At 72.4% G+C, this 461373-nt stretch carries 373 protein-coding genes, 8 tRNA genes, 1 other RNA gene, 12 pseudogenes and 1 riboswitch (2 of these 395 running past the window's edge); of the genes and pseudogenes, 172 read left to right on the top strand and 222 right to left on the bottom strand.

The window, feature by feature from the left end:
* Window positions 1-2169 carry the 5' portion of an AfsR/SARP family transcriptional regulator gene (locus tag B1H29_RS26090; RefSeq protein WP_107095217.1) on the bottom strand. 1728 nt of this gene lie to the left of the window's left edge, so the window shows 2169 of its 3897 coding nt (coding positions 1-2169); the start codon lies at window positions 2167-2169; its stop codon lies off the left edge, out of view.
* Between the two features lie 217 nt (window positions 2170-2386).
* Here B1H29_RS26090 and B1H29_RS26085 point away from each other — a divergent pair, with 217 nt between their 5' ends.
* Window positions 2387-3184 carry a site-2 protease family protein gene (locus B1H29_RS26085; protein ID WP_055416621.1) on the top strand — a complete coding sequence of 266 codons (798 nt, stop codon included), beginning with the start codon at window positions 2387-2389 and terminating at the stop codon, window positions 3182-3184.
* Here B1H29_RS26085 and B1H29_RS26080 read toward each other — a convergent pair.
* Together B1H29_RS26080 and npdG are read right to left on the bottom strand one after the other, a co-directional pair.
* Window positions 3174-3365, bottom strand: a complete 192-nt coding sequence (locus B1H29_RS26080) for a hypothetical protein (protein ID WP_055416622.1) — start codon at window positions 3363-3365, stop codon at window positions 3174-3176. The two genes, B1H29_RS26085 and B1H29_RS26080, sit on opposite strands and share 11 nt — an antisense overlap.
* A 92-nt stretch (window positions 3366-3457) precedes the next feature.
* A complete protein-coding gene (gene npdG / locus B1H29_RS26075) occupies window positions 3458-4165 on the bottom strand; it encodes an NADPH-dependent F420 reductase (RefSeq protein WP_055416623.1) in 708 nt (235 codons plus the stop codon).
* A gap of 350 nt (window positions 4166-4515) precedes the next feature.
* Here npdG and B1H29_RS26070 point away from each other — a divergent pair, with 350 nt between their 5' ends.
* The gene (locus tag B1H29_RS26070; RefSeq protein ID WP_055416624.1) at window positions 4516-5118 is read left to right on the top strand and encodes a hypothetical protein; all 603 of its coding nucleotides are present in this window, start codon (window positions 4516-4518) and stop codon (window positions 5116-5118) included.
* A 59-nt stretch (window positions 5119-5177) separates the two neighbouring features.
* Here B1H29_RS26070 and B1H29_RS26065 read toward each other — a convergent pair whose 3' ends face one another.
* Window positions 5178-5411: a hypothetical protein gene (locus B1H29_RS26065; protein WP_055416625.1), complete on the bottom strand. Its 234-nt coding sequence runs from the start codon at window positions 5409-5411 to the stop codon at window positions 5178-5180.
* Between the two features lie 66 nt (window positions 5412-5477).
* Here B1H29_RS26065 and map point away from each other — a divergent pair, with 66 nt between their 5' ends.
* The gene (gene map, locus B1H29_RS26060; protein ID WP_055416626.1) at window positions 5478-6335 is read left to right on the top strand and encodes a type I methionyl aminopeptidase; all 858 of its coding nucleotides are present in this window, start codon (window positions 5478-5480) and stop codon (window positions 6333-6335) included.
* A gap of 130 nt (window positions 6336-6465) precedes the next feature.
* A complete protein-coding gene (locus tag B1H29_RS26055) occupies window positions 6466-7113 on the top strand; it encodes a heme oxygenase (biliverdin-producing) (RefSeq protein WP_055416627.1) in 648 nt (215 codons plus the stop codon).
* 430 nt (window positions 7114-7543) lie between these two features.
* Here the strand turns inward: B1H29_RS26055 and B1H29_RS26050 are convergent, their stop codons facing one another.
* On the bottom strand, window positions 7544-8188 hold the full coding sequence (locus B1H29_RS26050) for a PhzF family phenazine biosynthesis protein (protein WP_055416628.1): 645 nt from the start codon (window positions 8186-8188) through the stop codon (window positions 7544-7546).
* A gap of 307 nt (window positions 8189-8495) precedes the next feature.
* Between B1H29_RS26050 and B1H29_RS39515 the strand changes: the two are divergent.
* Together B1H29_RS39515 and B1H29_RS26040 are read left to right on the top strand one after the other, a co-directional pair.
* Window positions 8496-8618 (top strand): annotated as a pseudogene (locus tag B1H29_RS39515) (iron transporter); the annotation flags it as partial.
* On the top strand, window positions 8593-9594 hold the full coding sequence (locus tag B1H29_RS26040; protein WP_055416629.1) for a hypothetical protein: 1002 nt from the start codon (window positions 8593-8595) through the stop codon (window positions 9592-9594). The pseudogene B1H29_RS39515 and the gene B1H29_RS26040, both read left to right, overlap by 26 nt.
* Window positions 9595-9718: 124 nt before the next feature.
* Here B1H29_RS26040 and B1H29_RS26035 read toward each other — a convergent pair whose 3' ends face one another.
* The 6 genes from B1H29_RS26035 to B1H29_RS26010 form a co-directional block, all read right to left on the bottom strand.
* Complete coding sequence (locus B1H29_RS26035) at window positions 9719-10450, bottom strand: bifunctional DNA primase/polymerase (protein ID WP_055416630.1); 732 nt, start codon at window positions 10448-10450, stop codon at window positions 9719-9721.
* A gap of 134 nt (window positions 10451-10584) precedes the next feature.
* Window positions 10585-11235, bottom strand: a complete 651-nt coding sequence (locus tag B1H29_RS26030) for a TetR/AcrR family transcriptional regulator (RefSeq protein WP_055416631.1) — start codon at window positions 11233-11235, stop codon at window positions 10585-10587.
* A 123-nt stretch (window positions 11236-11358) separates the two neighbouring features.
* Entirely contained in the window at window positions 11359-12033 is a 675-nt protein-coding gene (locus B1H29_RS26025) for a response regulator transcription factor (protein WP_199832310.1), read from the bottom strand.
* A gap of 119 nt (window positions 12034-12152) precedes the next feature.
* Window positions 12153-13157: a small ribosomal subunit Rsm22 family protein gene (locus B1H29_RS26020; RefSeq protein WP_055416632.1), complete on the bottom strand. Its 1005-nt coding sequence runs from the start codon at window positions 13155-13157 to the stop codon at window positions 12153-12155.
* A gap of 596 nt (window positions 13158-13753) precedes the next feature.
* Complete coding sequence (locus B1H29_RS26015) at window positions 13754-14911, bottom strand: serine hydrolase domain-containing protein (protein ID WP_199832275.1); 1158 nt, start codon at window positions 14909-14911, stop codon at window positions 13754-13756.
* Window positions 14881-16221, bottom strand: coding sequence for a multidrug effflux MFS transporter (locus B1H29_RS26010; RefSeq protein WP_055416633.1), 1341 nt, complete (start codon window positions 16219-16221; stop codon window positions 14881-14883). The genes B1H29_RS26015 and B1H29_RS26010 overlap by 31 nt, the downstream gene beginning before the upstream one ends.
* Before the next feature lie 105 nt (window positions 16222-16326).
* On the opposite strand from B1H29_RS26010, the gene B1H29_RS26005 reads away from it, so the two are divergent.
* Entirely contained in the window at window positions 16327-17343 is a 1017-nt protein-coding gene (locus B1H29_RS26005; protein ID WP_055416634.1) for a Gfo/Idh/MocA family protein, read from the top strand.
* Here B1H29_RS26005 and B1H29_RS26000 read toward each other — a convergent pair.
* Window positions 17330-18982, bottom strand: a complete 1653-nt coding sequence (locus B1H29_RS26000) for an alkaline phosphatase D family protein (protein ID WP_055416635.1) — start codon at window positions 18980-18982, stop codon at window positions 17330-17332. The genes B1H29_RS26005 and B1H29_RS26000 overlap by 14 nt on opposite strands.
* A 132-nt stretch (window positions 18983-19114) precedes the next feature.
* On the opposite strand from B1H29_RS26000, the gene B1H29_RS25995 reads away from it, so the two are divergent.
* Window positions 19115-19906, top strand: coding sequence for an SDR family oxidoreductase (locus B1H29_RS25995; protein WP_055416636.1), 792 nt, complete (start codon window positions 19115-19117; stop codon window positions 19904-19906).
* A 285-nt stretch (window positions 19907-20191) separates the two neighbouring features.
* Here B1H29_RS25995 and B1H29_RS25990 read toward each other — a convergent pair whose 3' ends face one another.
* On the bottom strand, window positions 20192-20518 hold the full coding sequence (locus B1H29_RS25990; RefSeq protein WP_055416637.1) for a nuclear transport factor 2 family protein: 327 nt from the start codon (window positions 20516-20518) through the stop codon (window positions 20192-20194).
* Between the two features lie 121 nt (window positions 20519-20639).
* Between B1H29_RS25990 and B1H29_RS25985 the strand changes: the two genes are divergently transcribed.
* The 3 genes from B1H29_RS25985 to B1H29_RS25975 all read left to right on the top strand — a co-directional run bounded on the left by B1H29_RS25985 (window position 20640) and on the right by B1H29_RS25975 (window position 22895).
* Entirely contained in the window at window positions 20640-21182 is a 543-nt protein-coding gene (locus B1H29_RS25985; RefSeq protein ID WP_055416638.1) for a DoxX family protein, read from the top strand.
* A 185-nt stretch (window positions 21183-21367) separates the two neighbouring features.
* The gene (locus B1H29_RS25980) at window positions 21368-21781 is read left to right on the top strand and encodes a MazG-like family protein (protein WP_055416639.1); all 414 of its coding nucleotides are present in this window, start codon (window positions 21368-21370) and stop codon (window positions 21779-21781) included.
* A 133-nt stretch (window positions 21782-21914) separates the two neighbouring features.
* The gene (locus B1H29_RS25975) at window positions 21915-22895 is read left to right on the top strand and encodes a hypothetical protein (RefSeq protein WP_055416640.1); all 981 of its coding nucleotides are present in this window, start codon (window positions 21915-21917) and stop codon (window positions 22893-22895) included.
* Window positions 22896-23066: 171 nt separating this feature from the next.
* On the opposite strand, the gene B1H29_RS25970 is transcribed toward B1H29_RS25975, so the two are convergent.
* On the bottom strand, window positions 23067-24065 hold the full coding sequence (locus B1H29_RS25970; protein WP_055416641.1) for a polysaccharide deacetylase family protein: 999 nt from the start codon (window positions 24063-24065) through the stop codon (window positions 23067-23069).
* Between the two features lie 34 nt (window positions 24066-24099).
* On the bottom strand, window positions 24100-25110 hold the full coding sequence (locus B1H29_RS25965) for a glycoside hydrolase family 11 protein (protein WP_055416642.1): 1011 nt from the start codon (window positions 25108-25110) through the stop codon (window positions 24100-24102).
* Window positions 25111-25436: 326 nt separating this feature from the next.
* Between B1H29_RS25965 and B1H29_RS25960 the strand changes: the two are divergent.
* Window positions 25437-25842: pseudogene (locus B1H29_RS25960) on the top strand (LLM class flavin-dependent oxidoreductase); the annotation flags it as partial.
* 10 nt (window positions 25843-25852) lie between these two features.
* On the opposite strand, the gene B1H29_RS25955 reads toward B1H29_RS25960, so the two are convergent.
* From B1H29_RS25955 to B1H29_RS25935, 5 genes are all read right to left on the bottom strand, one after another.
* A complete protein-coding gene (locus B1H29_RS25955; protein WP_079160467.1) occupies window positions 25853-28171 on the bottom strand; it encodes a UvrD-helicase domain-containing protein in 2319 nt (772 codons plus the stop codon).
* Window positions 28168-35301, bottom strand: a complete 7134-nt coding sequence (locus B1H29_RS25950) for a DEAD/DEAH box helicase (RefSeq protein WP_063787475.1) — start codon at window positions 35299-35301, stop codon at window positions 28168-28170. Before B1H29_RS25950 ends, B1H29_RS25955 begins: the two co-directional genes overlap by 4 nt.
* A 142-nt stretch (window positions 35302-35443) precedes the next feature.
* A complete protein-coding gene (locus tag B1H29_RS25945; protein ID WP_055417706.1) occupies window positions 35444-35812 on the bottom strand; it encodes a hypothetical protein in 369 nt (122 codons plus the stop codon).
* 11 nt (window positions 35813-35823) lie between these two features.
* Complete coding sequence (locus B1H29_RS25940) at window positions 35824-36081, bottom strand: hypothetical protein (protein WP_055416645.1); 258 nt, start codon at window positions 36079-36081, stop codon at window positions 35824-35826.
* Window positions 36082-36265: 184 nt separating this feature from the next.
* The gene (locus B1H29_RS25935; protein ID WP_079160466.1) at window positions 36266-36826 is read right to left on the bottom strand and encodes an ATP-binding protein; all 561 of its coding nucleotides are present in this window, start codon (window positions 36824-36826) and stop codon (window positions 36266-36268) included.
* A gap of 413 nt (window positions 36827-37239) precedes the next feature.
* On the opposite strand from B1H29_RS25935, the gene B1H29_RS25930 reads away from it, so the two are divergent.
* Window positions 37240-40794, top strand: coding sequence for an eIF2A-related protein (locus tag B1H29_RS25930; RefSeq protein ID WP_063787476.1), 3555 nt, complete (start codon window positions 37240-37242; stop codon window positions 40792-40794).
* Here the strand turns inward: B1H29_RS25930 and B1H29_RS25925 are convergent.
* Window positions 40788-41087 (bottom strand): NIPSNAP family protein, encoded by a 300-nt coding sequence (locus B1H29_RS25925; protein WP_055416647.1) that lies wholly within the window; start codon window positions 41085-41087, stop codon window positions 40788-40790. The two genes, B1H29_RS25930 and B1H29_RS25925, sit on opposite strands and share 7 nt — an antisense overlap.
* Before the next feature lie 378 nt (window positions 41088-41465).
* Here B1H29_RS25925 and B1H29_RS25920 point away from each other — a divergent pair, with 378 nt between their 5' ends.
* Together B1H29_RS25920 and B1H29_RS25915 are read left to right on the top strand one after the other, a co-directional pair.
* Complete coding sequence (locus B1H29_RS25920; protein WP_055416648.1) at window positions 41466-42380, top strand: helix-turn-helix domain-containing protein; 915 nt, start codon at window positions 41466-41468, stop codon at window positions 42378-42380.
* Window positions 42377-42592 (top strand): DUF397 domain-containing protein, encoded by a 216-nt coding sequence (locus B1H29_RS25915; protein WP_055416649.1) that lies wholly within the window; start codon window positions 42377-42379, stop codon window positions 42590-42592. The genes B1H29_RS25920 and B1H29_RS25915 overlap by 4 nt, the downstream gene beginning before the upstream one ends.
* Before the next feature lie 71 nt (window positions 42593-42663).
* Here the strand turns inward: B1H29_RS25915 and B1H29_RS25910 are convergent, their stop codons facing one another.
* The 3 genes from B1H29_RS25910 to B1H29_RS25895 form a co-directional block, all read right to left on the bottom strand.
* Entirely contained in the window at window positions 42664-48225 is a 5562-nt protein-coding gene (locus B1H29_RS25910; RefSeq protein ID WP_055416650.1) for an Eco57I restriction-modification methylase domain-containing protein, read from the bottom strand.
* A 106-nt stretch (window positions 48226-48331) separates the two neighbouring features.
* The gene (locus B1H29_RS25905; RefSeq protein WP_055416651.1) at window positions 48332-51409 is read right to left on the bottom strand and encodes a DEAD/DEAH box helicase; all 3078 of its coding nucleotides are present in this window, start codon (window positions 51407-51409) and stop codon (window positions 48332-48334) included.
* A 499-nt stretch (window positions 51410-51908) separates the two neighbouring features.
* Window positions 51909-53285 (bottom strand): serine/threonine-protein kinase, encoded by a 1377-nt coding sequence (locus tag B1H29_RS25895; RefSeq protein WP_055416652.1) that lies wholly within the window; start codon window positions 53283-53285, stop codon window positions 51909-51911.
* A 190-nt stretch (window positions 53286-53475) separates the two neighbouring features.
* Here B1H29_RS25895 and B1H29_RS25890 point away from each other — a divergent pair, with 190 nt between their 5' ends.
* Window positions 53476-55128, top strand: coding sequence for a CBS domain-containing protein (locus B1H29_RS25890; protein WP_159027851.1), 1653 nt, complete (start codon window positions 53476-53478; stop codon window positions 55126-55128).
* 257 nt (window positions 55129-55385) lie between these two features.
* A complete protein-coding gene (locus B1H29_RS25885; RefSeq protein WP_055416654.1) occupies window positions 55386-56612 on the top strand; it encodes a cytochrome P450 in 1227 nt (408 codons plus the stop codon).
* Window positions 56613-57124: 512 nt separating this feature from the next.
* On the opposite strand, the gene B1H29_RS25880 is transcribed toward B1H29_RS25885, so the two are convergent.
* From B1H29_RS25880 to rnpB, 6 genes are all read right to left on the bottom strand, one after another.
* A complete protein-coding gene (locus tag B1H29_RS25880) occupies window positions 57125-58387 on the bottom strand; it encodes a cytochrome P450 (RefSeq protein ID WP_055416656.1) in 1263 nt (420 codons plus the stop codon).
* Window positions 58384-59001, bottom strand: a complete 618-nt coding sequence (locus tag B1H29_RS25875; protein WP_055416657.1) for a GTP-binding protein — start codon at window positions 58999-59001, stop codon at window positions 58384-58386. Before B1H29_RS25875 ends, B1H29_RS25880 begins: the two co-directional genes overlap by 4 nt.
* A complete protein-coding gene (locus B1H29_RS25870) occupies window positions 58982-59338 on the bottom strand; it encodes a DUF742 domain-containing protein (RefSeq protein WP_055416658.1) in 357 nt (118 codons plus the stop codon). The genes B1H29_RS25875 and B1H29_RS25870 overlap by 20 nt, the downstream gene beginning before the upstream one ends.
* Window positions 59335-59754, bottom strand: coding sequence for a roadblock/LC7 domain-containing protein (locus B1H29_RS25865; RefSeq protein WP_199832312.1), 420 nt, complete (start codon window positions 59752-59754; stop codon window positions 59335-59337). Before B1H29_RS25865 ends, B1H29_RS25870 begins: the two co-directional genes overlap by 4 nt.
* 165 nt (window positions 59755-59919) lie before the next feature.
* Window positions 59920-61755 (bottom strand): ATP-binding protein, encoded by a 1836-nt coding sequence (locus B1H29_RS25860; protein WP_055416660.1) that lies wholly within the window; start codon window positions 61753-61755, stop codon window positions 59920-59922.
* Window positions 61756-62221: 466 nt separating this feature from the next.
* Window positions 62222-62635, bottom strand: an RNA gene (gene rnpB / locus B1H29_RS25855) — RNase P RNA component class A.
* Window positions 62636-62888: 253 nt separating this feature from the next.
* Here rnpB and yaaA point away from each other — a divergent pair.
* Together yaaA and eda are read left to right on the top strand one after the other, a co-directional pair.
* Window positions 62889-63671, top strand: coding sequence for a peroxide stress protein YaaA (gene yaaA, locus B1H29_RS25850; RefSeq protein ID WP_055416661.1), 783 nt, complete (start codon window positions 62889-62891; stop codon window positions 63669-63671).
* A 75-nt stretch (window positions 63672-63746) separates the two neighbouring features.
* Window positions 63747-64424 (top strand): bifunctional 4-hydroxy-2-oxoglutarate aldolase/2-dehydro-3-deoxy-phosphogluconate aldolase, encoded by a 678-nt coding sequence (eda, locus tag B1H29_RS25845; protein ID WP_055416662.1) that lies wholly within the window; start codon window positions 63747-63749, stop codon window positions 64422-64424.
* Here eda and B1H29_RS25840 read toward each other — a convergent pair.
* The 3 genes from B1H29_RS25840 to B1H29_RS25830 are packed head-to-tail and all read right to left on the bottom strand — an operon-like array spanning window position 64399 to window position 67545.
* Window positions 64399-65928: a bifunctional RNase H/acid phosphatase gene (locus tag B1H29_RS25840; protein WP_055416663.1), complete on the bottom strand. Its 1530-nt coding sequence runs from the start codon at window positions 65926-65928 to the stop codon at window positions 64399-64401. The genes eda and B1H29_RS25840 overlap by 26 nt on opposite strands.
* A 10-nt stretch (window positions 65929-65938) precedes the next feature.
* Window positions 65939-66682 (bottom strand): zinc ribbon domain-containing protein, encoded by a 744-nt coding sequence (locus B1H29_RS25835; RefSeq protein WP_055417708.1) that lies wholly within the window; start codon window positions 66680-66682, stop codon window positions 65939-65941.
* Window positions 66679-67545 (bottom strand): Nif3-like dinuclear metal center hexameric protein, encoded by an 867-nt coding sequence (locus tag B1H29_RS25830; RefSeq protein ID WP_055416664.1) that lies wholly within the window; start codon window positions 67543-67545, stop codon window positions 66679-66681. Before B1H29_RS25830 ends, B1H29_RS25835 begins: the two co-directional genes overlap by 4 nt.
* Window positions 67546-67742: 197 nt before the next feature.
* Between B1H29_RS25830 and B1H29_RS25825 the strand changes: the two genes are divergently transcribed.
* Complete coding sequence (locus B1H29_RS25825) at window positions 67743-68972, top strand: hypothetical protein (protein WP_055416665.1); 1230 nt, start codon at window positions 67743-67745, stop codon at window positions 68970-68972.
* A 379-nt stretch (window positions 68973-69351) separates the two neighbouring features.
* Here B1H29_RS25825 and B1H29_RS25815 read toward each other — a convergent pair whose 3' ends face one another.
* Window positions 69352-70353, bottom strand: a complete 1002-nt coding sequence (locus tag B1H29_RS25815; protein WP_055416666.1) for a MaoC/PaaZ C-terminal domain-containing protein — start codon at window positions 70351-70353, stop codon at window positions 69352-69354.
* A gap of 131 nt (window positions 70354-70484) precedes the next feature.
* Here B1H29_RS25815 and B1H29_RS25810 point away from each other — a divergent pair, with 131 nt between their 5' ends.
* From B1H29_RS25810 to B1H29_RS25795, 4 genes are all read left to right on the top strand, one after another.
* Entirely contained in the window at window positions 70485-71513 is a 1029-nt protein-coding gene (locus B1H29_RS25810; RefSeq protein WP_079160461.1) for an ABC transporter ATP-binding protein, read from the top strand.
* A 23-nt stretch (window positions 71514-71536) separates the two neighbouring features.
* Complete coding sequence (locus B1H29_RS25805) at window positions 71537-72256, top strand: ABC transporter permease (protein ID WP_055416667.1); 720 nt, start codon at window positions 71537-71539, stop codon at window positions 72254-72256.
* A gap of 43 nt (window positions 72257-72299) precedes the next feature.
* Window positions 72300-73514, top strand: a complete 1215-nt coding sequence (locus B1H29_RS25800; protein ID WP_055416668.1) for a sensor histidine kinase — start codon at window positions 72300-72302, stop codon at window positions 73512-73514.
* A gap of 191 nt (window positions 73515-73705) precedes the next feature.
* On the top strand, window positions 73706-74338 hold the full coding sequence (locus B1H29_RS25795; RefSeq protein WP_055416669.1) for a response regulator transcription factor: 633 nt from the start codon (window positions 73706-73708) through the stop codon (window positions 74336-74338).
* 126 nt (window positions 74339-74464) lie between these two features.
* Here the strand turns inward: B1H29_RS25795 and B1H29_RS25790 are convergent, their stop codons facing one another.
* On the bottom strand, window positions 74465-75907 hold the full coding sequence (locus B1H29_RS25790; protein WP_055417710.1) for an MFS transporter: 1443 nt from the start codon (window positions 75905-75907) through the stop codon (window positions 74465-74467).
* A gap of 234 nt (window positions 75908-76141) precedes the next feature.
* Here B1H29_RS25790 and B1H29_RS25785 point away from each other — a divergent pair, with 234 nt between their 5' ends.
* The 5 genes from B1H29_RS25785 to B1H29_RS25765 all read left to right on the top strand — a co-directional run bounded on the left by B1H29_RS25785 (window position 76142) and on the right by B1H29_RS25765 (window position 81235).
* Entirely contained in the window at window positions 76142-77911 is a 1770-nt protein-coding gene (locus B1H29_RS25785; RefSeq protein ID WP_055416670.1) for an MFS transporter, read from the top strand.
* A gap of 213 nt (window positions 77912-78124) precedes the next feature.
* Window positions 78125-78775 carry a class I SAM-dependent methyltransferase gene (locus B1H29_RS25780; RefSeq protein WP_055416671.1) on the top strand — a complete coding sequence of 217 codons (651 nt, stop codon included), beginning with the start codon at window positions 78125-78127 and terminating at the stop codon, window positions 78773-78775.
* A gap of 22 nt (window positions 78776-78797) precedes the next feature.
* Complete coding sequence (locus B1H29_RS25775; protein WP_055416672.1) at window positions 78798-79784, top strand: N-acetylmuramoyl-L-alanine amidase; 987 nt, start codon at window positions 78798-78800, stop codon at window positions 79782-79784.
* Window positions 79785-79946: 162 nt separating this feature from the next.
* The gene (locus B1H29_RS25770; RefSeq protein WP_055416673.1) at window positions 79947-80822 is read left to right on the top strand and encodes a DUF5336 domain-containing protein; all 876 of its coding nucleotides are present in this window, start codon (window positions 79947-79949) and stop codon (window positions 80820-80822) included.
* A 119-nt stretch (window positions 80823-80941) separates the two neighbouring features.
* Window positions 80942-81235: a hypothetical protein gene (locus B1H29_RS25765; RefSeq protein ID WP_055416674.1), complete on the top strand. Its 294-nt coding sequence runs from the start codon at window positions 80942-80944 to the stop codon at window positions 81233-81235.
* 4 nt (window positions 81236-81239) lie between these two features.
* Here B1H29_RS25765 and B1H29_RS25760 read toward each other — a convergent pair whose 3' ends face one another.
* From B1H29_RS25760 to B1H29_RS25750, 3 genes are read right to left on the bottom strand one after another with little or no spacing between them, the layout of a single operon-like run.
* Complete coding sequence (locus B1H29_RS25760; protein WP_055416675.1) at window positions 81240-82328, bottom strand: prenyltransferase/squalene oxidase repeat-containing protein; 1089 nt, start codon at window positions 82326-82328, stop codon at window positions 81240-81242.
* Entirely contained in the window at window positions 82325-83059 is a 735-nt protein-coding gene (locus tag B1H29_RS25755; RefSeq protein WP_055416676.1) for a class I SAM-dependent methyltransferase, read from the bottom strand. The genes B1H29_RS25760 and B1H29_RS25755 overlap by 4 nt, the downstream gene beginning before the upstream one ends.
* A complete protein-coding gene (locus B1H29_RS25750) occupies window positions 83053-84444 on the bottom strand; it encodes a glycosyltransferase family 4 protein (RefSeq protein ID WP_055416677.1) in 1392 nt (463 codons plus the stop codon). The genes B1H29_RS25755 and B1H29_RS25750 overlap by 7 nt, the downstream gene beginning before the upstream one ends.
* A 169-nt stretch (window positions 84445-84613) precedes the next feature.
* Here B1H29_RS25750 and B1H29_RS25745 point away from each other — a divergent pair, with 169 nt between their 5' ends.
* The 6 genes from B1H29_RS25745 to B1H29_RS25720 all read left to right on the top strand — a co-directional run bounded on the left by B1H29_RS25745 (window position 84614) and on the right by B1H29_RS25720 (window position 91347).
* Window positions 84614-85303 carry a TetR family transcriptional regulator gene (locus B1H29_RS25745; RefSeq protein ID WP_234392948.1) on the top strand — a complete coding sequence of 230 codons (690 nt, stop codon included), beginning with the start codon at window positions 84614-84616 and terminating at the stop codon, window positions 85301-85303.
* 30 nt (window positions 85304-85333) lie between these two features.
* Window positions 85334-85404, top strand: a riboswitch (cobalamin riboswitch).
* Window positions 85405-85556: 152 nt separating this feature from the next.
* Window positions 85557-86816, top strand: a complete 1260-nt coding sequence (locus tag B1H29_RS25740; RefSeq protein ID WP_055416679.1) for a prenyltransferase/squalene oxidase repeat-containing protein — start codon at window positions 85557-85559, stop codon at window positions 86814-86816.
* Window positions 86813-87469, top strand: coding sequence for an SCO2322 family protein (locus B1H29_RS25735; protein WP_055416680.1), 657 nt, complete (start codon window positions 86813-86815; stop codon window positions 87467-87469). The genes B1H29_RS25740 and B1H29_RS25735 overlap by 4 nt, the downstream gene beginning before the upstream one ends.
* Entirely contained in the window at window positions 87456-88796 is a 1341-nt protein-coding gene (locus B1H29_RS25730) for an energy-coupling factor transporter transmembrane component T (protein ID WP_409350894.1), read from the top strand. Before B1H29_RS25735 ends, B1H29_RS25730 begins: the two co-directional genes overlap by 14 nt.
* Window positions 88793-90481 carry an ABC transporter ATP-binding protein gene (locus tag B1H29_RS25725; protein ID WP_055416682.1) on the top strand — a complete coding sequence of 563 codons (1689 nt, stop codon included), beginning with the start codon at window positions 88793-88795 and terminating at the stop codon, window positions 90479-90481. Before B1H29_RS25730 ends, B1H29_RS25725 begins: the two co-directional genes overlap by 4 nt.
* Complete coding sequence (locus tag B1H29_RS25720; protein ID WP_055416683.1) at window positions 90478-91347, top strand: ECF transporter S component; 870 nt, start codon at window positions 90478-90480, stop codon at window positions 91345-91347. Before B1H29_RS25725 ends, B1H29_RS25720 begins: the two co-directional genes overlap by 4 nt.
* A gap of 293 nt (window positions 91348-91640) precedes the next feature.
* Here the strand turns inward: B1H29_RS25720 and B1H29_RS25715 are convergent, their stop codons facing one another.
* The gene (locus B1H29_RS25715) at window positions 91641-92642 is read right to left on the bottom strand and encodes a GlxA family transcriptional regulator (protein WP_055417711.1); all 1002 of its coding nucleotides are present in this window, start codon (window positions 92640-92642) and stop codon (window positions 91641-91643) included.
* A gap of 147 nt (window positions 92643-92789) precedes the next feature.
* On the opposite strand from B1H29_RS25715, the gene B1H29_RS25710 reads away from it, so the two are divergent.
* From B1H29_RS25710 to B1H29_RS25695, 4 genes are all read left to right on the top strand, one after another.
* On the top strand, window positions 92790-93380 hold the full coding sequence (locus tag B1H29_RS25710; RefSeq protein ID WP_055416684.1) for a cysteine hydrolase family protein: 591 nt from the start codon (window positions 92790-92792) through the stop codon (window positions 93378-93380).
* Window positions 93380-94108, top strand: coding sequence for a cysteine hydrolase family protein (locus B1H29_RS25705; RefSeq protein WP_079160457.1), 729 nt, complete (start codon window positions 93380-93382; stop codon window positions 94106-94108). The genes B1H29_RS25710 and B1H29_RS25705 overlap by 1 nt, the downstream gene beginning before the upstream one ends.
* Window positions 94109-94221: 113 nt before the next feature.
* On the top strand, window positions 94222-95385 hold the full coding sequence (locus B1H29_RS25700; protein ID WP_055416685.1) for a hypothetical protein: 1164 nt from the start codon (window positions 94222-94224) through the stop codon (window positions 95383-95385).
* 222 nt (window positions 95386-95607) lie between these two features.
* Window positions 95608-97248, top strand: a complete 1641-nt coding sequence (locus tag B1H29_RS25695) for a hypothetical protein (RefSeq protein ID WP_055416686.1) — start codon at window positions 95608-95610, stop codon at window positions 97246-97248.
* Here the strand turns inward: B1H29_RS25695 and B1H29_RS25690 are convergent.
* The gene (locus B1H29_RS25690; RefSeq protein WP_055416687.1) at window positions 97202-99397 is read right to left on the bottom strand and encodes a bifunctional glycosyltransferase 87/phosphatase PAP2 family protein; all 2196 of its coding nucleotides are present in this window, start codon (window positions 99395-99397) and stop codon (window positions 97202-97204) included. The two genes, B1H29_RS25695 and B1H29_RS25690, sit on opposite strands and share 47 nt — an antisense overlap.
* A 455-nt stretch (window positions 99398-99852) precedes the next feature.
* Between B1H29_RS25690 and proP the strand changes: the two genes are divergently transcribed.
* The 3 genes from proP to B1H29_RS25675 all read left to right on the top strand — a co-directional run bounded on the left by proP (window position 99853) and on the right by B1H29_RS25675 (window position 102695).
* Window positions 99853-101235 (top strand): glycine betaine/L-proline transporter ProP, encoded by a 1383-nt coding sequence (gene proP, locus B1H29_RS25685; RefSeq protein WP_055416688.1) that lies wholly within the window; start codon window positions 99853-99855, stop codon window positions 101233-101235.
* A gap of 138 nt (window positions 101236-101373) precedes the next feature.
* A complete protein-coding gene (locus B1H29_RS25680) occupies window positions 101374-101850 on the top strand; it encodes a GNAT family N-acetyltransferase (RefSeq protein ID WP_055416689.1) in 477 nt (158 codons plus the stop codon).
* 173 nt (window positions 101851-102023) lie between these two features.
* Window positions 102024-102695 (top strand): O-methyltransferase, encoded by a 672-nt coding sequence (locus B1H29_RS25675; RefSeq protein ID WP_055416690.1) that lies wholly within the window; start codon window positions 102024-102026, stop codon window positions 102693-102695.
* Between the two features lie 58 nt (window positions 102696-102753).
* Here the strand turns inward: B1H29_RS25675 and B1H29_RS25670 are convergent, their stop codons facing one another.
* Window positions 102754-103146 carry a hypothetical protein gene (locus B1H29_RS25670; RefSeq protein WP_055416691.1) on the bottom strand — a complete coding sequence of 131 codons (393 nt, stop codon included), beginning with the start codon at window positions 103144-103146 and terminating at the stop codon, window positions 102754-102756.
* Window positions 103147-103242: 96 nt separating this feature from the next.
* Between B1H29_RS25670 and B1H29_RS25665 the strand changes: the two genes are divergently transcribed.
* A complete protein-coding gene (locus tag B1H29_RS25665) occupies window positions 103243-103650 on the top strand; it encodes a DUF1992 domain-containing protein (RefSeq protein ID WP_055416692.1) in 408 nt (135 codons plus the stop codon).
* A 10-nt stretch (window positions 103651-103660) separates the two neighbouring features.
* Here the strand turns inward: B1H29_RS25665 and B1H29_RS25660 are convergent, their stop codons facing one another.
* Both B1H29_RS25660 and B1H29_RS25655 read right to left on the bottom strand, forming a co-directional pair.
* Complete coding sequence (locus tag B1H29_RS25660) at window positions 103661-104140, bottom strand: hypothetical protein (protein WP_063787477.1); 480 nt, start codon at window positions 104138-104140, stop codon at window positions 103661-103663.
* Between the two features lie 5 nt (window positions 104141-104145).
* Window positions 104146-104817, bottom strand: a complete 672-nt coding sequence (locus B1H29_RS25655) for a hypothetical protein (RefSeq protein WP_055416694.1) — start codon at window positions 104815-104817, stop codon at window positions 104146-104148.
* A gap of 166 nt (window positions 104818-104983) precedes the next feature.
* On the opposite strand from B1H29_RS25655, the pseudogene B1H29_RS25650 reads away from it, so the two are divergent.
* Both B1H29_RS25650 and B1H29_RS37615 read left to right on the top strand, forming a co-directional pair.
* Window positions 104984-105493: pseudogene (locus B1H29_RS25650) on the top strand (GNAT family N-acetyltransferase).
* 964 nt (window positions 105494-106457) lie between these two features.
* Window positions 106458-107303: a peptidoglycan-binding domain-containing protein gene (locus B1H29_RS37615; protein WP_234392988.1), complete on the top strand. Its 846-nt coding sequence runs from the start codon at window positions 106458-106460 to the stop codon at window positions 107301-107303.
* Between the two features lie 129 nt (window positions 107304-107432).
* Here B1H29_RS37615 and B1H29_RS25640 read toward each other — a convergent pair whose 3' ends face one another.
* Complete coding sequence (locus tag B1H29_RS25640) at window positions 107433-108098, bottom strand: HAD-IA family hydrolase (RefSeq protein WP_055416696.1); 666 nt, start codon at window positions 108096-108098, stop codon at window positions 107433-107435.
* A 202-nt stretch (window positions 108099-108300) separates the two neighbouring features.
* Window positions 108301-108882 (bottom strand): TMEM165/GDT1 family protein, encoded by a 582-nt coding sequence (locus B1H29_RS25635; protein WP_055416697.1) that lies wholly within the window; start codon window positions 108880-108882, stop codon window positions 108301-108303.
* A 446-nt stretch (window positions 108883-109328) separates the two neighbouring features.
* Between B1H29_RS25635 and B1H29_RS25630 the strand changes: the two genes are divergently transcribed.
* From B1H29_RS25630 to B1H29_RS25615, 4 genes are all read left to right on the top strand, one after another.
* Entirely contained in the window at window positions 109329-109973 is a 645-nt protein-coding gene (locus B1H29_RS25630) for an HNH endonuclease family protein (RefSeq protein ID WP_055416698.1), read from the top strand.
* 102 nt (window positions 109974-110075) lie between these two features.
* Window positions 110076-111710, top strand: coding sequence for an alkaline phosphatase D family protein (locus B1H29_RS25625; RefSeq protein WP_055416699.1), 1635 nt, complete (start codon window positions 110076-110078; stop codon window positions 111708-111710).
* 303 nt (window positions 111711-112013) lie between these two features.
* Window positions 112014-112469: a DoxX family protein gene (locus tag B1H29_RS25620; RefSeq protein WP_055416700.1), complete on the top strand. Its 456-nt coding sequence runs from the start codon at window positions 112014-112016 to the stop codon at window positions 112467-112469.
* 189 nt (window positions 112470-112658) lie between these two features.
* Window positions 112659-113333, top strand: coding sequence for a DedA family protein (locus B1H29_RS25615; protein ID WP_055416701.1), 675 nt, complete (start codon window positions 112659-112661; stop codon window positions 113331-113333).
* Between the two features lie 385 nt (window positions 113334-113718).
* Here the strand turns inward: B1H29_RS25615 and B1H29_RS25610 are convergent, their stop codons facing one another.
* Both B1H29_RS25610 and B1H29_RS25605 read right to left on the bottom strand, forming a co-directional pair.
* Entirely contained in the window at window positions 113719-113946 is a 228-nt protein-coding gene (locus B1H29_RS25610) for a DUF2277 domain-containing protein (RefSeq protein ID WP_055416702.1), read from the bottom strand.
* Window positions 113947-113950: 4 nt separating this feature from the next.
* Window positions 113951-114484, bottom strand: a complete 534-nt coding sequence (locus B1H29_RS25605) for a GNAT family N-acetyltransferase (RefSeq protein ID WP_055416703.1) — start codon at window positions 114482-114484, stop codon at window positions 113951-113953.
* A gap of 116 nt (window positions 114485-114600) precedes the next feature.
* Here B1H29_RS25605 and B1H29_RS25600 point away from each other — a divergent pair, with 116 nt between their 5' ends.
* Window positions 114601-114957 (top strand): hypothetical protein, encoded by a 357-nt coding sequence (locus tag B1H29_RS25600; RefSeq protein WP_055416704.1) that lies wholly within the window; start codon window positions 114601-114603, stop codon window positions 114955-114957.
* Window positions 114958-115120: 163 nt separating this feature from the next.
* On the opposite strand, the gene B1H29_RS25595 is transcribed toward B1H29_RS25600, so the two are convergent.
* Window positions 115121-115195, bottom strand: a tRNA-Val gene (locus B1H29_RS25595).
* A gap of 269 nt (window positions 115196-115464) precedes the next feature.
* On the opposite strand from B1H29_RS25595, the gene B1H29_RS25585 reads away from it, so the two are divergent.
* The 3 genes from B1H29_RS25585 to B1H29_RS25575 all read left to right on the top strand — a co-directional run bounded on the left by B1H29_RS25585 (window position 115465) and on the right by B1H29_RS25575 (window position 118020).
* Window positions 115465-116235 (top strand): DUF4097 family beta strand repeat-containing protein, encoded by a 771-nt coding sequence (locus tag B1H29_RS25585; RefSeq protein ID WP_055416705.1) that lies wholly within the window; start codon window positions 115465-115467, stop codon window positions 116233-116235.
* A gap of 71 nt (window positions 116236-116306) precedes the next feature.
* Window positions 116307-117710: a hypothetical protein gene (locus B1H29_RS25580; RefSeq protein WP_055416706.1), complete on the top strand. Its 1404-nt coding sequence runs from the start codon at window positions 116307-116309 to the stop codon at window positions 117708-117710.
* A gap of 91 nt (window positions 117711-117801) precedes the next feature.
* Window positions 117802-118020: an FmdB family zinc ribbon protein gene (locus B1H29_RS25575; RefSeq protein WP_079160454.1), complete on the top strand. Its 219-nt coding sequence runs from the start codon at window positions 117802-117804 to the stop codon at window positions 118018-118020.
* 159 nt (window positions 118021-118179) lie between these two features.
* Here the strand turns inward: B1H29_RS25575 and B1H29_RS25570 are convergent, their stop codons facing one another.
* Together B1H29_RS25570 and B1H29_RS25565 are read right to left on the bottom strand one after the other, a co-directional pair.
* On the bottom strand, window positions 118180-118824 hold the full coding sequence (locus B1H29_RS25570; protein ID WP_055416707.1) for a response regulator transcription factor: 645 nt from the start codon (window positions 118822-118824) through the stop codon (window positions 118180-118182).
* Window positions 118815-119957 carry a sensor histidine kinase gene (locus B1H29_RS25565; RefSeq protein ID WP_055416708.1) on the bottom strand — a complete coding sequence of 381 codons (1143 nt, stop codon included), beginning with the start codon at window positions 119955-119957 and terminating at the stop codon, window positions 118815-118817. The genes B1H29_RS25570 and B1H29_RS25565 overlap by 10 nt, the downstream gene beginning before the upstream one ends.
* A 132-nt stretch (window positions 119958-120089) precedes the next feature.
* Between B1H29_RS25565 and B1H29_RS25560 the strand changes: the two genes are divergently transcribed.
* A complete protein-coding gene (locus B1H29_RS25560; protein WP_055416709.1) occupies window positions 120090-120920 on the top strand; it encodes a DedA family protein in 831 nt (276 codons plus the stop codon).
* Here the strand turns inward: B1H29_RS25560 and B1H29_RS25555 are convergent.
* The 3 genes from B1H29_RS25555 to B1H29_RS25545 all read right to left on the bottom strand — a co-directional run bounded on the left by B1H29_RS25555 (window position 120838) and on the right by B1H29_RS25545 (window position 125369).
* Window positions 120838-121650 carry a hypothetical protein gene (locus B1H29_RS25555; protein WP_055416710.1) on the bottom strand — a complete coding sequence of 271 codons (813 nt, stop codon included), beginning with the start codon at window positions 121648-121650 and terminating at the stop codon, window positions 120838-120840. The genes B1H29_RS25560 and B1H29_RS25555 overlap by 83 nt on opposite strands.
* Entirely contained in the window at window positions 121650-124121 is a 2472-nt protein-coding gene (locus B1H29_RS25550; protein ID WP_055417713.1) for a phosphoribosyltransferase, read from the bottom strand. The genes B1H29_RS25555 and B1H29_RS25550 overlap by 1 nt, the downstream gene beginning before the upstream one ends.
* Window positions 124122-124202: 81 nt before the next feature.
* Complete coding sequence (locus B1H29_RS25545; protein ID WP_055416711.1) at window positions 124203-125369, bottom strand: HpcH/HpaI aldolase/citrate lyase family protein; 1167 nt, start codon at window positions 125367-125369, stop codon at window positions 124203-124205.
* A gap of 208 nt (window positions 125370-125577) precedes the next feature.
* Here B1H29_RS25545 and B1H29_RS25540 point away from each other — a divergent pair, with 208 nt between their 5' ends.
* Complete coding sequence (locus tag B1H29_RS25540; RefSeq protein ID WP_055416712.1) at window positions 125578-126606, top strand: TerD family protein; 1029 nt, start codon at window positions 125578-125580, stop codon at window positions 126604-126606.
* A gap of 57 nt (window positions 126607-126663) precedes the next feature.
* On the opposite strand, the gene B1H29_RS25535 is transcribed toward B1H29_RS25540, so the two are convergent.
* The 6 genes from B1H29_RS25535 to B1H29_RS25510 all read right to left on the bottom strand — a co-directional run bounded on the left by B1H29_RS25535 (window position 126664) and on the right by B1H29_RS25510 (window position 131187).
* Window positions 126664-127401, bottom strand: a complete 738-nt coding sequence (locus tag B1H29_RS25535) for a TerD family protein (protein WP_055416713.1) — start codon at window positions 127399-127401, stop codon at window positions 126664-126666.
* A gap of 167 nt (window positions 127402-127568) precedes the next feature.
* Complete coding sequence (locus tag B1H29_RS25530) at window positions 127569-128711, bottom strand: DUF475 domain-containing protein (RefSeq protein WP_055416714.1); 1143 nt, start codon at window positions 128709-128711, stop codon at window positions 127569-127571.
* A 49-nt stretch (window positions 128712-128760) separates the two neighbouring features.
* On the bottom strand, window positions 128761-129336 hold the full coding sequence (locus B1H29_RS25525; protein WP_055416715.1) for a TerD family protein: 576 nt from the start codon (window positions 129334-129336) through the stop codon (window positions 128761-128763).
* Between the two features lie 109 nt (window positions 129337-129445).
* Window positions 129446-130021, bottom strand: a complete 576-nt coding sequence (locus B1H29_RS25520) for a calcium homeostasis/redox stress adaptation protein (RefSeq protein ID WP_053130137.1) — start codon at window positions 130019-130021, stop codon at window positions 129446-129448.
* Between the two features lie 143 nt (window positions 130022-130164).
* Window positions 130165-130623 carry a peroxiredoxin gene (locus B1H29_RS25515; RefSeq protein WP_055416716.1) on the bottom strand — a complete coding sequence of 153 codons (459 nt, stop codon included), beginning with the start codon at window positions 130621-130623 and terminating at the stop codon, window positions 130165-130167.
* 126 nt (window positions 130624-130749) lie between these two features.
* Entirely contained in the window at window positions 130750-131187 is a 438-nt protein-coding gene (locus tag B1H29_RS25510) for a DUF3052 domain-containing protein (protein WP_055416717.1), read from the bottom strand.
* Between the two features lie 385 nt (window positions 131188-131572).
* Here B1H29_RS25510 and aceE point away from each other — a divergent pair, with 385 nt between their 5' ends.
* Window positions 131573-134329 (top strand): pyruvate dehydrogenase (acetyl-transferring), homodimeric type, encoded by a 2757-nt coding sequence (gene aceE, locus B1H29_RS25500; protein WP_055416718.1) that lies wholly within the window; start codon window positions 131573-131575, stop codon window positions 134327-134329.
* Between the two features lie 83 nt (window positions 134330-134412).
* A complete protein-coding gene (locus tag B1H29_RS25495; RefSeq protein ID WP_079160451.1) occupies window positions 134413-135273 on the top strand; it encodes a potassium channel family protein in 861 nt (286 codons plus the stop codon).
* Here the strand turns inward: B1H29_RS25495 and B1H29_RS25490 are convergent.
* Together B1H29_RS25490 and B1H29_RS25485 are read right to left on the bottom strand one after the other, a co-directional pair.
* The gene (locus B1H29_RS25490) at window positions 135258-135563 is read right to left on the bottom strand and encodes a hypothetical protein (RefSeq protein WP_055416719.1); all 306 of its coding nucleotides are present in this window, start codon (window positions 135561-135563) and stop codon (window positions 135258-135260) included. The two genes, B1H29_RS25495 and B1H29_RS25490, sit on opposite strands and share 16 nt — an antisense overlap.
* 236 nt (window positions 135564-135799) lie before the next feature.
* On the bottom strand, window positions 135800-137422 hold the full coding sequence (locus B1H29_RS25485; protein WP_055416720.1) for an MFS transporter: 1623 nt from the start codon (window positions 137420-137422) through the stop codon (window positions 135800-135802).
* A 145-nt stretch (window positions 137423-137567) separates the two neighbouring features.
* Between B1H29_RS25485 and B1H29_RS25480 the strand changes: the two genes are divergently transcribed.
* From B1H29_RS25480 to B1H29_RS25470, 3 genes are all read left to right on the top strand, one after another.
* Window positions 137568-138260 carry a TetR family transcriptional regulator gene (locus B1H29_RS25480; RefSeq protein WP_055416721.1) on the top strand — a complete coding sequence of 231 codons (693 nt, stop codon included), beginning with the start codon at window positions 137568-137570 and terminating at the stop codon, window positions 138258-138260.
* Window positions 138261-138332: 72 nt separating this feature from the next.
* Window positions 138333-139550, top strand: coding sequence for an alpha/beta hydrolase family protein (locus B1H29_RS25475; protein ID WP_055416722.1), 1218 nt, complete (start codon window positions 138333-138335; stop codon window positions 139548-139550).
* A 66-nt stretch (window positions 139551-139616) separates the two neighbouring features.
* Entirely contained in the window at window positions 139617-140465 is an 849-nt protein-coding gene (locus tag B1H29_RS25470) for a DUF4429 domain-containing protein (RefSeq protein ID WP_055416723.1), read from the top strand.
* Here B1H29_RS25470 and B1H29_RS25465 read toward each other — a convergent pair whose 3' ends face one another.
* Window positions 140466-141482 carry an aldo/keto reductase gene (locus tag B1H29_RS25465; RefSeq protein ID WP_055416724.1) on the bottom strand — a complete coding sequence of 339 codons (1017 nt, stop codon included), beginning with the start codon at window positions 141480-141482 and terminating at the stop codon, window positions 140466-140468. It lies immediately after the preceding gene.
* Window positions 141479-141964, bottom strand: a complete 486-nt coding sequence (locus B1H29_RS25460; protein WP_055416725.1) for a MerR family transcriptional regulator — start codon at window positions 141962-141964, stop codon at window positions 141479-141481. Before B1H29_RS25460 ends, B1H29_RS25465 begins: the two co-directional genes overlap by 4 nt.
* Before the next feature lie 124 nt (window positions 141965-142088).
* Here B1H29_RS25460 and B1H29_RS25455 point away from each other — a divergent pair, with 124 nt between their 5' ends.
* Both B1H29_RS25455 and B1H29_RS25450 read left to right on the top strand, forming a co-directional pair.
* The gene (locus B1H29_RS25455) at window positions 142089-142559 is read left to right on the top strand and encodes a GNAT family N-acetyltransferase (protein ID WP_055416726.1); all 471 of its coding nucleotides are present in this window, start codon (window positions 142089-142091) and stop codon (window positions 142557-142559) included.
* A gap of 19 nt (window positions 142560-142578) precedes the next feature.
* On the top strand, window positions 142579-143400 hold the full coding sequence (locus tag B1H29_RS25450) for a serine hydrolase domain-containing protein (protein ID WP_055416727.1): 822 nt from the start codon (window positions 142579-142581) through the stop codon (window positions 143398-143400).
* Here B1H29_RS25450 and B1H29_RS25445 read toward each other — a convergent pair.
* Window positions 143366-143743 carry an ATP-binding protein gene (locus B1H29_RS25445; RefSeq protein ID WP_055417714.1) on the bottom strand — a complete coding sequence of 126 codons (378 nt, stop codon included), beginning with the start codon at window positions 143741-143743 and terminating at the stop codon, window positions 143366-143368. The two genes, B1H29_RS25450 and B1H29_RS25445, sit on opposite strands and share 35 nt — an antisense overlap.
* A 118-nt stretch (window positions 143744-143861) precedes the next feature.
* Between B1H29_RS25445 and B1H29_RS25440 the strand changes: the two are divergent.
* A pseudogene (locus B1H29_RS25440) lies at window positions 143862-144009 on the top strand (XRE family transcriptional regulator); the annotation flags it as partial.
* A 489-nt stretch (window positions 144010-144498) separates the two neighbouring features.
* On the opposite strand, the gene B1H29_RS25435 reads toward B1H29_RS25440, so the two are convergent.
* Both B1H29_RS25435 and B1H29_RS25430 read right to left on the bottom strand, forming a co-directional pair.
* Window positions 144499-145974 (bottom strand): COG1470 family protein, encoded by a 1476-nt coding sequence (locus B1H29_RS25435; protein WP_055416729.1) that lies wholly within the window; start codon window positions 145972-145974, stop codon window positions 144499-144501.
* 138 nt (window positions 145975-146112) lie between these two features.
* Complete coding sequence (locus B1H29_RS25430; RefSeq protein ID WP_079160449.1) at window positions 146113-146769, bottom strand: pirin family protein; 657 nt, start codon at window positions 146767-146769, stop codon at window positions 146113-146115.
* A gap of 61 nt (window positions 146770-146830) precedes the next feature.
* Here B1H29_RS25430 and fasR point away from each other — a divergent pair, with 61 nt between their 5' ends.
* The 5 genes from fasR to B1H29_RS25405 all read left to right on the top strand — a co-directional run bounded on the left by fasR (window position 146831) and on the right by B1H29_RS25405 (window position 151847).
* The gene (gene fasR / locus B1H29_RS25425; RefSeq protein ID WP_055416730.1) at window positions 146831-148036 is read left to right on the top strand and encodes a fatty acid biosynthesis transcriptional regulator FasR; all 1206 of its coding nucleotides are present in this window, start codon (window positions 146831-146833) and stop codon (window positions 148034-148036) included.
* An 89-nt stretch (window positions 148037-148125) separates the two neighbouring features.
* Complete coding sequence (locus B1H29_RS25420) at window positions 148126-149079, top strand: ACP S-malonyltransferase (RefSeq protein ID WP_055416731.1); 954 nt, start codon at window positions 148126-148128, stop codon at window positions 149077-149079.
* 16 nt (window positions 149080-149095) lie between these two features.
* Complete coding sequence (locus tag B1H29_RS25415; protein WP_055416732.1) at window positions 149096-150127, top strand: ketoacyl-ACP synthase III; 1032 nt, start codon at window positions 149096-149098, stop codon at window positions 150125-150127.
* A gap of 103 nt (window positions 150128-150230) precedes the next feature.
* A complete protein-coding gene (locus B1H29_RS25410; protein WP_055416733.1) occupies window positions 150231-150479 on the top strand; it encodes an acyl carrier protein in 249 nt (82 codons plus the stop codon).
* Window positions 150480-150566: 87 nt separating this feature from the next.
* The gene (locus B1H29_RS25405; protein ID WP_055416734.1) at window positions 150567-151847 is read left to right on the top strand and encodes a beta-ketoacyl-[acyl-carrier-protein] synthase family protein; all 1281 of its coding nucleotides are present in this window, start codon (window positions 150567-150569) and stop codon (window positions 151845-151847) included.
* 74 nt (window positions 151848-151921) lie between these two features.
* On the opposite strand, the gene B1H29_RS25400 is transcribed toward B1H29_RS25405, so the two are convergent.
* Window positions 151922-152416, bottom strand: coding sequence for a DUF3145 domain-containing protein (locus B1H29_RS25400; RefSeq protein ID WP_055416735.1), 495 nt, complete (start codon window positions 152414-152416; stop codon window positions 151922-151924).
* A 257-nt stretch (window positions 152417-152673) separates the two neighbouring features.
* On the opposite strand from B1H29_RS25400, the gene B1H29_RS25395 reads away from it, so the two are divergent.
* The 3 genes from B1H29_RS25395 (at window position 152674) to B1H29_RS25385 (ending at window position 156185) form a co-directional block, all read left to right on the top strand.
* Complete coding sequence (locus B1H29_RS25395; RefSeq protein WP_055416736.1) at window positions 152674-153606, top strand: SGNH/GDSL hydrolase family protein; 933 nt, start codon at window positions 152674-152676, stop codon at window positions 153604-153606.
* A gap of 46 nt (window positions 153607-153652) precedes the next feature.
* Window positions 153653-154639, top strand: coding sequence for an aldose epimerase family protein (locus tag B1H29_RS25390; protein WP_055416737.1), 987 nt, complete (start codon window positions 153653-153655; stop codon window positions 154637-154639).
* Between the two features lie 280 nt (window positions 154640-154919).
* Window positions 154920-156185: a pyroglutamyl peptidase gene (locus B1H29_RS25385; protein ID WP_199832276.1), complete on the top strand. Its 1266-nt coding sequence runs from the start codon at window positions 154920-154922 to the stop codon at window positions 156183-156185.
* On the opposite strand, the gene B1H29_RS25380 is transcribed toward B1H29_RS25385, so the two are convergent.
* From B1H29_RS25380 to B1H29_RS25370, 3 genes are all read right to left on the bottom strand, one after another.
* Entirely contained in the window at window positions 156157-156981 is an 825-nt protein-coding gene (locus tag B1H29_RS25380) for an EI24 domain-containing protein (RefSeq protein WP_055416738.1), read from the bottom strand. The genes B1H29_RS25385 and B1H29_RS25380 overlap by 29 nt on opposite strands.
* Window positions 156982-157195: 214 nt before the next feature.
* A complete protein-coding gene (locus tag B1H29_RS25375; RefSeq protein ID WP_055416739.1) occupies window positions 157196-157615 on the bottom strand; it encodes an organic hydroperoxide resistance protein in 420 nt (139 codons plus the stop codon).
* A 118-nt stretch (window positions 157616-157733) separates the two neighbouring features.
* A complete protein-coding gene (locus B1H29_RS25370; RefSeq protein ID WP_055416740.1) occupies window positions 157734-158756 on the bottom strand; it encodes an NADP-dependent oxidoreductase in 1023 nt (340 codons plus the stop codon).
* 98 nt (window positions 158757-158854) lie between these two features.
* Here B1H29_RS25370 and B1H29_RS25365 point away from each other — a divergent pair, with 98 nt between their 5' ends.
* Window positions 158855-159295, top strand: coding sequence for a MarR family winged helix-turn-helix transcriptional regulator (locus tag B1H29_RS25365; RefSeq protein WP_055417717.1), 441 nt, complete (start codon window positions 158855-158857; stop codon window positions 159293-159295).
* A gap of 185 nt (window positions 159296-159480) precedes the next feature.
* Here B1H29_RS25365 and B1H29_RS38870 read toward each other — a convergent pair whose 3' ends face one another.
* Entirely contained in the window at window positions 159481-160512 is a 1032-nt protein-coding gene (locus tag B1H29_RS38870; RefSeq protein ID WP_063787478.1) for an SCO2400 family protein, read from the bottom strand.
* Between the two features lie 215 nt (window positions 160513-160727).
* Between B1H29_RS38870 and B1H29_RS25350 the strand changes: the two genes are divergently transcribed.
* The 8 genes from B1H29_RS25350 (at window position 160728) to B1H29_RS25315 (ending at window position 171146) form a co-directional block, all read left to right on the top strand.
* Window positions 160728-161894, top strand: a complete 1167-nt coding sequence (locus B1H29_RS25350; RefSeq protein ID WP_055416742.1) for a mandelate racemase/muconate lactonizing enzyme family protein — start codon at window positions 160728-160730, stop codon at window positions 161892-161894.
* The gene (locus tag B1H29_RS25345; protein ID WP_055416743.1) at window positions 161891-162895 is read left to right on the top strand and encodes a zinc-dependent alcohol dehydrogenase; all 1005 of its coding nucleotides are present in this window, start codon (window positions 161891-161893) and stop codon (window positions 162893-162895) included. Before B1H29_RS25350 ends, B1H29_RS25345 begins: the two co-directional genes overlap by 4 nt.
* Before the next feature lie 145 nt (window positions 162896-163040).
* Entirely contained in the window at window positions 163041-164012 is a 972-nt protein-coding gene (locus B1H29_RS25340) for a hypothetical protein (RefSeq protein WP_055416744.1), read from the top strand.
* Between the two features lie 133 nt (window positions 164013-164145).
* Window positions 164146-165258 (top strand): multiple monosaccharide ABC transporter substrate-binding protein, encoded by a 1113-nt coding sequence (chvE, locus tag B1H29_RS25335; RefSeq protein WP_055416745.1) that lies wholly within the window; start codon window positions 164146-164148, stop codon window positions 165256-165258.
* Window positions 165259-165290: 32 nt separating this feature from the next.
* On the top strand, window positions 165291-166850 hold the full coding sequence (gene mmsA / locus B1H29_RS25330) for a multiple monosaccharide ABC transporter ATP-binding protein (RefSeq protein WP_055416746.1): 1560 nt from the start codon (window positions 165291-165293) through the stop codon (window positions 166848-166850).
* Window positions 166847-168091, top strand: coding sequence for a multiple monosaccharide ABC transporter permease (gene mmsB, locus B1H29_RS25325; protein WP_055416747.1), 1245 nt, complete (start codon window positions 166847-166849; stop codon window positions 168089-168091). Before mmsA ends, mmsB begins: the two co-directional genes overlap by 4 nt.
* Window positions 168092-168155: 64 nt before the next feature.
* Window positions 168156-169304: an aldose epimerase family protein gene (locus B1H29_RS25320; protein WP_055416748.1), complete on the top strand. Its 1149-nt coding sequence runs from the start codon at window positions 168156-168158 to the stop codon at window positions 169302-169304.
* Between the two features lie 102 nt (window positions 169305-169406).
* Window positions 169407-171146, top strand: a complete 1740-nt coding sequence (locus tag B1H29_RS25315; RefSeq protein WP_055416749.1) for a pyridoxal phosphate-dependent aminotransferase — start codon at window positions 169407-169409, stop codon at window positions 171144-171146.
* 16 nt (window positions 171147-171162) lie between these two features.
* Here the strand turns inward: B1H29_RS25315 and B1H29_RS25310 are convergent, their stop codons facing one another.
* Together B1H29_RS25310 and B1H29_RS25305 are read right to left on the bottom strand one after the other, a co-directional pair.
* A complete protein-coding gene (locus B1H29_RS25310) occupies window positions 171163-172596 on the bottom strand; it encodes a family 43 glycosylhydrolase (protein WP_055416750.1) in 1434 nt (477 codons plus the stop codon).
* A complete protein-coding gene (locus tag B1H29_RS25305) occupies window positions 172578-173546 on the bottom strand; it encodes an arabinan endo-1,5-alpha-L-arabinosidase (RefSeq protein ID WP_055416751.1) in 969 nt (322 codons plus the stop codon). The genes B1H29_RS25310 and B1H29_RS25305 overlap by 19 nt, the downstream gene beginning before the upstream one ends.
* A 260-nt stretch (window positions 173547-173806) precedes the next feature.
* Here B1H29_RS25305 and B1H29_RS25300 point away from each other — a divergent pair, with 260 nt between their 5' ends.
* Window positions 173807-175372, top strand: coding sequence for a substrate-binding domain-containing protein (locus B1H29_RS25300; protein WP_055416752.1), 1566 nt, complete (start codon window positions 173807-173809; stop codon window positions 175370-175372).
* 76 nt (window positions 175373-175448) lie between these two features.
* Here the strand turns inward: B1H29_RS25300 and B1H29_RS25295 are convergent, their stop codons facing one another.
* Both B1H29_RS25295 and B1H29_RS25290 read right to left on the bottom strand, forming a co-directional pair.
* Window positions 175449-176270, bottom strand: coding sequence for an alpha/beta fold hydrolase (locus B1H29_RS25295; RefSeq protein WP_055416753.1), 822 nt, complete (start codon window positions 176268-176270; stop codon window positions 175449-175451).
* A 453-nt stretch (window positions 176271-176723) separates the two neighbouring features.
* Window positions 176724-177377, bottom strand: a complete 654-nt coding sequence (locus B1H29_RS25290) for a DUF4360 domain-containing protein (RefSeq protein WP_055416754.1) — start codon at window positions 177375-177377, stop codon at window positions 176724-176726.
* 214 nt (window positions 177378-177591) lie between these two features.
* Here B1H29_RS25290 and B1H29_RS25285 point away from each other — a divergent pair, with 214 nt between their 5' ends.
* On the top strand, window positions 177592-180354 hold the full coding sequence (locus tag B1H29_RS25285) for a beta-galactosidase (RefSeq protein WP_055416755.1): 2763 nt from the start codon (window positions 177592-177594) through the stop codon (window positions 180352-180354).
* 12 nt (window positions 180355-180366) lie between these two features.
* Here B1H29_RS25285 and B1H29_RS25280 read toward each other — a convergent pair whose 3' ends face one another.
* Genes B1H29_RS25280 through B1H29_RS25260 form a run of 5 tightly spaced genes read right to left on the bottom strand, consistent with a single transcriptional unit; the run spans window position 180367 to window position 186054 of the window.
* Complete coding sequence (locus B1H29_RS25280; protein WP_055416756.1) at window positions 180367-181872, bottom strand: alpha-N-arabinofuranosidase; 1506 nt, start codon at window positions 181870-181872, stop codon at window positions 180367-180369.
* Between the two features lie 57 nt (window positions 181873-181929).
* Window positions 181930-182901 (bottom strand): arabinan endo-1,5-alpha-L-arabinosidase, encoded by a 972-nt coding sequence (locus B1H29_RS25275; RefSeq protein ID WP_079160447.1) that lies wholly within the window; start codon window positions 182899-182901, stop codon window positions 181930-181932.
* On the bottom strand, window positions 182898-183761 hold the full coding sequence (locus B1H29_RS25270) for a carbohydrate ABC transporter permease (RefSeq protein WP_055416757.1): 864 nt from the start codon (window positions 183759-183761) through the stop codon (window positions 182898-182900). Before B1H29_RS25270 ends, B1H29_RS25275 begins: the two co-directional genes overlap by 4 nt.
* Entirely contained in the window at window positions 183758-184699 is a 942-nt protein-coding gene (locus B1H29_RS25265; RefSeq protein ID WP_055416758.1) for a carbohydrate ABC transporter permease, read from the bottom strand. The genes B1H29_RS25270 and B1H29_RS25265 overlap by 4 nt, the downstream gene beginning before the upstream one ends.
* A complete protein-coding gene (locus B1H29_RS25260) occupies window positions 184696-186054 on the bottom strand; it encodes an extracellular solute-binding protein (RefSeq protein WP_055416759.1) in 1359 nt (452 codons plus the stop codon). Before B1H29_RS25260 ends, B1H29_RS25265 begins: the two co-directional genes overlap by 4 nt.
* 249 nt (window positions 186055-186303) lie before the next feature.
* Here B1H29_RS25260 and B1H29_RS25255 point away from each other — a divergent pair, with 249 nt between their 5' ends.
* From B1H29_RS25255 to B1H29_RS25235, 5 genes are all read left to right on the top strand, one after another.
* Window positions 186304-187539: a DUF6545 domain-containing protein gene (locus tag B1H29_RS25255; protein ID WP_055416760.1), complete on the top strand. Its 1236-nt coding sequence runs from the start codon at window positions 186304-186306 to the stop codon at window positions 187537-187539.
* A gap of 91 nt (window positions 187540-187630) precedes the next feature.
* Window positions 187631-188152 carry a hypothetical protein gene (locus B1H29_RS25250; protein WP_055416761.1) on the top strand — a complete coding sequence of 174 codons (522 nt, stop codon included), beginning with the start codon at window positions 187631-187633 and terminating at the stop codon, window positions 188150-188152.
* Complete coding sequence (locus tag B1H29_RS25245) at window positions 188149-189333, top strand: MAB_1171c family putative transporter (RefSeq protein ID WP_055416762.1); 1185 nt, start codon at window positions 188149-188151, stop codon at window positions 189331-189333. Before B1H29_RS25250 ends, B1H29_RS25245 begins: the two co-directional genes overlap by 4 nt.
* A gap of 31 nt (window positions 189334-189364) precedes the next feature.
* Window positions 189365-190567 (top strand): MAB_1171c family putative transporter, encoded by a 1203-nt coding sequence (locus tag B1H29_RS25240; RefSeq protein ID WP_055416763.1) that lies wholly within the window; start codon window positions 189365-189367, stop codon window positions 190565-190567.
* Window positions 190557-191960 (top strand): FAD-dependent monooxygenase, encoded by a 1404-nt coding sequence (locus tag B1H29_RS25235; RefSeq protein WP_079160446.1) that lies wholly within the window; start codon window positions 190557-190559, stop codon window positions 191958-191960. The genes B1H29_RS25240 and B1H29_RS25235 overlap by 11 nt, the downstream gene beginning before the upstream one ends.
* 166 nt (window positions 191961-192126) lie before the next feature.
* Here the strand turns inward: B1H29_RS25235 and B1H29_RS25230 are convergent, their stop codons facing one another.
* Complete coding sequence (locus tag B1H29_RS25230) at window positions 192127-193071, bottom strand: SMP-30/gluconolactonase/LRE family protein (protein ID WP_432280070.1); 945 nt, start codon at window positions 193069-193071, stop codon at window positions 192127-192129.
* Window positions 193072-193127: 56 nt separating this feature from the next.
* A complete protein-coding gene (locus B1H29_RS25225; RefSeq protein ID WP_055416764.1) occupies window positions 193128-193901 on the bottom strand; it encodes an IclR family transcriptional regulator in 774 nt (257 codons plus the stop codon).
* Between the two features lie 139 nt (window positions 193902-194040).
* Between B1H29_RS25225 and B1H29_RS25220 the strand changes: the two genes are divergently transcribed.
* Window positions 194041-194634, top strand: coding sequence for a hypothetical protein (locus B1H29_RS25220; protein ID WP_055416765.1), 594 nt, complete (start codon window positions 194041-194043; stop codon window positions 194632-194634).
* A gap of 9 nt (window positions 194635-194643) precedes the next feature.
* On the opposite strand, the gene B1H29_RS25215 is transcribed toward B1H29_RS25220, so the two are convergent.
* Both B1H29_RS25215 and B1H29_RS25210 read right to left on the bottom strand, forming a co-directional pair.
* Complete coding sequence (locus B1H29_RS25215) at window positions 194644-195639, bottom strand: ATP-grasp domain-containing protein (RefSeq protein ID WP_234392951.1); 996 nt, start codon at window positions 195637-195639, stop codon at window positions 194644-194646.
* Window positions 195636-196349, bottom strand: coding sequence for a FadR/GntR family transcriptional regulator (locus B1H29_RS25210; protein ID WP_055416766.1), 714 nt, complete (start codon window positions 196347-196349; stop codon window positions 195636-195638). Before B1H29_RS25210 ends, B1H29_RS25215 begins: the two co-directional genes overlap by 4 nt.
* Before the next feature lie 174 nt (window positions 196350-196523).
* Here B1H29_RS25210 and B1H29_RS25205 point away from each other — a divergent pair, with 174 nt between their 5' ends.
* The 3 genes from B1H29_RS25205 to B1H29_RS25195 are packed head-to-tail and all read left to right on the top strand — an operon-like array spanning window position 196524 to window position 200781.
* Window positions 196524-197906, top strand: coding sequence for an SLC13 family permease (locus B1H29_RS25205; RefSeq protein ID WP_055416767.1), 1383 nt, complete (start codon window positions 196524-196526; stop codon window positions 197904-197906).
* Between the two features lie 51 nt (window positions 197907-197957).
* Window positions 197958-199418 carry an acyl-CoA synthetase gene (locus tag B1H29_RS25200; RefSeq protein WP_055416768.1) on the top strand — a complete coding sequence of 487 codons (1461 nt, stop codon included), beginning with the start codon at window positions 197958-197960 and terminating at the stop codon, window positions 199416-199418.
* Complete coding sequence (locus B1H29_RS25195) at window positions 199411-200781, top strand: carboxyl transferase domain-containing protein (protein ID WP_055416769.1); 1371 nt, start codon at window positions 199411-199413, stop codon at window positions 200779-200781. The genes B1H29_RS25200 and B1H29_RS25195 overlap by 8 nt, the downstream gene beginning before the upstream one ends.
* Window positions 200782-201013: 232 nt before the next feature.
* Here B1H29_RS25195 and B1H29_RS25190 read toward each other — a convergent pair whose 3' ends face one another.
* On the bottom strand, window positions 201014-204661 hold the full coding sequence (locus tag B1H29_RS25190) for a S8 family serine peptidase (protein WP_055416770.1): 3648 nt from the start codon (window positions 204659-204661) through the stop codon (window positions 201014-201016).
* A 222-nt stretch (window positions 204662-204883) separates the two neighbouring features.
* Between B1H29_RS25190 and B1H29_RS25185 the strand changes: the two genes are divergently transcribed.
* From B1H29_RS25185 to B1H29_RS25150, 8 genes are all read left to right on the top strand, one after another.
* On the top strand, window positions 204884-205243 hold the full coding sequence (locus tag B1H29_RS25185) for a CU044_2847 family protein (RefSeq protein WP_055416771.1): 360 nt from the start codon (window positions 204884-204886) through the stop codon (window positions 205241-205243).
* Window positions 205240-206892, top strand: a complete 1653-nt coding sequence (locus B1H29_RS25180; RefSeq protein ID WP_055416772.1) for a trypsin-like peptidase domain-containing protein — start codon at window positions 205240-205242, stop codon at window positions 206890-206892. Before B1H29_RS25185 ends, B1H29_RS25180 begins: the two co-directional genes overlap by 4 nt.
* Window positions 206893-207040: 148 nt before the next feature.
* Window positions 207041-208066 (top strand): AAA family ATPase, encoded by a 1026-nt coding sequence (locus B1H29_RS25175; RefSeq protein ID WP_055416773.1) that lies wholly within the window; start codon window positions 207041-207043, stop codon window positions 208064-208066.
* Complete coding sequence (locus tag B1H29_RS25170) at window positions 208066-213126, top strand: SAV_2336 N-terminal domain-related protein (protein ID WP_107095220.1); 5061 nt, start codon at window positions 208066-208068, stop codon at window positions 213124-213126. Before B1H29_RS25175 ends, B1H29_RS25170 begins: the two co-directional genes overlap by 1 nt.
* 133 nt (window positions 213127-213259) lie before the next feature.
* Window positions 213260-214309 carry a rod shape-determining protein gene (locus B1H29_RS25165; RefSeq protein WP_055416774.1) on the top strand — a complete coding sequence of 350 codons (1050 nt, stop codon included), beginning with the start codon at window positions 213260-213262 and terminating at the stop codon, window positions 214307-214309.
* A gap of 286 nt (window positions 214310-214595) precedes the next feature.
* Window positions 214596-216161 (top strand): GAF domain-containing sensor histidine kinase, encoded by a 1566-nt coding sequence (locus B1H29_RS25160; RefSeq protein WP_055416775.1) that lies wholly within the window; start codon window positions 214596-214598, stop codon window positions 216159-216161.
* A 238-nt stretch (window positions 216162-216399) separates the two neighbouring features.
* The gene (locus tag B1H29_RS25155; protein WP_055416776.1) at window positions 216400-217110 is read left to right on the top strand and encodes an ANTAR domain-containing protein; all 711 of its coding nucleotides are present in this window, start codon (window positions 216400-216402) and stop codon (window positions 217108-217110) included.
* A gap of 65 nt (window positions 217111-217175) precedes the next feature.
* The gene (locus tag B1H29_RS25150; protein ID WP_199832327.1) at window positions 217176-217316 is read left to right on the top strand and encodes a hypothetical protein; all 141 of its coding nucleotides are present in this window, start codon (window positions 217176-217178) and stop codon (window positions 217314-217316) included.
* Window positions 217317-217508: 192 nt separating this feature from the next.
* Here B1H29_RS25150 and B1H29_RS25145 read toward each other — a convergent pair.
* From B1H29_RS25145 to B1H29_RS25135, 3 genes are all read right to left on the bottom strand, one after another.
* Window positions 217509-217582, bottom strand: a tRNA-Ile gene (locus B1H29_RS25145).
* Between the two features lie 176 nt (window positions 217583-217758).
* Window positions 217759-217831 (bottom strand) — tRNA-Asn (locus B1H29_RS25140).
* Window positions 217832-217836: 5 nt separating this feature from the next.
* Window positions 217837-217909, bottom strand: a tRNA-Asn gene (locus B1H29_RS25135).
* Between the two features lie 150 nt (window positions 217910-218059).
* On the opposite strand from B1H29_RS25135, the gene B1H29_RS25130 reads away from it, so the two are divergent.
* The 4 genes from B1H29_RS25130 to B1H29_RS25115 all read left to right on the top strand — a co-directional run bounded on the left by B1H29_RS25130 (window position 218060) and on the right by B1H29_RS25115 (window position 223681).
* Window positions 218060-218365 carry a YtxH domain-containing protein gene (locus B1H29_RS25130; protein WP_055416777.1) on the top strand — a complete coding sequence of 102 codons (306 nt, stop codon included), beginning with the start codon at window positions 218060-218062 and terminating at the stop codon, window positions 218363-218365.
* Window positions 218366-218438: 73 nt separating this feature from the next.
* Complete coding sequence (locus B1H29_RS25125; RefSeq protein ID WP_079160445.1) at window positions 218439-219893, top strand: xylulokinase; 1455 nt, start codon at window positions 218439-218441, stop codon at window positions 219891-219893.
* Between the two features lie 126 nt (window positions 219894-220019).
* Window positions 220020-221753, top strand: a complete 1734-nt coding sequence (locus B1H29_RS25120; RefSeq protein WP_055416779.1) for an ABC transporter ATP-binding protein — start codon at window positions 220020-220022, stop codon at window positions 221751-221753.
* Window positions 221753-223681 carry an ABC transporter ATP-binding protein gene (locus B1H29_RS25115; RefSeq protein ID WP_055416780.1) on the top strand — a complete coding sequence of 643 codons (1929 nt, stop codon included), beginning with the start codon at window positions 221753-221755 and terminating at the stop codon, window positions 223679-223681. Before B1H29_RS25120 ends, B1H29_RS25115 begins: the two co-directional genes overlap by 1 nt.
* 5 nt (window positions 223682-223686) lie before the next feature.
* Here B1H29_RS25115 and B1H29_RS25110 read toward each other — a convergent pair.
* Window positions 223687-225065 (bottom strand): annotated as a pseudogene (locus B1H29_RS25110) (sigma-70 family RNA polymerase sigma factor).
* A 134-nt stretch (window positions 225066-225199) separates the two neighbouring features.
* Between B1H29_RS25110 and B1H29_RS39500 the strand changes: the two are divergent.
* The gene (locus B1H29_RS39500) at window positions 225200-225484 is read left to right on the top strand and encodes a hypothetical protein (RefSeq protein ID WP_234392952.1); all 285 of its coding nucleotides are present in this window, start codon (window positions 225200-225202) and stop codon (window positions 225482-225484) included.
* A gap of 40 nt (window positions 225485-225524) precedes the next feature.
* Here B1H29_RS39500 and dnaG read toward each other — a convergent pair whose 3' ends face one another.
* The 4 genes from dnaG to B1H29_RS25085 form a co-directional block, all read right to left on the bottom strand.
* Window positions 225525-227459 carry a DNA primase gene (gene dnaG, locus B1H29_RS25100; RefSeq protein WP_055416783.1) on the bottom strand — a complete coding sequence of 645 codons (1935 nt, stop codon included), beginning with the start codon at window positions 227457-227459 and terminating at the stop codon, window positions 225525-225527.
* Window positions 227460-227613: 154 nt separating this feature from the next.
* Entirely contained in the window at window positions 227614-228879 is a 1266-nt protein-coding gene (locus B1H29_RS25095) for an NAD(P)/FAD-dependent oxidoreductase (RefSeq protein ID WP_055416784.1), read from the bottom strand.
* Between the two features lie 145 nt (window positions 228880-229024).
* Complete coding sequence (locus tag B1H29_RS25090; RefSeq protein ID WP_055416785.1) at window positions 229025-230299, bottom strand: deoxyguanosinetriphosphate triphosphohydrolase; 1275 nt, start codon at window positions 230297-230299, stop codon at window positions 229025-229027.
* A 38-nt stretch (window positions 230300-230337) separates the two neighbouring features.
* A complete protein-coding gene (locus tag B1H29_RS25085) occupies window positions 230338-231198 on the bottom strand; it encodes a sirohydrochlorin chelatase (protein ID WP_055417721.1) in 861 nt (286 codons plus the stop codon).
* Between the two features lie 174 nt (window positions 231199-231372).
* Here B1H29_RS25085 and B1H29_RS25080 point away from each other — a divergent pair, with 174 nt between their 5' ends.
* Both B1H29_RS25080 and B1H29_RS25075 read left to right on the top strand, forming a co-directional pair.
* The gene (locus B1H29_RS25080) at window positions 231373-232065 is read left to right on the top strand and encodes a SanA/YdcF family protein (RefSeq protein WP_079160444.1); all 693 of its coding nucleotides are present in this window, start codon (window positions 231373-231375) and stop codon (window positions 232063-232065) included.
* Between the two features lie 109 nt (window positions 232066-232174).
* Entirely contained in the window at window positions 232175-234610 is a 2436-nt protein-coding gene (locus tag B1H29_RS25075) for a molybdopterin oxidoreductase family protein (protein ID WP_055416786.1), read from the top strand.
* 35 nt (window positions 234611-234645) lie between these two features.
* Here the strand turns inward: B1H29_RS25075 and B1H29_RS25070 are convergent, their stop codons facing one another.
* The gene (locus B1H29_RS25070; protein WP_055416787.1) at window positions 234646-235077 is read right to left on the bottom strand and encodes a gamma-glutamylcyclotransferase family protein; all 432 of its coding nucleotides are present in this window, start codon (window positions 235075-235077) and stop codon (window positions 234646-234648) included.
* Between the two features lie 164 nt (window positions 235078-235241).
* Here B1H29_RS25070 and B1H29_RS25065 point away from each other — a divergent pair, with 164 nt between their 5' ends.
* Window positions 235242-236888 carry a M4 family metallopeptidase gene (locus B1H29_RS25065; protein WP_055416788.1) on the top strand — a complete coding sequence of 549 codons (1647 nt, stop codon included), beginning with the start codon at window positions 235242-235244 and terminating at the stop codon, window positions 236886-236888.
* A 202-nt stretch (window positions 236889-237090) separates the two neighbouring features.
* Here B1H29_RS25065 and B1H29_RS25060 read toward each other — a convergent pair whose 3' ends face one another.
* Window positions 237091-237678 (bottom strand): NADPH-dependent FMN reductase, encoded by a 588-nt coding sequence (locus B1H29_RS25060; protein WP_055416789.1) that lies wholly within the window; start codon window positions 237676-237678, stop codon window positions 237091-237093.
* 291 nt (window positions 237679-237969) lie between these two features.
* Between B1H29_RS25060 and B1H29_RS25055 the strand changes: the two genes are divergently transcribed.
* Both B1H29_RS25055 and B1H29_RS25050 read left to right on the top strand, forming a co-directional pair.
* Entirely contained in the window at window positions 237970-238497 is a 528-nt protein-coding gene (locus B1H29_RS25055; protein WP_055416790.1) for a hypothetical protein, read from the top strand.
* A gap of 119 nt (window positions 238498-238616) precedes the next feature.
* A complete protein-coding gene (locus tag B1H29_RS25050; protein WP_055416791.1) occupies window positions 238617-239237 on the top strand; it encodes a class F sortase in 621 nt (206 codons plus the stop codon).
* Here the strand turns inward: B1H29_RS25050 and B1H29_RS25045 are convergent.
* Complete coding sequence (locus tag B1H29_RS25045) at window positions 239175-239564, bottom strand: winged helix-turn-helix transcriptional regulator (protein WP_055416792.1); 390 nt, start codon at window positions 239562-239564, stop codon at window positions 239175-239177. The two genes, B1H29_RS25050 and B1H29_RS25045, sit on opposite strands and share 63 nt — an antisense overlap.
* 107 nt (window positions 239565-239671) lie before the next feature.
* Between B1H29_RS25045 and B1H29_RS25040 the strand changes: the two genes are divergently transcribed.
* On the top strand, window positions 239672-240604 hold the full coding sequence (locus B1H29_RS25040; RefSeq protein ID WP_199832278.1) for an NAD(P)-dependent oxidoreductase: 933 nt from the start codon (window positions 239672-239674) through the stop codon (window positions 240602-240604).
* On the opposite strand, the gene B1H29_RS25035 is transcribed toward B1H29_RS25040, so the two are convergent.
* Window positions 240601-241383, bottom strand: a complete 783-nt coding sequence (locus B1H29_RS25035) for a sulfite exporter TauE/SafE family protein (protein ID WP_055416793.1) — start codon at window positions 241381-241383, stop codon at window positions 240601-240603. The two genes, B1H29_RS25040 and B1H29_RS25035, sit on opposite strands and share 4 nt — an antisense overlap.
* 238 nt (window positions 241384-241621) lie before the next feature.
* Here B1H29_RS25035 and B1H29_RS25030 point away from each other — a divergent pair, with 238 nt between their 5' ends.
* The 6 genes and pseudogenes from B1H29_RS25030 to B1H29_RS39495 all read left to right on the top strand — a co-directional run.
* Window positions 241622-242857 carry an NAD(P)/FAD-dependent oxidoreductase gene (locus B1H29_RS25030; RefSeq protein ID WP_055416794.1) on the top strand — a complete coding sequence of 412 codons (1236 nt, stop codon included), beginning with the start codon at window positions 241622-241624 and terminating at the stop codon, window positions 242855-242857.
* Window positions 242857-245466 (top strand): nitrite reductase large subunit NirB, encoded by a 2610-nt coding sequence (nirB, locus tag B1H29_RS25025; protein ID WP_055416795.1) that lies wholly within the window; start codon window positions 242857-242859, stop codon window positions 245464-245466. Before B1H29_RS25030 ends, nirB begins: the two co-directional genes overlap by 1 nt.
* On the top strand, window positions 245463-245828 hold the full coding sequence (gene nirD / locus B1H29_RS25020) for a nitrite reductase small subunit NirD (protein ID WP_055416796.1): 366 nt from the start codon (window positions 245463-245465) through the stop codon (window positions 245826-245828). The genes nirB and nirD overlap by 4 nt, the downstream gene beginning before the upstream one ends.
* A gap of 48 nt (window positions 245829-245876) precedes the next feature.
* Window positions 245877-246461, top strand: coding sequence for a TetR/AcrR family transcriptional regulator (locus B1H29_RS25015; protein ID WP_055416797.1), 585 nt, complete (start codon window positions 245877-245879; stop codon window positions 246459-246461).
* An 86-nt stretch (window positions 246462-246547) separates the two neighbouring features.
* Window positions 246548-247312 (top strand): SDR family NAD(P)-dependent oxidoreductase, encoded by a 765-nt coding sequence (locus B1H29_RS25010; RefSeq protein ID WP_055416798.1) that lies wholly within the window; start codon window positions 246548-246550, stop codon window positions 247310-247312.
* Window positions 247313-247323: 11 nt separating this feature from the next.
* Window positions 247324-247446, top strand: a pseudogene (locus B1H29_RS39495) (superoxide dismutase); the annotation flags it as partial.
* A gap of 15 nt (window positions 247447-247461) precedes the next feature.
* On the opposite strand, the gene B1H29_RS25005 reads toward B1H29_RS39495, so the two are convergent.
* Window positions 247462-248394, bottom strand: coding sequence for an oxidoreductase (locus tag B1H29_RS25005; RefSeq protein WP_055416799.1), 933 nt, complete (start codon window positions 248392-248394; stop codon window positions 247462-247464).
* A gap of 186 nt (window positions 248395-248580) precedes the next feature.
* Here B1H29_RS25005 and B1H29_RS25000 point away from each other — a divergent pair, with 186 nt between their 5' ends.
* Window positions 248581-249051: an excalibur calcium-binding domain-containing protein gene (locus B1H29_RS25000; protein WP_055416800.1), complete on the top strand. Its 471-nt coding sequence runs from the start codon at window positions 248581-248583 to the stop codon at window positions 249049-249051.
* 31 nt (window positions 249052-249082) lie between these two features.
* Here the strand turns inward: B1H29_RS25000 and B1H29_RS24995 are convergent, their stop codons facing one another.
* Entirely contained in the window at window positions 249083-250291 is a 1209-nt protein-coding gene (locus B1H29_RS24995; RefSeq protein ID WP_055416801.1) for an acyltransferase family protein, read from the bottom strand.
* Window positions 250292-250599: 308 nt separating this feature from the next.
* On the bottom strand, window positions 250600-253329 hold the full coding sequence (ppdK, locus tag B1H29_RS24990) for a pyruvate, phosphate dikinase (protein ID WP_055416802.1): 2730 nt from the start codon (window positions 253327-253329) through the stop codon (window positions 250600-250602).
* A gap of 493 nt (window positions 253330-253822) precedes the next feature.
* On the opposite strand from ppdK, the gene B1H29_RS24985 reads away from it, so the two are divergent.
* Complete coding sequence (locus B1H29_RS24985) at window positions 253823-255592, top strand: hypothetical protein (RefSeq protein ID WP_055416803.1); 1770 nt, start codon at window positions 253823-253825, stop codon at window positions 255590-255592.
* On the opposite strand, the gene dusB is transcribed toward B1H29_RS24985, so the two are convergent.
* Complete coding sequence (dusB, locus tag B1H29_RS24980) at window positions 255593-256759, bottom strand: tRNA dihydrouridine synthase DusB (RefSeq protein WP_055416804.1); 1167 nt, start codon at window positions 256757-256759, stop codon at window positions 255593-255595.
* 260 nt (window positions 256760-257019) lie between these two features.
* Here dusB and B1H29_RS24975 point away from each other — a divergent pair, with 260 nt between their 5' ends.
* The gene (locus B1H29_RS24975) at window positions 257020-257667 is read left to right on the top strand and encodes a YHS domain-containing protein (RefSeq protein WP_055416805.1); all 648 of its coding nucleotides are present in this window, start codon (window positions 257020-257022) and stop codon (window positions 257665-257667) included.
* Between the two features lie 102 nt (window positions 257668-257769).
* Here B1H29_RS24975 and B1H29_RS24970 read toward each other — a convergent pair whose 3' ends face one another.
* The 3 genes from B1H29_RS24970 to B1H29_RS24960 all read right to left on the bottom strand — a co-directional run bounded on the left by B1H29_RS24970 (window position 257770) and on the right by B1H29_RS24960 (window position 264068).
* Window positions 257770-262128 (bottom strand): cation-translocating P-type ATPase, encoded by a 4359-nt coding sequence (locus B1H29_RS24970; RefSeq protein ID WP_055416806.1) that lies wholly within the window; start codon window positions 262126-262128, stop codon window positions 257770-257772.
* Between the two features lie 9 nt (window positions 262129-262137).
* On the bottom strand, window positions 262138-263070 hold the full coding sequence (locus tag B1H29_RS40060) for a hypothetical protein (RefSeq protein WP_324610972.1): 933 nt from the start codon (window positions 263068-263070) through the stop codon (window positions 262138-262140).
* A gap of 95 nt (window positions 263071-263165) precedes the next feature.
* Complete coding sequence (locus B1H29_RS24960) at window positions 263166-264068, bottom strand: helix-turn-helix domain-containing protein (RefSeq protein ID WP_055416807.1); 903 nt, start codon at window positions 264066-264068, stop codon at window positions 263166-263168.
* A gap of 101 nt (window positions 264069-264169) precedes the next feature.
* On the opposite strand from B1H29_RS24960, the gene B1H29_RS24955 reads away from it, so the two are divergent.
* Window positions 264170-265603, top strand: coding sequence for an MFS transporter (locus B1H29_RS24955; RefSeq protein WP_055416808.1), 1434 nt, complete (start codon window positions 264170-264172; stop codon window positions 265601-265603).
* Window positions 265604-265655: 52 nt separating this feature from the next.
* On the opposite strand, the gene B1H29_RS24950 is transcribed toward B1H29_RS24955, so the two are convergent.
* Together B1H29_RS24950 and B1H29_RS24945 are read right to left on the bottom strand one after the other, a co-directional pair.
* On the bottom strand, window positions 265656-266270 hold the full coding sequence (locus B1H29_RS24950; RefSeq protein WP_055416809.1) for a LysE family translocator: 615 nt from the start codon (window positions 266268-266270) through the stop codon (window positions 265656-265658).
* 176 nt (window positions 266271-266446) lie between these two features.
* Window positions 266447-267829, bottom strand: coding sequence for a glycine--tRNA ligase (locus B1H29_RS24945; protein ID WP_055416810.1), 1383 nt, complete (start codon window positions 267827-267829; stop codon window positions 266447-266449).
* Between the two features lie 170 nt (window positions 267830-267999).
* Here B1H29_RS24945 and B1H29_RS24940 point away from each other — a divergent pair, with 170 nt between their 5' ends.
* From B1H29_RS24940 to B1H29_RS24925, 4 genes are read left to right on the top strand one after another with little or no spacing between them, the layout of a single operon-like run.
* Window positions 268000-269004: a zinc ABC transporter substrate-binding protein gene (locus B1H29_RS24940; RefSeq protein ID WP_055416811.1), complete on the top strand. Its 1005-nt coding sequence runs from the start codon at window positions 268000-268002 to the stop codon at window positions 269002-269004.
* A 26-nt stretch (window positions 269005-269030) separates the two neighbouring features.
* Window positions 269031-269801, top strand: coding sequence for a metal ABC transporter ATP-binding protein (locus B1H29_RS24935; RefSeq protein ID WP_055416812.1), 771 nt, complete (start codon window positions 269031-269033; stop codon window positions 269799-269801).
* Window positions 269801-270703, top strand: coding sequence for a metal ABC transporter permease (locus tag B1H29_RS24930; RefSeq protein ID WP_055416813.1), 903 nt, complete (start codon window positions 269801-269803; stop codon window positions 270701-270703). Before B1H29_RS24935 ends, B1H29_RS24930 begins: the two co-directional genes overlap by 1 nt.
* Window positions 270704-270760: 57 nt before the next feature.
* The gene (locus B1H29_RS24925) at window positions 270761-271180 is read left to right on the top strand and encodes a Fur family transcriptional regulator (RefSeq protein ID WP_055416814.1); all 420 of its coding nucleotides are present in this window, start codon (window positions 270761-270763) and stop codon (window positions 271178-271180) included.
* 76 nt (window positions 271181-271256) lie between these two features.
* Here B1H29_RS24925 and B1H29_RS24920 read toward each other — a convergent pair whose 3' ends face one another.
* Genes B1H29_RS24920 through B1H29_RS39490 form a run of 4 tightly spaced genes read right to left on the bottom strand, consistent with a single transcriptional unit; the run spans window position 271257 to window position 273312 of the window.
* Entirely contained in the window at window positions 271257-272105 is an 849-nt protein-coding gene (locus B1H29_RS24920) for an isoprenyl transferase (protein ID WP_055416815.1), read from the bottom strand.
* A 16-nt stretch (window positions 272106-272121) separates the two neighbouring features.
* On the bottom strand, window positions 272122-272871 hold the full coding sequence (gene recO / locus B1H29_RS24915) for a DNA repair protein RecO (RefSeq protein WP_055417724.1): 750 nt from the start codon (window positions 272869-272871) through the stop codon (window positions 272122-272124).
* A gap of 22 nt (window positions 272872-272893) precedes the next feature.
* A complete protein-coding gene (locus B1H29_RS24910) occupies window positions 272894-273109 on the bottom strand; it encodes a hypothetical protein (protein WP_055416816.1) in 216 nt (71 codons plus the stop codon).
* A complete protein-coding gene (locus B1H29_RS39490; RefSeq protein ID WP_079160442.1) occupies window positions 273106-273312 on the bottom strand; it encodes a hypothetical protein in 207 nt (68 codons plus the stop codon). Before B1H29_RS39490 ends, B1H29_RS24910 begins: the two co-directional genes overlap by 4 nt.
* A gap of 115 nt (window positions 273313-273427) precedes the next feature.
* Here B1H29_RS39490 and B1H29_RS24900 point away from each other — a divergent pair, with 115 nt between their 5' ends.
* From B1H29_RS24900 to B1H29_RS24880, 5 genes are all read left to right on the top strand, one after another.
* Window positions 273428-274258, top strand: coding sequence for a helix-turn-helix domain-containing protein (locus B1H29_RS24900; protein WP_055417725.1), 831 nt, complete (start codon window positions 273428-273430; stop codon window positions 274256-274258).
* The gene (locus B1H29_RS24895; RefSeq protein WP_055416817.1) at window positions 274240-274473 is read left to right on the top strand and encodes a DUF397 domain-containing protein; all 234 of its coding nucleotides are present in this window, start codon (window positions 274240-274242) and stop codon (window positions 274471-274473) included. Before B1H29_RS24900 ends, B1H29_RS24895 begins: the two co-directional genes overlap by 19 nt.
* A 761-nt stretch (window positions 274474-275234) precedes the next feature.
* Window positions 275235-275714 carry a cupin domain-containing protein gene (locus tag B1H29_RS24890; protein WP_055416818.1) on the top strand — a complete coding sequence of 160 codons (480 nt, stop codon included), beginning with the start codon at window positions 275235-275237 and terminating at the stop codon, window positions 275712-275714.
* 111 nt (window positions 275715-275825) lie between these two features.
* Entirely contained in the window at window positions 275826-277325 is a 1500-nt protein-coding gene (locus tag B1H29_RS24885; protein WP_055416819.1) for an alpha/beta hydrolase, read from the top strand.
* Between the two features lie 45 nt (window positions 277326-277370).
* Window positions 277371-278594 carry an IS4 family transposase gene (locus B1H29_RS24880; protein WP_055416240.1) on the top strand — a complete coding sequence of 408 codons (1224 nt, stop codon included), beginning with the start codon at window positions 277371-277373 and terminating at the stop codon, window positions 278592-278594.
* A gap of 187 nt (window positions 278595-278781) precedes the next feature.
* Here the strand turns inward: B1H29_RS24880 and B1H29_RS40235 are convergent.
* A pseudogene (locus B1H29_RS40235) lies at window positions 278782-279021 on the bottom strand (hypothetical protein); the annotation flags it as partial.
* A 62-nt stretch (window positions 279022-279083) separates the two neighbouring features.
* Window positions 279084-280046: an NAD(P)-dependent alcohol dehydrogenase gene (locus tag B1H29_RS24870; protein ID WP_055416820.1), complete on the bottom strand. Its 963-nt coding sequence runs from the start codon at window positions 280044-280046 to the stop codon at window positions 279084-279086.
* A gap of 79 nt (window positions 280047-280125) precedes the next feature.
* Here B1H29_RS24870 and B1H29_RS24865 point away from each other — a divergent pair, with 79 nt between their 5' ends.
* Entirely contained in the window at window positions 280126-280791 is a 666-nt protein-coding gene (locus B1H29_RS24865) for a TetR/AcrR family transcriptional regulator (RefSeq protein ID WP_234392953.1), read from the top strand.
* 119 nt (window positions 280792-280910) lie between these two features.
* Here B1H29_RS24865 and B1H29_RS24860 read toward each other — a convergent pair whose 3' ends face one another.
* The 9 genes from B1H29_RS24860 to B1H29_RS24820 form a co-directional block, all read right to left on the bottom strand.
* Window positions 280911-281579, bottom strand: a complete 669-nt coding sequence (locus B1H29_RS24860; protein ID WP_055416822.1) for a response regulator — start codon at window positions 281577-281579, stop codon at window positions 280911-280913.
* Entirely contained in the window at window positions 281576-282850 is a 1275-nt protein-coding gene (locus tag B1H29_RS24855; RefSeq protein ID WP_055416823.1) for a sensor histidine kinase, read from the bottom strand. The genes B1H29_RS24860 and B1H29_RS24855 overlap by 4 nt, the downstream gene beginning before the upstream one ends.
* A gap of 67 nt (window positions 282851-282917) precedes the next feature.
* Window positions 282918-285008 (bottom strand): MMPL family transporter, encoded by a 2091-nt coding sequence (locus B1H29_RS24850; RefSeq protein WP_079160441.1) that lies wholly within the window; start codon window positions 285006-285008, stop codon window positions 282918-282920.
* Between the two features lie 145 nt (window positions 285009-285153).
* A complete protein-coding gene (locus tag B1H29_RS24845; protein ID WP_055416825.1) occupies window positions 285154-286269 on the bottom strand; it encodes a hypothetical protein in 1116 nt (371 codons plus the stop codon).
* A 73-nt stretch (window positions 286270-286342) separates the two neighbouring features.
* Window positions 286343-287323, bottom strand: a complete 981-nt coding sequence (locus B1H29_RS24840) for an SCO2521 family protein (protein WP_055416826.1) — start codon at window positions 287321-287323, stop codon at window positions 286343-286345.
* A 1-nt stretch (window position 287324) separates the two neighbouring features.
* Window positions 287325-288290 carry an SCO2522 family protein gene (locus B1H29_RS24835; RefSeq protein WP_055416827.1) on the bottom strand — a complete coding sequence of 322 codons (966 nt, stop codon included), beginning with the start codon at window positions 288288-288290 and terminating at the stop codon, window positions 287325-287327.
* Window positions 288287-289192, bottom strand: coding sequence for an SCO2523 family variant P-loop protein (locus tag B1H29_RS24830; RefSeq protein ID WP_055416828.1), 906 nt, complete (start codon window positions 289190-289192; stop codon window positions 288287-288289). Before B1H29_RS24830 ends, B1H29_RS24835 begins: the two co-directional genes overlap by 4 nt.
* Before the next feature lie 2 nt (window positions 289193-289194).
* Window positions 289195-291039 (bottom strand): SCO2524 family protein, encoded by a 1845-nt coding sequence (locus B1H29_RS24825; protein ID WP_055416829.1) that lies wholly within the window; start codon window positions 291037-291039, stop codon window positions 289195-289197.
* A gap of 54 nt (window positions 291040-291093) precedes the next feature.
* Window positions 291094-291867 (bottom strand): SCO2525 family SAM-dependent methyltransferase, encoded by a 774-nt coding sequence (locus B1H29_RS24820; protein WP_055416830.1) that lies wholly within the window; start codon window positions 291865-291867, stop codon window positions 291094-291096.
* Between the two features lie 256 nt (window positions 291868-292123).
* On the opposite strand from B1H29_RS24820, the gene B1H29_RS24815 reads away from it, so the two are divergent.
* Window positions 292124-292666, top strand: coding sequence for a GNAT family N-acetyltransferase (locus B1H29_RS24815; protein ID WP_055416831.1), 543 nt, complete (start codon window positions 292124-292126; stop codon window positions 292664-292666).
* Between the two features lie 64 nt (window positions 292667-292730).
* Here the strand turns inward: B1H29_RS24815 and B1H29_RS24810 are convergent, their stop codons facing one another.
* Both B1H29_RS24810 and leuA read right to left on the bottom strand, forming a co-directional pair.
* The gene (locus tag B1H29_RS24810) at window positions 292731-293426 is read right to left on the bottom strand and encodes a TerB family tellurite resistance protein (RefSeq protein WP_055416832.1); all 696 of its coding nucleotides are present in this window, start codon (window positions 293424-293426) and stop codon (window positions 292731-292733) included.
* 184 nt (window positions 293427-293610) lie between these two features.
* Window positions 293611-295332 (bottom strand): 2-isopropylmalate synthase, encoded by a 1722-nt coding sequence (gene leuA, locus B1H29_RS24805; protein ID WP_055416833.1) that lies wholly within the window; start codon window positions 295330-295332, stop codon window positions 293611-293613.
* Between the two features lie 351 nt (window positions 295333-295683).
* On the opposite strand from leuA, the gene B1H29_RS24795 reads away from it, so the two are divergent.
* The 7 genes from B1H29_RS24795 (at window position 295684) to B1H29_RS24765 (ending at window position 303062) form a co-directional block, all read left to right on the top strand.
* On the top strand, window positions 295684-296754 hold the full coding sequence (locus B1H29_RS24795) for a M4 family metallopeptidase (protein ID WP_055416834.1): 1071 nt from the start codon (window positions 295684-295686) through the stop codon (window positions 296752-296754).
* A gap of 21 nt (window positions 296755-296775) precedes the next feature.
* Window positions 296776-297042 (top strand): protealysin inhibitor emfourin, encoded by a 267-nt coding sequence (locus B1H29_RS24790; RefSeq protein ID WP_055416835.1) that lies wholly within the window; start codon window positions 296776-296778, stop codon window positions 297040-297042.
* 57 nt (window positions 297043-297099) lie between these two features.
* Window positions 297100-298434 carry a GH1 family beta-glucosidase gene (locus B1H29_RS24785; protein WP_055416836.1) on the top strand — a complete coding sequence of 445 codons (1335 nt, stop codon included), beginning with the start codon at window positions 297100-297102 and terminating at the stop codon, window positions 298432-298434.
* A gap of 301 nt (window positions 298435-298735) precedes the next feature.
* A complete protein-coding gene (locus tag B1H29_RS24780; protein WP_055416837.1) occupies window positions 298736-300895 on the top strand; it encodes a PhoH family protein in 2160 nt (719 codons plus the stop codon).
* 12 nt (window positions 300896-300907) lie between these two features.
* Window positions 300908-301405, top strand: a complete 498-nt coding sequence (gene ybeY / locus B1H29_RS24775; RefSeq protein ID WP_055416838.1) for an rRNA maturation RNase YbeY — start codon at window positions 300908-300910, stop codon at window positions 301403-301405.
* Window positions 301402-302706, top strand: coding sequence for a hemolysin family protein (locus B1H29_RS24770; RefSeq protein WP_055416839.1), 1305 nt, complete (start codon window positions 301402-301404; stop codon window positions 302704-302706). The genes ybeY and B1H29_RS24770 overlap by 4 nt, the downstream gene beginning before the upstream one ends.
* Window positions 302703-303062: an MmcQ/YjbR family DNA-binding protein gene (locus tag B1H29_RS24765; RefSeq protein ID WP_055416840.1), complete on the top strand. Its 360-nt coding sequence runs from the start codon at window positions 302703-302705 to the stop codon at window positions 303060-303062. The genes B1H29_RS24770 and B1H29_RS24765 overlap by 4 nt, the downstream gene beginning before the upstream one ends.
* Here B1H29_RS24765 and B1H29_RS24760 read toward each other — a convergent pair.
* The gene (locus B1H29_RS24760; RefSeq protein WP_055416841.1) at window positions 303024-304508 is read right to left on the bottom strand and encodes an MFS transporter; all 1485 of its coding nucleotides are present in this window, start codon (window positions 304506-304508) and stop codon (window positions 303024-303026) included. The two genes, B1H29_RS24765 and B1H29_RS24760, sit on opposite strands and share 39 nt — an antisense overlap.
* Window positions 304509-304612: 104 nt before the next feature.
* Here B1H29_RS24760 and B1H29_RS24755 point away from each other — a divergent pair, with 104 nt between their 5' ends.
* The 3 genes from B1H29_RS24755 to era all read left to right on the top strand — a co-directional run bounded on the left by B1H29_RS24755 (window position 304613) and on the right by era (window position 306921).
* Window positions 304613-305506 carry a helix-turn-helix transcriptional regulator gene (locus tag B1H29_RS24755; protein ID WP_055416842.1) on the top strand — a complete coding sequence of 298 codons (894 nt, stop codon included), beginning with the start codon at window positions 304613-304615 and terminating at the stop codon, window positions 305504-305506.
* A 37-nt stretch (window positions 305507-305543) separates the two neighbouring features.
* Window positions 305544-305897, top strand: a complete 354-nt coding sequence (locus B1H29_RS24750; RefSeq protein WP_055416843.1) for a hypothetical protein — start codon at window positions 305544-305546, stop codon at window positions 305895-305897.
* Window positions 305898-305967: 70 nt separating this feature from the next.
* Window positions 305968-306921 (top strand): GTPase Era, encoded by a 954-nt coding sequence (era, locus tag B1H29_RS24745; protein WP_055416844.1) that lies wholly within the window; start codon window positions 305968-305970, stop codon window positions 306919-306921.
* Between the two features lie 46 nt (window positions 306922-306967).
* Here era and B1H29_RS24740 read toward each other — a convergent pair whose 3' ends face one another.
* The gene (locus B1H29_RS24740; RefSeq protein WP_055417726.1) at window positions 306968-308107 is read right to left on the bottom strand and encodes a carbohydrate kinase family protein; all 1140 of its coding nucleotides are present in this window, start codon (window positions 308105-308107) and stop codon (window positions 306968-306970) included.
* 139 nt (window positions 308108-308246) lie between these two features.
* Between B1H29_RS24740 and B1H29_RS39485 the strand changes: the two are divergent.
* A pseudogene (locus B1H29_RS39485) lies at window positions 308247-308495 on the top strand (MFS transporter); the annotation flags it as partial.
* A 122-nt stretch (window positions 308496-308617) separates the two neighbouring features.
* Here the strand turns inward: B1H29_RS39485 and B1H29_RS24730 are convergent.
* From B1H29_RS24730 to B1H29_RS24710, 5 genes are all read right to left on the bottom strand, one after another.
* Window positions 308618-309616 (bottom strand): adenosine deaminase, encoded by a 999-nt coding sequence (locus tag B1H29_RS24730; RefSeq protein WP_055416846.1) that lies wholly within the window; start codon window positions 309614-309616, stop codon window positions 308618-308620.
* Between the two features lie 20 nt (window positions 309617-309636).
* Entirely contained in the window at window positions 309637-310542 is a 906-nt protein-coding gene (locus B1H29_RS24725) for a ribonuclease Z (RefSeq protein ID WP_055416847.1), read from the bottom strand.
* A gap of 7 nt (window positions 310543-310549) precedes the next feature.
* Window positions 310550-310903 (bottom strand): histidine triad nucleotide-binding protein, encoded by a 354-nt coding sequence (locus B1H29_RS24720; RefSeq protein ID WP_055416848.1) that lies wholly within the window; start codon window positions 310901-310903, stop codon window positions 310550-310552.
* 105 nt (window positions 310904-311008) lie between these two features.
* The gene (locus B1H29_RS24715) at window positions 311009-314215 is read right to left on the bottom strand and encodes a S41 family peptidase (RefSeq protein ID WP_055416849.1); all 3207 of its coding nucleotides are present in this window, start codon (window positions 314213-314215) and stop codon (window positions 311009-311011) included.
* A 119-nt stretch (window positions 314216-314334) separates the two neighbouring features.
* Window positions 314335-314868, bottom strand: coding sequence for a hypothetical protein (locus tag B1H29_RS24710; RefSeq protein ID WP_079160438.1), 534 nt, complete (start codon window positions 314866-314868; stop codon window positions 314335-314337).
* A 71-nt stretch (window positions 314869-314939) separates the two neighbouring features.
* On the opposite strand from B1H29_RS24710, the gene B1H29_RS24705 reads away from it, so the two are divergent.
* A complete protein-coding gene (locus tag B1H29_RS24705; protein WP_055416851.1) occupies window positions 314940-315302 on the top strand; it encodes a hypothetical protein in 363 nt (120 codons plus the stop codon).
* 342 nt (window positions 315303-315644) lie between these two features.
* Here B1H29_RS24705 and B1H29_RS24700 read toward each other — a convergent pair whose 3' ends face one another.
* The 4 genes from B1H29_RS24700 to hrcA form a co-directional block, all read right to left on the bottom strand.
* The gene (locus B1H29_RS24700) at window positions 315645-316394 is read right to left on the bottom strand and encodes a 16S rRNA (uracil(1498)-N(3))-methyltransferase (RefSeq protein WP_055416852.1); all 750 of its coding nucleotides are present in this window, start codon (window positions 316392-316394) and stop codon (window positions 315645-315647) included.
* Complete coding sequence (locus B1H29_RS24695) at window positions 316391-317476, bottom strand: nitronate monooxygenase (RefSeq protein ID WP_055416853.1); 1086 nt, start codon at window positions 317474-317476, stop codon at window positions 316391-316393. The genes B1H29_RS24700 and B1H29_RS24695 overlap by 4 nt, the downstream gene beginning before the upstream one ends.
* A 100-nt stretch (window positions 317477-317576) precedes the next feature.
* Window positions 317577-318713, bottom strand: coding sequence for a molecular chaperone DnaJ (gene dnaJ, locus B1H29_RS24690; protein WP_055416854.1), 1137 nt, complete (start codon window positions 318711-318713; stop codon window positions 317577-317579).
* Window positions 318714-319730, bottom strand: a complete 1017-nt coding sequence (gene hrcA / locus B1H29_RS24685) for a heat-inducible transcriptional repressor HrcA (RefSeq protein WP_055416855.1) — start codon at window positions 319728-319730, stop codon at window positions 318714-318716. It lies immediately after the preceding gene.
* Between the two features lie 180 nt (window positions 319731-319910).
* Here hrcA and B1H29_RS24680 point away from each other — a divergent pair, with 180 nt between their 5' ends.
* Window positions 319911-320645 carry an MBL fold metallo-hydrolase gene (locus tag B1H29_RS24680; RefSeq protein WP_055416856.1) on the top strand — a complete coding sequence of 245 codons (735 nt, stop codon included), beginning with the start codon at window positions 319911-319913 and terminating at the stop codon, window positions 320643-320645.
* A gap of 34 nt (window positions 320646-320679) precedes the next feature.
* Complete coding sequence (locus B1H29_RS24675) at window positions 320680-321483, top strand: DUF3097 domain-containing protein (RefSeq protein ID WP_055416857.1); 804 nt, start codon at window positions 320680-320682, stop codon at window positions 321481-321483.
* Window positions 321484-321609: 126 nt separating this feature from the next.
* On the opposite strand, the gene hemW is transcribed toward B1H29_RS24675, so the two are convergent.
* The 4 genes from hemW to lepA form a co-directional block, all read right to left on the bottom strand.
* A complete protein-coding gene (gene hemW / locus B1H29_RS24670) occupies window positions 321610-322842 on the bottom strand; it encodes a radical SAM family heme chaperone HemW (RefSeq protein WP_055416858.1) in 1233 nt (410 codons plus the stop codon).
* A 27-nt stretch (window positions 322843-322869) separates the two neighbouring features.
* A complete protein-coding gene (locus tag B1H29_RS39480; protein WP_244209040.1) occupies window positions 322870-325749 on the bottom strand; it encodes a SpoIIE family protein phosphatase in 2880 nt (959 codons plus the stop codon).
* A gap of 230 nt (window positions 325750-325979) precedes the next feature.
* Entirely contained in the window at window positions 325980-327857 is a 1878-nt protein-coding gene (locus tag B1H29_RS24650) for an AMP-dependent synthetase/ligase (RefSeq protein ID WP_055416859.1), read from the bottom strand.
* Window positions 327858-328187: 330 nt separating this feature from the next.
* Entirely contained in the window at window positions 328188-330056 is a 1869-nt protein-coding gene (gene lepA / locus B1H29_RS24645) for a translation elongation factor 4 (RefSeq protein ID WP_055416860.1), read from the bottom strand.
* A gap of 286 nt (window positions 330057-330342) precedes the next feature.
* On the opposite strand from lepA, the gene rpsT reads away from it, so the two are divergent.
* Window positions 330343-330609 (top strand): 30S ribosomal protein S20, encoded by a 267-nt coding sequence (gene rpsT / locus B1H29_RS24640; RefSeq protein ID WP_055416861.1) that lies wholly within the window; start codon window positions 330343-330345, stop codon window positions 330607-330609.
* Window positions 330610-330858: 249 nt separating this feature from the next.
* On the opposite strand, the gene holA is transcribed toward rpsT, so the two are convergent.
* From holA to leuS, 13 genes and pseudogenes are all read right to left on the bottom strand, one after another.
* The gene (gene holA / locus B1H29_RS24635; protein WP_199832279.1) at window positions 330859-331848 is read right to left on the bottom strand and encodes a DNA polymerase III subunit delta; all 990 of its coding nucleotides are present in this window, start codon (window positions 331846-331848) and stop codon (window positions 330859-330861) included.
* Window positions 331849-331961: 113 nt separating this feature from the next.
* On the bottom strand, window positions 331962-332207 hold the full coding sequence (locus B1H29_RS24630; protein ID WP_167392557.1) for a hypothetical protein: 246 nt from the start codon (window positions 332205-332207) through the stop codon (window positions 331962-331964).
* 281 nt (window positions 332208-332488) lie between these two features.
* Window positions 332489-333319 (bottom strand): arylamine N-acetyltransferase family protein, encoded by an 831-nt coding sequence (locus tag B1H29_RS24625; protein ID WP_055416864.1) that lies wholly within the window; start codon window positions 333317-333319, stop codon window positions 332489-332491.
* 4 nt (window positions 333320-333323) lie between these two features.
* A pseudogene (locus B1H29_RS24620) lies at window positions 333324-333935 on the bottom strand (ComEC/Rec2 family competence protein); the annotation flags it as partial.
* A gap of 119 nt (window positions 333936-334054) precedes the next feature.
* Window positions 334055-334504, bottom strand: coding sequence for a hypothetical protein (locus B1H29_RS24615; protein ID WP_055416866.1), 450 nt, complete (start codon window positions 334502-334504; stop codon window positions 334055-334057).
* A complete protein-coding gene (locus B1H29_RS24610) occupies window positions 334501-336597 on the bottom strand; it encodes a hypothetical protein (protein ID WP_055416867.1) in 2097 nt (698 codons plus the stop codon). The genes B1H29_RS24615 and B1H29_RS24610 overlap by 4 nt, the downstream gene beginning before the upstream one ends.
* The gene (locus B1H29_RS24605) at window positions 336594-338510 is read right to left on the bottom strand and encodes a hypothetical protein (protein ID WP_055416868.1); all 1917 of its coding nucleotides are present in this window, start codon (window positions 338508-338510) and stop codon (window positions 336594-336596) included. Before B1H29_RS24605 ends, B1H29_RS24610 begins: the two co-directional genes overlap by 4 nt.
* Entirely contained in the window at window positions 338510-339976 is a 1467-nt protein-coding gene (locus tag B1H29_RS24600; RefSeq protein WP_055416869.1) for a hypothetical protein, read from the bottom strand. The genes B1H29_RS24605 and B1H29_RS24600 overlap by 1 nt, the downstream gene beginning before the upstream one ends.
* On the bottom strand, window positions 339957-341960 hold the full coding sequence (locus B1H29_RS24595; protein WP_409350895.1) for a ComEC/Rec2 family competence protein: 2004 nt from the start codon (window positions 341958-341960) through the stop codon (window positions 339957-339959). The genes B1H29_RS24600 and B1H29_RS24595 overlap by 20 nt, the downstream gene beginning before the upstream one ends.
* A gap of 173 nt (window positions 341961-342133) precedes the next feature.
* On the bottom strand, window positions 342134-342940 hold the full coding sequence (locus tag B1H29_RS40230; protein WP_409350896.1) for a helix-hairpin-helix domain-containing protein: 807 nt from the start codon (window positions 342938-342940) through the stop codon (window positions 342134-342136).
* A gap of 626 nt (window positions 342941-343566) precedes the next feature.
* Window positions 343567-344412, bottom strand: coding sequence for a DegV family protein (locus tag B1H29_RS24580; RefSeq protein ID WP_055416872.1), 846 nt, complete (start codon window positions 344410-344412; stop codon window positions 343567-343569).
* 73 nt (window positions 344413-344485) lie between these two features.
* On the bottom strand, window positions 344486-345247 hold the full coding sequence (locus B1H29_RS24575) for a hypothetical protein (RefSeq protein ID WP_055416873.1): 762 nt from the start codon (window positions 345245-345247) through the stop codon (window positions 344486-344488).
* Window positions 345248-345419: 172 nt separating this feature from the next.
* Window positions 345420-348320, bottom strand: coding sequence for a leucine--tRNA ligase (gene leuS / locus B1H29_RS24570; RefSeq protein WP_055416874.1), 2901 nt, complete (start codon window positions 348318-348320; stop codon window positions 345420-345422).
* A 527-nt stretch (window positions 348321-348847) separates the two neighbouring features.
* On the opposite strand from leuS, the gene B1H29_RS24565 reads away from it, so the two are divergent.
* On the top strand, window positions 348848-350101 hold the full coding sequence (locus B1H29_RS24565) for a ferric reductase-like transmembrane domain-containing protein (RefSeq protein WP_055416875.1): 1254 nt from the start codon (window positions 348848-348850) through the stop codon (window positions 350099-350101).
* Window positions 350102-351715 carry an NADH-quinone oxidoreductase subunit NuoF family protein gene (locus B1H29_RS24560; protein WP_055416876.1) on the top strand — a complete coding sequence of 538 codons (1614 nt, stop codon included), beginning with the start codon at window positions 350102-350104 and terminating at the stop codon, window positions 351713-351715.
* A gap of 55 nt (window positions 351716-351770) precedes the next feature.
* On the opposite strand, the gene B1H29_RS24555 is transcribed toward B1H29_RS24560, so the two are convergent.
* The 10 genes from B1H29_RS24555 to B1H29_RS24515 form a co-directional block, all read right to left on the bottom strand.
* Window positions 351771-351843 (bottom strand) — tRNA-Ala (locus B1H29_RS24555).
* Window positions 351844-351975: 132 nt separating this feature from the next.
* Window positions 351976-352209 carry a hypothetical protein gene (locus B1H29_RS24550; RefSeq protein WP_055416877.1) on the bottom strand — a complete coding sequence of 78 codons (234 nt, stop codon included), beginning with the start codon at window positions 352207-352209 and terminating at the stop codon, window positions 351976-351978.
* Between the two features lie 3 nt (window positions 352210-352212).
* Complete coding sequence (locus B1H29_RS37590) at window positions 352213-352386, bottom strand: hypothetical protein (protein ID WP_107095222.1); 174 nt, start codon at window positions 352384-352386, stop codon at window positions 352213-352215.
* Between the two features lie 201 nt (window positions 352387-352587).
* Window positions 352588-352660: transfer RNA gene (locus tag B1H29_RS24545), tRNA-Ala, on the bottom strand.
* Between the two features lie 120 nt (window positions 352661-352780).
* Window positions 352781-353452 carry a histidine phosphatase family protein gene (locus B1H29_RS24540; protein ID WP_055416878.1) on the bottom strand — a complete coding sequence of 224 codons (672 nt, stop codon included), beginning with the start codon at window positions 353450-353452 and terminating at the stop codon, window positions 352781-352783.
* Window positions 353449-353895: a ribosome silencing factor gene (rsfS, locus tag B1H29_RS24535; protein ID WP_055416879.1), complete on the bottom strand. Its 447-nt coding sequence runs from the start codon at window positions 353893-353895 to the stop codon at window positions 353449-353451. Before rsfS ends, B1H29_RS24540 begins: the two co-directional genes overlap by 4 nt.
* Before the next feature lie 83 nt (window positions 353896-353978).
* Window positions 353979-355775, bottom strand: a complete 1797-nt coding sequence (locus tag B1H29_RS24530) for an LCP family protein (protein ID WP_055416880.1) — start codon at window positions 355773-355775, stop codon at window positions 353979-353981.
* A 16-nt stretch (window positions 355776-355791) separates the two neighbouring features.
* A complete protein-coding gene (gene nadD / locus B1H29_RS24525; protein ID WP_055416881.1) occupies window positions 355792-356514 on the bottom strand; it encodes a nicotinate-nucleotide adenylyltransferase in 723 nt (240 codons plus the stop codon).
* Window positions 356515-356572: 58 nt separating this feature from the next.
* Window positions 356573-356740, bottom strand: coding sequence for a hypothetical protein (locus B1H29_RS24520; protein WP_079160437.1), 168 nt, complete (start codon window positions 356738-356740; stop codon window positions 356573-356575).
* A gap of 131 nt (window positions 356741-356871) precedes the next feature.
* Entirely contained in the window at window positions 356872-357033 is a 162-nt protein-coding gene (locus B1H29_RS24515) for a hypothetical protein (RefSeq protein WP_167392556.1), read from the bottom strand.
* A gap of 159 nt (window positions 357034-357192) precedes the next feature.
* On the opposite strand from B1H29_RS24515, the gene B1H29_RS24510 reads away from it, so the two are divergent.
* On the top strand, window positions 357193-358392 hold the full coding sequence (locus B1H29_RS24510) for a M48 family metallopeptidase (protein WP_055416882.1): 1200 nt from the start codon (window positions 357193-357195) through the stop codon (window positions 358390-358392).
* Between the two features lie 237 nt (window positions 358393-358629).
* Here the strand turns inward: B1H29_RS24510 and B1H29_RS24505 are convergent, their stop codons facing one another.
* From B1H29_RS24505 to proB, 5 genes are all read right to left on the bottom strand, one after another.
* Window positions 358630-359700, bottom strand: a complete 1071-nt coding sequence (locus B1H29_RS24505; RefSeq protein ID WP_055416883.1) for a hypothetical protein — start codon at window positions 359698-359700, stop codon at window positions 358630-358632.
* 86 nt (window positions 359701-359786) lie between these two features.
* On the bottom strand, window positions 359787-360356 hold the full coding sequence (locus B1H29_RS24500) for a hypothetical protein (RefSeq protein ID WP_055416884.1): 570 nt from the start codon (window positions 360354-360356) through the stop codon (window positions 359787-359789).
* Between the two features lie 228 nt (window positions 360357-360584).
* Window positions 360585-361871, bottom strand: coding sequence for a glutamate-5-semialdehyde dehydrogenase (locus B1H29_RS24495; protein ID WP_055416885.1), 1287 nt, complete (start codon window positions 361869-361871; stop codon window positions 360585-360587).
* Between the two features lie 576 nt (window positions 361872-362447).
* Complete coding sequence (locus B1H29_RS24490) at window positions 362448-362954, bottom strand: hypothetical protein (protein WP_079160838.1); 507 nt, start codon at window positions 362952-362954, stop codon at window positions 362448-362450.
* A 135-nt stretch (window positions 362955-363089) separates the two neighbouring features.
* Complete coding sequence (proB, locus tag B1H29_RS24485) at window positions 363090-364217, bottom strand: glutamate 5-kinase (RefSeq protein ID WP_079160435.1); 1128 nt, start codon at window positions 364215-364217, stop codon at window positions 363090-363092.
* Between the two features lie 432 nt (window positions 364218-364649).
* Here proB and B1H29_RS24475 point away from each other — a divergent pair, with 432 nt between their 5' ends.
* A complete protein-coding gene (locus B1H29_RS24475; protein WP_055416888.1) occupies window positions 364650-366692 on the top strand; it encodes a hypothetical protein in 2043 nt (680 codons plus the stop codon).
* A 467-nt stretch (window positions 366693-367159) separates the two neighbouring features.
* On the opposite strand, the gene galE is transcribed toward B1H29_RS24475, so the two are convergent.
* Window positions 367160-368131, bottom strand: coding sequence for a UDP-glucose 4-epimerase GalE (gene galE, locus B1H29_RS24470; protein ID WP_055416889.1), 972 nt, complete (start codon window positions 368129-368131; stop codon window positions 367160-367162).
* A gap of 344 nt (window positions 368132-368475) precedes the next feature.
* Here galE and B1H29_RS24465 point away from each other — a divergent pair, with 344 nt between their 5' ends.
* Together B1H29_RS24465 and B1H29_RS24460 are read left to right on the top strand one after the other, a co-directional pair.
* The gene (locus B1H29_RS24465) at window positions 368476-370707 is read left to right on the top strand and encodes a bifunctional glycosyltransferase/CDP-glycerol:glycerophosphate glycerophosphotransferase (RefSeq protein ID WP_055416890.1); all 2232 of its coding nucleotides are present in this window, start codon (window positions 368476-368478) and stop codon (window positions 370705-370707) included.
* 23 nt (window positions 370708-370730) lie between these two features.
* Window positions 370731-374294: a bifunctional glycosyltransferase/CDP-glycerol:glycerophosphate glycerophosphotransferase gene (locus B1H29_RS24460; protein ID WP_055416891.1), complete on the top strand. Its 3564-nt coding sequence runs from the start codon at window positions 370731-370733 to the stop codon at window positions 374292-374294.
* A 79-nt stretch (window positions 374295-374373) separates the two neighbouring features.
* Here the strand turns inward: B1H29_RS24460 and B1H29_RS24455 are convergent, their stop codons facing one another.
* The 20 genes and pseudogenes from B1H29_RS24455 to B1H29_RS24360 form a co-directional block, all read right to left on the bottom strand.
* On the bottom strand, window positions 374374-376413 hold the full coding sequence (locus B1H29_RS24455) for a glycosyltransferase (protein ID WP_063787480.1): 2040 nt from the start codon (window positions 376411-376413) through the stop codon (window positions 374374-374376).
* A gap of 205 nt (window positions 376414-376618) precedes the next feature.
* A complete protein-coding gene (gene obgE / locus B1H29_RS24450; RefSeq protein WP_055416893.1) occupies window positions 376619-378055 on the bottom strand; it encodes a GTPase ObgE in 1437 nt (478 codons plus the stop codon).
* Window positions 378056-378172: 117 nt separating this feature from the next.
* Window positions 378173-378427, bottom strand: coding sequence for a 50S ribosomal protein L27 (gene rpmA / locus B1H29_RS24445; protein ID WP_003976205.1), 255 nt, complete (start codon window positions 378425-378427; stop codon window positions 378173-378175).
* Window positions 378428-378441: 14 nt separating this feature from the next.
* Window positions 378442-378762 (bottom strand): 50S ribosomal protein L21, encoded by a 321-nt coding sequence (gene rplU / locus B1H29_RS24440; RefSeq protein WP_007449531.1) that lies wholly within the window; start codon window positions 378760-378762, stop codon window positions 378442-378444.
* Between the two features lie 214 nt (window positions 378763-378976).
* Entirely contained in the window at window positions 378977-380038 is a 1062-nt protein-coding gene (locus B1H29_RS24435) for an iron-containing alcohol dehydrogenase family protein (RefSeq protein WP_055416894.1), read from the bottom strand.
* A gap of 192 nt (window positions 380039-380230) precedes the next feature.
* Window positions 380231-384436, bottom strand: a complete 4206-nt coding sequence (locus B1H29_RS24430; protein ID WP_055416895.1) for an Rne/Rng family ribonuclease — start codon at window positions 384434-384436, stop codon at window positions 380231-380233.
* Between the two features lie 273 nt (window positions 384437-384709).
* Entirely contained in the window at window positions 384710-385486 is a 777-nt protein-coding gene (locus B1H29_RS24425) for a TIGR03936 family radical SAM-associated protein (protein WP_055416896.1), read from the bottom strand.
* Window positions 385487-386029: 543 nt separating this feature from the next.
* Window positions 386030-388192, bottom strand: coding sequence for a trypsin-like serine protease (locus B1H29_RS24420; protein ID WP_159027849.1), 2163 nt, complete (start codon window positions 388190-388192; stop codon window positions 386030-386032).
* A 457-nt stretch (window positions 388193-388649) separates the two neighbouring features.
* Window positions 388650-388730, bottom strand: a pseudogene (locus B1H29_RS37580) (IS5/IS1182 family transposase); the annotation flags it as partial.
* Between the two features lie 41 nt (window positions 388731-388771).
* A pseudogene (locus B1H29_RS24415) lies at window positions 388772-389545 on the bottom strand (class I SAM-dependent methyltransferase); the annotation flags it as partial.
* Window positions 389546-390072: 527 nt separating this feature from the next.
* Window positions 390073-392022 carry a TIGR03960 family B12-binding radical SAM protein gene (locus tag B1H29_RS24405; protein WP_055416897.1) on the bottom strand — a complete coding sequence of 650 codons (1950 nt, stop codon included), beginning with the start codon at window positions 392020-392022 and terminating at the stop codon, window positions 390073-390075.
* A 103-nt stretch (window positions 392023-392125) separates the two neighbouring features.
* The gene (gene rodA, locus B1H29_RS24400; protein ID WP_055416898.1) at window positions 392126-393325 is read right to left on the bottom strand and encodes a rod shape-determining protein RodA; all 1200 of its coding nucleotides are present in this window, start codon (window positions 393323-393325) and stop codon (window positions 392126-392128) included.
* A complete protein-coding gene (mrdA, locus tag B1H29_RS24395; RefSeq protein WP_055416899.1) occupies window positions 393322-395619 on the bottom strand; it encodes a penicillin-binding protein 2 in 2298 nt (765 codons plus the stop codon). The genes rodA and mrdA overlap by 4 nt, the downstream gene beginning before the upstream one ends.
* 107 nt (window positions 395620-395726) lie before the next feature.
* A complete protein-coding gene (mreD, locus tag B1H29_RS24390) occupies window positions 395727-396398 on the bottom strand; it encodes a rod shape-determining protein MreD (protein WP_055416900.1) in 672 nt (223 codons plus the stop codon).
* Between the two features lie 13 nt (window positions 396399-396411).
* Complete coding sequence (gene mreC / locus B1H29_RS24385; protein ID WP_055416901.1) at window positions 396412-397413, bottom strand: rod shape-determining protein MreC; 1002 nt, start codon at window positions 397411-397413, stop codon at window positions 396412-396414.
* Between the two features lie 183 nt (window positions 397414-397596).
* Complete coding sequence (locus B1H29_RS24380; RefSeq protein WP_030381728.1) at window positions 397597-398616, bottom strand: rod shape-determining protein; 1020 nt, start codon at window positions 398614-398616, stop codon at window positions 397597-397599.
* Window positions 398617-398935: 319 nt separating this feature from the next.
* On the bottom strand, window positions 398936-399349 hold the full coding sequence (gene ndk, locus B1H29_RS24375; RefSeq protein WP_055416902.1) for a nucleoside-diphosphate kinase: 414 nt from the start codon (window positions 399347-399349) through the stop codon (window positions 398936-398938).
* Window positions 399350-399558: 209 nt separating this feature from the next.
* Window positions 399559-399915, bottom strand: coding sequence for a DUF4233 domain-containing protein (locus tag B1H29_RS24370; RefSeq protein WP_055416903.1), 357 nt, complete (start codon window positions 399913-399915; stop codon window positions 399559-399561).
* Between the two features lie 6 nt (window positions 399916-399921).
* On the bottom strand, window positions 399922-401445 hold the full coding sequence (gene folC / locus B1H29_RS24365; protein WP_055416904.1) for a bifunctional tetrahydrofolate synthase/dihydrofolate synthase: 1524 nt from the start codon (window positions 401443-401445) through the stop codon (window positions 399922-399924).
* A gap of 196 nt (window positions 401446-401641) precedes the next feature.
* Window positions 401642-404266 (bottom strand): valine--tRNA ligase, encoded by a 2625-nt coding sequence (locus B1H29_RS24360; protein ID WP_055416905.1) that lies wholly within the window; start codon window positions 404264-404266, stop codon window positions 401642-401644.
* A 137-nt stretch (window positions 404267-404403) separates the two neighbouring features.
* On the opposite strand from B1H29_RS24360, the gene B1H29_RS24355 reads away from it, so the two are divergent.
* Entirely contained in the window at window positions 404404-405405 is a 1002-nt protein-coding gene (locus B1H29_RS24355; RefSeq protein ID WP_055416906.1) for a hypothetical protein, read from the top strand.
* Window positions 405406-405480: 75 nt separating this feature from the next.
* On the opposite strand, the gene clpX is transcribed toward B1H29_RS24355, so the two are convergent.
* The 5 genes from clpX to B1H29_RS24330 form a co-directional block, all read right to left on the bottom strand.
* Entirely contained in the window at window positions 405481-406767 is a 1287-nt protein-coding gene (clpX, locus tag B1H29_RS24350; protein WP_055416907.1) for an ATP-dependent Clp protease ATP-binding subunit ClpX, read from the bottom strand.
* A gap of 181 nt (window positions 406768-406948) precedes the next feature.
* Window positions 406949-407629, bottom strand: a complete 681-nt coding sequence (locus B1H29_RS24345; protein WP_055416908.1) for an ATP-dependent Clp protease proteolytic subunit — start codon at window positions 407627-407629, stop codon at window positions 406949-406951.
* Window positions 407630-407753: 124 nt separating this feature from the next.
* On the bottom strand, window positions 407754-408359 hold the full coding sequence (locus B1H29_RS24340; protein ID WP_055416909.1) for an ATP-dependent Clp protease proteolytic subunit: 606 nt from the start codon (window positions 408357-408359) through the stop codon (window positions 407754-407756).
* Between the two features lie 449 nt (window positions 408360-408808).
* On the bottom strand, window positions 408809-410221 hold the full coding sequence (gene tig / locus B1H29_RS24335; protein ID WP_055416910.1) for a trigger factor: 1413 nt from the start codon (window positions 410219-410221) through the stop codon (window positions 408809-408811).
* Window positions 410222-410542: 321 nt separating this feature from the next.
* Window positions 410543-410619, bottom strand: a tRNA-Pro gene (locus B1H29_RS24330).
* 162 nt (window positions 410620-410781) lie between these two features.
* On the opposite strand from B1H29_RS24330, the gene B1H29_RS24325 reads away from it, so the two are divergent.
* Window positions 410782-410855: transfer RNA gene (locus B1H29_RS24325), tRNA-Gly, on the top strand.
* Between the two features lie 66 nt (window positions 410856-410921).
* Here B1H29_RS24325 and B1H29_RS24320 read toward each other — a convergent pair.
* The 12 genes from B1H29_RS24320 to B1H29_RS24265 form a co-directional block, all read right to left on the bottom strand.
* Window positions 410922-412070 carry a tyrosine-type recombinase/integrase gene (locus B1H29_RS24320; protein WP_055416911.1) on the bottom strand — a complete coding sequence of 383 codons (1149 nt, stop codon included), beginning with the start codon at window positions 412068-412070 and terminating at the stop codon, window positions 410922-410924.
* The gene (locus B1H29_RS24315) at window positions 412070-412285 is read right to left on the bottom strand and encodes an excisionase family DNA-binding protein (RefSeq protein WP_055416912.1); all 216 of its coding nucleotides are present in this window, start codon (window positions 412283-412285) and stop codon (window positions 412070-412072) included. The genes B1H29_RS24320 and B1H29_RS24315 overlap by 1 nt, the downstream gene beginning before the upstream one ends.
* Window positions 412278-413672: a replication initiator protein RepSA gene (gene repSA / locus B1H29_RS24310; protein ID WP_055416913.1), complete on the bottom strand. Its 1395-nt coding sequence runs from the start codon at window positions 413670-413672 to the stop codon at window positions 412278-412280. Before repSA ends, B1H29_RS24315 begins: the two co-directional genes overlap by 8 nt.
* Window positions 413669-413848: a hypothetical protein gene (locus B1H29_RS24305; protein ID WP_055416914.1), complete on the bottom strand. Its 180-nt coding sequence runs from the start codon at window positions 413846-413848 to the stop codon at window positions 413669-413671. The genes repSA and B1H29_RS24305 overlap by 4 nt, the downstream gene beginning before the upstream one ends.
* The gene (locus B1H29_RS24300) at window positions 413845-414024 is read right to left on the bottom strand and encodes a hypothetical protein (RefSeq protein WP_055417728.1); all 180 of its coding nucleotides are present in this window, start codon (window positions 414022-414024) and stop codon (window positions 413845-413847) included. Before B1H29_RS24300 ends, B1H29_RS24305 begins: the two co-directional genes overlap by 4 nt.
* A 91-nt stretch (window positions 414025-414115) precedes the next feature.
* Window positions 414116-414445, bottom strand: a complete 330-nt coding sequence (locus B1H29_RS24295) for a hypothetical protein (RefSeq protein ID WP_055416915.1) — start codon at window positions 414443-414445, stop codon at window positions 414116-414118.
* A 20-nt stretch (window positions 414446-414465) separates the two neighbouring features.
* Window positions 414466-414621, bottom strand: coding sequence for a hypothetical protein (locus tag B1H29_RS24290; RefSeq protein ID WP_007387680.1), 156 nt, complete (start codon window positions 414619-414621; stop codon window positions 414466-414468).
* Between the two features lie 9 nt (window positions 414622-414630).
* The gene (locus B1H29_RS24285) at window positions 414631-414822 is read right to left on the bottom strand and encodes a mobile element transfer protein (RefSeq protein WP_055416916.1); all 192 of its coding nucleotides are present in this window, start codon (window positions 414820-414822) and stop codon (window positions 414631-414633) included.
* Window positions 414823-414837: 15 nt separating this feature from the next.
* Window positions 414838-415521, bottom strand: coding sequence for a DUF2637 domain-containing protein (locus B1H29_RS24280; RefSeq protein WP_055416917.1), 684 nt, complete (start codon window positions 415519-415521; stop codon window positions 414838-414840).
* Window positions 415522-415538: 17 nt separating this feature from the next.
* Window positions 415539-415736, bottom strand: coding sequence for a hypothetical protein (locus B1H29_RS24275; RefSeq protein WP_055416918.1), 198 nt, complete (start codon window positions 415734-415736; stop codon window positions 415539-415541).
* A gap of 20 nt (window positions 415737-415756) precedes the next feature.
* Window positions 415757-417112 carry an FtsK/SpoIIIE domain-containing protein gene (locus B1H29_RS24270; RefSeq protein ID WP_055416919.1) on the bottom strand — a complete coding sequence of 452 codons (1356 nt, stop codon included), beginning with the start codon at window positions 417110-417112 and terminating at the stop codon, window positions 415757-415759.
* Window positions 417113-417115: 3 nt separating this feature from the next.
* Entirely contained in the window at window positions 417116-417472 is a 357-nt protein-coding gene (locus tag B1H29_RS24265; RefSeq protein ID WP_055416920.1) for a hypothetical protein, read from the bottom strand.
* 153 nt (window positions 417473-417625) lie between these two features.
* On the opposite strand from B1H29_RS24265, the gene B1H29_RS24260 reads away from it, so the two are divergent.
* Window positions 417626-418357 carry a hypothetical protein gene (locus B1H29_RS24260; RefSeq protein ID WP_055416921.1) on the top strand — a complete coding sequence of 244 codons (732 nt, stop codon included), beginning with the start codon at window positions 417626-417628 and terminating at the stop codon, window positions 418355-418357.
* A 47-nt stretch (window positions 418358-418404) separates the two neighbouring features.
* A complete protein-coding gene (locus B1H29_RS24255; protein ID WP_055416922.1) occupies window positions 418405-418875 on the top strand; it encodes an NUDIX hydrolase in 471 nt (156 codons plus the stop codon).
* Here B1H29_RS24255 and B1H29_RS24250 read toward each other — a convergent pair.
* Window positions 418863-419423 (bottom strand): HDIG domain-containing metalloprotein, encoded by a 561-nt coding sequence (locus tag B1H29_RS24250; protein ID WP_055416923.1) that lies wholly within the window; start codon window positions 419421-419423, stop codon window positions 418863-418865. The two genes, B1H29_RS24255 and B1H29_RS24250, sit on opposite strands and share 13 nt — an antisense overlap.
* Before the next feature lie 1568 nt (window positions 419424-420991).
* Here B1H29_RS24250 and B1H29_RS24240 point away from each other — a divergent pair.
* Complete coding sequence (locus tag B1H29_RS24240; protein ID WP_079160429.1) at window positions 420992-422215, top strand: IS4 family transposase; 1224 nt, start codon at window positions 420992-420994, stop codon at window positions 422213-422215.
* A 173-nt stretch (window positions 422216-422388) separates the two neighbouring features.
* On the opposite strand, the gene B1H29_RS24235 is transcribed toward B1H29_RS24240, so the two are convergent.
* On the bottom strand, window positions 422389-422583 hold the full coding sequence (locus B1H29_RS24235) for a hypothetical protein (RefSeq protein WP_055416925.1): 195 nt from the start codon (window positions 422581-422583) through the stop codon (window positions 422389-422391).
* Window positions 422584-423248: 665 nt separating this feature from the next.
* On the opposite strand from B1H29_RS24235, the gene B1H29_RS24230 reads away from it, so the two are divergent.
* Complete coding sequence (locus B1H29_RS24230) at window positions 423249-424439, top strand: acyltransferase family protein (RefSeq protein ID WP_055416926.1); 1191 nt, start codon at window positions 423249-423251, stop codon at window positions 424437-424439.
* A 107-nt stretch (window positions 424440-424546) separates the two neighbouring features.
* Here B1H29_RS24230 and B1H29_RS24225 read toward each other — a convergent pair whose 3' ends face one another.
* Both B1H29_RS24225 and B1H29_RS24220 read right to left on the bottom strand, forming a co-directional pair.
* Window positions 424547-425086 (bottom strand): HD domain-containing protein, encoded by a 540-nt coding sequence (locus B1H29_RS24225; RefSeq protein WP_055416927.1) that lies wholly within the window; start codon window positions 425084-425086, stop codon window positions 424547-424549.
* Window positions 425087-425099: 13 nt separating this feature from the next.
* Window positions 425100-426287 carry a PP2C family protein-serine/threonine phosphatase gene (locus B1H29_RS24220; protein WP_055416928.1) on the bottom strand — a complete coding sequence of 396 codons (1188 nt, stop codon included), beginning with the start codon at window positions 426285-426287 and terminating at the stop codon, window positions 425100-425102.
* A gap of 163 nt (window positions 426288-426450) precedes the next feature.
* Here B1H29_RS24220 and B1H29_RS24215 point away from each other — a divergent pair, with 163 nt between their 5' ends.
* Window positions 426451-427713 (top strand): GNAT family N-acetyltransferase, encoded by a 1263-nt coding sequence (locus B1H29_RS24215; RefSeq protein ID WP_055416929.1) that lies wholly within the window; start codon window positions 426451-426453, stop codon window positions 427711-427713.
* Between the two features lie 245 nt (window positions 427714-427958).
* Window positions 427959-428390, top strand: a complete 432-nt coding sequence (locus B1H29_RS24210; RefSeq protein WP_055416930.1) for a hypothetical protein — start codon at window positions 427959-427961, stop codon at window positions 428388-428390.
* A gap of 94 nt (window positions 428391-428484) precedes the next feature.
* On the opposite strand, the gene B1H29_RS24205 is transcribed toward B1H29_RS24210, so the two are convergent.
* The 3 genes from B1H29_RS24205 to B1H29_RS24195 all read right to left on the bottom strand — a co-directional run bounded on the left by B1H29_RS24205 (window position 428485) and on the right by B1H29_RS24195 (window position 431260).
* Complete coding sequence (locus B1H29_RS24205) at window positions 428485-429495, bottom strand: ArsR/SmtB family transcription factor (RefSeq protein WP_055416931.1); 1011 nt, start codon at window positions 429493-429495, stop codon at window positions 428485-428487.
* 175 nt (window positions 429496-429670) lie between these two features.
* Window positions 429671-430552, bottom strand: coding sequence for an Fpg/Nei family DNA glycosylase (locus B1H29_RS24200; protein ID WP_055416932.1), 882 nt, complete (start codon window positions 430550-430552; stop codon window positions 429671-429673).
* 222 nt (window positions 430553-430774) lie between these two features.
* Window positions 430775-431260 carry a ribose-5-phosphate isomerase gene (locus B1H29_RS24195; protein ID WP_055416933.1) on the bottom strand — a complete coding sequence of 162 codons (486 nt, stop codon included), beginning with the start codon at window positions 431258-431260 and terminating at the stop codon, window positions 430775-430777.
* 206 nt (window positions 431261-431466) lie between these two features.
* Between B1H29_RS24195 and B1H29_RS24190 the strand changes: the two genes are divergently transcribed.
* On the top strand, window positions 431467-432969 hold the full coding sequence (locus B1H29_RS24190) for an amino acid permease (protein WP_055416934.1): 1503 nt from the start codon (window positions 431467-431469) through the stop codon (window positions 432967-432969).
* 94 nt (window positions 432970-433063) lie between these two features.
* Here the strand turns inward: B1H29_RS24190 and B1H29_RS24185 are convergent, their stop codons facing one another.
* Window positions 433064-433645: a biotin transporter BioY gene (locus tag B1H29_RS24185; protein ID WP_055416935.1), complete on the bottom strand. Its 582-nt coding sequence runs from the start codon at window positions 433643-433645 to the stop codon at window positions 433064-433066.
* Window positions 433646-433976: 331 nt separating this feature from the next.
* Between B1H29_RS24185 and B1H29_RS24180 the strand changes: the two genes are divergently transcribed.
* From B1H29_RS24180 to B1H29_RS24170, 3 genes are all read left to right on the top strand, one after another.
* Window positions 433977-435359 carry an amino acid permease gene (locus B1H29_RS24180; protein ID WP_055416936.1) on the top strand — a complete coding sequence of 461 codons (1383 nt, stop codon included), beginning with the start codon at window positions 433977-433979 and terminating at the stop codon, window positions 435357-435359.
* Window positions 435360-435527: 168 nt separating this feature from the next.
* Window positions 435528-436169, top strand: coding sequence for a superoxide dismutase (locus B1H29_RS24175; RefSeq protein ID WP_055416937.1), 642 nt, complete (start codon window positions 435528-435530; stop codon window positions 436167-436169).
* A gap of 433 nt (window positions 436170-436602) precedes the next feature.
* Window positions 436603-436830, top strand: a complete 228-nt coding sequence (locus tag B1H29_RS24170) for a hypothetical protein (protein ID WP_055416938.1) — start codon at window positions 436603-436605, stop codon at window positions 436828-436830.
* A 13-nt stretch (window positions 436831-436843) separates the two neighbouring features.
* Here B1H29_RS24170 and B1H29_RS24165 read toward each other — a convergent pair whose 3' ends face one another.
* On the bottom strand, window positions 436844-437482 hold the full coding sequence (locus tag B1H29_RS24165) for a DsbA family protein (RefSeq protein ID WP_055416939.1): 639 nt from the start codon (window positions 437480-437482) through the stop codon (window positions 436844-436846).
* A gap of 163 nt (window positions 437483-437645) precedes the next feature.
* On the opposite strand from B1H29_RS24165, the gene pepN (B1H29_RS24160) reads away from it, so the two are divergent.
* Both pepN (B1H29_RS24160) and B1H29_RS24155 read left to right on the top strand, forming a co-directional pair.
* The gene (pepN, locus tag B1H29_RS24160; RefSeq protein WP_055416940.1) at window positions 437646-440231 is read left to right on the top strand and encodes an aminopeptidase N; all 2586 of its coding nucleotides are present in this window, start codon (window positions 437646-437648) and stop codon (window positions 440229-440231) included.
* 211 nt (window positions 440232-440442) lie between these two features.
* Window positions 440443-441519, top strand: coding sequence for a hypothetical protein (locus tag B1H29_RS24155; protein WP_055416941.1), 1077 nt, complete (start codon window positions 440443-440445; stop codon window positions 441517-441519).
* A 580-nt stretch (window positions 441520-442099) separates the two neighbouring features.
* On the opposite strand, the gene B1H29_RS24150 is transcribed toward B1H29_RS24155, so the two are convergent.
* Window positions 442100-442540, bottom strand: a complete 441-nt coding sequence (locus B1H29_RS24150) for an NUDIX hydrolase (RefSeq protein ID WP_055416942.1) — start codon at window positions 442538-442540, stop codon at window positions 442100-442102.
* 268 nt (window positions 442541-442808) lie between these two features.
* On the opposite strand from B1H29_RS24150, the gene B1H29_RS24145 reads away from it, so the two are divergent.
* Complete coding sequence (locus tag B1H29_RS24145) at window positions 442809-446105, top strand: S8 family serine peptidase (RefSeq protein WP_055416943.1); 3297 nt, start codon at window positions 442809-442811, stop codon at window positions 446103-446105.
* Window positions 446106-446189: 84 nt separating this feature from the next.
* On the opposite strand, the gene B1H29_RS24140 is transcribed toward B1H29_RS24145, so the two are convergent.
* Both B1H29_RS24140 and B1H29_RS24135 read right to left on the bottom strand, forming a co-directional pair.
* Window positions 446190-446945: a hypothetical protein gene (locus tag B1H29_RS24140; protein ID WP_055416944.1), complete on the bottom strand. Its 756-nt coding sequence runs from the start codon at window positions 446943-446945 to the stop codon at window positions 446190-446192.
* 1 nt (window position 446946) lies between these two features.
* Window positions 446947-447483: an RNA polymerase sigma factor gene (locus tag B1H29_RS24135; protein WP_199832315.1), complete on the bottom strand. Its 537-nt coding sequence runs from the start codon at window positions 447481-447483 to the stop codon at window positions 446947-446949.
* Between the two features lie 351 nt (window positions 447484-447834).
* Here B1H29_RS24135 and B1H29_RS24130 point away from each other — a divergent pair, with 351 nt between their 5' ends.
* A complete protein-coding gene (locus B1H29_RS24130; RefSeq protein WP_055416945.1) occupies window positions 447835-448851 on the top strand; it encodes an aspartate-semialdehyde dehydrogenase in 1017 nt (338 codons plus the stop codon).
* Window positions 448852-448858: 7 nt separating this feature from the next.
* Here B1H29_RS24130 and B1H29_RS24125 read toward each other — a convergent pair whose 3' ends face one another.
* On the bottom strand, window positions 448859-449353 hold the full coding sequence (locus B1H29_RS24125; protein WP_055416946.1) for a DUF1203 domain-containing protein: 495 nt from the start codon (window positions 449351-449353) through the stop codon (window positions 448859-448861).
* A 113-nt stretch (window positions 449354-449466) separates the two neighbouring features.
* On the opposite strand from B1H29_RS24125, the gene pepN (B1H29_RS24120) reads away from it, so the two are divergent.
* Window positions 449467-452049 carry an aminopeptidase N gene (gene pepN / locus B1H29_RS24120; RefSeq protein WP_055416947.1) on the top strand — a complete coding sequence of 861 codons (2583 nt, stop codon included), beginning with the start codon at window positions 449467-449469 and terminating at the stop codon, window positions 452047-452049.
* 608 nt (window positions 452050-452657) lie between these two features.
* Here the strand turns inward: pepN (B1H29_RS24120) and B1H29_RS40225 are convergent.
* Both B1H29_RS40225 and B1H29_RS24110 read right to left on the bottom strand, forming a co-directional pair.
* Window positions 452658-452882: pseudogene (locus B1H29_RS40225) on the bottom strand (LysR substrate-binding domain-containing protein); the annotation flags it as partial.
* A 12-nt stretch (window positions 452883-452894) separates the two neighbouring features.
* The gene (locus tag B1H29_RS24110; RefSeq protein ID WP_055416949.1) at window positions 452895-453845 is read right to left on the bottom strand and encodes an EamA family transporter; all 951 of its coding nucleotides are present in this window, start codon (window positions 453843-453845) and stop codon (window positions 452895-452897) included.
* Window positions 453846-453989: 144 nt separating this feature from the next.
* On the opposite strand from B1H29_RS24110, the gene B1H29_RS24105 reads away from it, so the two are divergent.
* Entirely contained in the window at window positions 453990-454547 is a 558-nt protein-coding gene (locus B1H29_RS24105; RefSeq protein ID WP_055416950.1) for a MarR family winged helix-turn-helix transcriptional regulator, read from the top strand.
* A gap of 84 nt (window positions 454548-454631) precedes the next feature.
* Here the strand turns inward: B1H29_RS24105 and B1H29_RS24100 are convergent, their stop codons facing one another.
* From B1H29_RS24100 to B1H29_RS24090, 3 genes are all read right to left on the bottom strand, one after another.
* Entirely contained in the window at window positions 454632-454913 is a 282-nt protein-coding gene (locus B1H29_RS24100) for a hypothetical protein (protein ID WP_055416951.1), read from the bottom strand.
* Window positions 454914-455007: 94 nt separating this feature from the next.
* Window positions 455008-457110: a 4-alpha-glucanotransferase gene (gene malQ / locus B1H29_RS24095; protein WP_055416952.1), complete on the bottom strand. Its 2103-nt coding sequence runs from the start codon at window positions 457108-457110 to the stop codon at window positions 455008-455010.
* Between the two features lie 10 nt (window positions 457111-457120).
* Window positions 457121-457426: a hypothetical protein gene (locus tag B1H29_RS24090; protein ID WP_055416953.1), complete on the bottom strand. Its 306-nt coding sequence runs from the start codon at window positions 457424-457426 to the stop codon at window positions 457121-457123.
* Between the two features lie 362 nt (window positions 457427-457788).
* Here B1H29_RS24090 and B1H29_RS24085 point away from each other — a divergent pair, with 362 nt between their 5' ends.
* Together B1H29_RS24085 and B1H29_RS24080 are read left to right on the top strand one after the other, a co-directional pair.
* Complete coding sequence (locus B1H29_RS24085) at window positions 457789-460866, top strand: beta-N-acetylglucosaminidase domain-containing protein (protein WP_055417730.1); 3078 nt, start codon at window positions 457789-457791, stop codon at window positions 460864-460866.
* Window positions 460867-460944: 78 nt separating this feature from the next.
* On the top strand, window positions 460945-461373 hold the 5' portion of the coding sequence (locus B1H29_RS24080) for a PadR family transcriptional regulator (RefSeq protein WP_055416954.1). It continues 105 nt past the right edge of the window; 429 of the gene's 534 nt are visible here — the first part of the coding sequence; the start codon lies at window positions 460945-460947; its stop codon lies beyond the right edge, outside the window.

Here is a 461373-nt window from a genome sequence, read left to right as displayed (position 1 = left end):
GTCGACGACCGCCCGCAGGGTCTGCTGGCGGGGCAGGACGGTGCGGCTGCCGGAGGTGAGGAGGCGGAAGCGGTCGTCGAGGCGGTCGGCGATCTGGCGGGCGGTCATCATCCGCAGCCGGGCGGCGGCCAGTTCGATGGCGAGCGGCAGGCCGTCGAGGCGGCGGCAGATCTCGGCGCAGGCGGCCGCGGTCTCCTCGTCGGCGTCGGGGCGGAAGCCGGGGCGGGCGGCGACGCCCCGGTCGGCGAGCAGCCGCAGCGCGGCGGGCTCGGGCAGGGGCTCCACCGGGCGCAGCGTCTCCCCCGGTACGCCGAGGGGTTCGCGGCTGGTGGCGAGGACGGTCAGGCCGGGGCAGCGGGCGAGCAGTTCCTCGGTGAGGCGGGCGGCGGCGTCGACGACGTGCTCGCAGTTGTCGAGGACGATCAGCATGCGGCGCCGGCCGCAGTGCTCGACGAGGCGCTCCACGGCGGTGGCCCGCCGGTCGGGGGCGGCGACGACCCGCATCTCCTCGGCGCCGGCGCCGTACAGCACGGTCTCGCGGGCGCCGAGGGCGGTCAGCACGGCCTCCGGTACGGCGTCGGGGTCGTCGACGGGGGCGAGTTCGGCCAGCCAGGCGCCGTCCCGCGCCGGGTCGCCGGCGCCCTCGGCGACCTCCTGGGACAGCCGCGTCTTGCCCGCGCCGCCGGGCCCGAGGAGGGTGACGAGACGTGCGGCCGTGAGATCGGCGCGCAGGGCCTCGATGTCGGCGTCCCGGCCGACGAAGGAGGTGAGCCGGGCGCGGAGGTTGCCACGGGGCCGGGCGGCGGCCGCAGCGACGGCGTCAGGGGTCTCGCCCGCCGAGGGATCAGCGGACGCGGCAGGCCTCGCGCCGGTGGCGGACGCCGGGGGCGTCGCGGTTGCCGCGCCGGTGGCGGACGCCGGGGGCGTCGCAGGTGCCGCCTCCGGCGGGGTCGCCACGCCCGGCGGGGTCGCCGCGCCCGTCGCAGGTGCCGCGCCCGGCGGGGTCGCCACGCCCGGCATGGTCGCCGCGCCCGTCGCAGGTGCCGCGCCCGGCGGGGTCGCCACGCCCGGCATGGTCGCCGCGCCCGTCGCAGGTGCCGCGCCCGGCGGGGTCGCCACGCCCGGCATGGCCGCCGCGCCCGTCGCAGGTGCCGCACCCGGCGGGGTCGCCACGCCCGGCATGGTCGCCGCGCCCGTCGCAGGTGCCGCGCCCGGCGGGGTCGCCACGCCCGGCATGGCCGCCGCGCCCGTCGCAGGTGCCGCACCCGGCGAGGTCGGCACGCCCGGCGTCGGCGCCGCGCCCGTCGCGGGCGTCGGGGGTGTCGGGGGCGTCGGGGGTGTGGCGGGCGCCGCGCCCGTTCCGCCCGTTGCGGTCACCGCGCCCGGGGCGCCGGTCACGCCGGTCACGCCGGTCACGCCGGTCGCGGTTGCCGCGGCCCCCGCGGGATTGAGCAACTCCCCGTGCAGAGCCCGTAGCTCGGGTCCGGGGTCGGTGCCGAGCCGGTCCGCGAGCAGTCGGCGTACGGCCTCGTAGGCGGCCAGCGCCTCGGCGGTGCGGCCGGTGTCGCGCAGGGCGCGCAGCCGGAGCGCCTGGAGGGGCTCGTCCAGGGGGCGGCCGTCGCACAGCGCGGTCAGCTCGGGCAGGGAGCGCTCGGCCTGACCGAGGTCCAGGGCGGCGGCGTGCCGGGCGCGCAGGGCGTCCAGGTGCCGCATCTCCCAGCGGGCCGCCTCGGCGGTGCGGTCGGGCAGGTCGGCGAGGGCGGGGCCGCGCCACAGGCCGAGGGCGTCGTCGAGCACGACGGCCGCCTTGCCGGGGTCGCCGTCGGCCAGGGCGCGGGCGCCCTCGCCGGCCAGCCGGCCGAAGCGGTGCAGGTCGACGTCGTCGGGGGTGGCGGCGAGCCGGTAGCCGCCGTCGGCCGAGGCGACCGCCTCCGCGCCGAGCGTCCGGCGCAGCCGCCCGACCAGGGCCTGCAGGGCACCCGGCGCGTCGGCGGGCGGATCGCCGTCCCACACCTCCTCCACCAGCAGTCCCGCCGCCACGGCGCGGCCGGGCCTCAGGGCGAGGACGGTCAGCAGCGCGCGCAGCCGCGCCCCGCCGAGCGGGACGGCCGAGCCGTCGGGGCGGAGTACCTGTGTGGTGCCGAGGATGCGATAGCGCACGGGGCCCATTGTCCCCGCTGCCGTCGGAGCCGGTCACGGGGTTTCGACGGCGCGGCGTGAGGTCCGGGAACCGGTGCCCGTCCGGTGGTCCGGGCCCCAGGCGGGCGGCGGCCTCCCCGGAACCTCCCGCCGCCCGCGAGACGTTCCCCCCGTGCGCCCGGTACCGTCGGGCAGTCCCCGCCGGCCCCGGCCGGGTCATACGTGTGTCCGACCGCCAGGGAGTCCCATGACCACCGCCACCGCCCGCCCCAGTGACCGGCGGATCAGTCCGGTGTTCCTCGGGATCGTCGCCGTCGCCGCGGTCACGGGCTGGGCCACCTGGACCGGGTTCGCCGAGCAGCCGGGCCTGGCCGTGTTCCTGTTCGTGACGGCGGCCTGGGTCGTGTCGCTGTGCCTGCACGAGTACGCGCACGCGCGCACCGCGCTGCACAGCGGCGACATCTCGGTCGGCGCGAAGGGCTATCTGACGCTGAACCCGGTGAAGTACACGCACGCGCTGCTGAGCATCGTGCTGCCGGTGCTGTTCGTGATCATGGGCGGCATCGGGCTGCCGGGCGGTGCCGTCTTCATCGAGCGCGGGCGGATCCGGGGGCGGTGGCGGCACAGCCTGATCTCGGCCGCGGGACCGCTGACGAACGTCCTGTTCGCCGTGGTGTGCACGGCCCCGTTCTGGCTGGACGCGCTGGACGGTGTGCCGCGCGACTTCCGGATCGCGCTGGCCTTCCTCGCGCTGCTCCAGGTCACGGCGGCGATCCTGAACTTCCTGCCGGTGCCGGGCCTGGACGGCTACGGGGTGATCGAGCCGTGGCTGTCGTACAACGTACGGCGGCAGGTGGAGCCGCTCGCGCCCTTCGGGCTGCTGATCGTGTTCGCGCTGCTGTGGATCCCGGCCGTCAACGGCGTGTTCTTCGGCGCGGTCGACGCGCTCCTGCGCGGTCTCGGCATCGGCGAGATCGACACGTACTGCGGCTTCGAGCTGTACCGCTTCTGGCAGACGGACGAGCTGTGCTCGGTCAGCCCGTGACGGACGTGGAGCGGCGGGCTTCCCTGCCGCGCTTGACGTAGTACCAGCACATGTTGGAGGACAGCCCCGACAGCAGCACCCACACGACGCCGATCAGCACGCTGCCCTGCCCGAAGGAGACGACGGCGGCGGCCACGGCGAGTACGCAGACGGCCAGGGCGTAGAGGGCGAGGCGGGGCATGGTGCGGGCTCCTGTCGGGGGACACGTGCGGGTACTGCGGTGAACACGGGCGGTACGGGTACCGCCGGCACCCACCAGTGTCCCCCATCGCCTCACACGTCGGTGACGCGGAGCCCGGCGTGTGCCTTGTAGCGGCGGTTGACGGAGATCAGGTTGGCGACCAGCGACTCGACCTGGTGGGCATTGCGCAGCCGCCCGGCGAAGACGCCCCGCATGCCGGCGATGCGCCCGGCCAGGGCCTGCACGATCTCCACGTCGGCGCGCACCTCGCCCAGCACCATGACGTCGGTGTCGATCTCGTCGATCTCCGGGTCCTGGAGGAGGACGGCGGACAGGTGGTGGAAGGCGGCGGTGACCCGGCTGTCCGGCAGCAGCGCGGCGGCCTGCTCGGCGGCGCTGCCCTCCTCGGGCTTGAGCGCGTAGGCGCCCTTCTTGTCGAAGCCGAGCGGGTTGACGCAGTCGACGACGAGCTTGCCGGCCAGCTCCCCGCGCAGGGATTCGAGGGTCTTGCCGTGGCCGTCCCAGGGCACGGCGACGATCACGATGTCGCTGCGGCGGGCGGTCTCGGCGTTGTCGGCGCCCTCGACGCCGTGCCCGATCTCCTCGGCGGCGGCCCGGGCGCGCTCGGCGGCGCGCGAGCCGACGATCACCTTCTGGCCGGCCTTGGCGAGGCGGTAGGCGAGGCCCTTGCCCTGGGGGCCGGTGCCGCCGAGCACGCCGACGACCAGCCCGGAGACGTCGGGCAGGTCCCAGGGGTCCTTGGCGGGGGCCTTCTGTGCAGCACTGTCGGTAGAGGTCATGGGCCGACCCTACGTCCGTCCCGACCGCCGGGCGGGTTCAGGCCCCACCCGGCTGCCGGGCCGTCCCCGGGCCGCTCCCGGGCCGCCCCTAGGGCTCCCCGGATCGTCTGCCGGGTCACCCCCGGGCTGTCCCCGAGCCGCCCCCGGGACGCTCCCGGCCCGTCCCCGGGCCGTTCCCGGGCAGCCCCCGGGGCGCCCCGGATCGCCTGCCGGGTCACCCCCGGGCTGTCCCCGAGCCGTCCTCGGACCGTCCCAGCAGTCCCCGGGCCGCACCCGGATCGTCCCCGAGTCGGGCGAATCCGGGGCGAATGCCGGGCCGCGCGGGCCGGGGTGCGGCAGGATGCGGGCGCATGGACGCCGTACGGGTCGCTCTGCTGCGGGAAGTGCTCGCCGGGACCGAGTGGCTGGGGGCCACCCGGAGGTTCGCGGGGGCGCTCAGGGGGTCGGTGGTCCCGCACGGCGGCGGGCTGCTGCTGGTGGGCACCGCCGAGTACGAGCCCTGGCATCTGGCGGCGCACCTGGTGGACGAGGCCGCCTGGTCGGGGACTCCGGAGCTGGCCCCCACGCTCGTACGGCACGACGCGCGCCCTTCGGACCCGGCGCACCTGGCGGTGGGGCCGGGGCGGCTGGCGGCGGCCCGGCGCGGGGAGACACTGCTCGTGGTGACGCCCGACGACCCCGGCGCAGCGCTCCTGGAACGGGTCCACGACGCCCGCCGGGCCGGCGCGACGGTGCTGGCGCTGGGCACCGGCGAGCGGGAGCTGACGGCGATGGCGCACGAGACGCTGACCGTGCCGGACGACGCCGAGCTGGACCTGGACACCGTGCAGCACCTGGTCAGCGCGGCGGCCGGGGAGAACGCGGTGCCGCCGCCCCGGGGCCGCCGCCGTTTCCGGGACCGCCTGTCCCGGCTGGCCGACCACCTGACGGCGCCGCCGCCGTCCGGCTGGTAGCGCCCCCGGGTGCGCACGCCGGGCGATCGCCTCGGCGGTGACCGCGGGGAGGTGCCCCGTCAGTCCTCGTCCGCGCGCCCCGCGGCCGAGGCGTCGTGCCACTTGGGGTCGTTCTCCCACTCGAGGTTGCGCTCGCGGGCGGTCCGCATCGCCTGCTCGGCCTCCGTGCGGGAGGCGTACGGCCCGAAGCGGTCCTTTCCCGGGCAGTCCGGGCCCTCCTCGACCCTCCGGTGCTCCAGGCAGTAGTACCACTCGCCCGGCTTTCCGACCGTGCGCTTCTTGAACAAGGCCATGGCCGTCTCCTTTCGTCCACCCGCCAGGGACATGCTCTCGTATGCCCGCTGGTTAGACTCGCTGACATGTCTGGCCAGTCGCTGCTCGTACCAGGGGAGCTGTCTCCCACCCGTTCCGTACCCGGAAACATCCGCCGGCCCGAGTACGTGGGCAAACCCGCGCCGTCGCCGTACACCGGGCCGGAGGTGCAGACGCCCGAGACGATCGAGGCGATGCGCGTGGCCGGGCGGATCGCGGCGCGGGCGATGGAGGAGGCCGCGAAGCTCATCGCGCCCGGTGTGACGACGGACGAGCTGGACCGGGTGGCGCACGAGTACATGTGCGACCACGGCGCCTACCCCTCGACACTCGGCTACCGCGGTTTCCCCAAGTCCCTGTGCAGTTCGGTCAACGAGGTCATCTGCCACGGCATCCCCGACTCGACGGTGCTGCGCGACGGTGACATCGTCAACCTCGACGTGACGGCGTACATCGGCGGCGTGCACGGCGACAACAACGCGACCTACCTGGTCGGCGACGTGGACGAGGAGAGCCGGCTGCTGGTCGAGCGCACCCGGGAGTCGCTGGCCCGCGCCATCAAGGCGGTCAGGCCGGGCCGGCAGATCAACATCATCGGCCGGGTCATCGAGTCGTACGCGAAGCGGTTCGGGTACGGGGTGGTGCGGGACTTCACCGGCCACGGGATCAACTCGTCGTTCCACTCCGGGCTCATCGTCCCGCACTACGACAGCCCGCACGCCACCACCGTCATCCAGCCCGGGATGACCTTCACGATCGAGCCGATGCTGACGCTCGGGACGCACGAGTACGACATGTGGGACGACGGCTGGACGGTCGTGACCAAGGACCGCAGGCGGACGGCGCAGTTCGAGCACACGCTCGTGGTGACCGACTCCGGGGCCGACATCCTGACCCTTCCGTAGCCGCACCTCGCTCCTTCACGGGCCCGCTCTCCTCGGAGGGTGGGCCCGCTCGCGTGCGGGTAGGCTTTTACCGACAGGACGTCGGAAAGACTGTTGACTTAGGTAAGCCTAACCATGGAAGATCGGTCACATGGACAGCTTCTCGGCGCTCCTGAGAGCCGCCACCCACGAGCAGCACGAAGAGGCGAACACCTCGTCGTTCATGAGCGACCTGCTGGGCGGCAGGTTGGGAGTGGACGCCTTCGCCCGCTACACCGAACAGCTCTGGTTCGTGTACGAAGCCCTGGAGTCCGGGGCCGCGCGGCTGACGGCGGACCCGGTGGCGGGGCCCTTCATCCGTCCCGAGCTGATGCGGCTGGCGTCGCTGGAGCGGGACCTGGCCCACCTGCGGGGCCCCGCCTGGCGGGCGTCCCTCACCGAGCTGCCGACCACCCGGGCCTACGCGGACCGGGTGCGCGAGTGCGCCGAGACCTGGCCGGCCGGGTACGTGGCCCATCACTACACCCGCTATCTCGGGGACCTCGCCGGGGGCCAGGTCGTCCGCGACCGGGCGGAGCGGACGTGGGGCTTCGCCAAGAAGGGCGACGGGGTCCGCTTCTACGTCTTCGACGGCATCGGCAACCCGGCCGCGTTCAAGCGGGAGTACCGGGCGCTGCTGGACGGCATCCGCGCGGACGACCTGGACAAGCAGCGGGTCGTCGCCGAGTGCAAGCGGGCCTTCGCCCTGAACACGGCGGTCTTCCGGGCGCTCGCCGAGGAGTTCCCGCTGTCCGCGTGAGCGAGCCCGGCCCGCGGACGGACCGGTCCCCCTCGGCCGCCGTGGCCGAGGGGGACCGGGAGCGAGGGCCCACCGGCCTCGGTTGTCGATGCGGTGGTCGTCGCTGCGGCGGTTGATGCCGCCACAGGTCACGTCGCTACCGGTGATGTCCGTGGCGAAGCTGCCGAAGTACGGGCCGCGGATGGCGCCCTCGTCGCCGCGCGGGTGCCCGTCCATCGCCGCGCGGGTGCCCGTCCGTCGCCGTGCGGGGGCCCGTCCGTCGCCGCGCGGGTGCCCGTCCGTCGCCGTGCGGGGGCCCGTCCGTCGCCGTGCGGGGGCCCGTCCGTCGCCGCGCGGGGGCCCGTCCGTCGCCGCGCGGGTGCCCGTCGAAGGCCGTGGCGGTCGCGGCGCCGCCGGCCGTCATGGCGGCGCCGCCGGACGGTGGCGCCCGTCACCGTTCCAGGCGCACCCGTCCGCCGATCTCGATCCACCCTTCGGGCTGCGGCGCCGTCAGAATCTGCGAGCCGGTGCCCTGCGTGATGTTCAGGGCCCGCCCCAGCCGGTCGGTCAGCAGCAGCGCCGCCGCCCCGGTCGCCTCGTCCTCCTCGATGCCGTCGTCGCGTCCCGGGAACGCACGCGCCCGCACCCGCCCCGCCGGCTCGTCCTGCCAGGCCCACGCGTAGATCCACTCCCCGGGCGGCGGCACCGCCAGATCGTCGACCTCGGCGACGGTGGGGTACTGGCGCAGGGTGCGCGGCGGGGCCCACTCGGGGCGGGCCTCGATCCAACTGAACTCGCCGTCCAGCCGGGCCCCCACCACTCCGGCCGGGGTGACGAGCTCGGGCACGTCGAGCAGCCAGGCCGTGCCGACGCAGGGGTGGCCGGCGAACGGCAGGCGGAGAGCAGGCGTGTAGATGTCGACGACACCGCGTTCGGGGTCGTCGACGAACACGGTCTCGCTGAAGCCGAGCTTCGCGGCCAGCTCCTGCCGCCCGGCGGGGTCCGGCAGCACGGATCCGTCCCGGACGACGCCGAGCTCGTTGCCGTATCCGCCGTTCGGCGCGCAGAAGACACGCAGTACGTCGTAGTCAGTCACCGGGGCATTCAAGCACCGCTCGCGGCCGGCCGGGCCGGCGTGGGGCCTCGTCGTACGGCAGGGCGGCGAGTGTGCCCGCGTACGCCCGTGCCAGGGCGGCGCGTCGGCGCTCGGTGTCCGGTCCGGCGGGGCCCGCCGACAGCCTGGCCAGGCGTTCCTCGTGCGCCGCGGTGACCTCGTCGGCACCGCGGCACGTCGTCCTCGGTCGTGCCGCCCCGGGTCACGTGGACCGCGACGCGAACCGCGACGGCGTTGGAGGCGTCCCACGACGCGAACCGTTCAGGCGTGTCGAGGTGCCCCGGGACGTGAGGTCACGGTGTGGCCGCCGTACCCGGTCCCGGCGCTCGCGCGCCTCCTCGCCCCGGTAGGGTTCGCCTCCGGGAAGGGGAAGGTGAAGGAACCTGATGAGCAGGAACCGCGGCCCTCGTAGGCCCCGCAGGCTTGACCGGAGCGCGCTCATAGCGGCCTCGGCGACCGCTTTGTCGCTGACGGCGAGCGGATGCGTGGTGGTGCACGGCGAACGCGAGGTGCTCCCGTCGGCGACCCGGGCCGAGGCCGCGAAGGCCCTCCAGCGGTTCACCGCCGCCTACAACGCGGCCGACAAGGCGTACGACCCCTCCCTGGACGCCGACCACACCACCGGCGCCCTCGCCGCCATCGACTCGGCGCGGCTGGAGGCGGGCCGGACCAACAACCCGGACGGCAATCCGTCGCACTCGCCGCTGGAGCTGACGGACGCGAAGTTCACCATCCCGAAGAAGGCGGGCTGGCCGCGCTGGTTCGTCGCGGACACCAAGGCCAACAAGGGCGGCGACGCCCGCTGGTTGCTGGTCTTCACCCGCGACGGTCTGGAGGAGACCTGGCAGGCGGCGTACCTGACGCTGGTCGCGCCCGGCAAGGTGCCCGAGTTCAAGACCGACCGGGACGGCTGGGCCGAGGCCGTTCCCGCGAACTCCACGGGACTGGCCGTAGCGCCGGCCGACCTGAGCGAGGACTACACGACGTACCTGAAGGACGGCGGGAAGACCTTCGCGGACGGTGCCCACACCAGTTCCTGGCGGGAGTTGCGCGAGAAGCGGTCGACCCGGCCCGGCCTGGTCACGCAGTACATCGACGAGCCGCTGACCGACGGCGACTACGCGCCGCTGGCGCTGCGCACGGAGGACGGCGGGGCGCTGGTGTTCTTCACCACCCGGCACTTCGAGAAGCAGACCGCCGCGCGCGGCGCCTCGGTGCCGACGCCGAACAAGGACGTGCTGGCGCTGACGGACGGCGAGATCAAGCAGTCGCTGACGATGGAGTTCGTCTCCAACGAGATCGCGCTCGACCCGGCGGAGGGCTCCGGCGACGGGCAGGTGTCGATCCTGGGGCGGGTCCAGGGTCTGACGTCGGCGCAGGGCGAGTAGGCGCAGGGCGGGCAGGCGCAGGGCGGGCAGGCGCAGGGCGGGCAGGCGCAGGGCGGGTGGGCGCAGGCCGGCTCAGGCGGAGTACGGCGACGGCCGGGTGGCAGGACGGTGGCGGTGCGCTCGCTCAGCGGCGCAGGGGCCAGGTCGCGCCCGCGTGGTCGCTCTCCTCACCGGCGTGCCGGGCGCAGGCGTCGGTCAGCGTCTCCAGCAGGGTCAGCGGGTCCGGCAGCGGGTGCTCGGGGCCGCGTACCCAGTGCACCGTCCGGTCCTCGCCGGGCAGGCTGGCGGGCGGTACGAGGACGTAGGAGCCGCGGCAGTGCCAGCGCAGGCCGGGATGCTCGTCCATGGTCTCGGGGTGGCAGTCCAGCTCGCAGGGCCACCACTCGTCCTCGTCCTCGGGGGTGCCGCGGGTGAGGGTGAACAGCAGCATGCGGCCGTCGTCGCTCTCGGCGACCGGACCCACCTCGATGCCCGCCTCGAGCAGGCGGTCGAGCGCCTCGCGACCGGCCTGGAGGGGGACGTCGAGGACGTCGTGCACCATGCCGGTCGCGGTGATGAAGTTGGCCTCGGGCTGGTGGCGGGCCCAACGCTCGATCTGCGCGCGGTCGGTGGTGGACTGGGTCTGCCAGGCGAACGACACGGGGTGCCGGGCGGGGGTGGGACAGCCGACGCGGTCGCAGGAGCAGCGGTACCCGGCCGGGTGCGCGGCGGGCGCCAGGGGCAGTCCCGCGCCGGCGGCGGCGAGCAGCAGGTCCTCCCGGCCACCGTCACCGGGGGCCTCCTTGGGGCGGCGTCCGCGCAGCCACTGGGAGAGTTTGCCCTGCAGACCGCTCCGACCGCCGAACTCCGCGCTCATCTATCCCCTTCGCTCGCCGTCGTGCGCACCAGCATGCCTTATGGTCGCACCATTCCGCGCTTCGGGGTCGGGAAGGGACAAATTCCCCTGGCCACTCCCCTGATCCCCCTGATCGCGTCCTGGTCACCCCGTGGTCACCTCGGGGCGAGTCCGTGGAGCGCGTAGTCGACGAGCGTGTCGGTGTAGGCGTGGGAGATGGTCCCCGTGTGCTGGAGCCAGCGCTGGGCGAGCGGGGAGACGAAGAGCTCCAGTCCGATGCGCGGGTCGATCTCCGGTCGCACCTGGCCGGCGTCCTGGGCGGCGCGCAGCCGGTCGGCGTGGAGCTGGAGCGACGGCTCCAGGAGCCTGGTGACGAACTCCCGGCCGAGCTGTTCGTTGACGACGCCCTCCGCGGCCAGGGCGCGGTAGGGGGCCTCGAACTTCGGGTCGCGCAGTTCGTCGACGGTGGCGCGCAGCACGACCTTGAGGTCGGCGGCGACGTCACCGGTGTCCGGGATGGCGTACGCCGCCTCACCGGCGGCCCGCACGGCCTGCTCCCCCAGATCGAGGAAGGCCTCCAGCAGGACGTCGGCCTTCGAGGCCCACCAGCGGTAGATCGTCTGCTTGCCGACGCCGGCGCGGGCGGCGATGCCCTCGATCGTGGTCTTGGGATAGCCGACCTCCGCGACCAGGGCGAGGGCGGCGTCGTAGATGGCCTGACGGGACCGCTGGCTGCGCCGGGTGGCGTCGGGGTGCGGCCGGTCGGGCACGGGAGTGGGGGCGTGGGCTGGTTTCTGGGCGGCCATGTCTCGAAGTTACCAGGTTGACAAGACGGTACGTCTCGCGGAACGGCGGAGACACGAGGAGGGGGGCCGCGAGCGCCGGGGCAACGCGCCCGGAGGGCCGTCGCGGCCGGCCGGGCGCACCGGTCAGCGGGGCCGCGCCCGCGCGTTCTCCAGGTAGTGCAGGACGGCCGCCACCCGCCGGTCGACCTGGTCGGCCGGGGACAGGTCGAGCTTGGCGAAGATGCTGCGGATGTGCTTGTGGACCGCGCCGTCGGTGACGACGAGCCGGGCGGCGATGGCGCCGTTGCCCAGGCCCTCCGCCATCAGGGCGAGCACCTCCCGCTCACGGGGGCTCAGGCGCTCCAGCCGGGTGTCCTGGCGGGTCCGGGTGAACAACTGGGCGACGACCTCCGGATCGATGGCCGTGCCCCCGGCCGCGACCCGGCGCAGCGCGTCCATGAACTCCTCGACCCGCCCGACGCGTTCCTTGAGCAGGTAGCCGAGGCCGCCCACCCCGCCGGTCAGCAGGTCGGTGGCGAAGGACTGCTCGACGTACGCGGACAGCACCAGGACGGCCGGAGCGGGACGCCGGCGCCGGGCCTCGACGGCCGCGCGGATGCCCTCGTCGGTGTGCGTGGGCGGCATGCGTACGTCCAGGATGGCCACGTCGGGCTCGTGCTCGCCGATGGCGTCGAGCACCGCCTCGGCGGTGTCCGCGGTGGCCACCACGTCCAGGCCCTCGGCGCGCAGCAGGAGGGCGAGTCCCTCGCGCAGCAACGGGTCGTCCTCGGCGATCACGATCCGCAGCGCGCGGTCCATTTCACGTTCCACGGGTGGGTCCACTTCCAGGATGGCCGGTCCGCCGACCGGTCCGGCCGGGCGGAGACTGCCGTCGCGGGCCGCGACACGGCGCCGGTGCCCCGCTCCGGCCAACGACCTTACTGCCCGGGCTGGTTGGCCTCCGGCGGGGGCCAGGGGTCGCCCCAGTCCGCGTCGCGGGCGGCCTTGTACAGGTCGCCGTGGCGCTTGGTGACCGTCCGGCGGCGCAACTGCTCGTCGGGCTCGCACAGGTCGAGCAGCACCTGCCCCTTGCGGATCTGCGGACGCCGGACCACCCGGGAGGGGGCGGGGTCGACCGGGAGCCGGGTGGCGGCGACGTAGCTGAACTTCTCGTCCTCGTAGGCGAGGGAGCCGCCCTTGACCTGGCGGTGCAGGGAGGAACGGCTGACCCGCGCCGCGAAGTGGCACCAGTCCGTGCCGGGGACGATGGGGCAGGCGGCGCTGTGCGGACAGGGGGCGGCCACCTGGAACCCGGCGGAGATCAACCGGTCGCGGGCCTCGATGACCCGGGCGTACCCGTCCGGGGTGCCCGCCTCCACGATCACGACGGCCCGCGCGGCGGAGGCGGCGGCGTCGACGAGGGCGGTGCGGTCGGCGCCGGTCAGCTCGTTGAGGACGTAGGAGACGGTGACGAGATCAGTGCTCTCGACGGTGAGCGCCGCTCCGATCCGAGAGCGCTGCCAGCGTACGTCGCGCAGGGCCGGGTGGGCGGCGGCGATCTCCCGGCCGAGGGCCAGCGCGGGCTCGGCCCAGTCGAGCACGGTCACCGGACGAACACCGCCCCAGGTGGCGCTGACGGCCCAGGTCGCCGCGCCGGTCCCGCCGCCGACGTCGACGTGGCTCCCGGGCACCCACCCGGGCACGGCGTCCGCGAACGCCGTCAACGCGGACCGCACCGCCGCGAAGGTCGCGGGCATGCGGTAAGCGGCGTAGGCGACGACGTCCGCGCGGTCCCGCAGGATCGGGGCGTCGGTCGGGGTGGCCCCGCGGTAGTTGGCGATCAGCCGCTCCACGGCCTGCGCGGCCTGCCGGGGCGGCAGCCCGTCGACCAGGTCGGCGAGGGCGGTGCGCAGGGTGTCGGCGGGGGTGGCGGGGTCGTTCACCCGGCGATTCTACGGGGCGGGTGACGGGCGGATCGGCGGTGCGCGGGCCGGGGGCGGCCGGCGGGTGCGCGGGCCGGGATCGGCAGGCAGGCGGGCCGGGGTGGACAGGCGGGCGCGCGGGGCGGGATCGACAGGCAGGCGCGCCGGGGTGGACAGGCAGGCGGGCCCAGGTCGGCAGGCAGGCGGACCCAGGTCGGCAGGCGGACCCAGGTCGGCAGGCGGGCCCAAGTCGGCAGGCGGACCCAGGTCGGCAGGCGGGCGGGCCCAGGTCAGCGCCGACAGGCAGGCGGACCCAGGTCGGCAGGCAGGCGGGCCCAGGTCGGCAGGCAGGCGGGCGGGCCCAGGTCAGCGCCGACAGGCAGGCGGACCCAGGTCGGCAGGCAGGCGGGCCCAGGTCGGCAGGCAGGCGGGCGGGCCCAGGTCGGCGCCGACAGGCGGGCGTGGGCTGCGGAGGTCGGTCGCGCGGCCCGGCGCTGCCGGGGTGCCGCAGCGCCCCCCGTGCCGCATCAGCGGCACGACCGCCCGCAGCCGGGGCGGACGGGCTGCCCGCAACCGGGGCGGCACGGCCCGGGCAGGCCGCCGCGGGCGCCCACCGCTCAGATGCCCCGCACCGCCCGCGCCACCCGCGTCCCCAGCGCCGCCCGGGGCCCGTTGTCCGGGGCGCGGCGGCGTGGATGGACCGTGTTGGCGAGGAGGACCGCGAAGGTGTCCGTCGCCCGGTCGAGGACCAGCATCGTGCCCGTGAACCCGGTGTGCCCGGCCGCCCCCCGCCCCGCCAGCTCGCCCATGAACCACGGCTGGTCCAGCGCGAACCCGAGCCCCGGCTCGGCCAGCAGCAGCTCCACGAAGTCCGCCCCGAGGATGCGGGCCGGCCCGTACGAGCCCCCCGCCAGCAGCGCACGGCAGAAGACGGCGAGGTCCCGCCCCGTCGAGAACAGCCCCGCGTGACCGGTCACCCCGCCGAGCGCCCACGCGTTCTCGTCGTGGACGACGCCCCGCAGCATGCCCCGGTCCGCCTTGGCCCACGGTTTTCGCTGGTCCTCCGTCGCCGCCGCGCCCGGGCACGGCCCGAAGCCCGTCGCCGTCATGCCCAGCGGCCGGGTGATCCCGTCGCGGACGAGGACGTCGAGGCGGCGGCCGGTGACGCGTTCGAGGACCTGCTGGAGGAGCAGCATGTTCAGGTCCGAGTAGCAGTACGTACCCGGCACCCCCACCGGTGGCTCCGCCCGCAGCCGCCGCAGCCGTTCCCCGTCGTCGGCGCAGTCGTACAGCGGGAGTTCGGGCCGCAGTCCGGAGGTGTGCGTGAGCAGTTGCCGCACGGTGACGCCGTGCGCGGCGGCGGCCCGGAAGTCCGGCAGGTAGGCGCCGACCTCCGCGTCGATGCCGAGCGTGCCCCGCTCGATCTGCTGTACGGCGGCGACCGCGGTGAACACCTTCGTCAGGGACGCCAGATCGAAGGGCGTGCCGACGGTCATCGGGACCCTGGAGCCTTCGGGCAGCTCCACGCCCGCGTCGGCGCGCGGGTCGTAGGACGCGTACCGCACGGCCCACCCCGCCGCCTCCTCGACGGCGAGCACGGGGCCGCGTCCGACGGCCACGACGGCGCCCGCCGCCCAGGGCCGCTCGCCGGCGGTGAGGTCGTGCACCTCCTCGACGACACGGCGGAGCTGCCCGGGGTCGAGTCCGGCCCGCTCCGGGGTGTCGCTGCGCAGTCTCGGAACGCTCAGCTCTCCTCTCCCTCCGATGACCGGCACATCCCCACGAAGAAGGCGAGTGCCACCAGCGCCGCCGCCAACTGGACCACGGCCATCGGCAGGGCGGTGTCCTCCCCCGCGATCCCGACGAGCGGGGAGGCGACGGCGCCGATGAGGAAGGAGGACGTGCCGAGCAGCGCGGAGGCGGAGCCCGCGGACGTCTTGACCCGCATCAGGGCGAGCGCCTGGGTGTTGGGCAGGCTGATGCCCATCGCGGACATCAGCACGAACAGCGCGGCGGCGACCGGCGCGAGGCCGACCTCGCCGAAGACGCCGAGGGACATCAGCAGCAGCGCGGTCGCGGCGGCGATGACGATGAGCAGCCCGAGGCCCAGCACCCGGTCCAGCCGGACCCGGCCGACGAGGATCTTGCCGTTGATCTGTCCGACGACGACCAGACCGATCGAGTTGATGCCGAACAGCAGGCTGAACGTCTGCGGGGAGGCGCCGTAGATCTCCTGGATGACGAACGGCGAGGCGGCGATGTAGGCGAACAGCGAGGCGAAGGCGAAGCCGCCCGCGAGCATGTACCCGGTGAAGGCGCGGTCGGCGAGCAGGCCGCGCATCGCGCGCAGGGTGTCGCCGACGCCGCCCGCGTGCCGCTCCTCCTCCGGCAGGGTCTCGGGCAGCCTGGCCCACACGACGACGCCCAGCACCACCCCCACCACCGTGAGCACGACGAACACGCCCCGCCAGTCCGTCACCCGCAGGATCTGCCCGCCGATGAGCGGCGCGACGACCGGTGCGACTCCGGAGATCAGCATGAGGGTGGAGAAGAAGCGCGCCATGGCCACACCGTCGTACAGGTCGCGGACGACTGCGCGGGCGATGACGATGGCGGCGGCGCCGGCGAGTCCCTGCGCCAGCCGGAAGGCGACGAGCAGTTCGACGGTGGGCGCGAGGGCGCACAGCGCGGTGGCGACGACGTAGACGGCCAGGCCCGCCAGGAGCGGGCGGCGGCGCCCCCACTTGTCGCTCATCGGTCCGACCACGAGCTGGCCGAGCGCCATGCCGGCCAGGCAGGCGGTGAGCGTGAGCTGGACGGTCGCCGCGGAGGCGTGCAGGGACCGGGTGACGTCCGGAAGCGACGGGAGGTACATGTCCATCGCGAGCGGCGGCGTGGCGGTCAGGCCGCCGAGGATGAGCGTGACGAGCAGGCCGGTGCGGCGGGTGGCGCGCAGCGAGCGGGCGGCCGGTCCCGTTTCCGGTCCGGCCGCTCGCTCGGTGATCGGTGTGGTGCCCGTGTCCGTAGCTGTTTTCGTGTCCGTGTCCGCTGACGTGTGCGGTATGGACGGCCCGCGCTCGGGCATGTGCCCCTCCCTCTTCGACAGATCCGCCACCTATGCTCTCAGCTCGTACGGACTTGAACGAACAGACTCGAACAAACTGAGCGAGGGTGGGGCAGGGTGTCAGCGGTGACCGGGCAGAGGGTGCGCTGGGGGATTCTGGCGACCGGCGGGATGGCGGCGACGTTCACGGCGGATCTGGTCGATCTGCCGGACGCCGAGGTCGTGGCGGTGGCGTCGCGGACCGAGGCGTCGGCGAAGGCGTTCGCGGAGCGGTTCGGGATACCGCGCGCGTACGGCGGCTGGGAGACGCTGGCGCGGGACGAGGACATCGACGTGGTGTACGTCGCCACCCCGCACTCGGCGCACCGGACGGCCGCCGGCCTGTGCCTGGAGGCGGGGCGGAACGTGCTGTGCGAGAAGCCGTTCACGCTGAACGTGCGCGAGGCGGAGGAACTGGTCGCGCTGGCCCGGCAGCGCGGCGGCTTCCTGATGGAAGCGATGTGGATGTACTGCAACCCGTTGGTGCGGCGGCTGAAGTCGCTGGTCGACGAGGGTGCGATCGGCGAGGTCCGCAGCGTCCAGGCGGACTTCGGGCTGGCGGGCCCCTTCCCGCCCGCGCACCGTCTGCGCGACCCCGCGCAGGGCGGCGGCGCGCTGCTCGACCTGGGGGTGTACCCGGTGTCGTTCGCCCAGTTGCTACTGGGTGAGCCGTCGGACATCGCGGCGCGAGCGGTGCTCTCCGACGAGGGCGTCGATCTCCAGACGGGTGCCCTGCTCACCTACGAGAGCGGTGCTCTCGCTTCGGTGCACTGCTCCATCACCGGCGGAACACCCAACTCCGCCTCGGTCACCGGCTCCAAGGGCCGTATCGACGTCCCGTACGGCTTCTTCTTCCCGGACCACTTCGTGCTGCACCGGGACGGCCGGGAACCGCGGGAGTTCCGGGCCGACCCGGCCGACGGCCCCCGGGCCAGCCTCAAGCACGAGGCCCGGGAGGTGATGCGCGCGCTGCGCGCCGGTGAGACCGAGTCCCCGCTGGTCCCGCTCGACGGCACCCTCGCGGTGATGCGGACGCTCGACACGGTCCGTGACCGCGTCGGCGTCCGCTACCCCGGCGAGGAGCGTGCGGTCACGCCGGCTTGAGCCCCTGCTCCCCCACCTCCGTCACGAAGGACCCGGCGGTCGTCAGCGGCGCGCCCTGCGTGGTCACGTGGGACACCGTCTTGAAGTCGGCGCGCGCCGACTCCCGGCCCAGTGACACCGTCGTGTAGCCGCGCCGCCCGTTGAAGAACTTCAGGTGCGGGTTGGCGGTCATGAGGGTGTCCCAGTTGGACGGCCTCTCCGAGCCGTCGCGGCCGCTGGTGACGGAGGTGGTGACGATCTCGGTGCCCAGGGTCCGGGAGCCGGGGTCGTCGAAGTCGCGCTTGATGTCGAAGCCGTAGGAGACGTGTACGTCGCCGGTGAGGACCATGAGGTTCTCCACTCCGGCGGCCTGCGCGCCGGCCAGCACCCGCTCGCGTGAGGCGGGGTAGCCGTCCCAGGAGTCCATGGAGACCTTGGACGGCGGGGTGGTGGAGTTGAACCGCTGCGAGAAGGTGACCTGCTGGGGCACCACGTTCCACAGGGCGTCCGACCGGTGCCAGCCGTTGATCAGCCAGCGCTCCTGGGCGTCGCCGGTCAGGGTGCGGCTGGGGTCCTCGGACTCCGGCCCGGGGTACTGCCAGCCGTCGCCGTAGGCCTGGTTGGAGCGGTACTGGCGGGTGTCGAGCACGTCGAACTGGGCCAGCCGGCCCCAGTGCAGGCGGCGGTAGAGCCTCAGGTCGGCGCCGTCGGGCAACTGCGGGCGGCGCAGCGGCATGTTCTCCCAGTAGGCCCGGTAGGCGGCGGCCCGCCGGATCAGGAACTCCTCCGGCGGGACGCTGTTCTCCGGGGTCTGGTCGGCGTAGTTGTTCTCGGTCTCGTGGTCGTCCCAGGTGACGACGAAGGGGTGCGCGGCGTGTGCGGCCCGCAGGTCGGGGTCCGACTTGTACAGGGCGTACCGCAGTCGGTAGTCCTCCAGGGTCACCGTCTCGCGCTTGAAGAGCGAGGGCAGGGTGCCGGCCGGGTAAGCGCGGTGGCCGGCGGCGTCGTCGACGGCGTACTCGTAGAGGTAGTCGCCGAGGTGGAAGACGACGTCCACGTCCTCCTGGGCCAGGTGCCGGTACGCGGTGTAGTAACCCTCGTCGTACTTCTGGCAGGAGACCACGCCGAAGGTGAGGTCGAGGGCCCGGCTGCGCCGCGCGGGGGCGGTGCGGGTGCGCCCGGCCGGGCTGACCCAGCGGCCGGCGCGGAAGCGGTAGTGGTAGACGTGGCCGGGGGCGAGGTGGTCGACCTCGACGTGCACGGTGTGGTGGAACTCGGGGTGGGCGGTGGCCTTGCCCCGTCTGACGACGCGGCGGAACCGTTCGTCGAGGGCCAGTTCCCAGCGCACGTCGACGCGTTCGGCGGGCAGTCCGCCGTCGGCCTGGTACGGGGCGGGGGCCAGCCGCGTCCACAGCAGGACGGAGTCGGACTGCGGGTCGCCGGAGGCGACGCCGAGCGTGAAGGGGTCGTCGGTGAGCCGTGCGGCGTCGAGTTCGGCGGCGCTCGCGGTGCCGGCGGCCGGCAGGTTCACGGAGAAGGCGAGCGCGGCGGCGGCGCCGGTGACGGTCAGGAAGCGACGGCGGCCCAGGTGACGGGCGGCGGCGCGGAGTTCGGGCGCGTGCGAGGACTGGGACCGGGCCTGGTGGTTCGCGGGTGTCATCCGTTCCTCCCCTTGCGGTGGTTGCAAGGGGCATTGGACGGGCCGGGAACGACTCCCTCTTGGCGCGGACATGGCGAGCCCATGTCGGAAGGGTGAGTTCCGCATGATCCGCCACGCGTACGCTGCCGACTCATGAACACCGTGAGAACCGCCGCCGAGGAACAGGTCGGCGCACAGAAAGTGGCCCTCGTCACGGGCGCCGGCTCCGGCATCGGCCGGGCGGTCGCCGTCGAACTGCTGGCGGCCGGCTGGTCGGTGGCACTCGCCGGCCGGCGCGTCGAGACGCTGGAGGAGACGGCCTCCCGGGCCCCCGCGGGCAGCGCGACGACACTCCCCGTCCGTGCCGACGTGTCACGGCCCGAGGACGTCGCGGCCCTGTTCGACGCCGTACGCGACCGCTTCGGGCGGCTGGACCTGCTGTTCAACAACGCCGGGACGTTCGGCCCGGGCGGCGTGCCGGTCGAGGACCTGCCCTACGAGGCGTGGCGGCACGTGGTGGACACCAACCTCAACGGGGCGTTCCTGTGCGCGCAGGCGGCCTACCGGCAGATGAAGGAGCAGAGCCCGCAGGGCGGCCGGATCATCAACAACGGCTCGATCTCGGCCCACACCCCGCGCCCGCACTCGGTGGCCTACACGGCGACCAAGCACGCGCTGACCGGCCTGACCAAGTCACTGTCGCTGGACGGCCGGCCCCACGGCATCGCGGTGGGCCAGATCGACATCGGCAACGCGGCGACCGACATGACGGCCGGCATGCGGACCGGCGCGCTCCAGGCCAACGGGGAGACGGCACCCGAGCCCGTGATGGACGTCGCCGACGTGGCACGCACGGTGCGGCACATGGCGGAGCTGCCGCTGGAGGCGAACGTGCAGTTCGCGACGGTCATGGCGACGGCGATGCCGTATGTGGGACGCGGGTGAGTCCACCGCGTCGGTTCACACGGCCGGAGCGCGCCGATTCACACAACCGGAGTTTTACAGTCCGCGGGATTGCGGCCGGTGAAGGACATATGCTCGACTCTCCTTCACCAGAGCTTCACACTTGGAGCGTTGGCCTTCCGTAACGGTCGTCGCGCTCCGCGGGCCACACCGAGGGGGGGAGGCGGCAGCCGTGCCGCCGCACCGGCCGGGGGTGGATCCCGCGCGGAACCGCGGGATACGCACCGGTGGGCGGAACGGCTGCCGCACAGCTCGCGCGAGCGCGGGTTACGCCTGCCCGGTCTCGAACCGCGCGATCCGCCCGTCCTCGTCCACGGTGAACTCCCACCGCGTGCGCATCTCACCCCAGGTGTCGTTGCTGTAGCGGGCGATGAGGGCGCGACCGCCGTTCGACTCGTTGTCGACCTCCATGTGGCCGTGGGACGAGAAGATCTCCTGGTCGATCCACTGGGTGAGGTTCCGGTCGTTCCCGTCGTCGGCCATGGTGGCGTCCGGGGAGAGCAGCGCGAGGAAGGCGTCGCGGTCGTGGGCGTTGACGGCGGCGACGAAGGCGCGGACGGCCGGGTCGCTGAGTCGCGTGGTCTGAATCGTCATGGCGGCAGCGTCACACCGGCTCCGCGCCCCCGCCACCCGAACGGCGCCCGTGACGGGCCCCTGCGGCGCGGGCGGGCGACGGTGGGGGGTGAGAGCCGCCACCGTCCCCGAGGGAGTCGACGTGAACCGTACTGACCGGCGCGATCTCGGGCTGCTGCTGCTCCGCCTGGGTACCGGCGGCGTCCTGGCCGCGCACGGCGCGCAGAAACTGCTCGGCTGGTTCGGCGGCGGCGGCATCGAGGGCACCGGCCAGGCCATGGAGGCCATGGGCTACGCGCCGGGCCGGACCAGCGCCACCGCGGCCGGCCTCGCGGAGGCGGGCGGCGGAACGCTGCTGGCGCTGGGGCTGGCCACCCCGGCCGCGGGTGCGGCGGCGGCCGGCGCGATGGTGGGCGCCGCGGCGGTGCACGCCCCGAACGGCTTCTTCGCCCAGGCCGGCGGCTACGAGTACGCGGCGTCCCTCGGCCTGACCGCCGCCGGCCTCGCGGTCACCGGCCCCGGCCGCCTCTCGCTGGACCACGTGCTGGGCCACGCGGTCAACCGGAACTGGATGGTCCCGGCCGCCCTGGCGGCGACGGCGGCGGCCACGGCGGTCGTCGTGGGGGCGCGGAACAAGCGGGTACGGAGGGCGGCGGAGGGCGAGCAGGAACCACTGTTCGACTGACACACGCACCGGACGCGGGCGGCCGGGTCCCGGGCTCACCGATCGCGGGCGGCCGGGTCCCGGGCGGACCGGACACGGGCGGACGAGCCCCGAACGCAACGAGCCCCAGACGCACCGGACACAGGCGGACGAGGCCCGGGGGAACCAGTCACGGGCGGCCCTGCCTCCGTGGCAGGCTGCCCCGCATGAGCGACGACCGCGGCGGCACGCCCGCCGGCCTTTGGAACACCATCGACGACCTGTGGAAGTGGCTGGAGGCCGACCAGCCCGTCGGCGGCAGGGAGGGCCTCCTGCTGCGCATGCTGAAGCTGTCCGAGGAGGTCGGCGAGGTGTCCGAGGCGGTGATCGGCGCGACCGGCCAGAACCCGCGCAAGGGCGTCACCCACACGTGGGAGGACGTCGAGGCCGAGCTGTGCGACGTCGTGATCACGGCGCTGGTGGCACTGCGGACGCTGACGCCCGAGGCGCGGGAGGTCTTCGCCCGGCATCTGGCGCGGGTGGCGGAGCGGTCGCTGGGCACGCCGGGGCTGCTTCGTCCGGACTCTGTACGATGCGGTCGCTCGACAGACGGCCGGAGTGACCTCGCGGGCCCGTCATGACCCTGCTCCAGAAAAGACCCAGCGCATGCACCGCCCACCCGCTTCACCCACGCCGCCCCCGTCCCCCGGCCCGTCGGCTCCCGGGGCCCGTTGGTGGCTAACCCCTCCGGCCCGCCTCGGCTTCGTACTCGCCGTGCCCCTGCTCGGCCTGGTCAACCAGTATCTCGGTTTCCTGGCCCTGATCGCCGCGATCGTCGTGATCTGGACGGACAGTCCCTGGCAGAAGGGCGTGAAGGTGGCCGCCACGATCGGGGCCATGGCCCTGCTCGGCGCGGTGCTGCCGGATCCGCCCCAGGACGGGGCGGCGGGCACCGTGGCGGAGGCGGACGGGAAGGGCGCGGCGGACGGACGTGCGGCCGACGCCCTGGCGTCGGCGTCGCCCTCGCCGGGCGGGGACCGGGAGCCGACGCCCCGTCCCCGGCCGAACGCCGTGGACCACCGGGGCATGCGGCTGGACGAGGCGCGGGACCGGGCGGAGGCCGCGGGATTCGGAGTCGACGACCACAACGCGTCCGACGACGACAAGAGCATCTGGATGCGGTCCAACTGGACCGTCTGTTTCCAGCAGACCGGCTGGACGTCGTCCGGAACGAAGACGATCGACTTCGGCGCCGTCCAGACGGGCGCCCCCTGCCCCGAGGCGGACGGCGGGGCCGTCCCGTGGCCGGAGATGCCGGATCTGGTCTGGAAGACCTGGAAGACGGCGCGGAAGGAGGTCGTGGCCCTCGGCGTACCGGAGGACCACCTGTGGGCGGACACCGCGTACCTCAACGACCAACTGCCCGACGAGGGGGAGTACGACGACTGGCGCGTGTGCGCGACCGACCCGGTCGAGGGCGCAGACGTCACCCTCGACATCCGGGTGACCCTCGAACTGACCGACCCGGCCAACGGCTGCCCGGAACCGGACCGGGAGGACGGCGACGAGCCGAGCCTGCCGGACCGGGACGACGACGGCGACCCGGACTACAGCGACCCGTTCCCCGGTGACCGGGACCGCAACAGCACCTTCCCGAACGGCCTGCCGGGCGGCTCGGGCAGCTCCGGAAGCTCGTCCGGCGGAGGCGGCGGGGGCGGGGGCGACTGGAACTGCCCCGGCACCCGTTGGTGCTGACGAGACGCCCGGCCCGGCCGGCCGGCCGGAACGTCGTGCGTGCGCCTTCTTCCGGGGCCGGCCGAAGGAGTCCGTGGCACGGCCGCCGGGACCGCCGTGCCACGAGCTCCAAGGTGCGATCGCGATCGCGGATGCGGACGCGGACGCGGATGTGCCGGTCTCCTGGGTAGGTCAGCCCGCGCTGCAGGCGACCGTGGGCCAGGTCCAGTTGCCGTTCGCCTGGATGGTGGCGCCCCAGTTGCCGCCGCTGCCGTTGGACTTGGCGGTCAGCGTCTGCGCGCTGGGATAGCTCGCGTCGACGTTCCAGGTGGTCATGACCTTGGCCGGGGACGGCACGTTCATCGTCACGGTCCAGTCACTCGCCCCGCTCACCGAGACGTTGAGGTTGTACCGGTCCCCCCACCGCTGCCCGGCCGACAGCGTCGCGGTACACCCGCCACCGCCCCCGCCTCCCCCACCGCTGCCGCCGTCGGGGGCGACCGCTCGGCCGGTCTGCGGCGAGATCATGCCGGAGCACAGGCCCTTGGCCGCCAGGGTCTGCGCGATGCGGGGTACGGCCGCGAGCGTGTTGGCCGGCCAGTCGTGCATGAGGATGACCTGGCCGTCGCCCAGCCGGGAGACGGCCTGCACGATCGCGTCGGTACTGGCGTTGTTCCAGTCCTGCGAGTCGACGTCCCAGATCACCTCGGTCAGCCCGTACCCGGCCGCGACCGACCGCAGCGTGGCGTTGGTCTCGCCGTACGGCGGACGGAACAGCTTGGGCGTACCGCCGCCGGCGCTCGCGATGGCCTGCTGGGTCCGGGAGATCTCCGAGTCCATCTGCGACTGGCTGAGCCGCGTCATGTGCGGGTGGGTGTAGCTGTGGTTGGCCACCCACATTCCGGCGTCGACCTGGGCCCGGACGAGTGCGGGGTTCTGGGCCGCGTACTGGCCCTGGTTGAACATGGTCGCCCGCAGCCCGTTCTGCTTCAGCGCGCCGAGCAGGGCCTGGGTGTTGCCGGAGGGGCCGTCGTCGAAGGTGAGTCCGACGTAGCCGTTGCAGGCGGCGGCCCGCGCCGGGGCGGCGTCGGCGTCGGCGTCGGCGGCGGTGACGGTGCCCGCGGCGGCCAGCGCGGCGACGGCCACCCCGGTGACGAGGGAACGCGGTGACGGGCGTGGTCTGGTGCGCATACGAGTGGGTCCTCCTCTCCTCGTGTCAGGTGTGTCAGCCCGCGCTGCAGGAGACCGAGGGCCAGGTCCAGTTGCCGTTCGCCTGGATGGTGGCGCCCCAGTTGTTGCCGCTGCCGTTGGACTTGGCCGTCAGCGTCTGCGCGCTCGGGTAACTGGCGTTGATGTTCCAGGTGGACAGGACCTTCGCCGGGGACGGCACGTTCATCGTCACGGTCCAGTCGCTCGCCCCGCTCACCGAGACGTTGAGGTTGTACCGGTCGTCCCACCTCTGCCCGGCGGACAGCGTGGCGGTGCAGCCACCGCCACCACCGCCGCCACCACCGCCACCGCCGCCACCGCCACCGCCGGTACCGCCGACGGTGATGTTGGAGCTGCCGCTGCTCTGGTAGCCCTCGGTGGCCATGATCATGTAGTAGCTGAAGTTGCCCAGCGGCATTCCGGCCCGTGCCCACGCGTCGAAGTGGTTGCCGGTGGTGATGGTGCCACCGGTCCGCTTGGACTGCCGCACGCTCCAGTACTGGTCGAAGGTGCGGGTGCCCTCGACGGAGGGCGCGTTGTAGCGGGTCGTCTTGTAGATGTCGTAGGTGCCGCCGTCGGTGGTCACGGTGCCCTTGTACTCACCGGTCGGCCGGTAGGTGCCCCAGTTGTCGACGATGTAGTACTCGACGAGCGGGTTCGACGTCCACCCGTAGAGGGTCAGGTACGCGTTGCCGGACGGGTTGAAGGTGCCCGAGTACTGCACGGTCCGGCGCCCGCCGTTGCTCCAGCCCTTGCCCGCGACGAAGTTGCCGGTGTTGCGCCACGAGGTGCTGTACTGGCCGCCCGACCCCATGTCCATGGAGACGGTGCCCTGGCTGTCGGTCCAGAACGAGTAGTAGTAGCCGTTGTTGGTGCCCTCCTGGTTGGTCGTGACGACCGTGCCGGCGTGGGCGCTGCCCGGCAGCATCAGCGCGGCCAGGGCGGCCAGCGCGAAGGCCCACGCACTCCTGACGAGCAGTGTCACGGGACCGCTTCTGCGGCGCCCCGGTTGGACGAGCACGTTCATGGCGGGTGCTTCCTCTCGTGGGGGTGACAACGGCAGCAGTGTTGATCTGCACCCGTCAAGCGTCAATAGTTTCGGTAAATGTTTCGAAAGCTTCGCTCGCCCTTCAGCGGCGCTGATCCAACGTATTGCCAGCCCAGGCCACCACATGGCATCACGCGTCCACTGAAGAAAATTGCCTGCGACGAACCGCCCGGAAAGCACGGGACAACTCATCGAATGTTTCGAAAGCCGGGGCCTATGGACAGCGACGGACCGGACCTCACATCCTCGGGGTGGCAGAGCACCAGAGAGCCGCACACCGTTTCCCGCACCGGAAGGTGGCGCCCGTGAAGTTCAGCTACGCCATGCTCCCCGACTACCCCCTGACCGAGTCCCTGGCGTCCATCGAGCTCGCCGACGAACTCGGCTTCCACGCCTGCTACGCCGCCGACGAGACCTGGCACAAGGACCTGTGGCTCCTCTTCGCCGCGGCCGCCGGCCGCACCAGCCGCATCCGGCTCGGCCCGAGCGTCTCCCCGGTGACGCTGCGCGAACCGACCCTGATCGCCCAGGCCCGGGCGCGATCACGTTCACCTTCGCCCGCCCCGTCAGGACCGGCTGCCGCTGAAGCTCGGCGCGCTGCGCGGGCCGAAGTCCTTCGAGGCGGCCGGTGAGCTGTCGGACGGCTGCCACCACGCCCTGAGCTACACCCGCGAGGCCTACGACTACGCCGTGCGGCACATCCGGCGCGGTGTCACCGCGGTCAGGCGGCCGCCGATCCGGAGGACCCGGACGGCGGTCCCTCCTGCCTGAGCAGGTCCGTGGCACGGTGAGCGGTTCGGTCCGCGTCGGGCGGGAGGAAACGGCTGGCCCGGCCGCTCCAGGTCACGACGAGTTCGTCGCGGGCGCGGGTGGCGGCGACGAACACCAGGGAGCGGGCGCGCTGCTCCTCCTGACGGTAGCGGTCCGGGTCGGCGTCCCGGTACTGCTCGATGCGCTGGTGGGGCACCTGCCCCTCGCCGACCGACGTCAGGAAGACGCGCTGGAACTCCAGGCCCTTGAAACGGTGCATCGTACCGATGCGCACCGCGTCCGCGTCCGACCGCACCCCGTCCCTGCCGAGTTCCACGACCGGCAGATCGAACTCTCTCAGGAGAACGTTGGCGAACTCCTGCGCCGCGCCTGCGTCCGGAACACTGACGGCCATCGCCGAGTACGCCGTGCCGTGCAGTTCGCGGCGTTCCTTGATGAGAGTCGCCACGGCCCTCATCTCGGTCAGCCGGTCGGGGGCACGCCAGAACTGGGGGGTGAGTCCGGTCAGCACCGACCGGTAGCCGTCGAGGGTGTCGGTCCCGGTGTCGAGGTCGTCGAAGGGGGCGCCCCGGATCAGTCGGTTGGCGCTGCCGAGGATCTGGCGGGTGGTGCGGTAGTTGAGGGTGAGGCGGCGGGACGCCCGGCCGCGGATCTCGATGCCCTGGTGGCTGAGCACCACTCGGCTGCCGTAGATGCGCTGGTGGGCGTCTCCGGCGAGGAAGAGGTCGTTCGGTCCTCTGCGGACCATCGCGCGCAGCATGCGCCAGTGTGAGGCGGACAGGTCCTGCGCCTCGTCGACCACGATGTGCTGATAGCGGGGCCTGAGCCACATGCCGCTGCCCGCCTCCCGGTGGACGAGGTCGCGCCCCTGCTGCTCCTCCTCCTTGTAGCGGGCCTGCTCCTCGGTACGGGCCATGCGGTGCTGTTCGAGTTCGGCCGCCCGGTCGGCGATGAGCGCGTACGTCGTCCGTCGCGGCGCGACGTCCAGATGGGCCTTGTACGCCTGCACGAGTTGCCACACGTCGTGACGCTGGGCGGTGCTGATGCGCGGGCGGCCCGAGCGGCCGACGCGTCGGTAGGTGTCCCAGGCGCCGCACCGGTTCGCGAGGACGACGTGCTTGAACTCGGCGTCCAGGAAGTCGGCGTCGTACGCGAGCAGGCCGGTCTCGACGCGCACGGTGTGCCACAGGTTCATGGCCGCGTCGTCGTCGAGTGGCCGGCCCAGCTCTCGCCGGGACTCCTGGACGATCTCCAGGGCGAGTGCGTCGACGGACTTGACGTCGACCCGGCGCAGGAGTCCGTCGCCGCCCAGTTGACGCAGGCGCTGCTCGAGTTCCCGGGCGAGGTTGGTGTTGTACGTGGTGAGCAGCACGGCACGGGAGTGGCCGGGCGGCAGCCGGTCGACGAGATGGCGTACCCGGTGCAGCGCGACGACCGTCTTGCCGGTGCCGGGGCCCCCGGTCACCTTCGCCGAGCCCTTGAAGTCGCCGGTGGCCAAGCGGTGCTGCTCGGGGTGGAGGAACAGGCGCCAGGCGTCGAAACTGCGGCCCAGCGCGCCGAGGACGGCGTCGTCGTCGGTTTCCGCCTGGGAGACCGCGCGCCGGGCCGCCCGGGCCCAGTCGCGGGGGTCGACCTGCTCGTCGGCGCGCCACTTGTCGGTGATGTGGCGTCGTACCTCCTCCGGGTCCGCGCGGTCGCGCAGGGCCAGGAGAACGTCGCGGGTGAGTTCCGGGAGGTTGTGGGTGAGGAGCTTCTCGAACTGCTCCTGTGAGGTGACCTCGCGGAGGGTCGGCAGCAGGGAGGGTACGACGCCGAGGTCGAGGAGGGTCCGGTCGTCGTACCGGGCGAAGAGGGGGGTGGCCCGGTCCCGCAGGGAGACCACGGTGGCGTCGGCCTCGCTCTGGTCGACGACTTCCACGGCACCCGAGACCGGGTTGATCTCCACGGTGAGGCGGGCGAGTTCGTCGCGTGCCCGTGGTCCGTCGCGGACGGCGAGGACGCGCATCTCGTCCCCGCCGTCGGTCGACAGGAGCAGGACCATGCAGCGGGCGTCGGGGTGGGCGAGATACAGGTCGCCGTTGTCGCCCGCCTCGCGGAGCGGGGACAGGCGCAGGGCCCGGTTGGTGCGGTCGGCGCGCAGCCGGTGGACGAAGTCCCCCACCGCGTCCGCCACGGCCCCGTCCCGGCGTTCCAGGTCGCCGTGGGCCTGGCGGCCCACCTGCACCCGCGTCCTGACCCGGTTCCCCGGTCGTCCCGCCCCGTAGCTCATCGTGCGACCCCCTCCTCGCCCAGCAACCGGGCGAGTTCCTCCACGTCCCAGTCGTCCGGCGCGCGCACCTGCCAGCCGGCCGACGCGCACTGCGCCATGTACTGCGCGTCCTCGGCGTCCTCGGCCAGGACGATTCCGATCCTAGGCCCGGGCCAGGCGAGTTCGACCGTCCGGGAGACGCCGTCGACGTCCCAGGTCGCCCTGCCCGCCGGGACGTTCCCGCGAGCGGCCAGGCGTGCGGCGAGCCCGGCGACGTCCGGGTCGCCCCACTTCGTCAGTTCGCCGAGGGTCAGTTCCCAGGCCGTTCGTTCCAGGGGGGTCATGTCGTCCACCGGGTCCGGGGCGCCGGCGACCGCCGCGCGTCGGGGCCGTCCGTCCGGTCCGGCTTCCCCAAGCGGTCCGGCTTCCCCGTCCGGTCCGGCTTCCCCGTCCGGCCGGGCCTCGTGGTCGTCGGCGAGAACCAGCCCGGTCCCGGGGGTGTCGTCGCGCAGTGCGGGAAGCAGTCCGCCGGCGGGCCCGGCCGCGGCGGCGAGCAGTGCGGCGTCGAAGGTGTCGAGCGTGGTGCGGGCGAGGGCGAGTCCGTCGGCCGTGCCCTCGCCCGTGGGGTCGAGGAACTGGATGATGTTGCCCCAGCACAGCCAGGCCTTCCAGCGGCGCCGGTGGTCGTCCCGGTCGCCCTCGACGGCGTCCGGGCGGTCGTCGAGGACGGCGAGCGCGCTCCACCGCATTCCCCTGCCGTCGGCGCGCCGGGCCCCGGCGACGACGAGGGGCAGTCCCGAGCCGTCCTGGAAGGGCAGCAGTTTGAGCCCCTGCCCCGAGACGGCCGGTGCGGGCTCGCCGCGTACCGCGGCGTTGATCCAGCCGACGGCGGCGTGGGGGTCCGCGTCGACGAGTTCCGATCTCCGCAGGGAGGCCGGCGCGCTGACGGCGAGCTGGGCGAGCTGCTGCCACCGGTTCGGCCGCGGGTCGCGCAGGAACCCGAGGAGCGAGGGGATGGCTCCGGTGAACAGCAGCCTGTCCACTTCGGAGGGGTCGCGCCGGGCCTTGCGCCACTGTTCGCGCACCAGGGCACCGGGGCCCGCCGCGGACGTCACGTCGTACGGCGGCCAGGCCGCGTCGGCCGCGCGGCCCGCGATGACGGCGTCGAGCGGGTCGGCCGGGGCGTCGGGGTCCCGGCCGGGTTCGCCCTTGAGGGCGCGGTCCCAGGCCGCCACGTCGTCCCAGGTGATCTGCCAGACGAGTATCCCGTCGGCGCGCAGCCGGGCGCGCTTGGCCGCGTCGGCGGCGATGCGGTTGGTCCGGGAGGAGGCGTGCCAGCGGTAGCCGTCCAGGTATACGGCGATCGGCAGGGGCGGCGCCCCGTCACCGGCGGTGTCTCCGGCCACGGGCCGGAACAGCAGGTCCGGGCGGGTGCGGTAGCCGTGCAGGTCCTTCTGGGCGACGACCTCCCAGTGGACCGGACCGCCGCCCGGCCGCGTGAGGGTGAACTGCTTGCCGTTCCCGCCGGTGGGGGTGGTGGCGTGGTCCGCCGCGTCAGCGTTGCCCGGGATCTCCAGCCAGCGGTCGAGGCATTCGATGAACCGGCGCTCCAGGTCGCTCTCCGCCTGGTCGGCGAAGCGGAGGCCGGCGTCGGCGGCGTCCTTGCGCACGTCCCATCCGCTGCTCCCGTCGGAGCCCAGCAGGCTGTCCAGCATCCACAGGGCCTCTTGCCGGTCGAGGTCCTTGTAGTCCCGCTCCGGGGCGTATCCGAGCAGGCACCGGTGGCAGGCCCGGCGGGAGGTCGTCCCGCAGGGGCACTTCCGCAGTTCCTCCTGGGCGGCGGCGAGTACGGCCCGGAACTCCTCGCCCTCGCGGTCGACGAGGCGTTGCAGGTAGCCGGTGCCGCCGGGCAGCGCGTCGTACAGGACGAGGTAGTTGCGGGTGAGGTCGGTCTCCCGGTCGGGCTCGGTGGCGGGGGCCGAGCGGATGTGGGCGGGGTCGCCGCCGTAGCGCTGGGCCAGGCCGAGGTGGAGGGCGGCGGAGAAGGAGGCGAGACGCTCGGGGACGTTCAGCGTGGCGGCCGGCAGCAGGATGCGCAGGGCCTCCGTGCGGTGCTCGGTGGCGGTGATGACCTGCACGTCCTCCGGCCTGGCCTGCTTGTCGCGGCGCCTGGTGGGGCACCACGGCCGGTGGTGTGCCAGCTCGACCCGGCCGAGCAGGGACTGGCTGAGCGTGTCCTGGGCGGGTCCGTGGCCGGGCTCGCGGTCGGTGGCGCCGCCGCAGCGCGGGCAGACCGTGAATCCGGTGATGGCCACCTCGGCGCCGGCGAAGAGGGTGTCGTTGCGCCTGCCGTGGCGGCTCTTGCCGAGGTTGAAGCGGCGGATGACCGCCTCGCGGACGTGGTCCACGCCGAAGGTGGTCTTCTGGTGCCGCCAGGTCTGCTTGATGTCGGCGGGGTCGATGTCGACGGCGGTGACGGTCGTGTACGGGGTCCGGGTGCGGCTGTCGCGGTCGTCGACGATGCGCGCGTCGTCCCGCTTGTCGTGGGCGGTGACCTTGCGGGGGACGACCACCCGGTGCAGGGCGCCTCGCCCGCCGATGCCCGGACCGCCGCAGCGGGGGCAGGGCGAGGTGTCCTGTTCGGCGTGCTCGCCGCCCCGGACGTGGCCGCACTCCTTGCACACGCGCCACGTCCTCAGCCCGACGGGCAGGCCGTCGGTGGAGTCCTGCGGGGTCGGGCCGAGGTCGAAGCCGTCGACGACGTGCCGGTAGCCGCGCACGTAGTAGGCGTTGCCGGGGGCGAGTTCGGTGAGGGCGGCCTCGGCGGGCCGGTCGTACGTGCGCGGCTCGTTGCTCCAGCGCGCCTTGGCGGGCTCGGCCTTGTCCGTGGACGCCGACGACCGCGCCCTGCGCGCCGGCTCCTTGTAGCTGAGCTGGGCCTCCAGGCGCACACCGTCCTCGACGAGGCTGTAGTTGGGCAGCAGGCCGTGTTCGACGAGGAACCCCTGCGCGTCGGCCTGCCCCATCCCCTGGAGGATCTTCGAGACGCCCGCCGCCTCGCGGACCAGGTTGCGCTTCTCGCGTGCCTCGTCCTCCACGGCCTCCTGGAGTGAGTCGGCCGCGTCGTTGATCAGGGCGCGGCGCCTGACGAGTTCGGCGCGTTCGTCGTCCCAGGCGCGCTTGGCGCGGTTCAGCTCGTCGGCCAGTTGGTGTTCGGCGTAGCGCCGCAGTGTCTTGCGGGCGTCGCGGGAGACGCCGGAGCCGGGGACCTGGTCGATCTCGGGGAACAGGCGCAGGAACTCGTCGGCGAGGTCCGTGCGCCCCGCCACCGCCTTGTGGAAGTGGGTCAGCCAGCCGGTGCGGCCGACGAGCTGGGTCACCCGGTCCGGCAGCGGCGGCACCCCCTCCAGGCCGCCGCGGGCCGCCCGGTCGATCAGGTACGCGGTGTACTGGCGGCACAGCAGCTCGCCGGCGGAGAGGAAGCACCCGGGCGGGAGGATGGGGCCGGCGATGAGGTTCTCGGGTTCGGCGAGGTGGTACAGCGCGCGGGGGCTGGTGTCGGCCAGGGTCACCATGAACGCGTTGCCGGTGGCGCGGCCCGCCCGGCCGACGCGCTGGACGTAGCCGGCGGTGGACGGCGGCAGGGAGGCCAGGACGACCGCCTCCAACTGGCCGATGTCGATGCCGAGTTCGAGCGTCGGCGTGCACGACAGGACGTTGGGGTCGGTGTGCCGCAGGCCGAGCCGGAAACCCTTCTCCACCTCCTCGCGCTCCTTGCGCGTGAGGACACCGGTGTGCTCGGCCGCGACCACGCTGTACGGGTCGGCCTCCCGGTACAGGCGCCGGTAGTAGTCGGAGCGGTAGTCGCGGGCCGCCCGGCCGCCCGCCTGGCCGGAGGGCCGGGTGAGCGAGCCCTCGCAGCGTTTGAGCGGGCAGCGGGTGCCGTGCCAGACCGCGGCCCGCCGCGGCGGCACGGTCTGCGTCCAGCCGCACTCGGGGCAGGTGAGGGCGGCGAGCCCGGTCTGCTCGTCGTCCAGGGGGTGTACCCGGATGTGCCCGGGGGTCAGTCCGTACACGCCGTGTGCCTGCTGCTTGTCGGCCGGGGTGGTGCGGCGGCGGGCGAGGGCGCCGATGCGGTCGTCGGCGAGTGCGGCGAAGAGGTCCGCCAGGTAGGCGCCCGCCGTCTCCCGGTCCAGGTCGAGGCAGCGCTGGGTGAAGTCGACGTACCAACTGTCCCGGGTGTCCACCCGCTCGAACTCGGTGCGTCCGCCGCGGGCGCCGACGAGGACGAAGGCGGGGGCTTCGGAGTTGCTGCCGAACAGCGGCATGCCGGGCTCGCGGCCGTTGGAGACGAAGTGCCGGCTGCGGCCCTCGTCGTCGATGAACTTGTCCAGCCACCTGTGGTGGATGCCGCCGATCTGGCGGACGTGTTCGAGGAGTCCGCGCACATAGCCCTCGAAGTAGCGCGGGCGCTCCGGGCTCCCCTCGGCCGGAACGACGGCCCGGGGTCCTCCGGTCCCGTCGGCGCCGTCCGCCCGCGCCGGAGCCTCGTCCACCGGCACGGCCCCGGGCACGGCCACGGGCAGGAGCTTTTCCAGGTGGACCCGGTAGAGGGATTCCGCCGCGTCGGCCGCCGCCCGCGGGTCGGGCAGGTGGACCTCGGCGGCGACGGTGCGGGTGAGTTCCAGGGTGCGGCCCAGCCGGGAGTGGAGGCCGAACTCCAGCAGGGTGTTGAAGGCGAGGCGCTCGCCGACCAGCTCCCAGGTGGACTCCGGGATGCGCTTCTTGCCCGCCAGCAGGCGCTTGACGCGGTCCACGTCGTGCAGGTCGGGCGGTACGACGGAGGCGAGGAGCCGTTGTTCCGGGACGGCGGCCCGGCTGATCAGGGAGGAGATCAGCTCGTTCAGCGGGACGCCGTCGGCGGCGAACTCCGGTCCGCCTCGGACGCGTTCGGTGAGCTGCTCGTGGACGAGGGAGCGCAGCGAGAACTTCCAGGAGCGGCTGGCGACGAATCCCGCGCGGTGGGCCGCGTCCTGCACGGAGTCGTTGAAGATCAGCGTCTTGCGCCGGTCGCGCTTGTGCTCGTCCTCGCTCGGCAGCTCGCCGCCCGTGAACAACTGGGTGACGACGACGGAGGCCAGCGGGGCGACACCGGCGCCGAGGTAGCGGATGCCCTGGGCCTGGCCGCAGGCAGGGCAGCGGTCCTGCTTGGCGTGGTCGGCCTGTTCCTGGTTGTCGAACCAGGTCCACACGTACACGCCGTTCTCGGGCGCCGGGGCGGTCCGGCCGTCGTCGAGCGCGACCTCGTCCGGGTCGAGTCTGCGCAGCGCCTTGCCGTTGTCCTCCAGGATCAGCAGGGTCGCGTCGTGCGCCGCGCCCCGGCGGGCGCGCCGGGCCGCACGGCTGGCCCGCACGGCGCGGGCCTGCTCGGCCGCCTCCGCCGGGGTGGCGGCGATCATCGCCCGCACCCGGCCCTTGGCGGCGCCGCCGGTCACGCTGGCGCGGTAGATCTCGTCCGGCGCGTGCACGAGGTTCTGCGGGTTGCGGTCGGGGCAGATCGCGGCCCAGCCGGAGCGTCCGCAGTGCCGGCAGTAGGCGGCGGGGAGCCGTCCGGAGCGCTGGACGTGCCGTCGCCGCTCCGTCTGCGCGGCGACGGCCGGTGCCCGCCGCCCGGCGTCCGCGCCGCGCCCCCGACCGGCCCCGGCGGCGGCTTCGGCGCCGGACGTCGTCCCGGCGCCGCCGAGGGCGGCCTGGTCGGCGTCCGACCAGGAGAACACCGGCTGGGGTGCCACGAACCGCAGCACGCGCGACAGCGACCGCAGCCACAGATGGGTCTCCACGAGGAGCAGGGGCCGCTCCTTGTCCGCGGGCGCCTCGGGGTCGCGGGCCACCGAGATGAGCGCCACGAAGCGCGCCAGGGCGGCGGCCGCCTGCTCCGGTTCCCGGACGGCCGCGGCCCGCCACGCCGACGTGGCCGGGAACGCCTCCAGGATTCCGGTGGGTGTGAGGGGCTCGTCCTTCGCGGCCAGCAGCGCGTGCGTGAGGGGGTGGGCCAGCAGCCGCCTGCCCAGTTCGCGCGGATCGGCGGTGTCGCAGCCCACGGTCGCCCGCGCCACGGCGTCCAGGCCACCGGCCGTCCGCGCCGGATCGGGCAGGCCGGCCAGCTCGGCCGGTGACGGCAGGGGCAGCGAGTGGTCGACGGGTGACAGGAACTCCTCGGCGTCCCGCCGGTCCTCCCCCACCACCGCGTCGTCCGGGAACCGGGTGCCGAAGACCTGGGAGGCCACGTGCAGCATGGCCGCGGGTCCGCCCGCCGCGCCGCCGGACCCGAGGGTCGCGGAGGTCGCCACCGGGCAGACGGAACCGAGCGGCCGCCCCTCCTCGCCGGCTCCGGCCACGGCCGCGAGCCGCCGCAGCAGCATCGCCACGTCGGTGCCCTGCGCGCCGTCGTACGTGTGGAACTCGTCGATCACCACGTACGCCAGGTCGGCGTCCCGCCACAGGGAGGCGTCCTGCTGCCGCTGGAGCAGCAGGTCCAGCATCTTGTAGTTGGTGATCAGGATGTCCGGCGGATTGCGGCGGATCTCCGCGCGGTCCACCATGACCCGCTTGTACGGCGCGGTTCCGCGCGACGACGCCTGGCCGATGTACAGCCCGGCCGTCACCTCCCCGAGCCGGCCGTCCTCCAGGTGGTCGCCGAGCCGGTCCGCCTGGTCGCCCGCGAGGGCGTTCATCGGGTACAGCAGTACGGCCTTGATGCCCGTCTTACCGGCTTCCCTCTCCCGACGGCAGTGGTCGAGTACGGGGATCAGGAAGGACTCCGTCTTCCCGGAGCCGGTGCCGGTCGTCACCAGCGTGGGCCGGGGCCGGTGCCCGTCCTTGCTGGTCAGCCGTGCGAACGCCTCGGCCTGGTGCGCGTACGGGGGCGGGAAGTTGGCCGGGTACCAGTCCAGGTGGCGCTGCCAGCCGTCCGCCGCCGTCCGGAAGGGACGCCTGATCCGCAGATACGGGCCCCGGAAGAGCCCGTCGGCCGGGTCGGTGAGGAAGTCCTCCAGCGCGTCCTGGGTGTCGGGTTCGGCCAGCGCGAAGGTCGTCGTCAGGTACTCGACCGTGGTGTCGCGCAGTGTCTGCGCGGCGAGTGTGGGTCTCATGACGCGCTGCCGCCCCCGTGTGCCGTGATCCGTCCCGCGAGCCGACCGCCGCGGACGGCACGAAACGGCCGCCGGGGCGATCGGAATCGATCACGTTCCACTCTACGGGTGAGGTCCGACAGCCCCGCCGGGTTCGGGGGAATCAGGGCCCGAGGTCGATGAGGCGTACGGGCTGCCCCCTCCACGATTCGGGCTCGGTGGTGGCGATCACCGCGCCGCTGGGCCGCTCGGCCGTCGGCTCGGCGGCGTACCGGGTGTGGGCCGTGGCCCAGGAGGCCTCGCGGGCCACGGCGAGCACGGCGGACAGGTCCAGTTCCAGCACGGTGATTCCGGGGAGCGCGGCGAGATGCTCCGCGGTGCCGGGCCGGATCCGGTCCGCCGCGACCAGGGCGCAGGCCGGGGCGTAGAGGAACCAGCCCGCCTCGGCCTGGGCCCGGTGGATCAGCCGGGAGGCGAGCACGTCGCCCTTGCCGGCCGCGACCATCGCGGTGTCGTCCAGGACGATGTGCAGAGGTTCCGTCGTCACCTGGCGCCCGCCTCGCCCAGTCGCCGGTCGAGTTCCGCGTCGAGAGCCGCCTGTTCGCTCGCGCTCGGGTCGTAGCCGTTCCACTCCCGCAGGGCGACGCGGGTCCGTTCGGCCCGCTCCGCCCGCTCCTCGGGGGTGAGCAGCGTCTCGGCGAGGTGGGAGAGGTACCCCCGCAACGACATGCCCTCGGAGGAGGCTATCCGGGCGAGCCTGTCGCGGGCCTCGGCGGGGATGCGGACGTTGGCGTCGGACACGGTGCCTCCTCGTTCTGGGCCGCCAGAGCACGGGTACGGGTACGTACCCGTCCACTGCGGTCCGGCCTGCCGTGCGACGGGAGACCCACGATCACCCTCCCCCGTCGCACGGGGGCGGCGGGCGACCAGGTCTTCTCCTGCGAGGCCCGCGGGCGAGCCTCCCGCGACACCCGGAGCACTCATGTCACGCATGCGGCAGATGTGCATGAGGCTCGGCCTGGACCTCGTACTCCGCCCAGACCGTCTTGCCCGGCCCGTCGGGGCGGGGGTGCCAGTCCCAGCGGGTGGCGAGGCCGGCGACCAGGAGGAGGCCCCGGCCCGACTCGGCCACTTCCGGGGCGGGGGCGATGGCTCCCGGCCGGGGTGGGACGCGCTCGCCCCGGGTGTCCGTGACTTCCGCACGGGCGGTCGTGGAGCGGGCGTCGGCGTGCAGGTGGAGGCGGAGGTGGAAGTCCCGGCCGGGGACGTGGCCGTGCACGACGGCGTTCGCGGTCAGCTCGGCGACGATCAGCACGATCGCGTCGTGGGCGTCGGTGCCGTACGGGATCCCCCAGGAGTCCAGGCGGACGGCTGCCAGGCGGCGGGCGAGGCGGGCGCCGCGCGGCGTGGAGGTGAAGCGCATCTCGAAGGTGCGCTGCGCCGTCGCCGCCGCCGATGCGCCCGGGTTGTCGGTCAGGTGGTGTCTGAGGGCGATGAGTTGAGTGGGGTCGGGGGTGCCGGTGGCGCCGGTGGGCTTGCTCGTCATACCCACCAAGGTTCACGTCGGTTGCTTAGCGTGACCAGTGGTGACGCACCGACGCGGGCCGCTGTACGCGCGGCGCCTCTCCGGGTACGAGGCGCGTGGCGTGACGGCGGGGCAGGGCGGACAACCTGCCCGGCGCGGCACCACATCGCTCGCCTTGCAAGGGTGATAGTCGGCGATGCTGTCACGGACAAGGGCCCGGCAACCGGGGATGTGCGGCACGTGGCTGGTTTCCTCGGGCCTTCTTGTTTCCCGCCCGGTCGTCCTTGGATCATGGGCGCCGACGGCCTTCGTGCCCTGTGCGTTCGGTGCGGGTGGGGTGTGCGAGGAATCCGTGACGGTGAATGGGGCAACGGGACGGGGACGTCGCAAGTGTTGTGCGGGTGCCGATCCGATCTGCGGAATGCGGGTGCCGTATGAGACATCGCCTGCAAGTGATGCTCCAGATCCTGCTGGCGCTGGTCGCCTGCCTGCTCGGGATCGCCACCAACTACGCCACCAACGCGGATGACGTGCCCTGGGCGCTGGAGATCATCCGACGTGGCTCCGTTCCGGCCATCGGGCTCCTGATCCTCGCGATGGTGATCGGGCAGGTTGTCGTGTACCGGCTGGAGAATCCGGCGCCCGAGCAGACGGAGTGGCCCAGCGACCGGATTCCATACCCGGGGCTGGACGCGTACAGCGAGGAAGAGGCCGCCGTCTATTTCGGCCGGGAGACGCAGGCCGCCGAGCTGACGCGCAGGCTGCATGCTCCGGCGCCCGGTCCTGCCGACCGGTTCCTGCTGCTGACCGGGCCGTCCGGCAGCGGCAAGTCCTCGCTCGTACGGGCCGGGGTGCTGCCCCGGCTGCGCAGGCGCCGGTGGACGATCGTGCCGGTGTTCTCGCCGGGGGCGAATCCGCTGCACGCCCTGGCCGCTTCCCTGGCCGTGGCCGGGGGCGGGCGGGAATCGGCCGATGCGGTGCTGCGGCGGTTACGGTACGGGCCGGAAATTCTCAGGGGCGAGCTGTCCCGGCTGCGTGGCGGCCAGTTCCAGCGGGTGCTGCTGGTCATCGACCAGTTCGAGGAACTTGTCACCCTCGCGAGTGAGCGGGAACAGGAACAGTTCATCGAGACTCTGCACGCGTGCCTGCGGCAGGAACCCTCCGTCCGCGTTCTGGCCACCTGCCGGGTGGATCTGCTGGGGCGGCTGCTCGGCACCGGTCAGGCGCAGCTCCTCCAACACCCCATTGCTCTCGGCAGGCTGAGCAAGGCGCAGCTCGCCCAGGTGGTCCAACGTCCGGCGGCCCTGGTGGGCATGTCGTTCGCTCCCGGTCTCGTCGAAACCATCGTGGACGACACCGGCACGGACGACGCACTGCCCCTGCTCGGCTACCTCCTCCAGGAGTTGTACTTCGCCTGCGGTCCGGGCGGCACGGTGACCGAGGAGGCATACCGGCAGCTCGGAGGAGTGGCAGGGGCACTCGCGCGGCAGGCCGACAGTACGGTGGCGGCCCTCGGCACCCCGGACGGCATCGACTTCGCACTGCGGGTGCTGCTGCGGTTCGTCACGCTGGAAGAGCGGGATCTCGCCCGCCGCCCCGTGCGGCTGTCGGAACTGACCGCCCGGGAACGGTACGTGGTGGACGCGTTCATCGACGCGCGACTCATTCGCTCCAGCACCGTGGAGGGCACGGCGGGAGACGCGTACGCCGAGGTGACGCACGAGGCGCTGTTCCGCCAGTGGGCGCCTCTGCGCCAGGAGGTGGAAGCGAGGGCGGAACGGCTGCGGGAGCGGGCCGAACTGGAGCGCTGGGCCGCGGACTGGGAGCGGTCCGGACACAGCGCGGACTACCTCCTCACCGGGGAACGGCTCGCCGTGGCGCAGAGGTGGCTGGCGGCGCTGGAGGAGGTCGGGCAGCCGTCGGCACCCGGCCGCGCGCTCGTCGGCGCCTCTCAACGCCAGGACCTGGCCTTCCTCAGTCGTGTCTCGGACGGCATCGGCCATCAGGTGCTCTCCATGGCGGAGACGGAACCCGAGCGCGCGCTGCTCCTCTCCCTGGCCGCGCTCGGTGAGTGCGCTCCGACACCGGCGGCGCGGCGCGGACTGGTGACCGCGCTGGCCGCTGGGCACGCCCGGGTGCGGCTGGACGGGCATGCGGACACGGTCCGCGACATCGCCTGGTCGGCCGATGGCCGGCTGCTGGCCACCGCCTCCAGGGACGGAACCGCCCGCTTGTACGACGCGGAGTCGGGACGTCAGATGTCCGTGCTGCCGTGCGACGGGGTCATGGTCGAGTCGGTGGCCTTCTCCCCCGACGCGACCCGGCTGGCCACCGCAGGTCGGGACCAGGTCGTACGCGTCTGGGACGTCGCGTCCGGCGAACCGGTCCGGCAGCTCACCGGCGCCGAGGACATCGGCCGACAGGTGGCGTGGTCACCGGACGGATCACGCGTCGCCGCCACGTTCAAGGACCAGGTCGTACGTGTGTGGGAGGCCGCCACCGGGCGCCTCGTGCAGGAGCTGCGCGGTCACACGGGCGACGTCTGGGGTGTGGCCTGGGCGCCGGACAACGCGCGGCTGGCCACCGCGTCGCACGACCGGACGGTGATCGTCTGGGACACGGCCACGGGAGCGGCCACGGCCACCCTGACCGGCCACACGGAGTTCGTGGAGGGCATCGCATGGTCACCGGACGGCGAGTGCCTGGCCACCGGATCGGGTGACCACACCGCCCGCGTCTGGGACGCCCGCACGGGGGCACTGCGGCTGCTACTGCGCGGCCACTCCGACTACGTGTGGAACCCGGCCTTCTCACCGGACGGCCGCCTCCTCGCCACCCCGTCCTCCGACCGCACCGTCCGCATCGTCCGTACCGGGGACGCGAAGGTCGTCGCGGTGCTGCACGGGCACACCGACACGGTGTGGACCGTCGTGTGGTCGCCGTCGGGCACACAGCTAGCCACCGCGTCGACGGACGGGACCGGCCGGGTGTGGGATCTTCAGCCGCAGGGCGCGGAGTCCGTCCTGGTGCAGGGGCACGACGGATCCGTGAACCAGGCCGCGTGGTCCGCCGACGGCGCCCGTCTCGCCACCGCCTCGGACGACGGGACCGTACGCGTGTGGAGTGCGCGGGACGGGATGCCCGCCGGGCCGGTGACGACGCTGGGCGAGCGGGTGTGGAGCGTGGCCTGGGCACCGCACGGTGATCGCCTCGCCCTCAGCACGGCGGACGGCCTGTTCCGCGTCCTGGACGGCGCGGGCGGCACGGTCTTCGACCTGCACGGTGAGCCCGTCGAGGGCTGCTCGTGGTCTCCGGACGCACGGCGGATCGCGACCGGCGGGCACGACGGCACAGTACGCATCCTGTCCGCCGTGGACGGCGCGGAACTGCGGAAGCTGACCGGACACCAGGACTGGGTGGGGCGTGTGGCCTGGTCTCCGAGCGGCGGACATCTGGCCAGCTCCTCCGACGACCGCACCTGCCGTCTGTGGGACACCTCCGACGGCACCCAGTTGACCGTGCTCCGGGGCCACGGCAACTACGTGGAGGACGTGGCCTGGTCACCCGACGAGACCCGGGTGGCCACGGTGTCCGGCGACTGGACGGCCGCTGTGTGGGACGTGGCGACGGGACGCCGTGTCGACGTGCTGAAGGGACACGAGGGGCGGGTGCGCGCCGTGGCCTGGTCACCGGACGGCCGCCATATCGCGACCGGGTCGGACGACCGGACGATACGGCTCTGGTCGGCGGCCACGCTGGAGGAAGTAGCCGTCGTCGGGGTGCACCGGGCCAAGGTGGCGTCGGTGGCTTGGTCCCGGGACGGCACGCTGCTGCTCACCGCGTCCGCCGACGGGACCGCACGTGTGTGGCCGGCGGAACCGGACTACGACCGGTTGGAAGCACGTGCGCGTGGGCGGGTCTTCCGCAGCCTGGACTCGGAGGAGCGGCGGCAGTACCTGCTGCCTCCGGACCCGGCAGGCGGTCAGTAGCGCTGCTCGACCGTACGGTCCTCCGTGTGCACGAGGTAGTCGTCCGGGTCGAGGCCCATCGCCTCGCGCTCGGGCGACGCCCAGTACATCGCGTTGCGCTCCGCGAAGGTCTCGGGGCCCTCGTAGGAGATCAGCCAGACGAACTGGTTGCGCTCCCGGTCGACCCAGGCCCCGCCGATCTCGAATCCCAGATCCAGTCTCAACGGCACGATGTCGTCGCGCCACCGCTCCACCCACTCGTCGAGCAGACCGTCCTTGACGGTGTACGTACGCAACTGCGTGGTCCTGGGCATCGAACACGCTCCCGCCGTCGGGTCGAGACGACCGGCAGACCGGCCGAGAACCACCCCGCCGTGCCGGACGGCCGCTTCGAGCGACCATCCCAACGGTATGTCATGCGGCTGGCGTTCAGCGATCGCCTCCAACGGCTGAGCACCGAGAACTGGTTGGCTCATTGCGCTGATCTCGTGTCGGTCAGGAGCGACGTGTCGGGGGCGGGTGGTGTCGGTGGACTTGCTCATCACGGCCACCACCACACCATCGACCGCGTAGCGTGACCGGTATGTGACGCACCGACGTGGCCGGTTGTACGCGCGGTGCCTCCACGAGTACGAAGCGCGGGGCGTGACGGCGTTCCCAGCGGGGGCGTTGGGCCAGGGAGGCGGTGTTCGATGACGGAGCGTACGGGTTCGGGCGGCGGAGACGGCGGGGCGGCGGTCGTGAGTGTCGGGGACGGCTGGGAGAGCGGCGACGACGGCAGCGGTGACGGGCGGCGCCCCGAGGACGGGGCCGGGAAGGGCGTGGTGGCCGCGTTCGGGCAGACCATGAAGACGCTGCGGCTGCGGGAGGGGCTGGACCGGGGGGAGTTCGGGAGCCGGATCGGGTACTCGGCGTCGACGGTCGCGTCGTTCGAGCAGGGGCGGAGGATCCCGTCGCCCAGGACCATCGACCAGGCGGACGAGGTGCTGGGGGCGGGCGGGTTGCTGTGCCTGTGGAAGGAGGAGGTGGAGCGGGCTCAGTATCCGGTGTTCTTTCAGGGGATGGCGACGCTGGAGAAGGAGGCCGTTGAGCTGCTCTCGTACGACACCCTCGTGGTCAAGGGTTTGCTTCAGACGGAGGAGTACATGAGAGCGCTGCTGGGGATGCGGCGCCCCGTCCTGGACGCGGAGACCATTGAGCAACGGGTGGCGGCGCGCCTGGCCCGGCAGGAAATCTTCGACCGCTGGCCCGCGCCATTGCTGAGTTTCGTGATGGATGAGTCGGTGCTGCGGCGGCCGTACGGTGGGGAGGGGGTTCTGCGCGGGCAGTTGGAACACCTGCTGCTGATGGGCCAGACTCCGAACGTCGTGATCCAGGTCATGCCACTCTCTTGCGAGGAGAGCGCAGGCGTGGACGGGCCTTACACGATCGTCACGCGCAAAGACGGGATGAGGTTCGTCTACGCCGAGGCCCAAGGAACCAGCGCCCTCCAGACTGACCCGGAACAGACGACTCTCGCCGCCGCCCGTTATGGGATCATCCGATCACAGGCTCTCACTTCACGAGAGTCACTGGAGTTCATCGAAGGGTTGTTGGGATCGCTATGAACAACGCTGAGTCCTCGACCGCCGCGTCCGGCTTCGCCTGGTTCAAGAGCAGCTACAGCGGAGCCGAGGGCGGCGATTGTGTAGAGGTCGCGGCCGATACCGCAGTTGTGCACGTCCGGGACTCCAAGGCCGCCGCTGGCCCCGTCGTCGCGGTGTCGCGTGACGCGTGGGCGGGATTCGTCGGGTTGGCCACGACGGAACGGCGCGTCTGACGCTCGTACGGTCGCGAGAGCCCTGCCGGTACTTTTCGGACGGCAGGGCTCTCGTGCGTGTCGGAGCCTGATCAGATACCCGTGTCACCCGGTTCCCAGCCGGCCTCACGCAGGCGACGCGTGAACTCGGCGTGGGCGGCGCGCATCTCGGCCTTGCGGTTGGCTCGGTAGAGGGGGCCGGTGTAGCCGTCCGGGACCGCGTACTCCTCCGGGAATGCCTCCGGCTTGCTCAACTGCTTCCATGCCTCCTTGGGCTGGCCGTACCCGTACTGCTGGTGTGCCTTGGCGATACGACGGCCCGTGGCGTCGAACCACATGTTCTCCTCGTACTGCTGGAGTACGGGGAAGCGGGCGTCGTACATGGCCACCAGCTCGTCGGCGCTGATGCCGAGCCAGACGGCGACGAGAGCGTCGATCTCGACGAGGGCGGCCCGGCGGGCGAACTCCGTGCGGAGGGGGGTGTCGCGGGTCCAGGTGGCGGTGACGCCCTCGGCGAACGGGGGTGTGCCTTCGGGCCAGTATGTCGAGGCAGCCCAAGTGTCCTGCTGCCAGACCGAGTCATATAGCTCCTCCCAGAGTGGGGCGTAGACGCTGGTCTGACAGTTGAGGCGGAGGGTGCGGAGGAGAAGGGCCTGTCCCAAGGGGTGATCTGGGGTCGGCGCAGGCATGACCCTGGCATCTGAAGTAGCGAGGTGGCCTCGACCCGAGCTTCGGAGGAGGTAGTCAAGAGCGATTGACGCAAAGAACCCTGCTGTCAGAGCGGTGAGGCGCAGTGATGGAAGCGCGGCACTGCGCACGGCGTGGATATGGTTGGCACCGGGCGGAATCAGGGCAGCGAACAAGCTCCGCTCGGTGTTCGTGGCGATCATCTCCCGCCATGCCACCCGATAGAACTCCGAGTACGGCCGCGTACTGGCCGTTTGCAGCAGTGCGTGAACAGCCTTGTCGCGAGCGTCTCCCTTCAAGTCGGGCTCTGCCGTCCTGACGTCCGCCTCTGCCGCCGCGACCGCAGCCGGATCAGCGCAGAGCTGAGTTAGCCGGTCATGATCCACCCAACGGTCCTGGGCGGTTACGAATCGTGGACGAGCACCTGCGGGACGGTAGTTCGTACGCGGCACCGCGTCGACCGGCAGGTTCCGGTGATCCCAAGCGTCATAGTCACGCATGCTCTTCGAGCCGCCCTCAGGGGGCTGCTTGTGGTACGGCGTGGCGATGTGAATCAGTGGACCCTGAAGGATCACGTCCTGCCATCTGCCGGTAGGCCCCGGAGTCCATGTGAAGTAGCCAGCCGTGCGGTCGCTCTTCTCATGAAACCCAGGACTAATACGCGGCCCGAAAGAGGCGAGCCGATGCGGCCACTTCGCAAGCGCCCGCACCGCAGACTCTTCCGCCCGCGTCACCGGGTACAGGAGCTTGGCCTGCTCCACAGGCGGTGGGCTCTCCTCACCAGCCAGGGCACGCCACTCCCGAAGTCGCTGTTCGTTGACGGTGACAATCCTGTCGCGGTGCGGACGCAGGTCCCACTTGCCCTCGTCCTTCACTCCTGGGACCGGGCCCTCACCGTCATGTCGTACGGACTTGACGAGCACGCTGGGATGCAGGAGCCAGCTCATGTGCTGGAAGCTGACGTCCTGGTCCTTGCCGTAGACATTGACGCTGAAGTGGGTGCTGTTGTTCACCGGCTTGGCGAAGAGCAGCAACTCATTCACGAAGTCCGCATGCAGCCTCAGGTGCCTGTACGCCGCCTTGCGTAGAGCGCCTTCTTTCGCCCCCGTCAGATGCGTGGACGGGTGAATCAGCCCGGCAGTACCTCGTTCGCCGACGGCCCTCCAACTCAGCAGCATGAACGCCCGGTACAGATCCGGCTGCGTGCCTACCAGCTCGGGATACGTGTCCACCGACGCCAGGAACTCGGACACCGCCGCATGGTCCGCCAGCTCCCCAAGGTACGTCGGCTCGACCTTGGGCCACGCCATGACCTCGGCCTTGCGCCCGTCCCAAGCCTCGTTGCTCGGCTTGTCCGCCAGCTCGAACCACGGCTCGAACTCGGCGAGGACGCCGCTCTCCTTCCACTCCTGCTTGACCCACGGCGGATTCCCCACCATCAGGTCGAAGCCGCCCTCCGCGAACACATGCGCGAAGTCCAGCTCCCAGTGGAAGAAGCCCCGCTCCTTGGCGATCCGCTCGACCGTCTCGTACCAGGGGAACGTCCATCCGAGGTCCGCCGGCTTGGCCCACGCCGTGGCCTCGGTCATCTTCTCGTCGAGTTCGCGTTCCTTGTCGTCGAGCTCTTCAAGGCTCCGGACGCCCTCGAAGGACAGCAGCGAGATCTGCCGCCCCTCCTCCCCCGTGTCCACGTCCACGCGCCCGACGACGGCCTCGGCGAACTCGATCCAGTCCTTGAGGGACTTCAGCGCGACCCGGCGCCGGGAGTCACCCTTGCGCAGGGTCGTACGGTCCTCACCCTCCACCCGGTACTCGAACTCGTCCGAGCCGTCCAGCCGCCCGATCTCCTCCAGCGGCCAGAACCACAGCGCGCACCACGCGTCCATGAGCTGCTTGAGCCGCCAGTAGGGCGTGCCCTTGCGGTGCAGCGCTTCCAGAACCGCGTCCCGGTCCATCGGCGCCGCACCCTCAGCGTCCCGCCCGTCCTGCGGGATGGCCGCACCCCACACGTCCACGTGCCGCGAGATCTCCCGCTCGGACAGCGTCAGCCGCATGACGACCAGGTCCCACAGGTACTCGACGCGCCGGGCGAGCCTGATCAGCCGTCCGGTCTCGGTCGCCGCCCCGGGCTCCCCGTCGTCGTCCACCGAAGCCGAAGCCGAAGCCGAAACGGAGGCCGCCGCCGCCCCGCCCAGCGAAGGCTGCTCCCAGATCTCCAGCCCGAGGTCGAAGGCCCCCTGCCCCAGCCCGGCGTCGTCCGTCTCCGCCGCCAGTTGCTCCGCCGTCGGCGCCGCCTTCTTCTTCGGCGCCGCCGCCCGCTTCGGCTCCCCCTTGGGGTTGCGCCGCATCGCCGAGCGCCACTTGCGCAGCGCCTCGACCAGCCCGGGCTCCAGCCAGTCGACGACGTCGCCGTCGACCACGGCCTTCACCGTCTCCTCCGCCGTGCCCTTCTTCAGGGTGCGCAGGCCGACCTTCTCGCCGATGGAGCCCCAGCCCATCGCGGGCAGCAGGAACTGGTGCACCTCGCGCCCCTTGAGCCGCTCGCCCAGCGGAACGTGCCGGGGCCGCTGCGGGGCCTTCGCCGTCAGCCAGCCGCCCTTGCTGAGGCTGTTGCCGGGATAGACCTTGCGCGCGGCGCCGACGAGGGAGTTGCCCCGGTGGAGGTGGAGGCCGTACCAGGGTGCCTTCATGCCCCGGTACATGGTGTTCAGCCACAGGGAGATCTCCGCCAGCTCCACGGCCGTCTCGTTCAGGTCGACGCCGTACGCGTTGTGCAGGGCGATGTACGCCTTCACCTTCTGCAGTTCGCGCTGGTAGTCCTCGGGGTCGATGTCGACGCCGCGCTCACGCTGGGCGAGCCGCAGGTACAGCTCGGCGAGCTGGTTGACGGCCTCGTTGAGGAACGCGCCGGAGCCGAGGGCCGGTTCGCACACCCGCCAGCGCAGTACGTCGGCCGCGTCGACCCAGGCCTTCTCCGGCTCCTTGGGGTCGACGTCGCCCTTCTCGTCGAGGCGGAAGCGCAGGGTCTGCTCGACCGTGGCCTGGGTGAGGGACTCCGGCGTGTAGTAGGAGGCGCTGGTCTGGCGGTCGCGGCCGGCGAGGCGGTACACGTAGGTGCCGACCTTGCGCGGGACCGGTACACGCTCGTTGGTCTGGGGGTTCAGCTCCGTGGCGACGAAGACGCTGTCGTCGGGGCCGTCCGGATAGCGGCCGGAGCGGACCTGGCTCGCCCGGATCAGCCAGGAACCGCCGCTCGGGTCACCGCCCTTGGCGACCTCGTACAGCGGCTCGTCGGCGATGAAACCGGTGTACGACATCAGGCCCTCGTACACCGCGCCGAGGTGGTTGATGCTGAGGTTGGCGTACGAGATGAAGCCGCCGCGTCCGCCGCGCCCCTTGCCCTCGACGACGGTCAGGTTGCGCAGCACCTGGTGCAGGACCTTGTTGCGCAGGCGCAGGTCGAGGCGGCGGGCGCCGTCGCGGGCCATGCCGTCGGGGTCGACGTCGTCGGGGTGGGTGATCACCTGGTCGACGAGCTTTATGGAGGCCGGGTCGAAGAGGCGGGACTTGAGGGCCTCGATGCGTACGCCCTCGTAGCCGTCGTCCTCGGACAGCCCCGCCGCCGCGTCGTCGTGTACTGCCTCGCCCGCGCCCGGTACAACCGCCTCCCGGGAGGTGATCGTGTCCGCCACCGGGTGGCCGGTGAAGACCTTCTCGAAGAGCAGGGCGAGGGAGTCGTGGAAGTGGTGGCGGTCGCGGGAGGTGCTGGACAGCTTCTCCTGGACGGCGAGTTCGCGCAGGCGGGCGACGCTGTAACCCTGGACGTACTCCTCGCTCCTCATCGGGAGGATGTCCAGCTCGGGGCGGGCCTCGGCGTAGAGGAGGAAGAGGATGCGGTACAGGTAGCGCAGGGACTCCTTGGTGAGGAGGTGCGGGAGCGCGCCGCGCTCGGCGAGTGGGCCGGGCAGCCACTCGGGGAGGTCGTCGTGGGTGACGCCCCGCATCGCCGCGAGTTCCAGGACCTCGTTGGCGATGAGCTGGACCGACGCCTTCAGCCCCTCGCGCAGGTCGTTGGTGACGCCCACGGAGTGGTCGCGGGACTCGGCCACCAGGCGGGAGACGTCGTCGTCCCCGCCGTCCTCGGCCGGACGCAGGGACGGTGCGCCGAACAGGGCGGCGATCACGTCCAGTTCGCCGGCGCTCGCGCCCTTGAGACCCTTGCGGGGCAGGGCGACCTCCAGGCTGACCGCGAGATGGCGTCCGCGCGCGTAGTTCTCGCGGTCGGCGAGGACCATGACGCCGCCGAAGAGGAGGAGCGCGTAGCGGGGGGCGTTGTCGGCGGCGAGCAGCCAGGCGGCGAGGTCGGTGACCGTGGTGAGGGTCTTGCCGGAAGCCACGCGGACGGGCACCGGCAGGCGGTTGGCGGAGCCGTCGCCGCGCGTGTCCGCGATGTCGTCGGCGAAGCCGCCGGCCAGGACGGCGACACCGGGCTCGCTGTGGGCCACGGGCACCGCTACGGGACCGGCGGCGCCGTGGACGGTGAGGTGGCCGGGGCGGGGGGTGAAGCCGAGGGCCTCGAGGACGCGGACGTGCCAGGCGTGCAGGCCCGCGCGCCACTCCTCCTCCGGGCTGTCGCCGTACGCGCGCGGGGCGGGCTGCGGCCGGAAGGCGGGCGGCTCGTCCGTGCCGGTGTGGGTCTTCAGCGCCTCGGTCGCCGTCCGCTGGGCGGTGACGGCCTCCGGGTCGGGCAGGACGTTGTACTTCTCCGCCTCGCCGCCCACACCGAGCCGGACGTCCAGGTAGGGCGCGGTGAGGTCCCGCAGCCCCTGCCGGGGCGTGGGGCGGCCGTGGCGCTCCTCGGCCGCCCACTCCTTCAGGCGGCCGGTCTTCAGTTGCTTGGGCAGGATCTCGTCCAGGTAGAAGGACGGGAAGTACTCACCCTCGTTGACCAGAGCGTCGAACTTCACGCTTGCTGCTCCTGCCGGCTCGCTTCAGGGACGGGATGCACGGGATTCGCGGGGTGCACCGCACGCATCGGATGCTGTGCGTGCACGGGATTCGAAGGGCGGGCGGTCATGCGCTCGGCTCCAGGACGGCGAGGACCCGCACCATCGGGTCGCCGGCCGTGCGCAGCCGGGCCGCGGCCTTCTCCAGGTTCTCGGCGGCCCGCTCCCGGGCGGTGTGTCCGCCGGTGAAGCCGGGCAGCTTCTGCTCCCGCCAGTGGCCGACCCTCGTCTCGTACTCGCGCAGCGGACGGTCGATGTGCTCCTCCGCCTCCTGCCGTCGCCGGTCCATCTCGCGGCGGGTGGCGGCGACGGCGGCCCCGACGTACTGCTGGAGCGCGGCCGGGTCACCCTCGGCGAAGTGGTCCGGCATGGCGGGGCCCAGGCCGAGTTCGGCGAGCAGGGGCCGGGTCAGTTCCCGGACCCGGGGCTCCGCTCCGGCCCGGCCCAGCCGGTCGACGGCCAGCCAGGCCACGACCGTCGGGCGGCCGTCCCGGTTGGACCAGACGCCCTGGGTGAGGAAGACCGGCTCCGGTACGCGGGCGCGGTCCACCTGGACGACGAGGGCCTGCTGACGGCCCAGTTGGACGAGGACCTTGTCGGTGATCCACTCCAGGACGGGGTGCAGCTCGCCGACGTAGTGGGCGTCCGGCCACAGCGACACGGAGTCCGCGTCCTCCCTGGCCCGGCGCAGGGAGTCGGCCGCGTCCTCGCGGCTGAAGGTGAGCTTCATACGGCGCGTGATGCCGTGGTCGCGCAGGTAGCCGGCGGGCAGCACGTCGAGCCGGTCGGCGAGGTCCTCGGGGGTGTCGAAGCTGAGGTCGGTGCCCTGCACGGTGGTGTCCAGGCGGAACGCCTCCAGGTCGGCGAGCTCCTCCAGGCCGGCGAGGACGTAGTCGCGGCGGTCCGTGAACAGGCGCAGTTCCTCGACGACCCGGACCGGGGCGTGGCCGTGGCCGTTGCCCGCGGTGCTCCCGGCCGGGGCGCCGGGGCCCGGCTCCGGGGCGCCGGGGGTGCCGGGGGTGTCCGGGGTGTCGTCGAAGTCGAAGCCGAAGTCGAAGTCCGACTCGTCGTCGTACGGGTCCGTGCCCGTACCGAACTCGGCGTTCAGCCGCTGGGCGAGCGGCAGATCCGCGGTGAACCCGTCGTCCAGGGAGTCCAGGGCGCCGAGGGAGTCCGCGGAGACGGTCTGCAGCCCGTCCACGGCCGGCCGGGGTGCCTCTCCCCGGAAGAGCGCCTCCATGACACGCTTCTCCTCCTTGTCGCCGTCGTTGTCCTTCGTCGCCGCCTCCACGGCGCCGAGGACCGCGTGCACCCGTTCCTCGCGGGCGAGGACCTTCTCGGCGATGTCCGTGTCGTCCAGCGCGCCCTCGACCGCCGACTCGAGGATCATCGCGCGGAACTGCGGCGGCCTGGTCTGCCCGTACCGGTCGATGCGGCCGTTGCGCTGCTCGACCCTGATCAGGCTCCAGGGCAGGTCCCAGTGGATGAGATGGTGACACTGCCGGTGCAGGTTGACGCCCTCGGAGGCGCCGTCGCCGGTGAGGAGCAGCCGCACGTCGCTGCCCGCGCGGGCGAACTCGTCGACGTACTCCATCTGCACCCGGTCGGAGATGCCGGCGCCGCTGTACATGACCTTGACCGCGGCCCGCGCGTCGTCCTCGGCCTGCCAGCCGAGCAGGGGCGGGAGCACCTCGCCCAGCCAGTCGAGGGTCTCGCGGCGCTCGGAGAAGACGACCGCGCGGGTGGGGCTGCCCGCCCTCACGCCGATGCGGCGCAGTTCGTCGACCAGCCCCGCCAGCTTGGAGGCGGCGGCCGGCACGCCGTCCCCGGCGCCCGCGCGCTCGATCGCCCGCGCCAGCTCCAGTAGGCGCAGCAGGGAGGCGGCCTCGGGTGTGCTCGGGGCGACGCCGGCCGGCGGCTCGTCGGTGACGCGGTGCCGCTCGGGGAGCACGTGTCCGGTCCGGGTCAGCCGCTGACGGACCGTGGCGAACAGGGCGCGGTGCGAGGACAGGAAGGACTTGAGCAGGACGTACGGGAAGAGCCGGTCCTCCGCCTGTGCCTGCCGTTCGCGCTGCTTCAGCCAGTGCTCGGCCAGCTCCTGGAAGACCTCCTCCTCCAGGGCGTTCGCCCGGCACCGCACGGGGTGGGAGCCGCCGCGCGGCGCCCAGTGGTCCTTGAGCTGCTCCGCGACCTCGGCGCTGACCTTGGTGCGGCGCAGCATGAGGTGTTCCAGCTCCTCCGCCCTCGGACGGCTCGGGTCCTCGACCGCCATGGGGTCGAGGAGGCGGATCAGACCGGTGAAGGCGGGCATCTCGCCGTTGTGCGGGGTGGCGCTCGCCAGGATCAGCGCGTCGGTGCGTTCGGCGAGGAGATCGGCGAGGGCACGGCGGTCGCTGCCCTGGTTGATCAGGTTGTGGGACTCGTCGATGACGACCGCGTCCCAGTGGATGTGCTCCAGCCACGGCCGGTAGCGCCTGGGGTTCTTGAGCGTGTCCATGGAGATGATCACGCGCTTGTAGTACGTGAACGGGTTGCGGCCCGCGGGGATCTTCCGCTCGATCCGGGCGATGCCCGCGCTGTCGAGCCGGACCAGCGGCAGGGAGAACCGCGTCCACATCTCGTGCTGGAACTGTTCGAGGACGGGCGCGGGTGTGACGACGAGGATGCGCTCGCCCCGGCCGCGCCGGATCAGTTCGCCGAGCAGCACCCCGATCTCCAGGGTCTTGCCGAGGCCGACCACGTCGCCGATCAGCAGCCGGGGCCGCAGCGGGTTCGCCAGCGCCTTCTCCGCGGGGCGCAACTGGTAGTCCATGCGGTCCAGGAGGAACCCGTCGGTCAACGCCAGGCGCCGCTCCCGCTGGGGCAGGGGCGTCTTGCGCAGCACGGCCTCCAGGAAGAGGCGGCTGCGGCGGAAATGGGGCGAGCCGTCGGGGATGAGCCTGGTGTTCTCGGGGCGCAGGACGCGGGGCCGGTCCATCGTGGGGGCGAGGAACCGGGCTTCCTGTCCGCGTACGAGGTCGGAGGCGCCGACGGCCTCGATCAGGAACTCGCCGGGGCGTACCTGCCTGCTGTTGCGGACCATCCACTCCTCGTCCCGTACCTCGATCACCGTGCCGGCGGGCGGCGGTCCGTCGGGTGCAGGCATGAAGGGGTCCTTCCGGGTCGTACGGGGCGTGGTCGAGAGTAGCGCCGTGGTGGTGGGTGACGGACGGCCGCGTGCGGGTTCGGGCGGGCGGCTGGGGCCGGGCGGGCGGCTGGGGCCGGGCGGGTGGTCGTGGCCGGGCGGGCGGCTGGGGCGGGACGGGCGGCTGGGGCGGGGGCGGGTGGTCGTGGCCAGGCGGGCGGTCGTTGGCCGGGCGGGCGGCTGAGGCGGGGCGGGTGTTCGTGGCCAGGCGGGCGGTCGTTGGCCGGGCGGGCGGCTGAGGCGGGGCGGGTGGTCGTGGCCGGGCGGGCGGCTGAGGCGGGGCGGGTGGCGGGGCGGGGCGGGCGGCTGAGGCGGGGCGGGCGGTCGTGGCCGGACGGGCGGCTGAGGCGGGGCGGGTGGTCGTGGCCGGGCGGGCGGTTGCGACCGGGTGGGCGGGCCCGCTGTCGCTACGCGGTCCCCGCCCGGGCCGGCCGGCCCGTGATCACCGGTCGGCCCGCGCTCACAGTTCCCCGCGGTGCGCGTACCGCTCGCGGATGCGGGCCGCGACGTTCCGCGCGGCCCGGGGAGCGGACTGCGAGGCACTCGAAGCGGTGGCGGCCGGCTCCTGCGTGGCGTCGCGGGGGCGCGGCGGCGGGAGCGGGTAGCTCGTGGGGGCGGGCCCCGGGACGCCGGAGGGCCCGGCCTGCGGTGCCGGTGCCACGGGCGGGGCCGGGTCGGGGTCGACGAGCGTCGGCGGATGACCGCCGGGTGCGTCCGGGCCGTCGGTGGCGTCCGCGGCCCACTCGATCTCGTCCGTGTCCACGATGCCGTAGAAGCCGGGGTCGTCCTCCGCCCAGGGCGCGTCCGGCGCGTCCCCCCTGTCGACGGCGTGCTGCGCGAGCTCCCGGACGGCGGGGTCCGCGTGGTCGGCGAGGGCCCGCCGCGGCAGCTCCGGGGTGAGCCCCGCCTCGGCGACGCGGGCCTGGAGCTGGGCCGTGGCGGCTTCAAGCGTCAGACCGGCGTCGGCGAGCAAGGTGAACAGGCTCTCCTGTACACCGTCGAGATCCGGCCGCTGGGAGGGACTGGCGACGAGCACCTGGGCCAGCAGCGGAAGGAAGGCCAGATCGACGCCGTCCCACTTGGGCGGCGACATCAGCGGCATGACGGGATACGGCGGCCTGCCCGTCAGCGCGAAGAAGAGAGTGGCTCCGAGGGCGTACACATCGGCGGGTTCCTCGACGTGCTTGGTGTCCCTGAGCTGCTCGACGGGCATGTAGGGGCGCGTGCCCATGAGGTCGCCGGTCCGGGTGAGCGCCTGGCTGGACTGCCGTTCGGACAGCACCGCCAGGCCGAAGTCCAGCACCACCGGGCCGTCCGGGCCGAGCACGACGTTGCTGGGCTTGAGGTCGCGGTGCAGCAGCTTCGTCCCGTGGATGGCGCGCAGGGCGTCCACCAGGGCCAGCCCGAGCGCCGCGTACGGTCCGACGCCGAGCGGACCGGACTCCTTCACCAGAACCTGCAGGGAGGGACCCGCGACGTAGTCCATGGCGAACCACGGCTCGGCGGCCTCCGGATCCGCCCCGCGCAGCGCCGGAACCCGGTCGCTGACGACCGAGCGGACGGCGTCGACCTCACGCGCGAACCGCTCACGGGCCTGCGGCTGGTGGTCCAGCAGCCGCGGCAGGATCATCTTGACCACCACGAGGCCGGCCGGATCGGCCTCCTGGTCGTGATCGGGCTCGACCAGGCGGTAGGCCGCGGCCATCTCGTCGGGGAGGCCCTCCAGGGGGATCCTGCGCGCCAGATAGGCGACGCCCATGCCGCCCGCACCGAGCCGGGCGAGCAGTTCGAACGGACCCACCACACGCGGGTCGGCCTCGGTGTCCAGCGGCTCCATCGGCGCTCCCGTACCCCCACGCTCTCGTCACGGCCTTCACCTCGGCCACACTGCCGTCGGCCAGTCTACGGGCTGTGGCGAAACGCACACGGACGGCTGAGAAGCACCACCCGGACGACCCGAAGTGAGGTGACTGCGCTGGCCGTTGGCCGGCGCTGCTATAGGGTCGCGGCACCTGATCATGTGCCGTGTGCGTACGGGGAGGAGCGGTATGCGGGCCTGGGTGGTGCGTGCGGGAGAGAACGGGGAGCGCGAGCGGTCGGCCCTGGACGAGGGTGTTCTCGTCGTCGGGTGGGACAGGCTCACGAGGGGCGATCTCGCCGACTCCGCCACGCGCGGCGACGTCAGGGCGGCCGTGGCCGCCGCCTACCCCGACGAAGGTCCGTACACGATCGGGAACTGGACCGGTCAGCTCTACCGTTTCGTCCACGAGATCCAGTCCGGCGATCTCGTCGTGCTGCCCCTGAAGTCCTCGCGGGTGGCCATCGGCCGGGTGACGGGCGGCTACGAGTACCGGGCCGGGGCCGCCGAGGGCACGCGGCACATCCGACGGGTGGAGTGGCTGGTCGAGGACCTCGACCGGCGCGAGATCCAGTCGGACCTGCTGGACAGCCTGGGCTCCCTGCTGACCGTCTTCGAGATCAGCAGGTTCGGCGCGGCGGACCGCGTGGCCGCGCTCGCCGAGGGCAAGCCCGACCCGGGGCGGCCCGACGCCGACGAGTTCGCCGCGACCCTCACCGAGCCCGCGAAGCTGTACGAGGAGGTGCGCAGGCGCGGCGACGCGGAACCGCTCACCCTGTCCATCCGGGACTTCCTCGCCGTATGGGGTGTCCAGCGGCGTCACCCGGCGTCCACCGAGCAGATCAAGAACGACCTGGAGGCGCGGGGCCTGGTCACCGTCCCGCCCTTCACCGAAGGCACGCTGGACAGCCGGATCGCGGTGCTGGCGGGAGGCGCGGAGCCGGACGAATCGGGAACGAGCGCGGTCAGCCGGCTCGTCGGCACGGGACTGAGGGCGGCGCAGGCCCTCGGCGATCGGGACGCCTCATTCGGGTCGGCGCCCCCCGCCGCCTCGGCCGGGCTCACCGGCGGGCTGCCCGACGAGGACGACGAGACACAGGCCATCGCCTACCGGGTCAGCAACCTCGAGTCGGCGAACCGGATGCCCGAGTGCGTACGCGTCGGGGACAGCCTCGGCACCGCCACGACGCTCATGGTGCTGCGCGGCTACAGCCAGCTTCCCGTACTCGACGCGGACGGACGGCTGCGGGGCGTCGTGAGCTGGGAGTCGATCGGGCGCGCCCGGATGGCGGATCCCGCGCCCGGTCTGCACGCCGCGACCGTGCGGGGGCAGGAGGCGAACGGCTCGGACGACCTGCTCGACTGGATCGGGGCCATCCAGCAGTCCGGGTACGTCGTCGTCCGCGACCCCGACCACAAGGTCTGCGGGCTGATCACCGCCTCCGACCTCACGGTGCAGTTCGGCACGCGCGTACGTCCGTTCGTCCTGATCGAGGAGATCGAGCAGCGCCTGCGCCGTGTGGTGGACCGGTGTATTCCGCTCGACCGCATCAAGGCGACCGTCCCGCGCGGACGCGCCGCCCAGGTCCATTCCGCCGCCAACCTCACGTTCGGGGCGTACAAGCATCTGCTCAAAGTGCCGGAGAACTGGGCCGCGCTGGGTTGGGGCATCGACCAGGAGCACTTCCTGACGGCGCTGGAGGACTGCCGCAACTTCCGCAACGACCTGATGCACTTCAGTCCGGACCCGGTGACCGATGATCAACTGGTCCCGGCTCAGGGGCTGCTGGAACTGCTGCGTTCGGTGGATCCGCAGATCTGACGGCGGGCGCGTCCGCGAACCGGGAGCGGCTGACGAGCCGGGCCGTACGCCGAATCCTGTTCCCGGCTCGCGCGCCCGCACCCCCCTCACCGCCGCGCCTTCCGGGGCGTCGCGGCCTTCGGCACGAACAGCACCGGTGAGGGGCGGTTTTCGGCCGATGCCGCTCCCGGCGCAGTCGGCCTCCGGGCGCTCTGTCGCAACCGATAGTTGATCAATAACCTTGTGCGGTAAGCGATTTCCCGATCACAGGGAGCCCCATGTCCACCGCCCAGCAGGTGCCCGACATCCTCTCGCCCGAGTTCGCCGCCGACCCCTATCCCGCCTACCGGGTGATGCGGGACACCGCGCCCCTCATCTGGCACGAGGCGACGCGGAGTTACATCGTGTCGCGCTACGAGGACGTCGAGCGCGTCTTCAAGGACAAGGCCGGCGAGTTCACCACCGACAACTACGCCTGGCAGCTCGAACCCGTGCACGGCAAGACGATCCTCCAGCTCAGCGGGCGGGAACACGCCGTGCGCCGGGCCCTCGTCGCGCCCGCCTTCCGCGGCAGCGACCTGGAGCGGAAGTTCCTGCCCGTCATCGAGCACAACTCCCGCGAGCTGATCGACGCCTTCCGTCACACCGGCTCCGCCGACCTGGTCACCGACTACGCCACCCGCTTCCCGGTCAACGTCATCGCCGACATGCTGGGCCTGGACAAGGCCGACCACACGCGCTTCCACCAGTGGTACACGGCCGTCATCGCCTTCCTCGGGAACCTCTCGGGCGACGCCGAGGTGACGGCGGCCGGCGAGCGGACCCGGGTGGAGTTCGCCGAGTACATGCTGCCGATCATCCGGGAGCGCCGCGAGAATCCGGGCGACGACCTGCTGTCCGCGCTGTGCGCCGCCGAGGTCGACGGGGTGCGGATGAGCGACGAGGACATCAAGGCGTTCTGCAGCCTGCTGCTCGCCGCCGGCGGCGAGACCACCGACAAGGCCATCGCCGGCATCTTCGCGAACCTGCTGCTCCACCCCGACCAGCTCGCCGCCGTCCGCGCGGACCGCTCGCTGATCCCGCGCGCCCTCGCCGAGACCCTGCGGTTCACCCCGCCCGTTCACATGATCATGCGGCAGTCCGCGACGGAGGTGGCCCTCAGCGGCGGCACCGTGCCCGCGGGCGCCACCGTCACCTGTCTGATAGGCGCCGCCAACCGCGACGAGAGCCGCTACCGCGATCCCGACCGCTTCGACGTCTTCCGCGACGACCTCACCACCACGACCGCCTTCTCCGCCGCCGCCGACCATCTCGCGTTCGCGCTCGGCCGGCACTTCTGCGTCGGCGCGCTGCTGGCCAAGGCCGAGGTGGAGATCGGCGTCGGCCAGCTCCTCGACGCCATGCCGGACGTGCGCCTCGCCGACGGCTTCGAGCCGGCCGAGCAGGGCGTGTTCACCCGCGGACCGCAGAGCCTCCCGGTGCGGTTCACCCCCGTGAGCGGCTGACTCGCACCGGCCGGTGCGCGCCTGCCGGTCCGCGCCGACCGCGCCCAGCGGTACGCGCCTGCCGCCGACCGGTGCGCGCCTGCCGGTCCGCGCCTGCCGCGCCCAGCGGTACGCGCCTGCCGCCGGCCGGTGCGAGCCGACCGGTCCGCGCCTGCCGCGCCAGCGGTACGCGCTTGCCGGTACGCGCCTGCCGCCAGCCGGTACGCGCCTGCCGGGTCCCCGCCGACCGCGCCCAGCGGTACGCGCCTGCCGCCGGCCGGTGCGAGCCGACCGGTCCGCGCCTGCCGCGCCCAGCGGTACGCGCCTGCCGCCGGCCGGTGCGCGCCTGCCGCGCCTGGCGGTACGCGCCTGCCGCGCCGGCCGGTCCGCGCCGGTCGCTACGGCTCGGTACCCGGGCCCATGGTCGTGGGCCCGGGTACCCGCGGGCCACGGCTCTCGGCCCGGGTACCCGCGGGCCCACAACTATCGACCCGGGCTTCCGCGGGCCCGCGGTCAGGGACGGGAGACCCGCGCTACTGCACCACCGGTGTGAACCGCACCGGAAGCGCCGACAGCCCTCGCATCCAGATCGACGGCCGCCAGGTCAGTTCCTCCGGATCCACCGCCAGCACCAGGTCGGGCAGCCGGTCCAGCAGCGTCTCGACCGCCGTCCGCGCCATCACGTCCGCCAGCAGCGGAGCCGGGTACGGGCAGCGGTGCTCACCGTTGCTGAACGACAGGTGCGCGGCGTTCTCCGCGCCCACGTGCCCCTCCGGCCAGATCTGCGGGTCGGTGTTGGCGGCGGCCAGCCCCAGCACCAGGCAGTCGCCGGCCCGGATCTGCCGGCCGCCCAACTGGACGTCCCGTGCCGCCCACCGCCCGATGAAGTTCTGCGTCGGCGTGTCCAGCCACAGCACCTCGTTGAGCGCCTCGCCCACGCTGAGCCGGCCGCCCGACACGTTCACGGCGAACCGCTCGTCCGTCAGCAGCAGGCGCAGCGTGTTGCAGATCCAGTTCGCCGTCGGCTGCTGCGCCGCCGCGATGACGGAGGTCAGGTCCTGGACGATCTCCTCGTCCGTCAGACCGGCCGGGTGCGTCAGCATGCGCGAGGTGATGTCCGGGCCGGGGTCGGCCCGCTTGTCCTTCACCAACTGCCGCAGCCGCTCGCCCACGCGCCCGTACGCCGCCACCGGGTCGTCGCCCTCCCCCGCGTCCAGGGAGATCCGCAGGTCGTCGACGAGCCGGCGGGTGTCCTCGCCCGAGGTCGGCATCCCGCACAGTTGCACCACGGTGCGCATGGGCAGGGCGTGCGCGTAGTCGGCCATCAGCTCCGCCCGGCCGCTGCCGGCGAACCGGGCGATGAGGTCGTCGGCGATCAGCAGGCAGTCGTGGGCCAGCTCGAACTGGTCGACCGCCTCCAGCGCCTCGGTGATCACCCCGGCCCGCCGCCGGTGCTCCTCGCCCTCGGCGAACAGCACCGACGGCTGGTACCCGACGAAGGGCAGCAGCGGCCAGTCCGGCGGGATGTTCTCCCACTGGTGCCAGCGCCGCGAGTCCCGCGCGAACAGCTCGTCATGGCTGGTCACGTACGTGAGCTCGGAGTAGCCCAGCACCAGCCAGGCCGGGATGCCGCCGTCGAGCACCACGGGCGCGACGGGGCCGTGGTCCCGGCGCAGCGCGCGGTAGAGCTGCGCCGGCGTCTGCTGGTACTCGAGCCCCGTCAGGCGCACCGCGCCGGAGTGCGCGGGGCACCCCGCGGGCGCCGGGTGCGCGTAGGGGCCGCCTGGGTCGGTCACAGTGTCGTCTCCTCGGCGATGGCCATGTCGTGAAGGTGGTTCACGAGGGTGATCAGCACGTCCTTGCCGGAGTGCCGGACCCGTGCGTCGCAGTCGACCATCGGCACGTGGGCGGGCAGGGCGAGTGCCTGGCGTATCTCGTCCAGGGAGTACCGGTCGGTGTCCTCGTCGAACCGGTTCACGGCCACCACGAAGGGCGTGCGGTGGTGCTCCAGCCTGTCGATCGCGTACCAGGAGTCGTCCATCCGGCGGGTGTCCACGAGGACCACGGCGCCCAGTGTTCCCGAGAACAGCCTGTCCCACAGGAACCAGAAGCGCTCCTGGCCGGGCGCTCCGAACAAGTACAGCACCATGCGGTCGTTGAGGCTGATCCGCCCGAAGTCGAAGGCGACCGTCGTGGTGGTCTTCGCCGCCACCGCGCTGGTCTCGTCGACGCCCACGCCGGCCTGGGTCATCACCTCCTCGGTGTTGAGTGGCCGGATCTCGCTCACGGAGCGGACCAGGGTCGTCTTGCCGACGCCGAATCCGCCCACGACGACGATCTTGAGACCGGTCTCCGCGGTGTCGTTCAGCGGTGTGCGGTGGGAGGGCAGCTCAGAGGTTGCGGAGCCCATGGAGCACCTCTTGGAGTAGGGCGGAATCAGGCAGGGAGGCGACGGACCGCGCCGCGCGCGGATGGCGGGCGGTGATGCGGCCCGTGTCCTGCAGGTCGCCGAGCAGGATCCGCACCACCATGACGGGCAGCATGAGTTCCGCGGCGATCTCGACGACGGCGGTGGGGTGCCGGCACAGCTCCAGGATCCGGGCGTGCTCCGACTGCATCCCCGGTACGGGCCCGCTCTCGCTGACGATGAGGGTGACCAGGTCGAAGGACTCGTCGGCACGGCTCCGACCACCGGTGACGGTGTAGAGCCGGTCCGGATCACCCGTGTCGACGGGTTTGCGCATCACGAGGTGCCGCTTCCCCTGGCCTGGTCCCGCGGCTCGGCCCGCAGGTGCTCGCCGAGCTGCTCGACCAGCTCCGTCATCTGGTGGCCGATCACTCCGGGGTCGGCGTCCTCCTCGGCGACGACGGCGAGGTGCGCCCCCTCGCCGGCCTCCACGATGAACAGCAGGCCGCCGTGGAACTCGGTCATCGACTGCCGGACGCCGCCGGTGCCGTCGCCGAACTCCATGGAGGCCCCTTGGGCGAGGGCCTGGATGCCGGAGCAGATCGCCGAGAGCTGGTCGGCCCGGTCGAGCGTCAGGTGCTCGCTCCAGCAGAGCTTGAGGCCGTCCCGGGACAGGACCAGGGCGTGACGTGCGCCGGGGGTCTGTTCCAAGAGGCCCTGCAGGAGCCAGGTGAGGCTGTTGTCGGTGGTCTGCATGATGGGTGATGGGACGGTGGTGTCCGGCTGACCGGTCACCGGCCCGTTCCTCCTATCTCACGAGCTCGAGCGGGACGGGGCGCCGTCGCCCCGGACGCCGTACGGGGCGAGGGGGCCCACGCCGTACGGGGAGAGGGGACCCGCCCCGTACGGGAAGGGGTGGGACTACGGAGCCGCGGGCGGCTGTGACCCGGGCCGGGCACCCGGTCCGGTGGTGCCGTCCCCGGACTGCCGTGCGCGGTGGAAGGCGCCGAACCGCGAACCCGCGTCGCGTGCCTGGCGCCGCGTCGCCGGTGCGTCACCGGCCTGCCCGGACGCCGACTGACGCTGTTCGCGATCGCGCTCCGCCTCGGCCATGGTGCGGCCGGGGGCCCGGACCGGCAGACCGTTCGGCGTGGTGCCGTCGGGCCGCCGGTGCCGTCCGTGGTCGGGCCCTTCGGGCCGCGCGGGGTGCGCGGTGGCCGGGGGCAGCGCCGCGGCCGCGGGGCGGACGGTGTCGTCGGGCGGTCCGGGCCGTGCGGCGGGGTCCCCGGGGGCCGGGGGCAGCGCCGCGGCCGCGGGGCGGGCGGTGGTGTCGGGCAGCGGGGCCGGGGCGGGTGCGAGCGCGGCGGGCATCGCGTCGGACCGGGGGGCCGTCTCGTGCGGGACCGTGTCGCGCTGCTGGGCGAGCAGGTCCAGGGGCAGCAGGACGACGACGCCGGTGCCGCCGCGGGAGGAGGGGCGGTAGTTGACGCTGATGCCGTACTTCGCCGCGAGCCGCCCCACCACGGCCAGGCCGAGCCGGGTGCCCTGAAGTGACGCGAGGTCGGTGACGCGGCCGGTCACGGCCTCCTCGGCGCGGCGCATCGCCGCGTCGGCCATCTTCAGGCCGCTGTCCTCGATGGTGACGACGATGCCGGCGCTGCGGTCCTCGACGTAGACGTGCACCTCGTCGATGGGCGGGGAGAAGTTCGCGGCGTTGTCCATCAGCTCGGCGAGCAGGTGCATCACGCCCTCGGCGGCGAAGCCGGAGACCGCGGCGCGGGTGGAGCAGTGCAGGCGCACCCGCTGGTAGGCGGCGATGCGGCCGGCGGCACCGCGCAGGATGCTCTCCATCACGATCGGCTTGTTCCAGGCGCGGCTGGACCGGCCGCCCATGAGCAGCGCCAGCCGGTCGGTCATCAGGCCGAGTTGGGAGGTGCTGTGGTCCAGCTTCAGCAGGTCTCCGAAGACCTCCTCGCCGTGCCGCTCCTGCATCTCCCGCAGGTCGGCGAGCATCCGCACGGCCTTGGCCTGGACGCGGCTGAGCGCCTTGGCGGAGGCGGCCTGTGCCGCGGCGGCGCGCCGCTCACTGTGGGCCAGCTCGCGGATGAAGGATTCGGCCGGGACACGCAGCGCCGGCAGCCGGGGCAGGTCGGCTTCGGCGAGCACGGTGCCGACGGACCGGCCGTCGCGCAGCCGGGCGACGGCGGCGGGCAGCGCCTCCTTCACGAAGTGCTCGTACTCGGCCGCCGCCTGGTCCACTTCGTTGCGCATCGTGCGGTATTCGCCGTCCAGGGCGGCCGTCCGCCGCACGTCCTCCTCGACGGTGGCGGCGAACGTGTGCGCGATCCGCCGCAGTTGCGGGTCGGACGGCGGTGGCACGCTGCCCAGCACCTCGGCCGCGCTCGCGCCCTCCCGCAGCCGCCGGGCCACGGCCGGCAGCGTCACACCGGCCAGGTGTGAGATCTCGGCCGACAGCCGGGCCCCTTCCGCCTTGAGCCGGCTGTTCTCCGACTCCCGCTCGGCGGCCGCGCGGCGGGCCCCGTGGACGAGCCGGTGGTCGACGAGGACGGTGACGGCCACGCACACCCACGCGGCCACCACCACGGCCAGGGTCCACGTGGAGGCGCCGGACGGTGCCAGGGCGACCGCCGCGCCGCCGGCGACGGCGCTCGTCACCAGCACGGCGGACCGGACGGCGAACGAGGTGCGCGGCGCCCCCACCGGTTGGTGCTGGCTGGGCGAAGCAGGCACTGGCATGGAGCGGTCCCTCGGTCCGTGAGAGCAGGGGAATCAGGGGCGGCGGCACAACGGCAGCCGCGGGCCGGGAAAGAGGTCAACCAACAGGAGGGCGATCTTCCGACCACGTAGGGCTCATGCTAATCACCCTGATGTGCGAGAAGGCCCCGCTTGTTGCATAGTCCGTCAGCAATCCGAGTTCGTCGTGAACCCGTCGCTCGCACGTCCCGCTGTGGTAGCCGGGACGACGCCGAGCGGGAACCGCCGGAGGGCGGGATCGCGGGCGGGAACCGCACTGACGCGGCGTCAGATCGCCTCGACCGCTTGGGGTGCACCGGCTTCCTCATCCGCACGAGCTGTCGATTTTCGGCCAACTATACGCACGGCGAAGCCTGTTCGCGCTCCGGCCCTCGTGACGGCGGGGACGCCCGGGTGTGGGAATGCCGCTGATCGTGGAGATTTCGTGACAGCGGACCGCGGGGAGCGGCAGACGAGTCGGGCTGTACGCCGGGTTCTGTTCCGGCGGGTCCTCGCGGGCCCGCCGGCGACGGCCATCCATCTAGGACCGGCGTTGCCACCGGCCTCCAGCGGTCTACCCGCGGACTCGGGCGGGCAGCCCTCGAACGTCCGCGCAGAGACACCCTCTCTTCCGAGAAGGCGTCTCCTCTTGACCTTGCTCCGGGTGGGGTTTACCTAGCTGCCCAGGTCGCCCTGGGCACTGGTGGTCTCTTACACCACCGTTTCACCCTTACCCGACGCCGAAGCGCCGGGCGGTCTGCTTTCTGTGGCACTGTCCCGCGGGTCACCCCGGGTGGCCGTTAGCCATCACCCTGCCCTGTGGAGCCCGGACGTTCCTCGGGAAGCCCCGTAAGGGACTCCACGCGGCCGCCCGCCCGGCTCGTCTGCCGTATCGACCATGGTACCGGGCGTGCGCCCCGCCTCGCTCCCGCGCCCGCCGTCGCCAGAGCCGAGCCCCTCGGGAATAGGGCGGGGGCGCGAGGTCCGCGCCGTGCGCTGCCACGCCGACGGCCCCGGCGGTCTCGTACGGGCCGTCGAGCGGGCGCGGGAGGGGCACGCCGTACCCTGACCTGGAGCCCAGGAGCCCAGGAGCCCAGGAGCCCAGGAGCCCAGGAGCTCGGAGTGAAGGAGTACGTGTGCTTGTCCTGCTGCCGCCGTCCGAGGGGAAGGCCGCGTCCGGCCGGGGCGCCCCGCTGAAGCCGGAGTCGCTGTCCCTGCCGGGGCTGACCCCCGCCCGGGAGACCGTCCTCGGCGAGCTGGCCGAGCTGTGCGCCGGCGACGAGGAGAAGGCGCGCGAGGTGCTCGGGCTGAGCGAGGGGCTGCGCGGCGAGGTGGCCAAGAACGCGGAGCTGCGGACGGCGGGGGCCCGCCCGGCCGGGGAGATCTACACCGGTGTGCTGTACGACGCCCTGGACCTGGCCTCGCTGGAACCGGCTGCCGGGAAGCGGGCCGCCCGTTCGCTGCTGGTGTTCTCCGGGCTGTGGGGCGCGGTGCGGGTGACCGACCGGATTCCCTCCTACCGGTGCTCGATGGGCGTCAAGCTCCCCGGGCTCGGGGCGCTGGGCGCCTACTGGCGGGCGCCGATGGCCGAGGTGCTGCCCGAGGCGGCCGGGGACCGGCTGGTGCTGGACCTGCGCTCGTCGGCGTACGCGGCGGCGTGGCGGCCGAAGGGGGAGGTCGCCGGGCGGACGGCGACCGTGCGGGTGCTGCACGCGCCGACCCGGAAGGTGGTCAGCCACTTCAACAAGGCGACCAAGGGGCGGATCGTGCGGAGCCTGCTGGCGTCCGGGACCGCGCCCGAGGGGCCTGCGGAGCTGGTGGAGGCGCTGCGGGACCTGGGGTACGAGGTGGAGGCGGAGGCGCCCGCCGGGGCCGGGAAGCCGTGGTCGCTGGACGTGCTGGTGGCGGAGGTCCACTGAGCCCTCGTCGCATCACCCGTTGCGCAGGTCGCAACGACGATTGCACAGAATGCTTGCCGACGGCACGATGAGGTCATGACCTCACCGCTGCCCTCCTCCCCGCACGCCTCGACGCCGTCGACACCGTCGGTGCTGGATCTCGCGCCCGTCGTTCCCGTCGTGGTCGTCGACGACCTCGGCGACGCCGTGCCGCTCGCCCGGGCGCTCGTCGCCGGCGGGCTGCCCGCGATCGAGGTGACGTTGCGGACGCCGGTCGCGGTCGACGCGATCCGCGCGATCGCCGGTGAGGTGCCGGGCGCGGTCGTCGGCGCGGGCACGGTCATCACGCCGGGCCAGGTGGAGGACGTCGTGCGGGCCGGGGCGCGGTTCCTGGTGAGCCCCGGGTGGACCGACGTGCTGCTGGCGGCGATGCGGGGGTCCGGGGTGCCGTTCCTGCCGGGGGTGTCGACCACCTCGGAGGTGGTGGCGCTGCTGGAGCGCGGGGTGCGGGAGATGAAGTTCTTCCCGGCCGAGGCCGCGGGCGGCACCACCTACCTCAAGGCGCTCGCCGCCCCGCTGCCACAGGCCCGCTTCTGCCCGACCGGCGGCATCGGGCCGGCCTCGGCGCCGGAGTACCTGGCACTGCCCAACGTCGGCTGCGTCGGGGGCAGTTGGATGATCCCGAAGGACGCGGTGGCCGGCCGGGACTGGGAGCGCGTGGAGCGGCTCGCCCGGGAGGCCGCAGGGCTCAGCGCAGGTGGGACGTGTCGTTGAACAGCCGCACGCTGGCGCCGCCGTCCGCGTAGTACGCCACCGCCGACAGCGACGCCGCCGACAGTTCCATGCGGAACAGCGACTCGGGCGGGGCGCCCAGGGCGAGCCGTACGAACGTCTTGATCGGCGTCACATGGGAGACCAGCAGCACCGTGCGGCCCGCGTAGGCCGCGACCAGTCGGTCGCGGGTGGCGGCGACCCGCGCCCCGGTCGCCGCGAAGCTCTCGCCGCCGCCGGTCGGCTCCGCGTCCGGGGAGGACAGCCAGGCGTCCAGGTCGTCGGGGTACCGCTCGCGCGCCTCGCCGAAGGTCAGTCCCTCCCAGGCCCCGAAGTCGGTCTCCCGCAGGCCCTCCTCGACCGTCACCGGCAGGCCGAGGCGGGCGGCGACGATGCCGGCGGTCTCGCGGGTGCGGGCCAGGGGCGAGGCGACGACCGCCTGGATCGTGCCGCGCCGGGCCAGGCTCGCGGCGGCCCTCTCGGCCTGCTCCCGGCCGACGGCCGACAGGGACGGATCGCTGCCGCCGCTCCCGGAGAACCGCTTCTGCGGCGTCAGGGGCGTCTCCCCGTGCCGGAGCAGTACGAAGGTGGCGGGGGCGCCCATGTCGGGCGGTCCCCAGCCGGGGGAGGCGACGGTCCTGGCGGCCCGCACGTCGGCGACGGCCGAGACCTCGGCGCCGGCAGCGGAGGCGCCGGCAGCGGAGGCGCCGGTAATGGAGGCGCCGGCAACGGAGGGGCCGACAGCGGAGGCGTCGGCAGCGGAGGCGCCGGTGTCGTCGGTGGCCGTCCCGGCGTCGGTCCGGGCCGCCCGGGTGACGCGCTCACCCACAGAGGCACCCGCGTCAGCACCGGCCCCGGCGCCGGCATCCGCGCCGGAACCGGCACGCGCCCCCGGACCCGCGCCTGCATCCACATCTGCGCCCGCACCCGCGCCACGCTCGACGGCGGCGGCGGCGTCGGCGGCCTCCGCGCCCACGTCAGTGGCAGCGGCAGCCCGGGCGCCCCCCGCGTCCAGTTCCGCCGTCGACCGGGACGGCGACCACTGCTCGCCGCGCGCCCCCGCGTCCATCGCCTCGTTGGCCAGGCGGTCGGCGTGCTTGTTGCTCGCGCGGGGGATCCACTCGTACGTCACCCGCCCCGGAGGGAAGACGCGCGCCGCCTCGGCCGCCAGCGGCTTCATGTCCGGGTGCTTGATCTTCCAGCGGCCCGACATCTGCTCGACGACGAGCTTGGAGTCCATGCGGACGTGGACGGTCGCGTCCGGGTCCAGTTCCCTGGCCGCGCGCAGGCCGGCCAGCAGGCCCCGGTACTCGGCCACGTTGTTCGTGACGACCCCGAGGTACTCGGCGGCCTCGGCGAGGGTCTGCCCCGTCGCCGCGTCCAGCACCACCGCCCCGTAGCCCGCGGGCCCCGGGTTGCCCCGTGACCCGCCGTCGGCCTCGACGACGAACCTCCGTGCCCGCCCGGCCGCCGAAGCTCCCGCCGGGGCCCCCGCCGAAGCTGCCATCGAACCGGCCCTACAGCCCGGAGTCGGCCGTGCGCACCAGGATGCGGCGGCAGTTCTCGCAGCGTACGACCGTGTCGGGCGCCGCCGAGCGGATCTCGCTCAGCTCGGTGATCGCCAGCTCCTGGCGGCACCCCTGGCAACTGCGCTGGTACAGCTTGGCCGCGCCGACGCCGCCCTGCTGCTCGCGCAGCTTGTCGTAGAGCTTCAGCAGATCGCCGGGGACCGAGCCCACGATGACCTCGCGCTCCTTGGTGACCGAGGCCGCCTCGCCGTCCAGCTCCTCCACGGCCGCGTCCCGGCGCCCGGCGGCGTCGTCGATCTTCCCCTGCACGGAACCGACCCGCTCGGTCAGCTCGGCGACCCGCTCCTGCGCGGACTCGCGGCGCTCCATCACCTCCAGGACGACGTCCTCGAGGTCGCCCTGGCGCTTGGCGAGGGAGGCGATCTCGCGCTGGAGGTTCTCCAGGTCCTTCGGGGAGGTGACGGCGCCCGAGTCCAGGCGCTGCTGGTCGCGGGTGGCGCGCTGGCGCACCTGGTCCACGTCCTGCTCGGCCTTGGTCTGCTCGCGGGCGCAGTCGCTCTCCTCGGTCTGCGCGGCCACGAGCAGGTCGCGCAACTGCGTGAGGTCCTTGGTCAGCGACTCGATCTCGGCGTGCTCGGGCAGGGACCTGCGCTTGTGCGCGATCTGCTGGAGCCGCACGTCGAGGCCCTGGACGTCGAGGAGTCGGATCTGGTCGGCGGGCGCGGCTTTCAGTTGGGGGCTCCCATTGTGTCGGAGGTCGGGGTGGACGCCGCGTGGGCGGTCCAGGGGTCGGTGACCGTCTTGGAGACGTGGACCCTGAGGTCCCAGCCGTGCCGGTCGGAAATCTCGTCGAGCTGGGCTGCGGCCAGCTCGCACCAGGGCCACTCGGTGGCCCAGTGCGCCGCGTCGAGCAGCGCGAGGGGACCGCGGGCGCGATCCGCGGAGAACTCGGACACCGGGTGGTGGCGAAGGTCCGCGGTCAGGAACGCGTCGACGCCGGCCGCCCGTACGTGGTCGAAGAGGCCGTCGCCGGAGCCGCCGCTGACGGCGACCGTGCGGACGGTCGCCTCCGGGTCGCCGGCGACGCGGATGCCCTGCGCGGTGGCGGGCAGCCGCTCGGCGGCGCGGGCGGCGAGCTCGCGGACGGTCAGCGGGTGTTCCGGTTCGCAGACCCGGCCCAGGCCGCGGCGGCCCGCGGGGTCGTGGGGGTCCGGCACCAGGGGGCGCACGACGCGGAGGTCGAGGGCGCCCGCCAGCGCGTCGGAGACGCCCGGGTCGGCGGTGTCGGCGTTGGTGTGGGCGACGTGCAGCGCGATGTCGTTCTTGATGAGCGTGTGCACCACGCGGCCCTTGAAGGTGGAGGCCGCGACCGTCGTCGTCCCGCGCAGGTACAGCGGGTGGTGGGTCACCAGCAGGCCGGCGCCCAGCTTCACCGCCTCGTCGACGATCTCCTGGACCGGGTCGACGGCGAACAGGACCCGGGAGACCTCCTGGTCGGGCTCACCCACGACGGTGCCGACGGCGTCCCAGGACTCGGCCCGCTCGGCGGGCCACAGGTTCTCCAGCGCGGCGATGACTTCTGACAGACGGGGCACAAGGGCAAGGCTACCTGGCTGTTCTGTGCCGTTGTACCCGCCGCGGCCCCCGTCGCCGCCCCGCCCCGGCACAGCACACACCGCACCGTTCCCTCAGGTGAATCGTTCCTGTGACACACGTACGTGTGATGAGTGCGGCGGCCGGCCCCCCGCCCGTGCGTACGAAAACTAGCTTCATCACTGGAGGTGACCGAACGATGACAGTCTGTGCGATCGAGCCTTCGGCGAACCCCGGGAACGGCGGCCCACCGCGGGCGGGCTGCACCATCACCGCGAAGGGCGCCTACGCGGCCCGCCTCGCCCTGAGCGGAGACTCCTGGTACCCGGAGCGCTGGACCCTGGACGGCCCCGAGCCGTACGCGGTGCCGCTGCCCGGCCATCAGCCGGAGGAGCCCGGCACGGAGGTGCAGCCGATGGACGACGGGCGGGTCCTGGTCCACCGCGTCGCGGCCGGACGGCACGTCTTCGCGCTGCTGTACCCGACGGAGCCCGGCACCGGCGAGCTGCCGCTCGGTGCGGTCGAGTGCGCCGCGGACTCGGCCGGGCTGCGGCTGCTGCCGCCGGTCCCGGGCGGCGAGCGGGCGTACGCCCTCGCCGTCGGCCCGCGCACGACGGTGCTGTGGCAGGTCGCGGGCGGCGCCTTCGGGCCCGAGCGGGTCGCCGAGATCCCCGGCCGCTGCTCGGGCGGGGTATGGCTGGACCGCACGGGCCGGATACTGGCCGTGGACCGGGAGACCGGCGGGCGCACCAAGGCGGTCGTGGTGGACCTGGAGCGGGACGGCGAGGTGTCGCCGCTGCTGCAGATCGCCGCGGACAGCGACGACCGGATACTGCTGGCCGATCCGGACAGCGGGCTGGTGCTGCTCCGCTCGGACGCGCCCTCGCCCGGGCAGGACCGGCTCGGCTGGGGGGTGCTGGGCAGCATGCTGCCGGTGCGCTTCCCCGAGTGCCTGCGGCTGCCGGACTGCGTCGTGACGCCGTTCGCGATCCAGCCCGGCCAGGCGCTGACGCCGGAGCGCTGCGCGGTGGCGCTGCGCGTGGACGGCGCGTTCGGGAGCTGGGTCGGGGTGTGGCGGCCCGCCGAGCGGCAGGTGCGTCACCTTCCCGCGCCGGAGGGGTGGCTGACGGGCGCCGGGCTGTGGACCGCGGACGGGGAGCTGCGTCTGCCGTGCTCCACCCCGCGGCTGCCGTGCGGCGTGGCTCGGCTGACCGCGCCCGACGCGAGCGGCGTGCGGGCGGAGGCCGCGCGGGACGCGAGCGGTGGGCGGGCGGAGGCGAGCGGTGGGCGGGCGGAGGCCGCGTGGGATGCGGAGGAATCGGCTCCGGGTGAGCCCGGCGAACCCGGCGGAACGGACACCGCGACGCCCGCTCCGCGGCGCCCCGTGCCCCTCCAACAGGCCCCGTTGGCACGGCTTGTAACGAAGTAGTGCCGGTTGGCGTGGCCGCCTGGATTCGGGCCGAGGTGTGCCGGTTACACTCGCCCGGCTGTAGGAAAGATCATGTTGACGGGGTGAATTCCTTCCGATGAACGACGCCAGCACGACCCAGCCGATGCAGGCCGACGGTGCCGACGTTCGCGAGACCGACACCGGCCACGGCCGGCACCGAGGACCGGTCTCCAGTCAGGACGGCGCGGCGACCCCACGGGGCCGCCACCGCAAGCCGGCCGAAGTGTCCGAAACGGCGGCCTGACGGTACGTCACGTGGCGAGCCACGCGAAGTAGGAGGCAGGCAAGCGACTCCGGCCCCGTACGCCACTCCGGCGAACGGGGCCGTTGTCGTTTCCCGTACCGGACGACGGTGTCGTCACCCGTACCGGACGACGGTGTCGGCGAGGACCGGGGCGTCGCCCCTCTCGACGGCGCTCACGGCCACCCGCACCGCCCCACCGCCGCCCCCCACCGGGCCACCGTCGCCCGGCACCGGCGCCTCGCCGTCCCGCGCCGGGTCCCCACCGCCCCGCACCAGGCCACCGTCGTCCGGCACCGGCCCACCGCCGTCCCGCACCGGCCCGCCCCCGTCCGGCACCGCGGACCGCCACATGCGCACCCGCAGGGTCTCCCCCGGGTACACGACCCCGGCGAACCGCGTGCGGTACTCGCGCACCCGGGTCACGTCACCGTCCAGCAGCGTGTCGACGACCGACTTGAGGGTGCTGCCGTAGGTGCACAGCCCGTGCAGGACGGGCCGGTCGAAGCCGGCGCGCGCCGCGAACTCCGGGTCGGCGTGCAGGGGGTTCCAGTCGCCGGAGAGCCGATGGAGCAGGGCCTGGTCCTCACGTACGGGCCGCTCGGCCACATGGTCCGGTGCCGCGGCGGGTGGCGGCGCCGGGCGCCCGGACGGACCCCGCTCTCCGCCCCAGCCGCCCTCCCCGCGTACGAAGATCTCGGCCTCGTCGGTCCACAGCGGCCCGTCCGCGTCGGTGACCTCGGTGCGCAGGACGAGGACGGCCGCCGTGCCCTTGTCGTACGCGGCGACGATGCGCGAGGCGGCGCGCGCCCGGCCCCGCACCGGAACGGGCCGGTACGGGCGCAGGCACTGCCCGCCGTGCAGGACGTGGGCGAGGTCGACGTCGACGCCGGGCACGGACAGGGCGCCGATGACGCCGGGCGGGCCACCGCCCGCGACCGTCGCGAAGCTCGGCAGGACGTGCAGCCGGGACTCGAGGGTGTAGCGCAGCTCGCGGGGATCGGTGGCGGGCAGGCCGGCGCCGATGCCGAGGTGGTAGAGCAGGACGTCCCTGTGGTCCCAGGCGATCTCGCGGACGCGGGGAGCGGCGGCGAGCGCCTCGGCTGCGTTGATGGGCATGGCTCTCCCGGTAGCACCGTCACGGACGGCCACGACCGTACGGGACGCCGCCCGCCCGTGACATTTGTCCCGCCAACCTCCGGACAACCGCACCTGCCGCCCACCCCCGCCCGCTCCGTAACGTCGCCCGTATGCCACCGAACGCACCGGCCACGCCCCCCGCCCACCCCACACACCCCATCGCCCCCGCCACTCCCGCCGCTCCCGCCGTCTCCCTCGCCGGAGCGACCAAGGTCTACGGCGACGTACGCGCCGTCGACGGCGTGGACCTGCGGATCGCGCGCGGCGAGACGGTCGCGCTGCTGGGACGCAACGGCGCGGGCAAGTCGACGGCGATCGCGCTGCTGCTCGGCCTCTGCCCGCCCGACGAGGGCACCGTGGAGCTGTTCGGCGGGCCGCCCGAGCAGGCCGTACGGGCGGGCCGGGTCGGGGCCATGCTCCAGGACGCACGGGCGGTCCCCCGGGTCACCGTGGGCGAGCTGGTCGCCTTCGTGGCGGGACGCTATCCGGCGCCGATGACCGTCGGGCAGGCCCTGGAACTGGCCGGGATCGCGGAGCTGGCCCGGCGGCGCGTGGACCGGCTGTCCGGCGGGCAGACCCAGCGCGTCCGGTTCGCGGTCGCGCTGGCCGGCAACCCCGCCCTGCTCGTCCTGGACGAACCCACGGCGGCTCTGGACGTGGAGGCCCGGCGCACCTTCTGGGAGTCGATGCGGACGTACGCCCGGCGCGGCAGCACGGTCCTCTTCTCCACCCACTACCTGGAGGAGGCCGAGGCGCACGCCGACCGGATCCTGGTCGTCGACCGGGGGCGGATCGTCGCGGACGGCACGGGTGACGAACTGCGCCGGGCGGCGGGCGGCAGCCGCGTCTCCTTCGACCTGGCCGGCCGGCCCGTCGGGGACCTGGCGCTGCTGCCCGGCGTGCGCGCGCTGGAGATACGGGGAGACCGCGCGCTGCTGCGCACCGAGGACTCCGACGCCACCGTCGTCGCTCTCGCGGAACTCGGCGCGATCCGGGGCCTGGAGGTCGCCCCGGCGTCCCTGGACGACGCGTTCCTCGCCCTGACGACGCCGGCGGCAAAGACGGCGCCTGGGGAGACACCGGTGGAGACACCGGTAGAGACGCTTGCGAAGACGCCTGCGAAGAAGGAGACCGTGTGATGAGGGGTGCGATGAGGGGTGCGATGAGGGACTATCTGCTGCTGGAGACCCGCCGCACGCTGCGCGATCCCGGCTTCGTCATCGGCGGCATCGCCATGCCCGTCCTCATGTACCTCCTCTTCACCAACCTCGGAGGCGGCGACATCGGCGACTGGAAGACCGGCTCGATGATCGGCATGGCCGCCTACGGCGCGGTCGGCTCGGCCCTCAACACCGGCGGCGGCGTCGCCGAGGACCGGGCGATCGGCTGGCTGCGGCAGCTCAGGGTGACTCCGATGCGGCCGCACCAGGTGGTGGTGGGCCGCGCACTGACCGCCTCGGTCACCGTGCTCCCGGCGATCGCGGCCGTACTCGCCGCGGGCGGTCTGGTCAACGGCGTACGACTGGAGGCCTGGCAGTGGGCGGCGCTGGCGCTGCTGCTCTGGCTGGGATCGGTGCCCTTCACCCTGCTCGGTCTGGGCAACGGTTACCGACTGACCGGGCAGACCACGGGCGTGGCGAACATGGTGGCCAACCTGGGCCTGTCGGTCCTCGGCGGCCTGTGGTTCCCGCTGGCGCTGTTCCCGGAGTGGCTGCGCACGGTGTCGGCGTACACCCCGACCAACCGTTTCGCCGAGCTGGGCACGTCGGTCGCCACGGGGCACACCCCGCCCCCGGGCGCGATCCTCGTGCTGACGGCGTGGTTGCTGGCGTTCGGGGCGTACGCCGTCCTGGCCTACCGCCGCAGCGCGGGAAACAACTGAGCGAGACGGACGGACAACGGAAGTGGAAGGGAACCGACGGCCAATGACCCGGACCCTGGGGCGGCTGCACAGGCTCTCACGGCAACCGGCACGAACGTCCGCGCCGTCCGAAGCCTGCGAGCGGCCGGAGCCGATCGAGCCGCCGCCCACCGGCTTGAGGTTCCTGCCCTGGCTGCTGATGGGCCTGGGCAGCCTCGCGCACCTCTTCCAGGGCCGGACCTCGAACCCCTGGATCGGCGTCCTCGGCCTGCTCGTCTTCAACTCGCTCTACATCTACGTGGCCGTCCGCTCCTTCCACGAGAAGAGCCGCGAGTCCCCGTCCACCCGCCTGGCCCTCGTCGTCATGACCCTGGTGACGTGCGGACTGTCCCTGGCGTTCGGGGGCAACTGGCTGCTGTTCTTCCCGCTGCTCGGACTGGCCGCGGGTGCGGCGCTGCGCGGCCGGTGGCTGGGCCGGTGGGGCTGGTCGCTGGCGGTGCTCGCGGGCGCCGTGGCCGGCTTCCAGGACGGCTGGGGCGGTCTGAGCATCGCCTACGGGACGTTCCTGTCGACGATGGTGACGGCCGCGATCCTCAGCCTGTCCGACGCCGTACGGCAACTGCGTGCCGCCCGCGAGGAACTCGCCACCCGCGCGGTCGCGGAGGAGCGGCTGCGCTTCTCCCGCGACCTGCACGACCTGCTCGGGCACACCCTGTCCGTGATCGTGGTCAAGTCGGAGGCGGCCAGGCGGCTGGCCCCCCGCGACCTGGACGCGGCCCTGACCCAGATCACCGACATCGAGGCGGTGGGCCGCCAGGCACTGACCGAGGTCCGCGAGGCGGTCACCGGCTACCGCGAGGGCAGCCTCGGCACCGAGCTGGACCGGGCCCGTTCGGCACTGACCGCGGCGGACGTGGAACCGGTGGTCCACCTCTCCGGTCCGCCGCTGCCCGCGCAGACCGAGGCGCTGCTGGGATGGGTGGTGCGGGAGGCGGTCACCAACGTCGTACGGCACAGCGGGGCGAGCCGGTGCGAGATCGCGGTGTCGGGCAGCGCGGAACGCGTCCGGCTCACGGTCACGGACAACGGCACGGGCGGCGACGGCCCCGCCCAGGGCCCGGGCACGGGCCTGACCGGTCTGACGGAGCGACTGGCCGCGGCCGGCGGCTCCCTGACCGCGGGGGCGGACCCGCAGGGCGGCTTCGCGGTGACCGCGGAGCTGCCGGTGGGGGCGGAGGGGACGACGGTGGGGGCGGACGAAACGGCGGCGGGGGCGTAGGAGAGGGCGGTGGAGGGCGTGGGAGACGACGGCGGGGGTGGTGGGGGAGGACGGTGGAGGGCGTGGGAGACGACGGCGGGGGGTGGTGGGGGAGGACGGTGGAGGGCGTAGGAGACGACGGCGGGGGTGGTGGGGGAGGCAGTGGCGCGGGAGCACCCCCCGGGCAGACCTGAGGCCCTAACCTTTCCGCCGTGACCGACGAGACCGCCCGCCCCCGCCTCATCCGCGTCCTGCTCGCCGAGGACCAGGGCATGATGCGCGGCGCGCTCGCGCTGCTGCTCGGGATGGAGGACGACATCGAGGTGGTCGCGCAGGTGGCGGCCGGGGACGAGATCGTCGCCGCCGCGCTCACCCATCGCCCGGACGTCGCCCTCCTCGACATCGAACTGCCGGGCCGGAGCGGTCTGGACGCCGCCGTCGAGCTGCGTGAGCGGACGCCGGACTGCCGGGTGCTGATCCTGACCACCTTCGGCCGTCCCGGGTACCTCCGGCGGGCCATGGAGGCCGGCGCCGCCGGTTTCCTGGTGAAGGACGGCCCCGTGGAGGAGCTGGCCGGCACGATCCGCCGGGTGCTGGACGGAGAGACGGTCGTCGACCCCGCGCTCGCCGCCGCCGCGCTCAGTGCGGGCCCCAGCCCGCTCACCGCACGTGAGTGCGACGTCCTCAGGGCGTCGGCGGACGGCGCGACCGTCGCCGACATCGCCGCGGCCCTGCACCTCTCCGAGTCCACGGTCCGCAACTATCTCTCCGCGGCCATCGGCAAGACCACCACCCGCAACCGCACCGAGGCGCTCCGCGAGGCCCGGCGCCAGGGCTGGCTCTGAGCCGGGCGGGTGCGAGCCGGTGCGCGCGGAGGGCTCTGAGCCGGGCGGGTGCGAGCCGGTGCGCGCGGGGGGCTCTGAGCCGGGCGGGTGGTGCGAGCCGGTGCGCGCGGGGTGGATCGGGCGCGGTCATTCCCGCGGCCGGCGCCCGGCTCGTTCCCCCGCCGGCAGCCACACCCGCATCAGCACCGCCCCGGCGACCAGCACCACCGTCGCCGTACGGAACACCAGCGCGTACCCGTCCGTCAGTTCCTCGGGCCCGGCGTCCTCTCCCCCGGCCCGGGCCGCCGCGATCGTCGACATCACGGCGAGTCCCAGCGAACCGCCCATCGTCCGGGAGGTGTTGATCAGCCCCGAGACCAGCCCGGCGTCCCCGGCCGCCCCGCCGGAGATGGCCAGCGACGCCAGCGGAGTCGCCGCCAGACCCGCGCCCAGCATCATCAGGATCCCGGGGATCATGATCGCGGTCAGGTACCCGCCGTCCGCGGTCATCGTGGACTGCCAGCCGAAGCCGACCGCCGCCACGAGCGTGCCCAGCACGGCCACGTTCCGGGCCCCGATCACCGGCATGAACCGCGGCGCCGCCTTCGACCCGAGGACCACCGCCAGTGAGCTGGGCACCAGGGCGAGACCGGCCTCCAGCGGGGTGTAGCCCAGTACGTTCTGCGCGTAGAGCGTCATGAAGAACCACATCGCGAACATCGACGAGCCGGACACCAGCATCGCCACGTTCGCCGACGCCACCGACCGCAGCCGCAGCAGCCCGAGCGGCATCAGCGGCGCCGCCGTCCGGGCCTCGACGAGGAGGAACAGCGCGAGCAGCCCGAGCCCGGCGAGCAGCGGCACCAGCGTGGCGGCCGCCGTCCACCCCTCGGACTCGGTCTGCGAGATGCCGTAGGCCAGGACGGCCAGACCGGCGGTGACCAGGAGCGCGCCCGGCAGGTCGAGGCGCCGTCGTTCCCCCGCCCGGCTCTCGGTCAGCCACCGCAGGGCACCGGCCAGCACCACCGCGCCCACCGGCACGTTGATCAGCAGCACCCAGCGCCACGACAGCCCGTCCACCAGGACGCCGCCCACCAGGCCGCCCGCGGCGCCGCCGCCCGCGCCCACGGCGGTCCAGGTGGCGATCGCCCGGGCCCGCGCCGCGCCCTCCGGCACCGCCGCGGTCAGGATGGTCAGCGTCGAGGGGGCGAGCACCGCCGCCCCCAGCCCCTGCACGGCCCGCGCGGCCAGCAGTTGCCAGCTCTCCTGGGCGAGCCCGCCGCCCAGCGAGGCCAGTGTGAACAGTCCGAGCCCGACCAGGAACATCCGCTTGCGCCCGTACAGGTCGCCGGCCCGTCCGCCGAGCAGCATGAAGCCGGCGAAGGCGATGGCGTAGGCGTTGACCACCCACTGGAGTCCCTGCGCGCTCAGTGCGAGGTCGGCCCGCATCGACGGCAGGGCGACGTTGACGACGGACACGTCGAGCACGACCAGGAACTGTCCGGCGCATGCGAGCGCCACGACCAGCCAGGTGGGCGGCGTGCGGCGGGGGGATATAGGGGCGGTGGCAGTACCGGCGGCTTCGAGCATGAGTGTCATGGTCTCAAGCCGGGTGCGCCCCTTGCATCGGCATTTGGTCCCCGGACCGTCGTAGGTCCGCGGACGTAGCCGCCCGGCCAAGAGAAGGTCAAGAAATAGTTAGGGACTCGAAGCAACGGAATAGTTGCCCCGGGGCACGAGGTTCGCACTGCACACACCTCGATCACGCACCGTATCCGCCGACACGCACCGTATCCGCCGACTCCGGCCTGGAGGCCTCACTCAATGTCCCACACGACGACCGACGAACCCGCCCGGGAAGCGAGCGGAGCCACCGTCCCGGTGCTCGCCTTCGCGGGCATCGTCGTCGCGGTGATGCAGACCCTGCTCGTCCCGGTCATCAAGGATCTGCCGCAACTCCTGGACACGACCCCCGGCAACGCCACCTGGGTCCTGACCTCCACGCTCCTGTCCGGAGCCGTGGCCACGCCGATCATGGGCCGGCTCGGCGACCTGTTCGGCAAGCGCCGCATGCTGATCGCCAGCCTGTCGGTGATGGTGGTGGGCGCGCTGGTCAGCGCGTTCACCGACGCCCTGGTCCCGATGATCGTCGGCCGCACCCTCCAGGGCTTCGCGATGGGCGCGATACCCCTCGGCATCGGCCTGATGCGCGACATGCTGCCGCGCGAGCGGCTCGGCTCCGCGATGGCGCTGATGAGTTCCTCGATCGGCGTCGGCGGCGGCCTGGCGCTGCCCGCGGCGGCCCTGGTCGCGCAGCACACCGACTGGCACGCCCTGTTCTACGGCGCCGCCGGCCTCGGCGTCCTCGCCATCGTCCTGACCCTCGTCGTCGTACCGGAGTCCCCGCTGCGCGCCAAGGGCTCCTTCGACCTGCCGGGCGCGCTCGGCCTGACGGCCGGCCTGGTCCTCCTGCTCCTGCCGGTCACGAAGGGCGGCGACTGGGGCTGGTCGTCGCCCACCACGCTCGGCCTGTTCGCCGCCGCCGTGGTGGTACTGCTCCTGTGGGGTCTGATGGAGCTGCGCGTCGCGGCCCCGCTGGTCGACCTGCGCACCACGGCCCGCCGTGAGGTGCTGCTCACCAACCTCGCCTCGATCATGGTCGGCGTCGCCTTCTACGTCGTCTCCCTGGTCCTGCCCCAACTCCTCCAGTTGCCCTCCGAGACCGGCTACGGCCTCGGCCAGTCCATGGTCGTCGCGGGCCTGTGCGTGGCCCCGCTGGGCCTGACGATGATGTTCACGGCGCCGGTGTACGCCCGCCTGTCCGCCCGCTACGGCCCCCGCACCACCCTGATCATCGGCCTGCTGATCATCGCGGTCGGCTACGGCGGCGGCCTCGGCCTGATGAGCGCCGCCTGGCAGACCGTCGTCACCTCGGTCCTGCTCGGCGCCGGCATCGGCCTCGCCTACTCCTCGCTGCCCGCGCTGATCGTCGGCGCGGTCCCGGCCTCGGAGACGGGCGCCGCCAACGGCCTGAACACCCTGATGCGGTCCATCGGCACGTCGGTGTCGAGCGCCGTCATCGGCATGGTGCTCGCCAACACGGCGACCGACGTCGGCGGGGTCGCCGTTCCCACCATGCACGGCTTCCGCGTCTCCTTCCTGATCGCGACCGCGGCGGTCGCCGTCGGCCTGGCGCTGGCCTTCTTCCTCCCCCGCCGCCGCCCGGCGGCCTCCTCGCGACTGCGCGCGAGCAGCGAGGAGGACGCGAACCTGGCCCGTGCCGAGCAGGCGCTGGCCGCAGAGCCCGGCACCGAGGCGTCGGTCCGCGCATTTCGCGGCCGGGTACTGGCCACGGACGGCGCGCCCGTCGCGCGCGCCAAGGTCACGCTGATCGACCGGCACGGCCGCCAGGCGGGCGCCACCCTCTCCACCGAGGACGGCGGCTACACCCTGGCCGTCCCCGCCGGGGGCCCGTACGTCCTGGCCGCCCGCGCCCCGGGCCACGGCCCGCTCGCCCACTCGGCGACCCACACCGGCGGCGAGGACACGGTCGACCTGGACCTGGCCCTGCCGGGCGAGACGGTCTCCGCCTGACCCGCACGCCGCCCGTCCCGTCTCCGTCCCCGCCCGCCCAGCCTCCGTCCCCGCCCGTCCCGCCTCGCCCCCCTGCCGCACACCCGGCAGAGCCTCCCGTCCGTACCCTCTGCCGCACCCCGGCAGAGCCCCGTCCGTACCCTCTGCCGCACGCCCGGCAGGGGGTACGGCACGATGGGGCGCCGGCACACCCGCACCACCGGAAGGACCCCCATGTCCGCGGCACCCACCCCCGAGACCCTGGCCGCCTTCGAGGCCGCGAAGGGGTTCATGCCCGCGCACGAAGGTCTCGCGCTGTACGCCGCGGCGGTGGAGGCCGGCGGGCTCGGGCTGCCGCTGCTGGAGGTCGGCACGTACTGCGGGCGCTCCACGGTCCTGCTCGCCGACGCGGCCCGCCGGGCCGGAGTGACCGCGCTCACCGTCGACCACCACCGGGGCAGCGAGGAGCAGCAGCCGGGCTGGGACTACCACGACCCGGAGACGGTCGACCCCGAACTGGGCGTGATGGACACCCTCCCCGCCTTCCGCCGCACCCTCCACCGGGCCGGGCTGGAGGAGCACGTGGTGGCCCTCGTCGGCCGCTCACCCCGGGTGGCGGCGGTCTGGAACTCCCCCCTCGGCCTCGTGTTCGTCGACGGCGGCCACACCGACGAGCACGCGAACGCCGACTACGAGGGCTGGGCCCCGCACGTCGCCGACGGCGGCCTGCTGGTCATCCACGACGTCTTCCCGGACCCGGCCGACGAGTTCACCGGCCAGGCCCCGTACCGCGTGTACCTCAGGGCCCTGGCGTCCGGAGCGTTCACCGAGGTCTCCGTGACCGACTCGCTGCGCGTCCTGCGGCGAACGGGCGCGGGGATCTGAGGGCGCGGTCTAGAGTCGCTGCGTGTCGTACACAGGCCCGGACCTCGATCCACCCCAGCCCCGCCGTTCCCCGCTGCGCCGCCCGCTGACCGTGGCGATCGCCGCGCTGGTGCCCGGGGCGCTGCTCGGGTGGGGGGTGTACGCGGCGGTCGGCGGCCCGTCCGACGGTGGCGGCGGGGGCGGTACGGACCGCGCGGGCGGCGTGCGGACCTCGCCGGCGCCGTCCTCCAGTGGTCCCGCGTCCCCCACCGACGACGCCAAGAGGCCCGCGGGCACCTCCCCGTCGGCGACGACGGCCAAGCCCTCCGCCTCGAAGTCCGCGCCCGCGGCGGCCGGCCCCCTCGAGGGCAAGGTCGTCGTCATCGACCCGGGACACAACCCCGGCAACTTCCGGCACGCCTCCGCGATCAACCGCAAGGTGAACGTCGGCACGCACTGGAAGGAGTGCGACACGACGGGCACGGCTACCAACGCGGGCTGGCCGGAGGCGAAGTTCACCCTGGACGTGGCCCACCGGCTGCGCACGCTCCTGGAGGAGCAGGGCGCCACGGTGAAACTGACGCAGGACGACGACCGTCCGTACGGCCCCTGCGTGGACGAGCGGGCCCGCATCGGCAACGAGGCGGAGGCAGACGCCGCGATCTCGATCCACGCCGACGGGTCGGGGGCCGGCAACCGCGGCTTCCACGTGATCCTGCCGGGCTCCGTGCACGACGGCGAGGCCGACACCCGCGCCATCGTCGCCCCGTCCGCCGAACTCGGCGAGCGCATCGCGGGCAGCTTCGTCCGCGTCACGGGCAGCGCGCCCTCCAACTACGTCGGCGGCGGCACCGGTCTCGTCACGCGCACGGACCTGGGCGGTCTCAATCTGTCGACCGTTCCCAAGGTGTTCGTCGAGTGCGGCAACATGCGCGACGGCGAGGACGCGGCGTTGCTGACCGACGGCGCCTGGCGGCAGAAGGCGGCGCAAGGGATGTCTGAGGGAATCGTGAGTTTCCTGCGCGGGTAGCGATCGGCCCGCTGATCCCGGCGGACAGCCCCGAGGTGCGGACGATAGTGTCTCCGTACGATGAGGGGCCACCCCCGCGCTTCGCACCGGACCCGAACCTGACGGCGACATGGTGACAGCGACGCCTCTACCGACGACGAGACGACCTACGAAGGACCTGAAGTGAATATCCGCTCCCTCACTCGAGGCGACGGCGTGGTGATCGGAGCAGCGGTGTTGCTGTTCATCGCGTCGTTCCTCGGCCTCTACTCCGTCGAAGACGCCCCCGACGAGCTCGAGCTCCCCAGCCTTTGGGGCAGCGGCCCGGTCGTGTTCGGTGTCGTTCTGGCGGGCATCATCGGCGCGGCGCTCATCGTGGTCGCCCGGGGGCTGCCGCAGCCCAAGAAGGTCGCGGGTCTCGACCTCGGCCAGTTCGGCATCGCGTTCACGGTCTTCGCGGCGTGGAGCGCGCTCGGCAACGTCCTCGACCCGGCCAGCGGTGTCGACAACATCGGCGGCAGCTCCGACGGCCCCGACCTCGGCATCGGCCTGATCCTCGCGCTCGTCGCCACGCTCGTCATGGCCGCCGCGGCCGTCGCCACCCCGCTGGTCCCCGCCCTCAAGGGCTCCCTGATCCCGGCCGCCCGTCCGGCCGCGCCGCAGCCCTACGGCGGCCAGCCCCAGGGCGGTTACGGCTACCCGGGCGCGCAGCAGCAGCCGTACGGCGGCCAGCCGGGCCAGCCCGGTCAGCCCGGTCAGCCGGGACATCCGGGGCAGTCCTTCGGTGGCGGCCAGCCGCAGCCGGGTCAGCCGCAGCCGCAGGCCCCGCAGCCGCAGCAGGCGCAGGCCCAGCCGGCCGGGGACTTCTCGCCGTTCTGGTTCGCCGTGCCGGTGCCGCGTCCGCTGTTCGCGGAGGACGGCTCCCCCACGCCGATCGCCGAGCTGGCGCCGGGCACCTGGTACCTGGCCGTCGAGCAGCGCGGCGCCAACCTGGTCGCCCAGACGCAGGACGGCCGCCGCGGCGTGCTGCAGGACACCTCGGGCATCCAGCGCGGCTGACCGCGCCCGCCCCGCCGAACGTCAACGGCCCCTCGCCCACCGGGACTTCCGGGCGAGGGGCCGCCGCCGTAGGCATCCGCCGCAGGTTTCAGACACGCATTCGGGGCCAGACGGGAAGCATGTCCCCTCGAAGTCGCAGTGGCTCCAACTCCGCAGGGACGGCCGTCGCGGTGATCGCGGACATCATGGCCGTCATCCTCGGACTGTGGATCCTGATGTACCTGTTGGACGCGAACCGGGCCAACGACCTGGTGCGCTTCGTCCACGACGCGGCCAACTGGCTGGCCGGCTGGTCACGAGACCTGTTCACGTTCGACGAGGCGTGGGCGCGGGTCGTCGCCGGTTACGGACTGGCCGCGGTCGTCTACCTGTTCGTCGGCCACGCCATCGCCAACCGCCTCGGCCGCCGCTGACGGCTCAGACGCAGCAGTCCGGGTCCAGTCCCCTCGGCAGGCGGTCGCCGGAGAAGACCTGGCAGGTGGCCTCGTGGCCGCCGAGGGCGGCGACGGCGAGGAGCAGGGAGCCGGCCGTCCAGGTGGTCAGTTCGCGCGGCCAGATCGCGTCGTCCTCGAAGACGTAGCCCGTCCAGTACAGGCCGCTGTCGGGGTCGCGCAGGTGCTGGATCGACTGGAGGACCGCCAGGGCGTGGTCGGACTCGCCCACCGCCCACAGTGCGAGGGCGAGTTCGGCCGACTCGCCGCCCGTGACCCAGGGATTGGGGACGACGCAGCGCACGCCGAGGTCCGGGACCACGAAGCGGTCCCAGCTCTCCGCGATGCGGGACCTGGCCTCCGTACCGGTCAGCGCGCCGCCCAGCACGGGGTAGTACCAGTCCATCGAGTAGCGGCCCTTGTCCAGGAACCGCTCCGGGTGGCGGCGGATGGCGTGCCTGAGCGCGCCCGCGGCCAACTCCCAGTCGGGCTGCGGCTCTTCGCGCTGCTCGGCGATGGCGAGCGCGCAGCGCAGCGCGTGGTGGACGGACGAACTGCCGGTCAGCAGGGCGTCCGTGGTGTCCGTGCCGTCGTCGTCGCGTCGCCAGCCGATCTGCCCGCCGGGCTGCTGGAGGCGCAGCACGAACTCGACGGCCGCGTGGACGACGGGCCACATCCGGTCCAGGAACGGGTCGTCGCCGGTGGCGAGGTGGTGGTGCCAGACGCCGACGGCGACGTAGGCGACGAAGTTGGTCTCCCGGCCGCGGTCGGTGACGTCGGCGAAGTCGCCGTCGGCGTAGGCGGCGTACCAGGAGCCGTCCGGGTTCTGGTGCCGGGCCAGCCACTCGTAGGCGCGCTCGGCGGCCTCGTGTTCGCCGGCCGCGTCCAGGGCCATCGCCGCCTCGACGTGGTCCCACGGGTCGAGGTGGTGCCCGCGGAACCACGGGATGGCGCCGTCCTCCCGCTGCTCGGCGAGGATGCCGCGGACGGTGGTGGCGGCCTCGGCGTCGGTGAGGACACCGGGCAGGACGAGGTGCTCGGTGCGGGGCGTGCGAGGACTGCGGGGCGACGTCACGCGGCGTCCACCGGCGGCAGGTGCGGCTTGGTGGCGTAGGCCACGAAGCTCTTGCCGATCAGCGGGTTCAGCGCCTGCTCGGCGACCCGCGTCGCCAGCGGCTTCTTCATGATGTCCCAGACCAGCAGCTTGTGGTACGCCCGTACCGGCAGCGCCTTGTCGTTGTCGACGCCGAACGCGCACTTCAGCCACCAGTACGGCGAGTGCAGCGCGTGCGCGTGGTGGGTGCCGTAGGGCTTGAGGCCGGCTTCGCGGATTCGGGCGAGGAGCTGGTCGGCCTTGTAGATGCGGATGTGGCCGCCCTCGACCTCGTGGTAGGCGTCGGAGAGCGTCCAGCAGACCTTCTCGGGGCCGTAGCGCGGCACGGTGATCGCGATGCGTCCGCCGGGCCTGAGGACGCGGACCATCTCGGCGAGGACGCCCTTGTCGTCGTGGATGTGCTCCATCACCTCGGAGATGATGACGACGTCGAAGGACTCGTCCGGGAAGGGCAGGGCCAGCGCGTCGCCCTCCATCGCGGTGGCGGTGGCGCCGGCCGGGGCCTCGCCGGCCTCCTTCATCGCCGCGAACCACTGGGCGACCTCGCGGATCTCCTCGGCGTTCCGGTCCAGCGCGACGACCTGGGCGCCGCGCCGGTAGCACTCGAACGCGTGCCGGCCGGCGCCGCAGCCGAGGTCCAGTACGCGGTCGCCCGGGGCGAGCGGGAACCTGGAGAAGTCGACGGTCAGCACGTGGCCCTGCTTTCGGGGTAGACGCCGGTGTCACTGGTGGTCGGGGCCGCGGAAACGGTCCTCGGGGTGGTCGCGGCGGGACCGATGGCCTCGCGGTAGCGGGCGGCCGTACCCTCGGCGGCCCGGGCCCAGGTGAAGTGCCGCAGCACGCGCTCGCGTCCGGCCGCGCCGAGCCGGGCCCTCAGTTCCCGGTCGCCGAGCAGCCGGTTCAGTCCGGCCGCCAGCGCGCCCGCGTCACCCGGCGGCACCGCCAGGCAGGTCTCGCCGTCGCGGCCGGCGACCTCCGGGACGGCCCCGCCGGTCGTGGCGAGCAGCGCCGTGCCGGTCGCCATGGCCTCGGCGGCCGGCAGCGAGAACCCCTCGTACAGCGACGGCACGCACGCGACCTCGGCCGACCGCACCAGGTCGACCAGTTCGGCGTCCGAGATGCCCTTGACGAACTCGACGGCGCCTTCGAGGCCGTACCGCTCGACCGCCTGGGCGACGGGTCCCTCGGCGGGCCGCTTGCCGACGACGACGAGGTGGGCCCGGGGGTGCTCGGTGCGCGCCTTGGCCAGCGCCTCGACGAGGAAGACCAGGCCCTTGAGCGGCACGTCCGCGCTGGACGTGGTCACGATCCGGCCCGGCACCCGCGGCACCGACGGGTCGGGCGAGAACAGGTCGGTGTCGGCGCCGATGTGCACGACGTGGACGCGGTCGTCCCGTACCCCGAGGTGGTCGATGATCTCCTGGCGGGAGGTGCCGGAGACGGTGAGCACGGAGGGCAGGCGGCGCGCGACGCGCTTCTGCATGCGGGTGAAGGCGTACCAACGGCGCACGGAGTACCGGCGCTTGCGGCCGTCGGCGGCGTCGAGCTCCAGTTGCCGGTCGACGGTGATGGGGTGGTGGATCGTGGTGACGAGGGGGGCACCCACGTCACCGAGCAGCCCGTAGCCGAGGGTCTGGTTGTCGTGCACGACGTCGAAGTCGCCGCGCCGGGCGCGCAGATGGCGGCGGGCGCGCAGCGAGAACGTCAGGGGTTCGGGGAAGCCGCCGGTCCACATGGTGCCGACCTCCAGCGCGTCGATCCAGTCGCGGTACTCGCCCCGCTTGGGGGTGCGGAAGGGATCGGGCTGGCGGTAGAGGTCGAGGCTGGGCAGCTCGGTGAGGGACAGCCGTTCGCCGTGGCCCCCGTCGAGCACGTCGAGGACGGGGTACGGCTGGGCGCCGATGACCTCGACCCGGTGGCCGAGGCGGGCCAGTTCGCGGGAGAGGTGGCGGACGTAGACGCCCTGGCCGCCGCAGAACGGGTTCCCCTTGTAGGTGAGGAGTGCGATGCGGAGCGGTCGCAAGCCGTCGGCGGCGGGCTCCGGACGGGGACCCGTCTGACTGGCCTCAGCGGTCACTCCGGGCCCCCTTCTCACTGCGCTGTCCCGCGACACTACGCCGGGACGTTAATCTAGAACAAGTTTCAAACTTGATCGTTCGGAGGCTCCGAATCTACCGGCAGGTAGGGGCGCTGTGACGAGTGGATCAGGTGATTCACGCCACGGCGACGGGGAGAAGGTGACCAAGGTGGACAACCCGGGAACGGCAGCCTCCGGTACTTCCGGCACCGCCGGTTCCGCGCGCCGCGCCGCCACCCCGCCCCTCACCGCACGGCAGCGGGAGCGCCGCCGCCGCATCCTGCACGCGACCGCCCGGCTGGCCTGCCGGGGCGGCTTCGAGGCGGTGCAGATGCGCGAGGTCGCGGAGTCGTCGCAGGTCGCCCTGGGCACCCTGTACCGCTACTTCCCGTCCAAGGTCCATCTGCTGGTCGCCACCATGCACGACCAGTTGGAGCGGCTGCACGGCACCCTGCGCAAGAGCCCGCCGGCCGGCGAGACGGCCGCGGACCGGGTGGCGCAGACCCTGATGCGGGCCTTCGGCGCGCTGCAGCGCGAGCCCCGGCTGGCCGAGGCGATGGCCCGCGCCCTGACCTTCGCCGACCGCGGCGTCTCGCCGGAGGTCGACCAGGTCTCCCGGCAGACCACGGCGATCATCCTGGACGCGATGGGCGGTCTGGACAACCCCACCCCCGAGCAGCTCTCCGCGGTCCGCGTCATCGAGCACACCTGGCTCTCGACCCTGATCACCTGGCTCTCCGGCCGCGCCTCCCTCGCCCAGGTACGGGTGGACATCGAGACGGTGTGCCGGCTGATCGACCTGACGGAGGCCGGGGGGCACGGGCGGGCGCCCCGGTCCGGCCCCGACGCCTCCGGGTAAAGTGGCGGCGTCGTCATCACACCCGTACGGGGGGAAGCCGGTGCAATTCCGGCGCTGACCCGCAACCGTGAGCCGTCCGCCGAGGCCCTTCGAGGACTCCCGCGAACGGTGAGCCGGACTGCCCCGCGCGGACGTGACCGGCTCACGTGCCCGGCACCCGCCGGCGCACGGGCACCGTCGAGGCATACGGGGCCGAGCCGCCCGGGGGTGCCCGTGCTGCCCGGCCCCGCGCAGGGAAAGGCACCCGTCGATCATGAACGTCCGCCGTCGCAGCAGCGCCGCGGCACTCGCCGCCATAGCCGTGATCGGCGCCGCCGCCGCGCCCGCGGCCGCCGCCGATCCGTCGTCCGCCCCGTCCGCGTCCGCCCCGTCCGAGCCCTCCGGGCTGTACGGCACCGCCGACCCCCGGTACGACGGCGTCTGGCGCCAGTCCCTCGCGCTGCTCGCGCAGAAGACGGTGGGCGTGGTCCCGTCGTCGAAGGCCGTGGACTGGCTCACCGGGCAGCAGTGCGACAACGGCGCCTTCGCCCCCTTCCGCGCCGACCCGTCCAAGGCGTGCGACGCCAAGACCATGGCCGACACCAACAACACGGCCGCCGCGGTCCAGGCGCTGTGGGCCGTCGGCGGGCGCGGCGACGTCGTCGAGTCCGCCCTCACCTGGCTGAAGTCCGTCCAGAACAAGGACGGCGGCTGGGGCTACACCCCCGGCGGTCCCAGCGACGCCAACTCGACGTCCCTCGTCATCGGTGCCCTGACCGTCACGGGCACCGGGCCCGAGCAGGTCAGGAAGGACGGCAAGTCCCCCTACGACGCCCTGCTGGCCTTCGCCCTCCCCTGCGCCGAGGACAAGGGATCGGGGGCCTTCGCCTTCCAGCCCGACGAGGACGGCAAGCTGCTCGCCAACGCGGACGCGACGGCCGCCGGCGTACTCGGCGCGCTCGGCGAGGGCCTGGTCACCGAGGCCGGCGAGAAGACCGACGACGCCGCGTGCACCGACGCCGAGAAGCCGACCCGCGAGCAGGCCGCCGCCAACGGCGCCGCTCATCTCGCCGACGCCGTCGCCGAGGACGGCCACCTCAAGTCCGCCCTCGGCGGCTCCGCCGACCAGCCCGACTACGGCAACACCGCCGACGCGGTCGTCGCGCTCGCCGCGCAGGGCGGCGTGGAGAAGGCCGCCGAGCCGCTGGCCTGGCTGGAGAAGAACGCCGCGAAGTGGGCCGAGCGGAGCGGCCCGGCCGCCTACGCCCAGTTGATCTTCGCCGCGCACGCCACGGGCACCGACCCGCGCGCCTTCGGCGGCACCGACCTGGTGGCGGAGCTGAACGCGACGGGGCCGGGCCCGCAGGGGGCCGAGGCCCGGGACACCGCCACCGCGAGCGACCAGGCCGACGAGAAGGACGAGAAGAAGGACGAATCCGGCTTCGGCCTCTGGTGGTTCGTCGGCGTCTGCCTGGTCCTCGGCATCGGCATCGGCTTCCTGCTGAGCGGCCGCAACAAGAAGCGGCAGCCGTGACCCGCCGCGTCGTCCTCCTGTTCCTGGCCGCGTTCCTGCTGCTCGGGAGCGCGGCCCAGGCCCAGGCCGCCGGTTACCGGTACTGGTCCTTCTGGGACCGCGACGGCGAGAACTGGGTCTACGCCACCCAGGGCCCGTCCCTGGCCCGTCCCTCCGACGGCGACGTCCAGGGCTTCCGCTTCGCGGTGAGCGAGAACTCGGGCGACGCGGCCCGGCCGCGCGGCGCCGCGGACTTCGCGTCGATCTGCGCGAAGACGCCGGCCGAGGACGGCAGCAAACGCGTCGCCCTGGTCCTCGACTTCGGCACGGCGTCCGACGCGCCGTCCGGCGAGACCCCGCCGGCCCCGCGCACGGCCTGCGCCCGGGTCTCCCCCGACGCGACGACGGCCGACGCCCTGGCCGCCGTGGCGGACCCGCTGCGCTACGACACCAACGCCCTGCTGTGCGGCATCGCGGGCTACCCGGAGACGGGGTGCGGGGAGCAGGTCGCGCAGAAGGAGGTTCCGACGACGCCCGGCGCGGCCCCGGACCGGAAGGACTCGTCGGACGACGACGGCCCCTCGGTCGGCCTCTACGCGGGCATCGCCATCGTGGCGGCCCTGGCCGGAGCGGCGACCTGGCAGGCGAGGCGGCGCGGGAATGCCACCGACTGACCCTGCGGACAAGCGGCATGCGAGCACCGGGCCCGCGGTCCCGCGGCCCGCGGGCCGTAGCGCCGCCGCAGCGGCACGGGTGGGCGCCGGGGAACCCCCCTCGGGGGAATCCCCGGCGGCGCGTGCGGGCACCCCCACCCGCCACGACCGGCGAAGCACCCGCACCGCACAGGCGGCCACCCGCCTCCCCGCCCCCCGCCACCGCCCCGAGGCACTGCACCCCGGCGCCTGGTGGCTCTGGGCGCTGGCCCTGGGCACCGCCGCCACCCGCACCACCAACCCCCTCCTCCTCGCCCTCCTCATAGCCGTCTCCGCCTACGTCGTCGTCTCGCGCCGCTCCCACGCCCCCTGGTCGCGCTCCTACGGCGCCTTCGTCAAACTCGCCCTCGCCGTGATCCTCATCCGCCTCCTCTTCACCACGGTCCTCGGCTCCCCCATCCCCGGCACCCACACCCTCGTCACCCTGCCCGAAGTCCCCCTCCCCGACTGGGCACAGGGCATCCGCCTGGGCGGCCGGGTCACCGCCGAGGGCCTCACCTTCGCCCTGTACGACGCGATGAAGCTGGCCACCCTCCTGATCTGCGTGGGCGCCGCGAACGCCCTCGCCAACCCGTCCCGCCTCCTCAAGTCCCTCCCCGGCGCCCTCTACGAGATGGGCGTGGCCGTCGTCGTCGCCCTCACCTTCGCGCCGAACCTCATCGCGGACGTCCAGCGCCTGCGCGCCGCCCGCCGTCTGCGCGGCCGCCCCGACAAGGGCGTACGGGGCCTGCTCCAGGTCGGGCTCCCGGTGCTGGAGGGCGCCCTGGAGCGTTCGGTCGCCCTCGCCGCAGCGATGGACGCCCGCGGCTACGGCCGTACCGCGCAGGTTTCCGCCCCCGTACGCCGTACCACCGCCGCACTCACCCTGGGCGGCCTGCTCGGCGTCTGCGCGGGGACGTACGGGCTGCTGACCGCCGCCGGCGGCACGTACGGCGTCCCCGTCCTGCTGGCCGGCGTCGCCGCCGCGCTCGCGGGGCTGTGGCTCGGCGGCCGCCGGACGGTCCGCACCCGCTACCGGCCGGACCGCTGGGACGCCCGCGCCTGGCTGGTCTCCGCCTCCGGCGCGGCGGTCGCGGCGCTGCTGTTCCTCGCCGCCGCCCGCTACCCGGCGGCGCTGCGTCCGGGCGTCGTCCCGCTGGTCGCCCCCGGCCTCCCGCTGTGGCCGGCGGCGGCCGTACTGATCGGCCTGCTCCCGGCGTTCGTCGCCCCGGCCCCCCACCGCGTGTCCGTCCCGGCCCCCGCCCCCGCCCCTGCCCCTGCCCCTGCCCCCGCCAAGGAGTCGTCGTGATCCGCTTCGAGAATGTCTCCGTGACGTACGACGGAGCGACCGGACCCACCGTCCGGGGCATCGACTTCGAGGTCCCCGAGGGCGAACTCGTCCTGCTGGCCGGCCCGTCGGGCGTCGGCAAGTCCACTGTCCTCGGCGCGGTCGGCGGTCTCGTGCCGCACTTCACCGGCGGCACGCTGAGCGGCCGGGTCACCGTTGCGGGACGCGACACCCGCACCCACAAGCCGCGCGAACTCGCCGACGTCGTCGGCACGGTCGGCCAGGACCCGCTCTCGCACTTCGTGACGGACACCGTCGAGGACGAGCTCGCCTACGGCATGGAGTCGCTGGGCCTGGCCCCGGACGTGATGCGCCGCCGTGTCGAGGAGACCCTCGACCTGCTGGGCCTGTCCGACCTGCGCGCCCGCCCCATCGCCACCCTCTCCGGCGGCCAGCGGCAGCGGGTCGCGATCGGCTCGGTCCTCACCCCGCACCCCGAGGTACTGGTTCTGGACGAACCGACCTCCGCGCTCGACCCCGCCGCCGCGGAGGAGGTGCTGGCCGTCCTCCAGCGCCTCGTCCACGACCTCGGTACGACGGTCCTGCTGGCCGAGCACCGCCTCGAACGCGTCATCCAGTACGCCGACCAGGTCGTCCTGCTCCCGTCCCCCGGCGCGGCGCCGCTCCTCGGACCCCCGGCGAAGGTGATGGCCGTGTCCCCGGTGTACCCGCCGGTGGTGGGCCTGGGCAGGCTGGCGGGCTGGTCCCCGCTGCCGCTGACGGTCCGCGACGCCCGCCGCCGCGCCGCCCCGCTGCGGGACCGGCTGGCCGACCGGGAGATCCCGGACCACACGCCGCGGGCCGCGGCGCTCCCGCCCCTGCCCGCCCCGCGGCCCGTCTCCTCCCGTTGGCGGCGGCGCGGGAAGTCCCCGGAGACGGCCGCCACCCCCGCCCCGTACGCCGCCGAGGTCCGCTCCCTCACCGTCCGGCGCGAGCGCGTCCAGGCGCTGCGCGACGTCGCCCTGACCGTCTCCCCCGGCGAGACGGTCGCCCTGATGGGCCGCAACGGCGCCGGGAAGTCCACGCTGCTCTCCGCCCTCGTCGGCCTCGTCGAACCGTCCGCCGGTTCGGTCCGGGCCGGCGACGCCGTACCGCACCGCACGGCCCCCCGCGACCTGGTGCGCCGGGTCGGCCTGGTCCCGCAGGAGCCGCGCGACCTGCTGTACGCCGACACCGTCGCCGCCGAGTGCGCGGCCGCCGACCGGGACGCGGACGCGGCCCCCGGCACCTGCCGGACCCTGCTGACCGAGCTGCTCCCCGGCGTCACCGACGACACCCACCCCCGCGACCTGTCCGAGGGCCAGCGGCTCACGCTCGCCCTGTCCGTCGTCCTGACGGCCCGCCCGCCGCTGCTCCTCCTGGACGAGCCGACGCGCGGCCTGGACTACGCGGCGAAGGCCCGGCTGGCGGGCATCCTGCGCGGGCTGGCCGCCGAGGGGCACGCGATCGTGCTGGCCACGCACGACGTGGAGCTGGCCGCCGAGCTGGCCCACCGGGTCGTGCTGCTCGCCGAGGGCGAGGTGATCGCCGACGGTCCGGCGGCGGACGTGGTGGTGGCCTCGCCGTCCTTCGCACCGCAGGTCGCCAAGGTGCTGGCCCCCCGCAAGTGGCTGACGGTCGCGCAGGTGCGGGAGGCGCTGGCATGACCGGCGCGCCCCCCGGCGAGAGCTCCGGCCCCGTCCAGCGACAGGCCCGGGCGGTCCGCCTCGGCCCCCGTTCCGTCGCCGCTCTCCTCCTGGTCAGCGCGGTGGGCGTGGCGGGCTTCGGCTGGCCCTTCCTGGCTCCGCCGGACGCCTCGCTGAACGCGCACGCCCAGGACGCGCCGTGGCTGTTCGCGGGCCTGCTGGTGCTGCTGGTGGCCGTGGTGGCGGCGACGATCTCGGAGTCGGGCCTCGGCCCCAAGGCGGTGGCGATGCTCGGTGTCCTGGCGGCGGTGGGCGCGGCGCTGCGTCCCATCGGTGCGGGCACCGCCGGCCTGGAGCCGATGTTCTTCCTCATGGTCCTCAGCGGCAGGGTCCTCGGCCCCGGCTTCGGGTTCGTCCTCGGCTCCGTCACGATGTTCGCGTCCGCGCTGCTCACGGGCGGGGTCGGGCCCTGGATGCCGTTCCAGATGCTGTCGATGGGCTGGTTCACGATGGGGGCGGGTCTGCTGCCCTTCCCCGACCGGCTGCGCGGCCGCGCGGAGCTGCTCCTGCTGGCCGCGTACGGCTTCCTGGCCGCGTTCGCCTACGGCACGGTGATGAACCTGGCGGGCTGGACCTTCATGAACACGCTCGCCTCGAACATCGCCTTCGACCCGGACGCGTCGATCCCCGACAACCTGGCCCGCTTCGCCGCCTACTGCCTGACCACGTCCCTCGGCTGGGACGCCGGCCGCGCCGCCGTGACGGTCGTGCTGACCCTCGCGCTCGGCACCCCGGTCCTCAAGGCGCTGCGCCGCGCCACCCGCCGGGCGGCCTTCGAGACCCCGGTCACGTTCGAGAAGGCCGACGAGGTGAGCCGCCCCACGTGACGGGCCTCACCTACGCAGCGGGCTCGTGGCCGACGGACCGAACATGCGGCCCGTGCCCCGGCCGCGCCCGCGTCCGCCGGGGGCAGCGCGGGCGCATGTCGGCTGCTTCCGGCGGTGGGCCAGTGCCGCGGACCGTGAACACTTGGAGGGCAAATGTCTCCCGCGCGCTCGGATGAGCGCCGCGAGGACAGCGGGAGGCGAAGTGCTCACGTGTGTCGACCACTCCCTCAGCCTTCAGGCGCCCGCCGTCCCGGGCGCGGCCCGTCGATGAGTGGGCACCCTGCCGGGCCGCGTCAGCTCTGACCGCCGGGGACGGTCCGGAAACGGCGCCGGTACTCGGTCGGCGTGGTGTCGAGCCGGCGGCGGAACGCCCTGACCAGGGTGTCGACGGTGCCGAACCCGCACGTGGACGCGACCCGTTCCAGGGTGGCGTCGGTGGATTCGAGCTGGTGGCGGGCCACCTCGACGCGGGCCGACTCGATGTAGGCGTGCGGGGTCGTGCCGAGTTCGGTCTTGAAGATCCGGGTGAGCTGCCGGTCGCTGACGTGGGCGCACGCGGCGAGGTCGGCGACGGTGAGGGGCCCGGCGATGTTGCGCATGACGTGGTGGCGCAGATCCTCGATGCGCCGGGTCGTGGAGATCTGCTCCAGGGGGACGCTGAACTGGCTCTGCCCGCTCGGCCGTTTCAGGTACATCACGAGTTGCCGCGCGACGCGCAGCGCGACCGCCTCGCCGAGGTCGTCGGCGATGAGGGCGAGCGACAGGTCGAGGCAGGCGCTGATTCCGGCGCCGGTCCAGACATCGCCCTCGCGGATGAAGATCGGGTCGGCGTCGACCTCGACGGCCGGGTGCTCGGCGGCGAGCCGGCGCGCGGTCGACCAGTGGGTGGTGGCGCGCTTGCCGTCGAGGAGCCCGGCGGCGGCGAGGATGTGCGCCCCGACGCAGACGGACGTGACCCGCCGGGTCCGTCCGGCGAGTTGCCTCACCCGCTCCACCACGGCGGAGTCGGTGAGGGGGTGCACGCGGCGCTGGTCGTCCACCTCGACGGCGCCGGGCACGATCAGGGTGTCGATGCTCCGCGCCGACAGTTCGTCGAAGGTGGCGTCGGGCAGGACGCGGACCCCGGCGCCGGTGGTGACCGGTTCCATGGTCTCGGCGGCGAGGACCACGTCGTAGCCCGCCGCCTCGTCCGTCTCGCGCCGCGCGAGGGAGAAGACCTCCGGTGGTCCGGTGACGTCGAGCAGGTCGACGCCTGCGAAGAGGACGATGACGATCAGTCGTCCGACGGTGCTCAAGTGGCCCCCCATACTCGGCAACAGCCATGTCGGTAACTGCATGTTAGATGACATTGCCGACACGGACCGGTGGGCCATAGCGTCATGAGCGCAGGTCACCGCACCGGTGAACTGCCTTCCCCGACAAGCGAATGCAGGCGGTCTCCCATGCCCAGAACGACGCTGCGCAGGCTCAACGGCTTCGACGACACCCCCGCGAAGCTCGCCGCCTCCACCCTGGTCCTCGTCGACTACCAGAACACCTACACGACCGGCGTGATGGAACTCGACGGCTGGCGGGCCGCACTCGACGCCGGCGCCCGACTGCTGGCGCGGGCCCGCCAGGAGGGCACGAAGGTCGTCCACGTCGTCAACGACGGCGGAGAGGGCACGCCTTACGACATCCGGACCGAGATCGGCGCCATCCACCCGAGCGTCGCACCGGTCGACGGCGAGCCCGTCGTCGTCAAGAAGGTGCCGAACGCGTTCGTCGGCACGGACCTGGACGGGCACGTCGACGCCGCGGGCAACGCCGACCTCGTCATCGCCGGATTCATGACGCACATGTGCGTGGCCTTCACCGCCCAGGGTGCCTTCCTGCGCGGCAACCGCCCCACCGTCGTGGCCGACGCCTGTGCCACCCGCGCGCTGCCGGTCGCGGACACCGAACTGGACGCCCGCCAGGTGCACTACAGCGCCCTCGCCACCATCGCCGACCTGTACGGGGTCGTCGTTCCGTCGCAGAAGGAGATCTCCTGATGAAGCTGCTCCGCCCCGCCGTCGCCCTCGGCGCCGCCGCCGCCCTCTCGGTCACCGCCACCGCGTGCGGCGGAAGTCCGCAGGCCGCCACGTCCGACGAGAAGTCGTCGGCCTCCGCCACCGCCACCGCGGAGAAGAACGTCGCGAAGGACACGACCACGCTGCGGAAGCTCAACGGCCTGGACGAGACCCCGGCCACGCTCTCCGACGCCACGCTCATCCTCGTCGACTACCAGAACACCTACACCGACGGTGTGATGGAACTCGACGGCTGGAAGCCGGCGGTGGACAACGCCGAAGCCCTGCTGACGCGGGCCCGCGAGGCGGGTACGCCGGTCATCCACATCGTCGACAAGGGCTACGACCTGAAGTCGAGGGCGGGCCGGATCATCCCGGCGCTCAAGCCGGCCAAGGGCGAGCCCGTCGTCGAGAAGAGCGTCCCCAACGCCTTCCACGGCACCGACCTCGCCGAGAAGGTCAAGGAGGCCGGCAACAAGAACGTCATCGTCGCCGGGTTCATGACCAACATGTGCACCCTCTTCACCGCCCAGGGCGCGTTCCTCAACGGCAACGCGCCGACCGTGGTCGCCGACGCCTCCGCGACCCGGCCGCTGCCCCTCGAGGGCGACCCGGACGGCGTTCCCGCACAGCAGGTCCACGAGGCCGCTCTCGCCACGGTCCAGGACCTCTACGGGGTCGTGGTCCCGTCGCAGAAGTCCCTGACCTGAGCCCTCCCCTCCCCCCACCCTGAAATCCCCCCACCCGAACTCCCCCCACGCTGTTCCCCCCCCACATCGCCATAAGGCACTTTCACTCACCGAAGAAAGCGGAAAGACGGGGCATGGCAACACGTAGAGGATTTCTGGGTACCGCGTCGGCCGTCGGGGCGGCGACTCTCTTCACCGGCCAGTCGGCCTCCACCGCCTCGGCGGCCACCGCGGGGATCACCGCGACCGACGAGAAGGCCGCACGCGACGCGATACGCGCCGTCAACACCAGGATGCGCGCGAACTACGCGACCCTCAAGAGCGAACTGACGACGCAGCTCAGTCCGGTCATCGTCGTCTCGAACAACGCGGTCGGCGGACGCTTCACCCTCGTCAACGGCGGCAAGCAGGTCGAGACCGTCGACCCGGTCCCGGAGTACTTCGAACTGGCCAAGTCGATCGCCCACGTCCCCCTGGGCCTCTTCTCGGTACTCGCCGCCTACCTCGGCGACCAGGTCCCCAACATCCCCAACGCGGACCGCATCGACCCGCACGACCTGGACATGGTCGTCACCAAGGCGCCGGGCGACAAGGGCTGGATCACCCCGCTGAACGCCTTCAAGACCACGCTCCAGACGGCGCACACCAAGCTCGGCACCGCGAATCTCCCCCTCGACCTGGAGAACTCCTGCGACAAGATCCTGAGCGAGGCGGTCAAGTTCATCGACGCGTCCGTCGCGGCCCAGTCGTTCGACATGGTGTCGTTCAACCGCTTCGCCGCAACCGTCTACCCGTCCATCCGCGTCAACATGACCTTCGCCGCCACCGCCCAGATCACCGGCATCGAGGGCCTGATGAAGCGGTGGCGCGCGCTGATCGGTGAACAGGCGTGGAGCAACCTGTACGTCACGGTGCTCTCGATCTGGACCACGGCCGAGCTGAACCAGGCGTCCGTCATCATCCGGCGCACCATGAACCAGGCGAAGGTGGACACCCACCTCATCGACCTGCCGACCGTGGAGACCCCCTCGGACCCGGTCTTCGTCGCCCTGGACAACCTGGCCCGCATCGTCCAGGACAACGTCGCCGCCGAGATGGTCTTCAACACCGACCTCAAGGTCGCCGACGCGCTCAAGGGCAAGGAGGACCTGCTCTCCGACGAGATCCTCCAGCAGATCGGCGGAACGGCACCCACCGCCAGGACCGCCGCCTTCGGCACGGCGACGGCGACGGCAGCGGCGACGGCGACGGCGACGGCCGGCGCCTGCCCGGTCACCGGGCACACCGCCGCGGTGTGATCACCGGGCATCCCCCGCTCCCGGGGCGGGGGATGCCCGGCGGACCGCCCCGCACGGAGCTCACCCGGGCGCGCTCACCCCGGCCGGGTTCGTCGGCACCCGCCGCCGGGCTGCCGGGCCTGAGTGATCCGGCCGGGAACCGGTCAACGTTTCTGTTCGAATTATCGTCTTCGCACGTGCCCCCGCCGTGCACCCCGATGACGCCGAACGGAAACCCCGACCGTGGTCCCTGCCGCACCGACGACCGTCCTCCGCCCCGAACGGCAACGGGTCAGACGCCCGGGCGACGCCCTGCGTGCCTTCGGGCGCAGGCATCGCGTGCCCCTGCTCGCCACGCTGCCCACCATCCCGCTGTACGCGGTGTGGTGGGTGTTTCTCGCCACCGGCGGGGGCGACCTGGCCGCACAGGAGGCATGGGCCGACTTCGCCTCGCGGCACGGCGCCTCGGCCTACGGGCTGTTCTGGTACGGCGGGGCGCACACCGCCAACTACAGCGTGATCTCGCCGTACCTGATGGCCGCGCTCGGCGTGCGCACGGTCACCGCGGTGTCCGGGCTGGCCGCCGCCTGGCTGGCGGCCGTGCTGATCACACGGACCGGCGTGCGCCGGCCGCTGTGGGTCGCCCTGCTCGCCTCCCTCGCCCTGTGGTGCAACGTCGCCTCGGGCCGTACGACCTTCGCGCTCGGCCTCGCCTTCGGGCTGGCCGCGTGTGTGTACCTGGTCCGGGAGCGGCGGCTCGTCCTCGCCGCCGGGTACGCCGCCCTGGCCACCATGGCGTCGCCGGTGGCCGGGTTGTACCTGGCCGTCGTGGGCGCCGCGTTCCTGCTCGTACGGGACTGGGGGCGCGCCCTCGTGCTCCTCGTACCCCCCGCCGCGGTGGTCGGGCTGACCACGGTGCTGTTCCCCTTCACCGGGGAGCAGCCGATGCCGGCGGCCCGAATATGGCCGCCGGCCGTGCTCGGCCTCGCCGTCACCGCGCTGGCCCCGCGCCACTGGCGGGTCGCCCGGTGGAGCGGGGCCGTGTACGCGGCCGGGACCGTGCTGACGTATCTCATCGCCTCCCCCGTCGGCACGAACGTCGAGCGGTTCGCGGAGTACTTCGCGCCCCCTGTGCTGCTCGCGGCGCTGCTCGCCGGGGACCGGCCGCGGCGGATCGCGCGCGATCTGCTGATCGTCGCCCTCGTCTTCTCCGTCGGGTGGATGGGAAAGAAGACCGCCGACGACCTGAAGGAGTACACCGTGGTGCCCGCCTGGGCCGCCGAGACGGACGGTGTCGTACGGGCGCTCGACGGACTCGGGGCCGACCGGACGCGGGTGGAGGTCGTGCCGGCCCGCAACCACCGCGAGGCGGCCGCACTCGCGCCGCACGTCAACATGGCCCGCGGCTGGAACCGGCAGCTCGACGTGGAACGCGCCCGCCTCTTCTACGACGGCACCTTCTCCGCGGCCGCCTACCGGGACTGGCTGGACCGCTGGGCGGTCGGTTTCGTGGTGCTTCCGCTCGGCAAGCCCGACGGTCCCGCCGAGGCCGAGGCGGCGCTCGTACGCAATGCGGACCTGCGGCCCGAGTGGCTGGAGCCCGTCTGGCAGGACGAGCACTGGCGGGTGTACCGGGTGCGGGACGCCGTACCGCTCGTCTCCGAGCCCGGCACCGTCGTGACGTCCACCAGCGCCGATCTGGTGCTCCGCGTGGACCGGCCCGGCCGGGTGACCGTACGGGTCGCCTGGTCGCCGTGGCTGCGCACCGACGGCGGGTGCCTCGCCCGGGAAGGCGAGTTCACCCGCCTGACCGTCAAGGCGCCGGGCGAGTACCGGCTCAGCTCCCGGTACGGTCCTTCGCCGGGGCCGGAGGATCGCTGCTGAGCCCCTCGGCGGGCGGGGCGGTGTCCTTGGCCGGGGGCGGGGCGGGGGCGGGGATGGCGTTCGCGGCGGACGCCGGCTCCTTGGCCGCGGAGGCCTCCTTCGCCGCGCTGGTCTCCTTCGCCGCGGTGGTCTCCTTCGCCGCGGTCGCCGTGACCACGCGGGCCCTCGGGCCCTGGAACACGTACGCCAGGCCGAAGCCCGCGACGACCACCGCCGCGCCGCCCACCGCGTCCAGGATCCAGTGGTTGCCGGTCGCCACGATCGCCGCGAGGGTGAACAGGGGGTGGAGGAGGCCGAGGGCCTTCATCCACACCTTCGGAGCGATGAGCGCGATCGCCAGCCCGCACCACAGCGACCAGCCGAAGTGCAGCGACGGCATCGCCGCGTACTGGTTGGTGAGGTGCGTCAGCGTGCCGTAGTCCGGCTTCGAGAAGTCCTGCACACCGTGGACCGTGTCGATGATCCCGTGCCCCGGCATCAGACGCGGCGGCGCCAGCGGGTAGAGCCAGAAGCCGACCAGGGCCAGCAGCGTGGTGAAGCCGAGGGACGCGCGGGCCCAGCGGTAGTCGACCGGGCGGCGCCAGTACAGCACGCCGAGGACGGCCAGCGGTACGACGAAGTGGAACGACGTGTAGTAGAAGTCGAAGAAGTCACGGAGCCAGCCGACGTTGACGACGGCGTGGTTGATCGCGTGCTCGATGTCGAGGTGCAGGAAGCGCTCGAGGTCGAGGATCTGCCGGCCGTGCTCCTCCGCGCGGGCGCGGCCCGCCGAGTTGCTGCCGCCGGTCGCCGCGAGGCGGACCTGGGAGTAGGCGGCGTAGGTGACCCGGATGAGGAGGAGCTCCAGGAGGAGGTTGGGGCGGGTGAGGACCCGGCGCAGGAACGGCAGCAGGGGAACGTGCTTGAAGCGGGCCGGGACCGGGGGCGCGTAGCTCGTCGGGACCGGCGCGTCGAAGTACGGCGACGTGCGGGACAGGAACGGCACGGCGACGGCGGCGGCCAGCGCCGCCAGGAGTACGACGTTGTCGCGCAGGGGGTACAGGGCCGCCATGTTCGGCAGGATCATCTTCGCGGGCAGCGTCATCACCAGGACGACGGCGACCGGCCACACGTACCGGTCGGAGGCCCGCCTGCCGACCCGGCCGACGACCGCGGGCAGCACCCACAGCAGTTGGTGCTGCCAGGTGGCCGGGGACACCACGACCGCCGCGCAGCCGGTGATGGCGACCGCGAGCAGGAGCTGGCCGTCGCGGGCGTAGCGCACGGCGCGGCGCAGGGCGAGGACGGCGACGGCCGCGCCCAGCAGGAGGAAGAGGGCGATCTCCAGGGGCCCGGAGAACCCGAGTCGCAGCAGGGCGCCGTGCAGCGACTGGTTGGCGAGGTCGTCGGCCTCGCCGCCCAGGCCCACGCCCGCCATGTGGTGGACCCAGTAGGTGTAGGAGTCCTGCGCCATGGCCGCCCAGGCGACGGCGGTGCAGGCCAGGAACGTCACGCCGGTGGACACGGCGGCGCGTCCGCGGTCGGTGAACCACAGCAGGGGGACGAAGAGGAGCACGGTCGGCTGGAAGGCGGCGGCGACGCCGATCAGCGCGCCGCCGATCCGGTCACCGTGTGCGCCGCGTACGGCGAAGCAGCCCAGCAGGACGAGGAGGACCGGGATGATGCTGGTCTGGCCGAGCCACAGCGCGTTGCGCACCGGCAGCGACAGCATCAGCAGGCTGACGGCCACGGGCGCCGCCAGCAGTGCCGTACGGCGGCCCACCGGCTTCGGCAGGGCGCGGGCGGCGACCAGGCCGAGGGCCACGACGAGCAGCAGCGAGCCGAAGGTCCAGCCCCAGCCGAGGGCCTGTTCGGCGGCGCGGGTGAACGGTTTGAGGACCAGGCCCACGAAAGGGGTGCCGGTGAACTGCGTGGAGTCGTAGAGGGACCCCTCCACGTGGAGGACCCCGCGCTCCCCCACCCAGGTCTCCAGGTCCGTCAGCCGTTCTCCGCTCGGGGTGCTGAGGACCGCGGCCAGTTGCCTTACGGCGAGGACCGCGGCGACCAGCCACAGGCCCAGGCGCGCGACCCGCAGCCGTGCTCTGGTCGCGTCGACGGCAGGAGTTCCGAAAGCCTCCGCCGGTCGCCCGGTGTGCTCCGCATTCGCCACGCCTCGTCGGCCTCCCGCCCCGTTCGTATCGCGCCCGTGTACGCGATGTGTTGTCCTTGCGAACCCTATGAGGCTCGCACCACCCCCGGGGGGAGACGCAGGCAACCCCCGTTCGACCTGACCGCCGCCCGCTTTTCGTCCCGCCTTTTACCGGCCGGCCGGCCGTTTGTCCGGACGACGATAGTGCGGGAGCCGTTCGGCCGCCTCTCGTGGGAGCGAGAAGGATCACAGGCCGGGGAGGCGGCGATGGTCCCGTGGCCTGCGGACGTCCCTGCGTGTACGCCTTTTCGGTGCACAGCGCAACGAAAAGCATACCGGGTGTAAACGGCACATCAGCGCCTATGGTCGTTTTTCAGCCCGTGGCCGAGTGTCGCGGGTTTCTTCCGGCCCGGCGACAGTGCCGCCGTGCGGGTCGTGGCGTCCCAGTTCCCGTCGAAAGGTAGGCGAGCGAAGCATTGTCGGCTGCCCCCGTCGCCGCTCACCCGTCCCGCACGACCCCCGCGTCCGCGCCACGTGCCACCGCCGCGCCCACCGCCACCGACCCCGCGCTCGTCCGGCGCGCCGTGAAGGCGGCGGCGCTCGGCAACGCGATGGAGTGGTTCGACTTCGGCGTCTACAGCTACATCGCCGTCACGCTGGGCAAGGCCTTCTTCCCGTCGGGCAACCCGACCGCGCAGTTGTTGTCGACGTTCGGCGCCTTCGCGGCGGCGTTCCTGGTCCGCCCGCTCGGCGGCATGGTCTTCGGGCCGCTGGGCGACCGGGTGGGGCGGCAGAAGGTCCTCGCCCTCACGATGATCATGATGGCGGCGGGTACGTTCGCCATCGGGCTGATCCCGTCGTACGCCACGATCGGCGTCTGGGCGCCGGTGCTGCTGCTGGTCGCGCGGCTGGTGCAGGGGTTCTCCACCGGGGGTGAGTACGCGGGCGCGTCCACCTTCATCGCCGAGTACGCGCCCGACAAACGGCGCGGGTTCCTGGGGAGCTGGCTGGAGTTCGGCACGCTGGCCGGGTACATCGGCGGCGCGGGCCTGGTGACGCTGATGACGGCGCTGCTGTCCGACGGCGATCTGACGTCCTGGGGGTGGCGGATCCCGTTCCTGGTCGCGGGGCCGATGGGCATCATCGGGCTGTATCTGCGGATGCGGCTGGAGGAGACGCCGGCGTTCGCGGCCGAACTCGACAAGGCGGAGGCCACGCGGCCGAAGGTGCCGCTGCGGGACATGATCACCGGGCAGTGGCGGGCGCTGCTGCTGTGCGTCGGCCTGGTGCTGGTCTTCAACGTCACCGACTACATGCTGCTGTCGTACATGCCGAGCTACCTGACCAGCGAACTGAAGTACGACGAGACGCACGGGCTGCTCGTGGTGCTGGCCGTGATGGCCCTGATGATGGTCGTCCAGCCGTTCGCCGGCGCGCTGACCGACCGGGTCGGGCGGCGGCCGGTGATCGCGGCGGGCTGTGCGGGGTTCCTGCTGCTGTCGATACCGGCGCTGCTGCTGATCCGCGAGGGCAGCCTGTGGGCGGTGGGTCTGGGCATGGCCGCCCTGGGCCTGCTGCTGGTCTGCTTCACCGCGTCGATGCCGTCCGCGCTGCCGGCGCTGTTCCCGACGCGGGTGCGGTACGGGTCGCTGTCGATCGGCTTCAACGTGTCGGTGTCCCTGTTCGGCGGGACGACCCCGCTGGTGGTGACGGCGCTGATCGGGGCGACGGGCGACATGATGATGCCCGCGTACTACATGATGGCCGCGGCCGTTGTCGGTGGCGTGACGGTGTGGTTCATGTCGGAGTCGGCGGGCCGCCCGCTGCCGGGTTCGGCGCCGGCGGTCGACGCCCGCTGACCGCCGCACCCTTGAGCCGGCCCCGGTCGCCGGTTCCCGACCCGGCCCCGGTCGCCGGTTCCGGTAGCCGACGCCGGTCGCCGGTTCCCGAGCGGGCGCGGCCGGCCCGCCCCGGTTCCGCTCTGCCAGACTGCCCGCATGATGGTCAGACTCGCGGAAGAGCAGGACTTCCCCGGCTTTCTCGGGCTGGCGGCCGAGGTCGAGCACTGGTTCGGTCCGATGGTCGAGGACACCGGCTTCCATGACGCGGTGCACGAGCACATACGCCGGGCCACGGCACTCGTCGCCGTCCCGTCGGAGCCGGACCCCCGAGGCGGGCTCCTCGGCGGGCTCCTGTTCGGCGCGCAGGCGCCGGTCCACCACGTCCACTGGCTCGTGGTGTCCCGGCAGGCCCGGACGAGCGGGATCGGCCGGGAGCTGATGGAGGACGCGATGCGCAGGTGGGTGCGGGGACCGGCCGGCATCGAGGTGGTCACCTTCGGAGCCGACCACCCCGGTGCCTGGGCGAGCGGCGCACGTGTCTTCTACGAGCGCCTCGGGTTCGTCCCCGCCGAGGCCGTCGCCCCGGGCCCGGAAGGCGGCTCCCGGCAACTCTTCCGGCGCACCGTCGACTGATCAAGCCGGTCGCGCCACCCGGCAGCACGACCGCCGGCACCGTGCCGCTCGAGGCGGGAGCACCGGCCGACCGAAACACGCCCGCGGGAAGGGCCCCCGTACGCCCCGCCCCCGGCTATCTTCGTTAGCGCACCTACTTAGAAAAGCTAACGACGCAAACGGGAGGCCCCGGCATGAGCGACTCGCAGCTCTGGGACGACGTCGACGCCTACTTCACCACCCACCTCGCACCGAACGACGACGCCTTGGAGGCCGCCCTCAGAGAGAGCGACGCCGCCCGGCTGCCGCAGATCAACGTCACCGGCAACCAGGGCAAACTCCTCCAGCTCCTCGCCCAGATCCAGGGCGCCCGCACCATCCTGGAGATCGGCACCCTCGGCGGCTACAGCACCATCTGGCTGGCCCGCGCACTGCCGGCGGAAGGCCGCCTGGTCACGCTCGAGCACAGCGCCCGGCACGCCGAGGTCGCCACCCGCAACATCGCCCGCGCCGGCCTCGACGCCCTCGTCGACGTCCGGGTGGGCCCGGCCCTGGAGTCGCTGCCGAAGCTCGCCGACGAGAACCCCCCGCCCTTCGACCTGGTCTTCATCGACGCCGACAAGGGCAACAACCCCCACTACCTCGAGTGGGCCCTGAGGCTCACCAGCACGGGCAGCCTGATCGTCCTCGACAACGTGGTCCGCGGCGGCCGGGTGGCCGACGCCGGTGACGACGCCGACGACGTACGCGGCACCCGCGCCGCCATCGAGCTGATCGGCAGCCACCCGCGCCTGAGCGGTACGGCCGTGCAGACGGTCGGCAGCAAGGGCTACGACGGGTTCGCGCTGGCCCGGGTGCTGGCCTGAGGACCGGAGCCGGGACCGGCGCTGAGGACCCGCCCTGAGCGCGGACGAGGGCGCGGCCTCACACCTCGTGGTAGAAGCCGACGTTGACGCTGCGCGGCTCCGCACGGTCCTGGACCACTACCTCGCCGCTGCCGCCCCTCGGAAGGGGCACCGTGCCGCCGTAGGCCAGGGGCCGCGCGTGGCCGCCGACGGTGAGCCGGACCTCGCAGGAGGGGTCCGGCTGCGAGCCCCGCAGCCAGGCCAGCCGCCACGTGCCCTCGGGACCGCACCGGAACTCCAGATGGACCCGGGAGACGAACAGCCAGTCGTCCGGCGTCGACAGCCGGCACACGGACCTGTCCCGGCCGACCCGCAGCACCGCGTCGGGCTCGCTGGGCGCGTCGGCCATCTGCATGCCGGCCGTGGCGCCCGCGTCCGACGCGGTGACGGCGGCCATGGTGAGTTCGAGCACGTGCGCTCCTTCGAGGACCTCAAGACGTCCGTCATCGGCTTGTTCGCCGCCGCATGATAGATGGGCCGGTGGTGCGGTGTCCGGCACAATGAGGTCATGACAGAGCGAAAGCCACCTGGCGTCGACTTCGAGTCCTGGGTCGACAAGCAGATCCGTGATGCGGACGCGCGCGGCGAGTTCGCACAACTGCCCGGCGCGGGCAAACCCCTCCCGAGCGACCTGGACAGCACCTACGACGAACTGTGGTGGGTCAAACGGAAGATGGCCCGCGAGGGGTTCTCCGTGCTGCCGCCCACGCTGGCCCTGCGCAAGGAGGCGGAGGACGCCCTGGAGGCGGCGGCGAACGCCCCGTCGGAGCGGGTGGTCCGCCGCATCGTCGAGGAGATCAACGTCAAGATCCGCGAGCTCATGTTCAAGCCACCGCCCGGCCCCCCGCTGGGTCTGAAGCCCTACGACGTCGAAGAGGTCGTGAGGCAGTGGCGGGAGCGCCGGGCGGAGCGGTGACGCCCGTCGTTCACAGGCGCATCAGGCGGTCCGCCAGCTCGCGGTAGTCCCGCAGGGCCAGGCGGAGTTGTTCGGTGTCGGTACTCGTCGCGCGGTCGTCCCCGCCGGTGTCCTGCCAGGACGTGCGCAGCGTGCGGCGGCGGTGTGTCACGGCGTCCGTGAGGCGGGCGGTGATCTCCTCCAGGAGGCGGTCGGCCTCCTCGACGGAGGCACGGGGCGCGTCGACGAAGTCGGCCACCGCGTGCTGCAGCCGCTGCCCGAGCCGGTCGCACTCCTCGTCCGGGAGGAGCGTGGGCCCGTGGGCGGCCGGGGCGGCCGGGGCGGCGGTGCTCCGCGGCCGCGGATCGGGGGTGGTGCCGGCGGGTGTGCCGGGGACGGGGTCCGCGGTGCCCGCCCGGTCGGTGCCGAGGGCGGTCCCGCCGCCGGTGCCGGGGGCCTGCCTGTCCCGCTCGACGGGGATGCCGCCGGGCTGCCGGGTCGCGTCGGACATGTGCCTCAACTCTCCTTCGGCTGGCGCTTGCTGAATGACCAGGAGTGGTGCGGGCGGGCGGATTCGGACGCGGGTCCGCCGCCGTCCGCTCCCGCGCGGTGCCGGCCGCCGTCGTGGCGGCCGGGGCCCACCAGGTCCTCGAACAGCGCGCGGGCCTCGACCATGGCCTCGCGCATCTCTTCCGTACCCGCGCCGCTGTCCTGCGCGCCGTCCACGCGCGCGTGCGTCACACGGTGCACGCGCCGGTAGCCGTCGACGTGGTGGGCGTGGTGCACGGACAGCGCCGCGAGCTGCTCCTCGTACTGTCCGCCGTCCGGGAAGCCCCGGGCGCCGGCCAGCTCCGCGAGCAGCCGGTCCGCCTCGCCGACCGCCTCGCGCGGGGAGTCGACGAAACGCTCCTGGGCAGCGGTCCAGCGCGCCTCGAAACGCTCGCGCTCGGCCGGGTCCAGCGCCCTCTCGTGCAGCGACCCGTGCCGTTCCACGCGTTCGGCGAGTTCGCGCTCGGCGGCCTTGGTGTCGCCGTCGTGCCGGGCCACGGCCCGGTCGTACTCGGGCCCGAAGCGCCGCTTCAGGCTCCCGCCGTGCCGGGGGCCCCGCGCGCGCAGGGCCAGTACGGCCGCGACAACGAGCACGACCGCCACGATCACGATCAAAGCGATGATCACGCCTGTGGACATGAATGCCTTCCGGGTTCTCGGCCCTACCGGCTCTCCGAGCGGGCCGGTTCGCCGTTCGGGTTGCCCGGGAGTCCCCCCCTCAAACGGCGCACAGCGCGCGCGGACGGCACGCCGGTGCGAAAATACGCTTGCACACAGGGGCGGTCCCCTCCCGACAATGCCGGTCATGACCTGGACCATCGGCCCGGAACCGTACGACTCCCCCGTCGCCGCCGCCCTCTGACGCGCGTACTACACGGAGGTCAGCGACCGCTACTACCTGCTGCGCGAGGGGCGGACCACCGACCCGGACGAGCTGGAGCGGGAGATCGCCGCAGACTCCGGCGCCGACCTCGCGCCGCCCCGGGGGCGGTTGCTGGTCGCGCGGTACGGCGGTGAACCGGCCGGCACGGCGGGCGTGCGGCTGCTGGACGACGGCAGCGCCGAGCTGACCCGGGTGTTCCTGCGCGAGGGGACGCGCGGCCGGGGCGGCGCCACGCTGCTCGTACGGGCCGCCGAGGAGGCGGCACGGGCGCTCGGCGCCTCGCGCATGGTCCTCGACACGCGCGGCGACCTCGTCGAGGCCCGCGCCCTGTACGCCCGGCTCGGCTACACGGAGACCGAGGCGTACAAGGAGGCTCCGTACGCCGAGCACTGGTTCGTGAAGGAACTCGCGCTCACTGTCGGACGGGGCTGACGGGGTCGACGGGGCTGGGCGCCGATCGAGACGAGGACACCGCTGGAGACCTGCTCCGGCTCCTCGCCGCTCCCCGCGGGCGGCGACGGGTCGGCGGGGACGGTCGCCTCGGTCGGCTTCCTCGCGTCCGCTGGGTCCGCCGAGTCCACCGGGTCCGCCCCTCCGCGCGCATCTCCCGCCGTCAAGACCTCCCACGGGTGTCTCACGGGTCTCACGGGTCTCACGGGTGCCTTCACGCACCTTCCATCCAGGTCGGTGTGACCAGTTATGCGCGGTTCAGTCCTGTGGGAAGCCGGTATTCCGGGGGCGTGCGCGTGAGGGTGTGGAGAAGATCTGGATAATCTCTGAAGTTCGCGAGGGGAGTCGCGAGGGGAGGGACGAACGCGTGGAACAGCAGAAGGAGCCGCCGCGGGAACCGCGGGAGCGGGCCTCGGAGCACTCGTGCCCGGAGTGCGGCACGCCCAGGGAGGCGGACAACACGCCCTCCTGCGCCTGCGGGTCACGGGTGTCCGACGCCCTGCGCGACGCGCGCACGGCACAGGCGGCAGCGGCGGAGGACTTCGACCCGTTGCGGATACGGCCGTACGTCGAGCTGGACGGTACCGGGGAGCCCCCGACGCCACCCACGCCCCGGACGCCCCCGGCCGGGACGGCACCTGCTTCCGGAACACCCGCTTCGGGAACGCCGGCCCCCGGAACACCCGCTTCGGGAACGCCGGCCCCCGGAACACCCGCTTCGGGAACACCGGCCCCCGGAACACCCGCTTCGGGAACACCGGCCCCCGGAACACCCGCTTCGGGAACACCGGCCCCCGGAACACTCGCTTCGGGGACTCCATCCTCCGGAACACCCGCGTCCGTTATGCCCACGCCCGATACGCCCGCGCCCAGTACCCCAGCGCCCGGAGCACCGGCATTCCCGCCCACACCCGCCACGCCCACGTCCACGCCCACACCGGCACCCGTGGCGGACCCGGACGCCACCATGACGCTGCGCGCCGTCGGCGCCGAGCGGCCCGGCGCGGCCACGGGGGCGACCACCGCGCTGCCCACACCCCTGGCGCCCTCGGCCGGCGCCCCCAGCGCGCACGACCTGCGCCTGTTCGAGACCTCGGCCACCACGTCCGGCGCCCCCTCCGCTCCCGTACCGCCCGGTGCGGACCCGGACGGCGCCGGCGGCGGACGTCCGCCGCGCAAACGGCGCCGGGGCGTGCTGCTGAGTGCCGCGGGGGCGGTCGTGGTCGTGGTGGGCGCGGCCGGGTATGCGAGCGGCTTGTTCTCCTACGAGACGCCCTCCCGGGACGGGGCGCTGCCCGACGAGGTGCGGGCGAGTGTGCCGGACCCGTCGCCCAGTGAGGCCTCCGCGACCCCCGAGTCGAGCGCGCCGTCGGCCCCCGAGACCTCCGCGTCGCCGTCCCCGTCCGCCTCCGCGTCCCCCAGTGCGAGCCCGTCACCCTCGCCGTCACCTTCGACGTCGAGCGCCTCGCCCACGCCGTCCCGGTCGGCGGAACCGACGCAGAGCACGACGCCGCCGGCCGAGGACCCCACGCAGGAGTCCGAGGACGACGACCGCGTCCCCGACGGCGGCACGACTCTGCACCGCGGCGACCGGGGGCCCGAGGTCGTCGAGCTCCAGCAGCGTCTGACCGAGCTGTACCTGTACACCGGCGACATCAACGGCGACTACAACCACCAGGTCGAGGACTCGGTCCGCACCTACCAATGGGCCCGCGGCATCCGCGAAGACGAACTCGGCGTCTACGGGCAGGACACCCGGCGCCGGCTGGAGTCCGAGACACGGGAGCCGTAGCCACGGGGCCGTGGGCACACGGAGGCCACCGACGGCGGCACCCCCGTACCCCGCCGGCCATCGACGGCAGCACCCCGTACCCCGCCGGCCATCGACAGCGGCACCCCGTACCCCGCCGGCCGTCAGTCGTCAGCCGACGTGCAGCCGCAGCGTTCCGTCCGCCCCGGCCTCCACACGTACCCGCGTCAGGTCCCGCACGACCACGTCGGGCCCGTGGAGGCCGGCCCGCGGGCCGACACCCACGACCCGCATCCCGGCGGCACGGGCGGCCGCGATGCCGGCGCCGGAGTCCTCGAAGGCGACGCAGTCGCCCGGGGCGACGCCCAGCTCGGCGGCGCCCTTGAGGAACCCCTCGGGGTCGGGCTTGCTGGCGCCGACCGACTCGGCGGTGACCCGGACGTCCGGCTGGGCGAGCCCGGCGGCGGCCATCCGCGCGGTGGACAGCGGCACGTCGGCCGAGGTCACCAGGGCGTGCGGAAGCCCGTGCAGCGAGGCGAGGAACTCCGCCGCCCCGGGGATCGCGACGACGCCCTCGGTGTCGGCGGTCTCCTCGGCGAGCATGCGTGCGTTGTCGGCGTGGTTCTGCTCCATGGGCCGGTCCGGCAGCAGCAGCGCCATCGAGGCATAGCCCTGTCGGCCGTGGACGACCTTCATGACCTCGTCGCCGTCCAGGCCGTGCCGGTCGGCCCAGCGCCGCCAGACGCGCTCGACGGCGGCGTCCGAGTTGACGAGGGTGCCGTCCATGTCCAGCAGCAGGGCTCGGGCGGTGAGAACGGTGGTGGCGGTGGCCGTCATCGGCAGACTCCAAGGCGCGGGGAGGAAACAAGGCGGCCCCGCCCGCCGGTCAGGGAGAACGGGCGGGAGCCACTTTGTTCACCCACGGTACAAAACAGAACGGGCATCGCGCCACCACCCCCGCCCGAACGTTCACCAACCGTTCGGCCCACACGCCACCGGTGCCGGGCCCGTACGGCACCGGAACGCGTCCGGACGGCCCTCAGCCGGTGACCGCCTCCCACAGGCTCCACACCCCGAGGCCCAGCATGAGCAGCGCCGCGATCTTCGTGATCAGCGCCAGCGGCACCCGCTTCATCAGGGCCTTCCCGCCGACGATGCCGAGCCCGGCCACCGCCCACAGGGCGAGCACCGCGCCGAGGCCGACGGAGAGCGGGTCGTCGTAACGGGCGGCGAGGTTCGCGGTCATGATCTGCGTGAGGTCACCGAACTCGGCGACCAGGATGAGCATGAAGCCCGCTCCGGAGACCTTCCAGAAGGACTGGTCCTCCGGCTTGCGGATCTCCTCGTCCCCGTCGTCCTTCCTCATCAGCAGCACGGCCGCGCCGCCCAGGAACAGCACGCCGGTCAGCGCGTGCACGATCTGTTGCGGCAGCAGGGTCAGCACGCTGCCGGCCGCGACCGCGAGCACGACGTGCAGCGCGAAGGCGGCGGCCACGCCGGCGAAGACGTACGAGGCCCGGTAGCGGGTGCCGAGGACGAGGCCGGCGAGCGCGGTCTTGTCCGGCAGCTCGGCGAGGAAGACGACGCCGAAGACGACTGCCGTCACGGTCAGGCTGATCAAGGGATCCTCTATCGGTCGGGGCCGCCCCACCGAGAGTGCTGCTCCTGCGCTGCGGACACCTCGGCACGGCAGCACACGGGCGCCCCCGCCGTACGGCACGGGCGTGTACTGCTTGCCGAAGGTCTCGCTGGCCGGCCCCGCACACGAGGCCTGCCTCCGGGCGCCGGCTCAGACGAGCTGAGCAGTATGTCGACGGTCCGGCGAAGAGCTACTCCCCTTCTGCGCCGTCCATAGTACGCGAGCCCCGGGCGGCACCGGGAGGCCGAAGGCCCCGGGCCTTCGAAGACGAAGTCCCCGGCCGCCGGAGGGCGAAAGTCCCGTCGCACTTATAGACGTGCCATGCACACGTCACTAACTTCTTACCGACCGCACACCTGTGCGCCATGCGGCGTCGCGAGCATTCCCCTGCCCGCGTCCCAACACCCCCACACTCCAAGGGAGTTCGCATGCCCAAATTCTACGCGCGTCGACGGCTCGGCTTCGTCGCCGCGTTCACCGGGCTCATAGCCTCCGCCGGGCTCCTCAACGGCCCGGCCGCCTCCGCCGCCCTCCCCACCCCGGTCAGCGCCGCCACCGCCCGCTCCTACCTCGCCTCCCTCACCGTGAGGACCGAGAACCGCGCCGGTTACGACCGCGATCTCTTCCCGCACTGGATCACGCAGTCCGGCTCCTGCAACACCCGCGAGACCGTCCTCAAGCGCGACGGCTCCGGCGTCAGCACCGACTCCTCCTGCTACCCCACCCGCGGCAGTTGGTACTCCCCCTACGACGGCGCCACCTGGTCGGCCGCCTCCGACGTCGACATCGACCACCTCGTCCCGCTCGCCGAGGCATGGGACTCCGGCGCCGGTTCCTGGACCACCTCCCGGCGCCAGTCCTTCGCCAACGACCTGACCCGTCCCCAGCTCCTCGCGGTCACCGACAACGTCAACCAGTCCAAGAGCGACCAGGACCCGGCCACCTGGATGCCCTCGCGCAGCGCCTACCGCTGCACCTACGTCCGCGCCTGGGTCCAGGTGAAGTACTACTACGACCTCTCGGTCGACTCCGCCGAGAAGTCGGCGCTGCAGAACCACCTCGCGAACTGCTGACACCCCGGCCGCAGTCCGGTCACCGCGTCCGGCGCGGCGTGGAACCTCCCCGCCGGCCTCCGTCGTTCCGTACCGTACGGGGCGACGGAGGAGGGCATCACCATGGCCGGACTGCGCCTGGGACCACTACTGAGATACACCGACGGCTCGAACGCGACCGTCTGGGTCGAGACGAACCGCCCCTGCACCGCCGAGGTGCGCTGCGCCGACGGCGCCCGGGGCACGGCCCGCACCTTCCAGATCGCGGGCCACCACTACGCCCTGGTGCCGGTGAGCGGCCTGACACCCGGCACGGCGACGGAGTACGAGGTGCTCCTCGACGGCGCACGCGTGTGGCCGCCGCCCGACTCGCGTTTCCCGCCCTCGGTGATCGCCACGTCACCGGCGGAGGAGGACACGCGGATCGCCTTCGGCTCCTGCCGCTGGGCATCGCCGCCGGCCGGCGAGAAGGACCCGGTCGGCCCGGACGCGCTGGACACCCTCTCCACGCGCATCGCGGCCGACCCGGACGGCGCACGGCCCGACGTGCTGCTCCTCCTCGGCGACCAGGTGTACGCCGACGAGATCTCCGACGCCACGCGCCGCTGGATCGCCGGCCGCCGCGAGCCGTCGGAGCCTCCGGGCGACCAGGTCGCGGACTACGAGGAGTACACCCACCTCTACGACGAGTCGTGGAGCGACCCCCAGGTGCGCTGGCTACTGTCCACCGTGCCGAGCTGCATGATCTTCGACGACCACGACGTCATCGACGACTGGAACACCTCCGCCGCCTGGCTCGCCGACATGCGGGCCACGGACTGGTGGCGCGAGCGGCTGCTGAGCGGGCTGATGTCCTACTGGGTGTACCAGCACCTGGGCAACCTCTCCCCGGACGAACTGGCCGCCGACCCCCTCTACGCGGCCGTCCGCGAGGCCACCGACGGCACCGACGTGCTCCGCACGTTCGCCGCGCGGGCCGACGCCGACCCGACCACCGTCCGCTGGAGCTACCGGCGTGACTTCGGCCGCGTACGGCTGGTCATGGTGGACTCCCGCGCGGCCCGCGTCCTGGAGGAGGAACACCGCACGATGCTCGACCCGGGCGAGGCCGCCTGGCTGCGCGAGCAGATCCTCGAGGACCGGGACTCCTGCGATCATCTGCTGATCGGCACCTCCCTGCCCTGGCTGCTGCCCCACCTCGTGCACGACGTGGAGGCCTGGAGCGCCGCGATGTGCGTCGGCGAACGGGGCGCTCGCTGGGCGCGACTCGGGGAGCGGATCAGGCGCGGGGCCGACCTGGAGCACTGGTCGGCCTTCCCGGCCTCCTTCGACTCCCTCGCGGACCTGATCGCCGAGGCCGGTACGGGGCCCGGGGCGCCCGCGACGGTGAGCGTGCTGTCGGGCGACGTCCACCACGCCTACGTGGCCGAGCCGTCCTGGCCGGGCCGGGCGCCCGACTCCGTGGTGGCCCAGCTCACCTGCTCCCCCGTCCACAACTCCGTGCCGCTCTCCATCCGCCTCGGTTTCCGCTTCGGCTGGAGCGCCCCGGCGCGTGCCCTCGGGCGGCGCATCGCCCGGCACGGACGCTGTGCGGCGCCCACGGTCGGCTGGCGCAAGACCGGCGGGCCGTGGTTCGGCAACCAGCTCATGACGCTGACCCTCCGGGGGAGATCGGCCCGGCTGTCCCTGGAACAGGCCCGGACGGAGCGCGACGGGGCGACCGCACTGCGGATGGTCACGGACAGGAAGCTGGCGTAGGCCCGGACCGACCGGGCCGCCCTGGCCCCTGGCCCCGCCCTGGCCCCGGCCGGGGCCAGGGCGGCCCGAGCTGAGGCGGACGGCGGACTGGTGTGAATCGAGTCACTCCGGCAGACTTCACCATGACCATGGGAGCGCTCCCATCTGCGGCGGCCGCCGCGATGGCGCGGTGACCACACGCGAAGCTTTGGCCAAATGTTGAACTTGCAAGCACTCGTTAGGCTCACCTAACGTGGGCGGCCCACTCGGTTTCGTCCCCACCGGCCCCGGACGGGCCGGTCCGACCGAAGGAGCACCCCCCACATGTCCGGACGCCTCGACAGCGCCCAGCCCTACGCCCTCGGCCTGTTCCGCATAGTCGTCGGCCTGCTCTTCGCCTGCCATGGCGCCGCGTCCCTCTTCGGCGTCCTCGGCGGCGCGTCGGGGAGCGGCGGCACGATCGAGACCGGCACCTGGCCCGGCTGGTACGCGGCCGTGATCCAGTTGGTCGGCGGCGGTCTCGTCATGCTCGGCCTCGGCACCCGCGCCGCCGCGGTCATCTCCTCGGGCTCCATGGCCTACGCGTACTTCAAGGTGCACCAGCCGGGCGCCCTGTGGCCGATGGAGAACGGCGGCGAGGCCTCCGCCATGTTCTGCTGGGCCTTCCTGCTGCTGGCCTTCACCGGCTCCGGCGCCTTCGGCCTGGACCGGCTGTTCACCCGGCGCACGTCCGAGCGGGAGCAGGCCTCCCCGGAACGGCAGACGCCGGTCACGGCCTGACCCGACTCGCGGCGGTGCCTTTCCCGAACGGGAGGCACCGCCGCCGCTTCGCCGCCCGAGCGTGAACGCCCACTCCCGGGTGAACGCTCCGTGCCGAACGCACGAGGCCCCTGTGAACCTCCTGTCACACCCCGGGCGTACGCTGGTTGGCTGTCACCGGCCGCTCCTGCCGTCCCCGCGTCTCGCGGCATGGCCCGGCCCACGGGGGAGGAACGGGGAGTTGTGGTGGTCGAGAGTTTCGGGAGCATCGGTTCGCTGGTCAGCAGCCCATGGATCTATGCGCTGGTGGCCGTCTCGGTGCTCCTCGACATCTTCCTGCCGGTGCTGCCGAGCGGTGTCCTGGTGATCACGGCGGCCACGGCGGCGGCCGCGGGCTCGGGCGCGGCGGCCGCCGGGCGGGTCCCGGACGACGTCCCCGACATCTTGGTTCTGACGCTGTGCGCGACGACCGCCTCGGTCCTCGGGGACCTTGCGGTCTACCGCCTCGCGTGGCGCGGCGGGCCGCGCCTGGACCGCGCGATCGCCCGTTCCCGCCGGCTGACCACGGCGCAGGAACGTCTCGGCGGCGCCCTCGCCCGAGGCGGTGGCGCCCTCGTCGTACTGGCCCGTTTCGCACCCGCCGGCCGCTCGGTCGTCTCACTCGTCGCCGGCACCGCCCATCGCCGGATCCGCGACTTCCTGCCCTGGTCGGCACTGGCCGGACTGGCCTGGGCCGCCTACAGCGTCGCCCTCGGCTACTTCGGCGGCCAGTGGCTGGGCGCGACCTGGCTGGCGGCAGGGGTGTCGCTGGTGGCGCTCTTCGGCGCCGGGGCGGGGGCGGCATACCTGATGCGCCGCCAGCCCCGGGCAACGGAGGCTTCGTAGTACACCGGGCCCGAGCAAGGAGGGCTTCGCCGTACACAGAACGCCGGGCCGGAGCAACGGAGGCTCCGCCATGCCGCCAGGCGGAGGGACGAGTGCTCCGCAGCACTGCCAGGCCGCAGCGGCGGAGGCTTCCCGGGGCGCGGCGGGAGCGGCGCGGGCAGCGCACGTGACGAAGGCCGCTCCACGAGCGCCGGCCCTTGTCACGCCGCCTGAGCCTTGCCGTCTGCGACACACGGCGACTGACACGGGGCAGATGACACGCGGCCCGGCCGGGCGGCGCCGCAGACCAGCGGTCGTCACCTCACCGGCGTCACGTCACGACGGTGGCGTCACGACGGTGATGTCACGACGGTGGCGTCACGACAGTGAAGTCACGACGGTGATGTCACGACGCCCGTCGCGCGCCGCCTCGTACCTCCAGGCCGGCCAGCAGTTCGGCCGTGGCCCCGGCGACGGCGTCCACGGCCTGTTCGAAGACCTCCCGATTGTGCGCGGCCGGCGCGCGGAACCCGGAGACCTTGCGCACGTACTGCAGGGCGGCGGCCCTGATCTCGTCCTCGGTGGCCTCCTCGGCCAGCACGGGCGGACGCAGTGTCTTGATGCTGCGGCACATGCCGTCAGTCTCCCTTCTCCAGGTCCACCCGCCAGTCGTTCGATCTGATCCAGCGGCCCTTCGGATACTCGAAGTCGGCCTGCCCGAGCAGGGTGAACCCGGCTCCCCGGCAGACCGCGTTGGAGGCGGCGTGGTCGACGCTCGGGAACGCGTGCAGATAGCGGTGCGTCCCGTCGGCACGGGCCGCCTCCCGCACCGTGCGGGCCGCCCGCACGGCCAGCCCCCGCCCCTGGAACTCCGGCAGCACCGCCCACCCGGTCTCCCAGACCTCCGCACCCTGCCAGGTCCGCTGCCAGTACCCGATCGAGCCGACGGTCTCCCCGCCGTCCGACAGGGTGAACCGGTACATCCGCCCCGACGCCAGCCCGGCGTACCGCCGATTACGGGCCGCGAGCCGCTCCTCGGTCTCCGGACCGCCCAGGTGGGCGGTCATCTCCGGGCTGTTGGTCCTGTGCAACAGCCACAGGTCCGTCTCCGCCCAGGGGACCAGGCACACCCGCTCCCCGGCTTCTCCCACCCGCTCGTCCACGCCATCCATGCTCTTCACGGTAGGGCAGGGGTATGACAGTCGGGCCCGGCGGCGACGGCCATCCTTTCGCGTGAACCAGCGAAGGGAACGCGCGCCTCAAAATCGAACAGGCGTATCATTGGCGTGTGGCTACGACCTATGATTTTCCCAGTGACCTCCTCGCCGGTCAGGAGGAACTGCATCAGGTCCGGGCCGAGCTGTCGGCCCTGCTGAAGAGACTTCCCTGGTCCGTCGAACCCCTCGACGGATTCAGCGACGAGAACGGCTGGCGCAAGGTCGAGCGCCCGGCCTCCCCCGGCTGGTCGGCGGACGAGCAGGCCGAGGTGGAGAAGCTCCGGCGGCGCGAGCGCGAACTCGCCGTGTTCGTCAGCACCCATCGCTACTGGTCGGAAATCACCGGCCCCGACCAGGTGACCGCCCGCTCCGAGCTGAAACGCGCCCACGAGGACCCGGCCAGGAAGACACCGCCCGGGAACACCTGACGGCAGGCGCCGCGAGGTCAGGCCCCGTCGGCGCCGCAGGCCCGGCATTGGGCCTGACCTCGCGGCCCGAGCACGGGCGAACGGGCGAACGCACGCGAGAGGCCCCCGGGAGATCAGATCGATCTCCCGGGGGCCTCTCCGCCGACGAACACGACGCCGGTCCTGGTGGGCGCGGACGGTTTCGAACCGCCGACATCCTGCTTGTAAGGCAGGCGCTCTACCCCTGAGCTACGCACCCAGAACGAGTGGACAGCCTACATGGCCCGGGGCACTGCCCGGCAAACGTGTTGACGCCGGTGCCGGTTCGGCCGGTTCGGCCGGTTCAGCCGGTTCAGCCGGTTCAGCCGGTTCAGCCGGGGGTTAACCCCACCCCCGATCCGGTAGTGACCCGGATCCCGGCGCGGGCCCGTGCTCCGTACGGTCTAAGAGCCTCGTCGACAACGGCCTCTTCCGCTGGGGAAAGGGCCAGGCGCGGCACCTCGTAGCCCGTCCCAGGGGGAGATCGTCATGGCCGCCCGCACCGTTTCCGCTCGCACGTTCGCCGCCGTCGGCGCCGTCGCCGTTCTCGTGGCGGGCCTCAGCGCCTGTGCCTCCGCCTCGGACGACAAGGACCCCGAGCACCGGTCCTTCGCCTTCCAGGGCGACACCCTCACGATCGACGCCGACGACTCCGCACTGGAGATCGTCGCCGCCGACGGCAACCGGGCCGGGGAGGTCGAGGTGACCCGGTGGTTCCAGGGCTCGGTCGCGCTCGGCTCCGACCCCGAGGTGACCTGGAGCATCGACGACGGCCGGCTGAAGCTGCGGACCCGATGCTCCGGCGTGGTCGCCGACTGCGCCACCAAGCACCGTGTCGAGGTACCGCGCGGCATCGCCGTCACGGTGAAGACCGACGACGGCAGCGTGCGGGCGCAGGGCTTCCGGGACGCGCTGGAGATCCGTACGGCGGACGGGTCCGTGCGCGTCAGCGACTCGTCCGGGCCGCTGGAACTGCACAGCGACGACGGATCGCTGCGCGCGGACGTGTCCTCGCGCCGGGTGAACGCGTCCACCCGGGACGGCTCGGTCCGCCTCGAACTCGGAGCCGTGCCGGACCTGGTGGACACCCGCAGCGACGACGGATCCGTGACCGTCGACCTGCCCCGGGCCACGTACAAGGTGTCCGCCGAGAGCGACGACGGATCGGTCGACGTGTCCGTGCCCCGGGACGACGCCAGCTCCCACGAGGTGACCGCGCGGACCCAGGACGGCAAAGTCACGGTCCGAACCGCGAACTGACCGGCCCGTGTGTTCGTCCCTTACGGGTGGGAGAATGAACCCGGGCAGGACGGACGACACGGGAGAGGGATGTGACGGCGACACCATCGCAGCCGTACTCGCCGATGGTGGCGCGCGCGCAGCGCCCGCCGTACCCCTCCCGCCGCCGCGGGCCGGGGCCGGTCCGTGACGCGCTCACCCTCCTGGGCCTGCCACTCCTCGCCGTGCTCGCGCTGCCCGCCTCGTTCGCCGGGGGCGGCACCCGGCGCTGGTTCGGCGGACGGGCCGAGAGCCAGCGGGCGGAGGCACAGACCGCGAAGGACGACGCGGCGGCCGCCTTCTACGAGCTGGACACCGCCCAGCGGGACCTGCGCATCTCGATAGAGACCATCGCGGCCGTCGACGCCTCCCCCGCCGCCCGGCGCGCGGTCACCGACTTCGAGGCGCTCGGCCGGCGCATCGACGAGGTCAGCCACCAGTACATCAGCGCCGTCGACGCCCACGACCTGGACCGGGACGACCTGGAGGCATCGGCCGCCTCCCGAGCCCGCGGCGAACTGACCGCCGCCAAGAACGAGCTGGGCCGGGTCAAGCAGGAACTGGACCGCTTCGCCGACGGTCTCGGCCCCCTGCTCGGCAAGGCCGAGACCCAGTTGGCCCGGCTGGCGCCCACCGTCGAACGTGCCCGGCAGGCCCTGCTCGCCGCCTCCAACGCCCTGGACGCCGCGCGGGGAGCCGGGCTGAAGGCGGACGACCTCGCCGCCCGGCTCGCCGCCCTCGGTCCGGAGCTGACCCGGCTGAACCAGGGCGCGGGGCAGCACGGCGTGCCCCAGACCCTCGAGCGGGCCGAACGGGTCACCCGGGAGGCCGAATCGGTCCGCGCCGAGGCCGAGCGGCTGCCGGAACGCGCCGCCGAGACCGACCACCGGCTGGTCTCCCTGCGCACCCGTGCCCAGGCCCTGACCACCCGCACCGATCAGGTCGAACCGGTACTGAGCGAGCTGCGGCGGCGATTCACCGCCGCCTGCTGGCAGGACCTCCAGCAGGTGCCGGACCAGGCCACCGAATCGGTCCGGCAGGCCGAGCGGAAGCTGGCCGAAGCCCAGACCGCCCGCGACGAACAGCGCTGGCCCGACGCCACCGCCCTGCTGTCGACGGTGCGGGCGCTGCTGAACTCGACCGACGAGGCCGTCTCGGCCGCCGGCGACCGGTTGCGGCAGTTGAACGCCGTGCAGAAGGATCCGCAGCAGGAGATCGAGCGCACCCGTTTCGCCATCCGTGACGCCCAGCGCCTGGCCATGGCGGGTCGCAACACCCCCGATCCCCGGCACGCGCGCCCGCTGGACGACGCCGTCGCCCGGCTGGAACGGGCGATCACCACGCTGGAGGGCCGCCACCCCGACTACTGGCACTTCCTGACGGAGACCGAAGCGGTCCGGCGGACGGTGGCCGGCGTGGTCACCCGGATCCGGGAAGAGCGCGGGGCCGGTCACTGACCACCCGGCGGCTGCCCCTGGACCAGGGGGCCACCCGACCGGTTCCGGCCGCCGGGGCGGGCCGCCCGACCGGGCCGGTTAACCTGTGCGCATGCCTCGCTACGAGTACCGCTGCCGGAGCTGCGGCGACACCTTCGAACTCAGTCGTCCCATGGCCGAGTCCTCCGCTCCCGCCGCCTGCCCGGCAGGCCACGACGACACGGTGAAACTGCTGTCGACGGTCGCGGTCGGCGGCTCGGCCTCCGCGTCCGCCCCGGCGCCCCCATCGGGTGGCGGAGGCGGCTGCTGCGGCGGGGGCTGCTGCGGCTGACCTGCCGGTCCGGAACACACGCCCCGCACGGAACGCACGCCCCGCACGGGAAGCACGACCCGATACGGGACACACGCCCCGCACGGGAAGCACGACCCGATACGGGACGCACGCCCCGGTGCCGACGCGCCGGGGCGTGCCCGCCTTGGTCGGCTTACCTCAGCTCCCCAGATAGCGCAGCACCGCCAGCACTCTGCGCGAATAGCCCTCACCCCCGGTCAGTTCAAGCTTGTCGAAGATCGCGTTGGTGTGCTTCTCCACCGCGCTCTGCGAGATGTGCAGCCGCCGCGCGATCGCCGCGTTGGTGTGTCCCTGCGCCATTTCGGCCAGCACGTCCCGCTCCCGCACGGTGAGCCGGGCGAGCAGGTCGGTGTGGGTCGTGCGGCCGAGCAACTGCCGGACGACCTCCGGGTCGAAGGCGGCCCGTCCGGCGGCCACCCGCTCCAGCGCGTCCAGGAACTCGTCGATCTGGACCACCCGGTCCTTGAGCAGATAACCCACTCCTTCCGTCTCACCCGTCAGCAGCTCCGTCGCGTACCTCTTCTCGACGTACTGCGAGAGCACCAGCACCCCGACCGCCGGCCAGCGCTCGCGTATCTCCAGGGCCGCGCGCAGGCCCTCGTCCGTGTGCGTGGGCGGCATCCTGACATCGGCGACGACCACGTCCGGCGGGTCCTCGGCGACGGCCTTCAGCAGCAGCTCGGCGTTGCCGACGGCCGCGAGCACCTCGTGCCCTTCCTCCGTCAGCAGCCTCACCAGCCCCTCCCGCAGCAGGGTCGAGTCCTCGGCGAGAATCACCCGCATGGCAGCTCCGCGGCCACGAGGGTGGGCCCGCCCGGCGGACTGATCACGCTGAGGCTGCCGTCGAGGGCGGCGACGCGCCGGGCGAGCCCGAACAGTCCGCTGCCGGCGGCGTTCGCCCCGCCGCAGCCGTCGTCCTGGACGCTCACGTACATCCGTTGCTCCTCCGCTCTGACGGCGACGCTTATCCGGGTCGGCGCCGCGTGCTTGACCGCGTTCGTGACCGCCTCGCAAACGACGAAGTACGCGACGGTCGACACGGCCTGCCCGGGCTCCTCGGCCACGTCGTACTCCACCCCCACCGGCACGGAAGCCCGCTCGGCGACCGTCTCCAGCGCCGCGCGCAATCCCGCCTCGTCCAGCGTGGTCGGATAGATCCGCCAGGCGACCTCGCGCAGCTCGTCCAGAGCGCGGCGGCTCTCGTCGTGGGCCTGGCCCAGCAGCCGGTCCCGGCGATCAGCGTCCTGGCTGCGGCGGGCGCGGCCGAGCAGCATGCCGAGGGCGACAAGACGCTGCTGCACGCCGTCGTGCAGGTCACGCTCGATGCGGCGCCGTTCGTCGGTCACCGCGTCGACGACGGCGGCGCGGCTGGCGGACAGCTCCTCGATCCGCCGCTCCAGCTCCTCCTGGTGGCGAGGGCCGAGGAAGTGCCGCGCGAGCTGCCCCTCCAGTCCGACCACGCCGAATATTCCCTGCACGGCGAGGAACACGAGGAAGAAGCCACCGAGACTGCCCAGGACGAACGAACCGGGGTTGCGTATGCCGTCCAGCAGGATCCAGCCGTATATCCCGAAGGTGCCGTACCCGATGCCGATCGCGGCGGTCAGCATCACCACTCCGCCCAGGACGCCGAGGGCCCAGTGGCAGGCCACGTACCGCAGCGCCCGCACGTCCTCGTACGCGGGCGTGACACGGAGGTCCAGCCACATCGCCAGCCGTGCCCGTTCCCATCGCGCCAGTCTCCGCGCCCCCGCGAGGACCGGGCGCAGTACGGCACGGCGGGCGGTCGGCCAGGCCGCCACCGGCAGCAGTGCCACACCGGCCATCAGGGCGAAGAGCAGCTCGACGGCGGCCGTGGCGGTCCCCATGATGAGGCCCACCCCGCACCGCGCTACGCGTCGCGCCATTTCTCGCATGATCGCGAGGCTAGCCGGGCGCGGTGGCGGCGCACACTGCGGAAAACCGCAATTCCCGCCTGCGGTACACCGCAGGCGATCCTGCGGCCTTCCTCAGGGTCCCTTCAGCCGCCATTTTCTAGCGTGGTCGTCATGACAGCCATCGCAGCGCAGCCGGCCGCGGACAGCGGAGCGGCACCGCAGTGGATCAACGACCTCATGGACGCGCTCGGCGCACCGGGCGCCGGCCTCGCCATCGCTCTGGAGAATCTCTTCCCTCCCCTGCCGAGCGAGGTGATCCTGCCGCTCGCCGGGTTCGCGGCGAGCTCCGGCCGGATGAACCTGTTCGCCGTCCTGCTGTGGACGACGGCGGGTTCGGTGATCGGCGCGCTCGCCCTGTACGGGGTGGGCGCGCTGCTCGGCCGCGACCGCACGGTGGCGATAGCGGGGAAGCTGCCGCTGGTGAAGGTGTCCGACATAGAGAAGACGGAGGCCTGGTTCCTGAAGCACGGGACCAAAGCGGTGTTCTTCGGCCGGATGATCCCGATCTTCCGCAGCCTGATCTCCGTGCCGGCGGGTGTGGAGCGGATGCGGCTGCCCGTCTTCCTCGCCCTGACCACGCTGGGCAGCGCGATCTGGAACACCGTGTTCGTCCTCGCGGGCTACGCGCTGGGGGACAACTGGTCCGAGGTCTCGGGCATAGCCTCCACGTACTCCAAGGTGATCCTGGCGATCGCGGCCCTGGCGTTCCTGGTCTTCATCGGCATGCGCCTGTTGCGGCCGGGGGCCGGCCACCGCAGGCGGGGCCGCGGACACGGCCGCGGCCAGGACATACCGCCGTCGGCCGGTGACGACGACCACCCCGGCACCGGGGGCGGTGCCGGGGACCCGGAGGGCGGGGTCAGCGAGCCGGGCTCACCGCGCGCAGGAACTCCCGAAGGATCCGCTCACCGGCCAGCACGCCGCGCTCGGGCAAGGCGCTGATCGCCGGAGCCGTCCAGTCGGAGTCGGCAAGCTCTCCGTGGCCGGGGCGCCATCCCCGGTCGGCGGCGAGCAGCAGATCGGCGTCGAGGAGCGAGTCACCGGCGGCGAGGGTGAGCTCGGCGCCGGTACGACGGGCGACCTCGTACACCGCGGCGCTCTTGGTGAGCGGCTTGGGGACGGCGTAGATCTTGCGGCCCTGGAGGGACACGGTCCAGCCGCGGTTCTCGGCCCACACCGCGAGTTCCTTCACCCAGTCCTCGGGCAGCAGTTCGCGCTCGACGACGAGGTAGGCGAAGAGGTCCTCGGCGACCCGGTGTTTGCGCACCCACAGCGGGTCGGCGGTGTTCATCAGGTGGTCGCGGACCTCGGCCAGCGAGGCGCACTCGTCGGCCAGCCGTGCGGTCACCCGCGCGTGCCAGTCGGGGTCGGAGACGCCGTCCACGAGCAGGTGGCCGCCGTTGGCGCAGATCGCGTACTTCGACGGAGGCCCGGGGAGGTTGATGCGCTGGTACTGCTTGCGGGTCCGGGTCGTGGTCGGCACGAAGACCGCCGTGTCACCGAGGTCGGTCAGCAGTTGGGCCGCCGTCTCGGTCATGTAGGAGAGGGGCTTGCTCTCGTAGACCTCCACACACAGCAGCCGGGGTGCCCGCAGGTCGGGCATGGTCAGCCCGAGCGCGGCGGCCGAGTAGATGAGCGTGCGGTCGAGGTCGCTGGCGACGAGCACCGGCATCAGAGCGCCACCGCCTTGCCGTCGGCACCGGTCGCGCCCCGCGTGTACTTGGGGTGGATCAGCCCGACACAGGTGTAAGGCAGGTCGGCGACCTCCTCGACGGGTACGCCCCGCTGTTCGGCCAGCAGGCGTACGTGGTCGAGGTCGGCGCCCGCGCCGGCCCGGGCCAGCACCTTCCACGGCACGCGGCGCAGCATCACGCGGGTGGTCTCGCCGACTCCGGGCTTGACGAGGTTCACGTCGTGGATGCCGTACTCCTCGCTGATGCGCTCGACGGCGGCCCAACCCTCCCAGGTGGGAGTGCGGTCGGCGGAGAGGAGTTCCTTGGCCTGGGCGTCGACTGTGTCCGCGACGTCCGGGAAGCGGCCGGAGACGGCGTCGAGGAAGTCCGGCGACAGGTCGGCGCCGGCGAGTTCGCGGTAGAACTTCGCGCCGTGGAAGTCGTGCGGGCCGACCAGGTCGGCGCGGAGCACGGTGCGGGATATCAGGCCGGAGACGGTGGAGTTGAGGCAGGCGGAGGGGATGAGGAAGTCGTCGCGGGTGCCGTAGGTGCGGACACATGAACCGGGGTCGGCCAGTACGGCGATCTCCGGGTCGAAGCCGGTGACGCCGTCGGAGACCTCGAAGTCGCTCAGGGCGGCGGCGAGTTCGCGGGTGATGGCGCCCTTGCCGGTCCAGCCGTCGACGAAGACGACGTCGGCGGGGTCGTGACGGTCGGCCAGCCAGCGCAGCGCGTTGGCGTCGATGCCGCGGCCCCGGACGATCGACACGGCGTAGTGAGGGAGGTCGAGACCATGGCGGAACTGCGCCCAACGGCGCATCAGGATGCCGACGGGGGTGCCCGCGCGGGCGAGGGAGACCAGGACGGGGCGGGGCGACCGCTCCGCGAGCACGACCTCGGTGACGGCGCCGACGGCGCGGGCCAGCCGGGCCGCGGACGTCTCCAGGGCCGCGTGGAAAAGCTCTTGGTACTGCTCGCTGGGCTGGTACTCCACGGGCAGCGACTCCGCGTAGTGCGCGCCGCCGCTCTGGATCGCCTCCTCGCGCTCCTCGGTCGGTGCCTCCAGCGTCACGTCCGAGAGGTCCTGGAGCAGCCAGCCGACCTCGTCGGGCGCGTACGAGGAGAAGTCGGGGCCGCGCAGCGGCTCGGGCAGCATGGTGGGCCTTTCGAACGCTTGCGGGGCTTGCGGAACGTACGACGGGACGACCGCGAGCAGGACGTGCGGGACGTGGGCGGCGAGCCGGGCCGGCAGTCCGTCGGGCGCGTGCAGTCGAGGGGTGTCGGCGGCCGAGTCGACGACGGCGACGACGGCGTCGAAGCCGGCGCCCGCGACGTTGTAGGCGTAGCGCTCGCCGGGGCCGTCGGCCGGGTCGTCGTGCGCGGGGAAGACCAGGCGGGTGCGTATCGCGTAGCCGGGGTCGTCGACGGCGAGGACGGGAGAGCGGGTGGTGGTGGAGTAGCGCACGTCGGCGTCGGCGGTCTGCTCCAGCGCGTGGGCAAGGCGCAGCGGGGCGTACATCAGCTCCTCGAAGCCGAGGACGAGCACGCGGCGGGCGCCTGCGGGGAGCGCCTCGGCGATCCGCCGGGCCATGCCGGGCAGGGCCGCCTCCAGCCGCTCCCGCTGGGCTGCCGTGAACCCGTGACGTCCGCCGTCCGGTACCCCCGCGGGCCAGCGCAGGTCGACGCGCGCGACGGAGCCGGACGGGGACGGGTGGGCCGGGCCCGGCTCGGCGGCACGGTTCTCGTACCGGGCGACCAGTTCCTGCCCCTTCTCCAGGACGCCCTCCGGCAGCCGGACCGTGCCCGAGGCTGCCGTCACCAGGTCCACGCGGGCGCCGATCTCCCGGGCGAACTCGTCCAGCCGGCCGGCGTCGGCGGGCGAGCGCATGTCGACGAGGGCCACCACGACGTACCGCTTGCGGGGATAGCGCTCGTGCAGGGCGCGCACGGTGTTGAGCACCGTGTTGCCGGTGGAGAACTCGTCGTCGACGAGGACCAGCGGCCCGTCGCCGGCCAGCAGCGCCGGGTCCTCGGGCAGCAGCAGGTGGGAGGTCGCGTGCGAGTGGGACTCCTCGAAGCCGCCCGCCCGGGCGACGCCGGTGACCGGGCGGCGGGTGGAGTGGAGGTAAGGGGCGGGGCCCAGGCCGTCGGCGACCGAGTGTCCGAGGCCGGTGGCGGTCTCCGCGTAGCCGAGGACGACCGCGCGTTCGGCAGCTTCGGCGCCGAGCAGTTCGCGGACGCGCCGGCCGAGGGCGACGCCGTGGCCGTACACGACGGAGGGCGACTGCGGGACGTGCTTGCCGAGCACGTTGGAGACGAGCAGGTGGGCCCGCTTGGGGTTGCGGCGCAGGGCGAGTCCCAGCAGGCCGGTCAGCGTGTCGTCGCCGGCGAGTTCGACGCCGAGCCGCTCGGCGACCCAGCTACCGGACCAGACTCCGGTGCCCTCCTCGGCGTGCGCCCTCTCGGTCATGTACTCGTGCCTCCCGTTGTCCACCGCGGCGTGGGCCCTTGCGTCGGTCATGGATTCCTTGCGTTCGGTCGGACAGGGCGTTCAGTCGGACAGGCCGGCGGCGAGCAGTTCCACGAAGCCGATGTCCTCGTTGGCCACCCCGAAGACCTCCGCGCGCAGCAGGGTCCGCTCGGCCCAGGCGCGGTGGGGCTTCACCTCGTTCATCTTGTTCGTGTAGGCGGACCTCAGTACACCCCCGCCGCCGCGTTCGGGCCGCAGGATGTCCTGGGCGTCGCTGAACTCCTCGTGGCTGACCACGGACAGCGCGTGCACGGGGAGCACGTGCGAGGGGTGGATGCAGGTCTTGCCCAGCAGGCCGTTGGCGCGGTCCAGGGAGATCTCCCGCAGCAGACCGTCCATCGCGTGTTCGATCAGCTTCTGACGCAGTTCGACGGCCTGCACCTCCAGGAAGGGGCTCTGCCGCAGTTGCGGTTTGAACATCCTCTCCTGGACGCGGAAGTACTCCCAGACCGGCCCGGTCACCGTGAAACCGGTGCCGTCGGCCCGGGCGAGCATGTTCACCACGTCGGCGATCACGGAGGCGACGATCTGGACGTCGTACGCCGTCATGTCGGGGCCCCTGCGCAGCCCGTAGGAGGAGCAGAAGTCGGTCACGCCGAGACGCAGGGCGAGCACGCGGTCGCGGTACTTGTCGACCGCGCGGAAGATGCCCTCCAGCGTCTGCACGCGGGTCTCCCGGTACAGCAGGTCCGGGGACTCCAGCACGGGCATGGCGAAGAGCCGGTGGCCGGTGGCCGCCTCGGCGGAGGAGAGCGCCTCCAGGAAGGGCACGCCGCGTTCCTCGGTGAACTTCGGCAGCACGAAACCGGACAGCAGCCGCACGGCGGGGCCGAGGCGTCGCACGAGGTCGGGTATCTGCTCGGGGGTGCGGACCCGGACGAAGAGCAGGGGGACGTCGACGTCGGAACGTTCCGCCAGGTCCATGAGCTGGCGGACGAGGTTCTCCTCGCCGACGGGTACGTCGGCGTCGTCGATCGAGTCCTCCAGGCACAGCACCATCGACACCACACCGCACGCGCCCTGTTTGAGGACGTCGTCGGCGAGTCTGGGCCTGGTGGCCGGGCTGTAGAGCGTGGCGCCCAGGGCCGCGGACAGCAGGCGGGCCGGGGAGTCCGCCGTGAAGGTGCAGGGCTCCTGGTGGAAGAGACGCTTCCGCACTTCAGGGGCAATCTGTCCGAAATGACGCATCAAAACTCCCCCGTGGTGTCTGGGCGACCTGTGAACTGTCCGAAGGTGGCCGGTAATAGTACGTACGTATCCATGTCGGAGGTTCCCACCGGGCATGAATTCCAGGTAACCCGGGCATGTCGGCGGCGGCTACCCGGGGCGAGCGGACACGACCCGAGTACCCGCCCCCGCGTTGTCGTGACCAGGACCGAGAAGGCAGGATGACGGCATGACGCACGCGATGCTGAAGGGGTCGAACGTCCCGCTGCAAGCCACCACGGTACGCGCCGTGCTGCGCTGGGCACCCGGGCAGGGGGTCCCCGACATCGACGCCTCCGCCCTCCTGCTGGGGCCCGACGACCGCGTGCGTTCCGACGAGGACTTCGTCTTCTACAACCAGCCCCGGCACCCCTCGGGTCAGGTCTGGCGGCTCGGCAAGAAGCGGGTCGCCGACGGGCTGACCGACACGATCCAGACAGATCTCTCCGGGGTCGAGCCGTCCGTGGGCCGCATCCTGCTGATCGCTTCGGCGGACGGCGTCACCTTCGACCGGGTCCGGTCGCTGCGCATCCTGCTGCACGACGCCACGGCCGCCGACGCGGAACCGCTGGCGTACTTCGACGTCAAGCCGGAGACGGGCCAGGAGACGGCGCTGATCTGCGGCGAGCTGTACCGGCGCGGGGAGGGCTGGAAGTTCCGGGCGCTGGGCGAGGGCTACTCGAACGGGCTCAGGGGGCTGGCGACCGACTTCGGCATCTCGGTGGACGAGTCGGAGGGGATGGACGACCCCACCTCGGCCCCCCGGCCCGAGGCCGCCACGGGCACCCCCGCCCATCCCGCGCCGGCCCAGCCCACGTCCGCCCAGCCCACGTCCGCCCAGCCCACGTCCGCCCAGCCCACGTCCGCCCGGTCGACGCCCGCCGCGTCCGCTCAGTCGACGCCCGCCCCGCCGGTGGTCGGCCCCGGTCAGCCGACGACCGTCCAGCCCGTCCCGGACGTCTCCCGGCCGCTGCCCCCGGAGCAGCCCGCCGGAGTGCCGGCGCAACCCGCGTACGGCTATCCGCAGCAGCCGCCGACGACACAGCCGGCCTACGGCTACCCGCAGCCGGCCGGACGGCCCGATCACGGGTATCCGCAGGCTCCCGCCGCCGGGGTCACCGGCGCGCAGTCCGGCTACGGCTATCCGCCGCCGGTCACCGGGGCACCCGACCCGGACTTCCGGCTGCCGCCGCAGGGTCCGCAGTTCGTCGGGCGGTAGACGCCCGGGCGGCTGTACGGGCGGTGGGGGCGGGGCCTCGGCGGTACGAGCGAGGTGTCAGCGCTCCGCCTTGCTCTTGTGCCCCCGGCCCCACTGCAGGCCCCACCCGTACAGCCGGTCCAGCTCCCCCTGGAAGCCGTACACGAACTTCACCTCGCGACGGACGAAGACCTCGTCCTTGATGTTCTCGATCATCACCACGGCGCAGGACCGGGCCTGCGGATGGCGCTCGTCGAGGCCTATCTCGATGCGAGGGCCGTTGCTCGGGTAGAGCGTGACGATGGCGTGCGTCCGGTCGAAGGCCGGGGTCTGGTCATAGATGTAGGCGAAGATCAGGAGGCGCTTTATGGCGTCCTTGTGGTCGAGGTTGACGTAGATCGTCTCGCCGGAGGCCGAGCCGAACCGGTCGTCGCCGCTGAGCTTGACGTACGGCGGGCCGTTGACGTCGCCCAGGAAGCCGCCCAGCGGCTGGACGACCCCGCGGGTGCCGTCCTGGAGCTCGTAGAGGCAGCCGAGGTCGAGGTCGACGTTGACCATGCTCTGGCTGTGGCCGACGACCTCGGGGGGCTTGAGCGCCTTGAAGGGGTGCCGCAGCAGGCTCTCGCGCCGCGTTCCCATGATGTCCGAGGTCCGCATCCGCCAGGAGAGGTTGATGCGCAGGTTGCCGGTCGCCGCGCCCTGTTTGGTCAGGGAGACCTGGCTGTGCCGTTTGGTCAGCTGGATGGAGTTGGTCGCCGCGCTGCCCGAGTCGAACTCTGCCTCGCGACCGCGCCACAGACCGTCCAAGAAGCCCATTCCCGCCCCCACCTTCGCTCGAACCACCGGCCGCGGACCGCCGACGGGGCGGCCCCGAGGAGTCGTCCTCGTCGGCCGCCCCGCACAGAGCGTTCCTCGCCCGGGCCGTGTTCACACCGAAGGAGCAAGCACACCGGGGGCGAACCCGGCCCGGGAACAGAAGGGTTTCACACCCCGGAGGAGACCTCCGCCTTCTCCTTGCCGCCGTCTCCGCCGGCCGCCGCGAGCCGCTTGTTGCGGCGGACGGAGGACCAGAAGGAGGCGCCGATCAGGACCACGCCGATCATGCCGGTGATGAACTCGTTGATCTCGTACTGGATGGTCACCAGCAGGACGACGGCGAGGGCGCCGATGGCGTAGTGGGCGCCGTGCTCCAGGTAGACGTAGTCGTCGAGGGTGCCCTCGCGGACCAGGTAGACGGTCAGGGACCGCACGTACATGGCGCCGATACCGAGGCCGAGGGCCATCAGGACGATGTCGTTGGTGATGGCGAAGGCGCCGATGACGCCGTCGAAGGAGAACGACGCGTCCAGGACCTCGAGGTAGAGGAACATGAAGAACGCGGCCTTGCCGGCCAGCTTGACGGCCGACTTGGGCTTGCCGGCGCGTTCGGCCTGCTCCTCGGCCTCGTGCTCGCGCTCCTCCTCTTCCTCGAGCTTGTCCTCGAAGAAGCCGGAGAGACCGCCGACGACCAGGTAGGTGATCAGGCCGGCGATACCGGAGAGCAGGACCGTCTCCGCCTTGTCGGCGTGGGTGCCGCCGTGCTGGTGGGCGTGGGCGCCGAAAGTGAGCGCGGAGATCAGCAGCACGATCAGGGCGATGCAGGCCGACAGCATGTCGACCTTGCCGAGCTTGGACAGCGGGCGCTCCAGCCGGCCGAGCCACTTGATGTCCCGGTCCTCGAAGATGAAGTCGAGGAAGATCATGAGGAGGAACATGCCACCGAAGGCGGCGATCGACGGATGGGCGTCCGTCACCAGCTCCTGGTAGCGGTCCTTGTCGGTGAGCGCGAGGTCGACGGCCTCGATCGGCCCGAGCGACGCGCTGACCGCGACGATGACGACCGGGAAGACCAGGCGCATGCCGAAGACGGCGATCAGGATGCCGATGGTGAGGAAGATCTTCTGCCAGAAGGCATTCATCTTCTTCAAAATCCCGGCGTTGACCACCGCGTTGTCGAAGGACAGCGAGATCTCCAGGACGGACAGGATCGCCACGATGCCGAAGGCGGCCCACCCCCCGTAGAAGACCGCGGCCACCAGGCCGAGCGCGGTGACCGCGAACGACCACCCGAAGGTTTTCAGAACCACTGGCTACCCAATCGTGTTTGTACGGGGCTCCCCCGCGCCGTACGCGGCTTTACGAAACGTTGACCCCGAAGTCTAGAGCGATGCCCCGGAGCCCCGACGCGTACCCCTGCCCCACGGCACGGAACTTCCACTCGCCCTGATAGCGATAGAGCTCGCCGAAGATCATCGCGGTCTCCGTGGAGGCGTCCTCGCTGAGGTCGTAGCGGGCGAGTTCCTGGCCGTCGGCCTGGTTGACGACCCGGATGAACGCGTTGCTGACCTGGCCGAAGGTCTGGCCGCGCTCGTCGGCCATATGGATCGACACCGGGAAGACGATCTTGTCGCACTGGGCGGGCACCCCGGAGAGGTCGACCAGCACCGACTCGTCGTCACCGTCGCCCTCACCGGTGAGATTGTCGCCGGTGTGCTCGACCGATCCGTCCGGGCTCTTGAGCTGGTTGTAGAAGACGAACCACTCGTCGCCGAGCACCCGGCCGCCGCCGCACACCAGTGCGCTGGCATCGAGGTCGAAGGGTGCTCCGGTGGTGGAACGCGCGTCCCAGCCCAGCCCGACCAGTACCTGTGTGAGGTTCGGTGCGGCCTTGGACAGGGAGACGTTGCCTCCCTTGGCAAGCGTGACGCCCATGGTGATCCCTCCCCGGGTGATGGTTCTTGGGTTTCCTGCGCGTCCGGCGCCGCACGTAAACCGTGCGGCGCCGGACGGTCGAGGCCGTCGCCTCGGACGTATCGGTGACTCAGACGTTCACGCCGAAGTCCTGGGCGATACCGCGCAGGCCGGAGGCGTAGCCCTGGCCGATGGCGCGGAACTTCCACTCCGCACCGTGCCGGTACAGCTCGCCGAAGACCATGGCGGTCTCCGTCGAGGCGTCCTCACTCAGGTCGTAGCGGGCGATCTCGGCGCCGCCGGCCTGGTTGACGACGCGGATGAACGCGTTGCGCACCTGGCCGAAGGACTGCTGGCGGTTCTCGGCGTCGTAGATCGAGACCGGGAAGGTGATCTTCTCGACGTCGGCGGGCACGGTGGCGAGGTCGATCTTGATCTGCTCGTCGTCGCCCTCGCCCTCACCGGTGAGGTTGTCACCGGTGTGCTCGACCGATCCGTCGGGGCTCTTGAGGTTGTTGAAGAAGATGAAGTGCGCGTCACTGGCGACCTTGCCGCCGCTGTTCAGCAGCAGCGCGCTGGCGTCGAGGTCGAAGTCGGTGCCGGTCGTGGTGCGGATGTCCCACCCCAGACCGACGATGACCGCGGTCAGGCCGGGGGCCTCCTTGGTCAGCGAAACGTTGCCGCCCTTGCTGAGGCTGACTCCCACGAGTCCTCCATTGGTGTCCTGGGGCGGGGAGCCCCGTGGTGCGTGGATATCGGATCAACGATTCGATCCTAGTGACGGGTTCCCGCCCCTCGCAGGCCCTGGGACCGACAAATCACATGGTGTCGGTCCGCGGGGCGCGTCGATCACAGGTTGTCGAGCGCCTTCACGTACTCGGTCAGGTCACGGGCGTCCGGCAGGCCGTTGACCACGGTCCAGCGCACGACGCCCTCCTGGTCGATGATGAAGGTGCCGCGGACGGCGCAGCCCTTGTCCTCGTCGAAGACGCCGTAGGCGCGCGAGACGTTGCCGTGCGGCCAGAAGTCGGACAGCAGCGGGTACTCCAGGCCCTCCTGCTCGGCGAAGACGCGCAGGGTGTGGATGGAGTCGTTGGAGACGGCGAGCACCTGGGTGTCGCGGTCGGAGAACCGCGGCAGGTTGTCGCGCACCTCGCACAGCTCGCCGGTGCACACGCCGGTGAAGGCGAACGGGTAGAAGAGCAGCACGACGTTCTTCCGGCCGCGGAAGTCGGACAGCCGGACGGTCGCGCCGTGGTTGTCCTTGAGTTCGAAGTCGGGGGCCTTGTCGCCGACCTGGAGCGTCATGTCCTGTTCGTCCCTTCGTAGGGTGGTTCGCTGGAACCACCCTACGCAGGGGTCATCGCGGGTCCGCGGACGGGCCGACGGCGGTCGGCCCGTACGGGGTCCTGGTGTGGTGCGGAGCCTGGGCGGCTACCGCTTGGACTTGGCGGCCTTGGGCGTCGCCAGCCGGCTGCCGCTCCAGTCCTTTCCGACGCTGACGCTCTTGGACGCCGTCAGTCCGGCCGTCGTCGCGGCTTCCGAAATGTCGCTGGCCTCGACGTACCCCGAACGGCCGGTCTTCGGCGTGAGGAGCAGGATCGCCCCGCCCTCTTCGATGTACGTGGTGGCATCCACCAGCGCATCCGTCAGGTCGCCGTCGTCGTCACGGAACCACAGCACGACGGCATCGGCCACGTCCTCGTAGTCCTCGTCCACCAGCTCGCCCTCGACGGCGCCCTCAATGGCCTCGCGGAGCTCCTGGTCGACGTCGTCGTCGTAGCCGATCTCCTGGACCACCTGCCCGGGCTGGAACCCCAGCCTGACGGCAGGGTTCGTCCGCTCCTCCGCGTGGTCCGCGGTCGCGCTCACGGGTTGCCTCCTGATCATGTCTTGGTGAATATCTCAGCCACGCGCGTGCGCGAAGCATTGGCCGTAGTCCACACGGGCGGGACGGATCGCGCAAGTACCCGGCGACTGGGACCGCCGAAACGGTGACGATCCCGGCCGTGTCGCCGCAACTCCAGCCATGCCGTCCAGACCGAAGGTGACGTACACCACACCTATCTGCCCCGTTTGCGTATTTGGGAACCATGTGTGGGTACGAGACTCGAATGAACGTGCCCCCGATCCCCATGGGAGGACCGGTTACCCCACGGTACAGATGACGTTTGCCCCCGCGAGGTACACGATGGGGATTCGGCGGGGAATCGGCGCGACACCCGGCAAAGTTGCCCTCTGACAGCGAAGGAACAGCGTGGCTTCCGCATCCGATCGCAGTGATCGCAATCCGATCATCATTGGCGGCCTTCCCAGTCAGGTTCCTGACTTCGATCCCGAGGAGACCCAGGAGTGGCTCGACTCCCTCGACGCCGCCGTCGACGAGCGCGGCCGGGAGCGGGCCCGCTATCTGATGCTGCGGCTGATCGAGCGGGCCCGCGAGAAGCGCGTGGCCGTGCCCGAGATGCGCAGCACGGACTACGTCAACACCATCCCGACCAAGAGCGAGCCGTTCTTCCCCGGCAACGAGGAGATCGAGCGCAAGATCCTCAACGCCACCCGCTGGAACGCGGCGGTGATGGTCTCGCGCGCCCAGCGTCCCGGCATCGGCGTCGGCGGCCACATCGCGACCTTCGCCTCCTCGGCGTCCCTGTACGACGTGGGCTTCAACCACTTCTTCCGGGGCAAGGACGAGGGCGACGGCGGCGACCAGGTCTTCTTCCAGGGACACGCCTCGCCGGGCATCTACGCGCGCGCGTACCTGCTGGACCGGCTCAGCGAGGAGCACCTGGACGGCTTCCGGCAGGAGAAGTCGAAGGCGCCCCAGGCCCTGTCGTCGTATCCGCACCCGCGGTCGATGCCGGACTTCTGGGAGTTCCCGACGGTCTCGATGGGTCTCGGCCCGATCGGCGCGATCTACCAGGCGCGGATGAACCGCTACATGCACGCGCGCGGGATCGCCGACACGTCGCGCTCGCACGTGTGGGCCTACCTCGGCGACGGCGAGATGGACGAGCCGGAGTCGCTGGGCCAGTTGTCCATCGCGGCCCGCGAGGGCCTGGACAACCTGACCTTCGTCGTCAACTGCAACCTGCAGCGCCTCGACGGCCCGGTGCGCGGCAACGGGAAGATCATCCAGGAGCTGGAGTCGGTCTTCCGGGGCGCCGGCTGGAACGTCATCAAGCTGGTGTGGGACCGCACCTGGGATCCGCTGCTCGCCCAGGACCGCGACGGTGTGCTGGTCAACCGCATGAACACCACCCCGGACGGCCAGTTCCAGACGTACGCCACCGAGTCCGGCGCCTACATCCGCGACCACTTCTTCGGCGACGACCACCGGCTGCGCGCGATGGTCGAGAACATGACCGACGACCAGATCCTGCACCTGGGGCGCGGCGGTCACGACCACCGGAAGATCTACGCGGCGTACAAGGCGGCCCTGGAGCACAAGGGCCAGCCGACGGTCATCCTGGCCAAGACGATCAAGGGCTGGACGCTGGGCCCGAACTTCGAGGGCCGCAACGCCACGCACCAGATGAAGAAGCTGACGGTCGACGACCTCAAGCGCTTCCGCGACCGGCTGCACCTGCCGATCTCCGACAAAGAGCTGGAGTCCGGCCCGCCGCCGTACTACCACCCCGGCCGGGACACGGAGGAGATGCAGTACATGCACGACCGCCGGCTGGGTCTCGGCGGGTACGTGCCGACCCGGGTCGTACGGTCGAAGCCGCTCGCACTGCCGGACGACAAGACGTACGCGACCGTGAAGAAGGGGTCGGGACAGCAGTCCATCGCGACGACGATGGCCTTTGTGCGGCTGCTGAAGGACCTCATGCGGGACAAGGAGATCGGCAAACGGTTCGTGCTGATCGCGCCGGACGAGTACCGCACGTTCGGCATGGACTCGTTCTTCCCGAGCGCGAAGATCTACAACCCGCTCGGACAGCAGTACGAGTCCGTGGACCGGGACCTGCTGCTCGCCTACAAGGAGGCGCCGACCGGGCAGATGCTGCACGACGGCATCTCGGAGGCGGGCTGCACGGCCTCGCTGATCGCGGCCGGATCGGCGTACGCCACGCACGGCGAGCCGCTGATCCCGGTCTACGTCTTCTACTCGATGTTCGGTTTCCAGCGCACCGGCGATCAGTTCTGGCAGATGGGCGACCAGTTGTCGCGCGGTTTCGTGCTGGGCGCGACCGCCGGCCGTACGACGCTGACCGGTGAGGGCCTCCAGCACGCGGACGGCCACTCGCAGTTGCTGGCCTCGACCAACCCGGCCTGTGTGGCGTACGACCCGGCCTTCGGCTTCGAGATCGCGCACATCGTCGAGGACGGTCTGCGCCGGATGTACGGCGCGGACGAGCAGCACCCGCACGGCGAGGACGTCTTCTACTACCTCACCGTCTACAACGAGCCGATCCAGCACCCGGCCGAGCCGGAGAACGTGGACGTCGAGGGCATCCTCAAGGGCATCCACCGCTTCAGCGAGGGCACGGGCGGCTCGATCCCGGCGCAGATCATGGCGTCCGGGGTCGCGGTGCCGTGGGCCGTCGAGGCGCAGCGGATCCTCGCCGAGGAGTGGAACGTGCGCGCCGACGTCTGGTCGGCGACCTCCTGGAACGAGCTGCGGCGCGAGGCGGTGGGGTGCGAGGAGCACAACCTGCTGCATCCCGAGGAGGAGCAGCGGGTGCCGTACGTGACGCGGAAGCTGGCCGGTGCGCAGGGGCCCTTCGTGGCGGTGTCCGACTGGATGCGGTCGGTTCCGGACCAGATCGCGCGGTGGGTGCCGGGGACGTACCAGTCGCTGGGCGCGGACGGGTTCGGCTTCGCGGACACGCGCGGTGCGGCGCGGCGCTTCTTCCACATCGACGCGCAGTCGATCGTGGTGGGGGTGCTGAGCGAGCTGGCGCGTGAGGGGAAGGTCGACCGGTCGGTGCTGAAGCAGGCGATCGACCGGTACCGGCTGCTCGATGTGGCGGCGGCGGATCCGGGAGTCGCGGGCGGCGACGCCTAGCACGTCGGCGGTGCGCGGGGAGGCGGCGGGCGCGGAGTCCGTCGCCTCCCCCGTTTCCGTCGGGGGAACCTACGATTCGGGGCATGAGTACGGACGCGGACATACGGCGGCAGACGGCACAGGAACGCTGGGAGCGGCACAGCCAGCGGCCCCTGCTGGCGCTGGCCGTGCTGTTCGCCGTCGCCTACGCCACGCCGATCGTCGACAGTTCGTCGAGCCCGGCCGTGACGCGGGCGTGCCTGGTGACCGAGTGGGTGGTGTGGGGGGCGTTCACGGTCGACTACCTGGTGCGGCTGCGCCTCGCCCCGCACCGTCTGAGGTTCGTCCGCACCCACTGGCTGGACCTCTGCGCGGTGGTGTTGCCGCTGCTGCGGCCCCTGAGACTGCTGCGACTGGTCTCGACGCTGCTCCTGGTGGGGCGGCGGGCGCGGATGGCCTCGCAGATCCGGCTGACGACCTACGTCGCCGGCTCGGTGTTCGGGCTGCTGATCTTCGGGTCGCTGGCGGTGCTGTCGGTGGAGCGGACCGCGCCGGACGGGAACATCCGGACCCTGGGTGACGCCATGTGGTGGTCCTTCACGACGATGACCACCGTGGGGTACGGGGATCTCGCGCCGACGACCGCGATGGGACGGGTGCTGGCCGTCGGCCTGATGCTGTCCGGGATTGCGCTGCTCGGCGTGGTGACCGCGAACATCGCGGCATGGTTCATCGCCAGGTTCGAGAGGGACGACGTGGAGGGACGGCGGCGGACCGAGGCCATTCACGCGCTCACGGAGGAGGTCCGGGCGCTGCGGGCGGAGGTGGCCGAGTTGCGGCGGCCCGGCGGCGCGGTGCCGGACCCGTCCCGGAACGACGCCGTGCCCGACGGCCCCGACGGCCTGGAGCCCCCGAGCCACCGTCCTCGGGGGCCACTGGCCGTGCCGGGTCAGAACATGCCGTAGCCCGGCGACGCCGCCCCGGCGAGCCAGACGGCCGCCACAAGCGTGTCGATGACGCCCAGGACCAGGGCGACCACGGCCGGTACCGGGCGGGGACCCGCCCAGCTTCGGCCCATGGCGAGCCAGCCGCAGACGATCGCGGCGGGGCCGAGGACGATCCCCAGCACGAAGAACCCGGCGACCGCGCAGACGACTCCGACGACCGTGAGCGTCGCGCGATCCGGCCCGGTCCGTGACCACGTCCGGCCACGTGAGCGGGGGTGCCCGCGCGATCCTTGTCCGAAGCTCGCCATCGTCAACTCCCTGAACTCCTCGTGGAGTTCGGGTACCCCCGTGCGGCGCCTTATGCCTGCCGCGAACGTGCTGCCTGCGCGCTGCCCCCCTCCAGCAGCGCGCCGCAGCCTCTCGCCCTCCGTGCCCTGCGGAGGACTTGACCCACTGTGACCTGCGGGGTCCGGTCGAGGGGAGGGTTCACCGGCCCTGTCACCCGGATAGGCGAACAGGGCCGGGGACGCACCGGGCTTGCCCGTCAGATGTGGCCCACGCCCGCGCCGGCCTCCGCGTTCGCACCGCGCTTGGTGAGGAACGCGACCAGCACGGCCACGGCCGCGACGCCGGCGGCGACGAGCGACGCCAGGCTCATGCCGGAGATGAAGGTCTCGTGCGCGACCTCCGTGACCTTCGCGGCCATCGGCTCCGGCATGCCCTCGGTCACCGGGGCGACGCCGACCTGGACCGCCTCGGAGGCCTGGCCGAGCTGCTCCGGCGGCAGTTCCGGAAGGCCGGCGTCCGCCCAGTTGCCGGCCAGGTCGTTGTCGACCCTCGAGGCCATCACGGCGCCGAGCACGGCCGTGCCGAGGCTGCCGCCGATCTGCATCGCCGCCTGCTGGAGGCCGCCGGCGACGCCGGACAGCTCCATCGGGGCGTTGCCGACGATGACCTCGGTGGCGCCGACCATGACGGGCGCGAGGCCCAGGCCCAGCAGGGCGAACCAGAGCGACATGAGACCGCTGCCGGTGTCCTTCTCCAGGGTGGACATGCCGTACATCGCGATCGCGGTGAACGCCATACCGGCCGCGAGCGGTATGCGCGGGCCGACCTTGGTGATCATCGCTCCGGCGAGCGGGGAGCCGACGATCATCATGCCGGTGAGCGGCAGCAGGTGCAGACCTGCGTCGATCGGGCTCATGCCGTGCACGTTCTGCAGGTAGAACGTCACGAAGAACAGGCCGCCCATGAAGGCGATGGCCATCATGACCATCAGCACCACACCCGCCGACAGCGGCACCGAACGGAACAGAGCGAGTGGGATCAGCGGCTCCTTGACCCTCGTCTCCCAGAAGGCGAAGAGCCCGAAGCCCGCGACCGACGCGACGAGGAACAGCCACGTCGTGCCGTCGCCCCAGCCCCACTCGGGGGCCTTGATGAGTGCCCAGACCAGGCAGAACATCGCGGCGGAGAGCAGCGCGATACCCAGCACGTCGAAGGAGCGCGGGGCGTTCTCCGCGCGGTGGTCCACAAGGATCATGACACCGAGGACGACGGCGAGGACGCCTACCGGCACGTTGATGAAGAACACGGACTGCCAGTTGACGTGCTCGACCAGCACACCGCCGAGGATCGGGCCGCCCGCGGTGGAGGCGCCGATGACCATGCCCCAGATACCGATGGCCATGTTGAGCTTCTCGGCCGGGAAGGTGGCCCGCAGCAGGCCGAGCGCGGCCGGCATCAGCAGCGCGCCGAACAGGCCCTGCAGCACACGGAAGGCGACGACCAGCGGAATGGTGTCGGACAGGCCGATGGCGCCGGAGGCGGCGGCGAAGCCGACCACGCCGATGAGGAAGGTCTGCCGGTGCCCGAAGCGGTCACCGAGCTTGCCCGCGGTGATCAGGGAGACCGCGAGGGCGAGGAAGTAGGCGTTGGTGATCCACTGGACGTCGGCGAAGCTGGCGTTCAGGTCCTTCGCGATGGCCGGGTTGGCGATGGCCACGATGGTGCCGTCGAGGGCCACCATCATGACCCCTACGGCGACGGTGATGAGGGTGAGCCACGGGTGGCCGCGCAGCCCGGTGGCCGGCGCCGGGCCCTGCGGGCCGGACGGCGCTCCCCCGCCCCCCGACCCCGTCTTGTCGATGGCGGTCTGACTAGTCATACATTCGAGGCTAATGACAGTCACTGACAGTTGACAAACCATTTCACTAGTCGGTAACTGACATGACATCTCCCGATAGCCTGATCTGCGGAAACGACGGCGAGGCAACACGCCGGAGCCGACCCCGAGGAGCGAACCTTTGAACATGGCGGACACAGCCGGCCCACCCGGCCTGCGCGAACGCAAGAAGCAACGCACCCGGGACACGCTGCTGCGATCCGCCCTCGAACTGTTCACCGAGCGGGGCTACGAGGAGACGACCGTCGACGACATCGCCGAGACGGCCGATGTCTCGCAGCGCACCTTCTTCCGCTACTTCGCCAGCAAGGAGGAGGCGGCCTTCTTCGTGTCGCGGCTCGCGGAGTCGCACTTCGTCGACGCCGTACACAGCCGGCCCCCCGGCGAGCCGCCGCTGGACGCGATGCGCCAGGCCCTCGTGGCGAGCTGGGACACCATCAACGAGGCCGTCGAGCAGTTGGTCCCGCTCGAACTGCACCTGCGCTTCTGCCGGGTGATCGAGTCGACGCCCGCTCTGCTCGCCGCCCATCTGCGGCGCGCGGCGGAGCTGGAGGAGGAGATCGCGCGCGTCATCGCCGACCGCGAGGGCCTGGACGTGGACGCGGACCCGCGTCCCCGCGTGGTCGTGGCCGTCTTCGGCGCGGTGATGCGGGTGACCGAGCGGATCTGGTCGACACGGGACGACGCCGGCCTCGCGGCACTGCGCGACCTGACCGCCTCCTACCTCGATCAGGTGGAGCCCGCGCTCACCGGGAACTGGCGGGGCCACCCCGGTCCCGGACCGGCCGGGCAGGCCGAACGAGCGGATCCAACCCCGTAACACACGCCCGAAACGTGATCCGCGTCACTTGATTTACCTGACACCGTCCCGTTCTCCTAGTGTGTCCTCCCAGTGACTTCCTTCGACACCTCCCCGCAACTGAACGTCTGGCGCGCACTGCTCGCTCTGGCCGTGGTGTTCGTGATGCTGGCGACCACCGGCTGGACCGCCCTGCGCAACCAGCGGGGCCCCACCGCCCTCGAAGCGTCGGTCTCGGCCTGGGAGCACGGCCGGATCGACGGACGCCGGCTGCCCGACGCGCAGGCGGCCCCCTCCCGGCTGGCCCGTTTCTTCGCCTCGCTCACCGAACGGCAGCGCGCGAGCCTGGCCCGCCGCTATCCGCTCGCCGTCGGCAACATGAACGGCGCCCCCGTCGAGCTGCGCTACCTCGCCAACCGCGCGTCGCTCCGCAAGTCACGGGCCGTGGAGCGACTGCGCATGCACGACAAGCGGCTGTCCCTGTCCGGGCAGCGCGAGGCGGGCCGGCGCGCGCGCCAATACGAGTCGCTGCTCAACCCCGACCGGCACATCCTCGCCTTCGACCCGGCGGGCTCGGGCAGGATCGCCGAGGTCTTCGGGAACCTGAACCGCGCCGAGCGCGTGTCCGTCGTCGTGCCCGGCGTCGACACCGAGCTGCTCACCTTCCAGCGCAGCGACCGCGAGTACTCGGCGCCCGTCGGCATGGCCGAGTCGCTGCACGCGGCCGAGCGCAGGGTGAGCCCCGGCACCCGTACGGCCGTGATCGCCTGGGCCGACTACACCTCCCCCAGCGGCCTCGGCATGGAGGCGGCGACCGCGACCCGCGCCGAGCACGGGGCCGTCCGGCTGAACGCGCTGCTGCGCGCGCTGCCCGGCCGCTCCCCCGTCTCGCTGTTCTGCCACAGCTACGGCTCGGTGGTGTGCGGCCTCGCCGCCGACACGCTGCCCGGCCGGGTCACCGACATAGCGGTGGCCGGCAGCCCCGGCATGCGCGTCGAGAACGCCACCCACCTGCGCACCTCCGCCCGGGTGTGGGCGATGCGGGACGCCGACGACTGGATCCAGGACGTGCCCTACCTGGAGGTCGGCGGCCTCGGGCACGGCGCCGATCCGGTGTCCGCGGGGTTCGGGGCGCGGGTGCTGTCCGCGCGGGGCGCCGAGGGGCACGGCGGCTACTTCGTACCGGGCACGGAGAGCCTGCGGAACTTCGCGGAGATCGGCGTTGGCGCGTACCGCACGCTGGCCTGCGCCGCAGAACATGACACATGCCGGGCGGGTTTGTCCGCAGCGGCGACGGCCGGACGCGCGTAGAGGCGCAGAAACTCCGGTTTGCACGGGGAGGGGACGGAGGAGCTCGTGCCGCATACGATGAGCCGCATGGGTGACGTACTGGCCGGATTTCATGCCGCCTGGGAGTTCGACTCCGACTCCGTGCTCATCCGCTACGAACGGGGGATTCGAACACCCAAGCTGTTCCAGGCCCTGGGGGAACGCCGTGTCCCCCTGGAGGCGATCGCCGGGGTGACGCTCACACCCGGCAGGCGGGGCACCGTCGTGCTGCGCGCCGAGCCGCGTCCGGGCGCCGATCCGCTGATGGAGGCGGCGGCCGGGCAACTGAAGGAGGGCTGTGACCCGTACCGGCTGGTGCTGCCCGCCGAGCGGGAGACGCTCGCGGAGTACTACGCCGACGAGCTGCGGGGCCTGCTGAGCGAGTCCGGCAAGACCGAGCGGTACCTGGTCTCGGCCCCCGAGGCTCCGCTGCACTTCAAGGCGTACGACGGCAAGGCGTCCTTCGACGGGCGGTCGGTGTCGTTCCGGTGGTCCTGGACGGGCGCGTCGTCGGCGAAGTGGAAGGCCGGCGACCAGAGCTTCCCGGTCGCCGACCTGGGCGGGGTGGAGTGGCGGTCCCCCGAGGCGTTCGAGGGGTATCTGCGGCTGCTGCCGCGGGACGCCGCGGCGCACGCTCCGCAGGCCGACCAGGACCCCGCCTCGGTCGTCTTCGGGCTCGGGTACGGGCCCGTGCACGAGTCGCTGCCGTTCGCCGCGGCGGTGCTGGCGGCGGTGCGTGAGCGCGGTCCCGCGGTGCCGGTCCCGGTGCCCGCGCCCCGGCGTGATCCCGCGGACATCGCCGAGCGGATCCGGCACCTCGGGGAGCTGCACCAGGCGGGGCTGGTGACGGACGAGGAGTTCTCCTCGAAGAAGGCGGAGCTGCTGGCGGAGCTGTGACTACTCCCGTCCGGCGGACGTGAACGTCATGTCCGCGTAACGGTCGCCCGCCACCTTGCCCGCGATCGGCTCCAGCAGGGACAGCTCCTCCTCGGTGAGGACGATCCGCGTCGCGCCCGTGTTCTCCGTCACCCGCGCCGGCTTCCGGGTGCCCGGGATCGGCACCACCGGCAGGCCGTGCACCCGCGCCCGCTGCTGGGCCCAGGCCAGGGCGATCTGGCCGGGGGTGGCGCCGCGGGCCTCGGCGACCGTGCGGACCGGCTCGAGGAGGGCCGCGTTGGCCGCCGCGTTGTCGCCGGTGAAGCGGGGCTGCCGGCGGCGGAAGTCGCCGGCCGTGAGGTCCCGGTCGGCGTCGGCGAAGGCGCCGGTGAGGAACCCCCGGCCGAGCGGCGAGTACGGGACGAGGGCCACGCCCAGGTCACGGGCGGCCGGTACCACGCCCGCCTCGATGTCCCGGCTGAACAGCGACCACTCCGACTGCACGGCGGCGATCGGATGCACCGCCCGTGCCGCCCGCAGCTCGTCGCCGGTCACCTCGCTCAGCCCGAGGTGCTTGACCTTGCCCTCGCGGACCAGGTCCGCCATGACGGCGACGGTCTCCTCGATCGGCACGTTCACGTCGCGCCGGTGCATGTAGTAGAGGTCGATCACGTCGACGTCCAGGCGGCTCAGGCTCGCCTCGACCGCCCGGCGGATGTACGGCGGGTCGTTGCGGATGATCCGCTTCGTCGGCTCGTCCGGCGGGATCGACAGGGCGAACTTGGTCGCGATGACGACCTCGTCGCGGTGGGCCCTGAAGAACGGCGCCAGGAACCGCTCGTTGTCGCCCGCGCCGTACGCGTCGGCCGTGTCGTAGAGCGTGACGCCCAGCTCCAGCGCCCGTTCCAGGGTCGCCCGTGCGGCGTCGGCGTCCGACGGGCCGTACCCGAAGCTCATGCCCATGCAGCCGAGCCCCTGGACGCCGACCTCCGGGCCGTCGTCGTCGAGCCGCACCGTCGGGATCCTGCTGTCGGTCATCGGGTCCTCTCCCCTTCACGGGCGCGTCCGGCGTCCCCGTAGAAACTGATCTTCCGGTCGAGTACGGCGAGGGTGTCCTGGAGCTCGGCGATCCGCGTCAGCACGTCGCGGCGCGTGGATTCCAGGAGTTCCCGCCGGTCGGGGTACGTGTTCTCGCCCTCGCGCACCAGTTCCGCGTAGCGGACCATGTCGGCGACCGGCATGCCGGTCAGACGCAGCTTGCCGACGAAGTCGAGCCAGTCCAGGTCGCGGTTGCTGTAGCGGCGCTGCCCGGTGTGCGAGCGGTCGATGTGGGACATCAGGCCGATCCGCTCGTACCAGCGCAGCGTGTGGGCCGTCAGTCCGGTGAAGGCGACGACCTCGCTGATGGTGTAGTGGTCCTGCCCGTCGGGGCGCGGGTGGCGCCGGGGCGGAGCGGAGCAGATGTCTGTTCTGGTGGCGTTCGGCCCGAGGGTCCCGGCCGTGGTCTGCATCACCGTCATGCGCTCAACGCTATGACCTTGGAGTGCACTCCAGGCAAGCGGCCACCGTGAGAAAGCGGCGCCGGGGCCGCGGCGGCGGGAAACCGGCAGGACACACCGCGGGCCGGGTCACTACCGTGCGGGCATGAGTCTCGTGCGCCGTGCCGTGGCCGGGGACGCGGCGGAAGTGCTCCGTCTGCGTCAGGTGATGATCGATTCGGTGAGCCCCGCCTCCCCCACCGGGTGGCAGGCGGCTTCCCTGCCCACGCTGCGGGCGCGGCTGGACCGCCCGGACGGGGAGTTCGCGGCATTCGTCGTCGACCACCCCGACCGGCCGGGTGCGCTGGCCGCGCTGGTGGCGGGGACACTGGAGTACCGGATCGGCGGGCCGGGCAAGCCGCCGGACGGACTGATCGGATACGTCTTCAGCGTCGCCACCGACCCCGACGCCCGGCGCCGGGGATACGCCCGCGCCTGCGTCGACGAGCTGCTGGAGTGGTTCCGCGAGCGGGGCGCGCGGCAGGTCATGCTGACCGCCTCCCCCGACGCCGAGCCGCTGTACGAGTCCCTCGGCTTCACGCGCGACACGACCCCCTCGATGAGGCTGTACCTGTGAGCCGCTTAGGCTCGGTGGCATGTCCTTGAAGAGCCTCGCGTTGATCGAGAACTGGCCGGTTCCCACCGCCGCGGCGGGTGTCGTACGGGCCGACGGCACGATCCGGGGAACCCACGGCCCGGCCGGGCAGCGGTTTCCCCTCGCCTCGGTCACCAAGCCGCTCGCGGCGTACGCGGCGCTCGTCGCGTACGAGGAGGGCGCGGTCGAGCTGGACGAGCCCGCCGGGCCGCCCGGGTCGACGGTCCGCCACCTGCTGGCGCACACCTCGGGTCTGGCCTTCGACGAGCACCGGGTGACCGCCCCGCCCGGGGAGCGCCGGCTGTACTCCAACGCCGGTTTCGAGCAGCTCGGCGACCACATCGCGAAGGCGGCGGACATCCCGTTCCCCGAGTACGCGCGCCAGGCGGTGCTGGAGCCGCTGGGCATGACGGACACCACCCTCGACGGCTCCCCCGCGAAGGACGGTGTCTCGACGGTCGAGGACCTGCTGCGTTTCGCCGCCGAGGTGCAGGCGCCCCGCCTGCTGGACCCGCGCACGGTCGCCGAGGCGATGACGGTCCAGTACCCGGGCACGAAGGGCGTGCTGCCCGGCTACGGGCACCAGAACCCCAACGACTGGGGCCTCGGCTTCGAGATCCGCGACGCCAAGTCCCCGCACTGGACGGGCGCGTCGTCCTCGCCGCGCACCTTCGGGCACTTCGGCCAGTCCGGTACGTTCCTGTGGATCGACCCCGACGCCGGGCTCGCCTGCGTGGCGCTCACCGACCGGGCGTTCGGCCCCTGGGCTGCCGAGGTGTGGCCGGCCTTCACGGACGCGGTGCTGGCGGAACTGCGCGGCTGAGGCACTCGAACCACACCGTCTTCCCCGGCCCGTCGGGGTACGGGGTGACACCCCACCGGTCGGCCACCGCCGCGACGATCACCAGCCCGCGTCCACCCTCGTCCAACGCGTCGGCGGCGGCCGGAACCGGCAACTCCGGGCAGTCGTCGGCGACCTCCACCCGCACGCCGCCGGGCCGGAGCTGGAAACAGACGCGGCAGCGCCGACCGGGCACCTGCCGTACGACGTTGGCGACCAGCTCCGTGAGCGCCAGTTCGGCGGCGTCCGCCACGTCGCGCAGGTCCGAGCGGACGAGGTGGAGCCGCAGGATGCGGCGCAGGTGCCGGGCCGAGTGCGCTCCCATGGCGAACTCGGCGTGGTACTCGCACACCACAAGGTTGCGACGCACTGCTTACGCTCGACTGCACAAAGAAACGCACGCCGCGAGGCGTTGCCGTCCGTAGCCGGAGTGAGGTGCCGCCGTGGCCAACATCCAGTCGCTCGACCCGACCGCCTCCCCCACTCGACTACTACGGCTGGGAACTGCGCCGCCAACGCGAGGCGCACGGCCTCCGGCAGGGTCAGCTCGGCGACATCATCTTCTGCACGGGCTCACTGATCGGCCAGATCCCGTCGGGCCCCGTCGTGACCGTGGGCGTGGGGGCGTGGAACGCGTTCGTCGACAGTCTGCGGTAGCCGGCGTGCGTACGCGGCAGCGTGCTCGCGCCGACGGAGGCTCACCCCGGTGAAAAGCGTGAACAATAGGCCACGAACGTCCTCGGGGTGCTCAAACGAGCGGCGCGAGGACAATGAGGTCGAAAGGTTCACGGCCACCAGGGCTCCAATCCGTCCGGCGCCGCCGCGCTCGCCCTGGACGAGCGCGGTGATCGACACGCCGGACGGGCCCGCCCGGGTGGAGACGGCCGTGTTCCCGGTGCGCTGAAACCGAGATGTACCGGCTTCGGCGGGGCCCGCCACCTGTGTCACCCCGGCGCCGTGTCCCGCACACCGGCCGGTGCCCGGCGTCCGGCGGCGCTCGTCGGCGGGAGGTGCGACGACGGCGCGGCCATGCTCCCGGCTCCGGCATCCGGCTCCGCTTGAGTGGTCGGGCGGCACGGATCACACCGTGAGTTTGATCGCTTCGATCCACAAGTCGTTGTCGTGGGTACCGACGTAGGTGAACGCCAACCCGGCCCCGGGCTCGTCGCACGCCAGGCCGAGCCAGGTGTCGTTGTGGACGTAGGAGGTGTGGCAGACGGTGCCGGCGCCCCCGTCGACGCTGAGGGCGAACCCCAGCATGTGCGGGGCGTCCTTCTCGGTACTGCCGACGTGGACGTCGATGCCGTCGGCGGCATTCTGCCAGGGATCGCGGTACTGCCCCGCGCCATCGGTCGACGCGGGGTTGTGGATGTAGGCGCCGCTGGACGTGCCCTTGGTTCCGGACGAGGCGGTGTTGACGGCCGTGATCGGCGACCCCCCTCCCACGGTGCCCGCCGTGTCGCCGTCACACGCGACGTCGGACCAGCCCTGGCCCGCGGTGAAGACCCGGTAGCAGATGTGCCGTCCGGTCGGGTCCTTGGCGGCCAGTCGCTGGACGGCGGTCGCCGCGGTCCTCTCCGGTGCCTCGGCCTCCTGCTCCTCGGAGCCACCACCCCCCGCCCCGGCGCCGGAACCCTCTTCGGGTCCGGCTTCGGGTCCGGCTTCGGCTCCGGCTCCGCCGGGCTGCTGGGTCCCGGCCGCGGCCGGGGGTGCCGGGATGTCGGCGGACGGGGCCTTCGGCGCCTCGGCGGTCGGTGAGGGAAGGGGCGGCAGGTTGCTGACGCCGGCTTCCTGAAGCTGTTCGGTGGCGGCGCTGCGGACCTGGGGCTTGTAGCCGATCCACAGCATCACGAACGTGATCGCCAGCGCCATGGAGACACTGAGGCAGACCGCCAGCCAGCGCGGCAGGAATCCCCGCTGCACGTACGTGCCCTCCACGTCCAGCGGCGTCACACCCGACCGCTGCACCGCAAGCGTGTAGGGCCGCTGCTCGGCCGACCCGAACCAGATGATCTGCCGCGGCTTGAGCGTCGTCTCCACGAACGCCGCACGGCCCGGCTCGATCTGCACATTGCTCGGACGGATGTCGTACGACAACTGGTCACCGTTGTCGCTGCCACTGACCGACGCCGTCACCTTCGTGTTGCCCACGTTGTCCACGGCCAGCTTCGGGCGGCCACGGAAACGGCCCTTCACCGTCGACGGCACCAACTCCGCCCGCACTTCCGTGAACGGGGTGATGGTGAGGTTCCCCTCCGGAACCGTCGTCGCCTCCGGATGCTCCGTCGGCGTGATCCGCACCGCGTACGGGTTCGGCCCCGCCGTGGCGTCCGGAGTGCGCGGCGGCGCGAACGTCAGCTCCACCGACCCCGTCGTCCCCGGGTACAGCCGCAGCGACTGCGGCTCCACGGTGGTCCAGGGCGCGAGAGAGCCCACCGCCTCGAAGCGGTACTCGTCCACCACGTCACCGGTGTTGCGCAGCCGCAGCCGCACCGTCGTACTGCCACCCGGGTCCACGGTCGCGGAGGCGGGCTCTAAGGAAGTCCAGAGGCTCACTCACGGACGTTAAACGCGGCCATGACGCCGAGTCAGCAAGCCACGGGGCACCAGGAGTGCCCGAAGAGGCGGGTTCGGCTGCCCCCGCTCTCAGCGGGCGTCGAGACCGTTTCTGGTAACGGTCCCGTCCGGGTCGGGTCAGCTCCCGGCCATTTCCCAGACCAGCAACTCCGCCCGCGTCGCCGCCACCGCCTCCGCCCCCTCGGCGTCCGTGATGCGCACCGCGTCCCCGGCGCCCAGCACCTCCCCGCCCAGCGTCACGTCACCCCGCACCACATGGACGTACACATACGCCCCGTCCGGCACCGCCGTCCGCTCCCCGGGCGCGAGGCGGCGCACGTGGAGCATCGCGCCGGCCTCCGGGACGGCGTACGGGGTGGAGTCGGCGATGCCGCGGACGATCTCGTAGGCGGGGTCGCCGCCGGGTTCGCGCGGGGCGAGCCACATCTGGACGAAGGTCAGGGGCGCGGCGCCGTCGTTGCGCTCGACGTGCCGGACGCCGGCCGCCGAGCTGAGGCGCTGTACGTCCCCTGCGCGGACGACCGTCTCGTGCCCCGCGGTGTCCCGGTGGGTCAGTTCGCCCTCGGCCACCCACGTGACGATCTCGGTGTGGCTGTGCGGGTGCTCGTCGAAGCCGGAGCCGGGCGCGAGGCGCTCCTCGTTGCAGGCGATCAGCGACCCGAAGCGCAGGTTGCCGGGGTCGTAGTGGGGTCCGAAGGAGAAGGCGTGCCGCGACTCGATGCCGGCCGCCGCGTCGCCTCCGGGGTAGCGCTCGTCGGCGCGCCGTACGTCCATCACGCCGTCCACCGTAGACCCGGCGGCACGCCCGCCCGTCCCGATAAGGCAGTCTTGTCCCGTGCCCGAACCCGAAACCAGCAAGCCCGAGCCCGGGGCGCACGCCGTCCACCCGCACACCGCGACCCTGAAGCGGCTGGAGCAGTCCTCCGGGTCGCTCGCCGCGCAGGCCATCGCGCGGATGGACGAGACGCTGCCGTGGTACCGGGCCATGCCACCGGAGAACCGTTCCTGGATCGGCTTGGTGGCCCAGGCGGGCATCGCCGCCTTCACCGAGTGGTTCCGGCGCCCGGACGCACCGCAGGCCATCTCCACCGACGTCTTCGGCACCGCGCCGCGCGAGCTGACCCGGGCGATCACACTGCGGCAGACCGTCGAGATGGTGCGGACCACGATCGAGGTCATGGAGTCCGCGATCGACGAGGTCGCCGCCCCCGGGGACGAGTCGGTGCTGCGCGAGGCGCTGCTCGTCTACGCCCGGGAGATCGCCTTCGCCACCGCCCAGGTCTACGCGCAGGCCGCCGAGGCACGCGGTGCCTGGGACGCGCGGCTGGAGTCCCTCGTGGTGAACGCCGTGCTCAGCGGCGAGGCCGACGAGGGAGCGGTCTCCCGGGCGGCGGCGCTCGGGTGGAACTCGCCCGAGCATGTGTGCGTCGTGCTGGGCACCGCCCCCGACGGGGACTCCGAGCTGACCGTGGAAGCCATACGGCGCGCGGCCCGGCACGCCAAGCTCCAGGTGCTGACCGGCGTGCTCGGGGACCGGCTGGTGGTGATCGCGGGCGGCAGCGACAACCCGCTGGCGGTCGCCAAGTCGCTGATCGGGCCGTTCGCGCAGGGCGCGGTGGTGGCCGGTCCGGTGGTGCCGGACCTGCAGGCCGCCACCCGGTCCGCGCAGGCCGCCGCCGCCGGCCTCAAGTCCTGCACCGCGTGGCAGGACGCGCCGCGCCCGGTCCTGGCGGACGATCTCCTGCCGGAGCGCGCGATCGCCTCCGATCCCTCGGCCCGCGAGCAGTTGGTGGAGGAGATCTACAGACCGCTGGAGGAGGCCGGGGCCGCGCTGCTGGAGACGCTCAGCGTCTATCTCGAACAGGCAAGCAGTCTCGAAGGCGCCGCCCGGATGCTCTTCGTTCACCCGAACACCGTGCGCTACCGGCTCCGACGTGTGACTGACGTCACCGGATGGTCACCCTCTGATGTACGGTCTGCGTTCACACTGCGGATCGCGCTCATCCTGGGGCGTCTGGCCGATGGAGATCCGCAACTCTAGGCTTTTGTCGAGGGTCCACAAAACCCCCTCGTGTTCTTCGTCCCTGTCCCCACGGGCGGTCGTGGCCGTCCTCAAGAGAGAGTGTGAGAGTGCTCGTACTCGTCGCTCCCGGCCAAGGTGCTCAGACGCCCGGCTTCCTGACTGACTGGCTCGCCCTTCCCGGTGCCGCGGACCGCGTCGCCGCGTGGTCCGACGCCATTGGACTCGATCTCGCCCACTTCGGCACCAAGGCCGACGCGGACGAGATCCGTGACACGTCCGTCGCCCAGCCGCTGCTGGTCGCCGCCGGAATCCTCTCCGCGGCGGCACTCGGTACGTACTCCTTCGCCGCTGACGCGGCGGGCACGGAACTCGCACCGGGCGCGGTCGCGGGCCACAGCGTCGGCGAGATCACCGCCGCCGCGTTCGCGGGCGTCCTCGACGACACCGCCGCGCTGACTCTCGTACGCCGTCGGGGCCTGGCCATGGCCGAGGCCGCCGCCGTCACCGAGACCGGCATGTCGGCGTTGCTCGGCGGCGACCCCGAGGTGAGCGTGGCGCATCTCGAAAAGCTCGGTCTGACCCCGGCGAACGTGAACGGCGCCGGCCAGATCGTGGCGGCCGGCACCATGGAGCAGTTGGCCGCGCTGAGCGAGGACAAGCCCGAAGGCGTGCGCAAGGTCGTCCCGCTGAAGGTGGCCGGCGCCTTCCACACGCACCACATGGCGCCCGCGGTGGACAAGCTCGCCGAGGCCGCGAAGGCGCTCACGCCGGCCGACCCGAAGGTGACGTACGTCTCCAACAGGGACGGGCAGACCGTCGCCACCGGAGCCGAGGTGCTCGAGCGGCTGGTCGGCCAGGTCGCCACCCCGGTCCGCTGGGACCGGTGCATGGAGACGTTCAAGGAGCTGGGCGTCACCGCGCTGATCGAGGTGTGCCCCGGCGGCACGCTGACCGGGCTGGCCAAGCGGGCGCTGCCGGGCGTGCGGACGCTGGCCCTCAAGACCCCCGCCGACCTCGACGCGGCCCGCGAGCTCGTCGCCGAGCACGCCGAGCAGGCCTGACAAGGAGCGCGAGAGCATGTCGAAGATCAAGCCCAGCAAGGGCGCCCCGTACGCGCGCATCCTCGGCGTCGGCGGTTACCGCCCGACCCGGGTCGTGCCGAACGAGGTGATCCTCGAGAAGATCGACTCGTCCGACGAGTGGATCCGTTCGCGCTCCGGCATCGAGACGCGGCACTGGGCGTCGCCCGAGGAGACCGTCGCGGCGATGTCGGTCGAGGCGTCCGGCAAGGCGATCGCGGACGCCGGGATCGACGCCTCGCGGATCGGCGCCGTGGTCGTCTCCACCGTGTCCCACTTCAGCCAGACCCCGGCCATCGCGACCGAGATCGCCGACAGGCTGGGCACGGACAAGGCCGCGGCCTTCGACATCTCGGCCGGCTGCGCGGGCTTCGGCTACGGCCTGACCCTCGCCAAGGGCATGATCGTCGAGGGTTCGGCGGAGCACGTCCTGGTCATCGGCGTGGAGCGGCTCTCGGACCTCACCGACCTGGAGGACCGGGCCACGGCCTTCCTGTTCGGCGACGGCGCCGGCGCGGTCGTGGTCGGCCCCTCCCAGGAGCCGGCGATCGGCCCCACCGTCTGGGGCTCGGAGGGCGACAAGTCCGAGACGATCAAGCAGACGATCCCCTGGGACCGTTTCCGGATCGGCGACGTCTCCGAACTGCCCCTCGACCGCGAGGGCAACGTCAAGTTCCCCGCGATCACGCAGGAAGGCCAGGCGGTGTTCCGCTGGGCCGTGTTCGAGATGGCGAAGGTCGCCCAGCAGGCGCTGGACGCGGCCGGGATCAGCCCGGACGAGCTGGACGTCTTCATCCCGCACCAGGCCAACGTGCGGATCATCGACTCGATGGTGAAGACGCTGAAGCTGCCCGAGCACGTCATGGTCGCCCGTGACATCCGTACCACCGGCAACACCTCGGCCGCCTCGATTCCGCTCGCTATGGAGCGGCTCCTGGCGACCGGTGAGGCGAAGAGCGGCGACACCGCCCTCGTCATCGGCTTCGGGGCGGGTCTCGTCTACGCCGCGACGGTCGTTACCCTCCCCTAGGCACTCCGTGCCGGATCACGCGGTCCGGAACGGAGAGCAGCACCACCTGCCGCCGACGCGGCGGGCCGCCACACCCTCTGGATAACAACGAAGGAGCGCCATCATGGCCGCCACTCAGGAAGAGATCGTCGCCGGTCTCGCCGAGATCGTGAACGAGATCGCCGGCATCCCGGTTGAGGACGTCCAGCTGGACAAGTCCTTCACCGACGACCTGGACGTCGACTCGCTGTCCATGGTCGAGGTCGTCGTCGCCGCCGAAGAGCGCTTCGACGTCAAGATCCCGGACGAGGACGTCAAGAACCTCAAGACGGTCGGCGACGCGACCGAGTACATCCTCAAGCACCAGAGCTGATCGCCCGATCACTGCCTCTGGGCTGACTGCCCCGCCACCCGGCGGTGGCGCCGTACGAATCCGTATCCCGTTGGAGAAAGAATTCCCGTGAGCTCGACCAATCGCACCGTGGTCGTCACCGGTATCGGCGCAACCACACCGCTGGGTGGCGACGCAGCCTCTACCTGGGAAGGCCTGGTCGCCGGCAAGTCCGGCGTCAAGCCCCTGGAGCAGGAGTGGGCCGCCGACCAGGCCGTCCGCATCGCCGCACCGGTCGCCGTGGACCCCTCAGAGGTCATCTCGCGTCCCCGGGCCCGCCGGCTGGACCGCTCGGCCCAGTTCGCGCTGATCGCGGCGCAGGAGGCCTGGAAGGACGCCGGTTTCACCGGCAAGGCCGGCGAGGGCGGTGAGGGCGTCGGCGTCGACGCCGACCGGCTCGGCGCGGTCATCGCCTCCGGCATCGGCGGCGTGACGACCCTGCTCGACCAGTACGACGTGCTCAAGGAGAAGGGCGTCCGCCGCGTCTCCCCGCACACCGTCCCCATGCTGATGCCGAACGGCCCGTCGGCCAACGTGGGCCTGGCCGTGGGCGCCCGGGCGGGCGTGCACACGCCGGTCTCCGCCTGCGCGTCGGGCGCCGAGGCCATCGGCTACGCCATCGAGATGATCCGCACCGGCCGCGCCGACGTCGTCGTCGCGGGCGGCACGGAGGCGGCGATCCACCCGCTGCCCATCGCCGCGTTCGGCAACATGATGGCGATGTCCAAGAACAACGACGACCCGCAGGGCGCCTCCCGCCCCTTCGACACCGGTCGCGACGGCTTCGTCCTCGGTGAGGGCGCCGGCGTCCTCGTCCTGGAGTCCGCCGAGCACGCCGCCGCGCGCGGTGCGCGGGTCTACGCGGAGGCGGTCGGGCAGGGCATCTCCGCCGACAGCCACGACATCGTGCAGCCGGAGCCGGAGGGCCGCGGCATCTCGCACGCCCTCCAGCACCTGCTGGACAACACCGACCTGGACCCGGCCGAGATCGTGCACGTCAACGCGCACGCCACCTCGACGCCGGCCGGTGACATCGCCGAGCTGAAGGCCCTGCGCAAGGTCCTCGGCGACGACGTCGACCACATGGCGGTCTCCGGCACCAAGTCGATGACCGGTCACCTCCTCGGCGGCGCGGGCGGCGTGGAGTCCGTCGCGACCGTGCTCGCCCTTTACCACCGGGTGGCGCCGCCGACCATCAACGTCGAGAACCTCGACCCCGAGGCCGAGGCCGCCGCGGACATCGTCCGGGGCGAGGCCCGGAAGCTGCCCGTGGAGGGCCGTATCGCCGCGCTGAACGACTCGTTCGGCTTCGGCGGCCACAATGTCGTACTGGCGTTCCGGACGGTCTGAGCGACGTGCGTACGCGACTGAAGGGCCCCCACCGGCCGGTGGGGGCCCTTCACGTGTGCCGGGGCGGGGGCGGGTCACACCACCTGGTGCAGCCAGCGGACCGGGGCTCCCTCGCCCGCGTAGCGGAAGGGCTCCAGTTCGTCGTCCCAGGGCTTGCCGAGGAGCTTGGCGATGTCGGACTCCAGGTCGGTCTCGGCGCGCTGGGAGCGGACCAGGGCGGCGCGCAGCCGGTCCTCGGGGATGAGGATGTCGCCGTGGATGCCGGTGACGGCGTGGAAGATGCCGAGTTCGGGGGTGCAGCTATAGCGCTCGCCCTCGGCGTTCGCGGACGGTTCCGCGGTGACCTCGAAGCGCAGCAACCGCCAGCCGCGCAGCGCGGAGGCGAGCTTGGAGGCGGTGCCGGCCTGGCCCTGCCAGGAGAACTCCGAGCGCCAGGTGCCGGGCGCGGCGGGCTGCCGGATCCAGTCCAGGCCGACGCGCGTGCCGAGCACCCCGGCGATGGCCCACTCGACGTGCGGGCAGAGCGCGCGCGGCGCGGAGTGCACGTACAGAACTCCACGTGTCGTCACCGGAACCTCCGGGCTGAGCGGGACATCTCGGAACGGGCGGAACGGCTGCGGCCGGGCGGGCCACGTTGATGGCGAGGCTACCGTGCGACGGGGCGGGGAGTGTGACGTACCGTCGGTCCCGGTGCCGACAAACCTGTCCCATTCACCCGGCAGGACGCTTGTACGGGTGTGAACCGTCGCATCCGCGACCTCGGGAACCCTGGCGCGGTGTCATGGGTTGATGACTTCGGAGGCACGAGGCGAGGGGTGGGACCGGAATGGGTGAGCGGACGGGTCAGGGGGTGCCCGGCGGCCGTCGCCGTCGGCGTGTCGGCCGTCGCCGTTCGCGCGCCGCACTCGCGGTGGTGACCGCCGCCGTCCTGGGCACTGCCGGCTGCGACGCCGTGGGCGGTGACTCCCCCGGCCCGTCCCCCTCCGCGTCGAAGCGGCCGAGTCCCAGCCCCGCCTGGGACACGAGTCCGGATTCGGTCGCCGCCGTGGGCGACTCCATCACGCGCGGCTTCGACGCCTGCGCGGTCCTGTCGGACTGCCCGGAGGTCTCGTGGGCGACCGGCAGCAGCACCGAGGTCGACAGTCTCGCCGTACGGCTGCTGGGGAAGGCGGCGGCGGCCGAGCGGAGCTGGAACTACGCGGTCACCGGCGCCCGGATGGCGGATCTGACGGGGCAGGTGACACGGGCGGCGGCACGGAAGCCGGAGCTGGTCGCGGTGATGGCCGGGGCGAACGACGCCTGCCGGGCCACCACCTCGGCGATGACGTCGGTCGCCGACTTCCGGGACCGGTTCGAGGAGGCCATGGGCACCCTGCGCCGGAAACTGCCCGAGGCGCAGGTGTACGTGGCGAGCATCCCGGACCTGAAGCGGCTGTGGTCCCAGGGACGCACCAACGCGCTGGGCAAGCAGGTGTGGAAGCTGGGCATCTGCCCGTCGATGCTGGGCGACGCGGACTCCCTGGACGCGGCGGCGACCCTGCGCCGGAACACCGTGCGGGACCGGGTGGAGGACTACAACGAGGTGCTGCGGGAGGTCTGCGCGAAGGACCGGCTGTGCCGCACCGACGGCGGCGCGGTGCACGAGTACCGGTTCGGCACCGACCAGTTGAGCCGATGGGACTGGTTCCACCCGAGTGTGGACGGGCAGGCCCGGCTGGCCGAGATCGCGTACCGCGCCGTCACCGCGAAGCAGCCCTGACCGGCCCGACCGGGGCCTGACCTGGGCGTGTCCTAGAGTTCCGCACATGAACGAACTCTTCGGCACACTTTCCGACGGCACTCCCGTCCACCGCTGGACCCTGGAACGGGCCGGCGTACGGGTCCGGGTCCTGTCCTACGGCGGGATCGTGCAGTCGGCCGAGGTCCCGGACCGGAACGGGAACACCGCCGGTGTGGTGCTGGGGTTCGCCGGCCTGGACGGCTATGTGACGCACCCGGAGCCCTACTTCGGCGCGCTCGTCGGGCGGTACGCCAACCGGATCGCGGGCGGCCGCTTCCCGCTGGACGGGCGGACGTACACGCTGGCGCGCAACGACGGGCCGAACTCGCTGCACGGCGGCGAGCGCGGCTTCGACAAGCGGGTGTGGGACGTGGAGCCCGTCGGGCAGGGCGCGCACGGCGTCCGGCTGAGCCGGGTCAGCCCGCACGGCGAGGAGGGCTTCCCGGGCCGCGTGGAGTTCTCGGCGACTTACACGCTGGACGGGTCGGGTGCGCTGCGGATCGCGTACGAGGCGGTCACCGACGCGCCGACCGTGCTGAACCCGACGAACCACAGCTACTTCAACCTGGGCGGGACGGGCGCCGGGCACGCGGGCGGTCACGAGCTGCGGCTCGCCGCGTCCCGGATCACGGCGGTCGACGCCGACCTGACCCCGACGGGCGCCCTGGTGGACGTGGCGGACACCCGCTTCGACTTCCGGCGGGCGCGCAAGGTCGGTTCGGGCTACGACCACAACTTCGTCCTCGACAAGGGCGTGACGGACACCGCCGTGGAGGTCGCCGAGCTGTACGACCCGGCGTCGGGACGCGTGCTGACGGTGGCGACGACCGAGCCCGGCCTCCAGCTCTACACCGCCGACCACCTGGGCGAGCCGTTCGCGCCCGGGGACGGCGTCGCGCTGGAGACGCAGCACTTCCCCGACTCCCCCAACCGGCCTCGGTTCCCGGGCACGGTGCTGCGGCCGGGTGAGGTCTTCCGCTCGGAGACGGTGTACGGCTTCTCGGCGCGGTAGGCGGCGCGGCACCGGAGCCCGGGGTTGAGCCCCGGCCCGGATGTCAGGTCCCGGGCCGGGGCTGTTCACGGGGGCACGCCGTGAGCCGTGCCGAGTCAGACGGTAATCGCCCGGGTGATCCGTTGGTCGGCGATCGGGCGTCCGGTCGCCGGTTCGTACGAACCCTTCACAAACGGCCGCGAGCCGGTCGTCACGCGCCATGGCGCTCGTCCCTCCCGTCACGCGATACTGCCGCCGTCCGGCAGCGCGACCCCACGGTGACGGAAGGACCTGGACTCCCTTGACACACATACGCGTTCGGATCGGCGTACTCGCACTGGCCCTGGTGGCGGGGCTCGCGGCCCCGGCGACGGCCACGGCGGCGCCCCCGGCCACCGCCCCCGCACCGACCGTCGAGGAGCGGCGGCTCGACGGCGAGGCACCCCAGGAGATCCTGCGGCGCTCCGGATTCGCCTCGGCGGCACCGGCGTTCGCCCGTGACCTCGGGCGGGCGGACTCCTACCGCGAGGCCCGCCGCGTCGTCGCCCGCGAGGGCTCGGCGTTGTGGCGGCGGGCCGTGGACCGGGCGCAGGGGCGGGGTCCGGCCCGCGGGGACCTCAGCCGGGACGACGACCGCCCGCTGTACTGGGCGCGGCTCGGGATGACGCGGGAACTGCGCACCTGGGAGCCGGAGTTCGGGCTGACCGAGCACGGGCGGGCCGCGCTGCTCGGGGAACTGGAGCGTGCCTCGCGCGGCCAGAGCGACATCCGTCTGCCCCGCGGCAAGGGCGTGCGGCGGGTCCTGCTCACCGGCTTCGACCCCTTCACCCTGGACCGGGACATCCGGATCTCCAACCCGTCCGGCGCCGCCGCGCTCGCCCTGGACGGCACGGTGATCGACACGCCGGACGGGCCCGCTCGCGTGGAGACGGCCGTGTTCCCGGTGCGCTGGCGGGACTTCACCCAGGGGGCGGTGGAGCGGGCGCTGCGGCCGTACCTGCCGCGGGTGGACCTGTTCACGACCGTGAGCCAGGGGCGGGTCGGGCGGTTCGACGTGGAGCGGACCAACGGCGCCTGGCGGGGCGGTTTCCCCGACAACGAGAACGTGTCCCGTACCGAGACGGTGCCCGTCGCCGACCCGGCCGCACAGCCGCAGTGGACGACGACCACACTGCCGTACGAGGCGATCACGAGCGCGGACACCGGGCGCTTCCCCGTGTACGACAACACCGGCGTGACCGAGATCCCGGCCGGGGGCACCGAGCCGGTCGTCCGGCCGGACGGGCCCACGCCCGGTTCGACGGCCCGCGCGGGAGGCGGCGGGGACTACCTCTCCAACGAGATCGCCTACCGGGCGACCCTGCTGCGGGACCGGCTCGGGCTGGGCGCCACGCTGCCGGGCGGGCACGTCCACACGCCGGTGCTGCAGTTCGGGGCCCGGAACACCGATCCCGCGACCGGGACGGTCACCGACCCCTCGTTCGTGCGCAACCGGCTGGACATCGTGGCGCAGGTGCGGGCGATCGTGGCCGTGGCGGTCAGCGCGCCGGAGCCGGACCGGGGCTGACCGCCGGGTCGGCACAGCCGCCGTCGGAGCGGTCGTCGGCGCCGTCGCGGGTCTCCTCGCCCAGCAGTTCGCGGGCGAGGAGCGTGGCGCCCGCGACCGCGCCCGGCATCAGGAACACCGCGACGAACGGCACCAGGAAGGACACGCCCAGCGGGGTGCCGAAGCCCCAGACCAGCATCTTGCGGGAGCGCAGGAGGGCGAGACGGTCGCGCAGTTCGACCCCGCGGCGCTGGAGGGCGACGGAGGCGAGCTCCTCGGTGAGGAAGAAGCCGGTGACGAAGAAGCCGACCACCGGGACCACCGTCTGCCCGACGACCGGGATGAAGCCGAGGGCGAAGAGCAGCACGCCCCAGACGGCGGCGCGGGCGAGGACGCGGAGGCTGTCGCGACCGGAGATCCACAGCTCGCGCCAGAGCGGCAGGTTCGACTCGGGGGCGGTGCCGTCCGGGGAGACGTCGCGGTCGACCCGCTCGGAGAGGCTCTCGTAGAAGGGCTGGCCGACCAGCAGGGTGACCGCGGTGAAGGTGAGGACGGCCAGGAGCAGGGCGAGGGCGAACATGACGGCGGTGAGGAAGCCGCGGAAGAGGCCTGGCCAGGGGCTCGACCAGTCGTCGGCGAAGGGCGTCGCCCAGGCGACGAAGTCCGTGCCCCACAGCGCCAGCCCGATCAGCGCCGCCGCGTACAGCACCAGTGTGATCAGGCCCGGGAGGAGCCCGAAGCCGTAGCTCTTGCCGTGCCGGGCAACCCAGCGCTGGCCCTTCAGGAGATGGCCGAATCCCGCCCCAAGATCGCGCATGGGCGGAACTCTACCGGTCGGGACCGGCCCGCCGCGTCCCGAGCAAGCCGCGATCGGGCCGAACGCGCTCCCCGCGCCGTACCGGTCGGCGAACGGCCCCGCAGGGGTCCGGCGAGGGGGTGAGGGGCAGCGGAGAAACGGGCGGCCCGGTGGCGGCGGTGCACGGGGCGGTGCTCGCCGGGTGAGCGCCGCCCCGCACGCGACCGGGCTCCGGTCAGGCGAGCGTCACGGTGATGTTGCCGCGGGTCGCCTTCGAGTACGGGCAGACCTGGTGGGCCTTCTCCACCAGCGACCGCGCGGTGGCGGCGTCCACCGCCGGGATCTCGGCGGAGATCTCGACGATGATGCCGAACCCGTCGTCGTTCTTGCCGATGCCGACCTTCGCGGTGACGGTCGAACCGGAGACGTCGGCGCCCTCCTGCCGGGCCACCACGCCGAGCGCGCCCTGGAAGCAGGCGCTGTATCCGGCGGCGAAGAGCTGCTCCGGGTTGGTGCCGGCGCCGTTGCCGCCCATCTCCTCGGGCGGGTTCACGACCACGTCGATCTGGCCGTCATCGGTGGCCACCCGTCCGTCGCGGCCGTTCTCGGCGGTGGCGACGGCGGTGTAGAGGACCTCGGACTGCTGAATGGGCATGCGGTTGTCTTCCTCCTCGGTCCGCCGTGACTCGCGCCCACGATCACGACGGATTCCGGAAAGACGCTACCGCATGCCGGAAACTCAGTGAAGGCCCGCCCTTCCCACGGGAGGGGCGTCAGAGCTTGACGATCATCTTTCCGGTGTTGTCGCCACGCAGGACGCCGAGGAAGGCCTCCAGGTTGTTCTCGATGCCCTCGACGACCGTCTCGCGGTACTTCAGCTCGCCGGAGCGGACCCAGGGGCCGACGTCCTGGACGAACTGCGGCTGGAGGTCGTAGTGGTCGCCGACCAGGAAGCCCTCGATGCGGCCGCGGGTCTGGATCAGACGGGCGAGGTTCTTCGGGCCGGGGGCGGGCTCGGTGTTGTTGTAGACCGAGATCATGCCGCAGACGGCGACCCGGCCACCCAGGTTGAGGGAGCCGATGGCGGCCTCGAGGTGGTCGCCGCCCACGTTGTCGAAGTAGACGTCGATGCCGTCCGGGGCGGCGGCGCGCAGTTGCTCGCTCACCGGGCCGTCCTTGTAGTTGAAGGCGGCGTCGAAGCCGTACTCGTCGACGAGCAGCTTGACCTTCTCGTCCGAGCCGGCGGAGCCGATGACCCGGGCGGCGCCCTTGAGCTTCGCGATCTGCCCCACCTGGCTGCCGACGGCACCGGCCGCGCCGGAGACGAAGACCGTGTCGCCCTCCTTGAGCGCGGCGACGCGCAGCAGACCGGCGTAGGCGGTGAGCCCCGTCATGCCGAGCACGCCGAGGTACGTCGACAGCGGCGCGGCCTCCGGGTCCACCTTGACGGCGTTCTTCGCGTCCAGGGCGGCGTACTCGCGCCAGCCGAAGAAGTGCAGGACGTGGTCGCCCACGGCGATGCCCTCGGCGTTGGAGGCGAGGACCTCGCCGACCGCGCCGCCCAGCATGGGCTTGCCCAGTTCGTAGGGGTCGGCGTAGGACTTGGCGGCGCTCATGCGGCCGCGCATGTAGGGGTCGACGGAGACGAACAGGTTGCGCACCAGCACCTGGCCCTCACCCGGGGTGGGGACCTCCGCCTCGACGAGGGCGAAGTCCTCGGGCTTGGGCCAGCCGACCGGGCGGCTGACCAGGTGCCATTCGCGGTTGACGGTGGGGAGGGCGGGGGAGTCGGTCATGGGGCACCTTTCCTGGGGCTTCCGAGATGTTTCAGGTCCTGAAACAACCATGCGGCTGAACATTTCAGGTTGTCAAACAAATGGGTACCCTGGATTCCATGGCCACACCACGCGACACGACCCGCCGACCCGACGCACTCACCCTGGAAGTCGTCGAGCTGATCGGCGAGGTCGTGGCCCGCTTCCACGCCGACTACGAGGAGGCGGCCGCGGAACGCGCCCTGACCGGGGCGCAGGCCAAGCTGCTGAGCCTGCTGTCGCTGGAGCCGCTGCCGATGCGGAAGCTGGCCCACAAGCTGAAGTGCGAACCGTCGAACGTCACCGGCATCGTGGACCGGCTGGAGGCACGCGGACTGGTCGAGCGGCGCCCGGACCCCGGCGACCGCCGGGTGAAGGTGGCGGCGGCGACGGACGAGGGGCGTCGGGTGGCGCGGGGGCTGCGCGAGTCGCTGCGGTTCGCGCGGGAGCCGCTCGCGGGCTTGTCGGACGGCGAGCGGGTGGCCCTGCGGGACGCGTTGCGCAGGATGCTGGAGGAGTGAGCGCGGTGGGGCGGGCGCGGTGGAGCGGGCGCGGTGGGCCGGTACTTGCCGGTGACCCGGCGTTGACCTGAAGGGGGCGGGCCGGCGGGCCGCGCGACCCGGCGCGCCACCGCCCCGGGGGCCTCCCAGGTCCTGGAGCCCGAAGGCAGGCACGTACTACCCGCATGTGCAACCGCAGCGGGCGGCTACGCGCACCACCACAGGAAGCGGTCGCACGTCTCGGTGGGGGTCGGGTCCGGTGAGGTCGTCGGGGCAGGGGTCGTCGTCGGGGGCGGGTCGTCCGGCCGCGTCGCAGGTGGGCCGGCGGTCGAGGTGGCCTCCGGGGCCTGCGAAGAGGGTGCCGACGGGGCCTCGCTCTCGTCCGCCGTCTCCGAATTCTCCGCGTCCGGGGACTCCGACGGCGACGCCGACGCCGATGCCGACGCCGATGCCGACGCCGAGGCGGACGCGCCGGGGGACGGCGTGCCGGAAGCCGAAGTCGTCCTCGACGTCTCGTCGACCGGGACCGCCGACGCCTCCCCCACCTCGCGCGTCGCCCCGCCGTCCGTCGACTCGCCCCCGTCGGCCGCCGGATTCGCCGGGGAACCGGGGGCGTCCATGCCGAGTTCGGCGAGGCTCAGTCCACCGGCCGCCAGGACGAAGCCCGCGGTGATCAGCAGAGTCCGGCGGCGTCGTCGGCGGTGGGCGGCGGCCTTGCGGTCGCGGCGGCTGCTCCGCCCGCCGCCCGAGCCGTCTGCGGGGCCCTCGTCGAGCGCGGGACCCCCGTCGAGCGCGGGACCCCCGTCGGGCGCGGGACCCCCGTCGGGCGCGGGGCCCTCGTCGGGCGCGTCGGTACCGCCCTGTGCGAGGGACCCACCCGGCGCGTCGGTACCGCCCGGCCCGAGGGACCCACCCGGCGCGTCGGTACCGCCCGGCCCGAGGAACCCACCCGGCGCGTCGGTACCGCCCGGCCCGAGAGACCCGCCCGGTGCGTCGGTACCGCCCTGTGCGAGGAACCCGCCCGGCGCGTCGGTGCCGCCCGGCCCGAGAGACCCGCCCGGCATGCCGACCCCGACGGGCGCGGCACCCGCGCCGGTGGCGCCGGCGACTCCCGGCGGGCGCCCCTCACCCCCCGTCAAGTACGCGTCCGGTGAGCCGAGTTGCTCGGCAGGAGGGCCGCACCCCGGGCAGGCGAGCGCGCCGTTGAGGTGCCGTCGGCACGGGTGGCAGTAGTCCATGACGCGGGAAGGTTAAGTTCCGCAACGGCCGTGATCATAGAGGCGCGTGTGAAGGTTGTGTGGGAAAGCGGCCGGGACCGCTCCGCCCCGTACTTTCGAAACTGCCGAAACCGTTATGTGTCCGACCCATTGACACTCCGACCGCCCCCTCCTTACTGTCACGCCAGCATTTCGAACGAGTGACGAAATATCGAACACAGCGAAGGGCAACCGTCGTGCGCATCACCGGAATCAGCACACACGTGGTCGGGACGCCGTGGCGCAACCTGACGTACGTCCAGGTGCACACCGACGAGGGGATCACTGGAGTCGGCGAGACCCGGATGCTGGGGCACACCGACGCCCTCCTCGGCTATCTGAAGGAGGCGGAGGCCAACCACATTCTCGGTTCCGACCCGTTCGCTGTCGAGGATCTGGTCCGCCGCATGAAGTACGGCGACTACGGCCGTGCCGGCGAGATCGTGATGTCCGGGATCGCCGTCGTCGAGATGGCCTGCTGGGACATCAAGGGCAAGGCGCTCGGCGTCCCGGTCTGGCAGCTCCTCGGCGGCAAGGTCACCGACAAGGTGAAGGCGTACGCCAACGGCTGGTACACCACCGAGCGGACGCCGGAGGCGTACCACAAGGCCGCGCAGGGGGTCATGGAGCGCGGGTACCGGGCGCTGAAGATCGACCCCTTCGGCACCGGGCACTTCGAGCTCGACCACGCCGAGACGCTGTACGCCGTGTCCCTGATCGAGGCCGTACGGGACGCCATCGGGCCCGAGGCGGAACTGATGCTGGAGATGCACGGGCGCTTCTCCCCCGCCACCGCCGTCCGGCTCGCGCGCGAACTGGCGCCCTTCAAGCCGGCCTGGCTGGAGGAGCCGGTCCCGCCGGAGAACCTCAAGGCACTGCGGAAGGTCGCCGAGAAGGTGGACATGCCCGTCGCCACCGGCGAGCGCATCCACGACCGGATCGAGTTCCGGGAGCTCTTCGAGGACCAGTCCGTGGACATCATCCAGCCCGACGTCGGCCACATCGGCGGCATCTGGGAGACCCGGAAGCTCGCCGCCACCGCCGAGACGCACTACACGCTCGTGGCCCCGCACAACGTGGGCGGGCCGGTGCTGACCGCCGCGAGCCTCCAGGTCGGCTTCACCTCCCCGAACTTCAAGATCCTCGAGCACTTCAACGACTTCGCGGACGCGGAGATCAAGAAGGTGGTGAAGGGCGCGCCGCAGGTGAACCCGGAGGACGGGTGCTTCCACCTCTCCGACGCGCCCGGCCTCGGGGTCGAGCTGGACACCGACGCGGCGGCCGAGTTCCCGCAGCAGCAGGCCCGGTTCGACCTGTGGGCCGAGGGCTGGGAGCAGCGCAAGCCCAAGGGGACCGAGGGATGAGCGACGCGGTCGTCATCGAGGCGCCGGGCGAGCACCGGCTCGTGCCGCACGAGCCGCGCGAGCCCGGACCCGGCGAGGCGCTGGTGCGGGTGCACGCGGCCGGCATCTGCGGCAGCGACCGCGAGGTCTACCAGGGCAACCGGCCCGAGGGGTACGTGCGTTACCCGCTCACCCCCGGGCACGAGTGGTCCGGGACCGTGGAGCGGGTCGGTGCCGGCGTGCCGGCGTCGCTCGTCGGGCGCGGGGTCGTCGGTGAGGGGTTCCGCAACTGCCAGGTCTGCGACCGCTGTCACGCGGGCGAGACGACGCTGTGCACGGCGGGGTACGAGGAGACGGGGTTCACCCAGCCTGGGGCCATGGCGCCCACGCTGACCCTCCCCGCCCGCCTCCTGCACGTCCTGCCCGACGACGCCGACCTCACCGCCGCTGCCCTGCTGGAGCCCGCCGCGTGCATCGCCGCCGCGGCGCTCAAGGCGAACGCCCGCCCCGGCGAGCGGGTCGCGGTCGTCGGCACCGGGACGCTCGGCATGTTCGCCGTGCAGTTCCTGCGCGCCGCGTCCCCGGGCGAACTGCTGGTCGTCGGCACGCGCGGGGACCGGGAGGCGCTCTCCCGGCAGTACGGGGCGACCGCCTTCCGGACGAAGGACCAACCGCTCCCGGACGACTTCGACGTCGTCATCGAGACCGCCGGGTCCGCCGACGCCGCCCGCACCGCCGCCGGACTGCTCCGCAGGGGCGGGCGGCTGGTGCTGACCGGTATCCCGGCACCGGGCGCCGACGGGCTGGACCCGACCGACCTGGTCGTACGGCAGGTGGAGGTGCACACCGTCTTCGGGGCACCGCCCGACGCCTGGGCGCACACGGTGCGGGTCTTCGCGGCCGGCCTGCTCGACCCGCGGCCGCTGGTGACGCACGAGCTGCCCCTCGACGGGTTCGCCGAGGCCATCGAGCTGGTGGGGTCCGGCGACCCGAAGGTCGGCAAGGTGCTGCTGCGTCCCTGACGCCCGCCCCCGAGCCGTACGCCGGTACGGGGGCGACCTGACGGCCTCCGTACCGGCGTACATCCATCCGCACGGGCTGCTCCGCCGGCCTCTCCTCCCCAGAGCCGCGAACTTCGTCCGACATACCGAACACTAAGGAACGCTTGTGACCGACGCTTCCGCCAAGGCCGCCGCACGCAGGCCCGGTGAGCAGGCGCTCACCGCCCTCGGCCTGGCCGCGCCCGCCCTCGACCCCGCCGACGCCTCCCCGCACTCCTTCCCGGGCGGCGGCCGCTGGCGCACCGAGATCCCCTCCTGCGAGGGGCCGGAGGCGCTGGGGGTGGTGCTGAAGGAGTCCTCACGGCTGGACGTGCCGATCCACCGGATCAGCCAGGGCAGCGGCGTGTGGATGCTGACCGACGCCGAGATCACCGAGATGGTCGAGGCCACCGCCGAACGCGACATCGAGCTCTGCCTGTTCACCGGCCCGCGCGGCACCTGGGACATCGGCGGCTCGACCCGGACCGACTCGGGCGGCGCGGGCCTGCGGGCACGCGGCCACGACGCGGTCGCCGGGTGCGTGGAGGACGCCGTCCGCGCGACGGAGCTGGGCGTCAAGTGCCTGCTCGTCGCCGACGAGGGCGTGCTGTGGACGCTGCACCGGGCGCGGTCGGCCGGGATCGTCCCCGCCGACACCACGCTCAAGCTCTCGGCGCTCGTCGGACCGGTCAACCCGGCCTCGTACGCGGTGTACGAGCGGCTCGGCGCCGACTCCATCAACGTGCCCAGCGACCTCACACCGGATCACCTGACCGAAATACGGCGGGTTTCGGCCGCGCCCATGGACATGTACATCGAGGCTCCCGACGACCTCGGCGGCTACGTGCGGATGTACGAGGTCGCCGAGCTGGTCCGGCGCGGCGCCCCGCTGTATCTGAAGTTCGGCCTCTCCAAGGCTCCCGGGATCTATCCGTACGGCCACCACCTGCGGGAACTGACCCTGACCACCGCCAAGGAGCGGGTGCGGCGCGGCCGGCTCGCGCTGGACCTGCTCGAGCGGCACGGGGCGGACGGGGACATGGCTCCGCTCGGCACGCGACTGCCGGGCTCGCTCAACCGGTTCGAGATTTCGTCATAACGTTCCGGAAACTCCCTTCACAAAAGAAGACACAGCCGCGCACAATCCCACACACCTGCTCTCGGTCGATCCACCCTCAGCGTTTCGCGTCACCACCGGACCGAGCCCTGCACCCACCTCAAGGATGATGACCATGCGCAACCGCAGAGCCGCACTCGCCGCCATAGCCTCCGCCGCCTCCCTCGCCCTCACGCTGACCGCCTGCGGCCAGAACAGCGAGGGCGGCAGCGAGGAGGACAAGGGCGGCAGCGACGGCGCCACCATCGGCATCGCGATGCCCACCAAGTCCTCCGAGCGCTGGATCAGCGACGGAGCCAACGTCGAGAAGGAACTGAAGGCCAAGGGCTACGAGACCAAGCTCGTCTACGGCGAGGACGACCCGGACCAGCAGGTCTCCCAGATCGAGAACATGATCACGCAGGGCGTGGACGCCCTGGTCATCGCCGCGATCGACAACAAGTCCCTGGGCAACGTGCTCCAGCAGGCCAAGGACGCCGACATCCCGGTCATCTCCTACGACCGGCTGATCCTCGGCACGGAGAACGTCGACTACTACGCCTCGTTCGACAACAGCAAGGTCGGCGAGCTGCAGGGCACGTACATCGTCGAGAAGCTCGGCCTGAAGGACGGTTCGAAGAAGGGCCCCTTCAACATCGAGCTGTTCGCCGGCTCCAACGACGACAACAACACCAAGTACTTCTTCAACGGCGCGATGAGCGTCCTGAAGCCGTACATGGACAAGGGCGATCTGGTCGTCCGGTCCAAGCAGACCGACCTCAACCAGGTCACCACCCTGCGCTGGGACGGCGGCACCGCGCAGAAGCGCATGGACGACCTGCTGACCTCCAGCTACCGCAGCGCCCGGGTCGACGCGGTGCTCTCGCCCTACGACGGCATCTCCATCGGCATCCTGTCCGCCCTGAAGTCGGACGGCTACGGCTCGGGCAGCAAGCCCATGCCGGTCGTCACGGGCCAGGACGCCGAGCTCGCCTCGGTGAAGTCGATCATCGCGGGCCAGCAGACGCAGACCGTCTTCAAGGACCTGCGCGAGCTCGCCAAGGTCGCCTCGAACATGGTCGAAGCCTCCCTCAACGACAAGAAGCCCGAGGTCAACGACACCAAGTCGTACGACAACGGTGCCAAGGTCGTCCCCGCCTACCTGCTGCAGCCGGTCAGCGTCGACAAGTCCAACTACGAGAAGGTCCTCGTCGGCGGCGGCACCTACTCCGCGGACGACCTGAAGTAACCGGGCCCCCTCAAGGATTGGAAGGCACGACCATGGCGGGACCCGTCCTGGAAATGCGCTCGATCGTCAAGACCTTTCCCGGTGTCAAAGCGCTGTCGGACGTCACACTGACCGTCCGCCAGGGCGAGGTCCACGCCATCTGCGGGGAGAACGGCGCCGGCAAGTCGACCCTGATGAAGGTGCTCTCCGGCGTCCATCCGCACGGCAGCTACGAGGGGGACATCCTCTTCGAGGGTGAGACCTGCCGGTTCAAGGACATCCGGGCGAGCGAACAGCACGGCATCGTGATCATCCACCAGGAGCTGGCGCTGGTGCCGTACCTGTCCATCGCCGAGAACATCTTCCTCGGCAACGAGCACGCCAAGCGCGGACTCATCAACTGGAACGACACCCTGAAGCACGCCACCGAGCTGCTGCGCCGGGTCGGTCTCGACGAGCACCCCGAGACCCGCGTCGCCGACATCGGCGTGGGCAAGCAGCAGTTGGTGGAGATCGCCAAGGCGCTGTCGAAGAAGGTGAAGCTGCTCATCCTCGACGAGCCGACGGCGGCGCTCAACGACGAGGACAGCGGCAAACTCCTCGACCTGATCCTCTCGTTGAAGGAACAGGGCGTGACCTCGATCATCATCTCGCACAAGCTGAACGAGATCCGCCGGGTCGCCGACGCGGTGACGATCATCCGCGACGGGAAGTCCATCGAGACGCTCGACGTGAAGGCCGAGGAGACGACCGAGGACCGCATCATCAGCGGGATGGTCGGCCGCGACCTGGAGAACCGCTTCCCAGAGCGCACCCCGCACCATCCGGAGGAGGGGGCCGCGCCCGCCCTGGAGATCCGCGACTGGACCGTGCACCACCCCATCGACCAGCAGCGCAAGGTCGTCGACGACGTCTCGATCGAGGTGCGGCGCGGCGAGATCGTCGGCATCGCGGGACTCATGGGCGCCGGCCGCACGGAACTCGCGATGAGCGTCTTCGGCCGCACCTACGGCAGGTACGCGGGCGGCACGGTCCTCCGGGACGGCGCCGAGATCCGTACGAAGACCGTCCCGGAGGCGGTCAGGCACGGCATCGCGTACGTCACCGAGGACCGCAAGCACTACGGCCTCAACCTCATCGACACCATCAACCGGAACATCTCGCTGACCGCGCTGGGCAAGGTCGCCAAGCGGGGCGTGGTCGACGAGCACGGGGAGCGGCAGGTCGCCGAGGACTTCCGCAAGTCCATGAACATCAAGGCGCCGACCGTCTTCGAACCGGTGGGCAAGCTGTCCGGCGGCAACCAGCAGAAGGTCGTCCTCAGCAAGTGGATCTTCGCGGGTCCCGAGGTGCTGATCCTGGACGAGCCCACGCGCGGCATCGACGTGGGCGCCAAGTACGAGATCTACACGGTCATCGACCAGTTGGCCGCCCAGGGCAAGGCGGTCGTCTTCATCTCCTCCGAACTGCCGGAGCTGCTCGGCATGTGCGACCGCATCTACACGATGGCCGCGGGGCGGCTGACGGGTGAGTTCTCGCGGGCCGAGGCGTCACAGGAAGCACTGATGCGTCGGATGACGAAGGACAAGAAGGACGAAGAGGTAACCCGATGAGCACGGACCTGACCGCCAAGACCCCGGCCCCCGCGCCGCCCGGCAAGGACGGAGCGGCCTCCGGCGGCGGCCTGCTGCAGCTCATGCTCGACGGCATGCGCCGCAACATGCGCCAGTACGGCATGCTGATGGCCCTCGGCCTGATCGTGGTGCTGTTCGCCGTCTGGTCGGACGGCGACCTGCTGCTGCCGCGCAACGTCTCCAACCTGGTGCTGCAGAACAGCTACATCCTGATCCTCGCGATCGGCATGATGCTCGTCATCATCGCCGGCCACATCGATCTGTCGGTCGGCTCACTGACCGCGTTCATCGGCTCGATGGCCGCCGTCCTGATGGTCAGGAACGATCTCCCCTGGCCGGTCGCGGTGGTGCTGTGCCTGGCCATCGGCGCGCTCGCGGGCTCCGTGCAAGGGTTCTTCATCGCCTATCTCGGCATACCGTCGTTCATCGTGACCCTCGCGGGCATGCTGCTCTTCCGCGGTCTGACGGAGATCTTCCTGAAGGGCCAGACCCTCGGCCCGTTCCCGAAGGACCTGCAGAAGATCGCCAACGGCTTCCTGCCCGAGGTCGGGCCGAACACCAACTACCACAACCTCACCCTGTTGCTGGGCTTCGCGCTGATCGCGTTCGTGGTGTTCCAGGAGGTCCGCGACCGCAAGCGGCAGCAGGAGTTCACCCTCGAGGTGCCGCCGGCCAAGCTGTTCCTGCTCAAGCTGGTCGCGCTGGTCTCCGCCGTCCTGGTCGTCACGCTGCTGCTCGCCAGCTACAAGGGCGCCCCGGTCGTGCTGCTCATCCTGGGCGTGCTGGTCGTCGGGTTCGGCTACCTGATGCGCAACGCGATCATCGGCCGCCACATCTACGCCATCGGCGGCAACCTGCCCGCGGCCAAGCTGTCGGGCGTGAAGGACAAGAAGGTCACCTTCCTGGTCTTCCTGAACATGGGCATGCTCGCGGCCCTGGCGGGTCTGGTCTTCGCCGCCCGCTTCAACGCGGCCTCTCCCAAGGCCGGCCTCAACTTCGAGCTGGAAGCCATCGCCGCCTCGTTCATCGGCGGCGCGTCGATGAGCGGCGGCGTCGGCACGGTCCTCGGCGCGATCATCGGCGGCCTGGTCCTGGGCGTGCTGAACAACGGTATGAACCTCGTCGGCATCGGCACCGACTGGCAGCAGGTCATCAAGGGCGCGGTGCTGCTGGCGGCGGTCGGGTTCGACGTGTGGAACAAGCGCAGGGTCGGTTCGTAGGTCACTCCGGGCCCCGCCACCGAAGGCGGGGCCCGCTTCTTTCACGGAAGTACAGGAGCCGCACATGGAACTGAGCAGACGTACGGTCATCGCGTCGGCGACCGCCGCGGGCATCGCCGCCGCCACGGTCGGCGGCACGGCACACGCCACGGGAGGCAGGAAGCCGGTGAAGGAGCTCTTCGGCAAGCTCGCCGACGGCACGAAGGTGCACCGCTGGTCGCTGGAGAACGGCGGCACGCGGATGAAGGTGCTGTCGTACGGCGGCATCGTCCAGTCCCTGGAGGTCCCCGACCGCCGGGGCCGCTACGAGAACGTCTCGCTGGGCTTCGACGACCTCGACGACTACGTCGCGTCCAGCCCCTACTTCGGCGCCCTGATCGGCCGCTACGGCAACCGCATCGACAAGGGCCGCTTCACCCTGGACGGCAAGGCGTACCAGCTCTCCGTCAACGACGGCGACAACACCCTGCACGGCGGCGCCCAGGGCTTCGACAAGCGGGTGTGGGACGTCGAGCCGTTCACCGAGGGCTCCGACGTCGGCCTGGTCCTGCACTACACCAGCGTCGACGGCGAGATGGGCTACCCGGGCACGCTCAAGGCGAAGGTGACCTACACCCTCACCCGGCGCGGCCAGTGGCGCATCGACTACGAGGCCACCACCGACAGGGCCACCGTCGTCAACCTCACCAGCCACGTCTACTGGAACCTGGCCGGCGAGGGCAGCGGCACGATCGAGGACCACGAGCTGTCGATCGCCGCCTCCCGCTACACGCCCACCGACGCGGGCCTCATCCCCACGGGCGAACTGGCCCGGGTCTCCGGCACGCCCTTCGACTTCCGCCGGGCCAAGCCGATCGGCCGGGACATCCGGGACGCGCATCCGCAGTTGGTCACCGCCAAGGGCTTCGACCACAACTGGGTCCTGGACAAGGGCGTCACCGACCGCCCCGAGCACATCGCCACCCTGCGCGACCGGTCCTCGGGCCGTACCCTGCGCATCGCCACCGACCAGCCCGGCCTGCAGTTCTACTCGGGCAACTTCCTCGACGGCACGCTGACCGGCACCGGCGGCTCCCTCTACCGGCAGGGCGACGCCCTGTGCCTGGAGACGCAGCACTTCCCGGACTCGCCGAACCAGCCGTCGTTCCCCTCGACCGTGCTGCGGCCTGGGCAGACGTACCGGACGACGACGGTGCACTCGTTCGACGCGTGAGGGCACACTTTCTTCACACGCGTTGAACGCCACCGGACGCCCCACCGTATGTAAGGGCGGCCCGCACTCCCCCGCGCGGGCCGCCCACCTACGGAGGTCCACTTGTCCGGCAACGTCACCTCGTTGTTCCGCAGCACCGCGGCGCACAGCCCGTCGATGGCGGCGCTGACGCGGGAGAGCGGCGAGGCGGCGGGCGGCGGGCCGGTGGACTTCTGCATTCCGTGCAACCCGTACTTCCCCACCCCGGCGATGTTCGACGAGATGGCCGGCCGGCTGCGCGACATCATCACGTACTACCCCAGCAGCGCCGACACCATCACCGCCGAGCTGTGCAGTCTGCTCCAACTGCCGCCGCAGTGCGTGGCGATGGGCAACGGCTCGACGGAGCTGATCACCTGGATCGACCATCTGCTGGTCCGGGAGTCCCTCGCCGTCCCCGTCCCCACGTTCGGCCGGTGGACCGACCAGCCCATGGAGACCGGCAAGCGGGTCGACATGTTCCCGCTCCAGGAGTCCGGCGGCTTCGCCCTCGACCTCGCCCGGTACGCCGAGTTCATCCGGGCCCGCGGCACCCGGGTCGCCGTCGTCTGCAACCCGAACAACCCCGACGGCGGCTATGCGCCCAAGCAGGCGCTGGTGCGGTTCATGGACGCGATGGCCGACCTGGACCTGGTCGTCGTCGACGAGTCGTTCCTGGAGTTCGCCGACGCGGAGGCGGAGCCCAGCGTGGTCCAGGAGGCGATGCTGCGCCCCAACGTCGTCGTCCTGCGCAGCCTCGGCAAGAACTTCGGGCTGCACGGCATCCGCTTCGGCTATCTGGTCGCCAACCCGGCACTCGCGGGCAGGGTGCGCGCCATGCTGCCCAAGTGGAACCTCAACTCCTTCGCGGAGCACGTGGTGTTCATGCTGCGCGACCATGGCCCGGAGTACGCGCGAAGCCTGCACCAGGTCCGCCGCGACCGCCTGGAGATGGCCGGCCAGTTGTCCGCGCTGCCCGGCCTGACCGTCTACCCGTCCCAGGGCAACTTCCTCTTCGTGCGCCTCCCCGTGGGCGCCGAAGGCACCGTCGTCCGGGACCGGATGCTCACCGAGCACCGGGTCCTGGTCCGTGAATGCGGCAACAAGATCGGTTCCTCCAGTCGCTTCCTGCGTCTCGTGGTGCGCCCCCAGGCGGACGTGCGTCGCCTGGTGTCCGGCCTGGAACAGGTGCTCTACGGGTCCGGGAGGGGAGCCGCCGTGCCCGAGCCCGCCAACGGAACCGGCTACAGCTCGGGCACGGCGGCGGTGGACCGCCTGATGAGCGAGACCAACGGGGCCGGCCTGCGGGGGATCGCCGCCGGTGCCGGTGCCCCGGGGCTCGCCGCCGCTCCGGCCACCGGCACCGGCACCGGCACCGGCACCGGCATGCCGCTGCCCGCCGCGGTGCCCGCCGCCCCGGCGGCGGCGGCCATCGGCCCGACGCCGGTACCGACGGCACCCCCGCAGGCCCCGCAGGCCCCGCAACCGGCGCCGGTCCCCCAGCCGGCGCCGTACCCCGGGCCGGTGCCGGTCCCCCACCCGGCACCGGCCCCACAGCCCATGGCGGCCCCGTACCCGGCCCCGGCCCCGGTGGCGCCGGCCGCCGCGGCGGCCCCGTACCCGGTGCCGGCCGGCCCCGTCCCGGCCGGCCCCGTCCCGGCCGGCCCCGTCCCGGCCGGCCCCACCCCGCCCGGTGTCCCGGCCCGCGGCGGCCTCACGGCCGCCCAGGTCCGGGGCACCAACGGCCTGGAGTCGGTCCCGGCGACGGGCCGGCCGGGACCGCAGGGCTGGCCGAACGCGGCGGGCATGAGCCGGACGGGGTGAGGGCGCGGACGGTGCTTCAGACCGGGTTCAGCCGCCACTGCTGGCAGGCGTTGCCCAGCCACGTCCACTGCCGTACGTCGGCGGAGTCCGCCGTCGAGCAGTCCGCGACGTCGGCGACCTTGCCGGTGGCCTGGTTGACGATCCGGACGTGACCGCCGTCGGTCGCCAGGAACCGGAACCGCTGGCAGGTGTTGTCCAGCCAGGACCACTGCCGCAGGTCGGCCCCGTCGGCGGCCGAGCAGTCGGCGGTGTCCAGCACCTTCCCGGTGGCCACGTTGACCAGCCGGTGGGTGTCGTCCCCGAGATCCTCCAGGCGCCAGCGCTGGTTGGCGCCGCCGTTGCAGGAGTACTGCGCCACGCCGGCCCCGTCCGCGGGCGAGCTCCCGGCCACGTCCAGGCATTTGCCGCTGTTGCGGTTGGTGACCGTGTAGGTGGTCGAGACGGCCGTCGGCTCGCCCGAGGGTCCGGGCATGCCCGCCCCGAGCCGGACGGGGGTGCCGAGGTTCGGAGTGCCGTCGGCGTTCCAGGTGAACTTCTGCGCCCGCGCCGTACGCCCGTTGTCGCAGCCCTCCGAGGCGGCGTCGTTGGCGTGGTAGACGATCCAGCTCTCGGATCCGTCGGGCGAGGTGAAGAAGCCGTTGTGCCCGGGCCCGTAGACGCCGTTGCCGTCACTGCGCTGGAAGAGCGGCGTCGGCTTCTTCGTCCAGGAGGACGCGGAGACCGGATCGGCCCCGGTCAGTTCGAGCTGCCCCAGCTTGTAGTCGGGGGTCCAGCAGCCGCCGGCGGAGTAGACCAGGAAGGTCCGTCCGCCCCGTTGGAGGATCTCCGGTCCCTCGTTGACCGGGGCGCCCGAGCGTTCCCAGGCGTACGTCGGCCTGGAGACGGTGGTGAAGGAGGAGGAGACCGTGTACGGGTTCGACATCCGCGCGGCGACGATGTTCTGCGTCCCGTCGTGCGTGCTGCCGAAGAGGTACAGCCGCCCGTCGACCGTCGCCACCGTGGGGTCGAGCATCCAGGCGGAGTTGAGCTGCCCCCGGTAGGTGTACGGCCCCATGGGGTCCGGGCCGGCGCTCTCCAGGACGTGGCTGCGCTGGGTCGGGTTGTAGTCGGAGACGTTCTGGCCGGCGACGTAGTACAGGTACCAGCGGCCGTTCAGGTAGTGCAGCTCGGGCGCCCAGATGTTGCAGCACCGGGACGCCGCGTCGCCCCGCCACACCTGCACGCTGGGCGCGGTGGCGAGCCCGCCGAGGGTGGGCGATCTGCGGACGGTGATGACGTCGGTCCAGCTCGTCGACACCATGTAGTAGCTGCCGCCGTGGTAGGTGATCCAGGGGTCGGCTCCCTTCTGCGCCTTGACCGGGTTGGCGAAGGTGGCCGCGCTCGCGGTGGGCTGCCCGAGCGAGAGGGCGAGCAGCAGGGCGGCCAGCAGGGTCAGTAGGCGACGGGCCATCCGCTGCTCCAGTTCAGGAGGTTGATGCCGAGCTTGGGGGTGCCGTTGTCGTTGCCGTCGTAGTAGTGGTAGACGATCAGGTCGCCGTCGACGTCGTTCATGATCGACTGGCCGCCGGGACCGATGACGCTGCCGTGCGACTCGAGCACCGGCGTCCCGCCGTTGTTCATCATCGAGACGCCGTTCCTGTCGTAGTACGGCCCGGTGACGCTGGTCGCCCGGCCGACCTTGACCTTGTACGTGGAGCTGGTGCCGGCGCAGCAGGTGTCGTACGAGGCGAAGAGGTAGTAGTACCCGTTCCGCTTGACGATGTACGGGGCCTCGACGGCCTTGGTCCCCGACGGGCGCGAGGCGAGGGAGCGGCGGGCGGTGTCCGAGGCGAGCTGCTTCCCGGTGGACGGGTCGATCCGGATCATCTTGATGCCGGTCCACCAACTGCCGAAGGACAGCCACCACTTGCCGTCGTCGTCGACGAAGAGGTTGGGGTCGATGGCGTTGTAGTCGCTGGAGGAGCCGGAGGTGTAGACGACGCCGTAGTCGCTCCAGCTCCCCGGCTGCCCGGTGGTGGAGCCGGCGAGGCCGATGGCGGAGGTGTTGCTGCCGAACTTCGAGACGGAGTAGTACATCAGGTACTTGCCGCCGTGGTACGAGATGTCGGGCGCCCAGGCCTCCGGGACGGAGGAGTACCGGGACCACCAGCCCGGCCGGGACCCGAAGGCGTCGGCGCCGGCGGCGAAGGCGGTGCGGTCGGAGGACGTCTTGCTGCTGATGCCGCCGCCGGTGGCGTAGAGCTGGTACTGCCCGGACGAGGTGCGGATCATCGTCGGGTCGTGCGTGACGACGGAGCCGGTGACCCGGCCGGGGCCGGGGTAGGCCGACGCCGTGGTGGGGACGAGGGCGAGCAGCGCGGCGGCGGGGAGGGCGAGGAGGGCGATTCTCTTGCGGCTCATGGGGGACGCTCCTGTTCTGCATTTCGAACAACGATCGCCTTTTCGGACGGGAACGTAGAATCGAACCCCTTGCGCGTCAATGGCCCGCGCAGCAACGGCAACCAACGTCCGGAAAACAGCACGTTTCACAGGTGACGTGCCGATGAATTCCTGACGGATGCTCAGCACGGCCCCGGCCGCCCGGTCCTCCCCGCGACAACATGGCCTCCCCATCGATGTGCGTCCGCCCCGAGTCGGAGGCCGGAAGTCGGGAGTCGGTCATGAACGGTGTTCCGTGGGAGTCCGTGCTCGCGGTGCTCGGCCTCGCCGTGCCCGTGGCCGCCGCCCTGTGGGAGTTCTTCCTGGCGGGCCGCAAACGACTCGGCTACCGCGTGCAGATGGACACCAGCGCCCGGGACTCGGCCACTTCCTCCGGACCGGAGGCCGGAATGCTCCAGCGGATGCAGTGGGACGGAGCCGATCTGCGCGACCCCTCGGTCGTCCTGCTGCGCATCGAGAACGTGGGCTGGACCCCGATAGTCGAGGAGGACTACGTGGCTCCGGCCAACGACGCGGTGGGCATACGCGTGGCGTTCCCGGGCCGCCGCGTGGTCGGCATGGTCGTGACGGAGTGCAGCCACACCGTGCTGCGCGACTTCTTCGCGCCGGGAACGCCGGGCCTCGGGGCCACGGACGGTGTCATCAGGCTGCCCAAGGTGAAGCTCAACCGCCGGGCGCACTACAAGGTGCTGGCGGTCCTGGACCGCGTCCCGGACTTCACCGGTACCGACTTCCCCGACCCGGAGGTCACCGCGGGCGTCGTCGGCGGGGTGCGCGGCGGGACCATAAAGAGGACCGAGTACTACCCCTTCGCCTCCCGGCCGGTCCGCTGGCTCCTCGCCGCCCTCGTCCTGGTGAGTGTCGCCCAGTCCGTGTCCACCTTCGCCCGGGGCGATGACACCGTGGCCGCACCGCTGGACTGCGCCGAGGGCACGCTGCACCTGTCGGGTTCCACCGCGTTCCAGCCGGTCCTGGAGCTGGCCGCCGAGCAGTACACGAAGACGTGCCCGGACGCCCGGATCCCGCTGACCGGCAGTTCCTTCGAGGGCAGCGTCCCCGGGCTGGACACGCTCGCCGCGGCCGGGGAAGAGGCCGAGCCGGAGGACGGCGAAGGGCTGGGCGACCGGCTGTCGTTCAGCGACGGCCCCAAGTCCGACGGCCGCCCGCAACTGCTTCCCAGGCCCGTCGCACTCTCCTTGTTCACCCTGGTCGTGAACGAGGACACCGGCGTCCAGGACCTGTCCCTGAAGCAGGTCCGGGAGATCTACGCCGGGAAGATCACCAACTGGAAGCAGGTGAACGGCAACGACCTGCCCGTCCAGCTCGTCAGCCGCAACCCGGGATCCGGCACCCGCACCACCCTCCAGCGACAGGTGCTGGACGACCGCCCCCTCCTGGCGGTCACGACGAGTGACTGCCGGAGCCTGGACACGAGCAGGGCCGGCCGCTGCGAGGTCGCCGGCACCCCGTCCCTGCTGGACACCGTCGCATCGACCTCCGGCGCGCTCGGCCACAGCGAGGTCGGCGCCGCCACCGCCCACGAGGGCGTGCGGCAGGTCCGCATCGACGGCTACCCCGCGACGCTGGAGGGCGCCGACCAGGGCGCCTATCCCTACTGGGAGACGGAGATCGCCTACACCTACGGCGAACCGCCGGCGGACTCCATCGCCGCAGGCTTCCTGCGCTACCTCGCCAACGAGGTCGGCAAGGACATCATCCGCTCCCGGAGCCACCGCCCCTGCTCCGAGCTGGACAAGCCGCTGCTGTGCCGGCCCAGCGGGTCGTGACTCCATCGCACGGCCGCCGCACCGGGCGCAGCCGAGGCACGGCTGACTGCGGGCACCTGACCGCGTACGACACCTGTCAAACGCGTGACGTGGTCTGTGTCTCGACATCGCGCCAGAAGGCGCTGACACGTGCGTTGAACGTGTCGGGGACCTCCTGGAATGGCTGGTGGGCCTCTTGGTTCATTACTTCGAATCGGGCACCCGGAATCCGCTCAGCGACGATGCTTCCATAACGCGGAGGCAGGAGGATATCGATCTCGCCGGCCAGTACGAGCGTAGGCACTGTGATCTCGTGCAGGCGGTCCAGCGTGTCGTGCGCCAAGAATGCGGCAACCTGGCGGTGAAATGCCTCGGTTGACTGGGGGTGCGCGAATTCCAATGCCTCCTCGATGATCTGCTCCACTGTGCCGTCCTCATGGGCGCGGGGGGTGTAGATCCACAGGAAGAACGCCTCGAGCATGGCGCGCTCGTCCGGAGCGGCTTCGGCCATCCAGTGGAAGAAGCGGAGCAGGGACCGGAAATACTCGTCCGCACGAGCGTAGGTGCTCATGAGAACGAGACTGCGGACCAGCTCTGGGTGAGCGAGCGCCATCTCCTGTGCGATGGCGGATCCTCCGGAGAAGCCGGCGACGTGGGCGGCCGGAATATCGAGCGCGCGCAGCACGGCAGCCGCGTCGTCGGCCATCATGGCCACGGAAAGCTGTCCCGCGGGCAATCGGGTGCGCCCCGCTCCGCGATTATCGAATGCGGTGAGCCGGTAGCGATCGCTGAGTCCGTCGAGTTGTGGCTGCCACGATTCGGCGGGGTCACCCAGCCCCCCGATGAGCAGGACGTCCGAACCCCGCCCCTGACGATGGACCCAGATCTCGGTACCGTCGGCATTCAACCACTCGCCCATTGCCAGGCCTCCCGAACGGCATCTCGCTGGCCGTCGTTACTTACCGTGTGCCGGCAATGATCGTGTCGGTGCGGTCGGGCATGACTGCTCGACACGCCGAGCAGCGGGGACGGGTTCATGACCCAGCGGCGGGTGCGCTCGGTCTCGGGACCGGGCCGTGCCCGTGTTCGTCGAGGGGCCCCGGCAGCCGCACGCCGGGCCGCGGCGGCCCACTACGGGACGCGGATCGGACGGCGGGTCGTCGTCGTGTGGGCGGGGCTGTGCCCTGGCCGGCGGCGGGAAGCGGCCGGCCAGGGCACGCCGTTCGCCGAGGATCCGGCGCTACCGAGGAGTGCGCGGACGGGCTCGAAGAGCGTGGGCTGTCCACCCGCTGACGCCGCTCACGGCACGGGTGTGGCCGTGGTGGCCCGTCCCGCTACCGGCACCCGCGGCCACGCCCGCCTCGGTCACCGGTCAGGACTCGGGGCACTCCTTCCACGCCAGGTGGTACACCGTGCTGATGTCCCCGTCCGTCGAGTCCATCGTCATGAAGCTCACCTTGGCGGGGTCGGACGTCCCCGTGCTCACCCGCAGCTCCGTGTTGATGTTGAAGTTGCGCTGGACCCCGCAGGGCGCCCACACCAACTGGGCCCAGTCGGTGGTGTCGGTGGCCTGCCAGTTGTCGTTGAGCGGGCCGCTGAAGGGGTGGGTGCGGTACTGCGTGTCCGGGGAGCCCTGGAAGTAGTAGGAGGCCCGTTGGGTGCCCTGCGCGCCGGGCTGGAGGGCGGCGAAGCCGCGGTAGTCCGCGCTGGCCACGGCGTAGGTGAAGCCCTGCGGGACGTGGACGAGCAGGTTGAGCTGGCAGTTCTTGCGGAAGTCCGTGGGGCTGGACCCGCCGCCCGCCTGGGCGAGGTATTCGCTGTAGGTGACGGTGAAGGCGGTGTTGTCCTCGGAGACGGCGACCGCCGCCGTGCCCTGCGGGCATCCGGAGCCGTTGACCGTGGCGACGTCGATGACGATTTTGTCCGGCGGCGGGTCCTCGAACCCGCCGGAGGGCTGGTGCTGCGCGGGCAGCGCGGAGGTGAGGAGCGCGGCGATCGTGCCGCTCAGGAGCAGGCCGGTGGCCATGGGTATCCCGTCCCTGTCAGTGGGGGGTGGATGTAGTTGAATGCGTCTGACATGCACGTCTGTTGTGCACATGTCAGACACGAAACGGTCGCATCGTATGCGTCCCCCAGGGACGCGAACAGAGGGAACTCCGGCCATTTAACGCATCACCGCGTCCTTGTGGAGAATGGCCCGGCAGCGCAGCACGAGAAGTACGGCAACAGGAGAGGCTCCCTTGGAGCTCAGCAGGCTCAGCAGACGAGCGTTCAACGCCCTCGCGGGCACCACCGTCCTCGGCCTCGCGCTCGGCGGCAGCGTGAGCAGCCAGGCGCTGCCCCGCTCCGGCGCTCGCGGCCCCGTGCCGACCGGACCGCCGCCCGGGCCGCCCGGCGCCGACGGCGTGCCCCACCGGGTCGCCCTGGACCGGTACTCCCTGCTGATCGACGGCAGACGTCTCGCGCTGTGGTCCGGCGAGATGCACCCCTTCCGGCTGCCGAGCCCGTCCCTGTGGCGGGACGTGCTGCAGAAGATGCGGGCGTACGGCTACAACGCGGTCAACGCCCGCCTGGCCTGGAACCAGCACTCCCCCGCCCCCGGCGAGTACGACTTCTCCGGTGTCCGCGACCTGGACCTGTTCCTGCGCACGGCCGCCGAGACCCGCATGTACGTCGTCCTCCAGCCCGGCCCGTACATCGGCGCGGACGTGGACGCGGGCGGCCTGCCCGGCTGGCTGACGGCCACCGGGGCCCGGGCCCGGACCCTCGACCCCGCGTACCTGCGCCACGCCGACGAGTGGCTGAGCCGCGTCAACGCCGTCGCCGCCCGGCACCAGTACACCAGGGGCACCGGCACGGTCCTGCTCTACCGGGTCGACGCCCCGCGGCGCGCCCGCCTGACCCGCCTGCACGACAGGCTGCGCGCCGACGGGATCGAGGTGCCCCTCCTGCACGCCGACACCCCCGTCCCCTGGGGAGAGGCGGAGCGGACCCGGGACGCCGCCGAGGCGCGGCGGGTCCACCTCACCCACCTCGCGGACGGGACCACGCTGCACAACGTCCGCACGGCGTTCGGCGGCACCTCGTGGGGCTGGTCGGCCGCACCGTCCGCGCCCACGCCCACGTACGACCCCACCGCGGCGATCGACGAGGCCCGCAGGCCGACGGACCGGCTCGCCCCGCTCCACCAGCTCGGGCAGCTCCTGCGCCACGTCCCCGACTTCACCCGGCTGGAGGAGGCGCCCGAGGTCAGAGCCGCGGACGCCCGCATCCGGGTGCGGCACCTCACCAACCCGGACACGGGCACCCACGCGTACGTCGTGCGCAACGACTCCGCCGCCGACGTCACGTCGACGCTGCCGATGGGCGGGACCGACGTGGAGGTCACCGTCCCCGCCCGGGACGCCAAGCTGTTCGCCACCGGGCTCCACCTGGGAGCGGGCCGGAAACTGGCGTACGCCACCGTGCAGCCCATGATGTCCCTGAGCGTCGGACGGCTGGACATCGCCGCCTTCGTGGGCCGGGCCGGGGAGCAGGCGCACCTGGTACTGGACTGCCCGGACGAACCGTGGCCGACCCGGCTGGACGAGGAGGCCGCCTGGGTGTACGACCACGGCGAACTGCACATCACGGTGCCGCTCGGCGAGGACCGGGTGACCCGGGTGCGGATCCGCGGCGCGGACACCGAGCGCACCACCCTGCTGCTCTTCGCCGACGACGCCGCCTCGCTGCGGCTGTGGCCGTACGAGACCCCGTCGGGCCGCGTCCTCGTGCACGGCCCGGCGCTGCTGCGCGACGTCGCCCTGGACGGCGCCACGATCCGGCTGACCGGTGACACCGTCGGGGAGCACGGGCTGGAGGTGTGGGCACCGCGCGGCATCACCCACGTCACCTGGAACGGCGACGCGGTCCAGGCGTCCGTCGGCCGCGCCCAGAGCCTGATGTCCGTCTGGCCGCTGCCCGGCGTGCCCGAGCTGGTGCTGCCCGCGCTCGACGGCTGGCGGCGCCGCGCCGAGAACCCGGAGTCCGCCCCCGGCTACGGCGACTCGGGGTGGACGGTCGCCGACCGGCGGACGTCGTACAGCACGACCCCGGTGCCCGAGGGGCAGCCCGTGCTCTTCGCCGACGACTACGGCTTCCACTACGGCGACGTCTGGTACCGGGGCAGGCTCGGCGGCGCCGCCGGCCTGGAGTCGGTGTCCCTCGCCTACAGCACGGGCGCGCGCGGGATGCTGATGGCCTGGCTGGACGGGGAGCCGCTGGGCACGCACCGCATGGGCCGGGAGGACGACGGGGGCAAGGGCACGTGGAGCGCCACGGCCGGATTCCGCCTGCCGGAGGGGCTGCGCCAGGCGCTGCGGGAGAAGGCGCGAAGGCGGCCCGACGCCGGTGGCGCCCCCGTCCTGTCCGTCCTGGTCCGGCGCACCCAGCACGGCCAGGACGACCGCAAGGCGGCCCGCGGACTGACCTCGGTCGCCTTCGAAGGGGCGTCGCCGGAGGTGGAGTGGCGCATCCAGGGCGCCGCCGCGCCCGACCCCGTGCGCGGACCGCTCAACCACGGCGGGCTGTACGGGGAGCGGTGGGGCTGGCACCTGCCCGGGTACGACGACGACGGCTGGGAGCCCGCCTCCTTCCCCCGGCGAGACCGGCGCCAGGGCGTGACCTGGTACCGGACCGCCTTCCGGCTGGACGTCCCGCCGGGCATCGACGCCTCGGTCGGGCTCGTCCTCGACGACGACCCGGACCGCGACTACCGCGCCCAGGTCTTCCTCAACGGCTGGAACATGGGCGAGTACGTCAACGGCCCGGCGGGCTCGCCGCACACCTTCGTCCTGCCGAACGGCATCCTGCGCACCCGTGCCGCCGCCAACACCCTGGCCCTCGCGGTCCTGGCCGGCGGCGACACGGCGTCCGGGCCCGGGTCGGTACGGCTCGAGCCGCTGGGCGGCGCGGCCGGCGGGGTGCCGGTGGAACCGGTCGCCTCCCCCGGTCGGCGCCGCTGACCCCGGCCGGCCTCAGCGCAGCCGGATCACGTTCCAGGACAGCGGCTCCAGTACGGCGCTCAGCCCGCCGTCCCGCAGCGCCGTGCCCGCGACCGGGTGCGGGACGACCCGCTCGGGCTCGGCGAGCGTGTTGCGGGCGTCCGGGTCGGCGTCCGCCAGGGCGCTGTGCTCGACGACCTCGGTCAGGTGCAGGCCGCTCAGGGCGACGTCCAGCGGCAGCGACTCGGTGCGGGAGCGGTTGACGGCGAAGACGGTGACCGAGCCGTCCTCGGCGCGCACTGCGGTGGCGTGCAGCAGGTCGGCCTCGCCGTACTTCCTCGTCTCGTACGTCGGCGAGTCCACCCGGACGTCGAGGACCTCGCCGCGGCCGTACTTCGAGGCCTGGGAGAAGGGGAAGAAGGTCGTCTGGCGCCAGGCCGGGCCGCCCGGCTCGGTCATGATCGGGGCGATGACGTTGACGAGCTGGGCGAGGCAGGCGACGGTGACGCGGTCGGCGTGCCGGAGCAGGGCGATGAGGAGCGAGCCGAAGACGACCGCGTCCATGACGCTGTAGTTGTCCTCCAGCAGGCGGGGCGCCTCGGGCCAGTCCAGGGCGCTCACCTCCGCCTGGGTCTTGGCCATGTACCAGACGTTCCACTCGTCGAAGGAGAGGTTGATCTTCTTCTTCGACTTGAGGCGGGCGCCGACGTGGTCGCAGGTGGCGACGACGTTCTCGATGAACGACTCCATGTCCACGGCGGAGGCGAGGAAGGAGTCGACGTCGCCGTCGTGCGGCTCGTAGTAGGCGTGCAGGGAGATGTGGTCGACCAGGTCGTACGTCTCCTGGAGGACCGTCGCCTCCCACTCGGCGAAGGTCTCCATGGACTGGCCGGAGGAACCGCAGGCGACGAGTTCGAGGTCCGGGTCGATCTGGCGCATGGCGCGGGCGGTCTCGGCGGCGACGCGCCCGTACTCCTCGGCGGTCTTGTGGCCGGTCTGCCAGGGGCCGTCCATCTCGTTGCCCAGGCACCACAGCCTGATGCCGAAGGGGTCCTTGTCGCCGTGCTCGGCGCGGAGGTCGGACAGCGCCGTGCCGGAGGGGTGGTTGGCGTACTCCTGGAGTTCCAGGGCCTCGGCGACGCCGCGGGTGCCGAGGTTGACGGCCATCATGGGTTCGGCCTGGGGGCCGACCTTCTTGAGGAAGGCGATGTACTCGGACAGGCCGAAGCGGTTGGTCTCCGTGGAGCGCCAGGCCAGGTCGAGGCGGCGGGGGCGGTCCTCCACCGGGCCGACCGAGTCCTCCCACTTGTAGCCGGAGACGAAGTTGCCGCCGGGGTAGCGGATGGCGGTGACGCCGAGTTCCCGGACCAGCTCCAGCACGTCCTGGCGCAGGCCCGCGGCGTCGGCGGTGGGGTGGCCGGGCTCGTAGATGCCGGTGTAGACGCAGCGGCCGAGGTGTTCCACGAAGGAGCCGAAGAGGCGGGGGTTGACTTCGCCGGTGGTGAAGGCGGGGTCGAGGGTGAAGCGGGCGGTTCGCATGTCTGCCTTTCCAGAGGTTCGCGTGTGTCCGCGGGTTCGTTGTGGCCGGCCGTGCCGCTAGGAGACCTTCGGCCAGCCGTCCTTGGCCCAGGTCAAGGCGTTCAGCCCGAGCTTGGGCGTGCCTTCGTCCTCGGCGTCGTAGTAGTGGTACGCCAGCCAGTCCCGGCCCCGGTCGCGGAAGACCGACTGGCCGCCCGTGCCGATGTAGCGGCCGTGGCCTTCCAGGAGGAGGTCGCCGCCGCCTTCCAGCATCGGGGTGCCGGTGCTGTCGGCGTACGGGCCCCTGATGTCCGTGGACCTGCCGACCTTGATCTTGTACGTGCTGTCCACGCCCGAGCAGCACGCGTCGTACGACGCGAAGAGGTAGTAGTGGCGGCCGTGCTTGACGATCTCCGGGCCCTCGACGGCGTACGGCTCGTCCGGGCGGGTGGCGAGGTGGTGGACCTCCGCGTCCGCCACGGCCTTGCCGGTGTGCCGGTCCAGCTCGACCATGCGGATGCCGCTCCAGTAGGAGCCGAAGGACATCCACAGGCGGCCGTCGGCCCGGATGATCGCCGGGTCGATGGCGTTCCAGGTGTCGGTGGTCTCGGAGGAGAAGACCTTGCCGTGGTCCGTCCAGGTGCCGGGCAGACCCGTGCGGGAGGTGGCGACGCCGATCGCCGAGTGGTTGGTGCCCCAGGAGGAGACGGCGTAGTAGAGCCAGTAGCGGCCGGCGCGGTAGGAGAGGTCGGGCGCCCACGGGTCGCCGGTGTCGTTGTACTCGTACCACCAGCTCGGGGGCTCGGCGAAGGCGTTGCCCGCGTCGTCCCAGTGTCTGCCGTCCTCGGAGAGGCGGGCGCCGATGACGCCACCGGTGGAGTAGGCGACGTAGCCGCCGCCCTTGAGGCGCGTGACGGTGGGGTCGTGGATGATCCGCTGGCCCGTGACGGGGCGCGGGTCGGGGTAACTCCCCGCCGCCTGCGCCGCATGGGGCAGCAGGGCCAGCAGGGATGCCGCCGCGACGGCGGTGAGGGTCCTGCGCAGGGTCACTGTCCCGCCAATCCCGTGTGGGCGACGCCCGCCACGATCTGCCGCTGGAAGAAGACGAAGACGATGATCAGCGGCAGTCCGGCCATGAGGCCGCCGGCCATGAGCTGGGCCCACTGGATGCCGTAGGAGTTCATGACGGTCGCGATGCCGTTCGGCATGGTCATCAGGTCGGGGTTGTTGGTGACCATGTAGGGCCACAGGAAGTTGTTCCACGAGCTGATGAAGGTGAAGATGCCGACCGCCGCGAGGGAGGGGCGGGAGAGCGGCACGATGATCGTGAAGAAGACGCGCCAGCGGCCCGCGCCGTCGATGAAGGCGGCCTCCTCCAGTTCACGCGGGATGCCCTGGAAGAACTTGTAGAGGATGTACACCATCGCGGCGGGCGCGCACTGCGGCAGGATCATGCCCCAGTACGTGTCGACCATCCCCATCTGCTGGACGGTGGTGAACAGCGGGACGCCGAGCACGGCCGGGGAGATCATCAGGCCCGCCATCACCACGCCCATCAGCACCCCCTTGCCCCGGAACTCGGTGCGGGCGAAGCCGTATCCGGCCAGCGCGCTGACCAGCAGCACGACCGTCGTCACGCAGACCGACACGACGAGGGAGTTGACGAACCAGTTGGTGATGTTGCCGGTCTCGAACAGGGCCGTCCACGCCTGGCCCGTCCAGTCCTCGGGCAGCCAGTGCGTCGGCACCTCGACGGCCTCGGTCTCCGACTTGAGCGAGGTGAACAGGGCCCAGGCGAGCGGGGCGAGGAAGACCGCGGAGACCGCCGTGCCGAGGAGCGTGAGCACGATCTGGCCGGTCGACCAGGCCTTGCGGGGCCTGGTCCGCGTCGGTGCTGCGGCGGTGGTCATCGGCCGCCCTCCTCACGGTTGCGCAGCAGCCACATCCGGGCGAGGGCGACGGCCGCGATGAGCACGAAGAAGATGATGGAGATCGCGGAGGCGTAGCCCACGCGGTAGCTGGTGAAGCCCTGTTCGAGGGTGTACTGCACGAAGGTGCGGGTGGACTCCTCGGGGCCGGGCCCGAAGTCCTGCATCACGACGGCCTGGTCGAAGACCTGGAGCGAGGCGAGGATCTGCAGGGCGACGACGAGACCGGTGATGTTGCGCAGCATCGGCAGCGTGATGTGGACCATGCGGTGCCAGGCGTTGGCGCCGTCCAGCTTGGCGGCCTCGTACAGGTGCGGGGGGATGCCCTGGAGTGCGGCGAGGTAGAGCAGGAAGCTGAAGCCGACCGTCCACCACAGCGTGGTGATGACGACCGCGAGCAGCGCGTACGACTTGTCGGTCAGCCACGGCGTCTCGATGCCGAGGACGTGGTTCACCATGCCGGTGCCGGGGTTGAACAGCCACTGCCACAGGTTGGCGGCGACGGTGGACGGCAGCAGGAACGGCATGAAGAAGCACAGCCGCCACAGCCACTTGCCGCGCTCGATGTGGTGGGCGAGCATCGCCAGCAGGAAGGCGAGGACGGTGATGCAGGGCACGACGAGCAGCGTGAAGTACGCGCTGTGGCCGAGCGCGTCCCACATCAGCGGGTCCTGGAGGGCCTCGCGGTAGTTGTCCAGGCCGATGAAGCTCGCGCCGTCGCCGGAGATGTTGGCGTCCGTGAAGCTCAGGTAGAGGCCGCGCAGCAGGGGCCAGACGACGAAGAGCGCGAACAGGGCGAGGAAGGGGGCGACGAACCAGCCGCCGTGCTGGAAGCCCTGCCTGCGGCGGAGGGTGGCCGTGCCCGCGGCGGCCGTCGCGCGCGCCGGGCGGATGATCGTTTCAGCGCCGGCCGTCGTCATGCGACCGCACCTCCCTGCGCGGCGGTGTGGCCGTCCATGGGGTTCTTCGTGCCGAGCAGGTCGGTGAGCGCGCCCTTCATCCGGCGGGCGGCGGCCTCGGGCTTCGCCGAGCCCATCGTCGAGGAGACGACGACCGGGCCGACCCGCTGGGCGAGGATGCCGGTGGAGCCGGCGAACCACACCTTGGGCTCGGTGGCCTGGTGGTCCATCGCCCCGACGTACTCGCTCTGCGGGGTCAGCTCCTGGTAGGCGGCCGTGGACAGGGTCGGCGTGTAGGCCGGGATGTGTCCGCCGGCCGCCCACTGCCGGGCGTGTTTGACGACGTAGGCGGCCAGCCGGTGCGCGGCCTCGTTGGTGGCGCCGCCGCGGCCCGCCTGGTGCGGGAGTACGAAGGAGTGCGACTCGGCGTGGGTCGCCTGCTTGCCGAAGACGGGCGGCAGCGGGGTCGCGCCGTAGTCGAGCTCCGCGCCGGAGAAGACCGGCACCGACCAGTTGCCCTCCCACGCGAAGGGGGCTCCGTTGACGAACTGCTCGGCGCCCGCGCCGCCTCCGAAGCCGGGGTCGACGTACCCGTCGGCGACGTGCCGGCGCAGGAACTCCAGGACCTGGGTGGCCTTGTCGGTGTCGAAGGTGACCTCGGTCTTCTCCGCGTTGAACCAGGTGCCGCCGAGCTGGGTGTAGAAGGCGACGAAGAACCACCACTGGAAGTTCTGGTCGTTGTGCCACATGCCGATGGTCTGCAGACCCTTCTCGGTGGCCTTCCTGGCCTCCTTCAGCACGTCGAACCACTCCTCGGTCGACGTCACGGGCACCATCCGCCCGTCGGCGCCGAGCAGGCCCGCCTTCTTCAGCACGTCCCTGCGGTAGAAGCAGAGCTGGACGTGGATGTCGAGCGGGAGGGCGTAGAGCTTGCCGTCGATGACGGCGCGCTTCCACAGCTCGGGGTTGAAGTCCGCCTCCTTGACGCCGTACTCGGCGAGCAGGCCGACGTCCCAGGGGTCCAGGAGGCGGCCGGGCGAGAAGCCGGTGACGCGGCCGAGGTGCATGACGCCGAGGTCCGGTGCGCGGTTGCCGGCGGCCGCCATGGCGAGCTTGGTGTAGAAGGGGCTGCCCCACTGGAGGGTGGAGTCCTGCACGTCGATGCCGGGGTTGTCCTCACGGAAGGAGTCCAGCATCGCGATCATGTTGTAGCCGTCGCCGCCGCTGAAGAGGTTCCAGTAGCTCACGCGGGTGTCCGCTCCGGAGGCGAGCGCGTCGGCGCCCGTTCCCAGGGCCGCGAATCCGAAGCTGCCCGCGACCGTCAGGCCGCCCGCCGCGGCCAGAAAGTGCCTGCGATCCAGGCCAGGTCGTCCCATGCCCTGCCCTATCTGTTCAAGGTGTGCTCGATACCGGATGTTCGATATATCGGATAGTGCTCGTAACTTCGAACGGGACCGTAGGTGGGGGACGCCGACACGTCAATGGTTCGGACAAGAACCCGGGGCAGGACTTTCCGCGCGCCTCCACCGCATGACGCGGACACTTCCCTCCGCGTAGGCTCGAACGGCCTTGAGTACGGCCTTGAGTACGGCGGTGTGTCCGAGCGTGGGGGGTGGGGGACGACGATGCGGTCCGCGGACGCGGCCATGGGTCCGGCCACGTTCCTCAGCGAGTTCTACACGTCCTTCTGGTGGATCCCGGCCGCCGTCCTGGCCGCCGCCCTGGCGATCAAACTGCCGACGATCATCCGGCTGTGGAAGGACCCGCTGCTGCGCGCGGTCGGCGGCCTGCTGCTGCTCGCCTGCGCGGTGTTCGTGTTCGTCGCGCCCTCGACCATCGTCTGGGTCAACCGCGTCACCGGCGTGCCCAACATCTCGGCGCCCTGGGTGTACTCGCTGCTCACCGCGTTCTGCGGCTCCTGCCTGTTGCTGATCATCGCCTGGCGCGACGGCCTGTCCGAACGCTCCGCCCCGACGCGCCGGGCCACCCGCTGGGTCGTCTCCGCGTACGGGAGCGTGATCGTCGCGCTCTGGGTGCTGTTCGCCCTCGCGGACGTCCCCGTGGAACGCACCCGGGACCTGGACACGTACTACGCCAACACGCCGTTCATGCGCGAGGAGATCCTGCTCTACCTCGTCGCGCACACCACCGCCGTGCTCATCACCTCGAAGCTCATCTGGAACTGGATCCGCACCGGCGGGTTCGACGCCTGGCTGCGCTGGGGCCTGAGGTTCCTGGGTGTCGGCTACGCGCTGAACCTGGCCTTCGACGCCGCCAAGCTCACCGCCGTCACGGCCCGCTGGACCGGCCACGACCTGGACTGGCTCAGCCTGGACGTGGCGCCGGCCCTGGCCTGTCTGTCCGCGGTGTCGATCGCGGTCGGCTTCATCCTGCCGCACGCCGGGCAGTACCTGCACGAACGCCGGCGGATCCGCCTCGCCCACCGCCGACTGCGGCCGCTGTACCGGCTGATGCGGACCGTCAACGGCTCCGGGGTGCCCTTCGTCCTGCGCGCCAGCCCCGAACTGCGCCTGACCCGCCGCGAGACCTTCATCCGCGACGTCCTGCTGCCGCTGGCCCGGCGCACCGACGAACGGCTGGGCGAGCGGTCGTACGCCGCCGCCCTCGGCCTGGGCTTCCCCCCGCAACGGGCGAGGGCGCTCGCCGGTGCGGTGGTGATCCTGGACGCGGTCGAGGCCGGGCCCCGCGCCGACGGCGGCGACGACGGCCACGACCCCGACACCACGGACCTGCTCCGCGAGATCGGGGCCGTCTCGCGCGCCCTGCGCCACCCCGACGCGATCCGGGACGTCCGCGCCCGCGCCGCGGCACCCGGCGACACCGTGGCGGTCACCGAGTGACCCCGCCGCACACGGAACTGGCCCGGACGGCACCCGTCTTGGCATATTGCACAGGTGACCGAGCAACACCCAGGGGAACAGGGAGACAGCGGTGCGTACCAGGAAGGAGATGCGTCGTCTCGCTGACGCCCTCATCGACCCCATCCGGGTGCCGGTCCCGGCGGACCCCGAGGTCCTGTTCGACGCGCTCGTCGCCTCCGTCAGCGCGTGGCGGGGACGCGAGGTGGTCGTCCACCGCGCGGCGTTCCCGCCGCACACCGCGAGCGGGCTGTGGCTGGAGCGCGAGAGCCACGACGACGTGGTGGTGGACGAGCGCGCCGCCGTGTGGCACCAGATCGTGATCCTCTGCCACGAGGTGTGGCACATGAGCCGCCGGCAGGCGGAGACGGACGCCGGCCCGGAGCCCCGGCCGGTCGCGGCGCGCACCGACTTCTCCCTGGCCGAGGAGCAGGAGGCGGACCGCTTCGGCATGCTGATGGGGCGCCGGCTGCGCACCTGGCTGGAGGCCTCCACCGACTCGGTGTTCGCCGCGGAGGGCGGCGACCCCGACGACCCGCAGGACCTCGCCGGACGCATCGGGGCCGCGCTCAACTACCGCGGGACGACGAGATGAACAGCCTGATCAACTACGTGAGTTGCGGGGCGCTGTGGCTCGGCCTGGTGGTGAAGGCCCCCGATCTGCTGCGCCACCGCCGCGATCCGTACCTGCGCGCCATCTGCGCCGTGCTGGGGCTGGCCGGGCTCTGCTTCCTGCTGGGCGCGCCGCCGACCGTCGGCGCCGTCAACCGGCTCAGTGGTGTGCCCAACCTCGCGGCACCGCTCACCTACGCGGCGATCACCGGGTACTGCGCCGCCTCCCAGGTCCTCGTCGTCCACTGGCGCGGCGGGCCCCGGGTGCACCGCACGGCACGCCGCTGGGCACTCGCCTACGCCGCCGTGGTCCTCGGCATCGCGGTGACCTTCGCCCTCGGTGACGCTCCCGTGGAGCGCCGCACCGACCTGGACACCTACTACGCGACGACCCCGTTCATCGCCCACATGATCGTGTTGTACCTGGTCGCGCACCTCGTCGCGGTGACCGTCACCACGGTGTCGTCGCTGCGCTGGGCGCGCCGGGTGCGGGGCGGGCTGCGGGCGGGCCTGACGCTGCTCGGCGTCGGTTCGCTGTGCGGTGCCGGTTACAGCGTGGCCAAGCTGGCGGCGGTGGCGGCCAGTTGGTCCGGGCGCGACTGGTCGGCGCTGGGCACCGCCTTCTCCCCGGCCGCGGCCGGTCTCGGTGCCCTGCTGATGGTCGTCGGGGTACTGGTCCCGCTGGTGACGCCCCGGGTGAGCGAGTGGCGGCGGGCCCGGCGGACGTACGCCCGGCTCGAGCCCCTGGAGCGGGCGCTGGACGATGTGCTCACCCGCCGGGCGCTGCGGCTGCCCCGGCCCCGGTTCGCCTCCCCCACCACCCGGCTGGTGTGGCGCCAGACCAGCATCCACAACGCGCTGAGCCACCTGGACGCCTACTTCGACCGGGACCTGTACGACCGGGCCCGCACCGGTGCGCTGGCGGTGACGGACGATCCGGAGCGGGCCGAGGCCGCCGCCTGGGCGGCGGTGATCACCGCCGCCCTCCGGCACGAGACACAACCGGCGGGGGCTGCCCCGCCGCCCGGCGGCACCGGTCCGCTGCCCGGCCGGGTGCCGGGCCCGGCCGCCCTCGGCCGGATTGCCGACGCGCTGGGCCGCACCGCGCCGCCGGTGCCGGCCGCCGCCGTGCCGAGCGGTACGACCACGGCGGGCACCTCGTGAACCGGGGCCCGCGCGTAAGGAGTCTGCCGGTATGAGCCTCGTCGTGTACCTGGCGGCCCTGGTGTTCGGGATGACCTCCGTACTGCTGTTCCGCCGCCCGCGCACGGCCATGCGGAACCCGCTGACCCAGTCCACCTGCGCGGCGATCGTCCTCGGCGCCCTGGTCTTCGTCTGCGCCGCCCCGGCCACCCTCGCCACCGTCAACGAGCTGACCGGCGTCCCCAACTTCGGGGCCCCGCTGACCTACGGCATGCTCTCCGCGTATAGCTGCGCCGTGCTCGTGCTGCTGATCAACTGGCGGGGCGGTTCCCGCGAGCGGGTGCGGCGCATGGTGCTGCGCACCATGGCCGCCTACGGTCTGCTGGTGGTCGCCATCGTCGTGCTGTTCGCGCTCGCCGACGCGGACACCGAGCGGCTGACCGACCTCGACACGTACTACGCCGGAACCCCGTTCATGCGGGAGATGATCCTGCTGTACCTGCTCGGGCACACCGCGGCGATGCTGGTGATGTGCGCCGTCTGCGTCAAGTGGGGCCGCGAGGTGGGCGGGCTGCTGCGGGCCGGACTGCGGCTGATCCTGCTGGGGGCCCTGCTGGACGTGGTCGGGTTCCAGCTCACCAAGTACACGGCGGTCGTCGCGCGCTGGTCGGGGCACGACCTCGACTTCCTGTCCACCACGGTGGCCCCGCCGATGGCCTCGCTGGCCGCGCTGCTGTGCTCGGCCGGCTTCGCGCTGCCCAGGCTGCTGCCCCCCGTGGTCGCCCACTGGCGGGGGCTGGGCGACTACCGGCGGCTGGATCCGCTGTGGTCGCTGGTGAAGTCGGTCTCCACCGCCCCCAAGCCCCCGGCCTCCTGGTGGCAGCTCCCGCAGGCCCGGCTCCAGTGGCGCGAGGTGTCCATCCACGACGCCCTGCTCGCCCTCGCGCCGTACTTCGACCACCGGGTCCGTGAGCGGGTGCGGGACACCGCCCTGGGCGCGGGCCGCTCCCCCCACGAGGCCCGGCTGGCGGCCGAGGCGGCCATGCTCGCCGACGCCGCGCGCCGGGCCGTCGCCGGCGAGGAACCGCCCGAGACCCCGGGCACCTACCGTCTGCACGCCACCGAGGTCTTGGGCCCCAGCGGGCTGGTGGAACTGGCGCAGACACTCGACCGTCCGCCCGCCGCGTCCGGTGGTGCGGTGCCGTCCTCCAGGACCGGACCCATGGCAGAACCCGAGGAGCCCCATGTCGCGTAGAGCTGTCGTCATCGGTGCCGGCCTGGCCGGGATGCTGGCCGCGTCCGTGCTGTCCGGCGCGGGCGTGGAGGAGGTGATCGTGCTGGACCGCGACGAGCTGCCCGAGGGACCGGAGCACCGCCGGGGGCTGCCGCAGGGGCGGCACGCGCATCTGCTCATGGCCGGGGGGCTGACCGCCATGGAGGAGCTGGTACCGGGCGTGAGCCTGCGCAAACGGCTGCTCGCCGCCGGAGCCCACGAGATATCCCTCAGCTCGGGCATGCTGGCCCGCACGCCCGAGGGCTGGCTGCGGCGGTGGCGGCGCGAGGGGCCGGTCATGCTCACGTGCAGCCGGGCACTGCTGGACTGGACGGTGCGGGCGGCGGTGCTGGAGCACTTCCCCATCGAGGTCCGCAGGGCGGCGGCGGTGGGGCTGACGGGCTCCGCCGGTCGCGTGCGGGGGGTGCGCGTCGCGGCCGCCGGCGGGGACACCGATCTCGACGCGGACTTCGTCGTCGACGCGAGCGGGCGCGGCACCCGGGTCGTCACCTGGCTCGACGGGCTCGGTCTTTCCGGTGTCCGGGAGCGCACCGTGGACTCCGGGCTGGTCAACGCGACGCGGATCTACCGGGTCCCGGAGGGCGCGGAGCGGTTCCCGCTGACGATCGTGCAGTCCGACCCGTACGTGTCCCGGCCGGGGCGGAGCGCGATGGTCCTGCCGATCGAGGACGACCGGTGGATGGTGAGCTGCGGCGGCACGCGCGGCGGTGAGCCGCCGGCGGATCCGGAGGGCTTCCTGCGGTACACGCTCGACCTGCCGGACCCGATCGTGGGGCGGCTGGTCTCCGGCGCGCAGCCGCTCACCGACGTGCATCTGAGCCGGTCGACGAGCAATGTGCGGCGCTATCTGGAGAAGTCCGCCCGGTGGCCCGACGGTTTCGTCGTCCTGGGGGACGCGCTGGCCACCTTCAACCCGGCGTACGGGCACGGCATGTCGGTGGCCGCGTTCGGCGCGCGGGTCCTCGGCCGGGAGCTGGAGCGGGCCGGCGGACTCGGCGTGCCCGGTCTCGCCCGGCGGGTGCTGCGGGGCGCGGCGCGCTCGGCGGACCCGGCGTGGTCCATGGCCGTCGGCCAGGACGTCCTGTACCCGGGGGTGCGCGGCGGACGGCCGGGCGTCGCCGACCGCGTCGTGACGGCGTACACGCGGCGCATGACGAGGGCGGCCACGGGCTCCTTCGCGGCGGCCTCGGCGATCTGGGACGTCACCAGCATGCGCACACCCCCGGCCCGCATGTTCCACCCGGGCGCGGTCCTGGCCGCCCTCACCGGCTCCCCGCTCGCCCCGCTGACCGGGCCGCCGCTGACGCCGGGTGAGCGGGAGGTGCTTCGACGGCTGGACCGCACGGGCGGGTGAGGGAGCGGGCGGACGCACCCCCGCGTCCGCCGCACCGCTCGGGCGGACGCACCCCAGCATCCGCCGCACCGCTCGGGCGGACGCACCCCCGCGTCCGCCACCCCGCTCGGGTGGGCCGAAGGGCGCGGTGTCTCTCGGTCGCCCCGATCCGGACGGCAGGCCCTGACTAACCCGCGAACGCCGGCTGGGCCACCCCGCGGCCCGCGTCCGGCACCACCAGTACCGAGCCGGCCAGCGGGTGCGGGTCCGTCAGTCCCACCCGGGCCGTGGTGATGTACAGGTCGGTCAGGCCCGGGCCGCCGAAGGCGCAGGCCGTGACCCGGGGGACGGGGAGCGGGATCACCCGGTCCAGCGCGCCGGACGGCGTGTAGCGGCGTACCGCGCCGCCGTCCCACAGGGCGACCCACACACAGCCCTCGGCGTCGACGCAGAGCCCGTCGGGGAAACCGGCGCCGTCCTCGACGGTGGCCAGGGGGCGGCGGCCCGTGATCCGGCCGTCCGCCGGGCCGGTGCCGCAGACGTCGAAGACGTCGACACGGCGGGTCGGTGTGTCGACGTAGTACATCAGCCGGCCGTCGGGGCTCCAGCCGGTGCCGTTGCTCACCGACACGTCGTCCAGTACCGGCGTGACCGTGCCGTCCCCGCCGACCCGGGACAGCGTGCCGCCGCCGGGTGCCTCGTCGTAGCGCATGGTGCCGGCCCACAGCGAGCCGTCGGGGGCGACGGCTGCGTCGTTGGCGCGGCGGCCGGGGACGGCCTCCCGGTGCAGCCAGCGGAAGGTGTCGTCGGGGTCGAGCAGGCCGATCCCGTCCCGCAGGTTGAGGACCAGGCCGCCGCCCGCGCGGGGCTTGACGGCGCCCACGTGCTGGTCGGTGCGGCGGACCGTGCGCCGCCCGGTCGCCGGGTCGTAGGTGTGGACGCGGGAGTTCAGGATGTCGATCCACAGCAGGCGGTTCGTCGCCGGGTCCCAGGTGGGCCCCTCGCCGAGCGACGCCTCCGCCCGGACGGCCACCTCGAACGCCGTGCCGGCCGACCCGTACGCAGTGCCGACCACGTCGTGCGAGGTGCCGGCCGCTGCCGTACCGCGCTTCGCCGTACCGTGCTCCGTCATGCCCTGTTCCGTCATGCCGTGCTCCGTCGTGCCGTGCTCCGTCGTGCCGTGCTCCGTCATTCCGCGCTCCGGTGGCCGAGGCGCTCGGAGAGGTCGGCGGCGCCCTTGACGGCGAGCTGCTCCAGCTCGGCGAGGCGCTCCTCGCTCCAGCGGATCATGGGCACGGAGATCGACAGGGCGGCGACGACCCGGCCGGTGCGGTCGCGGACCGGGGCGGCCACGCAGGAGACGTCCGGGTTGGACTCGCGGCTCTCCACCGCGATGCCGCGTTCGCGGATCCCGGCCAGGGCCTCGCGCAGGGCGGCCGGGTCGGTGATGCTGTTCGGGGTCATCGCGGTCAGCTCGGCGCCGTCGGGGAAGCGCGCGGCGACCTCCGGTTCGGGAAGGGAGGCCAGCAGCATCTTGCCGACAGAGGTGCAGTGGGCGGGCAGCCTGCGTCCGGCCGCCGACACCATGCGCACCGCGTGCGTGGAGTCGACCTTGGCGATGTAGATGACGTCGGTGTCCTCCAGGATCGCCACGTGCACGGTCTCGTCGCAGGTCTCGGCGACGGTCCGGGCGACCTGCTGGCCCTCGGCGGCGAGGTCGAGGTGCTCGGCGTAGCGGGCGCCGAGCTGGTACGGACGCACGCCGAGGCGGTACCGTCCGGGCTGCCCGGTCACCGGGACGATGTACTTGCGGGCGGCGAGCGTGGTGACCAGCTCGTGCACGGTGGTGCGCGGCAGTTGGAGCCGGCGCACGATGTCGGGGGCGGAGAGCGTGCCGTCCCCGTCGAGGAAGAGCTCCAGTATGTCGAGAGCCCGGGTCACGGCTGGTACGAGGCGTCCCATGTCCCGCCCCCTCCCTAAATTGTTCGAGATTTCAACAGGCGATCGGGATAGCGAACACAGGCTACTCATATCGCGTTTGCCGGGGCAATGGGCGTGCGCCCCCGTGCCGCGCGCTTCCCCCCTGGGCGACCATGTCTCCATGCCCACCGGAAAGCGGCCCACCGGCCCGTTCACCCGGCGCGACTTCCAGCTCGTGCTGCTGCGCCGCATGGCCGACCACAACCCCGGCCCGGTGGAGGACGCCCGCCGCGAGCTGGGCGCCTCGCTCGCGGAGATGCGGGAGGCCAACCGTCGCTGGCAGGCGATGCTCCGCTCCCCGCGCTCCCGCTCGGCGGCCTCCCGGTACCGCTCGGTTCTGGGTGAGCCCGAGTCGGCGGCCCCCCGCCGGATCGGCGACCTGGAGTGCGAGGCCCGGCAGTGGGCGCTGCCGCTCTGGCCGGACCTGCGCTTCGAGGTGCTCGTGGCCGACCACGGCGTCGTGTGGAACGAGTGGCTGGTCCGCGCCCCCGGCGCCGGGGCACCGCGGCTGCGCACCCTGGACGACCTCACGCCCTGGTCCTGCACGGTCGACGAGGCGGCCCGCGCCTTCCCGCCCGCCCGCCCGCTCCAGGGCTCGGCGCCCACCCGGTGGGGGCTGGCCCTCACCGCCCCGGACGCGCGGGGACACCGCCACGAGGTCGTCGCGGAGTTCACCTGGGGACTGCTCCAGCGGACGGCGGTCAGCGACCGCTAGTCGTCCGGATCAGGCCGGCGTCACGGGGCTCGGGTGGGCTGAAGGACGCAGTCCCTCTCGGCCACCCTGATCCGGACGACAGGCCCTGGCCGCGTCGAGCACCGCCCCCACCACCCGCGGCAGCGACCGCTCGTGCAGCCACAGGAACAGGTTCGGCTCGACCAGCTCCAGCTCCATCACCCGCGGCCGCCCGTCCTCCCCGTCCACCAGGTCGACGCGGGCGTACAGCAGCTCGGGGGCGTCCGGTACGGCGGCCAGGGCACTTTCGGCGACGGCGAGTTCGGCCGCGGTCGGGGTCCAGCGCTCCAGGCCGGGGTGCGCCACCTTCCGCTCGTCGTACGGCGTCCCAGGCGTGAGGACGGCGCCCTTGCGACTGGCGTGCAGCGGGCGTCCGCCGAAGAACTGCAGCGCCCGTTCACCGGCGGTGTCGATGCTGCGCACGTACGGCTGCACCATCGCCGTGAACCCCTCGGCGTGCATCCGCTCCACCTGCCGTACGGCGGTGGCGTGCTCGTCGGGGGTGTAGCGGGCGGCGAAGCGTGCCCCGGCGCCCCAGGTGGGCTTGACGACGTACTCGTGGTCGCCGGGCAGGTCCGGCTGCTCACCGGGGGCCGCGTAGCGGGTGGGGACGGTGGGCACGCCGGCCGCCGCCAGGTCGCCGAGGTAGCGCTTGTCGGTGTTCCAGCGCACGACACCGGCCGGGTTGGCGAGCCTCGTGACCTGGCCGCACTTCTCGGCCCACGCCGTGAACTCGTCCGCCCGCCAACTGTAGTCCCAGGTGGAACGGATCACGGCGAGGTCGAAGGCCTTCCAGTCGACGCCGTCGTCGTCCCACACCTCGGCGGACGCCCGTGCCCCCGCCTCCTCCAGCGCCCGCTCGAGCACCGGCAGGTCGCGGTCCGCGCTGACGTGGGGCCCGGGGCGGCAGGTGACGAGGGCTATCCGGGGCTCGTCGGGCATCGCGGACGTGGCGGACGTGGCGGACGTGGTGGACGTTGCGGTCATGGCTGTCGCTCCTCTTCCGGGTCCCAGTCCAGCAGCCGCACCTTGGCGACGGTACGGACGTGGCGGCGCATCGCGGTGGCGGCCTGCCGGGGCTGCCGGGCGTCGACGGCGTCCAGGATCGCCTGGTGCTGGGCCAGGGAGCGGCCGGGCCGGCCGGGCTGGCGCAGGGACTCGGTGCGGCTCTCGGCGATCTGGTGGGCGATGGAGCGCATGAACTCCGCGAGCAGGCTGCTGTGCGCCGCCGCCGTCACCGCCGCGTGGAACAGCCGGTCGCCCTCGGCCCCGTGCCCGCCCCGCTCGATCTCCCCGGCCATCACGGCCAGCGCGGACCGCATGGCGGCCAGGTCGTCGTCCGTGCGGCGCTCGGCGGCCAGTTCGGCGAGCTTCGTCTCCAGTGCCTCGCGGGCCTCCAGGACGTCCGGGAGCCGTCGTCTGCGTTCGACCATCTCCTCGACCGGCTCGACGTCGAGGCTGTCCCGCACCAGGTACGTCCCGCCGCCGTGCCGCGCCTCCACCAGGCCCTGGACCTCCAGGACCACGATCGCCTGCTTCACCGAGGCCCGGCTGACACCGAGCCGCTGGGCGAGGTCCCGTTCGGGCGGAAGCCGGTCGCCGGCGCGCAGGCCACCGTCGGTGACGTACTGGCGCAGCCGCTCCAGCACCTGTTCGTACAGGCGCTGCTTGGTCATGGGGCGCAGGGCGTCGGTCACGAGATCCCCCTCTCGCCGGGAGCGTAGCACCGGCCCTCGGTGGCCCAGTGGCTGAGCCAATTCATGCGCGACCTCTTGACGCCGGCCCGGGGCGGGCCCACGCTGACCGACCAGCCCCACCGTTCAAGTGGCTCAGCCACTCTGCCAATCAGGTCAGCACTCGGGAGCCCCCGCATGTCCCCCGAACTCATCTCCATCCTCGTCCTCGTCGTGGTGTTCGTCATCGCCACCACCCGTTCCGTCAACATGGGCGCGCTCGCCTTCGCCGCCGCCTTCGGGGTGGGCACGGTCGTCGCTGACCTCGACGCGGACGGCATCTTCGCCGGCTTCCCCGGCGACCTGTTCGTCGTCCTCGTCGGTGTCACCTACCTGTTCGCGATCGCCCGGGCCAACGGCACCACCGACTGGCTGGTGCACGCGGCCGTCCGGCTGGTGCGGGGGCGGGTCGCGCTGATCCCGTGGGTGATGTTCGCGCTCACCGGCGCGCTCACGGCGATCGGCGCGGTCAGCCCGGCCGCCGTCGCGATCGTCGCGCCGATCGCGCTGAGCTTCGCCACCCGGTACGCGATCAGCCCGCTGCTGATGGGCACGATGGTGGTGCACGGCGCGCAGGCCGGCGGTTTCTCGCCGATCAGTATCTACGGCTCGATCGTCAACGGCATCGTCGAGCGCGAGGGACTGCCGGGCAGCGAGATCACCCTCTTCCTGGCCTCGCTGATCGCCAACCTCGTCATCGCGAGCGTGCTGTTCGTGCTGTTCGGCGGGCGGAAGCTGTGGGCGCGGGGATCGGTGGCGACGGAGGACGCCGGCGCGGCGGGCAAGGGCACGCAGCCCACCGGCACCGGCCCCGACACCGGCACAGCGGGGCCCGGCGCCGGGTCCGGGTCCGGAGGCGCCGCCCCCACCGCGGTCGCCGTCCGCCCCGACCAGGCCACCGACGGCACCGGCGGCGGCCTGCGCCTGACCCCCGCGCGGATCGCCACCCTCACCGCCCTGGTCGCTCTCGTCGTCGCCGTCCTCGGCTTCGACCTGGACGCGGGCCTGACCGCGGTCACCCTCGCCGTCGTGCTGAGCACCGCCTGGCCGAACGACAGCCGCCGCGCGGTCGGCGAGATCGCCTGGTCCACGGTCCTGCTGATCTGCGGTGTCCTCACCTACGTCGGCGTGCTGGAGGAGATGGGCACCATCACCTGGGCCGGCGAGGGCGTCGGCGGCATCGGCGTCCCGCTGCTGGCCGCGGTGCTGCTCTGCTACATCGGCGCGATCGTGTCGGCCTTCGCCTCCTCCGTGGGCATCATGGGTGCGCTGATCCCGCTGGCGGTGCCGTTCCTCGCGCAGGGCGAGATCGGGGCGGTCGGCATGGTCGCGGCGCTCGCGGTCTCGGCGACGGTCGTGGACGTCAGCCCGTTCTCCACGAACGGCGCGCTGGTGCTGGCCGCGGCGCCGGACGTCGACCGCGAGCGCTTCTTCCGGCAGTTGATGATCTACGGCGGCATCGTGGTGGCCGTCGTGCCCGCGCTGGCGTGGCTGGTACTGGTCGTGCCCGGCTTCGGGTAGGTCCACCTCGGACAACCGGTAATCGTGAGCAACAGCTAAGGAGTACGACGCGTGTCCTCTCTCTTCCCCGCCCTCTCCCCGGCCGCGACCGGCGCCGGGGCCGACCGGCCCGCCCTGCGGTTCGGCGAGCGCTCCCTGACGTACGCCGAACTGGCCGCCGCGGCGGGCGGCACGGCCGGACGGATCCGGGGGGCCGGGCGGGTCGCCGTCTGGGCGACACCGGAGATGGAGACCGCCGTCGCCGTGGTGGCGGCGCTGCTGGCCGGCGTCCCCGCCGTACCGCTCAACCCGAAGTCCGGCGACAAGGAACTCGCGCACATCCTCTCCGACAGCGAGCCGTCACTCGTGCTGGCACCTCCGGGGTGCGGACTCCCGCCGGCCCTGGGCGCGCTCGGTCGCGTGGACGTCGACGTGCACGCCACCGGCCCCGTCCCCGAGGACCACCGCGCCGACGACGGCGACCCCGCCCTCGTCGTCTACACCTCCGGCACCACCGGCCCGCCCAAGGGCGCCGTCATCCCCCGCCGCGCGCTGGCGACGACCCTGGACGCGCTCGCCGACGCCTGGCGGTGGACCGGCGAGGACGTGCTGGTGCAGGGGCTGCCGCTGTTCCACGTGCACGGCCTCGTGCTGGGCATCCTGGGCCCGCTGCGGCGCGGCGGGTCCGTGCGGCACCTGGGCAGGTTCTCCACCGAGGGCGCGGCCCGGGAGCTGAACGACGGCGCGACCATGCTGTTCGGGGTGCCGACGATGTACCACCGGATCGCCGAGTCCCTGCCCGGCGACCCGGAGCTGGCGAAGGCGCTGGCCGGGGCCCGGCTGCTGGTGTCCGGGTCGGCCGCGCTGCCCGTGCACGACCACGAGCGCATCGCCGCCGCGACCGGACGGCGGGTGATCGAGCGGTACGGCATGACCGAGACCCTCATGAACACCAGCGTGCGGGCGGACGGCGAGCCGCGCGCCGGGACCGTGGGCGTGCCGCTGCCGGGCGTGGAACTGCGGCTGGTGGAGGAGGACGGCACGCCGATCGCGGCCCTGGACGGGGAGAGCGTCGGCGAGATCCAGGTGCGCGGCGCGAACCTGTTCACCGAGTACCTGAACCGCCCCGACGCCACCGCCGCCGCCTTCACGGCCGACGGCTTCTTCCGCACCGGCGACATGGCGGTGCGCGACCCCGACGGCTACGTCCGCATCGTCGGCCGCAAGGCCACCGACCTGATCAAGAGCGGCGGGTACAAGATCGGGGCCGGCGAGATCGAGAACGCGCTCCTGGAACACCCGGGGGTGCGGGAGGCCGCCGTCACCGGGGAGCCCGACCCGGACCTCGGGGAGCGGATCGTGGCGTGGATCGTGCCGGCCGACCCCGCCGCCCCGCCCGCCCTCGACACGCTGGCCGACCACGTCGCCGGCCGGCTCGCCCCGCACAAGCGGCCCCGCGTCGTCCACCACGTCGACGCGCTCCCGCGCAACGACATGGGGAAGATCATGAAGCGGGCGCTGACCCGTGGCTGACCGTCTGTCCGCGCGCGCGTTCCTCGCCCTGCTCACCGACGACTTCACCGAACTCCCCCGCCCGGAGGGGGAGTCGCCGCCCGACGACCCCCTCGGCTGGCACGGTTACGACGCCTCCCGGGCCCGCGCCGCCGAGCGCACCGGCGAGGAGGAGTCCGTGGTCTGCGGCACCGGGCACGTCGAGGGCGTCCGGGCGGTGCTGCTGGCCTTCGAGTTCGGCTTCCTCGGCGGCTCGCTGGGTCGGCGCACCGGCGACCGGCTGGAGGCCGCGTACACGTACGCCCGCGAGCACCGGCTGCCGGTGGTGCCGTTGGTCGCCACCGGCGGCAGCCGGATGCAGGAGGGAATGCTCGCGCTGACCCAGCTCCAGCGGGTGGCCCGGCAGTCGGCGCTCACCCGTCGGGCCGGACTGCCGCAGATCGCCGTGGTGCGCGACCCGGCCACCGGGGGCGGCTGGGCGACGCTGGGGGCGGGCGCCGACGTGGTCCTCGCGCTGCCCGGCGCCCAGGTGGGTTTCGCCGGCTCCCGGGTCCGGCCGCCGGGCGCCGATCCGGCGGCGTACACGGCCGAGGCGCAGGTGGCGGCGGGCAGCGTGGACGCCGTCGTACCGGCCGGGGAGCTGCGCGGGACGCTGGGGCGGTGGCTGCGGCTGCTGACGGCGCCGTCGGGCGACCCGGCGCCGGTGCCCGGGCCGCTGGGCGCCACCGGTCTGCCGGACACCGGCTGGGACGCGGTCCGGCGGGCCCGCGCCCTCGAACGCCCGCGCGCCCGGGCCTACCTGGACGCCTACTTCACCCACCGCGCCGCCCTCTCGGGCGACCGCTGCGGGGGCACCGACCCGGACGGCATGCTCTGCGGCTTCGGTGAGCACGCGGGGCGGACGGTCGCCTACGCCGCCCAGACCGGGACGGCGACGAGGCCCGCCGGGTACCGCACCGCCGCCCGGCTGATCCGCCTCGCGGACCGGCTCGGCATCCCGGTGCTGACCCTGGTGGACACCCCGGGTGCGGCGGGCGACGCGGAGGCGGAGCGGCAGGGCGTGGGGCCGGCGATCGCCGACCTGTTCGTCGCGATGGCCTCGGCGGACACGCCGGTCACCACGCTGGTGATCGGCGAGGGCGGCTCGGGCGGTGCGCTGGCGCTGGCCGCGCCCGGCAGCACCTGGGCCACGCCGGACAGCTACTTCTCCGTGATCGCGCCGGAGCTCGCGGCGGCGATCCTCAAGCGCCCGCCCAAGGAGGTGGCGGCGACGGCCGGTCAACTGCGGCTGCGGCCGCAGGACTTGGCGGAGCTCGGCCTGATCCGAACAGGCGATCAGTTGTTCCCTGGAACAGATGATCGTCGCTCTGAAGAGCGTAGGTGACCGCAGAGACCCACGATATTCACGGCGTACGAGCAACGGACCGCAGACCGCAGTCGTCGCACACGTCCCAAGCAGGTCCCACACATGCACAGCGCAAGGAGCCGCACGGTCATGAACCTGCTCACCGACCTCCTCGCCGGCCTCGTCCACTTCGCCGGCCGGCTGGTCTGACGGTCCGGGGAAGCTCGACGGCGTCGCCTCCCCGTCCCAGAAAGGCGGCGCCGTCCGCGTGTCACCGCACGGCCACGGCCCGCACGATCTCCTGCGTGACCGAGCCGCCCCGGTCGTCGTGTGCCGACGCCCGCAGCGAGACGTGCCCGGCGTCGCGTGGCACGCTCACCGTCCCCTGCCAGGAGGCCTCCCCGTCACCGCCGCGCAGGTGCACCCGCTGCCAGGTCTCGCCGTCGTCGTACGACACCTCCAGTTGCCCGCCGCCGATCGTCCCGGTGTCCGGGGCGCCCGCCACGTACTGGGCGCCGATCCCGACCCGCAGCCTCTTCCCGCCGCGCACTTCGCCCGCGAGGTCGGTGCCGACGTCGAAGGAGAGGTTGATCAGGGGCAGGTACGTCCAGCGGTCGTCGGGTGTGGCGGCCGAGCGGAAGGTCCACTCCGCGTGCCCCTCGGTCCCGAGCCGCCAGCGCTCCGCGTCGAGCGCGGTGTCGGTGACGAGCCGGTACGTGTGCTCGTCGGCCGGCGCGTCGTCCACGTACGCGGCGGAACTCGGCCCCTGGTCGACCAGTTCGCCGTCCAGGTACACCGACGTGGTCTGCGACATCCCGCTGCTCTCGCTCCACACGTCGCCGAAGCCGGTGTGGTCGGGGCCGGAGTCGCCCCAGCCGGGGGCGTTGAACTGGAGCCGGTCGCCCGCACGCTGCTGTCCCCAGCCCAGCCCGGTGCCGAGGTAGGGGTGCCACACGGGCTTGAACCAGTTCAGCTCCGCACGCGAGCCGCCCTCGTACCGGACCGTGCCGGACCGCTGCTCCAGCGCGCCGTCGGCGGCCGTCACGGACTCGTGCCAGAGCTGGCCGGGCCCGGTCGACACGTACTCGGTGCGCTCGACCGGGTACTCGATCCGCTCCCGGAAGCCGAGGCCGATGGGGAAGGTGTCGGTGATCGAGTAGCGGAACTCGCCGCCGCTCGCCGGTTCGGCCGCGTGGTACCCGGTCCGCAGTTCGGCGAGATCGCGCCGCCCGGGCTCGTAGGTGAGGTCCCGGTCGGGCACGCCACCGCGGTGCCCTTCCGAGAGGTCGTACGTGTAGGGCGTGTCGCGCGTCCCGGTCATGTGGACCCGCCCGGCGTCCCGCAGCCGCTCCGCGTCGGCGGCACTCACCGTGGCGATCTGCAGCGGCCGGTCGGCGTTGTCGTCCGTGCCCCACCAGGACATCAGCCGTCCGGGCGCGTCGTCGGTCACGAACAGCGCCTTGACGCCCGCGTCCTGGGCGGCCTGGGCGAGGTCCGCCGGTTCGGTGCCCTCGGTGAGCCGGGCGAGGGCCGCCTTGCCCCGGACGCCCTCCGGGAAGGGCCCGTCCCCCACGTCGGCCAGCGGCAGCCGGCTGCGCCCCTCGATCAGCGTGCCGCCCGACTGGACGGTGGCCTCACCGATGCCCTCGACCTCCAGCAGCGGCTTGCCCAGCCGCCACACGGTCCGGTACTCGAAGTCGCCCTCGGTGACCTTGTCGGTGGGGGCGGCGAAGACGCTGTCGTACGTCAGGGGCACCTGGACGGCGCCGAACAGGTCGGAGCCGTTCGCGTCGCGGTCGTACTCCATGAGCAGTTGCCGCGTCTCGGTGCGCTTCTCGACGTCGGCGCTGATCTCGCGCAGCTCCGTGCCGTCCAGGGTGATCTCGCGGTCCCGGTCGACGACGACCTCGGGCGCCGCGAGGAAACCGAGCCCCAGGGAGTCGGCGCCGTGGCTGCCGCGCACGTCGAGGAAGGAGGTCAGGCTGTACGTCCCCGGCGCGAGGCGCAGTCGCAGGGTGCCGGAGTCGCCGACGTGCGCGGGGACCGGGTCGACGCCCTCGGCGAGGTGCTGGACGACCAGGTCGGCCGGGGCGGCGGCACCGGCCCGGTCCTTGACGTGCACGGTGAGCGTGTACCGCTCCTCCTCCTTGACCATCCCGAACGCCGTGTGCGCCAGGGGCGTGCCGTCCGCGCCGGACGCCACGATCCGGCCGCTCGTCGTCCCGACCGGGGCCCTGGACCCGTCGCCGGTGACGGTGGTGGCGGCGGTGCCGTGGGCGGGCACGGTGAGGGCGGTGTCGGCGAGGGTGGCGACGCCCTCGGGGGCGCCCCGCACGGCGAGCTTCAACTCGACCGCCGTGTCGGAGGCGTTGGTGTAGGTGAGGGTGCGGGTGACCGGCTCGTCGGCCTCGTACGGCCAGGAGAAGAAGCCGAGGTCGGCACTGCCGGTGGCGGTGACGTCGGCGCCGATGGCGTCCGGCACGCTCACCCGCCCCGTGCCCAATCGGTAGGCGGAGGCGTCGAGCTCCTTCGACGTCGACATCAGCGCGTCCTTGAGCTGCGCGCCGGTCCAGTCGGGGTGCTCCTCGGCGAGCAGCGCGGCCACCCCGGCGACGTGCGGCGTCGCCATCGACGTACCGCTCATGGCGGTGTAGTCGCCGCTGCCCTCGCTGAGCCGGGAGCGGGCGGCGAGGATGCCGACGCCGGGGGCGGACAGGTCGGGCTTGAGCGCGTTGTCGCCGTGGCGGGGCCCCGCGCTGGTGAAGTACGCCGCCTCGTCGGCCGGGTCGACGGCTCCGATCGTCAGGGCGGCGTCGGCGGCGCCGGGCGAGCCGATGGAGGACGGGGCGCCGGTGTTCCCGGCCGCGACGACGAACAGCGCGCCGGTCTCGCGGGACAGGGTGTCGACGGCCCGCGCCATCGGGTCGGTGCCGTCGCTGGGCTCGGTCGAGCCGAGGCTCATGGACACGATGTCGGCGTCCACGTCCCGGGCGGCCCACTCCATGCCGGCGATGATCTCGGACTCGCTGCCCGAGCCCGAGTCGTCGAGGACCTTGCCGACCGCGAGGGTGGCGCCCGGCGCGACGCCCTTCTCCTCGCCGTCGGAGGCCGCGCCGCTGCCGCCGACGGTGGAGGCGACGTGGGTGCCGTGGCCGTTCCGGTCGGCCACCTCCTCCCCGGCGATGAAGCTGCGGCTGCGTCCGACCCGTCCGGCGAGGTCGGGGTGTCCGGCGTCCACGCCGCTGTCCAGCACGGCGACGGTGACGCCCTTGCCGGTGAGCCCGGCCTCCCACGCCTCGGGGGTGCCGATCTGCGCGTTGGACTCGGCCATGGCGGCGGTGACCCGCCCGTCGAGCCAGACGCCGTCGACGGCGGTGTCCCGACGGGTGAATTCCCGCCAGAATGTACGGCCCTTGTCCGCCTCGACGGCGGCCCCGCGCACGCTGGGCAGCGTCCGCGTCCGCTCGGCTCCCCTCGGGGTGGCGGTCCGTGCGCCCTTGCCGTAGGTCACGATCAGCGGCAGATCGCCGGTCTCGGAGTCGGCGAGCCCCTGCTCGATCAGCTCACCGACGTCGAAGAGCCGTGCGTCGAGGCTGCCGTCGCGCAGGTACGGCAGCGCCTCGTCCGGTACGACGGTGATCCGGCCGCCCGAACTGCGGGTGTGCACGGCGCCGGTGGCGCCCTCGGGCCGCTCGACCGTGACGGTGCGCCGGCCGCCGCCGAGGTCGCCTACGGTCACCCGGTCGCCGGTGACGAGGGTGACGGTGCGGGCGGCCGCCGCGGCCCGGCCCGCGGCGGCCGGGGTGCGGGCGGGGTCCGGGGGCGGCTCCTGCGCCGCCGCCGTCCCGGCCGGCAGCAGCGCGATCACGAGCCCCGCCGACAGGAGGGTCGCTCCGCGTCTGACTGGTCCTCTGCTCATCCACGCCTCTCTTCATATCGTCGTAGAGTGCTGCGACGAGTGCTGGGAGCAGTCTCAGGGGGTCTGCGGGGAACGGGAGTTGACCGGGGGTGGCGGATTGGCGCCCTGGCGGGTTTCCGCCACAGCCGAGGGGCGCCGGAGGCGGTGGGCGGGACAGGGCCGAGTACCGTCCGTCACAATGACCTTCCGCACAGGTACGGCATACGGGGAGCGAGCGGCGTCATGGACGGGTTGGTCGAGTTCAAGACCGAGGACGGCGCGCGGGTGGTCGTCGAGGGTGTCGAGGACGAGGACGGCGCGCGGCTGGTCTCGCGCGGCGACGGACCGGCCCAGGCGGCGCGCACCTTCGAGGGGTCCCTGGAGGGCGTGCGGGCGGCGGCCGAGTCCGCGCTGCGGGTCTTCCGCGACGGCTCGCTCAGACCCGACTCGGTGGAGCTGGAGTTCGGGGTCAAGCTGAGCGCGGAGGCCGGCGCGGTCATCGCGAAGGGCTCGGCGGAGGGCCACCTGGTCGTGAAGCTGAGCTGGTCGCCGGAGCCGTCCCCGACGCGCCCCGACGGCCCGGAAGCCGCCGGCCGCTCATGAGCGGTACGGCGTGGCACGCCCGCATCGAGTGCGGCAAGGAGGTCGGTGCCGGATTCCTCGTCTCCGCGCGCCGGTTGCTCACCTGCGCCCACGTCGTCCGGTGGAGCGGGAGCGCGGCGGTCACGGTAACCTTCCCGGGCCGCCGGGAACTGGGCGAGCTGTCCGCCACGGTCGCCGTGCACGGCGGCTGGCGGGGCGGCCCCGCCGACCTCGGCGACCTGGCCGTCCTGGAACTGGACCAGGAGGTGCCGCTCACGCCGGCCGTCTTCGCCCGGCCCGGCTCCGAGCGGGCCGCCCCCGCCCCCGAGCTGGTCGCCTACGGCTTCCCCAAGGGGTACGACGAGGGCATGCTCGCCTCCTACCGTGCCCTGCCCGGCCCGCTCATCTCGGACGAGTGGGTCCAGCTCGAGGCGCTCACGGCGCACGGGCAGCCGCTGGCGGCCGGGTTCAGCGGGGCGGCGCTGACGCTGGCCGACGGCACGGTCGTCGGCATGGTCACCGCGGTCGCGGGCGGCAAGGACGTACGCGTCGGCAGGATGCTGCCCGTCGAGGTCATGGCGCGCTACTGGCCCGAGATCGGCGAACTGGTGCCCACGCCGGGCCACCGGGCGGACGCGCGCAGGCGGTTGTACGCGCTGGTGCGCCGCGCCGAGAGCACCGGCCTGACGTGCGACCCGAACCGGCTGTACGCCTCCGCCATGGACCCCTTCGACCCGCCGCCCCCGGCAGGGGGGTTCGCCTCCCTGCGGGAGGCCGCCGCGTACGTGCAGTGGGAGGTGCCGGAGCCGGGCGCCGTGGCCCGGTTCGCCGACCGGCTGGCGGAACTCCTGCACGCCCCGCCGCCACGCCCCGCGACGTGGTCGCCCATCGTCGTGGAGATCGATCACAGCGGTGCCGGCGCCGACCAGGTCACCGTCGAGGTGTCCGCCTACCGGGACGGGCAGCGCCGCCCGGTGGGCACGCGCCGGCTGGCCAGGAGCGCGGTGCGGTCGTTCGTGCAGGAGCGCATCGACGAGGCGTTCACCCAGCTCGATCCCGGCGCCGACGAGCTGCTCACGTTCGTGCTGCCGCGCGAGTGGCTGAACGAACCGGTGGCGCACTGGGCGTGCAGCGAGGACGATCCCACACCGCTCGGCTGCGCCTACCCGCTCGTGGTGACCGACCGTCACCGCCACCGCAGCGGGCGGCTCCGCCACCAGTTGCGCAAGAAGTGGGGCAAGCTCCAGGTCAGCACGGGCGGGACGCTGCACCGCGTCGACTGCGGCACCCGGGAGCGGCCGGCCGGCCTGCGCAAGCGGCTGCGGGACGACGCGGAGCTGGCCGGTTTCGCCGCCTCGCCCGCGGCGGCGGGGGAGCACTTCGAGGTCGGGCTCCACGTCCCCGTGCCGGTGCTGCTGTGGCCGCGCGAGGGGTGCCCCGGCGACGGGCACGACGGCCCCTGCTCCGGTACGGCGTTCCTGGACGAACTCGCCGTGTCCGTCGCCGGGGTGCCGCCGTCCGAACTCCCCCGCCTGGTCATGGAACTGCGCGAGACGGCGGACGCGGCCGACGACCCCGACGAGCACTGGGCGAGGGACGTCCAGTTGCTGTGGGACGACCCCCGCTGCTTCGCCGAGCCCGCCGCCCTGCTGCACTCCCCCGTCGGGTGACCGTCCCACCGGCCGAACCACCCGCCACCGACCCGCCCGCCACCGACCCGCCGATCGAAGCGAACCACCGCCGAACCGCCCACCCGTCGCACCGAACCACCCGCCGCACCGAACCACCCGCCGCACCGATCGCTCGGAGAGAAGAACCATGCCTCTGTGGCCCGTCTACACCGGCGCGCCGGCCCCCCACGACGGCATCGCCAAGCTGCCCCCGCCCCCGCCCTGGCGGGCCTTCGACGGCCACCCCGTGCTCGACCCGCCGGACGAGGACGACGAGGCCCTGGCCGCCTCCCCCGACCGCGCCCACCGCGCCGCCACCTACCAGGCCTCCGAGCACACGGTGCAGTTGGTCAACGCCGCCCTGTACCTGCGGCGTCCGCTGCTGGTCACCGGCCCGCCCGGCACCGGGAAGTCGTCCCTCGCCTACGCGGTCGCCCGCGAACTGCGGCTCGGCCCGGTCCTGAGGTGGAACATCACCAGCCGCAGCACCCTCCACGACGGCCTCTACACCTACGACCCGCTCTCCCGCCTGTACGCGGCGCGCCACGCCACGGAACGTCCCGACGACCCGGCCGCCGGCACGGGCATCGAGAACCATCTGCGCCTCGGCCCGCTCGGCACCGCCCTCCTCCCCTACGCCCGTCCGCGCGCCCTGCTCATCGACGAGATCGACAAGAGCGACCTCGACCTGCCGAACGACCTGCTGCACGTCCTGGAGGAGGGCCAGTACGAGATCCCGGAGCTCGTGCGGGCCTCCCGGGACACCTCCGACGGGCGTGCCGAGGTGCTGATCGACGGCACCGACCAGCGGGTACCGGTCGAACGCGGCCGGGTCCGCTGCAAGGCCTTCCCCTTCGTCGTCCTCACCAGCAACGGCGAGCGCGAGTTCCCGCCCGCCTTCCTGCGCCGCTGTGTCTCGCTGCGGCTGCGGCAGCCGGACGACGACCACCTCACCGAGATCGTCCGCGCCCACCTGGGCGAGCCCGACGGGTACGCGCAGAAGCTGATCGACCGGTTCCTGTCCCGGGTGGGCAGCGGCGAACTGGCCACCGACCAGCTCCTCAACGCCATCTACCTGGCCCGTTCCTCCGGTCTGGGCGCCGACTCCCTCGACGAGCTGGCGGAGCGGCTGATGCCGTACCTGGGCCGGTCCCCGCAGCCCGACGCGTTCTGATGGCCGCTGACCGCCCCGGCGCACCGGACCCCCTGCCCCACCTGGCCGACCTCCTCGGCCGGGCGGCCCCGGGCGTCCGGCCGACCCCGCTGGAGCTGGCCGAACTCCTGTGGCTGGCGGGGCGGATGGAACCGGCGGCGCCCGCGGACCCGGCGGGCCCGGCGGCCGAGGCGGCGCCCGCGGACCCGGCGCCCCCCGCACCCCGGGCGGCACCGGAACGGGACCGGCAGCACCGGCAGCACCGGCAGCACCGGCCGCCCCCACCCGGTCGGCCGCAGGAACCGCCGCCCGCCGCCGAGGCGCCCCGCACCCCCCTGCGCCTGCCGTCCCCGGCGCCCGCACCGGGCACGTCGGCGGCCGAACCGCACAGCGCACTGCTCGCGCCCGCGCCGCCGATGCTGCGGCACACGCTGGCACTGCAGCGCTCCCTGCGCCCACTGAAGCGCCGTACCGACGCGCCGGTGGGGCACGAGGTGGACGAGTCCGCGACCGCCGACCGCATCGCCCGGCTGGGCGCCGGCCCCGAGTGGTGGCTGCCGGTGCTGCGCCCCGTGCGGGAGCGCTGGCTGCGGCTGAACCTGGTGCACGACGCCGGCCCCACGATGCCCGTGTGGCAGCCGCTGGTGCGCGAACTGCACGCCGCGCTCGCCCAGTCGGGCGTCTTCCGCACCGTCACCCTGCACCGCGCGGACCCCGACGGCACCGTCCGCGGCGAGGGAGCCCACGCGCCCGCCGACGGCCGTACCGTCACCCTGCTGATCAGCGACTGCATGGGGCCGCAGTGGCGTGAGGGCCCGGCCGGCACCCGGTGGTTCGACACGCTGCGCCGCTGGGCGCGCCGGACGCCCCTGGCCGTACTCCAGCCACTGCCGGAGCAGTTGTGGCGGGACACCGCCCTGCCGCCGGTGCCCGGCCGGCTGTCGGCCCCGCACCGGGCCGCACCCAGCGCGTCGCTCGCCTTCACGCCGTACGACGGCACCGCGGCCCGGGCGTCCCGCAAGGCCGTGCACGTGCCCGTGCTGGAACCGGGACCCCAGTGGCTGGCGAACTGGGCCTCGCTGATCGCGAGTCCGGGCGGCACCGAGTACCCGGGGGCCGCCGCCGCGCTGCACCGCCCGTTGCCGGCCGACGCCGACGACCGCACCGACGTGACGCGGCTGTCCGCCGAGGAGCTGGTCCTGCGCTTTCGCGCGAGCGCGTCCCCCCAGGCCTTCCGGCTGGCCGGCCATCTCGCCCTCGGGCGCCCGGACCTGCCCGTGATGCGGCTGGTGCAGGCCGCCGTCGAACCGCACCCGCTCCCCCAGCACCTGGCCGAGGTCATCCTCAGCGGCCTGCTCACCACGGTCGCCGGGCCGCCCGGCTCGTACGCGTTCCGTCCCGGCGTACGCGAGCTCCTGCTGCGCGGTCTGCCCCGCACCGCGCGCAACCGCACCCGCGAGCTGCTGCTGCGGACCGGCGGCCTGATCGACGAGCGGGCGGGGCGGTCGCCCGGCGAGTTCCGCGCGCTGATCCCCTCCCGGGACGGCACCGAGCGGGCCGACGGGAAGGAGGCGTTCGCGGCGATCAGCCAGGACAGCGCCCGGCAGTTGGCCACGCGGCAGCGGCCACCGGCCCCCTCGCCCTTCCCGCCCGCGCTGGGTGCGCGCTACCGGCCGGTGCGGCGGCTCGCGCCGACCGGGAGGATGTGGCTGGCCGAGGACACCGGGACCAACCGGACGGTGACGGTCCGTCTGCACGACGCGAACACCGACCCCGCCGCGCGGGAGGCGTTCCTGCGGGACGCGCGCCGCCTGACGGAGATCGCCCACCCGAACGTGGTCGCCGTCCTCGACCGCGGCATCGAGGACGACATCCCGTACGTCGTCATGGAGCACCTCGACGGCATCGCCCTGAACGCCCTCACCCGGTCCAACGGCCGGCGGCTGCCGACGCCGCTGACGGTGTCGGTGGGTGCGCAGTTGGCGCGGGCGCTCACCGCCCTGCACGAGGCGGGCGTCACGCACGGCGGCCTGGAGGCGTCCCGGGTCGTCCTCCTGCCGGACGGCACCGTCCGGCTCAGCCTCTTCGAACCGGGCCGGACCTCGGGCCCGGCCGGCCGCTCCGAGGACACCCGGGCCCTGTGCGAGGTCCTGCTGCCGCTGACGTCGGGCACCTCGCGCCTGACGGTCCCGATCGACTCCCGCCGCCTCGACCGGCTGCTCGGCGCCCACCGCATCCACTACGCGCACGCCTTCGACCTGATGATGTCCGCCTCGCCGGCGGCGCAGGCCCAGGGCCTGCGGCTGCTCGCGGACCCGCGGTTGCCCGCCCGGGCGGCGGAGGCGTACGAGCCGCGCCGGTACCACGCACTGGGCCCGCTGCGGGTCGGGCTCCCGGACGGCTCCCCCGACCTGCCGCCGGACGTCCGCGCGCTGCTCGCCATGCTGCTGCTCAAGCACGGCCGCACGGTGACGCACGAGGAGCTGCGCTGGGGGCTGTGGGACCCGGGCGACGAGCCGCGCGACCCGAGGGCCGCGCTGACCCGGCTGGCGACGCGTCTCGCGGACGCCCTGGGCCCCGGCGTGCTGGCGGCGGCCGCCCACGGCTACGCCCTGCACACCAGCGCCGACCACGTGGACGTGGTGCACTGCGACGAGCTGGTACGCCGCGCCGACGCGGCACGGCTGGCGGGCGCGCTCGCCGAGGCCCGCGCCCACGTCACCGAGGCGCTGTCGCTGTGGCGCGGCACCGAGCCCCTCGGGGACGTCCCCGGGCCCGCCGCCCGCACCGCCCGCACCCGGCTCGCCCGGCTCCGCCTCGCCCTGCACACCAAGCGCGCCGAACTCGACCTGGCGCTCGGCGAGTACGACCGGGCGGCCGACGACCTGGCCGACCTGCTGGCGGCCCACCCGCACCGGGAGGACTTCCGCCGCCTGTACCTGATCGCCCTGCGCCGTCAGGGCCGGGGCGAGGAGGCCCTGGCGGTGTACGAGGAGTACGAGCTGTCCGGGGGGCGGAGCCCGGCACTGACCGCGCTGGGCCGGGAGCTGCGCGAGGAGCACGACGAGCCGGCCGACGACGCCCCGGGGCAGGCGTACGAGGAGCCGGCGGACGGCACCCCGTGGCAGGCGTACGCGGAGTGGCCGGACACGGACGGGCCGCACAGCGCCGTGTCCGCGCCGGACGAGCTCGCGGAGGGCCCGTTCCCCACGGAGGACGGCCTCTGGACGCCCCTGTCGGGGGAGGCGGAGGGCCCGACCGAGGAGGAGGCGGAGACCGCCGAGGCGATCGCCGCGAGCGCCGCGTGGGGGGACGGTCCCCACTACGACACGGACCTGGATCCCGAGGAGGCCCGGGAGCGGGCGGAGATCCTGGCGGAAGTCGCGGCGGACCTCGAGGAGGACGACACCGGCTTCGACACCGGCTACCGCGCCTGCGCCCACTACGCGTTCGCCGACGGCCCCCGGGGCGACGAGGCACACGCCACCCTGCGGCGCCTGGTCACGGACCTGCTGACGGACAGCGGGCTCGACGGTGCCGCGTACGAGGCCCTGGACGATCCGGAGGGCGTCCTCGTACTGCTGGAGCCGCGGACGGAAGCCTCCGGCCTGCTCCGGGCGACCCTGGAAGGGCTGCCCGGGCAACTGGCGCGGGTGGGCGGCCTACGGCTGCGGGCCGAGTTCTGGCAGGTGGAGTTCGCGCTGGACGGCGGCGAGGAGCAGGCCTTCCGCGCCGACGCCGAGTCGGTCCGCGCGGCACTGGACGCCTCCGGCGCACAGGCGATCGTCGCGCTCTGCGACTCCCTGTACTACGACGAGGTGCACGAGGAGGAGGGTCCGGACGGCCCCCTCTTCGCCCCGGACCTGCTCCGGCCGCTGGACGACGACACGGGCTGGTACCGCCCGGTCGACGGTGCCGGGGCCCCCAGGGCGGCGGCACCGGCCGGCGAAGCGGTGCGCGGGCCCTTCCCGATGCCGTCGGACGGGTGGGTGCCCCGCCCGTCCGACGCGTCCCAGGCCGTCGTTCTGCGGCTGCCCGACGGCGCGCTCGCCCTGCCGGACTCCGACCTGGTCCGGTCGGCGCCCGACAGGTCCCGTGCGACCTGGCAGTACTTCGAGGTCGACCTGACCGAGCACGACCTCGCCACGGAGTTCCCCGGGATCGAGGCGACGTGGCGGGTGCAGGATCCGGTGGAGGCCGTGGCCGGGCGGGGGACCGACCCGCGGGCGGTGCTGTTCGCCGAGCTGGGCGACGAACGTCCGGCTGCCTTCCGGGGCGGTCGCGGGATCCTTCCGGGGAGCGTGGACGTGTCCGGCTACCTCATCCAGTGGTCCTCCTCCGACGCCGGTGCCCCCACCCGGACCCGGACGCGCCGCCCGGCCTCCGCCACGGACCTGGTCGCCGGCGCCCGCTGCGTCCTCCTCGGCTTCGACGACGTGACGGCCCGGCTGTACCGGCCCGCCGCCGAGCGGGAGGTCCTCCTGGACATCGCCCGGCTCGTCGCCGAGGAGCGTGCGCCCGAGGACGCGCTCGCCGGGGTACCGCTGCCCCGGGTCGCCTCGGACGGGCACGCCGGCACCCTGGACTTCATCCGGGCGCTCGCCGGACACCGGATCGCCCACGACGTGCGTCTCCGCCTCGACCGGCACGAGGCCCGGGCGGCGCGCACCGCGCAGCCGACGCCCCTGGCCGACCGGCTGATCCGGGCACTGCACATCCGCAAGGTGCCCACCGCCGTGGTGACCGACCGGGCCCCCGCCCCGGTCGCCGGCTACCTGAGACGACGGGGCCTGCTGGACGCGCTCCCGGGCGGCGTCCACGGCCGCGACGCCGACCTCACCCGCCTCATGCCCGACCCGGACGTCCTGCACCGGGCCCTGGAACGGCTCGACGCCCCGCCGGGCGAGTGCGTGCTGATCGGTTCCTCTCCCGCCGAGCAGTCCGCCGCCCACGCGATCGGCCTGCCGTTCGTCGGCCACTGGCACGGTGAACGGGTCCGGCGTGCCCTGCGGGCGGCGGACGGCGACGTGCTCCTCGTACCGGACCTGCGTCCGCTGCTCACGGCGGCCGAGAACCGCTGACCGCACACCCCCCATTCAGCGGCCCCCCGCCCGGCCCCCTCCGGAAGGCGTCCGCCCCGGCCCCCGCGCACGATGCCTAGGAGGCCGGCCACCGGGCGGCCCCGCACGGTCCGCGCTCTCGGGAGGATCTGCCATGACCGCCAGTACCGCCAGTCTGGAGCAGTTGCGCCGCTGCCACTTCGCCGTCGATCTGGGCGCGGCGCGGACCCGCGTGTACGTCAAGGGCGCCGGGCTCGTCGTCGACCAGCCGTCCGCCGCCGCGGTCAACACCCGCACCGGCGCGCTCATCGCGGTCGGCGAGTTCGCGGAGAAGATGACCGGCCGCACCCCCGACTACATCCGCGTCGTCCGGCCCGTGTCCGGCGGCACGGTCGTCGACATCGAGATGGCCCAGCGCATGCTCCGCCATCTGCTCGGCGACAAGATCCGCCGCGCGCTGCGCCGCAAGCCCCGGCTGCGCGCCGCCGCCTGCACCCCGCACGACGCCGATCCGCTGGCCCAGCGGGCGGCGATCGAGACGCTGGTCGGGCTGGGCGCGCGCCGGGTGGAACTCGTCGACACGCTGATCGCCGCGGCGGTCGGCTGCGGACTGCCCGTGGAGCAGCCCGAGGCGACCATGATCATGGTGTGCGGGGCGCACGCCACGCAGGTCGCGGTGCTCTCCCTCGGCTCGATCGTGACCGCCGAACGCATTCCGGTCGGCGGTGAGGCCGTGGACCACGCGATCGTGCAGCTCCTGCGCCACCAGCACGAGCTGGTGCTGCCCAGCCAGTCCGTACGCCCGCTGCAACTCGCCCTGTCCGGCAACGGACTCACGCCGCAGGGACCGGCCTCCACCGAGATCCACGGACGGGACGTGGCGACGGGGCTGGCGCGCAGTGTGCGGGTCGACACCGCCACCGTGCGCAACGCCATCCAGACGCCGCTGACCGCGGTACTCGACGGCATCGGCAAGGTGCTCCGGGACTGCCCGCCGGACCTGGTCGCGGACCTCGCCGACCGCGGGATCATGATGGTCGGCGGGAGCGCGCTGCTGCCCGGCTTCGACCAGATGCTGCGTCAGGCCACGGGCATGCCGGTGCACATCGCGGAACGGCCCGACGTGTGCGCGGTCCAGGGGCTCGGCACCATGCTGGAGGGCCGGATCGAACCGCTGGCCCTGAACCCGACGTCGTCCGACTGACCCACCGCCCCCGGGCACGGCCCCGGCGCAGTCGCCGGACCCGGGAAACCCGAAGAGCCCGGAGTTGCGGGACCCGCAGAACCCGGCACGCGCGGAACCCGGAACCCGCAGAACCCGGAACGCACGAACCCGGAACCCGCAGAACCCGGAACCCGCAGGACCCGCAGAACCCGGAAACGCACGAACCCGGAACCCGCAGGACCCGCAGGACCCGCAGAAGCCGGAAACGCACGAACCCGGAATCCGCAGGACCCGCGGAACCCGAAGACCGAGGAAGCCGGACGGAATGACCGCGCAGCCCGCGCCCCGACTGACCCGCCTCCTCGAGGCCGTCCTGGGCGTCGGTGCCGACCTCGATCTCCACAGCACCCTGCAGCACATCGTGGACGGCGCCGCCGAGCTGACCGGCGCCGCCTCGGCGGCCCTGACCACCGCCGACCCCGGCCGGGACGGCCTCTGGGGGATCCGCACCCCGGACCGGGACGGCTCCCGCGACACCCGCGCCCCGGACCAGGACGGTCTCACCGACACCGGCACCCCAGCCCCGGACGGCCTCACCGACACCCGCACCCCGGACCCGGACGGCCTCGCCGGGACCCGCACCCCGGACCGGGGCGGCGTACCGGAGACGGCGCCCCGGTTGCGGGTGCCGATCCACGTGCGCGACGAGGAGTTCGGCGAGCTGCACCTCGCCGGCCGGCCCGGCGGCGTCCCGTTCACGGCCGAGGACGAACAACTGCTTCGGGTCCTGGCCACGCAGGCCGGCATCGCCATCGGCAACGCCCGGCTGTACGAGACGGCCCGCCAGCGCGAACGCTGGCTCGAGGGCGCGGCGGCCGTCACCACCGCGCTGCTCACCGAGGACAGCGCCGACGACGCTCTGACCACGGTCGCCGAACGGGCCCGTCTCCTCGCCGGCGCCAGTGCCGGCGTGATCCTGCAACCGACCGCCGAGGGCGGCATGGAGATCGTGACCGCCTCGACGCCCGAGGACCCGGGCGGCATCGTCGGCGCGACCATCGCGCCGGGCAGCCCCGTCCTCGAGCAGCTCCTGGGCGGCGAACCGGTGTTCGTCGCGGACTCGGCGACCGATCCGCGCATGACGACACACGTACGGCACCGGTTCGGGCCGAGCATGATGCTCCCCCTGCAGGCGAACGGTCGGCTCATCGGCACCCTCGCCCTCCCCCGCCGCCGCGGCGACCGTCCGTACACGGACGTCGAACGGCTGCTCGCCACGCAGTTCGCCTCGCAGGCCGCGCTCGCCCTCGTCCTCGCCGACGCCCGGCGCGGCCGGGAGCGCCTCGCGGTCTACGAGGACCGCGACCGCATCGCCCGGGACCTGCACGACCTGGTGGTGCAGCGGCTGTTCGCCACCGGGCTGATGCTGGAGTCCACGCAGCGCCGCCCCGGCGCCGAGGACGTCCGGGACATCCTCGGCCGGGCGGTGGACGAACTGCGGTCCACGGTCCAGGAGGTCCGTACGACGATCCTCGCGCTGCGGCAGTCCCCGGCGGACCCGCCGGCCGGCCTGCGCGGCCGCGTGCTGGGCGAGACCGCGTCCGCCGCCGCCCTGCTCGGCTTCCCGCCGTCCACGCGTTTCACGGGCGCCGTCGACACCCGTGTACCGGACGGGGTCGCGGACCGCCTGCTCACCGCCCTGCGCCACGCCCTGACCGACGCGGCCGGACGGCCGGGCGTCTCCCGTGTCGAGGTGACCGTCGACGCGACCGCCGCCGCGCCGGACGGCCGGGACGGGGTACGGCTGACGGTCGCCGACGACGGGGAGACCGGCGAGCCGGGCAGGGCCGGCGGGGAGGGGACGACGTTCACGTGGCACTCACCGCTGTGAGCGTGCGGGAGCGGGAACCGGACCGGGGCCGGCGGGCAGCTCCTTTACCCAGCCGTACGCCGGGCATTCTCCGGCTCCGGGTGTAGTCCGCGGTCCGGCGGGCAGGTGCACCGACAGCGGCGCCGGACAGCCGCCGGCCGGGCCCGCCCCGGCACCCGGTCGGTCCGACTCCGACGGTGGCTGTGTGACGTTCGCGAACGTCAGTCAGGGACCAAGCAAGGACGGACAAGGCGGTGACATGACCCCAGCGGCACCACCACGTCTGGCGGGGAGGCCGGCCACCCTGGTCATCGACGGCCAGGTGGACGTCGGCCGGGCGCTGCTCGTACCGCGTGGAGAACTCGTCCACGGGTGCGTGGACATTCTGGCCGAGGCCCTGGCCACGCTGCCGGCCGACGTCGAGCGGGTCGACCTGGACATGGGCGACGTGCTGTTCATGGACACGGCCGGGCTGCAGTTCCTGGACCTGCTGGGCGGCTACAGCCAACGGCAGGCGGTGCCGGCGACGGCGACGAACTGGCGCGGCCAGCCGCTGCGGGTACTGGAACTCACCGGTCTGGACACCACCGACCCCCTGCGCGCCACGGCCCACCGGTCACCGCCGCGGCCCGCCGCAGCGGCGGCCCCCTCGGCGGTGGCGGCGGAGCGCTCGGCTGTGGCGGCGGAGCGCTCGGAGCGGCTGCACGTCCTGCAGGAGGAGGTGGAGCAGTTGCGCCAGGCGATCGCGTCCCGCCCGGTCATCGACCAGGCCCGGGGGGTGCTCATGGCGCTGCACGCCTGCACGTCGGAAGAGGCGTGGCACATCCTGCGGGAGGCCTCCCAGCTCTCCAACACCAAGCTGCGCACGGTCGCCGCGGCCGTCACCGCCAGCGCCGGGAGCGACGGCCCGCCCCCGCCTGCCGAGGTGCGCGCGGCCCTGCGGACGGCAGTGGGCCGGCTCGGGCGCTGAGTGGTGCCGTGGGCCACGGGTGGGTACCCGGCCCGAAAGCCCGTCCGGCAGGAGGAGGCACCACGATGAGCCTGAGCGAGCAGACCCCGTCCCAGGCGGAGGGCGAACGCGACGACGAGCGGGACGACGCCCCGGACCCGCCGCACACCACACCCTCCCAGGCGGAGGGCGAACGCGACGACGAGGACGCCACGGAGGACCGCTAGCGCGACGCGACCCGCCAGCGGGTTTCCGGCCCCGGCGACGGCGAAGGGGCGGCCTCACCGCGCCGCGGCCGGAACAGTGGCCGTCGCCGCGGTCGCCCGGCGTACGGTCCTCAGGAGGCTCGTCGTCGATGCGCGAAGCGGCCCGCAAACTCTTTCGCCCAGCTCAGAACGATTCTGTCCGGGGTCGCTCGGTGGGGCGGGTGGGACTCGAACCCACGGCCGGCGGATTATGAGTCCGCTGCTCTAACCGGCTGAGCTACCGCCCCATAGCGGCGTGTCGCGTCACGTGTGCGCGCCGTCTGCCGCAGCATAGCCGCTCATACGATCTCCTGCCTCGGATGGTCGGCTACCGCGACGTCTTGATGACCTTGGAGACTCCGCAGCGTGCCGCGCGGTTCCCGGACATGAAAAAGGACCCCCCTCGGGGTCCCCGTTCACCATGCTCCCCCGACTGGACTCGAACCAGTAACCTGCCGGTTAACAGCCGGCTGCTCTGCCAATTGAGCTACGGAGGACCGAGCTCCCCGGACTGGACTCGAACCAGTAACCTGCCGGTTAACAGCCGGCTGCTCTGCCAATTGAGCTACCGAGGAAGGTCTCGTATCGCATCGAACGCACCTACCTGGGTATCCGCCAGGGGGCGCGCGCTCGCTGCGACACATACATTAGCGCAAGCAGGGGGGTGCTCCGCCAATCGGTACTCCCCGACACCGGGGACCTAGAGCAAGGAAAGGGTGACCGCCATGCGTTACCGGCTCACGTTCGTCGTCGGACTCGCGGTGGGATACGTGCTGGGCACGAAGGCCGGACGGGAGCGGTACGAGCAGTTGCGCAAGTCCGCCCGCCAGGTCGCGCAGAACCCCGCCGTGCGCAACACCGCCGAGTCGGCGGCCCAGCAGGGCAGGCACTTCGCCGACAAGGCGTACACCGCGGTGAGCGACAAGGTCGGGGACCGGATGCCCGACTCGGTCGCCCAGCGGGTCCGTTCCCTGCGTGAACGCAACGCGAACGGCAGCGGCGCGGACGACTGGGGCACCAGCAACACCTGAGGCGGGTGCCCGAGCCGGTCCCGTGTCCCCACCGGGTACGGACATCCGCTCCCGGTGCGGCAGAATTTCGAGCATGGGGATAGTCGCCGGGTTGGACAGTTCGCCCGATTTCACTCGTATCGTCGTCTGCGATTCGGAGACGGGCGCCGTGCTGCGCCAGGGCTACGCGCCGCACCCGCTGGAGAGCCCCGAAGGCGGGGGCCGCCCCGCGGACGTCGATCCGCAGGCGTGGCTGCTCTCCCTCGGGGAGGCCGCCGGCGGCGGGCTGCTGGAGGGCGTGCAGGCCATCGGCGTCTCCGCACAGGCGAACTCGGTCGTGCCGCTGGACTCGCAGGGCAACACCGTGCGCCCGGCCATGGTGGGGGGCGACAAGCGCTCCCAGGTGGCGGCGGCCGACCTGGTCGACGCGCTCGGCGGGCGTGAGGCGTGGGCGCAGGCCGTGGGCTGTGTGCCGCAGGCCGCCCAGCCGGTGACCAAGCTGCGCTGGCTGGCGAGGAACGAGCCGGAGGCCGCGGCGCGGACCGCGGTGCTGCTCCAGGCCCACGACTGGCTGGTGTGGCAGCTCCTCGGGCGGCCGGTCAGGAGGACCACCGACCGGGGCGGCGCCTCCGGGACCGGCTACTGGTCGGCGGCGAGCAGCGGCTACCGGCCCGATCTGGTCGAGCTGGCGCTCGGGCACCAGGTGATGCTGCCGGAGGTGATCGGCCCGGCCGACGCGGCCGGTACGACGCCGGAGGGCCTGCTGATCTCCGCCGGAACCGGTGAGACGCAGGCCGCCGCCTTCGGGCTGGGAATCGGGCTGGGCGACGCGGTGGTGTCGCTGGGCGCCTCCGGCTCCGTCATGGCCGTACACACCGAGCCGCTGGTCGACCAGTCCGGCATGATCACCGCGCTGGCCGACGCCACCGGCATGCACCTGCCGGTCGTGACCACCCTGAACGCCGTACGGACCCTGCGCGGCGCCGCCGAGCTGCTCGGCGTGGGGGACCTGGAGAGCCTGTCCGAACTGGCGATGAAGTCGACGCCGGGCTCGCACGGGCTGGTACTGCTGCCCTACCTGGAGGGCGAGCGCACGCCGAACCTGCCGCACACCGCCGGCACGCTCGCCGGTCTGCGGCGCGAGTCGATGAAGCCGGAGCATCTGGCGCGGGCCGCGTTCGAGGGCATGCTGTGCGGCCTGGCGGACGCCCTCGACGTGCTGCGCGCCCGGGGCGTGGACGTACGGCGGGTCTTCCTGCTGGGCGCGGCGGCCGAGCTGCCGGCCGTGCAGGCGGCGGCGCCCGCGCTGTTCGGGACGCAGGTCGTCGTGCCGCAGCCGGCGGACTACGCCGCGATCGGCTCCGCCCGGCAGGCGGCGTGGGCGCTCGGCGTGTCGCAGGGCACGCTGGACCCGCGTACGCCCCCCGGCTGGCAGGGCGCCGTCGCGCAGGTGCTGGAGCCGGGTGAGGAACTGGCGGTGGGTCAGGCGGTGCGCCAGCAGTTCGTGTCGGTGCGGGAACAGACGCATCCGGGGGCGCTGCACGTGTAGGACCGCCCATAAGGCCGGAAGTAGCGCGCTGTCGGGTTAATCGGTTGGGGTAACGCTGGTGGAGTGTCCGACGATAGGGGCCAGGGGCAACCATCCGCCCCGGTCGCCGACTCCGAAAGACCCAGTGTGCTCATACGACTCTTGCGGACCTATCTCAGGCCCTATCAGAAACCCATCGCCCTGCTGGTGGCGCTGCAGTTCCTGCAGACCTGCGCCTCCCTCTACCTGCCCACGCTGAACGCGGACATCATCGACAACGGTGTCGTCAAGGGCGACTCCGGCTACATCCTGGGCTACGGCGCCCTGATGATCGGCATCTCGCTCGTCCAGGTGGTGTGCAACATCGGCGCCGTCTACTACGGCGCGCGGACCGCGGCCGCGCTCGGCCGGGACGTGCGCGGTGCCGTCTTCGACCGGGTGCAGTCCTTCTCGGCGCGCGAGGTCGGCGGCTTCGGCGCGCCCTCGCTGATCACCCGGACGACGAACGACGTGCAGCAGGTCCAGATGCTGGCCCTGATGTCGTTCACCCTGATGGTGTCGGCGCCCATCATGTGCGTCGGCGGCATCGTGATGGCGCTCGGCCTGGACGTGCCGCTGTCCGGGGTGCTCGTCGCGGTCGTGCCGGTGCTGGCAATCTGCGTGACGCTGATCGTGCGGAAGCTGCGGCCGTTGTTCCGGGCCATGCAGGAGCGGCTGGACACGGTGAACCGGGTGCTGCGCGAGCAGATCACCGGCAACCGCGTCATCCGCGCCTTCGTGCGGGACGAGTACGAGCAGCAGCGCTTCCGGAAGGCCAACGCCGACCTCACCGACGTAGCGCTGGGCACCGGCAACCTGCTCGCGCTGATGTTCCCGGTGGTCATGACGGTGGTGAACGTGTCGTCGGTGGCGGTGGTGTGGTTCGGCGCCCACCGGATCGAGAGCGGCGGGATGCAGATCGGCGATCTGACCGCGTTCCTCGCCTACCTCATGCAGATCGTCATGTCCGTGATGATGGCCACCTTCATGTTCATGATGGTGCCGCGCGCGGAGGTCTGCGCCGAGCGCATCCAGGAGGTCCTGGACACCGAGAGCAGTGTGGTGCCGCCGCTGGCGCCGGTCACCGAGCTGCGGCGGCACGGGCACCTCGAGATGCGGGGGGCCGGTTTCCGCTACCCCGGTGCCGAGGAGCCGGTGCTCCGGCACATCGAGCTGGTGGCCCGGCCGGGTGAGACGACCGCCGTCATCGGCTCGACCGGCAGCGGCAAGTCCACGCTGCTCGGGCTGGTCCCCCGGCTGTTCGACGCCACGGACGGCGAGGTGCTGGTGGACGGGGTGGACGTACGGACCGTCGACCCGAAGGTGCTGGCCCGGATCGTGGGGCTGGTGCCGCAGAAGCCGTACCTCTTCGCGGGCACGGTCGCCACCAACCTGCGCTACGGCAATCCGGACGCCACGGACGAGGAGCTGTGGCACGCGCTGGGGGTCGCGCAGGCCAGGGAGTTCGTGGAGCGGCTGGAGGGCGGGCTCGACGCGCCGATCTCGCAGGGCGGCACCAATGTGTCGGGGGGCCAGCGGCAGCGCCTCGCCATCGCCCGCACCCTCGTCCAGCGCCCGGAGATCTACCTCTTCGACGACTCCTTCTCCGCCCTGGACTACGCGACCGACGCCGCGCTCCGTGCCGAGCTGGGCCGGGAGACCGCCGAGGCGACCGTGGTGATCGTGGCGCAGCGGGTGGCGACCATCCGGGACGCCGACCGGATCATCGTGCTGGACGAGGGGCGGGTGGTCGGCGTGGGCCGGCACCACGAGCTGATGACGGAGAACGAAACCTACCGGGAGATCGTGCTCTCCCAGCTCACGGAAGCGGAGGCCGCCTGATGGCCGGGCCTGCGGGTCGCATGATGGCCGGGGGCGGCCCCGACCAGCGTTCGATGGACTTCAAGGGGTCGGGCAAGCGGCTCGTCACCCGGTTCCGGCCGGAGCGGGCGACCCTGTTCACCCTGCTGGCGTGCCTGGTCGTCAGCGTCGGCCTCAACGTGGTCGGGCCGAAGATCCTCGGCAGGGCCACCGACCTGATCTTCGCGGGGATCGTCGGGCGGGACATGCCGGCCGGGGCCACGAAGGAACAGGTCCTGGACTCCATGCGGGAGCGCGGCGACGGCGATGTCGCCGACATGCTCCGCAGCACGGACTTCACCCCGGGCCAGGGCATCGACTTCGGTGCCGTGGGCGAGGTGCTGCTGCTCGCGCTGGCGGTCTTCGCCGTCGCCGGGCTGCTGATGGCGGTGGCCACGCGGCTGGTGAACCGCGCGGTCAACCGGACCATGTTCCGGATGCGCGAGGACGTGCAGACGAAACTGTCGCGCCTGCCGTTGTCGTACTTCGACAAGCGCCAGCGCGGTGAGGTGCTCTCCCGGGCCACGAACGACATCGACAACATCGGCCAGACGCTCCAGCAGTCGATGGGCCAGTTGATCAACTCGCTGCTGACCATCATCGGCGTGCTGGCGATGATGTTCTACGTCTCCTGGATCCTGGCGCTGGTCGCGCTGGTGACCGTTCCGCTGTCGTTCGTCGTGGCCACCCGCGTGGGCAAGCGGTCGCAGCCGCAGTTCGTGCAGCAGTGGCGCTCCACGGGACAGCTCAACGCGCACATCGAGGAGATGTACACCGGACACGCGCTGGTGAAGGTGTTCGGGCGCCAGGAGGAGTCGGCGAAGCAGTTCGCCGAGCAGAACGACGCGCTGTACGAGGCCGGGTTCAAGGCGCAGTTCAACAGCGGGATCATGCAGCCGCTGATGATGTTCGTGTCCAACCTGAACTACGTGCTCGTCGCGGTGGTGGGCGGCCTGCGGGTGGCCTCCGGCTCCCTGTCCATCGGTGACGTGCAGGCCTTCATCCAGTACTCCCGGCAGTTCTCGATGCCGCTGACGCAGGTCGCGTCGATGGCGAACCTGGTGCAGTCGGGCGTCGCGTCGGCGGAGCGGGTCTTCGAGCTGCTGGACGCCGAGGAGCAGTCGGCGGACCCGATCCCGGGCGCCCGGCCCGAGGACCTGCGCGGGCGGGTGGCGCTGGAGCACGTGTCGTTCCGGTACGACCCGGAGAAGCCGTTGATCGAGGACCTGTCGCTGAAGGTGGAGCCGGGGCACACGGTCGCCATCGTGGGACCGACGGGCGCCGGGAAGACGACGCTCGTCAATCTGCTGATGCGGTTCTACGAGGTCTCCGGCGGGCGGATCACCCTGGACGGCGTGGACGTCGCGAAGATGTCCCGGGACGAGCTGCGGGCCGGTATCGGCATGGTGCTCCAGGACACCTGGCTGTTCGGCGGCACCATCGCGGAGAACATCGCGTACGGGGCGTCGCGGGAGGTCACCCGCGGGGAGATCGAGGAGGCCGCGCGGGCCGCGCACGCCGACCGGTTCGTGCGGACGCTGCCCGACGGCTACGACACCGTGATCGACGACGAGGGCACGGGGGTGAGCGCGGGTGAGAAGCAGCTCATCACCATCGCGCGGGCGTTCCTGTCCGACCCCGTGATCCTGGTCCTCGACGAGGCGACGTCGTCCGTGGACACCCGTACCGAGGTGCTGATCCAGAAGGCGATGGCCAAGCTCGCGCACGGGCGGACGTCGTTCGTGATCGCGCACCGGCTGTCGACGATCCGGGACGCGGACACGATCCTGGTGATGGAGAACGGGGCGATCGTCGAGCAGGGCGGGCACGTGGAACTGCTCGAGGCGGGCGGCGCGTACGCGCGGCTTTACCAGGCGCAGTTCGCGCAGGCCGTGGCGGAGGTGGAGTAGGGGGCTCAGTCCAGGTAACCCCTCAACTGGTCCGCGAAGGTGTGGTCGCGGAGTTTGTTGAGGGTCTTGGACTCGATCTGGCGGATCCGCTCGCGGGTCACGCCGAAGATGCGGCCTATCTCCTCCAGCGTGCGGGGGCGGCCGTCGACCAGGCCGTAGCGGAGCTGGACGACCTTGCGCTCGCGCTCGCCGAGGGTGGAGAGCACCGCCTCCAGATGCTCGCGCAGCAGCAGGAACGCGGCCGACTCCACGGGGCTGGCGGCGTCGCCGTCCTCTATCAGGTCCCCGAAGGCGACGTCGTCCTCCTCGCCGACCGGGGCGTGCAGGGACACCGGCTCCTGGGCGAGGCGCAGCACCTCGCCGACCCGCTCGGGGGCCAGGTCCAGGTGGGCGGCGACGTCCTGCGCGGTCGGCTCGTGGCCGCGTTCCTGGAGCATGCGCCGCTGGACGCGGACGACCCGGTTGATCAGTTCCACGACGTGGACGGGGACGCGGATGGTGCGCGCCTGGTCGGCCAGCGCCCGGGACATGGCCTGGCGGATCCACCAGGTGGCGTAGGTGGAGAACTTGTAGCCGCGGGCGTAGTCGAACTTCTCCACGGCCCTGATCAGGCCCAGGTTCCCCTCCTGGACCAGGTCGAGCATGGTCAGCCCCCGTCCGACGTAGCGCTTGGCCACGGACACCACGAGCCGCAGGTTCGCCTCGATCAGGCGGCGCTTGGCCAGGCGGCCCATGACGACCAGCCGGTCGAGGTCCAGGGCGAGCCGGCTGTCCAGGTCGACGGCGAGCCGCAGCTTCTCCTCGGCGAACAGCCCGGCCTCCACGCGCCGGGCGAGGTCGACCTCCTCGGCCGCGGTGAGCAGCGGAATCCGGCCGATCTCCCGCAGGTACTGCCGGAACAGGTCGGAGGAGGGCCCGCCGGTCTCCGTGCGGGTGGGCGGCGGCGGTTCGGCCGGCTCGGGGCCGTCGGCGGGAACGTCGGCCGGGTCCGGGCCGTCGGCGGGAACGTCGGCCGGCTCCCGGCCGTCGGCGGGGGCGTCGGCCGGTTCGCCCGGGTGGCCGGCCGCTTCGGGGACGTCCGCCGCGGGCGGCTCGTCCGGCCGGTTCTCGGGGTGGTGCACGGCGCGGTGCTGCGGGGGCATCGCGACGAGGACGCCGCTTCGCGCGTCCGGCGCCGCGCCGTCGGTACTGGTGTCGGTCTGGGTGAGGGTCTGGGTCTGCACGGGGGCGACCTCCAGGATGGACACGGCCGGCGGGGACCGGCGCGGTACTTCGGGGGCGGAGCCGGCTCGCTCGCCGCTGTCCGCCCCGTACGCGTGGGGCGCGGCCGCGGGGACCAGCGACCCGCCGGGACGGATCGGCCGCGCTCCGAGGACTCAGGCACCGCCCCCAGTGTGGGGTACGACACATCGCCGCCACGAGGGGCGTGCGGTGACTTTTTGCGTCCGGGCCGTGACCGCACGGTCACCGCCGGAAACCCGGGTGCCGGGCGGTGCCCCGCTCCGGCACGATCCCGGGATGTCCGGTTCCCGGTACGAAGCACATGTGACGGTGCGCTGCCCGGAGCCCGGTGAGGCCGAACGGCTCGGCCGGTGGGCCGCCGCGGCCGGCCTGAGGCTGACTCACATCGTGCTCGCCCGCGGACGGATGCGACATCAGCCGAGGACGTGGTGGAGGCGGCCGGGTACGTGGAGGTGGGGGCACTTCGTCACCGAGTACCCGCGGTGCGGGAACCGCGACGGCGAATTCGCCGAGCGGCTGGTGCGGGCGGTGACGCCGGCGTTCGCCCGGGACGGCGGCTGATCCCCGCCGGTCCGCACCGTCGGGTCCGCGCCGTCGCGTCTCACAACGCGGCGGCGCCGTGTTCGCGCAGGGTCTGGTCGTACTGCTGGAGGACCCACAGCTCGTTCTGCACGGCGGCCAGTTCGGCGGGGTCGCCGTGGCCGGTCAGGCGGGTGAGGCGGCCCGTGATGTCGCGGATGCGGCGCTCGACGGCCCGCCGCCGGACGGTGACCAGTTGGGCGCCCGCGTAGACCTCGTCGACGTCCTTCACGCCCCGGTGCAGCATGATCGCCTCGACCGCGAGCTCGGTGACCATGGCGCGGACGGCGTCGTCCGGGGCGGCCTCGCGGACGCGGACCAGGTAGTCCTGCGGGTCCTGGACGCCGAACTCGGCGCCGCCCGCCGCCTGGATCGCCTCGCGTACGGCGGCGTAGGGCGGGGCGGTGAACTCGTCGACGCCGTACGCGTCGAAGGCCGGGGAGACCAGCTCCGGGCGCTGGAGGGCGAGCTTGAGCAGCTCGCGTTCGGTGGCGAAGACGGGGTTGCGCAGATTGAGCGCCGGGCCGCCGCGGGGGCCCGGACCGGCCGGGGCGGCGTACTGCTGCGGGGCGCCGCCGCTGCCGCGCTGCGGCCGGTCGGGGGCGGGGCCCTTGCCGCCGCGGTCGCGGGCCCAGCGGGCCAACTGGGCGATCCGCTTGACCACGAACTGCGTGTCGAGGATGCCGAGCATGCCGGCGAGCTGCACGGCGACCTCGTGCTGGGCGCCGCTGTTCTTGATGCGGGCGACGACCGGGGCGGCCTCGTCCAGGGCGGAGGCGCGGCCGGCCGGGGTGTCCAGGTCGTAGCGGCTCACGATCTGGCGGAGCGCGAACTCGAAGAGCGGGGTGCGCGGCTCGACCAGGTCGGCGACCGCTTCGTCGCCCTTGGCCAGACGCAGGTCACAGGGGTCCATGCCGTCGGGGGCGATGGCGATGTAGGTCTCGGCGGCGAACTTCTGGTCGTCCTCGAAGGCGCGCAGGGCCGCCTTCTGCCCGGCCGCGTCGCCGTCGAAGGTGAAGATCACGCGCGCGGAGCCGTTGTCCATCAGGAGGCGGCGCAGGATCTTGATGTGGTCGCCACCGAAGGCGGTGCCGCAGGTCGCGATGGCGGTGGTGACGCCGGCCAGGTGGCAGGCCATGACGTCCGTGTAGCCCTCGACGACCACGGCGCGGCTGGCCTTCGCGATGTCCTTCTTCGCCAGGTCGATGCCGTACAGGACCTGGGACTTCCGGTAGATCGCGGTGTCGGGGGTGTTCAGGTACTTCGGGCCGTTGTCGGCCTCGTAGAGCTTGCGGGCGCCGAAGCCGACGACGTCGCCGCCGATGTCGCGGATGGGCCACATCAGCCGGCCGCGGAAGCGGTCGATGGGACCGCGGCGGCCCTCCTGGGCGAGGCCGGAGAGGATCAGCTCCTTGTCGCTGAAGCCCTTGCCGCGCAGGTAGCGGGTGAGGTGGTCCCAGCCCTGGGGGCTGTAGCCGACGGAGAAGTGCCGGGCGGCGTCCTGGTCGAAGCCGCGCTCGGCGAGGAAGGTGCGGCCGGTGTCGGCCTCCGGGCCGGCCGCCAACTGTTCCGCGTACCACTGGGCGGCGATCTTGTGGGCCTCGACCAGGCGGATGCGTTCGCCGCGCTGGTGGGTGGGGTTGTACCCGCCCTCCTCGTAGCGCAGGGTGATGCCGGCCTGACCGGCCAGGCGCTCGACCGCCTCCGAGAAGGTGAGGTGGTCGATCTTCATCACGAACGTGATGGTGTCGCCGCCCTCCTGGCAGCCGAAGCAGTGGAAGAACCCCTTGCTCGGGCTGACCTGGAAGGACGGGGACTTCTCGTCGTGGAAGGGGCACAGGCCCTTCAGGTTGCCGCCGCCCGCGTTGCGGAGCTGGAGGTACTCGGACACCACGGCGTCGATCGGGACCGCGTCCCGTACCGCCTTCACGTCCTCGTCGTTGATCCGTCCAGCCACGCCTGAAGTCTACGGTGCGGCACCGACATGCTCGGGCCCGGCGACGGGCGCTGCCCCGGAGGTCCGGCCCGCCGCGAAGCGGCCGTCCGACGCGGCACGGCCGGGGGGTCCGGGGGTGGCCCCCCGGGAATCGGGGCCGGGGGCGGACCGACGGCTATGCGATGAGGCTTTCGAGGGGTACGTGCGGGTTCGCCAGCGCCTCCGTGTCCACCGGGGCCTTCGAACGGATCAACTGCTGGATCGGCTCCGTGACCTCCCACACGTTCACGTTCATCCCGGCCAGCACCCGGCCCTCCCGCACCCAGAAGGCGATGAACTCGCGCTTCGCCGCGTCCCCGCGGATCACCACCTGGTCGTACGACCCCGCGGGCGCCCAGCCGGAGTACTCCATGCCCAGGTCGTACTGGTCGGTGAAGAAGTAGGGCACGCGGTCGTGGGCGAGGCCCTTGCCGAGCATCGCGCGGGCCGCGGCCGGGCCGCCGTTCAGCGCGTTGGCCCAGTGCTCCACCCGCAGGCTGGTGTCGAAGAGGGCGTGGTGGAAGGAGGCCACGTCACCGGCCGCGTAGATGTCGGGGTCACCGGTGCGCAGGTGCTCGTCGACGACGATGCCGCCGCCGTGCGCGCGGTCGGCGATCTCCAGTCCCGCCGCCTGGGCCAGCGCGGTGCGCGGGGCGGCGCCGATCGCGGCCAGCACGTCGTGCGCGGGGTGCTCCTCGCCGTCGTCGGTGCGGGCGGCCAGCACCACGCCGTCCTGGCCGATGATCTCGGTCAGCCTCACGCCGAAACGGAAGCGGACGCCGTGCGCCTCGTGCAGCTCGGCGAAGACGGCGCCCAGCTCGGGGCCGAGAACGCCGTGCAACGGGGTCGGTCCCGGCTCGACGACGGTGACCTCGGCGCCGTACTCACGGGCCGCCGCCGCGACCTCCAGCCCGATCCAGCCGGCGCCGGCGATCACCAGGTGGCCGTTGTCCCGGCCGAGGGAGGTGAGGACGCCCTTGAGGCGCTCGGCGTGGGCCAGGCGGCGCAGGTGGTGGACGCCGGCGAGGTCGGTGCCGGGGACGTCGAGACGGCGGGGCTCGGCACCGGTCGCGATGAGCAGCTTGTCGTACCTGACGTGGGTGCCGTCGTCGCCGTAGTGCACGGTCTTGGCTGCGCGGTCGATCTCGACGACGGTCTGGCCGAGGTGCAGTTCGACGTCGTGCCGCGCGTACCAGGCGGGCTCGTGCACGAAGACGCTGTCGCGCTCCTCCTTGCCGAGGAGGTAGCCCTTGGACAGCGGCGGGCGCTCGTAGGGGTGGTCGCGCTCGTCGCAGACGAGGATCACCCGGCCGGTGAAACCCTCCGTGCGGAGTGTCTCGGCCGCCTTCGCACCGGCCAGGCCGCCTCCGACGATGACGAATGTCTGATCCGCGTCGACCACTTGTCTGCCTCCTCGTCGGGGTGCCGCCACATGCGAGCGTCCCGCACGTGGCGTGGTGCGGGAAGAGGGAGTGACCCGATCAGGCCACGGAGGGACGTGTTTCGCGGACCTCCGTGCCTGTCGGGTCACACCTGTCCCGTCAGTCTCATGGGTGCCCCGTCAGGCGGGCGTGAAGCGAGCGGGCCGAGGCGTCGGTGAGGGAGGCGATCTGGTCGACGATCACCCGTTTGCGGGTCCGGTCGTCACCGGCCCGGTCGAACAGGGCGCGGAACTGGGGGTCGAGGCCGTCGGGGGCGCGGGCGGTGAGCGCCTCGGCCAGTTCGGCGACGACGACGCGCTGGTCGGCGCGGAGCCGCTCCTGCTCGGTGCGCTGCATGACGTACCGGACGGCGACCGCCTTGAGGACGGCGCACTCCATGCGGGCCTCGCGGGGAACGACGAGTTCGGCGGTGTACCGGGTGAGCCGGCCGCCCCCGTACGCGGCCCGGGTGGCGGCCTCGGCGGCGAGGCAGAAGCGGCCGATGAGCTGGCTGGTGGCGTCCTTCAGCCGGGCCTGGGCGACGGCCGTGCCGTCGTAGCCGTGCGGCCACCAGTCCTGGGCGAGGAGGCGGTCGAGCGCGGCGGCGAGTTCGGCGTGGTCGGTGCCGGCCGGGACGTAGCGGCCGGCGGCGGCCTCGAAGACCGCCTCGCGCTCGGGGTCGGCGAGCAGGCAGTTCGGGTCGATGTGACCGGCGTGCAGTCCGTCCTCGACGTCGTGCACGGAGTACGCCACGTCGTCGGCCCAGTCCATCACCTGGGCCTCGAAGCAGGTGCGGGCGCCGGGGGCGTCCTTGCGCAGCCACTCGAAGACGGGCCGGTCGTCGTCGTACACGCCGAACTTGGACGAGGCCGGGTCGGTGGGATGGGCGCCGCGGGGCCACGGGTACTTGGTGGCGGCGTCGAGGGTGGCGCGGGTGAGGTTGAGGCCGACGGAGCCCTCCTCGGTGAACCGCTTGGGCTCGATGCGGGTGAGGAGCCTGAGCGACTGGGCGTTGCCCTCGAAGCCGCCGCAGTCCTCGGCGAACGCGTTGAGCGCCTGTTCGCCGTTGTGCCCGAAGGGCGGGTGGCCGAGGTCGTGGGCGAGGCAGGCGGCCTCGACGAGGTCGGGGTCGCAGCCGAGGGCGGCGCCGAGTTCGCGCCCGACCTGGGCGCATTCCAGGGAGTGCGTGAGGCGGGTGCGGGGGCTGGCGTCCCAGACGGGGTTGCGCTCCCCCGGCGTGACGACCTGCGTCTTGCCGGCGAGGCGGCGCAGGGCGGCGGAGTGCAGGATGCGGGCGCGGTCGCGCTGGAAGGCGGTGCGGCCGGGGCGTTTGTCCGGCTCCGGGGCGAAGCGGGCGACCGACGTCGGGTCGTACGGGGGTGGGGGTGCGGTGCCTTCCATGTCAGGAACAGTATGCGGAAGGTGTGACAGTCGGGGGCCTACGCGGGTGCCGGGTGCGGTTGCCGGGCGAGTGCGGGGTACGTCGTGGCCGCTCGCGCAAGCGCGGCGGAGCCGCACGCCGATGCCTCCCGCGCCCCTTCGGGAACGTGGTCCTCCCCGCCGGTCGTCCATGCCCGGTCGTAGCGGTGCAGGAGCAGGCGGGCCATCGCCGGGTGGGTGCCCAGGGGGAGGGCGGCGATCCACGGGGCCGCTGCCGCGCACTCCGTCGCGAAGCGGCCCGGGGCCGTGAAGTACGAGGCGACGGCCACCCGGCGATGGCCCCGGGCGGTCAGCGCGCGCACCGCCTCCGGGACCGTGGGGGCCGCCGCCGAGGCGTAAGCGGGTACGACCGGGACGCCGAGGCGGTCGGCCAGCAGGGTGGCGGCGCGGGCCGTGTCGGCCTTGGAGTCCGGATCGCGGGAGCCCGCGGAGGCGAGGACGACGGCGCCGCCTCGGGGGGCGCGGGTGGGCCAGCCGGCCTCGGTGAGGCGGTCGTGCAGGGCGTCGACGAGCAGGGGGTGCGGGCCGAGGGGGGCGGCGACGCGGGTGCGGGCCGGCGAGGCCGCGGCCGTCTCGGGGATGTCCCGCTTGACGTGGTGGCCGCGACTGAGCAGGAGCGGGACCAGGACGGCCCGCCCGTCTCCCAGGGCGGCGAGCGTGTCGGGCAGCGGGGGCTCGTTCAGCTCGATGTGCCCGAGGTGCACCGGCAGGGCGGGGCGCAGGGCGCGGACCTGGTCGAGGAGGGCGCGTACGGTGCTCAGCGCGCGCGGGTCGCGGCTGCCGTGGGCGACGACGACCAGGGCGGGGGCGCCGTCGGGGGTGGCCGCGTGCGGCCCGCTCGTTCCACTCGTCACTGTCATCACCGTCATGCACCGATGGTGGAGGCGGGACGTTGCCTCCCCGTTGCGTGGGTGTCACAGGGATTTTCCGTCGGTTCACAGACCGCCGGGCCCGCCGTGTGAGCGGGCGGCGAACCGGACGGCGCTCCGGTACGTCACTACAGACCGGGAGACGACCGGGGAGGGGACCGACCGATGCGCCGCTGGAGACCTGGCAGACCGCGCCTGCCGCGCACCCGTGCGGGGCGGCGGCGGCTGATCCGGGCGGTGATGGCGGGGTGCGTGCTGGCGCTGCTGCCGGCCACGTGGACACACGTGGTGACCGACGGCCGGCTGCGCACCACGGCCGACGTGCCCCGCACCGAGGTCGCCGTCGTCTTCGGCGCCGGGCTGTGGGAGGGCGAGCCGTCGCCGTACCTCGCGCACCGCCTGGACACGGCGGCCGAGCTGTACCGGACGGGCCGGATCGAGGTGGTCCTGGTCACCGGCGACAACAGCCGCGAGGAGTACGACGAACCGGACGCCATGCGCGCGTACCTGGTCCGGCACGGGGTGCCCGACGGGCGGATCGTCAGCGACTACGCGGGCTTCGACACCTGGGACTCCTGCGTCCGGGCGAAGAAGATCTTCGGCGTGGACCGGGCGGTCCTGATCAGCCAGGGCTTCCACATCCGGCGCGCGGTGGCGCTGTGCCAGGAGGCCGGGGTGGCGTCCTACGGCGTCGGGGTCGACGACGTACACGACGTGACCTGGTACTACGGGGGCGCCCGGGAGATCCTCGCGGCGGGGAAGGCGGCGCTGGACGCGGTCTTCGAGCCGGACCCCACGTTCCTCGGGCCGAGGGAGCCGGGGGTGGCGCGAGCCCTGGACCTGGCCGGTGAGCGATGAGCCGTGGCGCGCCCTCACCGTGGCCGCAGGCCGACGGGGAGGTCGCCGTCCCGGCGGCGTAACAGAGCGCCGCCCGGTCGCGTAACACGGGCGACGCACGCTGGGCGGCATGCAGAACACCGCCACGCCCACGCACTGCCCGTACTGCGCCCTGCAGTGCGGGATGAACCTGACGCCCGCCGCCGACGGGACCGTCGAGGTGACCGAGCGCGCGGACTTCCCGGTGAACCGGGGCGCGCTGTGCGGAAAGGGGCGTACGGCGCCGGCCCTGCTGTCGTCCCGGGTGCGGCTCACCTCCCCCTTGGTGCGGTCCCGCGACGGGGAGCTGACGCCGGCCACCTGGGAGGAGGCGCTGGACCGGATCGCCGGGAACCTGGCCCGCACCCGGGAGGAGCACGGCGCGGACGCGCTCGGGGTGTTCGGCGGGGGCGGGCTGACCAACGAGAAGGCCTACACGCTGGGGAAGTTCGCCCGGGTGGCGCTGGGCACCTCGCAGATCGACTACAACGGGCGGTTCTGCATGTCGTCGGCGGCGGCGGCCGGCACGAAGGCGTTCGGTCTCGACCGGGGGCTGCCGTTTCCGCTGGAGGACATCCCGAAGACCGGGTGCGTGATCCTCGTCGGGTCCAACCCGGCGGAGACGATGCCGCCGTCCCTGCGGTACTTCGCCGAGCTGCGCGAGAACGGCGGCACGCTGATCGTCGTCGACCCGCGCCGGACGAGGACCGCCGAGCAGGCCGACCTGCACCTGGCGCCCCGGCCGGGCACCGATCTGGCCCTCGCGCTCGGCATGCTGCACCTGGTCGTCGCTCAGGGGCGGGTCGACGAGCGGTACGTCGAGGAGCGCACGGCCGGCTGGGAGGACGCGCGGGCGGCGGCGATGGCGCACTGGCCGGAGTACGTGGAGCGGATCACCGGGGTGTCCGTTCCCGAGCTGCGGGAGGCGGTACGGCTGTTCTGCGCGCCCGAGGCCGCGATGGTGCTGACCGCGCGCGGGCCCGAGCAGCAGGCCAAGGGCACGGACACGGTGGGCGCGTGGATCAACCTGTGCCTGGCGACCGGGCGGGCCGGGCGGCCCCTGTCGGGGTACGGCTGCCTGACCGGGCAGGGCAACGGGCAGGGCGGGCGTGAACACGGGCAGAAGGCCGACCAGTTGCCGGGCTACCGGAAGCTGACCGATCCGGCGGCGCGGCGGCACGTGGCCGAGGTGTGGGGGGTGGACCCCGACTCGCTGCCGGGGCCGGGACGCAGTGCGTACGAGCTGCTGGACGCGCTGGGGACGGACATCAGGTCGCTGCTGGTGATGGGGTCCAACCCGGTGGTGTCGGCGCCGCGCGCGGCACACATCGAGGGGCGGCTGCGGTCGCTGGACTTCCTGGCCGTGTGCGACGTGGTGCTCTCCGAGACGGCGGCGCTGGCGGACGTGGTGCTGCCGGTGACGCAGTGGGCGGAGGAGACCGGGACCACGACCAGCCTGGAGGGGCGGGTGCTGCTGCGGCGGCGCGCGATCAGCCCGCCGGACGGGGTCCGCGGCGACCTGGAGGTACTGCACGAACTGGCCGGCCGGCTCGGCGTGGAGAAGGGTTTCCCGACCGACCCCGAGGAGGTCTTCGAGGAGCTGCGCCGGGCGAGCGCGGGCGGGCCCGCGGACTACTCGGGGATCGACTACCGGCGGCTGGCGGAGGAGAACGGCGTGTTCTGGCCGTGCCCGGCACCGGACGGGACGAACGAGGCCACCGGCACCGACGGGACCACCAGGGCCGACGAGATCACCGGCATCGACGAGACCACCGGGGGTGAGGAATCCACCGGTGCCGACGAAACCACCGGCATTGACGAAGCCACCAGGGTCGACGAGACCACCGGGGCTGAGGAAACGACCGGTGCCGACGAGGCCACCAGGGCCGAGGAAGCCACCGGCCGCGACGGGGCCGCGCGGGCAGAGGAAACCACCGGCACCGACGAAACCACCAGGGCCGACGAAACCACCAGGGCCGAGGAAACCACCGGCACCGACGGGCCCGCGCGGGCGCGGGGACACCGGCATCCGGGCACCCCGCGCCTCTTCCTCGACCGCTTCGCCACCGACGACGGCAGGGCCCGGTTCGTGCCCGTCTCGCACCGTCCGAGCGCCGAGGAGCCGGACGACGAGTACCCGGTGCTGCTGACCACCGGGCGGGTCGTGGCGCAGTACCAGTCGGGCGCGCAGACCCGGCGCGTGGAGGAGCTGAACGCCGCCGCGCCGGGCCCCTTCGTGGAGCTGCACCCGCGGCTGGCGGCGCGGCTCGGGGCGGCCGAGGGCGATCCGGTGGCGGTCGTCTCGCGGCGCGGGCGGGCGGTCGCGCCGGCCCGCATCACCACCGGCATCCGGCCCGACACCGTGTTCATGCCCTTCCACTGGCCGGGCGAGGGGCGCGCCAACACCCTGACCAACCCGGCGCTGGACCCGACCTCGCGGATGCCCGAGTTCAAGGTGTGCGCGGTCCGGGTGGAAGCGGTGACGGACGTGGGGAGCGAAACGGTGACGGAGTCGGTCACGCCGTAGCGGTCACCGCGCGGTTGCGCTGACGCCGTGGACGGTCACCGCAGGGGCCAGGTGCCGCCCTCGATCGGCGTGCCCCCGGCCCGCAGCCGTGCGGCGACGGCCGGGGCGGCGACGTACACCCAGGCGCGCACGGGCCTCCCGTCCGCGGCCCGTACCACCGTCCTGGCCATGCGGACGTACAGGTTGCGCGGGTCGCCCGGCACGTACACCTCCAGCCGGTCGAGGGCGGCGAGCAGTTCGTCGTACGACTCCGGCCGGGCGGTGACGAGTACCCCGCCGACCACCGCGCCGACCGCGCCCGCCGGCTCCTCCACGGCGTACGGATAGCCGGGACCGGCGTAGAGCACGGCGCCGTGCAGGCGGGCCGGTTCCTCGGCACGGGTGCGTCCGCGCAGGAAGAGGTCGTGGTTGGGGCCGCCGGGGCGGAGCGTGCCGTAGACGAAGAAGGGGAGTCGCGCGGTTTCCACGAAGGGTCATTCTCTCCCCTCATGCCTTTCCCGATCTTCACGGGAGGGCTATGGACATGACATGTCCGGCTCCCTTAGACCTGAGTCGACATCAGCGCCCCCTCCCCCCACGCCCCCCACGCTCCCCCACGCGCCCCGAAGCGCTCCTCCCCCCAAGGAGTTCGATGAGCCGCCGAATACGGCACGTCCGACATTCCCGTCTCGCCACGGCCGGCATCGCCGCCGTCACCGCCGCCCTCCTGACGGCCGCCCTCGTCCCCGGCGCCCGGGCGGCCGGCCGGCCGAGCCCCGCCGCCGCCGTCGACAACGCGGCGACGGCCCTCGTGGGCCACGCCGCCGATCTGGGCCTGACCGCGGCTCAGGACACGGAGGTCCGCGACGTCGTCGTCGACGAGGACGGCACCCAGCACGTCCGCTACGACCGCACCTACCGCGGACTCCCCGTCCTGGGCGGCGACTTCGTCGTCCACCTCGACCCCGACGGCGACTACCGCGGCGCGAACCGCGCGACGAGCGCCACCCTCTCCGTCCCCTCCGTCGCCCCGAAGCTGCCCGCCCCCGAGGCCGCCGACCTGGCCGCGAACGCGCTGCGCGCCGCCAACCCGGGCGAGCTCCTGAAGAAGCTCACCGCCAAGCCCGAGCTGGTGGTCGACGCCCTGCACGGCGCCCCGAAACTGGCCTGGCGCACGAACGCGGCGGCGCTGGACTCCGCCGGCAACCCGGTCGCCCGCACGGTGCTGACCGACGCGCGCACGGGCGCCCGGATCGACGCCTGGGACTCGATCGAGAGCGCGGCGGGCGACGGCGAGTCGCTGTACGGCGGCACGGTGCCGCTGGAGACGACGCGGTCGGGTGCGTCGTACCAGCTCAAGGATCCGACGCGCGGCGACACGTACACCGGCGACGCCGGGAACCGGACCGACCTGTGCTTCCTCGGCATCTGCCCGGTCCGGGCGCCCTCGACGGTGTTCACCGACGCCGACAACCACTGGGGCACGGGGACCGCGGCCGACCGCGCCTCGGCCGCGGTGGACGCGCAGTACGGCACGGACGTCACCTGGGACTACTACGAGGACGTCCACGGGCGCAGCGGCATCGCGGGCGACGGCAAGGGCTCGTACAACCGCGTGCACTACGGCGCCGCGTACAACAACGCCTTCTGGGACGACAGTTGTTTCTGCATGACGTACGGCGACGGTGACGGGACGACCTTCGGACCGCTGGTCTCGCTGGACGTCGCCGGGCACGAGATGTCGCACGGCGTGACGTCGTCGACTGCGGCACTGACGTACTCGGGCGAGTCCGGCGGCCTGAACGAGGCGACCTCCGACATCTTCGGCACGCTGGTGGAGTGGCACGCGGGCAACACCGCCGACGCCGGGGACTACCTGATCGGCGAGAAGGTCGTCCGGGACGGCTTCGGACGCGACGCCCTGCGCTACCTGGACAGGCCGAGCAGGGACGGCAGTTCGGCCGACTGCTGGAGCACGTCGGTGGGCGACCTCGACGTCCACTACTCCTCCGGGGTCGCCAACCACTTCGCCTACCTGCTGGCCGAGGGCAGCGGTGCGAAGAGCGTGGGCGGCGTGAACTACGACTCCCCCACCTGCGACGGGTCCACCGTCTCCGGGATCGGCCGGGACAAGCTCGGCGACATCTGGTACCGGGCGCTGACGGTCTACATGACCTCGTCCACCGACTACGCGGGCGCCCGCACGGCCACCCTGGGCGCGGCCGAGGACCTGTACGGCGCCGACAGCCCGGAGCACGCCGCGGTGGGCGCGGCGTGGAGCGCGGTGAACGTGGGCTGAGCTGGGCGCGGCTCCCCGGGCGGAGCCCCGGCCGCCAGCCCCCGCCTGCGGGCCCGGCCCGCAGGACCGGCCCGCACACCCCACGCCTGTCCCGCAGGTCCCATCCGCAGGCCTGTCCTACAGGCCCGGCACGCAGGCCCAGCACGGCCGCCCCGGTGAAGCTCACCGGGGCGGCCGTCGCGTGGGGCCGACGGCCCCGCGGTCACCCGTCGCCGTAGGGCCGCTTCTCCTTCGCCTCCCGCAGGGCCCGCCCCCACCACACCAGTTGGTCGAGCATCGTCTTCGCCGCCGCGTCCGGTCCCGACGGGTCCCTGAGCCTGCCCGCGTCGTCGAACGAGGCGCCCGCGTTGTGGAAGGAGACGGTGTCGCGGACGGTGACGGCGTGCAGCTCGGCGAAGACCTGGCGCAGGTGCTCCGAGGCGCGCAGGCCGCCGGCCAGACCGCCGTAGGAGACGAGGCCGACGGGCTTGGCCCGCCACTCGGTGAAGTGCCAGTCGATGACGTTCTTCAGGCCCGCCGGGAACGAGTGGTTGTACTCGGGGGTGAGCACGACGAACGCGTCGGCGCCCGCCAGGCTGGGGGTGATCTCCGCCAGTGCCGCGGTCGCCCGCGGGGTCGGGGCGAAGGTCGTGGGCAGGTCGGTCCCGGCGACGTCCACCACCTCCGGCACCAGGTCGTCGTGGGCCCGGAGGTGGTCCAGGAGCCAGTCGGCGACGACGGGGCCGAAGCGGCCGTGGCGGTTGCTGCCGACGAGCAGGGTCACATGGAGCGGAGCGGTCGTTGTGGTCATGCGGCCAGCCTGATACCTCAACCTTTGTCGAGGTCAAGCCGGGACGCCGACGGGTCCGTCCGGAGGCACCGGTCACCCGTTCACACCCTCGCCTCCCGCCCTTCGGGATCTTTTCCGGCACCCGCCGGCCACACGCCGGTGACCTGCCGAAACGACGCCCCGCGTGGACCCGCCGGAGCCGCGGCCGACACCCGTTCATCCCAATCCCGGCGCATCTTCGGGGAGCGGGGCGCGTCCGGTGCGACTTTCCTCGGTAGGGCAGAGGCCACCGAAGAGCTCGAAGGAGCACCGATGCGACGTACCGCCCGCCTGCTGACCGGTACCGCGCTCGCCGTCGCGGCCGTCGGCCTCGCCTCCCCGGCGTCCGCCCACGCCGGGGAGGCCGCAGCCACCGGTCGCCTGGAGGTCTACCCGTCCTCGGTCGTGCCGGGAGAACCGGCCGTGGCGACCACCGAGGCGTGCGGCGAGGGCGGTTCGGCCGCGGGCGACGCCAGCGCCGTGGGCGCCGGTACGTTCCCGCTGGCGCCGGACGAGGGCGGGACGGCCGGCCGCTTCGAGGTGCCGCCGAGCGCGCAGCCGGGGACGTACGAGATCGTCGCGACCTGCGGCGGGAGCGGTCTGCGGGTGACCGGCGACCTGGTGGTCACGCTCGCCTCGGCCGGTGCGCAGGTGTATCCGAAAGGAAGCGTGAAGACGGGGGTCGGCGGCGCTCTTGGCCCCGATCCCGTGCAGACCGCGGCCGGTGTGGCGGCTCTGGCCGTCGCCGCCGCGGGCGGTACCTGGCTCCTGCATCGCCGGGCGAGAGGCGACGGGATCTGACGGGCACCCTCCGCTGCCCGTCAGCCGGTACCGCACTTCCCCACCCCCTCCGGGTCCGACGCCCCTCGCGGCCCGGAGGGGGCAGGGGCCTTCCGAGGGACCCGAGGAGAGGGGACGTCATGCGCAGGGTCGGCAACACCGCGATAGCGGCCGTCACCGCGCTCGCCCTGTGCTCCGGGGCGTGGCTGGTGCTCGGCGGTACCCGCACCGAGGCCCCGCCGCAGCCCTCCGCCGCCCAGGCCCGCACCGGGCAGGCCGGCGAGGCCGCCGCCGCACCCGCGCTGCCGCCCTCCCCGCCGGACCGCATCCGCATCCCGGCGATCGGCGTGGACGCCCCGATGACGGGCCTCGGCCTCACCCCGTCCGGCAGCCTCGACGTGCCGCCCGCCGAGAAGGAGAACCTGGCCGGCTGGTACGAGGCCGGCACCACCCCCGGTGAGACGGGCACCGCGATCGTCGCCGGGCACGTCGACAACGCCGACGGCCCCGCCGTCTTCTACCGGCTCGGCGCCCTGGAGAAGGGCGGCACGATCGAGGTCGACCGGCGCGACGGCGGGGTCGCGGTGTTCACCGTGGACGCGGTGGAGGTGTACGCCGCCAAGGACTTCCCCGACGAGAAGGTGTACGGCGCGGCCGGCCGGCCCGAGCTGCGCGTCATCACCTGCGGCGGCGACTACTCACGCGGTACCGGCTACCAGGGCAACGTGGTCGTCTTCGCGCACCTGACCGGCGGCCGGTGAGACGTCCAGCACGTTCGCCCTGCCCCACGCGCCGAGCGGCGCCAGCGCCTCGTTGAGGGCGACGCCCCGGGCGGTCAGCGAGTACTCGACGCGCGGCGGCACCTCGTCGTACTCCTCGCGGTGGACGACGCCGTCGGCCTCCAGCTCCCTGAGCTGCGCGGTGAGCACCTTCTCCGTCACGCCGGGCAGTTCCCGGCGCAGGGCGCCGAAGCGGTACGGCCGCTCGTTCAGCGCCCACAGGATGAGCCCCTTCCACTTGCCGCCGATCACGTCCATCGCCGCGTCGATCCCGCAGACGTACGCTCCCGGCCGCCGTGCCGTCCCCATACCCGTCTCCCCGTCCCCGTCCGCTGCCTGGACTCTTTCCCCGGGGTAACCACCCACTCCCAAGTGCGTACTTGAGTGGCGGTTCCCCCCGGCGGAGTCTGATCACCATGACTGACGCCAGCATCGACACCGTCACCATCACCGACAAGACATCCGCTCCCCGTATTCCGCTCACCGTCCTCGGCGCCGGCGCCATGGGCACCGCCCTGGTCCGCGCCTGGCTCGCCGCCGGACACCCCGTGACCGTCTGGAACCGCACCCCCGCCCGCGCCGAGGCCCTCGCCGCCGACGGCGCGACGGTCGCCGCGAGCGCGGCCGACGCGGTGGCCGCGAGCCGCCTGGTGATCGTCTGCCTGCTCGACGACGCCACGGTCGGCGAGGCCCTCGACGGAGCCGACCTGACCGGGCGGGACCTGGTGAACCTCACCACCGGCACGCCGGCCCAGGGCCGCGCCCGCGCCGCCTGGGCCGAGGCGCGCGGCGCCCGTTTCCTGGACGCCGGGATCATGGCCGTACCGCCGATGATCGGGGACGCCGGCTCCGGCGGCTTCGTCTTCTACAGCGGCTCCCCCGGCCCTTTCGAGGAGCACCGCGACACCCTCGCCGTCCCGGCCGGCACCCGGTACGTCGGCGAGGACCCGGGGTTCGCGGCGCTGCACGACGTGGCGCTGCTGAGCGCGATGAGCGGCATGTTCGCGGGCATCACGCACGCCTTCGCGCTGATCGGCCCCGAGGACATCGCCCCCAAGGACTTCGCGCCGCTGCTGGTGTCGTGGCTCGGCGCGATGACCGGCTCGGCCCACCTGGCCGCCGAGCAACTGGAGAGCGGTGACTACGGCAAGAACGTCGTCTCCAACCTCGCCATGCAGGTGGCGGGCAACGCGACGCTGCTGCGCACGGCCGAGGAGCAGGGGGTGAGCGCGGAGCTGCTGACGCCCTACACGGAGCTGATGGAGCGGTGGCTCGCCGAGGGGCACGGGCAGGAGGACCCGACCGGGATGGTGGAACTGCTGGACCTGCGGCGGGGCGAGGGCGCCTAGGCCACCCACTGCTCCCACGCCAGGTTGGCCACCAGCGCGAAGACGACCGTAAGCAGCACGACCCGGACGAAGCCGCTGCCCTTCTTCAGGGCCGTGTGCGCGCCGAACATGCCCCCGGCGAGGTTGAAGACGGCCATCAGAGCGGCCAGTTGCCACAGCACGGCGCCCTGCCAGGCGAAGGTGGCGAGGGCGCCCGCGTTGGTGCAGCAGTTGACGATCTTCGCGGTGGCGGAGGCGGTCACCAGGTCCAGGTGGAGGACGGCGGTGAGCGCCAGCACGAGGAACGTGCCGGTGCCGGGGCCGACGAGGCCGTCGTAGAAGCCGATGCCGAGGCCCGCGAGGCCGATCGCGGCGAGGATCCGGCGGCGGGTGGCCGGGCCGGTGGCGGGGGCGGTGCCGAAGCCGGGGCGCAGGATCACGAAGGCCGCGACCGCGAGCAGCACCACCATGATCACCGGCTTGAGCACCTCGGTGCTCATCCCGGCCGCGAAGAAGGCCCCGCCCGACGATCCGGCCAGCGCCGCGAGCCCGATGCGGACGGCCGTGCGCACGTCCACGGGCGCCTTGCGGGCGTATGTCACCGCAGCGCCCGTGGTGCCGACGATGGCGACCGCCTTGTTGGTGCCGAGCGCGTGCGCGGCCGGCGTCCCGGCGGGCAGCCCGAGCAGCAGCGCCGGCAGCAGCAGGAGCCCGCCGCCGCCGACCACGGCGTCGATCCAGCCGGCCGCGAGGGCCGCGAGGCACAGCAGGACGACCGTGGTCAGCGATATGTCGGGCATGATCGCGACCTTAAGGACGGGATGGATGTGCCGTCCATCGAGCTGAGGGACTTCTGAGGTTCCCCCGCCCGGCACCGGCGGCCCCGGGCGTCCGACGGCGCCGACCGGCTCGCCCACCAGGGCCCCGTCGCCCGCCCGCGGCCCTCACACCCACCCCCCGCCCCCGCTGAGGGCAGCGTTCCCCGCGGGAAACAGACGCGATGCCACCGGGTAACACCCGCACCGCACGCTCGGTGCCATGACCTCGAATACGCGTGTGGTGGTGATCGGCGCCGGACTCGCGGGCGTGACGCTCGCCCGGCGGCTCGGTGAGCTCGGCACGCCCGCGCTGGTCGTCGGCGACGAGGAGCACCGCCCGTACAACCGGGTGCTGCTCGCCGAGGTGCTGGCCGGACGGTACAGCCCCGAGGTGATCGCCCTGCCCGCGCCGGCCGGGCTGACCCGCGCCCGGGTCACCGGCATCGACCGGGCCGGGCGGACCGTGGAGTGCGCCGACGGCTCCCTGATCGCCTACGACACGCTGGTCCTGGCCACCGGCTCCAACGCCGTGCTGCCGCCCCTGCGCGGCCTGTTCACCCCGGATCGCGAACTGCCCGAGGGCGTGCACGCGTTCCGGACGATGGACGACTGCCTGGGCCTGTCCAAGGCGCTGCGGACGGGGGTGCGGGCCGTCGTCATCGGCGGCGGGCTGCTCGGGGTCTCCGCCGCCCGCGCGCTCGCCGTGCGCGGCGCCCAGGTCGTCCTCGCCCAGCAGTCCGAGCGGCTCATGGAACGCCAGCTCGACCCGGCCGCCTCCGCGCTCGTGCGGCGACATCTGGAGGACCTCGGCGTCGAGGTGCACACCGAGTGCCGGGTGCGGGACGTGCGCAGCGTCGGCGGAGCCGTGCGGTCGGTGGAGATGGCCGACGGGTACGCCCTCGGGGCCGACCTGGTCGTCCTCGCCTGCGGGGTCCGGCCGCGCGTCGGTCTCGCGCAGGCGGCGGGGCTGGAGGTCGCCGAGGGCGTGGTCGTCGACGACGAGCTGCGCACCTCCGACCCGCACATCCGCGCCGTCGGCGACTGCGCCCAGCACGCGGGACGCGTATACGGGCTGGCCGCCCCCGCCCTCGAACAGGCCGGCGCGCTGGCCGAGCTGCTCGCCGGGAGCGGCACCGCCCGCTACACCGGCACCCGCGCGCTGACCCGGCTCACCCTCACCGGACCCGGCAGCCCCTTCGGGCCCGACAGCCCCTTCGACCTGGCCGCGTTCGGCGAGACCGACCCCCGCCCCGGCGACGACGTCGTGCAGCTCGCCGACGCCACCCGGGGCACCTACCGCAAGGTCGTCGTCCGCGACGACCGGCTGGTCGGCGGGGTCCTGGTCGGCGAACTCGGCACCGTCGGCGCGCTCGCGCGCGCCTGGGAGGGAGCAGAGCCGCTCCCGTCCGACGGCGGCCCCCTGCTCCACCTGCTCACCCATGACGGAGGCTCCTGATGACCGCCACCCCGGGGCCCACCCCCACCATCGTCCTCGTCGGCCACGGCATGGTCGGCCAGCGCTTCCTCGAAGCGCTCGCCGAGCGCGGCCTGACCGCCACGCACCGCGTGGTCGTGCTGTGCGAGGAACCGCGCCCCGCCTACGACCGCGTCCAGCTCACCTCGTACTTCTCGGGGAAGACGCCCGAGGACCTGTCGATGACCGACATGGCCTTCATCGAGCGGCACGGCATCGAACTGCGCGTCGGCGACCCGGCGGAGAGCGTCGACCGGGACGCGCGCAGGGTGACCTCCCGCTCCGGGCTGGTCGTCGGCTACGACGTGCTGGTGCTGGCGACCGGCTCGTACCCCTTCGTGCCGCCGGTTCCCGGCAAGGACGCCGACGGCTGCTTCGTCTACCGGACGATCGAGGACCTCCTCGCGATCGAGGGGTACGCGAAGAACGCCACCACCGGCGCCGTGGTCGGCGGCGGGCTCCTCGGTCTGGAGGCGGCCGGCGCGCTCAAGGGCCTCGGACTCACCTCGCACATCGTGGAGTTCGCGCCGCGGCTGATGCCGGTCCAGGTCGACGAGGGCGGCGGCGCGGCGCTGCTGCGCACCATCGAGGACATGGGCCTGTCCGTCCACACGGGCGTCGGCACGCAGGAGATCGTGGTCGGCGAGGACGGCGCGGTCACCGGCATGAAGCTGTCCGACGGCTCCGAACTCGCCACCGACCTGGTGGTGTTCAGCGCCGGTGTCCGCCCCCGGGACCAGTTGGCCCGCGACTGCGGACTGGCGGTCGGCGAACGCGGCGGCATCAGCGTCGACGAGCAGTGCCGCACGGTCACCGACGAGCACGTGTTCGCGATCGGCGAGTGCGCGCTGGCGGCCGACGGGCGGGTGTACGGGCTGGTGGCCCCCGGATACGAGCAGGCCGAGACGGCCGCCGCGACGATCGCCGCCGACGAGGCGTCCTTCACCGGCGCCGACCTGTCCACCAAGCTCAAACTGCTCGGCGTGGACGTGGCGTCCTTCGGCGACGCGCACGGCACCGCCGAGGACTGCCTGGACGTCGTCTACTCCGACTCCCGCGCGGGCCTGTACAAGAAGCTGGTCGTCGGCCGCGACGGCACGCTGCTCGGGGGGATCCTGGTCGGCGACGCGGAGGCCTACGGCACGCTGCGCGCCTTCACCGGCTCGGTCCCGCCCGTCTCCCCCGAGTCCCTCGTGCTGCCCGCCGGCGCCGGGGCCCCGGCCCAGCTCGGCCCGTCCGCGCTGCCCGACGACGCGGTGATCTGCTCCTGCCACAACGTCACCAAGGGCACCATCCGGGGTGCGGTGACGGAGCACTCCTGCACGACCGTGCCCGAGGTGAAGAAGTGCACCAAGGCCGGCACCGGCTGCGGCTCCTGCGTCAAGGTGCTCGGCCAGTTGGTCACCGCCGAGCTGGAGGCGAGCGGCGTCGAGGTCGACAAGGGCCTGTGCGGCTGCTTCGCCCAGACCCGCGAGGAGCTGTACGAGATCGTCCTCGCCCTGCGGATCACCTCCTACCGGGACCTCCTCGACCGGCACGGCCGCGAGGGCGCGCGGGGCGGTGACGGCTGCGAGGTCTGCAAGCCGGCGGTCGGCTCGATCATCGCCTCCCTCGCCCCGGCGATCGGCGCGAGCGGCTACGTCCTGGAGGGCGAGCAGGCCGCGCTCCAGGACACCAACGACCACTTCCTGGCCAACCTCCAGAAGAACGGCTCGTACTCGGTCGTCCCGCGCATCCCCGGCGGCGAGATCGCCCCGGAGAAACTGATCGTCATCGGCGAGATCGCCCGCGACTTCGGGCTCTACACGAAGATCACCGGCGGCCAGCGCATCGACATGTTCGGCGCCCGCGTCGAGCAGTTGCCGGTGATCTGGGCGCGGCTGGTGGACGCCGGCTTCGAGTCCGGGCACGCGTACGGGAAGTCGCTGCGGACGGTGAAGTCCTGTGTGGGGCAGACCTGGTGCCGCTACGGCGTCCAGGACTCCGTGCGGATGGCGATCGACCTGGAGCTGCGCTACCGGGGGCTCAGGTCCCCGCACAAGCTGAAGTCGGCCGTTTCCGGCTGCGCCCGCGAGTGCGCGGAGGCCCAGTCCAAGGACTTCGGCGTGATCGCCACGTCCAACGGCTGGAACCTCTACGTCGGCGGCAACGGCGGCGCCACCCCGCGCCACGCGGACCTGCTCGCGCAGGACCTCTCCGACGCCGAACTGGTCCGGCTGATCGACCGGTTCCTGATGTTCTACATCCGCACCGCCGACAAGCTCGAGCGCACCTCCACCTGGCTGGAGCGCGTCCCCGGCGGCCTGGACCACGTACGGGACGTCGTCGTGCACGACTCGCTCGGCATCTGCGACGAGCTGGAGTCCCTGATGTCCGCCCATGTCTCGCACTACCGCGACGAGTGGGCGCAAACCATCAACGACCCCGAGAAGCTGGCCCGGTTCGTGTCCTTCGTGAACGCGCCCGACACCCCCGACCCGGTCGTGGGCTTCGTGCCCGAGCGCGACCAGATGAAGCCCGACCTGCCGCTGCTGACCATCGGCCTGCGGCGCACCGAGGAAGACCTCCTGGAAGGAAGCACCCGGCGATGACCCTGGCACCCGAGTCTCTGGCACCCGAGACGACCGGCCTCAAGGTCCGGCTCCGGTTGACGGACGACTGGTTCACGGCCTGCGACCTCGGCGCCCTGCTCCCGGGCCGCGGCGTCGCGGCCCTGCTGCCGGACGGCGGCCAGGTGGCCCTGTTCCGTGACCGGGGCGGCGAGCTGTACGCCATCGACAACCGGGACCCGTTCACCGGAGCGGCCGTCCTCTCCCGCGGCCTGACCGGCACCCACCAGGGCCGCCCGTTCGTCGCCTCCCCGCTGCTCAAGCAGCGCTTCGACCTGGCGACCGGGGAGTGCCTGGACGACGCGGCGGTGCGGGTGGAGACGTACGAGGTGAAGGCCGCCTGACCGCACCTTCGTTGACTGATCGTTCCAGAAAGGTCTAGGCTGCGGCGCGTGGCCAGGACCAAGGAGTTCGATCCGGACGCCGCGCTGCGGGCAGCCCTGGAGCTGTTCTGGCGGCGCGGATACGAGGCGACGTCGATGTCCGACCTCGTCGGGCATCTGGGCATCGGGCGCGCCAGCATCTACGCGACCTTCGGCAACAAGCGCGAGCTGTACCTGAAGGCCCTGGAGCGCTATGAGCAGGGCCTGCTCCCGGAACTGCTGGAGGAACTCGCCCGGCCGGGCCCTGCCCTGCCGGGCGTACGGTCCCTGGTGCGCCGCTACGCCGCCGAGGCGACCGCCGCGGAGCTGCGGGAACGCGGCTGTTTCGTCACCAACACCGCCGCCGAGCTGGCCCCGCACGACCAGGTCGCCGCACGGCGCGTCGAGCGCAACTGGGACCAGCTCGAAACCGTGCTGCACTCGGCACTGGTCCGGGCCCGCGCCCAGGGCGAACTGCCCGCCGGCCGCGACCCGCTGACCCTCGCCCGCATGCTGCTGGTACTGCTCCAGGGGCTGCGGGTGGTCGGCAAGGCGTCCGCGGACCCGGCCCGGGTGCGGGACGCGGCGGAACAGGCACTGGCACTGCTCGACTGATCCGCGCAACGGGCGGCGAGACCTTTTCGCCCGCCCTCATACTGAACCGTTCGGTCAAGAATTTCGGTCAAGAATCAGGGGAGATCATGACCAACCGCTTCACCGACAGGACCGCCCTCGTCACCGGCGCGGGCTCCGGCATCGGACGGGCCGTCGCCCTGGCCCTGGCCGCCGAGGGCGCGCACGTCGTCGTCGCCGGGCGCGGGCGTGAGCCGCTCGACGAGACGGTGGCCCTGATCGAGGCGGCGGGCGGCAAGGCGCTGGCCGTCACCGCCGACGTCTCCCGCCCCGCCGGCGTACGGGCCGTCGTGGACGCCGCCGTGGACCGCTTCGGCTCCCTCGACGTCGCCGTCAACAACGCGGGCGTCTTCCGCGGCGGCGTCCCCGTGGCCGATCTGCCCGAGGAGGACTGGCACACGCAGCTCGACACCAACGTCACCGGCGTGTTCCTCGCCCTCCGGGCGGAGGTCCGCCAGATGCGCACCCAGCCGGGCGGCGGCGCCATCGTGAACATCGCCTCCACCTTCGGCGCCCACAAGCGCAGCCCGGGCGCCACGGCCTACGCGGCCACCAAGGCGGCCGTCTCGGTGCTCACGCGGGGCGCCGCCCTGGACCACATCGCGGACGGGGTCCGCATCAACGCCGTCAGCCCGGGCGCCACGGCGACCTCCATGTCCCTGCGGCCCGGCGAGACGGAGGCGGAGCGGGCCGAGCGCATGCGCGGTGAGACGCCGCTCGGCCGGGTGTCGGCGGTGGCGGAGGTCGCGGCGGCCGTGCTGTACCTGGCGTCGGACGACGCGGCGTCGGTGGTGGGCACCGACCTGGTGGTGGACGGCGGGCAGACGGCCTGATCCCGGCCGGCCCCCGCTTCGACGTCCCCGCCACCGCCGCCCGATTCGGCGACCGCCTCTACCTCGTCAACGCGCGCTTCACCAGCCCGCAGACGCCGGAGACGACGTTCACGGCGGTGGCGGTGGACCGCTGAGCCGCCCCCGGACGCTCAGGCCCTCAGCGCCTCGTACGTGATACCCGTCAGCCGCTCGGAGGCGGCCCACAGCCGCTCCCCCAGTGCGTCGTCGGTGGTCCAGGGCGCCCGCCAGGACGGTGCGGGCGCCCCGCGCCACATCGCGAAGGACGGGCCGGTGAAGGAGTCGGCGGGGACGCCGGGCGCGGTCGCCGCGTACAGGACCGGCAGCGCGCCCGCCTCGGCGGGCTGGGCGACGGCCCGGCCCGCGAGCACCATCAGCCGCTCGGCGACCCGGCGGCCCTCCGCACGGGGTCCCGCGGTCTGCAGGTTGGTCTCCGCGTACCCCGGATGGGCGGCGACCGCACGCACGTCCCAGGCGCCGTCCCGGGCCGCGAGCCGGCGTGCCAGTTCGTGGGTGAAGAGCAGATTGGCGGACTTCGAGCGGGCGTAGGCGGTCCAGCGCCCGTAGCGCCGGACGTTGTTGAGGTCCCGGGGGTCGATGTTGGCCAGCGCGTGCAGGAAGCTGGAGACGGTCACGACCCGGGCCCCGGGCGTGGCGAGCAGGGCGGGCAGCAGCAGCCCGGTGAGCGCGAAGTGCCCCAGGTGGTTGACGCCGAACTGGGTCTCGAAGCCGTCCGCCGTCGTGCCGTAGGGCAGCGCCATCACCCCGGCGTTGTTGACGAGGAGATCGACCCGGTCGTAGGGCAGCCCGTACGCGAACTCCCGGACGGAGGCCAGGTCCCCGAGGTCCAGCCGCGCCAGTTCCGCGGCGGCGTCCGGCACCTCGCCGACGAGGCGCTCCACGGCCGCCCTCCCCCGCGCCTCGCTGCGGCAGGCGAGGACCACGCTCGCCCCCTTGCGCGCCAGTTCCCGGGCCACGACGTAGCCGAGGCCGCTGTTGGCGCCGGTGACGACGGCGACGCGCCCGTCCAGGTGGGGCATGTCGCCCGCGTTCCAGCCGGTCATCCGCGGCTCCTTCCCTGGTCCGGACCCCACTCACCGTACGCGCCCGGCACTCCGGAGCGGAGAGCTACCGTCCGGTCACCGGGAACGGTGTGGATGGCGCATATGAGGTGACGAAGCTATTGAGGTGCAGTAGATGTGGTGGCGATATGAAGGACTCGTGACGCGAACGTGACGTGACCACTTTCGATGAACCTGCTCCGCAAGCCCGCCGCCACCGCCGTGGCCGTCGCCGCGCTGGCCCTGGCCGCCCTGCCGACCGCCGCCCAGGCACACGAGGGCAACCACCCGTTCAAGAACTGCACCGAGGCGTACGACGCCGGATACTCCGACATCGAGAAGGGTGACGAGCACTACGGCGAGCACCTGGACCGCGACAAGGACGGCGTCGGCTGCGACCGGCCGCCCGCGGACTTCGTGCCCGCCGGCGACAAGGACGCCGACGACGGGGCCGGCTCCGGGAACTCCGGGACCGAGGAGAACTCCGGGACCGGCGACGCCGGCGCCGAGGAGGCCGCCGGGCAGCAGGGCACCGACCTGGCCGAGACCGGCGGCGACGACACGACGCCGTACCTCGCGGCGGGCGGCGCGGCCGTCGTGCTCGCGGGCGGCGGACTGCTGCTGGCCGCGCGTCGGCGCCGGAGCGACGGCGCGGGCTGACACCGCGTACGGCCGTCGGTGCTCCGTCCGCTCAGCGGCGGGGTGCCGGCGGCTTCAGGCTGAACGCGGCGCTGCTCAGCCGGCGCCGCATGGCCCGCGCCACCGGACGCTCGACGAACCGCTGCACGACGTACGACAGCGCGACCAGGCCGGCCACGGTGAGCCCGACCACGACCCAGGGGTCGGCACGGTCGCCGAAGCGGTGCAGGACGTTCACGCCGATCGCGTCGTGCAGCAGGTACAGCGGGAAGGTCAGCGTGCCCGCGACGGTCAGCCCGCGCCAGCGGATCCAACGGGTCCAGCCGAGGGCCACGGCGGCGATCAGCAGGAAGAACACCGTGATCACCAGGACCAGCCAGCCGCGCCCCGGCGACCAGGAGTCCCAGTTGAGGCGGCCCCCGTCGGGCGTCAGCAGGTAGTGCAGCGCCACCAGCCACGACATGGCGACGATGCCCCACAGCAGCGGCGTGGGCCGGTAGCGGTACATGAGGTAGAAGGCCGTGCCCGCGATGAAGTACGGGGCGGACGGCGGGTTGACCAGCAGCGTCAGCAGCCGGATGTCGGCACCGGGTGCCAGCACCGCGGCGACCGTCCACAGCCCGCAGTAGATCACCACCCGCTGGTAGGTCAGGCCCTTCCACACCACCACCGCGAAGGTGAGGTAGAAGCAGAGCTCGGGCCAGAGCGTCCAGTAGACGGAGTCGAGGTGCTCCACTCCGAGCGGGGTCTGCAGCATCGTGAGGTTGGCGAACAGCACGCGCGGGTGCGGGTGTCCGAACGGGTTGTCGGCGAAGTAGATCACGCACGCCGTGATCGCGATCGCCGCCCAGTACATCGGGTACAGCCTGGTGACCCGGGAGATGAAGAAGTCGCGCGGGGTGCGTCCCCACGCGCTCATGCAGATGACGAAACCGCTGATCAGGAAGAACAGTTCGACGCCGAGCCGGCCGAACGCGAAGTAGCCGTGGGCCTCGGGGAAGACGTCCCCGACGGGGCGGCCCCAGATGGTCTGCATCGTGGTGGGCACCTGGCCGACGAAGTGGAAGAAGACCACGGCCAGGGCCGCCAGGAACCGCAGTCCGTCGAGCGCCGCGAGCCGGTCCCGGCGAACCGGGGGCCCCGCCGCGGCCACCTTGGCCTCGGCGGCGGCCCGGGGGCTCGGCACCGCGGGGGCGTCACCCTCCTCGCTCCCGCGCGGGGCGGTCGTGCCGGCCGGTTCCCTGTGCTCCGTCGAGGTCATCCAACCACCGTTCCGGTGTCGGCCGCTGTCCGCTGCCGGGCTCCCAAACTCCGCTGACAGATTGCTGCTGCTCAGCACACAGGAATTCACACCATCGAACACGTCACAAAGGCCCGGCACGAAGCCCGCACCCGCGGCGCACAGGCACAGGCGCGGCACGGCACGGCGCACGACACGGCACGGCACGGCACAAAGGGCGGCACCCCCGCACAGGGTGCCGCCCTTTCCGGTGAACCGGAGCCGCCGCCGATCGGTGAGGGTGGTCGGGTGACAGACGGCGGCTCCGGGGTCTTCGCCCCGTGGGGTGTCTAGCGGTGGTCGCTGCCCTTCGACCGCGACGCCGCCCGGCCGGCCTCCAGCCGGGCCACCGGGATCCGGAACGGGGAGCAGGAGACGTAGTCCAGGCCGACCTCGTGGAAGAAGTGGACCGACTCCGGGTCGCCGCCGTGCTCACCGCAGACGCCGAGCTTCAGGTCGGGGCGGGTGGCGCGGCCGGCCTGCGCGGCGGCGGCGACCAGGGAGCCGACGCCGTCCTTGTCGATCGTCTCGAACGGGGAGACGCCGAAGATGCCCTTCTCCAGGTAGGCCGTGAAGAAGCTGGCCTCCACGTCGTCGCGGCTGAAGCCCCACACGGTCTGGGTCAGGTCGTTGGTGCCGAAGGAGAAGAACTCGGCGGCCTCGGCGATCTGGCCGGCGGTCAGCGCGGCGCGCGGCAGCTCGATCATCGTGCCGATGGACAGCTTCAGCTTCGCGCCCGTGGCGGCCTCGACCTCGGCGATGACCTGGTCGGCCTCGTCGCGGACGATCTCCAGCTCCTGGACGGTGCCGACCAGCGGGATCATGATCTCGGCACGCGGGTCGCCCTTGGCCGCCTTGCGCTCGGCGGCGGCCTCGGCGATGGCCCGTACCTGCATGGTGAACAGGCCGGGGATCACCAGGCCGAGGCGGACGCCGCGCAGACCCAGCATCGGGTTCTGCTCGTGCAGGCGGTGCACGGCCTGGAGCAGGCGCAGCTCGTTCTCGTGCGGCTCCTGGCGCGACTCGGCGAGCGCGACGCGCACCGACAGTTCGGTGATGTCGGGCAGGAACTCGTGCAGCGGCGGGTCCAGGAGGCGGACGGTGACCGGCAGGCCGTCCATCGCCTCGAACAGCTCGACGAAGTCCCGCTTCTGGAGCGGGAGCAGCGCCTTCAGCGACTCCTCGCGCTCGGCCTCCGTGTCGGCCAGGATCAGCCGCTCCACCAGCTCGCGGCGGTCGCCGAGGAACATGTGCTCGGTGCGGCACAGGCCGATGCCCTGGGCGCCGAAGCGGCGGGCGCGCAGCGCGTCCTCGGCGTTGTCGGCGTTGGCGCGCACCCGCAGCCGGCGCTTGCGGTCGGCGAAGGCCATGATGCGGTGCACGGCCTCGACCAGCTCGTCGGCGTCCTCGGCGCCCGCGTGCATGCGGCCCTCGAAGTACTCGACGACCGGCGACGGCACGACCGGGACCTCGCCGAGGTAGACCTTGCCGGAGGAGCCGTCGATGGAGACGACGTCGCCCTCCTCGACGACGTGCCCGCCGGGCACGGTCATCCGGCGGCGCTTGGTGTCGACCTCCAGCTCCTCCGCGCCGCAGACACAGGTCTTGCCCATGCCGCGCGCGACGACGGCCGCGTGGGAGGTCTTGCCGCCGCGCGAGGTCAGGATGCCCTCGGCGGCGATCATGCCGTCCAGGTCGTCGGGGTTGGTCTCGCGGCGGATCAGGATGACCTTCTCGCCGGAGCGGGACCACTTGACGGCGGTGTACGAGTCGAAGACGGCCTTGCCGACCGCCGCGCCCGGCGAGGCGGCGATACCCCGGCCGACCTGCTCGACCTTGGCGTCGTCGTCGAAGCGCGGGAACATGAGCTGGGCGAGCTGGGCGCCGTTGACGCGCTGGAGGGCCTCCGCCTCGTCGATGAGGCCCTGGTCGACGAGCTGGGTGGCGATGCGGAAGGCCGCGCCCGCCGTGCGCTTGCCGACGCGGGTCTGGAGCATCCAGAGCTGGCCGCGCTCGATGGTGAACTCGATGTCGCAGAGGTCCAGGTAGTGGTTCTCCAGGGTCTCCATGATCTGCATGAGCTGGTCGTACGACTTCTTGTCGATCGACTCCAGCTCCGCCAGCGCGACGGTGTTGCGGATGCCCGCCACGACGTCCTCGCCCTGGGCGTTCTGGAGGTAGTCGCCGTAGACGCCCTGGTGGCCGGAGGCGGGGTCGCGGGTGAAGGCGACGCCGGTGCCGGAGTCGGGACCCAGGTTGCCGAAGACCATGGAGCAGACGTTGACGGCGGTGCCGAGGTCGTGCGGGATGCGCTCCTGGCGGCGGTAGAGCTTGGCGCGCTCGCCGTTCCAGGAGTCGAAGACGGCCTTGATGGCGAGGTCCATCTGCTCGCGCGGGTCCTGCGGGAAGTCCCGGCCGGCCTCGGTCTTGACGATCTTCTTGAACTTGGTGACCAGCTTCTTGAGGTCGGCGGCCTCCAGCTCGGTGTCCACCGTGACCTTCTTGGCCGCCTTGGCCGCCTCCAGCGCCTCCTCGAAGAGGTCGCCGTCGACGCCGAGGACGGTCTTGCCGAACATCTGGATCAGGCGGCGGTAGGAGTCCCAGGCGAAGCGGTCGTCGCCGGCCTGCTTGGCCAGGCCCTGCACCGACTTGTCGGAGAGGCCGATGTTGAGGACCGTGTCCATCATGCCGGGCATGGAGAACTTGGCTCCGGAGCGGACCGACACGAGGAGGGGGTTGTCGGCCTGGCCGAGCTTCTTGCCCATCTTCGCCTCGAGGGCGTCGAGGTGCGCACTCACCTCGTCACGCAGTGCCGCCGGCTCCTCGCCGCTGTCGAGGTAGGTCTTGCAGGCCTCGGTGGTGATGGTGAAGCCGGGAGGGACCGGAAGGCCCAGGTTGGTCATCTCGGCGAGGTTGGCGCCCTTGCCGCCGAGGAGGTCCTTGAGGTCCTTGTTGCCCTCGGTGAAGTCGTAAACGAACTTCGCTGCGTTCGCTACCTGGGGATCTTTGTTTTCCGACACGGGTCTCGACTCCTCGAGGACGCGGTGGCTGCCCTGACGGCGAGGAATGTACCCAGATCAAAGGCACCTGGGTACGTCCACTTGCGCGTCATGCGCCTGTAACCACTCGTCCGCCAGCGGATCGAAAGTCAAGGCTTGGCAAGCGAGCGACGAACCATGTTTTCACTTCTTGAACGGACGCTCTCCCGAAAGCGTCACCTGGCGCTCGCATGAGCGCTGTTCCCTTCGTTTGAGTTCGATCGATGAACGATCAAGCTATGGCACTCAGTGCCACACCTTGAGGAAGTGGAGTCGCCCAAGATCCGCTCATCTGAGCGCTACCTCTATCAGGGGTGGCGAGAATCACGCTGCCACAGGCCGCGGGATTTCACCATGCGGACGCGTTCGCGCCCGTGCTGAACACACCGCTCACGGCGGACGTACGAGAGTGCGGCGGGTCCGGCCCCCTCGCCGGGCCCGCCGTCCACCGGGCTACGTACGGAAGGACCTCCGGGTGCCTGTCATCACGCCTTTCCGCCGGCCGCCGCGGACCGCCGAGGACCCCGACACACCCGAAGCCCCCTCGCTCCCGCCACTCCGGGCCCTCCAGGCCCGCCTGGCCCACTGGCGCGCCTGGCGCACCCGGCACCCCCGCGCCGCACTCGCGGTCCGCCGGACCACGACCGCCCTCGCCGCCGTCCTCGTACTCGGGGCACTGCTGCTGCCGAACACCCTGGTCGCCCTGGAGCCCAACCGGTTCGCGCGCATCCCGGCGGAGGCGGTCATCGGGACGGTGCTGCTGCTCTGCCTGCCGCGCGTACCGCGCCTGGTGCTGGCGGCGCTCCTCGGGACCGGCCTCGGTGCGCTGACCGTGCTGAACCTGCTCGACATGGGCTTCACCCAGTACCTGGGGCGCGGCTTCAACGTCGTCCTCGACTGGGGCCTGCTGGACGACGCCCGGTCGTACGTGGCGGACTCGATGGGCGGGGCGGCGGCGGCCTGGGCCGCGGTGGGCGCCGTCCTGGGGGTCCTGCTCCTGCCGGCGCTCACGGCGCTCGCGGCGGTCCGGCTCGGCGAGCTGCTCGCCGCGCACCGGGAGCGGGCGGCCCGGGGCGCGCTGATGGCGGCCACCGTGTGGATGACCTGCGTGGCGCTGGGCGTGCAGACCTTCGGCGTGCCGGTCGCCACCAGGAGCGCCTCCGGGGCGCTCGAAGCGCAGGCGCACCGGGTGGTGGACACGCTGCGGGACGAGGCGGCCTTCGCCGAGGAGGCGAAGGCCGACCGCTTCGGTGCCACGCCCGGCGCGCAGTTGGTGCCGGACCTGCGCGGCAAGGACGTGATCTTCACGTTCATCGAGAGCTACGGCCGCAGCGCCCTCGAGGACCCGGTCATGGCACCGGGTGTCGGCCGCACCCTCGACACCGGGGCGGAGGCGCTGGCCGAGGCGGGCTTCGGGGCGCGGAGCGGCTGGCTGACGTCGTCGACGTACGGCGGCAGCAGTTGGCTCGGCCACTCCACGTTCATGTCGGGCCTGTGGGTCGACAACCAGCAGCGCTACCGCACCGTCACCGCGGGCGACCACCTCACGCTCACCAAGGCGTTCGGGAAGACCGGCGACTGGGACACCGTCGGCGTCATGCCGGGCGTGCAGAAGGCCTGGCCGGAGGCCGAGTGGTACGGGCTCGACAAGGTCTACGACGCCTTCGACGTCGGCTACGAGGGACCGAAGTTCAGTTGGTCGACCATGCCGGACCAGTACGCGCTGGAGGCGTTCCAGCGCCTGGAACACGGCAGGGAGCGGGACAAGCCGCTGATGGCGGAGATCATCCTGACCTCCAGCCACCAGCCCTGGGCGCCGCTCCCGGAGATGGTCGGCTGGGACGAGATCGGCGACGGCTCGGTGTTCGACGGCATCGAGGCGTCGGGTGTGCGGGCGTCCGACGTCATCGCGGACTCCACCCGGTCGAAGGAGCAGTACGGCAAGTCGGTCGAGTACTCGATCACCAGCCTCGTCCAGTGGCTGGAGCGCTACGGCACCGACGACACAGTCCTGGTCTTCCTCGGCGACCACCAGCCGATCACGCGCGTCAGCGGCGACAAGGCGAGCCGGGACGTCCCCGTCTCGATCGTCGCCAGGGACCCGGAGGTGCTCGACGCGATCGACGGCTGGAACTGGACGGAGGGGCTCGAGCCCGCCCGGGACGCCCCGGTGTGGAGGATGAGCTCCTTCCGCGACCGCTTCCTGACGGCCTACGGCTCCACCCCGCACCCCACCGAGGACTGATCAGCCGCCGGAGGTGTCCAGCTCCGCGTCCTCGCCGACGCCCGCGCAGTCGTACGGGTCCTTCAGCCAGCCGTCCGGCAGGACCACGCGGTTGTTGCCGGAGGTGCGGCCGCGGGGTCCGTCGGCGCCGGTGGGCCAGGGCTGGTCGAGGTCGAGTTCGTCGAGGCCGGCCCGCAGTGCCTCCAGGGAGGAGGTGATCGCGAGCCGGCCCCGCATCTCGGAGCCGACCGCGAAGCCCTTGAGGTACCAGGCGACGTGCTTGCGGAAGTCGATGACGCCGCGCGCCTCGTCGCCGATCCACTCGCCGAGCAGGGTGGCGTGCCGGACCATCACGTCGGCGACCTCGCGCAGCGTGGGCCGCACGTAGGCGTCGGTACGCCCCTCGAAGGCGGCGACGAGGTCGGCGAACAGCCACGGCCGCCCCAGGCACCCGCGCCCGACCACGACGCCGTCGCAGCCGGTCTCCCGCACCATCCGCAGCGCGTCCCGGGCGGACCAGATGTCGCCGTTGCCGAGCACGGGGATCTCCGGGACGTGCTCCTTCAGGCGGGCGATGGCGTCCCAGTCGGCGGTGCCGCCGTAGTGCTGGGCGGTGGTGCGGCCGTGCAGGGCGATGGAGCTCACGCCCTCCTCGACGGCGATGCGGCCGGCGTCGAGGTAGGTGAGGTGGTCGTCGTCGATGCCCTTGCGCATCTTCATGGTGACCGGCAGGTCGCCGGCGCCGGTGACGGCCTCGCGGACGATGGCCCGCAGCAGGTTCCGCTTGTACGGGAGGGCCGAGCCGCCGCCCTTGCGGGTCACCTTGGGCACGGGGCAGCCGAAGTTGAGGTCGATGTGGTCGGCGAGGTCCTCCTCCGCGATCATGCGGACGGCCTTGCCGACGGTCACCGGGTCGACGCCGTAGAGCTGGATCGAGCGCGGCGTCTCGGTCGCGTCGAAGTGGATGAGCTGCATGGTCTTCTCGTTGCGCTCGACCAGCGCCCGGGTGGTGATCATCTCGCTCACGAACAGGCCCTTGCCCCCGCTGAACTCCCGGCACAGGGTGCGGAAGGGCGCGTTGGTGATCCCGGCCATCGGCGCCAGCACGACGGGCGGCGCGACGGTGTGCGGGCCGACCCGCAAGGGCCGGGCGGTGGTGCTGGGGGCGGGCGTGGTGGGCGTGGACATTCCTCCATTGTCACGCACGCGGGGCGGTGCTCGTGGTGCCGCGGCGGCGGGGGTGAGCGCCCGACCGAGCCCGCGGTCGGCGCGCCCGGGCCGTAGTCCCGCACCCGGGCCGTAGTCCCGCGCCCTGGGCATCAGGACGGCGTCCCGGCTGCTCCCCCGGTAGCAGTGCAGACGTCGTCCGCACGGCGGATGGCCGCGCGCACCTCCACGGCGCACAGTGGGCCGTACCTCAGCAATCGGCCACGGGACAAGGATGCGGGATGCTGCTGATCGAGGTTTTCGTGCCCAAGGGGGCCTTGAGCGAGGAGGAGCGGCAGGCGCTGGCGCACCGGCTCGTCGACACGCTCATGGTCGAGGACGACAGCCACGCCATCGAGATCATCGAGGCCCAGCGCGCGATCACCCAGGTGCTCGTGCACGAACCCGCCACCTGGGTCCTCGGCCGGCGGCCGACGGCGGACCCGGCGGACCCGCCCCGCTACCTGGTACGGGTCACCGTCCCGGCATCGTGGCGCAAGGAGATGAGCGGCTACACGGTGGAGATCGTCACCGGCGTCCTGGCCGAGACCGAACGGGCCGCCGGCCGCGACCCGGAGCGGGTGCGGCGCGAACCGGACGCCGTGATCCTCGTGGACGGCGTCTCCGAGGGCGGTATCGGGATCCACGGCAAGGCGATGAGCAGCCTGGACCTCACGGAACTCGTCTCGCGCCCCTACCGCGACCACACCGCCTCACGTCCGGCACCACAGCCGCCGCGGGGCCGGCTGATCGACCCGGTCTGCGGCATGAGTGTCGACCTCGCCGACTCCCCCCTCACGCTGGTGCACCAAGGGGTCCTCTACGGCTTCTGCCACGGTCTGTGCCGACGGTCCTTCGCGGACGAGCACGGGGTGCCGCTCGGCCGGTAGCGGGCGGCGTTCCCGGCCACGGCTCCGGCTCCGGCCACGGCTGCGGCTCCGGCTCCGGCCACGGCTCCGGCCACGGCTGCGGCTCCGGCGCCAGCGCCGGGCTCAGCGCGCGAGGGCCGGCAGCCGTTCCGCCACCTTCGGCCAGTACCTCACCACCGCCTCCTCCACCCGCGGCAGCGCCCGCTGTCCCGCCAGGGCCAGGACGATCGCCGCGGCCACGCCCGCCCAGGCGAGCGGGCCCAGCGGCGTGCAGCCGAAGAGCTGGCTGGCGCCCGGGGTCTGCACCAGGGCCACCAGCGCGGCGGCGGAGCCCAGCGACGTGACCTGGACCAGGCGGCTGCCGCGGCGGTCGGCGAGGGTCTGGGCGAGCTGGGTGCCGACCACGGCGCACAGGGCCATCGTCGTCGAGCGGCGCCCCGTGCCCGGCGTGAAGCGGCCCAGCAGCCAGGCCGCGGTCGCGCCGAGGGCCGTGGTCATCGCCCGGTGCCGGATCTGCCGGAGCAGGGGCTCGCCCAGCACCGCCGTGCCGAGCGGCGTGCCCGCGTCGTCCTCCTCCTGCTCGGGGTCCCCCGTCTCCGTCACCGCCACCGCCATCGCGGGGAACAGGTCCGTGAACAGGTTGACCAGCAGCATCTGGCGGGTGGACAGCGGGGCGGCGCCGCCGAGAACGGTGCCGAGGATGCCGAAGCCGACCTCGCCCGCGTTGCCGCCGATCAGGATGGCGATGGCGTCGGCGACGCTGTGCCACAGCGCCCGGCCCTCCCGGACCGCCTCCACCAGGACCAGCAGGTCCTCGCCCGTGACGACCAGGTCGGCGGCGTTGCGGGCGGCGGCCGAGCCGCGGGCGCTGATGCCGACGCCGATGTCGGCGGCGCGGATGGCCGCGGCGTCGTTGGCGCCGTCGCCGACCATGCCGACGACCCGCCCGGCGTCCCGCAGCGACTCCACGACCTGGAGCTTCTGCTCGGGCGCCACCCGGGCCACGACGTCCGCGTCGCGCAGCATGCGGGAACGTGCCGTGCGGTCCGCGGCGGCGAGTTCGTCGCCGGTGACCACCACCGCGTCCTCGGGCCAGCCCAGGTCGACGGCGATGGCGTGGGCGGTCTGCGGATGGTCGCCGGTCAGCACCACGGGCCGTACGCCCGCCTCGCGCAGCCCGCGCACCAGCGCCGGGGACGTCTCGCGGGCCACGTCGGCCAGCCCGAGCATCGCCGTGAACTCCAGTTTCTCCGGCTGCTGTTCGAGGACGTCGGCCGCCTTCTCGCCCCGGCGCAGGGGGCGGGAGGCCACCGCGATGATGCGCAGCCCGTCGCGGGCCAGGCCCTGCGCCACCTCGGAGGTGTGCGACGGCAGGTCGGCGCAGGCGGGCAGCACGGTCTCGGGGGCGCCCTTGACCACCAGCACCGGCGCCCCGTCGCCGTCCCGCCCGACGGCGGCGGCGTAGCCGCGCGAGGTCTCGAAGGGCAGGCCCTCCTCCTGCGTCCACTCCGGGTCCGGCCCCGCGGCGTCGAGTACGGCCTCGTCGGTGGCGTGGGTGGGGCGGGCGCCGTCGCCGTTCAGGCGGGGGCAGGCCCGCGCGGCGATCCGCACGGCGTCGGCGGCGTCCGGGTCACCCGCCTTGCGGACCGTGCCGTCGGCGCCCGCGACCCGCGTCAGCCGCAGCCTGTTCTCGGTGAGTGTGCCGGTCTTGTCGAAGCAGATGGTGTCCATGCGGCCCAGCGCCTCCAGCGTGCGCGGGGTGCGCACGAGGACGCCGCGGCGGCTGAGCCGGCGGGCCGCCGCGAGCTGCGCCACCGTCGCCACCAGCGGCAGCCCCTCGGGCACCGCGGCCACCGCCACCGACACACCGCCGGCGACGGCCCGCCGGATCGGCGTGCCGCGCAGCAGCGAGAGACCGGTCACCGCGGCCCCGCCGGCGAGGGTGAGCGGGAGCGCCTTGCGGGTCAGCTCCTGGAGCCGGGCCTGCACCCCGGCCGCCGAGGGCGTGCGGGCGGCCAGCGACACCGCGCGGGCGGCCTCGGTGTGCTCGCCGGTGTCCACGACGACGGCCTGGGCGCGGCCGGCCACCACGGTCGTGCCCTCGAAGACCATGCAGTGCCGCTCGGCCACGGGGGCGTTCGACACCGGGTCCACGCACTTGTCCACCGGCAGCGACTCGCCGGTGAGCGCGGACTCGTCCACCTCCAGGCCGTCCTCCCACAGCAGCCGGGCGTCGGCCGGTACGACGTCGTCCGCCTTGAGGTCGACGATGTGACCCGGATGGAGTTTGGCCGCGTCCATGACCCGTGGCTCGGCCGACGGGTCGTGCGTCTCCTCCTCGGCGACCCGCGCCTTCTGCTTCTGCTGCGCGAGCAGCCCGGACAGCGCCCGCTCGGCCCGCAGCCGCTGGAAGCCGCCGACCAGCGCGTTCAGGTCCAGTGCGCCGACGACGAGCAGCGCGTCCATGACGGAGCCGAGGATCGCCTCGGCCGCCGAACCGACCGCCAGCACCGGGGTGAGCGGGTCGTCCAGTTCGCCCCGCACGGCCTGTCCCAGTTGCCACGTCCACTTCACCGGGGCGAGGACGGGCACGCGGCCCGCCCGGTCGGCCGCCGCGCGCGCCCTGGCCGTCAGTTGCTCGGCGAGGGACGGCTCCGGCTCCTCCTCCCGCGCCAGTCGTTCCCGTACGCCGGCGGGGTCCAGGGTGTGCCAGGCCACCCGCGCCCGGGGGTGCGGGGCGCGGGCCACGGCCACGCCGAGGGCGGCGCGCGTCCCGGACAGCAGGGCCGCCGCCGCGCTCACGTCGACGGGCGCGTGCCGCAGCCCCGGCAGCGCCGAACCCCCGCCACCGCCCTTGCCGTTGCCTCGCGCCTCGCCGACCGCCACCAGCAGCCCGGACAGCGCGGCCCCGGACCGGGCCAGCGTCTGCGACCGGCGCCCGATCGCGCGGGCCGCCGGCACCGCCCGCAGCAACCGCCACACGTCGGCCAGACCCTGCGGCGCGAGCACGTCCGCGCCCCAGGCCACCGGGCTGTCCCCGTCGGCCAGCGCGACGGCCACGTCCCCGCCCAGCAGCCCGGCCGCCACCGACGCGTCGTCGCCGGGCCGGGGACGTACGACGGTGACGACGCCGCCCTCGGCCCGCAGTCCGTCCACGACCTCCCGCAACGGCCTGCCGGCGGTCACCACTTGGTCCGCGAGGCCGGTGAAGTCGGCCAGCGCCGGGTCCTCCACCATCACCACGCGCAGGCCCGCGCGCCGCGCCGCGTCCAGGACGTCCTCGGTCCACGGGTCGGCGCCCGCGTCCGGCGCCCGCAACGCGCTGGGGTGCAGGACGACGGTGGCCGCCGACTCCAGTTGCCGCAGCCGCTCGGGGTCGCGGACGAGCACGCCGGTACGGGACAGCGCGGCGGTCAGTACGGCGTGGAACGCGGCGGGCCCGTAGCGCGCGGCCTTGGGCGAACCGGCCAGCACCGCCTCGGCGGCCTCGGCCACGTCGTGCTTGACCAGCAGCGTCGCCGCGGCGCCCGCCACGCTGCCGGTGGAGGCGTGGGCGGCGTAGTCCTGCGCCGGGGAACTGCGCAGCGGCGGGCGCAGGGCGGGGCCGGCGGGCAGGCTGACCCGGCCCGGGGCGCAGAGCCGGTCGTGCACGACTTCGAAGGCCGCCGTCCGGGTCACCGCCTCCGTGAGCTGGCAGACGCGCAGCGCCCCGTCGAGCACCAGTGAGGTGGGGCTCTGGCCGGCGCCGTGGACGGCCGCGTTGGCGGCGGCCAGGGCCACGTCCATGCCGTGGGCGCCGAGGCGTTCGCGCAGCCAGGCGCGGAAGGCCGGGTTCTCGCGCAGCAGCGTCGCCACGGCGGTGACCAGCCGGGGTGAGGGCGGCAGCCGCAGGCGCGCGCCGGTCACGGCGGCGGCGATGCCCAGCACGTCGGCCCCGAGGGCCGTCGCGGCCACCCGCACGGAGGCCGGATCGCCGGGGTGGGACAGCTCCTCCACCGGGTCGCCCGGGGCGCCCCGTCCGTCCGCACGGGTCAGTCCGTGCCGCTCGGCGAGTTCGGTGGCCCGGTCCACGACCCGGTCGCTCAGTGCCTCCTCGGTCGCGGTCACCACGAGCCGGGCGAGGCCGGTGTCCCAGTAGGCGAGTGCCACGTCCGGGTGCTCGGCCAGAGCCGCCGCGACCCGCCGCGCCACGCGTTCCGTGCCGCCCGCCCGGCGCACCTTCTCCGTCGCGGCCGGCCGGAGCGCGAGGTGCGCCCGGGGCCCGGCCCGCCAGTCGCGGGTGCCGCCCGGCAGCGCGGCGCGGGCGACCCGTGCCGCGCGCGCCGCGAAGTCGGCGCCGCGCACACCGGCCCGCGCGGTGCCCGCCACGGCGCCGGCCGCGGCGCCCACCGCGGGCGCGGTGCCGCGCCCGAGGAGCCGGGGCCCGGCGAGGACGAATCCGGTGACGGCGTCCTGGGAACGCGTCAGAAGTCCACCGACCATCGCTGTCTCTCAGCCCGCCTTTCGTGTGGAGGCGGCCGTCTTCTCGCTGCGCGCGCGAGAGGAGGAACCGCGGGAGGAAGCGCCGCGGGAAGGACCGGACGTGGCCTTCTTGGCGGTGCTCTTCCTTGCGGGACTCTTCTTGGCGGTGCTCTTCTTGGCGGTGCTCTTCGCGGCCGCCTTCTTCGCCGTGCTCCTCGCCGTGGTGCTCTTCGCGGCCGCCTTCTTCGCCGTGCTCCTCGCCGTGGTGCTCTTCGCGGCCGCCTTCTTCGCCGTGCTCTTCGCCGTGGTGCTCTTCGCGGCCGTCTTCTTGGCCGTGCTCCTCGCGGCCGTGCTCTTCGCGGCCGTGCTCTTCGCCGGGGTGCTCTTGGCCGCCGTCTTCTCGGCGGTGCTCTTCGCGCGGCTCGTCTTCGCGGCACTCGTCCCGGCGGGGCCCGACTTCGCGGCGGTCTTCGTCGCCGGGCTCTTCCTGGCGGCGGCCTGTGTCCCGGCGGTCTTCTTCGCGGTATCGCGCCGCGCGGGGCTCTTCCTCGCCGCACTCGTACCGGCCGTACTCGTCCCGGCCGTACTCGTCCCGGCCGTACTCGTCCCGGCCGTACCGGCCTTTTCCGAACCGCCGTTCTCGCCGCCGCCGGGCCGCTTCGCCCCGTTCTGCAGCGCCCGCGCGGTCTCCGCCTCCGGCGACTCCTGCTGCCGTGGCCGCGTCAGCCAGGCCACCGCCGCCCCGGTGGCCGCCACCGGCCACTCCACCAGTCCGGCGACGCCCAGCACCCCGGCCCCCGTGTACACGAGCACGCGCCGCCCGCGCGGCGACACGGCCCCGATCCTGTCCAACGTGCCCTCGGCGGCCCTGCCGACCGTCCCGGCGCCCGGTACCTTCCGCAGCGCGGACGCGGCCGCGTGCAACGGCCTCGGGAGCGTCTGCGCCGATTTCTGCTCAGCCATGGCTGTTCGTCCTCGCCTGTGCAAGCTTGTGCAAGCTGTGGAAACCCTGGGAACATCACCTTCCGCATATCTCCGGGTTCCCGCACTTCGGGCACTCACCCCGGCGATGTCGGCCCGCGCTCCAGAGCGATCGCGTGCAGCCTCTCCAGCCGTTCCCGGGAGGCCTCGTCGGCCGGTACGTAGGTCACCATCCGGGGTCCTGCGCCGGGGCCGAGCCACAGGTCCGTGTGGTCGACGCGGACCCGGCCGACGTACCGGTTGAGGAACTCCTTGCGCTTGCCCCGGTGCGCGACGACCTCGTGCCGGTCCCAGGCCTCGCGAAAATCGGGCGACTGCGCGCTCAGCCGTTTGAGGAGCATCTTCCAGGCGGGCTCGCCGAGGTGAGTGGCCATCGACGCGCGGAAGCGGGCGGCCATCACCCGCTGGGTCTCCTCCAGATGGACGATCGAGGAGCGCCACTCGTCGTGGGTGAAGCTCAGGACCATGCAGTTGCGGTCCTCGGGCGGCACCGCCTCCAGGTCGCACAGCAGCAGCCCGTACGTGCGGTTGTGGGCGAGGATGTCGTACCGGCTGTTCTGCACGCAGGCGGGGTACGGCTCGAACTGCTCCAGCACGGACCGCAGCGCCGGGGTGACGGACGGACAGGCCGTCGCGGGCGTCGGGTCGACCGCTCCGGCCAACTGGAAGAGGTGGGCCCGCTCGGTGGGGTCGAGCAGCAGGGCGCGGGCGAGGGCGTCGAGGACCTGCACGGAGACCTGGATGTCACGGGCCTGCTCCAGCCAGGTGTACCAGGTGACGCCGACGGCCGAGAGCTGGGCGACCTCCTCGCGCCGCAACCCCGGTGTACGGCGCCGACGGCCGCGGGGCAGCCCGACCTGCTCGGGGGCGATGCGTTCGCGGCGGCTGCGCAGGAAGGCGGCGAGTTCGTGCCGCCGGACCGCCGAGCCCTCGTCGCGTGGCCGGGAGTGCGGGGCCGTCTCCTGGGCTGTCGTCGTCATGCACCCAGGGTGCCGCGCTCCGGACCCTGTTGCCAGGTACTTCTTCTACCAGGACAAGCACACTCTGGTACCACCCTGGAAAGCGCCGCAGTCTCGTCCCCGTGACCGAAACGACCGTCCCCTCCCGTCCCGTCCGCCCGGCCGCCCCGCCACCGCCCGCGCTCGGCGGCCTCGGCCTGTTCACGGTGCTGCTGGCCGCGGCACTCCCCCTCATCGACTTCTTCATCGTCAACGTCGCCCTGCCGGCCATCGGCGCGGACCTGTCCGCGAGCGAGGCCGTCCTGGAACTCGTCGTCGTCGGATACGGGGTGGCCTACGCCGTCCTGCTCGTCCTCGGCGGCCGGCTCGGCGACCTGTTCGGCCGGCGGCGGCTGTTCCTGGGCGGCATGGCGGCCTTCGGGGTGACCTCGCTGGCGTGCGGGCTGGCGCCGGACGCCTGGTCCCTGGTGGCGGCGCGGGTGGCGCAGGGCGCCTCGGCCGCCGCGATGCTGCCGCAGGTGCTGGCCACCATCCAGGCGACCACGTCCGGTGCCCGGCGCGCCAAGGCCATGGGCCTGTACGGGGCCACGGCCGGCCTCTCGATGGTGGCCGGCCAGATCCTGGGCGGTTTGCTCGTGGCCGCCGACATCGCCGGCACGGGGTGGCGCTCCGCCTTCCTGGTGAACGTCCCGGTCGTGCTGCTGGGCCTGCTGCTGGCCGTCCGGGCGGTCCCGGAGACCCGCGCCACGCGCCCGGAGCCGGTCGACCTCCCCGGCACGGTCCTGCTGGCCGCGTCGCTCCTCACCCTCCTGGTCCCGCTCACCGAGGGCCGGGCGGCGGGCTGGCCGCCGTGGACGTGGCTGTCGCTGGCGGCGTTCCCGTTCGTGGCGGCGGCGTTCTACGCGGTGGAGCGCGGGGCCGACCGGGCGGGCCGTACGCCTCTGGTCCCGCCGAGCCTCTTCGCGATCACCTCGCTGCGGCGGGGGCTGCTGCTCATCGTGCCGTTCTCGATCGGCTTCAGCGGCTTCATGTTCGTGATCGCGGTGGCGTTGCAGCGGGGCGCGGGTCTGGGCCCGGTGGACGCGGGGCTGGCCCTGGCGCCGCTGGCGGTGGTGTTCTTCCTGTGCTCCCTGGCCGGCCCCCGGCTGGTCGCCCGGTACGGCACCCGCGTGGTGCCGGCCGGTGCCGTCCTCCAGGGCGTGGGGCTGGCCCTGATGACGCTGGCCGCCTGGCGCTCCTGGCCGGACCTCGGACTGGTGGAGCTGCTCCCGGGGGCGGCGGTCGCCGGTGCCGGGCAGGCGCTCCAGCTCCCCGTGGTCTTCCGGATCGTCCTGTCCGAGGTCCCGCCCGCCCGCGCGGGCGTCGGCAGCGGCGTCATGATCACCACTCAGCAGTCGTCCCTGGCCCTGGGTGTGGCGACGCTCGGCTCCCTGTTCCTGTCCCTCGTCCCGGGCCTGGGCATGCGCGACGCCCTGATCACGACGCTGCTGGTCCAACTGGCCGCGGTGGCGCTGACGGGGCTGCTGAGCCTGCGCCTGCCCCGGACGCTCGACTGAGCCGCCGCACCGCTTCTTACCGCCAAGGCTCTCCCTGGCCGCTGACGCCCCCTCACCGGGCGGTGAACGCCAGCTTCGCCCCGAGCGCCACGAACGACCCCGCGAAGCTCCGCCGCAGCCACGCCATCACCCGCGGCCGGGAGATGACGTGGCTGCGCACGGACGCGGCCAGGACGCCGTACGCGGCGAACACCACGAAGGTCACCAGCATGAACACGCCGCCCAGCACCAGCATGCGCGGCAGGGCGCCGGCTTGCCCCGGGTCCACGAACTGCGGCAGGAAGGCGAAGAAGAACAGCGTCAGCTTCGGGTTCAGGATGTTGATCAGCACACCCCTCAGGATCACCCGCCCCGCCGGGACGGGAGCGGCCCGCTCGTCGCGCACCGTGAGCGCCTCCTTGTCCCTGAGGGTGGCCCACGCCATGTACAGCAGGTAGGCCACGCCGGCGTACTTGAGGACCTGGAAGGCGGTGGCACTGGCGTGCAGCACCGCCGCGACCCCGGTGACGGTGGCCAGCAGGTGCGGCACGATGCCGAGCGCGCACCCGAGAGCGGCGACGACACTCGCACGGCGCCCGCGCGAGAGGGCCGCGGCGAGGGTGTAGACGACCCCGGTGCCGGGGGTCGCGACGACCACGAGGGTGGTCAGCAGGAAGGCGATGCTCATGCCCACCACCCTGACAACGCGACGGCCCCCGGCAGAGGACCACTCGGGATCCTCCATCGGGGGCCAATCACGGACCTGGGACGCTCACCCCTCTCCCGACCGAGCCGGTCGGCGGGTGGGCACAGGCCCGGGGTCCAGGGGGCGCAGCCCCCTGGTACGGCAACGCGAACGGACGTTCAGCAGCCGACGAGCCTGGAGGCCAGGTACCCCTCGATCTGGTCCAGCGACACCCGCTCCTGCTTCATGGTGTCCCGCTCCCGCACCGTCACCGCGTTGTCGTCGAGCGTGTCGAAGTCGACGGTGACACAGAACGGCGTACCGATCTCGTCCTGGCGGCGGTAACGCCGCCCGATCGCACCGGCGTCGTCGAAGTCGATGTTCCAGTTCTGCCGCAGCGCCTGGGCGAGGCCCTTGGCCTTGGGCGACAGCTCCGGGTTCCGGGACAGCGGCAGGACGGCGACCTTCACCGGCGCGAGGCGCGGGTCGAGGCGCAGCACCGTGCGCTTCTCCAGCTTGCCCTTGGCGTTCGGGGCCTCGTCCTCGATGTAGGCGTCGAGCAGGAAGGCGAGCATCGCGCGCCCGACACCGGCCGCCGGCTCGATGACGTACGGCGTCCAGCGCTCGCCGGCCTCCTGGTCGAAGTAGGAGAGGTCCTGGCCGCTGGCCTTGGCGTGCGAGGAGAGGTCGTAGTCCGTCCGGTTGGCGACACCCTCCAGCTCGCCCCACTCGCTGCCGCCGAACTGGAAGCGGTACTCGATGTCGGCGGTGCGCTTGGAGTAGTGGGAGAGCTTCTCGGCCGGGTGCTCGTACCAGCGCATGTTCTCTTCACGCATGCCCAGGCCGGTGTACCAGTTCCAGCGCTGCTCCATCCAGTACTCCTGCCACTTCTCGTCCTCGCCCGGCTTGACGAAGAACTCCATCTCCATCTGCTCGAACTCGCGGGTGCGGAAGATGAAGTTGCCGGGCGTGATCTCGTTGCGGAAGGACTTGCCCATCTGGGCGATGCCGAACGGCGGCTTGCGGCGCGACGTGGTCTGCACCTGGGCGAAGTTGGTGAAGATGCCCTGCGCGGTCTCGGGCCGCAGGTAGGCGACGGAGCCGCTGTCCTGGGTCGGGCCGAGGTGGGTGGAGAGCAGGCCGGAGAACTGCTTGGGCTCGGTGAAGGTGCCCTTGTTGCCGCAGTTGGGGCAGTTGAGGTCCGCGAGGCCGTTCTCCGGGGCGCGGCCCTTCTTCTCCTCGTAGGCCTCTTCCAGGTGGTCCGCGCGGAACCGCTTGTGGCAGGAGGTGCACTCGGTCAGCGGGTCCGTGAAGGTGGCGACGTGGCCGGAGGCCACCCAGACCTCGGGGGCCAGGATCACGGACGAGTCGAGACCGACGACGTCCTCGCGCGAGGTGACCATGTAGCGCCACCACTGGCGCTTGAGGTTCTCCTTGAGCTCGACACCCAGCGGACCGTAGTCCCAGGCGGCGCGCTGACCGCCGTAGATCTCACTGCACGGGAATACGAAGCCACGGCGCTTGCTCAGGCTGACGATGGTGTCGATCTTGTCGGCGGCCACGGTGCTCTCTTCATTACGACGACGGGCGACGAAGCGAGATGCTTCCAGAGAATGCTTCAGGTTACCGGCGTGGGTCGCCCCCCGGCCAAATCGGGGTTCCCCTTCGACGATCTTCCGACGGGCCGACAGCCAGTTGACAACGGTTTCCATATTTGTTGAAAATGAATGCCATGAACGTACGACGACGCCACATATCCGGCATAGCAGTCACCGCGGCCGCCACACTCGGCCTCGGGACCCTCTCCGCCTGCTCCGGCGACAGCGCGGCGGCGGGCAACACGGACAAGTTCGACGTCGTCGCGTCGTTCTACCCGATGCAGTACCTCGCCGAGCAGATCGGCGGCGACCACGTGAACGTCACCACGCTCACCGGGCCCGGCCAGGAGCCGCACGATCTGGAGCTCAGCGCCAAGCAGACCGCCCGGATGGGCGAGGCGGACGCGGTGCTCTACCTGAAGTCCCTCCAGCCCGCCGTGGACGAGGCCGTCGCCCAGGCCGACGTGAAGACCAAGATCGACGCGGCCACGCTGACCAAGCTCGAGAACCACGGGAACGTCGAGCACGACCACGCCCACGGGGACGAGGGCCACTCCGAGGAGGAGCACGCCGCAGAGGAGCACTCCGAGGAGGCGCACTCCGAGGAGGAGGAGCACGCCCTCGACCCGCACGTCTGGCTGGACCCGGTCAAGTACGCCGAGGTCGCCGAGGGCGTCGCCAAGGCCTTCGAGAAGGCCGACCCGGACAACGCCGCGGACTACCGCGAGAACGCCGACGCGCTGGCGAAGAAGCTGGCCGGCCTGAACACGGCGTTCAAGGACGGCCTGGCGGACACCGACACCAAGGTCTTCTTCACCAACCACGCCGCCTTCGGCTACCTCGCCGAGCGCTACGGCCTGACCCAGGAGGCCATCAACGGCCTCGATCCGGAGAGCGAGCCCAGCCCCGCCCGGATCAAGGAGCTCCAGGACGAGGCCAAGGCCGACGGCGTCACCACCGTCTTCTACGAGACACTGGTCTCCGACAAGACCGCGAAGACCCTCGCCAAGGACGCGGGCCTGAAGACCGACGTCCTCGACCCGCTGGAGGGCATCACCGACAGGTCCAAGGGCGACGACTACTTCGGGGTCATGGAGGCCAACCTCAAGGCGCTCGAGGCCGCCCTCGGCGCCAAGTGAGCGCACCGATCGTTACGGAGGGCATCGTGAGCGACGAGCCTGTCATTTCCCTGCGCGGCGTCCGCGCCGAACTCGGCTCACGCCCCGTCCTGCGCGGTATCGACCTCACCGTGGGACGCGGTGAGGTCGTGGCGCTGCTCGGCGCCAACGGCTCGGGCAAGTCCACGGCCGTGCGCACGGTCATCGGCCAGGTGCCGGTCACGGCCGGCGAGGTCGAGCTGTTCGGCACCCCGCGGCGCCGCTTCGGCGACTGGGCGCGCGTGGGCTACGTCCCGCAGCGCACCACGGCCGCGGGCGGTGTCCCCGCCACGGTGACCGAGGTGGTCTCCTCCGGCCGCCTCTCCCGCGCCCGCTTCGGCGTGCTGCGCAAGGCCGACCACGAGGCCGTACGCGGGGCCCTGGGCCTGGTCGGCATGGCGGACCGGGCCAAGGACTCGGTGAACGCCCTCTCCGGCGGCCAGCACCAGCGGGTGCTGATCGCCCGCGCGCTCGCCTCCGAACCCGAGCTGCTGATCATGGACGAACCGATGGCGGGCGTCGACCTGGCCAGCCAGGAGGTCCTGGCCGACACCCTGCGCGAGCAGGTCGCGGCCGGCACCACCGTCCTCCTCGTCCTGCACGAGCTGGGCGCCCTGGAGCCCCTGATCGACCGGGCCGTGGTGCTCCGCGACGGCTGCGTCCTGCACGACGGCCCGCCCCCGAAGGCCGTCGGCCAGCACGCGCTGCCCGGCCACGACCACGTACACCCGCACGCACCCGCGGGCGCCGAACCGATCCGCACGGGACTGCTGAGCTGATGGAAATCCTGAACTACGCCTTCATGCAGCGGGCGCTGCTGGCGGCCGTCCTGGTCGGCATCACCGCCCCCGCCGTCGGCATCTACCTGGTCCAGCGCCGCCAGGCCCTCATGGGCGACGGCATCGGCCACGTGGCGATGACCGGCGTCGGCCTCGGCTTCCTGCTCACCTGGTCCCCGGTGTGGATGGCGACCCTGGTCTCCGTACTCGGCGCGGTCCTCATGGAGCTGATCCGCTGGTACGGCAAGACCCGCGGCGACATCGCCCTCGCCATGCTCTTCTACGGCGGCATGGCCGGCGGCGTGATGTTCATCAACCTCGCGCCGACGGGCTCCAACGCCAACCTCACCTCGTACCTCTTCGGTTCCCTGTCGACGGTGAGCGAGTCCGACGTCACCGCGATCTGCCTCCTGGCGGCCTTCGTGGTCCTGGTCACCCTCGGCCTGCGCCGCCAGTTGTTCGCGGTCAGCCAGGACGAGGAGTTCGCCCGGGTCACCGGCCTGCCGGTGCGCGCGCTGAACCTGCTGACGGCCGTCACCGCCGCGGTGACGGTGACGGTCGCGATGCGCGTCGTCGGGCTGCTGCTGGTGTCGGCGCTGATGGTGGTCCCGGTGGCCGCCGCGCAGCAGCTCACCCGCAGCTTCGCCGCCACCTTCGCGATCGCCGTCGCGATCGGTGTCAGCGTGACGATCGGCGGCACGGTCACGTCGTACTACCAGGACGTGCCGCCCGGCGCGACCATCGTGCTGCTCACCATCGGCGCGTTCGTCCTGCTCACCGTGCTGGCGGCGCCACTGGCCCGGCGACGCGCGCGGGAGCTCAGGGCGGCGCAGCCCGCCACGGATCCGACGGAGTGCAAGATTCCGGCCACCCGGGGGGCCGCCGACGAGGTCGGCGTCTGACTGCCGGCCGGCCGGGCTGGCACAATGGCCCGGCAAGGCAGACGTGAGGAGGAACCGGTGACGACCGCTGGACCGCCCGTGAAGGGCCGCGCCACCCGGCAGCGGGCCGCCGTGTCGGCGGCCCTCCAGGAGGTCGAGGAGTTCCGCAGCGCTCAGGAGCTCCACGACATGCTCAAGCACAAGGGCGACTCGGTCGGGCTCACCACGGTCTACCGCACCCTGCAGTCCCTCGCCGACGCCGGTGAGGTCGACGTGCTGCGCACCGCCGACGGCGAGTCCGTCTACCGACGCTGCTCCACCGACGACCATCACCACCACCTGGTCTGCCGCACCTGCGGCAAGGCGGTCGAGGTCGAGGGCCCGGCGGTGGAGAAGTGGGCGGAGGCCATCGCCGCCGAGCACGGCTACGTCAACGTGGCGCACACGGTGGAGATCTTCGGCACCTGCGCGGACTGCGCGAACGCCTCCGGCGGCTGAGCCGCCAAGGCCCGGGGCCGCAGCCCCGGGCCTCCTTTTTCCCGTTTCCCGGCCTGACGGCCTGACGGCCTCAGACTCAGGACGGGCTGGACGATTCCTCCACGCGGCCCTCCATGGCGAGGAGCTCCTCGTTCGGGATGGCCCCGCCGAACCGCCGGTCCCGGGAGGCGAACTCCAGGCAGGCCCGCCACAGGTCGCGCCGGTCGAAGTCGGGCCACAGGACGTCCTGGAAGACCATCTCGGCGTACGCGCTCTGCCAGAGCAGGTAGTTCGACGTCCGCTGTTCCCCGCTCGGGCGCAGGAACAGGTCCACGTCCGGCATGTCCGGGTAGTACAGGTACTTCGCGAGCGTCTTCTCGTTCACCTTCGACGGGTCGAGCCGCCCGGCCCGCACGTCCTCGGCGAGTGCCTGCGCGGCGTCGGCGATCTCGGCACGCCCGCCGTAGTTCATGCAGAAGTACAGGGTCAGCCTGTCGTTGTCCTTGGTCTGCTCCTGGGCGACCTGGAGCTCCTTGGCCACCGACTTCCACAGCTTGGGCATCCGTCCCACCCAGCGCACCCGGATCCCCAGCTCGTCGAGCTGGTCGCGGGTCTTGCGGATGAAGTCCCGGTTGAAGTTCATCAGGAAGCGCACCTCGTCCGGCGACCGCTTCCAGTTCTCGGTGGAGAAGGCGTACAGGGAGATGTTCTGCACGCCCATCTCGATCGCGCCCTGGAGCACGTCCAGCACCCGCTCGGCGCCGACCTTGTGCCCCTCGGTGCGGGGCAGCCCGCGCTCCTTGGCCCAGCGCCCGTTGCCGTCCATGACGATCGCCACATGCTCCGGTACCAGCTCACCGAGGTTCGGGGGCCGCGCGCCGGACGGGTGCTGCTCCGGCGTCCTGTACTCCCGGCGCTGACGCCCCAGGAACCCGCGTACGGCCATGTGTCTCTCGTCTCCTTCAGGATTTCTCGACGTATCGCAAGGAGCGCAGGCCGCGCTCCAGATGCCAGTGGAGGTACGCGGACACCAGCCCGCCGCCCTCCCGTACGTACCGCGGCTCGCACGCGTCCGCGGTCTCCCAGTCTCCCGTGAGCAGCGCCCCGAGCAGTTCCAGGGCCTGTGGCGAGGGTACGACGCTGCCGGGCACCCGGCAGTCGGCGCAGACGGAGCCGCCCGAGCCGACCGAGAAGAACCGGTTCGGGCCGGGCATCCCGCACTTCGCGCAGTCCCCGAAGGTCGGGGCGTACCCGTTCACGGCGAGGGAGCGCAGCAGGAACGCGTCCAGCACGAGGTTCGGCGCGTGCTCGCCCCGGGCGAGGGTCCGCAGCGCGCCCACCAGCAGCAGGTACTGCTGCACCGCCGGCTCGCCCTCGTGGTCGGTGAACCGCTCGGCCGTCTCCAGCATGGCCGTCCCGGCGGTGTACCGCGCGTAGTCCGTCACGATCCCGCCACCGTAGGGCGCGATGGTCTCGCTCTGCGTGCACAGCGGCAGCCCGCGCCCGACCAGCTCGCTCCCCTTGGAGAAGAACTGCACGTCCACGTGTGAGAACGGCTCCAGCCGCGCCCCGAACTTCGACTTCGTCCGCCGCACCCCGCGCGCCACGGCGCGTACGCGTCCGTGACCGCGCGTGAGCAAGGTGATGATCCGGTCCGCCTCACCCAGCTTCTGGGTGCGCAGCACGATGCCGTCGTCGCGGAACAGACTCATGGCGTCCATTCTCGCGCATGCCTCAAGGCACCTCGCCACGACTTCGGGCGTTGGTGTACGCCGTCGCCGCGCTGAGCCGCTCGGACGGGGTGGCGTGGCGTACGTCACCCGGGTCGGCGTCCCATTCCCGGCCCCCGCCGTACGGGCGCATCTGGACGTACGGGCCCTCGTGGCCCATGACGAGGCCGACCCGGCCCGTACGGGTGTCGACGGCGTACGCCCCGACCGGCGGCATCATCGCAGCGCCGCCGCGAGTCGCTGCGCGGTCTCGACGGAACACCGCCCCAATTCGATGAGTGGACAGGGTGCCTCCCGCGCAAGACTCACCGGGTCGAGCCCGAGGGAGGGGAGAGTAATTCCGGCCTCCGCGAGCGCTGCGCGCAATTCTTTCACCGTGTCCTCCGCTTCTCCGACGCAGAGCGCCGAGTGTGGTGCTTCCACCGTGCTCCCCTTCCCTTTACGGTTTCACTCTTCGTGTCCCCAGAATGCCGTGTCGTGACTACACTCGGCAGGAGTACGTGCACTACAAGTGCGGTTCAGTACAGGGTGGTTGGTTATGGCCAATGGTTCGCGGCAGGCGGCGTGGGAGTTCTTCGGAACGGAACTCAAACGCCGGCGGGAGGACGCGGGAATCACCCAAGTGGAGCTTGGGGCGCGCGTTTTCGTGTCCGGGGGTTACATCGGGCAGTTCGAACAGGCAATTCGGAAACCGCAGTTGGATGTCGCTCAGCGGATTGACGAGACGCTACAAGCCGACGGTATTTTCGAGCGGCTGTGCCGGAAGCTGATTGATGATCCCAGGTATGCGGATTACTTCGCGGGGGTCGTCGAACTGGAGCGGCTCGCTTCGACGGTCTACGACTTCGAACCGACCGTGGTGCCCGGGCTCCTGCAAGCGCCGACCTATGCGAGAGCGCTCACACTGGCAACGCATCCGTTCGCGACGGACGAGTTCGTCGAGGACAGAGTCGCCGCTCGGGTGGAACGATCAGGGATCCTCAAGGACGCTACACGGCCCGAGTATTGGGCGGTGGTACATGAAACGGTGCTCCACGTACCGGTCGGTGGGCCCGGAGCAACGGCGGAGACACTGGATCACATGGCTGCGCTGGCCGCCGAGCGCAGGGTGCTGCTTCAGGTGTTCCCCTTCTCGGCCGGCGCCCCCGCCAACAGCGGGTCCCTCAGACTCATGGAGTTCGAGGACGCGCCGCCAACCGCCTATACAGAAACGTCGTTTTCGGGGAGCTTGCTGGACGATCCAGCGGTGGTGAAGCGTGCACGCCGAGCCTACGATCTGATCAGGGGCGCCGCACTGTCGCCGGAGGCGTCCCTCGCCCTGGTCCGATCGGCGGCTGAGGACTTCAGACGATGCACGAGTACGACCTGAGCGACGCCATCTGGCGCAAGAGCACCTACAGCAACGGCGACGGAGGCAACTGCATCGAGGTCGCCGCCGGAGTGCCCGGTGTCGTACCCGTCCGGGACAGCAAGGTGGGCGGCGGCCCGGTGATCGTCGTCGGGTCGGCTGCCTGGACGGAGTTCGTACGCACCGTGGGGGCCGCCCGCTTCCTTGCCAGGGTCGTGCCTCCGCGACCCGAGTAAAGGGCGCTGCGCGTCGCCTTCGGCGATGGCCCTGCGGGCCACCCTTGACTCGGCTCGCTCCACCACGGGTCAGAAGCGAGCGAGCGGCCCGGGAAAGTGGTGGCCCAGGCACGCCGGCCCCTCCCGCCGACTGCGTACGCACCCGGCGCGGGGGGGCGCGACGGCTCCGCTGGCGGCACGCCACGCCGTCTCGGCGGCCAACGCCAGAAGGCAGCAAGGCCCCGGGGGTGGGACCCCTCTGAAATGGATGACACTTCGGGCCGAAGTGTCATCCATTTCAGAGGGGTCCCACCCCCCCGCCCCTCCGCAATCCGCTCCTCACCACACACCACACACGCACCCCCCACCACTCACGACCCACCACCCACCACCGCAAGCCGCCAAGCCCACCCGGCGTGCTGGCGAGACGCGGACGCGCCCCCGCACACCGGACACGTACACAGCCGACGCAAGGGATCTCACCGGCCGGGCCACCCGCTCTCCCCCGGCCGCCCGCACGCTTCTCACCCGTGCTGGAGCGAGCCGGGTCAAGGGGCGGCCGCAGGCCGATCGCCGAAGGCGACGCGGAGCGCCCTTGACGCGGGTCGCGGAGGCACGACACTGGCCAAGAAGCGGGCGGCCCCACGGCCACTCCACCAGCGGACGGTCCGACGACCTACGCCTCTCGCCCCGCCCCTCTCGATCTCTCGGACGATGACCGGAGGCGCCCTCGTACGCAAGAGTTGCCCCGCAGACCCGCAAACGAACAAAGGGGGCATCCCATGTCGTACCCGGAGCCGCGCTACCTCGGCGAGAAGGGCGAGATCAACGCCGTGTTCAGGGGCGCCGACACCCCGCCCGACATCGTGGCGCCCAACGGCACCACCACCCACTACCTCGCGAGCCACGCCTCCACCGGAGGGGAGTTCGGGCTGTACAAGGTCGACATGGGGCCCAAGGCGCCCGGCGCCAAGACTCATTTCCACCGGAGCATCTCGGAGTCCTTCTACGTCCTGTCGGGCGAGGTCGAGCTCTACAACGGCGAGCGCTGGGTCACCGGACGGCAGGGAGACTTCCTGTACGTGCCGGTCGGTGGGCTGCACGCCTTCAAGAACGACAGTGACGAGCCCCTGTCCATGCTGATGCTGTTCTCGCCGGGCGCCCCGCGCGAGGAGTACTTCGAGCGCGTCGCCGAGTTCGCGCAGCGGGGCGGCGAGGAGTTGCGGGAGTTCCAGGTCAGGCACGACAGTTTCTTCGTCTGACAGCCCCGGCCGGTCCGGGAGAACCCTGAGCCGCGCACTGGGGTAATCCCCCCTCTGTTTCAGGTTGTTGCCCGGATGGGGAGACCCCCGCAGGTCCGCGAGGCTCGTCGCATGACGCAGCGCACGCGCACCCTCCGCAACGCCGCCCTCCTCGGCGTGTCCACCGCCCTCCTCGCCGCCACCGCGCCCGTGACCGCCTCCGCGGCCACGGGCGGCCCGCCCGGGACCGAGCCCCTCGCCTGGACCGCCTGCGAGGGCGCCACCGTCGACCCCCGACAGCGGTGCGCCACCCTCCAGGTCCCCATGGACTACTCCGACCCCGGCGGTCCACGGATCGACATCGCCGTCTCGCGCATCCCCGCCGAGGACCCGCACGCCCGGCGCGGGAGCCTTCTGCTCATCGCCGGCGGGCCCGGCGGCTCCAGCCTCAACGACCCGTCGGGAAAGGGGCGGAAGCTGCCAAGGGACGTCCGTGACACCCACGACCTCATCGGGTTCGCACCGCGCGGGCTCGCCCCTTCCACCCCCGTCGACTGCGGGCTGGAGCACGCGGACCTCGCCACCTCCAGGCTCCGCCCCTGGCCCGCCCCCGACGGTTCGGTGGACGCGAACATGGTCACCGCCCGGCGCGTGGCCGACGCCTGCGCACGCAACGGCGGAGAACTGATCCGGCACCTCAGCACCGCCAACGAGGCCCGCGACATCGACCGGCTCCGGGCCGCGCTCGGCGAGCGGAAGATCTCCGCGTGGGGAGTGTCGTACGGGACGTACGTCGGTGCCGTGTACGCGCAGCTCTTCCCGCACCGCACCGACCGGATCGTGCTGGACAGCCTCGACGACCCCGACCCCGCCCGGGTCAACCGCGCCTGGCTCGCCGGGCACGAGCAGGGGGTGGAGGACACCTTCCCGCACTTCGCCGCATGGGCGTCGCGGCCCGGCAACCCGGACCGCCTGGCGCACCGGGCCGCCGACGTACGGCCGCTGTTCCTGCGGCTGGCCGCCCGGCTCGACCGGGAACCGATCCCGTGGCCCGGGGCCAACCCCGAGGAGCTGACCGGCAACGTGCTGCGCCAGACCATGCTGGACAGCCTCGCCGCCCCCAGCCGCTACCCGACGCTCGCCAAGCTGATGCGGGCCGCGCGGCAGGGCACCGTCCCGCCCGCGCCCCAGGCGCCGCCCGAGACCGTGCTGCAGAACGTGACCGCCGTGGGAGCCGGGACGCTCTGCAACGACGTCGCCTGGCCGAAATCCGCCGCCGAGTACCAGGAGGACGTCACCGAGAGCCGCGCCGAGTACCCGCTGACCGCCGGCATGCCCCGCAACGCCATGCTCTGCGCCGCCTGGCCGTACCCGCCGCGCGAGGCGCCGGTGCGGATCACCGGCCGGGGGCCGTCCAACGTGCTGCTCGTCCAGAACGAGCGGGACGTCAACACCCCGCTCAGCGGCGCCCTGAAGATGCGGGAGGCCCTCGGCCGACGGGCGGTCATGGTCACCGTGGACTCCACCGGCCACGACGCCTACCTCGCCAACGGCAACGCCTGCGGCGACCACGTCGTCTCGCACTTCCTGGCGACCGGGCAGCGGCCGGACGCGGACACCTACTGCGACTAGGACCAATGCCGGTGACTTAGACGGCTGTGCCTCGTTGTCTGCTGTGTGGCGAGGGTGGGGCAGGTCAGGGCGCCTGCGGATGAGCGGTTGTCGGACCGGATCGCGATCGGGGTGCTGACGCAGGCGTTTCCGCCTCATCTGGTCGATGAGGTGATCGCCGAGAGCGGCCGGACCGAGCAGCGCAGCCGTCTGCTGCCGGCGCGGGTGGTGGTCTACTTCGTTCTCGCGATGTGCCTGTTCTTCGGGCAGGGATACGAGGAGGTCGCCCGGCTGCTGGGCGAGGGGCTCGGTGATGGGCGGCGGTCGTGGCGGGTGCCGACGACCGCCGCGATCGGGCGGGCACGCCGGCGTCTGGGCACAGAACCGTTGAGGGCATTGTTCGCCCGGGTCTGCCGGCCGGTGGCCGTGCCCGAGACGGCGGGTGCCTGGTACCGGCACTGGCGTCTGGTCGCGGTGGACGGCACGACCTTGGACGTGGCGGACACGGCGGCCAACGAGGAGTTCTTCGGCCGCCATGCCTCGACGCGCGGAGCAGCCGCGTTCCCGCAGGCACGGCTGGTCGCGCTGGCGGAATGCGGCACCCACGCGGTGTTCGGGGCCGTCATCGGTCCGCAGTCGGCGAGCGAGCAGAAACTCTCCCGGCAGCTGTTCCCCCAGCTTCAGGAAGGGATGCTCCTGCTCGCCGACCGGGGCTTTTACGGATTCGAGTTGTGGCAGGCCGCCCGGGACAGCGGCGCGGACCTGCTGTGGCGCGTGCGCAAGAGCGCGGTCCTGCCTGTCACCCAGGTCCTCGGCGATGGCTCCTACCTCAGCACGGTCCATGCCGAAAAGGACCGCAGGAGCCGCCGCAACCCGGTGGTGGTCCGGGTGATCGAGTACACCCTCGCCCGCACCGGCGACGCCACCGTCTACCGCCTGCTGACCAGCCTGCTCGATCCAGAGGAAGCACCCGCGCGGGAGCTGGCCGCGCTCTACGCCCAGCGGTGGGAGATCGAGACCACGCTGGACGAGATCAAGACTCACCAACGCGGCCCGAAGCTCATCCTGCGCTCGAAATACCCGTGGGGTGTGGAGCAGGAGATCTACGGCTTCCTCTTGGTGCACCACGCCGTCCGGCAGTTGATGCACCAAAGCGCCCTGCGCGAGGGTCTGGACCCTGACCGCCTGTCCTTCACCCGGTCCCTGCGGATCGTGCGCCGCCAGGTCCCGGCCCAGGCGGCGTTTTCCCCCCGGCCGACTCGCCCGGGCACTGGCCCGCACCCTGGCTGAGATCGCCGAACGCCTCCTGCCCCCACGCCGCCACCGCACCTGCCCCCGAGTGATCAAACGCAAGATGTCCAACTGGCCGCTCAAACGGGCCGAGCACTCCAACTGGACACCACCCGCACCGGACACCGTCACCATCACTCGGCAGGACAGAACTTAAGTCACCGGCATTGGGCCTAGACGAGCTGTTCTCCATAGATGCGAAGCCTTTGTCCGCGATCACCAGCAGTCCGGGACGGTCGGTGACCGCCTCTGGCTCGCGATCCAGCACCGCGGTGAGCACCTCGCGCTCGTCGATCTTCGGGTTCGCCAGCGCCCACAGGCCGGAATCCGCCAACTTCGGTGGCCTGCCCAGCCATCGGGTTTCTCCGATCTCGTCGTCGATCTTCACGTGCAGTGCGGTCAGCAGGGTGTCCAGGTCATTCATCAGAGAATGGTCCTGGACACCCTCATCACGCTTCCGGACGCGTCGTCAGCTTCGGGACGACTCGTCTAGTCGATGCGCACGACATGCTTGCCGCGCACGCCGCCCGCCTCCAGCGCACGATGGGCGGCCGCGATGTCCGCCAGAGGGAAGACCGTGTCTACGACCGGACGAAGCATGCCCTGCTCGACGTATGACGTCAGTTCGGTGAAGAGCTCGGTCTTCGGGTTGCCGCTGAAGAAACGCGCCCGGCTGCGGCCGTGCACGGCGCTGGCCAGGAGATAGCCGAGAGAGGCGGCGATCCGGTCGGCGTCGAAGGCGATGGCCACCATACGTCCACCCGGGGCGAGGAGCCTGCGGTAGGCGGGTAGATCCTTGCCCACGGTGTCCAGGACAACGTCGTAGTGGCCGAGGTCGGTCGGCGTGGTAGATCGGTAGTCGAGCGCCTCGTCGGCGCCCAGCTCGCGGACCAGGGCCAGGTTGTCCGCGCGGGCAAGCCCCGTGACACGAGCTCCCATCACCTTTCCCAACTGAACTGCCACATTGCCCACACCTCCGGCCGCACCGCGCACCAGGAGACGCTCGCCGGGACGCAGTCGCGCCTTGTCCCGCAGGGCGGTGATGGCTGTGGTGCCCACGGGCAGCGCGACAGCGTCGACGGGGTCAAGCCCCTTGGGGCTCCGGGAGATCTGCTCCGGTCGGACGACGACGTACTGTGCCGCACTGCCGAAGCCGGAGGAGCGCGCCATGACGCCCCAGACTTGATCCCCAGGGGCGAGTCCGGCGGCGGGAGAGCCGAACCCGGCTATCTCTCCAGCGAAGTCCAGGCCGGTGCGCAGCGGGAACTTCCTGCCGGTGAGCAGCCTGAGCCGACCAGCGCGGGCATACAGCTCACCGCCGTTGATGCTCATCGCGCCGACCTTCACCAGCACTTCGCCGGGCCCGGGCACGGGCTTGGGCACCTCGCCCACGTACAGCACCTCGGGGCCGCCGAAGCGGTCGTACAGTGCGGCTCGCATCATCTCGGTCATGTCGTACACCTCGCCGTAATCGCTGTCTGCGATCGACCGTACGACGGTAAGTGGATACCATCGTCCACTTGAGTCGGAGGTGAGAGAGATCGAAGCGAAATCCACTCGGTTGCGCGCAGACGCCGAGCGCAACCGGCAACGGATCGTAGAGGCCGCCCGCGAGGCCGTCACCCGGCACGGGGTTGAGGTACCGATGGCGGCCATCGCGCGGAAGGCCGGGGTGGGCGTCGCCACGCTCTACCGCCGCTTCCCGACCCGCTCCGAACTGATCAGGGAAATCTTCGCCGACCAGCTCGACGCGTGTACTGCGGCCCTCGTCGAAGCACTGGACGACCCGGATCCATGGCACGGTTTCTGTCACGTGATCGAGAAGGTGTGCGCTCTGCAGGCAGCCGAGCGCGGCTTCACGGAGGCGTTCCTCAACGCTTTCCCGGACGCGGCCGCGGACCATTCCCGGCGCCGGCTGCAGGGCGAGCACGGATTTACGGCCCTGGTCAGACGGGCGCAGAGCGCGGGAGCGCTGCGGAAGGACTTCCATCCCTCGGATCTGACGGTCGTACTGCTCGCGAACAATGCGCTCGGCGCCACACCCGACCCCGCAGCGGCCTCACGGCGCCTGGTTGGCTATCTGCTCGACTCCTTTCGCGCCGACGGCGCGCACACGCCGCTGCCGCCGCCGACCGGCCTCGCCCTAGGGCATCTGCTGCCTGCCGGGAACCGCGCCCGGCAGGGCAACAGCGGGTGACGCTGCATCGGCAAGAACCGGACGTCAGCCGGATCCATCAGGTCCGCCCGCGGAGATTCCCGCGCACTGCGCGGCGCCCACCAGCGGGCGGACACGGCACTCGGGTCGCAATAGCTCGTCTAGCGGACTCCCGGCGTCACCAGCCCCGACTCGTAGCCCACGATGACCAGTTGGGCCCGGTCACGTGCGCCCAGCTTGCCCATGATGCGGCTGACGTGGGTCTTCGCGGTGAGTGGGCTCAGTCCCAGGGAGTCGGCGATCTCCGTGTTGTTGAGGCCGCGCGCGACGAGCGTGAGCACCTGGCGCTCGCGGTCCGACAGGCAGTCGGGGCCGCCACCGCCCGCCACGGGCGCCGAGGGGCTGCGCAGGAAGCGCTCGATCAGCCGTGCCGTCGGGCCTGGCGACAGGAGCGCGTCGCCCGCCGTCACGGTGCGGATGGCGTCGAGGAGTTCGGCGGGCTTCGTGTCCTTGACCAGGAAACCGGAGGCGCCCGCGCGGAGGGCCGCCACGATGTTGTCGTCGGTGTCGTAGGTGGTGAGGACCAGCACCCTCACGCCCGCGAGGTCCTCGTCGGCCGCGATGAGCCGGGTCGCCTCGATGCCGTCCAGGTCGGGCATCCGGATGTCCATGACGACGAGGTCGGCGCGCTCGGCGCGGGCCAGTTCCACGGCCTGGCGGCCGGTGCCCGCCTCGCCGACGACCTCCATGTCCGGGGCCGACGCGACGAGCAGGGCGAACGCGGCACGGACGAGGTTCTGGTCGTCCGCGAGCAGCACGCGTATGGTCATCCGTCTCTCTCCGGGGTCACGGTGGTCAGGGGCGCGGCGGGTGCCGAAGGCGCCGCGGGCGTCGGCAGGACCGCCGTCACCTCGAAGCCGCCGGCGCCCCCGTCCCGCGGCCCGGCGTCGAGTGTGCCGCCCACGCTGCGGGCGCGTTCGCGCATGCCGACCAGGCCGAAACCGGGGGTTCCGTGGGGGTCGGGCCCGGTGCCGTCGTCGGTCACGGCCAGGCGCAGGGCGCCCCGCTCGGCGTGGACCTCGACGCGGACGGACGGCTTTGGGCCCGCGTGCCGTACGGCGTTGGTCAGCGCCTCCTGCACGATGCGGTAGGCGGCGGCGCCGACCGCGGGCGGGACGCCGTCGGCGCGTACCGACAGGTCGACCCGCGCTCCGGCGAGCCGTGCGGCCTCGGCCAGGTCGGCCAGGCCGTGCAGTCCGGGCAGCGGGCCGCGGGCGTCGGGGGCGTCCTGCTCCCGGAGGACCTCCAGCGTGGTGCGCAGTTCGCCGCGCGCGTTCCGGCAGGTCTCGGCGATGTCGTCGAGGGCCTTGGCGACGGCGGCCCGGTCCAGGCGCCCGGGGTCGGCGGTCAGGACGTGGGCGGCGACGGAGGTCTGCACGCCGATGAGGGTGATGCTGTGGGCGAGCAGGTCGTGCAGGTCCCGGGCGACGCGCAGGCGCTCCTCGGCGACGCGGCGCCGGGCCTCCTCCTCACGCGTGCGTTCGGCGCGCTCGGCGCGCTCGACGATGGAGGCGACGTAATGGCGGTAGTAGCGGACGTCGATGCCGCAGAACAGGACGGCGACGACCCAGCCGGTGATCCGGAGCAGCTCGGTCATGCCCTCGGGGTTGGTGAGGGCGTTCATGGTCAGCCCCAGGCCGATGACGACGGCGCCGGTGACCAGGGTGCGGCGCACGGTGCCGGTCGTGGCGATCGTGTAGAGGGCCACCATGGTCGCGGGCACGGGCGCCGAGTGGTTGTGGTCGAGGGCGTGGAAGGCGGCGATCGGGGCTGCCGCCAGGCAGAGCACCAGCAGGGGGCGTTGCCTGCGCCGTGCCAGCGGCGCGTGACCGGCGACCAGCAGGGTCCAGCCCACCGCGTCCGGGCGGCGGCCCTCGTCGGTGAGCAGCGCGATGCAGGCCGCCGCGGTGAGGAGGGCCGCGGCGAGCAGGGTGTCGTTCCGGTCGCGGTGCGGGGCGGCGAGCGGGTCGCGGTTGATGGCGGCCATGATCCGCTCGCCGGCGCGCGGCGGCCTGGACGCTGCCTCGGTGGTTGGCTGCACGCGTCCATCCTCCGTGACGGGCGCGCCCCGCCGGGAGAGGAGGGGCGCACTCCGGTCCTCGGGTGCCTCAGACACCGACGGGCTCCCGCTCCCCCGCCGGCGCCGGCTCCTCGGGCGCCCGGGACAGCCGGCCCGGCCACCACACCCGGCGGCGCAGGGCGACGCTCGCGCTGGTGACCAGGTAGGTGCGGACGAGGAAGGTGTCGAGGAGGACGCCGACCGCGATGACGAAGCCCAGTTCGACGAGTTGCACCATCGGCATGTTGGTGAGCACCGCGAAGGTGGCCGCGAGGACGAGCCCGGCGGAGGCGATGACGCCGCCGGTGGTGCGCAGCGCGGTGAGCGCGGCCCGCGTGGGTTCGGCGCCGTGCAGGGACTCCTCGCGCATGCGGTGCATCAGGAAGATGCCGTAGTCGACGCCGAGGGCGACCAGGAAGACGAAGGACAGCAGGCCGAGGCCCGGGTCGGTGCCCTCGAAGCCGAAGAGGGGCCCGAAGACGAGTCCGCCGATGCCGAGGGCGGCGCCCCACACGGCGACGACGGCGGCGACCAGGATCAGCGGCGCGACCAGGGACCGCAGGAGGACGATCAGGATCAGCAGGACCGACAGCAGCACGAGCGGGACGACGATGACGGTGTCCCGGGCGTTGGTGTCCTCCAGGTCGATCTGCTGGGCGCTGGGGCCGCCGACGTAGGAGCCGTCCAGGGTGTCGCGCAGGGCGTCGATGGTGGCGGTCTCGGCCGCCGACTGGGGCGGTGCGGAGGCCAGTACCGTCAGTTCGGTCCAGCCGCCGCCGCTGCGGCCCCGCTCGGCGCTCTTGACGCCCCGGGTCCCGCGGGCCTCGGCGAGGGCGGCGTCGGCGCGGTCGGTGGGGGCGATGACGGTGACGGGCTGGGTGCCGCGCTCCGGGTAGGCGGCGGCGAGGGTCTCCATGGCGGCGATCGCCTCGGGCCTGGTGGTGAAGGAGTCCTCCTGCTTGAGGGAGCCGGGCAGGTTGAACGAGCCGAGGGCGAGTGCGCCGAGGAGTACGGCGCCGCCGGCGAGTACGGCACGCGGCCGGCGTTCGGCGGAGCCGCCCATCGCGGTGAACAGCGACCCGCGGGTCTTGGGCGTGCTGCCGTGACGGGGTACGAGGGGCCAGAAGACGCGGCGGCCGAGCAGGACCAGGAGTGCCGGCAGCAGGGTCAGCATGGCGGCCAGCGCGCACAGCACGCCGACGGTGCCGAGCGGTCCCATGCCCCGGCTGGAGTTGAGGTCGGCGGCGAGCAGGCAGAGCAGTCCGGCGGCGACGGTGCCGGAGGAGGCGAGCACGGCGGGGCCGCAGCCGCGCAGGGCGGCGGCCATGGCGTCGTGCGGCCGTTCGACGCGGCGCAGTTCCTCGCGGTAGCGGGAGATCAGCAGCAGCGCGTAGTCGGTGCCGACGCCGAAGACGAGGATGGTCATGATGCCGGTGCTCTGGCCGGAGACCGAGGTGCCCAACCCCTGGTTGAGGCCGTAGGCGACGCCCATGGAGAGGTAGTCGGCGATTCCGGCGACGGCGAGCGGGACCAGCCACAGGAACGGGCTGCGGTAGATGAGGATCAGCAGGAGGGCCACGACGGCTGCGGTGGTGTAGAGCAGCGGGCCGTCGAGGGAGTTGTAGACCTCGGCCGCGTCGGTGGCGAGGGCGCCCGCGCCGCCGACCTCGACGCTCAGCCCGTCGCCGCCCTCGGCGACGTCCCGTATGGCGTTGACCAGTGCGTTGCGGGCCTCCTCGTCCTGGCCGGGTTCGGTGCTGGCGACCGGGTACACGAGGGTGGTGCCGTCCTTGGACGGGATGCCGGCCGGCCGGTCGGTGAGCCGGTGCGCGCCCGCGATCTCGGCGATCTGGTCGGCGGCGGTGGCCTTGTCGGCGGCGGTCAGTCCGGCGTCGCGGTGGTAGACGACGACCGTCTCGGTGGCCTCGCCGCCCGGCAGTCGGTCCTGGATCCTGGCCACCCGGGTCGAGTCGGCGCTCGCCGGCAGGTAGTCGACGGCGCGGTCGCGCTGCACGTCCGACAGTCGCGACGCGAACGGCGAGGCGATCGCCAGTACGGCGATCCACAGTCCGAGCACCAGCCAGGGCACGGCCCGTCGCCGTCCCCCGCCCGCTCCCCCACTTGTCCTTGCTGCCCCCATGTGCCGGGCTCCCCTCCGGTCGGATGTCTGGGTGGGTCTCCAGACTTCCGGCGGCGGGGAGCCGACGCGTCGGGCGCGAGGGCGAGCCGGCGGCTACTGCCCGGGGTGGCGCCCGGCCGCCGTTACTCCCCGGGGAGTACGGGTGTCAGGCCCGGTCCACCATCCAGTTGCCGTCCTCCTCGGCGTCGACCCGCACCTCGAGTTCGCGCAGGCCCATGCCCGCGTCCCAGAGTTCCCTGAAGCGCTTCAGCCGGTCCCTTACGTAGTCCTGGCGCGCGGTGAGCCGGGTCCTGACGTTGACGTCGCGCAGGTCCTGCTCGATCTCGAACGACACCTCCTCGTCGTAGAGGATGAAGTCGTTGGTGGTGCCGCGCTGGAGGTGCGGGGGCAGTTCGGGCAGGACCGCCGCGCGTACGTCGATGCGGCGCAGTTCCTGCTCCTCGCACAGCCGCAGCAGCCGGTCGTCGAGTTCCCGGGCGCTCTCCAGCAGGAACAGCCGGCGTACCGACACGCCCTGTTCGTCGATCGCCGCCTGCTGGGCGTCGAGGTAGCGTCCGGCGGGCTCGCTGTTCCAGAACTCCCGGTCGACGGAGGTGCTGGTGGCGCAGATGGAGTGTTCGGCGGCACGGGTGAGGGTGAGCATCCAGTCGTGGTTCTCGCCGGGGCACTCGGCGCTCTGGTTGGTGAGGTCCGCCATGTGGCCGACCACCCGGGCCATCTCCAGGTGGACGAAGGTGTGCAGGATCGAGGGTTCCGGCAGCAGTACGTCGGCGAAGCCCTTGGCCAGCTCGGGCACGCTGTCGACGCGGACCCGGTCGAGCTGCGGGTGGGCCTCGGAGGACCGGTGGTCCACCTGGGTGACGTGGGTCTCGACGAGCTGCTTCACGTCCTCGGTGTGCCGGGTCAGGCCGGTTTTCAGCTCGTCGTCGTACCGGTTCAGTCCTTCTCGTACGGCGGCGGTGTTCTCGGCCAGCGCGCTCTCCACCCGGCGGGTGTGCTCTTCCAGAGGCGGGTGCCCCGGGCGCGGGGCCAGGCCGAGGAGGTACTGGACCAGCACCGCGGCGCCGGCGCAGAGCACGGCGGCCGCGAACTGCCGCAGCGTGCCGTCCTGTGGGCTCAGCAGTGCGGTGACGCTCCAGAAGAGGCCGCCCACGACGAGGGCGACCAGCAGCATGCGTGCCCATGGGGACTCGCCCCTCAGGTCGGCCGGGCCCGTCGTGCGGGCCGTGTCGTCGGGCTGGGGTGACTGTGCCGTGCTCATCTCGCTTCTCCCCCCGTTGGGATACGCGTCGGATCGGGGTGCGGGGATGTGCGTGGGAGGTGCCGGCGCCCGGTCAGGGAACCGCTTCCACCTCCCGGTGGGGCGCGGGAATGGCGTGCAGCGTGAGCTGGTCGCGGATGCGCTGCACCAGGGCCTGCCACTGCCGGGTGAAGCCGGGCCGTTCCTCCAGCGGGTCCCACAGCGGGGCCAGTTCCCCGGCCACCCTGGCGCGGGGCATCCACAGGTGCAGCAGGTGGTCGACGGCCGGACGCAGCGCTTTGACGACGGCGGTGGCGTCCTCGGCGGCTCCCGCGCCCAGGCGGAGGCCGTCGAGCATGCGGACGACGGTGGTGAGCAGCCAGTCGTGCAGGGCGAGGTCGTCGCAGAGCGCGGCGAGACCGGCGCCGGTGACCTGCTCGGGCACCCGCAGGCGCACGGTGCGCAGTTCCTCCTCGGCGAGGGTGAACCGTTCGATGGACGGTCCGGCGCCCGGGTCCGCGGGCAGGGCGACCCAGCGCAGCCGGGTGGGGCGGGACCGGAAGGGCGGGCGCTGGTCGAGCAGGGCGTGGCGCAGCAGCCGGGTGAGCAGCCCGTCGGCGATCAGCCCGACGTCGAGGTCGCCGTGGCGCGGGCCGCCGAGCACGCCCCGCGCGACCGCCTCGTGGCTCGGCCTGCCGAGCGGTTCGACCACACCGGGGCGTACCAGGTACTCGCCCCACGGCCGCCGCTGGTCGGGGCCGGTGGCGGGGAGGCGGAAGTGGGCGGAGGTCTGCAGGACGCGCCCCTCGGTGAGCGCGGCGTGCGCGGTGACGGTGCCGACCGCGCGGATCCGGGCGCCGTTGGCACTGGGCAGCGGGCAGTCGACGCCGGTGAGGGTGTCGGGGGAACGCGCGTAGAGGCCCGGGCGTTCGGAGAGCAGGACGCGTTCGTCGGCGCGCAGGGCCAGGAGCTGGGCGGCGGACCGGCTGTCGAGGGCCTGCCGGGCGGGCAGCAGGCAGGTGCGGACCTCGCCGCAGGCGAGTACGGCGCGCGGTGTGCTCTCCCGCGGCGCCACGTCAGAGCCCCGGGTAGTAGACGTAGGAGACGCGGTCGGCGACCGAGTCGGGGACGGGCGTGCGTTCGCGGCCGGAGCGTTCGGTGACCTGGGCCAGTGCTCCCGGGTCCACCTCGATCTGGTCGAGGATCACGCGGACGGCGTGCTCGACGGGGAGGAACCGGGTGGGCAGGACCGAGCAGGTCCGGTAGGCGGCGAAGGGGTCCGCGCGGTCGTTGAGCCGCAGCAGGGCGGGCAGTTCGTCCCAGTCGTCGGGGAAGCCGGTGGCGGTGTGCGGCTGGGGGACGAGGACGGCCTCGCCGCCGTTGCGCAGGAGCCCGAGGCGGGCGAGCTGCCACACGGCGGCGAGGAAGGGGCAGGACCAGGTGCGGTGCCCGTCGGCGTCGTCGCTCCACAGTTCGACGTCGAGGAAGACGGAGTGCCGGCGGGCGGCGGTCTCCCGGGGCGGCTGCCAGGCGGCGGCGCGCTTCATCGCCTGCGGGGCGCGGGCCACGGGGCTGCGCTCGCCGTTGGCCAGCCAGCCGGTCTGCGCGGCGGGCGGGCGCAGGCCGTAGCTGCCGGGCGGCGGCGACTCGACGATGCGGCCGGCCACCGCCTCGGCGACGGGCACCTTGCCGGTCACCGCGCAGCCGGACTCGCGGGCCAGGTAGTCGATGTCCAGCCCGGCCCGCTCGGCCTGGGCGAGCAGCATGGGGACGACCTCGGCGGGGGTGGCGAAGCGGGTGAAGTAGTCGTCGATGAGGAAGCAGGTGCTGATCCGGGCGCGTTTGCCGCCGGTCCGGGCGGTGGCGGCGGTGCGGGCGGCGTCCACCCAGGGGCGTACTTCGGTGAAGTGCCGGCGCAGGCGTTCGGGGCCGGCCTCGAAGTCCTCCATGTAGAGGTGGCCCAGCTCCAGGGAGAGGTGGGCCAGCGGCACCGACTGGGTGCGTGGCTCGGCGGCGGTCTCCCGGAACACCGCGTCCGTCATGGCCGCCCCCAGTGCGAGTCGTCCGTCAGGCGCCGGGCGATCTCCTCCAGCGCTTCCAGGGTCTCCTTGTTGGCGATCTGGGTGGAGAGCACGTCCTCTTCGGTGATGAGCTGCTCGCGCCACTGGAGTATGGGCTCCAGCGGTACGACGCTGTCGCCGATGCGGTGCTCGGCGGCGAGGCGGCGCAGCGCCTCGTCGCAGGCCTGCATCCAGGCGGCCTGGGCGGGCGACCCCTGGGACCACAGCGGCGAGTCGGGGTCGGGGACGGCGGCCCGCACGAAGCGGATCGCGGCCCGCAGGCTCTCCTCGTCGTGCCCGCGTTCGACGCCGCCGCCGATGATGCCGTGGCCGGCGTGGACGAGTCCGGAGGCGGCGATGACGTGCTGCCGGGTCCAGCGGTGGAAGACGAGCCAGCGGAAGGGGACGTTGCGCATCCGGGGGTGGGCGGTGGCGGCGAGGACCATGTCGACGGCGTAGCTGCGGCCGGCGCTGAGGTCGACGACGGTGACGTCGAACTCGCCGTTGAGCCGCAGCAGCAGGTCGATGCAGCGCTCCAGGGACTCCTCGCCGGTGGCGAACTCGCCGCCGCCGGCGTCGCCGGGGAACAGGACGAGGCGGCCGGACTGGTTGGGGCGGGCGCGCAGCAGGGGGTGCTCGGTCTGCCGCCAGACGTCGATCCTGGCGGGCTCGGCGGCCTCGCCCTCCAGGTAGGAGTGGAGGCCGCGTTCCTCGGTGCCGCGCATCGCGCCGGGCACGTCGAAGACGGCGGCGGCGGTGGGCGAGCCGAAGTCGAAGTCCACGTAGGCCACGTGGTCGCCGGTGAGGGCGCGCTGGTAGGCCAGGTTGGCGCTGGTCACCGAGCGCCCCGTGCCCCCTTTGTCGGAGGCGGCGAAGACGAGCACACTCACACCTCCTGGGCGGCGGCGCCCCTGGCCTGGGCCAGGGTGTCGAGTTCCCGGAGGACGGGCAGGGCCAGGGCGAAGGCGGTGGCGGGCCGGTCGTCGACGAGGCCGCGGGCGTGGTCGAGGCGGCTCTCGATGCTCCGCATGGCCCGGGCTCTGCTGCCGTCGGGGGCCGCGGAGGCCTCGAGTTGCTCCCTGCCGAACAGGTGGGTGGCCTCGCTGAGCAGTTCGCGGGCCAGTTCGGCGAGTTCGGGGCTGCGGATGGGCTGCTGCTCGTACAGGTTGCGGGCGGCGACGAGGCATTCGGTGACGCGCTCGGTGATGCTCCAGGACATGCGCGAGCCGACGTCGTGTGCCTCGGGGAAGACGGCCCGGACGTTGTCCCACAGTCCGGGGCCGTCTTCGTCGTCGATGCGCCGTGACCACAGGTGCTCGAAGGTCTGCTCGGACAGACGCAGCAACCGGTCCTGCGCGCCGATGTTCCGGGAGAGTTCGGCGAGTTGGATGCTCCGCTTGAGGAGCTGCGCCGAGAAGTCGGGCATGCGCCACAGCAGTTGCCCGCCGGTGCGCTCGGACCCAGCGAGCGGCATGGTGACGCCCGGGTTGTGCAGCCGGATGGTGGGGTCCCCCCTGGTCATGCGGCTGGTGATCCGGGCGCGGTCGGCGAGGCGCTCCATGACCGCGACGGTGCGGGTGAGGTCGTCGTCGGTCGCCTTCCGGCGGATCAGGTCGTGGACGACGATGGCCGCGACGGTCAGGGAGAAGTACTCGGACTCCAGGCGCAGGCCGGTGGTCTGCCAGGGCAGGTCCTCCAGGGGCCAGCGTTCGGTGCCGAAGCGGGCGATCGCGGACCAGTACTGCTGGCTGAGTTCCCAGCGCAGGCGCAGTGCCTCGGCGAGTTTCTGCTGGTCGGCGTCGAGCAGGCCGAGGGTGAGGGTGCGGTCGGAGAACAGGTCCTGGATGCCGTCGAGGGCGACGACGGTGAAGTACACGTAGGGCAGCCGGTCGGCGATGCCGGCGGGCTGGCCGGGGACCGGGACGCCGAGGTCGGTGATCTCCGGGGCGTCCTGCACGACGCCCCAGGCCCACCCGCACTCGAAGAGCTGGCTCTCGTCGCGGATGCCCTCGTCGACCTCGATGCCGCGGCTGAGGCTCTCGATGATGGTGGCGCGCAGGGGGCGTAACCTGCGGGAGAACTGCTGCAGGACGGCCCGGTCGGACTGTCTGCCCTGTCCCACGACCTGGATCAGCCGCCTGCCCTGTTCGGACTCGGCGTCGAAGACGTTGACGGTGAAGGAGCGCAGCAGGCTGACCATGGCGGCGGTCAGCCGGGCGTTCGTGGCCTGTCTCAGCTCGGTGATCGCCCTGCGCACCTCGGGGCGGGTCGTGGTGCCCTCGTAGACCTTGAGGAATCCGAGGGTGGCGAGGCAGAGCGTGACGGACATGGAGTAGGAGTCGACCACGCCCAACTGGCTCTGCTCGTGCGTGATCTCACCGCCGGGTTCGGCGGGCCGGAAGTAGTGTCCGCCGGCGAAGGTGGGGCTGTCGTCCGTCCCGGTGTGGGTGCGCATGAACTGGGTCAGCGCGCTGATCAGGTTGGGCGGGATCTCCAGCCGGCTGCCGACCCGGTCCAGCGCGCGCAGGACGTCGCGTTCGGTGGTGTCCGGCTGGTCGAGGCGGAAGGCGGGGACCTCGGTGGCCGGATAGAGCAGGCAGAGCAGGCGTTCGGCGTCCGCGACGCTGCTCAGCCCGTCGGCGTCACCCCACAGGAGTTTCCCGTCGTCGAACGAATGACGGGCCATGGCCTGCCAGATCTCCAGCATGTGCTGGCGTGGCTTGATCTGCATCCCCGCACCCCTCGTACAGATCTCGTTGCCCTGTGTTCAGCATGGTCCCCGTTCCTACGGGACGGCAACCTCCGAATTGCGCCGCCCCAGGGCGAGGATCATTCCCTCGTGTCCCGGCCGCACCATGTGGTGCAGATCGTGGATTTCCAGCTCTCCGGTGAACGGTTCCAGGCTCTCCCTGACCCGGTCCTCGTTCACCCGGTAGGCCGGGTAGTCGTGTTCGCCGACGCGGTAGCCGACCGACTCCTTCATGAAGGCGGCGGCGAACGGCGCGCCCGCGCTGAGCGCGTTCATGAAGCACCGCACTCCCCGGTGGAACTCGTCGGGGCACTCGGACATCGAGTCGGCGACGAAGAACATGGTCCCGACGCCCCAGCGCCGGTGCCCGTGCTCCAGGTCGAACAGGTTGCCGCGCTCCACCCGGACGATCTCGCTGACCAGGTTCTTCGGTTCGACGGCGCGGTACGCGGGCGACTCGCGCAGCACTTCCCAGAAAGCGTCCCAGGCGGTGTCGTACCCGCCCGGGGAGACCTGCTTCTCCAGGTATTCGACGTTCGGTTGCGCGTATTCCAGCAGGAGCACCTTTTCGCACCACGGCAGCATGGAGAGCGCGGGGTAGAGATTGGCACCGGCCCCGACGTCGACGCCCCGCACCGATTCCGGAACGCCCCCGGTGAAGCAGCGGCCGAAGTAGTCGCGCATCAACCGGACGATCAAAAGGTCGGCTTCGAGCGGCGTGCGGTAATTGTTGTCGACGTACACCTCTGGATCGAACTGCGACCAAGGTGCGTCGGCGTTGCGATCCATAATCACCCTGCCGCGTTCCATTCGATTCCGAACAAGCCCCAGTGTCGTGCACGGTAGGCCACCAGGACAGGTCGAGACAGCCGGGAACACGCCAGTCCTCTTACGCCGGGCGCACGTCCGGCGCACCGACGCACACCCGAACTCGCCCTTGCACAGGGGAAGTTGGAAGCTCACTCTAGCCAGAAGCAGTCACCGGCCGCCACATGAAGCCTCATTCCTTCGTGGGCGGCGCCGGTGTCGTCGAGTTGACGTCCGCATGTCCTGACTGGGGGGTGGCATGACCGCCGAACCGCTGGAACGCTCCTTGGACCGCCACGAGCAGCTCACCGGGCCCGATCCCCGCCCGGACGCCCTGCCACTGGTCCTGCGGACGGCACGGGAGACCGACCTGCCCGAACTGCGGCGGCTCGACGAGGAGGTCTTCCAGGAGGTCGCCTATCCCGGTTTCCTCCTGCGCCAGCTCTTCGACATGTACGAGGAGCACTTCCTGGTGCTCGACGACGGCACGGGCCGGCTGCGCGGCTATGTGCTCGCCGCCACCCGGGCGATCGGCGCGGACAGTTGGATCCTCGGCCTGTGCGTCACCCTGGACCGGCGCCGGCACGGGCTGGGCCGGGAGCTGATGAGGGAGGTCCTGACACGGCTGCGCCGGGACGGCATAGGGGTGGTCCGCCTCACCGTGGAACCCGCCAACCTCGCCGCGATCCTGCTCTACCGCTCCCTGGGTTTCCGGCCCGAGGAACCCGACGGCGGCCTGCGCCCGGACTACTTCGGCCCGGGCATGCACCGCCAGGTCATGCGGCTGGACATCCCCGCGTAGGGCCTGACGTCCGGACATGCGCGTGCCACGCCCCGCGACGCCGGCACGGTGCGAACGGCAGGTCCTAGGAGGGCGTGCCGGCCGACTCCAGCAGGCGGGTCACGTCGTCGGAGCAGAGGGTCAGGGCCGCGCCGACCGTCGCCAGGGCATCCCGTTCGGCGGGGGTGTAGGGGCCGTCGGCCAGGGCGATGCGGGCGCCCTGGAGCAGGATCGATTCGCGGCCGACGGCGGCGAGGTGCGGGGCCAGCGGGTCCAGCGCCTCGTGCAGCTCTATGGCCAGGCCGGGTACGCAGGGCTCGCCGCGGACCCGGCCGGTGTCCGCCTCCAGTGCTTCGACCAGCGCGTTGAGCTGGTCCTCGGTGCAGTCCTCGAAGCCGGCCGCGCGCACCGCGACGGCCGCCGTCTCCAGTGCCGTACGGGAGCAGGTGCCGCCCGCGGCCAGGACCGCGAGGGCGACGGTGTGGACGGCGTCGCGGAGCATCGCGGAGAAGCGGGTGGTGGTCGGGTGGTCGAGGACGTCGGTGCCGAAGTGGCGGCGGCAGGCCGCGCACTCGACGGTCGGCGCCGACTCGCCGCGCGGCAGCACGGGCACGCCGAGCAGGGTGAAGCGGCGGCGGCCGGTGAGCCGCTGGTAGTTGCGGTCGCCTCCGCAACCGGGGCAGAAGAACTCGCCGTCGCCGACGGGTGTCCACGCGGTGCGTGTGCCCAGGATGCGCGGCAGCCGGGCAGCTCGGCCGTTTCGTCCCGGTCCAGGCAGCACGTCGCACCTCCGTAACCGCGCGGCAGCATCGTCGCGCTTGCGTGATGTTAGCCACATCACCGACGCGGAGTCAGTACCCGGGAAGAGACCTTTCCGTGACCTGCACACGGATATGGCCGGTATACGACGGGGCCCCGCCCGCCGTTCTCCGGCGAGCGGGGCCTCAAACCGCCGATTCGGCTGGTCAGCGAGCCGCTCGGTTGACGGCCGAGACGACCGCCTTCAGCGAGGCGCGCGTGGTGTTCGCGTCGATTCCGATGCCCCACAGCACCTTGTCGCCGATGGCGCACTCGATGTAGGAGGCGGCCTGCGCGGAGGCGCCCTCACTCATCGTGTGCTCCTGGTAGTCCAGCAGGCGCACGTCGATGCCGACGCCCTGCAGCGCGTGGAAGAACGCCGAGATCGGGCCGTTGCCGGTGCCGACCAGGGTGGTCGCCGCGCCGTCGACCGTGGCGTCGACGGTGAGGGTGTCGATGCCGTCGCGGTCGGTCGTGGTCTGGCCGTTGGCGACCTGGATGCGGCCCCAGGGGTTGTCCGGGTTGGGCAGGTACTCGTCCTGGAAGACCTCCCAGATCGCCGTCGGCGTGATCTCGCCGCCCTCGGCGTCCGTCTTGGCCTGGATCAGCTTGGAGAACTCGATCTGCATCCGGCGCGGCAGGTCCAGCTTGTGGTCGTTCTTCAGGACGTAGGCGATGCCGCCCTTGCCGGACTGCGAGTTGACGCGGATGACCGCCTCGTAGGAGCGGCCGACGTCCTTGGGGTCGATCGGCAGGTAGGGGACGGCCCACTCGATGTCGTCGACGGTGACGCCCTTGGCCTTCGCGTCGGCCTCCATGGCGTCGAAGCCCTTCTTGATGGCGTCCTGGTGGGAGCCGGAGAAGGACGTGTAGACCAGGTCGCCCACGTACGGGTGGCGCGGGTGGACCTCCATCTGGTTGCAGTACTCCCACGTGCGACGGATCTCGTCGATGTCGGAGAAGTCGATCTGCGGGTCGACGCCCTGCGAGAACAGGTTCATGCCCAGGGTGACCAGGTCGACGTTGCCGGTGCGCTCGCCCTGCCCGAACAGGCAGCCCTCGACGCGGTCGGCGCCGGCCATGACCGCCAGTTCGGCCGCCGCCACCGCCGTGCCGCGGTCGTTGTGCGGGTGCACGGACAGCACCACGTGCTCGCGGCGGGAGAGGTTGCGGTGCATCCACTCGAAGCGGTCCGCGTGGGTGGAGGGCGTGGAACGCTCCACGGTGGCGGGCAGGTTGAGGATGATCTCGCGGCCGGGACCGGGCTGGTAGGTGTCCATCACCGCCTCGCAGACCTCCAGCGCGAAGTCCAGCTCGGTGTCGGTGAAGATCTCGGGGCTGTACTGGTATCCGAACTCGGTCTCCGGGCCCAGCAGCTTCTCGGCGTACTCCATGACCAGCCGGGTGCCGTCCACGGCGATCTGCTTGATGTCGTCCCTGGAGCCGCGGAAGACGACCCGGCGGAAGACGGGCGCGGTGGCGTTGTACAGGTGGACGGTGGCCCGCCTGGCGCCCTGCAGGGACTCCACCGTGCGCTCGATCAGGTCCTCGCGGGCCTGGGTCAGTACGGAGATGGTCACGTCGTCGGGGATGGCGTCCGGGTCCTCGATGATCGACCGTACGAAGTCGAAGTCGGTCTGCCCGGAGGCCGGGAAGCCGACCTCGATCTCCTTGTAGCCCATCTTGACCAGCAGGTCGAACATCGCGCGCTTGCGGGCGGGCGACATGGGGTCGATCAGCGCCTGGTTGCCGTCGCGCAGGTCGGTGGAGAGCCAGCGGGGGGCGGTGGTGATGCGCCGGTCGGGCCAGGTGCGGTCGGGGATGTCGACCTGCTCGTACCCGCGGTACTTGGCGGTCGGCATGGAACTGGGCTGCTGGCGGTTGGCCATGATGGCGTGGGCTCCTCGTGATGTCCGCGGTGTGCGCGACGTCCGCGACGTCCGCGTGTTCCGGAAGGACGGCCGACGGCACCACCGAGCTCCGCGGGGAGGGAGTCGGCCTCTACAGGCCCTCGCCGCGGCAGCTAAGGAGAAGCAGCCCGAAACGCATGATGCCCAGCACCTTAGCCGAGTCACGCCGGTCACGCGGGTCCGTATCAGTATGCGGGACCATGGAGGGAACCGGGACAAAAAGTGCCGTATACCACTCCCAGCCCGCCGCGAGGCCGTCCTGGCGCCGCTTTTCATCAATCGTGGTTGCGGGTGGTGACAGCGACGTCACGCAGTGCAAGGGTGCCGAACATGACGACATACGGGGGCTTCGAGCCCGTCTTCTGCACCATCGTGCCGCCCCACGTCCTCGACAAGCTCGCCCAGCACGAGGACCCCGTGCTCGCCGGACCCGCCCGCCGGACCCTCCAGCGCGACGCCTTCGAGCGCACCCACCGCTCGCTGACCACGGTCATCGGCGCCCCCGCCGTCGCCCCGCGCGCCGGCGCCGAGCCCGAGAAGCCGCAGCGCACCGTCTTCGACGCCCGGCACGGCACCGACCTGCCGGGCAGGAAGGTGCGCGGCGAGGGCGAGGAACCCGGCAAGGACGCCACCGTGAACCGCGCCTACGCGGGCCTCGGCGCCACCTTCGAGCACTTCCTGAAGGTGTACGGGCGCAACTCCATCGACGGCGCCGGACTGCCGCTGGACGCGACCGTGCACTACGACCGCGAGTACAACAACGCATTCTGGAACGGCGAGCAGATGGTCTTCGGCGACGGCGACGGCGAGGTCTTCCTCGACTTCACCATCCCCCTCGACGTCATCGGCCACGAGCTGACCCACGGCGTCACCCAGCACACCGCCAACCTGACCTACTACGGCCAGCCCGGCGCCCTCAACGAGTCGGTGTCGGATGTCTTCGGCGCCCTCATCAAGCAGTACTCACTCGGCCAGACCGCCGCCGAGGCCGACTGGCTGATCGGCGCCGGGCTGCTCGCCCCGCGCGTCACGGGGGTGGCGCTGCGCTCGATGAACGCGCCGGGCACGGCCTACGACGACGACGTCCTCGGCAAGGACCCGCAGCCCGCGACGATGGACGACTTCGTGCGCACCGGCCGCGACAACGGCGGCGTCCACATCAACTCCGGCATCCCCAACCACGCCTTCCACCTCGTCGCCACCGCGCTCGGCGGACACGCCTGGGAGCGGGCGGGACTGGTCTGGTACGACGTGCTGACCGGCGGCGAGCTGGCGCAGGACGCGCTGTTCGCGGACTTCGCGACCCTGACGGTGAAGGCCGCCCGGGAGCGCTACGGCGACGCCGAGGAGCTGGAGGCGGTGCGCAAGGCCTGGGAGCAGGTCGGGGTGCGCACCCTGTAGTTCCGTACTAGACACGGACCCATGCGGATTCAGGTGAGGCGCACAGGAGGCTTCGCGGGCATCGAACGCCACGCGGAGGTCGAGACCGCGGGACGCCCCGACTCGGACGAGTGGCACGCCCTGGCGGAGCGGGCGGCCGCCGACGGACGGAGCACCCCGCCCGTCGGAGTGCCGGACGGGTTCAGCTACCAGATCACCGTGGACGGGAAGACGGTGTACGCCGCCGATCCCCGGCTGACGGACGAGCAGCGGAGGCTGATCTCGTGGGTACTGAAGGAAGGGGCGTGAGCCGGGCCCGCCGCGCGGGCGTTGACTTCGGTTACCGGGGGTACGGATGATCCGCGCATGGCGACTGATCCGAGCACGGTGACGAACCCGGTACCCCGGTTCCCGGACGGCTTCCTGTGGGGCGTGTCGACCTCGGCGCACCAGATCGAGGGCGCGGCCGGAACGCGGGGACCGTCGGTGTGGGACGTCTTCACGTCCGAGCCGGGGCGGGTGAAGGACGGCTCGACGGCGGCGGTGGCCTGCGACCACTACCACCGCTACCGCGAGGACGTGGCGCTGCTGGCGGACCTGGGGGTGGACGCGTACCGCTTCTCGGTCTCCTGGCCGCGGGTGGACTCCCCCGGCGGCCTCGGCTTCTACGACCGGCTGGTCGACGAGCTGTGCGCGGCGGGCGTCCGGCCGGTGGCGACGCTCTTCCACTGGGATCTGCCGGTGGGCCTGGACTGGCTGGAACGGGACACGGCGTCGCGCTTCGCGGAGTACGTGACGCGGGTCGCGGACCGGCTCGGCGACCGCGTCGGCAAGTGGATCACTCTCAACGAGCCCGCCGAGCACACCCTGCTGGGCCACGCCCTCGGCGTGCACGCCCCCGGCCGGAAGCTGCTGTTCGACGCCCTGCCGGCGGCCCACCACCAGCTCCTCGCACACGGCCTGGCGGTGCGGGCGCTGCGCGCCTGTGGCGCCGGGGACGTCGGGATCGCCAACTCGCACGGACCGACCTGGCCGGCGTCGGACGACCCGGCCGACCTGGAGGCGGCGGAGTTCTACGACGTCCTCCTGAACCGGCTGTTCGCCGACCCGGTACTGACCGGGCGGTACCCGGACGGCATCGGGGAGCTGATGCCGGGGGACGTGCGGGCGGACCTGGAGATCATCGGCGAGCCGCTGGACTGGTACGGCGTGAACTACTACGCGCCGGCCCGGGTGGGCGCTCCGCAGGGCGCGGAGACCGAGTCCGGCGGTCTGGCGCTCCCTGCGGAACTGCCCTTCTCGGTGCGCGAGATCGAGGGCCGGCCACTGACCGACTTCGGCTGGCCCGTCGTCCCCGAGGGGCTGACGGAACTGCTCACCGGCTTCCGCGACCGCTACGGCGACCGGCTCCCGCCCGTCGTCATCACCGAGAACGGCTGCTCCTACGAGGGACTCGACGACCAGGACCGCATCACCTACCTCGACGGGCACGTCCGCGCCCTGCACCGTGCGCTGGAGGCGGGCGTGGACGTGCGCGGCTACTTCGTGTGGTCGCTGCTGGACAACTTCGAGTGGGCGGAGGGGTACGGGCGCCGGTTCGGACTGGTGCACGTCGACTTCGCCACCCGGGAACGCACGCCCAAGGCGTCGTACGGCTGGTTCAGGGAGGTCCTGCGGGGCCAGCGGCGGCCGCCCGGATGACAGGGGCGGGCGCGGTGGCGCCGCCGCCGGACGGCCGGGGACGGGCATGGTGGCGCCGCCGCCGGACGGCCGGGGACGGCCGGTTGGCGACGACGCCGGTCACGGGCCGTCGCCGGACGAACGGGGGCGGTGTTCGCGGGGCGGATCCGGGACGTGGAGTGAACGCGGGCGGTACGCCGGGCACCGGTCGGATAAAAGACCTCGGCGCTGTCGGCGGGGAGTCGTACGCTGGAGACATCAGACACGCCAGTCACGCGGCGCACGCCGCAGAGGAGGACTTGCAGGCCTCGAGCGCCGGCCCATGACACAGACACCCTCAGCCCACACTCCCGCGCAGGGGCAGGCGAGAGCACAGTTCACCGTCCCCGCCCAGCACCCCATGGTGACCGTGCTGGGGTCCGGTGACTCCTTGCTGCGCGTGATAGAGAAGGCCTTCCCGGCGGCCGACATCCACGTCCGGGGAAACGAGATCAGTGCGGTCGGCGACACCCACGACGTCGCCCTCGTACAGCGCGTGTTCGACGAGATGATGCTGGTGCTCCGCACCGGACAGCCGATGACGGAGGACGCAGTGGAACGCTCGATCGCCATGCTCAAGGCGAGCGAGAACGGGGAGAGCGACGGCCAGGAGACCCCGGCCGAGGTGCTCACGCAGAACATCCTGTCCTCGCGCGGCCGCACGATCCGCCCCAAGACGCTGAACCAGAAGCGGTACGTCGACGCCATCGACAAGCACACCATCGTCTTCGGTATCGGACCGGCGGGCACCGGCAAGACCTACCTGGCGATGGCCAAGGCGGTCCAGGCCCTGCAGTCCAAGCAGGTCAACCGCATCATCCTGACCCGCCCGGCGGTCGAGGCCGGCGAGCGGCTCGGCTTCCTGCCGGGCACGCTCTACGAGAAGATCGACCCCTACCTGCGCCCGCTGTACGACGCGCTGCACGACATGCTCGACCCGGACTCGATCCCGCGGCTGATGGCGGCCGGGACGATCGAGGTCGCGCCGCTGGCGTACATGCGCGGCCGGGCACAACCGATCTTCACCAACGTCCTGACACCCGATGGCTGGCGTCCCATCGGTGACCTCCAGGTCGGTGACCTGGTCATCGGCTCCAACGGGGAGCCGACTCCGGTCCTGGGCGTCTACCCGCAAGGCGAGAAGGACATCTACCGCGTCGCGGCCCAGGACGGCTCCTGGACGCTGTGCTGCGGCGAGCACCTGTGGACGGTCCGTACCGCATCCGACAAGCGCCGTGACAAGCCCTGGCGGGTTCTGGAGACCCAGGACATGATCGGCAACCTGCGCGCAGCTCACGCTCGCCGGTATGAGCTGCCGATGCTCACTGCGCCAGTCCATCTCCCGGAACGCGATGTCCCGATGGACCCGTACGCACTGGGGCTGCTACTCGGTGACGGCTGCCTGACCGGCTCCACCACGCCCGCCTTCTCGACGGAGGACCCGGAGCTGGCCGTGGCCCTGGAAGCCGCGTTGCCGGGTAGCGTGCTGCGGCACCGGGGCGGCCCCGACTACGTGCTCAACAGGATCAAGTCCCCCGGCGACGTGGTCACCCTGGAAAACCCAGTCACCCGTGTGCTGCGGGAACTCGATCTGTTGCGCACTCGATCGCACACCAAGTTCGTCCCGAACGACTATCTGCAGAACTCCGCCGAGGTACGACTGGCGGTTCTCCAGGGCCTGCTCGACTCCGACGGCGGCCCAGTCACGCAGAAGGACCGTACCTGCCGTATCCAGTACACGACGACGTCGATCCTGCTTCGTGACGACGTGATTGCGCTCGTGCAGTCACTGGGAGGCGTCGCCTACACGCGTCGTCGGGTGGCCGAGGGCCGCAAACCCGGGATGGCCAGGGGCCGGGCGGTCGGTTACCGCCGCGACGCCCACAGCATCGACATCCGGCTCCCCGAAGGCATCGAGCCCTTCCGCCTCGCCCGCAAGCGGGACACGTACCGCGCTGCCGGAGGCGGCGGACGGCCGATGCGGTTCATCGACAGCATCGAGCCCGCAGGGCGGGAGGAGACCGTCTGTATCCAGGTGGCGGCCGAGGACTCACTCTACGTCACCCAGGACTACCTGCTGACGCACAACACGCTGAACGACGCCTTCATCATCCTCGACGAGGCCCAGAACACCAGCCCCGAGCAGATGAAGATGTTCCTGACCCGCCTCGGCTTCGACTCGAAGATCGTGATCACGGGTGACGTGACGCAGGTCGACCTGCCCGGCGGCACGAAGTCCGGTCTGCGGCAGGTGCAGGACATCCTCGAGGGCGTCGACGACGTCCACTTCTCCCGGCTGTCGTCCCAGGACGTCGTCCGGCACAAGCTGGTGGGCCGTATCGTCGACGCGTACGAGCAGTACGACAGCAGGAACGGCACCGAGAACGGCGGCCACAACGGCGGCCGTGCCCCCAAGCACGGTGCCAAGGCCAAGGGGAAGTAGACCAGCACGACCATGTCGATCGACGTCAACAACGAGTCCGGAACCGAGGTCGACGAGCGGGCGATCCTCGACATCGCCCGCTACGCGCTCGCACGGATGCGCATCCACCCGCTCTCCGAGCTCTCGGTGATCGTCGTGGACGCCGACGCCATGGAGCAGCTCCACATCCAGTGGATGGACCTGCCGGGCCCGACGGATGTCATGTCCTTCCCGATGGACGAGCTGCGCCCGCCGGCGAAGGACGTGGACGAGCCGCCGCAGGGGCTGCTCGGCGACATCGTGCTCTGCCCGGAGGTCGCCGCCAGGCAGGGCACCGAGGCACCGACGCAGCACTCCATGGACGAGGAGCTCCAGCTCCTGACCGTCCACGGGGTGCTGCACCTGCTCGGCTACGACCACGAGGAGCCGGACGAGAAGGCCGAGATGTTCGGTCTGCAGGCCGCCATCGTGGACGGCTGGCGTGCGGAGAAGGGCCTGACCGGCCCGTCCCCGGCCCCGACCGTCTCATGAGCCTCCCGCTACTGGCCGGTGCGGTCGCCCTGGTGGTGATCGCCTGGCTCGCCGCGTGCGCGGAGGCGGGGCTCGCCCGGGTCTCCAGCTTCCGCGCCGAGGAGGCGGTACGGTCCGGGCGGCGCGGCGCCGTGAGACTCGCCAAGGTCGCCGCCGACCCGACGCGCTATCTGAACGTGGCGCTGCTGGTCCGGGTCGCCTGCGAGATGTCGGCCGCCGCGCTGGTCACGTACGCCTGTCTGCAGGAGTTCGACGGCACCGGCGAGGCGCTGGTGATCGCCATCGCGGTCATGGTGCTCGTCTCGTACGTCGCCGTCGGGGTGTCCCCGCGCACCATCGGACGCCAGCACCCGCTGAACACGGCGACCGCGGCGGCGTACGTCCTGGTGCCACTGGCCCGGATCATGGGGCCCGTCCCGTCGCTGCTCATCCTCATCGGCAACGCCCTCACCCCCGGCAAGGGTTTCCGCCGGGGCCCCTTCGCCTCCGAGGCGGAGCTGCGCGCACTGGTCGACTACGCCGAGAAGGAGTCCCTGATCGAGGCCGAGGAGCGCCGCATGGTGCACTCGGTGTTCGAGCTGGGCGACACCCTGGTGCGGGAGGTCATGGTCCCGCGCACCGACCTCGTCGTCATCGAGCGCTACAAGACCATCCGGCAGGCGCTCACCCTCGCCCTGCGGTCCGGTTTCTCGCGGATCCCGGTCACCGGGGACAGCGAGGACGACATCGTCGGCATCGTGTACCTGAAGGACCTGGTCCGCCGGACGCACATCAGCCGGGACGCGGAGAGCGACCTGGTCTCCACGGCGATGCGCCCGGCGTTCTTCGTGCCGGACACCAAGAACGCCGGTGACCTGCTGCGCGAGATGCAGAAGGAGCGCAACCACGTCGCCGTCGTCATCGACGAGTACGGCGGCACGGCGGGCATCGTCACCATCGAGGACATCCTGGAGGAGATCGTCGGCGAGATCACCGACGAGTACGACCGTGAGCTCCCGCCGGTCGAGGAGCTGGGCGAGGACCGCTTCCGGGTCACCGCCCGCCTCGACATCGGCGACCTGGGCGAGCTGTACGGCCTGGAGGAGTTCGACGACGAGGACGTGGAGACGGTGGGCGGTCTGCTGGCGAAGGCGCTCGGCCGGGTGCCGATCGCCGGTGCCTCCTCGATCGTGGAGCTGCCCGACGGCCGCGAGGTGCGGCTGACGGCGGAGGCCGCGGCGGGCCGCCGGAACAAGATCGTGACGGTGCTGGTGGAGCCGGTGGGCGCGGTGGAACCGGCCGAGGAGGCCGCGTCGGAATGACCCCCGGGGAACTGCGCGCCTTCTGTCTGTCCTTCAACGCCGCGGTGGAGGACTTCCCCTTCGATCCGGAGATCTCGGTCTTCAAGGTGCTGGGGAAGATGTTCGCGCTGCCCTCGCTGGACGGGCGTCCCCTCACGGTCAACCTCAAGTGCGACCCGGACGAGGCGATCCGGCTGCGCACCGCCCACCCGGGCCTGATCGTCCCGGGCTGGCACATGAACAAGCGGCACTGGAACACGGTGACCGTGGACGGCGGGCTCCCGGACCGTGTCGTCCGGGAGCTCGTGGAGGACTCGTACGACCTGGTGGTCGCCGGCCTACCGCGCGCGGAGCGGCTCCGCCTCGACCGTTCCTGAGCCCGTCGTCCGGCGGGTCCGCAGCCCGGCCGCCACCAGCGCGGCCGCCGCCAGCACGATCACCGCGTCCAGGACGAGCACCGTGTGGACGCCGGACATCAGGTCGCTGGAGGTGGTGGCCAGGACGCCCAGCAGCGGGATGCCGACGGTGACGCCGACCTGCTGGGTGGAGGTGACCAGGCCGGTCGCCAGTCCCTGCTCCTCGTCGGGGACGCCCGAGGTGACGGTCAGGCCGTAGGAGATGATCGCGCCCAGGTGGCACATGCTGGCCAGCGAGACGGCGGCCGTGGCCAGCACCACCGACCAGCCGCCCTGCCCCAGCGCCAGCAGGGACAGGACCAGGACACCCTGCCCGGCGAGCGAGCCGACCAGGGTGCGGCGTGCGCCGAAGCGACCGATGACGCGGGGGGCGTACGAACCGGCCACCACCGACAGCACACCCTGCACACCGAAGACCAGACCGGTCTCGAAGGCGGTCAGGCCCAGGATCTCCTGGAGGTACAGGGTCAGCACGAAGACCACCGTGGACATCATCGAGAAGGTGACGAGTCCGCCCAGGTTGCCCCACGCCACCGTGCGGCGCCGCAGCATCGGCAGGGAGACCAGTGGCTGGTCGGTGCGGGACTCGACGAGCGCGAAGGCGGCCAGGAGCAGCAGGCCCGCGACGAGGGTGACGAGGACGTCGGTGCGGCCGAAGCCGTGTTCGGCGGCCGTCGACAGGGCGTAGATCAGGGCGAGCAGGCCGCCGGTGACGGTGACCGCGCCGGGGACGTCGAGGCGGGGCCGCTCCGGGACGGGGGCACCGCCCATGCCTTTGACGCCATGGGGGAGGGACTCGGGCAGCAGGGCCGGGGCGAGGGGCAGCACGACCAGGGCGAACAGCGCCAGCAGGCCCATGGTGGAGCGCCAGCTCAGCAGGTCGGTCAGCACTCCCCCGGCCACCATGCCGACGGTGAAGCCGAGCGAGAGCAGGGTCCCGGAGATGCCGAGGGCGCGGTCGCGGGCCGGGCCCTCCGGGAAGGTCGTCGTCAGCAGGGACATCCCGGTCGGGACGATGGCCGCCGCGCCGAGGCCCTGCAGGGCGCGTCCGGCGAGGAAGGAGGCCGGGTCCCAGGCGAAGGCGGCCAGCAGCGAGGCGGCGCCGAAGAGCGCGAGGCCGGCGAGGAACAGCCGACGGCGCCCGTACAGGTCGCCCATGCGGCCGAAGAGCAGCAGGAACCCGCCGGACGGCAGCGCGAACGCGGTGACCGCCCATTGGAGGGCGGAGGTGCTCATGCCCAGGTCCGCGCCGAGGACGGGCAGTGCGACGTTGAGGACGGAGAAGTCGAGCGCGACCATGAACTGGGCCGCGCAGAGCACGAACAGGACGAGCCGGTCGCGGGGCGAGAGCCGGGGAGCGGCCGGCTCGGCGACTGGGGCGGTGGTTGAGGTGGTGTCGATCGCCATGGACAGGAGCCTGCGGGCCCCGGAATAGGCGTGGGGAGCGGCAAGTTGTCCTGGTGGTGGCGCCACCAGCCACCACCAGCGGGGCCACCGGGGGGAGTACGTACGTGCCGGACGTGATCGTGAGGGCCGGGGCGGTGGGCAGGGACCGTCGCCGCAGTGAGCTGCGGGAGTTCCTGATGAGCCGGCGGGCCCGGGTCTCCCCCGCCGACGTCGGTCTGCCGGACGGCGGGGCACGGCGCCGGACGCCGGGGCTGCGCCGCGAGGAGGTGGCCGTGCTCGCGGGGGTGGGCGCCTCCTGGTACCAGTGGCTGGAGCAGGGCCGCGACATCTCCGTGTCCCCGCAGGTCCTGGACTCCGTGGCCCGGGTGCTGCGGCTCAGCAACGCCGAACGCCGCCATCTGTACGTGCTGGCCGGGCTGAACCCGCCCGCGCCCGAGGTGGAGCCGGCGAAGCGGGACATGTGCGAGGGGCTGCGGCGGCTGATCGACACGTGGATGCCGTATCCGGCGCACATCATGGACCGGTACTACAACTGCGTGATGTACAACGACGCGGCGGCGACGGTGCTGGGCATGCGGCCCGGGACGACGTGGAACTGCATCGTCGACTTCTTCACCGACCCGCTGTACCGGGCCCGCGCCCGCAGTTGGGAGGAGAACGCGCGCACGGTCGTCGCCCAGTTCCGGGCCACCTGCGCGGCCAACCCGGATGACGAGGGGTTCCAGCAGGTGCTGGCCGACCTGAAGGAGGCCAGCGCCCAGTTCGCGGCGCTGTGGGAGGAGCGGGACATCGAGGACGCCGGGCAGATCCGCAAGGAGCTGGACCACCCGCTGGTCGGGCTGCTCAGCCTGGAGTCGACGGCGCTGAAGGTGCCCGCGCGGCCCGATCTGACCATCGTGCTGCACACGCCGCTGGACGAGGCGAACAGCGCGGCGAAGCTGGAGTGGCTGGCCTCGCCGGAGGGCCGGCGCGGGGCGATGTACCCGGTGGCGGGGTGATCGGCCGGCGGTCGGCGGGGCTACGTATGCTCGCCTCATGACCGAGACTCCCGCCCTCGATCCCGAGGACCGCAAGATCGTCACCCTGGCCCGTTCCGCACGGGCCCGCAACGGCGTGCCCGAGGGCGCGGCCGTACGCGACGAGACCGGCCGTACGTATGTCGCCGGGACCGTCGGCCTGGACTCGCTGAAGCTCAGCGCGCTGCGGACGGCGGTGGCGATGGCGGTGGCGTCCGGCGCCCGGTCGCTGGAGGCGGCGGCCGTGGTGACGGAGGCGGAGTCGGCGTCGGAGGAGGACCGGGCGGCGGTACGGGACCTGGGCGGTCCCGGGACGCCGGTTCTCGTCGCGGGCCCGGACGGCACCGTGCGCGACACGGTGAGCGCGGGCTGACCCGGGCGTCGCGGGCCCGTCGGGCGACCGTGGTACGGCGGGGCTCCGGGGATCAGGGACAATGGGCGCCATGAGCGTTCGTACCCAGTCATCCGAAGAGTCGGCCGAGGCTGTCCACAGGGCCGGTTTCGCCTGCTTCGTGGGCCGTCCCAACGCGGGCAAGTCCACCCTCACGAACGCTCTGGTCGGGCAGAAGGTGGCGATCACCTCGAACCGTCCGCAGACGACCCGGCACACCGTGCGGGGCATCGTGCACCGCCCGGAGGCACAGCTCATCCTGGTGGACACCCCGGGGCTGCACAAGCCGCGCACACTGCTGGGCGAGCGGCTCAACGACGTCGTGCGGACGACGTGGGCCGAGGTGGACGTCATCGGTTTCTGCCTGCCGGCCAACGAGAAGCTGGGCCCCGGGGACCGCTTCATCGCCAAGGAACTGGCGGGGATCAAGAAGACCCCGAAGGTCGCGATCGTCACCAAGACCGACCTGGTGGACTCCAAGACGCTGGCCGAGCAGCTCATCGCGATCGACCAGCTCGGCCAGGAGCTGGGGATCACCTGGGCGGAGATCGTGCCGGTGTCGGCGACCGGGAACGAGCAGGTGGACCTGCTCGCGGACCTGCTGATCCCGCTGCTGCCCGAGGGCCCGACGCTCTACCCCGAGGGCGACCTGACCGACGAGCCCGAGCAGGTCATGGTCGCGGAGCTGATCCGGGAGGCCGCGCTGGAGGGCGTCCGGGACGAGCTGCCGCACTCCATCGCGGTGGTCGTCGAGGAGATGCTCCCGCGCGAGGACCGTCCCGCCGACAAGCCGCTGCTGGACATCCACGCCAACGTCTTCATCGAGCGTCCCAGCCAGAAGGGCATCATCATCGGCCCCAAGGGCAAGCGCCTCAAGGACGTCGGCATCAAGTCCCGCAAGCAGATCGAGGCCCTGCTCGGTACCCCCGTCTTCCTGGACCTGCACGTCAAGGTCGCCAAGGACTGGCAGCGCGACCCGAAGCAACTTCGGCGACTCGGGTTCTGAACCCTTCCGGCGGCCTTTTCGGCGGCGCTCCCGGGGCCCTGCCCGGTCAGGCCGGGGGGCGGAAGCCGATGGTCGGGACCGCGCGGCGCAGCGGCCACGGGGCCACCAGGTCGTCCGGTACCAGGTCCGCGAGGAACGCGTAGCGCCGCAGGGCCGTCGGATCCTGCTCCCGGACCGACTGGACCTTGCGCCACCAGGTGGCGATCTCGCACCAGCCGGGCGCCGACAGGGAGCCGCCGAACTCCTGGACGGAGAGGGCGGCGGTCAGGCCGGCGAAGGCGAGGCGGTCGGCCAGCGGCCAGCCGGCCAGCGTGCCGGTGACGAACCCGGCGACGAAGACGTCCCCGGCGCCGGTCGGGTCCAGGGCCTCGACCTCGATGGCCGGGACCTCGGCGCTCTCCCCGGTACGCCGGTCCACCGCGTACGCGCCGTCCGCGCCGAGGGTGACCACGGCGAGCGGCACGTGCTCGGTCAGGGCGTGCGCGGCGGCCCGGGGGCAGCCGGCGCCCGTGTAGCGCATGGCCTCCTCCGCGTTCGGCAGGAACGCCTCGCAGTGCGCGAGGTCGGGCAGCCCGGCCAGGTCCCAGGCACCGGTGTCGTCCCAGCCGACGTCGGCGAAGACGCGGGTGCCGCGCCCGGCGGCCTGGGCGATCCAGGGGGCGCGGACGCCGGGCGTGAGGGAGGCGACGGCGGCACGGGCGCGGGGCGGGCAGTCGGGGGTCGGTTCCTCGGGCGGCGGCTCGTGGCCGTGGGAGACCATCGTGCGCTCCCCCTCGTACGCCATCGAGACCGTCACCGGCGAGTGCCAGCCGGGCACGGTGCGCGAGGGGCTCAGATCGATGCCCTCGCCCTGGGAGAGGGCGTCCCAGCAGTAGTCGCCGTAGTGGTCGTCGCCGAAGGCCGCGGCCAGCGAGGTGCGCAGGCCCAGGCGGGCCAGCGCGGTCGCCATGTTGGCGATGCCGCCCGGGCTCGACCCCATCCCGCGTGCCCAGGACTCGGTCCCGCGCACCGGGGCGGAGTCGAGCCCCGTGAAGACGACGTCGAGGAAGACGGTGCCGGTCAGATACACGTCCCAGGGCGGGTCCTGCGGTGTGCGCAGGGCGGCGAGGGGATCGACCTGGGCGTGGCGGTGCGGTGCCTCGTCCGGGACGTGGGCGTGGCGGTGTGTTCTCTCGTCGGCCGGCATGACGGGCATGGCGGGCACGTCGGACGCGGTGGACACGGTGGACGCTGTCACGGTGCGCTCCCTGGCATGGTGCGGACCCCGCCAGTGTGCACCACGCCGGGGACGGGGCGGCGGCGTCCGGGCCGGTGGCCGTCAGGCCCTCGGTGCCGGTCTGCTGCTGGTCGCCGTACCGATGACCGCCGTCGCCCTGCACACCGGAGGACGCCCGCTGCTGCCCGGCGCGATCCGCCGCCGCGGCGGCACCCCGGCCGCCCTGGTCGCCGCCGCCACCGGCACGCCCAGCGGTGCCGTGCCCGAGGTCGGGGCCACGGAGCAGCCGGGCGTGGAGATCGACGTGGAGGCCCGGGCCGGCCCGGTCCGGCACGCCTACGAGACGGCGGGCCCCGGTCGGCGGCGGCCACACCGGGGGCCGGGACGGGCTGAGTCCTGCGCGGTTCCCCTCCTGCGCGGTCCCCTTCCTACGGGGGCCTCTACGCGGTACGCCGAGTCGGTACGCCTGGGTCGGTACGCCTAGGCGGACGGGAACTCGTAGGCCTCGACCTCGGCGAGGCAGCGCGCCCGCAGTTCCTCGTCGTCCTCCAGGAAGGAGGCGAGGAAGGAGTTGCGGGCCAGCTCCCGCAGCCGCTCCTCGGTGAGACCGAGGGCCTGGCGTACGGCGTCGAAGTTGTCGCCCGCGTAGCCGCCGAAGTAGGCCGGGTCGTCGCTGTTGACCGTGCACATCAGCCCGGCGTCGAGCATCGCGGGCAGCGGGTGGTCGGCGAGGGTGTCGACCGTGCGCAGCCGTACGTTGGACAGCGGGCACAGGGTCAGCGGGACGCGCTCGCGCACCAGCCGCTCGACCAGCGCCGCATCCTCCACCGAGCGCAGGCCGTGGTCGATCCGCTCGACGCCCAGGACGTCCAGGGCCTCGGTGACGTACTCCGGCGGCCCCTCCTCGCCCGCGTGCGCGACCCGGCGCAGGCCGAGGGCGGCGGCGGCCTCGTACACCTCGCGGAACTCGACCGGCGGGTGGCCGACCTCGGCCGAGTCCAGGCCGACGCCGGTGATGCGGTCGAGGTACGGCTTCGCGGCGTCCAGGGTGGCCAGCGCCGACTCGGCGGACTCGTCGCGCAGGAAGCACATGATCAGCCGGGTGGAGACCCCGTGGTTCTCGCGGCTGGTGCTCAGCGCCCGCCACAGCCCCTCCACGACCGTGCCCATCTCCACGCCCCGGGCGAGGTGCGCCTGCGGGTCGAAGAAGATCTCCGCGTGCCGCACGCCCTGCGCGGCGGCGCGGGCGAGGTAGGCGTTCGCGAGGTCCGCGAAGTCCCGCTCGGTGCGCAGGACGGCCATGAGCTCGTAGTACAGGTTCAGGAAGGACTGGAGGTCCTCGAACCGGTACGCCTCGCGCAGCGCGTCCGTGTCCGCGTAGGGCAGGGACACGCCGTTGCGGGCGGCCAGCTCGAAGGCCAGCTCGGGTTCCAGGGTGCCTTCGATGTGGAGGTGCAGTTCAGCTTTGGGCAGGGGCATCAGAGAATCGTACGACCGTCTTACCGGCGTTTCGGAACCGGGACTCTCAGCAGGTCGTGGGCCACGGTCAGCTCACCGTCGTAGCCGGCCGCCCGGGCCTGCCGCTCGAACTCCTCCGGATCCGGGTAGCGCTGGCTGAAGTGCGTCAGGACCAGGTGCCGTACGCCCGCGTCCCGGGCGACCCGCGCCGCCTGGCCGGCGGTGAGGTGGCCGTGGTCGGTGGCGAGCGCCTCGTCCTCGTCGAGGAACGTGGACTCGATGACCAGCAGGTCGCAGCCTTCGGCGAGCGCGTGCACGCCCTCGCACAGCCGGGTGTCCATGACGAACGCGAACCGCTGGCCGCGCCGGATCTCGCTGACCTCGTCGAGCGGGACGCCGTTCAGCGAGCCCTCGCGCTGGACGCGGCCCACGTCGGGGCCCTCGATGCCGTGCGCGGCGAGGCGTTCGGGCAGCATGCGGCGGCCGTCGGGCTCGGTGAGGCGGTAGCCGTAGGACTCGACGGGGTGGGAGAGCTTGCGGGCGTCCAGGGTGTAGGCGGGGGTGACGGCCAGGGGCCCGTCCGTGGCGACCGGGGCCTCGGTGAGGGCGACCGTCTCGCGGTAGGCGGTGGCGTACCGCAGTCGCTCGAAGAAGCGCCGGCCGGAGCGCGGGTAGTGGGCGGTGACCTCGTGCGGCACCTGGTCGAGGTTGATGCGCTGGATGACGCCGGCCAGGCCGAGGCTGTGGTCGCCGTGGAAGTGCGTGACGCAGATCCGGTTCAGGTCATGGGCGGCGACCCCGGCGCGCAGCATCTGGCGCTGCGTGCCCTCGCCGGGGTCGAACAGGATGCCCTCGCCGTCCCAGCGCAGCAGGTAGCCGTTGTGGTTGCGGTGCCGGGTCGGGACCTGGCTGGCGGTGCCGAGGACCACGAGTTCGCGTACGGACACGGGACGCCTAGCCGGGGGGCCATTCGAGGCCGCGGCCGCCGAGGACGTGGGCGTGGGTGTGCCAGACGGTCTGGCCCGCGCCGCTGCCGGTGTTGAAGATGGTGCGGTAACTGTCCAGTTGCTCCTGCTCGGCGACCGCCCGGGTCTCGCGCAGCACGTCCGCGGCGAGTTCCGGGGCGCCTTCGGCGAGGGCGGCGGCGTCCCGGTAGTGGGCCTTGGGGATCACCAGCACGTGGGTGGGTGCCTGCGGGTTGATGTCCCGGAAGGCGACGGTCGTGTCCGTCTCGCGGACGATCGTCGCGGGGATCTGACCTGCGACGATCTTGCAGAACAGGCAGTCGTCCCGTGGTTCCCCTGTCATGGGGCTCTCCTCACGCCGGTGATCTTCTACGGCATCGTATCCGGGTCGGTGTCCGGCGCACCGGGCGCTCGGGTCACCGCCGCGGCGGCTGGGCGGGGTCGGCGGTTAGGGCAGGGCCGGCGGCGTCTTGGCCGGGGTCTCCTCCAGTGCCGCCAGCGCGAGCCCGACCGCCTCGTCCAGTTGGGGATCGCGGCCCGCCGCGTGGTCCTGCGGGCGCTGGGGGACCTCGACGTCGGGGTCGACGCCGTGGTTCTCCACGCCCCAGCCGTAACCCTCCAGCCAGAAGGCGTACTTGGGCTGGGTGATCAGCGTGCCGTCGACCAGGCGGTAGCGGCTGTCGATGCCGATGACGCCGCCCCAGGTACGGGTGCCGACGACCGGACCGATACCGAGCGCCTTGATCGCGGCGTTGACGATGTCGCCGTCGGAGCCGGAGAACTCGTTGGCGACGGCGACGACCGGGCCCCGGGGCGCGTCCAGCGGGTAGCTGGCCGGCCGCATGCCGCGCGGCAGGTCCCAGCCGACGATGCGCCGGGCGAGCTTCTCGACGACCAGTTGGGAGGTGTGGCCGCCGCGGTTCTCGCGGACGTCGACGACCAGGCCCTCCCGGGCCACCTCGACGCGCAGGTCGCGGTGGATCTGCGCCCAGCCGGGGGCCTGCATGTCGGGGACGTGGAGGTAGCCGAGCCGGCCGCCGGACTTCTCGTGGACGTAGGCGCGGCGGTCGGCGACCCAGGCGTGGTAGCGCAGGGGCTCCTCGTCGGCGAGGGGGACGACGACGGCGTGCCGCAGCTCGCCGCCGCCGGACGGGGAGATGGTCAGCTCGACCGGCTTGCCCGCCGTGCCGACCAGCAGCGGGCCGGGCCCGGTGACCGGGTCGACGCGCTGTCCGGCGACCGCGACGATCGCGTCCCCGGCGCGCACGGCGACGCCGGGCGCGGCGAGCGGGGAACGGGCGTCGGGGTCGGAGGTCTCCGAGGGCAGGACGCGGTCGATGCGCCAGGCGCCGTCCTCGTGCCGGGAGAGGTCGGCGCCGAGCAGTCCCTGCCGGGCGCCGGAGCCGTGGCCGCCGCGCGGGGTGACGTAGGCGTGCGAGGTGCCGAGTTCGCCGTGCACCTCCCAGAGGAGGTCGACGAGGTCGTCGTGGGTGGCGAGGCGGTCGAGGACGGGCCGGTAACGGTCGAGGACGCCGTCCCAGTCGACGCCGTTCATGTCGGCCCGCCAGAAGTGGTCCCGCATGATGCGGCCGGTCTCGTCGTACATCTGCCGCCACTCGGCGGCCGGGTCGACGGTCTGCCGCACGCGGCTCAGGTCGACGGTGATGTTGGTGTCGCTGTCCTCGTCGCCGGAGGCCCGCCGGTCACTGGGGACGACCTTGAGGCGTCCGTCGGTCCACAGCAGCACCCGCTTGCCGTCGCCGCTGACCTCGAAGTGGTCGGCGTCGGCGGCGAGGTGCTCGACGCGCTGCTGGGCGAGGTCGTAGCGCTCCAGCTCGGTGTGCGGGTCGGGGTCGTCCGGGGTGGCGCGGGAGGCACCGAGGACGCCGGTGACCGGGTGGCGCAGCCACAGGACGCCGTCCTTGGCGGCGCGCAGCCGGGAGTAGCGGGCGGCCTCGACCGGGAAGGGCACGATGCGGTCGGCGAGGCCCTCGATGTCGATCCGGGTGGTCGGGGTGCCCTCGCTGTCGGGGGTCTCCTCCCGGTCCGGGGTCTCGAAGGGCCGGCCGTGGCGCTGCGGGCCGAACGGCGACGGGGTGGTCGCGGCCAGCGTGATCAGGTACGGGCGGGCGCCCTCGACGAAGGCCAGGTCGAAGACGTGCTCGTCGTAGACCGGGTCGAAGGAGCGGGTGGAGAGGAAGGCGAGGTGCTTGCCGTCCAGGGTGAAGGCCGGCGAGTAGTCCTTGAAGCGCAGCGGGGTCGCCTCGCTCACCGACAGGTCGGTGGTGTTGGCGAGCTTGAGCTGGCGCAACGGGTCGGGGCCGGGGTGGGACCAGGCGAGCCACGCGGAGTCGGGTGAGAAGACCAGCCCGGAGGCGTCGCCGTCGTCGCTGCGGTCGACCTCGCGGACCTCGCCGGTCTCCCGCTCGACGAGCAGCACCCGCCCGTCGTGCGAGGCGACGGCGGCGCGGCTGCCGTCCGGCGCCATGGCGAGGGCGAGCACCCGGCCGAGCTGTCCGGCGGCGAGGCGGCGGGCCGTGGCGCCGGGCGCGAGTCCGGTGGCGGGCGCGAACTCCAGGGCGTCGTCGCCCTCGGCGTCCGTCACCCACACCACCCACTCCTCGCCGTCCGCGCGGAAGGTGCGCGGCAGCCGGGTGCGGACGCCGGGCGTCGCCGCGAGCGCGCGGGCCGGTCCGGCGCGGTGGGTGACCCAGTGCACGCCACCGCGTACGGCGACGGCGCTGCCGCGCGCGGTGTGGTCGGGTGACGCGGAGCCGAACCAGCGGGCGGCGTTGACGGGGTGGGCCTGGAGGTCGACGCGGGTGCCGCCGAGGCGGATGTCGAGCCGGCGCGGCTCGGCGCCGTCCAGGTCGTCCAGCACCCACAGTTCACCGGCGGAGGAGTAGACGACGCGGACGCCGTCGGTGGCGGCGTGCCGGGCGTAGAAGCCGTCGATCGGTGTGTGCCGGCGCAGGTCGGAGCCGTCGGCGAGGGAGGAGTAGAGGGCGCCGGTGCCCTCGTGGTCGGAGAGGAACGCGATCCGGTCGCCGACCCAGAAGGGGTACTCGACGTTGCCGTCGAGGTCGCCGTGCAGCCGGGTGAACTCCCCGGCCTCCCCGGCCTCTTCGGCGTCGATCCACAGCTTGCCCGCCGTGCCGCCCCGGTAGCGCTTCCACCAGGCGGCCTCGCGGCCCATCGGCGCGGACAGCAGCACGGTGCGCGGCCCGTACGCGACGTCGCCGACGGGCCCGTACGGCAGGGTGGCGGCCGGTCCCCCGTCGAGCGGGACGGCGCGGGCCCAGCTTCGGCGCAGGCTGGCCTGACCGTAGGTGCTGAGGGCGAGGACCCGACCTTCCGGGGTCCAGCCGCGTACCTGGGTCTTCAGGCTGCCCCAGTGGGTGAGGCGCTTGGCGGGGCCGCCGTCGGCGGGGGCGACGTGCACCTCGGGGGCGCCGTCGCGTGTGGAGGTCCAGGCGACCGTGGTGCCGTCGGGCGAGATGCGCGGGTGGTTCACCGGCACGTTGTCGGCGCTGACCCGCCAGGCCCGGCCGCCGTCGAGCGGGGCGAGCCACACGTCGTCCTCGGCGGTGAAGGCGACCAACTCGCCGTGCGGGTGCGGAAAGCGGAGGTAGGCAGGCGCTGCGGGCTGTGTCACCCCCTCACCCTATGCAGGGGCGGGGTCCGCCGACAGAGGTTTGGATCACTTACCGGCCACGGCACGCGCGGGGCCGCCCACGGCACGCGCAAGGCCGCCCACGGCACGCGCAGGGCCGGCTACTTGCCCTCCACCGGCCGGCAGTGCGGGTCGTCCGGGCACCAGATGGTGCGGGTGACGGTCACGGTGGGCCCGGGCCCCTGCTGGGAGGGCCGGTTCACGGGCGGGGCGCTCGTGGCGTCGCAGTCGCCCAGCCCCTTGACCCGGAACCACTCCTTGCCGTCCACCTTGGCGGTGAGATCACCGCGCACACAGGCGCCGTTGACGACACGGGTCACCTCGCCGTCGACGGTGATGTCCTGTCCGCCGTCGGTCTTCCCCTCGCAGTGGACGGCGGCGACGGTGTCCTCGCCCGCCGAGGCGGTGGCACCGTCGTCCCCGAAGGAGGCGGTGCAGGTGAGCCACCGCACCTTGGCCTTCTGCCGCTCCAGTTCCCGCGTCACGGTCTGGTCGGTCGTGTACGCCACCGACGCGGAGCTGAGCCCGCCCGGTTCGCACGCGACGACACCGCCGACGGCGACGACCGCGCTCCCCGCCACCCATGCCACTCGCGGCCCGCGCGGCCGCCGCCAAATCCGCCTCAATGCCCCCATGGAGGGCAGCCTGCCACCGGTGCGGGGCGGGCGGTAGGGCGCATACGGCCACTCCTCACTACCGTGGGCGCATGCACAGCGGACGGCGGCGCAGAAGGCTCGTAGTGGACGAAACCACGACGTACGTGTGGTCGGTGCGGCACCGGCACAGCGTCTCGGGGCCCTGCCAGGAGGTACTCAGCCTCACCCGGGAAGGGATGAGGACGAGGGTTCTTCTGCTGTTCCGGGGCGGCGAGGGGCGGTTCGTCCCCGACGGCTTCCTGCCCTCGGGCTGCGTGGCCGTGGGGGACGCGTCGCTCAACCTGCACGAACCCGGTGTCGTACGGGGTTTCATCGACGAGGCGGCCCGGCGTGGGCTGCTCGACCGGCCCGCGGAACTGAACGGATGGGACCTGTTCGCGGCGGTCGCCGCGGCCCGCTCGGCGGACGACTGAACGACGGCCGCCGAAATCGGGCACCCTCGGGGCCGGGGGGCGGCGGTCGGCGGTCGGCGGTCGGCGGGGCCAGGGACCGTCGGAGCCGGTGGCGTGCGGGACCGGCGGCCTGCGGGACCACGGGCCTGCGCCTGCGCCGTGGGGCCAGGGCCCGCGGGGCCAGAGGCAGTCGGGACCGAGGGCCCGCGGGACGGCGGCCTGCGGGACCGGCGGCCTGCGGGACCACGGGCCTGCGCCTGCGCCGTGGGGCCAGGGCCCGCGGGGCCAGAGGCAGTCGGGACCGAGGGCCCGCGGGACGGCGGCCCGCGAGGGCAGCGGCCGTCGGGGCGGTGGTCCTCGCCGTCAGGACCAGCGGCCGGTGCGGGCCAGGAGTACGGCCGTCGCCGCGGTGCCGGCGGTGGAGGTGCGCAGGACGCTGCGTCCCAGGCGGTAGGGCTTGGCGCCGGCCCGGGCGAAGAGGGCCAGCTCCTCCGGGGAGACCCCGCCTTCCGGCCCGACGACCAGCACGATGTCACCGGCGGTGGGGAGTTCGACGGCGGCCAGGGGCTCGTCGCCGCTCTCGTGGAGTACGGCGGCGAATTCGGCGTCGGCCAGAAGCGAGGCAACCTGCTTGCTCGTCGCCGCGTCCGCGACGTCGGGGAAGCGGACCCGGCGGGACTGCTTGCCGGCCTCCCGGGCCGTCGCCCGCCACTTGCCGAGTGCCTTGAGGCCGCGGTCGCCCTTCCACCGCGTGACGCAGCGGGACGCCGCCCACGGCACGATCGCGTCGACACCGACCTCGGTCATCGTCTCGACGGCCAGCTCCCCGCGGTCGCCCTTGGGCAGGGCCTGGACGACGGTGACACGGGGCCGCTCCACCGGTTCCTCGTGGACCGTCTCCAGCTCCGTGACGATCAGACGGTCCTTGCCCTCGGCGGCCTTCACCACGCCCTCGGCCCAGCGTCCGCGTCCGTCGGTGAGGACGACGTCCTCGCCGGCCCGCAGCCGCTTCACGGAGACGGCGTGCCGCCCCTCGGGGCCGTCCAGGACGTACTCCCCCGCGGGCAGGTCCCCCGGCCGGAGGGAGTCGACCACGAACACCGGTGCCGTCATCGGCCCGTACCTCCCGTCGCGTACGCCGACAACGCCGCCCCGGCCGAGGCGAGTTCGGCGGCCAGCACCTCCACGAGCCGGCCGGCGGGCAGCTCCCGGGCCATCCGGTGGCCCTGTCCCGCCCAGAGCGCCATGCCCTGCGCGTCGCCCGCCTTCGCCGCCGCCTTGCGCAGCGGGGCGGTGAGGTGGTGCACCTCCGGGTAGGCGGCGGGGGCGTAGGGGCCGTGTTCGCGCAGGAAGCGGTTGACCAGGCCGCGGGCGGGGCGGCCGGAGAAGGCGCGGGTGAGTTCGGTGCGGACGAACAGGGGGTTGGTCAGCGCCTGCTTGTGCAGGGCGTGCGCGCCGGACTCGGGGGTGGCGAGGAAGGCGGTGCCGAGCTGGGCCGCGCTCGCGCCGGCCGCGAGGACCGCGGCGATCTGACCGCCGCGCATGATGCCTCCGGCGGCGACGATCGGCAGGCTCACCGCCTCCCGGACCTGGGCGACCAGCGACAGCAGTCCGGTGCCGGCACCGCCCGTCTCGGGGTGGTCCCGGTGGGTGCCCTGGTGTCCGCCGGCCTCGGCGCCCTGCGCGATCACCGCGTCCGCGCCGGACCGCTCGACGGCCCTGGCCTCCTCCGCCGTGGTCGCCGCGACCAGGGCGAACGAGCCGACGCGGTGCAGGGAGTCGACGACCTCGCGGCTCGGGACGCCGAAGTGGAACGACACCACCGGCACCGGGTTGTCCAGCAGCACCGCGAGCTTGGTCTCGTAGCCGTCGTCCCGACCGCACTCGGGGTCGCCGAGCTCCGTCTCGTACCAGGCGGCCTCGCCGGCCAACTGGTGGGCGTAGACGCCGACGGCGGCGGGGTCGGCCGTCTCGGGCTGCGGCATGAAGAGGTTGACGCCGAAGGGGCGGTTCGTCAGTCCCCGGAGCTGCTTGATCTCCTGGTACATCCCGTCCGCGGTCTTGTACCCGGCGGCGAGGAATCCCAGCCCGCCCGCCTCGCAGACCGCGGCGGCGAGCTGCGGCACGGAGACGCCGCCCGCCATGGGCGCCTGCACGATCGGGTAGGGGAAGAGATCGGTCAGTGCGGAGGACATGACCGCATGTTGTCACGTCCTCCGAACAAGTCCGAATCCGGGCTTCCGTTGGCATACGCCAGGAGCATCCGCATCGGGAAGCCCCTGGCGGCGGCCGATGTCAGCGCCCGTTGAAGGCGTCCTTCAGGCGCGAGAAGAGCCCCTGCTGCCCCGGCTGGAACTGCCCCGTCGGACGCTCCTCGCCACGTAGCTTGGCCAGCTCGCGCAGGAGGCGTTCCTGCTCGGGGTCGAGCTTGCTCGGGGTCATGACCTCGACGTGGACGATGAGGTCACCCCGGCCGCCGCCGCGCAGGTGCGTGACGCCGCGGCCGTGCAGCGGGACCGACTGGCCGGACTGGGTGCCCGGGCGGATGTCGATCTCCTCCATGCCGTCGAGCGTCTCCAGCGGCACCTTGGTGCCGAGGGCCGCCGCCGTCATCGGGATGGTGACCGTGCAGTGCAGGTCGTCCCCGCGCCGCTGGAAGGTCGAGTGCGGCAGCTCGTGGATCTCGACGTACAGGTCGCCGGCGGGGCCGCCGCCGGGGCCGACCTCGCCCTCGCCCGCGAGCTGGATCCGGGTGCCGTTGTCGACGCCGGCCGGGATCTTCACGGTCAGCGTGCGCCGGGAGCGGACCCGGCCGTCGCCCGCGCACTCGGGGCACGGGGTCGGGACCACGGTGCCGAAGCCCTGGCACTGCGGGCAGGGGCGGGAGGTCATGACCTGGCCCAGGAAGGACCGGGTGACCTGCGACACCTCGCCGCGGCCGCGGCACATGTCACACGTCTGGGCCGACGTGCCGGGCGCCGCGCCCTCGCCGTTGCAGGTGTTGCAGACGACGGCCGTGTCGACCTGGATGTCCTTGGTCGTGCCGAACGCGGCCTCGTCCAGCTCGACCTCGATGCGGATCATCGCGTCCTGGCCCCGGCGGGTGCGCGAGCGCGGTCCGCGCTGCGACGCCGTGCCGAAGAAGGCGTCCATGATGTCCGAGAAGTTGCCGAAGCCACCCGCGCCGAAGCCGCCCGCGCCGCCGCCGGCGGCCTGCGAGAGGGGGTCGCCGCCGAGGTCGTAGACCTGCTTCTTCTGCGGGTCCGACAGCACCTCGTAGGCGGCGTTGATCTCCTTGAACCGCTCCTGGGTCTTCGGATCGGGGTTGACGTCCGGGTGCAGCTCGCGGGCGAGCCTCCGGAACGCCTTCTTGATCTCGTCCTGGGACGCGTCGCGGCGTACGCCGAGTACGGCGTAGTAGTCCGTGGCCACCTACGACTCCGCCAGGATCTGTCCGACGTACCGTGCCACTGCGCGTACCGCTCCCATCGTTCCCGGGTAGTCCATGCGGGTCGGTCCGACCACGCCGAGCTTGGCAACCGCCTCGCCGCCCGAACCGTAGCCCACCGACACGACGGACGTGGAGTTGAGTCCTTCGTGGGCGTTCTCATGACCGATACGGACGGTCACGCCCGGATCCTTCGCCTCGCCGAGCAGCTTGAGGAGCACGACCTGCTCCTCCAGCGCCTCGAGGACGGGTCGGATCACCAAGGGGAAGTCGTGCCCGAAGCGGGTCAGATTGGCGGTGCCGCCGATCATCAACCGCTCCTCGTTCTCCTCGACCAGCGTCTCCAGGAGAGTGGAGAGCACCGTGGAGACCGTACCGCGGTCCTCGGCCTCGAAGGCCTCCGCCAGATCCTCCACCAGGCTCGGCACGTCCGAGAAACGGCGCCCGGCCACCCGGCTGTTGAGCCGCGCGCGCAGGTCCGCCAGGGACGCCTCGCCGAACGGCGCCGGGCAGTCCACCATCCGCTGCTCGACCCGGCCGGTGTCCGTGATCAGCACGAGCATCAGGCGCGCGGGCGCCAGGGAGAGCAACTCCACGTGCCGCACGGTCGAGCGGGTCAGCGACGGATACTGCACGACGGCGACCTGCCGGGTGAGCTGCGCGAGCAGCCGCACCGTGCGGGCCACCACGTCGTCGAGGTCGACGGCGCCCTCCAGGAAGTTCTGGATGGCGCGCCGCTCGGGCGGGGTCATCGGCTTGACGCCGGCCAGCTTGTCGACGAAGAGCCGGTAGCCCTTGTCGGTCGGAATGCGTCCGGCGCTGGTGTGCGGCTGGGCGATGAACCCCTCGTCCTCCAGGGCCGCCATGTCATTGCGCACGGTGGCCGGGGAGACGCCGAGGTTGTGCCGCTCGGTGAGCGCCTTGGAGCCGACCGGCTCCTCGGTGCCCACGTAGTCCTGGACGATGGCGCGCAGCACCTGGAGCCTGCGTTCACTCAGCATTCGCGCGCACCTCCAGCATGTCGTCCGCCCGGCGTCCTGACCGTCTCACTGTCCTCCTGGCACTCACGGCGCGCGAGTGCCAGACTTCCCCGGCCCAGTGTACGGCCGTGGGGTACGCCCCCGGCAAGGCCGGGGGCACACCGCCGTGAACGGAGGTGTCGCGGCGCTAGCGTCGTCGTCGTGACGGTGACTTGGGAAGACCTGGGATGGGAGCGGCTGGCGGCCGGGGTGGGGCGGCGCCGGCTGCCGGGCTGGGACTGCACGGCGGGGCTGGTCGTCGGCGCGGGCGCGGCGCTGGTGGTGGACGCGGGATCGAGCCTCGACGAGGGCGCCCGGTTGCGCGCGGAGGCGCGGGAACTCGCCGGCCACCGTGTGACGCATCTCGCGCTGACCCATCCGCACTTCGACCACGTCTTCGGCGCGGCCGCCTTCACGGGCGCGGAGGTGTACGGCGCGGCGGGCACGGACGCGGTGTTCGCGCCTGGCGGACACGGGCGGGAGGCCCTGCGGTCGGACGCGGTGGCGGAGGGACTGGACGCGCGGCCGGCGCGGGAGGCGGCCGACGCACTCGTCCGCGTCCGCCACGAGGTCCGCGGCGAGTGGACGCTCGACCTGGGTGCCGCCCGGCGGGTCAGGCTCGCCGACGTGGGCCCGGGGCACACCGGTCACGACCTCGCGGTGCTGGTGCCGGGCGAGCCGGGGGTGGTCTTCTGCGGCGACCTGGTCGAGGAGTCCGGTGAGCCGCAGGCGGGCCCCGACGCCGTGCCGTCGCACTGGCCCGCCGCCCTGGACCGGCTGCTCGCCCTGGGCGGCGAGGACGCACTGTACGTGCCCGGTCACGGAGCGGTGGTGGACGCGGCGTTCGTCCGGGCCCAACGGGACGCGCTGGCCGACCGGTTCGGCGTGTCGCGCTGATCACGCCGGGTCCGTTTCTCGTATCGTCGTCAGAATGCGCCAGTACTCCGCCGACCTGACCCCTCCGTGGAAGAAACCGCAGCCGGTACCGGAGGTCCCGGCCGACCCCGGCCTGGTGGTCGAGGAGCCCGGCACCGGCTTCTGCGGCGCGGTGACGGGCTGCGAGGCGGGCACGGTGACCCTGGAGGACCGCTTCGGCAAACGCCGGGTCTTCCCGATGGAACCGCGCGGCTTCCTGCTGGAGGGGCGGGTGGTGACCCTCGTACGGCCCGTCTCGGGCCCGGTACGGCCCACCCGTACGGCATCGGGCTCCGTGGCGGTCCCGGGAGCACGCGCGCGCGTGGCCCGCGCCGGGCGCATCTACGTCGAGGGCCGGCACGACGCCGAGCTGGTCGAGCGGGTGTGGGGCGACGACCTGCGCATCGAGGGCGTGGTCGTGGAGTACCTGGAGGGCGTGGACGATCTGCCGTCGATCGTCGCCGACTTCGCACCGGGGCCGGACGCGCGGCTGGGGGTCCTGGTGGACCACCTGGTGCCCGGTTCGAAGGAGTGGCGGATCGCGGAGGCGGTGACGAGCGAGCACGCGCTGGTCGTCGGCCACCCGTACATCGACATCTGGGAGGCGGTCAAACCGTCGTCCCTGGGGATCCCCGGCTGGCCGCGGGTGCCGCGCGGGCAGGACTGGAAAACGGGGGTGTGCCGGGCGCTGGGGTGGCCGTCCGAGAACACCGGGGCGGTGTGGCAGACGATCCTGGCGCGGGTGGGGTCGTACAAGGACCTGGAGCCGGAACTGCTGGGCAGCGTGGAACGACTCATCGATCACGTGACCGTGCCATGAGCGTCGTCCGGTCGTTGACAGGTCGGGCCCGGTGGACTGCTCTCCGCCGCTGCGGAGACGGTCCGTCGATCAGCTCGTCCACGCGGCCGAGCAGTCCTTGCTCCCCGCCGAAGCGGGGACGACCCCTTAGTCCACCAGGTCCCGCACCACGGCGTCCGCCAGGAGCCGCCCGCGCAGGGTCAGCACAGCCCGGCCGTCGTCGTAGGGTCCCGGCTGCAACAGCCCCTCCGACAACGCCCGCCGCGACGCCGCGAGCCCCGCCTCCCGCAGCAGGGTCAGCGGCACCCCCTCCCGCAGCCGCAACTCCAGCAGGACGCGTTCCACACGGCGGTCCTCGTCCGTGAGGACCTCCCGCCCGGCCCCCGGCGACTTCCCCACCGCCAGCGCCCCCGCGTAGGCGCCGGGGTGCTTGACGTTCCACCAGCGCACACCGCCCACGTGGCTGTGCGCTCCCGGTCCCGCGCCCCACCAGTCGGCGCCCCGCCAGTACAGCTCGTTGTGCAGGCAGCGCCCCGCGTCGGAGGTGGCCCAGTTCGACACCTCGTACCAGTCGAAGCCCGCCGCGGCCAGGGTCTCCTCGGCGATCAGATACCGGTCGGCGTGGACGTCGTCGTCGGTCATGGGGACCTCGCCGCGCCGGATGCGGCGGGCGAGCCGGGTGCCCTCCTCGACGATCAGGGCGTACGCCGAGACGTGGTCAGGGCCGGCGCCGAGGGCCGCGTCCAGGGAGGCGCGCCAGTCGTCGTCACTCTCGCCGGGGGTGCCGTAGATCAGGTCGAGGTTGACGTGGCCGAAGCCGGCCGCGCGGGCCTCCGCGACGCACGCCTCGGGGCGGCCGGGAGTGTGGGTGCGGTCCAGGACCTTCAGGACGTGCTGCTTCGCGCTCTGCATCCCGAAGGAGATCCGGTTGAAGCCGCCCTCGCGGAGGGTGGCGAGGTAGGCCGGGTCGACCGACTCCGGGTTGGCCTCCGTCGTGATCTCCGCGTCCGGCGCGAGGCCGAACTCGTCGCGGATCGCGTGCAGCATCCGCACCAGGTCGCCGGCGGCCAGCAGGGTGGGCGTACCTCCGCCGACGAAGACCGTGCGGACCTCGCGGGGGTCGTCGCCGAGCACCTTGCGGGCCAGGCGGACCTCGTCGACGAGGGTCTCGGCGTAGTTGTCGCGGGAGGCGAGGACACCGCCGGAGCCGCGCAGCTCGGTCGCGGTGTAGGTGTTGAAGTCGCAGTATCCGCAGCGGGTCGCGCAGTACGGCACGTGCAGGTAGAAGCCGAGGGGCCGGTCGGCGGCGCCGGCGAGCGCGGACGCCGGGAGGGCGCCGTCGGCGGGGACGGGTTCGCCGTCGGGGAGTGCGGAGGGCATGCGTTCCATTGTCCCGTACGGCGACGGCTACTCGGCCTGGAGCACCAGCAGGGCCAGATCGTCCTCCGGGGGCCGGGGCCCGAACTCGTGCACCAGCCGCCTGATGCGCTCGGCCACCAGCCCGGCGTCCAGTCCCGCGCATCCGGCGAGGGCGGCGGCGAGACCGTCCCCGTCGTCGAACTGGCGGGAGCCGCTGCGCCGCTCGGTGACCCCGTCCGTGACGCAGAGCAGGGTGTCGCCGGACCGCAGCTCGAAGGTCTCGCTGGTGTACGTCGCGTCCTCGACGACCCCGAGCAGGGTCTGCGGCTCGGCGACCGCGCGCACCGCGCCGTCGGGCCCGAGGAGCAGCGGCAGGGGGTGTCCCGCGGAGGCGAGGGTGCAGCGGACGGCGCCGCCGCCGACCGGGACCAGTTCGCCGTAGAGCAGGGACAGGAAGCGGGTCTGCGGTCCGTCGCCCGGGGCAACCGGACGGCCGCCGACGGCGACCAGGGCGCGGGCCGCGGCGTCCGCGGCCTCGGTGGCGTCGTCGAGGAGGAGCTGGTTGAGGCGGTCGAGGACGTCGGGGACGTCGTACTCCTCGCGGGCCAGCAGCCGCAGCCAGGGCCGGGCCAGGCCGATGACGACGGCGGCCTCGGGGCCCTTGCCCTGGACGTCGCCGACGGCGAAGCACCAACGGCCGTCGCCGGCCGGGAAGAGGTCGTAGAAGTCGCCGCTGGGGCCGCCCTTGTCACACGGTTCGTAGACGAGCGCGCTGCGCACGCCGGGGATCTCGGCGACGGCGCCGGGCAGCAGGCCGCGCTGGAGGACGGCGCTGATGGTGGCCTGCCGGGCGTACTGCCGGGCGGCGCCGATGGCCAGCGCCACCCGGCGGCTGAGGTCCTCGACCAGGCCGGTGATCTCCTCGGGGAAGCCGGGGGTGTCGTGAGTGAGGGGAGTGGCTTGGGTGGCTGGGGTGGCTGGGGTGGCTGGGGTGGCTTGGGTGGCTGGGGTGGCTGGGGTGGCTTGGGTGGCTGGGGTGGCTGGGTTGGCTGGGGTGGCTGGGGTGGCTTGGGTGGCTGGGGTGGCTTGGGTGGCTGGGGTGGCTTGGGTGTCAGGAGTGGTAGGCGGTGCGCTGGGAGTGACTCCAGTGGCAGCGGCGGCGTCTGGAGTTTCCGCAGCGACAGCAGTGGCGGGAGCGGCGGTCCGCCCGATGACCAGGGTGCCCAGGGGCCGGCCGCCGGCGACCAGGCGGTAGGCGAGCGCGGTGCCGTGCGTGCCGTCCGGGCCGAGGGCCTCGCCGGGCCAGGGGTGGGCGACGGGGCCGGAGCGCCACGGGTCACGCGGGCGGGGCGGGTCCTTCTCCAGGGCCAGGCGCAACTCCTCGATGCGGCTCTCACCGCTGTGCCAGACGCGGGCCAGCCGTGCTCCGACGGACGCCCCCGGGTCGTCGCTCCAGGCACCCCGGCCCAGGGACTCGTCCTCCAGCCACACCGCGCACCAGTCGGCGAGCCGCGGCACGATCAACTGGCCGGTGAGGGAGGCGACCAGGCCCTCGTCGAGTTGTCCGGCCAGGAGGTCGGAGGCCTCCGCGAGGAAGGAGAGGGCGCCGTGGCCGAGCCACTCCCGGTCGCGGATGCCGCGCCGACCGGTCAGGGCCGTCCCGCCTCGCCAGTACGCCGGGCCCCCGAAACGATCCCAACCGCCCTGGCCGGTCCGGCTTTCCGGGCGGTCCCGGCTGTCCGTGTGGTCCCGGCCTTCCGGGCGGTCCCGGCTGTCCGTGTGGTCCCGCCCTTCCGGGCGGTCCCGGCAGTCCGTGTGGTCCCCGCTGTCCGGGTCACCCCGTCGGCCCCAACCGTCCCAGCCATCCCAGGCACCCGCGCCACCCCTGCCACCCCTGCCACCCCTGCCACCCGGACCACCGCTGCCACCCGGACTACCCGAGCCACACGGGCCACTGGAGGCACCCTGTGCGTTGGGGCCGTCGCCGTCTTCGTGGCCGCCCGGACCGTCCAGGGACATGGGATCACCCAAGCCGCCCGAGCCGTCCAGGGCCGCCGTGCCACCCGGACCGTCCAGGGACATGGAATCGCCCAAGCCGCCCGGACCGTTCAGGGCCACCGTGCCGCCCGAGCCGTCCAGGGCCACCGGACCGCTCCCGGCACCCGGGGCGCCCAGGCCGGTCGGGCCGGTAGGGCCGGTCGGGCTCGGGTTGGTAGGGCTCGGGTTGGTAGGGCTCGGGTTGGTAGGGCTCGGGTTGGTAGGGCCGGTAGGGCTCGGGTTGGTCGCGTTGGTCGGGCCGATCGGGTCGCCCAGGCCCGTCGGGCCGCCGGACCGCTCCCCCGACAGCTCCATGCCCGCCGCCGGTTCGGGACGCCGCGCCCCACGGCCCCCGGCGTACGCCTCGATATGCTCGGAGACCTCGGCGCCCGCCGCCGGCAGGCGCGCCCACACCGTCTTGGTACCGGGGCGGTACGTGATGCCCCAGGCCTCCGAGAGCGCGGCGACGAGCCGCAGGCCGCGTCCGCACTCGGGGGTCTCGTGCGGCGTCTCGTCGTGGTCGCCGCTCCTGGGTGCCCGGGAGGGGTGGTGGTCCGTGGCCTCGACGACCAGGGTGCCGGTCTCCTCCAGCCGGCAGGCCACCTCGACGTCGGTGCCGGCGTGCACGACGGCGTTGGTGACCAGTTCGCTGACGACCACCAGGACGTCGGCGGCGAGATGCTCGGTCAGCCGTTCCGTGCCGGGCAGGGCGAGCTCGGACCAGTCGGCGAGCGCGGCCCGCACCATCGCGCGGGCCGCGCCCGGCGCCAGGGAGCTTCCGAGCAGGGTCACGTGCGTCCGCGCGCACTCCTGGGCGTATGCCTCAGCAGTGGGCGCGGGCACTCCACTGGCGCGGGAGACGGTCTCCCGTTGCGTCGGAATGGCCCCCATGGACGGCTCCCCGGGCAGTTCGTGCGAATACCTCGCAGTCGATGCCGACAGAGTGACAGACCGACCCCGTCCATGAGCGCCGAGTTACCGAAGTGGGCCGCCACGAGTGAGAACCGTGCTAGGCGGACGTTCGAAGACAGCCGGAAGACGGACAGTTTCGAGCATCGGCCGAGCAGACCGCGACGCCGGCCCGCCCCACGCCCGGCCCGCTCGGGGCCGCCTCGCCCGCCCTACGCCTCGCGCGAGCCGTCGTACATCTCCTCGATCAGGTGCTTGTACTCCCGCTCCACCACCGGCCGCTTCAGCTTCAGGCTCGGCGTGATCTCCCCGTGCTCGATGTCGAGGTCGCGGGGCAGCAGGCGGAACTTCTTGATGGTCTGCCAGCGCTGGAGGCCCTCGTTGAGCTCCTTGACGTAGCCGTCGACCATCTCGACGGTCGCCGGTGCCGCGACGATCTCCGCGTACGGCCTGCCCTCGAGGCCGTTCTCCTTCGCCCACTCAGTGATCGCGATCTCGTCGAGGGCGATGAGGGCGGTGCAGAAGTTCCGGTCGGCGCCGTGCACCAGGATGTTGGAGACGTAGGGGCAGACCGCCTTGAACTGGCCCTCGACCTCGGCGGGCGCGATGTACTTGCCGCCCGAGGTCTTGATGAGGTCCTTCTTGCGGTCGGTGATGCGCAGGTAGCCGTCGGGAGACAGCTCGCCGATGTCGCCGGTGTGGAACCAGCCGTCCGGCTCCAGGACCTCGGCGGTCTTCTCGGGCAGCTTGTGGTAGCCCTCCATGATGCCGGGGCCGCGCAGCAGGATCTCGCCGTCGTCCGCGATGCGCACCTCGGTGCCGGGCAGCGGCTTGCCGACCGTGCCGGTGCGGTAGGCCTCGCCGGGGTTGACGAAGGACGCGGCGGAGGACTCGGTGAGGCCGTAGCCCTCGAGGACGTGGATGCCGGCGCCGGCGAAGAAGTAGCCGATGTCGGGGGCGAGGGCGGCAGAGCCCGACACGCAGGCGCGCAGGCGGCCGCCGAAGGCCTCGCGGATCTTGGCGTAGACGAGCTTGTCGGCGACGGCATGCTTGGTGCGCAGTCCGGCGGGCGCGCTCGCGGTGCCGGTGCGCTTGAAGTTGTCCTGGGTGACCTTGGCATACTCGCGGGCGACGCCGGAGGCCCACTGGAAGATCTTGTACTTGGCTCCGCCGCCCGCGCGGGCCTTGGCGGCGACGCCGTTGTAGACCTTCTCGAAGATGCGCGGCACGGCCGCCATGTAGGTCGGCTGGACGACCGGCAGGTTCTCGATGATCTTGTCGACGCGGCCGTCGACGGCGGTGACGTGACCGACCTCGATCTGGCCGGAGGTCAGCACCTTGCCGAAGACGTGCGCGAGCGGCAGCCACAGGTACTGCACGTCGTCCCCGGTGACCAGGCCGGTCGCGGCGATCGCCTTCGCCATGTACGACCAGTTGTCGTGCGGGAGGCGGACGCCCTTGGGCCGGCCGGTGGTGCCGGAGGTGTAGATGAGGGTGGCGAGCTGGTCCTTGGTGAGCGCGCCGACCCGCTTCTCGACCAGCTCGGGGTCCTTCTCCAGGCGGGCCGCGCCGAGGGCCTCCAGGGCGCCGAGGGTGAGGACCCAGTCCTCGCTGGTGTCGGCGCCGGCCGCGTCGATCACGACGACGTGGGTGAGGTCGGGCAGCTCCGCCTTCTTCTCCCTGGCCTTGGCGAGCTGCGCGGCGTCCTCCGCGATCAGCACCTTGCTCTCGGAGTCGGAGAGGATGTACGCCGACTCGTCGGCGTTGGTCTGCGGATAGACGGTGGTCGTCGCCGCGCCCGCGCACATGATGCCGAGGTCGGCCAGGATCCACTCCAGCCGTGTGGCGGAGGCCAGCGCCACGCGCTGCTGCGGCTGGATGCCCAGCTCGATCAGGCCGGCCGCGATCGCGTAGACCCGTTGGGCCGCCTGCGTCCAGGTCAGCGACTTCCAGTCGTCCGGCCCCTCGCCCGAGGCCGACGGCACCGGATAGCGGTACGCCTCGGCGTCCGGCGTGGCCGCCACCCGCTCCAGGAAGAGTCCCGCCACGGAGGGCGGACGGTTCTCGATCAGTGTCTGTGTGTCGCTCACGACATCCTCCGTGGGCCCGCGACGGTGCGGCCTGCTCGATGCGGCCGGCTCAGGTGCGGCTGGTTCAGGTGTGACTGGGTTCAGGTGGCAGCTTCAGGTGTGGCGGAATCGCTCTCGGGCGGTTGTTCAGGCGTTGTTTAACTCGCGAGTAACTAGCGAGCAGGCATCAGAGTAAAGGGCGACCGGCCCGCGCGTAAGTCTCCGCGCCCTGTCACTTCATACAGAGGCCCACCCGTGACATGCGAAGGGGCCCGCCGCGCTGTCGCACGGCGGGCCCCTTCGTGTCCGTTTCGCCGGGGTGGGCGGGACACGCCGCGAGGACGGTCGCGGTTACTTCTTGCCCTTGCCCGACCCCGCGCTGTCGTCGCTGGACAGAACCGCGATGAAGGCCTCCTGCGGAACCTCCACGGAGCCCACCATCTTCATCCGCTTCTTGCCTTCCTTCTGCTTCTCCAGCAGCTTCCGCTTACGGGAGATGTCACCGCCGTAGCACTTGGCGAGGACGTCCTTGCGGATGGCGCGGATCGTCTCGCGGGCGATCACCCGGGAGCCGATGGCGGCCTGGATGGGCACCTCGAAGGCCTGGCGCGGGATGAGCTCGCGCAGCTTGGCGACGAGCCGCACCCCGTACGCGTACGCCGCGTCCTTGTGGGTGATCGCCGAGAAGGCGTCCACCTTGTCGCCGTGCAGCAGGATGTCGACCTTGACCAGGCTGGAGGTCTGCTCGCCGGTGGGCTCGTAGTCGAGGGAGGCGTAGCCGCGCGTCTTCGACTTCAACTGGTCGAAGAAGTCGAAGACGATCTCCGCGAGCGGGAGGGTGTAGCGGATCTCCACCCGGTCCTCGGAGAGGTAGTCCATGCCGAGCAGGGTGCCGCGCCGGGTCTGGCACAGCTCCATGATCGCGCCGATGAACTCGGTCGGCGCCAGGATCGTGGCGCGCACGACCGGCTCGTAGACCTCGTTGATCTTCCCCTCGGGGAACTCGCTCGGGTTGGTGACGGTGTGCTCGACGCCGTCCTCCATGATCACGCGGTAGACCACGTTGGGCGCGGTGGCGATCAGGTCGAGGCCGAACTCGCGCTCCAGCCGCTCGCGGATCACGTCGAGGTGCAGCAGGCCCAGGAAGCCGACGCGGAAGCCGAAGCCGAGGGCCGCGGAGGTCTCCGGCTCGTAGACGAGGGCGGCGTCGTTGAGCAGGAGCTTGTCCAGCGCCTCGCGCAGCAGGGGGTAATCCGAGCCGTCCAGCGGGTACAGGCCGGAGAAGACCATGGGCCTGGGGTCCTTGTAGCCGCCGAGCGCCTCCTCGGCGCCCTTGTGCATGCTGGTGACGGTGTCACCGACCTTTGACTGGCGGACGTCCTTCACGCCGGTGATCAGATACCCCACCTCGCCGACACCGAGGCCGTCGGCGGAGAGCATCTCCGGCGAGTTGGTGCCGATCTCCAGCAGCTCGTGCGTGGCGTTGGTGGACATCATCCGGATCCGCTCGCGCTTGTTGAGCTGGCCGTCGATGACACGGACGTACGTCACGACACCGCGGTAGGAGTCGTAGACGGAGTCGAAGATCATCGCGCGGGCGGGGGCGTCCTTGACGCCGACCGGGGCCGGGACCTCGGCGACGACCTTGTCCAGCAGCGCCTCGACCCCGAGCCCGGTCTTGGCGGAGACCTTGAGCACGTCGTCGGGGTCGCAGCCGATCAGGTTGGCGAGTTCCTCGGCGAACTTCTCGGGCTGCGCGGCCGGCAGGTCGATCTTGTTCAGCACGGGGATGATCGTGAGGTCGTTCTCCATCGCCAGGTAGAGGTTGGCGAGGGTCTGGGCCTCGATGCCCTGGGCGGCGTCGACGAGGAGGATGGTGCCCTCGCACGCGGCCAGCGACCGCGAGACCTCGTAGGTGAAGTCGACGTGCCCCGGCGTGTCGATCATGTTGAGGATGTGCGTGTCGGTCTTGTCGTGGGTGGGCGCCCACGGCAATCGCACCGCCTGGGACTTGATCGTGATGCCGCGCTCGCGCTCGATGTCCATGCGGTCGAGGTACTGGGCGCGCATCTGCCGCTGCTCCACCACACCGGTCAACTGGAGCATCCGGTCGGCGAGCGTGGACTTGCCGTGGTCGATGTGCGCGATGATGCAGAAGTTGCGGATCAGCGCCGGGTCTGTACGGCTCGGCTCGGGCACATGGCTGGGGATCGCGGGCACGCAGGGTCCTGATTCTTGAGGCGTCCGCAGTGTCTGCGGTCTCGGGTCGGATCTATACGTAGCCTCCATCGTCCCACGGGTGGGGCGCTGGGATGGGTTTGGGACGGGTCGAGGGCGGGGGCGGGGCTCGATCGGGGTCGGACCGAGGCCGGGTTTGGGTGGCCGGTCGGGCCGCTGGTAGTGTGGGGGGCTGTGTCTCTTGCCCTCTCAGCGCGAGGCACTCCTTCAAGAAATCATCGGCACGGGACCCTCGCGGCCTCGTGCCTGAACCTGCAGAGGCTCATTCGTGGCGAACATCAAGTCCCAGATCAAGCGGAACAAGACCAACGAGAAGGCCCGGCTGCGCAACAAGGCCGTCAAGTCCTCTCTGAAGACCGCGATCCGCAAGGCCCGTGAGGCCGCTGCCGCGGGTGACGTCGAGAAGGCCACCGAGTACCAGCGCGTCGCTTCGCGCCAGCTCGACAAGGCCGTCTCCAAGGGCGTCATCCACAAGAACCAGGCCGCCAACAAGAAGTCGGCGCTGGCGACGAAGGTCGGCGCGCTCAAGGGCTGAACCCCTCATCTGGTCTGATCGCCGGAAGGACCCAGAGCGGGCCCTCTCTCATCCGCTCCCGTCCGGCACCCAAGGATCCATGCGCGGCCTGCGTTCGCCACGCGGGCATGGATCCGCAAGCTTGATTCGAAGGCCCCGGTGGCCGTCCTTCCCCAGGACGGACGGCGGGGCCTTCGGTCTGTGCGCGGCCCCTACGCCCGGCCTCGCGACCGCGCGATGGTCACCACGGCCTTCGGTCCGTACGCGGCCCTACGCCCGGCCTCGCGACCGCGCCGCCCGCGCGATGGTCACCACGGCCTTTTCCAGGGCGTACTCGGGATCGTCTCCGCCGCCCTTGACTCCGGCGTCCGCCTCGGCCACCGCGCGCAGGGCCACGGAGACGCCGTCCGGTGTCCAGCCGCGCATCTGCTGCCGGACGCGGTCGATCTTCCACGGCGGCATCCCCAGCTCGCGGGCGAGGTCGGCGGGGCGTCCGCCGCGGGCGGAGGACAGCTTGCCGATCGCCCGCACGCCCTGGGCCAGGGCGCTGGTGATCAGCACCGGCGCCACTCCGGTCGCCAGCGACCAGCGCAGCGCCTCCAGGGCCTCCGCCGTCCGTCCCTCGACCGCGCGGTCGGCGACCGTGAAGCTGGAGGCCTCGGCCCGACCCGTGTAGTACCGCCCGACGACCGCCTCGTCGATCGTGCCCTCGACGTCCGCCGTCAGTTGGGAGACCGCCGAGGCCAGCTCACGCAGGTCGCTGCCGATCGAGTCGACCAGCGCCTGGCCCGCCTCGGGGGTGGCCGACCGCCCGGCGGTACGGAACTCCGTCCGGACGAAGGCCAGCCGGTCGGCGGGCTTCGTCATCTTCGGACACGCCACCTCGCGCGCGCCCGCTTTGCGGGCGGCGTCCAGCAGGCCCTTGCCCTTCGCGCCGCCCGCGTGCAGCAGGACGAGGGTGATCTCCTCGGCGGGTGCGCCGAGATAGGCCTTCACGTCCTTGACCGTGTCGGCGGACAGGTCCTGCGCATTGCGTACGACCACGACCTTGCGCTCGGCGAAGAGCGAGGGGCTGGTGAGCTCGGCGAGGGTGCCGGGCTGCAACTGATCGGGGGTCAGGTCGCGCACGTCCGTGTCGGCGTCGGCGGCCTTCGCGGCGGCCACCACCTCCTGCACGGCACGGTCGAGCAGGAGGTCCTCCTGGCCCACGGCAAGGGTCACCGGGGCGAGAGGGTCGTCATTCGCAGTCTTCCTGGCCATCGCGACAAGCATCGCACGCACCACTGACAGCGGATCCCGCTCCCGGGGCCACGGAGGCCCAGGGGGCCCACAGGGACCCACGGGGACCAACAGGAACCCACGGACCCACGGGACTACGGCTCCTCGCGCCAGCCCTCCCACTCGCCCGCGAACGCGTCCAGCTCGCCGGGGTCCAGCCGTTTCTCCTCGTCGCGCAGGACGACGAGCCACTGGGCGTCCTCGGCGTCGTCCTCGCCGGCCAGGGCGTCCCGGACGAGCCGGGGCTCCTCGTCGGTCCCGAACCGCTCCCCGAGCACCTGGACCACCTCCTCCGCGGCGTCGCGGTCGGGCAGCACCAGTACATGTCTCACATCACTCACGGGTGCCATTGTCGGACACGGGGCGGCAGACGGGCCGCCAGGTCCGTCCCGGCACGGGTGCGGGCCGCCAGGTCCACGAGTATCCCCGGTTGCCCGAATCGACCGCTCCGGGCATGATTCCGCCAGCCGGGGCCGAACCTCGCTCAGGGCCGGGTCGCCTCACAGCCGGGGCCGGGTCGCCGAGCGGGCCGCACCACCACCGGGAGCGGGCCGCACCACCGCCGGGAGCGGTCCGCACCACCGCCGGGAGCGGGCCGCACCACCATCGCGACCGGATCTCCTCACAGCCGGCGCGCGGTGGGCACCCGGTCGAGGGTGATGCCGAAGTGGTCCCGGTACGCCGCGAGTACCTCCTCGTCCGTGGCCGGCTCACGCTCCTCCCGCGCGCCGTCGGCCGTCGTGAACGTGAGCCTGCGGCCGCTGAGCGTGACCCTCCCTCCGTCCTCCGTGACCCGCGAGCAGACCGGCGACTGGACGAAGTGCGACTGCGGCGAGGTGCTGTGCCACCACGCGCCGGACACGAAGTCGCCGAGCACCCGCGGGCGCGGCTCCACCCGGTACACGGGCTTCCCGTCACGCAGCACGTCCAGGTCGGCCGCCCGGGCCGAGTCGTGCCCGCCGCGCACGCCGGCCGCGTCCGGACCCGCCTCGACGACCCGGAACGTGCCGCCGGGATCCTCCTGCTCACCCCGCTCCCCGAACGCCAGCGGACCGTGGCTGTGCGCCCCGAACCCGACGTCGGCGAGCAAGTCGCCCCCGTCCACCGTCCGCACCCGCAGTGCCAGATGGTCGTACGGGATCCCCAGCCGGCGGCCCCCGTCCCCGTACACCCGCGCCGCAAGCAGGGTGACCTCGTACCCGAGCGCCGTGAGCAACGCACCGAAGAGGCCGTTGAGTTCGTAGCAGAAGCCGCCCCTTCGCGCGCCCAGCACCTTGTCCAGCAGCCGCTTCTCCTCGAGCACGATCTCCTCGCCCAGATGGACGGAGAGGTTCTCGAACGGCACCGTCCGCAGATGACGCCGGTGCAGCTCGCGCAGGACGTCGACGGTGGGCCACGCCGGGTACTGGACGCCCAGCCGGCTGAGGTAGGCGTCGACCTGTACGGAATCCATGGCCTCAGTCTCCCGCGACCCGCAGCGCCCCGCCCGTGCCGACGACCGCCAGCGCCCCGTCCCGGTCCGTCCGCAGCACCATCGCGCCCTGGGCACGCAGCGCGCCGACGGTGCCGGGGGCCGGATGCCCGTAGCCGTTGTCCGCACCGCAGCTGATGAGCGCCAGGCGTGGGGCCACCTTCCGTATCAGGCCGGGATCCTGGTGGGCGGAACCATGATGGGCCACCTTGAGGACATCGACCCCCTCCAGTGCCCCCGCCGCCGGTGAGCGCGCCAGCCGCTGCTGGGCCGGCGGCTCCAGGTCCCCGAGCAGCAGCAGACGCAGCCCCGCCGACCGCACCAGGAGTGTGACGCTGGCGTCGTTGGGACCTTCAGCGGTCGGGGCCGTGCTCGTCGGTGGGCTCGGTGGTGGCCAGACCACCTGCCAGGAGAGCGAGCCGGCCCGCCGCTGTTCCCCCGCGGCGGCGTGCCGCAGGGGAATCCGCCGTGCCGCCGCCTGTTCGCGGACGGACTCGGCCTGGTCCGCGGGCTCTTCGAGGGCGGTGGTCTCGATCGCACCCACCGAACGCCCCCGCAACACCCCGGGCAGGCCCGCCACATGATCGGCGTGGGCGTGTTCTTCGCGTTCAGGGTGTCTCATGAGACATCGGGTCCTGCCGTTCGCTGCTGGTGAGAGGCGGGGCGCTCGGGTTGAAGCGCGGACGGGTGCTGGCGGGGAGTGAGACAGCGCCGCAGTCATTCCCGGGGCTTTCTGCGCTGGGCTCCGATTCCGACGACGACCGTTGCGGGGCGTTCGGTGAGCTCGTCTCGGAGGGCTTCGTTGTCGTGGTGCAGGGCCGCGATGGCGATCGCTGCAGCCTTGAGCTGCCGCTCGAGGCGGGTGCATTCCTTGGTCTTGGCGGTGAGCCTTTTGCGGAGGTCGGTGATGGTCTCGTCGCGTCTGGCTTCACCTGGGGTGGTCTTGCCGTGCTCGGCGATGTGCGCGTCCCAGTCGGTGAGGATGCGGTGAGCTCGGTTCATGGTGGCCCGGCTGACCTGGGCCTCTCGCCAGAGGTTTTCCTTGGTCAGCCTGCCGTCGGTCCTTTCGGGCCGACCGGCGAACAGCCGCTCCATGGCGAGTCTGAGGCTTTGGGCGGTCTTGGGACTCACCTGGTCTTCGAGTGGAGAGGCCGAGTTGCTTGTCATGCCGGTGACTCCTTGGCCATGTCCAGGACAGCTTCGACGCGCTTCACCTCTCGGGTGATCACTTCTTTCCGGCATTTCGGCAGGTTGGGGGTCTGCAGGAGCTTGAGCTGGGTGCGGCGGTGGGAGTCGTGGATGGGGATGTGTTCGATGCCGATCATGCTGTTGCCGCATCGGTCGGGTCGGCAGCGTTCGTCCAGCGGGCCGGTATGACCGTCGGGCACGATCGCGTCCTCAAGACAGACGGCGCCGGCCGGGTTGGTGCCGTCGTAGGTGCAGTTGTTCAGGGTGCCGAAGCGGATAGGGATGCGGGCCTTGCGGAGAAAGTCTTCTTCGACCCGAGCCCCTCCGCCCTTGGCCCGGACGCTGACTGTGACCTGGTCGAAGGCGTCTTTGACCCGTTCGGCGCCAGGACCGAAGCCAATCGGTTTGCCGCTCTTGTGCAGGCTGTAGAGCTCCTTAAGCCTGCGGAACTTGGCGATCTCGATGGAGTCCTTGAGGTGTTCGGCCCAGGAACTGTCCGCGGCCGCGTAAGCGAGGGTGGAGGCGTTGGCGAGGGCTCTGGTGGCGAAGTGTTTGAGCTGCATGCCCAGCGCGATCTCGGAGCCGGCGAACTGGTCGGTGAGCATTGCCATGGTGTGACGGAACATGTGGGGGCGGATGTAGCCGCCCGGGATCTGCTCCAGGCCGGACCAGTCGCGGCCCTGGTTCACGAAGGTGACGAACGCTTCGATCATCTGGACACCGTCGAGGGACTCAGCGTCGTTCTTGCGATGCAGCGGAGCGAAGATCCTTTCGGGGTGTGCGGTGACGGCTTCCGCAACGGTGATGGCTTCGGCAATCGGCTCGGCGATCCACCAGTGCTTGCGGGGCAGGTTGGAGTTGCCCTTGCGGAGAGTCGAGGCGATGGCCGGCGAGTTGTAGTGCTCGACGACGCTTCCTCGGATGATCTCCTGGGCCTCGGAGTCCCGCATCATCGAGAACGCGATGACCAGGATGAATGCGGCGTTTCGCAGCATGATGCGGAGCCGGTGGAGGTCGTAGGGGTCGATGCCCGGGTGCCATGGCCCTCGGGTGCCGTCGGGGCGGGTGATCTCTGCGAGGTTCTCGATAAGACCTTGGTGGGTGACTCGTCCCTCGGCGACGGCTTGGAGGACCTTGGCCCGGCGTCGCGCTGAGGCGACAGCCCCAGGCCTGAACAGACCGCCGTGCCGTTCTGCCTTGACGCCGAGATTCAGGGCCATCAGCCGCCAGTTGACCTCCGGCAACTGTCCGGCCGGCCGGTCGGCTGCGAAGTGGACGGGGATGTTGTTGGCGGGGTCGGCGAGCCAGGTGTCCAGCTCGGCTTCCTTGCCGGCCACCGACGACTGGGCGGTGGCCTGCAGTTCTTGATAGCGCCGGCCCGCGCGAAGAACGTCGCTCGAGAAGACGTGGATGAAAGCCCAGGCCGCTTTGATCAGGGGGAACCAGATCTGCGGCGGGATGACGGGGGTCGAAAGGTCGGTGGCGACGACGTACTCGGACACGGTGCGGGCGCTCTTGCCGGGCCAGAGGTCTTCGGTCGGCCAGGGCAGGCTGAGTGCGGGAGCGATGGCGGTCATCCGCTGCAGCAGGGCAACGTGACTGCAGATCGTGGCAGGCCGGTAAGCCTTGCTGCCCTTCATGCTTTTGATGCGTCGCCGCAGGTCAACAGCTGTCCACTGGTCCGAGTAGCGGGGTAGATCGTTCTCTTCGGCCCAGTCGAGGAGCCCGCGCATGTAGGACATGTTGTTGCTGACGCTGGCCACTTCGGCGCCTTCCGACCCGACGGAGATCCCCGCCTTGAGGACGGCCTCGTGGGTAGGGTTCATCAAGATCATGAGCATTTCGCGGGCCAGCAGGTTCCAGTAGGGGTCGGCGAGCTTCCCGCTGAAGCGCATGCGCCAGGTGCCGACATTCTCGTTCGCAGGACGCCTGATGACCCCGTTGAAATCCCAGATTCCGGTGTCCCCGAAGAGCGGGACGCGGGCGGACTTCAGCAGAGGTCGACCCTGGACAACTGGCTCGTCGACGCGGAAGAGCGGTGCGCGAAGTTGCTGAGGCAGGGTCTGGATCATGAATCGAACTCCGCGTGCGCGACGAGCGGCAGGTCGAGGGACGCCTCGCCGGCCTCGATGTGCTTGCGGGCGATCGCCTTGTCCTCGTCTGATCGGTCGGCAAGAACTGCCCGCAGGTTGACGTAGCTCTGGCCCCAGAGCCGGGTGAAGACCAGTGGCGTCAGTCGCCGTCTCATGCGTTCCAAGTGATCCTGAAATAGCAATAGTTGGGGCAGCTGGCTGGGCATGATCCAGGCGTTTCGGCATTCGAGGCAGCGCAAGGGGGCAACCGCGCAGAGTTCACCGGGCCGGCTGAACGGGGACTCCCAGGGGTTGACGCAGTGGGACAGCCCCATGTCGAGCTGACCCTGCACGATGTCAGAGGCCGTGTCCCCGTCCAGTCCCAGCTGGTGGAGCCGGTCGGAGTCAGTGGCGAGGCCGGCTGCGTCCGGCGAGACCACGGTGGGGCCTTGCGGCTGGTCCACCGCCTTGCCGAACCAGTGATCCTGCGCGGTGGTGATCACCTCGCCGGACAGGATCCGCAGCGTGGTGCCCTGCGCGTAGTGCCCCTTGAACGTCTCCTCAAGGTGGTCGTCGGCCGCCGCGCTGATCCGCCCACCGGTCGCGATGGCCTTCTCCACCTTCGTGGACTTCCTCATGCGTCCGATGTGCGGCTCTCCGGTCACCTTGACGCCGACCGAGTCGAGCCAGGCCACGAACGTGGCGTTAGGAACGGAGAAGTTCCAGTAGTCGAAGGCGAGAACGTCGTCCGGGCGGACCACAGCCCGGACGAACAGCGAGCCGGTCAACTGCGGCGCTCTGGCACGGACTCGTGCGGTGACATCCAGGAGCCGGCGGACCACGGTACTGGTCTCGCGTCGAGGCCGGTCGGTGAACACCTTCTCGCCCTCCTCGTCCTCCGAGGCCGTGGCAGCCGCATCACGGAAGGCTCGGTGGCGAAGCCGCTCGGCCCGGTTCTTCAGCAGCGTCAGCCGCACTCCCTTGGGCAGAAACTCCACGTCGTCCTCACCGAAGCCGGTGACTTCCTCGGCTGCGTGCCCGGTGGTGTCCATCAGCAGGACCCGGAAGGGGTGGAGATCCAGCGTCGTCGGATAGAGCTGTGCGACGAGCCGTCTCGCGAGCTGGCTCGTCGCCGTTCTCGAGGTCACGATGCCGTCCGTGCCGGCCACGAGCGCGCGTAAGTCCTCGGGCCACTGGCTGGGCGTCGGCAGTGCGGCCCGGATATCCGCCGGTTCGACCTGTCCCTGGGACAGCCCCCAGAGCAGGTCAGGGACGTTGGTCCAGCTGCCTTGACGAGGGTCTTGCCCCTGGCTCGCCAGGGCCCACCCGGCCGTCAGGCGCGTCTCCAGAGCACGGATGCAGTTCCAGGCGGCCCGGAGCATCGCCTGCTTGTCAGCCCGGGTGAACTCATCCCTCTCGTTAGACTCGCCCCAGGAGATCAGCATCGGTCCGCGAGCGATGCGGACCAGCACGGGATCGACCGTTCGATCCGCGTGGTCGTCGCGTCGGATGATCAGCGTCCGCAGCGAGCTGGCGAGGTAGCCCGGAGATTTCGACCCGGTCTTGTAGCCCTCCGGCAAGGACCTTTCCCACCGGATCAGAGCGTCCACCAGCTCAGGACTGGCCAGGGTAAGCCCGCGGGCGTCGGCGCCGAAGGCCGTCGTCATGTCCTTGCAGAACCTGTGGATCGCCCGCCGGTAGGCCGGCGCCCAGCCGGTGATCTGCGTTGCGGCGACGTACTCGAGCCACTCGTCCGCGAGCTGTGCAGCAAGCCGAGGGCATCCGTAGTCCGAGGGGTCAATGTGCTGGAAACCGGACTTGTGAGCCATCGCCCTGATGCCCACGCTGCCCGGGCCGACAGGATGTTCCGCCGCCTTGCGGATCGCCTCGGCCTTCCAGGCAGGGTGTCCCATCAGCCCACCTCCGCAGGCTGGCGGGCGGCCCGCATGGCATGCGCGGCGATCTGTGCGTAGGTGGCGTCGTCGTCGCCGACCCAGCCCTTGAACGCGGCCTCGAATTCGTTCACCAGGTCATCCGTGTACTGGAGGTAGGCGTAGGTGGTCTCTGGGCTGGAATGCCCCAGCCTGCGGCTGACGATCAGCAGCGGGTTGTAGCGGATGTGACCGGTCAGGTAGGAGCGGTGCCTCCGGCGGCGGGCAGCAGGGTCCGGTTCCTCGCCGTCCATCTGGTTCTCCAGGTAGGTCAGCATCTGGAGGGCGTAGGTGTGCCGGAGGTCGTGCCATCGCCAGCGCTTCCTGGGCAGGGGAGGTGTCGTCTCGTCCCGCAGATCCTGCATGCGGCGCCAGGCGGCATGGCGGTAGCGCTTCCATGAGTCGGCGCCGGGCATCAGGCCACCGCGGCAGATGAAGACCGTCAGGGCCTCCAGGCCGAACTCGCCTTCACGGACGGTGATCCGCCGCAGGTCGGCATCCATGGCGGACATCTCGTACTCGTGCTCGACGCCGTCGAGGACGCCGCGGACCTGGCCGTCTGCGATCCGTGTCACGACGAACAGGTCCCGGTGCTTGCGCCCCAGGGTCTTGGCCGCCGCCTGGGCGATCTCCTGACGCTCGAGGAGGCAGTAGGTCTCCACCGAGTCAACGGCATCCGACGGGACGTAGACCGTGCGGCTCTTGCCGTATTTGGCGCATGCCTGGACGGTGAACTCGGCTCCGTAGTCCGCACCTTGATCACCAATGCCGAGTTCCGGAAGCAGAACGGTGGCCCATTCCCTCCATCGCGTCCCCGAGCCCAGGGCCAGGTCGGCAGCAGCGCGGTTCCGGTGTGGCGCCGATCCACGGAAGGACCGGTTGACGTGGGTGTTCATCAGCTCGCCCCCGAAACCGACATCCCGGAAGTACCGGAACTGCTCGAAGGTCATGTGGCGGATGTCCATGCCCATGCGGACCCGCGGGCTCAATGCATTCCTGCCGCGGGCCGCCAGCCGAACCGGCCGCCTGACCAGGTGCTTTTCATCGACCAGGTAGCCGTAGAACTGGTCGATCAGCCCGGACTCCTTCGTCCAGGCCGACCCTCCGATCGGCTTCCTCTGCAGCTCGGTCCGCAACTTCCGGTAGGCGACCAGGTCCGACTCCGTAGCGCCCAGCAGGTCACTCCCGCGCTTGGCCTGGTGCCGATCCACCCGGGTGAGGATTCGCCCGTAATCCCTCATCGTGGATGCCTCAAGATCGGCGTACGACATCGACCGGGCCCACGAGTTCAGAGGCTCGATGGGCATCATCGACTCGTCGTCGAGGTAAATCGGGGTGCCATCGGAGATCGCCCGTCGCTCCAGAAGCGCGGCCGCTTCCGCTCCGGACAGGACATCACTCACCAGATACCGCTGGACCAGTGCTGCATCAACCGAGAACAGGTGCACCTGGTCCTCCGCCCGTATGAGTTAGGAGACGAGGTGTACCAGCGATCAACCTGCCTGCCAGGCGATCTTCATTACCCCGAGCGATGCGTAATGAGACAGATCTGAAAAGCCCCAAGAAGAAGTGGGTCAGCACCACGAGCGGGACCCGGGTGATGCCGAGCGAGCGCAGGCAGTGGTCGACCAGCGCCGGGTCGGGCCCGGTGTCCACCACGACGCCCGCGCCCTCACCCGCCGCGAGCACCATGGCGTCGCCCTGGCCCACGTCGCACATCACCATCCGCCAGCCCGGCGGAGGCCACCCCGTGATCACCCGGGCCAGTGGCGGCGGCCGCACCACCGCCAGCACCAGCAGCACCGCGCACACACCGCACCACCAGGGATGCCGCAGCAACCGCCGGCCGACGAGCAGTACGCCCAGCGTGACGAGGGCGAGCAGCGCCGCCCCGGTCCAGTCGCCCGGCCAGTCCACTCCCGCGCCGGGCAGCGCGGCCCCCGTGCGGGCGATCCCCGCGATCCACTCGGCCGGCCAGCCCCCGCACCAGGCCAGCCCCTTGGCCACCGGCATCGCCACCGGCGCCGTGGCCAGCGCCGCGAAGCCCAGCACCGTGGCCGGCGCGACCGCGAACTCCGCGAGCAGGTTGCACGGCACCCCCACCAGACTCACCCGCGCCGACAGCACGGCGACGACCGGCGCGCACAGGGCCTGCGCCGCACACGCGGCTGCCAGCGCCTCGGCGAGCCGCGGCGGGACCCCGCGCCGTTGCAACGCCGCGCTCCACCGCGGGGCGAGCGTGAGCAGCGCGCCGGTGGCCAGCACGGAGAGCAGGAAGCCGTAACTGCGGGCCAGCCCCGGGTCGTACAGCACCAGGAGCAGCACGGCCGTCGCCAGCGCCGGCAGCAGCGATCTGCGCCGTCCGGTGGCCAGGGCGAGCAGGGCGACGGCCCCGCAGGCGGCCGCCCGCAGCACGCTCGGGTCGGGCCGGCAGACGACAACGAAGCCGAGGGCGAGCACCCCGCCGAGCAACGCGGTCGTCCGCAGGGAGATACCGAGACGGGGAGCCAGGCCCCGGCGCTCGCTGCGCTGGGCCAGCCCGGGCGGTCCGAGCAGCAGGGCGAGCACGATCGTGAAGTTGGCTCCGGACACGGCCAGCGTGTGCGCGAGGTCGGTCTCCTTGAACGCCTCCTCCAGCTCCGGCGTGATCCGCGAGGTGTCCCCGACGACCAGGCCCGGCAGCAGCGCCCGCGCGTCCTCCGGCAGCCCGTCGGTGGCCTCCCGCAGCCCGGCCCGCAGCCGTCCCGCGAACCGCTGGGCGCCCGACGGCCGGGCCACCACCTCCGGCGCTCCCCGGCCGCCCCGCACGCGCAGCACGGCCGCGATCCGGTCCCCGCTCGCCCTCGGGGGCGCCGCCCGGGCGGTGACGCGGAGCCTGGTGGTCGGCAGCAGCGCCAGCCAGTGCGGGGCGCCGGGCCCCGCACGGGTGAGCCGCGAATCGGCCGAGGCGTCCCCGGCCGGGTGGGTCCCGTCTTCCCGGCCCACGTCGACGAGCACCAGCACCGGCGTCCGGGTGGTCACAGCCGTCCCGCCCGCCTCCCTCACCCGTCGCACGTCGGCTTCGATCAGCACGGTGGGCGGCACTGCCCGGTTTCCCCGGACGCGGGTCCGGGTGAGGCGGGGATCGGCGGTGACCTCCACCTCGGCGGTGACGGTGGCGTACTGCCGCGCCAGCGCCGGCACGGGCCCCCGGCGCAGGTCCGCGCCGTGCAGTGCGGCCGAGGTGGCCGACGCGGCGACGCAGAGGAGCAGGGCGGCGACCGTCGCCCGGGGCCGTCCGTGCGGTGCCCGGCGCCTTTGTGCCCTCAGCAGCAGGCCGGCCAGGGCCAGAGCGCCGACCACGCCGCCCGGAGCCCACCCGGTCGGCACGTCCGGCATCAGCGCCGCCGTCGCCCAGGCAGCGAGCGCGGGCGGCACCAGCCGCAGGTCCACGGGCCCGTCCTGCCGGGGGTGGGCCGCCCCGAGCCGATGACCGGAAGCGGCGTGCACGGCTGCGCGCGGAAGCCCCGTGCGGCCACGGGGCTCCCCCGGCCCGCTCGGCCGACCCGTCTCCGTCCTCGGCTCCGTCCTCGGCTCCGTCCTCGGCTCCGTCCTCGGTTCCGTACTCATGGCCGCACGAGGTCGCGCAGGTCGGCGAAGCGGCGCTCGCCGATGCCGTTCACCTCGCGCAGTTCGTCCACCGAGCGGAAACCGCCGTGCTGGGTGCGGTAGTCGATGATGTGCCCGGCCAGCACGGGGCCGACGCCCGGCAGGGTGTCGAGCTGGTCGGCCGTCGCCGTGTTGAGGGAGACCGGGGCCGCGGGAGCGGCTCCCGCGGCCGGCCCGCCCGAGCCGCCTGCGACGATGCCGCCCGGGCCGGGCGGCGTGCCCGGCGTCGCAGCGCCGACGATCACCTGCTCGCCGTCCACCAGGAAGCGCGCCTGGTTCAGCCCGTCGGTCTTGGTCCCGGATCGCACACCTCCCGCGGCTCGCAGGGCGTCCGCGACGCGTGACCCTGCCGGAAGGCGGTGGATTCCGGGCTTGCGGACCTTGCCGCCGACGTCCACGACGATCTCGGCCCCGGCCGTGGCCGTGGCCGTGGCCGTGGCTTTGGCCTTGGCCTCGGGCGCGCCGGTGGCGGAACCGCCCCCTGCCGCCTCGTCGCCTCCCCCTGCGCCGTATGCCGCCGCCTCCCGCACCATCTCGGGTGCCGGCACGGGCTGGGTGCGACCGGTCCAGAAGTGCTGCGCGGCGACGACCGCGGCGACGACCAGCAGCACCGTGAGCGCGGCCACGCTGCGCCGCTCCAACCCGCACCTCGTCTGCAGCCACAACGGCATCCGCTCCCGGAGCGCCTGCCCGGCTCGCTCCCGCCAGGGCAACGCGGCGCCCTCCGCAACGACCGGCGCCGCTCCCTCCCCTGCCTCGTCCACCCCGCCTGCTTCCGCAGCCTCCCCTTCCGCCTCTTCCCCCTCGTTCCTCCGAGCCGCGCCACCGTCTCCCGGTCCCCGCGGGTGCTCGGGCCGGCGGGTCCAGGACGGCGGCGGCCCCTTCCCCGACTCGCCCCGCTGTCCGGCGTGTTCGGCACGTCCGGCGCGCCCCGTGGGTCCAACGCGATCGCCATGTCCGGCCTGCTCGGTGTACCCGGCGGGTTCCGTGTGCTCGCTGTACCCGGTGGCTTCGGTCTGCCCAGCGTGCTCGGGATACCCGGCATGCTCCAGGTACCCGGTGTGACCGGTATGCCCGGTATGACCGGTGTGACCGGTGAAGAGCGCCTCCGCGCGTCGGCGGAGCTCCTCTCCCGGCGCATGACGGCGGTCGTGCCGTGCCCGGCCGAGGGACCGGGAGCGGGGCGCGCGGTGATGGCGGAGCCGGCCGTCGGAGGCCGGGGCCCGGCCCGGGCCGCTGGTCGCGGTCGCTGTGCGTGAGCGTGATCGAAGAGCCATGCGACGAGGATCGGACACCTCGGCACACCCGCGACGATCATGCTCGATTCCCGGGGACTACCCGCGGGTTGTGGAAAACTCCGCCCCCCGCCCGGGTGACGCGCGACGGCCCGTCACCGCGACGAGACCACAACCCCCAGCAGCCCGGGCCCCGTATGCGCCCCGATCACCGCGCCGACCTCGCTCACATGCAGGTCGGCCAGCCCGGGCACCCGGTCTCTCAGGCGGTCCGCCAGGGCCGACGCCCGGTCGGGGGCGGCGAGATGGTGGACGGCGATGTCGACGGGTGCGCTGCCCGCGCGGTCGGCGACGATCTCCTCCAGCCGGGCGATGGCCTTGGACGCCGTCCGGACCTTCTCCAGGGGCTCGATGCGGCCGCCGTCCAGCTTCAGCAGCGGTTTCACCGCGAGCGCGGAACCGAACAGCGCCTGGGCCGCCCCGATCCGGCCGCCGCGGCGCAGATAGTCGAGGGTGTCGACGTAGAAGTAGGCAGAGGTGGCAGCGGCGCGCTTCTCCGCGGCCGTGACGGCCTCGTCCACCGTGCCGCCCGCCTCCGCCGCCTCCGCCGCGGCGAGCGCGCAGAATCCGAGGGCCATCGCGATCATCCCGGTGTCCACGACGCGCACCGGTACCGGCGCGTCCCGCGCCGCGACGACGGCCGCGTCGTGCGTACCGGAGAGTTCGGCGGAGAGGTGGAGGGAGACGATGCCGTCGACGCCCGGCCCGGCGATCCTGCGGTAGGTCTCCGCGAAGAGTGCGGGGCTGGGGCGGGAGGTGGTGACCGGCCGCCGTTTCTGCAGGGCCTGGGCCAGCGAGCGGGTCGAGATTTCGGTGCCCTCCTCCAGCGCCCGGTCGCCCAGGACGACGGTCAGGGGGACCGCGGTGATGCCGTGCCGCTCCATCGTCCGGGCCGGGAGGTAGGCCGTTGAATCCGTGACGATAGCGACATGGCGGGACATGAGCTGGAGGTTACCTGGCGTAGCGCCCATACGGCAGCCCGGCCCCGACGACCGGGCGTTCACAGGGTCGTGGTCAGGTCGTGTTCTCCGGCCGGGCCTTCTTCTGCCAGGGATAGACGGGGCTCGGGCCGGGCGGAGTGATGGCGGGCCGCGCGGATTCCTCCGCCGGCTCCTGTCGGGAGGGCCGCGGGGTCTGCGAGGGCTGCGGGGTCTCCGGCCAACTCTGCCGGGCGGCCGGGGCGTCGGTGGCCGGCGCCTCGGGCCAGGGCGGCGGAGCGGCGGCGGGTTCCGTCTCCGTCCAGTGCCGCAGGGCACCGGCCTCGACGTCGATCTGCGCGCTCAGCGAGTCCAGCTCGTCGTCCGCGAAGCGGCGGGCCCGGTCACGGGCCGCCCAGCGCAGGGACTCCGCGGACCGCGTGATGCGCTCGGTGCGCTCGCGCAGCGCCGGGAGGAGCGTGGCGAGGGTGGCGCGGTCCGGCTCGGACTCCAGCCGTCTGAGCTCGGCGTCGAGTTCGAACCCGTGCGCGCTGAGCCGCTCGAAGAGGGCGAGGGACTCCTTGAGGGACTCGTCTTCGGCCACGCCCGCGTGCAGCGCGTCCTGCGTGGCCCGCATCGACGTGCGCAGCGTCAGCCGCAGTTGCGCGAGCTCGCTAGCCGGCCCCACCTGGACGAGGGACTTGGCTCGCAGTGTGTGGTCCTCGACCGTGCGGCGGGCCTGGGTGATCCCGCGGTCCACGGTGCGCTTGGCCGCGCCGACGGCCTTCACCGTGGCGTAGACACCCAGCACGAGGGCGAGCACGAAGAGCAGGGCGAATACCGTGATCACCGCTTCCACGAAGCTCCTCCTCCGAGTGTCCGGCCCGCGCACCGGCGGGCCACGGCGCACTCCGCGCCGCTCTTCCACGGTAAACGCAGCGGGCAGGCCCAGGGTTCCGACAGAACCCCGAACCTGCCCTCAGTGGGCCCCGGGCTCCCCGTAGGGGATGACCCGGAGGGCCCGGTCCCGCCTAGGCGGGGACGATGTTCACCAGCTTCGGCGCCCGCACGATCACCTTGCGGATCCCGGCCCCGCCCAGCGCGGCCACGACCTTCTCGTCGGCCAGCGCCGCCTTCTCCAGGTCGTCCTCGGAGATGGACGGGGCGACCTCCAGCCGCGCCTTGACCTTGCCCTTGATCTGCACGACGCAGGTCACGGTCTCGTCGACGACGTAGGCCGGGTCGGCGACCGGGAAGTCCTGGTGGACGACCGAGTCCGGGTGCCCCAGCTTGCGCCACAGCTCCTCGGCGACGTGCGGGGCCAGCGGCGCGACCAGCAGCACCAGCCGCTCGGCGACCGACCGGGGAACCACGCCGCCCACCTTCGTCAGGTGGTTGTTCAGCTCGGTGACCTTGGCGATGGCGGTGTTGAACCGCATGCCTTCCAGGTCCTGCCGTACGCCGTCGATGGCCTTGTGCAGGGCGCGCAGGGTGTCCGCGTCGACGTCGGCGTCCGCGACGTCCGCGACCGTCACCTCGCCGGTGTTCTCGTCGACGACGTTGCGCCACAGCCGCTGCAGCAGCCGGAACTGGCCCACCACCGCGCGCGTGTCCCACGGCCGGGAGACGTCCAGCGGGCCCATCGCCATCTCGTACAGGCGCAGGGTGTCGGCGCCGTACTCGGCGCAGATCTCGTCGGGGGTGACCGCGTTCTTCAGGGACTTGCCCATCTTGCCCAGCAGCCGGGAGACCTTCTCGCCCTGGTAGTAGTACGCGCCGTCGCGCTCCTCCACCTCGGCGGCCGGCACCGCGATGCCGCGGCTGTCCCGGTAGACGTAGGCCTGGATCATGCCCTGGTTGAACAGCTTGTGGAACGGCTCGGCCGAGGAGACGTGCCCCAGGTCGAACAGGACCTTCGACCAGAAGCGCGCGTACAGCAGGTGCAGCACGGCGTGCTCGGCGCCGCCGACGTACAGGTCGACGCCGCCGTGCGGCATGCCCTCGCGCGGGCCCATCCAGTACTGCTCGATCTCCGGGTCGACCAGCCGCTCGCCGTTGTGCGGGTCCAGGTAGCGCAGTTCGTACCAGCAGGAGCCCGCCCAGTTGGGCATGGTGTTGGTCTCGCGGCGGAACCGGCGGGGGCCGCGGCCGTCGCCCAGGTCCAGGGTGACGTTCACCCAGTCCTCGTTGCGCGACAGCGGCGTCTCGGGCCGCGTGTCCGCGTCGTCCGGGTCGAAGGTGCGCGGGGAGTAGTCCTCGACCTCGGGCAGCTCCAGCGGCAGCATCGACTCGGGCAGGGCGTGGGCGATGCCGTCCTCGTCGTAGACGATCGGGAAGGGCTCGCCCCAGTAGCGCTGGCGGCTGAACAGCCAGTCGCGCAGGCGGAAGTTGACGGTGCCCTCGCCGGCGCCGGTGCGCTCCAGCCACTCGGTGATGCGCTCCTTGGCCTCGACGACGGGCAGGCCGTCCAGGCTGATCTCGTCGTTCGACGAGTTCATGATCTTCGCGTCGTACGACCCGAAGGCGTCCTCCCACGTGGCCGGGTCGGTGCCCCGGCCGTCGGTCGGCTCGACGATGCAGCGGATCGGCAGCTCGAAGGCGCGGGCGAACTCGAAGTCGCGCTGGTCACCGGCCGGGACGGCCATGATCGCGCCGGTGCCGTAGCCCATCAGCACGTAGTCGGCGATGAAGACCGGGACCTGCTCGCCGTTGACCGGGTTGGTCGCGTAGGCGCCGATGAAGACGCCGGTCTTGTCCTTGGCCTCGGCCTGCCGCTCGACGTCGGACTTGGACGCGGCCTGCGCGCGGTACGCCGCGACGGCCTCGGTCGGGGTCGCGTGACCGCCGGTCCACACCTCGTGCGTGCCCTCGGGCCAGGCGGCCGGGGTGAACTTCTCGACCAGCGGGTGCTCGGGCGCCAGCACCATGTACGTCGCACCGAACAGGGTGTCCTGGCGGGTGGTGAAGACGGTGATGTTCTCGCCGTCGACGGGGAAGTCGACGCGGGCACCCTCGGAGCGGCCGATCCAGTTGCGCTGCTGCAGCTTGATGGCCTCGGGCCAGTCCAGCTCGTCCAGGTCGTCCAGCAGCCGGTCGGCGTAGGCGGTGATGCGCATGTTCCACTGGCGCAGCTTGGACTTGAAGACGGGGAAGTTGCCGCGCTCGGAGCGGCCGTCGGCGGTGACCTCCTCGTTGGCCAGCACGGTGCCCAGGCCGGGGCACCAGTTGACGGGCGCGTCGGAGGCGTAGGCCAGACGGAACCCGCCCAGCACGTCGGCGCGCTCGGCGTCGCTCAGGGCGCTCCACGCGCGCCCGGGGTGGCCCGGGACCGCCCGCTCACCGGACTCGAACTGGGCGACCAGGTCGGTGATCGGGCGGGCCTTCCCCGCCTCGTCGTCGTACCAGGAGTTGAAGATCTGCAGGAAGATCCACTGGGTCCACTTGTAGTACTCGGGGTCGATCGTGGCGAACGACCGGCGCTTGTCGTGGCCCAGACCCAGCCGGCGCAGTTGGCTCTGCATGTTCTTCATGTTGGCCTCGGTGGACACGCGCGGGTGCGTGCCGGTCTGCACGGCGTACTGCTCCGCGGGCAGGCCGAAGGCGTCGAAGCCCAGGGTGTGCAGGACGTTGTGGCCGGTCATCCGCTGGAAGCGGGCGAAGACGTCGGTGGCGATGTACCCCAGGGGGTGGCCGACGTGCAGGCCCGCACCGGAGGGGTACGGGAACATGTCCATGATGAACTTCTTGGGCTTGGCGACCAGCTCCGGGTCGCCCGCCAGGTCACCCTTGGGGTTCGGCGCGGCGTACGTCTCCTCGGCGTCCCAGAAGTCCTGCCAGCGTGCCTCGATCTCGGCGGCCATGGCAGCCGTGTAGCGGTGCGGCGCGGCGTCCGCCGACACAGGGGCGGTCGCCGCGGGGTTCGTCTCGCTCATGATCCTCAAAGCTCCATCGATCGTCTCTGCCAGCGGCTGCGACCTTCAAGACCAGCGGCTGCGGATGCCGGGAAATGAAAAATCCCCTCGCACAGGAGGGGACGCCGCGCCGATTCCGGCCACCGGACTACGACCGGGGTCGGGACTGATCAGCGCGGCTCGCTAAGCAGAAGGCGTACGGCACGCATGGCGTCAGGGTACCGCAGTCGCCGATCGGGCCGCGACGGGACTTCCGGCCACCCGCCCGGCCCGCCGGCCCGCACCGCACGGCCGACAAAACCTGAACCAAGGTCAAAGGTTACTTCGCGTACCGACTGCTAAGGGACATCACTACGGGCACATTGTCATTTGATAACAACGCAATAACTCAAACCTCGTACCCGCGGGTATGGCGCCACTTAGAGTGCGACAGCGGGACCGCTTTTCCCGAACCGCTCCGGAGTTGCCCCCATGAACCCTCCCCTGATCCACGCCCGCAGCGACAGCTCGCCCCCTCCCCTCGCGTCCGCGACGTGGGGAGGTCTGCCGTGGTGACGAACGACAGCACGGCGGACGACACCTTCGCGCAGTTCCTCGACTTCGGCGCCGGCGTCCTCTCCCTCGTCTTCCTGAGCTGCTCGGTGATCTGGGGACTCGTCGCCCAGGACCGGATCGTCCTCGACACCCGCCAGCGAATCCTGGCCCAGGCGGTGCACCGGATCACCGCGGTCGCCTCGGTGGTGTTCCTGCTGGTGCACATCGGGGTGAAGCTGGCACTGGAGCACACCACCTGGGTCGCCGCGGTGGTTCCGTTCGGACTGCTGGCCACGGACGACGAGTCGTTCGGCGGCCGGGGCGTCCTCATCGGCTTCGGCACCCTGGCCAGCATGCTCATGATCTTCGTGGGCGTCACCGGCGCCCTGCGCAACCGCTTCGCGTCCGCGTCCCCCGTGGCCGCCCGCTGGCGGGCCATGCACATGCTGGCCTACCCGGCGTGGTGCCTGGCCCTGCTGCACGGGCTCTACGCGGGTCGCGCGGCGAAGCCGGTCTTCCTGGTCCTGTACGGCCTGTCCGTGCTCGGCGTCATGGCGGCCCTGGCCCTGCGCGCGGCGCCCCGCCCGGTCAAGCGCAGGGTCGCCTACAGGATCGCCGGGTTCCTCGGGACCGGGGAGGGGATGGCCCGCGAGGAACTGGAGGAGAGCCGGACCCGGACGACGGCCTCGTCCGCACTGCCGGGCTACGAGAGCGCCGGGGCGTCGCGGCCGCGCGGCGCGTCCCCGTCCGCGCCCCTGTACGAGCCCGCGGAGCGCCTCGCACCCCCGGAGCCCCCGGGCGGCTTCGCGGCCGCCTACCGCGCCGTGTCCGGCTCCTCCGGCGCGCGCCGCAGGCCGCTGACGGCCGAGACGACCGCGTCCACCCGGTTGCCGCCGGACATGCGGCCCACCGAGTCGATGCCCCTCGCGGACGGCGGCGGCAGCACCTCGGGCAACTGGCCCATCCCCTCACCGCCACCGGTCGGTGAGGCACCCCCGTCGGCCTACGACCCGCTCAACGACACCGGACACACCATCCCGGTCTACGGCAATACGGACGCCTCGGGCTACGGCTCGAGTGACGTGTACGACACCAATGAGACGAACACCGTCTACGACACGTACTACCCGAACGACACGTACAACAGCGGTCCCGCCACTGAAACAACCCCCGGTGCGTCCCGGGGCTCGTCGCCCTACGACGCGTCCTACGACTTCGACGCACCGGGTTCGGGCGAACCTTGGAACACGCCTTCCGGAGGCTTTTAAGTGAACGAGGCCCTGCCCGACGTCCCCGAAGTCCGCGTGGTCGGCCTCCCCCAGCTCACGTCGGGCTTCGACCTTGTCGAGCGCCTGGATCTGCCCATGCACCTCAAGGTGCACGGGCCGCTCGAACCGCTGGGCGGCGAACAGCTCGCGCAGCTCTCCGAACGCATCAATCTGAAGGGCCGCGGCGGCGCGGGCTTCCCCTTCCACAAAAAGCTGCGCTCGGTGGCCGAGGCGGCGATCAAGCGCGGCGTACGGCCGGTCGTGGTCGTCAACGGCAGCGAGGACGAGCCGGCCTGCCGCAAGGACACGGTACTCATCAACCGCGCCCCGCACCTGATCCTGGACGGTGCGCTGCTGTGCGCCGAGGCCATGGGTGCCCGCACCCTCGTCATCGGCGTCACCCGTGAGTCCACGCAGCGCTCCATGGAAGCCGCCCTCGCCGAACGCGGCCTGAACAACGGGCGCCGCTCCGCCCTGCGCGCGCGCGTGCAGCGCAACCCGGTCCGCATGGTCACCGGCGCGGCGGCCTCACTGGTCCGCTCCATCGACGGCGGTCCGGCGATCCCGCCCGGCCGCAAGATCAGCGCCTCCAGGAGCGGCGTCGGCGGCGCGCCGACCCTGCTGTCCAACGCGGAGACGTTCGCCCAGCTCGCGATCGCCGCCCGCATCGGCCCGGAGCGCTACGGCAACACCGGCCTGTACGACGAGCCGGGCACCGTCATGCTCACCGTCTCCGGCGCGGTGGCCCGCCCCATGGTCATCGAGGTGCCCACGGGCGTGCCGCTGCGCTACGTCCTCCAGCTCGCCGGCGCCCCGCCGGTGCCGCAGGGCGTGCTGACCGGCGGCTACCACGGCAAGTGGATCGACGCGGCGACCGTCGACGAGGCGATCGTCTCCCGCAACTCCCTGCAGCAGGTGGGCGGCTCGCTGGGCGCGGGCGCGATCCTGCCGATCAGTCAGGACACCTGCCCGCTGGGCGAGTCGCTGCGGGTGGCGCAATGGCTGGCGGAGGAGAGCGCGGGCCAGTGCGGCCCCTGCTACCTGGGGCTGCCGGCCGCCGCGCGCGGCCTGGAGGACATCCTGAACGGTGGCGGCCCGGCCGCCCTGGAGGCCGTCAAGCAGGTGGCGCGGAACGTGAAGCGGCGCGGCGCCTGCTCGCACCCGGACGGCTCGGCGATGTTCCTCGAGTCGACCGTCAAGGCGTTCACGGACGATCTCGCCGCCCATGTCCTCGGCAACGGCTGCGGACGGCCCGTGGAGGGCGTTCTGCCGCTCTTCGAGGGGGGCAAGGCACCCACGGGCATCCCGGGGGGCGGCGGGGAGGAGAACGGCCCCAGTCGCCAGAAGATCTACGTCGACTGGACGCTGTGCCGGGGGCACGGCCTGTGCGCGGACATCCTCCCGGAGGTCTTCCAGCTCGGCGCCGACGGCTTCCCGACCGTCGCCCAGGCCGACGTACCCCGCTTCGCGGAGGCCAAGGCGGTCCGCGCGGTACGCCGCTGCCCGGCGCTCGCCCTGCGCATCGAGGAGGACACCCGCGGGCAGGCACCGTCCTCGCGCACCAATCTGCCGGTCCTGTCCCAGGGCCGTGGCCGCCGGGCACTGGGCCGCTGAGCCGAGCACGAGGAAACCCCCGGATCGATGATCCGGGGGTTTCCTCGTGTTCCTGTGGAGCTAAGGAGAATTGAACTCCTGACCTCCTGCATGCCATGCAGGCGCTCTACCAACTGAGCTATAGCCCCTTGCTGTCCGCCGCCCGGTTTCCCCGGCGGCGACGCCAACATTACACGGTCGACCGGGCGCAACACCAAATCGTTTCCAGTTTGCCCGCTTTGCCCCTTGCGCGGACCGCCGCGCCGTGACGACTCGGGCCGCTACGCCGTGACGAACGAATAGAACCGCTTGAGTGTGCAGTGCTCCTCGAGGAGCCGGCCGTAGATCGGCTCACCCTCGAGTTCGCGGTACGTCTCGATCGGGTCGCCTTTTATGATCAGCGCCCGCGCGCACTCCTCGCACCAGTACTGGTAGTCCGGATTGACCGGCTCCATGTCCCGCACGATCGGGGTGCCCCTGCCGCACCAGTCGCACTTCCGCCTGTGTGCACCCATCGATCAGCTCCAGCTGTGGCCGCAGGCCGTGCACACGTACGAGATTCCGCCGTTGTCGCCGAGGACTTGGGCCACGTGCCCGGAACCGCAGGAAGGGCAGCTCAGGCGGGTGACCGTGTTCCGTGTCACCGCTCCGCCGAGGAGGTGACCGACCTCCTCGAGGATGCTCGCAGGCATCGCCACTCCCTCCCGTCGGGCCGCGGTCCCCTTCCGGCCGTTTGATTCTGCCACGACCGGGCCAATACGGTCAGCGACGCCTCAGTACCAGTCCGGACACGGAGTCCCATCCGGGTATACGCCTGTGGGACTCCTGTTGCTCAAGCGGGCGCGAACGAAAAATCCCGCCCCCCGAGGGGGACGGGATTCGTCCGTGGGCTGTGGAGCTAAGGAGAATTGAACTCCTGACCTCCTGCATGCCATGCAGGCGCTCTACCAACTGAGCTATAGCCCCTGGTCCCACGCGGCCGGGCCGCATGGTCTTTCGCTCCGCTCGGCGGGGCGAACAAGAAGAACTTTAGCCTGCGACCTGCCGGAAAGTGAAATCCGGGTACCGGGCCCGGCCGGCCGCGCCTCAGTCGTCGTCGCCGAGCACCGGTTCCGGCAGCGTGCCGGCGTTGTGCTCCAGCAGACGCCAGCCGCGGGCGCCTTCGCCCAGGACGGACCAGCAGCAGTTGGTGAGGCCGCCGAGGCTCTCCCAACTGTGTGGTTCCAGCCCGAGCAGACGGCCGATGGTGGTGCGGATCGTGCCGCCGTGGCTGACCACGACGAGGGTGCCGTCCTCGGCGAGCTTCTCGGCGTGCCGGAGCACCACGGGGGCGGCCCGGTCGGCCACCTCGGTCTCCAGCTCGCCGCCGCCGCGGCGGACCGGCTCGCCGCGCTTCCACGCCGCGTACTCCTCGCCGTGCCGGGCGATGATCTCGTCGTGGGTCAGCCCCTGCCAGACGCCCGCGTAGGTCTCCCGCAGGCCCTCCTCCAGGGTCACCTCCAGGCCGGTGAGCGCGGCCAGCTCGGCGGCCGTGCTCGCGGCCCGCGCGAGGTCGGAGGCGACGATGGCGTCGGGGCGCAGGCCGACCAGCAGCCGGGCGGCGCGGCGGGCCTGGGCGACACCGGTCTCGGTGAGCCCGACGTCCGTGGTGCCCTGGAAGCGGCGCTCCACGTTCCACGAGGTCTGGCCGTGCCGCCACAGGATGAGGCGCCGGCCGCGGCCCGGCTGCCCGGCCGTCACCTCGCCGGTGGCGCTCATCGCCAGTCCCCGTCGGTCTCCGTCGCCTCCTCGGCGGCCCGGAGCCTGGCGTGCTCCTCCGACTTGCCGCGGGTCTCCTTGGCGTCGGCGGGCAGCTCCAGCTCGGGGCAGTCCTTCCACAGCCGCTCCAGGGCGTAGAAGACACGCTCCTCGCTGTGCTGGACGTGGACGACGATGTCGACGTAGTCGAGCAGGACCCAGCGGGCCTCGCGGTCGCCCTCACGGCGTACCGGCTTGGCGCCGAGTTCCTTGCTGAGCCGCTCCTCGATCTCGTCGACGATCGACTTGACCTGGCGGTCGTTGGGCGCGGAGGCCAGCAGGAAGGCGTCCGTGATCGACAGCACGTCGCTGACGTCGTAGGCGATGATGTCGTGCGCGAGCTTGTCGGCCGCCGCCTGCGCGGCGGTGTTGATGAGTTCGATGGAGCGGTCGGTCGCGGTCACTGCCTGGCTTTCGGATCGGCGGTCGGTTGACCTCAAGGGTCTCACGACCGCCGACGGCAGCCCACGTGATAATCGCCCGCCCGCTACGACGCCGGTTCGTAGTCCTGGCCGAGCACCACCGAGACCCTCGCGTTCGCGGAGACCTCGCCCTGGGTGACGGAGTCGGTGGACAGGCCCAGCGTCTTGGCGACCTGGACGGCGCTCTCCTTGTCCGCGGCCTCGGCGTAGACCACCTTCGACGTCGCCTCGGTGCCGGACGCGGTGCCGCCCGACAGGAAGGTGAAGCCGCCGTTGAGGAGGACCACGCGGGCCTTGCCGGTGCGGTCCTCGACGCCGGTGGCGTTGCGGACCCAGACGCTGACGGCGGCGTCCTTGTCGGGGCTCTTGGCGGTACCGCCGAGGATGTCCTTGACCACGCCGTCACCGGCCTCGGCGCTGAGCCTTCCGTCCTCCTGGACGGGCAGCAGCGCGGTCTTGAAGTCGCCGCCCTTGGCGAGGTCGGAGAGCCCGGCGAGGAAGGAGCCGAGGTCCTTCTCGGTCAGCGGCGGGTCGAGGATCAGCCCGAGGGTCTGGACGGTGGTCGTCGCGCCCGCGGGGTCCGAGGAGAGCTTGCGCAGCACCCCCTGCATGACCTGCCCGAACCGCTGGAGCTGGGCGTTCGCCTCCTCACCGGAGCCGCGGTATGTGGCGTAGGCGACGGCCATCTTGCCGCTGAGGGTCTGGCCCTCGCCCTCGCGTACGAGGGGCGCGGCGCCCTTGTCCTTGGCCTCCGGGTCGGGGACGTCGGTGTCGGTGTCCACCTCGATGTTGCCGACCAGGTCGACGAGGATCTGGAGGTAGGGCGTGTCCAGGCGCCAGGTGCCCTCGATGTCGGTGCCGAGGACCGAGTCGAGCGCGGTCCTGGTCGCGTCGGGGCCGTCCTCGTCGACGGAGTCGGCGAGCGTGGTGGTGCTGCCGTCGTCGCCGGTCAGGGCGAGGGAGTTGGGCACCAGTACGGCGGTGCCCTGCTTGGTGGTGGTGTTGTCCACGAGCAGCGCGGTGGAGGTGCCGCCGCCCTTGGTGTCGTGCAGGTGGACGGCGATCACGTCGCGCTTCTGGGCGCCCGCCGCCGTCGTGCCCCCCGTCTTGTCGTCCGAGGAGGACAGGCCGGGCAGCTTTCCGGCGTACCAGAGGTAGCCGACACCGCCGACCGCGACCAGTGCCAGGACGACCACGAGGGCGACCACACGCGCGCGTGCGCGCCGCCGGGCCTCCTCGCGGCGCTCGGTGCGGTTCTCCGTGAACTTCATCCAGTCGATGACGTCCTCGGAGTCGTCGGTCGGCTCCTCGACGAAGGCGAACTGCTCGGTGTGGTACTCCCGGTCGGCTTCGGGGGCCCGCGCGGGCGCTTCCGTCTCCGGTTCCCCGGGCGGGCCCGCCTGCTGCGGGATGTAGGCGGTCTGCTCGGCTACCCGGGGCTGCCGGCCGCTGGTGGCCGCCTGCCCGTACGGGTCGTACGAGGGCTGGGGCTGCGCGTGCGTGCCGGAGGCGTAGCCGTCGTAGGCGTCGTAACCGGGGGCGGGCTGCTGCGAGCCGGTGTCGTAGCCGGCCTGGGAGCCGTAGCCGTCATAGGCCTCGTACGACTGCGGGGCGGGCTGCTGCCCGCCCGTGCCGTACGGGTCGTAGCCGTAGCCCTGCTGTCCGTACTGCTGACCCTGCTGGTGCTGCTGACCCTGCTGGTGCTGCTGCTGGGCGTACGGGTCGTACGCCTGCTGCCCGCCGGGCTGGGCCGGGGCCGGGCCCTGGGCCTGGCGGTACACCGGCCGGCCGTACTCGTCGTAGCCGACGAGTTCGTACTGGTCGCCGCCGTCGCCGTAGCCCGCGTCGTATCCGTCGTTCACCGGTGCCCCTCTCGGCTCAGTCGCCGCGGTACAGCTCGCGTTTGTCGATGTAGCGCACGACCCCGTCCGGCACCAGATACCAGACGGGGTCGCCCTTGGCGACTCTCGCACGGCAGTCCGTGGAGGAGATGGCGAGGGCGGGGACCTCGACGAGCGAGACGCCGCCCTTGGGGAGCCCGGCGTCCGTCAGCGTGTGGCCGGGCCGGGTGACGCCGATGAAGTGCGCCAGGGAGAACAGCTCCTCGCTGTCGCGCCAGGTGAGGATCTGGGCGAGGGCGTCGGCGCCGGTGATGAAGAACAGGTCGGCGTCCGGGTTGAGCTCGCGCAGGTCGCGCAGGGTGTCCACGGTGTAGGTGGGACCGCCGCGGTCGATGTCGATACGGCTCACCGAGAACTGCGGGTTCTCGACGGTCGCCACGACCGTCATCAGATAACGGTCCTCGGCCGCGGAGACCGTGCGGTGGCTCTTCTGCCACGGCTGCCCGGTGGGCACGAACACCACCTCGTCGAGGTGGAACTGCGCGGCGACCTCACTGGCCGCCACGAGGTGCCCGTGGTGGATCGGGTCGAAGGTGCCGCCCATGACGCCGAGGCGGCGCTTGCCCGACGGCGACGGGCCGTTGCCCCGGCGGGCGGCGCGGGCGGGCACCGCGCGGTTCTGCGTGCCACGCGCCGGCGCGTGCGCCGTGTCGTGCGCCGTTTCGTGCGCCGGACCGGTAGGCATGTCCTGCTCTCCCATGCGTGCAGACCCTACCGGCCCGGTCCGAGGGCTCCTGCCGGGCCCACGGCCCCCGCGCTCAGCGGTCGCGGTTGAACCGGGTGGTGATCCACAGCAGGAGCATCAGGATGACGAACGCGCCGATGCCGGTGACGTAGGGGCTGAGACTCTCGTGGTTGCCGCCGTGCTCCTCGCCACCCTCGGAAGCGAGGGTCACGAACTGGGCAGCGGTGCTGTGGAAGCTCATCTTCGGCAGGACCTATCCGGTGTGGGCGGAATAAAGACGTCGGCTCATCGTATGCGGGCGCCTCACGGGCGATCACGCCGACTCCGCCGTTGGGGACGGGCCGAGGGGGTCCGGGGAACCTTCGGATCTCCTCAGTCGTCCTTCCGCTTGTACCCCCGCAGCAGGAACCACGCGGTCAGCACACAGCCCAGCACCATCACGATCAGCACGACCCGGAGCAGATTCCCCGCCCCTTGCTGCTCGGCCGCCGTCGCCGCGGCGGCGAGCCAGTCGGTGTGGGGGGTGTGCGTCATGACGTGGACTCCTTCGTTGCACTGCCCGTCCACGGTATCTCCGCCTAGGCTGGGCTCGGCTTCGGGGGCGCAAAGGGCCGCACAAGGGTTCACAAAGGGCCGGACACACGCACGGGCCACACAGACGCACAGGCCACACACACGCACATGGGGGAAGACATGTCCGACGGCCACCAGCACAACGGGCACGAGAACGTGCCGAGCAGGCAGCGCAGGCGCTTCCCCGGAATCTCCTCGCGTGCGTACGAGCACCCGGCCGACCGGTCCGCCCTGGTGGCGCTGCGCAAACTGACCGGTTTCGACACGGTCTTCAAGGCACTGAGCGGCCTGCTGCCCGAGCGGAGCCTGAGGCTGCTGTTCCTGTCCGACTCGGTACGGGTCTCGGACCGGCAGTTCGCCCATCTGAACGTCATGCTGCGCGACGCCTGCTACATCCTGGACCTCGAGAAGGTCCCGCCGATGTACGTCAACCAGGACCCGACTCCGAACGCGATGTGCATCGGCCTGGACGAGCCGATCATCGTCGTCACCACGGGCCTGGTCGAGCTGCTGGACGAGGAGGAGATGCGGGCGGTCGTCGGGCACGAGGTCGGACACGCGCTGTCCGGACACTCGGTCTACCGGACCATCCTGCTCTTCCTGACGTCCCTCGCGGTCCGGGTCGCCTGGATCCCGCTGGGCAACCTGGCGATCATGGCGATCGTGACCGCGCTGCGCGAGTGGTTCCGCAAGTCGGAGCTGTCCGCGGACCGGGCGGGTCTGCTGGTGGGCCAGGACCTCCAGGCCTCGATGCGCGGTCTGATGAAGATCGCGGGCGGCAACCACCTGCACGAGATGAACGTGGACGCGTTCCTGGAGCAGGCCGACGAGTACGAGGCCGGAGGCGACCTGCGCGACTCCGTGCTGAAGATCCTCAACGTGCTGCCCCGCTCACACCCCTTCACCACGGTGCGGGCCGCCGAGCTGAAGAAGTGGGCCGCGTCCCGGGACTACCAGCGGATCATGGACGGCCACTACCCGCGGCGCGACGAGGACAAGGACACCTCGGTCCGGGACTCCTTCCGCGAGTCGGCGTCCAGCTACGCCACCCACGTGCGCGGCTCCAAGGACCCGCTGATGAAGCTGGTGAACGACATCGCGGGCGGCGCCGGTGACCTCGGCGACCGGATGCGGCGGGGCTTCGGCGGCTTCACGACCTCCCAGCCGAGGCCGCCCAAGGACGCGGACGGAACCGAGGGAACGAACGGGGCCGAGGGGCAGCCGGGCGGCGGGTCCGACGGACCGGGCGGAGCCGGCGGGCCGGAGGGTACGGGCGGCCCGGACGCTCCGGACGACCGCCCGCCGCGCGACGGCGCCTGAGCCTCCGGCAGGCGGCTGCACGACGGCGTGCGGCCTGCGGCAGGCGGCTGCACGGCGGCGTGCGGCCTGCGTCACCGGCCGTACCGGGGCGCGGCCGGCGTCATCGGCACTCGCGCAGGTACGGGTCCGCTCGCCCCACCGCGCCGGTACGCGCCACCCGCGTCCGGCGGGGCGGCCCGCCTACACCCCGCCTCCGGACGGACGGGCGGCCCCGCGCCTCGCCCTCGCCCTCGCCCGTCACACCTTCGGCTGGGCGTCGGCCGCGAGGGTGCCGCACAGGGCCGTGGCGTTGTCCGTGCTGTAGGGGTCGGTGCCGGCGGGGGCGCCGTCCCGGGCCGTCTGGCCCGCGAGCAGCGGGCGGAGGTGGCTCGCCGAGTCGTCGGCGCAGGAGAGCGGCCCGGCCTGGACGTAGGCGGCGACGAGCTGTGTCTGGTGCAGCCGCAGGTCGTCCCGGTCGAAGCGGAAGTGCAGCTCCCGCCGGACGGTGAACAGCGACGCCTCGGCCCCCTCGTCGCCGGCCGGCCGCAGCGGGTACACCATGGTGTGGTCGGCCGAGACCTCCAGCGTGGACGCGTCGCCCTCCACCGCCCGCAGGCTGCCGCTCACCCGTATCTCGGCGTCGGCCAGCTCGGCACGGGCCGGGTCGAAGCGGACCAGCCATCCGGTGGGCGCGTGCCGGCCGTCCGCGGTGGGCCTGTCGAAGCTCTCGTCGAACTGGTCGAGCTGGTCCGGGTCCAGCAGCACCCGCACCGAGCGGGCCTCCCCGCCGCCGAGCACGTCCCGGTCGAACGCCGAGCGGTCGATGTAGTTCTTGGCGGTGGTCAGCGCGGTCAGCACCTGCTCGTCCGAGAAGTGCGCCGTGCGGCGGTGGACCGGCAGCGGGACGCCCTCGGCGGCGGAGCGGAAGTGCGCGGCGGGGCTGCGTTCGTACAGGTACGCGGCGTCGTCGGCGCCGGGCACCCTGCCCTCGGGGGCGAGCGGGACGACGGTCATCCGCACCGGCTCCGCGGCCCGCTGCGCGTCGGGGCTCTGGTAAGGGTGCCGTACGCCCATGTAGATGGCGGTGCCGAAGGCGACGGCGATCAGCATGACGAGGACGAGTGCCTGCCGGGACAGTCCGGCCCGGCGCAGTGCCGTACGGCGGCGTACGGCGGGCGTGTGGTCGGCGATGCGCTCCTGGGCGGAGAACTCCTGGAGGCGGGCAGCGCGGACGAACGACTCGTCGAAGACGACGGATCGGTACTCGTCCTCTCCGCCTCCGGGGGCACCGTCGGGCGTCCCACCGGGCGGATCGCCAAGCCCTGCCATACCTTCAGGGTAGGTCTGCGAAAGGTCGCGTAAACGCGACGGCGCAGGTCAAGTTGGGCCAGGTTCCCAGCGCGCCGGACGGCAGGTCAGGGGGTGCGCGGAATGACCGACACGGCGGGCTGGGAGTAGTCGGCTGAGGCGGACGGGGTCGCCCTCCCGCCCTGCTCCGGGCCGGTCGAGGAGGGGGGCGGCACCGGCCGCGTGCCGCCGCCGGAGGACGCGCCCCGGTAGACGGCCACGAAGGCCAGCGCGACCATGCCGATGCCCATCACCAGGGCGAGCATCCAGGCGACCGGCCGGTGCCAGCGGACCTGTTTGCCGTACGCCGCCGGAGCGCCGTACGGGCGGTCGAGGGGGTCGCGGTCGTCGTCCGGGTCGTCGAGGTCGGGATCATGGCCGAAATCGCCGTACCCGTCGTCGTACCGCTCGCGTCTGATGCGGCCGCGGCGGGCCGCTTCCGCCTCGGTGGCCTCGGCTCTGGCCTCGGCGGCGGCCAGGAGGCGTTCGACGGCGGTCGGTTCGTGCACCGCGGCCGCCCGTACGAAGGCCTCGTCGAAGACCACGGAGGCGAACTCTTCGTCCGACACCCCGTGGTCGTGGTCGTCGTCGGGCTCCCAGCCGTCAGGGAACGGCCTACCCCCCACGTCCTCCGGCACAGGTCCAGAGTAGACCTGGTGGGTCGTTTTGGGCAGACGGCGGGGAAATTCATCCGGTGGGTGAGATGCCCCGATCGGTTCGTGGTCGCGACCGGGAGCGCGTGCCGCTCACATATGCCCCCGGCGTGCGCCTACGGGCGCGGACCGCCCGTAGCGCGACCCGCCGCCCGTCACCGCCGCACGTGCCTGCCAGCGCCGTACGCTGCCCGTCAGCGCCGCACGTGCCCGTCAGCGCCGCACGTGCCCGTCACCGGTGACGATGTACTTGGTGCTGGTCAGCTCCGGCAGCCCCATCGGGCCGCGGGCGTGCAGCTTCTGCGTGGAGATGCCGATCTCGGCGCCGAAGCCGAACTGGCCGCCGTCGGTGAACCGGGTGGAGGTGTTCACCGCGACCGTCGTGGAGTCGACCAGTTGGGTGAAGCGCCTGGCGGCCTGCTGTGAGGTCGTCACGATGGCCTCGGTGTGGCCGGAGGTCCACAGCCGGATGTGCTCGACGGCCCGGTCGAGGGAGTCGACGACCGCCGCGGCGATGTCGTAGGACAGGTACTCCGTCTCCCAGTCCTCCGGCGTGGCCTCGACGGCCGTCACCTTGGAGTCCTCGGCGTACGCCATCACACGCTCGTCGGCGTGCACGGTGACCCCGGCCTCGGCGAGGGCGTCCAGTGCGCGGGGCAGGAAGTCGGCGGCGATGTCCTGGTGGACGAGGAGGGTCTCGGCGGCGTTGCAGACGCTCACGCGCTGCGCCTTGGAGTTGATCAGGATGTCGACGGCCATGTCGAGGTCGGCCTGCGCGTCGACGTAGACGTGGCAGTTGCCGGTGCCGGTCTCGATGACGGGGACGGTGGACTCCTGGACGACCGTGTTGATCAGCGAGGCGCCGCCGCGCGGGATGAGCACGTCGACCAGGCCGCGGGCCCGCATCAGCTCGCGCACGCTCTCGCGGCTCTCGCCGGGCACAACCTGCACGGCGTCCGCGGGCAGCCCGGCCCCGCCCACCGCGTCGCGGACGACCCGGACGAGAGCGGTGTTGGACTGGTAGGCGGAGGAGGAGCCGCGCAGCAGGACGGCGTTGCCGGACTTCAGACACAGGGCGGCGGCGTCGACGGTGACGTTGGGCCGGCCCTCGTAGATGATGCCGACCACGCCGAGCGGTACGCGGACCTGGCGCAGGTCGATGCCGTTGGGGAGGGTGGAGCCGCGCACGACCTCGCCGACCGGGTCGGGCAGCGCGACGACGTCGCGCACGTCGGAGGCGATGGCGCGGACCCGCTCCGGGGTCAGCGTCAGCCGGTCGATGATGGCCTCGCTGGTCCCGGCGGCGCGGGCCTTGGCCACGTCCTGGGCGTTGGCCTCGACGATCTCGCTGGTACGGACCTCCAGCGCGTCCGCGACGGCGAGCAGCGCGTCGTCCTTCGCGGCCCGCGGCAGCGGCGCGAGGTCGGCCGCGGCGGACTTGGCCCGGTAGGCGGCCCGGGTGACCGGGGACATCGAGTCGTACGGCGAGAGCGTGGTCATGGGGGAAGCGTAGTAGGCCGGGCGAGGCCGTTCACCGGTCGTCCCAAACCCCGAGACATGCGCCGGACGCGGCCAAAAGGGATGGGCCGGGCTGGAACGGGCCGGCCGGAGGGGGCGAGACGAAAACGGGGGTCCGACAGGGACTGGCCGCAGACGGACGACCCGGCAGGGACTGGCCGCGGACGGACGGCCCCGAAGAGGCGTGCCCCGCAGACGGGTGGCCCGGAAGAGGCCGGCCCCGCAGACGGACGACCCCCAAGAGACCGACCCCGCAGACGGACGACCCCCAAGAGACCGACCCCGCAGACGGACGACCCCCAAGAGACCGACCCCGCAAACGGACGACCCCCAAGAGACCGACCCCGCAGACCGGCGGCCCCCAAGAGACCTACCCCGCAGACGGACGACCCCCAAGAGACCGACCCCGCAAACGGACGACCCCCAAGAGACCGACCCCGCAAACGGACGACCCCCAAGAGACCGACCCCGCAGACGGACGACCCCCAAGAGACCGGCCCCGCAGACGGACGACCCCCAAGAGACCGGCCCCGAAGACCGGTGGCCCGGAAGGGGCGGCTAAAAGGGGTGCACCCCGACCGGTGTCGCCGGGGCCGGTCCGTACCCCGCGGCGATGCGCTGGTGGTAGGTCGCCCGGTCGATGACCTCCAGGCCGACGATCTCCCAGGGCGGCAGTCCCGCGGTCTGCCGGTGCTCACCCCACAGGCGCAGGGCGACGGCGGCGGCGTCGTGCAGGTCGCGGGCCTCCTCCCAGTACCGGATCTCCGCGTGGTCGTCGGCGTAGCGGCTGGTCAGCAGGAAGGGGTGGTCGTGGGCGAGCTGCTCCAGGGCGCGCCGGACCTCGCCGAGCGGGGCCCGGGTGCCGGAAACGCTGAGGGTGACGTGCCACAGGCGCGGGGTGTGCTCGGGCTCACCGCCCCGGAACCGGTCGCCGGCCGCGACGCTGGTCAGGGCGCGCTCCTCGCCCGCCGGGCGGGATCCGTTCCGGGTACCGCGGGAGCCGGTGACACCGCGGGAGCCATTACCACCGCGGGACGCCGCCGTTCCAGGGCGCACTCCGCTCACGACGGCCTCCTTCACGCACACGGCTCGGCCCGGTGGTCGGCCGGGCTTGTCCTTGAGGAAAGTTGAGCAGGCCACACAAGATCGCGGGGCGGTTTTGCGGAACGTCCACCACCGATTCGGGGACGTTTCGACGCATTACGGGTGCAGGATCACCAGATCGTCCCTGTGTACGACCTCGCGTTCGTACGCCGGTCCGAGTTCGCGCGCCAGTTCCCGGGTGGAGCGGCCGAGCAGCCGGGGGAGCTCCTTGGCGTCGAAGCTCACGAGTCCCCGGGCCACCGCGCGCCCCGAGCCGTCCCGCAGCTCCACGGGCTCGCCCGCGGCGAACTCCCCCTCGACACCGGCGATCCCGGCCGGCAGCAGCGACTTGCGGCCCTCGACGACCGCGCGCACCGCCCCGTCGTCGAGGACGAGCGCCCCCTGCGGGGTGGACGCGTGCTGGAGCCACAGCAGCCGGTCGGCGGAGCGCTTGCCGGTGGTGTGGAAGTAGGTGCCGGTGTCCTTGCCGGCCAGGGCGTCGGCCGCGTGGACCGCGCTGGTCAGCACCACGGGGATACCGGCGGCGGCGGCGATCCGGGCCGCCTCGACCTTGGTGGCCATGCCGCCGGTGCCGACGCCCGCCCTGCCCGCGCTGCCGATGTCCACGCCCGCGAGGTCGGCCGGCTCCCGCACCTCTGCCAGCCGCGAGGTGCCCGGCCTGCTCGGGTCGCCGTCGTACACGCCGTCCACGTCGGACAGCAGCACCAGCAGATCGGCGCGGACCAGGTGGGCGACGAGTGCGGCGAGCCGGTCGTTGTCGCCGAAGCGGATCTCGTCGGTGGCGACGGTGTCGTTCTCGTTGACGATGGGGAACGCGCCCATCGCGAGCAGCTTGTCGAGGGTGCGGGAGGCGTTGCGGTGGTGGGCGCGGCGGCTCATGTCGTCGCTGGTCAGCAACACCTGGCCGACGCGGACGCCGTAGCGGGCGAAGGAGGCGGTGTAGCGGGCGACCAGCAGGCCCTGGCCGACGCTGGCGGCGGCCTGCTGACGGGCCAGGTCCCTGGGGCGGCGGCGCAGACCCAGCGGGGCCAGTCCGGCGGCGATGGCGCCGGAGGATACGAGGACGATCTCCCGTTCCCCGCCACCGCGCACCTTGGCCAGGACGTCGACGAGCGCGTCGACCCGGTCTGCGTCCAGACCGCCCGACGCGGTGGTCAGCGAGGAGGAGCCGACCTTGACGACGATCCTGCGGGCCTCGCCCACCGCCTGCCTTGCCCCAGCCACCGTTGCCGTCCGCCCTCTCCCGTCGACGCGCGCCGATCCGGGCGCTCGCCAGGCAATCTACGCGAACGGGGTGGTGTCCCGCGCCGCGGTCCAGGCTGCGGACAGGGGGCGCGGCACCCACCCCGTCAAGGGGGTGGTCAACACGCGCGTGTCGTCCGGTGGTCGGCCGGCGTTAACCCGGATGTCCGATGCGCGACGAGCAAGCCTGGAGCGACCGCAGTGCCCCTATCCCTGCCCCGCCGCAGTCTTCCCCGCCGTCGTCCTCCCCGCCGCGGTCTCCGGCGACCCGGTCTGCCCCGGCCCCGTCTGCCCCGGCGCGGTCCCCTCCGCTCCGGCCCTCCCCGGCTCGGTCCCCTCCGCCCGGGTCCGCCGCGCCCCGCTCTCTTTCGCCTCCGTCTCCTCCGACTCGGCCGCCCCCGCCGGCGGACCGCCGTGAAGCTGCTCGTCCTCGGCGTGCTGGCGGCCGCCTTCACCGCGCAGGCCGTGGGCGCGCTGCTGCCGCACGTGCCGCTGCTGCTGGCCGCGACCGCCGGTTCGCTGGCCGCCGAGGCGGTGCTGTACCGCTGGCAGCGGGGCATGGTGTCGCTGTTCGCCAAATCGCACGCCGACGTCACGGTGCGGCACGTGCTGCGGGACCTGCTCCTCGTGGTGGGCCTGCTGCGGCTCGGCGAGCAGCACCGGGAGACGGTGTACGCCCCGCTGGTCGCCGCCCTGCTCGCCTTCTACGGGCTGCACTGGGCGATCCAGGCGGTGTCCGTCCTGGTCCGGCACACCCGGACGCTGCCCGTGGTGACCCGGAACATCGACGCCTCGGCGCTGCGCCTGTCCCCGGCACCGCCGCTGCTGCTGCGCCGCCCCGGGCACCGGCTGGCCGCCTTCGGACTGCCGGCCACGGCGGGGCTGCTGGCGACGGCGGCCGCCGACGCGCCGGTGTACGGCGCGGCCGGTCTCGCGCTGTCGCTGGCGATGGCGCTGGCGGGCCTCGGCGCGCTGCTGCTGCGGCTGCTGCCGGAGCGCCGGCCGGCCGGCGAGCAGGAGGTGCTCGACTGGTTCGACGCGTGGCTGGCGGAGTACCGGCCCACCGTCGGCCTGTACTTCTCCGGCGGGGCGTCCTCGGCCTACCAGGCCAACATGTGGCTGGAGCCCCTCGCGCGGCTGGAGGGGCGGCCGGTGATCGTGCTGCGGGAGCGGTTCATGGTGCAGCGGATCGCGGCGACCGACATCCCGGTCGTGTGCTTGCCGAAGGTGTCCACGCTGATGCGCCTGGAGCACTCCACGCTCCGCGTCCTGCTCCACCCCTCCAACTCCGGGAAGACCTCGCAGGTCCTGCGCATCCCCACGATCAAGCACGCCTTCGTCAACCACGGGGAGAGCGACAAGCTGTCCTCGTGCAACCCGTACGCGAAGGCGTACGACGAGGTGTGGGTGGCCGGTCCGGCGGCGCGCGAGCGGTACGCGCTGGCGGAGGTCGGCGTCGAGGACAAGGACGTGGTGGAGATCGGCCGCCCGCAGTTGGAGGCCGTACGGCCGTACGCGGGGCCGCCCGCCCCCGGTGCGTTCACGACGGTGCTGTACGCGCCGACGTGGGAGGGCTGGGACGGCCACCCCGGCAACACGTCGGTGGTCGAGGCCGGCGAGAACCTCGTACGGGCGCTGCTCGCGGACCCGCGGGTGCGGCTGCTGTACAAGCCGCACCCGCTGACGGGGTCGGTGGATCCGCGGGCCGGCGCCGCCGACCTGCGCATCCGGGAGCTGGTACGGGCGGCGAACCGGGAGCGGGGCGGGCCCCGGCCGGGGGTCTCGGCGGCCGGTGAGCTGACCCGGCGGACGACGGAACTGGACCGGCTCACCGCCGCCGGTTTCCGGTCGGCCGCCGACCAGGCGGAGCGGATGCTGCGCCGGCCGGCGCCGGAGCCCGGGCGGGCCGGTGCGGTGACGCGGGCGGCGGCCGCCTGGGAGGAGGCGTACTGGGCCTCGCTGCCCGAGTGGGAGCACCAGGTGATCACGGACGCCCGGCCGCCCCTGTACGCCTGTTTCAACCGGGCCGACCTGCTGATCAGTGACGTGTCCAGCGTGATCAGCGACTTCCTGGCGAGTGGCAAGCCGTACGCGGTGGCCAACACCAGCGGGCTGGCCGAGGACGGGTTCCGCAAGTCCTTCCCGACGGTGGCGGCGGCGACCGTGCTGACGCCGGACGCGGCCGGGGTGCCGGACCTGCTGGACGCGGTCCGGCACCCGGAACGGGACGACCTGTCCGAGGCGCGGGCAGCGTTGGCCCTGCGCCTGCTGGGTCCGGCCGAACCGCCGTCCCAGGAGCGCTTCGCCGGTGCCGTACGGGCCCTGTGCGCGGCTGCCGGGGAACACCGGGCGCGGATGGCGGAGCGCCTCGCCACGGACCTGGCGCTGCCCGGCCCACGACAGCAGCCCGATCCGCTGCCCGCGGGCAGTCACGGCGGGCCCCCGGCCGGGGCCTGATTCGCCGGGGCGGCCCTGGCGCACGGAAGCCGGCGCGTCGGGGCGCCCCCGCGACGGGGAGAGCCGACGCGCGCCGGGACGACCCTGGAAACCGGCCGGGAAGAGCCGACGCGCGTCCGGCCGCCCCTGCGACACGCGAAACCGACACACACCGGAACCACCCCGAAACCCGCCAAGAGCCGACGCGCCTCCGACCACCCCTGCGACACGCGAAACCGACACACACCGGAACCACCCCGAAACCCGCCAAGAGCCGACGCGCCTCCGACCACCCCTGCGACACGCGAAACCGACACACGCCGGGACCACCCCGAAACCCGCCAAGAGCGGGCGCGCGTCGGGCCGCCCCCGACCCGGGGGAGCCGGCGCCCGTCGAGGCCGCCCGCCGGTCCCGCGCCGGGAGTGGCACGTCGGTCGCGTCACCGCCGGTGCGGGTGGCGCCCTCCGCGGGGTACGACCGACGTAGGTCAGCCGTGGTGGTGGCGCCAGCCCTGCCAGGCGGACTCGATCATGTCGTCCAGGTCGTGGCGGGCCGACCAGCCGAGTTCCTCGTGGGCGCGGTCGGCGGAGGCGACGACGCGGGCCGGGTCGCCGGGGCGACGGCCGGCCACGTGCGGGGCGACGTCCTGCCTGCCGGTGACCTTGAGGATGCGGTCCACCATCTCCCGGACCGAACTGCCCTCACCGCGTCCGATGTTGAGGGTGAGCGACGTGCCCTCGGGGGCGTCCGTCAGGCGTCGGGCCGCCGCGAGGTGGGCGGAGGCGATGTCCTGGACGTGGATGTAGTCCCGTACGCAGGTGCCGTCGGGCGTGGCGTAGTCGTCGCCGAAGACGCGCGGGGCGTCGCCCGCCTCGAGTCGCTCGAAGACCATGGGGACGAGGTTGAAGACGCCCGAGTCGGCCAGCTCGGGGGCGGCCGCGCCCGCGACGTTGAAGTAGCGCAGGGAGGCGGCGCGGATGCCGTGGGCCCGGGCGGCGGCGTTGATCAGCCACTCGCCGACCAGCTTGGTCTCGCCGTAGGGGCTCATCGGCCGGCAGGGGGTGTCCTCCGTGACGAGGTCCACGTCGGGCATGCCGTAGACGGCCGCGGAGGAGGAGAAGACGAGGCGGCCGACGCCGGTCGCCGTCATGGCCTCCAGGAGGGTCTCCAGGCCCGTCACGTTCTCCCGGTAGTAGTGGAGCGGCCGCTCCACCGACTCACCGACCTGTTTCTTGGCCGCGATGTGCACCACACCTGTCACAGCATGGTCACGAATCGCGCCCTCCAGACCGGCCCGGTCCAGCACGCTGCCGACCACCACCGGCACCCCGTCGGGCACGCGGTCGGTGCTGCCGGTGGACAGGTCGTCGTACACGACCACGCGTTCACCGCCGTCGGACAGGGCCCGCACCACATGCGCGCCGATGTACCCGGCTCCACCCGTGACCAGCCAGCTCATCCTCATGCCTCCCAGGTCTCCGTCACTGGGTGCAGACTCGTCCGTGTGCCCCGGAAAATCGAGTCGGGCACATGGGGTGGAAGCCGACGGAAGTCAATAAAGAGGACAGGGGGGCCGAATGTGAGGAAGTTCTCCAGCCGCTTCGAAGCGATGGATTCGGGCGCCCCGCTCCGGGCATTTCCCGCTGTGACAGCGCACAGACGGTCCGACTACCGTGCCAGCGGAAACTCCGCGTGAATCCTTTACGCTGATGCGGCGGCGCGCTCCAGGCCCCAACGACGCCCGGAGCGCGTTCCGGTCCCAGCCCGCGGTCCCGTGGTCAGTTCTCGGAACAGGTTGTAAGGATGCCCAAGCTCTCTCTCGTTGTCCCCGTGTACAAGGTGCAGGGCTATCTGCCCGAGTGCCTTGACTCCGTACTCGGACAGGACTGCACGGACTTCGAGATCATCGCGGTCGACGACTGTTCGCCCGACGGGTCAGGGGCCATTCTCGACGAGTACGCGAAACGCGACTCCCGGATTCATGTGATTCACCTCACGGAAAACGTGGGCCTGGGGCGCGCCCGCAACGCCGGGCTGGAAAAGGCCACGGGCGATTACGTGTTGTTCCTGGACAGTGACGACACGTTGTCCGACGGCGCGTTGTCGGCCATTCGCGACCGGCTCGACGCCACGGGCAATCCCGAGATTCTGGTCTTCGACTACGCCCGCACCTACTGGGACGGCAGGGTCCACCCGAACCTGCGCGCCGACCTCCTCAGGGAGGACGGCCCGGACGTCTTCTCGCTCGCCGAGCGCCCACGGCTGCTCGACCTGCTCCAGATCGTCTGGAACAAGGCCTACCGGCGCGACTTCGTCACCCGGACCGGGCTCACCTTCCCGCCCGGGTACTACGAGGACGCCCCCTGGACGTTCTGCTCCCTGATCAGCGCCGAGCGGATCGCCGTACTGGACCGGGTCTGCGTGCACTACCGGCAGCGCCGTGAGGGCGGCAACATCCTCAAGACGGTCAGCCGCAAGCACTTCGACGTCTTCGACCAGTACCAGCGCGTCTTCGACTACCTCGACGCGCACGAGGAACTCGACGAGTGGCGCGGCCCGTTGTTCCGCAAGATGGCCGACCACTACCTGACCATTCTGGAGCGCCCGGGCCGCCTGCCGCAGGACGCGCGGGCGGAGTTCTTCCACCGCGCCTCGGCGGACTACCGCGCCCGGCTGCCCAAGGGCTTCACACGGCCGGCCGGCGGACGCGGTCACAAGTACGGGATGCTCGAGCGCGACGCGTACACGACCATGGTCAGCGCCCTGACGGCGGTGAAGCTGCGCCAGCGGGTCAGGAGCCGCACCCGCACCGCGATCAACCGGTCCAAGCGCGGCGCGATGGGCGCCTTCTACCAGTCGCAGCTCAGGCTCCCCCTGGACGAGAACCTGGTGCTGTTCTCCGCCTACTGGAGCCGCAGCGTCTCCTGCAACCCCGCCGCCATCGACGCCGAACTGGCCCGGCTGGCCCCGCACACGCGCCGCGTGTGGGCGGTCCGCGCGGAGAACGCGGCCCGGGTGCCCGAGGGTGTGCGGGTCGTGCGGGTGGGCTCGCGCGAGTACTGGGCGGCCCTGGCCCGCGCCAAGTACCTCGTGAACAACGTGAACTTCGCGGACTCCGTGGTGAAGCGGGAGGGCCAGATCCACGTACAGACCCACCACGGCACCCCGCTGAAGACCATGGGCCTGGACCAGCAGAAGTACCCCGCCTCGACCGACATGGACTTCGAGAAGCTTCTGGAGCGGTGCGACCGCTGGGACTTCAGCATCAGCTCCAACCAGTTCTCGACCGTGGTCTGGGAGCGGGTCTACCCCTGCTCGTACACGACGCTGGAGACCGGCTACCCGCGCAACGACGTCCTCGTCAACGCCACCGCCGAGGACGTGCGCGCGGCGCGCGCGGCGCTCGGACTGGCCGACGGCACCAAGGCGTTCCTGTACATGCCGACGCACCGCGAGTACCAGCCGGGCTTCACCCCGCCGCTGGACCTGGCCCGCCTCGCCGACGAACTCGGGCCGGACGTGACCCTGCTGGTGCGCGGCCACTACTTCTACGGCAGCTCGCCGCACGTCGCCGAACTGCGCCGCACCGGCCGGATCGTCGACGTGTCCGGGCACACCCGGGTCGAGGAGCTGTACCTCGCCGCGGACGCCCTCATCACGGACTACTCCTCGGCGATGTTCGACTACGCCGTACTGGACCGCCCGATCATCAGCTACGTCCCCGACTGGGACGTCTACTCCGCGGTGCGCGGCACCTACTTCGACCTGCTCCAGGAACCGCCCGGCGCGGTGGCCACCACGCAGGCGGAGCTGCTGCGGCTGCTCGCCTCGGGCGAGTACGACAGCCGGGACACGACCGAGCGCCGGGACGCCTTCCGCCGGCGTTTCTGCGAATTCGACGACGGACACGCAGCCGAACGCGTCGTGCGACGCGTCTTCCTCGGTGAAGAGAGCCTGCTGCCCATCGTCCCGTTCGACGAACGCCCTCACGCCCCGACCCCCGCCCAGGCGCTCGAACTGGTCGAGCGGGCCTGACCCCGAAAGGAGATCACCAAGCCATGGCCCCTCGGCTCAGTGTCATCGTCCCCATCTACGACGTGGAGCGTTACCTCCCCGCCTGTCTGGACTCGCTCGCGGCACAGACCTTCCGCGACTTCGAGGTCCTGATGGTGGACGACGGTTCACCGGACGGCTCCGCCGCCATCGCCGAGGAGTACGCCTCCCGCGACCCGCGCTTCAAGCTCATACGCAAGGAGAACGGCGGCCTCGGCGCCGCCCGCAACACCGGCATGGCCCACCTGGCGCCGCAGGCGGAGTTCCTGACCTTCGTCGACAGCGACGACCTGATCCCGCCGGACGCCTACCGGCTCATGGTCGGCAGCCTCGACGAGAGCGGCTCGGACTTCGCCACGGGCAACGTCTTCCACCTCCGGGGTGAGAAGTCCTGGCAGGTCCCGCTGATGCGGATGCTGGCCGGCGAGGCCCGGGTGGGCACCCACATATCCCGCTACGCCAAGCTCGTCGCCGACCGGATCGCGTGCAACAAGGTCTTCCGCCGCACCTTCTGGGAGAAGAACGGCTTCGCCTTCCCCGAGGGCCGGCTGTACGAGGACACCCCGGTCACCATGCGGGCCCACTACCTGGCCGAGAGCGTCGACGTCATCTCGGAGCCCTGCTACTACTGGCGGCTGCGCGAGGGCGAGTCCGCCCCGTCGATCACGCAGCGCCGCACCGACCCGGCCGGCGTGCGCGACCGCGTCACCTCCGTGATGGAGATCAGCGCCTTCCTCGCCGAGCAGCCCGGCGAGACCTACGCCCGCCTCAAGCGCGAGTACGACACCCGCGTCCTCCGTGACGACCTGCGGCTCTTCCTCAACGTGGTGCCGGACGGCGACGAGGAGTACCGGGCCGAGTTCCTCCGCTCGGCGAACCGCTTCCTCGACAGCATCGACCCCAAGGTCGTCATGGACCTCCCGGCCGAACTGCGCGTGCAGTGGCTGCTGGTGCGCAAGCACCAGATGGAGGAGCTGATCGCCCTGCTGGCCGGCCAGCGCCGCCGTGAGACGCCCGAGGTCAGCGGTCTGGTCCGCAAGTACGCCTCGTGGCCCTCCCTGGAAGGTGCCGACCTGCACCTGCCCAAGGAGGCGCTGCGCATCGACCAGCACCTGAACATGCGCGCACCGCTGCAGGAGGTGAGCTGGTCCGGGGGCAAGCTGCTGCTGTCCGGCAACGCCTGGATCGACAAGATCGACCAGCCGACGCGCAAGGCCTCGGTCAAGGTGCTCCAACTGCGCAAGGACCGCTCCCGCCGCCGCATCCTGCTGCCGGCCCGCAACCTGCCGCGCCCGGAGGTCACCACCGACTCCGGCCAGGACCGCTACAACTACGACTGGGCCGGCTGGGAGGTGACCATCGACCCCGCCCGGCTCCGCAAGGGCGGCGAGTGGCAGGAGGCCGTGTGGCACGTGGGCCTCGGCATCTTCTCCTCCGGTCTGGTGCGGCGCCACGCCGTCCACTCCAGCGGCGGCGCGGCCTGCAACTTCCCGCCGTACCACTGGCTGAGCCCCGACTTCCGGATGCTGCCGTCCATCGAGCGCGGCGCGCTGAAGCTGCGTATCGAGAAGGTCCGCGCCCTGATCACCGGACGTGCCCTGGAGGGCGACCGGGTCAAGGTCACCGGTGAGATCCGCGAACCCCTCGCGGCGGACGAGCAGGTGACCCTGCGGGTCAAGAACCAGAAGGGCGCCGAGACCCTCGAGTACCCCGTGACCGTGACGCGCGAGGGCGGCACGCAGGCGTTCTCGGTCGAGGTGCCCGTGGCCGACGTGGCGCTGGTCTTCCACGAGGGCGTCGACGAGAAGGCCCAGCCGGAGAAGCGCACCTGGTCCACGGTGCTGGTCGCGACCGACCCGCAGGGCAAGGAGCGCCGCTTCGGCACCGTGATGCAGGAAGGGCTGTCCGACGCCGAGTTCCCGCTGCCCGCGTCGCTCGGCAGTCAGGCGCACCTGGTCGAGCTCGCCGTGGTGGCGGGCCACACCGGCTTCCTGAAGTTCTCCGGGCGTACCCGCCGGGCCCTGATCGACACCGCCACCGTGCGCGACGGCGAGATCGCCCTCACCGGGCACGCCGACCCGCGGCTGACCGGCTCCCGTTTCCTGCTCAAGCCGCGCAACCGCTACGAGGAGCGGTTCGTCGAGACCCGCTGGCTGGAGGGCGGCCGCTTCGAGGTGTCCTTCGACCCCTCCCGGCTCGGCGGCAACGGCAGCGTCCCGCTGCGCGCCGGCCGCTGGAACCTCTTCCTGCGGCCCGAGGAGGAGGGCGCGCCCGACGTGCCCTTCGTGATCGACCGCCTGGCCGCGGACTCCTTCCCGGTGCAGGCCGAGCTCGGCGGCCGCCGCTACTGGCTGGAGAACCGCTGGGGCGACTTCCCGCAGCTCAACGCCCGCTCCGAGCTGAGCGACCTGGAGCGCGGCCCGTTCCGTCAGCGTCAGTTGCGCAAGGAGGTCTACGAGCCGCTGTTCCGGCAGCCGCTGAAGGACCAGGTCTTCTACCTGAGCTACAACGGCAAGCAGTTCTCGGACAGCCCGCGCGCCATGTACGAGGAGCTGGTGCGCCGCGGCTCGGATCTGAAGCACCTGTGGGCGGTCCGCGACGGCCAGGTCGCGCTGCCCGAGGGCGTCGAGCCGGTCCGCATGTGGGGCCGGGAGTGGTACGAGGCGCTGGCCTCCAGCCGCTACATCGTCACCAACGCCCACCTTCCCGACTGGATCGAGCGCCGGCCCGGCCAGTCCATCGTGCAGACCTGGCACGGCACGATGCTGAAGAAGATCGGCCACGACATCGACACGCTGCACTTCGACCGGCGCTACCAGGAGAAGCTGGCGCTGGAGGCCAAGCAGTGGAGCCTGCTCGTCTCCTCCAACCGCTTCAGCACGCCGATCCTGAAGCGGGCGTTCTCCTACGACGGTGAGATCCAGGAGGCGGGCTACCCCCGCAACGACTACCTGTACTCGCCCGACAAGGACGCGATCGCGGCGCGGGTCAGGAAGGCGCTCGGTCTGCCCGAGGGCAAGAAGGTCGTCCTGTACGCGCCGACCTGGCGCGACGACCAGTCGCACAGCGCCGGCCAGTACCTGTTCGACCTGCGCATCGACCTCGAGGACGCCCAGCGCCGCCTGGGCGACGACCACGTCCTGCTGATCCGCCGCCACTCCAACGTGGTGGACGCGGTGCCGGGCGCGGGCAACGGGTTCGTGTGGGACGCCTCGGAGTACCCGGACATCGCCGACCTCTACCTCGCGGCGGACATCATGATCACGGACTACTCGTCGGTGATGTTCGACTACGCGCACCTGAAGCGGCCGATGCTGTTCTTCACGTACGACCTGGAGCACTACCGGGACACGCTGCGCGGGTTCTACTTCGACTTCGAGCAGGACTCCCCCGGGCCGCTGATCGACAACTCCAAGGAGCTGGTCGACGCGATCCGGGACATCGACCAGGTCCAGGCGGAGTACCAGGACCGGTTCGACCGCTTCCACCACCTGTTCTGCGACCTGGACGACGGCAACGCGTCCGCGCGGGTCGTCGACCGGATGCTGGAGCAGGCCCGGGAGAGCTGAGCGGCGCACGGCGTAAGAGGGCGGGGCCCGCAGGAGATCCTCCTGCGGGCCCCGCCCTCTTACGCCGTTGTACCCGCGGTCAGAGCCGCACGGTCTTCACCGCGAACTGGCACGCGGCGGTGAAGTAGGGCCGCAGTTCCGTACGCCGGCGGGTGGGCGGCAGCGGATCGGGCGTCTGGCCGAGCGCCCGGCGCGACTTGCGCACCGCCCGGGTCAGCACGGTCGGCCCCGCCGCCACGGTCTCGCCGACCACCGGGCGCGGGAAGGTGAACACGTTGATCGGCGCCAGCACGTCGGTGGCGAGCTTGGCCAGCTGCACCCGGGGCGCGCCGGGCTCCGGGCGCAGCGAGAAGTCCCAGATGACTTCCTTGTCGTCGGCGTCGGTGTGCTCGCGCACCAGCGCGGCGCAGTCGACGTCCACCGCCACCCGGCCGTCCCCCTCGTCGCGCAGCGGGAAGGTCAGCACCCGCTCCTTGTCCCGGCGGTGCACGGCTTCCACGACGGCGCCCGCGGCCGGCCGGGCACCCCACAGCTCGGCGCGCACGGCGATGGTCCGCTCGTCGACCCTGACCGGGCCGACCTCGGCGTGCACGTCGCGCAGCGCGCTGCGCAGCCGCAGCCCGCCGTCCTCGTGCATGTGCGGCAGCAGCACCGCCAGGGACGGCCCCTGCGGGCGCGGCAGCTCCACGGCGAGCAGGTCCCGGGTGTCGCAGCCGTAGCCGTCGGTGCCGAGCGCCACCTCGCGCTCGCCCTCACGGGTGGCCAGGGTCAGCTCCCAGGTGCCGTGCGGCAGCCCGGCGTCCCAGGGCACGACGGCGTCGCCCTCGGCGGAGAACGGGAAGCGGTGCTCCTCGGCGGCGGCGGCGCCCTTGCGCAGTACGAGGTCGGCCTGCCCGGCGCTCGGCGGCAGGGCGCCCACCCGGACGTGGACGGAACCCTCCCGGTCGACGCGGGCCGTGGCGTGCCGGGGCAGCTCCTTGCGGGCGAGGGCCTCCTCGATGATGGCCTCGAAGCGTTCGCGGCTCGCCCGCTCGTGGAAGCGCTCGGCGTTGCGGAGGCCGGCGGCGGCCATCTTCAGCCGCAGCCCGTCGTCCTGGACCAGGCTCCGGATCGCCTCGGCCATGGCGTCCACGTCGTCGCGCGGGACGATCAGCCCGTCCTCGCCGTCGGTGAGGATGTTGCGCGGCCCGTGGTCGGCGTCCGTGGCGACGACCGGCAGCCCGGCGGCCATCGCCTCGACGATGACGTTGCCGAACGCCTCGCGCTTGGAGGGCAGGACGAAGATCGAGCCCTTGCCGAACTCCGGGGTGACCGGCGAGGTCTGGCCCATCAGCAGGATGCTGTTGGACAGCCCCAGTTCCTCGACGCGGGCGCGCAGCTTGTTCTTCTCGGCGCCGTGGCCGTAGATGCGCAGCGTCCAGTCGGGGGCCACGGCGTGGACCTTGGCGAAGGCCTCGATCAGGAGGGCGTGGTTCTTGTTGCCGGTCAGGTGCCCGGCCGAGACCACGACCTTGTTGGTGCCGGTGGCTCTGACGGTGGAGGCGGGTACGCAGTTGGGCATCACCGCGAGGCGGTTGCGCACCGCGGGCACCTGCTTGCCGATGGCCGCGACCTCTTCCGGCGTGAGCGCCGTGAGGGCGTCCAGGGACCGGTAGGCGGGGAAGAGGCGTTCCTTGATGTCCGTGGCGTAGATGGCGGGCATCGAGTGTTCCTGGGTGACCTTCAGGTAGTCACCGCGCGCCTGCGCCAGCATGATCGTGTTCCGCGGGCTGGAGCTGACGACCACGTCGGCGTCGGTGGTGTCGAGGTACTCCAGGAGCCTGAGCTCGGCGAGCCTGCTCACCACCGGCGTCTTGGCACCGGTGTTGAGCGGGTAGATCAGGGGGAACTTGCCGGACAGCGGGTCGTCCACGTCGGAGACCGGCGAGTGCGGACGCATGTCGCTGAGCACCCGGACGGACACGCGCGGGTCCAGCGGGAAGTACGACTCGTCCCGCACCTTGCGCAGGGCCACGATCTCGACGTCGTGCCGCTCGGCGAGCGCCCCCGCGAGGTTCTGCGTCGCGCTGACCACGCCCCCCATGTGGCAGAGGTCCCGGACGAGAAATGCGATCTTCACTTGGCGGCTTCTCTCTGCTTTTCGGGAAACGGCTGGTCAGTCCGCTCCCCCCACCCTGGCCACATAGCTGTGGCCACATCCTCCTCACAAAGTACACATTGATGTTCGACAGCAGATCACAGCCTCGACACACCTGTGTAACCCTGCGGGCGGCGATCTGCGCCGCCCGCAGGACCAGGCCGTGCCCATGGGGCCGGGTGGGAGCCTAGAACGGCTCGAAGCCGTCGAACTCCCGCTCCGCCTCGTCGCGTTCGGCGTCCCGGTCGCGGCGGCGCTGGGCGGCCGGGCGGGGTGCCTCGAAGCGGTGGTCCTCACCGCGGCGACCGAGCATCTCGGCGCCGGCCGTCACCGACGGCTCCCAGTCGAAGACGACCGCGTTGTCCTCGGGGCCGATGGCCACGCCGTCGCCGTTGCGGGCGCCCGCCTTCATCAACCGCTCCTCGACACCGAGGCGGTTGAGCCGGTCGGAGAGGTAGCCGACGGCCTCGTCGTTGTTGAAGTCGGTCTGGCGCACCCAGCGTTCGGGCTTCTCGCCGCGCACCCGGAACAGGCCGTCCTCCTCGCGGGTGACGGTGAAGCCCGCGTCGTCCACGGCCTTGGGCCGGATGACGATCCGCGTGGCCTCCTCCTTGGGCCGGGCGGCGCGCGCGCTGCCCACCAGCTCGGCCAGCGCGAAGGACAGCTCCTTCAGCCCCATGTGGGCCACCGCGGACACCTCGAAGACGCGGTAGCCGCGCGCCTCCAGGTCCGGCCGGACCATCTCGGCGAGGTCCTTGCCGTCGGGCACGTCGATCTTGTTGAGGACGACGATCCGGGGCCGGTTGTCCAGCCCGCCGTACTCGCTGAGCTCGGCCTCGATGATGTCCAGGTCGGAGACCGGGTCGCGCTCGGACTCCAGCGTCGCCGTGTCCAGGACGTGCACCAGCACGCTGCACCGCTCCACGTGCCGCAGGAACTCCAGGCCGAGGCCCTTGCCCTGGCTGGCGCCGGGGATGAGACCGGGGACGTCCGCGACGGTGTAGACGGTCTCGCCCGCCGTCACCACGCCCAGGTTCGGCACGAGCGTCGTGAAGGGGTAGTCGGCGATCTTCGGCTTGGCAGCGCTCAGCACGGAGATCAGCGAGGACTTGCCGGCGCTCGGGTAGCCGACCAGGGCCACGTCGGCGACCGTCTTCAGCTCCAGGTGGATGTCCTGGAGGTCGCCGGGCTCGCCCAGCAGCGCGAAGCCGGGCGCCTTGCGCCGAGCGGAGGCCAGCGCCGCGTTGCCGAGGCCGCCCCGGCCGCCCTGCGCGGCGACGTAGGAGGTGCCGTGACCGACCAGGTCGGCCAGGACGTTGCCCTCCTTGTCGAGGACCACGGTGCCGTCGGGCACGGGCAGGACCAGGTCCTGGCCGTCCTTGCCGGAGCGGTTGCCGCCCTCGCCGGGCTTGCCGTTGGTGGCCTTGCGGTGCGGGGAGTGGTGGTACTCGAGGAGCGTGGTCACCGACTGGTCGACGGTGAGGATCACGTCGCCGCCCCGGCCGCCGTTGCCGCCGTCCGGGCCGCCGAGCGGCTTGAACTTCTCACGGTGGACGGAGGCACAGCCGTGGCCTCCGTTACCCGCGGCGACGTGCAGCTCGACGCGGTCCACGAAGGTGGTCATGGGATGTGCCTCCAGTTACCGGTTACTACTTACTACGGGGATGTCTCTTGGGTAACACGCGAAAGGCGGACCCGCTTCCCCTGGGGGAAGTGAGGCCCGCCTCGCGAAAGTTCCCGATCAGGCGACCGGAACGATGTTCACGACCTTGCGGCCACGGTGGGTGCCGAACTGCACCGCACCGGCCTGCAGCGCGAACAGCGTGTCGTCGCCGCCACGGCCGACGCCCGCGCCCGGGTGGAAGTGGGTGCCGCGCTGGCGGACCAGGATCTCACCCGCGTTGACGGCCTGACCGCCGAAGCGCTTCACGCCGAGCCGCTGGGCATTGGAGTCGCGACCGTTCCGAGTGGACGATGCGCCCTTCTTGTGTGCCATCTGTTCTCAGTCCCTTACTTCGCGGCCGCGGGGATCTCAGTGACCTTGATCGCCGTGTACTGCTGGCGGTGGCCCTGACGACGGCGGTAGCCGGTCTTGTTCTTGTAGCGCAGAATGTCGATCTTCTGGCCCTTGTGGTGGTCCACGACCTCGGCCTGGACCTTGATGCCGGCCAGCACCCACGGGTCGCTGGTCACAGCGTCGCCGTCAACGACGAGCAGGGTCGAGAGCTCGACCGTGTCGCCGACCTGGGCGGTGGAAATCTTGTCAACCTCAACGATGTCGCCGACAGCAACCTTGTGCTGGCGACCACCGCTGCGCACGATGGCGTACACGCGGATCTCACTCTCTCGCTCGGGAACGGCACCCCCGCAGTCCAGCCGCCCGGTGAACACGCGGACAGCCTCTCCCGGCCGGGGCCCGTCAGGGCCCGCACCCGGAAGGAAAGAGGTTTACGGGGATGTGACGCGTCAGTCGACACGCCGACGCTCAAGATTACGGGGCCGCACGACAGGGGTCAAACCGGGCCCCGGGCGCCCCGGCCGCCGCTCAGCCGGCGACCGCCGCGGCGTACTCGGCGTACGCCTCCCCGGTCCGCGCCGGCGACAGGTCGAGATGCTCCAGGACCGTGTACCGGCCCGGCCGGGTCTGCGGGGCGAACTCCACGGCCCGCACGAACTCGTCGTCTGCGAACCCGATCTCCCCGGCCACCACCGGCAGCCCGTGCCGGCGCAGCGTCGCGGCCATCAGCAGGGCGCCCTCGCGGTCGCCGCGCAGATACGTCGCGAAGGCCGCGCCGATGCCCACCTGCTCACCGTGGCTGGCCGCGCGCCGGGGATACAGCAGGTCGAGCGCGTGGCTGATCTCGTGGCAGGCGCCGGACGAGGGGCGGGTGTGCCCGGCGATCGACATCGCGATGCCGGACAGCACCAGGCCCTCGGTCAGCACGGTCAGGAACCCGTCGTCGCCGCAGCCGCCGGGATGGCGCAGTACCGCCTCACCGGCCTGCCGGGCCAGGGCGGCGGCGAGGCCGTCGACCTTCTCGCCGTTGACCCGGTGGGCCAGCTCCCAGTCGGCGACCGCGGAGATGTTGGAGACGGCGTCACCGATCCCGGAGCGCACGAAACGGATCGGCGCCTCGCGGATCACCGCGAGGTCGACGACGAGCGCGATGGGCGTCGGCACGCCGTACGAACCGCGGCCCGCGTCGTTGTCCAGTATCGACACCGGCGAGCAGATGCCGTCGTGGGAGAGGTTGGTGGCCACGGCGACCATGGGCAGGCCGACGCGGGCCGCGGCGAACTTGGCGCAGTCGATGACCTTGCCGCCGCCGAGACCGACCACCGCGTCGTAGCGGCTCGCCTTCATGCCGTCCGCCAGCCGCACCGCGTCGTCGATCGTGCCGCCGCCGACCTCGAACCAGTCGGCGCCGGGCAGGGACGGTGCCAGTCTCCGGCGCAGCCGTGCCCCCGAGCCGTCGCTGATCGCCACGGCGAGCTTCCCGGACTGGGAGATCCGCTGGTCCGCGAGGACACTCGCCAGGTCGTCCAGCGCGCCCGGACGGATGTCCACTACGAGCGGCGAGGGGATGAGCCTCGTCAGTACCGGCACGTGATCTTCTCTCCTCGCGGGGACGGGGACGGGGACGGGGACGGGAGCGGCTACGGGCACGGGTCGGTGGCACGGCTTCCGGTGATGATGCGCCCGCGGACGCCCGGGGAAACGTCGTGTGGCCCTGTCCGGACGGACTCCGAGCGGATTCCGGACCGGACAGGGCCACACGTTCTTCGACTGGCGGCCGGATCAGCCCTCGTCGGTGGCGGCCGTGACCGAGGACGACGTCTGCTGGGCAGCCGCCGCGGTCTTCTTCGACGCCGTCTTCTTGGCCGTGGCCTTCTTGGCGGTCGTCGTCTTGGCCGCCTTCTTGGCCGTGGCCTTCTTCGCGGTCGTCGTCTTCTTGGCCGCGGTCTTCTTGGTGGCGGCCTTCTTCGCCGTCGCCTTCTTGGCCGTCTTGCGGGCCGCCGCCTTCTTGGCCGGGGCGGCCTCCTCGGCGGCGTCCGCCTCGGGTGCCTCCGCGGCCGCGGCCTGCTCGGCCGCGTCCTCCGCCGGGGCCGACGGGACGACCATGACGGCCGCCTCCTCGGACGCGGTGGACGTGGTGGGCTTGCGCACGGCCCGGCGCCGCGGACGGGCCGGGGCGGCGGACTCGGCGGCCGTACCGGACGGCTCCGCGGCGGCCTCGGCGGCCACGGGGGCCTCCGTCACCTGCGCGGCCTGCTCGGCCTGCTCCGGCTGAGCGGTCTCCGGGACCGTCAGCACGGCGGCCTCGGCGCCCGCGGGCGCACCGGCCGGTGCGGACACCTTCCGGGTGGCCCGACGGCGCGTACGGCCCTTGGGCGCGGCCTCCTCGGCGGCCGGTGCCTCGGCGGCGGCCGGTGCCTCGGCGGCCGGTGCCTCCGTGAGTGCCGGGGCCGGGGCGCCGGAGACGGCGTCCTCGACGGCGGCGGGCTCGGCCAGCACCTCGGCGGCGGGCTCCCGCCGCACCGGACGCTCGACCTCCTCCTCGACCGTGACGTCCTGCGCGGTCGGGACCCCGGCGTGCCGGGACTCGCCCTTGGCGGCCTTCGGGGCACCCGCCGGGGCCGACGCCCGCCGGCTCGCACGGCGCCGTCCGCGACCGCGCGTGGCGGCCGCCTCGGCCTCGGCGGCGCTGCTGTACAGCTCCTCGTCCGCGCTGAAGTCGGGCGCCGGGAGGGCGACCGGCTCGGCCACCTCGGCGGCGACCTCGGACTCGGCCTCCGCCTCCTGCTCCGCGGTCACACCGGTCTCGACACCGGCCACGGCCTCGTGCTCGTGCGGCTGCTCACCGCCGGCCCGCGCCCGCTTGCGGCGCTTGCCACCGCCGCCGCCGGCGGCGGCGGTCGGCTGGTCCAGGTGGACGATGACGCCACGGCCGTTGCAGTGGACGCAGGTCTCGGAGAACGACTCCAGCAGCCCCTGCCCGACCCGCTTCCGCGTCATCTGCACGAGCCCCAGCGAGGTCACCTCGGCGACCTGGTGCTTCGTACGGTCCCGGCCCAGGCACTCCAGCAGGCGCCGCAGCACCAGGTCCCGGTTGGACTCCAGGACCATGTCGATGAAGTCGATGACGATGATGCCGCCGAGGTCGCGCAGCCTGAGCTGGCGCACGATCTCCTCGGCCGCCTCCAGGTTGTTCCTGGTGACCGTCTCCTCGAGGTTGCCGCCCTGACCGGTGAACTTGCCGGTGTTGACGTCGATGACGACCATCGCCTCGGTCCGGTCGATCACCAGCGAACCACCGCTGGGCAGCCAGACCTTGCGGTCCAGCGCCTTGGCGAGCTGCTCGTCGATCCGGTACGTGGCGAAGACGTCGACCTCGCTGGTCCACTTGGACAGCCGGTCGGCGAGGTCCGGCGCCACGTGGGCCACGTAGCCGTGGATGGTCTGCCAGGCCTCGTCACCGCTGACGACGACCTTGGTGAAGTCCTCGTTGAAGATGTCGCGCACGACCCGGACGGTCATGTCCGGCTCGCCGTAGAGCAGCGTGGGCGCGTTCGAACTGCCGCCGCTCTTGGCCTTCTTCCGGATCTCCTCCCACTGCCCCTGGAGCCGCTCGACGTCGCGGCGCAGCTCGTCCTCGCTCGCGCCCTCCGCGGCGGTGCGCACGATGACGCCCGCGTCCTCGGGGACGATCTTCTTGAGGATGGTCTTCAGCCGGGACCGCTCGGTGTCGGGCAGCTTGCGGCTGATGCCGGTCATCGAGCCCTCGGGCACGTAGACCAGGTAGCGGCCGGGCAGCGAGACCTGACTGGTCAGACGGGCGCCCTTGTGGCCGATCGGGTCCTTGGTGACCTGCACCAGGACCGACTGGCCGGACTTGAGGGCGGACTCGATGCGGCGCGGCCCGCCGGACATGCCGAGGGCCTCGAAGTTGACCTCACCGGCGTACAGGACGGCGTTGCGACCCTTGCCGATGTCGATGAAGGCGGCCTCCATCGACGGCAGCACGTTCTGCACCTTGCCGAGGTAGACGTTGCCGACGTACGAGGTCGCCTGCTCCTTGTTGACGTAGTGCTCGACGAGCACGCCGTCCTCCAGGACGCCGATCTGAGTGCGCTCGCCGTGCTGACGGACGACCATGACCCGCTCGACGGCCTCGCGGCGGGCCAGGAACTCCGCCTCGGTGATGATCGGGACGCGCCGGCGACCCTGCTCGCGGCCTTCCCGGCGGCGCTGCTTCTTGGCCTCCAGGCGAGTCGAGCCCTTGATGGACTGCACCTCGTCGGACGGCTCGGCACCCTTTTCCCGCTGGGGCCGGGGCTCGCGGACCTTGACGACGGTGCGCTCGGGGTCGTCGGCGGACGACTCGGCCTCACCGGAGCCGTCCCCGGCACGGCGACGACGGCGACGACGGCGACGGCTGCTGCTGGAGCCACCGCCCTCCCCGGAGGCGTCCTCGCTCTCCTCGGCGTCCTCCTCGGCCTGCTCGGCGGTGTCCGCAGCGTCCTGATCGGCCCGGGCGGCCTGTTCGGCGGCGGTGTCCTCGGTGTCGCCGTCGGCGGACTCACCGGCGTCGCCGTCGGCGGCATCGCCCCGGCGACGGCGCCGGCCGCCCCGGCGACGGCGTCGGCGCGAACCGGCCTCCTCGGAGCCCTCGGCGTCGTCGTGGTCCTCGCCGGACTCGTCCGCGTCCGTGTCGGCGTCGGTCTCGGCCTCCGGCGCCTCCTGCTCCCGCTCCTGCTCCCGCTCCTGCTTCGCGGCGGCGGTGGTCCGCTCCTCGGCGGCCTCCTCGGCGGCACCCCGGCGCTTGCGGCGGCGGCGCGACCCGGCGGGCTGCTCCTCCGTAAGCTCCTCGGCCTCCTCCGGCGCCTGCGCCGGTTCGGGCCCGGCCGCCTCGGCGGCGGCCTCTGCGGCGGCCCGCTCGGGCGTCTGGAACTGCGGCTCGGCGAACACGGGCGCCTGGAACACGGCGACGGCGGGACGCGACGGGCGCTTGGGGGCGTCCGCCTCGTCGGAGGCCGCGGCGGCGCTCTGCGCCGGCGCGGCGAATCCGGTGGCGGCCTTACGGGCGGACCGGCGGCGCGCACGGCGCGGAGCGGCGTCCTCGACGGGCTCGGCGGTCTTCTCCGGCGTCTCGGGGGCCGCCTGCGGGGCCTCGGTCTCCGCCGCCGGAGCGGGCTCGCTCACCTCCGGGCCGGCGTCGGCGGGCGCGGAGGACGGGGCGGCCACACGGCGCGTGGCACGGCGACGGGTACGGCGGGGAGCGGCGTCCTCGGCCTCGGCGGGCGCGGGCGTCTCGGCGGCCTCCGCCGACGCCTCCGGGGCCTCGGTCTCCGCCGCCGGAGCGGCGGACGCCTCCACGGCGGCCGGCTCGGTGGGCGTGCTCACACTGCGCGTGGCACGGCGACGGGTACGGCGCGGAGCCGCGTCCTCGGCCTCGGCCTCGGCGGGCGCGGGCGTCTCGGCGGCCTTCGCGGGAGCGTCGGACGTCTCGGTGGCAACCGGCTCGGTGGGCGTGGTCACGCTGCGCGTGGCACGACGACGGGTACGGCGCGGAGCCGCGTCCTCGGCCTCGGCCTCGGCGGGCGCGGGCGTCTCGGCGACGGCCGGCGTCTCGGCGGCGGCGGACGCCGGCACGACGGTCTCGGCCGTCTCCGCCGTCGTCGGGGTCCCCGCGGGTGCGGAGGCGCGGCGCACCGCACGGCGCCGCGGCCGACCCGCGGACACGGGCTCCGGAGCCGCCTCGGGCACCGCTGCGGCAGCCTCTTCGGCCGCCGCCTCTTCCGTCTCTTCCACCTCGTCGGTCGCGGCGGTCACCTCGGCCGGCGCGACGGTCTCCGCCGACGCCTCGGGGCCACCGGACGGCGGTCCCGCCGGGCGGGACGCGGCCCTGCGCCGACGACGCGGCGGCAGGGTGTCGCTGGGGGTGTTCGCTTCGGAGCCCGTCGAAGTGGTCGAGGACTCTGTGGATTCGGTCGGTTCGAGCATGCGGGGGTTTCTCCCGTCAGGCTCCCGGGCGCCGCGCCCGGTCCGGCATCGATCATGTCGACCGCCGGTGACGTCCGCGGCTCGCGCGATGCGCGTCGCCGCCGTCCGGGGCGCGGGCGCCGCTCGGAAGCTCTCCGTGTCTTGTCTCGCCGGTTCCGTACCCCTTGTCGTGCACGGCCTGGCGAAAGTCTTGTGGTCGGTGCGCTGCCCGACCCAGGTGGCTCCCGAGTTCGAGGGCGGCGCTACGACGTCCGTCCCTGAGCGGAACCTCCCTTACGCCGACGCCTTCGCGGCGGCGGAAGCGGCGGCCGGATGCGGCTCGGGCGCTTCTGCCTCGCGGTCGGGCGCGAGCGGGTCGGTCACCGCACCGGTCTCTTCATCGAACAGCCCCTGCGCCAGCCTGGTCACCGCTGCGGGGACCGGCGGCGCCAGGTCGGCCACGGCGCGAAGACCGGACAGGACGTCGTCGGGTCGTACGGCAGGCGTCACGTGCCGAACAACCAGCCGCAGTATCGCACAGGGCTGGTCGGTCGGCCTATCAGCCGCCGAACCGCACGTGGTGACGCTCTCCAGGTGCGCGACGGCGGAGCGGGCGTCGAAGGTACGGACGCCGTTCTTGGTCCGGCGCTGGACCTCGACCGCCTCGGCCGAGTTGAACGCCGCGACGGCGCGCTCGGCGTCCGCGGACTCCACACCCGCCAGCCGCAGCTCCCACACGGAAGCCGTCAGCCGGTCGGCGAGCCCGGAGGTCCGGGCCTCGGCCGCCTCGACGATGTCGAGCCCGGCGGGCAGCGACTCGTCGAGAAGCAGCCTGAGCCGCTCCGGATCGCGCGCCTCGGTGAGCGCGATCTCCAGGTACTCCGCCTCACTGCCCGTGCCGGTGGGTGCGGCATTGGCGTACGACACCTTCGGGTGCGGCGTGAACCCCGCCGAGTACGCCATGGGCACCTCGGCGCGGCGCAGTGCACGCTCGAAGGCGCGCTGGAAATCACGGTGGCTGGTGAACCGGAGGCGGCCGCGCTTGGTGTAACGCAGTCGAATGCGCTGCACCGCGGGTACGGGCGGCGGGCCTTCGGGCTGTCGCTTGCCCAGTGTCGTTCAGTCCTTCGTGAGAGCGGTCGTACTGCTACCAAGAGTACGTGCCTCGGCCGCGGAAGGTTCCCGCCGGCCACCGACCGCGCCCTGCCCGGCTCCCCGAAAGGCACCCGTCGCACGCCACCCCGGGCCCTCCGCCCGGGGACGACCGGCGAGGGCGAGCGTCTGCCGGGCCGCCCTCCCGGCGGCTCGCGGGGCCCCGGCGAAGGTGCCGCAGGACGGTGTCCCGCGACAGCCGACCGCCGGCGACCAGCGCCCCCACACATCCGCACCTGTTCTCGACCGACACGTCCGGCCCTTTCCCGCACGAGGACCACGACCGTGCCGGAAAAACCGACCGCCGCGGCGAAAGACCCTTCGGGCCCGTCGCCGCGGCGGCCCTTGCCGACTCCCGCCAGGAGGCCGTCGCTCGCAGTCCATACCGGCGAAGACGCCGGACACCCCGACCGGATCCCACGGCCTGCCCGGTGCGCCGCGGCCTATGCGCGGCGCGTGGGGTCAGGTGAGCTCACTGCGTGCCCAGCTCCAACTGATGGACCCGGCGCTGTCCCACACACGCACCGGCCCACCGAAACCAGAACCCGTACTCGTCAGCGTCCACAACGCCGAACGATTGGCACCATCACTCAACTGACCGTTGTCATACAACACACCCACATCACCACGACCATCACCGTCGAAATCACCCGACGTCACCTTGGAACGCTCCCAGCTCCAACTGAACGACCCGGCGCTGTCCCACACACGCACCGGCCCACCGAAACCAGAACCCGTACTCGTCAGCGTCCACAACGCCGAACGATTGGCACCATCACTCAACTGACCGTTGTCATACAACACACCCACATCACCACGACCATCACCGTCGAAATCACCCGACGTCACCTTGGAACGCTCCCAGCTCCAACTGAACGACCCGGCGCTGTCCCACACACGCACCGGCCCACCGAAACCAGAACCCGTACTCGTGAACGTCCACAACGCCGAACGATTGGCACCATCACTCAACTGACCGTTGTCATACAACACACCCACATCACCACGACCATCACCGTCGAAATCACCCGACGTCACCTTGGAACGCTCCCAGCTCCAACTGAACGACCCGGCGCTGTCCCACACACGCACCGGCCCACCGAAACCAGAACCCGTACTCGTGAACGTCCACAACGCCGAACGATTGGCACCATCACTCAACTGACCGTTGTCATACAACACACCCACATCACCACGACCATCACCGTCGAAATCACCCGACGTCACCTTGGAACGACTCCAGTCCCAGCTAGGACCACCCGAGCCGGCGTTGTCCCAGACCTTGACCGGCTGCCCGAAGCCGGAGGCCGTACCGGAGAACGTCCACAGCGTCGTGCGATTGAAGCCGTCGCTCTGCCGGCCGTTGTCGTACAGCACACCCACGTCACCGCGACCGTCGCCGTTGAAGTCACCGGAGACCGTCTTGGAACGACTCCAGTCCCAGTTGCCGAACGTCTTGCTGTCCCACTCGCGCTGCGGCTCACCGAATCCGCTACCGGTACTGGTGAACGACCACAGCCCCGTGCGCTGGGAGCCGTCGCTCTGCCGGCCGTTGTCGTACAGCACACCGACGTCGCTGCGGCCGTCACCGTCGTAGTCGGAGACGGGGGTCCGCACGGCGTTGCCGGCGATCCATTCGCGCACGTCGTCGACCCGGGTACTGACCGCGCTGCTGGACGTGCCCTCTGCGGTGTCGACGCCGAAGCAGCCCACCTGGTTCGATCGGCTGCTGACCGCGACGAGCGCAGGCCTGCCGTCGACCGTGCGGAAGGCGGGGCCACCGGCGTCGCCCTGGCAGACCGAGGCGCCGTCCCTGCCGCTCATGACGAGGTCACCGCCGTTGACGGCGGAAACGGCGAACGTCCCGGTGTGCTTCTCGAGCGGGGCCCACTCCTGTGCCGTCCGCCCGTGACCGGCCACGGTGAGTTCCTGCCCTTCGGCGGGCGCCGAGGTGGCGACGGTGACCGGCTCCACACCCCTCACGGGCTGCGCGAGACGGGCCAGCACGAGATCGCGTTCGCCGTGCGGCAGGAGTTCGACGACGTCCCGGACCTGGTCGCCACCCACGGTCGCCACGGTCTTCAGACGGGGCGCGCCGGCCGGAACCGTGAGGTCGGCGGCCGGGTCGTCGGCGAAGCAACTGGCGGCCGTGAGCAGCCACTCGGAAGAGATCAGGGTGCCCGAGCAGCCCCGCTCGTGGTCACCGATCAGCAGCCGGGCGGTGAAGCCGTACTCGGCGTCCTCGGAAGGCGCGCCGACAACCGCGTGACTCGGCGCGGCCGTCAGGAGCAGCAGCGGTGCCGCGCCGAGCAGCGCCGCGGCCCTTACCACGGCAGTGCGCAGAGCGCCGCCTCGTCTCAGGCGTGTCGATCGGGAAGCGATTTCGCTCCGTGCCTTCATCACTCGGTCCCTCTGGGTCGGTACTGCCGAACTGATGTCAAGGCCGCGGCCCGCCGACTGCCCTTCGATCACCAGAAGACACGCACGCTCAAGAAGCGCACAAGACCGAGCCCATCCCCCGAGAACTCCAGCCGCCGACGGCAGAGCGATCACCGCCCAGAGCTCGCGCAGCGAACCCATACCGCAGCTCCAGCCATCTAAGACTCGTCCGGCGATCTCGTCCACCGGGCAAAGCGCGCAAACTGACAGTACGTCACACCCGGGCGGTGACGTGTGTCACCACCACGGCCGAAGGCACGGGAGCTGACGCGGCCCGCTCCTCCCGGGCAGGCGACGCCCCCGCCCCGCCGTAGATCCGGGCGGCCCGGATCCCCGGTGCCGAAGTGGTGCCCTCGCCCCCCCGACGCGACCACGACGACGCGCAGGCGCGACGTACCGTCGTCTCCCGCACGACGGCCTCCCGCCCGCGCCGAAGGCCAAGGGCGCTCAGCACATCTACCGCCTCCGCGACGCCTCACCACGTCAGTGGACGTGCCCGCCCGTCTCCGCCTTCTTGACCGTCAACGGCAGCAGCTTCTTGCCGGTCGGGCCGATCTGGATCTCCGTGTCCATCGCCGGGCAGACGCCACCCCCAATCCGTTGGCCTGCCGTGGTAACTGAGCTCTTTCCAACCTCAGCTCAGTTACAGGGTGAGGACGGCCTCAACGAGGCTGGTGATGCGGGTCGTGGAACATCGCAGCTTGCCCAGGAGCCGCCAGGCGCGACGACCCCGCTGAAGGCGGTCGCGAGCCAGCGCGCCGGCTCAGACGTGCCTCGCGCCTGGTCGCGGCTGGCGACCACCAGGTATCCATCGCTCTCGGGGTCGAAGGTGGTGGACTGCACCGTGAGCCCGACACTGCGCAACTGCGCCACGAGGTCCTCGTACCGGTAGGGCCAGATGGACAACCGTTCCGAGCAGGCTCGCACTGCCCCATCCGGCTCGACCTGGGCGACCACGATTTCGAGGAAGTGTTCCTGCTCCCAGCCCTGCGGGATCTGCCAGTAGTAGCTGACGACCGCATCGCGGTCGTTGCGGCGGATGAGTCGATCGCGGACGTCTACCCGCGAGCCGGCGGAGCGCACGAGTTCCCAGTTGCGTGAGTGGAGCACAAGGCGTCCGCCCGGATTCAGCAACCGCGTCATCGCTTCCAGTGCGGTCAGGCGCCCGGCTGCGCCCTCGGCGTGCCCGAGCGAGTTACCGACGCAGAACACCAGATCGAACGTGGAGTCCTCCAGGTGGTCAGGCAATTCGTCCCAGTTCGCACGGATGGCTCGAAGCGAGACACCCTGCTCGTCGGCGGCCTTCTCGGTCCGGCGAACCATCCCATCACTGGCGTCTGTGGCGACCACGTCAAGGCCAAGACTCGCGAGACCGACGGCGAGCTGGCCGGTTCCACACGCGCAGTCGAGGACGCGCGCGTTGGGCGGCAGAGAGCCCACTACACCGCTGTAGTAAACGGCGGCTGCCTTGGCGGGGGTCAACCTGTCGTCCCCGATCAGCCACTCGTACACGTCGGAAAGCGCCCCATAACCAGCCATCGCGATACCTCCATCACTCGACGGCACGCGGGCAAGACCGCGCCTGCGATTCGGACCTGCGCCTCGCACTGCGCCGCGCCGTGTCAGCGAAGCATTGAGCAGGACCCAACCACTTCCGGCCGCTGGGACTCCACCGGATTTCGTGGGAAACCGCGACGCGCCGCACCGACGCAGGTCCCCACTCCACAGGCGCCCCATCGGCTCGATGGGGGCCGCGGCCGACAAGCGCCCGTTCAGGTGGCGTCTCCCTCGCCCTGCGGGCAGGGCCACCGGACCGACTGCTCCTGCCGTCAGGTCACCGCAGGCCCCTCTTCGGCCTCACACCCACTCCACGTCCAGCGATACGTCCGAAGGCGCACCAGGCGGCGGTAGCGGCGTTCTCAGTGTCTCCTTCGCCGGCTGCCGCCGATCCTGCTGGAAGCCGAGCGAGGTCAGCACCGTCACCGCATCCGACTCTGTGACGTCAGCCACAGCGTCAGCGATGCGGTGGAGCGGCTCGCTCGTCCCAGGACTCACGTTTCCGCTGGTCAGTCGGACTTCTTGACCGTCAGCGGCAGCAGCTTCTTGCCCGTCGGGCCCGTTTGTGGCCATGTGTCGAACTGGGGACACACCCCGCAGTCGAAGCAGGGCGTCCAGCGGCAGTCGTCGACCTCGGTCTCGTCGAGGGCGTCCTGCCAGTCCTCCCAGAGCCACTCCTTGTCGAGGCCGGAGTCGAGGTGGTCCCAGGGGAGGACCTCCTCGTAGCCGCGCTCGCGGGTGGTGTACCAGTCGACGTCGACGCCGAAGGGCTCCAGGGCCTTGTCGGCGCAGGCCATCCAGCGGTCGTAGGAGAAGTGCTCGCGCCAGCCGTCGAAGCGGCCGCCGTCGTCGTAGACGGCGCGGATGACCGCGCCGGTGCGGCGGTCGCCGCGGGAGAGGAGGCCCTCGACGATGCCGGGCTTGCCGTCGTGGTAGCGGAAGCCGATGGAGCGGCCGTACTTCTTGTCGCCGCGGATCTTGTCGCGCAGCTTCTGCAGGCGGGCGTCCGTCTCCTCGGCGGAGAGCTGCGGCGACCACTGGAAGGGGGTGTGGGGCTTGGGGACGAAGCCGCCGATGGAGACCGTGCAGCGGATGTCGCCGGAGCCGGAGACCTCGCGGCCCTTCTGGATGACGCGGGTGGCCATGTCGGCGATCTGGAGGACGTCGTCGTCGGTCTCGGTGGGCAGGCCGCACATGAAGTACAGCTTCACCTGGCGCCAGCCGTTGCCGTAGGCCGTCGCGACGGTGCGGATGAGGTCGTCCTCGGAGACCATCTTGTTGATGACCTTGCGGATGCGCTCGGAGCCGCCCTCGGGGGCGAAGGTGAGCCCGGAGCGGCGGCCGTTGCGGGTCAGCTCGTTGGCCAGGTCGATGTTGAAGGCGTCGACGCGGGTGGAGGGGAGGGACAGGCCGATCTTGTCCTCCTCGTACCGGTCCGCGAGGCCCTTGGCGACGTCGGCGATCTCGGAGTGGTCCGCGGACGACAACGACAGCAGACCGACCTCCTCGAAGCCGGTCGCCTTCAGGCCCTTCTCGACCATGTCGCCGATGCCGGTGATGGAGCGCTCGCGCACCGGGCGGGTGATCATGCCGGCCTGGCAGAAGCGGCAGCCGCGGGTGCAGCCGCGGAAGATCTCCACCGACATGCGCTCGTGGACGGTCTCGGCGAGCGGGACGAGGGGCTGCTTGGGGTAGGGCCACTCGTCGAGGTCCATGACGGTGTGCTTGGAGACGCGCCACGGGACGCCCGAGCGGTTGGGCACGACGCGGGCGATTCGGCCGTCGGGGAGGTACTCGACGTCGTAGAAGCCGGGGACGTAGACCCCGCCGGTCTTCGCCAGGCGGAGGAGGAGTTCCTCGCGGCCGCCGGGGCGGCCCTCGGCCTTCCAGGCGCGGATGATGGCGGTGATCTCCAGGACGGCCTGCTCGCCGTCGCCGATGACGGCGCAGTCGATGAAGTCGGCGATCGGCTCGGGGTTGAAGGCCGCGTGTCCGCCGGCCAGGACGACCGGGTCGTCGATGCCGCGGTCCTTGGCCTCCAGCGGGATGCCGGCCAGGTCGAGGGCGGCCAGCATGTTGGTGTAGCCGAGCTCGGTGGAGAAGGAGAGGCCGAAGACGTCGAAGGCCTTCACCGGGCGGTGGCTGTCCACGGTGAACTGCGGGACGGAGTGCTCCCGCATCAGCGCCTCCAGGTCCGGCCAGACGCTGTAGGTGCGCTCGGCGAGGACGCCCTGCTGCTCGTTGAGTACCTCGTAGAGGATCATGACGCCCTGGTTGGGCAGTCCGACCTCGTAGGCGTCCGGGTACATCAGGGCCCAGCGGACGTCGCAGGATTCCCAGTCCTTGACCGTGGAGTTGAGCTCTCCGCCGACGTACTGGATCGGCTTCTGCACATGCGGGAGCAGAGCTTCGAGCTGCGGAAACACGGAAGACACAGACTCGGCGGCTTCGGCAGGCATCTCACGGGACCTTTGTGTGCTGACAAGGGGGACCATTCAGCCTAACCCGGCGGAGCGGGTCCCCCGAACCGCGCGCGGCCCGCCCGGTCCGGCGGGGCCGCGCTCAGGCGGACATGGGTCTTTGCACCGTGATCGACTGGAGCAGTCCGACCGCCAGCCACACGGCGAACATCGACGAGCCGCCGTACGACACGAAGGGCAGCGGCAGGCCGGTGACCGGCATGATGCCGAGCGTCATGCCGATGTTCTCGAAGGTCTGGAAGGCGAACCAGGCGACGATCCCGGCGGCGACGATCGTCCCGTACAGGTCGGTGGTCTCGCGGGCGATCTTGCAGCCGCGCCAGAGCACCACGCCGAGCAGGGCGATGATGAGGCCCGCGCCGAGGAAGCCGAGCTCCTCTCCGGCGACCGTGAAAACGAAGTCGGTCTGCTGCTCGGGGACGAAGCGGCCGGTGGTCTGCGAGCCGTTGAAGAGGCCGGAGCCGGTGAGGCCGCCGGAGCCGATCGCGATGCGTGCCTGGTTGGTGTTGTAGCCGACGCCCGCCGGGTCGAGTTCCGGGTTGGCGAAGGCGGCGAAACGGGCGATCTGGTAGTCGTCGAGGATGCCGAGCTGCCAGACGGCGAGCGCGCCGGCGGTTCCGGCGCCGATGAGTCCGAACACCCAGCGGTTGGTGGCGCCGGAGGCGAGCAGTACGCCCAGCACGATGATGACCATGACCATGACCGAGCCGAGGTCGGGCATGAGCATCACGATCAGCATCGGCACGGTGGCCAGGCCCAGGGCCTGGAGCACGGTCCGGTGGTCCGGGTGGGGCCGGTCCCCCGCGTCGACGCGGGCAGCGAGCAGCATCGCCATGCCCAGGATGATCGTGATCTTCACGAACTCCGAGGGCTGCAGGGAGAAGCCGCCGGGGAGTTTGATCCAGGAGTGGGCGCCGTTGATGGTCGAGCCGAGCGGTGTGAGCACCAGCAGGATCAGGAACACGGACGCGCCGTAGAGGACCGGCACGGCGGTGCGCAGGGCGCGGTGGCCGAGCCAGACGGTGGCGATCATCAGGGCGAGCCCGATGCCGGTGTTCAGCAGGTGCCGGGTCAGGAAGTAGTAGGGGTCGCCCTGGTTGAGCTCGGTGCGGTTGCGGGTCGCGGAGTAGACGAGCAGGGAGCCCATCAGCGAGAGCGCGACGGCGGCCAGCAGTATCGGCCAGTCGAGCCGGCGCGCCATCGAGTCGCGGGCGAAGAGCCGGGTCCAGCCGGCCTTCTCCGGTCCGTATCCGGAGACCTGGAAGCTGTTGGTCCCGGTCATGCGCGTGCCCTCCGGCTTCCGCTTCCGCCCGTCCTGCCGCGCCGGCCCCCGCCGCCGCGCCGTCGGTGGCGGCGTGTGTCGCGGTTGTCGCCGTTCTGCGTGGGGGGCGTCGTTCCCTGCTCCTGTCCGTCGACGGGGGCGTACTCCTCCTCCGGGGAGGCCTTCTCGTCCGGCAGCAGGTCCTTGACGACGTCCTTGGGGATCTTCGGCGCGGGGATGGTTCCGTCCGTCTTGATCGTCGGGAGCTTCGCCTGCGGCTCGGGCAGCAGTGCCTTCTTCTTGTCGATGTCCCCGTCGTCCGAGACGCCGTACAGCGCGTCGTAGATGTTGCGGACGGCGGGTCCGGAGGCGCCGGAGCCGGTACCGCCCTGGGAGATCGTCATGACGATCGCGTACTCGTCGGTGTACGTGGCGAACCAGGAGGTGGTCTGCTTGCCGTGGACCTCGGCCGTGCCGGTCTTGGCGTGCATCGGGATCTCGTCCTGGGGCCAGCCGACCTGGGCGAACCGCCAGGCGGCGGTGCCGCGGGTGGCGACGCCGGCGAGTGCCTCGTCCATCTTGGCCAGGGTGGTCTTGCTTATCGGCAGCTTGCCGTGGGCCTCGGGCTCGATCGCGCGGATCTCCTTGCCGTCGGGGCTGACGATCGCCTTGCCGATGCTCGGGTCGTACAGGGTTCCGCCGTTGGAGATGGCCGCGTAGATGGTGGCCATCTGGATGGGGGTGGTGAGGGTGTCGCCCTGGCCGATGGAGTAGTTGATGGCGTCACCGGCGCGCATCTTGTTGCCTTCGAGGCAGCCCTCGTAGGCGAGCTTCTCGACGTAGGTGCCGTCCTTCTTGCCGGACTTGCACCAGGCGTCCTTGTTGGCCTTCCAGTAGTCCTGCTTCCACTGGCGGTCGGGGACGCGTCCGGTGACCTCGTTGGGGAGGTCGATGCCGGTCTTCTCGCCGAGGCCGAACTCGTGGGCGGCCTTGTAGAAGTAGTCGTTGGGGTTCTTCGGGTTGTTGCCGCCGTCCTTCTTCCACTCCTGGTGGGCCAGGCGGTAGTAGACGGTGTCGCAGGAGAGTTCGAGGGCGCGGCCGAGGCTGATCGGGCCGTAGCTGGCGGACTCGTAGTTCTTGAAGACCTGGCCGCCGACGGAGTAGGAGCTGGAGCAGTCGTAGCGGCCGTCGAAGTCGTAGCCCGCTTCGACCGCGGCGGACGTGGAGATGACCTTGAAGATCGAGCCGGGGGCCGCCTGGCCCTGGGTGGCGCGGTTGAGCAGCGGGTAGTTGGAGTCCTTGCCGGTGAGCTTCTTGTAGTCGGCGGCGGAGATGCCGCCGACCCAGGCGTTGGGGTCGTACGCCGGGTTGGAGGCCATGGCGACGACGCGGCCGGTCTTGGCCTCCATGACCACGACGGCGCCGGCGTCGGCCTTGTAGTTCTCGCCGGTGTTGTCGTCGTACTGCTTGCGGGCTTCCTTCATGGCCTCGTTCAGCTCGTACTCGGCGACTCGCTGGACGCGGGCGTCGATGCTGGTGACGAGGTTGGAGCCGGGTACGCCGGGGTCGGACTCGGCCTCGCCGATGACGCGGCCGAGGTTGTCGACCTCGTAGCGGGTGACGCCGGCCTTGCCGCGCAGTGCCTTGTCGTACTGGCGTTCCAGGCCGGAGCGGCCGACCTGGTCCGAGCGCAGGAAGGGCGAGTCGGTGTCCTGGGCTTCCTGGATCTCCTCGTCGGTGACCGGCGAGAGGTAGCCGAGGACCTGCGCGGTGTTGGACCCGCCGGGGCCGGCGTAGCGGCGCAGGGCCTCGGGTTCGGCGGTGATGCCGGGGAAGTCCTCGGCGCGCTCGCGGATCTGGAGGGCCTGCTTGGGAGTGGCCTCGTCGGTGACGGGGATCGGCTGGTAGGGCGAGCCGTTCCAGCAGGGCTGGGGGGTCTCGGCGTCGCACAGCCGGACCTTGTCCATGACCTCCTGGGGCTTCATGCCGAGGACGCCGGCGAGCTTGGTGAGGACGGCCTTGCCGTCGTCCTTCATCTTCAGCAGGTCGGTGCGGGAGGCGGAGACGACGAGGCGGGTCTCGTTGTCGGCGAGCGCCACGCCGCGGGCGTCCAGGATGGAGCCGCGGGGCGCGGGCTGGACGACCTGCTGGACGTGGTTGCCGGAGGCCTCCGCGGCGTACTCGTCGCCCTGGCGGATCTGGAGGTACCAGAGCCGGCCGCCGAGGGTGGCGAGGAGGGAGAGGACGAGGATCTGGATGACGACGAGCCGGGTCTGGACGCGGGTGCTGCGGCCGGTCTCCGGGATGTTAGTCATGGGCGCGGCCCATTCCGTTGAGGCTGGTGGCGGGCGACGGGTGGGAGTGCGTCACTTCGGCTGCCTCCCCCTGGTGAAGTGCGTGGTCCTGGTGTCCTGCCGCGTCGTCACAGCCGCTTGACCCCCTTGATGCGGCCGGCCCGGGCGACCCGCGCCCGCGCCGCCTTCACCCGCAGTCCGTTGCGCTGGCCGCCGATGCGCAGGCCGGTGCCGCCGGAGAGCCAGCCGGAGGCGATGTCGGTGTTCTGGCCGGCGGAGTTGGTGTCGGCGAGCGGGTCGTTCTCGGCACGTCTGGCCAGGGCCATGATGCCGGGGACGACGAAGGGCGCGAGCAGCAGGTCGTACAGGGCGGCGGTGAACAGCAGGCTGGGCAGGCCGACGTGGCGGGCGGTGGTGTCGCCGACGAGGGCGCCGACGCCGGCGTAGAGCAGGGTGGTGCCGATGGCGGCGACGACCACGACGGCCATGGGGCCGGTGGCCGACCTGAGCCTGCCGTTCTCCGGTTTGGCGAGGCCGGCGAGGTAGCCGACGACGCAGAGGACGAGGGCGTAGCGGCCGGCGGCGTGGTCGGCGGGCGGGGCGAGGTCGGCGAGGAGTCCGGCGCCGAAGCCGACGAGGGCGCCGCCGACGTGGCCGTAGACCAGGGCGAGGCCGAGGACGGTGAGGAGCAGCAGGTCGGGGACGGCGCCGGGCAGGTGGAGGCGGGCGAGGACGCTCACCTGGAGCACCAGGGCGACGACGACGAGGGAGACGGACAGCAGGATCCGGTTGACGCGCATGGGGTGAAAGCTCCTACTGCTCGTTCTGCTGGTTCTGCTCGGTCTGCTGGTTCTGCTCGGTCTGCTCGTTCTCTTCGTTCGACGACTGGCCGTCGACGGGGGCCCCGGCGGACGGGGTCACGGTCACCGTGACGGTCGGCGTGGGCTTCGGCTTCGGCTTGTCCGGGAGCACCGTGTCGCGCGGGTCCTTCTGCGGGGCCTGGACGACGACGCCGACGATGTCGAGCTTGGTGAAGCTGACGAACGGTGTGACGTCGAGGGTGCGGGTCAGGTCGCCGCCGGAGGGGTCGACGCGGGAGACGACGCCGACGGGTACGCCGGGGACGAACGGCTTGTCGGCCTGGGAGCCGAAGGTGACCAGGCGGTCGCCCTTCTTGACGTCGGCCTTGCCGTTGAGGAGTTCGACGCGCAGGGGGCGGCCGCCCTGGCCGGAGGCGAAGCCGAGTTCGTCGCTGGCCTCCATCCGGGTGCCGACGGTGAAGTCGGGGTCGTTGGCGAGCAGCACGGTGGCGGTGTTCGGGCCGACGGTGGTCACGCGGCCGACGAGGCCGTCGCCGTTGAGGACGGTCATGTCGCGCTTGATGCCGTCGTTCGCGCCGGCGTCGATGGTGATGGTCCAGGAGAAGCCCTGGGCGGCTCCTATGGCGATGACCTGGGCGCCCTTGATGCCGTACTGGCCGGCGCCGGCGAGTCCGAGCATCTTGTCGAACTGCTTCAGGCGGCTGCGGCCGCGCTCGTCGCTGCCGAGCTTCGCCTTCAGAGCCGCGTTCTGCGTCTCGAGTTCGGCGAGGCGGTCGTGCCGGTCGCCGGAGTCGCGGATCGCGGAGATCGCGTTGCCGACCGGGTCGACCGCGGACGACACCCCGTTCTCGATCGGGCCGAAGACGGTGGCCGCGGCCTGCCGGGCACCGTCGACCGGTGAGTCCTCCCCACCGCGGATGTCCACCGTGATCAGTGCGAACGCGATGGCGATCAGCAGCACCAGGAGCAGCCGGCTCTCTTTCGTGTCCCTCACGTGCGGCGGCCGTGCCTTCCTCGTCGAATTCGGGAATTACGTGGCGGTGTTCAGGAATTCAGGAGATCCAGTACGTGAGGTAACAAGCGCGGTACTTGCGGCACTCACGGCACTGATGCCTCTATATCAACGATCCGCCGCACGAGAGGAGATCGTCTCGTACGGCGGAACCGAAGTGTTACGTCATCTGCGGGGCTGGGCGTCCAGCACCTGCTGGAGCGCCTCGAACTCCTCGACGCACTTGCCGGAGCCGAGCGCGACGCTGTCGAGCGGGTCCTCGGCGATGTGGATGGGCATTCCGGTCTCCCGGCGCAGCCGTTCGTCCAGCCCGCGCAGCAGCGCGCCGCCGCCGGTCAGGACGATGCCCCGGTCCATGATGTCGCCGGACAGCTCCGGCGGACACTTGTCGAGGGTCGTCTTGACGGCGTCGACGATCGCGTTGACCGGCTCCTCGATCGCCTTGCGCACTTCGGCGGCGGAGATGACGACGGTCTTGGGCAGTCCGGACACGAGGTCCCGCCCGCGGATTTCGGTGTGCTCGTCGGAGTCGAGGTCGTACGCCGAACCGATCGTGATCTTGATCTGTTCGGCCGTGCGCTCGCCCAGCAGAAGGCTGTACTCCTTCTTCACGTGCTGGATGATCGCGTTGTCCAGCTCGTCACCCGCGACGCGGATGGACTGGGCGGTGACGATGCCGCCGAGCGAGATGACCGCGACCTCCGTGGTGCCGCCGCCGATGTCGACCACCATGTTGCCCGTGGCCTCGTGGACCGGCAGGCCGGAGCCGATGGCCGCGGCCATGGGCTCCTCGATGATGTGCACCTGACGGGCGCCGGCTTGGGACGACGCCTCGATGACGGCGCGGCGCTCGACACCGGTGATGCCCGAGGGCACACAGACGACGACCCGCGGACGAGCCAGATACCGCCGCTTGTGGATCTTCAGGATGAAGTAGCGGAGCATCCGCTCGGTGATCTCGAAGTCGGCGATGACGCCGTCCTTCAGCGGGCGCACGGCAACGATGTTGCCCGGCGTGCGCCCGATCATCTTCTTCGCTTCGGCGCCGACCGCGAGGATGCCACCGGTATTGGTGTTGATCGCGACGACGGACGGCTCGTTGAGTACGATCCCGCGACCCCTGACGTACACCAGCGTGTTGGCGGTCCCGAGGTCGACAGCCATGTCACGGCCGATGAACGACATTGAGTTCCCCATCAGGATTCGACTGGCCTTCCCAGGAGCTTTTGAGGGCTTTTCAGGTAGGCGAAGTGGGTGCAGTGACGCGTGGAGGCTTCCATCGTAGACGCGCTTTCGCGAACACTGCGCGAGGGTCTTCGCCATTGTCAGCAGATGGCGCACCGCCTCGCTTGTGGAGACGGGCCAACGGGGGCATCCGTTCCCCCGATCAGGCGCGCATATGCCACAGGGCGGTCGCTTCTACGCGACCGCCCTGGTCCGTCGCGGGCCATCCGGCTGACGCGGCGTCAGAAAAAAGATGCGTCCGGCGTGTCCGGAGGGAGGATCAGGCCCGGCCGGGGAAGAAGATCTTCAGCTCGCGCTCGGCGGACTCCTCGGAGTCGGAGGCGTGGATCAGGTTCTCCCGGACGATCACTCCGAAGTCCCCGCGGATGGAGCCGGGGGCCGCCGCGATCGGGTCGGTCGGGCCGGCCAGCGCGCGCACGCCCTCGATGACCCGCTCGCCCTCGACGACCATGGCGACGACGGGACCGGACGCCATGAACTCGACCAGCGGCTCGTAGAACGGCTTGCCCTTGTGCTCGCCGTAGTGCTGTTCCAGCGTCTCGGCGTCCAGGGTGCGCAGTTCCAGCGCGGTGATCTGCCAGCCGGCCTTGCGCTCGATACGGCTGATGATCTCGCCGGTCAGGCCACGACGGACGGCGTCGGGCTTGAGGAGGACGAGGCTGCGCTGGGTCACGAGGGCTCCTTGAGGATGTGCGGTTGTGCGAAGTGATGACTGAGGTTACCGGGCGTGTCGCGGCGCCCGTCGCGCACCGTCAGGCGAGGGCTCGGACGGCGTCGCGTCGAAGCGCTCGGACGGCGTCGCGTCGAAGCGCTCGGACGGCGTCGAACGCGAGCGCTCGGACGGCGTCGCGCCTGAGCGCTCGGACGGCGTCGCGCGGACGTTCAGGCCGCGTCGGGCGCGGAGGCCTCGGCCTGGGCGGCGAACCTCGCCTTCGCCTCGTCGATCTTCCGCCCGTAGTGCACGGAGGCCCACCACAGGGCGGCGAAGATCGCGCCCAGGAAGAACATGGACGGCACGACGAAGCCCGAGGCGATCAGGGCGACCTGCAGGGCCCAGCCGAAGGCGATGCCGCCGGGCCGGGTCACGAAGCCGCACAGCGCCACGCACAGGAACATCGCGATGCCGCTGACCGTCCACACCGTCGTCACCGACAGGTCCGGGTCCTTCATGGCGACCAGTCCGGCGAAGCCGATCACGAAGAACTCGCCGATCAGAGTAGAAGCACAGAGCGTACGCACGGATTCTCAGCCCCTCCCGAGGAGCAGTCGGGCCTCGCCGACGGTGATGACGGAACCGGTGACGAGCACACCGCCGCCCGCGAACTCGCCCTCCTCCTCGGCCAGCGTGATCGCGGCCTCCAGGGCGTCCGGCAGTCGCGGCTCGACCTGGACCCGGTCCTCGCCGAACACCTCGACGGCGATTGCGGCCAGCTCGTCGGCGTCCATCGCGCGGTGGCTGGAGTTCTGGGTGACGACGACCTCGGCGAAGACCGGCTCGAAGGCCTCCAGCAGCCCCCGCACGTTCTTGTCGCCGCTCGCGCCGACCACGCCGATGAGCCGGCTGAACTGGAAGGCCTCCCCGACCGCCTCGGCGGTGACCCGGGCCCCGGCCGGATTGTGCGCGGCGTCCAGCACCACGGTCGGCGAGCGCCGCACCACCTCCATCCGCCCCGGTGAGGCGACCGCGGCGAAGGCCTTGCGCACGGTGTCGATGTCCAGCGGCTCGGGACGCTGCTCCCCGACGCCGAAGAACGCCTCCACGGCGGCCAGCGCGACCGCCGCGTTGTGCGCCTGGTGGGCGCCGTGCAGCGGCAGGTACACCTCGGTGTACTCGCCGCCGAGCCCGCGCAGGGTCATCAGTTGCCCGCCGACGGCGACCTGCCGGGCGACGACGCCGAACTCCAGCCCCTCGCGCGCCACGGTGGCGTTGACGTCCACGGCCTTCTTCAGCAGCACCTGCGCCGCGTCCACCGGCTGCTGGGCCAGGATCACGGTGGCGTCCTGCTTGACGATCCCGGCCTTCTCGGTCGCGATCGCGCCGGGCGTCCCGCCGAGCCGGTCGGTGTGGTCCAGGTCGATGGGGGTGACGACGGCCACGTCCCCGTCGATGACGTTGGTGGCGTCCCAGGAGCCGCCCATGCCGACCTCGACGACGGCCACGTCCACGGGCGCGTCGGCGAACGCGGCGTACGCCATGCCGGTCAGCACCTCGAAGAAGGACAGCCGGTGCTCCTGCCGGGCGTCGACCATCTCGACGTACGGCTTGATGTCCTCGTACGTCTCGATGAAACGCTCGGCGGGGATCGCCGCGCCGTCCAGGCTGATCCGCTCGGTGACGGACTGCACGTGCGGCGAGGTGTACCGCCCGGTGCGCAGCTCGAAGGCGCCGAGCAGGGCCTCGATCATGCGGGCGGTGGTGGTCTTGCCGTTGGTCCCCGTGATGTGGATGGACGGGTACGACCGCTGCGGGTCCCCCAGAACGTCCATCAGCGCGGCGATCCGGGCGACGGACGGCTCCAGCTTGGTCTCGCCCCAGCGGGTCGCGAGCTCCGCCTCCACCTCGCGCAGCGCCTTGTCCACCTCGGGGTCCTCGGGACGCGCGGGCACGTCCGCCTGCGGGGGGCCGCCCTGGGTGCGGAGGGTGCGGCTGCCCGCTTCGATGACAGCGAGGTCGGGGTCGCGGGTCGTCTCCGCGTCGATGATCTCGTCGAAGGAGTCGAGGGGCTCGGAGGGGTCGGGCTGGTCGTTCTCGCCGGGGATGTCACTCACGGGAACCAGTCTACGGAGGGTCGCTGACAGTGGGGCCGCGGAGTGGGGTGACCGGGGCCGCGTGGCGTGTGCGGGCGCGTCGTGGCTGGTCGCGCCCACGCGGCGGAGCCGCACGACCATACCGCCCCGCACCCCCGGGGACGTGAAAGCTCCCGGCGCGCACAGGGCGCCGGGAGCTTTCATCCACGTACCGGTGTTACGCCTCCGGCAGCTTCTCGATCTGCGCCTGGATGCGGGCGATGTCCTCGTCCGCCTTGGCCAGCCGCCCCCGGATCTTGTCCACGACGTGGTCCGGCGCCTTCGCGAGGAAGGCCTCGTTGCCGAGCTTGCCGTCGGCCTGGGCCTTCTCCTTCTCGGCGGCGGCGAGGTCCTTGGTGAGGCGCTTGCGCTCGGCGGCGAAGTCGATCACGCCGGAGAGGTCGAGCGCGACCTCGACACCCGCCACCGGCAGGGTCGCCGTGGCCGTGAAGCCGTCGCCCTCCGGCTGGAGCCGCAGCAACTGCCGTACGGCCGCCTCGTGCGCGGCGAGCGCGGTGCCCGCGAGGGCCAGTCGGGCCGGGACCCGCTGGCCGGGCTGGAGCCCCTGGTCGGCACGGAAGCGGCGGACCTCGGTGATGACGGACTGGACGGTCCCGATCTCCCGCTCGGCGTCGGCGTCCCGGAAGCCGGAGTCGGCCGGCCACTCGGCGGTCACCAGGGTCTCGCCGCCCGTGAGCGTCGTCCACAGCGTCTCGGTGACGAAGGGGACGACCGGGTGCAGCAGCCGCAGCGTGACGTCGAGGACCTCACCGAGGACGCGCTTGCTGACCTCGGCGGCCTCGCCGCCCGCCTGGAAGGTGGTTTTGGACAGCTCGACGTACCAGTCGAAGACCTCGTCCCACGCGAAGTGGAACAGGGCGTCGGACAGCTTCGCGAACTGGTAGTCCTCGTAGTACGCGTCGACCTCGGCGACCACCGAGTTCAGGCGGGAGAGGATCCACCGGTCGGTCGAGGACATCTCCGACGCGTCCGGCAGCGGGCCCTGGACCGTCGCGCCGTTCATCAGCGCGAAGCGGGTGGCGTTCCAGATCTTGTTGGCGAAGTTCCGGGAACCCTGGACCCAGTCCTCGCCGATCGGGACGTCGACGCCCGGGTTGGCGCCGCGCGCGAGGGTGAAGCGGAGCGCGTCCGAGCCGTACTTGTCCATCCAGTCGAGCGGGTTGACCACGTTCCCGAAGGACTTGGACATCTTCTTGCCGTTCTGGTCACGGACCATGCCGTGCAGGGCGATGGTGTGGAACGGCGGGGTGCCGTCCATCGCGTACAGGCCGAACATCATCATCCGGGCGACCCAGAAGAAGAGGATGTCGTAGCCGGTGACCAGGACGGAGTTCGGGTAGAACTTCGCGAGCGAGTCGGTCTGCTCGGGCCAGCCCAGCGTGGAGAACGGCCACAGGCCGGAGGAGAACCAGGTGTCGAGGACGTCGGAGTCCTGGTACCAGCCCTCGCCGCTCGGCGACTCCTCGTCGGGGCCGACGCAGACGACCTCGCCCGGCGGGCCGTACCAGACCGGGATGCGGTGGCCCCACCAGAGCTGGCGCGAGATGCACCAGTCGTGGAGGTTGTCGACCCAGTCGAAGTACCGCTTCTCCATCTCCTGCGGGTGGATCTTGACCTTGCCGTCGCGGACCGCGTCACCGGCGGCCTTGGCCAGCGGGCCGACCTTGACCCACCACTGCATGGACAGGCGCGGCTCGACGGTGGTCTTGCAGCGCGAGCAGTGGCCGACGCTGTGGACGTAGGGCCGCTTCTCGGCGACGATCCGGCCCTCGGCGCGCAGCGCGGCGACGATGGCGGAGCGGGCCTCCAACCGGTCCAGGCCCTGGAAGGGACCGTGGTTGGTGATGACCGCGTGCTCGTCCATGACCGCGATGGCGGGCAGGTCGTGGCGCCGGCCGATCTCGAAGTCGTTCGGGTCGTGGGCGGGCGTCACCTTGACGGCGCCGGTGCCGAACTCGGGGTCGACGTGCTCGTCGGCGACGACCGGGATGGAGCGGTCGGTCAGCGGCAGCTTGATGAGCTTGCCGACCAGGTGCTTGTAGCGCTCGTCCTCGGGGTGGACGGCGACGGCCGTGTCACCGAGCATCGTCTCGGCACGGGTGGTGGCGACGACGATCGTCTCGTCCCCGTCCCCGTACTTCATCGAGACCAGCTCGCCGTCGTCGTCCTGGTACTCGACCTCGATGTCGGAGATCGCGGTCAGGCAGCGCGGGCACCAGTTGATGATGCGCTCGGCGCGGTAGATCAGCTCGTCGTCGTAGAGCCGCTTGAAGATGGTCTGGACGGCCTGGGAAAGGCCCTCGTCCATCGTGAAGCGCTCACGCGACCAGGCGACGCCGTCGCCGAGGCGGCGCATCTGCCCGCTGATCTGCCCGCCGGACTCGCTCTTCCACTGCCAGACCCGCTCGACGAAGGCGTCCCGGCCCAGGTCGTGCCGGGACTTGGCCTCCTTCGCCAGCTCCCGCTCGACGACGTTCTGCGTGGCGATGCCGGCGTGGTCCATGCCGGGCTGCCACAGCGTCTCGTAGCCCTGCATGCGCTTGCGACGGGTCAGGGCGTCGATGAGCGTGTGCTCGAAGGCGTGCCCGAGGTGCAGGCTGCCCGTGACGTTCGGCGGCGGGATGACGACGGTGTACGGCGGCTTGTCGCTGTCCGCGTCCGCCTCGAAGTAACCCCGTTCCACCCAGCGCTCGTACAGCTTCCCCTCTACCTCGGCCGGCGTGTACTGGGTCGGCAGTTCGGTGGTGGGTGCTGGCTGCGGCTGCTGAGAGTTCTCGGTCACGGGGGTCAGTTTAAGGGCGTCACGGCCCTGTCCCGAAACGCGTTTCCTTTGTAACGGTGCGGCCCCCGGTGACCTGCGCACGCCGGGTCTGAGTCAGGATGTCAGCACTACATAAGCATCTGGAGGGGAACCCAGTAATGAGTCACAACCAGCCGGGCCCGTACGGCGGGCAGCCCCAGCAGCCCGGACCGTACGGCCAGCCGGGGCCGTACGGCCAGCAGCCGCCGCAGGCCCCCCAGCCCGGCTATGGCTACCCCCAGCAGACGCCTCCGCCCGCGCAGCCGGGTTACGGCTACCCGTCGCAGCCCCAGCAGGGCGGCGTCCCGCCGCAGCAGCCGCCGTACGGTCAGCAGCCTCCCTACGGCCAGCAGCCCCCGTACGGGCAGCAGCCGCCCGGCCAGGCGCCGTACGGCATGCCCCAGCCCCCGGCGCCGGGCGGCGGCAAGAAGAAGACGGGTCTGATCATCGGCGCGGTCGCCGTCGTGGCGGCGATCGGCGTGGGGGCGTACTTCGTGTTCGGCGGGGGCGGGGGCGCCGGCGGCTCGGACATCGCCGACGACGGCCCGCACAAGCTGACGACGCCGGCGACGGTGCTCGGCGGAGAGTACAAGAAGGGCAGCAACGCGGACAGCGGCGGCTTCGACGAGAGCGACCTCGAGGAAGCCGAGAAGCACGGCGTCAAGAACGCGCAGAACGTCAACGCGGGCTACGAGGCTGGGGACGAGACCAATCCGCTCTCCATGAAGATGATCAACTTCATGGGGGTGTACGGCGAGATCGACGACCCGGAGAAGGTCGTCGATGCCATGTTCGCGGAGCTGAAGAAGAACGCCTCCAAGGACGAGGAGACCGAGGGCGAGGTCGTCGGCAGCCCCAAGGAGTTCAAGCCGAGCGAGCTGAGCGGCGCAGTCCTGAAGTGTCAGGAAACCAAGATCAAGAACAGCGGCGCCTCGTCGGGCGACGCGGCTTCCGGACCCTCGGAGATCAGCATGCCGGTGTGCATTTGGGGTGACCACAGCACTCTCGGCGTCATCATCAACATGGAGCTGGCCGACGCCATGGCCGGCAAGCCAGCCGACCTGGAGAAGGCCGCCGATCTCACGGCCAAGCTCCGCAAGGAGGTCCGCGTCAAGGCCTGACGCCAAAACGGCTACGCGGAAGGGGCCCGGTCGGTCGACCGGGCCCCTTCCGCGTGCGGCTTCGTACGGTGACGGCTACGCCGTCTTCTGCTCCCCCGAGCCACGCCCCCGCGAATCCCGCGGGATGAGCGTCGGGTTGACGTTGGAGAGGACCACGTCCGCCGTGATGACGACGCGGGCCACGTCCTTGCGGGAGGGGACCTCGTACATGACGCCCTGGAGGACTTCCTCCATGATGGCGCGCAGGCCCCGGGCGCCGGTCTGGCGGAGGATGGCCTGGTCGGCGATGGCCTCCAGGGCCTCGCGCTCGAAGTCCAGCTCGACGCCGTCGAGTTCGAAGAGGCGCTCGTACTGCTTGACGAGCGCGTTGCGCGGCTCGACCAGGATCTGCAGCAGGGCCTCGCGGTCGAGGTTGTGGACCGAGGTGATGACGGGGAGCCGGCCGATGAACTCGGGGATCATGCCGAACTTGACCAGGTCCTCGGGCATGACGGACTCGAACTGGTCCTTGGACTCCAGCTCCCGCTTGGACCGGATCGTCGCGCCGAAACCGATGCCCTTGGCGCCGGCCCGGCCTTCGATGATCTTCTCCAGGCCCGAGAAGGCACCGCCCACGATGAACAGCACGTTCGTCGTGTCGATCTGGATGAACTCCTGGTGCGGGTGCTTGCGGCCGCCCTGCGGCGGGACCGAGGCCGTGGTGCCCTCGAGGATCTTCAGCAGGGCCTGCTGGACGCCCTCGCCGCTGACGTCACGCGTGATCGACGGGTTCTCACTCTTCCGCGCGACCTTGTCGATCTCGTCGATGTAGATGATCCCGGTCTCGGCCTTCTTGACGTCGTAGTCCGCCGCCTGGATCAGCTTGAGCAGGATGTTCTCGACGTCCTCGCCGACGTACCCCGCCTCGGTGAGCGCCGTGGCGTCGGCGATCGCGAAGGGGACGTTCAGCATGCGCGCCAGGGTCTGGGCGAGGAGGGTCTTGCCGGAGCCGGTGGGGCCCAGCAGCAGGATGTTGGACTTCGCCAACTCGATGGCGTCCTCGCGGCCTTGGCCGCCGCCGTTCTCGCCGGCCTGGACCCGCTTGTAGTGGTTGTACACCGCGACGGAGAGCGCCTTCTTGGCGGCTTCCTGACCGACGACGTACCCGTCGAGGAACTCGTAGATCTCGCGGGGCTTGGGGAGCTCCTCCCAGCGCACCTCGCTGGTCTCCGCCAGCTCTTCCTCGATGATCTCGTTGCAGAGGTCGATGCACTCGTCGCAGATGTACACACCGGGCCCTGCGATGAGCTTCTTGACCTGCTTCTGGCTCTTGCCGCAGAACGAGCACTTGAGCAGATCGCCGCCGTCACCGATGCGTGCCACGGTGTGCTTCCCCTTCGCCTGGGAGACTCCCCGTCGTCGACGTCACGTCGACGGCCGGCGGACTCCTGGTGCTGCCTTATGTCCGACGGTACCTTGCCGGGCCCCCCGTCCGGGCCCCCCTTGGCACGGTTCACTTCGACGTGGACCGTGCCAAGGAGCAGCAGACGATACCCGCTCCGTGTCAGCGAACCGACTCGTTGTTCATCTTCCGGGTGGAGATGATCTGGTCGACCAGGCCGTAGGCAAGGGCGTCCTCGGCCGTGAGGATCTTGTCGCGCTCGATGTCCTCGCGGATCTTCTCGACCGGCGTGGTGGAGTGCTTGGCCAGCATCTCCTCCAGTTGCGCGCGCATCCGGAGGATCTCGTTGGCGGCGATCTCCAGGTCGGAGACCTGACCGCGGCCGGTCTCGCTGTACGGCTGGTGGATCAGGACGCGGGCGTTCGGCAGTGCCATGCGCTTGCCCGGCGTGCCGGCGGCCAGCAGGATCGCGGCGGCGGAGGCCGCCTGGCCCATGCAGACCGTCTGGACGTCCGGCTTCACGAACTGCATCGTGTCGTAGATGGCCGTGAGCGCGGTGAAGGAGCCGCCGGGGCTGTTGATGTAGATCGAGATGTCCCGGTCGGGGTCCATCGACTCCAGGCACAGCAACTGCGCCATGACGTCGTTGGCGGAGGCGTCGTCGATCTGGACGCCGAGGAAGATCACGCGCTCCTCGAAGAGCTTCGCGTACGGGTCGTACTCGCGAACGCCCTGGGAGGTGCGCTCGACGAAGCGCGGGATCACATAGCGGGACTCGGCGGAGGGGCCGGTGTACTCGGCACGCGAGCGGTCGTGCAGGCCGCTGCCGGGGAAGTCGTTCACAGTGTCTCCTGGAGAGGGGCTGAGGCGGTCGGCTCGGGGCTGGCTGGACGGGCGCGCCGGCCCGCGGGGGGCTCGGCCCGCTCCGCGGGGCCCGGGGAGACCCGGGAGGCCCGCGGTGAGCGGCTCAGGCCCCCGTGCCACCGCCGCCCGGCATGCCGGCGGCCGTCGTCATCACGTCGTCGATGAGGCCGTACTCCTTGGCCTCGAAGGCGTCGAACCAGCGGTCGCGGTCGGAGTCCCGGGTGATCTGCTCGATCGTCTGGCCCGTGTGCTGGGCCGTGAGCTCCGCCATGCGCTTCTTGGTGTGCAGCAGCCGCTCGGCGTGGATCTTGATGTCCGAGGCCGAGCCGGCCAGGCCGGCGGAGGGCTGGTGGATCAGGATCTCGGCGTTCGGGAGCGCGAAGCGCTTGCCCGGGGTGCCCGCACTGAGCAGGAACTGGCCCATCGAGGCCGCCAGGCCCATCGCGATGGTCACCACGTCGTTCTTGATGTACTGCATGGTGTCGTAGATCGCCATGCCGGCCGTGATCGAACCGCCCGGGCTGTTGATGTACAGGTAAATGTCCTTGTCCGGGTCGGAGGCAAGGAGCAGAAGCTGTGCGGTGATCTTGTTCGCGATGTCGTCGTCGACCGGCTGGCCGAGGAAGATGATCCGCTCGCCGAGCAGCCGGTTGTACACCTGGTCGCCGAGGCCACCACCGATGGAGGGCTCGCCGGCGGCGGAGGGCATCAGATTCGTCACGTATCCACCTGCTCGTCTTACGACGGCGCCGGGCCGTCTCACGTGTTCTGCCGGGGCGCGGGGCCGTCCGGCCGGTTTCGGGGACTCCCCTGCCCTCGTACTCATGGACCCTAACGCGCAGGCCCTGCGGTGCCATCCCGGTTCTCGCGGTGTTCGCTGTGAGCGCATGTCGCTCCGCTGGGTGAGCAGGGGGTCGTCCGCGGTGGGGGCGGTTCCGTCGTCCGCGGTGCGGGCGGTTCCGTCGTCCGCGCCACGGGCGGTTCCGTTCGTCCGCAGCCGCGGGCCGTGGGGCCGGTCGCGCCCGGGCGGCGGAGCCGCACACCGACACAGCCCCCGTGGCACGCCTCCCGGGTCCCTGGGCGCAACGGCGACGGGCCCCGAAGCGCTTACCGCATATCGGGGCCCGTCGGCGTACGTCAGGCAGTGCCGTGGGCGGTTCAGCCCTCGGTCTTCTCCTCGGCCTTGTCGTCACCGGACTCGGCGGACTCGGCGGAGTCACCGGACTCGGCAGCGGCCTCCGTGGTCTCCGTCTCGTCCTCCTCGTCCTCGAGGTCGACGATCTCGCCGTTGGTGTCCTTGACCGTGGCCTTCTCGACCACGACGGCCAGGGCCTTGCCGCGGGCGACCTCGCCGACGAGGAGCGGGACCTGGCCCTGCTCGACGACGGCCTGGGCGAACTGGTCGGGGGACATGCCGGAGGAGGCAGCCCGGCGCATGAGGTGCTCGGTGAGCTCCTCCTGGCTGACGTTGAGCTTCTCCTGCTTGACCAGCTCGTCGAGGACGAACTGGGTCTTGATGCCCTTGACCGCGGCCTCGCGGGTCTCGGTGTCGAACTCCTCGGCGCTCTTGCCCTGGAGCTCCAGGTACTTGTCGAGGTCCAGACCCATCTGGCCGAGCTGGTGGTGCTGCAGGTTGTGCTTGCGGGTGTTGACCTCGTCCTCGAGGAGCTTCTCGGGGACGGGGACCTCGACCAGCTCGAGGAGCTTGTCGAGCACGCGCTCCTGGGCCTGCGTGGCCTGGTCGTACTGCTTCGTGCCGGCCAGGCGCTTGCGGCTGTCGGCCTTCAGCTCCTCCAGCGTGTCGAACTCCGACGCGAGCTGGGCGAAGTCGTCGTCCAGCTCGGGCAGCTCGCGCTTGGCGACCTGGGTGACCTTGACGGTGACCTCGGCCTCCTTGCCGGCCGCCGAGCCGCCCTTGAGCTCGGAGGTGAAGGTGGCCTCGCCACCGGCCTCCACGCCCTTGACGGCGTCGTCGATGCCTTCCAGCAGCTCGCCGGAGCCGATGGTGTAGGAGACGCCGTCGGCGACGCCGTCCTCGAGGACCTCGCCGTCGACCTTGGCCTGCAGGTCGAGGGTGACGACGTCGCCCTCCTCGGCGGCACGCTCGACCGGGGAGGTGGAGGCGAAGCGCTCGCGAAGCTGCTCCACCGCCTTGTCGACGTCCTCGTCGCTGACCTCGATGGCGTCGACCTCGACCTCGATACCGGAGTAGTCCGGGATCTCGATGGCGGGGCGGATGTCGACCTCGGCGGTGAAGTTCAGCGTCTCGCCGTCCTTCAGCTCCGTGATGTCGACCTCGGGCTGGCCGAGCGGGTTCAGCTCGGCCTCGTTGACCGCGTCGGTGTAGAACTTCGGAAGCGCGTCGTTGACCGCCTCCTCCAGAACCGCACCGCGGCCGAACCGCTGGTCGATGACTCGGGCCGGGATCTTGCCCTTGCGGAAGCCCTTCACCGTGACCTGCTGGTTGATCTTCTTGTACGCCGCGTCGAGGCTGTCCTTGAGCTCCTCGAAGGGCACCTCGACAGTGAGCCGAACCCGGGTCGGGTTCAGGGTCTCCACGGCGCTCTTCACGGTTCGGTCTCCTTGGTGGCTGACTTCTTGGGTTCTGCCGGAGCCAGAGAGGCATCCGGCAAATTTCGCCGCCCGGAGACTTCATACGCTGAGACACACGGGCGTGCAGCTTGCATAGTAACGGCAGCGACTACACGGCCCAAAAGACGATCACGGGACTCCCGGTCGAACGGGCGGGCGAACGGGCAGCCGATCATCGCAGGCGATCGGCCGGACGGCCCACCAAAAGGCGGCCGGGACCGCCGGCCGCGGCCGGTGAACGGCCGGCGGGTGGCCACGACGGCAGTGTCGGTGACTGGCCGCGACAGCAGTGTCGGTGACTGGTCGGGGTGGCGGGATTTGAACCCACGGCCTTCCGCTCCCAAAGCGGACGCGCTACCAAGCTGCGCCACACCCCGTCTGGTGCGACACGTAGGGTACATGCCGCCGGGCGCGGGGGCCGCCGGGTTTCCCCGGCGTCCGTGAAGGTCCGGCGCGGACCGGAAGGGGTGTGCGGGGAGGGGGACCGACCCGCTAGGATGCCTCCAGTGCCGCGGTCGGCGACCTGCGGCGCACGCTGTGCGGGCGTAGCTCAATGGTAGAGCCCTAGTCTTCCAAACTAGCTACGCGGGTTCGATTCCCGTCGCCCGCTCCAGACGACTCAGGGCCAGGTCAGAGGATCATTCCTCCGCCTGGCCCTGATCGCTTTCCGAGGTCCTGATCAGCCGGTCGTGTCCCCGGCGTGCCCCTTGGGCTTTCGATCTTTCTTCTTCCGGCCCTTGTCGACGAGCCCGGACACGGCGTCGGCGATCAGCCGGTCACGCTCGGCACTGGCGTGCTGGTAGATCAGCGCGGCCCGGGCGGTGCTGTGGCCCATCCGCGCCATCAGTTCCCGGGTGCTCGCACCGGTCGAGGCGGCGAGGGTGTTGCCGGTGTGCCGTAGATCATGGAAGTGCAGGCCCTTGACGCCGGCATCGTCGCACGCGGTGCGCCACAGCCGGTTGAAGTGGTTGCGGCGCGGGGTCGCACCCTTTGCACCGATAAACACTCGTCCGTCGGCGCCCAGCTCGGCGTACCGCTTCAGGTGCTCGCGGATGTCCGGAACGATCGCGGTGGGGATGGACACCGTTCGCTTACCGGCCGCACTCTTCGGGGCTTTGATCTCGCGCTGTCCGTTGTTGAGTTCGGCGACGGACCGGCGGACGCGCACGGCGCCGTGGTCCAGGTCGACATCCCGGCGGTGCAGGCCGATCAGTTCGCCCCAGCGAAGACCGAGGAAGCCGGCCATGAGGACGAGCGCCCGGTAGCGCGGCTGGATGGCGTCCGCCAGGTCGTAGACCTCTTGGACGGTCGCGGTGGGACGCTCCGGGGTGTGCACCACGCTCGCGCCCTTGATCGTGCACGGGTTGCGCCGGATCATCTGATCGGCGACAGCGGTGTGGAGAATCGCGCGGAGCAGGGCGTACGCCTTCGCGACGGTCGTCGGGCCGATGCCGGCGGCGAGCTTGTCGGCACGCCAGCGACGCACGAGCGGGGGCGAGACGTCCGCGACGTTGACCCCGCCGAACGTGGGTTCCAGGTGGTGGCGCAAGAGCGAGCCGTAGAGCTGGCGGGTGGTCGCAGTCAGCTCCCGCTCCTCGATCCAGGCGGCGGCGTACGGGCCGAACGCCACCTTCCCGGCATCGGGGTCGTGCCAGTCACCGCGCCGCATCTCGGTCTGCTTGTCGGCGAGCCAGGCGTCCGCGTCCTTCTTCGTGCGGAAGGTCTCGGGGGCGGGGCGGAGCATGCCGTCAGGACCGACGTACCGGGCCTGATAGCGGCCGGACGGGAGCTTGCGGACCCGCCCGAACTGTCGACGCTTCCCCGCCATCAGGCAGCCACCCCCCGAAGAGCGGCGGCACCACGCCGGCGAGGCTGCACCGTGTTCGCAGCGATGTACCCGCGGACGGCGCTTTCGGGGATGCGCACGTGGCGGCCGACCTTCACGTACGTGATGCGGCGCTCCTCGATCAGGCGGCGCGGGAAGCGCACGGTCGTGCCGAGGAGTTCGGCGACCTGATCCACGTTGAGGTATCGCTCATTCATGGGCTTGCTGTCCTTCCTGACGCAGGGATGCGAGTTCTTCGCGGGCGGTTTCGCGGTTGAGCTGGAGATCCCGGGCGATCGTGGCGGCGAGGACGGATTCGCCGGGCGTGTGACCGTGGCCGGCGTACTGCCAGTCCGTGAGGACGAGCACGGTGTCCGGCTCGCGGTCTTCCAGGCCGAGGGCGGCGTGTTCCTGTGCGGCGCGGTAGTCGGCGCGTGCCTGGCGGAGGGCGCCGAGGGTGGTGGAGTAGCGGCGGCTCTTGCTGGAGAAGTGGCCGCGAAAGCCGAGCATGTGAGCCCAGGCCCACAGGCGCCGGTCGGGGTAGAGCGGATCAAGCGTCTTGCACGCGGCGATGAGTCGACGGGCGTGGTCGGGGACGCCGTGGCGGTCGAGTTCGGAAAGCTCCCCCACCCGGCGGTCCAGGGTGCCGGTGTTCTCGGCCGCTTTGGTGGCGTACTTGGCGACGTAGGAGGCCACAGCTTGTTCGGTGATGTCGGAACCGTCCCCGAACGCCTTGACCGGGCGCACGTCGAGCTGGGTTCCCCACCGGAAGGTACGGGCCGGTTGGTCGGCGGCGGTCGGGACCGAGACGGACGTGTATGGGTGCGCGGCGGCGGCCCGGATCGCGTCGGAGAGGAGATCGACCGTGGCCCAGGACGGCGGCGGGGTGTCCGGCCCGTCGGGTCCGTCGATGCGGATCACGGCGTGAAAATGCACGGCACCGCGCTTCTGGAACTCGGCGACCTTGCCGTACGACAGCCGGGCGCACTCCTTCAACTCGCGTTGGGTGATGCCGGCGCGGGCGGCAATCTCGCGGCGCAGCCGGTTGGTGAAGCGCTGCCAGAGCTGCCCGGCGTGGTTGTTGAAGAGCACGGCGCCCGCGTAGTCGTACGTGCTCGGGTCGAGGGCGGTGCCCAGCTCGGGGGCGTCCTCGGTGTGCCGGGTGCCGCAGCGGCAGGGCCGGGTGCCGGGTCGGTTGTGGACCGGGCCGAAGGAGGGGGCGGTGAGGGTGGCGAAGACGCGCGGGTGATCCCGGACGGTGGCGGGGATGTCACGGCGGTCGTCACCGGCGAGCCCGGCGCGGATGAGGTGGTAGGTGTCTCCGGCGTAGGTCCAGGCGCAGGCGGGGCAGCGGGAGGCGCGGCGGTTGCCGCAGGCGACGCGCAGCCGTCCGCCCGGCTCGTCGGCGGTCGAGTAGTGGTGCAGGGTCTCGCCGGTGGTCTTGTCCTTGTGGATCGTCCAGCCGGTCAGGTGGATCGGTTCGGAGCAGCCGCCGGTGCGCTTGATCTGGTCTTGCCAGCGGTCGAAGCCGGGGGACCCGGCCACCCGCAGCAGATCGCCGAGGGTGACCGGGTCCAGGCCCGCCGAGGTGACGGCGTTGGTCACGCGTCGTCCTCCTTGACGGTGTGGCGGTCGATCCAGTCCTCCGCGCAGACCTTGTGCACGGGCTTGCCGCGGGCGGAGCGCAGCGGGGTGGGCTTGGTGCAGATCACGCACGGCTTGTCGCCGGAGTGGTCGAAGTGCTCGGGAGAGCGCCAGTCGAGGAGAGCCACCGCGATCACCGACCCGTCCGGGCGAGGACGGCGGGGGCGGCGTGGCCGGTGCCCTTGCAGGTCGGGCAGGTGATCCGGAGGGTGGCGCGGGTGCCGTCGGTGTGGCGGGTGCCGGTGGTGATGGCGACCGTCGGGAAGCCGTCGCAGTCGCGGCAGATGCGCGCGGTCGGGGCGTGCTGGGGCATCATGAGGGTGCCTTTCAGGTCCGTTGGGTCTGGAAGGTGGGAAGGCGCCCGGGGCGGCGGTTCTTTGACGAGAGAGCCGCCCCGGGGGCCGTTAGCGGCGCCGGGTGTCGGAGGCGAGCAGGGAGCGCAGGACGACGGCGCAGACGGCGACCGAGGCGCCGGTGATGGCGACCGCCAGGAGCATGGAGACCAGGACGGCGCCGACGACCAGGACGACGGCGGTGCCGCCCCCGACGAGAGCGAGCGCGGTCCCCGGGGTGAGCTGGACCGTGGGCCGGGTCGAGGCCGGGACCGGAGCCGGGGCGACGGGGGCCGGCGGCGTGGTCGGGGTGCCGGGCGTGATCGTGGTCGGTTCGATGACGGCGGGCGGGGTGACGATGCCGGTGGGCTGGGGCATGGTCGGGAGCTTGGGCCGGAACATGAACGTTCCTCCTTCCTTGGTTACTTGAGGGCGGTGTCGATGACCGGGGCGAGGACGCTGTCGGCGAGGAGGAAGCCGCCGAGCAGGAGCACGCCGATCAGCCACCAGGGCGGGCGGATGAGCTTGACGCCGAGGACTCCGACGCAGAGCAGGGCGAACCAGAGCGGGACGTCCATCACGGCCTCCTAGCGGACCTTGCAGCGGTGGGTGCGGGCGGCGAGCTGTGCGGCGGACTGGCTGGTGTAGCCGGCGGACCAGCCGCAGCCGTCCGAGCTGCACACGGCGGCGTGCTTGGTCTGGCCGTGGCGGTCGCGGTGGGTGCCGATCTGCACCGGTCCGATCCGCATCACGGAGTGGAAGAAGTCGCGGGCAGGCATGGCGGTGATCTCCTCTCAGGCGAGTTGTGTGGCGATGGCGTCGGCCAGGTGCGCCGGGACGCCGAGACGTGCGCGGAGGGTGTCGGTGTCGATCCGGGCGCCGGTGCGGTGTTCGTGGTCGGCGGCGACCTTGCGGGCGTGGTCGACCAGCGCGGCCGGGACCGGGACGGCCGGCGGTGGTGCCGGGGCCGGGTCGGCGGGTGGGAGCGCCGGGGCGTGGCCGGCGGAGTCGACCGGTTCCGGGGTCGGTTCAACAGCGGGGGCCGGGGCGGACTTCGTCTCAGGCGCGGGCTGCGGGTCCGGGGCGGCGGGTGCCGTCGGGGTCGAGGAGCGGTCGGCGGGTGAGTGGACGAGGAGGGTGCCGCCCATGAAGGCCAGGGCAGGCCAGGCGGCCACGAGGATGCGCAGCCAGGCCGGGACGTTGCTCAGGTCGAGCAGTCCGGCGGTGGCGACGTTGGCGCCGAGCGATGCGATCAGAGCGATCAGGAACCAGCACCAGGCCAGCCGAGACGGCCCGTCGGAGCGCAGTCGGCGCCACGCGGCAACCAGGAGCAGGTCGACGGAGACCGGGTAGGCCCAAGCCTTCCAGCCGTCCTGTCCAGCGGCGGCAGCGAGGTCGTGCAGGTGGGCAAAGGACAGGGCGCCGGCGATGACGGCTTGGATCAGGACGGCATCCACGCGGAGCACGGTGCGGGGCATGGTGTCCTCCCTCCTGGTCAGTCGGTGGCCTGGCCGGTGCCTATGCAGGTGAGGCACAGGGCGGTTTGGTGGTCGTCGGTCACGCGGCCCTTGCGGGCGCCGACGCGGACGGTTTCGCGGGTCTCGCCCTTGCCGTCGCAGTCGGGGCACTTCGCGGGTTCCGGCGCCAGCGGCTTGGTCTTGCGGCGGGTGATGGGCTTCTTCGCGGTGGGCATGAGGTGCCTCCCGGGCGGGGTCAGGCAGCGGCCGGGGTCGACTCGACAGCCGGGGCCGGAACCGAGGCGAGGGTGCCGAGAAGAGGCCGGAACGGCGCGAGGGCGGGAAGGTCCGGGGTCAGGTCGGCGTGCCGGTTGCAGACGTTCACGGCCTGGCGCAGCGAGGTGTGCGGGGCGCGGATGCGGGCCCAGCCGCCGGAGGAGTCGCCGGTGACGGCGACGCCGGGGGTGTCGGTGGGGATCTGGATCGCGGCGAGAACGGCGTCCGGGGCGATGTCTCCGAAGGCCATGTTCGCCGAGGATTCGTCGTTGACGCGGTGCGCGGTCCGGCCGGTGAGCTGGGCACGGAGCATGGTGATGCCCTTGCCGAGTTCGGAGCCGAAGCGCTGCCCGCAGATCTCCAGGTAGACGCCGGCGGCACGGCCGAGCTGAGCCAGCCGGGCGAGGGCAGTGATGATGCGGTCGCGGCGCTTCTCATCGTCCTTGGTGGCGAAGAGGGCGAGTTCGGCGACCTCGTCGACCAGGACCACGATCGGCACCGGGCGCAGGTCTTCGGGCAGGTCCCAGATGTCGGCGGCGATCTCCGCGTCCGGCACGTCAGCGGTGATCCGCTGGTGAGACCGGATGAGCTGATACACGTCCTGCATGTGGGCCACGAGGGCGTCGAGGAGTTCGGCGGCGGTGTCGGGGTTGTCGGCGAGCGCGGAGAACCGGCGGGCCAGCGGGAACAGCTCCACCCCTTGCTTGCAGTCGACGCCGACCAGAGCGACCCGTTGCGGCGCGAGCGCGGCGACGAGGGTGCGCTGATAGACGGACTTGCCGGACTCCGTGGCGCCGAGGGTGAGCCCGTGCGGGACGGCGCGGTAGTCGCGGTAGTGGACGGCTCCGTCCTCGCGCAGGGCGACCGGGACCCGCATCGGCCGGGTGTCGACGTGCGCGGGCATCTGTACTCGCTTGAGCACGTCGTAGCCGGTCATCCGCAGTTCCACCACGCCCGAGCGCAGCTCACGGGAGGTGACTCCGAACATGGCGAAGGAGTGCCGGAGCCGGTCGCACGAAGCCGCCACGTCGAAGGCGTCCTGACCGGGTCGGAGCTTGAGCCGCAGCACCAAGCCGGTACGGGTCACCCGCACCCGCAGGACACGCGGGGCACGAGGACCGGGAATCGGCCGGTTGGTCATCCGGGCCAGGGCCAGGCGCCAGCGCGGGGCCGGGACCGTGAGTGCGCAGGCGTCCATGACCGAGCCGTAGCGGACCAGGACTCGCAGCGCGGCGAGGGTGACCCCGAAGGTCAGCCAGTACCAGGCGGGGCGCCGCCACCGCAGGAGACCCGCAGCGGCGACGACCAGCACCAGGGCGACGGTCAGCCACGTCATGGCTCAGGCCGCCTTCGAGGACGAGGCGCCGGCGGCGAGCGAGGTCACCGCGACCGCACGGAAGGCGATGCCGTGGCGCTTCTGGCCGTTGAACTCGTTCTCCCACGGCCGGGCGATCAGACCGGTCAGCGCGACCGGGGTACCCATGGCCAGCTCACCGGAGATGCCGGGCTCCGGGACGGTCACGGACAGGATCTCGGCCTCACCGTTGGCCGCGAACATGATGTCCACGGTCGACAGCGCGGCGCCGGTCTCGGCGTCCATCGCACGCTCGCCGGTACGGCGGTCCTTCACCTTCGGCTGCGGGGGCTGGGCAACCATCATCATGGCGGCCTGAGTGTCGACGGGAATCTGACGCATCGTCTGTTCTCCTGATCTCAGTCGAGCCGCAATGCGCGGCGGTGAGACCAGGAGACCGCGAGAGGTAGTGGACGCATCACGGTCCGTATGGACGTTTGGGGACGTCTGAGCTATCGTCAAAACGTCCCTACGGCGTCCATGGAAGGACACGTCATGGCGAACGAGCGTCTGCGCGCGGCGATTTCAGCGAAGGGCGAGACGATCCAGTCCGTGGCACAGCACGTCGGGGTGGACCCCAAGAGCGTGGAACGGTGGATCACGACGGACCGCACGCCGCACCGGGGGCACCGCTGGAAGGCCGCGAGCTTCCTGGGCGTTGACGAGGTCTACATCTGGCCCGCCGTTCAGAAGCAAGCCGAGTCGGCGAGTACTTCCGAGCTGATCACGTACTACCCGCATCGTGGGGCAGTGCCAGCCACACTGTGGTCATCGCTGATCGAGAAGGCGCGGGACCACGTGGACATCCTCGTGTACGCGGGACTGTTCCTCTTCGACAGCCACCCGGACCTCCCGGACCAGTTGGCGGAGAAGGCGAAGGCCGGCGGGCAGGTTCGCATCCTGCTCGGTGACCCGGACTCGGAGATGGTTCGCCAGCGCGGCGAGGAGGAGGGCATCGGTGGCGATCTGGCCGCCCGCGCCAGGATCACCCGGCGATACCTCGAACCGGCACTGACGACGCCGGGCGTCGGCGTCCGGCTGCACGACACGATCCTCTACAACTCGATCTACCGGTTCGATGACGACGTGTTGGTGAACCCGCACGTACTCGGAGCGCCCGCGGGACAGAACCCGGTGCTGCACTTCCGTTACATCCCGGGGGCTCGGACCTTCCGGCACTACATGCGGAGTTTCGACTACGCATGGGAGCGCGGCCGGCCCGAGTAGGCAGCCAGGGCACGCGACCACCTGACGGAGCGTGCAAGGCTTGGAGCATGGCCCGAGTCGACTACTTCAACGATCCGAACGCCCCGAAGGCGAACAGCATCGTTCCATCCGTCACCGCTGTGGCACGCAACGATGCCGGCGAAGTCTTGCTGATCCACAAGACGGACAACAATCTGTGGGCACTCCCCGGCGGTGGCGTCGACGTCGGCGAGTCAGCCCCAGATGCCGCCGTGCGCGAGACCAAGGAAGAGACCGGGTTCGACGTCGAGGTGACCGGACTGGTCGGCACCTACACCAACCCGGCGCACGTCATGGCGTACGACGACGGCGAGGTCCGCCAACAGTTCTCGATCTGCTTCCGCGCCCGCATCGTGGGGGGCGAACTGCGCACGAGCAGCGAGAGCAAGGAAGTGGCGTTCGTCCACCCCAGCCGACTGGACGACTTGAACATTCACCCGTCGATGCGGATGCGGATCGACCACGGACTGACCGATAACCCCGATCCCTACGTCGGCTGACCAGCGAGGCGAGAGCGCGTCCGCTCAACGGCAGCCCCGAGGTACGAACGCGCCTTGCTGATCGCGTTGTGCACTTCACTGCCCGGCTCGTATCGCACCAGGATCTCGTCAATGCGGTGATCGAAGTCGAAAGACTGTCCGGCCGGCCCAGTCGTCATGTCCGCGTAGATCAGCGCGTCGAGGACGGGAGAGTCCTCCCGCTCATAAGCGTCAAGCTCAGCAGACAGGCCGCGTTGTTCAGCTTCGTACACGGCCCCGGAGTGATGGGCCACGAGGCGGACGAGCCGCGAGGGCGCCCCAAGGGCTTCCAGATGACGAGCACCATCGAGCGGGTGGAACCCTGTGTCCCGCAGCTCCGGGGCGTAGCCGATGTCGTGCAGCCAGGCAGCAGCGACGAGCAGATCACGGTCGCCCTCGGACACGGCCGCGGATGCTTCGCTTGCCCTAGCCGCTACCGCCTGAGTGTGCAGCCAGCGGTTCTCAAGCGGAGGCAAGAGCGACTCAGCCAGTTCAGCCGCGCCGTGAGGCGTGTCCAGTCCAGAGGGCATAGACCGCACGGTAGCCCAGATCAACGCGTTGCCGACACCCCGGGATCAGCCGCTCAGGGCATGGCGCGGTAAGAGTTTCCCTACATCATCAAGGCTCGCTTCGCTCGCGTCGCTCCCGGCCTCCTGGAACTGCAAGCAGTCCGATCGGGAGATCGGAGGTGCCGCGCACAGCGCGGCGGCGCCGGTCGGTCGCCGCCACGCTGCCCCTCCTTGCCTTCGTCACCGGGGCCGCGCGCCGTCGCCCGCCCGCGCCCACAAGGGGCGAAGACCAGGCCGGGGTAAGGGTGAGAGGGCGATCCCGAGGTCAGAACGAACCCCCGTCGTGGCTGGGGCGGTCGGCTCCACGGCTTTAGGCAGCCACTTTGGGGCGAGCCTCTAAGATCTTGGCCCCAACGTCGTGCTTTAACGGGCAGGTCCACAGACTGCCCGACTCGCCGGAAGCTTACGGGGCCAAGATCACTCGCCCCAAAGCAGCTCCAGCCCAAAGCCGCTCCGCCGACCTCCGCTGCTCAGGCCGAAGAGTCATCCCGATCATGCTCAATCTGCCAGGCATCCCGAGCGATGCGGAGGACGAACGACCCGGCGCAGTACTCACCGTGGAGGTAGATCCTCGCACCGACACCCACCCACGTCACTGCGGTGCCTGCGCCGTCGAACGGCTTCGCGCAAAGGAAGCAGACCTCCTCGGACGGGTACAGGTCATGTCCCAGCTTGACCAACATCGCATCCCCTCCCATACGGCGAGACGGAGGCAGCTTTGAGTCAACCTCGCTCCTCCCTCACGCGTCGAATCTGCGTCGGTCTCAGTGTGGAGAAGTGAGGTCGAGTATGCCTAAGGCCAAGCGCCTTGTAGCTGGAACTGAGCGCTCACCGAACCGATCGGAGGGGCTGACAACGTCCCGCTGCTACGGTCCAGGAGCAGTCGGCCGGACCAACCAAGTCGTCGACAGACCCTACGAGTTGCAGCCGCGGGCGCATGGTAGGGTGCGCAGCTACAACTCAAGACATGCCGAATAGGCGTTTGCGTCACCTCTGACCGCGCGCAAACGCCTGTTGGCTTAACCGAATGGAGCAACCCCTTGCCCGAGGAGCCCACCCACCCGCTTAAAGCATTGCACTGCCATGCTTACCGGGGTACGGCGGACAGTACAGCAGTGAGACCGCAGGAGGCAACTAAGCTGCACCACACAGCGGCCCTGATCTCGGCAATCGCCAGTCTGATCACAGCCCTGACGGGTGTTGCAGTCCTGTTGCTGCACTACGCTTGACAGTCGACAGCGTGCCCCCGGCGTGCCTGTACGAGAGGCGCACCGGGGGGAGCCACGGGGACCATCGGCGGCGTTCTAGTGAACGCGCAGGTCAGCGTTACGCCAGGTCAGTCGGGATCCGCGTACGCGATCTTCCAAACTAGCTACGCGGGTTCGATTCCCGTCGCCCGCTCCGAGAGGCCTCCGGCCCGGTCCCCCAGGAGGGCCGGGCCGGAGGTCTTCACGCGGCCCCGGGGTAGGTCGGACACGGCCTAGAACCAATGCCGGTGACTTAGACGGCTGTGCCTCGTTGTCTGCTGTGTGGCGAGGGTGGGGCAGGTCAGGGCGCCTGCGGATGAGCGGTTGTCGGACCGGATCGCGATCGGGGTGCTGACGCAGGCGTTTCCGCCTCATCTGGTCGATGAGGTGATCGCCGAGAGCGGCCGGACCGAGCAGCGCAGCCGTCTGCTGCCGGCGCGGGTGGTGGTCTACTTCGTTCTCGCGATGTGCCTGTTCTTCGGGCAGGGATACGAGGAGGTCGCCCGGCTGCTGGGCGAGGGGCTCGGTGATGGGCGGCGGTCGTGGCGGGTGCCGACGACCGCCGCGATCGGGCGGGCACGCCGGCGTCTGGGCACAGAACCGTTGAGGGCATTGTTCGCCCGGGTCTGCCGGCCGGTGGCCGTGCCCGAGACGGCGGGTGCCTGGTACCGGCACTGGCGTCTGGTCGCGGTGGACGGCACGACCTTGGACGTGGCGGACACGGCGGCCAACGAGGAGTTCTTCGGCCGCCATGCCTCGACGCGCGGAGCAGCCGCGTTCCCGCAGGCACGGCTGGTCGCGCTGGCGGAATGCGGCACCCACGCGGTGTTCGGGGCCGTCATCGGTCCGCAGTCGGCGAGCGAGCAGAAACTCTCCCGGCATCTGTTCCCCCAGCTTCAGGAAGGGATGCTCCTGCTCGCCGACCGGGGCTTTTACGGATTCGAGTTGTGGCAGGCCGCCCGGGACAGCGGCGCGGACCTGCTGTGGCGCGTGCGCAAGAGCGCGGTCCTGCCTGTCACCCAGGTCCTCGGCGATGGCTCCTACCTCAGCACGGTCCATGCCGAAAAGGACCGCAGGAGCCGCCGCAACCCGGTGGTGGTCCGGGTGATCGAGTACACCCTCGCCCGCACCGGCGACGCCACCGTCTACCGCCTGCTGACCAGCCTGCTCGATCCAGAGGAAGCACCCGCGCGGGAGCTGGCCGCGCTCTACGCCCAGCGGTGGGAGATCGAGACCACGCTGGACGAGATCAAGACTCACCAACGCGGCCCGAAGCTCATCCTGCGCTCGAAATACCCGTGGGGTGTGGAGCAGGAGATCTACGGCTTCCTCTTGGTGCACCACGCCGTCCGGCAGTTGATGCACCAAAGCGCCCTGCGCGAGGGTCTGGACCCTGACCGCCTGTCCTTCACCCGGTCCCTGCGGATCGTGCGCCGCCAGGTCCCGGCCCAGGCGGCGTTTTCCCCCCGGCCGACTCGCCCGGGCACTGGCCCGCACCCTGGCTGAGATCGCCGAACGCCTCCTGCCCCCACGCCGCCACCGCACCTGCCCCCGAGTGATCAAACGCAAGATGTCCAACTGGCCGCTCAAACGGGCCGAGCACTCCAACTGGACACCACCCGCACCGGACACCGTCACCATCACTCGGCAGGACAGAACTTAAGTCACCGGCATTGGGCCTAGAACTGGATCGAGTTGAGCGTCTCCGCTATCGAGTCCAGGAACCGCTGGATGTCGTCGGCCATGCCCGTCGAGGCCAGGAAGAAGCCGAAGAGGACCGCGACGATCGCCGGGCCCGCCTTGATCGAGCCCCCTCGCAGCAGCACCACCAGGATGATCGCCAACAGCAGCACCACTGACAGCGAAATGGCCACAACTGATCACACCCTCGGTCGGTCCGCTCTCCCGGCCCGGAGGTGCCGCGCCGCACACCCCCGCCAGAACCATCGTGCCACCAACCGGGCCCCGCTATGCGGCGGGTGACACATCGTCCGGCCGGTCCCCGGGGTGTCGCACTCCCCCGCGCGCGCGGACGTATCCAACCATCGCACCCCGCACAGGAATTCGACAGAGCACCCGTGCGGGAATTCGGGCCACTTCGTTTCCATGCCCACACAACGCGTTCGCAGATATTTCGAATTGTCACGGGCCCCACATCGACAGGTACTTCACAGGCGGATCACAGAGTCGCCGACGAGGTCCGTAAGTACATTGAAGCGGACATTCCAGCAGAGCCGCCCTCCGGCCTTATGCACTGTTTGGTCCTGACGAGTCATGACAAGTGGGGTGAACTGCGAGCCACTTCACCACGTGACGGCGTACGGCGATGTGGGAGCCGTCACCCGGCCGGAGATCACGAGTTCCCCGGAATGCGGGGCACTCGCGAAGAAACTCGGGAGACGAATGCGGGAATGACGTCGAGGGTTGTACGGGAAGACGGGGAGAACGCTAGGGTGCCTCAGATGTTCTACGCTGCCCCGTCCCCCACCAGAGCAGCGAGGTCCTGCTACGACCCGCCGATTTTTTGGCGGGGGGTTGCATGACGAGCTCGCTGCGACCGCACGGTGACCGGAAGTCGCCGTTCCGCTCGGACCAGCAGGCACCGAACGCACCGAACGCGCCGAACCGGCAGGCACAGCCGGGCCGGCAGCGCGACGCGTTCTTCGACAACGCCAAGTACCTGGCGATCGTGCTGGTCGGTGTGGGTCACGCCTGGGGACAGATCCTGGACGGGAACCGGACCGTCGAGACCCTGTACCGGGTCCTGTACACGTTCCACATGCCGGCGTTCATCATCGTCTCCGGCTACTTCTCGCGCAGTTTCGATCTGAGCCCCAGGCGCGTCAAACGGCTGATCACCGGTGTCGCCGTCCCCTATCTCGTCTTCGAGGTCGCCTACGCGCTGCACCGCCGCGTCAGTGAGGACCCGGCCAACGACATCAGCCTGCTGGACCCCACCTACCTCCTGTGGTTCCTGTGCGCGCTGTTCGTCTGGCGGCTGACCACTCCCATCTGGCAGACGGTCCGGTGGCCGCTGCCGATCGCGCTGGGCATCGCCGCGCTGGCCTCCGTGACGCCCACGGTCGGCAACGACCTGAACATGCAGCGGGTGCTGCAGTTCCTGCCGTGCTTCGTGCTGGGTCTGGTACTGCGCCCCGAGCACTTCCAGCTCGTACGGCGCCGTTCGGTGCGGATCCTGTCCGTGCCGGTGGTCGCGGCGGCGGTGGCGGTCGCCTGGTGGTCGGTGCCGCGCATGGAGACCGGCTGGTTCTACCGCAACGCCGCCGTGCAGGACACGGGCGCCCCCTGGTGGTCCGGGCCGATCCTGACGCTCGCGCTCTTCGGCTGCTCGCTGGTGCTGTCGGCGTGCTTCTTCGCCTGGGTGCCGGGCCGGCGCATGTGGTTCACGGCGCTCGGCGCGGGCACGATCTACGGCTACCTGGTGCACGGCTTCCTGGTGAAGGAGGGCAGCTACGCCGGCTGGTTCTCCCACCCGGCACTGGACCGGCCGCTCGGGGAGATCGGGCTCACCGTCCTCGGAGCCGCGGTCATCACCCTGCTGTGCACCAAGCCCGTCCAGCGGGTTCTGCGGTGCGTGGTGGAGCCGAGAATGGAGTGGGCCTTCAAGCGGGATCCGGGCGAGGCCGCGCGGGGCCGCGAGAGGCGGGAGAAGGCAGAGGTGCGCGAGGCACGCGCGCCGAGCGAGACCGGTGAGAAGGTCTCCGTCTGAAGCCCGCCACCCGGGGCCGCCGGACGCCGAAGGTCCGCTTCGGCGTCCGTCGGCGCACCGGCGTCCGGGGGCGCTCTGACGTCAAAGGCTCGCTGTGGCGTTCCGCTTCAGGCGCCCGCGTCCGGACCGTCCTGACCCGCCGGACCCGCCGGACCCACTGAACCCGCCGGACCCACCAGACCGAGAAGTGCGCGCATCCGTGCGTACTTCTCGGTCAGTCGTGTGCGGGTGGCCGGGTCCAGGACCGCGAGCCGCGCCGGGTCGGCGTTGTGTGCCAGGTCTGCCTCCTTGACCAGCCGGGCGCCGGGCGTGGCGAGGATGCGCGCGGCGTACGCCTCGGGCGGCTCCCCGGACCGCTTGGTGAGGGCGAGGACGATGTCCTTGGTACGCCGGCTCAGCGCGGCCTCGCGCAGCCATCGCTCGGACAGCGCGTCGTCCTCGACGGCGTCGTGCAGCCAGGCCGCCGCGATCTGCTCGTCGTCCCCGCCGCGCCGCCGCACGCCCTCGGCGACGGCCCGCAGGTGTTCGGCGTACGGCCGTCCCGCCTTGTCGGTCTGTCCGGCGTGCGCGGCACGGGCGATGGCCTCGGCCTCGGCCGGGGAGAGCGGCCCGGTGTGCGGTGAGGCGGGTGGCGGAGTCCGGGACATGCGGCCCAGTGTGTCAGTCGGCCGCCGTCGGGGACTGGGCCGTCGGCCCCTCCCGGCAGATCAGCAGGAGCGCCCGGTCGTCGTTGACGTCCTTGGCCACCGCCTCGATCAGATGCCAGGCGGCACCGTGGAAGCCGCCGGCGACGTAGCGGTCGGCCTCTCCGGTGAGGCGGTCCATGCCTTCGGCGATGTCGCGTTCGGAGGTCTCCACCAGACCGTCCGTGAACAGCATCAACACGTCTCCGGGGCGGAGCGAGCCCTTCACCGGGTCGAACTGCGCCCCGTCGTACACGCCCAGCAGCGGTCCCTCGGCCGACTTCTCCTCCCAGCGGCCGGTGCCCGCGCTGAGCTGGAGGCCCGGCGGATGTCCGGCGGAGTACAGCTCGTAGTCGCCCGAGTCGAGGTCCAGCACGAGGTGGATGGAGGTGGCGAAGCCCTCGTCCCAGTCCTGGCGGAGCAGGTAGCCGTTGGCGGCCGGCAGGAAGGCGTGCGGGGGGAGGCTGCCGAGCAGTCCACCGAACGCGCCCGACAGCAGCAGGGCGCGGGAGCCCGCGTCCATGCCCTTGCCGGAGACGTCGGTGAGGACCGCCTCGAGCGTCCGGCCGCCGTTCGTACGGGCCGCGACGACGAAGTCGCCCGAGAAGGACTGACCGCCGGCCGGGCGCAGCGCCATCTCCCGGTGCCAGCCCGTCGGCAGCTTGGGCAGCTTGCTCTGCACGCGGATGCGTTCGCGCAGGTCGAAGAGCATGGTGCCGCCGCGCCGCCAGGGCACGCCGACCCGGCTGCGGAACTGGGCGACCAGCAGCCCGAAGAAGCCGCAGGCCGCGACGACCAGGACCACGCCCGGGGTGACCCGGGAGGGGCCCTCGGTGTACGGGCCCAGTTGGACCGACTCCACGATCAGTGCCGTGGCCGCCGCCGCGTAGAGGGTGAGCAGGCTCGCCGGGCGCAGCAGCAGGCCGCCCGCGACGATCGGCAGGACCAGCGCGGCCGGTGAGCACCACACGGAGTTCGCCATCGTGGTGGCGGCGATGACGGGGATCATCAGCAGCAGTCCGGCCAGGGCGATCCAGTCCGAACCGTCGCCCCGGAAGTAGTCGACGGCGGATCGGCGCACGCCGACGCGGGCCCGGTGCCACTGCTTCTTCCACCGGGCCGTGAACGTGTCGGCTTCCGCGCGCCGCTGTCGTCCTGCTGCCATTAGTTCGGGACCCTATCCATCGGACCGGGCGCTTGGCACGGGAGGTCCTACTTGTCCCCCGTCCGAGGCCCGACTTCACAGTGAACTTCACGAACGGCCGCCGCGCCGCAACCTGACGGAAATTGCCTCGCCCCTCCCGCGCGGCCCTGATACGCATGGGTCCATGGGACGCTCGATGGACAACGACGACGACGGCCTGATGACCGAGCCGCGGGTACTGCGGCGGGACGAATGGGACACGTGGTACGGGACGCTGGTCCGCGCCTTCGGCGGGATCCCGGAGTCCACCGAGGCGTTGGAGCTGTACAGGGCGCTGACCGAGTGCGACCGCTCGCTCGGCGTCTGGGAGGGCGACGCCTGCGTCGGGACGGCGGGGGCCTTCAGCTTCCGGATGACCGTGCCGGGCGGTGCGGAGGTGGCCGCGGCGGGCGTGACGATGGTGGGCGTCGCCGCCACGCACCGGCGCCGGGGTGTGCTGACGTCGATGATGCGGCGGCAGTTGGACGACGTACGGTCCTGGGGCGAGCCGCTTGCCGTGCTGACGGCCTCCGAACCGGCGATCTACGGCAGGTTCGGGTACGGCGCCGCGACCTTCCAGGTCAACGCGGAGATCGATACCAACCGGGTGCGACTGTCGGTGCCGGACGGCACTGACGACGTACGGCTGCGGTACGCGGCGCCCGCGGACGTGCTCGACGCGTGCGAGGCGGTGTACGCGCGGCTGGTGCCCGGACGGCCCGGGATGCTGGCGCGGCGGCCCGGCTGGGAGCGGCTGGCGCTGCTGGACCCGGAGGGCGAGCGGGAGGGCGCGTCGCCGCTGCAGTGCGTGGTCGCCCGGCGGGACGGCGAGGTCACGGGGTACGCGCGGTTCCGGGTGCGGCCGGCCTGGGGGAGCGAGGGGCCGGGCGGCACGGTGGTCGTGGACGACCTGGCCGGGCTGGACCCCGCGACCGAGTCGGCGCTGTGGCGCTTCCTGTTCGGTATCGACCTGACGTCGGCGCTGACCGTGCGCGGGCGGCCGGTCGACGAGGCGTGGCAGCACCAGGTGTCGGACATCCGGCGGTGCCGGCCGGTGCTGCGGGACGCGTTGTACGTGCGGCTGGTGGACGTGGGGGCCGCGTTGGCGGCGCGGACGTATCAGACGCCGGTGGACGTGGTGTTCGAGGTCGAGGACGCCTTCTGCCCCTGGAACGCCGGGCGTTGGCGGCTGTGCGGGGACGCGAAGGGGGCGTCCTGCGAGCCGACGTCCGACGCGGCTGACCTGGCCTTGTCCGTGCGGGAGTTGGGGGCGGTGTATCTCGGCGGCGTCAGTCTGGCCTCGCTGGGCGCGGCCGGACGGGTGCGGGAGGTTCGGCGGGGCGCGCTGGCGCAGGCGTCGGTGGGGTTCGGGTCGGACGTCGCGCCGTGGTTGCCGCACGGGTTCTGACCTTGTCCCTCGACACCGGCGAGCACGCGGAGCGACGGGTGTCTCGGGGCCGGGGTCCGGTGCCTTGATTGCGTATCCGTCGAATGTTCCGTCCGGCCGGCGCGAACCGCCCCACCATGGGGCGCGAGCGGATGACCGTTCGCTTCGCAGATCGGAACCAGGACGCGGAGGACAGCACAATGCAGTTATCCCGGACACATCTGACATCCCGAAAGTCGGCGGGACTCGTCGCGGGGGCGGGTCTGGTGCTCACCACGCTGCTGAGCTCGGCGCCGGCACAGGCGGCGGACTCGGCTCCCCGGGCGGTCGGTTCCACTGAGCAGCGGGTGGGGGCGCACGCGGACGCGGGTGTGCCGGCGAACTCGCCGGGGATCTCGCCGGCCGCCGAACGCATCCGGTACGTATCCGGCAACACCTACAGTTGCCCGACCGGACGGCTGTGCGCCCGCGTGTGGGATCCGACCCGCGGCACGTACAAGGTGTTCGACCTGTACTACTGCAAGACCTACTCGCTGTCCTACTGGGGCGGCCGCGGTGGCTTCTACAACTACCAGACCGACGGCACGGCGGCGAAGTTCTACAACTCGAGCGGCACAGTCGTCCACACCTCGGTCGCGCGCGACACAGCCCACTCGGGATGGAACTGGGACCCGATCTGGAAGATCAAGAACTGCTGACCCGCACGCCGCACCCCACAGCGCCCGCCTCACTGCCGCACGTCGGCCCGGGGGCGGGCGCTCCCGGATGACTCGGCGCGCCTTACCGTGCCTCTCACACCCCCCACCTCCCGTTCAGCAGCGCCTCCCCCAGCACCGTCCGGCGATGCAGCACCCGGTGTCCGTCCCGGGACGAGCCGACCAGCCCCGCCTCCCGCAGCACCGTGGCATGGCGGCTGGCGTTGGCCGGGGAGAGGTGGAGGGCGGCGGCGATGCCGCTGGTGGACATCGGGCGGCCGAGCAGCTCCAGCACTCGGGCCCGGGTGGGGCCCAGCAGCCGGTGCAGGCGCTCCGCCGAGCCCGAGCCGGGTGCGCCGCCGGGCCCGCCCACCGTCAGGCAGTCCGGCGCGAGCGGAAGCGGATACACCAGTACGGGCGAGAGTTCGCGGGCGGCGAGAGCGACAGGCTGCCGGGTGCAGAAGAAGGACGGGATGAGGGTCAGCGGGCGGCCGTTCAGCTCCAGGTCCCGGTCGAAGGGGTAGCCGCACTCGAGCCGGCCGTCCCGCCACGACAGCAGCTCCGGCTGATAGCTGCCCAGCAGCCCCTCCGCTCCCGCCGCCAGCGCCGAGTCGGCGCGTTTGGCCAGGTCCGCGCCGACGGCCCGGTCGATGACCGTCTTGTACGGCGCCACAGCCACCGCGTGGTAGGCGCGCACCGCCGCCCCCAGCCGGTGCAGCACCTCGCTCCCGCCCTCGGCGAGCCGTCGGGCGTCCGACGGCATCGGCCGGTCCCGGTAGAGCCGGGCCAGTTCGTACCGTAGGCGTCTGCGGGGTGTGGAGAGCACCGCGTCCAGCCCGGTGTCCGGGTCAGGGCTGCCGAGGCCGGGGGTGAGGAAGTCCGGGAAGTAGGAGGCGAACGGGGTCACCTCCATCAGCGCCCGGGTCGCCCGGACCAGCCCCGCTCGCGCGAGCCCCTCGCGCACCTGCCTCCGCCATGGGTCGAAGACCAGGGCCGCGTGCCGGTTCTGGAGCAGATGCAGGCTGAGGACCACCTCCCACATGAAGTCACTGCCCGCCGCCACCCGCAGCCGGTTGAGGTCGTCCGTGCCGAAGCCGATACGCAGCATGTCCCCACGCTCCCCGTGATACGTCCGCCCCCGTGACACACCGTTGGGGCAGACGGGCAGGCGATGACGGACGGTTCCGGGGTGGGGAGAGTTGTCCGAATAGCGGCGGCGCCGGCTCCTCCGCGCCCGGGCCGGTCTCTCGCCGCCGGGCCGGGGGCAGGCTGACGGGGACGCCCTAGCGCTGCTGGCAGGCCGGGCACCAGAAGAGGTTGCGGGCGGCGAGGTCCGCGGTGCGGACGGACTCGCCGCAGAGGTGGCAGGGCTTGCCAGCCCGGCGGTAGACGTAGACCTCGCCGCCGTGGTCGTCGACGCGGGGCGGGCGGCCCATGGCCTCGGGGGTGTGCTCCGGGCGGACGGTGTCGATGCGGTTGTTCCTGACGCCCTCGCGCATGAGGCCGGTGAGGTCGCGCCAGATCGCGTCCCACTCGGCGGGGGTGATGTCCCTGCCCGCGCGGTACGGGTCGATGCCGTGGCGGAAGAGGACCTCGGCGCGGTAGACGTTGCCGACGCCGGCGATGACCTTCTGGTCCATGAGCAGGGCGGCGATGGTGGTGCGGCTTCGGGAGACACGGCGGTAGGCGGCCTGCGGATCGGCGTCCGGGCGCAGGGGGTCGGGGCCGAGGCGGGCGTGTATCGCCTGCTTCTCCGGATCGGTGATCAGGGCGCAGGTGGTGGGGCCGCGGAGGTCGACGTAGGCGGTCTCGCCGGCGAGGCGGAGGCGGACGGTGTCCGTGGGCGGGGGCGCCGGGGTCTCACCGAAGGTGACCTTGCCGAAGAGGCCGAGGTGGATGTGGACCCAGTCGGCGGGCTCGGCACGCTCCGAGGGCTCCGAGGGCTCGGCGGGCTCGGCGGGCTCGGCGGGCTCGGCGGCACCGAAACCGAGGAAGAGGTGTTTGCCGTGGGCCTCGGTGCGGGTGAGGGGCGTACCGGTGAGAAGGGCGGCGGCGTCGGCGAACTTGCCCTGCGGGCTGGTGGCTCGCACCGCTTGTACCGGCGGGCCGGCGAACGCGGTGGCGTAGTCCTTCGCCAGCCGGTGGATCGTGTGGCCTTCCGGCAACGGGGTCGTCCTTCCTGCGCTTGGCCCGACCGCCGCCCCGACTCGGTCGGCCGGGAGCGAGATTCGCGGGGGGGGGGCCGCCCGGGAGCCCGGCGGGCATGACCACCCGCCCGGCTCGGTCGGTCGGGAAACGGGCCGGAAACGCACCCCCTGGGCGGTGTCCGTCCTGCTTGGCCCCCCGATGCTCACGCACCAGGGGGAACGAGACACCTCGCGGTGGGCCTACCGCTGCGGGTGGTGCGGGGGGATCGGCGGGAGGTCGCCCGTCGTCTCGTAGGACGTGAGCATGTCGATGCGGCGGATGTGGCGTTCGTCGCCCGAGAACGGCGTGGCGAGGAAGGTCTCGACGAACTTCGTCGCCTCGTCCTGCGTGTGCATGCGGGCGCCGACCGCGACGACGTTGGCGTCGTTGTGCTGGCGGCCGAGGGACGCCGTCTCCTCGCTCCAGGCCAGCGCCGCGCGCACGCCCTTCACCTTGTTCGCCGCGATCTGCTCGCCGTTGCCGGAGCCGCCGATCACGATGCCGAGGGCGTCGGGGTCCGCGGCCGTCCGCTCGGCGGCGCGGAGGCAGAAGGGCGGATAGTCGTCCAGGGCGTCGTAGAGGTGCGGGCCGCAGTCGACGGGCTCGTGGCCCGCCGCCTTGAGCCACTCGACGAGGTGGTTCTTGAGTTCGTAGCCCGCATGGTCGGAGCCGAGGTACACGCGCATGGGTTGAGTGTGACACGCGGGTCATGGGGCGGCGGCGTCGGGTGTCGGGTCTGAAAAGAGTGAGTGAAACTATAAAAAGTTAGGCAAAGCTCAAGTAATGATCCGGAATCACAGGTTCCCGAATTCTTTCACCTCCGTTTCACTGGTCCGGCTCGTACACCGCTCGTACGGGAAACTGCTCGACCGGCGCAAAGGAAAACCACCCCATGACTTCGCAGCCGACCCTGACGAAGCCCGAGAACGGGCCCGAAGGCCCCCGAGAACCCGGCTCCGGGCTCCAGGCCGGGCTCAAGAACCGGCATCTTTCAATGATCGCCATCGGCGGTGTCATCGGGGCCGGGCTGTTCGTGGGATCGAGTTCGGGAATCGCCACCGCCGGGCCCGGCATCCTTCTCTCCTACGCCCTCGTCGGCACCCTCGTGGTGCTGGTGATGCGGATGCTCGGGGAGATGTCCGCGGCCAACCCCACCTCGGGTTCCTTCTCCGCACACGCCGACCGGGCGCTCGGGCCCTGGGCCGGGTTCTCCATCGGCTGGCTGTACTGGTTCTTCTGGGTCGTGGTGCTGGCCGTGGAAGCGACCGCCGGGGCCAAGATCCTCGAAGGGTGGATACCGGCCGTGCCCCAGTGGGGCTGGGCGCTGATCGTGATGGTCGTACTGACCGCCACCAACCTCGCCTCGGTCGGCTCCTACGGCGAGTTCGAGTTCTGGTTCGCCGGGATCAAGGTCGTGGCGATCGCCGCGTTCATCGTCATCGGCGGACTGGCGGTCTTCGGAGTGCTGCCCGGCGTCGACAGCGAGCAGGCGGGGCTGGCCAATCTGACGGAGCACGGCGGATTCCTGCCGAACGGGGCGGGGGCGATCCTGACCGGTGTGCTGCTCGTCGTCTTCTCCTTCATGGGCAGCGAGATCCCCACCCTCGCCGCCGGCGAGTCCGAGGACCCGCAGCGGGCGGTCACCAAGGCGACCAACAGCATCATCTGGCGGATCGCCGTCTTCTACCTGGGATCCATCTTCGTCGTCATCGCGCTGCTGCCCTGGGACTCGCGGTCGATCATCGACCAGGGCTCCTACGTGGCCGCCCTCGACTCGCTCGGGATCGCGAACGCAGGTCAGATCATGAACTTCATCGTGCTGACGTCCGTGCTGTCCTGCCTCAACTCCGGGCTCTACACGGCCTCCCGCATGGCCTTCTCGCTCGGCGAGCGGGGCGACGCGCCGAAGGCGTTCGCCCGGACCACCCGGCGCGGTGTGCCGCGGACGGCGATCCTCGTGTCCGTGGTGTTCGGCTTCGTGGCCGTCTTCTTCAACTACGAGTTCCCCGACTCCGTCTTCCTCTTCCTCGTCAACTCCTCCGGTGCCGTGGCCCTCTTCGTGTGGCTGGTGATCTGCTTCTCGCAACTGCGGATGCGGAAGATCATCCAGGCGGAGGCGCCGGAGCGGCTGGTGGTGCGGATGTGGCTGTTCCCGTACCTGACCTGGGCGGCCGCCGCCGTCATCGTCTTCGTCCTCGGCTACATGCTGACCGACACCGAGCACAACGGGCGGACGACCGTGCTGCTGTCGCTGCTCGTCGCGGCGCTCGTCCTCGCCGTCGCCGTCGTCAAGCAGAAGGCCGTCGCACAGAAGGCCGCCGCACAAGAGGCCGCCGTACAAGAGGCCGCCGCGCAGGAGTCCGCCGATCAGCAGGCCGCCGCCGGGAAGGGCTGACGGCCGCCCGAACACGGAAGAGGCTCGCCGGGTCGCTGCTGCGACTGCTGTCCGGCGAGCCTGTTCGGTGGCACTTGCGCGGTCTACCGCCGTCCTACCGCTTGTCGACCAGCTTCCAGGCGGTGGGCAGCACGCCCATCGCCAGGGCGGCCTTCAGCGCGTCCCCGATCAGGAACGGGGTGAGACCGGCCGCGACCGCCGCGGTGAGGGACATGTCGGCGGCGAGGGCGAGGTACGGGACGCCGACGGCGTAGATGACCGCCTCGCCGAGCAGCATCGCGCCGGCCATGCGGAGCATCGAACGGTCGGCACCGCGGCGGGCCAGGGCGCCCACGACGGTGGCGGCGAGCAGCATGCCGAAGACGTAGCCGAGGGACGGGGCGCCGGTGCCGGAGCCGCCCTCCGCGAACCACGGCACGCCGGCCATGCCGACCAGCGCGTACAGCGCGAGCGAGAGGAGACCGCGGCGGGCGCCGAGCGAGGTGCCGACGAGCAGCGCCGCGAAGGTCTGGCCGGTCACCGGCACCGGGGAGCCCGGTACGGGCACCGCGATCTGGGCCGCGACGCCGACGAGCACGGCGCCGCCGGCCACCAGCGCGACGTCCCGGACTCGGGAGGAGGGGAGGAGGTCGGCGAGGACCTGCCCGGTGCGGGCGGGAACGGCAGCGGTGCTCATGGGGACTCCGCGGTGGTGTGGACATGTCGGGACACCGCGACGCTATCCCAGCGGGTCGGACCCGATCACCAGCAGCGCTCGACAAAGGCTCGATCCGCGGCGTGGTGGGCTCTCGACAAACGGCGCCGGTTACACGTGTTTCCACGTGACACCGGTCACCGGGGTGGGGAGGCGCGCGTCACCCGGCAGCGGAGGGGCGTATTCGGATGATCACGTTCCGTATCGGGACCGTCCGTATCGTGGGCAACCGCTGTCGCCGACCGGCGCGAGCCCGGAGACTGTGGGCGTTTTTGCCCTGCCCCCGCCCCCCACGCATCGGACGAGCCGCTCCATGTCCAACAGCACCACCACCGGTACGCCGCCGCAGTCGGACGACGCCGCCCTCTCCCACGGCCTCAAGCAGCGCCACCTGTCGATGATCGCCCTCGGCGGCGTGATCGGCGCCGGCCTGTTCGTGGGCTCCGGGGCCGGCATCGCGGCCGCCGGGCCGTCGATCGTCGTCGCCTACACCCTCTCCGGTCTCCTCGTGATGCTGGTGATGCGGATGCTGGGCGAGATGTCGGCCGCCTATCCGTCGTCGGGCTCCTTCTCCGCGCACGCCGAGCGGGCGATCGGCCCCTGGGCCGGCTTCACCGCGGGCTGGGCCTTCTGGGTGCTGCTGTGCACGGCCGTCGGGCTGGAGGGCATCGGCGCGGCGCAGATCGTCCACGGCTGGCTGCCGGGCACGCCCGAGTGGGCGTGGGTGGCGCTGTTCATGGTGGTCTTCTGCGGGACGAACCTGGCCGCCGTGAAGAACTTCGGCGAGTTCGAGTTCTGGTTCGCCGCCCTCAAGGTCGGCGCGATCTCGCTGTTCCTGGTGCTGGGCGTGCTGGCGATCGCCGGGATCCTGCCGGGCACCGACTCCCCCGGCACCTCCCACCTGAGCGACTTCCTGCCGAACGGCGGCGACGGTTTGATCATCGGCCTGCTCGCCTCGGTGTTCGCCTACGGCGGCCTGGAGACGGTGACCATCGCGGCGGCCGAGTCGGAGAACCCGGTCAAGGGCGTGGCGAGCGCCGTGCGGACGGCGATGTGGCGGATCGCGCTGTTCTACATCGGCTCGATGGCGGTCATCGTCACCCTGGTCCCCTGGGACTCCGAGGAGGTCGTGGCGAAGGGCCCGTACGTCGCCGCCCTCGACGAACTGGGCATCCCGGGCGCCGGGCAGCTCATGAACATCGTCGTGCTGGTCGCGCTGCTCAGCGCGATGAACGCCAACATCTACGGTGCCTCCCGCATCGGATACTCGCTGGTCGAACGCGGCCAGGGACCGAAGGCGCTGGGCCGGGCGTCGGGCGGGGTGCCGCGGGTCGCGGTACTCGTCTCCTCCCTCTTCGGGTTCGGCTGCGTGCTGCTCAGCTACTGGCGGCCGGACGACGTCTTCTCCTGGCTGCTGAACATGATCGGCGCGGTCATCCTGGTCGTCTGGATCTTCATCGCCGTCGCCCAGCTCCGGCTGCGCCGCCGCCTGGAGCGGGAGGCGCCCGAGAAGCTGGTCGTGCGCATGTGGGGCTTCCCGTGGCTGACGTGGATCGCGCTGGCGGGCATGGCCACGGTGTTCGTGCTGATGGCCCGCGAGCCGGACACCCGGGTGCAGTTGTACTCGACGGGCGGGATGACGCTGGTCCTGGCGGCCGTCGGCTACGCGTGGCAGCGCCGGCGGGCACGCGGCTAGCCACCGCCCCGACCTGCCGGAGGGCCCCCGCACGGAGACGGATCCGCGTGGGGGCCCTTTCGCCTGCCTCCCCCGGCGCGTCCGCCCGCCCTTCCCCCTCTCGGCGGCCTCCTGCTGCTAGCGTGCACTTGCAAGCATTTTGCAATAAGAGGTCGGAGGGGATCCGCCATGTCCGTCTACACGCTTCCTGAACTGCCGTACGACTACGCCGCGCTGGCCCCCGTGATCAGCCCCGAGATCATCGAGCTGCACCACGACAAGCACCACGCCGCCTATGTGAAGGGCGCCAACGACACGCTGGAGCAGCTCGCCGAGGCGCGGGACAAGGAGACGTGGGGCTCGATCAACGGCCTGGAGAAGAACCTGGCCTTCCACCTCTCCGGCCACATCCTGCACTCGATCTACTGGCACAACATGACCGGCGACGGCGGCGGTGAGCCGCTGGAGGCGGACGGCGTGGGCGAGCTGGCCGACGCGATCGCCGAGTCGTTCGGATCCTTCGCCGGCTTCAAGGCGCAGCTCACCAAGGCCGCCGCGACCACGCAGGGCTCCGGCTGGGGTGTGCTGGCGTACGAACCGCTGAGCGGTCGGCTGATCGTCGAGCAGGTCTACGACCACCAGGGCAACGTCGGCCAGGGCGCCACCCCGATCCTGGTCTTCGACGCCTGGGAGCACGCCTTCTACCTCCAGTACAAGAACCAGAAGGTCGACTTCATCGACGCCATGTGGGCGGTCGTCAACTGGCAGGACGTGGCGAAGCGCTACGAGGCCGCCAAGTCCCGTACGAACACGCTCCTGCTGGCGCCCTGAGCCCCTGGAGCCCGCGATACGTCCTGCCTCGTGATCGTCTTCTCACCCTTCACGGCGGCAGGCGGATGAGGGGAAGCCCCCGCGAGGACGTGACTCGCGGGGGCTTCCCGTGCGACCGGGCGGGCCAGGGTTTGCGGGCGAGGCCGCCGGTCGCCGTGATGGGTGCGGTACGCCGCCGAGGTCGCCGTCGTGGCGAGCGTACGGATCCGGGGACGCGAGCGCGTCCAGTCCCGATCTCCCTTGCACAGCGGCGCGTTCACCGGCGCGCGGGGCTGGTCGCCACCGGCGCGCGCACTCGCCCCGCGCGCCGGCCGGGCCCCCGTTCCTCCGCTCCCGCCTCTGGCGCGGTGCGCGGGCCACGCGCTGTACTGCCGTCCCGGGCGCGGCGCGGTGCCGCCGGGCGTCCCGGTCCCACGGGCACGCGGAGGAGCCGATGAGGAAGAGTCTGGCCTGCCCCACCTGCGGGGGGATGCAGGACTTCCGCCCGCTCGACGACGCCGAGAAGACGGCCGTGAGGGAGCTGCTGAAGATCCCGTACGTGCACGACTACTGGCGTTGCGACGTCGCCGGCTGCCTGCGGTTCCAGCGCTGGGACAGGCAGCGCGTCGGCGGCCTGCTGCCGGAGAGGTTCCGCAGGCAGGCCGCCGACGGGCGGAAGTGATCGCCGGGGACCCCTACAGGTTGCTGAAGTCCGGGCCCTTGGTGCGGGTGCGCTTGATCTCGTAGAAGCCGGGGACCGAGGCGACCGCGAGGGTGCCGTCCCACAGCTTGGCGGCGTCCTCGCCCTTGGGGGCGGGGGTGACGACCGGGCCGAAGAAGGCGAGCTGTCCGCCGTCGGCGCCGGGGACGGCGATGACCGGGGTGCCGACCTCCTGGCCGACCTTGTCGATGCCCTCCTTGTGGGAGGCGCGCAACTGGGGCTCGTAGGGGGTGGAGTCCCAGTGGTCCATGAGGGACTCGGGCAGGCCGGCGTCCTTGAGGGCGGCGGCCACCGTCTCCTTCTCCGGGCCCTCGCCCTGGTTGTGGAAGCGGGTGCCGAGCGCCGTATAAAGGTCGCCGAGCACCTCGGGGCCGTGCTCCTCCTGGGCGGCGATGACGACCCGGACCGGCCCCCAGGCCTTGGTCTCGAGCATCTCGCGGTACTCCTCGGGCAGCTCGTCGAGCTTGTCCTCGTTGAGGACGGCGAGGCTCATCACGTGCCAGCGGACCTCGATGTCCCGGACCTTCTCCACCTCCAGGACCCAGCGGGAGGTCATCCAGGCCCAGGGGCACAGCGGGTCGAACCAGAAGTCGACGGGCGTCTTCTCCGACATGTCTCTCCTCATGAGGGGCGCAACCGAGCGTTTCTCCAGGGAACCGGCCTGCCGCCCGGGCCATTCCCGGTCCGCCCGGCCATTCCCGGCTGCCGCGCGTCAGGGCCACATGGCAGGATCGGTGCTGTCCGCATACTGAACACCATCCGAGGGAGTGCCGCCCGTGCCCGGTGAGAATCTGTCCCGCGACGAGGCCCGGGAGCGGGCCGCCCTGCTGTCCGTCGACGGATACGAGGTGTCCCTCGACGTGCGCTCGGCCACCGGTGACACGGAGGGCGACGGTCCGCGCACCTTCCGCTCGGTCACCACGATCCGCTTCCGCTGCAACGAGCCCGGCGCGAGCAGCTTCGCCGACCTGGTCGCACCGAGCGTGACCGCCGTGTCCCTGAACGGCCGGGACCTCGACCCGAGCGAGGTCTTCGACGGCACCCGCATCGCCCTGGAGGACCTGGCCGCCGACAACGAGCTGGTCGTCGACGCCCGGTGCGCGTACTCCCGCACCGGCGAGGGCCTGCACCGCTTCGTCGACCCCGAGGACGGCGAGGTCTACCTCTACACCCAGTACGAGCCGGCCGACTCCCGCCGGGTCTTCGCGGGCTTCGAGCAGCCGGACCTCAAGGCGCCCTTCCGCTTCGAGGTGCGGGCGCCCGAGGAGTGGACGGTGTGGAGCAACGGCACCGGCGAGCGCGTCGACGGTATCTGGCGGTTCGCGGAGACGAAGCCGATCTCGACGTACATCACGTGCGTCGTCGCCGGTCCGTACCACTACGTGACGGACTCCTACGAGCGCGTGCTCGAGGACGGCACGCGGCTGGAGATCCCGCTCGGCGCCCTGTGCCGCAAGGGTCTGGCGCCCCACTTCGACGCGGACGACGTCTTCCTGGTCACCAAGCAGGGACTGGACTTCTTCCACGACCACTTCGACTACCCGTACCCGTTCGGGAAGTACGACCAGGCGTTCGTGCCCGAGTACAACCTCGGCGCGATGGAGAACCCGGGACTGGTCACCTTCCGGGAGGAGTTCATCTTCCGGGGCAAGGTGACGCGGGCGTCCTACGAGGGCCGCGCCAACGTGATCCTGCACGAGATGGCGCACATGTGGTTCGGCGACCTGGTCACCATGGAGTGGTGGGACGACCTGTGGCTGAAGGAGTCCTTCGCCGACTTCATGGGCACCTTCGCGGGCGTCGGCGCGACCCGGTTCCAGGACGCCTGGATCACCTTCGCCAACCGCCGCAAGGCCTGGGCCTACCGCGCCGACCAGTTGCCGTCCACCCACCCGATCACGGCCGACATCCGTGACCTGGAGGACGCCAAGCTCAACTTCGACGGCATCACGTACGCCAAGGGCGCCTCGGTGCTCAAGCAGTTGGTGGCGTACGTCGGCCAGGACGCGTTTCTCGAGGGCGCGCGGCGCTACTTCAAGCGGCACGCGTACGGCAACACGCGCCTCGGTGACCTGCTGTCGGTGCTGGAGGAGACCAGCGGGCGGGACATGGCGGCCTGGGCGCGCTCCTGGCTCCAGACGGCGGGCGTCAACTCGCTGACCCCGCAGGTCCTGCTGAGCGAGGCGGGCACGGTCGACGAGCTGGCCGTGGTGCAGGAGGCCGCCGAGTCGCACCCGGAACTGCGTCCGCACCGGGTGGCGGTGGGCCTGTACCGGCTCACCGGCGAGGGCGCCCTGGAGCGGTACGCGCGCGCCGAGGTGGACGTCGACGGGCCGCGCACGGTGGTGGCGGAGCTGGCCGGTGCCGAGGCGCCCGAGCTGGTCCTCGTCAACGACGACGACCTGACCTACTGCAAGACCCGTTTCGACGAGACGTCGCTGGCGACGCTGCGCGAGCACCTGGGTTCGCTGACCGACCCGCTGGCCCGCGCCCTGTGCTGGTCGGCGCTGTGGAACATGACCCGGGACGCGCTGCTCCCGGCCCGGGACTTCGCCGGCCTGGTCCTGCGGTTCGCGGGCCGCGAGTCCGACATCGGCGTCCTCCAGATGCTGCACGCCTGGGCGAACTCGGCGCTGACGCACTACGCGGCCCCCGAGTGGCGGGAGACCGGCGGCCGGCTGCTCGGCGAGGGCGCGCTGCGGGAGCTGCGGGACGCGGCGCCGGGCAGCGAGCGGCAGTTGGCGTGGGCGCGGTTCTTCGCGGCGGTGGCGTCCGGCGAGGCGGAACTGGCACTGCTGCGCGGGCTGCTGGGGGGCACCGAGAAGATCGACGGCCTCGACGTGGACCAGGAGCTGCGCTGGGCGTTCCTCCAGCCGCTCGCCGCTCACGGCGAGGCCGACGAGGGCACCCTGGCCGCCGAGCTGGCCCGCGACGACACGGCCTCCGGCAAGCGCCACCAGGTGCGCTGCCTGGCCGCCCGCCCCTCGGCGGCGGTGAAGGCGCAGGCCTGGGCGCAGGTCGTGGAGTCCGACGCGCTGTCGAACGCCCTGGTGGAGGCGACGATCGCGGGCTTCGCGCAGGCCTCGCAGCGGGACCTGATCGCGCCGTACGCCGAGAAGTACTTCGCGGCGATCGAGCGGGTGTGGGCCGAGCGGTCCATCCAGATCGGGATGGACGTGGTCCGGGGCCTGTTCCCGTCCCTGCGGGACTCCCAGGACACCCTCGAGGCGACGGACGCGTGGCTGGCCGCGCACGAGGGCGCCGCGCCCGCGCTGCGCAGGCTGGTGCTGGAGGCGCGGGACGACCTGGCGAGGGCGCTGCGGGGCCAGGAGTGCGACGCGGCGGCGGCCGCCGGACGCTAGCCCCTCGACCCCCTACCTCTGGCCAACGATTGGGCGCTCCGTCATCGTTACGGAATTCGGTCAACGGCGGCCGTAACCCCTGGTCCGCACCGAACGGACCAGGGGTTTTCGGCATCCGAACACCCGTCCTTTAGGGCGACCTTGTCCGGGTTTGGCGATGGGCTTGTAACAGCGGTTACAGCGCGGATCGGACGCGGGAAGGTCCCCGTTCATGACGCACAACACCCCGCTCTCCCCTCGCCCGCTCCACCACCTGGCCGACGGCCGGCGCCGGCTGATGACGGTCGCCCAGTTGCGGACACACGGTGTCTCCGCCGCCGAGACGAACGAGCAGTGCCGGCCCGGGGGACCCTGGCAGCAGCTCCTCCCGAACGTGGTCCTGCTCCACCCGGGCCCGCCGACCAGCGAGGAGCGCCTGCACGCGGTGCTGCTGTACGCGGCGCGGGAGCGGGCCGCCGGCGCGAACGGCGGTGCGTCCGGCGGGCTCACCGTCTCCGTGCCGGTCCAGCCGGGCGGGGAGGAGACACCCACGCCCGCCTACGGGGAGGCGATGATCACGGGTCTGGCCGCGCTGACGCTGCACGGCTTCTGCGCCGCTCCCCCGCTGCCGTCCCTGGACGTCATCGACGTCCTGGTCCCGAGACTGCGCCGGCTGCGCACGACCGGCTGCGCACGGGTCGTCCGCACGACCGCGCTCCCCACCGCCACGCAGGTCACCGGGTTGCCGGTGGCGCCGGTGGCGCGGGCCCTGGCCGACGCGGTGGCGGAGCTGACGGACGCGGGCGCGGTCCACCGGCTGCTGACGGAGGCGGTACGCGGCGGGCACTGCGAACCGGCGGCCGTGGTGCGGGAGCTGAACCGGGCCCGGCTGCTCAGCCGCCCGCACGTGGTGGACGCGGTGGACTCGCTGGTCGCGGAGGGGCGGGCGCTGGCCGAGCAGCGCCTGTACCGGATGGTGCGGGAACACGGCCTGCCGGAACCGGTCTGGAACGTCGACCTGCGCCTGCCCGGCGGTCCCCACCTCGGCGGCGTCGACGCCTACTGGCCCGAGCAGTCGGTGGTGCTGGAGCTGGACACCCGTGCCCACCGGCAGCAGGAGGACGACACGGTCTGGGCTCAATACGCCCGCAAGCGCGAGCACTTGGAACGGCTGGGCATCACGGTCGTGCACCTGACGCCACGCAAGCTGCGGGACTGCCCGGAACACCAGGCGGCCGTCGTGCGCACGGCGTTGATGGCGGCCGGGGACCGGGAACCCGCCGCGTATGTCGTGGTGCTGCCCCGGTAGTGACGGACCGGGGCAGCACCAGGAGGGGAGCGGAGGGGCCGCGGGGCACGACGCCCGGCGGCCCCTCCTCGTATGCCCCGCCCCTCCCGCGGCCCACGCCCCGCGGCGCCCCCTCGGCCGGGGCCCGCCGCGGCCCTTCGGCCCGGACCCGCCGCGCCCCTCCGGCCCGAACCCGCCGCGCCCCTCCGGACCGAACCCGCCGCACCTCCCCCGGCGCAAACCCGCCGCGCCCCTCCGGACCGAACCCGCCGCACCTCCCCCGGCGCAAACCCGCCGCGCCCCTCCGGACCGAACCCGCCGCACCTCCCCCGGCGCAAACCCGCCGCGCCCCTCCGGACCGAACCCGCCGCACCTCCCCCGGCGCAAACCCGCCGCGCCCCTCCGGACCGAACCCGCCGCACCTCCCCCGGCGCAAACCCGCCGCGCCCCTCCGGACCGAACCCGCCGCACCTCCCTCGGCGCAAACCCGCCGCGCCCCTCCGGACCGAACCCGCCGCACCTCCCTCGGCGCAAACCCGCCGCGCCCCTTCGGCCCCGGACCCGCCGCGCCCCCTCGGCCCGGCCCCGCGGCGCCCTCCGCTCACCGTCCCGTGGGGGGCCGCTCCCGCCACAGCCGGAGCCCGGCGTCGACCAACGGCACCCGGGTCAGGCCGGGTACGGCGGTCAGGTCCTGCCAGGCCGCCAGGTCCGTGGAGCCACCGACCTCGGGGTGCAGGGCGCCGCCGGTGATCCGGACCTCGTAGACGAGCCGTACGCCGTGGTGGTCCACGGTCCGCCGCAGCAGGCCCCCGGGCCCCACGCGGCTGGGGCGGGTGACGCGGTGGGAGTCGACGCCGAGCAGCGCGGTGGGCTCGACGCGGTAGCCGGTCTCCTCCTCGGCCTCGCGCACGACGGTGTCGTGGGGGTCCTCGCCGTGTTCCGTGCCGCCGCCCGGCAGCACCCACTCGGGAACCCCGCCGGGCCCCGGCGACCGGGCCAGCAGTACCTGTCCGTCACGGACGCATATGGCGTAGGCCGCCACCCTCAGCTTTCGGCGCACTCCGGGACGTTAACCCGCCCCGCGCGGGCCGCGGCGCGGCTCACGGGATTGTCACAGCCCGCCCCTTGTGTCCCCGATGGCGTATGGCGGAAGTACGCCATGGCTCCATCCCGCCCCGGACAACTCTCCCCAAACAGTGAACCCTTGCGTAAAGCTGAGCGGTCGTCCGGGATCGAATTCCGGACTGCTGCGGCCAGGACCGATCGGCCCCGGTCGTTCACGCACGTTCCTTTACCTACAAGGGATGCCGATGACCCACACCCCCCAGCGCGAACCGATACCGGGCGCGAGACGCGCGGCCCGCATCGCCGTCGCCACGGGCCTCGTCGCCGCGCTCTGCGCCGTCGGGCCGATACCCATGGCCCTGGCCGCCGACGGCCCGGGGACGACTCCCCCCGTCGACGCCACCGTCAAGTCCGCGCACGACAAGCTCGGTTCGGACGACGCGGACCTGCTCGCCGAGGCGAAGGCCGACGGCACGAAGAACGTCACGATGATGGTCGCCACCGCTCCGGGCCGGACCGAGCAGGTGGCCGAGGAGCTGGACTCGGTCGGCGGCGGGTCCGTCGGCCGGACGTACGACAAGCTCGGCTACGTCCGTGCCACCGTGCCCACCGCCAAGGCGGACTCGGCCATCGCCGCCGCCGCGAAGCTCTCCTCCGTGCACGGCATCGACCTGCGCGACGAGATCCCACTGGACGACCCGACGCCGGGCGCCGACCGGGCCGAGGGCGCCGGACACCACAAGGGCCGCACCTACCCCGCGCCGGACCGCCGCACCCCCGCCGAGAACCCGTACAACCCGTCCTTCGAGACGGGCGCCGTCGACTTCGTGAAGAAGAACCCGAAGGCGGACGGCCGCGGTGTCACCATCGGCATCCTCGACTCGGGCGTCGACCTCGGCCACCCGGCGCTGCGGAAGACCACCACCGGCGAGCGCAAGATCGTCGACTGGGTGACCGCGACCGACCCGGTCGTCGACGGCGACCGCACCTGGCGCCCGATGCTCACCTCGGTCTCCGGGCCCACCTTCACCTACGGCGGGCGGACGTGGACGGCACCGGCCGGCTCGTACCGGGTGAGCGCCTTCCTGGAGTCGTACACCATGGGCGGTGACGCCGCCGGCGACGCCAACCGGGACGGCGACACCACCGACTCCTGGGGCGTCCTGTACGACGCGGAGGCCGGCACGGTCCGCGTCGACCTGAACAACAACCACGACTTCGCCGACGACACCCCGATGAAGCCGTACAAGGACGGCTTCCAGGTCGGGTACTTCGGCACCGACGACCCGAAGACGGACGTGGCCGAGCGCCAGCCGTTCGTGGTCGAGATCCGCGAGGACGTCGTCCACAACGCGGCCGGCGCGAAGGCCGACTTCGTCAACATCGGCGTCATCGAGTCCGAGCACGGCACGCACGTGGCCGGCCTCGCCGCCGCCAACGGCCTGTTCGGCGGCCGGATGGACGGCGCCGCGCCCGGCGCGAAGATCGTCTCCTCGCGTGCCTGCACCTGGAGCGGCGGCTGCACCAACGTCGCGCTCACCGAGGGCATGATCGACCTCGTCGTCAACCGCGGCGTCGACATCGTCAACATGTCGATCGGCGGCCTGCCCGCCCTCAACGACGGCAACAACGCGCGGGCCGAGCTGTACACGCGGCTCATCGACACCTACGGCGTCCAGCTCGTCATCTCCGCGGGCAACTCGGGCCCCGGCGCCAACACCATCGGCGATCCGTCGCTGGCCGACAAGGTGATCTCCGTCGGCGCGTCCGTCTCCCGCGAGACCTGGGCCGCCAACTACGGCTCCGCGGTGAGGAAGAAGTACGCGATGATGCCGTTCTCCTCGCGCGGCCCGCGTGAGGACGGCGGCTTCACGCCGACGCTCACCGCGCCCGGCGCCGCCGTCAACACCATCCAGACCTGGATGCCCGGCGCCCCGGTCCCGGAGGCGGGCTACGACCTCCCGGCCGGCTACGGCATGCTCCAGGGCACCTCGATGGCTTCCCCGCAGGCCGCCGGCGCCTCGGCGCTGCTGCTGTCCGCGGCGAAGCAGGCGGACGTCGAGCTCACTCCCGCCACGCTGCGCACGGCGCTGACCTCCACCGCCGACCACATCAAGGGTGTGCAGGCGTACGAGGAGGGCGCGGGTCTGATCAACATCCCCGACGCCTGGCGCGCGATCCGCAAGGGCGCCACCGCCCACGAGTACACGGTCAAGGCGCCGGTCGACACCGCGATCGACCAGTTCCTGAAGACCCCGGGCTACGGCACCGGCCTCTACGACCGCGAGGGCGGCCTGGAGGCGGGCGAGCGGAAGACCTACGAGATCACCCTCACCCGCACGTCCGGCGCGGACCGGGCGATCCGGCACGAGCTGCACTTCGAGAACAACGCCGGCCGCACCTTCCGGATCGTCGGCTCCGGCGAGGTGCGGCTGCCGCTGAACGAGCCGGTGACCGTCAAGGTGCAGGCCAAGCCGCGCTCCGAGGGCATCAAGAGCGCGATCCTCGAGGTCGACGACCCGCGCACCGAGGGCACCGACCAACTGGTCCTGACCACGGTCGTGGCCTCGGCCCCGCTGGAGTACGACTTCTCCGCGAAGGACTCTGTGCAGCGCAACAGCACCGAGTCGTACTTCGTGACCGTCCCCGAGGGCGCCAAGGCGCTGGAGGTGGCGATGAGCGGGCTGAAGGGCGAGAGCCAGACCCGGTTCATCGCCATCCACCCGTACGGCGTCCCGGTCGACACCACCTCCACGCCGTACTGCTACCACAACTACCTCGACGGCAACGGCTGCCGGCCCGACGTGCGCGCGTACGCCGACCCGCAGCCCGGCGTGTGGGAGATCGAGGTCGAGTCGCGGCGCACCTCGCCGCGGCTGGACAACCCGTACGAGCTGGACGTCACCGTCCTCGGCGCGGCCTTCGAGCCGGAGGTCGTGACCGTGCCCGAGGCCAAGGTCGGCACCCCGGCCGCCGCCTCCTGGAAGGTGACGAACCGGTACGGCCCGATCGAGGGCCAACTGGTCGGCGGCCCGCTCGGCTCGGCCGAGACGTCCCGCCCGTCGATCGGGCAGGGCGAGACGGCCACGTCCACGGTAGAGGTGCCCGAGGGCGCCACGTCGCTCGACGTGGCCATCGGGGGCGTCTCCGACGCGGCCTCCGACCTGGACCTGACGGTCTACGACAAGGACGGCAACGTCGTCGGCCAGTCCGCCGACGGCGACTCGGAGGAGTCGGTCTCCGTGCCGAAGCCGGCCGCCGGTGCCTACACCGTCGAGGTCGTGGGCTACTCGGTGCCGTCGGGCACCACGGAGTACGACTACCGGGACGTGTACTTCGCCGCGTCCCTCGGCTCGGTCACCGTGGACGGCTCGGCGCCGGTGCGGCTCGGCACGGGCGAGTCGGCGACGGTGTCCGGCAGCGTCACCGCGCTGGCCGCCGCCCCGGAGGGCCGTGAGTTCTTCGGCCGGGTCCAGTTGGTGAACGCCCACGGCACGGCCGCGGGCCTCGGCAGCGTACGGATCGGGAAGGTCGTGCCGTAGTCCGGTGCGGCGCGAAGGGGAGGGGCGGGCGCTCCGCGGGGCGCCCGCCCCTTCTCGTGCCTCGGGCCCGTCTCCCGTCTCCCGTCAGTCGCAGGTGAGGGTGCGGGACTCGGGGAGGGAGCCGGTGACCCGGGTGCGGGCGGTGGCGATGTGCCGCTCGCCCGTGATCACCGTGTCCGGGGTGGGCCGGTCCCGCAGGATGCCGATCAGCACCCGGTCGCCGGGGCGGAGCCGGGCGGTGGCGTCGTCCAGGACGAACGTCGTCCGCTCGGGGGGCTCCGGCTTGGCGGTGCCCTTCTCCGGCCGGTACGAGCGGGTCACCTCGAGCGTCACCCGGTGCCGCGCGGCCCCCGGCACCGGTTCGGCGCCGGTCACCGTGCCCTCGGCGACCAGGCGGGCGCAGGCGAGGTAGCGGGGGGTACCGAAGACCGGTGCGGCCTCCTGCCCGGGGGCGGAGGCGTCCTGCTCGGTCCCGGCCGCGGCCTTGCCGCTCGCCGCGTCCTGCGCGGTACCGCCCGCGCCCTGCACCACCAGCCACCCCAGGCCGGTCACCACGACACCCGCGCACGCCGCCGCGAGGGCGCCGAGGGCGACGCGGAGCGGACGGCGCCGGGGACGGCCCGCGGACGGGCGCCGCACCGCCCCGGCGGCCCGCGGCCCGGGGGGCGGCTCGCTCAGGGCGCGTCCCAGGACGTCCAGTTGTTCCCGCAGCAGCGCCACGTCGGCCGTCGCCGACCGGTACTCGCCGCGGGCGTCCGCACCGGAGCCGGGCGGCAGCGGCTCGCCCGTGATCGCGGCCATCAGCGCGTCGTGCCCACCGGGATGCTGTTCGGCGGCCATCTCACACCACCTCGTCCTCGTGCAGGCGGGCCCGCAGCGCCCGTACCGCCGTGTGCAGCCTGCTCTTGACCGTGCCCTCGGGGATGCCCAGCTCCTCGGCGATGCCGCGCACCGGCAGGTCGGCGTAGAACCGCAGGACGAGGACCTGGCGCTGGGCGTCGGGCAGCTCGTCCAGCCCCTGGGCGACGGCGAGGGAGAGCAGGCTGGTGTCCTCCCCCGAGGGGTGCTCCGTCTGGCGCAGCGCGGCCAGCCGCTCGCCGAGCCGGTCCTGGCGGCGCCTGGCCCGGTGCCAGTCCATGGCCAGGTTGGAGGCGACGACCGCCGCCCACGCGGACACGTCGCGCGGCGCCTCGCGTCCGCTCGCCGTCCGCTCCAGCAGCCGCAGGCGGACCTGCTGCACCCCGTCCGGCAGGTCCGCCTGCGGCACCCCGCCGAGCGCGAGCACCGCCCGCACCCGGCGTTCCTGGGCCGCGTCCAGAGGGTCGTCGTGTACGTGGTCCCCCTGCCCGCGGCGGGCCTTTCTGCGCAGCACGGCCACCCCTCCCCCAGCCACGTTTCCCCTATGACGCAGGCGGGACCCGAAACGTTCGCCCGGTCGGCGGCCCTCCGGAGCGAGGCGTACGTCACATCGCCGTGTGGGGCGGGAAGGGATGGGCAGGGGCCGGAACGGCACAGCTTGCGGCGCGAGGCCCGGCGGAGGTGAATTCCTGCAGCTCAGACCGGGTTGCCACCGAAGGTCCGGGCCCGCTGTGCGAGCCGCCGCGTCCCAGGGTGCGGGCACCCCGTGCAAAGAATTGGACAGGCGGGCCGGGCTTCGCCCCATGATGGAAAAGTCTCGGCCGAGCAAAGGGCGCGTGAGGACACGCGCACGAACGGAGAAGGAGTCACCGTGAGGGTCGGAATCGTCGGAGCCACCGGTCAGGTCGGCACGGTCATGCGCAGGATCCTCACGGAGCGGAACTTCCCGGTCACCGAGCTGCGCCTGTTCGCCTCGGCCCGCAGCGCCGGCAAGGAGCTGGACGGTGTGACGGTGGAGGACGCGGCCACCGCCGACTACTCCGAGCTGGACATCGTGCTGTTCTCCGCGGGCGGCGCCACGTCGAAGGCGCTGGCCGAGAAGGTCGCCTCCCAGGGCCCCGTCGTGATCGACAACTCCTCCGCCTGGCGCCGCGACCCCGAGGTCCCCCTGGTGGTGTCCGAGGTGAACCCGCACGCGATCGCCGACCGCCCCAAGGGCATCATCGCCAACCCGAACTGCACCACGATGGCCGCGATGCCGGTCCTGCGGCCGCTGCACGCCGAGGCCGGCCTCGAAGCGGTGGTCGTCGCCACCTACCAGGCGGTGTCCGGTTCCGGCCTGGCCGGCGTGGACGAGCTGTTCGAGCAGGTCCAGAAGGTCGGCGCGGACGCGCCCAAGCTCACCCACGACGGCTCGGCGGTGGAGTTCCCGAAGCCGGACAAGTACGTGGCGCCGATCGCGTACAACGTGCTGCCGCTGGCCGGCTCCATCGTCGACGACGGCCTGCACGAGACGGACGAGGAGCAGAAGCTCCGCAACGAGTCCCGCAAGATCCTGGAGATCCCGGAGCTGAAGGTCTCCGGCACCTGCGTGCGCGTGCCCGTCTTCAGCGGCCACTCCCTCCAGATCAACGCCCGCTTCACCCGCCCGATCAGCGTGGAACGCGCCAAGGAGCTGCTGGCCGGCGCCCCCGGCGTCGCGCTCACCGAGGTGCCGACCCCGCTGGAGGCGGCCGGTCAGGACCCGTCGTACGTGGGCCGCATCCGCCGGGACGAGACCGTGGACAACGGCCTCGCCCTGTTCGTCTCCAACGACAACCTGCGCAAGGGCGCGGCCCTGAACGCGGTGCAGATCGCGGAGCTGGTGGCGGCGGAGCTGAAGGGCTGAGCCCCGGCTAGCCCCTGGTGACCTCGTAGAGGAAGCAGCCGTACTCGACGGCCCGGACGTGGACGAACGCCACGGCCGGGTCGTCGAACGCTTCCCGGAGGGCGGAGCCGAAGCCGTCGGCCGCGCCGGCCCCGTCGCCGCCCCCGACCAGCCGCCCGCCCAGGATGCGCCCCTCGGCGGAGTAGCGGCGCAGGACGCGGTGGGCCTGGGTGAAGGCGAGGCCTTCCCGGTCCGGTCCGGCGCACTCCTCGGCGTGGACGAAGACCGGTCCCCGCTCGTCGTACGCGCCCGGGTCGGCGCCCGTCTCGGCCGCCCAGCGGCGCAGCGGGGCGTAGGAGACCAGGGCGATCCGCTCGCCTGGGCGGCTGCGGCGCAGGCAGCAGCGCAGGGGCGCGCCGCCCTCGTCGTCGGTGAACGGGGCGGGCACGCGGCCCGCGTCGTCGGCGGCGCGCAGTTCGCACAGCGCGACCGGCCCGATGGGCCGTGCGGTGTGACTGTCCATGCCCTCCAGACTCGCGCGCGCCCGGCCCGCCCACCGGCGGGAAATGGACATCGCGTTCCGTGCGCGCCACGTGGAAGGATGGCGCAACCCACACATAACGAGGAGATGACCGCGTGCCTGGCACAAACCTGACTCGCGAAGAGGCGCGGCAGCGGGCGACGCTGCTGACCGTTGACTCGTACGAGATCGATCTCGACCTCACCGGCGCGCAGGAGGGCGGAACCTACCGGTCCGTGACCACGGTGCGCTTCGACGTCGCCGAGGGCGGCGGCGAGTCCTTCATCGACCTGGTCGCGCCGGCGGTCCACGAGGTGACGCTGAACGGCGACGCCCTCGACGCCGCCGAGGTGTTCCAGGACTCCCGCATCGCCCTGCCGGGGCTGCTGCCGGGCCGCAACATCCTGCGCGTGGCCGCCGACTGCGCGTACACCAACACCGGCGAGGGCCTGCACCGGTTCGTCGACCCGGTCGACGACCAGGCGTACCTGTACACCCAGTTCGAGGTGCCGGACGCGCGCCGGGTCTTCGCGAGCTTCGAGCAGCCGGACCTCAAGGCGACCTTCCAGTTCACCGTGAAGGCGCCCGAGGGCTGGACGGTCATCTCCAACTCGCCCACCCCGAAGCCCCAGGACAACATCTGGGTCTTCGAGCCGACCCCGCGCATCTCGTCGTACATCACGGCGCTGATCGTCGGCCCGTACCACTCGGTGCACAGCGTGTACGAGAAGGACGGCCAGTCGGTGCCGCTCGGCATCTACTGCCGCCCCTCGCTCGCCGAGCACCTGGACTCGGACGCCATCTTCGAGGTGACCCGGCAGGGCTTCGAGTGGTTCCAGGAGAAGTTCGACTACCCGTACCCCTTCGCCAAGTACGACCAGCTCTTCGTGCCGGAGTTCAACGCGGGCGCGATGGAGAACGCGGGCGCGGTGACCATCCGGGACCAGTACGTGTTCCGTTCGAAGGTGACGGACGCCGCGTACGAGGTGCGGGCGGCGACGATCCTGCACGAGCTGGCGCACATGTGGTTCGGCGACCTGGTCACCATGGAGTGGTGGAACGACCTGTGGCTGAACGAGTCGTTCGCCACCTATGCCGAGGCCGCCTGCCAGGCCGACGCGCCCGGCTCGAAGTGGCCGCACTCGTGGACCACGTTCGCCAACCAGATGAAGACCTGGGCGTACCGGCAGGACCAGCTCCCGTCGACGCACCCGATCATGGCGGACATCAGCGACCTGGACGACGTGCTCGTCAACTTCGACGGCATCACGTACGCCAAGGGCGCCTCGGTGCTCAAGCAGCTCGTCGCGTACGTCGGCCAGGACGCGTTCTTCCAGGGCGTGCAGGCTTACTTCAAGCGCCACGCGTTCGGCAACACCCGCCTGTCCGACCTGCTGGGCGCCCTGGAGGAGACCTCCGGCCGCGACCTGAAGACGTGGTCGAAGGCGTGGCTGGAGACGGCCGGCATCAACGTGCTGCGCCCGGAGATCGAGACAGACGGCGAAAACGGGGCCGGCGTCATCACGTCGTTCGCGATCCGCCAGGAGGCCCCGGCGCTCCCCGCGGGCGCCAAGGGCGAGCCGACGCTGCGCCCGCACCGCATCGCGATCGGCGCCTACGACCTGGACGCGGGCGGCCAACTGGTGCGCGGCGACCGGGTCGAGCTGGACGTGGACGGCGAGCTGACGGCCGTGCCGCAGCTCGTCGGCAAGCGCCGCCCGGCGGTCGTGCTGCTCAACGACGACGACCTGTCGTACGCCAAGGTCCGCCTGGACGAGCGGTCGCTGGCCGTCGTCACCGAGCACCTGGGCGACTTCACGGAGTCGCTGCCGCGCGCGCTGTGCTGGGCCTCCGCCTGGGACATGACCCGGGACGCGGAGCTGCCGACCCGGGACTACCTGTCCCTGGTCCTGTCCGGCGTCGGCAAGGAGTCGGACATCGGCGTCGTGCAGTCGCTGCACCGCCAGGTGAAGCTGGCCATCGACCAGTACGCCGCGCCGACCGCCCGCGAGGCACTGCTCACCCGCTGGACGGAGGCCACGCTGGCCCATCTGCGGGCCGCCGAGGCGGGCAGCGACCACCAGTTGGCGTGGGCGCGCGCGTTCGCGGCGACGGCGAGGACGCCGGAGCAGCTCGACCTGCTGGACGCGCTGCTGGACGGCACGCGGACGATCGAGGGCCTGGCCGTCGACACCGAGCTGCGCTGGGCGTTCGTGCAGCGGCTGGCGGCCGTGGGCCGGTTCGGCGGCTCGGAGATCCAGAGCGAGTACGAGCGGGACAGGACGGCAGCCGGTGAGCGGCACGCCGCCACCGCGCGGGCCGCCCGCCCGACCGAGGCGGCCAAGGCGGAGGCCTGGGAGTCGGTCGTGGAGTCCGACCAACTGCCGAACGCCGTGCAGGAGGCGGTCATCGCCGGCTTCGTCCAGACCGATCAGCGCGAGCTGCTGGCGTCGTACACGGAGCGGTACTTCGAGGCGCTGAAGGGCGTCTGGGAGTCCCGTTCGCACGAGATGGCCCAGCAGATCGCGGTCGGCCTGTATCCGGCGGTGCAGGTGTCCCAGGAGACGCTGGACCGCACGGACGCCTGGCTGGCCGCCGCCGAGCCGAACGCGGCCCTGCGGCGACTGGTCTCGGAGTCCCGCTCGGGCGTCGAGCGCGCGCTGCGTGCGCAGGCGGCGGACGCGGCGGCGGCCGAGTAGCCCGTACCTCACGAGTACGCCTCCGGGGGCGCCCGCACGGTGCGGGGCGCCCCCGGAGGCGTTCGGCGGTGTACGCGCGGACGCCGTACCAGGGGGCGGTCGGCCTCGGAGGCGTTCCCAAGGCGCACGCGCGGACGCCGTACCACGGGGCAGTCGGCCCCGGAGGCGTTCCCAAGGCGCACGCGCGGACGCCGTACCACGGGGCAGTCGGCCCCGGAGGCGTTCCCAAGGCGCACGCGCGGACGCCGTACCACGGGGCAGTCGGCCCCGGAGGCGTTCCCAAGGCGCACGCGCGGACGCCGTACCACGGGGCAGTCGGCCCCGGAGGCGTTCCCAAGGCGCACGCGCGGACGCCGTACCACGGGGCAGTCGGCCCCGGAGGCGTTCCCAAGGCGCACGCGCGGACGCCGTACCACGGGGCGGTCGGCCTCGGCGCGGTCGGGTACGCCTGCGGCGACGTGCCCGGGCGGCTCGGCGACGAGCCCCGCGCACGCTCAAAGACCACCCCCGCAGGGGCGCAGCGCCGCGCCCCGCGCATGTCCTCCAACACCCCCGGGTGATGCCGGCGGCGAGCCCCGCGCACGCTCGGCGACCACCCCCGCAGGGGCTCGACCCGCGCGGGCCAGTGGGTGGTCGCGGGGCAGCGCGACGTCCAGCGGGTCGGCGAGGAGCGGGACGCGGGTGAAGCGCGGGTCGACGGCGCTCGGCGCCTGCGCGGCCAGCGACAGCGCGAGGTCCACCGCACCGTCCGCCAGCAGCTCGTACGCCTCCTGCGCCTCGGCCTCCCGCACCCGCACCCGCACCCGCACCGCGATCCCGGGGTGCGTCGCCCGCGAACGGTGCGCCTACCGTCGCAGCGCCGGACCCGTCAGGTCCATCGCATCCTTTCGACCGTTCTTCGAAGCGGAACCGAAAGATCGGGCAGGCTCGGCCGCCGCCGCGCGCGGTGCGAGCTGGCCCGCCGCCGTCGCCCCGAACGCCAGCGCCATGCCCACCAGTTGCAGCGGCGTCAGCGCCTGGCCGAGCGCCGCCCAGCCGACGACGGCGGCGGTCAGCGGCGAGAGCGGGCCGAGGAAGGTGACCTGGGTCGCGGAGAGCCGGCCGATGCCGCGGAACCAGAGCCAGTACGCCACCGCCGTGTTGGCCAGCGCCAGGTAGAGGTAGCCGCCGACCGCCGGGCCGTCCAGCGCGGGCGGCGCCCCCTCGGCCAGGAGGGCGAGCGGCGCGATGAGCAGGCCGCCCGCGGTGAGCTGCCAGCCGGTGAGCGCGAGCGGGCCGACGCCGTCCGGGCGGCCCCACCGCTTGGTGAGGACGGTGCCGGCCGACATGGAGGCGGTGGACGCGAGCGCCGCCAGCACGCCGAGCGTGTCCAGCGCCCCGGCCGCCCTCAGCACCACCAGGCTGACCCCGAACGCGGCGACGACGCCGGTGAGCACGGACCGGGTGGTGGGCCGCTGCCCGAGCAGCAGCGCCGAGAGCCCGACGACGAACAGCGGGCCGACCGAGCCGACCGCGGCGGCCATACCGCCCGGCAGCCGGTACGCGGAGAGGAACAGCAGCGGGAAGAAGGCCCCGATGTTCAGCGCGCCCAGCACCGCCGCCCTCCACCACCAGGCGCCGCGCGGCAGCACCCGGGCGAGGGCGAGCAGCAGCAGACCGGCGGGCAGTGCACGCATCAGCCCGGTGAACAGGGGCCGGTCGGCCGGCAGGAACTCGGTGGTCACGGCGTAGGTGGTGCCCCAGGAGACGGGGGCGAGGGCGGTGAGCGCGATGAGGGCGGGGCGGCCGGCGGCCATGGCGGGCCCCCTTTCCGGAAGACGGGAGGAGCGGAAGCTCAGCAGAAGCCCAGCAGAAGCTCAGTGGAAAGTAGCTTAGCTGTAAGCAAGTTTCCATCAAGCTACTTTCTTGCGGCCGAGCGGAACCGTCTCGATACTCGTGCCATGAATGAACGCCCCGAGCCGCGCAAGGACCCCGTCGACGCGATCATCGACCAGTGGGCGGCGGTGCGGCCCGACCTGGACACGGCGGCCATGGAGGTGTTCGGCCGCGTCTTCCGGCTCGCCCGCGCGATGGGCGACCGGATGGAGAAGGCGTACGCGCGTTTCGGTATCTCCCGCGGGGAGTTCGACGCCCTGGCCACTCTGCGCCGCTCCGGCGAGCCCTACACGCTCTCCCCGCGGCAGCTCTCGGCCACGCTGATGCTCACCACCGGCGGCATGACCGGCCGCCTCGACAAACTCGAACGGGCGGGACTGCTGCGCCGCTCCCCCGATCCGCACGACCGCCGGGGACTGCAGGTCACGCTCACCGACCGGGGCCTGGAGCTGATCGACGAGGCGGTCGGCGCGGGCCTCGCCGCCCAGACGGAGGCGCTGTCCGCCCTCGACGACGAACGGGCCGCCCAACTGGCCGGCCTGCTGCGGGACCTGCTCGCCGGGACCGAGAAGCAGGCGCAGGACGCACCGAGGGCGCCGGCCCCCCGTACGTACCCGCGCTGACGTGCGTACGTGCGGTGGGGCCGGCGCCCTCGGTGAAGCTGAGGCGAGCCGTCGGGGCGTCGGACCCGTCGGGCTTGCGACCCGTCAGGCCTTGGCGTCGGCCTTGGGCCGGGTCTTGATGTTGCGGGAGGTCACGCGGTGCTCCTCCTTGGACCTGTCCAGGACCATGACCAGGACCGCGATGACCGCGAACAGCGCGATCGGGGCCACGACGTAGAGGCCCAGCGTCTCGACGACGCTCAGGCCCGGACCGGGGTCGTCGCCGTCGTCGCGGGTCAGCGCGAGCGCGGGGGACGACATGAGCAGCATCATCAGCGTCGTACCGGCTGCCAGGGCGCCGGCGCGCAGGGCGTTCTTCTTGTCCACGGTGCAAAGTTAGCGAACGGCCGGAAGGGCCGCGCGCCCGGGGTGCCGTACGAGGTGCCGTACGGGGTCCGCGAGCGGCCTCCCGGCGGGCGGCTCAGTCGCCGGCGCGGTCCCGTACGACGTCGAACAGGGCGTGCAGCCGGGGCGAGGCGGCCAGGTCCTCCAGGGTCACGGGGCGGCCCTCGGCGTCGGCGACGGGCAGGCGCCAGTTCGGGTACTGGTCCCAGGTGCCGGGCAGGTTCTGCGGGCGGCGGTCGCCGACGGCGTCCGGGAGCCAGACGCCCGCCATGCGGGCGGGGGTGCGCAGCAGGAAGCGGTGGACGGCCTGGATGCCGGCCTCCTCGGAGGGGGCGCCGGTGTCGCCGCCGGTGCCGTGCAGCAGGCCGAGCCGGGCCAGTACGTCCAGCCATTCCGCGATGTCCGCCGCCGCTTCGGCCCGCTCCTCCTCCAGCGGGCGGGCGAGCAGGCCGAGGCGGTCGCGCAGTTCGACGTGTTCGCCGGTGAGGCGGGCGGCGGTGGGCGGCAGGTCGTGGGTGGTGGCGGTGGCCAGGCAGTCGGCGCGCCACCGCTCGGGCGGCAGCGGGCGGCCGTCGCCCGCCCAGTCGCGCTCGAACCACAGCACCGACGTGCCGAGCACCCCGCGTTCGCGCAGCGCCTCGCGCACGCCGGGCTCCACGGTGCCCAGGTCCTCGCCGATCACCACGGCGCCGGCCCGGGTGGCCTCCAGGACGAGGACGGCGAGCATCGCCTCGGCGTCGTAGCGGACGTAGGTGCCCTCGGTGGGCGGGTGCCCCTCGGGGACCCACCAGAGCCGGAACAGACCCATGACGTGGTCGATGCGCAGGGCTCCGGCGTAGCGGAACAGGCCCCGCAGCAGGCGCCGGAACGGCGCGTAGCCACCGGCGGCCAGGCGGTCGGGGCGCCAGGGCGGCAGGCCCCAGTCCTGGCCCCGCGCGTTGAAGGCGTCCGGCGGCGCGCCCACCGACATGCCGGCGGCGAAGTACTCCTGCTGCGCCCAGGAGTCGGCGCCTCGCGGGTGCACGCCCACGGCGAGGTCGTGCACGATCCCGACCGGCATGCCGGCCTCGCGGGCGGCGCGCTGGGCGTCGGTGAGCTGGGTGTCCGTGAGCCAGGTGAGGCGGGAGTGGAAGTCGACGCGGTCCATCAGCTCGCCGCGGGCCCGCTCGGTGTCGGCCGAGCGGGGATCGCGCAGGCCCTCGGGCCAGCGGTGCCAGTCGGAGCCGTGGACCTCGGCGAGCGCGCACCAGGTGGCGTGGTCCTCCAGGGCGGTGCCCTGTTCGGCGAGGTAGTCGCAGTAGGCGGCACGGCGGCCGGGTCCGAGGGGGACCTCGCGGAGCAGTTCGAGGGCCTCGCGCTTGAGCTCCCACACGGCGTCCCGGTCGATCAGGGCGTCCTCGCCCAGCACGGCCTCGCGCAGCCGTCCGCCCTGTTCCCGCAGCGCCCGGGCGCGCTCGTGGTCGGTGACGTACGCGAACTCGGGCACGTCCTCGATCCTCAGGTGGACGGGGTCGGGGAAGCGGCGCGAGGAGGGCCGGTACGGGGAGGGGTCGGCGGGGGCGCCGGGCACGGCCGCGTGCAGCGGGTTGACCTGGACGAACCCGGCGCCGAGGGCGCGTCCGGCCCAGGTGGCCAGTTCGCCGAGGTCGCCGAGGTCGCCCATGCCCCAGGAGCGGCGGGAGAGGAGCGAGTAGAGCTGGACGAGGAGGCCGTAGGAGCGTCCCGCGGGGACGGGCAGCCGGGCGGGGGCGACGATCAGGTGGGCCCGGGCGGTCCGGCCGTCGGGCGCGGTGGCCGTCAGCCGGTGGACGCCGGGCGGCAGTTGTCCGGCGCCCTCGCGGGTCTCGCCCCGCTCGGTGTCGACGCGCAGCCGGGTGCCCTCGGGCAGCGCCGTCAGGGCGGCCGGTGGCGCGCCGCCGCTCCAGGCGACCACGGTGGGCGGCAGCAGGCGTTCGCGCAGCACGCACTCGCGGGCGGCGAGCGCGGCGCGGACGGCCTGCGGCGTGCCCGTGTCCACACCGAGAGCGGCCAGTGCCAGGGTGACGGCGGTGGCCGAGGCCGCGACGGTGCGGTCCGGGGACGGGCGGTAGGAGGTGGCGACGCCGTGCAGGTCGGCGAGCCGGGTCAGGTCCTCGGAAAGGTCCTCGGCGGGTGGCTCGGCCGGCCGGTCTGCTGGCATCGGTGGACCTCTACGACCTCGTGGGTTCCGGGACGGCGAAGGAGGGGCCGCCCTGCTCCGGCACGTCCGCCGTGAGTTCGGGCGAGGACTCGCTGGTCAGCGGAACGGCGTCGGCGAACGGCGACTCGCTGGTGAGGGGCTCGGCGTCGGGCAGCGGCGGCTCGCTGGTGAGCGGGGCCTCGGCACAGCTTCCGGTGGCGCCGAAGACGCAGTAGTGCGGGGTGTCGGAGGCGGCGGAGGGCTCCGCCCAAGGGGTGGACGGCTCCGCCACGGGTTTGGACGGGGCCGGGAGCAGAAGCGGTGCGAGTGCAGCCACGGGGGTCTCCTTCGTGAGGCTTTGTGGATCGTCGTCGAGCGTCGCCGGGCCCTGTCGAGCTTCGCCGACGTTCGCCGAGCACGCTTTTGGCGGGTCACGGCAGCCCTACCCAGTCCGCGCGAGGACAGACGCCCCAACACCGACAACGTGCTCCTGGTCACACTCCTCTCCCGAGAACTCGCTCCGAATTCGGGCAAAACAGTCACCTAACCCATTCGGCGATCACGCAAACCGGTCACCAGGGCGAGTGTCGTTGACACGTTCACCACACGGGTGGTGGGCTCACTCGTGACACAGACGTGACCCGGACGTGACCCAGGCGGACGCGGACGCCGGGCGACCACCGGGAGGGACCCGTGCCCGTGCAGCCGCGGCGCAGGAGGAGGGCGGCCGCACTCGCCATCGCCGTCCTGGCCGGAACGCTGGGTCCCGTCGGCGCCCTGGCGGCGGCGCCCGTCGCGCTGGCCGTTCCCGGCCCGGGTGCGGGGGCGGATTCGGCGCCTCCCGGCCGGGAGGGCGGCGGCGACGTGGCGCTCTGGCCGCGCCCGCAGTCCCTCCGGGCGAACGGCGCCCCGGTGCCGGTCACCGACGAGGTCGCACTGATCACCGACGCGGCGGCGGACCCGTACGCCGTCGAGGCCCTGGACGCGCTGCTGCGGAAGGCGGGCGCGCGCCGGATCACGACCCCGGCGGCCGGCGAGCGCCCGCCCGCGGGGGCGCTGGTGGTGCGCGCGACGACGGAGGAACCCCAGGGCGGCTCCCGGCAGGACCCGCAGGCGGGCGGTTCCCCGGACGGGCCCGCACCGGCGGGCGGCTCCCCGGACGGGCTGCCCTCCGGCGGGTACCGACTGAACGTCGGCCGCGGGGCCGTCACCCTCGCCGGGGCCGGCCCGGACGGGCTGTTCCACGCCGTGCAGACGCTGCGGCAGTTGGTGCGGCCGGACGACGGGACCCTGGCGGCGGTGGTGGTCCGGGACTGGCCCGGCACCGCCGTGCGCGGCATCGCGGAGGGTTTCTACGGCACCCCCTGGACGCACCGGGAACGCCTGTCGCAGTTGGACTTCCTGGGCCGCACGAAGCAGAACCGCTACCTCTACGCCCCCGGTGACGACCTCCACCGGCAGGCCCGCTGGCGCGAGCCCTACCCGGACGGGCAGCGGGCGCGCTTCCGGGAGCTGGCCGAGCGGGCCCGCCGCAACCACGTCGGGCTCGCCTGGGCGGTGTCGCCGGGCCAGGCGATGTGCTTCTCCTCGGACACGGACGCGCGGGCGCTGGCACGCAAGCTGGACGGGATGCGGGAGCTGGGCTTCAGCGCCTTCCAGCTCCAGTTCCAGGACGTCAGCTACAGCGAGTGGCACTGCGACGCCGACGCGGATCGGTTCGGGTCGGGACCCGCGGCGGCGGCGCGGGCGCAGGCCCACGTGGCGAACGCGGTGGCCAGGCACCTCGCCGGGCGCCACCCGGACGGCACCCCCGAGCTGACGGTGATGCCGACCGAGTACTACCAGGACGGGACGACCGCCTACCGCCGTGCGCTGGCCGGCGCCTTGGACCGGCGGGTCCGGGTGGCGTGGACCGGCGTGGGCGTGGTGCCCCGGACCATCACGGGACGCGAACTGGCGAAGGCCCGGGAGGTGTTCGGGCACCCCCTCGTCACCGTGGACAACTACCCGGTCAACGACTACGCCCCCGGCCGTCTCTTCCTGGGCCCCTACCAGGGCCGTGAACCGGCGGTCGCCACCGGATCGGCGGCGCTCCTCGCCAACGCGATGGAGCAGCCGACGGCGTCCCGCATCCCGCTGTTCACCAGCGCCGACTACGCCTGGAACCCGCGCGCCTACCGCCCCGGGGAGTCCTGGCGGGCCGCCATCGACGACCTCGCCGCCGACGGTGGCCGCCAAGAGCGGGAGGCGCTCACGGCGCTGGCCGGCAACGACGCGTCCTCGGTCCTCGGCACCGAGGAGTCGGCGTACCTGCGACCGCTGATCGAGGCGTTCTGGGACGAGCGCGCCACGGGCCGCGACACGGCGGCGAAGCGGCTGCGCGAGGAGTTCGGGGTACTGCGCGGGCTGCCGGACCGGCTCCCCGGCGACGGGCGCGCCACCGGCCTCGCCGCCGAGGTCGCCCCCTGGTCCGAGCAGTTGGCCCGCTACGGCGAGGCCGGCACGGCCGCACTCGACATGCTGCGCGCCCAGCGCACCGGTGACCCGGCGGCGGCCTGGACGGCGTACCGGGACCTCGGTGCGCTGCGCGAGCGGCTGGGCTCGGCCCGGGCGACGGTCGGCGAGGGCGTGCTGGAGCCCTTCCTGCGGCGGGCGCAGAAGGCGTACGAGGCGTGGGCGGGCCTGGACCACGAGCCGGCCGGAAGCACGGCCGGCGCGGACGACGGCCGTACGCTGCGCTTCCCGCGCGCCCGTCCCCTGGCGACGGTGACGGTCCTGGCGGACCCCGGCACACGCGGGGAGGTCGAGATCCGCGTCCCCGGCGGTGACTGGCGGCGGATCGGCACGCTGGACGCGAGCGGCGCCACGGAACTGACCGTGCGCCAGGACGCCGGAGCGGTCCGCGTCAGCGGCCCGGACGCCGCCCGGGTACGGCACCTGGTGCCGTGGTTCGACGACACGGCGGACGCGTCGCTGGAACTGCCGGAGGAGAAGACGGACTCGGACACGGAGCCGGGCGCGGAGCCGGGCGCGGAGCCGGGCGCGGAGCCGGGCGCGGAGCCGGCCCCGGAGCGGGATACGGAGGGGGACGCGGGCACGAGAACAGCGACGGACGCGGAGATCGGCGGCACCGAGCGGCTGACGGCCCGGCTCGGCTCCCTGCGGCCCGCGGACGTCCGCGGCACGCTCACGGCGAAGGCGCCCGAGGGCGTGGAGGTCCGGGTGCCCGAGGGCCCGCTGACCCTGCCCCGCGGCCAGGAGGTGGACGTCCCGGTGGAGGTGGAGGTGGCACCGGACACGCCGGCCCGGTCGTACGACGTCCGGCTCGCGTTCGGCGGCACGACCCGCACGCTCACCGTCCGCGCCTTCCCGCGCACCGGCGGCCCCGACCTGGCCCGCACCGGCACGGCACGCTCCTCGGCCGACGAGACGCCGGACTTCCCGGCGTCGGCGGCCAACGACGGCGACCCCGCGACGCGCTGGTCGTCCCCGGCCGACGACGGCGCCTGGTGGCAGGTGGAGCTGGCGCGGCCGGTGCGGCTCGGGCAGGTCGTGCTGCGCTGGCAGGACGCGTACCCGTCCGCGTACCGGATCCAGGTCTCGGCGGACGGCCGCACCTGGCGGACGGCGGCGTCGGTGCGGGACGGGCGGGGCGGCCGGGAGGCCCTCCGGATGGACGAGAAGGACGTGCGGTACGTACGCGTGCAAGGCGAGAAGCGGGCCACGCGGTACGGGTACTCGCTGTGGTCGGTGGAGGCGTACGCGGTCGAGAAATGAACGACGGCACCGGCCGCCACCGGGGAATCCCCGTCCGGCTATTCACTCAGTACATGTACTTGGTGAATACTGATCACCATGAGCACCCGTCACATCCTCCTGGGGCTGCTCGCTTCGGGGCCGAGCCATGGCTACGACCTGAAGCGGCGCCACGACGAACGCTTCCCCCAGGCCCGTCCGCTGGCCTACGGGCAGGTCTACACGACCCTGCAACGCCTGGTCCGGGACGGTCTCGCGGAGGTCGACGGCACCGCGTCGGACGGCGGCCCCGAGCGGACCGCGTACCGCGCGACGGACGGGGGCGCGCGTGAACTGGCACGGTGGGCGGGCGAGATCGCCCCGCCCGCGCCGTTCGTGACGAACGAGATCTTCGCCAAGGTCGTCGTCTCGATCCTCACCGGCGGCGACGCGGGCGCCTATCTGCTGGCCCAGCGCGCCGCCCACATGGGGCGGATGCGGGAGCTCACGGCGGTCAAGACGGCCCCGGGCACGGATCTGACGACCGTG

The organism is Streptomyces pactum, from assembly GCF_002005225.1.
GTDB lineage: Bacteria > Actinomycetota > Actinomycetes > Streptomycetales > Streptomycetaceae > Streptomyces > Streptomyces pactum_A.
This window is presented reverse-complemented; position numbering and strand designations above follow the sequence as displayed.

Coding starts and splice junctions, on each gene's coding strand:
- B1H29_RS26085 (WP_055416621.1), top strand. CDS start 2,387: ATGACCACCGCCACCGCCCGCCCCAGTGACCGGCGGATCAGTCCGGTG.
- B1H29_RS26080 (WP_055416622.1), bottom strand. CDS start 3,365: ATGCCCCGCCTCGCCCTCTACGCCCTGGCCGTCTGCGTACTCGCCGTG.
- npdG (WP_055416623.1), bottom strand. CDS start 4,165: ATGACCTCTACCGACAGTGCTGCACAGAAGGCCCCCGCCAAGGACCCC.
- B1H29_RS26070 (WP_055416624.1), top strand. CDS start 4,516: ATGGACGCCGTACGGGTCGCTCTGCTGCGGGAAGTGCTCGCCGGGACC.
- B1H29_RS26065 (WP_055416625.1), bottom strand. CDS start 5,411: ATGGCCTTGTTCAAGAAGCGCACGGTCGGAAAGCCGGGCGAGTGGTAC.
- map (WP_055416626.1), top strand. CDS start 5,478: ATGTCTGGCCAGTCGCTGCTCGTACCAGGGGAGCTGTCTCCCACCCGT.
- B1H29_RS26055 (WP_055416627.1), top strand. CDS start 6,466: ATGGACAGCTTCTCGGCGCTCCTGAGAGCCGCCACCCACGAGCAGCAC.
- B1H29_RS26040 (WP_055416629.1), top strand. CDS start 8,593: ATGAGCAGGAACCGCGGCCCTCGTAGGCCCCGCAGGCTTGACCGGAGC.
- B1H29_RS26035 (WP_055416630.1), bottom strand. CDS start 10,450: ATGAGCGCGGAGTTCGGCGGTCGGAGCGGTCTGCAGGGCAAACTCTCC.
- B1H29_RS26030 (WP_055416631.1), bottom strand. CDS start 11,235: ATGGCCGCCCAGAAACCAGCCCACGCCCCCACTCCCGTGCCCGACCGG.
- B1H29_RS26025 (WP_199832310.1), bottom strand. CDS start 12,033: ATGGACCGCGCGCTGCGGATCGTGATCGCCGAGGACGACCCGTTGCTG.
- B1H29_RS26010 (WP_055416633.1), bottom strand. CDS start 16,221: ATGCCCGAGCGCGGGCCGTCCATACCGCACACGTCAGCGGACACGGAC.
- B1H29_RS26000 (WP_055416635.1), bottom strand. CDS start 18,982: ATGACACCCGCGAACCACCAGGCCCGGTCCCAGTCCTCGCACGCGCCC.
- B1H29_RS25995 (WP_055416636.1), top strand. CDS start 19,115: ATGAACACCGTGAGAACCGCCGCCGAGGAACAGGTCGGCGCACAGAAA.
- B1H29_RS25990 (WP_055416637.1), bottom strand. CDS start 20,518: ATGACGATTCAGACCACGCGACTCAGCGACCCGGCCGTCCGCGCCTTC.
- B1H29_RS25980 (WP_055416639.1), top strand. CDS start 21,368: ATGAGCGACGACCGCGGCGGCACGCCCGCCGGCCTTTGGAACACCATC.
- B1H29_RS25970 (WP_055416641.1), bottom strand. CDS start 24,065: ATGCGCACCAGACCACGCCCGTCACCGCGTTCCCTCGTCACCGGGGTG.
- B1H29_RS25965 (WP_055416642.1), bottom strand. CDS start 25,110: ATGAACGTGCTCGTCCAACCGGGGCGCCGCAGAAGCGGTCCCGTGACA.
- B1H29_RS25955 (WP_079160467.1), bottom strand. CDS start 28,171: ATGAGCTACGGGGCGGGACGACCGGGGAACCGGGTCAGGACGCGGGTG.
- B1H29_RS25950 (WP_063787475.1), bottom strand. CDS start 35,301: ATGAGACCCACACTCGCCGCGCAGACACTGCGCGACACCACGGTCGAG.
- B1H29_RS25935 (WP_079160466.1), bottom strand. CDS start 36,826: ATGACGAGCAAGCCCACCGGCGCCACCGGCACCCCCGACCCCACTCAA.
- B1H29_RS25930 (WP_063787476.1), top strand. CDS start 37,240: ATGAGACATCGCCTGCAAGTGATGCTCCAGATCCTGCTGGCGCTGGTC.
- B1H29_RS25925 (WP_055416647.1), bottom strand. CDS start 41,087: ATGCCCAGGACCACGCAGTTGCGTACGTACACCGTCAAGGACGGTCTG.
- B1H29_RS25920 (WP_055416648.1), top strand. CDS start 41,466: ATGACGGAGCGTACGGGTTCGGGCGGCGGAGACGGCGGGGCGGCGGTC.
- B1H29_RS25915 (WP_055416649.1), top strand. CDS start 42,377: ATGAACAACGCTGAGTCCTCGACCGCCGCGTCCGGCTTCGCCTGGTTC.
- B1H29_RS25905 (WP_055416651.1), bottom strand. CDS start 51,409: ATGCCTGCACCCGACGGACCGCCGCCCGCCGGCACGGTGATCGAGGTA.
- B1H29_RS25895 (WP_055416652.1), bottom strand. CDS start 53,285: ATGGAGCCGCTGGACACCGAGGCCGACCCGCGTGTGGTGGGTCCGTTC.
- B1H29_RS25885 (WP_055416654.1), top strand. CDS start 55,386: ATGTCCACCGCCCAGCAGGTGCCCGACATCCTCTCGCCCGAGTTCGCC.
- B1H29_RS25875 (WP_055416657.1), bottom strand. CDS start 59,001: ATGGGCTCCGCAACCTCTGAGCTGCCCTCCCACCGCACACCGCTGAAC.
- B1H29_RS25865 (WP_199832312.1), bottom strand. CDS start 59,754: ATGCAGACCACCGACAACAGCCTCACCTGGCTCCTGCAGGGCCTCTTG.
- B1H29_RS25860 (WP_055416660.1), bottom strand. CDS start 61,755: ATGCCAGTGCCTGCTTCGCCCAGCCAGCACCAACCGGTGGGGGCGCCG.
- eda (WP_055416662.1), top strand. CDS start 63,747: ATGACCTCACCGCTGCCCTCCTCCCCGCACGCCTCGACGCCGTCGACA.
- B1H29_RS25840 (WP_055416663.1), bottom strand. CDS start 65,928: ATGGCAGCTTCGGCGGGGGCCCCGGCGGGAGCTTCGGCGGCCGGGCGG.
- B1H29_RS25825 (WP_055416665.1), top strand. CDS start 67,743: ATGACAGTCTGTGCGATCGAGCCTTCGGCGAACCCCGGGAACGGCGGC.
- B1H29_RS25815 (WP_055416666.1), bottom strand. CDS start 70,353: ATGCCCATCAACGCAGCCGAGGCGCTCGCCGCCGCTCCCCGCGTCCGC.
- B1H29_RS25810 (WP_079160461.1), top strand. CDS start 70,485: ATGCCACCGAACGCACCGGCCACGCCCCCCGCCCACCCCACACACCCC.
- B1H29_RS25805 (WP_055416667.1), top strand. CDS start 71,537: ATGAGGGACTATCTGCTGCTGGAGACCCGCCGCACGCTGCGCGATCCC.
- B1H29_RS25800 (WP_055416668.1), top strand. CDS start 72,300: ATGACCCGGACCCTGGGGCGGCTGCACAGGCTCTCACGGCAACCGGCA.
- B1H29_RS25790 (WP_055417710.1), bottom strand. CDS start 75,907: ATGCTCGAAGCCGCCGGTACTGCCACCGCCCCTATATCCCCCCGCCGC.
- B1H29_RS25785 (WP_055416670.1), top strand. CDS start 76,142: ATGTCCCACACGACGACCGACGAACCCGCCCGGGAAGCGAGCGGAGCC.
- B1H29_RS25780 (WP_055416671.1), top strand. CDS start 78,125: ATGTCCGCGGCACCCACCCCCGAGACCCTGGCCGCCTTCGAGGCCGCG.
- B1H29_RS25765 (WP_055416674.1), top strand. CDS start 80,942: ATGTCCCCTCGAAGTCGCAGTGGCTCCAACTCCGCAGGGACGGCCGTC.
- B1H29_RS25740 (WP_055416679.1), top strand. CDS start 85,557: ATGAACGTCCGCCGTCGCAGCAGCGCCGCGGCACTCGCCGCCATAGCC.
- B1H29_RS25730 (WP_409350894.1), top strand. CDS start 87,456: ATGCCACCGACTGACCCTGCGGACAAGCGGCATGCGAGCACCGGGCCC.
- B1H29_RS25720 (WP_055416683.1), top strand. CDS start 90,478: ATGACCGGCGCGCCCCCCGGCGAGAGCTCCGGCCCCGTCCAGCGACAG.
- B1H29_RS25710 (WP_055416684.1), top strand. CDS start 92,790: ATGCCCAGAACGACGCTGCGCAGGCTCAACGGCTTCGACGACACCCCC.
- B1H29_RS25705 (WP_079160457.1), top strand. CDS start 93,380: ATGAAGCTGCTCCGCCCCGCCGTCGCCCTCGGCGCCGCCGCCGCCCTC.
- B1H29_RS25700 (WP_055416685.1), top strand. CDS start 94,222: ATGGCAACACGTAGAGGATTTCTGGGTACCGCGTCGGCCGTCGGGGCG.
- B1H29_RS25680 (WP_055416689.1), top strand. CDS start 101,374: ATGATGGTCAGACTCGCGGAAGAGCAGGACTTCCCCGGCTTTCTCGGG.
- B1H29_RS25675 (WP_055416690.1), top strand. CDS start 102,024: ATGAGCGACTCGCAGCTCTGGGACGACGTCGACGCCTACTTCACCACC.
- B1H29_RS25665 (WP_055416692.1), top strand. CDS start 103,243: ATGACAGAGCGAAAGCCACCTGGCGTCGACTTCGAGTCCTGGGTCGAC.
- B1H29_RS25660 (WP_063787477.1), bottom strand. CDS start 104,140: ATGTCCGACGCGACCCGGCAGCCCGGCGGCATCCCCGTCGAGCGGGAC.
- B1H29_RS25655 (WP_055416694.1), bottom strand. CDS start 104,817: ATGTCCACAGGCGTGATCATCGCTTTGATCGTGATCGTGGCGGTCGTG.
- B1H29_RS25640 (WP_055416696.1), bottom strand. CDS start 108,098: ATGACGGCCACCGCCACCACCGTTCTCACCGCCCGAGCCCTGCTGCTG.
- B1H29_RS25630 (WP_055416698.1), top strand. CDS start 109,329: ATGCCCAAATTCTACGCGCGTCGACGGCTCGGCTTCGTCGCCGCGTTC.
- B1H29_RS25625 (WP_055416699.1), top strand. CDS start 110,076: ATGGCCGGACTGCGCCTGGGACCACTACTGAGATACACCGACGGCTCG.
- B1H29_RS25620 (WP_055416700.1), top strand. CDS start 112,014: ATGTCCGGACGCCTCGACAGCGCCCAGCCCTACGCCCTCGGCCTGTTC.
- B1H29_RS25615 (WP_055416701.1), top strand. CDS start 112,659: ATGGCCCGGCCCACGGGGGAGGAACGGGGAGTTGTGGTGGTCGAGAGT.
- B1H29_RS25610 (WP_055416702.1), bottom strand. CDS start 113,946: ATGTGCCGCAGCATCAAGACACTGCGTCCGCCCGTGCTGGCCGAGGAG.
- B1H29_RS25605 (WP_055416703.1), bottom strand. CDS start 114,484: ATGGATGGCGTGGACGAGCGGGTGGGAGAAGCCGGGGAGCGGGTGTGC.
- B1H29_RS25585 (WP_055416705.1), top strand. CDS start 115,465: ATGGCCGCCCGCACCGTTTCCGCTCGCACGTTCGCCGCCGTCGGCGCC.
- B1H29_RS25575 (WP_079160454.1), top strand. CDS start 117,802: ATGCCTCGCTACGAGTACCGCTGCCGGAGCTGCGGCGACACCTTCGAA.
- B1H29_RS25570 (WP_055416707.1), bottom strand. CDS start 118,824: ATGCGGGTGATTCTCGCCGAGGACTCGACCCTGCTGCGGGAGGGGCTG.
- B1H29_RS25565 (WP_055416708.1), bottom strand. CDS start 119,957: ATGCGAGAAATGGCGCGACGCGTAGCGCGGTGCGGGGTGGGCCTCATC.
- B1H29_RS25560 (WP_055416709.1), top strand. CDS start 120,090: ATGACAGCCATCGCAGCGCAGCCGGCCGCGGACAGCGGAGCGGCACCG.
- B1H29_RS25555 (WP_055416710.1), bottom strand. CDS start 121,650: ATGCCGGTGCTCGTCGCCAGCGACCTCGACCGCACGCTCATCTACTCG.
- B1H29_RS25550 (WP_055417713.1), bottom strand. CDS start 124,121: ATGACCGAGAGGGCGCACGCCGAGGAGGGCACCGGAGTCTGGTCCGGT.
- B1H29_RS25545 (WP_055416711.1), bottom strand. CDS start 125,369: ATGCGTCATTTCGGACAGATTGCCCCTGAAGTGCGGAAGCGTCTCTTC.
- B1H29_RS25540 (WP_055416712.1), top strand. CDS start 125,578: ATGACGCACGCGATGCTGAAGGGGTCGAACGTCCCGCTGCAAGCCACC.
- B1H29_RS25535 (WP_055416713.1), bottom strand. CDS start 127,401: ATGGGCTTCTTGGACGGTCTGTGGCGCGGTCGCGAGGCAGAGTTCGAC.
- B1H29_RS25525 (WP_055416715.1), bottom strand. CDS start 129,336: ATGGGCGTCACGCTTGCCAAGGGAGGCAACGTCTCCCTGTCCAAGGCC.
- B1H29_RS25515 (WP_055416716.1), bottom strand. CDS start 130,623: ATGACGCTCCAGGTCGGCGACAAGGCCCCCGACTTCGAACTCAAGGAC.
- B1H29_RS25495 (WP_079160451.1), top strand. CDS start 134,413: ATGAGTACGGACGCGGACATACGGCGGCAGACGGCACAGGAACGCTGG.
- B1H29_RS25490 (WP_055416719.1), bottom strand. CDS start 135,563: ATGGCGAGCTTCGGACAAGGATCGCGCGGGCACCCCCGCTCACGTGGC.
- B1H29_RS25485 (WP_055416720.1), bottom strand. CDS start 137,422: ATGACTAGTCAGACCGCCATCGACAAGACGGGGTCGGGGGGCGGGGGA.
- B1H29_RS25480 (WP_055416721.1), top strand. CDS start 137,568: ATGGCGGACACAGCCGGCCCACCCGGCCTGCGCGAACGCAAGAAGCAA.
- B1H29_RS25470 (WP_055416723.1), top strand. CDS start 139,617: ATGGGTGACGTACTGGCCGGATTTCATGCCGCCTGGGAGTTCGACTCC.
- B1H29_RS25465 (WP_055416724.1), bottom strand. CDS start 141,482: ATGACCGACAGCAGGATCCCGACGGTGCGGCTCGACGACGACGGCCCG.
- B1H29_RS25460 (WP_055416725.1), bottom strand. CDS start 141,964: ATGACGGTGATGCAGACCACGGCCGGGACCCTCGGGCCGAACGCCACC.
- B1H29_RS25455 (WP_055416726.1), top strand. CDS start 142,089: ATGAGTCTCGTGCGCCGTGCCGTGGCCGGGGACGCGGCGGAAGTGCTC.
- B1H29_RS25450 (WP_055416727.1), top strand. CDS start 142,579: ATGTCCTTGAAGAGCCTCGCGTTGATCGAGAACTGGCCGGTTCCCACC.
- B1H29_RS25445 (WP_055417714.1), bottom strand. CDS start 143,743: ATGGGAGCGCACTCGGCCCGGCACCTGCGCCGCATCCTGCGGCTCCAC.
- B1H29_RS25430 (WP_079160449.1), bottom strand. CDS start 146,769: ATGGACGTACGGCGCGCCGACGAGCGCTACCCCGGAGGCGACGCGGCG.
- B1H29_RS25415 (WP_055416732.1), top strand. CDS start 149,096: ATGTCGAAGATCAAGCCCAGCAAGGGCGCCCCGTACGCGCGCATCCTC.
- B1H29_RS25410 (WP_055416733.1), top strand. CDS start 150,231: ATGGCCGCCACTCAGGAAGAGATCGTCGCCGGTCTCGCCGAGATCGTG.
- B1H29_RS25395 (WP_055416736.1), top strand. CDS start 152,674: ATGGGTGAGCGGACGGGTCAGGGGGTGCCCGGCGGCCGTCGCCGTCGG.
- B1H29_RS25390 (WP_055416737.1), top strand. CDS start 153,653: ATGAACGAACTCTTCGGCACACTTTCCGACGGCACTCCCGTCCACCGC.
- B1H29_RS25380 (WP_055416738.1), bottom strand. CDS start 156,981: ATGCGCGATCTTGGGGCGGGATTCGGCCATCTCCTGAAGGGCCAGCGC.
- B1H29_RS25375 (WP_055416739.1), bottom strand. CDS start 157,615: ATGCCCATTCAGCAGTCCGAGGTCCTCTACACCGCCGTCGCCACCGCC.
- B1H29_RS25370 (WP_055416740.1), bottom strand. CDS start 158,756: ATGACCGACTCCCCCGCCCTCCCCACCGTCAACCGCGAATGGCACCTG.
- B1H29_RS25365 (WP_055417717.1), top strand. CDS start 158,855: ATGGCCACACCACGCGACACGACCCGCCGACCCGACGCACTCACCCTG.
- B1H29_RS38870 (WP_063787478.1), bottom strand. CDS start 160,512: ATGGACTACTGCCACCCGTGCCGACGGCACCTCAACGGCGCGCTCGCC.
- B1H29_RS25345 (WP_055416743.1), top strand. CDS start 161,891: ATGAGCGACGCGGTCGTCATCGAGGCGCCGGGCGAGCACCGGCTCGTG.
- chvE (WP_055416745.1), top strand. CDS start 164,146: ATGCGCAACCGCAGAGCCGCACTCGCCGCCATAGCCTCCGCCGCCTCC.
- mmsA (WP_055416746.1), top strand. CDS start 165,291: ATGGCGGGACCCGTCCTGGAAATGCGCTCGATCGTCAAGACCTTTCCC.
- mmsB (WP_055416747.1), top strand. CDS start 166,847: ATGAGCACGGACCTGACCGCCAAGACCCCGGCCCCCGCGCCGCCCGGC.
- B1H29_RS25320 (WP_055416748.1), top strand. CDS start 168,156: ATGGAACTGAGCAGACGTACGGTCATCGCGTCGGCGACCGCCGCGGGC.
- B1H29_RS25310 (WP_055416750.1), bottom strand. CDS start 172,596: ATGGCCCGTCGCCTACTGACCCTGCTGGCCGCCCTGCTGCTCGCCCTC.
- B1H29_RS25305 (WP_055416751.1), bottom strand. CDS start 173,546: ATGAGCCGCAAGAGAATCGCCCTCCTCGCCCTCCCCGCCGCCGCGCTG.
- B1H29_RS25300 (WP_055416752.1), top strand. CDS start 173,807: ATGAACGGTGTTCCGTGGGAGTCCGTGCTCGCGGTGCTCGGCCTCGCC.
- B1H29_RS25295 (WP_055416753.1), bottom strand. CDS start 176,270: ATGGGCGAGTGGTTGAATGCCGACGGTACCGAGATCTGGGTCCATCGT.
- B1H29_RS25290 (WP_055416754.1), bottom strand. CDS start 177,377: ATGGCCACCGGCCTGCTCCTGAGCGGCACGATCGCCGCGCTCCTCACC.
- B1H29_RS25280 (WP_055416756.1), bottom strand. CDS start 181,872: ATGCGAACCGCCCGCTTCACCCTCGACCCCGCCTTCACCACCGGCGAA.
- B1H29_RS25270 (WP_055416757.1), bottom strand. CDS start 183,761: ATGACCACCGCCGCAGCACCGACGCGGACCAGGCCCCGCAAGGCCTGG.
- B1H29_RS25265 (WP_055416758.1), bottom strand. CDS start 184,699: ATGACGACGGCCGGCGCTGAAACGATCATCCGCCCGGCGCGCGCGACG.
- B1H29_RS25260 (WP_055416759.1), bottom strand. CDS start 186,054: ATGGGACGACCTGGCCTGGATCGCAGGCACTTTCTGGCCGCGGCGGGC.
- B1H29_RS25255 (WP_055416760.1), top strand. CDS start 186,304: ATGCGGTCCGCGGACGCGGCCATGGGTCCGGCCACGTTCCTCAGCGAG.
- B1H29_RS25245 (WP_055416762.1), top strand. CDS start 188,149: ATGAACAGCCTGATCAACTACGTGAGTTGCGGGGCGCTGTGGCTCGGC.
- B1H29_RS25240 (WP_055416763.1), top strand. CDS start 189,365: ATGAGCCTCGTCGTGTACCTGGCGGCCCTGGTGTTCGGGATGACCTCC.
- B1H29_RS25235 (WP_079160446.1), top strand. CDS start 190,557: ATGTCGCGTAGAGCTGTCGTCATCGGTGCCGGCCTGGCCGGGATGCTG.
- B1H29_RS25230 (WP_432280070.1), bottom strand. CDS start 193,071: ATGACGGAGCACGGTACGGCGAAGCGCGGTACGGCAGCGGCCGGCACC.
- B1H29_RS25225 (WP_055416764.1), bottom strand. CDS start 193,901: ATGGGACGCCTCGTACCAGCCGTGACCCGGGCTCTCGACATACTGGAG.
- B1H29_RS25220 (WP_055416765.1), top strand. CDS start 194,041: ATGCCCACCGGAAAGCGGCCCACCGGCCCGTTCACCCGGCGCGACTTC.
- B1H29_RS25215 (WP_234392951.1), bottom strand. CDS start 195,639: ATGACCGCAACGTCCACCACGTCCGCCACGTCCGCCACGTCCGCGATG.
- B1H29_RS25205 (WP_055416767.1), top strand. CDS start 196,524: ATGTCCCCCGAACTCATCTCCATCCTCGTCCTCGTCGTGGTGTTCGTC.
- B1H29_RS25190 (WP_055416770.1), bottom strand. CDS start 204,661: ATGAGCAGAGGACCAGTCAGACGCGGAGCGACCCTCCTGTCGGCGGGG.
- B1H29_RS25185 (WP_055416771.1), top strand. CDS start 204,884: ATGGACGGGTTGGTCGAGTTCAAGACCGAGGACGGCGCGCGGGTGGTC.
- B1H29_RS25180 (WP_055416772.1), top strand. CDS start 205,240: ATGAGCGGTACGGCGTGGCACGCCCGCATCGAGTGCGGCAAGGAGGTC.
- B1H29_RS25175 (WP_055416773.1), top strand. CDS start 207,041: ATGCCTCTGTGGCCCGTCTACACCGGCGCGCCGGCCCCCCACGACGGC.
- B1H29_RS25170 (WP_107095220.1), top strand. CDS start 208,066: ATGGCCGCTGACCGCCCCGGCGCACCGGACCCCCTGCCCCACCTGGCC.
- B1H29_RS25165 (WP_055416774.1), top strand. CDS start 213,260: ATGACCGCCAGTACCGCCAGTCTGGAGCAGTTGCGCCGCTGCCACTTC.
- B1H29_RS25160 (WP_055416775.1), top strand. CDS start 214,596: ATGACCGCGCAGCCCGCGCCCCGACTGACCCGCCTCCTCGAGGCCGTC.
- B1H29_RS25155 (WP_055416776.1), top strand. CDS start 216,400: ATGACCCCAGCGGCACCACCACGTCTGGCGGGGAGGCCGGCCACCCTG.
- B1H29_RS25150 (WP_199832327.1), top strand. CDS start 217,176: ATGAGCCTGAGCGAGCAGACCCCGTCCCAGGCGGAGGGCGAACGCGAC.
- B1H29_RS25130 (WP_055416777.1), top strand. CDS start 218,060: ATGCGTTACCGGCTCACGTTCGTCGTCGGACTCGCGGTGGGATACGTG.
- B1H29_RS25125 (WP_079160445.1), top strand. CDS start 218,439: ATGGGGATAGTCGCCGGGTTGGACAGTTCGCCCGATTTCACTCGTATC.
- B1H29_RS25115 (WP_055416780.1), top strand. CDS start 221,753: ATGGCCGGGCCTGCGGGTCGCATGATGGCCGGGGGCGGCCCCGACCAG.
- B1H29_RS39500 (WP_234392952.1), top strand. CDS start 225,200: ATGTCCGGTTCCCGGTACGAAGCACATGTGACGGTGCGCTGCCCGGAG.
- B1H29_RS25090 (WP_055416785.1), bottom strand. CDS start 230,299: ATGGAAGGCACCGCACCCCCACCCCCGTACGACCCGACGTCGGTCGCC.
- B1H29_RS25085 (WP_055417721.1), bottom strand. CDS start 231,198: ATGACAGTGACGAGTGGAACGAGCGGGCCGCACGCGGCCACCCCCGAC.
- B1H29_RS25080 (WP_079160444.1), top strand. CDS start 231,373: ATGCGCCGCTGGAGACCTGGCAGACCGCGCCTGCCGCGCACCCGTGCG.
- B1H29_RS25075 (WP_055416786.1), top strand. CDS start 232,175: ATGCAGAACACCGCCACGCCCACGCACTGCCCGTACTGCGCCCTGCAG.
- B1H29_RS25065 (WP_055416788.1), top strand. CDS start 235,242: ATGAGCCGCCGAATACGGCACGTCCGACATTCCCGTCTCGCCACGGCC.
- B1H29_RS25060 (WP_055416789.1), bottom strand. CDS start 237,678: ATGACCACAACGACCGCTCCGCTCCATGTGACCCTGCTCGTCGGCAGC.
- B1H29_RS25055 (WP_055416790.1), top strand. CDS start 237,970: ATGCGACGTACCGCCCGCCTGCTGACCGGTACCGCGCTCGCCGTCGCG.
- B1H29_RS25050 (WP_055416791.1), top strand. CDS start 238,617: ATGCGCAGGGTCGGCAACACCGCGATAGCGGCCGTCACCGCGCTCGCC.
- B1H29_RS25045 (WP_055416792.1), bottom strand. CDS start 239,564: ATGGGGACGGCACGGCGGCCGGGAGCGTACGTCTGCGGGATCGACGCG.
- B1H29_RS25040 (WP_199832278.1), top strand. CDS start 239,672: ATGACTGACGCCAGCATCGACACCGTCACCATCACCGACAAGACATCC.
- B1H29_RS25035 (WP_055416793.1), bottom strand. CDS start 241,383: ATGCCCGACATATCGCTGACCACGGTCGTCCTGCTGTGCCTCGCGGCC.
- B1H29_RS25030 (WP_055416794.1), top strand. CDS start 241,622: ATGACCTCGAATACGCGTGTGGTGGTGATCGGCGCCGGACTCGCGGGC.
- nirB (WP_055416795.1), top strand. CDS start 242,857: ATGACCGCCACCCCGGGGCCCACCCCCACCATCGTCCTCGTCGGCCAC.
- nirD (WP_055416796.1), top strand. CDS start 245,463: ATGACCCTGGCACCCGAGTCTCTGGCACCCGAGACGACCGGCCTCAAG.
- B1H29_RS25010 (WP_055416798.1), top strand. CDS start 246,548: ATGACCAACCGCTTCACCGACAGGACCGCCCTCGTCACCGGCGCGGGC.
- B1H29_RS25005 (WP_055416799.1), bottom strand. CDS start 248,394: ATGACCGGCTGGAACGCGGGCGACATGCCCCACCTGGACGGGCGCGTC.
- B1H29_RS25000 (WP_055416800.1), top strand. CDS start 248,581: ATGAACCTGCTCCGCAAGCCCGCCGCCACCGCCGTGGCCGTCGCCGCG.
- B1H29_RS24995 (WP_055416801.1), bottom strand. CDS start 250,291: ATGACCTCGACGGAGCACAGGGAACCGGCCGGCACGACCGCCCCGCGC.
- dusB (WP_055416804.1), bottom strand. CDS start 256,759: ATGTCCACGCCCACCACGCCCGCCCCCAGCACCACCGCCCGGCCCTTG.
- B1H29_RS24975 (WP_055416805.1), top strand. CDS start 257,020: ATGCTGCTGATCGAGGTTTTCGTGCCCAAGGGGGCCTTGAGCGAGGAG.
- B1H29_RS24970 (WP_055416806.1), bottom strand. CDS start 262,128: ATGGTCGGTGGACTTCTGACGCGTTCCCAGGACGCCGTCACCGGATTC.
- B1H29_RS40060 (WP_324610972.1), bottom strand. CDS start 263,070: ATGGCTGAGCAGAAATCGGCGCAGACGCTCCCGAGGCCGTTGCACGCG.
- B1H29_RS24960 (WP_055416807.1), bottom strand. CDS start 264,068: ATGACGACGACAGCCCAGGAGACGGCCCCGCACTCCCGGCCACGCGAC.
- B1H29_RS24950 (WP_055416809.1), bottom strand. CDS start 266,270: ATGAGCATCGCCTTCCTGCTGACCACCCTCGTGGTCGTCGCGACCCCC.
- B1H29_RS24940 (WP_055416811.1), top strand. CDS start 268,000: ATGAACGTACGACGACGCCACATATCCGGCATAGCAGTCACCGCGGCC.
- B1H29_RS24930 (WP_055416813.1), top strand. CDS start 269,801: ATGGAAATCCTGAACTACGCCTTCATGCAGCGGGCGCTGCTGGCGGCC.
- B1H29_RS24920 (WP_055416815.1), bottom strand. CDS start 272,105: ATGGCCGTACGCGGGTTCCTGGGGCGTCAGCGCCGGGAGTACAGGACG.
- recO (WP_055417724.1), bottom strand. CDS start 272,871: ATGAGTCTGTTCCGCGACGACGGCATCGTGCTGCGCACCCAGAAGCTG.
- B1H29_RS24910 (WP_055416816.1), bottom strand. CDS start 273,109: ATGATGCCGCCGGTCGGGGCGTACGCCGTCGACACCCGTACGGGCCGG.
- B1H29_RS24900 (WP_055417725.1), top strand. CDS start 273,428: ATGGCCAATGGTTCGCGGCAGGCGGCGTGGGAGTTCTTCGGAACGGAA.
- B1H29_RS24895 (WP_055416817.1), top strand. CDS start 274,240: ATGCACGAGTACGACCTGAGCGACGCCATCTGGCGCAAGAGCACCTAC.
- B1H29_RS24890 (WP_055416818.1), top strand. CDS start 275,235: ATGTCGTACCCGGAGCCGCGCTACCTCGGCGAGAAGGGCGAGATCAAC.
- B1H29_RS24885 (WP_055416819.1), top strand. CDS start 275,826: ATGACGCAGCGCACGCGCACCCTCCGCAACGCCGCCCTCCTCGGCGTG.
- B1H29_RS24870 (WP_055416820.1), bottom strand. CDS start 280,046: ATGACCGAGATGATGCGAGCCGCACTGTACGACCGCTTCGGCGGCCCC.
- B1H29_RS24860 (WP_055416822.1), bottom strand. CDS start 281,579: ATGACCATACGCGTGCTGCTCGCGGACGACCAGAACCTCGTCCGTGCC.
- B1H29_RS24850 (WP_079160441.1), bottom strand. CDS start 285,008: ATGGGGGCAGCAAGGACAAGTGGGGGAGCGGGCGGGGGACGGCGACGG.
- B1H29_RS24845 (WP_055416825.1), bottom strand. CDS start 286,269: ATGAGCACGGCACAGTCACCCCAGCCCGACGACACGGCCCGCACGACG.
- B1H29_RS24835 (WP_055416827.1), bottom strand. CDS start 288,290: ATGACGGACGCGGTGTTCCGGGAGACCGCCGCCGAGCCACGCACCCAG.
- B1H29_RS24825 (WP_055416829.1), bottom strand. CDS start 291,039: ATGCAGATCAAGCCACGCCAGCACATGCTGGAGATCTGGCAGGCCATG.
- B1H29_RS24820 (WP_055416830.1), bottom strand. CDS start 291,867: ATGGAACGCGGCAGGGTGATTATGGATCGCAACGCCGACGCACCTTGG.
- B1H29_RS24815 (WP_055416831.1), top strand. CDS start 292,124: ATGACCGCCGAACCGCTGGAACGCTCCTTGGACCGCCACGAGCAGCTC.
- leuA (WP_055416833.1), bottom strand. CDS start 295,332: ATGGCCAACCGCCAGCAGCCCAGTTCCATGCCGACCGCCAAGTACCGC.
- B1H29_RS24795 (WP_055416834.1), top strand. CDS start 295,684: ATGACGACATACGGGGGCTTCGAGCCCGTCTTCTGCACCATCGTGCCG.
- B1H29_RS24790 (WP_055416835.1), top strand. CDS start 296,776: ATGCGGATTCAGGTGAGGCGCACAGGAGGCTTCGCGGGCATCGAACGC.
- B1H29_RS24785 (WP_055416836.1), top strand. CDS start 297,100: ATGGCGACTGATCCGAGCACGGTGACGAACCCGGTACCCCGGTTCCCG.
- B1H29_RS24780 (WP_055416837.1), top strand. CDS start 298,736: ATGACACAGACACCCTCAGCCCACACTCCCGCGCAGGGGCAGGCGAGA.
- ybeY (WP_055416838.1), top strand. CDS start 300,908: ATGTCGATCGACGTCAACAACGAGTCCGGAACCGAGGTCGACGAGCGG.
- B1H29_RS24770 (WP_055416839.1), top strand. CDS start 301,402: ATGAGCCTCCCGCTACTGGCCGGTGCGGTCGCCCTGGTGGTGATCGCC.
- B1H29_RS24765 (WP_055416840.1), top strand. CDS start 302,703: ATGACCCCCGGGGAACTGCGCGCCTTCTGTCTGTCCTTCAACGCCGCG.
- B1H29_RS24760 (WP_055416841.1), bottom strand. CDS start 304,508: ATGGCGATCGACACCACCTCAACCACCGCCCCAGTCGCCGAGCCGGCC.
- B1H29_RS24750 (WP_055416843.1), top strand. CDS start 305,544: ATGACCGAGACTCCCGCCCTCGATCCCGAGGACCGCAAGATCGTCACC.
- era (WP_055416844.1), top strand. CDS start 305,968: ATGAGCGTTCGTACCCAGTCATCCGAAGAGTCGGCCGAGGCTGTCCAC.
- B1H29_RS24740 (WP_055417726.1), bottom strand. CDS start 308,107: ATGCCGGCCGACGAGAGAACACACCGCCACGCCCACGTCCCGGACGAG.
- B1H29_RS24730 (WP_055416846.1), bottom strand. CDS start 309,616: ATGCCCCTGCCCAAAGCTGAACTGCACCTCCACATCGAAGGCACCCTG.
- B1H29_RS24720 (WP_055416848.1), bottom strand. CDS start 310,903: ATGACAGGGGAACCACGGGACGACTGCCTGTTCTGCAAGATCGTCGCA.
- B1H29_RS24710 (WP_079160438.1), bottom strand. CDS start 314,868: ATGGGGGCATTGAGGCGGATTTGGCGGCGGCCGCGCGGGCCGCGAGTG.
- B1H29_RS24705 (WP_055416851.1), top strand. CDS start 314,940: ATGCACAGCGGACGGCGGCGCAGAAGGCTCGTAGTGGACGAAACCACG.
- B1H29_RS24700 (WP_055416852.1), bottom strand. CDS start 316,394: ATGACGGCACCGGTGTTCGTGGTCGACTCCCTCCGGCCGGGGGACCTG.
- B1H29_RS24695 (WP_055416853.1), bottom strand. CDS start 317,476: ATGTCCTCCGCACTGACCGATCTCTTCCCCTACCCGATCGTGCAGGCG.
- hrcA (WP_055416855.1), bottom strand. CDS start 319,730: ATGCTGAGTGAACGCAGGCTCCAGGTGCTGCGCGCCATCGTCCAGGAC.
- B1H29_RS24675 (WP_055416857.1), top strand. CDS start 320,680: ATGCGCCAGTACTCCGCCGACCTGACCCCTCCGTGGAAGAAACCGCAG.
- hemW (WP_055416858.1), bottom strand. CDS start 322,842: ATGCCCTCCGCACTCCCCGACGGCGAACCCGTCCCCGCCGACGGCGCC.
- B1H29_RS39480 (WP_244209040.1), bottom strand. CDS start 325,749: ATGGGGGCCATTCCGACGCAACGGGAGACCGTCTCCCGCGCCAGTGGA.
- holA (WP_199832279.1), bottom strand. CDS start 331,848: ATGGCCAGGAAGACTGCGAATGACGACCCTCTCGCCCCGGTGACCCTT.
- B1H29_RS24625 (WP_055416864.1), bottom strand. CDS start 333,319: ATGGATTCCGTACAGGTCGACGCCTACCTCAGCCGGCTGGGCGTCCAG.
- B1H29_RS24615 (WP_055416866.1), bottom strand. CDS start 334,504: ATGACAAGCAACTCGGCCTCTCCACTCGAAGACCAGGTGAGTCCCAAG.
- B1H29_RS24610 (WP_055416867.1), bottom strand. CDS start 336,597: ATGATCCAGACCCTGCCTCAGCAACTTCGCGCACCGCTCTTCCGCGTC.
- B1H29_RS24605 (WP_055416868.1), bottom strand. CDS start 338,510: ATGGGACACCCTGCCTGGAAGGCCGAGGCGATCCGCAAGGCGGCGGAA.
- B1H29_RS24580 (WP_055416872.1), bottom strand. CDS start 344,412: ATGTCCCGCCATGTCGCTATCGTCACGGATTCAACGGCCTACCTCCCG.
- leuS (WP_055416874.1), bottom strand. CDS start 348,320: ATGAGCGAGACGAACCCCGCGGCGACCGCCCCTGTGTCGGCGGACGCC.
- B1H29_RS24550 (WP_055416877.1), bottom strand. CDS start 352,209: ATGGGTGCACACAGGCGGAAGTGCGACTGGTGCGGCAGGGGCACCCCG.
- B1H29_RS37590 (WP_107095222.1), bottom strand. CDS start 352,386: ATGCCTGCGAGCATCCTCGAGGAGGTCGGTCACCTCCTCGGCGGAGCG.
- B1H29_RS24540 (WP_055416878.1), bottom strand. CDS start 353,452: ATGAGCGCCACCGGCGAGGTGACGGCCGGGCAGCCGGGCCGCGGCCGG.
- nadD (WP_055416881.1), bottom strand. CDS start 356,514: ATGGGAGAGCAGGACATGCCTACCGGTCCGGCGCACGAAACGGCGCAC.
- B1H29_RS24520 (WP_079160437.1), bottom strand. CDS start 356,740: ATGAGCTTCCACAGCACCGCTGCCCAGTTCGTGACCCTCGCTTCCGAG.
- B1H29_RS24515 (WP_167392556.1), bottom strand. CDS start 357,033: ATGACGCACACCCCCCACACCGACTGGCTCGCCGCCGCGGCGACGGCG.
- B1H29_RS24510 (WP_055416882.1), top strand. CDS start 357,193: ATGTCCGACGGCCACCAGCACAACGGGCACGAGAACGTGCCGAGCAGG.
- B1H29_RS24505 (WP_055416883.1), bottom strand. CDS start 359,700: ATGGCAGGGCTTGGCGATCCGCCCGGTGGGACGCCCGACGGTGCCCCC.
- B1H29_RS24495 (WP_055416885.1), bottom strand. CDS start 361,871: ATGACCACGCTCTCGCCGTACGACTCGATGTCCCCGGTCACCCGGGCC.
- galE (WP_055416889.1), bottom strand. CDS start 368,131: ATGAGCTGGCTGGTCACGGGTGGAGCCGGGTACATCGGCGCGCATGTG.
- B1H29_RS24465 (WP_055416890.1), top strand. CDS start 368,476: ATGCCCAAGCTCTCTCTCGTTGTCCCCGTGTACAAGGTGCAGGGCTAT.
- B1H29_RS24460 (WP_055416891.1), top strand. CDS start 370,731: ATGGCCCCTCGGCTCAGTGTCATCGTCCCCATCTACGACGTGGAGCGT.
- obgE (WP_055416893.1), bottom strand. CDS start 378,055: ATGACCACCTTCGTGGACCGCGTCGAGCTGCACGTCGCCGCGGGTAAC.
- rpmA (WP_003976205.1), bottom strand. CDS start 378,427: ATGGCACACAAGAAGGGCGCATCGTCCACTCGGAACGGTCGCGACTCC.
- B1H29_RS24430 (WP_055416895.1), bottom strand. CDS start 384,436: ATGCTCGAACCGACCGAATCCACAGAGTCCTCGACCACTTCGACGGGC.
- B1H29_RS24405 (WP_055416897.1), bottom strand. CDS start 392,022: ATGCCTGCCGAAGCCGCCGAGTCTGTGTCTTCCGTGTTTCCGCAGCTC.
- rodA (WP_055416898.1), bottom strand. CDS start 393,325: ATGACCGGGACCAACAGCTTCCAGGTCTCCGGATACGGACCGGAGAAG.
- mrdA (WP_055416899.1), bottom strand. CDS start 395,619: ATGACTAACATCCCGGAGACCGGCCGCAGCACCCGCGTCCAGACCCGG.
- mreD (WP_055416900.1), bottom strand. CDS start 396,398: ATGCGCGTCAACCGGATCCTGCTGTCCGTCTCCCTCGTCGTCGTCGCC.
- B1H29_RS24380 (WP_030381728.1), bottom strand. CDS start 398,616: ATGTCGTTCATCGGCCGTGACATGGCTGTCGACCTCGGGACCGCCAAC.
- B1H29_RS24355 (WP_055416906.1), top strand. CDS start 404,404: ATGAGTCACAACCAGCCGGGCCCGTACGGCGGGCAGCCCCAGCAGCCC.
- B1H29_RS24340 (WP_055416909.1), bottom strand. CDS start 408,359: ATGCCCTCCGCCGCCGGCGAGCCCTCCATCGGTGGTGGCCTCGGCGAC.
- B1H29_RS24320 (WP_055416911.1), bottom strand. CDS start 412,070: ATGGCGGGGAAGCGTCGACAGTTCGGGCGGGTCCGCAAGCTCCCGTCC.
- B1H29_RS24315 (WP_055416912.1), bottom strand. CDS start 412,285: ATGAATGAGCGATACCTCAACGTGGATCAGGTCGCCGAACTCCTCGGC.
- B1H29_RS24300 (WP_055417728.1), bottom strand. CDS start 414,024: ATGCCCCAGCACGCCCCGACCGCGCGCATCTGCCGCGACTGCGACGGC.
- B1H29_RS24295 (WP_055416915.1), bottom strand. CDS start 414,445: ATGTTCCGGCCCAAGCTCCCGACCATGCCCCAGCCCACCGGCATCGTC.
- B1H29_RS24290 (WP_007387680.1), bottom strand. CDS start 414,621: ATGGACGTCCCGCTCTGGTTCGCCCTGCTCTGCGTCGGAGTCCTCGGC.
- B1H29_RS24285 (WP_055416916.1), bottom strand. CDS start 414,822: ATGCCTGCCCGCGACTTCTTCCACTCCGTGATGCGGATCGGACCGGTG.
- B1H29_RS24280 (WP_055416917.1), bottom strand. CDS start 415,521: ATGCCCCGCACCGTGCTCCGCGTGGATGCCGTCCTGATCCAAGCCGTC.
- B1H29_RS24275 (WP_055416918.1), bottom strand. CDS start 415,736: ATGCCCACCGCGAAGAAGCCCATCACCCGCCGCAAGACCAAGCCGCTG.
- B1H29_RS24270 (WP_055416919.1), bottom strand. CDS start 417,112: ATGACGTGGCTGACCGTCGCCCTGGTGCTGGTCGTCGCCGCTGCGGGT.
- B1H29_RS24265 (WP_055416920.1), bottom strand. CDS start 417,472: ATGCGTCAGATTCCCGTCGACACTCAGGCCGCCATGATGATGGTTGCC.
- B1H29_RS24260 (WP_055416921.1), top strand. CDS start 417,626: ATGGCGAACGAGCGTCTGCGCGCGGCGATTTCAGCGAAGGGCGAGACG.
- B1H29_RS24255 (WP_055416922.1), top strand. CDS start 418,405: ATGGCCCGAGTCGACTACTTCAACGATCCGAACGCCCCGAAGGCGAAC.
- B1H29_RS24250 (WP_055416923.1), bottom strand. CDS start 419,423: ATGCCCTCTGGACTGGACACGCCTCACGGCGCGGCTGAACTGGCTGAG.
- B1H29_RS24230 (WP_055416926.1), top strand. CDS start 423,249: ATGACGAGCTCGCTGCGACCGCACGGTGACCGGAAGTCGCCGTTCCGC.
- B1H29_RS24225 (WP_055416927.1), bottom strand. CDS start 425,086: ATGTCCCGGACTCCGCCACCCGCCTCACCGCACACCGGGCCGCTCTCC.
- B1H29_RS24220 (WP_055416928.1), bottom strand. CDS start 426,287: ATGGCAGCAGGACGACAGCGGCGCGCGGAAGCCGACACGTTCACGGCC.
- B1H29_RS24215 (WP_055416929.1), top strand. CDS start 426,451: ATGGGACGCTCGATGGACAACGACGACGACGGCCTGATGACCGAGCCG.
- B1H29_RS24205 (WP_055416931.1), bottom strand. CDS start 429,495: ATGCTGCGTATCGGCTTCGGCACGGACGACCTCAACCGGCTGCGGGTG.
- B1H29_RS24195 (WP_055416933.1), bottom strand. CDS start 431,260: ATGCGCGTGTACCTCGGCTCCGACCATGCGGGCTACGAACTCAAGAAC.
- B1H29_RS24190 (WP_055416934.1), top strand. CDS start 431,467: ATGACTTCGCAGCCGACCCTGACGAAGCCCGAGAACGGGCCCGAAGGC.
- B1H29_RS24185 (WP_055416935.1), bottom strand. CDS start 433,645: ATGAGCACCGCTGCCGTTCCCGCCCGCACCGGGCAGGTCCTCGCCGAC.
- B1H29_RS24180 (WP_055416936.1), top strand. CDS start 433,977: ATGTCCAACAGCACCACCACCGGTACGCCGCCGCAGTCGGACGACGCC.
- B1H29_RS24175 (WP_055416937.1), top strand. CDS start 435,528: ATGTCCGTCTACACGCTTCCTGAACTGCCGTACGACTACGCCGCGCTG.
- B1H29_RS24170 (WP_055416938.1), top strand. CDS start 436,603: ATGAGGAAGAGTCTGGCCTGCCCCACCTGCGGGGGGATGCAGGACTTC.
- B1H29_RS24165 (WP_055416939.1), bottom strand. CDS start 437,482: ATGTCGGAGAAGACGCCCGTCGACTTCTGGTTCGACCCGCTGTGCCCC.
- B1H29_RS24155 (WP_055416941.1), top strand. CDS start 440,443: ATGACGCACAACACCCCGCTCTCCCCTCGCCCGCTCCACCACCTGGCC.
- B1H29_RS24145 (WP_055416943.1), top strand. CDS start 442,809: ATGACCCACACCCCCCAGCGCGAACCGATACCGGGCGCGAGACGCGCG.
- B1H29_RS24140 (WP_055416944.1), bottom strand. CDS start 446,945: ATGGCCGCCGAACAGCATCCCGGTGGGCACGACGCGCTGATGGCCGCG.
- B1H29_RS24125 (WP_055416946.1), bottom strand. CDS start 449,353: ATGGACAGTCACACCGCACGGCCCATCGGGCCGGTCGCGCTGTGCGAA.
- B1H29_RS24110 (WP_055416949.1), bottom strand. CDS start 453,845: ATGGCCGCCGGCCGCCCCGCCCTCATCGCGCTCACCGCCCTCGCCCCC.
- B1H29_RS24105 (WP_055416950.1), top strand. CDS start 453,990: ATGAATGAACGCCCCGAGCCGCGCAAGGACCCCGTCGACGCGATCATC.
- malQ (WP_055416952.1), bottom strand. CDS start 457,110: ATGCCAGCAGACCGGCCGGCCGAGCCACCCGCCGAGGACCTTTCCGAG.